Raw genomic sequence first — 358,128 nt, forward strand, 5'->3', positions numbered from 1 at the left:
CGCGCGTGACATGGATTGCGGCGGTCGCCTCCGTCGCAAACCGACCGCCCGCGAGCACGGACGCATGCTCGATCGCCGACACCAGGAGCCGCTGCACCGGCGCGCCCGCAGCCCTGTGCAATCCCGGCGTCAGTGCGAGCGCATTGGCTTCGGTCCCGCCGGAGAGAAACACCACGTCCTGCGGCCGGCCGCCGACCGCCTTCGCCACAGCATTGCGGGCTTCCTCAAGCAGCCGTCGCGCCCGCCGTCCCTCGCTGTGCACCGAGGACGGGTTGCCGATCAATTCCCACGCCGCAGCCATCGCCGCCTTCGCCTCCTGGCGAAGCGGCGTGGTGGCATTCCAGTCGAGATAGACGCGATCGGCCATGAAACCATCCGCGGCAACCACCGTGGTTGCGGCCTTCACTGCGACATAACGACAGTTGACGACCGAGACCAGATCAGACGTCACCGGCACGGGAGATTTTTCACGCGCGGCAGGAGCCTCGCGCCGCTGCCAGACACGGCGTTCGCGGTCCCCCGAGCGCGATAGCATTATGACAGACTGAAACTTCAGGTAGCCTTCGAAGCAATCCGGCGTGTCGTTCCGGATCGCCGCCGCCGCGTCGGCAACGTGCGCAACGCGACGCGGATTCGCGACCGCCAAGCGGCACAATTTCCTTGATTTTTGCCCCTTGCGTCATGCTAGAAGGCCTCCAGCGTGCCGCGCGGCGGTGCCTGCGCCGATTTCATCACGAGCTGCTCTGTTCGCGAACCGTCGCTGAAGATGGCTCCAACCGGTTGATTGATCGACGTCAATCAAGGGAACGCGGCAATCAAGGGAACACAATGCCTGAAGTCATTTTCACCGGCCCTGCTGGCCGCCTCGAGGGCCGCTACCACCCGGCCAAGCAGAAGAACGCGCCGATTGCGATGATCCTGCATCCGCATCCGCAGTTCCACGGCACGATGAACCACCAGATCGTCTACCAGTGCTACTACGCGTTCGCGCATCGCGGCTTCTCGGTGCTGCGCTTCAACTTCCGTGGCGTCGGCCGCAGCCAGGGCTCGTTCGATCACGGCACCGGCGAATTGTCCGACGCCGCGAGCGCGCTCGACTGGGCGCAGGCGATCAATCCGGAGGCGCGCGCCTGCTGGGTTGCGGGCTTCTCGTTCGGCGCATGGATCGGCATGCAGCTTCTGATGCGCCGGCCGGAGGTCGAGGGATTCATCTCGATCGCGCCGCCCGCCAATCTCTACGACTTCTCGTTCCTCGCGCCCTGCCCGTCGTCGGGCCTGATCGTGCACGGCGACAAGGATGCCGTGGTGCCGCCCAAGGACGTCAACACGCTCGTCGAGAAGCTGAAGACGCAGAAGGGCATCGTGATCGACCAGCAGGTCATCCCCGGCGCCAACCACTTCTTCGACGGCAAGCTCGAGCCGCTGATGGAGACGGTGACCGGCTATCTCGACATGCGTCTCGCCAACGTGCGCTGACGTTGCGCTCCTGTAGCCCGGATGAAGCGCAGCGAAATCCGGGACCACTCTCACCGCGGATAAGAGCCCCGGATTGCGCGGAGCCTGTCATCGGGCGCGCGTTCGCGCGACCCGTTGACTCCATCCGGGCCACGGATTCCAGGTAGCCCGCATGAGCGAAGCGACATGCGGGCGCGGCCGACAAGAACCCGGATATCGCTGCGCTCATCCGGGCTACAGATTCATTCCGGCGCCAGCTTCAGCGCGGCAATCCCGATCAGCACCAGCGCAATCCCCGCGACCTTCATCGGGTTGAGCGCCTCGTTGAACAGCAGCACGCCCATGGCCAGCGTGCCGGCCGCGCCGATGCCGGTCCACACCGTGTAGGCGACGCCGACGCCGAGCACCTGCAGCGCGCGTCCGAGCAGGAACACGAACGCGGCGAGCAGCAGCAGCGAGACCAGCGTCCAGCCGAGCCGCGTATAGCCTTCGGCATATTTCATCGAAATCGCCCAGCCGACGTCCAGCAGGCCGGCGACGATGAGCGCGATCCAGGCAACCGAGTGCGACATGGCTTACGCGGCAAGCTTCAGCATATGCGCGCGGTGGCCGACCAGGAACGCGTGCAACAGCGCCGGATAGTCCGGCGACACCGCACTGCGCACGCTCGGCCGCTGTGCCAGCGCGCTGCGCCAGGCGCGAAGTTTTGGCGTGTGCGTGAAAACAGCGAGATCGGTCAGCTGGTCGAACAAATCGAAATAGCGGAAGATCGGCGCGAACACCGCATCCACCAGACTGAAATTCTGGCCGGCGAAGAACGGGCCGGCACCGAGCGCCGCCTCGACGCGCGCGAATTTCGCCGCGACCGCCTGCCGCTTGCTCTCGAAGGCCGCGGCATCTGTCGCAGTCTCGAGCCCCCAGAGATCGCCGAGAATGGCCGAGCCGAACTCCATCCAGGCGCGATGTTCGGCGCGGACAAGAGGATCCTGTGGGTGCAGCTTCGCCCCCGCTTGCGTCTCCTCGATGTACTCGCAGATCACATTGCTCTCGAACAGCGCGACCTCCTTGCCGTCGTCGCGCGTCACCACCAGCACCGGCACCTTGCCGAGCGGCGAAATCTTCAGGAACCAGTCCGGCTTGTTGGCGAGATCGATGTCGATCCGCTCGAACGGCACGCCCTTCTCACGCAGCGCGATCACCGCGCGTTGCACATAGGGGCAGAGCTTGTGGCTGATCAGTTTCAGGGCGGCCATGACGAACCTCGCGTTCAATGCAACTGCATCGAATTAAATGCAACGGCATGGAACTGTCAAGGTAGATGCATTTGCATCTAAATCACGGTCGCGCGATGATACCCCCGGTCATCGGGATCGGCACCCCCGTGGTGGCGGGGTAGCTCAGCGGCAGGCCCTTCATGCCGCGCGCGGCAAGGAAGCCGAACGCCTGCGCCTCGATCGCATCCGCCGCCCAGCCGAGCGCCTCGGCCGGCTCGACGGTCGCCGGCGCCAGCCGCTCGCGCAGCATCCGCATCATCGTGAGGTTGGAGGCGCCACCGCCGCAGATGATCCAGCTCTTCGGCCGTTTCGGCAGCAGCGGCACGACGCGAGCGATTGCCGCGGCAGTGAAGGCGGTCAGCGTCGCGGCGCCATCGGCCGGCGCCACGGCGCCGAGCTTGAGGCTCGCGAAGTCGTTGCGGTCGAGCGATTTCGGCGGCGGCAGCGCAAAGAACGGCAGCTTCAACGCCTGTGCGATCCAGGCCTCGTCCGGTTTGCCCAGCGCGGCGAACTTGCCGGCGGTGTCGAACGGCTGATGCATCTGACGGAACATGAAGTCGTCGAGCAGCGCATTGCCCGGCCCGGTGTCGCAGGCGATCAGCGTGTCCGTGCCGTCGATATAGGTGATGTTGGAGACGCCGCCGATATTGACCACGACGATCGGCCCCTCGCGGTTCAGCGATTGCGCCAGCGCGCGGTGGTAGACCGGCACGAACGGCGCGCCCTGCCCGCCGGCCTCGACGTCGGCGGCGCGGAAATCGTGCATCACCGGAATGTGGATCACCTTGGCGAGCGCCAGGGCATCGCCGATCTGCACGGTCAGCCTCCGCTCGGGGCGGTGCAGCACGGTCTGACCATGGAACCCGACGATGTCGATGTCCTGGGCCGAGATCCGGTGCTGGGCCGTGAAGCTGGCGACCGCCTCGGCATGGGCCGTGGTGACGGCCTGCTCGGCCTGCCGCAAAATCCCCGGCCGGGCGTCGCGCCGCGACAGATGGACCGCCTCCGTCAGCGCCTGGCGCAGCAGGCTGCGCTCGCCTTCGGTATAAGGCCGATAGCCCGTGGGCCCGAAGGCCTTGATCTGGCGGCCGTCGGTCTCGATCAATGCCACGTCGACCCCGTCGAGCGAGGTACCGCTCATCAGACCGAGTGCCGTTAACATCATGTTGGAAGCGCCCCAGCCGGGAACCCCCGGCTTGTCTCAAACAAGTACATCCTATAATGCCACTGCGCGTTCGCCTGCGGCAGCCTCAGCGCCAAGGTTCCGCAAATTGATGCAAAAACCGTAAAAACAGAACGAGCTGGCTGGCCGACAAATGACTGCATTTAAATCGGATTTCCTGAACACTTTACAGGAACGCGGCTTCGTCCACCAGTGCTCCGATTTCGAGGGCCTCGACGCGCTTGCCGCGAAGGGCGAGGCGACAGCCTATGTCGGCTATGACTGCACCGCACCGTCGCTGCACATCGGCAACTTCCTCACCATGATGATGCTGTACTGGCTGCAGCAGAGCGGCAACAAGCCGATCACGCTGATGGGCGGCGGCACCACGATGGTCGGCGACCCCTCCGGCAAGGACGAGACGCGCGCGATGCGCACGGTTGCGGAGATCGAAGCCAACAAGGCCTCGATCCGCGGCGTGTTCGCCAAGGTGCTGCGCTACGGCAACGGGCCTTCCGACGCCATCATGCTCGACAATGCCGAGTGGCTGACCAAATTGAACTGGATCGAGATGCTGCGCGACATCGGCCGGCACTTCTCGGTCAACCGCATGCTGACCATGGACTCGGTGCGGCTCCGGCTCGAACGCGAGCAGGAGATGAGCTTCATCGAGTTCAACTACATGGTCTGCCAGGCCTACGACTTCGTCGAGCTGTCGCGCCGCGCCGGCTGCCGGCTGCAGATGGGCGGCTCAGACCAGTGGGGCAATATCGTCAACGGCGTCGATCTCGGCCGCCGCATGGGCACGCCGCAACTGTTTGCGCTGACCACGCCGCTGCTCACCACCGCCTCCGGCGACAAGATGGGCAAGACCGCCAAGGGCGCGGTGTGGCTCAACGCCGACCAGTTCTCGCCCTACGATTTCTGGCAGTACTGGCGCAATGTCGAGGACGCCGACGTCGTCAAGTTCCTCAAGCTGTTCACCATCCTGCCGATGAGCGAGATCAGCAAGCTTGCGGCGCTGGCCGGCGGCGAGATTAACGAGGCCAAGAAGGTGCTGGCGACGGAAGCGACCGCCCTGCTCCATGGCCGCGATGCAGCGAACGAAGCCGCCGAGACCGCGCGCCGCACCTTCGAGGAAGGTGCGCTGGCCGAAACCTTGCCGACGGTGGAAATTCCGCGCGGCGAATTTGAAGCCGGCGTCGGCGTGCTCGTCGCCTTCGTTAAGGCCGAGCTCGTCGCTTCCAACGGCGAAGCGCGCCGGCAGATCAAGGGCGGCGGCCTGCGCGTCAACGATGCTGCCGTGACCGACGAGAAGATGTTGCTGACTTCGGCCAATCTCACGCCGGAAGGCGTGGTGAAACTGTCGCTCGGCAAGAAGCGCCACGTCCTGCTGAAGCCTGCATAGGCGCATTCGCATTTGTCGGTTGCAGGGAGTGCGGAAAGCGCGCTCCCTGCCTGAGCGCGATCAGCAAAAGCGGACTTCCGGTTTTACGTCCGATCGCGCTCGAAAAGAATGCGATGGACCAGCAGACCACGCCTCCGAACGACACGCTTGCAACGCCGGCGAAGCAGTCCCGCGTCGCGCTGAACGTGCTCGCGCTCTGCTTCGTGCTGTCGGTGCTTGGGCGCGGCCTTAGCGACAGCTTCACCGTTTTCCTGAAACCGATCTCGGAAAATTTCGGCTGGGACCGCGCCTCTGTAGTGTCGGTCTACTCGCTGACCTGGCTCGCCAGCGGCCTGACCGCGCCGCTGGTCGGACGCCTGTTTGACCGCTCGGGTCCGCGCGTGGTCTATGCGCTGGGCCTGTCGCTGCTCGGTTGCGCATTCCTCGTTGCTTCACGCGCGCAAGAGCTCTGGCAATTCCAGCTCAGCGTCGGACTCTGCGTCGGTTTCGGCACCGCGCTGATCGGCAATGTGTCGAATTCGATCCTGCTCGGCCGCTGGTTCGGACCACGCCTGCCGACCGCGATGGCCGTGATGTATTCGGCGACCGGCGCCGGCCTCTTGCTGCTGTTGCCGCTGTCGCAGGTCTTGATCGACCGGATCGGCTGGCGCGAGGCCTATCAGGTGTTCGGCATCGGCGCGCTCTGCCTGCTTGTTCCGCTGGTCTTTCTGCCGTGGCGGCTGCTCGCCGGCGGATCGCCGCATATCGTCAGGAAGGCGGAAAGCAGCTTGGCCGACGAAGGCTGGACGCTGCTCAGCGCGATGCGCCACCACGCCTTCTGGGCGCTGTTCTCCACCTTCTTCTTCACCGCGATCGCGATGTACGCGCTGACCGCCCAGATCGTCGCCTATTTGATCGATGTCGGCTTCCCGCCGCTACAGGCAGCAACCGCCTGGGGCTTCTCCGGCGTCGCGCTGTTCGTCGGCATGCTCGGCGTGTCCACCCTCGACGGCATCATCGGCCGCCGGCCCTCGGTATTGTTCAGCTACGGCGTCTCGATCCTCGGCATCATTCTGCTCTGGCTGCTGCAGTGGTATCCGAACTACTGGCTGCTGACCGGCTTCATCATCTGCTTCGGCAGCATGATCGGCTCGCGCGGCCCGCTGATCACCGCGACCGCGCTGAAGATCTTCCGTGGCGAGCGCGTCGGCACGATCTACGGCACGATCATGATCGGCAGCGGCCTCGGCTCCGGCCTTGGCTCATGGGGCGGCGGCCTGATCCACGACTGGACCCACAGCTACAATCCGCTGATCGTCTTCGCGCTGGTCAATGTGGTGCTCGGCCTGATCCCGTTCCTGGTGGTGCCGGCGCTGCGGCGGTGAGTTCGTGACCTGCACGTCCGCTTACCCCGCGAAGGCGACGTGGAATCCAACATGAACGCCTGCCGGCCTTGGGCCAGCGCCTTGGGCCAACAGGCGACATTCGCGAAATGAAACAGGCCGCCAACTGCAGCGGCCCAAGTCGATGACTCCAATTCCTTGATTGCGAGGACCGGCTCGAGCGGCCTTGGAAGCCCCGGAAGTCGTCCTCTAGTCCGGTACTGCTAGTCGCAGCGACGGACCCTCCGGACCGATCCGTCGTCACGCTCGATCGTGACGGTGCGGCATCCGCGATATCCGCGATCATATCCGTAGGCGCGATAAGCGGGTCGATCGTAATCTCGGTAGTAACGGGGCTCCGGGCCCACTCTTACGCCGCCGAGCGGAGTATCAACGGCAACCTGAGCCGACGCGGGTGCAATGGAGATCGGCGTGGCCATAGCGAAACCGGCGACCGCCAGTGCACCAGCCAGTAACAGCGTTCTCATGAGAGTTCCTCCTGAGTCATTGAATTGCTCTCCAACATCCCAGATAGGCCAAGGTTCCTGCGCGAACTTCATCCGGACAGCGGGCCGCTCAGACTTGGTGGCAGCCTCAGATGAATACGGACAGAAACCCGCCACCGCGCGCATTCCTGAACCAGGCAAATGCAACCGAGAAGTCTGTCGGGGGTCGAGAGCGGACTCGGCGCGGAGCAAATAACCCCGAGGGGCCGGCAAGACAGACATTGTCGCATGTATCGGCTCGATCTAGGCTTCCGCCGCCGAGGGGCCTCCATGGATATCAAGCGGGCATTACCCCACCCCCAACTTCGCGACGTCTTACGCGCGTTCGAGGAGAGGCGCGTGGAGCTGGGTAGCGCGGTCCTGGCCTGGCCCGTCGCCGCACGGCCGCATCAAATCCTGATTGTCCACCTGGCTGATCCATATCGTGTCCGCATCGACGGTGGCCAGGCGAACGCTACGCCCGATACGAGCATTGTCGGTCCGCAAACCTATCGCAGAGCCCACGTTTGTCTATCGGGTTCGATCCACGTTTTCAGCATACTGTTTCAACCGGCCGGCCTGAACCGATTGGCTGGAATCGACATGGCGTCGTTGGTCAACCAGGACCCGGCAGCCTCCGATGTCCTCGGCCAATCCGCCACGGCCGTTGGCGACGCGGTGCGCCTTGCGCCGGACTTCAATCTGCGCGTCGCCGCCGTCGAACGCTGGGTTGAGACAATGCTTGAGAAGCGCGGCCCCGACTGCGCGATTGGCGTCGCGTCACGCCGGATGATCGCCGTACGGGACCGTTCGCGGATCGGGGACCTCGTTGCAAATTCCGGCCTCAGCCCCAGTCAGTTCCAGCGCCGGTTTGCGACGCAGGTTGGAATGACGCCCAAACTGTTTGCCCGAACAATCCGGTTCGACCGGGCGTTGATCGCCCGCCGCGATGCCCCGCACCGGACCTGGACCGACATTGCTCACGAACTCGGCTACTTCGATCAGGCCCATTTCATCCGCGAATGCCGCGTTTTCGCCGGCCTGCCGCCTACCGGCCTCGTCGGCGACTGGGACAACATCTTTTTCCCCGGCGGATGACCGAAATTTACAAGCGTTCACGCGGGCTCCACGGCAACGTCTGCCCTCACCGAAGACCAGGATGACGGCGAGCATGACGCGACGCAAATTCGTGTCGTTGCTGCCAGCATCGCGGTCGGCGGTCCGAGAGAACCGGAGCGATGGGCATGTCGACAAACCTGGAGCACTTCAAGGCCATCATCGAACGTGGCTTTTCTCAGGGCGATCTGACGGTCGCAGACGAAGTTTGCGCCGAGAAGCTGATCGAACATGAGTATCTATCGAAAACCGACCTTCCCGGCCCGCAAATCCTGAAGGCGCAGATCGAAGATGCGAGAGGCAGCATCAAGAACCTGCGGCTCGCGATAGAGGCGATCGTGGAAGCTGGCGATACGGTATGGGCGCGCAGCAAGGCAACAGGCGTCGATCCGCGATCAGGAAAACCAGTCACCATCGACGTTATCGACATCTGTCGATTTGCCGACGGCAAACTGATCGAACACTGGGGCGTGCCCGACCGCTTTGCGCTTCTTCACCAGATTGGAGCGCTGCCACCTCCGCCCAAATTAACCTAGCGCTGGCGCGGGGCTGTGAACCACTGCGGCAACATTATCCCGGCACATGACTGGAGCGACGGACAGCATGGTATCACCGCGAATACTCGGCCCACATGATGGTCATCTCGCCGTTCTCGGCGGCACGAGCGCCAGGTTCATGGTCGAAGGGGACGACGCCGGCAGGTGCTTTGCGCTCGTCGAGCATCCAATGCAGCCGCACGCTTTGGCAGCCCCCATGCACCGGCATCATCGCGAGGACGAGTACAGTTTCGTCCTCGAAGGCAGGATCGGGGCGCTGCTCGGCGAGTCCGTCGTGATCGGCAATCCGGGAGACCTGATCTTCAAGCCGCGCGAGCAGTGGCACACATTTTGGAACGCCGGGGACACGCCGGCCCGCGTACTGGAAATCATATCGCCCGCCGGATTTGAGGCCTATTTCCGTGAGCTCGGAGCGGAGTTGATCAATGGTCCGCCTGATCCGCAGCGCCTGGCGGCGCTCTGCGCGCGCTATGCGCTCGACATGGACATGAGCAGCGTGCCCGGACTGATCCAGCGCTTCGGGGTTCGCTTTCCGGGAGCGCCATCGGCGGCGCCGCGCTGATTTTGCATTGACGCGCTAGTTGTTCGTCGTCGGCAGATCGTTCGGGCCGTACTGCTTGAACTCGAAGATCTTGCGCGTCAGCCCGGGGGCCAGCGCGGAGATCGGATTGACGCGCAATACCGGCGCGCTCGGCGTTCCCACCACTTCATAGGTCACGCCGATCAGGCCTTCATTGCTGCCGGCGCCGAGGAAAATCCCGAAGAACGGGATCTGGCCGAACATGTTGTTCAACCCGTACATCGGAATGAAGGTGCCGTTCATCCGCACCTGGTTGCCGATATAGTCGATGCTGCCTTCGATGGTCGCGCCGATGGTCGGTCCCTTGACCACACCATTGCGGATCGAAAGCTGGCCGCTCTGGCGGGTGAATTCGGCGCGCAGCGCGTCGAACCCGATGCCGTTCTGGGTGCTGACCGGCCCGCCGGCAACGGCGCGATCGAGCTGGGTTTCGCCCTTCACCGAGAAGCCGGTGATATTGATGAGCCCTTCCCTCGGGCTCGGCTCGGGGATCGGCGGCTCCATCGCCAGCGTGAGCTGGCCGCCGACCACCTTCGAATAGGTGTCGATGAAGCGCAGGAACGCGCCGGCGTCGGCGGTCTGCAGATAGATCACCTCGCGGCCCTGCTGGCGTCCGCGCATATCGACCGTGACGGGGGTGTCGCGGCCGACCTTGCCGCTCAGCGTGAACGCCTTGAAGAACCCATTGCGGCGCGAGACCTTGGCGTCGACGCTGCGCAGCGCTTCGCCGTTGAATCCTGCGACCGCGCCGAGTTTCAGATCGACATCGAAATCGGTGGTCCTGGTCTTGCTCTTGGGATCGCTGTCGCGGCCGGAGATCACCGACTTCAGGAAGCCGCGGCCGTCGAACACGTCGCCGCGCATCGTCACCTTGATCACGCCGTCGGGACCGCGATCGGCGCGCAGCGATGTCTTGTCACCTTCCGACGGCGCGTAGGTCGGGAAGTACGCATTCATGAGGTCGCCGTTCTGGTCGACCTCGAGCGCTCCCTTGATCGACACGCCGGCGCCGTCGATCGAGATGTCCTCGAACCTGGTCGATTGCCCCTTCGGCACCACGTTGAAGGTCGCCTTGCCGGCCCTGCCCTGCGCCTTGACCCAGCCCGGAAGAATGTTGTCGAGCTTGAGCTGGGTCAGGTCGGCTTCGACGCCCATCTTGGTGGTGGGGTTGTCGCCGCTGCCGATCTTGCCGCTCAGCTTGATCGGGATCGCGCCCGAGACCGCGGGACCGAGATCGAGCCCGAGGCGCGCGCGGCTCGCATCGTCCAGCGTCGCCTGCAGCTTGACGTCGGCATCGCCCTCAGCCGGCTTGCGGTAGTCGAGCGAGGCCGCCTGCCCGTTGATCTTGACGTCGCCCTTGACCTGGAAGCCGGCATTGCTGGCGATCACCTTCAGCGTGTTGGCTTCGAGCTTCTGGTTCATCACCAGCTTGTCGACGGCAACGCCGGAGATGTCGGCGGTGACCGAGTAGAGCGTATCGGCCTTGGTCAGCTCGCCCTTCACGGGCATGCCGAGATTGATCGTCGCGGTGACGTTGCCCTTGCTGGCGTTGGGATCGATCGGCGGACCGGAGAGATCGCTGAGCCGGTCGGACGCGAGGATTTCGGCGGCGGCCGGCACCGGACAGTCGACCCGGAACTTGACCTTCGACGGCGACGGCTTCGGCGCCATGTCCGGCACCTCGAAGGTGAAGTCCGACAGCGTGATCTTGCGGCCCGCCGGCGTGTCGGCAATGCCCTGGTTGATGGTCACGGTCGCGGTGCGGCCGGTCACCCGGGCCTTCAGATCCGCGTCGTGCACCGCGGGCATCTGATCCACCGGACGCACCGTGACACCCGAGGCGACAATGTTGACCGAGAGGCCGTCATCCGGGATCGGCGGTCCCTTGCGCGACAGGTTGTGCACCGGCGAATTGACGCCGACATCGATACGCTGGAGCGTGCCGCGGTCGATCCGCTCGAGCACCCATTCGCGCACCTCGGGCACGATGATGATCGGCCATATCCGTTTCAGGGCCGAGGCCGACATCGGCGTGCCGGCGAATCCGAGTTGCAGCCGCGGCTCGCCGGAATAGTCGATGCTGCCGGTTCCGGCGACGCCGATCTCGCCATTGGAGATGTCGGCCTGGGTCAGCAGCACGCGCTTCTTGTCGGTGTCGAACCGGAAGCCGATGTTGATGCGATTGAAGATCAACGGCGCTTCGTTTTTGTCGGCGCCGGCCAGCACGATGGTGCCGCCCGACAGGCCGGCCTGCCAGTCGGTGACGTTGTCGTTCGGCGGCTCGAGATGGCCGAGCAGCGTGATGCGGTTGGCGCCCGAGATGATCTTGATCGGCGCCAGCAGCACGCGCCGCCCCGAATCCCATTCCACGCTCATCTCGGCCGAATCGATCGGCATCGGGTAGTCGGGCGTGTCGGTGTCGATGATGTTGCCGGCGCCGACATTGATCTTGCCGCGGAAGTAGGTCGGCAAGCCGTCGCGGCCGAGCTCGCCCTTCATCTCGCCCGACAGCGGCAGGTCGGCGGTGTAGGTCAGATCCTTGGTTCGGAGCGCGAGCAGGATGTTCCTGGTGGAAACCTTGTCGGCCTTGATGTCGACCGAGCGCACGCCGTTCTGCTGCGGTCCGACCAGCACGCGCACCGACCAGGGTTTTGCGCCCTCCTCGCCGAAGCTAAGCGCAACGCCGCCGCCGCTCGGGCGCCGCAGGCTGAGGCTGATGTTCTCAAAGCTCCATTTGTTGCCGCGCTGCTGATCGTCGACGACGAGATTGCCGTTCTTCAGGCCGATCTCGTTGAGGTTCTGCCCGTCGAGGCCGGTCATGCTGAGGCTGTCGAGCCAGTCGAGACCGGCGAGCAGCCCGCTCTGGGCCGAATCGGGTGGCGCCGAGGGCTCGGCGGCAACCGGCGGCGAGGCAACCGGCGGCGGCGGTGCTGCGGGTGTCGGCCGCGGGAATGTCGGCGGCATCCCCGCCTCCCGCTTGGAGGCAACGCCGGTGGCCAGCGGCTTTGCGGTGTCGCCGGCGGACACCGTGACATTGCCGTCGGGCGTGATGCGCACCGACAGTTCCGCATCGACCAGATTGAGGCTCTCCGCCCGCAACTGACCCATCAGGAGCGCGGTTCCCGACAGGCGCACTTCGGCCTTGGGCGCGCTCGCAACCACCGCATGGTCGCGGTCGCGGACGATGATGTCGCGGATGCGCACCGCGATCCTGACGCGGCCAGCGCGCTCGATCTGCGTTCCACCGACCTCGACCGTGTTGCCGTGGCCGATATTCTCCTCGATCGCCGCGGCAAGCCACGGCGTCGCCATGTCGAGATTGATCGGGCCGGCGCCGAGCCGCCACCACAGCGCGCCGAAGCAGGTCGCGAACATCGCGACCAGCACCACGAGGACCAGTCCGATGCGACGGATCCAGCGCCCGCCGTGCAGCCAGCGCTGCATGCCGGAGCAGAAATCAGTGAAGCGATGCAGGTTGGTGTTGGAACGCGCCAGCAATTGCCGCGCACGGTTGCCCGCCGCCTCATCCTGCTCGTCCCACGCAGCGTCGTCTTCCCATTGCGAGAAGTCAGCCCCGGCGCGCGGATTTGGACCCTGCGGCGACGTGTTCCTTGCCATTGCCTCTCGGTGCTGACGGCGAAGCTGATCGCCGCCATCGGGGCGCCCGTCGATGCGTATCGAGCGCTCCTGTGCCGGCATCGCCGCCTATCCTCGCCTAATCATGTTACTCGCCGATGGCCCCCAGAACGGACCAAACCAACCAATCAAAAGCCAATTCAGCAAGCGGACGGGTCACGCGTCGAATTCCTTGTCACCATACTCCGTGGCCATCAAACTTGCCCAGCGGCCGGAGCGAATCCGGCCGCCGCCAATAAGACCCGCAATACCCCAATGGTTGAGCTTCGGAAAGCGACGAAAGGAAGGCGTATGTCCAAGAAAACGCGCAAGAAATCCTCCAACACAACCGGAAAGCGGGTCGCAACAAAGGTTGCGCGCGCCGCAAGCGCAAGCACTGGGAAGTCCGCGACGAAAACCCGCACAGCGGTTGCGAAGAAGGCGGCGGCCAAGAAAACAACTAAGAAAACAACTAAGAAAACGACCAAGGCAACGAAAGCAAAGACCGCAGCGGGTGTTCGAAGCAAAGCCTCGCACAAGGCGGCATCGAAACCGTTAAAGCGAGAGCCGGCCGCGACAGTGACCAACTCGTCCGTCGTCACACTTGCCGAGGGCGCCACGGCGCCTGGCTTCAACCTGCCGCGCGACGGCGGGGGCAGCGTTTCGCTGAAGGATTTTGCCGGCAGGAAGCTGGTGCTGTTTTTCTACCCCCGCGCCGATACCCCCGGCTGCACCAGGGAGGCGATCGATTTCACCCGGCTCAAAAGCGAGTTCGCAGCCAGCGGGACCGAAGTGGTCGGCATTTCCGCCGACACGGTTAAGGCGCAGGAGTCATTTCGAAACAAACACCAGCTGTCGGTGCCGCTGGTCTCCGATCCGGCCCACCAGATGCTGGAAGCGTACGGCGCCTGGGGCGAAAAATCCATGTATGGCAGGACCTTCATGGGAATTATTCGCACCACGGTTCTGGTCGATTCCAGTGGAAAAGTCGCCCGCGTCTGGCGTCATGTGAAGGTCGACGGCCACGCCGAAGCGGTACTGGAGGCTGCCCGAGCGCTCTGACGGGACGAGTTCCGTTTCCTGAAAATTAACCATGACGGGCTCAAATCGGCCCCGCAAATTAGCCGTACGGAGCTTGGTCCGACCGGCCGCGGGAGTACCGATGTCGAGCCGGTCCGGTCACCACCAGGAACATCACAAACACCATCATCCGCAGGACCATGGCCGGACGCCGGCGCGCCGTCCGGCAGCCCATCACACCGCACCCGCAGCGGTGGCGACCTCCAGCGAGGGCTATACCCTGGTCCATGCCGGCAAGCAGGTCCGGTTCGGGCCGGTGGTGTTCTGGATCATCGTCGGCACCGTGGTGCTGCTCGGCATGTGGTCGGCGGCGACCGCGACCTATTTCGCCTTCCGCGACGACGTGCTGACCCGGCTGATCGCGCGCCAGGCCGAGATGCAATACGCCTATGAGGACCGCATCTCGGAGCTTCGCGCCAAGGTCGACCGCACCACCAGCCGCCAGCTGCTCGACCAGGAGCAGTTCGACCAGAAGCTCGACCAGATCATGAAGCGGCAGTCGACGCTGGAATCGCGCGCGACTGCGCTCGGCGCGATGCCCGACGTCACCAGCACCGGATCGATCAAGCCGCAGGGCCGCGCCGAGGCGGCGCCGTCCTCCGGCACGTTAAAACCCTCGCCGATCAGCGACACCGTGATCTTCGTGGCGCCGCCGGATCGCGAGGCGCGGCTGGAATCGCGCGCGCCGCTGATCGCCAAGACGCAGCCGAACCAGTTCGCCAAAGCTCAGGGCGTCGACAACGTGCTGGTCCGCCTGCAGACCTCGCTTGACCAGGTCGAGCGGCGCCAGGTTGCCGCGCTCGCCTCGGTCGAGGACAGCATCGATTCCAAGGTGCGCCGGATGCGCGGCGTGATCTCCGATCTCGGCCTCAACATGGCACAGCTCGAAGCGGCGACGCCGCGCTCCGGCATGGGCGGGCCCTTTGTCCCTGTGAAACTCTCTGCCGACGCCGGCGCGTTCGAACGCCAGCTCTATCGCATCAACATCAACCGCGCACAGATGCAGCGGCTCAACCAGACGCTGGCGCTGGTGCCTTACCGCAAGCCTGTGGTCGGTGAAGTCGAATTCACCAGCGGCTTCGGCGTGCGTACCGATCCCTTCCTCGGCCGGCCGGCGATGCACACCGGCCTCGACTTCCGGGCCGCGCAAGGCGATCCGGTGCGTGTCACGGCCAACGGCAAGGTGGTGTCGGCGGGCTGGGCCGGCGGCTATGGCCGCATGGTCGAGGTCGATCACGGCAACGGCCTGTCGACCCGTTATGGCCATCTCTCCGAGATCGGCGTCAAGGTCGGCGAATACGTCAAGATCGGCCAGGTGATCGGCGCCGTCGGCTCGACCGGCCGCTCCACCGGTCCGCATCTGCATTACGAGACCCGCATCGACGGCGAAGCGGTCGATCCGCAGAAATTCCTCCGCGCCGGCGTCCGGCTCAGCGCGGGCTAGTTCAATCGCACAACGATCGATCTGAACATCGGCGCAAGCGGTCTCACTCGCGCCGATCGCGTTTGTGGCTTCAGCGGCGTCCGCCGCCGCCCATGCCGCTAGGCGGCCCGCCGCCACCGAATCCACCGCCGGGACCGAGCGGCCCGCCGGGCGGGCCGAAGCCACCGGGACCGGGGCCGGTCGGTCCACCACTCAGCGGATCAGGCGCAGTCCCGCCGCCTGGCGGGCTGCTGCCCGGCATGCCGGACGGCGCCCCACCGGGGCCGCCACCCGGACCGCCGCCACCAGGCGCGCCGCGGCCGCCCGGTCCGCCAAGTCCCGATCCAGATCCCGATCCATGACCCGGCCCGGATCCGCCGCCGGGGCCACGGCCCGGCGTACCCGGGCTCTTCACCGACGAGCCCGGGAACTTGCCGACCGATTGCACCGATTCGACGCGCAGCTCGCGCGGGCCCGACAGCCGCGCGTTGACGACGACGCGCGTGTCGGCCGCCGGCGAGAACCGCGAATGGTCGCGCGCGACAAAGCCGGACCCGAGCTGCAGATCATTGCCGACCCGCCGCACATAGGCCTCGATCAACAGCCGGTTCGCGCCGGCGAGATCGGAGAAATCGTCGGCGCGGCTGCGCGACACCTGCATCACGCCCTGCGCGACGTGTCCTTCGGCTAGCACGCGCTGACCGACCAGCGCCGCATCGACGCCGGCGAGCTTGAGCTCGCCGATCCGCAAGACGCCGGCACGGTCGCGCTCGAGCGGCCCTGCGACGCGCGCGGCAGCGTCATGGCGCTCCTGCACCAGACTTGCGACGACGACGCCGTCGGTGCGGCGCAGCCCGAACACGGCGACATGCGCGCCCACCTTCAGCCAGCTCTCGCGTCCGGTCCAGGCGACCGTCTGGCCGAGCACCGTCAGCCCGCCCGGCCTCACCTGCTCGACCGGCCCGGTCACCTCGCTGGTCACATCGATGCGTTTGGTCGACAGCGTGCCACCGGCGTCGCGCTGCGCCACCACGCGCGCGAGCTGTCCGATCCGCAGCGCCTTGGCGCTCGCCGCTTCGCCGTCGATTCTGACCGGCACGTCGGGTGCATAGGCGACGCGCTCGCCATTGACATAGATCGAGCCGAACCGCTGGATCACGCCGACGATGCCGGTGCCACCGATGCCCTGATCGGAACCGGTGATGCCGGTGCCGCCGATGCCCTGATCGTTGCCGCGCTTCTTGACCTGCGCGCCCGCGAGCGACGTTCCGGCAAGCCAGAAGCCGACAAGCAGCGCGCGGCGCGAGATAACGGGCGGACCGTTCACGACGCACCGCCTTCGTCGGCATCGTCATCGACCGGGCCGTCCGGACCCTCGCGATAGATGTAGATGCCGAAATTCCAGCGATAGTCGCCGCCCTTGTCTTTTGCCAGCGCGCGATTGGCCTCGCGGTTGGCGACCTTGAGCGCCTCCATCGCCAGCTCGCGCGAGCGGCCCTCGAGCCGTTTTGCAAGCTTCGCCGACAGGCCGTCGTAATGCACCGCGCGCTCGAGGAAGCGCGGCGCGGCCGAGGATACGTTGAGCTCGGCGGCCGCGACATGGTCGTGCAGGTTGCGGCCGAGATAGTGCCATTTGCGGTCGTCGTCGCCATGCGGCACGAAGGCCTCCTCGACCAGCATGATCTCGTCGTCGTCGTTGATGGTGACGAGCTTGCGGTCGAGCCATTCGTCCAGCACCGCGCGTGGCCGCACATCCTTGGTGATCGATTCGACCAGCGTCTCGAACGACGGCGCGCCGCCTTCGGCGGTGCGCGGCAGCGGCAGCGGATCGCCCTTGGCATCGGTGAACTCGGGCGCGGCCAGCCAGCGCGCGATGATCGCGCTGGTGCGCGACAGCGTCGCCGGCACCGCATTGACCGGCGCGCCGGCGCCGCGCAGCCGCGCCACCTCCTTGCGGTGAATGCCGGTCAGCAGGCTAACGCGGCTGTCGGTCTGCTCCTTGCCCTCGAGCGCGAAGTCGTGCTCGGCGACGTTGACATAGAGCTCGCGCAGCAGCTGGGTCAGCGCCGGAAACGTCATGCCGCCGCTGATGCAGAGCCGCACCAGCGGGCGCAGCATCCGCGCCAGCGGCGCATGCAACTTCGCTGCGGCGATCGGCGCGGACGATCCCACCTTCGACTTCGGGGCCTTGGCATTCATGCCTAACTTTTAGCCGCCCGCGCCGTGGGACACAATCCCACCTCACTTGACGTGTGATATTTTCCCACTTATGGGAAACAAAATCACCTCCGGACACAGTCCGCGCGCTCGCTAGCGGGTGTCACGGCGCCCGGCACTGCCGCCATCGCCACGGACCGCTCCATGACGTCTGCCCGATTCGACCTTGCGATCGCGGAAGCCTGCCGGATCGCCCAGGTTCCCTTTGAGGAGTTCGTGTCGACGGTGATGGCGGGCGGCTATCCCTGCCTGCCGGGCGTTGCGCCCGGATCGCCGCGCCGCTTCGACGAAACCGACCTGCTCGCGCTCTACATCTACGGCCGCCTGCTCGCCTTCGGTTTCGGCGGTCTGCGCGCCGGCGAATATGCCTGCCGCGCGCATGCCGGCCTCCGCGCCGAGCCTCGCGCGCAATCGATCTCGATTGCGCTGACGTCCGACGGCGGCAAGCGCGTCGTGACCGAGCAGGATCTGCAGCGCCCGGCAGCGGCAATGTTGCCCGAGCGGATTCATTTCGACATCGCCGCGATCAGGCGCCAGCTCCGGCAACCGGCCGACCGCAGCGCCGCCGAGCCGGTCTGACGCTCCGCTAGCAACTCGCGCATTTGCTCGCCCGCCCCGCGCCATCGCGGCGCGATCGCACCGTCATGCGTTCCGATCCTTCCTCCCAGAAAAGTTGTCCACCGCCATATGTGGGACATAATCCCACATTTTAGTCCGACGCCATTGACGTGTGAAATTTTCCCACGTATCCAGAATCCGTTCAGCAGGGAATCCGACGCAATGTCTCTTCGTTCGGCCCGCGAATCCGGTTCGTTTCACGAATCCGATTCGTTTCACGAATCCGGTCGGTTCGCCGCCACCACATTCCGCTTCACGCCGCGGGTCCCCTGCGGCCCGATCGAGCCGGTGTTTCCGGCGCTGCTGCGCTCGCTGGTGTTCGCCGCCGCGCTGGCGCTGCCGTTCATCGTCGCCCTGTTCGTCGCATGATCCGGATCGAGCCGCCCATGATCGTCGTCAACGAGCCGGCCCGGCGTCCGTCGGTGCTCCACATCTTCAAGGTCTACTATCCCGACCTGTTCGGCGGCACGCTGACGGTGATCCGCGATATCTGCGCCGGACTGAAGGACACCTTCAACGCCGCCGTGCTGGTCTGCTCGCGCTCCGGCGGCGAGCGGCAGATCGTGGTCAACGACGTTGCGGTCGAGCGCGTGCACTCGTTCGGCGACGTGCTGTCGCTGCCGGCGGCGCCGACCTATCCGTGGCGGCTGTCGCGCCGCATCGCCGAGCACGATCTGCTGGCGCTGCACGCCCCCTTCCCGCTCGCCGACCTCGTCTTCGCCTTCGGGCTCGGCCGCACGCGCCCGCTGGTCGTGCACTGGCACGCCGACATCGTCTCGCACGCGGCCTTGCGGTTCCTGGTCGAGCCGATGATGCGGCGAACGCTGCGCCGGGCCGCCGCGATCATCGTCTCCGATCCGGTGCTGATCGAAACCACGCCGCTGCTGCAGGAATTTTCCGACAAGTGCCACGCCGTTCCGTTCGGCGTCGATGTCGCCAAATATGACCGGCCGGCCGCACAGGCCGACGACGTCAACGCGCGCGGCCGTCTCGTGCTCGCCTGCGGACGGCTGGTGCCCTACAAGGGTTTTGACGTGCTGGTGCGCGCCGCGCATGCCCGCAATTTCGAGGTCTGGATCGTCGGCGAGGGCCGCGAGCGCGACAACCTCGAGCAGCTGATCCGCGACTATGGCTTGCAGGACCGTGTCCGCCTGCTCGGCTCGGTGTCCGAGAGCGAACGCGTCAAGCTGATGCGCATCGCCGACGTCTTCGTGATGCCGTCGGTGACCAATGCAGAGACCTTCGGGCTGGCGCAGCTCGAGGCGATGGCCGCAAGCCGGCCCGTCGTCAACACCGCGCTCGACACCGGCGTTCCGCATGTCGCCCGCGACGGCCTCGAGGCCATCACGGTGCCGCCCGGCGATCCCACCGCGCTTGCCGACGCCATCGAGACGCTGATCAACGATCCCGAGCGGCGCCGCCGCATGGGGCAGGCCGCGCGCCATCGCGCGATGACGAAATACTCAACCGCAGCCTTCAAGGAGGGAGTCGAGACGGTGTATCGCAAGGTCGTTACCGAGGAGGCCGCCGCAAGGGACGCGGGGTCGTCAGCCCCAGCCCCGCATCCCCGAACGGCAGGGCTCGTCGGCGCGATCCAGATCGCGGCAACACTGGCCTGGTCCGACGTGCGTCATCGCTACGTCCGCTCCCTCCTTGGACCCTTCTGGATGTCGATCCAGATGGCAATCATGGTGGCCGTGCTCGGCTCGGTCATCGGCCATCTCTCCAACGCCAGCGCGGTGGCGCGGCTGCCGATGCTGGCGGCAAGCCTCACCGCCTGGACCTTCCTCAACAGCGTGGTGCTCGACGCCACCACTGCGCTGCAAGGCTCGGCCAGCCTGATCAAGGATCGCGCGCTGCGGCCGGTGATCTTCCTGCTGCAATGTACCTTCCGGCAGGCGCTGTTCGCGGCCCATAACGCGGTCGTGCCGCTGCTTCTGTGGCTCGTGCTGACGCCGCGCGATGTCGGCGGCGCCATCGCCGCCCTTCCCGGCCTCGCTCTGTTCGTGGTCTGCACGCTGGGTCTGAGCCTCGTGCTCGGCGCGCTGGCGACGCGTTACCGCGACATCAAGCCGATCATCGAGTCCTCGCTGACGCTGGCCTTCCTGGCCTCGCCGATCATCTGGACATCCGAAATGATCGATCGCGGCTCGACCGTGATGCGGCTCAATCCGCTGACGCATCTGTTCGCGATCTGGCGCGACCCGCTGGCGACCGGTCATGTCGCAACGGCAAGCGTGATCTACGTGCTGGCCTGCCTCGCCGCGCTCGCGGTCGCCGCGATCGTCACCATCACCCACCTGCGCAAAGCAGCATTCTGGATCTAGGGCATGGCAAGCATCCACCTCCGCGACGTCTGCCTCGATTATCCACTGTACGGCGCCTACGACTTCTCGCTGAAGCGCCGCCTGCTCGGCCGCCTGTTCCGCCAGGCCAGCGAGATGCGCACCATCCGCGCGGTCGACGGCATTTCGATCGAGGCGAAGGCCGGCGCGCGCATCGGCCTCGCCGGTCCGAACGGCTCCGGCAAGTCTACTCTGCTGCGGCTCATTGCCGGCGTATTCCCGGCGAGCAGCGGCCGCGTCGAGATTTCCGGCAACATCGTGCCGCTGCTCGGCCTCGGTGCCGGCGTCAATCTCGATTTCGTCGCCGCCGACAATATCAGCCTGCTGCTGCGGATCTCGGGACGCAAGCCGACGCCGGCGGTCCTGGACGAGATCTGGGCGTTCACGGAACTGGAGGAGCGCATGCGGCGGCTGCCGCTGCGCATGTTCTCGTCGGGCATGCTGATGCGCGTGCTGTTCGCGACCGCGACCGCGTTTCCCGCCGACATCCTGCTGCTCGACGAATGGCTCAGCGTGGTCGACGAGAATTTCTCGGCCAAGGCCGAGCAGCGGCTGCGCAAGATGGTCGATACCGCGGCGATCGTGATCATCGCCTCGCACGACCATGCCCTGCTGCGCCGGACCTGCAACAGCATCATCGATCTCGATCACGGCCGCATCGCCAGCACCGCCCCGCTGGATGCGCCCGTCCCGCATCACCTCGAGCTCAGAGAAATCAGCGCATGACAAAGATCCTGGTCGTCAGCGAGGCGCTTGGCGAGCCCAACCACAAGCGCGGCATCTTCCATTTCACCCGTGAATTGATCCGCTCGCTGGCCGGCGACGGACATGCCCTGACCCTCGTCGTGGAGACCACGCGCCGGTACCGGAAGCTGCGCCGCAGGCAGCAGCGGACGCGCCTGCTGCCCGAGGACTCACGGCTGATCGAGCTGCTCGCGCTCTATCGTTACCTCGATGAAACCGACATGAACTCGCCGATCATGCGCGGCGGCCTGCGCCGCACCGTCGACTGGTTCAAGCACAAGCTCAACGCGGCGACCTCGCTCGAATTCATCATCGCCTTCCTGCGCTCGATTCATCTGCTGCCGACCAGCGTGAAGCTGATCGAGAACCGGACCGAGGGCCTCGAATACATTCCGACCGATTTGCGCCATCTCGAATTGTTCGGCGATTTCCGGCTCGAGCCCGGCTTCTACAGCTATCAGGACACGTCGGCGCTGACCCGGTTGCCGCCGCCGCGGGTCGATGCGCGCGACTACGACGTCATTCTCGTCGACACCCCGACCCGGGTTGCGATCCAGCGCCGCCCGGGCGCAAAGGTGATTTGCGTCGTGCATGACCTATTGCCGATCACCGATCTCAAGCTGGATGACATTGCAACCCGCCTGTTCCTGTCGCGCCTTTTCACCAGCGTGAACCAGGCTGACGAGCTCGCCTTCGTCTCGAACTACAGCATGAACCGCTTCCGCGCCCTGCTCCCGCAATATGCGCACATTCCGGCGCGAGTGGTCTATCCGCGGACCCGTTTCGACGTCGCGGAAGCGCCGCTTGCGCCGGTGCCAACCGCGGTCCCGGCACGGCCGGACTTCGTCGTCATCGTCTCGAACGAGCCCCGCAAGAACCTCGCGGCCGTCATCCGCGCCTTCCGCAAGCTGCCGGAGGCCGATCTCGTCGTGATCGGCTATGCCGGCGGCGCCAACCAGGCGCGCAATTTGCCGAAAAACGTCCGCTTCTCCGGCTATGTCGACGAGCACGAGAAGGCGGCACTGATCGCGGGCGCGCACGGCCTGATCATGCCGAGCCTCGCCGAAGGCTTTGGCGTCCCGATCATCGAGGCATTCGCGGCCAATACTCCCGTGCTGTGCTCCGATATTGCCGTGTTCCGCGAGGTCGCCGGCAAGCTTGCCGACTATTTCGATCCGTTCTCGACCGACTCGATCTGCGCCTCGGTGCGGCGCGTGCTGGCGCAGCAGGAGCAATGGCGCGACCGGATCCGCGAGCGGCGGGCCGAGCTCGCCGAGCGCTTCGGCCACCACACCCAGGCGCGCGACCTGCTGTCGCATCGAGCCGCCCCGGACGTCGCGGCCGCCGCCGCGGCGCTCAGCGCCGCGATGGCGACCTTCAACGGTGCAACCGCGCACGGCGTGTGACCGGTCATGAGCACCGATTTCGACGCCATTGGTCTCGCAACCGAACCGCCAGCACGATGGCGCGATCGCGTCCGCGCCTGGTCCGGCTCGGTCGCCTATCTCCGCGCCACCGATACCCTGATCGCCCTGGCCGCGGCGTCGCTACCCTGGTCGACCACGGCACTCGCCGTCTTCATGCTGCTGTGGCTTGTCGCCGTGATCCCGACCATCGACGGGGAGCAGTTCATGCTCGACCTCGCGCAGCCGGCCTTTGCATTGCCGATCGCGCTGGTCGCACTTGCCGTGATCGGCATGGCATGGTCGGAGACGAGCTGGGCCGAGCGGCTGCAGGGCATCAAGCCGCTCAGCAAGCTGCTGCTGCTGCCGTTCCTGCTCGGCTACTTCCAGCGTTCACAGCGCGGGCTCTGGGTGTTCGCCTCCTTCCTGCTGTCGTGCACGCTGCTGATGATCCTGTCCTGGATCGTGCTGGCGCTGCCGCAGCTCAAGCTTGCGCACACCGCCTCCGGCGGCGTGCCGGTCAAGAACTACCTCGACCAGAGCCAGGAGTTCGCGCTCTGCGCGTTCGCGCTGGCGCTGCCGGCATTGACGGCGCTGCGGGCCCGGCAATGGCGCATCGCAGCCGGCGCCATCGCGCTGATGCTGCTGTTCGTCGCCAACATGCTCTATGTCGTCTCGGCGCGGACCGCGCTGGTCTACATGCCGGTGCTGCTGATCCTGTTCGCCTCGCTGCATCTGTCGCGGCGCGCCACGCGGCTGCTGTTCGCCGGCGTCGCTGTCACCAGCCTCGTGGTCTGGACCACGTCCCCCTACCTTCGCCAACGCATCGCCGACGTCGGCATCGAGTATCGCGCCCACGACACCTCGAGCATCGCCTCGACCGCGCAGCGCCTGACCTATTGGCGGAAGTCGGTGAAGTTCATCGCCGGCGCACCGTGGCTCGGCCACGGCACCGGCGCGATCAGGCACATGTTCACGCAGGATGCCGTCGGGCAAACCGGCCTTGAGGCCGAGGTGATCAACAACCCGCACAACCAGACCCTCAATGTCGGGGTCCAGTGGGGGCTGATCGGCATCCTGCTGCTCTACGCGATGTGGACCAGCCACGTCAGGCTGTTCGCCGGCCGCGATCTCGCGACCTGGATCGGGCTCGCCGTGGTCGTGCAGAACATCACGAGCTCGCTGCTCAATTCGCATCTCGCCGATTTTCACGAAGGCTGGATGTACGTGATCGGCGTCGGCGTCGCCGGCGGAATGGCGCTCCGCGCCCGCCGGCCGGAGAGGATTTTGGCGTAGATTTGTGACTCACGCCGCGCCGCACATTCGGTGTCGTCCCGGGCAAGCGAAGCGCGACCCGGGACCCATAACCACAAATGCCCATTGGCTTGCAAAGCTGGAGCCGCAGCTCATTCAAGCAACAGGCGCCTGTGGTTATGGGTCCCTGCTTTCGCAGGGACGACGGTGGTGTCGCGGCGCGAGCAGCGCCTCCCCGCCTACCGCGACGCCTCGTGCCCGACCTCGCCAGTGATGACGTCGCCGAACAGCTCCCACGCCTCGCCGTTGAAGCGCATCAGCTGCATCTGCTCGATCGGGAAGTAGTCGTCGGGGGAGGTGTTGACCATGACGCCCGGCAGCATCAGGTCGGAGTGGAAGTTCTTCAGGTTGGCGGCCTGCTTCATCACGTTCTCGCGCGTGAGATTGTCGCCGCACTGCCTCAAAACCTGCATCATCGCCTCGGCCTGGACATAGCCATAGAGGTTGTTGGCGTTGGCCTTGTCGCCGTCGGGATAATACTTGTCCATGAAGGCGCGCCAGCTTTGCACCGCCGGATCCTTGTCCCAGGTCGGATCGGTCGGATCCTTCAGATAGGCGGTCGAGATGATGCCCTTGGAGAACTCGAGGCCGGCCGGCTTCAGCACCGAGGCGACCGAGGTCGCGGTGTTGGCGAGGAAGAATTTCGGCTTCCAGCCGAGCTCGCCCACTTTCCGGATCGCCTGCGCCGAGCCCTTCGGCGCCGCCCAGGAGAAGAAGATGTCGGCGCCGGAATCGTGCAGCGCGACGATCTGCGAATCGATCGAGGGATCGGAGACCTCGTACGACTTGTCGGCGATGATCATGCCGACCTTGTCGCCGAGCCCGTCCTTCAGGCCCTTGAACTGATCCTTGCCGGCATCGTCATTCTGCCAGAACACCGCGATCTTGCTATCAGGGAATTTGTCGCGAATGTATTTGGCGTAGATGCGTCCCTCGCTCTGGTAGTTGGGCTGAAAGCCCATCGTCCAGGGGAAGCTCTTGGGGTCGCCGAATTTGGTGCCGCCGGAGGCAACGAACAATTGCGGCACCTTCTTGGCATTCATGTATTTCATGATTGCCGAATTGGACGGCGTGCCGAGCGGCTGGAAGATCAACAGCACCTCGTCGCTCTCGACCAGCTTGCGCGCCTGCTCGATCGCCTTCGGCGGCGAATAGGCGTCGTCGTAGCTGATGAAGTTGATCTTGCGGCCGTTGATGCCGCCCTGCTCGTTGATCATCTTGAAGAATGCGGCCTCGGTCTTGCCGATCACCCCATAGGACGACGCCGGGCCGCTGTATGGCATGATGTTGCCGATCTTGACTTCGCCATCACTCGCGCCGGGATCGTATTTCCTCTGCGCGGTGGCCGAGGTCGCGATCAGCGCGGCACTTGCGAACGCCGCGATTGCGCCAATATATCCGAAACGAGCCGGCATCGTTTTCTCCCGATTTTTGTCGTTGGTTTTGGCGGCAAGTCTCGCAAGAGACGCATGTGCTGGCAAGCGCTGGGTTTTTCCGTTGGGCGAAACGGCATTGTTGCCTGGCGCTATTTATGATTGAAGGTCGATCTGGGGATCACGAGTCGAGGCGTTCTGATTGCGTAAACCGGACATCCGTACCGGTCCGCGGCATCCGCATCTTGCGGCCGCGGGCTATGAGATCACGCGCCGCCTCAGCGAGTCTGCGTTGGCGAAGCGTGGCCTGCACAAGGCCAATGGCGAGTTCGCGCAGCGCACGATCGCGTCGATCCGCGAAAAGCTGCAACGCGGCGAGACCGTCTACATCGCCGGCCTCGCCTGCCCCGGCACGCACAATACCGGCGTCGCGCTGGTCGAGATCACCCAGAAGGACGGACCGCGCCTGATCGTCAACAACGAGGAAGAGCGCTTCTCCGGCAACAAGCACACCAACGAGTTCCCGCAATACGCGCTCGACGACATGCGCAAGGTGTTGCAGCGGATGGGCCGCGACATCGGCGATATCGCCGCCTTCGTCACGACGTGGGACTATCCGGCGCTGCTGGCGATGCTGATCCGCACCTCGCTCGAGGAAGCGCCGGCCAGCCTCAAATTGCTGCGCGCCCCGATCGCACCGGCAATCAATCTGCGCCAGCTGGATCAGGTGCGGCGGCTGTCGCGCCGGCTCGGCAGGATGTACGGGCTCGACAAGCAATTGCCGCTGATCTGCATGCCGCATCACGACAATCACGCCTGGTACTCGTTCACCGCCTCGCCGTTCGCCGATACGCGCGAGCGCGTTGCGATCGCGGTGCTCGACGGCACCGGCGACGTCGGCTCGATCTCGCTCTATGTCGCCGAGAACGGCGAGATGAAGCAGCTCTATTGCAATGAGAGCCTGTTCGACTCGCTCGGTGCCTTCTACACGGTGATCTCATCCAGCCAGGGCGGCTGGACCTGGCTCTCCAGCGAGGGCCGCTACATGGGCGCCGCCGCCTGGGGCGACATGAACCGCGCCACCAATCCGTATTATCAGCGCCTGAAGGCGGTGCTGCAGCTCGGGCCCAATGGCAGCGTGCAGCTCAATCGCGCGATGGCCAATTGGTACGCCGATCCCGCCGACAATCCCTATCATCAGCCGCTGATCGATATTCTCGGCCCGCCGCTGCGGCCGGACCAGCTCTGGAATCCCGACGCCGTGCTGCGCGTCGAGGACATCAATCACCGCCCCGACACCAAGGACCGCGTTGACAAGGCGGCCGCGACGCAACTGGTGTTCGAGGATGCGATGATCCATGTCATCGACCATCTCTTGCGCACCACCGGCACCGACCGCCTGGTGCTGACCGGGGGCGTCGCGCTGAACGCGCTCGGCAACATGCGGCTGCTCGAGCATTTCGACGAGGCGTGGTTTGAGCGGGCGCAGCAGCGCAAGACGCGGCTGCATATGTGGGTGCCGCCGGTGCCCGGCGATCCCGGCGTGCCGATCGGCGCGGCCTGGCTGTTCGCGCATATGGCGGGCGCGCCGCGCGGCGCACCGCTGTCGCACGCATTCTATTGCGGCCTGCCGCCCTCGAACGCCGACATCACGACGGCGCTGCGAGCCGACGACGTTGCCTCGACAGAGATCGGCAATGTGGCGACGTCAGAGGGTCGCGACGCGGTTGCCGACCTGATGGCGTCCATGGTCGCGCAAGGCGGTGTGATCGCGATCTATCAGGGCGCCGCCGAAACCGGCCCGCGCGCGCTCGGCCACCGCTCGATCCTCGCCAATCCCTGCGATCCCGAGGTGCGCGAGCGGCTCAACGAGCGCGTCAAGTATCGCGAGGCGATCCGGCCGCTGGCGCCGATGGCGACGCTAGAGGCCGCGCGCGCCTATTTCGAGCTCGAAGACGGCGCGTCCGACGCCGACTACAACGCCTACAACTACATGGTCCTCACGGCGCATTCGAAGCCGGAGGCGCGGGCGAAGATTCCGGCGGTGGTGCATGCCGACGGCACCGGCCGCATCCAGATCGTGCGCGAGGCCGACGATCCCCTCACCCATGCCTATCTGAAGGCGCTCGGCCGTCATATCGGCGTCGAGATGTCGGTCAACACCTCGTTCAACGTCGCAGGTCCGATCGCGCAGACGCCGGCGCAGGCGATGGACACGCTGCGCCGCTCCAAGGGACTCGATGCCGTGGTGCTGGTGGCCGACGACGGCACCGCCTATGCCGCCTGGCACGGCGGCGAGCGCGACAGCGGACGCTTCAGCGGATGGTATGCGGCGTGGAAGCAGGCGCGCGGCTGAACCAGGCCAGCACGCGGCCGTCGATCAGCAGCAGCGCGCTCGCGATCACCAGCGCGCCGATCACCTCGCGCAGCGCGATCGGCTCGCCGAGCACGAGATATCCGAGCAGCATCGCGGTGACCGGAATCAGCAGCGTCACCAGCATCACATTGGTCGCGCCGGAACGCCGCAGGATCTGAAAGAACACGATATAGGCCAGCGCCGTCGACAACGCCGCGAGCCCGAGCACGGCGAGCCATGTCGTTGCTTGGGGCATCGGCAGCAGCCACGGCCGATCGACGACGGCGGCGATCGGCGCCATCGGCACCGCCGAGGCGATCATCTGGAACGTCGCCGTCCCCAGCGGCGGCACCCGCTGCGGCAGCCGCCGCCCGACCAGCGCCGCGATGCCGTAGCTGAAGGCGCCGGCGAGGCACAGCAGGATGCCGATGCCTTGCCGGCTCTCGAAGCCGAGCGCATCGCCGTGCAGGATCGCAACCCCGATCAGCCCGGCCAGGACGCCCGCCACGCGGCGCGCCTGCAGCCGCTCCTCGCCGGCCGCCGCCATCACGACCACCGCGAACAGCGGCGTCGTCGCGTTGAGGATCGAGGCCAGCCCGCTCGGAATATAGGTCTGCCCGAACACGATCAGCGCGAACGGCAGCACATTGTTGAACAGCCCCATCGCAACGAACGGCGCCCAGCCGGACAGGCCGCGCGGGAATTCGATTCTGGCGGCCCGCAGCAGCGGCAGCAGGATGATCGTGCCGAGCACGACGCGCAGCAGCACCAGGGTCAGCGGCGGCAGTTCGCGCAAGATCACGCCGTTGAAGAAGAACGAGCCGCCCCACAGCACCGACAGCAGGACGAGCAGCCCCCAGTCGCGACGATCGATGCGGTTGTCGGCGGAAGGCATGTCGGGCGCTCACCTGCGGTCGGACAGGTGACTAGCGCAGGCTTGTGAATATTCCCACCCGATTTCCGTGAATGGCGGCCCCGCCTATTTCGGCCGCGACACGATCTCGATCATCTGGCCCTCATCGGCGTCGGGCGCATGGGCCTTCGCCTTGTCATAGGCGGCGAGCGCGGCGCGGCTGACGGGCACACCGGGCAGCAGGGTCTCGGCGAGCCGCACGGCGTAGTCGGCATCCTTGTGGCGCAGCGTCGCGGTGAACGATGCGCCGGAGAAGTTGCGGTCGATCATCCGCTTGCTGTGGCGGATCACCTGCGGGCTTGCCACCGCGCCGGTCGCCAGCGCCTCGGCCACCAATTGCATGTCGAGGCCCGCCTGCTCGGCGATCGCCACGCCCTCGGCGAGGCTTGCGATCTGCACCGCGCCGATCAGGTTGTTGATCAGCTTGAACACGGTGCCGGTGCCGACCGGGCCGAAGTGCCGGATCGTGCTGCCGATCGGCGCGAGATACGGTTGCGCGCGTTCGAGATCGGCCGGATCAGCGCCCACCAGCAGCGTCAGCTTGCCGGCGGCCGCCGCCTCCGGCAGGCCGGTGACCGGACAATCGATGTAGATCAAGCTGCGGCTGTTGAGCTCGCGCGCCATCTCGAGCGTGTGCTGGTACGAGACCGTGGAGCATTCGATCGCGAGCGTACCGGCCTTCATGTTGGCGGCAGCGCCGTCCTTGGTCAGCCAGACCGCGCGTGAGGCCTCGTCGTCGGCGACCATGGTCACGACAGCATCGGCGTCGATCGCGGCATCCTCCGGCGAGGTCGCCCACAGCGCGCCGCGGGCGATCAGGTCCGCGGCCTTGGCCTTGCTGCGGTTCCACACCGCGACCGTGAAGCCGGCATCGAGGTAACGGCCGGCCATGCCGTGGCCCATGCGTCCCAATCCGATGAAAGCAACGCGCGGCATGGGCTAAACCACATCCTCGACGGCGCCGGGCCCGGTGCCGAAGGCACGCTGCGCCAAGGTCGCCGCCATGAATTCATCGAGGTCGCCATCGAGCACCCCCGACGTGTCGGAGGTCTGCACACCGGTGCGCAGGTCCTTCACCATCTGATAGGGCTGCAACACGTAGGAGCGGATCTGGTGACCCCAGCCGATATCGGTCTTGGCGGCCTGATCGGCGGCGGCCTGCTCCTCGCGCTTCTTCAGCTCGATCTCGTAGAGCCGCGCGCGCAGCATGTCCCAGGCCTGCGCCCGGTTCTTGTGCTGGGAGCGGCCGGCCTGGCAGACCACCGCGATGCCGGTCGGGATGTGCGTCAGGCGCACTGCCGACTCGGTCTTGTTGACGTGCTGACCGCCGGCGCCGCCCGATCGCATGGTGTCGGTGCGGACATCGGACTCCTTGATCTCGATCTTGATAGAGTCGTCGATCACGGGGAAGATCTGCACCGACGAGAACGAGGTGTGCCGCCGCGCGTTGGAATCGAACGGCGAGATGCGCACCAGGCGATGCACGCCGGCCTCGGTCTTCAACCAGCCATAGGCATTGTGGCCACTGATCTGGATGGTGGCGGACTTGATGCCGGCCTCTTCGCCCTGGGACTCTTCGAGGAACTCGATCTTGAAGCCGTGCTTCTCCGCCCAGCGCGTGTACATGCGCAGCAGCATCTGCGCCCAGTCCTGGCTCTCGGTGCCGCCGGCGCCGGCATGGACTTCGAGATAGGAATCGAACTTGTCGGCCTCGCCCGACAGCAGCGCCTCCAGCTCGCGCCGGGCGACCTCCTTCTTGAGGTCCTTGAGCGCCTTCTCGGCCTCAGTGACCACGCCCTCATCGTTCTCGGCCTCGCCGAGCTCGATCATGCCGATATTGTCCTCGAGCTCGCGCTCCACCTTGCCGATGCCCGAGAGCGCGTCCTCCAATGAGGTACGCTCCTGCATCAGCCGCTGGGCCTTCTGGGGATCGTTCCAGAGATTGGAGTCTTCTGCGAGCTTGTTCAGCTCGGCGAGGCGTGCCGTCGATTGTTCGACGTCAAAGATGCCTCCTCAGCAGCCCGACTGACTGCTTGATCTCTTCAACAAGGCGTTCGATTTCCGCGCGCATGGTCTTTCAGGTGTTGGCTAAAAAGGTTCCGGGGGATGTAGCGACCGGCGCGGCAAAGCGCAATCGGCTTGGCCGCACTATCCCGGCGATTTGGCCGGATCGGCCGCTAGTAAAGCCCCCCGGTTCCCGGACGCATGAAGAAGCCGCCATCCGGCTGGGCCCCATTCTGCGACGGCTGCGGGCCGGGCGCCGGGCCGCGCCCATCGGCATCGGCGACGCCGATGACCGAATAGTTCTCCGGCGGCGCGGTGCCCGGCTTGAAGGCTTCGAGGATGGTGTTGCCGCCGTCACCGGGACCGGCGCGCATGCCGGTCTTGGCGTCGACGCGGATCAGCTTGATGCCGGCCGGAACCTTGAACGGCGTCGGCGGCTTGTCGGCGAGCGCAAGCTTGAGGAAGTCGCGGGCGATCGGCGCTGCGACGTGGCCGCCGGTGGCGGCGCGGCCGAGATTGCGCGGCTTGTCGTAGCCCATGTAGACGCCGACTGCGAGATCGGGCGAGAAGCCGACGAACCAGACGTCCTTCTCGTCGTTGGTGGTGCCGGTCTTGCCGGCGATCGGCTTGCCGACTTCCTTCACGACGGTCGCGGTGCCGCGCTGGACCACGCCTTCCATCATCTCGGTGATCTGGTAGGCGGTCATCGGATCGAGCACCTGCTCGCGGCGGTCGACGAGCTGCGGCTCCGGCTGGCTCTTCCAGCCCCCGGGCGCGTCGCAGCCGCGGCATTCGCGGGTGTCGTGCTTGAAGATGGTGTGGCCGTAGCGATCCTGGATGCGATCGATCAGCGTCGGCTTCACCCGGCGGCCGCCATTGGCGAACATCGAATAGGCCGTGACCATGCGCATCACGGTCGTTTCGCCGGCACCGAGCGCATACGACAGATAGTTCGGCAATTCGTCATAGACGCCGAAGCGCTTGGCGTATTCGCCGACCAACGGCATGCCGATATCCTGCGCGAGCCGCACCGTCACGGTGTTGAGCGAGCGCTGCAGCGCGTTGCGCAGCGTGGTCGGGCCGTAATATTTGCCGGTCGAATAGTTCTCCGGACGCCACACGCCGGCGCCCTGCCCCTGATCGATCTCGATCGGCGCGTCGATCACGGTGGTCGACGGCGTATAGCCGTTGTCCAGCGCCGACGAGTACACGATCGGCTTGAACGACGAGCCGGGCTGCCGGTAGGCCTGCGTCGCGCGGTTGAACTGGCTCTGGTCGAACGAGAAGCCGCCGACCATCGCGAGCACGCGGCCGGTCCATGGATCCATCGCCACCATGGCCCCGGACACTTCAGGCAATTGCCGCAGGCGATACTGGCCCTCGACCGCGTTGCCTTCCTTGGTCACCAGCGGGTCAGCGTAGATCACGTCACCCGGCTGCAGCACCTGCGAAACCGCGCTCGGCGCCTTGCCCTTGGTCTTGGCCCAGCGCACGCCGTCCATCGTGATGATGCCGGTCTGCCGTTCCTTGCTGACCGCGCCGCCGAGTTCGCGGCCCGGCTGGAAGCCGATCCGCGCCGACTGATCGCTGGTCTCGAGCACGACGGCCATCCGCCACGGCGAGATGTCGGACAGCGATTTCACGTCGGCAAGCTTGACGCCCCAATCACCGGAAATGTCGAGCTTGTGCAGCGCCCCGCGCCAACCCTGCGCCTCGTCGTAATTGACGAGACCCGCGACCATGGTCTTGCGCGCCATCACCTGGATCTTGGGATCGAGCGTGGTGCGAACCGACAGGCCGCCCTCGTAGAGCTTCTTTTCGCCGTAGCGCTCGAAGATGTCGCGGCGGACTTCCTCGGCGAAATATTCGCCGGCGAAGATGTGCGCGCCATTCGAGCGGCTGGTGACGTTGAGCGGGTCCTTGCGCGCCTTGTCGGCGTCGGCCTGCTTGATCCAGCCGTTCTCCAGCAGACGATCGATCACGTAGTTGCGGCGCTCGATCGCGCGGTCGCGGTTGCGCACCGGATGCAGCGCCGCCGGCGCCTTCGGCAGCGCGGCGAGATAGGACGCTTCCGCGATCGTCAGCTCGTTGACCGACTTGTCGAAATAGACCAGCGACGCCGCCGCGATGCCGTAGGCACCGAGGCCGAGATAGATCTCGTTCAGATAGAGCTCGAGGATGCGGTCCTTGGAATAGGCGCGCTCGATGCGCATCGCCAGCAACGCTTCCTTGATCTTGCGGCTGAACGAAACCTCGTTGGTGAGCAGGAAGTTTTTCGCGACCTGCTGGGTGATGGTCGAGGCACCCTGCGGGCGGCGGTTCGAGCCGTAGTTCTGCGCATAAAGGATCGCAGCGCGCGCCATGCCCTGATAGTCGATGCCGCCGTGCTCGTAGAAGTTCTTGTCTTCGGCGGCGAGGAAGGCGTTGATCACGAGCTTCGGCACCGCCTGGATCGGCAGATAGAGCCGGCGCTCCTTGGAGTATTCGCCAAGCAGCGCGCCGTCGGCGGCATGCACGCGGGTCATCACCGGGGGCTCATAGTCCTGCAGCTGCGAGTAGTCGGGCAGATCCTTGGAGAAATGCCAGATGGCGCCAGCGACGGCGGCGACACCGACCAGGAACACGACGGTTCCGGCGGCGAACAAGAAACCCATAAACCGCACGAGCAGGCGCATTATCGACGTTCCGTTCCTACCCTCCGGCGCTCAGTCGTCAGAAGCGCCTGTCCAAAAGTGCGAAAGCCTCACACAACGAAGCTTTGGCCCAGCGAGCCACCTTGCGCACGCGAATATACAAGAGCCGCCGGACAATATGGTCGATTCTGCGGACCTGCGGTCCATTGTCTATACCGTCGCCGCTGTGGCCAAACTAGGGCTTCGGCGCAACGGCCCCGGCTTTTCAGCGGGCCGATTTCACTTTGCCGACCCGGCAGTTGCCAGCCGTTTGGCGAAGAACGTGTCGATCGCCTGGACCATCGAGCCGACCGCCTTGTTCCGCCAGCTTTCCGAGACCAGGTGCTCGAGGTCCCCCTTGTTGGAGACGTAGCCGATCTCGACCAGCACGGACGGCACGTCGGGCGCCTTCAGCACCCGGAAGCCGGCCGATTTGAGTGGATGCTTGTGCATCCGCACGGTGGTCTTCATCTCGTCCATCAGAAGACGGGCGAAGCGATTGGAGAATGTCTTGGTTTCACGCTGCGCGAGGTCGATCAGGATGTCGGCGACCTCGGTCGGCTCGTCGGTCAGGTTCACGCCGGCGATGGCGTCGGCCTTGTTTTCCGCCTCCGCCAGCCGTTCGGCCTCGGCGTCGGAGGCCTTGTCCGACACCGTGTAGATCGTGGCGCCCTGGGCATCGCCCTCGCGACGCGGCAGGGCGTCGGCGTGGATCGAGACGAACAGCGCCGCGGACTGGGAGCGCGCGATCTTCACCCGGTCGTTGAGCGCAATGAAGGTGTCGTCGGACCTCGTCATGACCACCCGATACTTGCCCGACTTCTCGATCCGGTCGCGCAGGGCAAGGCCAAAGCCCAGCACCAGGTTCTTCTCGGTCTGGTCGCCGGATTGCGTGCCGTTGTCGATGCCGCCGTGACCGGGATCGATCACGATCAGCGGGCGCGCGTCGGTGACCGCGACCGGCGGCAGCGCCGCCGAGGTGACGGCCGGAATGGTCGCCGTGGTGGATTCGGAAATCGCCGGTTTCGATTCGGGCCGGCTCACGGGCGCCAGTGACTGCACGAAGCTGGTGCGGTCGACCTCCTCGAAATCCAGCACCAGCCGGGGCGGCTGGCCGTTGGCGGCGTCGAGCACGTAGGAATTGGCGATCTTCACCGGTCCGGTCAGGTCGAACACGATCCGCGAGCCGCCGGGCATCACGAGACCATAGCGGAACGCCTTCACCAGGCCCCGCCCCGCCGAGCCGGTGCCGGCCGCGAGTTGGAAATCGACCTGCGGGATATCGACCACGACGCGGTAAGGGTCGGCCAGCGGGAAGGCGCGAAATTCGATCTTGCGGTCGAGATCGAGGATGAATCGGGTCTGCTTGGCGTCGCCGGCGAGCCTGGCGCCGGATGCGACCGGGAAATTCGGGGCGCTCGCGGCCGGTGTCGGCGGGCCGTTCTGCGGTCCCTCGGCGGCGCTCGGGGCGCCGGCAATGGCAAACACCGATGTTGCGGCGCACAATAGCCCGCATCCCAGAAAAACAAGGTGTTTTGCGCGGTTCGCCACCCGATTCGTAGCCTCCCAGCTGCTTCTTACCGCATTAGAACCACACGGTTAATCGCCCCCTAATGACGCGCCAGCGAAAAGAACCGAGTGTTGCGGCGGCGTGACGCTTCCCTTGCACGCGGCTGTCAATCCACGTATGTACGGGGTGCTGACGGCTAGTACTCCCGGTTGTGTCGCGTTCAGCCTCCCGGTGCAGCGGTGGAACCTTCCCGATCGAAGATCCCGCCGTGTTTTTCCGGTCCCTCCCCAGCCAGCGCCGCGCGCGGCTGACACGGAGTGGCGGATTCAAGCCCGAGCGGCGTCCGGTCCCAGGCACACTCCCTCGCCAGAGGGACGGTTTGAGACATGGCATAACCGATTATCCGGTCCCTTGGGGCCTCGATATGCGATGGCCGGCGGGCGCTTCGGCGCCAGGCGGGGCTTTCAGCAAAAGATACGGCGGTAATTTTCGCCGCCAACATGTTTAGACGGGCCGACGCTTAATGCGCCAGACTGTATTGCCGACCAGGATCCCCCGAATGATCGCGCTGACGCGAGGTGAAAACTTCGCCCGTCGCATCATCCCGGTGAGTTCCCGTCCGGCGCTGCGCCGCGAGATGCGTTTCGGCCTTCCCCTCACCCCCGAATCAGGTGGACCGTCGCGTCACCGGGCGGCGCAGTTTGCGCGCGCCATGATCCGCGCCCGCCGCCGTCAAGAGCTCCAAAATGCCCAACAAGATGTTGATCGATGCCACCCACCCGGAAGAGACCCGGGTCGTTGTGGTCCGTGGCAATCGCGTCGAAGAGTTTGATTTCGAGACCGCCCAGCGCAAACAGCTGCGCGGCAACATTTATCTCGCCAAGGTTACGCGCGTAGAGCCGTCGCTGCAGGCCGCCTTCATCGAGTATGGCGGCAACCGGCACGGCTTCCTGGCCTTCAGCGAAATCCATCCCGACTATTACCAGATCCCGGTCGCCGACCGTCAGGCGCTGATCGAAGCCGACGAGCGCGCCCATCGCGAGGCCGAGGAAGAGCACGAGAACCGCGGCCATCGCCGCCGGTCGCGCCATCGCAATGCCCGTCGCCGCGGCCATGGCGAGCGCGTCCAGAGCGAGGTGATCGAGGGTGCGAACGACACGCAGGCGTTGCCCACCATCGAGGCTCACGAACATCCCGTCGATGCCGAGCATCATGAACATGACGCCGGGCACCACGATCACGGCGTGATCGCCCACGAAGGCCATGAGCATGAGGCGCATGATCATGCGCATCACGAGGACCATGAGCATCACCATGATCATGGCCAGGATGATCATGACCACGACGATCATGGTCACGACGACCACCACGATCATGCGCATGATCACGACCACGCTCCCGAAGTGAGCGAGGCGGCGGCTGCCGACGCCCCGTCCGACCCCGTCGTTGCGGTCGTCGAAGCCTCCGCCGCGTCGGCCGCGCCCGAGACCGTCGAGACGGTCGAGGTCAATCATGAGCCCGAGCGGGTCCATGAGGAGCAGATCGAGGAAAACGCCGCGCATGCCGACGACGCGCCGCATGTGGCTTCCGACGAGGTTCACGCCGCCGCCGATGAGCACGCGGTCGCCGAATACGGCGCGCTCGCCGAGGTGGTCGCGCCCGAGACCGGGCCTGGCGACGAGGCCGGCGAAGATGACGAAGAGGATGACGGCGAGGAAGGCGAGGAAGAGGACGTCGTCGAATCGGTCGGCGGCGACGACGTGCTCGAGGAGGTTCCGGAGCGCCCGTTCCGTCCGCGCCGCCAGTACAAGATCCAGGAAGTGATCAAGCGCCGGCAGGTGATGCTGGTGCAGGTCGTCAAGGAAGAGCGCGGCAACAAGGGCGCCGCGCTGACCACCTATCTGTCGCTCGCCGGCCGCTACGCCGTGCTGATGCCCAACACCGCGCGCGGCGGCGGCATCAGCCGCAAGATCACCTCCGCCCAGGATCGTTCGCGGCTCAAGGAAGTGGTGCAGGATCTCGACGTGCCCGAGGGCATGGGGATCATCCTGCGCACCGCCGGCGCCTCCCGCAGCAAGCCGGAAATCAAGCGCGACTTCGAATATCTGATCCGGATGTGGGAAACGGTGCGCGACCTGACGCTGAAGTCGCAGGCGCCGACGCTGGTCTACGAGGAAGGCTCACTGATCAAGCGCTCGCTGCGCGACCTCTACAACAAGGAGATCGACGAGATCCAGGTGGCGGGCGAAGCCGGCTACCGTGAAGCGCGCGACTTCATGAAGATGCTGATGCCGGCCAATGTGCGCGCGGTGAAGCAGTATCGCGACGGCCAGCCGCTGTTCTCGCGCATGGGCGTCGAAAGCCAGCTCGACGCGATGTTCTCGCCGACCGTGCAGCTGCGCTCCGGCGGCTACATCGTGATCAACCAGACCGAGGCGCTGGTCTCGATCGACGTCAACTCCGGCCGCGCCACGCGCGAGCACCATATCGAGGACACCGCGCTCAAGACCAATCTGGAAGCGGCGGAAGAAGTCGCGCGCCAATTGCGCCTGCGTGACCTCGCCGGCCTGATCGTCATCGACTTCATCGACATGGACGAGAAGCGCAACAACCGCGCGGTCGAGCGCAAGCTGTCCGACTGCCTGCGCCAGGACCGTGCGCGGATCCAGGTCGGCCGCATCTCGCATTTCGGCCTCTTGGAAATGTCGCGCCAGCGCATCCGCGCCAGCGTGCTCGAAAGCTCGACGGAGCCCTGCCCGCAATGCGGCGGAAGCGGTCACGTCCGCTCGGTCTCGTCGGTGGCGCTGCAGCTCTTGCGCGGCATCGAGGAAATCCTGATGAAGGGCGCGACCCACAATCTGGTGGTCCGCACCCGTACCGACGTCGCGCTCTACGTGCTCAACCACAAGCGCGGCCATCTGCGCGATCTCGAAGACTCCTTCCGGGTTTCGCTGTCGATCGTCGCGGACGCCACAGTGCACGGCCAGCAGTCCTACATCATCGACCGCGGCGAGCAGGTGCATACGCTCGAAGCCGCCAAGGCGCTGCTCGCTGCGCAGGCTGCCGCTGCGCCGGCCCAGGCCGAAGAGGCCGATGACGAGGAAGAACTGTTCGAATACGAAGCCGAGATCGAGACCGATGAGACCGAGGGCCTCGCCGACGAGCGGGCGGCCGGTGATGAATCAGGCTCCGCCGAGGGCGAAGGCGACGGTCAGCGCCGCAAGCGGCGCCGCCGGCGTCGCGGCCGCGGCGGCAGCGAGGCGCGTGAAGGCGCCCAGCAGCCGCGCGAGGACGGCGATCTCATGCATGTCCTGCCCGAAGGCACCGAGGCGGTTGCCGCCGCCGATGCCGAAGGCGATGAGGACGAAGGCGACGAGCAGCAGGGCGCAGCGCGCGACGACCAGGCCGGCAATGGCGATCGCCGTCCGCGGCGCCGCGGACGTCGCGGCGGCCGCCGCCGGCGCGGCAGCGGCGGACCGGACGACGGTCTCGCTGGATCGATCTCCGATGAGTTGAGCCCGGCGGCGACGTCGGAGGCCTCCGACGCAGTCGCCGATTTCGATAGCCATGATGCGGAGTCGGCTCCCGCGCTGGCGCAGCCCGAGCTGGTCGCCGAGCCGTCGGAGTGGCGGCCGACCGAGGCCGCGCCTGTTGAGCCTGTCGAGCCGGTCGCGGCACCCGAGCCCGAAACTGCCGCGGCGACTGCCGGCGAGGACACGGCGGCCGAAGGCGACCGTGCGCAGCGCCGCCGCTCGACGGTGCGCGAAAAGGTCAACTTCGCGTCGAGCCCACTGCCCGAGGCATCAGCGGCGTTGGTTCAGAGCCCGGCGGAGGAAGCTGCCCCTGAGCCGGCCGCGGCTGCTCCAGAGCCAGCACCGGCCGGTGCGGCCGAGGCTCCGGCCCGCAAGGGCTGGTGGTCACGCCGCTTCGGCGGCGGCAACTAGCACCACCTGTAAGTCAAAACGCCCGGTTCACGCCGGGCGTTTTTATTGAACAGGCAATCCGTTCGTCAGACGCCGGCGTAACGGAGCCTGACGGAGACGGATCCCAATGCAAAGCGCGATCGTTCTTGGCGGCGGCATGGTGGGCGTCAGCACGGCGCTGCATCTGCAGCGTCGCGGCTGGTCGGTGACGCTCGTCGACCGCAAGGAACCCGGCCGGGAGACCAGCTACGGCAATGCCGGCATCATTCAGAGCGAGGCGGTGCGGCCCTACCCGATGCCGCGCGATCCCGCCACGCTCGCCAGGATCGCGATGGGGCGCACCAACGACGTGCGCTATCGCCTGGCGTCGCTGCCGCAGCACGCCGGTCCGCTGCTGCGCTACTGGTGGAACTCGACGCCCGAGCGGCACCGCGAAGCCACCCTCGCCTGGGCGCGCCTGATCGCCTACGCCACCGCCGAGCACGACACGCTGATCCGCGACGCCCATGCCGACAATCTGATCCGCCGCGCCGGCTATCGCCTGCTGCATCGCGACCCGGCCGCTCTCGAACAGGCGATCGCCGTCGCCGAAGAGAACCAGCGCGACTTCGGCGTGACGTTTCGCGTGCTCGATGGCCGCGAACTCGCCAAGGCGGAGCCGCTGCTGCGCGACGACCTGCCCGGCGCCATCCACTGGCTTGGGCCCTGGACCGTGTCGGATCCCGGCGGGCTTGTTTCCGCCTATGCCGGATTGTTCGAGCGTCTCGGCGGCACGCTGCTGCGCGGCGATGCGCAGACGCTGACGGAGACGACGTCCGGCTGGTCGGTCGACACCAGTGGCGGCCGGATCGATGCCGCCCACGTCGTGGTCACGCTCGGGCCGTGGTCACCGCAATTGCTGCGCAAGTTCGGCTACCGGATCCCGCTGGTGCGCAAGCGCGGCTACCACATGCACTACCAGGGCGGCCGCTCGCTCGACCTGCCGCTGGTCGACACCGCAAATGGCTATGCGATGGCGCCGATGGCCAAGGGCATCCGCATCACCACCGGCGCGGAGCTGACCAGTCCCGACGCACCGGCGACGCCGATCCAGCTCGGCTACGCCGAAGCGGCCGCACGCGAGCTGATCGAGATCGGCAGCCGCGTCGAGCCCGAGCCGTGGTTCGGCACCCGCCCCTGCACGACCGACATGCTGCCGGTGCTCGGGCCGGTGCCGCGCCATCGCGGACTGTGGGTCAATTTCGGTCACGGCCATCAGGGCTTCACGCTCGGCCCCGCGACCGCGCGGGTGCTGGCCGAAACGATGAACGGCGAGGCATCCGCGGTGGACACCTCCCCGTATCGGCTGGACCGGTTCTGAGACGTCGAAGCAGACTTAGTCCGTCGTCAACGCGGTCTCCATGTCGGTCGGGTCGACCTGTTTGGCGAGATTGGCGTTGAGCTTGTCGCGGTCGAGCTCGCCCTCCCACCAGGCGACGATCACGCAGGCGACGCCGTTGCCGCACAGATTGGTCAGCGCGCGGCACTCGCTCATGAACTTGTCGATGCCGAGCACGATCGCCATGCCCGGCACCAGCCGCGGATCGACCACCGCAAGCGTCGCCGCCAAGGTGATGAAGCCGGCACCGGTAATGCCGGAGGCGCCCTTCGAGGTCAGCATCGCCACGATCAGGATCGTGATCTGCTGGCTGAAGGTGAGATCGAAGCCCAGCGCCTGCGCGATGAACAGGGTCGCCAGCGTCATGTAGATATTGGTGCCGTCGAGGTTGAACGAATAGCCCGTGGGCACCACGAGGCCGACCACGGATTTCGAGCAGCCGAGCCGTTCGAGCTTCTCCATCAATGACGGCAGCGCGCTCTCGGAGGACGAGGTGCCGAGCACGATCAGGAGCTCGTCCTTGATGTAGGCCAGGAACTTGAAGATCGAGAATCCCGCGATCCGCGCGATGATGCCGAGCACCACGAACACGAACAGCGCGGCGGTCAGATAGAACGTCGCGATCAGCCCCATCAGGTTGAGGATCGCGCCGGTGCCGAACTTGCCGATGGTGAAGGCCATCGCGCCGAACGCGCCGATCGGCGCCGCCCGCATCACGATCGAGATGACGCCGAACACCGCATGCGCGGCGTCGTCGATGAACGAGCGGATGGTGTGGCCGCGCTCGCCGAGGCCCATGATCGCGAAGCCGAACAGCACCGAGAACAGCAGCACCTGCAGGATCTCGCCCTGCGCGAATGCGCCGACCACGGTGTCGGGAATGATGTGCAGCACGAAGTCGACGCTCTTCTGCGCCTCCGCCTGCTTGGCGTAGCCCGCGACCGCCTGCGCATTCGCCGCCGCGTTGCCGAAGCCGGCGCCGGGCCTGACCAGATTGCCGACGAGCAATCCGATCACCAGCGCGAAGGTCGAGACGACCTCGAAATACACCAGCGCCTTGACGCCGATGCGGCCGACCTTCTTGGCATCTTGAATATGGGCGATGCCCGACACCACGGTGCAGAAGATGATCGGCGCGATCACCATCTTGATCAGCTTGATGAAGCCGTCGCCGAGCGCCTTGATCCACTCGTTGGTGGCAAGGCTGGGCCACAACCAGCCGACCAATGCGCCGAGCACGATCGCGATCAGGACCTGGACATAGAGAACTTTGTACCACGGCTTGCTGCCGGCGCTCGCCGGTGCAGTCGTGGCAACGGTTGTCGTCGCCATGTGTCACTCCCCCTCAGAAATGGCGGAAATAGCCAAGATCAACTTGGCCGTTCAAGTCAAATGGAACTGTGTGGGCCCTGCCGCTTATCCGCGATGATCCGCCCGCCACAGCGCCGGTGAAACCACGACGCTGCGCTGCGAAACCGATCCGAAAGGCAAAGCGAACTCCGGACGGCTCTTGAAGGCTCTTAAAGCGCTTGGAGTTCGCGGGCTATTTAAGCCAATGCGCGATCCGTGCAACTGCTTCCTGCATCTCCGCGGCCGAGCGTGCATAGGAAAAACGGATGAAGGCGCGGCCGTGGATCGGATCGAAATCGACGCCGGGGGTCGCCGCGACATGCGCCTTCTCGAGCATCTCGCTGGCGAAGGCGAAGCTGTCGGAGGTGAAGTCGGAGACGTCGGCATAGAGGTAGAACGCGCCGTCAGCGGGGAGGAATTTGGTCAGGCCGGCCTTCGGCAGCCCTTCGATCAGGATGCGGCGGTTCTCCTGATAGCCGCGCTTGATCGCCTCCATCTCCTCACGGCCTTCGAACGCCGCTTCGGCCGCGATCTGCGACAGGGTCGGCACCGAGATCGACAGGTTCTGCTGCAGCCGCTCGATCGGCCGCACCAGCACGTCGGGCACCACCATCCAGCCGACACGCCAGCCGGTCATGCAGAAGTACTTCGAGAACGAGTTGATCACGAGCGCGTTCGGCGACAGCTCGGCGGCCGTCACCGCAGGGAACGCGTAGTCGAGGCCATGATAGATCTCGTCGGAGATGAAGCGGATGCCCGCACTGTCGGCGGCCGCCATCAGGGTCGACAGCGCCTCGCGCGACATCATGGTGCCGGTCGGGTTGGCGGGGCTGCCGACCAGCACGCCCTTCAGCGGCGCCTTGCGATGGGCGGCGAGCAGCGCCTCGCCGGTCAGGGCATGGCGGGTGTCACCGGAGGTCTCGATCAGCACCGGCTCGCAGCCCAGCGCGGTCAGGATATGCCGGTACGGCGGATAGCCCGGCACGGTGACGGCGACCCGGTCGCCCGGCTCGAACATCGCAAGAAACGCCAGGATGAACCCACCCGACGAGCCGGTGGTGACGATGATGCGCTCCGCGTCGACCGCGCAACCATACGTGTCGCGATAGTGCCGGGCGATGCGCGCGCGCAGCGAGGGAATGCCGAGCGCCGAGGTGTAGTCGATCCGCCCCTCCGCAAGCGCGGCCTGCGCGGCCGCGATCGCCGGCTTCGGCGCGCCTGCGGCAGGCTGTCCCACCTCCATATGGATGACATGGCCGCCGGCGGCTTCGATTCGCGCCGCGGCCGCCATCACGTCCATCACCATGAACGGCGGAACATCGCTCCGTCCGGACGCTGTCAACAGGCTGCTTACACGGTCTCTCGGTGTCGCTTCACGCATGGATTTCTGCTATTGCACGGCCGCTGCCGAATTCGGGTTCCCGTTACCGGCTGCCGCCCCAGACTGGCCGCATTCGGTGGCTCCTTATAACGCTTTCAGGCCAAGTGAATACCCGGTTCGCGTGAAGAAGAACTGCAAAAACAACAGACTGCGCCACGCGCCAAATCCGGTCGGGCCCGGACCACGGACGTGTGCCGGCGCGGCCAGTCATCGCCGATAGATCGCCCATGCTGTTCCGCCTCGCGCGTCGCACCAGGACCTTCAAGCTGACCGCGTTCATGACTGCGGTTGCGCTCGCGGTCGGGCCCCTCGTCCCTGCGCGAGCCCAGCAAAAAGGCCCGCCGGTGCTGCGCGACACCGAGTCCGAGCAGCTGCTGCGCGAATACACAAGGCCGATCCTGCGCGCCGCCGGTCTGGAGAAGCAGAACATCCAGATCGTGATCATCAACGACGGCTCGTTCAACGCCTTCGTCGCCGACGGCCGGCGCATCTTCGTCAATTACGGCGCGCTGCTGCAATCGGAGACGCCGAACCAGATCATCGGCGTGCTGGCGCACGAGACCGGCCACCTCGCCGGCGGCCATCTCGCCAAGATGCGCGAGCAGCTCGCGCAGGCCCAGACCCAGATGATCATCGCGATGCTGCTCGGCGTCGGCGCGCTTGCCGCGGGTGCGGGCGGCCGCGGTGGCGGAAACGGTCTCTCCAGCGCCGGCGCCGCGGCGATCTCGGCGCCGCAAGCGGTCATTCAGCGCACGCTGTTGTCCTATCAGCGCCAGCAGGAAGAGAACGCCGACCGCGCCGGCGTCAAGTTCCTGAACGCGACCGGACAGTCGGCCCGCGGCATGTACGAGACGTTCAAGCGCTTCACCGACGAGAGCCTGTTTGCCTCGCGCGGGGCCGACCCCTATTTGCAGTCGCACCCGATGCCGGTCGATCGCGTCTCCGCGCTGCAGGAACTGGCGCGCTCCAGCCCCTATTGGGACAAGAAGGACGATCCGGCGCTGCAGCTGCGCCACGACATGATGCGCGCCAAGATCTCGGGCTTCATGGAGCGGCAGGACACCGTCTACCGCCGCTATCCGCTGTCCAACACCAGCCTGCCGGCGCGCTATGCACGCGCGATCACGACCTATCTGCACGGCGATCTGCGCTCGGCGATCGCGCAGATCGACGGCTTGATCCAGGTGCAGCCCAACAATCCCTATTTCTATGAATTGCGCGGCCAGGCGCTGCTCGAAGGCGGCCGGCCCGCCGAAGCCATCGCGCCGCTGCGCCGCGCGGTGCAGCTCTCCAGCAATTCGCCCTTGATCGAGATGCTGCTCGGCCAAGCGCTGGTCGCCTCCGACAACAAGGCCTACACCGACGAGGCGATCAACATGCTGCGCGCCGCGGTGGCGCGCGAGCCGGAGGCACCGCTCGGCTATACCCAGCTCGCGATGGCCTATGGCCGCAAGGGCGACTATGCCCAGGCCGACCTCGCCTCCGCGCAGGCCGCCTATCTCCGCGGCGACACCAAGACCGCCCGCGACCTTGCGTCACGCGCCAAGACGCGGTTCGCGATCGGCACGCCCGGCTGGGTCAAAGCTGACGACATTGTGAGCGCCAAGCCCATGCCGGGTCAGAAAAACAACTAGAAATAAACCGTAGTTCCATACAACGATCACCGAAACCGGCTCACGGCCACGCCGCTTTTTTGAGCCACCGCGAACAAGGATTTTGTCATGCCAGCGCTTCGTTTTCTTGCCCCCGCCCTGCTCGCGCTCGGCGTTTGCGCCGCGCCGCTTTCGGCGTCCGCGCAGAGCTTCACCGACACCCAGCGCGGCGACATCGAAACCATCGTGCGCAACTATCTGATCGCGCATCCGGAGGTGCTCGAGGAGGCGATGAACGAGCTGAGCAAGCGGCAGGCCGCTGCCGAAGCCGAGAAGCACGAGCAGAGCGTCGCCAAGAACGCCGACACCATCTTCAATTCGCCGCGCGGCGTCATGCTCGGCAACAAGGACGGCGACGTCACCTTCGTCGAGTTCTTCGATTACAATTGCGGCTACTGCAAGCGCGCGATGTCCGACATGCTCGACCTGATGAAGGCGGATCCGAAGCTCAAGGTCGTGCTGAAGGAATTCCCGGTGCTGAGCCAGGGCTCGGTCGAGGCCGCCCAGGTCGCGGTCGCCGTGCGCATGCAGGATCCGACCGGCAAGAAGTATCTCGATTTCCACCAGAAGCTGCTCGGCGGCCGCGGCGCCGCCGACAAGGCACGCGCGCTGGCGGTCGCCAAGGAAGTTGGTCTCGACATGGCGAAACTCGAGAAGGATATGGCGAGCCCCGAAGTGAAGGCGACCATCGAGGAGAACTTCCGCCTCGCCGAATCCATGGGCATGAACGGCACACCGAGCTACGTGATCGGCAAGCAGGTTGTGATCGGCGCCGTCGGCGTCGACAATCTCAAGGAAAAGATCGGCATTGCCCGCTGCGGCAAGGCGACCTGCTGATCGCCGCTCCGACAGCTCATCGCGTACAAAATCCGGCTGCCATGCAGCCGGATTTTTTATTGCCGTCGCCGAACCGATTCCGCGCGGGTCGCAACCGGGGGCCGTCGCCAACAACGGAAGTCGCGGGACGCCGAAATACAGCGCGGCCTAATCTCGAGATCGAAGTGCATTTCGGCGGCTTCAATTTCGGCGGCGGCAACGGCCAGCTCGATCTTGCGAGCATGGGGTTCGACTGGGCCTGCGCGGCTGAAGCAGCCGCGCATTCATCTCGCGCGTTCATCGCGCATTCACCTAAAGAACAAACCGCAAGGAACCGCAAATCAACAGGAACATCGCACATGCTCTCCCGTTGTCGGCGCGGGCAATGCTGAAAAACGAGGAGGAATTACGATGTCTAACCGCTTTCTGATTTCGGTCGCCGCAGCCGCTTTGATCGCCGGCACCGGTTTCGCGAACGCACAGGGCGCCGGCGGCGCCAACAGGGAAACCGGGGCTGGTGGTGGTGCGACCACGCAGCAGTCTGCACCGTCCGGTGGCGCGTCATCGGGCACCATGCAGCATGACAAGAGCGGCATGAAGGGTTCCGAGCATTCGACGACGGGTGAGTCAAGCACCAAGGGGGCTGAGTCCGAGAAGTCCGGCACGGCCACCAAGGGTGCGCAGGACAGTACCCAAAAGTCGAAGGGCATGAGCTCGGAGAACGATGCGGCCAAGGGCTCCAAGGAGGGCTCGAAGGACATGAAGGCCGAGGGTCGCGACAAGAGCGGCAACATGAAAGCCGAGGAGCGTGACAAGAGTGGCAAGATGAACGCCGAGAGCCGCGACAAGAGCGGTAGCGGTGCCACGACCAACCAGAACGCTCAGACCAAGAGCCCGTCCGACACCAACCGCGCGCAGACCAACGACACGAGCCGCACGCAGACGACGACCGGTAACGCGGCAACGTCGGCGACCGCGGCTCCGCCGGCCGAGAAGCGCACCCAGATCACGACCGCGATCAAGTCGGAGCACGTCACCGAAGCCACCAACGTGAACTTCAACGTGGCGGTCGGCACCCGCGTTCCGGCTGACATTCACTTCTACCCGGTGCCGGAGCGCGTCGTGACGATCTACCCGCAGTGGCGCGGCTATCAGTTCATCCTGGTCAAGGGCCGCTACGTGATCGTGCAGCCTGAGACCCATGAGATCGTCTACATCATCGAGGGCTAAACCGGCCTCGGTGCGAGGGCGCCAAGACGGACCCTCGAAAGACGGGCCCTCGCCTTCATCTCGACCCCGCCCCCTTTCGGGGCGGGGTCTTGCTTTCGGCCGCAACCCGCATCACGCCAGTGGATGGCGGGCCGGAGCGCCCGCCGAAGGCAGCTTCCGCAAGATTTGGTTAATCAGCATTTTCCGTAGGTTAGGGCAGCCATCTAACAGGGCGGAGGAAGTTGTTGAAGACGTTCCGATTTCACCTAAAGACTTCCCCTTCGGCCGGTTGTTACCTATAACCCGGCCCACTCCACCCCTTGTCGGACCCCCCGTCGGAACCTTTGGCCGGAACCCTTGGCAGGAAACTCTGGAATGGCTGCTGCCGGAACGATCTATGTGCTGAACGGCCCGAACCTCAATCTGCTGGGGACGCGCGAGCCGGAGACCTACGGCCATGCCACCCTCGCCGATGTCGAGAAGCTGTGTGCGGACACCGCGCGCCAGTTCGGGTTGACCGCCGACTGCCGGCAGTCCAACCGCGAGGGTGAGTTGATCGACTTCATCCATGAGGCCCACGCCAAGAAGGCGGCCGGCATCATCATCAACGCCGGTGGCTACTCTCATACCTCGATCGCGCTGCATGACGCACTGGTTGCGGTCAAGATTCCCGCGGTCGAAGTTCATGTCAGCAACATCCACGCCCGCGAAAGCTTCCGGCACCACTCGTTCACTGCTAAAGCCGCCTTCGCTTCACTTTGCGGCTTCGGCATCGACGGCTACCGGCTTGCCATCATCGGCCTCGCCACCAGGATCGGCGTCAAGATCGACGCCAAGCCAAAGACTTAATCGTCAATCCTGACGTTCCCCGTCACCAGACAGAGATTTTGGATCACAGAGCATGGCGCGCCAGCCAGACGACAAATCAGCCGCAAAAAAGAACGACTCCAAGAGCGACGACAGCGTCCTCATTCGCGAGCTCGCGCTGTTGCTCGCGGAAACCAATCTGACCGAGATCGAGATCGAGCGCGCCGGCCTGCGTGTCCGTGTCGCGCGCAACATCAGCATCGCGGCGTCGGTGCCCACCGTGGCAAGTGTTGCCGCACCGTCCGCAATGGCTGTCCCGGTAGCTACGGCTGCGACCGATCTCGCCAAGCACCCGGGCGCCGTGCCCTCGCCGATGGTCGGCACCGCCTATTGGGCGCCCGAGCCGGGCGCCAAGCCGTTCATTGAAATCGGCACCAAGGTCTCCGCCGGCCAGACGCTTCTGATCATCGAGGCGATGAAGACGATGAACCAGATCCCGTCGCCGCGCGCGGGCACCGTGACGCAGATTCTCGTCGAGGACGGCCAGCCGGTCGAATTCGGCGAGCCGCTCGTCATCATTGAATAGCTTCCGTCAACACCAGGCGCTGCGATGTTCGACAAGATCCTCATAGCCAATCGCGGCGAGATCGCGCTTCGCGTGCTGCGCGCCTGCAAGGAGCTCGGCATCTCGACCGTCGCCGTGCATTCCACCGCCGACGCCGACGCCATGCATGTGCGGCTCGCCGACGAGAGCGTGTGCATCGGCCCGCCGCCGTCGAAGGATTCCTATCTCAACGTGCCGGCGCTGCTCGCGGCCTGCGAGATCACCGGCGCCGACGCGGTGCATCCCGGCTACGGCTTCCTGTCCGAGAACGCGCGCTTCGCCGAGATCCTCGCCGACCACAATCTGGGCTTCATCGGACCGAAGGCCGAGCACATCCGCCTGATGGGCGACAAGATCGAAGCCAAGAAGACCGCAAAGCGCCTCGGCATTCCCGTGGTGCCCGGCTCGGACGGCGCGGTGACCTCGGAGGCCGACGCGCTCGCGATCGGCAGGGACATCGGATTCCCGGTGCTGGTGAAGGCGGCGGCCGGCGGCGGTGGCCGCGGCATGAAGGTCGCCCATACCGAGGCTGACCTCGCGCTCGCGCTCTCGACCGCGGCCAACGAGGCCAAATCGGCATTCGGCGACGCCTCGGTCTACCTGGAAAAATACCTGCAGAAGCCGCGCCACATCGAGATCCAGATTCTCGGCGACGGCCGCGGCGGCGCCATCCATCTCGGTGAGCGCGACTGCTCGCTGCAGCGCCGTCACCAGAAGGTCTGGGAGGAAGGCCCCTCGCCCGTGCTCGCGGCGGCGGCGCGCGCCAGGATCGGCGAGACCTGCGCCAAGGCGATGCGGGACATGAAATATCTCGGCGTTGGCACCATCGAATTCCTCTACGAGGACGGCGAGTTCTATTTCATCGAAATGAACACGCGCATCCAGGTCGAGCATCCCGTCACCGAAAGCATCACCGATATCGATCTCGTGCTGGAGCAGATCCGGATCGCCGCCGGCGGCGACCTTCCGGCCAAGCAGGACGACATCGCGATCATCGGCCACGCCATCGAGTGCCGCATCAATGCGGAGAACCCGCAGACCTTCCGTCCCTCGCCCGGACGGATCACGCAATTCCATCCGCCTGGCGGCCTCGGCGTGCGGATCGATTCCGCCGTCTATCAGGGCTATGTGATCCCGCCCTATTACGACTCGCTGGTCGGCAAGCTGATCGTGCACGGCAAGACCCGCGGCGAATGCCTGATGCGGCTGCGCCGGGCGCTGGACGAGATGGTGGTCGACGGGATCGAGACGACGCTGCCGCTGTTCCGCGCGCTGGTGCGCGAGCCCGACATCATCGAGGGCGACTACCACATTCACTGGCTGGAGCAGTACCTCGCCGGTCAGCCGTCCGACGCCGCAAAATAGTTCGGAACTCCGTGGAACCCGGCCCTTCCTCAAACGTACTATAGGGTTATTGGCTTTCCACGGGGACGCGTTGAATCCCACTCCCACAGCGAGATCGTCGTGACGCTCGTTTCACGACGCCGGTCGACGCTACAGATCCTGCTGCTGTCGGCGGGATTTTTCGTGCTGGTCGCGGTCAGTGTGGCGTCGGTCGTGCTGGTCAACAAGGCGCGCGAAGACAACGCCTGGGTGATCCACACCGTCGAGACCGAGAGCCAGGTTGCCAACCTGCTGCTCGACATCAGGCGCGCCGAAAGCGCGACCAGGGCGTATCTGCTGACATCAGCACCACAATACCTGTCCGAGTACCAGGCCGCTGCAGCGGGACTCCCGGCCGCGCTCGGTCATCTCCAGATGATGACCGTCGATAATCCGGCGCAGGTCGCCAATGCCGCGAAGCTCAAGGCCGCGGTCGAGCAGCGCCTCGCCGAGTTCGCCCTCAGCATCGAGCGCGTCAAGAACAACGACGCGGCGACCAGCATCGACATCTTGCGCAAGGGCACGTCGACCGATGCGTTGGAGGCGATCGCCCGGATCGGCCGCGACATGCGCGCCGAGGAAGATCGGCTGCTGGCGGTACGCAGCGCGACTGCGGACAGGACCCAGGTGCTGGCCTCCTCCGTCACCATCGCCGGCTCCTGCATGGTGCTGGCGCTCGCCGCTCTCTCGGTGGTGCTGCTGCGGCGATCGTCGCGGGCGCGCGACGACGCCGAGGCGAGGCTGCGCGACAGCAACCTCAATCTCGAGACCATCGTCGACGAACGCACCTCCGACCTGCGCGAGGCCAACGAGGAAATCCAGCGCTTCGCCTATATCGTCAGCCACGATCTGCGCTCGCCGCTGGTGAACATCATGGGCTTCACCAGCGAGCTCGAGGAACTGCGCGGCGACATCTTCAAGCGGATCGCCACGCTCAATCGCGCCGCGTCGCTGGCGCCTGCGATGCCGGAAGACGCGACCGATGTGGCCGAGCCCGAGCTCGAAGGCTCCGACAAGCAGCTATCCGACGATTTCAACGAATCGCTCGGTTTCATCAAATCGTCGATCGCCAAGATGGACCGCCTGATCAGCGCGATCCTCAATCTGACCCGCGAGGGCCGCCGCGAGTTCAAGCCCGAACGCGTCGATCTGCGCGAGCTGATCGACGGCATCGTCAAGACGGTGGCTCACCAGGCCGTCGAGGCCAATGCGACCGTCGAGGTTGGCGCGTTGCCCAATATCGTCAGCGACCGCCTCGCGCTGGAGCAGATCTTCTCCAATCTGATCGACAACGCACTCAAGTACCTCAGGAACGGCGTTCCCGGCGAGATTTCGATCGAAGGCCGCACCAAGCTCGGCTTCGCGATCTTCGAGATCACCGACAACGGCCGCGGCATCGATCCGAAGGACCATCAGCGCATCTTCGATTTGTTCCGTCGCGCCGGAACCCAGGACAAACCCGGTCAGGGCATCGGGCTTGCCCATGTCCGCGCACTTGTGCGCAGACTGGGCGGCACCATGTCGGTAGCATCGGAACTTCACAACGGCAGCACCTTCACGATCACGCTGCCTATCAATTGGTCAGGCAAGAATCGGGACAAAGTGACATGAGTGATCCAGTCACCATCATCATGATCGAGGACGACGAGGGCCATGCCCGCCTGATTGAGCGGAATATCCGGCGCTCAGGTGTCAACAATGAGATCATCCCGTTCACCAACGGTACAGAGGCCGTCAACTACCTGTTCGGCAAGGATGGCAGCGCCGTCGAGCGCAAGGGCCAGGCCCTGCTGATCCTGCTCGATCTCAATCTGCCCGACATGACCGGCATCGATATTCTGAAGCGGGTCAAGGAGAACAAGTATCTCAAGTCGACGCCGGTGGTCGTGCTGACCACGACCGACGACTCCCAGGAGATCAAGCGTTGCTACGAGCTCGGTTGCAACGTCTACATCACCAAGCCGGTGAACTACGAAAGCTTTGCCAACGCCATTCGCCAGCTTGGCCTGTTCTTTTCCGTGATTCAGGTGCCGCCGGCTGCCTTATGACCAACGCAACGCCGACACTGCTCTATATCGACGACGACGCGGCGTTGGCGCGCCTGGTCGAACGCGGGCTGACGCGCGCGGGCTACAAGGTCGTGCACGCCGCAAGCGGCCAGGAAGGCCTCGACCGGCTCGCCCAGGGCGGCATCGACGTCGTCGCGCTCGATCAGTACATGCCCGGCCTCGACGGGCTGGAGACGCTGGAGCAGATCCTCAAGATACCGGACGCTCCGCCGGTGGTGTTCGTCACGGCGTCGCAGGATTCGGCGATCGCCGTCACCGCGCTGAAGGCCGGCGCGGCGGACTATCTGGTCAAGGACGTCAGGGGCGAGTTCATCCCTCTGCTCCAGGTCGCGGTGAACGGCGCGATCCGGCAGGCCGCGCTCCAGAAGGCGCGCGACGAAGCCGAGGCCGAGGTGCACGCCTCGCGCGACCGCTATGCCGCGCTCGCCGCGGAGCGTGAGGTTCTGCTCCGCGAGGTCAATCATCGCGTCGGCAATTCGCTGCAGATCATCGCCTCACTGCTGCATCTGCAGGCCAACTCCGCGGCCCAGCAGGATGTGAAGGCAGCGCTGACCAACGCGATGGGGCGCGTCGCGGCCGTCGCGCAGGTGCACCGCCGCCTCTACACCTCGCACGACTTCAAGACGGTGATGCTCAACCAGTATCTCGAGGCGCTGCTCGAGGATCTCCGGCGATCGGCCGAAGGCAACAAGATGTCGCGGCTGACCTTGAAGGCCGACCCGATCGAGATCGATCCCGACCGCGCGGTCGCGATCGGCATCATCGTGAACGAGCTGGTGATGAACGCCGTGAAGTACGCCTATCCCGACGGCGCCGGCCCGATCCATGTCGAGCTGAAGCCGCAGGGCGACGATCTGCAGCTCGCGATCGGCGACGACGGGGTCGGCTTTTCCGACAAGGCCGATCCGCGTGGCACCGGCATGGGCCAGCGCATCGTCAGCGCGATGGCCGCCAAGCTCGATGCCAGCGTCGAGCGCGACCCCGGCCACAAGGGCACCCGCTTCGTGGTGCGGTTCGCCCGCGTCAGCCCCCCGCTCGACAAATCGGCAAGCGCCGCCGCCAGCTAATGCCGCAAATTTCGGCAAATTCGATTGATTTGTCTGGTTCGCTTTAACGGCTACGTCATGCTGTTATTGGATCGCGGCCGGCCACGCCTGACCGGTTAAGAAAGTTCTGGGCGTCCTTTGCGATGCTTGTGCCGACTGCTTGGCAGGAGCGGCACGCGATGTTCGGGCGCAGGCCAGTTTTTGGAAAGAAGCAAGAGACGACCTTGGGCGAGCTCAAGGAGACCGTGCGTCCGGCGCCGGGCGCCGACGCCGCGACGCCCGCTTTTCACAAGCAGCAGTGGGATCACCCACTGATCGGGTCGATGCTGCGCGATGCGGGCTTCGCGCCTGATGACGAAGCCGGCATCGTGCCGACGGCCGACAATCGCCTCGCCGTGTTCGCTGCGGCCAGCAAGCGATTGCAGGATCGTACCGAGACCTTCAACCGCGACATGACTGCGCGCCACGGCCACTGCCACGCGGTGCCGTTCCTGGTCATCGACCAGAAGATCTGGGATGGACCGCATGGCGCGTTTCTCTACGCGCAGATGGGGCTGATCGGCTACGACGAGTGGAACGTGATCATGCTGGCGGGAGACCCGCAGACCACCGTGTCATGCGGCCTGGAAAGCCATCCCGGCTTCCTTCCATCCGTGACGCAAGTCATGACCGAGCATGTGATCGCGTGGAAGGCGCGGCACAACGCGCTGCTCGAGACGTACGGGATCACCGCGACCGGTGGCCGGGAAATCTCGCATGAACAATACGAGATGGAAAAGGACACCCTGCGCAACGAAATCATCGACAAGGCCGGCTGGATGAAGCCGCGCATCATCGACGAGCTCTTGCGCAAGGCCTAGAGGCATCAAGCCTCTCCGAAGCGCCTCACTCGTGCCTGCCGCGGTGGCGGCGTGCGCGCTGCGGACGGCAATCCTGACACGGTGCGCCAAACACAACCTGCGACGGATAGGGCCGCGCGGAATGCCACGGCGTCGAGCCGAACAGGCCGGCCGCACCGAAACCTGCGCTGAAGGGATCGGCGGCGAAATTGCCGGGGAAATAGCCGTTGCTTCGAAAATCGCGATCGTCGTCCCTGCCGTCGAAATACGCGCCGCCGGTGCTGCCGTAGCGCAACGGCCGCTGCTGGGCCGACGCCGCGGCTACGCTCAGCGCGATGGCAGCGCACGCGATCAGTCCTCTCATGGCGATCATGGCCGAAACCCTCATTGCGGAATGGTGCCCCAATCGCCCTTCCAGGCGATCAGGCGTCCCTTGCCGAATTGCAGATAGAGCCCGTCGCTGCGCCTCGACAGCACGCTGCCCCTGACATTGGGCAGCGCGACGAACAATTCATTGCCCGGCCTGCCGCGCACATAATTGAGGGGAACGCCGAGCGACTGGCTGGCCTGGTTGGCGCTCATGCCGAAGGCGAGCGGAACGCTGTTGGGCGGCCGCTGCTGCGCGCGGGACGCGCCGGTCAATGCGCCAAGCCCGATGACGAGGGCAACGAGGAGTGTCGCGAAACGCTGCATGGCTGACCTCATGGCACCGCCGCCGCCAGCGTACCGGCGGGCGTCCAGCCGCCGCCGAGCGCCTGGAACAGGCTGCTCGCCGCCAGCAGCTTGTTGAGCCGCACCGTAACCAGATTGTTTTCAGCGGTGAACAGCGTCTGCTGGGCCTGCAGCACCGTGATCAGGTTGACCGTCCCGCCGCGCAACTGCGTCTCGGCGACCTCGAACGCCTTGCGCGAGGCGGCGACGACGTCGGACTGCAGGCGCTCCTGCAATGTGTACTTCTGCAACGCGATCAGCGCCTTCTCGACATCGGCGAAGGCCGACAGCACCGCCTTGCGATAGGCCTGCAGGTTTTGCAGTTGCTGGCCCTTGGCGAGCTTGAGCTGGCTCTCCAGCAGGAAGCCGTCGAACAGCGGCTGGGTCAGCCCAGCGGCGAGCGTGTAGTACCAGGCGCCGGGCGCAAACAGCGAGGCGAGCGCCGCGCTCTGGAAGCCGGTGGTGCCGGTCAGCTGGATCTGCGGAAAGAATGCCGCGCGCGCCGCGTCGACGCTGAAATTGGACGACGCCAGTTGCGCCTCGGCCTCGCGGACGTCAGGCCGCTGGTAGAGCAGTTCCGACGGCAGTCCCGGCGTGACGCGCGGCACCGCGATCTGCGTGGTGGACCCGCCGCGCACCTTGAAATCGGCCGGCGCGCGCGCCACCAGCACGGCGAGCGCCGCGGTGTTCTGCCCGACCGTCACCTCGAGCGGCGGGATCGCCGCGCGCTGCGTGGCGACCAGCGCCTCCTGCTGCGACAAATCGAGCTGCGAGGCGGTGCCGCCGGCGAATTGCGACTTGATCAGCGCAAGGATGCGCTCGGCCGCCGCGAGGTTGCGGCGGGTGACCTTGATCTGGTCCTGCGCCGCCAGCAGCTGGAAATAGGTGTTGGCGACCGTCGCCATCGTGGTCAGCGCCACCACCTCGCGATTGTAGCGCGCGACGGTCGCGCTCTCCTCCGAAGCCGACAGCGTCGCGCGGTTCTTGCCCCAGAAATCGACGATGTAGCTCGCGCTCAGCCCGAGGCTGTATTGCGAGAAGGTGCCGCTGGCGCCGAGCGACGAACTGGACCCCGTTGCCACACGCTGACGCTCGGCATTCGCCGATCCGGAGATGGACGGCAGCAGCGCAGCGCCGGACACGCCGACCTGGGCGTCGGCCTGCACGATCTGGGCGATCGCCACCGCGATGTCGAGATTGTAGAGCTGCGCCGATTCCATCAGCCCGGTCAGCTCAGGTGAGCGGAAGCCGCGCCACCAGGCGAGCGCCGGAACGGCCGCGTCGGCATCGCCCTTGGCCGCAGTCTTGTAGCTCGCCGGCACTTCGAGGCTGAGCTCGGGCTTCTCCGCCCCGGGAATACAGCCGGACAGACCGAGGCTGAGGCCGCCAAACGCCGCCACGCGCAGAAACCGGATCGGCTTGCGCATCAACTGAAGATTTCGCAACGCTGCACCTGTCGGCATTTACTCGCCCGGTTGAAGTGAGGAGCCCGGCATCCGCGTCGCGCCGTCGCGGCGGAGGCGCCGGGCCCACAGGCGGAACCGGTCGAGATAGAGGTAGATGACCGGCGTCGTGTAGAGCGTGAGGACCTGGCTCAGGATCAGGCCCCCGACGATGGCGATGCCGAGCGGCTGCCGCAGCTCGCCGCCATCGCCCATGCCGATCGCCAGCGGCACCGCCCCGAGCAGCGCGGCCATCGTCGTCATCATGATGGGGCGGAAGCGCAGCAGGCAGGCCTCCCGGATCGCCTCGAGCGGCTCCAGCCCGCGCCTGCGTTCCGCCTCCAGCGCAAAGTCGATCATCATGATGGCGTTCTTCTTCACAATGCCGATCAGCAGGATGACGCCGATCAGTGCCATGATACTGAACTCGGTCTTGAATGCCATCAGCGCCAGCAAGGCGCCCACACCCGCCGAGGGCAATGTGGACAAGATGGTCAGCGGATGGATGTAGCTTTCGTAGAGCACGCCCAGCACGATGTAGATCGCAACCAGCGCGGCCAGGATCAGGAACGGCTGGTTGCTCAGCGAGTCCTGGAACGCCTTGGCGGTGCCCTGGAAGGTGCCGCGGATCGTGGCCGGGACCCCGATCCGGTTCATGGTCGCCTCGATGCTGCCGACCGCCGTGCTCAGCGACACGTTCGGCGGCAGGTTGAACGAGATGGTGTTGGCGACCAACAGGCCCTGGTGATTGACCGCAAGCGGCGTCGCGCCCTGCTTGAACGCTGCAACTTCCGACAGCGGGATCATGGTCTCGCTGCTGGTGGAGACGGCCGAGCCGGTCGAGGCCACGCCCTTCCCGGTCGAACCGATCGAATTGGTGGCCTGGTTGCGCGCGGCCTGGGCGTTGGCCGCACTGGCCGCGCTGGAGTTGCCCGGGGCGACGACCGTGCCCGCCACCGCGTTGGTCGATTGCGAGCCGCCGACCGATCCGCCGGACGTGCTGATATAGACGTCCTTCAGCGTCTCAGGATTCTGCCAGTAGCGCGGCGCGACCTCCATGATGACGTGATACTGGTTGCGCGCGACATAGATTGTCGACACCTGCCGCTGGCCGAAGGCGTCGTAGAGCGTGTTGTCGATCTGGCTCACCGTGATGCCGAGCCGGGCCGCGGCGTTGCGGTCGATCACGAGATCGGATTCCAGGCCCTTGTTCTGCTGGTCGCTGTTGACGTCGGCGAGATCAGGATCGCGCTGCAGGGCCGCCGCGATCTTCGGCGTCCATTCATTGAGCTCCTCCAGCGTCGATCCCTGCAGCGTGTACTGATACTGTGCGTTCGAGGCCCTGCCCCCGACCCGGATGTCCTGCACCGCCTGCAGGAACAGGCTCGCGCCCGGCACCACCGACATCTCGCGGCGCAACCGCGCGATCACGCCGTCGGCGCCGATCTTGCGCTCATCGAGCGGACGCAGCGAGACGAACACGAAGCCGGAATTGGTCTGCCCGCCGCCGGTGAAGCCGACCGCCGTCTCGACCGCCGGATCGCGCTTGATGATGCCGACATACTGCGCGAGCTTCTGCTGCATCAGCTGGAACGACACGCTCTGGTCGGCCTGGATCGAGCCGACCAGCCGGCCGGTGTCCTGCTGCGGGAAGAAGCCCTTCGGGATCACGTCGTAGAGATAGAAATTGAGACCGAATACCGCCGCCAGGATCAGCATCACCGACAGCGGATGCGCCAGCGCCGCGGTCAGCGTCCTGCGGTAGAAATTCAGCATCGCCTCGAAGAAGCGCTCGCTCGCCCAATAAAGCCGGCCGTGGCCGCCAGCGTCCGGCTTCAGCAGCACGGCACACATCATCGGCGTGGTCGCCAGCGAGACTGCGAGCGAGATCAGGATCGAGATCGAGATCACCATCGCGAACTCGCGGAACAGCCGCCCGACGATGCCTGCCATCAGCAGGATCGGGATGAACACCGCGATCAGCGAGATGCTCATCGACAGCACGGTGAAGCCGACCTCGTTGGCGCCCTTCAGCGCCGCCTCGAGCGGGCTCAGGCCGTCCTCGATGTAGCGGGTGACGTTCTCCAGCACCACGATGGCGTCGTCGACCACGAAGCCGGTCGCGACCGTCAGCGCCATCAGGGAGAGATTGTCGAGGCTGTAGCCGAACAGGTACATCGCCCCGAAGGTTGCGACCAGCGACACCGAGACCGCCACCACCGGAATGAAGGTGGCGCGCGCATTGCGCAGGAACGCGAACACCACGATGATGACCAGCAGCACCGCCAGAACGAGGGTTCGTTCGACGTCCCGGAGCGAGGTGCGGATGGTCGTCGAACGGTCGACCGCAACGCCGATGTCGATCGCCGGCGAGACCGATGCCTGCAATTGCGGCATCAGCCCCTTCACGAGGTCGACGGTACTGATGATATTGGCGTTCGGCTGCCGGTAGAGGATGATCAACACCGCCGGCTTGCCGTTGGCGAGCCCGGCATTGCGGAGGTTCTCGACGCCGTCCGCCACCTCGCCGACGTCGGAGAGATGAACCGGCGCGCCATTGCGGTAGGCCACGATCAGCGATTTGTAGTCGTCGGCCTTGTTGGCCTGGTCGTTGGCGTAGACCTGGTAGCGCTGGTCGCCGACGTCGATGCCGCCCTTGGGGCTGTGGGCGTTGGCGCTTGACAGCGCCGCGCGGACGTCTTCCAGGCCGATGCCGTATTTGTAGAGCGCCTGCGGGATCAGATCGACGCGCACGGCCGGCAGCGAGCTGCCGCCGACCACGACCTCGCCGATGCCCTCGACCTGCGACAGCTTCTGCGCCAGCACCGTGGAGGCGGCGTCGTAGAGATCGCCGCGCGTCAGCGTATCCGACGTCAGCGTCAGGATCAGGATCGGCGCGTCGGCCGGATTGACCTTGCGGTAGGTCGGATTGGCGCGCAGGCTGGTCGGCAGGTCGGCCCGCGCCGCATTGATCGCGGCCTGCACGTCGCGCGCCGCGCCGTTAATGTCGCGATTCAGCCCGAACTGCAGCGTGATGCGGGTCGAGCCCACCGAGCTCGACGACGTCATCTCGGTGACATCGGCGATCTGGCCGAGATGGCGCTCGAGGGGACTGGCGACCGTGGTCGCGACATCCTGCGGGCTGGCGCCGGGCAGCGTCGCCTGCACCGAGATGGTCGGGAAATCCACCTGCGGCAGCGGCGACACCGGCAGCTTGAAGAACGCGACGATGCCGGCCGCCGCGAGCCCGAACGTCAACAGCGTCGTTGCGACCGGCCTACGGATGAAGGGCGTTGACGGATCCATGGCTCAACGCGACCCGCTCGCCTCGCCGATCTCGTCCGCCCGCCCGGCAAACCGCAGCGCGAGGCGATCGAACCAGAGGTAGATCACCGGGGTCGTGAACAGGGTCAGCAGCTGGCTCACCAGCAGGCCGCCGACGATCGAAATGCCGAGCGGATTCCGCAGCTCGGACCCCGCGCCGCTGCCGAGCATCAGTGGCAGCGCGCCGAGCACCGCAGCCATCGTCGTCATGATGATCGGCCGGAACCGCAGCAGGCAGGCCTGGTAGATCGCCTCCCGCGGCGGCTTGCCCTCGTTGCGTTCGGCATCGAGCGCGAAGTCGATCATCATGATCGCATTCTTCTTCACGATGCCGATCAGGAGGATGATGCCGATGATCGCGATGATGGTGAGATCCTGGCCTCCCATCATCAGCGCCAGCAGCGCGCCGATGCCCGCGGAAGGCAGCGTCGAGAGGATCGTCAGGGGATGGATGAAGCTCTCATAGAGCACGCCGAGCACGATATAGACCGTGATGATCGCGGCCAGGATCAGGAACAGCTGGTTGGACAGCGAGGACTGGAACGCCAGCGCTGCACCCTGGAAGCTCGTGATCATGCCGAGCGGCTGGTTGATGTCGGCCTGGGCCTGCTTGATCGCCGTCACCGCCCCTCCAAGGGAAGCGCCGGGCGCCAGGTTGAACGAGACCGTCGCCGACGGGAACTGGCCGAGATGCGAGATCTGCAGCGGCGCGGTCTCCACCCGCATCTTGGCCATCACCGACAGCGGCACCGGCGTCGAGCCCACCGATGACGGCAGATAGATCGACGACAGCGAATCCAGCGAAGTCTGCAGCGACGGATCGGCTTCCAGGATCACGCGGTACTGGTTCGAATTGGTGAAGACGGTCGAGACGATGCGCTGGCCGTAGGAATCGTACAGCGCGTTGTCGATCGTTGCCGGCGTGATGCCGAACCGCGCCGCCTGGTCGCGGTCGATGTCGACGAACACCGAAAGCCCCTGCGCCGAGATATCGCTGGTGACGTCGCTGAGCTCGGGCAATTCCCGGAGCTTGTCGACCAGCTTCGGCGTCCATTCCGCGAGCTCGTTCGGATCGGCATCCTGCAGGATGAACTGGTACTGCGTCCGGCTCACCGTGCCTTCGATGGTGAGGTCCTGCACCGGCTGCATGTAGAGCGTGATCCCGGTCAGCGCCGCCGTGCTCGCCTTGATCCGGTCCATGATCGTCGAGACATTGGCCTTGCGCCGCTCATGCGGCTTCAGATTGATCAGGATGCGGCCGCTGTTCAGCGTGGTGTTGGTGCCGTCGACGCCGATGAACGACGACAGGCTCTGCACGTCCGGATCCTTCAGGATCGCGCTCGCGAGCCGCTGCTGCCGCTCGGCCATCGCCGCATAGGACACCGATTGCGGCGCCTCCGAGATCGCCTGGATCACGCCGGTGTCCTGCACCGGAAAGAAGCCCTTGGGGATGACGACATAGAGCAGCGCCGTCAGGCCAAAGGTGGCGAGCGCGATCAGCAGCACGAAGGTCTGGCGATCCAGCACCCAATTGAGCATCCGGGCGTAGATCGCGATCACGGCATCGAAGCCTTCGCGGCTGAGCCGCTGGAAGGTGTTTTCCCGCGCCATCGCCTCCGGCTTCAGCAGCTTTGCGCAGGCCATCGGCACCAGGGTCAGCGACACCACGGCCGAGATCAGGATCGTGACCGACAGCGTGATGGCGAATTCGCGGAACAGGCGGCCGACGACGTCGCCCATGAACAGCAGCGGGATCAGCACCGCGATCAGCGACACCGTCAACGAGATGATGGTGAAGCCGATCTGCTCGGACCCGCGCAGCGCCGCCTCGAGCGGCGACTCGCCCTCCTCGATGTAGCGCGAGATGTTCTCGATCACGACGATGGCGTCGTCGACCACGAAGCCGGTCGCGATCGTCAGCGCCATCAGCGACAGATTGTTCAGGCTGAAGCCGAACAGATACATCGCGCCCAGTGTGCCGACCAGCGAGAGCGGCACCGACAGGCTCGGGATCAGCGTGGCACGGGTCGAGCGCAGGAACACGAAGATCACAAGCACGACCAGGATCACGGCGAGCGACAGCTCATATTCGACGTCGCGGACCGAGGCCCGGATCGTCACGGTGCGGTCGGTCAGGATATTGAGGTCGATCGCGGCCGGCAGGGTCGCCTGCAGCTGCGGCAGCAGGTCCTTGATGCCCTGCACCACCGAGATCACGTTGGCGCCGGGCTGGCGCTGGATGTTGAGGATGATCGCCGGCGTCTCGTTCATCCAGGCGCCGAGCTTGTCGTTCTGCGCGCCGTCGACGACGTTGCCGACGTCGCTGAGGCGGACCGGCGAGCCGTTCTTGTAGGCGATGATCAGCGAGCGGTAGTCGCTGGCATTGCGGATCTGGTCGTTGGCATTGATGGTGTAGGCGCGCATCGCGCCGTCGAAATTGCCCTTCGGCGTGTTGACGTTGGCGTTGCCGAGCGTGGTGCGGAGATCGTCGATGTTGAGGCCGTAGGCCGCGAGCTTGCGGATGTCGGCCTGGATGCGCACCGCGGGCCGCTGGCCGCCGCTGATGCTGACGAGGCCGACGCCGGGCAGCTGCGAGATCTTCTGCGCCAGCCGCGTGTCGACGAAATCCTGCACCTGCGTCAGCGGCATGGTCTTCGAAGTCAGGCCGAGGGTCAGGATCGGCGCATCGGCCGGATTGACCTTGGCGTAGATCGGCGGCGCCGGCAGGTCCGACGGCAACAGATTGCCCGCGGCATTGATCGCGGCCTGCACCTCCTGCTCGGCGACGTCGAGCGAGATCGACAGGCCGAACTGCAGCGTGATCACGGACGAGCCCGCCGAGCTCACCGAGCTCATCTGGGTCAGATTCGGCATCTGGCCGAACTGCACCTCGAGCGGCGCCGTCACCGACGAGGTCATCACGTCGGGGCTCGCGCCGGGATAGAAGGTCTGCACCTGGATGGTCGGATAGTCGACCTCCGGCAGCGCCGCGACCGGGAGAAATCTGAACGCCAGCATGCCCGACAGCATGATGGCGATCATCATCAGGGTCGTCGCCACCGGCCGCAGGATGAATGGCCGCGACGGGTTCATTTCTTCTGCCCGTCCTCGGACCGCTTGTGGTGGCCACCTCCGGGATCGGCGCCGTCCTTACTATCTCCCTTGCCGTCTCCCTTCGCCGCGCCACTCGCCGTCCCCTTGGCCGCAGCCCCCGGGTTCGCGGTGTCGGCGGCGGAGCGCACGACCACCTTCGCACCCTCGCGCAGCTTGTCGGCGCCGTCGATCACGATGCGATCGCCGGGTACAAGCCCGGACAGCACCTCGACCCGGTCCCCATCGGTGACGCCGAGCTTGACCGGCCGCACCGAGACCGTGCTGTCGGCGTTGACGAGATAGACGAAGGTGCCGGGTACACCGCGCTGGATGCCGGCGGTCGACATCGTCGTCGCATCCTTGTGGGTATCGAGCAACAGGCGGACGTTGACGAACTGGTTCGGAAACAGTGTGCGCTTGTCGTTCTCGAACTGCGCGCGCAGCTTGATGGTGCCGGTGGTCGCATCGATCTGGCTGTCGAAGGTCTGCAACGATCCCTCGGCGAGCTTGTTGGCACCGCTGCGGTCATAGGCCGCCGCCGGCAGCACCGCGCCCTCCTTCAACCGCTTCGCGACCGCCTGCAGATTGTCCTCCGGCAGCGTGAACAGCACGCTGATCGGCTCGAGCTGGGTGATCACGACGAGGCCGTTGGTATCGCCGGGCGTCACATAGTTGCCGAGATCGACCTGGCGCAGTCCGACGCGCCCGTTGATCGGCGATACGATGTGACAATATTGCAAATTCACCTCGGCCGACTTCACCGAGGCGCGATCGGCTTCCACCGTGCCCTGATACTGCGCGACCAGCGCGACCTGGGTATCCAGCGTCTGATGCGGCACCGCGTTCTGCGCGGCGAGGTTCTGGTAGCGGGTGAGATCGACCTGGGCGCCCTTCAGCTGCGCCTCGTCGCGGGCGAGCTGTCCCTTGGCCTGCGCCAGCGTCGCCTCATAGGGGCGCGAATCGATCTCGGCGATCAGGTCGCCCTTCTTGACCTCATCGCCCTCCTTGAAATCGATCTTCATCAGATAGCCGCTGATCTGGCTCCTGATGGTGACGGTCGCGAGCGACGTCACGGTGCCGAGCGCATTCAGGCTGACGCCGATATCGCCCTTGCCGATCGTCTCCGGCACGATCGACATCGGCCCGGCGTTGCGCCCGCCACCGGCCTGCGGCGGCGCGGCCTGCTGCCGCGTCCACCAGACGATGCCTGCAAGCACCGCCAACACGAGACATCCGGTCAGAAACCCTCGCCAACGCGACCCTCGCCTGGTTCGCTCGGGCGCCACAATCGACGGGTCTTTTATCTGCTGGTCCATAACCTGCCCACGAAGAAACACGAATGAGCTCGCGCGGCTCTATGTGTCCCCTGAACTCCGCGCGCGCCACATCCGACGAAGCATTTTGAAGGCTTCTTCCGGACAAAGCGCGTTAAGAATCGGAAAGGAAAGTGCTCCTTCCCGGTCGGCGGCTGTTTCTCGCTGGATTGTGGCTATTTTACCCGATCATTTGTAACCAGGGCAACACGATCAGCAACAATCCGGCAAAGTAGATCAAGCCGAAGATCAGCCCGAATTTCCAGAAGTCGCCTTTGCCGATATAGCCGCTGCCGTAATACATCGGCGCCGGTCCCGTGGCATAGGGCGAGATCACCCCCATCAGCCCCAGCGAATAGACGCAGAGCAGCATCAGGGTCTGCACCGACAGGCCAGGAATGCTGGAGCCGACGGCGAGCACCACCGGCAGCACGGCGGCGGTATGCGAGGTGATGCTCGAGAAGAAATAGTGGATCCAGAAGAAGAAGGTGACGAGCAGGATCATCCCGACCAGCGGCGACGTGCCGGAAAGCGGCTTGGCATAGCCCTCGGCGACCCATTTGATGAAGCCGATCTCATTGAGGCCCGACGACAGCGTGAGCAGCGAGGTGAAATAGAAAAACACCTCCCACGCGCTCTTCTCCGCGACGATGTCCTCGAACGCGATCACGCCGGTCAGCAGCATCAAGGAGATCACGACGAACACGACCGTGGTCGCGTTGATGAAGTTCGAGCCGAGCAGCGGCACGCTGATATTGGGATTGGAGCCGCAGATCCACAGGAACATCGCGAGCACCACCAGCACCGCCATGATCCATTCGTGCCGCGACGGCGGCCCCATCTTGGCGAGCTCGCCCTCGCTCCAGGTCACGATCTCCGGGCTCTCCTTGATCTCCGGCCGGCAGACCAGATAGCTGAGCAGCGGCACCAGCAGCAGCAAGAGGATGCCGAGCGGCGCGAAGCCGATGAACCATTGCGACCAGCCGACCTCGATGTTGACGAGCTTCTTGGCGATCGAGAGCGCGGCGGCGTTCGGCGCCAGCGCGGTCAGGAACAGCGAGCTGGTGACGGCCGTGGTCGCGAACGCGGTCCACATCACGAAGGTGCCGATCTTGCCGGCGGTCGGGCCGGGCTCGGAGCCGTAGATGCGCGGGATGTTGCTGACGATCGGATAGATGGTGCCGCCCGAGCGCGCGGTGTTGGACGGCGTCGCCGGTGCCAGCACGAGATCGGAGAACGCCACCGCGTAGCCGAGCCCGATGGTGCGGCGGCCGAGGCCGCGCACCAAGAGCAGCGCCAGCCGGCGGCCGAGCCCGCTCTTGCGATAGCCGATCGAGAACACGAAGGCGCCGACGATCAGCCACACCGTGCTCTCGGAAAAGCCGCCGAGCATCCAGCGCAGCGATTTGTTCGGGTCGTGCTCGACATAGCCGCCGATGCCGGCGACCGTCAGGCCGATCAGACCGACCGCGCCGACCGGCATCGATTCAAGGATCAGCCCGGTGATCACGGCGGCGAACACCGCGAAATAGTGCCACTGATTGGCGTTCAGCCCCGAAGGCACCGGAACCAGATAGATCACCAGCCAGACCAGCAACGGCGCAAACGTTCGCCATGACCATTTCATGCAGCGTCCCCCTCACCTGTGTCGATTGTCGGGCGCAAGCCACCGTGTCCCGGCAGCGCCGCCATCTTTTTGTTGCAATCTAGCACGACCGCGCAGTCCGTCTCGGGAAACTGCGGCGGAACGGCGCGGCTTGTGGAGGAACCGGCGCGTTTCGTCAACACGTAGCGTCCCGGTGGCAGCCCCCATCGCAAGACCGCCCGCGCTTTGCTATCCTTGGCGCTATGACGTCACGCGACTCCGCCTCCTCCGAGATCACGCCCGAGGTGCTGCTGCGCGCCTATGCCTGCGGCATCTTCCCGATGGCGGAGAGCGCCGACGATCCGACCCTGTTCTGGGTCGAGCCGGAATTGCGCGGCGTGATTCCGTTCGACGGCTTCCGTGTCGCCTCCCGCCTGGCGCGCACCGTGCGCACGGATGCCTTCACCGTCACCGTCGATACCGCGTTCAAGGCCGTGATCGCCGGCTGCGCGGCGCCGCAGCCCGGCCGCGACGACACCTGGATCAACAGGCGCATCCGCGATCTCTATGTCGGGCTATACGCGTCGGGCCATTGCCACAGCGTCGAGGTCTGGCAGGACGACAATCTGGTCGGCGGGCTCTACGGCGTCAGCCTCGGCCGCGCCTTCTTCGGCGAAAGCATGTTTCACACCACGCGCGATGCATCGAAGGTCGCGCTGGTGCATCTGGTGGCGCGGCTGATCGCGGGCGGGTTCGAGCTGCTCGACACGCAATATGTGACGGAGCACCTGAGGACGTTCGGCGCGATCGAGATCTCGCGGCGCCGCTATCGCACGCTGCTCGACAAGGCGATCACGGGCGCGCCGGCGGATTTCCGCAAGCTCGACGCCACCCAGCCGGTCAAAGGTGCTGACGCGCTGGCGATCATCGCCGAGCGCAATTGAATTAAGCCTATGCCGTAGCCCGGATGCAGCGAAGCGCAATCCGGGACAAGTCTCTCCGCGGAGAGAAACCCGGATTTCGCTGCGCTTCATCCGGGCTACGAAGTGCCGATCAGTTTCCGAACAATCCGCCGAACAACCCGCCCGGCCGCTGCTGTTGCTGGGGCGGCGGAGGTGGCGGCTGCTGCTGATATTGCGGCAGCGGCTGCGGCGGCGGACGCGGCGCGGCCTGCTTCTGCGGCGCGCGCTTCTGGGCCGGCGGCGGCGGTGGCGTCGGCGCCTTCGGCGGATCGGGCGCGGCGGTCACGATGGTCTGGTCCGGTCCTTTGCAGTCGGTCAGCCAGATGTCGTAGATCGGATGCTCGACGCCGTGCAGGCCGGGGCTCGCCGCGAACATCCAGCCCGAGAAGATCCGCTTCACCTCGCCCTGCAGCGTGATCTCGTCGACCTCGACAAAGGCATCGGTGTTGGCGGCTTCCGTCGACGGCCTCGTGTAACAGGCATCGGTCTTCACCCGCAGCGCGCCGAACTGCACGGTCTCGCCGATATCCTCGTCGAAATTGATGATGCGTCCGGTGATCTTGTCGAGACCGGAGAAGCTCGCCTTCTTGTTGGTGATCTTGGCCGACGGCGGCTCCTGCACGACCTCGTCGCCCGGCTGCAACGCGGCAGGCGTCTGCGGCGCGGTGCCTTGCGGCGCGCCTTGGGGCGTCCCCTTGGGACGCTGCCCCGGCGGCAGCGGATTGGTACCGGGCGGTGTATTGGCAACAGCCGGACCGCCGGGTTGCGGCGGCTGCACGGCGACCCCGGGCTGGGTGCCCTGCGGAGCCACCGTCGAGCCGGGCGGCGGCGCCAGCGGCTGCGACTGCACGCTGCCGGGCGGCGGCACCGCCTGGCCTGGCGGCAGAGCGCGCGGCTGTGTCGGCAGCAGGCGGCCGCGCGGCAATTCCGGCACTTCCTCGTCGTCGTCGCTGGGAGGAGCCGCCTGACCACGCGGGATCGAGCCGGGCGGACGCGGCGCGGGATCGGAGAAAATCGTTCCGATCTGCGCGCGCGCGGGCGGCGCAAGCGAGATGGTTGAGGCGGCAACCAGGGCCGCAAAGCCAGTCAGGGCAACGGTTCGAAGCATCTCGCGCGGCTTTAAAGGGCGAATCGGGCTCGCGACAGTGTACCTTGATATCGGCCGCTCGCAGGCCACCGGTTAACACGCCGAATACGGCGGGGAAAGGGCACCCGGCCACCTCTCCCCGGCCCACTGCGCAGCCTCCGGTCACCTCTGGTCACTCCTGGGAACACGTGTGATAGTCCTGACGCTGAAGGCACGCGGCCACGCGTGAAAACCAGGAAAATCCGGATCGAACCGGACCAGCCAGAGGAAACCCACCATGCCAGATCGCATCAGGCTCGACGGCAGGGTCGCCGTCGTCACCGGGGCTGCCGGCGTCATCGGAACCGCCACGCTCCAACTGCTCGCCGAACGGGGGGCGCGGATTGTCGCAGTCGACCGCAAGGGGGCCGACCTCAAGGCCGCCACCAAGGACCTGCCGGCCTCAGCCGAGGCCTTCGCGATCGAAGCCGACGTCACCGACGAGGACGAGGTCAAGGACTATGTCCGCGCCACCGTCGACCGTTTCGGCACCATCGACGCCTTCTACAACAACGCCGGCGTCGAGGGCGACATCAGGCCGATCCCTGAATATTCGCTGGAGAGCTTCCGCCGGGTGCTCGACGTCAATGTGGTCGGCGTCTTCCTGGGAATGAAGCATGTGCTGCCCGTCATGCTGAAGCAGAACAAGGGCAGCATCATCAACACCGCCTCGATCGCGGGCCTGATGGGATCGCCGATGATCGCGGTCTACAGCGCGAGCAAGCACGCGGTGATCGGGCTGACCAAGAGCGCGGCCTGGGAATGCACCGGCACCGGCGTGCGGGTCAATTGCGTCTGCCCCGGCATGATCGAGAGCCGGATGCTGAGCACGATCCTGCAGGGCCGCTCCGGCGGCAACGCGCCGCCGATCGAGAAGATCGTCGACCGCATCCCGGCGCGCCGGCTTGGCCTCGCAAGCGAGGTCGCCTCCATCGTCGCTTTTCTTGCCTCCGACGAGGCGAGCTACGTCTCCGGCTCCGCCTACACCGTCGACGGCGGCCGTACCGCCGCCTGACACGACCGTCATTCCGGGGCGATGCGGAGCATCGAACCCTCAGGTGCGCAATTGCGCACCGAGAATCTCGAGATTCCGGGTTCGGTCCTGCGGACCGCCCCGGAATGACATCAATGAAAACCGAACATCATAGGTCACAAACAATATGCCCGTCGTTCTCGATCCCGATGCCGCTGCCGTCTACAAGGCGTTCCAGGAGGCCGGCCGTCCCGCCTATGAGACGCTGACCGCGCCGGAAGCACGCGACTATTATCGGGCCGCCCGCGTCGTCTCCAATCCCGAGCCGCCCGCGCTGGAATCGAGCAAGCCGCTCGCGATCCCGGCGCCGCACGGCGCCATCCCTGCCCGCATCTACACGCCGAACACGCTGCGCAAGAAAGACGGGCTCGCGCCATGCCTGGTGTTCTTCCATGGCGGCGGCTGGGTGATCGGCGATCTCGATACCCATGAGGTGGTTTGCCAGAAGCTGGCCCATGAGGGCGAGCTGATCGTGATCTCGATCGATTATCGCCTCGCGCCCGAGCATCGTTTTCCTGCCGCGGTCGACGACGCCGTCACCGCGACCCGATGGGTCGCCGCCAATGCCAGGGATCTCGGCATCGACGCCTCGCGCCTGATCGTCGGCGGCGACAGCGCCGGCGGCAACCTCGCAGCCGTGGTGGCCCTCACCGCCCGCGACGGCGGACCGAAGCTCGCCGCCCAGTTGCTGATCTATCCCGCGACCGATTTCTCGCGGAAGCATCCCTCGCATAGTGAGCCCGAGACCAGCATCCTCTTGACGCATTCGGTGATCGGCTGGTTCGCCAACCATTATCTTGGTGACGCCGACAACAACGACTGGCGCGCCTCGCCGGCGCGCGCAAAGGACTTTGCCGGATTGCCGCCGGCCTATGTGCTGACCGCCGGCGCCGATCCGCTGCGCGACGAAGGCGACGAGTATGCGAAATTCCTCAAGGGCGCCGGCGTGCCGGTGACCTATCGGCATTTCCCCGGCCAGTTCCACGGCTTCTTCACCATGGGCAAGCTGCTCAATCAGGCCAATATCGCGGTGACCGAGATCAGCGCCTGGCTGAAGACGCTGGGCTGAGCAATCAGATCAGCGGCGACGTGCCTGGGGTCGTCTCCGATCGAGGCTCGCGAGCGCATCGCGAGCCTGTTGCGGCGTTAGCGCGCCTTGAAGTTCCCGACGCCGCGCGATAGTGCCGCCGTCAGCGCCTCACGCCGCCGGGCACTCCAGCCATCGAGATCGTCTTGCTCACGCCACTCCTCGTCTACGGTATCCCGCTCGATTTCATCCTGTTCGCGCTGACGCTGCTCGGAAGTCGGATCGTAGCCATGTCGTTCTGTGAGCCAAGGAGTTGCCAGACATATTTGTCTTCCTAAGACCGCTTGGCCTCCGACTTCGAAATTCGGCGCGGGCCTGCCCGGTCTCGCGCATCACATGGAGCATGAGTGGGTCACGCTCGCCAACCTGTTCCTGCTTCTGATGGGCTTTGCGCTGCTGTCGCGCCACTTCGAAGAGAGCCGCATTCCCGACGAGATGCCGGCGCTGCTGCCCGATGACTGGAAGGGCGGACTGATCCTGCTGGTCATCGTGTTCGTGCTGTCGGCCTTCCTCGACAATATCGCGGCCGCGCTGATCGGCGGCACCGTGGCCCGCCACGTGTTCCGAGGCCGCGTCCATATCGGCTATCTCGCGGCCATCGTCGCCGCATCGAATGCCGGCGGCGCCGGCAGCGTCGTCGGCGACACCACGACGACGATGATGTGGATCGACGGCATCAGCCCGCTCACGGTCGTGGAGGCCTATGTCGCAGCGATCGTTGCGATGCTGGTGTTTGCGGTGCCGGCCTCGCTGCAACAGCACCGCTTTTCCCCGATCGTGAAGGATGCACCGTCCGGCCTCAGAATCGACTGGGCGCGGGTTGCGATCGTGGCCGTGATCCTGCTGGCCGCGCTGACGGCCAATGTGACGGCCAATCTGAAGTTCCCCGCGCTGCTCGATGCGCTGCCCGTGCTCGGGCTCGCGGTCTGGGCCGCGATCCTGGTCACCTCAGCGCTGCGGCGGCCGGACTGGTCGGTGATGCCCGAGACGCTGAAGGGCACCGTGTTCCTGCTCGCGCTAGTGACGGCGGCCTCGATGATGCCGGTGGAGAAATTGCCCGCCGCGTCGTGGCAGACCGCGCTCGGGCTCGGCTTCGTCTCGGCGGTGTTCGACAACATTCCCCTGACCGCGCTGGCGCTGAAGCAAGGCGGCTATGACTGGGGCTTTCTCGCCTACGCGGTCGGATTTGGCGGATCGATGGTCTGGTTCGGCTCTTCCGCGGGCGTTGCGGTGTCCAACATGTATCCGGAAGCCAAATCGGTGGTCCGCTGGATCACCCAGGGCTGGCCGATCATGGCGGCCTATGTCGTCGGCTTCTTCGTGATGCTCGCCCTGCTTGGCTGGCACCCCGACGCGCCACATTGACGCAACGCAATGCTGCAGCGCACAATTGCGCTTAGCTCAAAACTGTGGAAAATCGAGACAAATCCGTTGACATTGCTAAACTCCATTCGCCGTAACAAGTTATGGAGAGTCCGCATGAGTGTTAGTGCAGAAGTCCTCGCCCGCGCTCCGTCGGAGCAGATGGAGGACGAAATCAATACGGTGACTTCGCATCGACCACGCAGCAACATCCGGCCCCTCTCGCCGATGCCGGACTATGTCGAGCATCGCAACGGCGTCAACGAGGTGGGCAAGCTGTCGGCCGAGGCGGTCGTGCGCGAATATGAAGCGGCGGTGAAGGAAATCGAGGCCCTTGGATCGGAACTGCAACTGGCCGCCAAGAACTGCGAGGTCATGGTCGCAGGCGTCCACGACATGATCGCGGAGATCAAGGAGTTCGCTGCCGGTTACCGCGATCAGGGCAAGCGCTTCTTCCTGCAGATCGAAGCCGTCTCGTTGATGACCGCGGAGGTCAGGGATACCTGCGAAGCACTCAAGAAGAAGATCGCGACCGATACATTGGGCCAGTGATTTTTCGGTTGAAGCACGTTTCGTGATCAGCGCATCCGTGGATCTCTGCGATCGTGGGCTGATCCTGTATTGGTGAATGACTGCGCTATTCCGGCGCGGCAGAACCGTTAGTTCTATTCAAGACCAAATCGCTCAAGACTAAGTCGCTCAAGACTAAGTCGTTCAACATCTTGCCCCGCTTCGGCGGGGCTTTTTGTTGCGAGACGAGTGATCTCTGCGCGGGTCGCGCCCTCGAACGGGCCGGACCTCGGTCCATGACCTTAACGCGCGTCAGCTGCACGCCCGGCCGCGTCCGTTGCCGGAGGCAAATCGGATATCGCGGACCAGCGGTCGCTGAAATCCTTGGCCGGGAGCGCGTCCGTGCCGGCGACGGCAATACCGTCGGTCCGGGGTGCGTGCGACTTGATGGTCGCGGCGGTTGCGGTGACAGCCAGCAGGGCGACAGCCACGAACCCGGTAATCGTTCGATGCTTTGTCATTAGAACCTCCTCGGGTCCCCAATGCCCACTTAACGTGGGTCACGGGAACCCTCGCCAGGTTCATCACTGCAAAGAAGGCATCGATCGCGTGAAATCGGACAACGAGCTTGTCCCAAACGCGCCTACCCCGCCCGCGCCGCACGCCGCAGCGATTGCGGCGGCTGGCCGAAGGCGCGGATGAAGGCGCGGCGCATCCGCTCAGGATCGCGGAAGCCGGTGATCTCGGCGACGCGCTCGATCGCTTCGCCCGACGACTGCACGCGCTGCCGCGCGACTTCGATCCTCAGCCGCTCGACCGCTTTCGACGGCGTGGTGCCGGTCTCCGCGATGAAGGCGCGGGTGAAATGCCGCGAACTCATCCCGGCCTTGTCGGCGAGGTCCTCGACCGTCAGCGGCGCATCGAGATGCTCGCGCGCCCAGGCGAGCAGCGGCCCGAACCGGCCGTTCGGCGTCTTCAACTCCAGCAGCGAGGAAAACTGCGACTGCCCGCCGCTGCGCCGATGGTACAGCACGAGTTGCCGCGCGGTGCTCTGCGCGATCTCGTCGCCATAGTCCTCGGTGATCATCGCGAGCGCCAGGTCGATGCCGGCGGTGATGCCGGCCGAACTCCAGATATTGCCGTCGCGGACGAAGATCTGGTCCGGCTCGAGCTTGATCTTCGGATAGCTCTTCACGAAATGCGGCGTGCGTTGCCAATGCGTGGTGGCGCGGCGGCCGTCGAGCAGGCCCGCCTCGGCCAGCACATAGGCGCCCGAGCAGACGCTGGCGACGCGAATGCCGCGGCCCGCCATCCGCCGCACGAATGACAATGTGGCTGGACAGCTCGCCGGTGTGCGCACGCCGTTGCCGCCCGCAATGATCAGCGTCGTGATCGCCGCCGACGGCTTGAGGCCGCGCGCAAGCATCTCGACACCGGACGAAGAGCGCACCGGTCCCGCCTTCGCCGCAATCGTCCTGATCGCCGGCGCGTTGTTGGCGAAGCGCGCGGCGATCTCGAAGGCCGCGATCGGGCCGGCCGCGTCGAGCAGCTGGAAGTCGGGAAAGATCAGGATGCCGATCATCGCCAAATCCTCGCGGGTGACGCTGCTTTCCTGGCGGCCCTCTCTCAGGAGACTTGCTTCTCTTAAGGAGACTTGCGTCCGAAAATGAGGGAAATACGCCATTTTGGACGAGAGGCCATCATGCCATCGTGGTTCCGTCAAGCGCTATTTGGAGGCCCCGATGACTGAACCCCTGCAGATTGGATTGCTCGTCTTCCCGAAGGTGACCCAGCTCGACCTGACCGGTCCGCTGCAGGTGTTCTCCTCGGTCCCCGGCGCCAAGGTGCATCTGATCTGGAAACGCATCGAACCCGTTCCGACTGATTCCGTCATGGTCCTGACGCCGACCACGACCTTTGCCGATTGCCCGCAGCTCGACGTGATCTGCGTGCCCGGCGGCTTCGGCACCGACGACATGGTCGGTGACCAGGACATGCTGGCCTTCCTGCGCAAGCAGGCCGAGGGAGCGAAATACGTCACGTCGGTCTGCACGGGATCGCTGGTGCTCGGCGCGGCCGGCCTGCTCAAGGGCTATCGCGCCACCACGCATTGGAGCGCGATTGATTTCCTTTCGAGCTTCGGGGCCATTCCGACCAGGACGCGCGTCTGCGTCGACCGCAACCGCTTCACCGGCGGCGGCGTCACCGCGGGCATCGACTTCGCGCTGACGCTGGTGTCGGAGCTCGTCGACCGCAAGACCGCGGAAGCGATTCAGCTCAGACTCGAATACAACCCGGCCCCGCCGTTCAACGCGGGCTCGCCGGATACCGCACCGGCCGAGATCCTCGCTTTCATGAAGGAGCGGATCGCGCCGTCGCAGGCGCGCCGTGCCGACTTGATGGGCCGTGCCGCGGCACGGCTGCCCTGACCTGATCGCAGCAAAGAAAAAGGCCGCCCGGTTTCCCGAGCGGCCCTTCCTGTCTCACGGCAGCCTCACATTTGCGGGCGATTTCAGGACGTCTGTACCGGGGGCCTATCTCCCGGCCGCATCCAACTCGGAGGCCGCTGCACATCGGGACAGTCGCGATCTGGAGCCCGATCCGACGCGATGGTTTCCCATCTCCGTAAGATGACCCTATTGAGCCGCGAACCCACGCTCGGCGCAAGCGGGCAGCATCGGCTGCGGCCCATCTGTCCCCGCTGTTACCGTTGTTCACAGGCGCGCACTTGCGCTGCCGGGCGCGTGCGATGCACGCGCGGCGTTGCGCACGTGCAGGTCAGAACAACAATGCGTGAAAGTCAGCTTCCCGGCGTCCAGGCGTGATAGTCGCCGGTCGCCTTGGGGCGGCGGCCGCTCGCCAGCGTCGAGCCGGACGGACGGTAGGCCTGCGCGGTGCCGGTCAGGTTCGGCAGATGCGGCTTTTCCCATTCCCGCGCCTGGTAGTTCTGCTCGGTCGGGGGCACATCGACCGTGTGATGCAGCCAGCCGTGCCAGCCGGCCGGAATGCGCGAAGCTTCGGCGTAGCCGTTGTAGACCACCCAGCGGCGCTCGAAATGCAGCGTCGGATCGATCTCACCGCCCTTGGTGCGGTAATAGCGGTTGCCCTGTTCGTCCTCGCCGACCAGTTCGCCGAATCGCGAGGTCCACAATTGCGTGCCAAAGGTCTGGCCATTCCACCAGGTGAAGAATTTCAGCAGGAATTGTTTCATGCGTGGCCGGTCGTCGGTTCGAGGCTATGCGGCTCTGATGCCACCTCATTCCCCAAATGTCCAGCCGCCGCCAAGGTAGCCCCGCACCCCTCGAACAGCCCCCGGTTTATGCGCCCGTTTGGCGACCAAATGACGCGCTCACGAGGAGTTTTGTTCAGCTGCCATACATGAGCCGCCGGCTACGCGAAGATGACCCACAATCAATGTGGAGCACGGGAACGTCCGACCGCAGAGATGGTTAGACATTCACCGTTTTGATGGAGTCCAAAATGATCAATATGAAGGTTCTGAGCACCGCTGCGGCTCTGGCGCTTGCGCTGCCGTTGGCCGTGGCGCCGACCGTTTCGTTCGCCCAGTCTGCCGCACAGATGGGCGCGATGGGCGGCGGCGGCGGCCACGTTGGCGGTGGTGGTGGCTTTGGCGGCGGCGGCCGCGGAGGTGGCATGGGCGGCGGCGGTGGTGGCGGCTGGCACGGCGGCGGTGGCGGCGGTCACTGGGCTGGTGGTGGCGGCGGCGGTTGGCGCGGCGGTGGCGGCTGGCACGGCGGTTACCATCGTGGCGGCGGGTTCTGGCCCGGCGCGGTGGCCGGTGCGGTCGTCGGCGGCGCCCTCGCCTCGGGCGCGTATTACGGCTCCGGCTATGGCTACGGCCCCGGCTATTATGACGACAGCTACGGCTATTACGATGAACCGTCTGTTGCCGTGGAGGTGCCGAGTGGCGGCGGCGCCAGCTACTGCGCGCAGCGCTACAGGTCCTACGATCCTGCCTCGGGCACCTATCTCGGCTATGACGGCCGGCGGCATCCCTGCCCGTAATGAAGGCCTGAATTCCTAGTTGCAAAGGGCGGCGCCAGCGCCGCCCTTTTTCATGTCCGCAAGTCGTCTCATGTACGCAAGGCGACCGCGACGGCCGCGAAGGTCACCAGCAGCGCTGCGATGTCGCTCGTGCTGAGCGGCTCGCGCAGCATCGCCGCTGCCGCAAGCACGCCGACGACGGGGACCAGCAGCGTCCCGATCGACGCGGTCGCCGCCGGCAACCGCTCGAGCGCCGCAAACCAGCAGACATAGCAAAGGCAGAACTGGATCAGCGTCATGTAGATCATCGACGCCCAGCCGAACTGCGACAGCGCGGCGAGCTGCGGCTGCTCGATCAAGACGCCGATGATCGCGATCGGCACGCAGCCGATCGCAAGCTGCCAGGCCGCGAGCGACAGCGGCGGCATCGCGAGCTTGAAGGATTTGGTCAGCACCGTGCCGAGCCCGACGCAGATCGCGCCGGCGAGCGCGAACAGAATCCCCGGCAGCTTGCCGAGGCTCGCGTCGACACCGCCGCCGCCAATCAGCGCCGCGATCCCGGCGAGCGCGACCGCAAGCGCAAGCGCACGCGGCAGCGACACGCGCTCGCCGAGCACCGGCCAGGCCACCAGCGCGACCCACACCGGAATCGTTATCCCGAGCACGGCCGCCTCGCTGGCCCGCAGCCAGATCAGCGCGAGGCCCATGGACGCGACCCAGCCGCCGATCGACAGCGTCGACACCAAAGCAAGCCGCAACCACATGCCGTCGGGCACGCGCAGCGTCTGTCTCCGCACCAGCGCGACCAGGCCGAGCGCAACCGCGCCGACCACGCCACACAGCCCGCGCGACGACAGCGGCGGCCACTCCGTGAGCAGGAACTTCATGATGGGAAAGTTGAGTCCCCAGCCGGTCGAGGCGACCACCAGGAATGCGAGGCCGAGCGGTGACAGCGGGGCGCGGCCGGCGATGGGAACTGCGGTCATGGACCTGTCGTAAAGGGGATGGACAAATACAGGTGATGTGTCACGGCTAGCTGGAAATCCGCTTGTCAGCAAACAGCATATGCATTCTATGATACAGACTTTCCGTCTAGGTTCCGCCTTAATCGACGAACAGGCCAAGCGAGTCGCCGGCACGCGAGGCCGTTAGAAAAAGAGGATGCATCGTGCCGAGCGTTCTCGTGGTTGATGACGACCCGATGGTGTGCGTTGCCATCGAGGTGTGCTTGCAACGCCAGGGCTTCGAGGTCACCGTCGCCGATGGCGGTGAAGCCGGCATGCGCGCGCTGGAGCAGGCCACCTTCGACGTCATGCTGGTCGACGTCTTCATGCCGCATATGCGCGGGTTCGAGGCGATCCGCGTCTTCCACGAGCGTGCGCCCGATATTCCCGTGATCGCGATGTCCGGCTATGCCTTCGCCAACGCCGACCGCGCGCCGGACTTCCTGCGGATGACGATCGAGCTCGGCGCCTCCGCCTGCCTGCGCAAGCCGTTCACCCCGCAGGCGCTGATTGCCGCCATTAACAAATGTCTTGCGAAGTATGCACCTTCCGCTCGTCTTTCGAAATAATTGCTCGTACTAATCGTCGATGGCTTCCCAGCGTCTCATTCTCGGCAGCGGCCTTGCGATCCTCCTCGTCATCAGCGCGGCGTCGATCGGGTTGGACGTTAAGTCGCGCAACGAGATTGATTCGGCGGATCGCACGCTCGGGATCCTCAAGCGGATTTCCGACACCCGGCCGTTGCCGCGGGGTGTCGAAAGCGCGGCGCGCGCATTCGCGCTGACAGGCGACGCCTCCTTCGCCGACGAATTCCGTGAGCAGAGCGCCGCCCTCACCTCGGCTTTCGACAGCCTGATGGCGGCGGTGAAGACGGCGCCCGAGGAGGCGCAGCTGCTCGCGGGCGCCAAGACTCAGGTCGACCGTGGCATTGCGCTCGGCGCCGAGCTGATCAGATTGCGCAGCGCAGGCGACACCGCCGGCGCCGCGGCGCTGATGTCCGCGGGCGAGAGCCGCGCGTTGATGGACAAGGTCGGCGCGGCGCTCGAGCGGCTCGTCACCGAAGAGCGCCGCGTGCTCGGGCTTCGCACCGGACAGTCGAAGACCTACGGACGCCTGCTGCTGGCGATCGACCTCGCCGGCGTGGCGATGATCCTGCTGCTCGCGATCGCGCTGACGCTGGCGGCGCGGCGCGCCAGCCGCGAACTGCAGGGCGCGCTCAGCGCGACCAAGGCGACCAATTTGTCGCTCGAGGGCAAGGTCGCCGAACGCACCAAGGATCTCGGCGCCGCCCTCGAGGAGCTCCGCCGTTCCACCTCGGTGATGGAAACCACCTTCCGCACCATGGCGGAGGCGGTGCTGGTGATCGACGGCGCCGGCACCGTGCTGCTGTCGAACCCGGCCGCCGAGAAGATGCTGCGCTACAAGCCGGGCATGACGGTCCGGCAGCTGCGCGCCATGAGCAACGTGTTCCAGTCCGACGGCGTCACGCCGATGCAGGCCGACGACATGCCGTCGGCCAAGGCGCTGCGCGGCGAGGAATTCGACGGGCTGGAATTCGTCGCCAAGCCGGTGCGCGGCGCGCCGGAGATTCACCTCGTGGTGTCGGGCCGGCCGCTGCGCGACGGCGACGACGCCATCACCGGCGCGGCGCTGATCTATCACGACATCACCGCCTCGCGCGAAACCGAGCACAAGCTGCAGCAGGCGCAGAAGCTCGACGCCATCGGGAAGCTGACCGGCGGCGTCGCGCACGACTTCAACAACATGCTGACGGTCATCACCGGCACCACCGAGACGCTGGTCGACAGCCTGCGCACCCAGCCGCAGCTCGCGAAAACCGCCGAGCTGATCGACCGCGCCGCCGAGCGCTGCCGCGAGCTGATCCAGCATCTGCTCGCCTTCGCGCGCCGCCAGCCGCTGGAGCCGCGCACCGTCGACATCAACGGCACCGTGGTCGACATCGCCAAGCTGCTGCGGCCGACGCTCGGCGAGCAGATCGAGATCAATTCGGTGCTGGCGTCCGATGTCGCCAGCGTCCATATCGATCCGTCGCAGCTCGCCAACTCGCTGCTCAACATGGCGATCAACGCCCGCGACGCGATGCCGAACGGCGGCAAGCTGCTGTTCGAGACCAGCAACATCGTGCTCGACGACGCCTACGCCGCGATCAATCCCGACATCACGCCGGGCCGCTACGTGCTGCTCGCGGTCAGCGACACCGGCACCGGCATGTCGCATGCGGTGCAGGACAAGGTGTTCGAGCCGTTCTTCACCACCAAGGACGTCGGCAAGGGCTCCGGCCTCGGCATGAGCATGGTCTACGGCTTCGTCAAGCAGTCCGGCGGCCACATCAAGATCTACAGCGAGGAAGGCCACGGCACCACGATCAAGCTCTATCTGCCGCCCGCCCGCGGCCAGGTCGAGGTGGAGGCGCCTCCGCCGGAGCCGGTGCGGCGCGGCAGCGAAATCATCCTGGTGGTGGAAGACGACCAGCTGGTGCGCAACTACGTCGTCACGCAGCTGACGAACCTCGGCTACAAGACCATCGCCGTGCCCGACGCCCGCGCGGCGCTGGCGCTGGTCGACAAGGGCGAGAAGTTCGACCTTTTGTTCACCGACGTGATCATGCCCGGCGGCATGAACGGCCGCCAGCTCGCCGACGAGGTGCAAAAACGCCGCCCCGGCATCAAGGTGCTCTACACCTCGGGCTACACCGAGAACGCGATCGTGCATCACGGCCGCCTCGACGAAGGCGTGCTGCTGCTGGCCAAGCCCTACCGCAAGGCGCAGCTCGCCGGCATGCTGCAGCAGGCGCTCGGCGAGTGATGCGACGCATGCCTGGATGATCCATCAGCGCCGTCATCCTGAGGCGCTCGCGTAGCGAGCCTCGAAGGATCGACGGCCACCGGCCGGGCCGTGCATCCTTCGAGGCTCGCTCCGCTCGCACCTCAGGATGACGGGGCTAGACGCATTCTAGCTAGCGCTGCAGACCGCATAACGCGGAGCGGGATACGCGCTACCGCGTCGCCAGCCCGACGCCGGCGAGCGTGAACAGCAGCGCGACGATCTGGCTCGGCCCCAGCGGCTCGTGCAGCGCGATTGCGGAGGCCACCACGCCGATCACAGGCACCGCCATGGTGCCGATCGCCGCCACAGAGGCCGGCAGGCGCGCGAGCGCGGCGAACCACGCGACATAGGCGACGCAGAACTGGATCAGCGTCGAATAGACCAGCAGCCACCAGCCGACGGTCGTGATGCGGTCGACATGCGTGGTCTCGATCAGCATGCCGACGATCGCGATCGGCACGCAGCCGAGGCCGATCTGCCAGGCCGCGGCCGGGATCGGCGGCATCACCAGCGGATATTTCTTCGCCAGCACGGTGCCGAGCGCAAAGCCGAAGGCGCCGCCGAGCGCCATGATGATGCCCGGCAGCTTCTCTTTGCTTGCGGTGATGCCGCTGCCGCCCATGATCGCGGCGAGGCCTGCAAAGGCCATCACCAGCGCGATGGTCCGCAGCAGCGTCGGCCGCTCGCCGAGCACCGGCCAGGCCAGCAGCGAAGCCCATACCGGCATGGTGTAGGCAATCAGCGCGGCCTCGCTCGCCGGCAGCCAGAGCAGCGCCAGCCCCATCAGCACCATCCAGCCGGTGACGTTGAGCGCCGCATACAGCACGAGCCGCGGCCACAGCCGTTTCTCGACATGCAGGCTCTGGGCGCGGATCAGCGCCAGCACCGCCAGCAGCGCGGCGCCGATCACCCCGGTGGTGCCGCGCAAGGTCAGCGGCGGGAGCTCGCTGAGCAGGAACTTGGTGGACGGCCAGTTGAACCCCCAGCCCACTGAGGTGATGGCGAGGAACATCAGGCCGGCGGGCGCAAGGCGCGGCCGCGCGGAAGGCTTCTGGACTGTCATGGAACCCGGCGGGGATGTGAGTCGGCCTCACCTTGCCCGCGATTTTGTCGCCCGACCATCACGGCTCTGACATGCCTGATCCGTACTTTGCCCGTAGGCCTACGTGAGTCCCCAAAATTCAATCCGGGACCGCGAATAAAAACTTCGCCTGTGAACAGCGGGGCGAAGCTCCGATCCACAGGCGATAGGAATATTTTTGGCTTGGGAATCCCTGAGGACTCACCGATAGTTGGCTCGATCACAGGCGCGGCACCGACCCCTGTTATCCCCCTCTTTCCACCATATTTAGTGTTTGATTCAGAAACTCGTACTAGTCCTTGACGGGCGTGACGGACATGGCCTAGCTTTCAACCTGTTCGGCGCGAGTGTGTTTGGGTCCCCGCCGGTCGCTCCCACAAGGGTTCCAAAATGACCACTCCGCCAGGCCTCCGGGCCGCGGGTGAAGGGCTTCTCTGCCCTGATTTTGGGTCACCGTCGGGACGACAAACGGGCCGCGAAGGACCCGGAAACAGAGGCCGTAACCGGCCCGCGAAGAAGCGTACGCGTGACGTGTCGCGTGAAGCGTTTTGGGGCGTTGAATGCATGACCCGGAGCACCCGACCAATCGGGCGCCGCGCCGGGACGATGCCGCCGCAGGGCCGGTCATACCGGCGCCCAGCGGATGAGAGAAAACAGGCCGGATCCACCGGCTGAGCTGCGGATGACGAGAGGCGTGCTGACGCGTGTTCCCTTAAGTCCGCGAACAGACAACATTCCGGCACCTGCGGGGAAACGTGGGGCCGGGCAAAAGAAGAGACGGGGCTCGACCATGCGAATCGAACGACGCAACACCACCAGCGGACAATCTCCCTATGCCGGGATCAATTTCCGCCTGACCACATCAGAGATCCGCAATCCGGACGGCTCGGTCGTGTTCCGCGCCGAGAACGTCGAGGTTCCGGAGTTCTGGTCGCAGGTCGCCTCCGACGTGCTGGCGCAGAAGTATTTCCGTAAAGCGGGCGTTGCCGCGCGCCTGAAGAAGGTCGAGGAAGAGACCGTGCCGTCGTGGCTGTGGCGTTCGGTGCCCGACACCGAGGCGCTTAGCCTCCTGCCGGAGAACGAGCGCATCGTCGGCGAAACCTCGGCCAAGCAGGTGTTCGATCGCCTCGCCGGCTGCTGGACCTATTGGGGCTGGAAGGGCGGCTACTTCTCCACGGAAGAAGACGCCCTCGCCTTCTTCGACGAACTCCGCTTCCAACTTGCAAAACAGATGGTCGCGCCGAACTCGCCGCAGTGGTTCAACACCGGGCTTCATTGGGCCTATGGCGTCGATGGTCCCGGCCAGGGCCACTATTACGTCGACTGGAAGACCGGCAAGCTGACCAAGTCGAAGTCGGCCTATGAGCATCCGCAGCCGCATGCCTGCTTCATCCAGGGCGTCGGCGACGACCTCGTCAACGAGGGCGGCATCATGGACCTCTGGGTGCGCGAGGCGCGCCTGTTCAAATACGGCTCCGGCACCGGCTCCAACTTCTCGAGCCTGCGCGGCGAAGGCGAAAAGCTCTCCGGCGGCGGCCGCTCAAGCGGCCTGATGAGCTTCCTCAAGATCGGCGACCGCGCCGCGGGCGCGATCAAGTCGGGCGGCACCACGCGCCGCGCCGCCAAGATGGTCGTGGTCGATGCCGATCACCCCGACATCGAGACCTATATCGACTGGAAGGTGAAGGAGGAGCAGAAGGTCGCCGCCCTCGTCACCGGCTCCAAGATCAACCAGAAGCACCTCAAGGCCGTGATGAAGGCCTGCGTCAACTGCGAAGGCAGCGGCGACGACTGCTTCGATCCCGAGAAGAACCCGGCGCTGCGCCGCGAGATCAAGCTCGCGCGCCGCAACCTCGTGCCCGACAACTACATCAAGCGCGTCATCCAGTTCGCCAGGCAGGGCTACAAGGACATCTCGTTCGACACCTACGACACCGACTGGGATTCCGAGGCGTATCTCACCGTGTCCGGCCAGAACTCCAACAACTCGGTGTCGCTGAAGGATGATTTTCTGCGCGCGGTCGAAACCGACGGCGACTGGAATCTCGTCGGCCGCACCACCAGGAAAGTCACAAAAACGCTGAAGGCCCGCGACCTCTGGGAGAAGATCGGTTACGCCGCCTGGGCGAGCGCCGATCCCGGCCTGCACTTCAACACCACGATGAACGACTGGCACACCTGCAAGGCGTCCGGCGACATCCGCGCGTCCAATCCGTGCTCGGAATACATGTTCCTGGACGACACGGCGTGCAACCTCGCCTCGGCCAACCTGCTGACGTTCTACAGCACGACCACCAAGCGGTTCGACATCGAGTCCTACGAGCACCTGTGCCGGCTCTGGACCATCGTGCTCGAAATCTCCGTCATGATGGCCCAGTTCCCGTCGAAGGCGATCGCCGAACTGTCCTACGAATTCCGCACGCTCGGCCTCGGCTTCGCAAACATCGGCGGCCTCTTGATGACCATGGGGCTGCCCTATGACTCGAAGGAAGGCCGTTCGCTCTGCGGCGCGCTGACCGCTGTGATGACCGGCATCTCCTACAAGACCTCGGCCGAGATGGCGGCCGAGCTCGGCACCTTCCCGGGCTACAAGAAGAACGCCGCGCACATGCTGCGCGTGATCCGCAACCACCGCCGCGCCGCCCACGGCAACGCGACCGGCTACGAGGCGCTCTCGGTCAACCCGGTGCCGCTCGATCACGCCTCCTGCCCGCAGCAAGACATCGTCACCCATGCCAGGCTGGCCTGGGACGACGCGCTGGCGCTCGGCGAGGTCAACGGCTATCGCAACGCCCAGACCACGGTGGTGGCGCCGACCGGCACCATCGGCCTCGTCATGGATTGCGACACCACCGGCATCGAGCCCGACTTCGCGCTGGTGAAATTCAAGAAGCTCGCCGGCGGCGGCTACTTCAAGATCATCAACCAGGCGGTGCCGTCAGCGCTGCGCGCGCTCGGCTATCGCGAGAGCGAGATCGCGGAGATCGAGGCCTACGCCGTCGGCCACGGCTCGCTATCGAATGCGCCCGGGATCAACGCCTCCACCCTCAAGGCCAAGGGCTTCACCGATGAAGCCATCGCCAAGGTGGAGAAGGCGCTGCCGACCGCGTTCGACATCAAGTTCGCCTTCAACAAGTGGACCTTTGGCGAAGACTTCATCCGCGACCAGCTCGGCATCGGCGCCGAGGCGATCGCAGCCCCCGGCTTCGACCTGCTCTCGGCGGTCGGCTTCACCAAGCGCGAGATCGAGGCCGCCAACGTGCACATCTGCGGCGCGATGACGGTCGAAGGCGCCCCGCATCTGAAGGCCGAGCACTACCCGGTGTTCGACTGCGCCAATCCCTGCGGCAAGATCGGCAAGCGCTACCTGTCGGTCGAGAGCCACATAAGGATGATGGCGGCCTCGCAGCCGTTCATCTCGGGCGCGATCTCCAAGACCATCAACATGCCGAACGACGCCACGGTGGAGGACTGCAAGTCCGCCTACCTGTTGTCGTGGAAGCTGGCGCTGAAGGCCAACGCGCTGTACCGCGACGGCTCGAAGCTGTCGCAGCCGCTGAACTCGCAGCTCATCTCCGACGATGAGGACGAGGACGATGCGGTGGAAGCGCTCTACGAGAAGCCGATGGCGGCGCGTGCCGCCCAGGTCTCGGAGAAGATCGTCGAGAAGCTGGTCGAGCGCATCGTCGTGATGCGCGAGCGCGAGAAGATGCCTGACCGACGCAAGGGCTACACCCAGAAGGCGGTGGTCGGCGGCCACAAGGTGTACTTGCGCACCGGCGAATATGACGACGGACGGCTCGGCGAGATCTTCATCGACATGCACAAGGAAGGCGCGGCGCTGCGCTCCTTCATCAACAATTTTGCGATCGCAGTGTCCCTGGGTCTGCAATACGGCGTGCCGCTGGAAGAGTATGTCGACGCCTTCACCTTCACCCGCTTCGAGCCCGCGGGTCCGGTGCAGGGCAACGACTCGATCAAGTACGCGACCTCGATCCTCGACTATGTCTTCCGCGAGCTCGCGGTGAGCTACATGGCGCGCTTCGACCTCGCCCATGTCGATCCGAACGAGAGTGGCTTCGACGCGCTCGGCAAGGGCGTCGAGGAAGGCAAGGAGCCGGATGAGGCTCCCGCCCAGCATCAGGCCACCAAGTACCTGTCGAAGGGCCTGACCCGGTCGCGCACCGACAACCTCGTCGTCATGCGCGGCGGCTCCGCCGCGGTGAGCCAGGGCGCCGACAACGCGCCCGCCGGCAACCGCGTCACCGCGCTCGCCTCCCACGGCGCAACCGCCCGCGGCGCCTCCGACACCGTCGAAGGCGCGGTCGCCCTCAAGCAGGAAGTCAGCCACGACCTCTCCCCGACCGAGAAGCTCGAGGCCCTGAACTGGAGCAAGCCCGGCACCGCCGCAGCCGCCGCCCCGTCGAAAGCGGAGCGCCGCGCCGAAGCAAAGGCCAAGGGCTACGAAGGCGAGATGTGCTCGGAGTGCGGCAACTTCACGCTGGTGCGGAATGGGACCTGCATGAAGTGCGATACGTGCGGGTCCACGACGGGGTGTTCGTAAGGAGCTCCCTCCTCCGCCGCACATGTGCGATTAGCGTTACGAAAGGGCTGCTCTTATGGGGCAGCCCTTCGATATAGTGTGAGGCCCGCCCGAACGAACAGTAGAACTGTCACTATGAAGCGAGCAGCGTTCTTCATAACCTATCCGCTCATCTTGGCGGCCTATAAGTGGCGTTCGTACAAGGCGCGGCGAGGTATCGTTCCCCGCAGATGGCTATCGCCGTCAGAAGTCATCTCAGAAGATCTCAACCAATTCGAGCCTCGCGATCGCATCGACTTCAAGCTAATTGAAGACTTTGCGAAGGCCCGAGACGACATCCTCGGACTTGCAAAAAAACAAATCATCTTCTCTGGCGTGGCCTTCGCTTTCCTTCTTTCAAACTATCTAGGCATTGGACTTGATATTAGCGTGGCAGGGTTTTCTCTACGTCAAACCCGTGGCGTTCCAGAGGGCTTGCTGCTGGTCAGCAATATGCTGAGTTGCTACACCCTCATCCTCCAATCCAATGCTGCTGTTTTGGACGCGACAATAAGGTCAGCGGTAGCGATCGCAATACCGGTAGAGCTAAGAAATCTATACTTAATACGCTACTTTCCGCACGAGCAATTCGGACGTTATCAGCCCTTTAACATGCCTTACTTGATACCTAGTAGACTTCATCGGGCAATCGGCAAAACCTCAGCAGTTTTATTCCTGATACTTCTCATCTTTACTGGCGTTGCCTTCGCGGCTTGCAATCTTTTCCTCTCACTTCACTATCTTTGGCTCCACCCGTCTTTCGGGATATGGAGCAACGTCATGCTCCTTTACATCCTGACCTTGGGGTTGGGCGCGCTATTCTATGTAGTTCTGACGAGATTCAAGCTGCCATACTTAGACTACACAGTGAACGACGAGCTTGAACTACTGAAACAAATTGACCCCGCGAGATACAGCGCCCGATTACAGGAAATTTACGGCCCCTTGAACGCAGATCGAAAACATCTAGAGCAACGGGGCTATCTCAAGCCTACGAGCAACTAGTCGGGATCAATCTGCGTTCACTGGCTTCATCTACTGGACAGCGATGATCACTATCCCTCATCGCGGAGGACAACGCGGCCCGATGAAACCCGATGAAAGAAGTAGGTATAGGCCAAATGCGCGCTGCAACAACCGAACTTCTCAACAGGCGGCTGATTACCCGAAGCAAAAACCCGCTGTGCTCGATTAACGACCACGCAGGCTGATGCGATCCTAAGAGACCTTGCGAAATTCCACCCTCCCTGCGCCCTAACGTCGCCAGGCTGGCTATACTTTTTGCGGCTTGCGATTATCGAAGTCGCGACACATAGCTAACGACGATACGGGGGTGACATTGAAGGCGCAGATACAGACCATCCATAACGAGCGGCTCCAGAGGTACGCGGCACATATTTACGGGAATGAACCGCCGGGTTTGGTCCCGAAGCTGGCGACCTATTCATCCCTATTAGAGCAGCATAGGCAGCATGGCGACAGACTCTGGAAGATCGAGCCACTGCTCTACCCGCTTATTCGCGCGGTCGAAGTCGATCTCCATCTCGCGACCGCGAAACTACTCGAGAAGCCGCAGCGGAGCGAACGGAGCCTATTCTCGTTTCTCGAGTTTTGCCTGAAAAATCAGACGAACATCTCCTGGAAGTCCGGCTCGCCCTCGCCAGACGTATTCCGGAGGCATCTCGATGAGCTCGAAGCACATCGTTCCACGGTCACTGCAATCATGGGCAGACGAGACAAGTTCTTCGCTCACCTCGACAAACGATACTTCGCTGATCCACATTCGATCTATTCGGATTTCCCCTTGAGTGAGACAGCAGTAATAGCTCTCGTAAACTGCGTTATAAGAATAATTTCAGAACATGAGGCGGGACTGAACGACGGACGCAGTTTCCATGTCCGCGAGTTCTACCAGATTTCAGTCGACAATATGGTGCGCAATCTGGAGGCCGGACGTAAGGCGAATTTTCCGGGCCAGCTCGACTGATCAGCAAGCAAGCGTATGACGGATTAGCCGAATGCGTAATCCGCCATTTTCGCTCGCAACATTCTCAGCGGGTTACGCTTCGCTAGCCCACCCTACTCGCTATTGTGCCCGCTCGTTGATGATGGGCGTCGCCGTCCGTTGAACCCGCTCGTAGCGACTTATTTGATCTTGCGAGATTTTCTTCATGGCAAGCAATTCATCCGAGGTCTTGGTCCTGAGCTGAGCGAAGATCGCCGACTGTGGCACCTGCTCGTCCATCGGCGATGGGTTCGATCGAAGCGCGATCATCCGGTCAATGCGCTGCAACATCGAACGATGGCGCTCCACGATCTTGCGCGCGAGCTCGACATAGTGCAGCAATCGATCGGTCGGCAAGGCGCGCGCGCCCTCCTCGTTTCCTGCAATCAGCTGGTTTAGGTTCTCGTCGACGATATCGGTACAGAGGTCGATGCATTCGTCGCAAATGAAGACGGCAGGACCCGCCACCAATTTGCTCACGTCATGCTGGTTCTTGCCGCAGAATGAACAGTACAGCAGACCGCTCTGGACGGCCTGCTTCTGGGCGCCGGCGGCATCGATCCTGGCGGACAGGATATTCCAGGTCTCGCAGCCGAACGCCTTCGCGATCAGCTCCAGAGATTCGCTGTGAGTGGTTTGTATCGCCCTGGCATTCAAGGCATTGCGCAGAGACCGCGCCATGGCCTTCGCATCGCGAAAATCGCGCATGGGTGCACCCCTATCGGCGAACGGAGGAGATCGGTGCTTGCCTTGCCGACCCGCTCGCCAATAGCGAGGGTGTGGCGGATTTTGATACGTTCACTATCCACAAGGGGCGCAAGCAGCGGGTGTATCAACCCGGCACTATCATTGGGCTCGATCGACATGTTGTCAATCCCGACAAGCACGCCGCTCCCCCCGACGTGATAAGGCAGATATGGAGATGAACTTGCAGCCTTCAGTGATTTATCACATCTGTCCGTCTGCCGCGTGGGCAGCAGCGAGCAACGGCGAATACCGCTCTGCTTCGTTCGACAGCGAGGGGTTCATTCATTGCTCGACGCCCGAGCAACTCGCTGAAGTCGCGAATTATCTCTTCCGGGGTCAACGAGGCCTGATCTTGCTCGCCATCGATCCGGCTCGCGTGATCCCGCCCATTCGGTACGAAGACGCGGGCAACGGCAAATTGTACCCGCATATTTATGGTCCTCTCAACGCAAGTGCCGTTGTAGCCGTCCAACCGTTCGAACCAGGCACCGACGGCACATTCGATCTGCAAAGTTAGGCTCGCGGCTCCAGTTGCTCGCCATTGAAAATATGGAGCATCCCCGCAAATCCGGGATGATCGGCCTCCACGACGTAACGCACTGCACCGGCGCGCGTCGTGAAAACTGAAACGATAATGCCGGGATACTCATAACCGGCACGCTTCCTGACAAGATCGCCGACCTTGAAAGACTGGGACATCATTCCTCGTAAAGTTGCGAGCGACCATTGCTGAATCACTGAGGTGAGCTGCCATGATAGCAGGTCACAACGGCATGTCGCTGAGCATCAAAGGTCAGCGGAGGGTCTTTTCGACGGGTTCAGCGGGGATGACAAACCTCCGCAAGCGTAGCCCGGATGAGCCAACGGGTCGCGCGAACGCGCGCCCGATGACAGGCTTCGCGACATCCGGGACGCAAGATCAGTCCCGCATGTCGCTTCGCTCATGCGGGCTACCGGCTGGCACGCTTTTCAAGAAGCAGCGTGCGGTCGGCGATGTCATTCAATTCGAACGCCTGGGAGTCGAGAAACGCGACGGACCCGTTGTCGGGGTCCGCGGCGAGGCGATGGGTTTCGCCCAGATGATGCTTCAGCCAGGCCCGCTGCTCGGTCTGCAATTGCGCGTGCGCCTCGCCCCTCGACCTTGCGAGAAGCGCTTGATAGGCGGTGTTGAGCCTGATGTCCCACTTCTCGATTGCGGCCTTGCCGCACGCGAGCATCTTCGTTGACGTCCCTTCGGCCTTGTCCATGCACGCATCATACTCGGTGCCTTGCTGCGCGCGCACCGACAAAGTTCCGAGCACGAGCGTAGCTGCAACAAATGCAAGCGTTCGCGAAAGCATGACCACGTCCAAATCACCCTACCCGGATCTCCGGACAACCATCGTCGCACAGGAGTGCCCGAAACGAAAGCCAGCAAGCGTAGCGAGGTATTGGTGTGAAGCTCGCGTAGGATGGGTAGAGCCAACGGGTCCGCGCAACGCGCGGCCCGATGATAAACTCCGCGAAACCCATCGATTTTTTACCCGCGGCGCCAATGATGGGTTTCGCTTCGCTCTACCCATCCTACGAAGCGGTGAAGGAAAGCTCGATCGGATTAGCAAGCGTAGCCCGGATGAGCGAAGCGATATCCGGGACCAACGTCACCAGACGCACGACCGGCCCCGCATATCGCTTCGCTCATGCGGGCTACTACTGTGATTGTCTGCCGCTTCGCCGGAGTGCCTCACGGGCCCGCCTGGTAATGCTCGCGCCATGTCTGAAAAACCCCACAACTGCGAGCATTATGACGACGCTTGCAATCAGCCACCGCCCAGCCAGGAATAGCGCGATGGAAAACACCCAGACTATGAAGAACAGAACCGTCCAAAGGAGACTGTACCCTATAAGGGTCATCGCGGTTGGGGCGCCTTTGCTCATGTTGGACCTCCAAGGGAAGATCGCTTCATGACAGTATATTTTGTTCCCTCTGGGGGCGTCGTTCGCGCTGTCAAGCAAGCGTAGCGAGGTATTGGTGTGAAGCTCGCGTAGGATGGGTAGAGCCAACGGGTCCGCGCAACGCGCGGCCCGATGATAAACTCCGCGAAACCCATCGATTTTTTACCTGCGGCGCCAATGATGGGTTTCGCTTCGCTCTACCCATCCTACGAATCTGTGAAGGAAAGCTTGATCGGATTAGCCGAAGGCGTATTCCGCCATTTCGCTCGCAACAACATCCCTCACGCGTCACCCACTGTCCGCAACGTGATCCGCGTCAATTCCGACGGGCGGCCGAGCCGCAAGGCAAAGCCCGGCCATAGCGCGGTGCCGTTGTTGACGTAGAGCGTCATCCCGTCGACGTCGTAGCGGCCCGAGACGAAGCCGGCATTGGCGCGCGCGGCGAGGCGGTCGATCCCCAGGATCAATCCGCCATGGGTGTGTCCGGAGAGCTGCAGGGCGACGCCGAGCCGGGCTGCCTTTCGTGCGTCGCTCGGCTGGTGATCGAGCAGGATGACGGGCGCGCCCTTGGGGGCGCCGTCGAGAACCGCGGCAAGGTCGCGGATGGAATGCCCCCGGTGGCGCGAGGCGCGGTCGGTAATCCCCGCGATCACCAGGCGGCCGCCGCCGCGTTCGAGCACGATGTGCCGGTTCTCGAGCGAGCGCAGGCCGAGCGCTTCGTAGTGCGCCATCCAGCCGTCATAGCCGAAGATATATTCGTGATTGCCCGAGATCACGTAGACGCCATCGGCGGCCATCAGGTCGCGCAACGGCGCGATGTCGCCCCGCCGCGCATCAATGGTGCCGTCGATCAGGTCGCCGGTGATCGCGATCAGGTCGGCGCCGAGCTTGTTCGATCGCTCGACCACGGCGCGCGCCCATGGCGCCGGAAACAGCCGGCTGATGTGAAGATCGGTCAGTTGCAGGATGGTGTAGCCGTCGAACTGAAGCGGAAGTCCGCGGATGGTGACCTCGACATCCCTGAGCGGCGGAATGCGCATCGCCTGATGGACGCCGATCGCGGCGGCTGCGGCCGCGAGCGCTGCAAGTGCGTAGCGGACGCCGTCAGGCGCGCCGACGAAGCCGCCGTGGATCAGTGCGGCAACGAGCAGCCCGGCATCGAGCGTCAGTTGCAGCAGCGCCAGCAGCATGATCGCGCCGAACGCCCAGTTGAACAGGACGACCACCGGACGCGGAAACTCCGGCGAGAATTCCGATCCCGACGACAGCCTGTTCCAGCGATGAAACTGCAAGGCGACCAGCACGAGCAACGCGGCGACGATCTTTGCCGGCAGCGGCCAGTCGAGCGGCCAGATGAAGCGGGCCAGGATCAGCAGGCTGGTCAGGCCGAATATGAGCTGGGGAATTGGTCTCGCTCCGGATCGGATCGGTGGGACTGTGCGGGTCGGCGCCCAGCGAAGGTAGGGTGGATCGTCCGCGGGCGTAAGCGGCCATCGTCAGCACATTTTCGGCAAGTTGCGCGCCGCCGAAACGCGCTGCTCGCCACCCAACCGACCCCGCTACCGGCCGACCGCCCCCGGTCTTATAGCGCAAACGCCAGAAGCGCCCGATTAGTCTTCGATATCGGCAATTCGCCGGAGAACGATCACGATGGCGAGGACCAAGCCAAGTACGCCGCCAGCGACTCCGGCCAGACCAGAAGCAAAGGCGCCACTCGCATCCCGGTCGGATAGGGCGAACGCGGCCATTTCAGCCGCAAAGCCCATCCCCAGTGTCAGAGCAATGATGATTGCGACGGATTTGAAAAATTCGACCGCAAATCGAACTGCCATATCTTCCAAAGCGTCGAGCGCGCGGGTCATACGACTATCTCGACGAGGGGCGGCCGGGCGAAGCGCGTACGAATGCCTTCTGATTGAGGCGCTAGAGGAGGTATCGCCGATCAATCGGCTCGCACGGGGATTGTCGCTGGGATCATCGAGGGCTCTGATGTCCAGTTTAAGTTCTCGCCGCATAATCAGCGTAAGAAGCAGCGCACAACATAAAAGTACGGCCAAGCCAGCGTAGATGCTGAAGCTACCTGCCAACAAGACCAGAAAAGTGCCGCCCCACCCAAACCCCTCGCAACAACAGTAGGCCACCGCCAATCTGGCGGCATCGGCCCACGCCTGTCTTCGTTTGGGGACGCAATCCGCCGGCGTCATCGGTTGGCCCTTCGAGATTCCGATACCTGCACGATCAGCCACGCAATCCACCCAAGATGTGGAGCGCCGGTCGTCGGGTGCAATCCTTCTGCACCCAGCGCCGACGGGAATCGCAAAAGCCGCGCAACGAGCGCCTTTGCCTGCGGTTTAGATGAGCCCACCTCATCCATCTAAGGCCAAAGCCGACACGAAATAGGACTTGAACGTCGCTCATTTTCTTGATCTATTATTGAACAATGTTCATTTTGAGAGAGCCGGCGATGCAGACCACCTCCTGGACCGACGGATCGATCGGGCCCGACCGGTCGGTGAAATCGTGGATCAAGCACACCCCAACGATCATCACGATCTGCGTCATCGCGATATTCGCTGTGCACGGACGCATCGCGCAGCCGGCTGGCTACAACGATTTCGCCGACCACTCGGCCGTCGTCGGCATCCCCCACGCAGCCGATGTCCTGTCGAACGCAGGCTTCGCGCTGGTCGCGATCTGGGGCTGGCTGGCGCTGCGCGCTCACCGCAACAGCGATCAGCTGCGCGCCGGGTGGCCGGGTTATCGCCTGTTCCTGATCGGACTGTTGCTGACCGCCTTCGGCTCCGCGTTCTATCACCTTGCTCCCGACAATGGCCGCCTGATCTGGGACCGGCTGCCGATCGCGCTTGCCGGCGCCGGCCTGCTGGTCGGCGTCCGCGGCGACACAAGGCCCGGATTGAGGACCGAACTCGAAGCGATCGTTCTCGGGCTTTACGCCGCCGCCAGCGTCGCATGGTGGGTCATCACCGACAGACACGGCGCGGGCGACCTGCGGCCGTATCTGCTGCTGCAGGTGCTCCCGCTCATCCTGATCCCGCTGTGGCAATCGATCTATCGCGCGCCGCGCGCCGACCGCATCGCGTTCGCCGCCGCGATGGCGCTGTACGTGCTGGCCAAGATCGCCGAGGTGCTCGACCACGAGATCGCAGACACGCTCGGGTTCGTCAGCGGACACACCTTGAAGCATCTGCTCGCGACGGCCGCCACGGCCGCCATCGTCTGGGGGCTGACGCGACGATTCTCCGATGGCGGTGGTCGAGCGTGCGAATGAGGACTGTAGGATGGGTAGAACGAAGCGAAACCCATCAGGCTGCAGCCGAGTGGCGAGATGATGGGTTTCGCTGCGCTCTACCCATCCTACGCTGCTGACCGCCGAAGCCATTGTGCAGCAATCGGCTGCCCGCACAATTTCGGAATAATGGAAAAATACCACCGATTTGCCCGACGCGTCAAGTCGTACTTCCGAGTGCCGGCGGCAACCTGCACCTTTGCATGGGGTTGTTTTCGATATTTTGGATGGGCAGCCCTGCTTCGTCGCTCGCATCAGGCGGATTGACCGGCATGGCGACCGCATCCATATGCATCTGCATGAACCGGCTGCTCCCCGCCGCTTCGCATCCACCTGGACACAGCCAAATACCATCGGCTCCCGTCCCTAACGTTCCGGAGTCGCCGTGGCCGCCCTCTCCATTCTCGATCTCGTCCGCGTCACCGAGGAAACCGACGCGCGCGGCGCGCTCTATAACGCGCGCGATGTCGCCGTGCATGCGGAGGCTCTCGGCTATCGCCGCATCTGGGTGGCGGAGCATCACAACATGGCGGGCATCGCCAGCGCCGCGACGTCGGTCGTGATCGGGCACATCGCGGCGGGAACCAAGACCATCCGCGTCGGCGCCGGCGGCATCATGCTGCCGAACCATGCGCCCTATGTCATTGCCGAGCAGTTCGGCACGCTGGCGCGGCTGTTTCCGGACCGTATCGACCTCGGTCTCGGCCGCGCGCCGGGCACCGACCAGCTCACGCTGCGCGCGCTGCGCCGCACGCCTGAATCCGCCGAGAACTTTCCGCAGGACGTGCTCGAGGTGCAGGCTTTCCTCGCCGCCGCCGGTCCCAACCAGCGCATCCAGGCGGTGCCGGCCGCCGGCACCGACGTGCCGCTGTGGATTCTCGGCTCGAGCAATTTTGGCGCGATGCTGGCCGGCGAGCTCGGCCTGCCCTACGCCTTCGCCTCGCACTTTGCCCCCGAGCTGCTGATCCAGGCGCTGCAGATCTACCGCGCCCGCTTCAAGCCGTCGGAGCAGCTCGACCGCCCCTACACCATGGTCGGCGTCAACATCATCGCCGCCGACACCGACGAGGAGGCACGGCGGTTGGCGACCACGCAGCAGATGTCGTTCACCAACATCTTCCGCGGCGCGCGCGGCCTCAGCCAGCCGCCGATCGACGACATCGAGAGCTACTGGTCGCCGTCGGAGAAAGTGCAGGCGATGCGGATGCTCGCGCGCTCCATCATCGGCTCGCCCGCGACGGTGCGCGCCGGCATCGACGCGCTGGTCGCGGAGACCGGCGCCGACGAGCTGATGATCGTGTCCGACGTCTATGATCACCAGAAGCGGCTGCGATCGTTCGAGCTGATCGCCGAGGCCGGCGGGATCACGCCGCAAACATAGCCTGCAGGATGGGTGGGATCACTTCGGCGCGCCGGCGGGCGCCTGCGACTGCGCGAGCTGGCCGAGCGTCACGCTCAGCGAATTCGGCGCATTGTCCCGCAGCATCGAAAGCTTGACCGAACTGCCCGGCGCTCCCGCATAGACCTTCTTGGTCAGCTCGTTGGCGCTCTTGATCGGCTCGTCATTGACCGAGGTGATCACGTCACCCCGCCTCAATCCGGCCTTCGCTGCCGGGCCGCCGGTCTGCACGCCGACCACGACCGCGCCGTGCAGATTGTCCGCACCTAAGCTTTCGGCAATGCCGGGGGTGATCGATTGAATCTGCGCGCCCATCCAGCCGCGCGTGACCGTGCCCTTGTCCTTCAGCTGCGGGATCACCGTCTTCACGGTATCCGCGGGTATCGCAAACGCGACACCGACCGAGCCGCCGGAGGGCGAGAAGATCAGACTGTTCACGCCGATCACATCGCCATGCGTGTTGAAGCTCGGCCCGCCGGAATCGCCGCGGTTGATCCGCGCATCGATCTGGACGAAATCCTCCGAAGACCCCGTCTCCAGATCGCGCGCACGCGCCGAGACGATCCCCGCAGTGACGGTGTTTCCGAGGCCGAATGAATTGCCGGCCGCGAGCACCCAATCGCCGGTGCGCGGCGGTTGATCCGCGAGCTTGACATAGCTGAAGTCGGTCCGCCCATCGACCTTGAGCAGGGCCAGGTCGCTGACCGGATCCTTGCCCAGGACCTTCGCCTTGTAGACCTTGTTGTCGCTGGTGCGGACATCGGCGCGGTCGCTGCCTCCGAGGACGTGATTGTTGGTCACCGCATAGCCGTCCGCCGAGATGAAGAAGCCCGAACCGATCGAGGTCATCTCACCCGACTTCGGCAGATTGCCCGGTCCACGCCTGCCGGGATTCGGAACAGCCCTCCCCGGCGCATCCTGATCGGGCAGGCCGTCCGGCCCGGAAGAGTCGCCTGGAGACTGGCCGGGAGAAGAATCGTCGTCATCCGCCGCAGCCACCTTGGCGTTGACGCCAATCACGGCCGGCCCGACCTTCTCCGCGAGATCGGCGAACTCGCCGGGACCACCATTGCCATGATCCGCGCGCGAATTCACCGGCTCTGCGTGGGCAAGACTTACGCTTACAAGGCTTGCGCTTACAAGGCTTGCGCTCGCCAGCGACGCCGACGTGAAGGCGGCGGTGACGAGCGACGTGCGAAGGCTGACGAAAGCCGGGTTTCTGTGATTCATCTTCCGCGTCCATGTTTGGGATCAGCCGATTGCTTCTGGATGAGTTGCCGGCCCGGACGCGACGATCAGTGAACCGTTCCCCGCAAGCACAGGGCCGCAATGCCGAGCGACGAACGGCAACGGATAGAGCGACAGACCGTTCCATCGGCATCCGCGGGTGGACGGGCGGCTCGCCACCTTTGCGCCCTTTTGCGCATCAAATCGCCGGGTTTTCGCTTGCTTTGGCCGCCTGTGCCCCTACGGTGCGCCCGCAACGACGGAGACGATCTCGACCATGGACGCCGCAATGAACTGCCCGAAATGCAATTCCGAGCATGCCTATCAGGACGGCGCTCTCTGGGTCTGCCCGGAATGTGCCCATGAGTGGAGCAGCGATGCGGCCGCGGCCGCCGAGACCGCGCAGCAAGCGGGCGTGCGTGATGCGCACGGCAACCCGCTGACGGACGGCGACAGCGTCATCGTGATCAAGGACCTCAAGGTCAAGGGCTCGTCGTCGGTCGTCAAGGGCGGCACCAAGGTCAGGAACATCCGCCTCACCGAGGGCAGCGACGGACACAACATCGCCTGCAAGATCGACGGCATCGGCGCGATGAATCTGAAATCGGAGTTCGTCAAGAAGGCCTAGCGCAGCCCGGCTTACGCGTCCGCCAGGGCTTTCGCCGGCGAGGCGGCAGCCTTCGCGATGTGCCGGTTCTCGTCGTCGACCAGCACGACCCGCGGATGAAACTTGCGCGCCTCGTCGGCGTCGAAGCTGGCATAGGCGACGATGATGACCTTGTCGCCGGCCATGGCGAGCCGTGCGGCCGCGCCGTTGAGGCCGATGGTGCCCGATCCCGCCGGCGCCTCGATCACATAGGTCGAGAAGCGCGCGCCGGTGTCGATGTTATAGATGTCGACGCGTTCATTGATGAGGAAACCGGCGGCCTCGATCAAATTGCGGTCGATCGAAATCGACCCCTCGTAATGCAAGTCCGCTTCGGTGACGTGCGCGCGATGAATCTTGCCCTTCATCAAAGTCACTTGCATGGAGACCATCCCGTATCGTTGCGTCGGAATTTTCCGCGCCGCCAATAACGGCGCGCCGCTTCCGCGTCAACGTTGTCCGGGTGTACGCTCGCTTCAAGCGCAGTTCCGCCGCGATGGGTTTGTCCTGAAACCGCCGACCGCGCCGGTCTGCAATGCTCCATGCCGCCCAAATCGGAGAATGAATGCGCTGCGGCGAAGCCTTTCCGGAGCAGGCTATTATTTATGACCCAGCGACCAGCGCCCTACTCCCGCTTGCTCGCAATCTCGTTCGCCAAGACCACGATCACCTCGCCGTCGAGGATCGGCTTTGCGACCTCAAAGAACCGCGCCACGGCCGGCGAATTGTTGTGCCGGTCCATGGCCGCCTGATCCAGGTATCGCTCATACGTCGAAAATATCCGGGGACTGTCGACATCCTGCGAGACGTAGTAGCCGACGGTGGACGGCTCGTTGGCGCGGACATGCTCGACGACGTCGAGCAACGCCCGACGCATCGCCGCCTCGTGGCCCTTCTTCGCGCGGATGATCGCCGTAATCGCTAGCATGCACTCTCTCCGGAATTGGTAGCCCGTTCGCTCGACCCATCCTACACGGTTTTGACTCGCTCACACCCTGCTCAATGCCTGTGCGATGTCGGCCACCAGGTCGGACGGATGCTCGATCCCGATCGAGAGCCGGATCGTCGAATCCAGCACGCCGATCCGCTTGCGGATATCGGCCGGCACGCCGGAATGCGTCATGGTGGCCGGCAGGCTCGCGAGCGACTCGGTGCCGCCGAGACTGACCGCGAGCTTGAAGATCTGCAGCGCGTTGAGGAATTTCTCCGCCGCTTGCTGCCCGCCGACGATGTCGAACGAGAAGGTCGAACCGGCGCCGCTGCTTTGGCTCGCGAACACGCGCCCCGCGGGGGACGCCGGATCGTGATGGCCGAGATAATGCACCTGCGCCACCTTGGGGTGATCGCGCAGATAGTCGGCGACGATCCGCGCGTTGCGGTCGGCCTTTTCCATGCGCAGGCTGAGTGTTTCCAGCGAACGGCTGATCATCCAGCAGGAATGCGGATCGAGCTGGGTTCCGATCGCGCCGCGCAGCGCCTTGATGTCCTTCATCAGCTTCTTCGAGCCGAGCGCCGCGCCCGCGATCAGGTCGGAATGGCCGCCGACATATTTCGTCAGCGAGTACAGCGAGAGATCGGCGCCGTGCTCGATCGGCCGCTGAAACACCGGCCCGAGCAGCGTGTTGTCGCAGGCGATGATCGGCGTATGGCCCTGTGCCTTGCCGATCGCGTCGGCGATGCGCCGCGTCAGCGCGATATCGACCAGGCCATTGGTCGGATTGGCCGGCGTCTCGATGAAGATCATCGCGACACGGCCCTTCTTCATCGCCTCGTCGGCAGCGGCGCGGATGACACTCTCGTCGAGGCCGTCGGCAAAGCCCACGGCGTGAATCGAGAAGCCCGCCAGCGTCCTGGTGAACAGCGTCTCGGTGCCGCCATAGAGCGGCTGCGAATGCAGGATCACGTCGCCGGGCCGCGCGAAGGCCAGCACCGTGGTCGAGATCGCCGACATGCCTGAGGAGAACAGCGCGCAGCTCTCGGTGCGCTCATAGATCGCAAGCCGGTCCTCGACGATCTCGCTGTTTGGATGATTGAAGCGCGAATAGACCAGCCCCGCCCCCATGCCTTCCGGAGGCTCGCGCCGGCCTGCGACAAAGTCGAAAAAGTCCTTGCCGTCCTCGGCGGTGCGGAACACGAAGGTCGAGGTCAGGAACACGGGCGGCTTGACGGCGCCCTCCGACAGCTGCGGATCGTAGCCGTAGTTCAGCATCTGGGTTTCCGGATGCAGCAGGTGATTGCCGATATGGGTTTTGGACGGAAACGGTTTTGTCATGGCCGGTCTCCTGTTCACGGGCCGCCGCGCTGGCGGCGATTCCCGGAATGATGGGACCAGCATACCCCAGCTTTATGCCATTCAGCCAAAGCACGGCATCAGACAGTTCTGGATAACGAACGGCCGGCGTGCGCCCTGCTCCGCCGGCCGTTCCGAATGTCACGCAGTGGTGAAGACGCCGGCTACCAGCCGCGATCCACGTTGCGCACCTCGCCGGTCCGCGCATCGACATCGACCTGCATCCAGCGGCCGAGGCGGTCACGCCCCTCGATCTCCCACTCGTCGCCGAGGAACTGGGTGTTCGACACCGTCACGATGCCGAGATTGGTCGCGACGTCGAGCGCGGCCTCCATCGAGATCTGGCTGCCGGAATCGTAGGCCATCGCCGGCGTCGCCGCGCCGATCGCCAGGGCCGCGATCGCGGGAATAATGAAACTTCGCATGGCTCACTCCTCATGGAACGGGATGTTATGCCGCATAAAACGAGCGGCGCACCCGAACAGTTCCGACAACAGGGGTGACGAAGCAGCGCGAAACTTCGGCAGTTGCGGCAATTTGGTGGCGGTTCCGGTTTCATCGACGCGCGCTGCTCGCCTTGCGCGCTCTCTTCTTCCACATTCGAAATCCGCCCTCGAACGCGTTGGCGTTGTCGCCGAACCTCACCTTGGGCGGCGGGTTGTCGACCTTGTCGGCATTGCCGCCGCCGAGCACGATGTACTCGGGCTCCAGCGCGGCGGACAGCCGCGCGATGACGTCGTCGACGCTCTTGCGCCATTTCTTCCGGCCGCGGCGCTCGAGACCCGCGGCGCCGACATAATCCTCGAACGTCGCGCCCTTGCGGTACGGCAAATGACCAAGCTCCATCGGCTCGTAAACGCCGTCCACGATCATCGCGGAGCCGAGGCCGGTGCCGAGGCCGAGAAACAGCATCCGGCCGCCCTGATAGCTGCCGATCGCCTGCATCAGCGCATCATTGACGACCCTGGTCGGGCGGCCGAACGCGTGGTGAAAATCGAAGCCGGCCCAGCCGCGGCCGAGATTGTGCGGCTCGGTCAGCGGACGATTGTGAACGACGGGTCCGGGATAGCCGACCGAGATCACGTCATAGGACCAGTCCTTGGTCAGCAACTTGACCTGCCGCACCATCTCGGTCGCGGACAGCGTTGGACCCGACTCGAATTCGCGCTTGACGCGCTCCTTGTCGGTCATGACCTTCACATGCGTACCGCCGACGTCGATCGCCAGCACGGTGCGGTGCGACGCGGGCCTTTTCATTTTCTTGCTGGTCTTCTTGCCTGCCTTGTTGGCCATCGATCCGCTCTCTGGTGCGCAGCGAGTGGAGCAGAGAAACGCATCGCGCGCCACAGCGACGTTCTGCATCTGACTCCAATTTGTTCGCGAGGAACGAATCGGAATCGAGAAAATCGGCGCGATCCAGACGTTAACAACGCATATACATCGACCGCATCCAAACAATCGATGTTGTATCATGATGGGATTATTGCTCTCGGCGCGGAACATCGCGGCGCATTTCAAGCGCACTGCGTTCTCCTGCATCACTGGTCGAGCGATGAGTCGCACCACGGCCACGTTCCCGATCCGACTCCAGTTTGTTCGCGAGGAACGAATCGGAATCGAAAAATCGGCGCGAAGCGATTCTTAACAAGACGTTCGCGTGACTTCGATGCCGCGGCACTTTGTACGGCGGATGAGCGCAAGCGTAATCGGCATCCATCGACGACATCACTGCGGCGGATTACGCCGCACCAATTATCGGCCGCGCCTTGCGCGGACCGGCTGGCCACCCCGCCCTGCACGCTGAGTGAGCCGCCAGCTTTTGAGGTGAAACCAGAGCGCTTCGGCGACCGGTCCATGAGAATGTTGACGATGGCGGATGGCCGCCAAATTTTCCTCGCGGCCCGGAAAATTCGGTCCGGCGATGCTGATCAGCCTGCCGTCCCGCAGCTCGTCCTCGATCAGCCATGCCGGCAGATGGCCCCAGGCGAGACGATGCAGGATCAGCTCCTTCTTCATCATCTGGTCCGGCACGCTGCACTGATGCGCACCATCGATCAGGAAGAAGTTTTCCGACGACGGTCGCAGCGCCGTGTCGCGGATCACGCACTGCGTGAAGGGGCGCATTTGCTCCGGCGTGACCTTCTTCGTCCACGCAAATGGCAGAAAGCCGGGAGCGACAACCGGCACCATGGCCGCGGTCGAGAGCTTGATCTGTTCGAAGCGCGGATCGGACGGGTCCGCGCGATGAAACACCAGATCGGCGTTATCATCGATCAGGCGCTCGAGCGGTCCGCCGACCGCCTCATATTCCAGGTGCAGGCGCGTGTTGGGATAGCGGGCAAAGAACCCGGAGAGCATCTGCAGGACCGGCGGCCGCGGGCACAGATCGCCGATGACGATGCGCAGGACGACCTCTTCTCCGCCGGCAAGCTGCTCCGCATAGCCCTGCAGCAGCTCGAGCTCGCGCAGCGTCACCTGCGCGCGTGCGTGAAACGTCCGGCCGGCATCCGTCAGCCCGATGCGGTATCCGCTGCGATCGAACAGCGTGAGGCCGAGCTGCTGCTCGAGCCGGGCGACCGCCGCAAACACCGAGGGGTGCGACCGGTTCAGCGCTGTGCCGGCGGCCTGAAAGCTTCCCTTGGTCGCGACGGCGTCGAAGCAGCGCAAATCGTGGAGCTTGATCCGATCCATTGTTCATAAAACCTACAAAGATTGATCAATCTTAGTAATTTTTCTTCGAAGGCGCGAGTCCTAGCCTGACTCGACGCGAAGCCTGCCGGCTTCCACCAGCACGAGGGACTGACGGGATGAGCGCCAATCGACACTTCACCACGGCGGATGGCTGCCGGATTGCGTACCGTATCGACGGTCCCGACGATCGGCCGATGCTCGCGCTGTCGAACTCGATCGCCACCAACCTGCACATGTGGGATCGTTCGATGCCGGCCCTCAGCCGGTCGTTTCGGGTGCTCCGCTACGACACCCGCGGTCACGGCGGGTCGGACGCGCCGGTGGGCGCCTACTCGATGGACCGGCTCGGCTGCGACGTGGTCGAGCTGCTCAACCACCTCGCGATCGATCGCGCGCATTTCCTCGGTCTGTCGCTCGGCGGCTTTGTCGGGCAATGGCTCGGCATCTTCGCGCCTGACCGCATCGATCGCCTGATCCTCTCGAACACCTCGTCCTATCTGGCGTCGGAGCTACCGTTCGACGAACAGATCCGCGCGGTGCTCGCGGCCACGGACATGAATGGAATCGCAGACGGCTTCATGCGCAACTGGTTTCCGGCGGCGATGCTGGCTGCACCGAACGACATTGTCGACGAGTTCCGCAACATGGTGCTGACCACGCCGCCGCGCGGTCTCGCCGGATGTTACGCGGCACTGCGCGACGTCGATCTCCGCCGCGTCATCCCGCTGATTGCGGCTCCGACCCTGGTGATCGGCGGCGAGAGCGACACCGTCACGCGGGCCAGCCACAGCGCTGATATCGCCGCGACAATCACCGATGCCAAGCTCGTTCTGCTGCCCGGCGTTCACATCCTCAATATCGAGCAGCCGGATCGATTCAACAGCGAGGTCGTGAGCTTCCTTGCGCTCTCCGCCAGATGACTGCGTAGCCCGGATGAGCGAAGCGACATCCGGGACCGCTCCAAGAGTACGCGATCGAGCCCCGCATATCGCTTCACTCATGCGGGCTACAGGGATCATGCACCACACGTTCCCCATCCGACTCCATTTTGTTCGCAAAGAACGAATCGGAATCGAACAAATCGGCGCGAATCGAATCTTAACAACACGTTGCAGATTTGATTCCGATCGGCTCTGTAGGCGGATTAGCGCAAGCATAATCCGCCCTCTGCCGCGTTCAGACAACGCCGGGTTACGCGGAGCTAACCCGCCCTCGCGATTCCCTCATATTCAAGCTCCGGCCGCAGCGCGCGCATCTTCTCCGCAAGCCTGTGGCTTGACGTCTCCTCCGCATGCGCCAGCCGGTTGACCAGCGCGACATAGTCCGCATCGCTCTTGTGCTGGTTCAGCTTTGACTGGCCCTCGATCTCGTCGACGACGATGTCGATCACCCTGATCCCCGCCAGCATCGCTTCGCGCTTGCCGGGCTCCATCTGCGTCAGGCCCCAAGGCTGCTTCGGCAGCCGCGCCTCGGACGCCGCGAGCAGCGCGTCGCCGTGGCCGCGGTTCACGTCGTGCTGGCGCAGATGCGCGACGCCGGACAAATGCACCGCCTCGTAGAGCCAGGTCGAGACATTGTCGGGTGAGACATACCAGTCGTTCGAGATGTAGGCGTCGTCGCCGGAAACGATCAGGAGGAAGCGCCTGACACCGTCGGCGAGCTCGACCAGCGGATTCTTTGCGGTGAGATGGATCTGCACGATCACGCGCTCGTCGCGGCGCTCGATCACGAACGGCACATGGGAAGCGTGCGGGCCGCGCGCATCGGCGGCGACGATCGCGCCGAAGCCGCGCGCCGCCGCAAAGGCGAGCGCGCGGTCTTGCTCGATGCGGAACTGGGGACGGAGGATGTGCATGGCGGCGGCGCTCGCGAGCTGGAGGGAGACGACCCAGCAAGGCTAGCGCAACTTTCGCCGGAGATCACCGCCATGCACGATCCGGCTCAGCAGATCATGGCATTGTCGCCGTGATCGCAGACGCCGCCGGGCTGGTCCCGCGGCAGCGCCTCGGACTCGCCGAAACGCGGGACCGCCATGCGCGGCGGACCACCGCTCCAGCGGCCGGCGGCGGCATGGCTCTTCACGAGCGCGGATGGGCCCGCCGCCGGCACTTCGTGTGCCATAGCCGACGCCGTCAGCATGGCGAGCGCGGTCAGCGCGGCCGCAACCTGTTTGATCCTGGACATCAGTTGCTCCTGTTGGATTCGGCACGCCGGCGCATTGTTCGCCGCCCGCCGATCGGTTCGCGCTCACATCATGATCGATCGCTCTGCCGTCTTATTCCGACGCCATGAGGCAAGCGTTTGGATGCAGGACAGTCCACCCGAGCATCTTCTTCCACGTCGATCCGACACGATCGGTTGATCGCGGCGTGACAGACGAGGTCCCGACGCAAACCCGCAAATCAAACCCGGACGGCTGCCTGCGACAAAACAGCCCGACGGGCAACTCAGCAAAACCTCTCAATCTCAAAATAAGAAAATATTCCGCTTGCTGACCCATGGGTGCGATCGGCACCCGGCTTTCCCTGCGCCCTCTGTTCGAAAGGGGGCGGAACGAAGAGCAAAGCTCGGGCAAAACATGTCGCGAGAATGCGGATGTAGGACTCGCAGCGAACCACACATTCGATGTCGTCCCGGCGAAGGCCGGGACCCATAACCACCGAAGGCGATTGTTGCGCGAGGCTGCGGCCACAGCTTTCCTCACCAACCCAATCCCGGGGTTATGGGTCCCGGCTTTCGCAGGGACGACGATGTGGAAAAACGCGGGCTCGGACTATCACCGTCGTGCTGAGGAAGCCGCGCAGCAGCCGTGTCCGCCGTTGAACTGACGGCAACTAGCAGGTTACGCTGCCTCCGACCTCACGCCCTCCCGCTGGAAGGATCCCCATGAACGGCAATCGATATTATGGCGTCCGCGTCGAGGGCGCGAAATACGGCGTGGGGTTCGGCTCGGCGCTGGCGATCGCGATCTCCTACACCAAGAACCATTCGATCCTGTGGGCGATCATTCACGGTATCCTGGGCTGGCTCTACGTGATCTACGCCGCGCTGTTCGGGTGAAGCGGAACCCATGACCGTCATCTCGATTCAGTCACAGGTCGCCTGGGGCCATGTCGGCAACAGCGCCGCCACCTTTCCGATCCAGTTGCACGGTATCGACGTCGTCGCCGTGCCGACCACGCTGCTCAGCAACCGGCCGGGCTATCCGACGATCCGCGGCCGGGTACTCGACGTGCAATTGGTCGCCGACCTGCTGCGCGGCATCGAGGAGCGCGGCGCGGTCGAGGCCGCGCGGCTGATCCTGTCGGGCTATCTCGGCTCGGCCGACATCGCGATGGATGTCGCCGACTTCGTCGCCCGCGCCAAAGCGGAAAACCCGGCCCTGCTCTATTGCTGCGATCCCGTGCTCGGCGACCGCGACCGCGGCATGTTCGTGCGATCGGACATTCCGCCGCTGGTGCGCGACGAGCTCTGCCCGCTCGCCGACATCATCACGCCCAATCATTTCGAGTTCGAATTCCTCTGCGGCGCACGCGTGACGACGATCGATGACGTCATCGCGCAGGCGAGCACGCTGATGGCGCGGGGACCTGCGACCGTCGTCATCACCAGCGCCGAGCTGGCCGGCACCCCGCGGAGCGAGATCGAGACGCTGGCGATCGAGCGCACGCAATCCGACAAGACCTATGCCTGGCGCGTGCGCACGCCGCGGGTTCCGATCAACCCGTCCGGTACCGGCGACCTGTTCGCCGCGCTGTTCGTCGCCGCCCGCGCGCGCGGCCTGGCGACGCCGGATGCGCTCAGCCACGCCGCGTCAGGCATCCACGGCGTGCTGGAGCGCACGGCGCAGAGAGGAACCGAGGAAATGCGCATTGTCGAAAGCGCCGGCGTGATGCTTGATCCGAAGCCGCGCTTCGCGGCAGTCGCCGTCGCCGCATCCTGACATCCGGGACAGGTCTTCATGATCGACATCACCACCCTCCTCACCTACGCCGCCGTCGTGCTCGGCCTGTTCCTGATCCCCGGGCCGGCGGTGCTGCTGGTGCTCGCGCGTTCGGTCACCGGCGGAGCGCGCGTCGGCGTCGCGACCGGGTTCGGGATCGCGCTCGGCGATCTCGTCCACACCGCGATGGCGACGTTCGGCCTGTCGGCCGTGCTGATGACTTCGGCGCTGGCGTTCTCGGTCGTGAAATATGCCGGCGTGATCTACCTGATCGTGCTCGGCGTCCGCGCCCTGTTCGAGAAGAACGACGAGCTGGATTTGCCGGCGGCGCAGCCGGTCGACCCGCGCCGCGCGTTCCGGCAGGCGATCTGGGCGGAAATGCTCAATCCGAAGACCGCGCTGTTCTTCCTCGCCTTCCTGCCGCAGTTCGTCCACCCCGGCCACGGCTCGGCGGTTGCGCAGTTCGCGACCCTCGGCCTGATCTTCGTCGTGATGAGCGCGGTCTACACCTCGCTGCTCGCGCTCGCCGCCGGCCAGATCAGCCCGTGGATCCGGCGCCATCGCCGCATCGGGCAGTGGCAGGGCCGCGTGGTCGGCACGATCTATATCGCGCTCGGCGTCCGCCTCGCCTTCCAGGAGCGCTGATGCCCCCGCTCAAGCCGCAAGCCACGTATGACGACTTCGCCCGCCTCGATATCCGGATCGGCAAGGTCGTCGAGGTGCAGCCGTTTCCGCGCGCCCGCAATCCGTCCTACAAGGTCGGCGTCGATGTCGGCGCCGAGCGGATCATGTGGTCGAGCGCACAGATCACGAATTACGAGCCGGCGGTGTTGGTCGGCTCGCTGGTCGTGTGCATCTGCAATCTCGGGCCGAAGAACATCGCGGGTTTCACCTCGGAACTCCTGATCCTGGGCGCCAAGGACGCCGACGGCCAGGTGATCGTCCTCGGTCCGCGCAGCGAGGTTGCGCTCGGCGAGCCGATCTTCTGAGGCCGCCCCGATCACGGCCGCGTGATTCAAATCGTCTGGATTCCCCGTAGTTTACCGATGGGGGATCACCCGGATTCTCAGTGCCCTCGCGCGCTGCTATTTCAGCGCACGAGAATCGCTTCGGCATGGGAATCGGAAGATGTCTGCAGTTTTCTTTCACTGCTCCGACGACAAGCACGTCATCCTGGATCGCACCGGCGCCGCGATGGATCTGGCGGAGGCGCGCTTGTATGCGGAGCAGCTGGCGCGCAGCTACGTGATGACACCGAGCGTGGAAGACTGGCGCAACTGGGCGGTCCACGTCACCGACGACATCGGAACCGAGATCTTCGAGCTGCCATTCACCGCCATCCTCGGCGAGCTGCACTGAGGGCATGCCATGAATGCGATGGAACTTGCCCTGCGGCCGCTGCGGCGCCACCTCGCCTACCTCATCGCGCGCTGCGTCGCGCTGTTCGATGGCGTCATCAATCCCTATCGCCCCGAACTGTACTACATGCGCGGACCAGGCCCGAAATGCCGCGCCCGGCGGCAAGCTGCACTGCGCGACTAGAGCATTTTCGGTTCTGATTGAATCAGAACCGAAGCTCTAGCTTGTTGTTTGGACGCGTTTTCTTCACGCGAACCGGCGTCCACTTCGCTCGAAAACGCCATAGCTCCGCGGCATCAACAACGAGAAAAGGCCGGCGGGCGTTACGCCACCGGCCTTCTCCTGCAGCTGCCGGTTCCCGGAGTCCGGTTCCGCTGCGATTCCACTTGGTCTTGAGCTTGCGACGACTGTTTTAATCAAATCTTAACGGCATGGCGGTGAGCTAGATCCTAGGATTCCTTCGTCGTGCGGCGTGGCTTGTTCGTTCATCGTGCTTGATGCGCTGCACATCGTTTTTGCGCCGATCGCACGCCGATTGTGCGCCACGCATCTTAGGGAATGCTCGACTCAGTGTTACCCTGTGATGCAAACCGAAACGGAGACTTCGGAATGCCGTACTACACCTTCGATCTCGTGGTGGGGGACGAGTTCCGTAATCAAGGAACCATCATCCTCGAAGACATCAGCCTCGCCTCCGACCGCGCCGACCAGCTCGCCAACGAGCTGTCGCAGGTCAAGCCGGAGCTGAAGGCGCGCGGCTGCGCGGTGCGCGTCACCGACATCGACCGGCGTGAGCTCTACCGCACGCCGCTCGATCCCGTGCCGCGGTGGCGCACGGCGGGCTAGGGTCCGTCGGTTAGATCTGCGGCGATCGCGCTCGCGCGATCCCAGTGTCCTGTTGCGCGGCGGCGGCGACGTCTGCTCTGCCCGCCGTCAGCTTTGATGCGGTCCGCGCATCATCTTCAGCGCGTCCTCGATATGGCGCCAGTCGCGCGCGTCGTCGGTCTCGCCCTTGCTCTCGCAGGCCACGGCGTTCTGCGCGGCCTGGGCGATCGCCTCGGGGCCGTGCTTCAACAGCATCTGCCGCGCGATGGTGTGGATTTGCATCTCGCCTAACATGGCGCTCTCCTCGGCTGTCGACTGCTGACATCAGAAACCACTGAGCGCCGCGTCTGGTTCCAGCAGCGCGCCGGGCGCGCCACAATCAGCGGTTCCCACGCGGCGCGGCGGCGGTTACAGAGAGACGGATTCCGTTGCTACCAGGGTTGCCGCAGCCATGGCGCAGAACATCTACGAAGATCCCGGCTTCTTCGCCGGCTACAGCCAGTTGCCGCGGCAGGTCCGAGGACTGCTCGGCGCGCCCGAATGGCCGGCGATCCGCGCCATGCTGCCCGATGTCGCGGGCAAGCGCGTGGTCGATCTCGGCTGCGGCTTCGGCTGGGTGTCCCGCTGGATGCGCGAGCAAGGCGCATCCGACGTGCTCGGCATCGACCTCTCGCAAAACATGATCGCCCGCGCCGCGGCCATGACGCAGGATGCGGCGATCACCTACGAGATCGCCGACCTCGAGACGCTGGAGCTGCCGAAATCGACCTTCGATCTCGCCTACTCCGCCCTCACCTTCCATTACATCAGGGACTTCGACCGCCTGGCGCGGATGCTGTATCGCGCGTTGGTCCCGGAGGGGCATCTGGTCTTCACCATCGAGCACCCGGTCTACATGGCGGCCGCTCATCCGGACTGGGGGCAGGACGAAGACGGCCGCAAGACCTGGCCGGTCAACCGCTACTTCATCGAGGGCGAACGCCGGACGGACTGGTATGTGAAGGGCGTGCTGAAATATCACCGCACCATCGGCACCACGCTCAACGCGTTGATCGGCGCCGGCTTCACGCTGCGCCATGTCGAGGAATTCTCCCCGACACGTGAGCAGGTCAAGGCGATGCCCGAACTGGCCGACGAGCTCGAACGCCCGATGATGCTGCTGGTGTCAGCGCAGCGCTAGGCCGCGAGCAGCTTGTCGAACTCCTCGGGCGGGTATGATTTCCCGTCCTTGTCGGTGATCACCACCTGCCATCCCTCGCTCGCCCAGACCTTGGCCTTGGCGATGATGATGAAGGTGCTCTCGCGCTCGATCCTGACCGTTTCGTTCTCGCGTTCTGCGATCATCTTGTAGGTCAACGCTTGTCCCCTCGCCGACTTGGTCGATCCGGCGATTTGTTGGCAGCGGCTTTGGGCCGGATTTCGCTGTGACTGTGACAATTTGATGGAAGCGCCGGCGCAAGATGCGGCAGCGCGCAATTTGCGGTCGCGCCTAGGCGAGCTTTCCCATCAAGGTCGGCATATCCAGCGCCAATGAGTTGACGTTGACGCTGCGCGCGAACCGCATCTGTGGTCCCTCGAAGGTGCAGGTCACGGTGTCGCGAAACGCCGATTCCACGAAGGTCCAGGTCATCACGAAGGTGCGGAGGTCGCGCCAGGTGCCGCTCGCGACCACGCGCATCACGTCCGGCTGGTACTCGTGATGCAGCTTGTTGCCGGTCATCGTCGTGGTGCCTTCGCGCGGCGCATCGAGACCGACCTCGATCCGGTGCGTGCCTCTGCCGTCCTCGAGCGTGAAGGTGCAGGTCTTGTCGGCGAAGCCGAGATTGACCGATTTGATCGCGTCGGCATTGTCAGGCATGTGCCAGGTCTTGCCGGAAATCTGCGCTGCGACCGGCGACGAGCCCGGCACCAGCACCGGCAGCAATTGCAGGGCCGCCGTCCGCGCCTTCAGCTTGTCGGCGTCGGCATCGTTGTTCGCCGCGGCACCGGCGAACATCGCCGGGAAATGACGGAATACCAGCTTGTTGAAACCGCTGCGTTGCGGAATGCCGGCGGTGATCGCGAGCACCGCATTGTGCCTGGGAAACACGAAGCTGAGCTGGTCGAACAGGCCGTCGGCATAGAACGTCTCCGGGCCAATCCACCATTGATAGCCGTAGGTGTCCTTGACGTGGGGCTGCTGCACCGCCGCCACCCAGTCGGCGGGCAGCACCTGCTTGCCGTCCCATAGGCCGTTCTGCGCATGCAGGATGCCGAGCTTGAGGCAATCGACCGTCTTCCAGCTGAGGCCATTGGCACCCGGCGAGATGCCCTCCGGCCCGACCGGCCATTCATAGCCTGAAATTCCAAGCGGATCGAAAAGCCGCGGCTTCAGATAGTCGGCCACGGCCTCCCCGGTCGTCTTCGTGACGATCGCGGACAGCAGATACGTCGCGGCCGAGGTGTACACCCATTTGGTGCCGGGCTGGTAGACGACCGGGATCTTGAAGAACTCCGCGACCCAGCTGGTCTTGATCGGCCGCCACGCCGAGCCCGAGGTCATCGACGCGTGGCCGGTGCGCATGGTCAGGAGATCTTCGACCGTCATCGCCGCGAGCTTGTCGTCGACGACAGGCGGCAGCTTGTCCTTGAAGAACGAGACCGCCTTGTCCTGAAGGCCGAAGCGCTTGTCGGCGATCGCAAGCCCGACGGCGCAGGCGGTGACGCTCTTGGTCAGCGAATGCATCATGTGGTTGCGATCGGCGCGGTACGGCGACCACCAGCCCTCCGCGACCACCTTGCCGTTGCGCCAGAGCATGAAGCTGTGCAGCTCGTAGCCCTGGCGGTCGACCTCGTCGAGGAAATCCAGGATCGCCGGTGGCGCGATGCCCTGCTCGTCCGGCCGGCCGCGCGACAGTCCGTCGGCAAACGCGGCCGCTGCCTGCGCCTTCGTCATGCCGAGCCGCCCGTCAGGCGCCAGCATGACGGCGGCGCCGCCCAGGAACAGCTGCAATGCCCCACGCCGTGACGGCCGACCCAATGCGAAGCCGTCAGTTTCTTGATTGTTGCTTGGCATGGCCGCCCTCCAAAAGCAGAACGGAGGTTATGGCGACGGCTCGCCCTGTCAACGCATGCGGCGCGCATGGCGGCCACAAGAAAAACCCCGCCCTGGAGGGACACCAAGGCGGGGAAGGTTCATTGGGTAGAAATCCACGCGCCTGGAAATGGAGAGCGCGGGGAAGTAGCGGCAACAATTCTATTTGCCGCCGTCGTTCGGACAACAGGATTAAAGCGCGCGCAACGCCGGGACTTTTTCCCGATCGAACCGGCAAAAATCCCGAACCTGGCTTGCGCCACGCTGTTCACTGCACCACGTCGAGCCTGACATTCGTGATGCCCTTGCCGATCATGCCGAGCGATTGCGCCGCAGAATGCGAGACGTCGACGATGCGCCCGGGGACATAGGGTCCGCGGTCATTGACGCGCACCGTGACCGAACGGCCGCTCTTGACGTCGGTGACGCGCAGCCTGGTGCCGAACGGCAATGTCGGATGCGCGGCGGTCAGTTCGCGCCCGTCGAACTTCTCGCCGCTCGCGGTCGGCTGCTCCTCGCTGTAGAAGCTCGCGACACCATGCGAGGCGATCTTGCTGTCGCCGGTCCTGCGCGAGGCATAAGGCGTATGCTTGCGCGCCGTGGCGATGCGCGTGCGCGTGGCAGATGACGCGGCCCGTGCCGGCTCGATCGATACGGGCCGGCTCGCGAGCGCCTGCGAGCGCTGGCTGACAACGGAGGATTGCGCACACGCCGCGAGCGACGCCGCGCCGATCATCACGGCAAGCAGCCGGAGCGGCTTTCGGGCATGCGCAAACGGGATCGGGGCCGCAGCACCATGCGCGCTGCATCTGACGCCGACGTACGAGATGACTGCATCGTCGCGTGACATTGTTGCACCCCCAACTTGCGCCCCAGCCCAAGCCGAAAATCCAACGGCCTATCAGCCGAATCCAATCGGGGCGGAACGGTGGCGGGGCGCGGTCAGACGTGTCGCGCGCGACACGATTTCCCCTCGGCTGTGGTGGATGCGCCACACAACCCAGGGAGCTTTCATCCGGAATGCAATTCGGGGGCGCTGCGCGAGAGGATGTGGACGTTCGTGCCCTTCGTCCCCGGCTTGGGTTCCCGAAACTCCCCAACCTCTCCACCCTCTCGCCTTGCTTTGGTCAAACCGGACTGGAGTCGTGGGGATCGGGTCAGGGGTCAATACAGAGCGTAAATTTGCCGGCCGCCCAGTTGCGGTTGACCTTGGAATGAAACGGGGACCGCCATGCAATCGACACTGAAAGACGCAGATCCGCACGATATTTTCGCGATCGAACCCAGCTTCGCTCCGGTACGTCCGGACAACGCCGTCGCGCCTGCCGGAAGGGCAGCGCCGGGGCAGCGCGAGCCCTATTTCGGCCCGAGCCTCGCGCCTACGTCCGCGGCCGCGGCCGTCGCCTCGGTGCCGCCGGTCACGCCCATGTCAGTGGCGCCGGAGCCGCCGGCCGAGCCGGCCTATAGCGCGCCAAGCCATAACGGCCGAATGGACGACATCAGATTGGACCGCGCACCGCGCCCCACCAGCAAATGGGCGATCCGCGCCTTCTGGTTCTGCTTCGCGATTGCCGGCGCCATGGGTACCGCGGCGTGGCAGCACTACGGCGATCGCGCCAAGCAGATCGCCGCCGAGTGGGCACCCCAGATCGCTCAACTGACCTCGCTGATCCCGGGCAAGTCCGTGTCCGCGTCCGACCAGGCGAGCGCGCCGGCCGTGCAAGCGGCGACCACCGATCAGCCGGCAGCTGAAGCCGCCCCCGCCACTCCGCCACAGGACGTCGCCACGGCCGCACCCGCCGCAACTGCGTCCGCCCCCGCCGCAGCACCGGCTGCCGCGGCCGCTCCGGTCGCAGCGGCTGCGCCGGTCGCACCTAGTGTCCCGGCGGCGCCTGCAGGGGCACCCGACCAGACGCAGTTGCTGCAATCGATGGCCCGCGATCTCACGTCGATGGGACAGCAGATCGAGCAGCTGAAGACCAGCATCGATCAGCTCAAGGCCAGCCAGGATCAGTTGGCACAGCGCGTCGCGAAGACGACCGAGACCAGGGCCGTCGAGCCGCGGCCGGTCGCTCCGCCGCGCCCGCGCGCCGCGGTCACGCCACAGGCGGCGCCGCATGCCGCAGTTGCACCGCCGCCGGTGCGCCGGCCGGCGCAGGCCTATATCCCGCCGCCTCCGCCGCCTGCATCAGCAGCACCGCTGCCGGCGCCCGCCGCCGCCCCGCAGGCGGTTGCGGCACCGCGGCCGGTGCAGCAGCAGTCCTCGGTTGTTGACGCGGACGATGGCGGCCCGGTGGTTCGGCCACCGATGCCGCTGCGCTGAAGCCTGCTGACCGGTACAAAAGCGTGCGGCCGATCGCGATGACGCGATCGGCCGCAATACGTTCGTATTCGAATTACGCGCTCTGTCCCGGCGGCAGCACCACCACGGTCGCGCCCGGCTTGACCCGCTGATAGAGGTCGATCACGTCGCCATTGGTCATACGAATGCAGCCCGACGAGATCGCCTGCCCGATATATTCGGGCTGGTTGGTGCCATGGATGCGATACAGCGTGTCCTTGTTGCCTTGGTAGAGGTAGATGCCCCGGGCGCCGAGCGGATTGGCCGGTCCACCGGCGACACGCTTCGGATACGGCCCGAGCCGCTCCTGGATATCCTGGGTCGGAACCCAATCCGGCCATTCGGCCAGGCGGCCGACGGTGGCGACACCGGAGAAGGCCATCGCCTCCTCGCCGACGGCGACGCCGTACCGGATCGCCTTGCCGCCGGGCAGCACGTAATAGAGGTAGCGCGCGTCGGTATCGACCAGGATCGAACCCGGCTGCTCCCGACGGGTGTACTCGACAATGTGCCGCTGGAACTGCTGCGGGATCTTGGCATCCGCATAGGGCGGATGCGCCAGCAATTGCCGATCGCGCGACGTCATCGCGACATCCGTCGCCGGCGATAGCGTCGCCTGCATGCAGCCGCCAAGTGCAAGCGATCCCAACAGCACCGCAGCAAGCCCCAACTTTGACACGATCATTCTCCCCTGCGTGAACTTGTGCCACATGCTGCCGAAATCGTGCTTAAATCGTGGCAGCGCAGGTTGGAACACGTCTGTTTGATCGGTTCTTTCCGTGAGTGTGTCCTACCGGTTGCACTCGGTTCCCTTGGACGCTAGCCTCACAAAAAACGTGCAAAACCTCCGGAGGAAATTCATGCGTTACGCTCTGCTGATCGGCGGCCTGATTGTCGCAGCAACCCCTGCCCATGCCGATCCGCGCGCGGCCTATGTCACGATGGTGCTGCAGGCCTTTGCCGCCAAGGTCGAGTGCCCCGGCACCGATCTGGTCTATCAGGACCTCGTGCAGCGGGCGCAGGACATGCATCTGCCCGACGGCACCACCGAGAAGGTGCGCAAGGCGATCGCCTTCATGCATACCGGCGGCAAGATGGGCGAGAAGCAGGCCGACGACCTGATGACGGAAGTCGCGATCGCGACCCAGACCACCGACCTCGATCAGCGCCGCGCCGGCAGCATGACGACCTGGTGCCAGGACCAGAAGACGCGGCTTGCGGGTTACATCAGGACGAAGGAATAGAAAGCGTTTTCGAGCGAAGCCTGTCCCGCACTTGATGCGGGATGGGCACCGGTTCGCGTGAAGAGAACGCGTCAGACGAAAATCCTCAATCGAGCTCCGGCGGCGCGAACCAGTTGGTCAGCGACAGGCCGCCGTCGACCACGATCGACGCCCCGGTGACGTAACCGGAGAGCTTGTGCGAGAGCACCGCAAGCGCCATCGGCGCGAGATCGTCCGCTTGGCCAAGCCGTCCGAGCGGAATGTGCTTTGCCAGCGCGGGATCGGCGACAAAGCCGCCGGCCGCGATCGCGCCGGGCACCAGCGCATTGACGCGGATGCCATAGCGGCCCCAGCTCTTGGCAAGCTCCTTCACCAGCATCGCCATGCCGGCCTTCGCGGTCGAGTAGTGCGGCAGGTTGCGCGGCGTGCCGGCATGCAGCGAGGTGAGCAGAAGGAACGAGCCCGGCGTCTTCGATGCGATCAGCCTGCGCGCCAGTTCGCGCGACAAATGAAAGCCGGCATCGAGATTGACCGCATGCATCTGCCGCCAGATCTCGTCATCGACGGCCATCGCATGATCGGCTTCGCGGCGCGGCGGCGAAGCGCTGTGAACGAAATGGGTCACCTGCCCGACTGTGGCTTGCGCATGCGCCAGCAGGGCGTCGCACGCCGCGCGCTGCGCGAGATCGCCGGCCCACGCGACCGCGAGTTCGGGATGCGGCGCGGCCTTGATCGCCGCCAGAACCTTGTCCTCATGCAGATCGGCAAACACCGTCCGCACACCCTCGCCGACCAGGGCCTGCGCAATGGCGCGGCCGATGCCGTTGCCCGCGCCGGTCACCAGGGCTGTCTCGCGCGCGGGATCGAACGGCGATGTGAAGAGGCTCATGATCGCGAAACTCCCGGGATTGGCAGACCTGCCCTCAGTATGGCGGCGCCTTGCGCGCCCGCTGTGCCTTGGCGGCTTCGATCCACCAGGAAAAATCGTCGGCAAAGCGCGGAAAGGCGCGTTCGAGCGCCTTGCCGGCCTCGCCGATCGGCTTGCCCTCGGCCGACAGCGTCTGCGCAATCGGTCCAGCACCGATCGTGCTCGATATCACCACCATGCCCATCTCGGACAGCGTGCCGTGCCAGGCGGTCGCGGCGCGGACGCCGGCGAACCGCCCCGCCGAATAGCTTGCGATCGCCGCGGGACGCCAGAACCATTCCTCGAGGAAATGGTCGGTCAGGTTCTTCAGCCCGGGCTGGATGCCCCAATTGTATTCGCCGGTGACGAACAGGAAGCCGTCGGCGTCGCGGATTTTTCCGGCGAGTGTTTCGAGCACGGCCGGTGCCTGCCCCTTGGGATGTTCCTTGTACATCCGGTCGAGCATCGGCAAGCCGACTTCCTTGGCATCGATCAACTCGACCTCGTTGCCGCGCGCACGAAGGCCGTCGACGACGAAATGTGCAAGCCGGATGCCCATGCGATCCGAGCGATAGGAGCCGTAGAACACGAGAATGCGGTGGGTCATGACAAGCCGATCCTAGCACGGTGCGGCAACAGCGTCCTGCGGTGCGGCGCGCGACGCGCCGCCGCGCACAAGTGTTAACCGGCCTTCCGGCCCGTTTCGCCGGCATTAAGCAATTCGTCGCAGGCCCTTCGCTGTGGCCAAAAATCGCCAGATTTCTTTTCTGGATATGTTTTCGCTTCGAGAAGGAGGAACCGACATGCGGATCGCAAAGCTGGTTTTCGCAGGCTCGCTCGCAGCCATCGCTGCCGTTGCCGCGCCTGCGCTGGGCAAGAGCACCGAGCGGCAGAAGGCCGACGAAAAATCCACCACCACCACGTCGTCCGGCTGCCAAGCCTACCAGCAGGCCGCCGACGGCACCTGGAACCAGCTCCCCTGCGGCGAAGCGGGCTCGAACGGCGCCACCCAACATCGCCCCGCGGCCAAGGGCGCTGACGACGACGAGCACTGACGTGTCACGCCCTGCCGCCACGCGCGGCCGGGCGACGTGGCACCTTCGACTTTCGGACCAAACGGCCGGGACCGTTGCGGCGGCTCCCGCATCATAAACCCAAGCTTAATGCACGCCCGCTACGGTTGAGGCCTCCCCTCTCTCGTCAAGAATGGCGCGCATCCCATGAAAATCGGTACTCTCCTGACGGCCGCGATCGCCTCATTGTCCGCGGTCGGCGGCGGACTGGCGGCCTATGTCGCGGTGACCAAGTACCAGACCATGGACAAAGTCTCGACCGCGCAGAGCCGGCTCGAAATCGTCCGCGCCGTCGGCGACATCCCGCGCTACATGAACTCCGAGCGCGGCATGTCCACCAACCTCTTGTTCAGCACCGGCGCGATCGACCAGAAGCAGGTCGCCGATCTCGACAAGCTGCGCAAGCTGACCGACGGCGCGCTCGCCAAGGTCAATCAGGTCCGCACCATGCTGCCCGGCTCGCTCGACGACGGCGAAGCGGTTGCGAGCGCGATCGATGCGCTGAAGGCCAAGTTCGCCGCGCTCCGCGACGCCATCGAGAAGGCGATCGCAGGTCCGGTCGACGCCCGCCGCCCGGCGGCAACCAAGATCGTCGCCGACAATTCCGTCTTCAACGCCGGCGTCACCGTGCTGCTCGACGAGCAGGTGCGCCGCCTCGCCGGCCTTGACGGCAACGCCTACCGCCAGGCCAGCTACGCCAATGTGGCCTGGACGCTGCGCGACACCGGCGGCCTCAATGCCAGCCTGCACAAGGCGCTGGTCGGCGCCAAGCGCGTCGCGACCGAACAGGAAAAGCTGGAGCTGTTCCGCAGCACCGGCCGCACCGAGCAGATCCTCTCGACGCTGCAGGAGTTGCGCAACAATCCGGCGACATCGGCCAATGTCCTGACGGCGCTGGGCAAGATGCAGGCCGACTATGTCGAGCGTTTCGGCAAGGCCCTGAAGCTCGCCAAGGAAGGCGCGATCTCCGGCAAGTATGAGCAGGACGTCGAGACCTACTATGCCGAATCTCAGATCGGCCTCGCCTCCATCATCACCGTGCGCGACGCGTTCTACGAGAATGCCGAGCAAGGCCTTGCGAGCGCCTATTCGTCGGCGCGCTTCAGCTTCGTGGTGGCGCTGATCGGGCTGCTCGCGGTCGTTGCCGTCAGCGCCGGCCTGATCGTCATGGTCCGCCGCCGCATCCTCAACCCGATCGCCGCCCTCACCGGCCGGATGTCGCGCCTTGCCGCGGGTGAAGTCGCCGAGACGATCCCGGGCGCCGCGCGCAAGGACGAAATCGGCGCGATGGCCGCCGCCGTGCAGGTGTTCAAGGACAACAAGATCGAAGCCGATCGCCTCGCTGCCGAGAAGGAAGCCGAGAACGACGTCAAGATGCGCCGCGCCCGCGTGCTCGACGACCTGACCCGCACCTTCGAAGCCAAGGTCACCGAACTGGTCGGCGGATTGTCCGCGGCATCCTCGGTGATGGAGGAGACGGCGCAATCGATGTCGGACACCGCCGCCGCCACCAACCGCCAGGCCGCCGTCGTGGCCGCGGCATCCGATCAGACCTCGACCAACGTGCAGACGGTGGCGAGCGCGACCGAGGAGCTGACCTCCTCGATCTCGGAGATCGCCCGTCAGGTCGCGACCTCGACCGAGATCGCCGCGCGGGCGGTCGACCATGCCCGGCGCACCGGCGACACCGCGCGCTCGCTGGCCGAGGGCGCGCAGAAGATCGGCGACGTCGTGACGCTGATCCAGAGCATCGCGGCACAGACCAATCTGCTCGCGCTCAACGCCACCATCGAGGCGGCCCGCGCCGGCGAGGCCGGCCGCGGCTTCGCCGTGGTCGCGTCCGAGGTGAAGTCGCTGGCCGGCCAGACCGCGAAGGCGACCACGGAGATCTCCGAGCAAATCACCGCGATCCAGACCGCGAGCGACGAGACCGTGACGGCGATCCGCAGCGTCATCGACGTCATCACCGAGATCGACCAGATCGGCACCGCGATCGCCGCCGCGATCGAGGAACAGGGCTCGGCGACCAAGGAGATCTCGCGCAGCGTTCAGGAAGCCGCGCGCGGCACACAGGAGGTCAATTCCAACATCTCCGGCGTGCAGCGCGCCGCCGATGACACCGGCGGCGCCGCGAACCAGGTGCTGGGCGCGGCCGAACAGCTCTCGACGCAGTCCAAGGACCTCGCCGGCCAGGTCAACCGCTTCCTGTCCGACGTGCGGGCTGCGTAGCCGAGGGCACGCCGCGATCGCGGGACGGCCACGGTACTGTCTACGTCATTGCGAGCGAAGCGAAGCAATCCATCATGCCGCATGTGGAGGCATGGATTGCTTCGTCGCTGTCGCTCCTCGCAATGACGGTGTTGGTTTGAGACCTGACGAACCGTCTAGCCGCCGCGCAACCCGAGCACGCGGCGGGCAATCGCCTGGCGATGGACCTCGCTCGGCCCTTCGTACACCCGCATCAGGCGCGCCTTCTGCCACAGCGCGTTGAGCGGCAATTCCAGCGTCACGCCGAGCGCGCCGAGCGTCTGCATGGCGTGGTCGCAGGCGTCATAAGCCATCTCGGTCGCGAACACCTTGATCATCGAGGCCTCGTGGCGGATGTCCTCGCCGCGGTCGGTCTTGTCGGCGGCCTCGCGCACCATCAGCCGGCACGCATGCATGCGCGTGGAGATATCGGCGATCCACCACTGGATCGCCTGGCGCTCGGCAAGCTTGACGCCGAACGTCTCGCGCTGTTTGGCGTGCTCGCACATCATGTCGAGCGCACGCTTGGTGATGCCGACGCAGGTCGACCCCATCTCGAGCCGCCGCGTGCGCAGCCGCAGCTGCATCGGCGCGTAGCCCTTGCCGACTTCACCCAGCACGGAATCCTTCGGGATGCGGCAGTCCTCGAACACGATCTCGTAGGTCGAGCCGCCGCCGACCATCGGGATCTCGCGCTCGATGATGAAGCCCGCCGTGCCCTTCTCGACGATGAAGGAGGTGATGCCGCCCTGACGCTGATCGTTGCCGACCCGCGCCATCACGATGATGAAGTCGGCGGCGCGCGCATTGCTGATCCAGATCTTGCGGCCGTTGAGCACCCACTGTTCGCCTTCGAGCACCGCGCGCGTCTTCATGCCCGCGGGATCGCCGCCGGCGCCAGGCTCGGAGATCGCAATCGCCGATGCCATCCGGCCCTCGATATAGGGCTGCAGATATTTCTTCTTCTGCGCATCGGTACCGACCGCCTGCAGCATGCGCAGGTTTGGCGAGTCCGGCGGCAGCACGAACGGCACGCAACTGCGGCCGAGTTCTTCGTGCACCGCAGCCATCGCGCGCGTCGGCAGATCGTGGCCACCGAGATCCTCGGGCGCATCGAGGCCCCAGAGGCCGAGCTCCTTCGAGACGTCGCGCAGCCGCTTGCGCTGTTCCGACGTGAGCTCGGGGTGATCGCTGCCGGGCAGCTTCGATTTCAGATAGTGCGGCTCGAGCGGGATCAGTTCGCGATCGACGAATCTCGCGACGGTCTCGCGGATCATGGCTGTCTGTTCATCATCGCTCATCTGAGATTCCTCGCCTGCGCTGTTGTGCTTCAAAAAACCAGTAGCGCATTTTTTATCGGCGGGAATAGCGGAAACGCGCAGCCGCGCTCACGCTCGCGCGATGGTTTCACGGCGCGGAATTCAATATCCCGCGACGTGGTCGGCGCGTACGCAAATGCGCCGGACACGCCCATGCATCGAGCAGCCGATCGCGCCTCACGAGGTTGTTGCCCCTGAACAAGCGATCGACGCGGCGCTAATCGGCAAAGCCGACGTAGCGGACAAAATCGTTGTTGGCCTCGCGGTCGGAGCGCACTGCGTTGGCGGCAAAGCCGTCGTCGGGATAGCCCATCGCGACGCAGGTCATGATCACCTCGTCTTCCGGGATGTCGGCGACCTCGCGCACGATGTCGGAGCGCATGATGCCCTGGCCGTTGATCACGCTGCCGAGGCCGCGATCCCAGGCCGCCAGCACGATGCCGTAGCAGAGCGCGCCGAGATCGAAATGGCAGACCGCGCCGGGATCGAGGATCCGGTCGTAGGTCAGGACCAGCGACACCGGAGCGTCGAACTGACGGAAGCCGCGCAGCACCCAATCCTGCCGCATCGGCTTGTCGTCGCGGGCGATCCCCATCGCGCCGAACAGCTTCTTGGCGATGTCGACCTGGCGGCCGCGGTGCACGCCCTGGTACTCGCCATGGCTGACGATGTCGCGCTTCACCTTGGCGCCGGCGACCATCTCGTCCATGTTGCGGCGGCGCACTTCCTCCAGCGGCGCCCCGGTCAGGACGTGGACATGCCAGGGCTGGGTGTTCATCGAGGACGGCGCGCGCTTGGCCACCTCGATGATCTCCTCGACAGTCGCCCGCGACACCGGCTGCTTCTTGAACCCGCGCACGCTTTTGCGTGACTGTACCAGCGTCTCGAATTCCATTCCGCGCTTCCCCGATTTTGTTCCGCGCTGCACGCGGAATTTCCTTGATCTGATCGGGGTATTTTATCGACAAAATCGACCATGGGAACTTGATCGGGCCAAGAATCCCGTATCCAATCCGACCACTGGTTTGGTTTAGGGAGAACCCAGATGAAGCGGATTTTCTTGGCGGCCGTGATCGCGACCTTTGCCGCCGGTTCGGCATTTGCACAGGACGCCTCCTGCGAGACGAAGGCGGTCGGCAAGGACGGCAAGCCGCTGGCCGGCGCGGCCAAGACCTCGTTCATGAAGAAGTGCACGACGGATGCCTGCGCGAGCAAGGCGGTCGGCTCCGACGGCAAGAAGCTCGCCGGCGCGGCCAAAACCTCGTTCATGAAGAAGTGCCAGAGCGGCGCCTGAGCCCCTCGCCGACGCCTTTTCACCCCTCATCGGGAACAGACTTCAATCGGGACAGACCATCGGGTCGCGCAGGGCGCGGCCCGAACGGCTATTGGCCGGTGGATCGCCCCTGACGGCGGGCGCCCTCAGAACGAAACGCCGACCCGCACGCCCCTGCGCCAGACCCGCCGGCAACGCTTCCTGGTGTTGCCGTGAAACATTTCGAAACGTTCGGGCAGATCGACCGGCTTCGAGAATTCCAGGCAGGCCCCGCCGGCGGAATAGTCCACCAGCCGGCATTCGATCAGTGGCGCCTTCGGTTCAAGCTGGAGCTTGACCACACTGGACACGCATCCGCTCGGACGAACACGCGCAAATCTCCGGGGATGCATCAGGCCGCCTCTGGTGAAATCGTACCCACAGGCTCGTCGGCGGTCGTTAAGATTCCGTTCAGATCGATGGTTACGAACCGTGTCTGCGGGACGGATCGGCGTCGGTGACGCCCGGACGGCGCGAGGCGGCCAGCGTCTCCGACGGCGCTTCCCCGAACTGCGACCGATAGCTGCGCGAAAAATCGCTCAGGTGCCAAAATCCGTAGGCCAGCGCGCATGTCTTGACGCTCGGCGCACCGGCAAGCAGTTGTTGGCGCACCAGCCAGAGCCGGCGCAACCGCAAATAGCGATGCAGGCTGATGCCCCGGTAGCGCTGGATGGCATCATGCAGCGTGCGCACCGACACGCCGATCTGCCTGGCGAGTTCGCCGCTGTAGATCGGGTGCGCCACGTCGCCTGCCAGAATTGCGCGCGCGTCGTTGAAGACCTTGAACTGGCGCGTCGTGTTGGCCCGCGTCGTCCACTTGGCCGGCACGATCTCGGCGAAGGCGTTGTCGATCGCCGCAAGCAGCGTCTCCTTGATCGACTCGCCGCTGGCGAACGGGGCATCATCGGTCGGCTGCGAGGTCACGAGCAGGATGTGCCTTACCACTTCACGCAGCCGATCCTGCGCGCGTTGAGAAATTTCGTGAATGCTGAAATGAAGACCCGCCTGCGGCCAGCCGCGGTCGACAATCTCCGGCGTAAACATCACCGAAGCATATTGCCGGGGCGTCTCCTCCACCGACGAGTAGAACGCGCCGCCGCCACCGAGCACAATGACCGCGCGATCGCGCTCGACGCCGTTGAAGCGGATCGGGACCCCGTCATCCATCGTGAAGCCGACCGCGGTGGTCTGCGGCGCAAGCTGCGCGTCGACAATCCGCGGAAAGGACTGCGTGTAGTTGAGCTCGCATCCCGGCAAACTCAGGATGACCTGCTCGGCCGAAATCTTCCGTGCAAGTGGCGTGAACTCAACATCCAGATTTCGGATCGAACTCCGGAATGCATCAACATCGTCAAAACGAAAGACTCTCGGCACCGGCAACGGCGCCGTCAAATGACCGCTCCTGTGAAATGCTCTTGAAAAATTGCGCGCGACGCGGCGCCTTGCGCGCCGGCCTCATCAATAACTTCCATGCACAAATTGCGAATCGTCCAATAGGTTCAATCAGGAAAAATGCGGTCCGTTCGTCGAACCGGACAATCCGGCAATGTAACGCGGCTGCCGAATTTCGATAGTCTTTAGCGGGATATCCACCGCCGAGATCGATCCTCCCCATCAATTTCTATACCCCTATTAAAGATTCGGGGAGCAGATTGGCTTTGGGAACGATGATGTTCCTCGTCGCGGACCATTTTAGAGACCGCAATGACAGTCATTGCCTCGCCCGATCTTATTGCCAAGCTCGACCATGTCTTGAGAGCCGGTTCCCCAGACCTCCGCACGCGCATGCTGCAGGAGGTGGCCGGGATGTTTCTCGACGACGCTCACCGTCTCAGCGCGCACCACGTCGAGATGTTCGACGGCATCCTGGTCCGACTGACCGAGAGCGTCGAACTGCGGACCCTGACCACGCTCAGCCGCTCGCTTGCCGATTTGCGCCTGGTGCCGCTGGAACTCGCGCGCCGTCTGGCCAACCATGACGACGCTGATGTCGCCGCTCCGATCCTGCGCAAATGCGAATGCCTCCCCGATGCCGACCTGATCGACATCGCCTGGATGCGGGCCGAGGGACATCTCTGCGCGATCGCAGGACGCAAGGCCGTCAATGCGGAGCTCACGGACATTCTCTTGATGCGGGGCGACAGCAGCGTACTTCGAGTCCTCGCGCGCAATCCCGGCGCCGATCTGACCAGCGCGGGCCTCGCCATGATGGTCGATGCCGCCGAGCGCGACGACGACATCGCCGACGCGCTGATATCGCGCAGCGACCTGCCCCACCGCGTTCTTGTCGACCTCGTGATGCGATCGACGCCGCGCCAACAGGCCCGGCTGCTCAAACGCGCACGCCCCGACATTCAGGACGCGATCCGCGCTGCGATCGACGCAAGCGCAGCCCGCGCCTCCGCAACCCCACCAGCCACAATCGACTATGCGGAGGCGCGGGCCACCGTGCTGGCCTTAAACAGAACCGGGCAGTTGAACGATTCCAGCGTCAACCGTTTCGCGATCAGGCGAGAGGTCCGCAACGTCGTTGCGGCGCTGGCGCAGCTTGCAACCGTTCCGATCGAGACGATCACACCGCTGATAGAAGCCGCCGACATCAGCGGACTCGTGATCGCCTGCCGCGCATCGCGACTGAACTGGAACACGACGGCTGCCATCGTCAGCTACCGGAAGGCCGGGCTGACGGTTGCACCGGATGAGCTGCAGCGCGCACGGGACATGTTTGAAGGACTGGCGCTATCCAATGCGCAGCGCACGATCCGGTTTGGTTCGCTTAGCGAGCTGACCGCGAAGCGCTCCCAGGCGGTGTGAGTGATGCAATGGCATATGGTGACCGCAGGGCGGAACGCGTCAGGCTCGAGACGCGCTATCCCGTCAATCTCATGGGTGTCGACGGCACGTGGCGGCGGAGTTGCATCCTGCTCGACGTCTCGCAGAGCGGGGCCCGGCTCGAGGTCGACGGAACGCTCGATGTGCTGAAGGCCCAGGAGTTCTTCCTGGTGCTGTCCTCGCGCGGACTGGCCTTCCGCCGCTGCGAGCTGGTTCGCGTCGACGGCGCCGAGATCGGCGTGAGATTCATCGAAGAGCGAAGGCGAAAGGGACGTCCCGTGATTCCGAAATGAAGATTCGCGGCGTCAGGCCTGAAGGAAAGTTGACGACATGAGCGTGCAGAGAGCGACCAACATCGCGGTATCGACCGCCTCCGCCGTACCATTGCGCGGGACCATCGAGATCGACTGCGCCGGCACCGTCGCGACGTTTGCGATCGACGAGGAAATGGCGCATCGCCTGTGCGCCGATCTGGAACGGTTCCTGACCCAGGCTCGGCACAAGACCCGCGCAGCACGCTGACCTTGACCTGCTGACGACCGCGCCGCGCCTACTCCCGCTTGAAGCGATAGTCGAAGCGATCGCCGTCCGCCTTGATCAGGCCGACCGTCGGGGTCGGAAAATGGATCGGCAGGATCAGCGTGTCGGTCTCGGCAACCGAGGCAAAGAACTTCCGCCGCGATAGTGCCGACTGCTTCGGGTCCCAATCGGGCTTGGCCGACCATTCCGGCTCGCGGCACTGGATCGCATGGTGCATCAGGTCGCCCGCAACCACCGCGCGCTGCCCCTTCGAGAAGATATTGACGCAGCAATGGCAAGGCGAATGGCCCGGGGTCGGCGTCAGCGTCACGGTGTCGTCGAGCGCATAATCGTCGTCGACCAGCAGCGCCTGCCCGGCCTCGACGATCGGCAGGCAATTGTCGCGGAACACCGTGCCGGGCGGATTGGCTCCCTTGGCGTTCTCGGCCTCCCAGGCCGCATACTCGCCCTTGTGGAAGACGTATTTCGCGTTCGGGAAGGTCGGCACCCAGCGCCCGTCGCGCAGCGTCGTGTTCCAGCCGGTGTGGTCGATATGCAGATGGGTGCAGAACACATAATCGATCTGCTCATAGGAGATGCCGAGCGCAAACAGCTCGTTGCGCCAGCGTTCCTTGCCCGGGAAGTCGAACGGTGGCGGGTGTCCCTTGTCCTCGCCGGTGCAGGTATCGACCAGGATGGTGTAGCGCGGAGTCCGCACCACGAAGGTCTGATAGGTGATCACCATCATGCCGCGCGCGGCGTCGAAGACCTCCGGCTCCATCGTCTTCAGGTGATGTTTGAACACATCGTCGTTGTAGGTCGGGAAGAAATCCTGCGGCCGCCGCCATGGTCCTTCGCGCTCGATCACCGCGTCGATCGTGATGTCGCCGATCCTGATCTGCTTCATGGCTGTTTCGCTCCCGGTTTTTTGCGAAGCGTAGCGGGCGGCACCTCGCCTCACAAGCCGAGCGCCGTGCAGCACGCCATGCGGCTTTGCATTGCTGGCGGGACACAGCCATGCCGCAATTCATCCGAAATCCTGCTCATGCTGCGGGAATGACCCATCGCGCGATTCCGATCGTCCTCCTGATGCTCACGACATTGCCGACAGCGGCGGCGGCCGCGCCCGACACCGTTTTCCTTCGGAGCGCCGACGGCAAGACCGAGATCGTCGGCTACCTGTTCAGGCCGCAAACGCCGGGCCCGCACCCCGCCATCGTGCTGCTGCACGGCCGCGGCGGGCCCTATTCGATCAACGTCAACAGGGACTGCACGCTGGTGTCGCGGACCAATCCGTCGGCGGCCTGCAATGCCGGCAGCCTGTCCAAGCGCCACGCGATGTGGGGACAGTATTGGGCCGACCACGGCTATGTCGCGCTGCTGCCGGACAGTTTTGGCCCGCGTGGCAAGGCGCACGGCTTCGGGCGCTTCACGCATGACGATCCTGATCGCACCGACGTCAATGAAAAGACCGTGCGGCCGCTCGACGCCGAGGGCGCGCTGAGCTGGCTGCGCAGCCAGAAGGAGATCAACGGCGACCGCATCTTCCTGCAGGGATGGTCGAACGGCGGCAGCACCGCGCTGAACGTGATGCAGCGGCAGGGCGCGGCAACGTCGGGCTATCGCGCCGCGCTCGTGTTCTATCCGGGCTGCGGGCCGGCGGCCCTGCTGGCGCAGACAATCAAGTCCGGCGCACCGATCACGATGCTGCTCGGGTCGGACGATGAGGAAGTATCGCCCGACCGCTGCCGGGACGTCGCCAGCCGCTCCGTTGCGGCCGGCAGCAAGATCGACGTCGTGGTTTATCCGGGTGCCACCCACGATTTCGACGATCCCGGCCGCGGCCGTCAGTCGAATCCCGCCAACAGCGCAGCACTCCAGGACGCGATGGTGCGGGCGATTGCCGCAATCGACGGCTTGAAGGATTAGGCCGCCGCAAATCGACCCCAAACGCCCCCTAGGCGGAGCGACGATCCAGCAAGGAACCGAGTCGCTTGGGCAGGAAACTGAAATACGCGGCAGCGGCGATCGTTGCCGTCGCCGCCGGAATCTACCTCAACAACACCACCCTTCTCGCAACGCATGCCGCCGGCAAGCCGGTGCTGCTCGCCCATCGCGGCATGGCGCAGCGTTTCGACGAGCGCGATCTCAGGAACGACACCTGCACCGCGGCGCGCATGCTGCCGCCGACCCATGACTATCTCGAGAACACGATCCGCTCGATGCGGGCGAGCTTCGAGCGCGGCGCCGATATCGTCGAGCTCGACGTCCATCCGACGACCGACGGCGAGTTCGCCGTGTTTCACGACTGGACCGTCGATTGCCGCACCGACGGCCAGGGCGTTACCCGCGAACAGCCGATGGCGCGGCTGAAGATGCTCGATATCGGCTATGGCTACACCGCCGACGGCGGCAAGACCTTCCCGTTCCGCGGCAAGGGCATCGGCCTGATGCCGTCGCTGGACGAGGTGCTCAAGACCTTTCCGGATCGCCGGCTCCTGATCAACGTCAAGAGCCGCGATCCCGCCGAGGGCGAGAAGCTCGCAACGGTCTTGAACCGGCTCCCCGCCGAACGGCGCAAGCTGATCATGGTCTATGGCGGCGACGAGCCGATCGAGACGATCCGGCGGCTTTCGCCGGAGACCCGGACCATTTCGCGCGCGGCGCTCAAGAGCTGCCTCGTCCGCTATATCGGCTATGGCTGGACCGGCATGGTGCCTGATGCCTGCCGCAACGCCATCGTGCTGGTGCCGATCAACTACGCGCCCTGGCTCTGGGGATGGCCGGACCGCCTCCTCAACCGCATGGCCACGGCCAACAGCGCGGTCTTCGTGCTCGGGCCTTATCAGGGCGGCGAATTCTCGACCGGGGTCGACGATGCCGATCTGTTCCGGCGCCTGCCCGAAAGCTATTCCGGTGGCATCTGGACCAACGAGATCGAGACCATCGCCCGCCTCACCGGGCGCTAGCTGCGGCCTCCTCCTGTCATCTCTCCGTCATAGAAATTGTGCGACTGAAGCGGCTCGTCGCATCGAGGACAACGCTATGAACGCACCGAGCCTGACCCGCCCCAAGATTGCCGAAACCGTCATCGAGCCGACGGTCAAGCTGCGGGAGGTCAAGATCGGCCGTTGCTGCGAAGTGCTCGGCGACACCGCGATCGAATACACCGAGCTTGGCGACTACTCCTATCTCGGCAGCGGCTGCATGGTCGCCGACGCCGTGATCGGCCGGTTCTGCGCGATCGCGGCTCAGGTCCGGATCGGCGCGCCCAATCATCCGCTCGAGCGCCCCTCCCAGCATCGCTTCACCTACTGCCCGGAATACTACACGGCCTCCGCCCAGCGCGATCATGGCTTCTTCAGGAACCGACGTGCGGATCGCGTCGTGATCGGAAACGACGTCTGGATCGGCCACGGCGTGATCGTGCTGCCCGGCGTCACCGTCGGAGACGGCGCGGTGCTGGCGGCCGGCGCGGTGGTCTCGCGCGATGTCGCGCCCTACACCATCGTCGGCGGCGTGCCGGCCCGTCCGATCAAGGAGCGGTTCAACCGCAAGATCGCCGCCGAGCTGTCGCAGATCGCCTGGTGGAACTGGCCGGCTGAGACCATCTGGGAGCGCCTGCCGGAATTCCAGTCAGGCGATGTCGAGGCGTTTTGCGCGCGGTGGAGAGCTTGAGCTAGCTCCGCAGTCCCGGCGCTTCCTGGCCGGTACGCGCGACATACTCAGTGTAGCCGCCGCCATATTGGTGGATGCCGTCAGGCGTCAACTCGAGCACGCGGTTGGAGAGCGCCGCGAGGAAATGCCGGTCGTGCGAGACGAACAGCATCGTGCCCTCGAACTCGGAGAGCGCTGATATCAGCATTTCCTTGGTGGCAAGATCGAGATGGTTGGTCGGCTCGTCCAGCACCAGGAAGTTCGGCGGATCGAACAGCATCTTGGCCATCACCAGCCGCGCCTTCTCGCCACCCGACAGCACCCGGCACTTCTTCTCGACGTCGTCACCGGAGAAGCCGAAGCAGCCGGCGAGCGCGCGAAGACTGCCCTGGCCGGCCTGCGGAAACGCGTCCTCCAGCGACTGAAACACGGTGCGCTCGCCGTCGAGCAGGTCCATCGCATGCTGGGCGAAATAGCCCATCTTGACGCTGCCGCCGACCGCGACCGCGCCATCGTCGGGCTCGGTTGAACCGGCGACCAGCTTCAGCAGCGTCGACTTGCCGGCACCGTTGATGCCCATCACGCACCAGCGCTCCTTGCGACGGATCATGAAGTCGAGGCCGTCATAGATGCGCTTGCTGCCATAGGCCTTGTGGACGTTCTTCAGGCTGACGACATCCTCGCCGGAGCGCGGCGCCGGCTGGAATTCGAACGCCACCGTCTGCCGCCGCCGCGGCGGCTCGACCCGCTCGATCTTGTCGAGCTTCTTGACCCGGCTCTGCACTTGGGCGGCGTGCGAGGCGCGCGCCTTGAAGCGCTCGATGAACTTGATCTCCTTGGCGAGCATCGCCTGCTGCCGCTCGAACTGCGCCTGCTGCTGCTTGTCGGAGAGCGCGCGCTGCTGTTCGTAGAACTCGTAATTGCCGGAATAGGTGGTGAGCTGGCCGGCGTCGATCTCGACCACCTTGTTGATGATCCGGTTGATGAACTCGCGGTCATGCGAGGTCATCAGCAGCGCGCCCTCATAACCCTTCAGGAACTGCTCGAGCCAGATCAGGCTTTCGAGATCGAGGTGGTTGCTCGGCTCGTCGAGCAGCATGACGTCCGGACGCATCAAGAGGATGCGCGCCAGTGCTACCCGCATCTTCCAGCCGCCGGAGAGTTTGCCGACGTCGCCGTCCATCATCTCCTGGCTGAAGCCGAGACCTGCCAGCGCTTCACGCGCGCGGCCGTCGAGCGCGTAGCCGTCGAGTTCCTCGAATTGATGCTGCACCTCGCCATAGCGTGCGATGATGTCGTCCATCTCGTCGGCCTTGTCGGGGTCGGCCATCGCGGCCTCGAGTTCCCTGAGCTCGGCCGCGACCACGCTGACGGGCCCTGCCCCATCCATTACCTCGGCGACCGCGCTGCGGCCGGACATCTCGCCGACATCCTGGCTGAAATAGCCGATCGAGATGCCGCGATCGAGCGAGACCTGACCCTCGTCCGGGATTTCCCGGCCCGAAATCATCCGGAACAGCGTGGTCTTGCCGGCGCCGTTCGGCCCGACGAGGCCGATCTTCTCGCCCTTCTGGAGCGCCGCGGAGGCTTCGATGAAGAGGATCTGGTGGCCGACTTGCTTGGAGACGTTATCGAGGCGGATCATGCTCTAATACTGGGAACTGAGGGTTTGCGGCCTCTTATTCGATCTGGGACACGGGTGGAAGCCCATTCCGCAGGTTCGTGCCGCGTTTCGTGCATGCCACGATCGTTGCCAATCGAATATGACATGAAGCGGTTCGATGATCGGTTTTGGGGCATCTTATGCAAGTCTGGTTTCTCTATCTCCTCGCGCTTGGCGCCGGCATCTGCGTCGCCGTTCAGCAGGTCCTGAACGGCAATCTCAGGTCCGCGCTCAACTCGCCGGCCTGGGCCGGGCTCGTCAGCTATCTCGGCGGGCTCGTGACGATGGCGGTCGTGCTGGTCGCGACGCGCGAGCCGGTGCCGTCCTGGAAGCTGATGACGGCTGTGCCGTGGTGGGCCTGGAGTGGCGGCGTCCTCGGCGGCATCTTCATCCTGTTGATGATCCTGCTGCTGCCGCCACTCGGCGCCGCGACCCTGCTGGCACTGGTGGTTGCGGGTCAAATGCTCGCGGGCATCGCGATGGACCATTTTGGCCTGTTCGGGTTGGCGCAGCACCCTGTGTCGGTGTCACGGCTGGCCGGCATCGCGCTGATCATCGGCGGCGTGCTTTTGATCAAGGATTGACGGGCTCTAGTCAGGCGCGGCGCATCAGCCGCAATTCGGCGGACAGGCGAAGGCTGCGCTTGCCGGCCAGCGCGATGCCTTCGAGCTCGGCACCGTCCGTACGGCACGAACCGGCAAAGCCGATGCCGACTTCATAACCGCCGAACAGCGGGTACTCGCCCTTCGCCGGCGTATGCTCCTGGTTGACGATCTCGCCTCGCCAGCGGCCATCCGCGGACGAATACGAACCGAGATAATAGAAGAACGCATCGCCGCCGAGGATGCGGCCGTCCATCAGCAAGATGACCCCGGTGAGCCCGGCGTCGACACCGTCGAGCGCGCGGAGATGGATGGAGTACAGTCCGTTGACGATGCCGCCGGGACCGACTGCCCCGCGCGGCGGCAAGGCTTCGTCGTCGAGCGGCGCCAAATTCGCCCAGAACACGCCGTCCGGCATCGCGTCGGCCTTGCCCTCGAGCAGGATGGTGGAACCCTCGCTCCTGCCGCGCACCTTGATGACGGTGACGTCGGCGCCCATCAGCGGCTTGAAGTTCGAATCGTCATTGTGGCGCTCGGTGATCACCTCGGCGGCGATCTCGCCTTCCGTCACCTGGTAAGTACCGAGATGCGCAAAGGCCGAATTGCCGCCCAGCATCTTGCCGTCATGCATGCACATGATGCTGCGGCCGAATGCGCCGTTGATGCCGTACTCGACCTTGTAAAGTCCGTTGAGCACGCAAAAATCCAAAACAAGTCGGATCGTAGCCATGTCGTTCTGTGAGCCAAGGAGTTGCCAGACATATTTGTCTTCCTAAGACCGCTTGGCCTCCGACTTGCAATGTCCGGGTGTGGACAGCAGCCGATTCGTCGCTTAGCTGTAGGCACCGTCCGCGTCGTGTTGCGTCACACGGGATCTGATCTGCCGATCCTCTACTCTCCCAGTTCATTGTGTCCAAGCATTTGCGCATTCCGCCAATGGTCGCGCGGCCGCACCCGGCCTCGACACAGGCGAGGCTTCGAGGAGCATCACATGATCAATCGCTTTGGCCTGGCCGCCGCGCTGGCGCTGCTGCTCGGCAGCGGCGGCACAGCCTCGGCGCAGTCGCTGCCCGACTATATGGGGCCGATCTCCGGTAAGACCTCGTCAACGCCGGCCGACGTCGCGACCAAGGACGTGCTCGCGCTCAACACCGGCATGTTCGAGCTCTATGGCGATGCGGCGCGGATCTTCCAGAAGAACATCCTCGACAAACACCCCGTGATCCTCGGCCTGTTCTCCGGCGCCGACGGCCGTCTGATCCTGTACCGGCCGGGCAAACCGCCGACCGAAGCACCGCAGGTGCCGATCGTCTATCAGCTGCTCAAATCGGTCGGCCACAGCACGATGGCGCTGGCCGAGGTGGTCGGTCCCTATGTCAACAATCCCGACGACAAGGCATGGCGCGGGTCGATGCAGGCCTATCGCAGCCGGATGCAGTCGGCGCTCGACGGGCTCGATGCCACGCCGATGCAGGCGGACTGGCGCGACAACAACCGCGCCATCCTCAAGAACAACATCGCCTTCATGGATGAATGCCTCGCCGCCGGCGCGATCCCCTTCGCGACGCTCGAGGCGTTCGGCAAGAAGCAGGCGCCGCTGCTCGCCAAGAACGTCGCCTGGGCCGCGCAGACCCAGGTCGCGCACTGGATGACGGTCATGGCCGACTGGAAGTCGCAACTCGGCGCCGACTGGGACAAGACCTACGGCGCGAGCAACACGATCTATGTGGCGCGGCAGAACAACGTGATCTTCAGCGTGCTGGCGCAGTTCTTCGGGCCTGACGCCATCAACAGCCGCCTGATGCTGATCGAGACGATCTCCTTCACCACGACACCGTCGGACATGCTGGAGTCGCTGACCCGGATCATCGCGGACCGCTCGGTCGGCGCGCTGTTCTTCGGCAGCTATCACCTGATGGACTATGAGCTGATGGGGGGCGATGCGCGCGAGGCGATCATCGCCGAGACCAAGAAGCGCGGCATGACGGCCTTCCTGCCGCCGCTGGTGCCGTTCGGTTCCAAGCAGTGGCCGACGCTGATCACGCCAGGTCCTGGACCGGCCACCATCGCCGACCTCAAGTGAGGCCAAAGCTACAGTGAGGCGGCTACGACCTATTGCGGCGTTGCGGTTGCGCTCGCTTTGCCGCAATACTTTCGCGTGTATTGCACAAATTGTTAAACCCCGGCGCGATATGCCGTCGTCGAGGTGTCGATGAAAGATCAGACCATGCGGCCTTCGCGACGCGAATTCGTGAAGTGGTTGTCGACAGGCGGCATCTCGGTCAGCCTGTCGCATCTGGCGCTGGCGAAGGAACCGGCTTTCGCTAGCCGCGAGACGCTGCCCGGGCGCGGCCATTTCAACCCGGCGGAAAAGGGCGTCGGCCGTGTCGACGGCGTGGCCAAGGTCACCGGCGCAAAGCTCTACGCCTCCGACTTTCGCGCCGCCGACATGCCGGGCTGGCCCGCGACCACCGCGCACGCCATCCTGGTCCGCGCCGATGACGCAACGCATGTCTATGCCGGCATGGACCTCTCCCGCCTCGATGGTCCGGCAAAGCCGTCGGTTATCGTGACCGCTGCCGATCTCGACCGGATCGGCACGCGGGTCCCGGAATTCTACACCGGCGACCTGTTCTGCCCGGTCGGCAAGACGCCGCTCTATCTCGGACAGCCGGTCGCGCTGTTGATCTTCGAGCAGTTCGACGCCTTCGACCGCGCGCGCCTCGCGCTGCGCGACGGCGGCTTCGTCAAATTCGGCGACGAGACCGGACCGGTCATCCTGCCGAACTACGGCGCGTATCGCTTCACGCGCGTGGCGGGCGCCACGCCTGACGCGCCCGACGTCTATTCGCCGATCCTGGCCGGCTGGGTTTCGCCGAGCCGCATCCAGAACGCGGCGTTGCCGGTCTGGCTGCCGCTCGCCAAGGAGACCAAAGCCGACTACGCCAAGGCCGCGACCCATGGCGAAGCGATCCGCGCCCAGCTCGCCAAGGACGATCCGACGCAGCTCGTGCTCGACCGCGAGTTCGAGACCCAGTCGGTCGATCCGATGTTCCTCGAGCCGGAGAGCGGTCTCGCCTGGTACAGCGACAACAGCGGCAATCTCGAACTGGTGCTCGGCGTGCAGTCGCCCTATGAGGCGACCGAGTCGATCGCCTTCATGCTCGGCAAGGCCCGCCCGCCGTTCCGGCCCTCGCACATCAACGCGCAGTTCGCCCATGTCGGCGGCGGCTTCGGCGGCCGCGACCATACCCCGTTCGTGCTTTACGTGGCGCTGGCGGCGATGTTCTTCCCGGGCCGGCCAGTGCGGCTGGCGCAGGACCGCTACCAGCAATTCCAGGGCGGCATCAAACGCCACCCGATCAAGATGCGCTCGCGGATCGGCATCGATCGCGCGAGCGGCAAGATCACCGCGTTCGCCGCCGACCACGTGCTCGACGGCGGCGGGCTTGCCAACTTCTCGGCCAATGTCGCGGTCGTCGCCGCGACCGCCGCGATCGGCATCTACGACATCCCCAAGGTCGACGTCACCACCGTGGCGCTGCATTCGCGCGGCGTCACCGCAGGCTCGATGCGCGGCTACGGCACGCTGCAGACCATGACCGCGCTCGAAGTCCTGATCGACGAGGCGGCGAGCGAGCTCAAGGTCGATCCGATCGCGTTCCGGCGCAACAACGCGCTGAAGCAGAACGGCCGGACCATGACCGGCAATCCCTATATCGTGTCGGTGCGCACGCCTGACATCCTCGACAAGCTCGAGACGCATCCGATCTGGCGGCAGCGCGCCGACTTCAAGCAGAAGGCGCCGGAGGGACGGCTGGTCGGCACCGGCGTCGCCTGCGTCACCAAGGATTACGGCTCGGGCGCGGATTGCTCGCTCGGCCGGGTCGAGATCGATCCCGAGGGACGGATCGCGATCCATTGCGACCACGTCGAGATGGGCAATGGCATCGGCACCGCGCTCGCCAACCGGGTCGCTAGCCATCTCGGCGCCGTCGCCGACGAGGTCGCCGTCTCCCGGGTCGACAGCTATGACGCGCTTGGCCTTGTCACCTCGGGCGATCCCTACACGATGGATCAGAAGACCCAGGATCTCGCCGAGAAGAACTCGCGCTGGGTACCCGCGATCAGCTCGGCGACCAGCGCCTCGATCGGCGCCCATGTCGGCACCCACTCGTCGGCCGAGGCGGCCCGCGTCATCTTCCGCTTCGGCCTGTGGCCGGCGGCGCTCGAGCTCTGGCACATCGGCAAGGCCGATCCCCGCGCCCGGCAATGGGACAGAGCGCGCTGGCAGGACGGGCAGCTCGTGCTCGATGATCTCGCACCGCTGCCGTTGGCAAAGCTTGCCGCGACCGCGCATACGCGCGGCTTCGTCACCGGCGCGATCGCGCACAGCTTCTCGCGCTGGGCCTGGTCGCGCGCCCGCTTCCCGCTGTTCGGCGAACAGTACCGCGCCGAGATCGACGCGCTCGCTGTTCGTCGCGGCCGGAGCCGGTTCGAGCGGATTGACCGAACAAGCGTGAAATTCCCGCCGACCGACAACAACCGGATCGGCACCGCCTACACCTCGATGTGCGGCACGCTGGTCCGCGTCGAGATCGAGCGCGCGACCGGCAGTTTGCGCATCGCCAAGGCCTACAGCGTGTTCGAATGCGGCCAGGCGCTGGTGCCTGAAGTGGTGCTCGGCCAGTCGCATGGCGGGTTTGCGATGGGCGTCGGCTACGCGCTGCTGGAAACCCTGCCGCCGTTCGAAGGCGGGCCCGGCAACGGGCAGTGGAATCTCGGCCAGTACCTGATCGCGCGCGGCTCCGATCTGCCGTTGCACGATCTCGAGATCGAGATGCTGCCGCCGCTGACGCCGGACGAGCCGCCGAAGGGCATGGCCGAGGTGGTGATGATCCCGATCGTGCCGGCGCTGCTCAACGCCATCAACGATGCGACCGGCCACCGCTTCCGCTCACTGCCGGTGACAACGAGCCTGCTCAAGGGAGCGCTGGCGTGACGACGCTCAACCTCACCATCAACGGCCAGAAGCACGGCCCGATCGAGGTCCGCGACGACCTCTCGATGAACGATTTCCTTCGGGAAATGCTCGGGATGACCGGCACCAAGTTCGGCTGCGGCGCCGCGCAATGCCTGAGCTGTGCCGTCATCATCGATAATCCCGACGGCACGAGCTACACCACCCCGACCTGCATGGTGCCGGCCGCGAATTTCGACGGCAAGGCGATCCGCACCGTCGAGGGCCACGCCAGGGACGGCGAGCTGTCGGCGTTGCAGCGCGCCTTCATCGATCACTTCGCGTTCCAGTGCGGCTATTGCACGGCCGGCTTCCTCAACGAGGGCCAGGTGCTGCTCGAACGGCTGGCGAAGACGCCGGTGGCGCGGGACCAGCTCGAGAGCGTCATTGCGGATGCGCTCGACGGCCATCTGTGCCGCTGCACCGGCTACATCAAGTATCACCAGGCGGTGCGCGACGTGATCCTCGCCGATTCCAAACGCTATCTGACCGCCAACAAGTGAGCGCGCGAGCAATGCCATCGGAAACGCGGTTTCGGATCGTTGCAGTGCTGACGGCGCTCGCGACCAGCCTGTGCGCAGGCTACGCGGCGTCGGAGAGCGCGAGCCATGCCCTCGCCCCGCCGGACAGCTTTGCCGGCATCGAGAATGTCGAGCAGCGCTCGGCGGCGATCTTCACCGAGCTCGGCAAGGTTCTGACGCATCCGCGCTGCACCAATTGCCATCCCGCCGACGACAGCCCGCGGCAGGGCGATATCAGCCGCATGCATCAGCCGCCGGTGACGCGCGGTGCGGACGGCCACGGCAAGGACGCCATGCGCTGCTCGATCTGTCACCAGCACGCCAATTTCGATCCCGGTCGGGTGCCGGGCCACCCGGAATGGCACCTTGCGCCGCGCGAGATGGCATGGGCCGGCAAGACCGTCGGCGAGATTTGCGCGCAGATCCGCGACCCCGCACGCAATGGCGGCCGCAAGGTCGAGGAGCTGATCGAGCATATCGGCAAGGACACGCTGGTGGGCTGGGCCTGGCATCCCGGCTTCGGCCGCGCACCGGCACCGGGCACGCAGGCGCAGGCCGGCGCACTGGTCGAGGCCTGGGTGAAAACCGGCGCCGCCTGCCCGCCTCCGTAACGACGCAGCGTCCGAACTAAAGCATGATCCGGAAAAGTGCGAAGCGGCTTTCCGAAAGATCATGCTCAAACAAAGAGCTAAAGCGCGACGACGATTTACCCAAATCTCATCGCGCTTAGTGGCGCTTGAAATACTGCACGTCGCGCTCGTGCTTCTCCGCCGCCGCGCGCGACTTGAAGGTGCCGAGATTGCGGCGCTTGCCGGTCTTCGGATTGACCTTGCGGGAATAGAGCCGGTACTCGCCAGAACTTAGTTTGCGGATCATCGCAGCGCCTCGCCAATGCCATTCGCATGTCAACGACATGCCGCGGCGAGCGTTCCAGTTTGATTAGAAGCAGAGATTGGTCACGGCATTGCCGCGCTTGTCCTTGATGACATAGGGACAGCGGGCCCGCTCCAGCGCCTTCTTGGCATCCTCGTCGCCGAGCGCCGCCGCCCGCTCGTAATAGGCCTTTGCGGCATCGCTATCCTTCGGGCCGCCGCGGCCGGCCTGCGCGAAGGCGCCCATCCGCTCCAGCGCGCCGGGATGGTTCTGCGCGGCGGCCTTCTCGAACAGCGCCCGCGCGCCGGCATCGTCCTGCGCGCCGCCCTTGCCTTCGGCCAGCATCATGCCGAGCTGGTACTGCGCTTCGGCATTGGTCTCGGCGGATTTGGCGAGCAATTCGCGCGCGCGTGCCGGATCCGCCGCCGCACCGCCGCCGAGCGCGGCGAGATTGCTGACGCCGCGCACGTTGCCGGCCTGCGCCGCGCGCTCGAACAATCTGCGCGCCTGCGCCTCGTCCCTGGCGACGTCGGTGCCGTTGCCGTAGAGCACGCCGAGCTCGACCATCGCCGATGTCGAGCCCTTGTCGGCCGCCTTGCGCCACGCGCTTGCCGCTTCCGCCGTCTGCCGGTTGGCGGCATAGGCCCGGCCGAGCTCGTACATCGCGCGGCGCGACGATCGTGCGGCCACCGCGCAGTACTTGATCGCGGTCGCGATGTCGGCCGACGCGATGTCGGGCACGCCCTTTACGTCGGCCGGCTTGTCGGGATCGGTGGGATCGGCGGCAAGCCGGTCGCACAGCACGAGGTCGGCCGATTGCGCATGGGCAAGCACGGGCGCGGCCAGCGCCACAGCGAAGACAATCGCGTGAAGTGGTTTGAACATGACCAGCAGGTTGCGTCGCGGTGCGGGCGAATTCAAGGCTCGAGCCCGGTCTCGCGCAGCACCGGCGCGACGTCAGCCGACGACAGATAGCGCAGCAGATGATCGGCGGCCGCTGCGCGCTGCGACACTGCCATGCGGCCGGCGGAGAACACCGCCGGGGTCTGCAGATCCAGCGGAATCGGCCCGACGACCTCGATGCCCTCGATCTGCTTCAACTCGCTGATCTGCTGGATTGCGAGATCGGCGTCGCCGCTGACGAGCTTCTCGGCGGTGAAGCCGCTCGGAATGATCACCGCCCGCGCGTTGATCGCCTCCACGATGCCGAGACGCTCGATCAGTTGCGCGAACAGGATGCCGCTGGCACCGAGCCGCGAATAGGCCACCGCCCGCGCACCAAGCAGCGCCGCACGCAGCGCGGCTTCAGTCGCGATGTGGGGATGCGCGGCCCCCGCCTTCACTGCGACGCCGACATAGGAGCGTGCGAGATCGACAGCACTTTCCCGCGCAACGCGGCCCTCGCCGATCATCTCGTCGAGGCCCTCGCGGGTCAGGATCACGAGGTCGGCGCCCTCACCGCCGCGCAGGCGTTCGAGCAGCGCCAGCGTCGGGGCGAAATCTGCGTCGATCACAACGCCGCTCGCCGCCTGATAGGCGGCGGCAAGCCGGGCGACGGCGCCCTTCAGCGCCAGCGTCGAAAGAACGCGAACCGAATTGCCCATCTCGCTCACGCCCGGCGCATCAGCTTGAGCGCGGCCGTGAGGCGCAGGCTGCGCTTGCCGGCAAGCGCGGTCGCCTCCAGCACGGCGCCCTCGGCGTCGCAGGTGCCGGCAAAGCCGATCCCTACCTCGTGGCCGCCAAAGATCGGATTCTCGCCCATCGCCGAAGTGTGCTCCTGATTGAGGATCTGGCCCTTCCAGCGGCCTTTCTCGGAGGTGTAGGTGCCGAGATAGTAGAAGAAGGCGTCGCCGCCGAGGATGCGGCCGTTGTTCAGCAGCATCACGCCGGTGAGGCCGCCGTCGACCCCGTCGAGCACGCGGATGTGGATTGAATAGAGCCCGTTGATAACACCGCCCTCGCCGACCCCGCCGGCGATCGGGATGTCCTCCCCGGTGATCGGCGTCATCACCGACTGGAACGGCACGCCGGGCAACTCCTTCAGCTCGCCCTTGAAGCGATAGAGCTCGCCGTCCGGCCGGCCTCTGGCAATCAGCGTGGCGTCATCGGTACCGGCCATCGCGCGGTAGTTCGGATCGGGGTTGTGGCGGACGGTCTGGATCTCGACTGCGACCTCGTCGCCGGCTTTCTGGTAGGTGCCGATATGGGCGAACGCCGAATTGCCGCCAAGCATCTTGCCGTCGCCGACATACATCACGCTGCGGCCGACGGCGCCGCCGAGTTCGAACCGGACCTTGTAAAACCCCTCAAACAAGCGCCGCGTCCCCGGCAGCCAAGATGCACCCGTTATCTAGCGCGGTTCATAACGCAGCGAAACCGGTTTCGGCGGAACGCCGCCTGCAAAGGGTATCGCTAAATAGCAAAGGTCCGCCAAGGCTGTCGCCTTGGCGGACCCGATTTGCGGTACCGGATGGCTCCATCCGGGTCCGATAGCAGCTTAGGCCGCAGCCATTTAAGCCGCAGCCTTGGCGCCGGTCGGAACCTCGGAGATCGTCTTCAGGATCTGCGAAGCGATCTGGTAGGGGTCGCCCTGGGAGTTCGGGCGGCGGTCTTCCAGATAGCCCTTGTAGCCGTTGTTGACGAACGAGTGCGGCACGCGGATCGAGGCACCACGGTCAGCCACGCCGTAGCTGAACTTGTTCCAGGGCGCGGTCTCGTGCTTGCCGGTCAGGCGCTTGTCGTTGTCCGGGCCGTAGACGGCGATGTGATCCATCAGATTCTTGTCGAAGGCCTTCATCAGGCTCTCGAAGTACTCCTTGCCGCCGACTTCGCGCATGTACTTGGTCGAGAAGTTGGCGTGCATGCCCGAGCCGTTCCAGTCGGTATCGCCGAGCGGCTTGCAATGGAATTCGATATCGATGCCGTAGCTCTCGGTGAGGCGCAGCATCAGGTAGCGGGCCATCCACATCTGGTCAGCGGCGGTCTTGGAACCCTTGCCGAAGATCTGGAATTCCCACTGGCCCTTCGCCACTTCGGCGTTGATGCCTTCGTGGTTGATGCCGGCGGCGAGGCAGAGATTGAGATGCTCTTCGACGATCTTGCGGGCGACGCTGCCGACGTTCTTGTAGCCGACGCCGGTGTAGTACGGGCCCTGCGGCGCCGGATAACCCTCTTCCGGAAAGCCGAGCGGACGGCCGTCCTTGTAGAAGAAGTATTCCTGCTCGAAGCCGAACCAGGCGCCTTCGTCATCCAGAACGGTGGCGCGCTTGTTCGAGACATGCGGCGTCTTGCCGTCGGGCATCATGACTTCGCACATCACCAGCACGCCGTTCTCGCGCGCGGCGTCGGGATAGCAGGCGACCGGCTTCAGCACGCAGTCAGAGCTGTGGCCTTCAGCCTGCTGGGTGGATGAACCGTCAAAGCCCCACAGCGGAAGCTGTTCGAGGGTCGGGAACGACGCGAATTCCTTGATCTGCGTCTTACCGCGCAGGCTCGGCGTCGGCGTATATCCGTCGAGCCAGATATACTCGAGCTTGTACTTGGTCATTGAACCTCTCTGTTGATGATGCAAAACCGTGAGGAACCGAAAGCCAGTCGGCCGCCGCACGCGTACCCGGCCACCATCGGCCGGCTCTTACTAAGCAATTAAAATGCCAGTCGCTGCACTGCGGCGCCCGCCCGGTCGCGGATGTCCACAGCGGACATCGCATTTTTTTCTGCGACATAGCAGCGCGGCTGGCATGCGCCGCGGTCAGTCAAAATCTTCTCTCAGCGCCCTCCGCCGCCCGTTTCTGCAGCAAATTCGGCTACGGCATCGCCTGCCGCTTAATGCGGCGGCAGCGCGATGTGACAGTTCGTGTCCAACGGTCGGGCGCCCTGCAACCACCGTCACGGCTCAAGCGTTGGTCAGCTGCATCCTGCCTCACAGGAAGCAAACCCGAATCTGCCTACGAATTAGCCAAACAATGACTATTTCTTGGTCACTTGCACCCCGCCCAGCCCGGGCCGATATCGAAACTACGGTAACCACACGCGAATGAGTCGGGCGCACCATGGAGGCTCGCTCCGGCCAAAGGAGACTTTGACATGATCACCACGGGCCAAAGCCAAGGACCGATCCAGGGATCGGCAACGATCTATCAATTCCCGGCAGGGGGCCGCGCGGCTCTTGGCGGACGCCGCTACGGCGAGGCGCGGACCGCGCTCGAACTCGCCGCTGAAGTCGAGACCTCGGCCTGCAGCGAGAGCTGGTACCATCAGGCGGCCATCGACGACGCCAAGCCGGGCCGCGATCACTGATGCCGACGCGACAGAGAGGCGTGACGCAAAAACGTCAGACAGCAGCAGAGCAATAACAAGGGTCGGAACGCGAGCGTTTCGGCCCTTTTTTCATGCCAGCTCGCAGGTCGTCGCCGGCCGCCTCGCATGCCGGAGCCTGGCAAGCCCAGCCCGGTTGATCTCGAGCGTGACCCCGCCACCCCTGTAGCGTGTGCCCGTCAGCGACAGGCGCTTCTTCAGCGTCACCGCCTTGCCGTCGAGCTGTAGATGCGCGCGCGTATCCCCGTTGAAGAACCCGGCAATGAACTGCGTGCCGTCGGCACAGCGATAATTCCGGAAGGCGGACTGCGCCGACACGTTCGCGGAACCGAAGAGCTCGAAAAGAATTGCGCCGATGACAATGGCGCCCCCGCGATAAGTCATATTCTCCCCCTGACGGGCCGGTTATAGACCTGTCTGCGCCGCTATTCCTGCGCCAAGACCTCATCAGCTGCAACAGGCCCGCCCGATGTCCGAAGCCCCTGCCCGTCATCTCAATCTCGCCGGCGCCAGCAATTTTCGCGACCTCGGCGGCTACCAGACGCGCGACGGGCGGACGGTGCGCTGGCGCCAGATCTTCCGCTCCAACCATCTTGCGCATCTCACCGAGCACGACGTCGCCGTGGTGCGCTCGCTCGGGGTCAGAAGCGCGTTCGATTTTCGCGGCGTCGCCGAGCGCGCCGAGGCGCTGTGCGGCATGAGCGACGTCACCGTGCATTCGCTCCCTGTCGAGCCGACCGTGGTGGCTTCGCTGCGCGAGATCGCCAGCAACCGTCAGCTCTCCGAAGCCGATGCGATCGACGTGATGCGTGATTCTTACCGGGGCTATGTGCAGGACAACACCGCGCGCTACCGCACGCTGTTCGCCCATCTATTGGAAGACCGGGCGCCGCTCGTGATCCACTGCACCGCCGGCAAGGACCGCACCGGCTTTGCCTGCGCGCTGATCCTGCATGCGCTCGGCGTGTCCGATCAGGTGATCGCGGACGACTATCTCCTGACCAACCAGTTCTACAAACGCGACCCGGCCCACAGCACCGAGCTGCCCGATGATGTCAAGCAGGTGCTCGGCACGGTGCGCGCGGCGTTTCTGGAGGCTGCATTCGAGGCGATCGATGCCGATTACGGCAGCCTCGACGGTTATTTCCGCGACGGCCTCGGGCTCGGCGAGGCCGAGCGCAAGGCGCTTGAAGGCCGCTATCTGCAGGCCTGATCCGTCCGCGCGACAGCGTTTTCGAGCGGAGTGGACACCGGTTCGCGTGAAGAAAACGCGGCCAAACCGAAAAGCTCAGGCCGCTGCGGCCTCGAGCTCGAGCTCCGCATCGAGGTCGGCAATCACATCCTCGAACGCCGAGATCGCCTGCTGGATCGCCGCGATCTGCATCAATTCCCAGCTGCCCACTGGTCCCTTGCGGTTTTGCAGCGCCACCACGAGATCGCGCCGCTGCTCCTTAAGCTGAACGAGCGGTAAACCGTGGTCCGGAAGATTTCCCATTCGCATAACCCCTACCTTGGCTGGAGTTCCGCTTCTAAGGAAAGGGTTCTGCAAACGACTTACGGAACTGCTGCAAATTTTATCCATCCGGCCCTACCCCGTAGTCTTACGTAGTCGGCGTCACGTGATCGCCTCCGGCTTCAATGCGTCGTCGATCGCGCCGAACAGCGACTGGGTCACGCAATTGGTCGCCCACTCGCTGGTGTGAAGCTGTCCGCCATCGTCGAGCTCGCCAAGCGGAATCCCGTCATCGGTCCAGCGCTTCATCAGCGCGAAGCGGCTGAACAGATTCACCTTCCTGCTTGCGGCCACTTCGGCGATCATCGGCATGATCACGTTGGCGAGATTGAGCGCAGCTTCCGTGCCGACGATCGCCTGCGTGTACTGGGAATCCATCACGACCACGTCAAGCGGAAGCGCTGTGAGCACGTCGAGCCCCGCCTCCAGCGTGGCGCGCACTTCGGCGGGATTGTAGCTCTTGTAGACGGCGTTGGTGCCGACCTGCCAGATCACCAGCACCGGCGCCTCAACGGTCACGTCGGACTCGATGCGCGAATACTCCTCCGGCGCCTCCTGGCCGCCGATCCCCCGGTTGATCACGTCGATCATCCGGCCGAAGAAGCGTTGCCGCAGCAGCATCTCGAGCCGCGGCGGGAACGGCAGGATGTTGTCGGCGCCCGCGGTCGACGACGATCCGAGCGCCACCAGCTTGATCTTGCGCTGATGCCGGAGCGCATCCGCGAAGTGCGGCAGCTTATGTCCGAATTTGACGAGATCGAGATGGGTTTCGCACGGTCTGGGCGTCGGCATCGCAAACATCCTTGAGGCGAATGAATTGATGAATGCGCGCAGTAGGAGGCGAAATTGGCGGCATTGCAAATGAATTCCGCCTGATCATAGTGGGCATTCGTTTGCTCGCGAATGCGGAGACCGCCATGCACGGAAAAGCCATCGTCATCACGGGCGCGCTCGGCGCGCTTGGCAAAGTGGTCGCCACAGAGGCGCTGGCGCGCGGCGCGCGCGTCGCCGGCATCGATCATGCCGCGTCAACGCTTGCGGCGACGGCCGACCATATCGAGCTGGGCGGTGTCGACCTCACCGACACCGCGCAGGCGACCGCGGCGATCGACAAGGCGGCCGCGCATTTCGGCCGGCTCGACGGGCTGATCAACATCGCCGGCGGCTTTACCTTCGAGGCGGTCAGCGACGGCGACCCGGCGACCTGGCAGCGCATGTATGCGATGAACGTGATGACGGCGCTCAACACCTCGCGCGCCGCCATCCCGCATCTCACCAAGTCGGGCGCCGGGCGGATCATCAATATCGGCGCACTCGGCGCCTTGCAGGCCGCCTCCGGCATGGGTCCCTACGCCGCCTCGAAGGCCGGCGTGCACCGCCTCACCGAGTCGCTCGCCGCGGAACTCAAGGGCAAGGTCACGGTCAACGCGGTGCTGCCCTCGATCATCGACACTGCAGCCAATCGCGCCGCGATGCCGAAGGCCGACATCTCCAAATGGGTGACGCCGAAGGAGCTTGCCGAGGTGATCCTGTTCCTCGCCAGCGATGCCGCGAGCGCCGTCACCGGCGCGCTGCTGCCGGTCAACGGGCGGGTTTAGACCCGCCCCTCTCCTGGACGCCTTTCGGGTCGATCCGGCCAATGCTATATGTTCGTGATGACTACTGCAGAAGACATCGAAAAGGCCGTCGAACGGCTGCCTCCTCGTGAGCTGGCCCGCTTTCGCGCCTGGTTTGAAACGTTCGATGCCGAACGTTTCGATGCAGCGATCGAACGCGACGCAAAGGCCGGGAAACTCGACGCCTTGGCGGACGGGGCCTTGGCAGTTCATCGCGCCGGACAGTCGCGCGACTTGTGAAGCACTCGGCCTCCCCCAAATTTTGGACTGCCTACGAACAACTACCCGTTCCAATCCGCGAGCTTGCCGACGCGAACTTTGCGCTGTTGAAGCGCGATCCACGTCATCCATCCCTACAATTCAAGAAGATCGGGCGATTTTGGTCCGTTCGGGTTGGCTAGCGTTATCGCGCGCTCGCTGTCGAAACAAACGAGGGATATCTCTGGTTCTGGATCGGCTCTCACGCAGAATATGACCGCCTGATCAGCTGACGCCGCGGGCGCGGCCAGCATCGGCAGTTCAATCCGCTACCAGCAGCCGCAGTTTCGACCTGAAGCGGATGCTCTGCTTGCCGGCGAGCGCCATGCCGTCGCCTTCGGCGGTCTGATCGGTATAGGTGCCGGTAAATCCGATCGTAACCACCTTGCGTTCCCACACCGGGCGCTCGCCATAGGTCGGCGAATGCTCCTCGTTGGTGACCTCGCCCTTCCACTTGCCGTCGGCTGCGGTGTAGCTGCCATAGGCAAAGAAAAACGAGTCGCCGCCGCGCATCTGTCCGTCGCGCAGCACCATGACGCCCTGGTTGCCGCCAGAGACGCCGTCGAGAAATTCGACGGTGATGTGATAGAGCCCGTTCCGGATCATGAGCTGCGCCTGGTCCCGGTTCCGACAATAGCCGCTCGGCCGTGCCTTGAGCAAATTCCATCCGCCTCGGCGGGCGCAATTCCGCGCTATGCTGATGCACCGAGTCGCGGCCGGATGCCGCAGGAGCCTGCCTGTTGGAAACCGCGCTTTATCTGCCCGTCAAACGCTTCCTGGAAAAGCTCGGCTTCACGGTGAAGGGCGAGATCGGTGGCTGCGACCTCGTGGCGCTGAGCGGCGATGATCCACCGGTCGTCGTGATCGGCGAGCTCAAGCTCGCCTTCAATCTCGAACTGATCCTGCAGGCGGTCGATCGCGCCGGCGCCGCCGACGAGGTGTGGATCGCAGCCAAGGTGTCGGCCCGAGGCAAGGGCCGCGAGAGCGACGCGCGCTATCGCAATCTGTGCCGGCGGCTCGGCTTCGGCATGCTCGGCGTCACCGATCGCGGCGACGTCGAGGTGCTGGTGCCGCCGCCGACCGCGGCGCCCCGCCGCAATCCGAAGAAACGCTCACGGCTGATCACCGAGCACCGGAAGCGCAAGGGCGATCCCGCGATGGGCGGATCGACGCGGGCGCCGATCATGACCGCCTACCGGCAGCAGGCGCTGGCCTGCGCCTCGGCGCTTTCGGATGGGCCGCGGCGGGTGCGCGACCTACGGGCCGACATTCCCGACGCCGGCAAGATCCTGCTGCATAATGTCTATGGCTGGTTCGATCGCGCCGAGCGCGGCATCTATGTGCTGACCGATGCCGGCCGCGCCGCGCTGAAGCGCTGGCCGCAGCAACAGATGAGTGCATCCGGGGCAGAAGCCACCCCGTAGAGCATGATCCGGAAAAGTGCGAAGCGATTTTCCGAAAAGATCATGCTCAAACAAGAACCTAAAGCGCGATGATGACCTGGCTTCATCGCGCATTGGAGCGGGATATCATGATCGTCGTCACCGGCAGCGTCACCGCCCGCCCCGACTCGTTCGACGAGGCGCGGCGGCTGAGCCTCGAGCATGTGCATCGTTCACGCACCGAGCCCGGTTGCATCTCCCACGCCGTCTATGTCGACTGCGAGAATCCGCTCAGGCTGGTGTTCTTCGAGCAATGGGCCGACCGCGCCGCGCTGGCGGCGCATTTCGCGGTCCCGGCGTCACGCGATTTCGTCCGCTCGCTGCAATCTCTCGCGGCCGCGGCGGCCACCATCGAACTTTATGACGCTCACAAGATTGAGAGACTCTAGCTGCATGGCTGGATTGCCATCTCACATTCATATTGCAATGCAACATTGGGGACCTTACGTATCTCCCGCGATTCAAAGATGAGGCGGCGATGAGCGGAGACTGGAATACCAAGTATGGCACCCGGCGCGTGCGGCATGATCCCCCGACGCTGGAGGAAGCAATCTTCGCTGCCATCGGCATCACCGATGACGTGGAGGCCCAGGCCGAGATCGCGTCGGCCCTGATGGGGCTGCCCTATGACGATGTGCTCGCCGAGGTGAAGAAGACCGCGCGCGTCAGTGCCCGCACCGGCACGGCAACCCGCGTCATCGCCGGCGAACAGGGCGCGCAGCGCTCCGTCGTGGTCGAGCGCCGCGTGGTCCGCCGCTTTGCGACCGACAAGCGCACCGGCACCTGAGAAGCACTATCCAATTGCTGAAAGAAAAAGGGCAATCTATTGAATGGATTGCCCTTTTTCGTTTGACTTAAGATCGCGGCTCAGGCCGCCCGGCCCCAGCCGGAGATCTGCATCACCATGCGCCAATAGGCGCGGTTCATGTCGACGATCGCGCGCGCGGCCTCGACCGGCGTCACCGCGGCGACAGCCGGCGCCGCTTCGGGCTGCTGCTCGTTCAGGTCGATGCTGCCGGTCGACTCCCCATGACGGAAGGTCAGCTGGGCACCGAACTTGGTGGCCAGCGCCCGCATCGCATCGTTCTGGGCGCCGGTGGTGATGCGCAGGCTGCCGTAGCCCTTGGCATGCGCCTCGGCGATCAGCTTGCGGAACAGGGTGCTGCCGACGCCCTTCCGACGCGCCGACCGCTCGACGCTGAAGGCGATCTCGGGCTGCGCATCCGGTGACTGCTCCGGGGGATGCAATTCGGCCGCGCCGCGGACCACGCCATCCTCGAAATAGGCGATGATGACGGTGCCGTCATTGGCGCAGCGCTCGGCGTAGCGGCGGATGAAGCTGTCGTCGATGAAGCCATGAAAACGATCATGACGGCTGGTGCGATCCAGCCGCAGCAAGTGATCGCGCAGCAGCGGAAGCTCTTCCTGCTGGCTCAACGTCCGCACGGTGCCCTTGGCGGGCGTCGAACGAATGGAATCATAGTTCATTTCATAACTCCTCTTGGTAGCCCTCGAGGAGGCGTCGAGTCCCTAGCGACTCCTATATTGTGCGACGCACCATAAAATTCAAGTACCCAGATTCATTCAATTAAGGCATGTTGTGATTAGAAAATCACATTATCGCCCCATCATAGTACCAGCTGTGTCTGGGTCACCACTGCGACCAGCTTGCCGTCTTCGGTCTCCAGCCTGGTCTGCCACACCTGGGTCCGCCGCCCCCGGTGAACCGGTGTTGCGGTCGCAATTACGGTCATCCCCTCCTTGGCGCCGCCGATGAAGTTGGTCTTGCTCTCCAGCGTCGTGGTGCCCTTGGCGTCCTCCGGCAGGTTGATCACGGTCGCGGCGGCGCCGACCGAATCCGCAAAGGCCATCACCGCGCCGCCATGGATCGTGTTGCGGAGGGTGCAGAGGTCCGGCCGCACCACCATTTTCGCGACCACCCGGTCCTGGTCGGCCTCGGTGAAGGTGACGCCCTTCAGCTCCGCAAACGGCATCTTCATCGATTGGATCTTTTCGAGCGGCGTCATGGGCACTCCTGCTTCGTGGCCTTCTTCGAGGTTGATATCGGCATGATGGATTGCCTGAGCGGGCCCGGCAATGACGTCTGAGGTAATGGCGCGAATGACGTCATGACATCCGTGACAACGTGTCGCCGAGTCTGCATATCGTCATCGATGCGCGACTTCCCTCCCCGCCGGATCGTCTGCCTGACCGAAGAGACGGTCGAGACGCTCTATCTGCTTGGCGAGCAGGACCGCATCGTGGGCGTCTCCGGCTACGCGGTGCGGCCACCGCAGGTCCGCCGCGAGAAGCCGCGCGTTTCGGCGTTCATCTCCGCCGACATGCCAAAGATCCTCGCGCTCGATCCTGATCTGGTGCTCGCCTTCTCCGATCTGCAGGCCGATATCGTCGCCGATCTCGTGCGCGCCGGCGTCGCCGTCCACGTCTTCAACCAGCGCGACGTCGCCGGCATCCTCGCGATGATCCGCAGCCTCGGCGCGATGGTCGGTGCCGCCGACCGCGCCGACCGGCTCGCGCAGAACCTCGAACAACGGCTGGCCACGATCGCGGCAACGCCGCGTCCGGCACCGCGGCCAAGGGTCTATTTCGAGGAATGGGACGATCCGCTGATCAGCGGGATCGGCTGGGTGTCTGAACTGATCGAGATCGCCGGCGGCACCGATGCGCTGCCGCATCTGCGCGCGCACCAGGCGGCTAAGGATCGCATCGTCACGCCTGACGCCGTGCGTGCGGCGATGCCCGACGTGATCCTGGCGTCCTGGTGCGGCAAGAAGGTCGTGCCCGACCGCATCCGCAAGCGTGAGGGCTGGAGCGACATCCCGGCGGTACGCAACGACCGCATCGTCGAGATCAAGTCGCCGATCATCCTGCAGCCCGGCCCCGCCGCGCTGACCGACGGGCTCGATGCAATCGTGAAGGCGTTGTGGGGGAAGCACGCATAAGCTTTCGCCGTCGTCCCGGCCGAGTGCGCGATTGCGCACGGAGCCGGGACCCATAACCACAGATCTTGCTTGTGTGCGGCTCTGCAAGGACGAGTCCCGATCACAACATCCGCCGCGGAGTATGGGTCCCGGCTTTCGCCGGGACGACAGCGAATTTGTTGCGCTATCGCGCGCAAGACTGTCATTGCAATGACGTGAGCGAGAGGCTGCCTACGCCTTCTCCACGCCGCACCACTCCGCGATGAACAGTGCCATCGCCTTGGTCGCTTTTCGCAGCGACTCCAGCTCGACATACTCGTTGAAGCCGTGCATCGCCGCGCCGGTGGCGCCGAAGCAGAGGCTCGGGATGTTGTGGTTCAAGCCGTAGAAGCGCGTGTCGGTCAACGCGGTGAAGGCGCGGTCTTCCACCGCGCCGCCATAGATGACCTGGTGCGCCTTGGCGAAGGCAGCTTCCGGTGCCTCGGAGTTGACCAGCTCGTAGCCTTCCGACAGGAAGCCCGACCACTCGACCTGCGGCGGATTGTTGGAGAGGAAGCGATGATCGCGCGCCGCCGCCGACACGCACGCCAGGATCTCCTTCTGGCACTCGGCGATCGACCAGCCCGGCAAGACCGCGATGCGGCAGTCGACGTCGCACCAGGCCGGCACGCTGGAGGCCCAGTCGCCGCCCTTGATGATGCCCGGATTGAAATTGATCGGGTGATTGACGTCCTTGAAATGGCGGTCGGCTTTGGCGCGCTCGTTCCAGGCGATCTCGAGCTTCTCCAGCGCATGCACCAGATGATACGCCGCCATGATCGCGTTCGAGCCCGCGCCGGCCTCGAACACATGCACCGGGAAACCGCGCACCTTCAGGCGGAACCAGATCACGCCGACCTGCGAGCGGATCATCGTGCCGTTGGTCGGCTCCGGGATGAAGCATGCATCGGCGCGATAGCCGCGCTGCAAGGTCGAGAGCGCGCCGACGCCGGTGCTCTCCTCCTCGATCACGGACTGGAAGTGAATCCGCGCCGTCGGCTTCAACCCGGCCTTCCTGATCGCGTCGAGAGCATAGAGCGCGGCGATGGTGCCGGACTTCATGTCGCAGGCGCCGCGGCCATACATCCGGCCGTCCTTGATGACGGGCGAGAACGGCGGCGTTTCCCACATCTCGAGCGGACCGGTCGGCACCACGTCGCAGTGGCCCTGCAGGATCAGCGATTTGCCGGCATTGGTGGCCGGGCGGTAGGTGCCGACCACCGTGCGCGCCTTCGAGAAATCATGCTCGATCGGGCCGAAGCCGCGCAAATCCTTGAGCTCGTCGGGATTGATGTGCCAGTCGTCGACCTCGTAGCCGCGCTCGCGCAGGAGATCGCCGATCATGTCCTGGCACGGCCCCTCGGCGCCGCGGGTCGAGGGAATCGCGACAAAGGCCTGCGTCGTCACAAGCTGCGCATCGAATCCCTCGTCAACGGCGCTAAGGATTCGTTGTTGCGTCTCGGCAGTCATGCTTTGGCTCCATCGGGAAAACAGATCAGGCGGGAGCCGCAACGTAGCCCGATTTCACTCCGCCTTGTATTGCGCAAAATAGGCATCCCGCAATGCATCTTCGAGCAGCCGGCCCTCCGAATAGCCATCGAGCGTCTTCGGCCGCGTCACGCCGTCGAGCAGCCGCGGACACGGCTCGGGCGCACCGAGCACGGTGCGCACCGGAATACGCTCGGCATAGATCGGCAACTCGTAATCCTCGTCATCATCGGCGACGCCCTTGGTGCGAATTTTTGCCGAAGCCTCCTCGATCTCCATCGCGATGAACGAGGTCGCCTTGATCTCCTGCTTGTTGCTGGCACGCAGGCTCGCGGTGCGCTCGGGAAAGAAGCGGTCGACCATCGCGACGATCGCGCGTTCCTTCTCTGCCGGGTCGGTGACGAGATAGGCTGACCCGAACGCCATCACCGCGCGATAGTCGGCCGAGTGGTTGAAGCCGCAGCGCGCCAGCACCAGGCTGTCGAGATGGGCGACCGTCAGGCACACGCGTTGCCCTTCGGACTGGTTCTCCAGCATGCGGCTCGCGCTCGAGCCGTGCCAGTAGAGCCTGGTGCCCTCGCGCCAGAAGAAGGTCGGCGTGCAATAGGGCTGGCCGTCGATCACGTAGGAGACGTGGCACAGCATCGAGGCGTCGAGGATCCTGTGCACGGTGGCGTGGTCGTAGAAGCCGCGGTCGTGGCGGCGCTTCACCCGGTTGCGGGAGGACATAGGGTAGGACGGAGCGGATGCGCCTTCGGTCACGGTGGTGCCTTTCGAAATCTGGAATCTGTCCAGAGTTGTAGCGGCCCATTTGGTCTGCGATAGTGCCAATTCCATGCGAAAAATTCCGACCAATTCCCGGGAGCCCGCGGCGCGCAAGGCCGAGCTGCCGCTCGACCTCGGCGGCCCGCATGTGACGCCCGGCGCCGCCTCGCAGCAGCGGCTCTATCAGGCGCTGTGCCACGCGATCGTCGGCGGCCTCGTCAAGCCGGGCGAGCCGCTGCCCCCGTCGCGTGCGCTCGCCAGGCAGACCGGCTTCCGCCGCAACGCCGTCACCACGGCCTATGAGCGGCTGATCGCCGACGGCTTTGCGGTGGCAACCACGGGCTCCGGAACCTTCGTCGCGGCGCGCATTCCGGCGCAGGCCGCCGCGCCGCGCCGCGCAAGGATCGCGATCGAGCCGCCGCAGCACAATGCGCTGTCGCTCGGCTGCACCCATATCGACGAGCGCGCGCTGCAGCGCTTCCGCGCCTTTGCCGGCCGCAGGCTGCGCGCGTTCGGGTCCGAGCACCTGCATTACGGCGATCCCCGCGGCAGCAGCGAGCTGCGCGCGGCGATATCGGACCATCTGCTGTCGGCGCGCGGGCTGCGCTGCGACCCCGACCAGATCATGCTGGCCTCGGGCACGCTGCATGCCCTGCGCATCGTGCTCGGGGCGATCCTCAGGCCCGGCGACCAGGTGTGGTGCGAAGACCCCGGCTATCCGGCGGCGCGGCGTGCGATCGAGCATTGCGGCTATCGTCCGGTGTCGGTGCCGGTCGACATGTCGGGCATGCGCATCGACAAGGGGCGCGCGTCCGCGCCGCAAGCGCGCGCCGCCTATGTCACGCCCTCGCACCAGTTTCCGCTCGGTGTGCAGATGTCGATGCCGCGCCGGCTCGAGCTGCTCGACTGGGCCAGGGATGCCGGCGCCTTCGTGTTCGAGGACGATTACGACAGCGAGTTCCGCTATGACGGCGCGCCGCTGCTGTCGCTCGCCGGCATCGATCATCTGCGCCGCGTGATCTACATGGGCACGTTTGCGAAGACGCTGTTTCCGGGCTTGCGGATCGGCTATTGCGCCCTGCCCGAAGCCTTGATCGGCCCGGTGACGGCGGCGCGCGCCGCGCTCGACCGCTTTCCCGCCACGTTGATGGAAGGCGCGGTCGCCGACATGCTGAACTCCGGCGCCTTCGCGGCGAACTTGCGCAAATCGCGCAAACTCTATCGTGAGGCGCGCGACATCCTGGCGTCGACGCTCGCTAATGCCTCCGAGGGCGAGCTCACGGTTCCCGTGCCCTCGCAGGGCTTGCACCTCGTGGCGCGGCTCGATCCCGCAACCGATCCGCTGATTGCCGCGCAGGCAAAGGCTAGTGCCGGCGTCGGCGGCTGGCTGCTCGCCGAGACCTATCATCGCGCGCCGCCACTGCCCGGCTTCGTGCTCGGATTTTCCGGTCATCCGGTTCCGCAACTCGTCGCATCGGCGGAACGACTGGCGAAGACAACGCTGACTGCATTGCGTGGGACGCGCAAGGTATCCGTCCAGCCGCGGCGCTCTAGGAGAATCGCAGTCACCTGACTAAGGTCGCACGCGTTGAGTCAGGGCCTTCCGTTTCGATGGAATCGGAACGGGGCTCTTGATCCTTGTTTCGAAGCGTTTTCTTCACGCGAACCGGTATCCACTTCGCTTGAAAACGCTCCAGTGCGAGCTTGCGGAGATACCGGATGCCAAATCGCAACGTCCTGTATCTCGTGATCGCCGCGCTGGTCGTGATCGCAGGCATGCTCGGCTACAATCTTTATCAGGCGAAGAAGCAGCCCGAAGGCCTTCAGATCAATGTCGGCCCCGACGGACTCAAGATCCAGAACAAGTGAAGGAGGCTGCGATGCCGCGTTTGGGATTCGTCGCGCTGGTCAGCGTCGCAGCTCTCGGCGCGATGGCTCAATCCGCCGCAGCAGAGCAGTCCTACATGCGTGAGGGCGACATCGTCGATCTCAGGGTCGGCCAGCGCGTCCTTGTCGATGACGGCTCGTGCCCGGCCGGGCAGATCAAGCAGGTCGTCGGCTCCAGGCTGAGCCAGAACGGCGTGGTGCGGACCAGCAGCTGCGTGCCGCGCCTCGCCAAAAAGTAAAACGCCCCGCTGTCGCGAGGCGCTGCGGTCCTCATTGCTTTGATGTGCGGCTCAGTTCGAGACCGGCTCGAACATGCATTGCAGGGTCGGCTTGGCGATCTTGGTGAAGGTCGGGCCGATCTCGCCCTGCTTGGACGGCGGCACCCAATCGGTCTCGATGGTCGGCACGCCGGTCTCGCTGATGCCGCGCAGCAGCGCCTGGCGCAGGTCGGGATCGTCCACGGTCGCAGCGGCGTGGTCGTGCAGGCAGCCGCACACGGCCTCGGGATGCGCCCAGCGGCCGAGCATATGCGGCGCGCATTGCCGCACGAACTCGTCGCGCGGTTCGGGCACGCGGTACAGCGAGCGGATCTGCATCGATTCGAGGGGGAGCTGGGATTGGGCCTGCGCGGCGCCCGCCAAGGGCCCCATCAGGACAAGCGATGCCAACATCGCGGCGGAGCAGATACGGAGCACCATGGGGGAGCCTTTACCGGCAGTTCTATTTTTTGCGTCGCAATCAGTTAGCCTGCGCCATAACCATCGGGGCCGGGGTGACCACCGGCGAGCCGTTATAGGAGAAGGTGCCGATTCCGGGCAAACCGCTGTCCGGGGAGCCTGCCATCGACGAACCGGCCATCACAAAGGCGAAGGCGAGGATCAGGCTCATGGTCCGCATCTGACAGTCTCCGTTATTCCGCTCGGCATTCAGCGCCGTTGTGTGACGGTCTGATAACGATCTGCCGTTTCCGGAGTTCTGCGGAACAAGCCGAAAATGGTTTCGTCGGACCTGGAATTGTTTCGTCGACCAGCGGTCCACGAAACATTCGCCGGAAAATACCAATGATTTCAGCGGCAGGAGCGTGCCGGGAAAGGCTGTTGAAAACTTCACGCGACAATGCCCGTCCCCGGCCACTGCCAGAGCGACGACCAATTATGCGTGCAAACTGAACGAGCTAGCGCGCTTTGTTAACTTTCCTCTGCTGAGAGAGGAAGCAGCACAGCAAGTACGGCGGTGAACCGGGCGGCGGTTTGGCCGACTCATATCTGGGCGCCGTGCAACCATCTTCGCGGTGGCACGTTGTCGTAATCCCTCCCGATCCAACGAAGGATGTCAGTCGTGGGCAATGGCAACATCGGTGTTGGCAATGAATCCGCGGCAAGCAAATCCGGCCAGCAGCAGATGACGGCCGCGATGCCGCAGCAAGGCGCCTACGTCATGGGCGACAATGAGTGCGCGCCGCAGAAGCTGGTCCGCCTCGTCGGCTGCCGCGACTCGAAGGTCAAGCCGGGCCTTCGCATCAGCGCGAAGCAGTTCGGGCAAACCGAGCGCTAGCTCGCCCACCGCCTCAGCCGCCTGGGCCAAGCCCCTGCTCCAGCTATTGAATGAACTCGCCGCACTTCTGCACGGCGGCATCGGCCGCGCCCCACGGCATGATCGGCACCGACGACGTCGAGTTCTTTGGTGAGCCCTCGATCAGGCGGTCTGAATAGACCATGTACACCAGCACATTGCGCTTGGCGTCGCAGCCGCGCACGATCTGCATCTTCTTGAAGAACAGCGACCGGCGCTTGCTGAACATGTCGTCGCCCTGCCCGAGCTTGGTCTTGAAGCGGATCGGCCCGATCTGCCGGCACGCCAGCGAGATATCGGAGACTTCCTCGGCAAGGCCAAGCCAGCCCTTGAAGCCGCCCTTCTCCGGTACCGTGAAGTGACAGGCGACGCCCTCGACCTCGGGATCGTCGACGCCATAGGTCGCGAGCTTGTCGTTGGGGCTCACCCATTTGAACACGGTGGAGCGGCGGAAGATCAGGTCCGGCTCGTCGGCCGCGGCCGCAGGATCGGCCTGCCCCACGGCCAGCAACATCAGCAGCACCGCGCATCCCCAGCGAGACAACCGTCGCAGGTCACACAAGCTCACATATCTCGATGTCATTGAGGTCTCCGCGGGGTGGGTCCCGCCTATGTAGTGCGCAAACGCCGCACAGGAAGGCGCTGACAGTTCGGTGATCGGACCGCGCGCTTTAACCTCTTGTGAGGCTTTTTTGCTACTCTTTCGTCGAAAATTCGCCCCTCACGGAAGGGTTAGAACGCTTGCGCTGGTGAACGCGTTGTGCGTCTGCGACAACCAACAGGTAGTTTGGACTGGGATTCGGAATATGCGCGCAGGTGGACGGCGGATTTCGATTTTTGATCTTGCGAATGAGCGGTTCTGGCAGCTTGCAATTCTGACGACCGCCGGCACCGTCGTCGCCTCCACACGGGCCGATGCAGCGCTCTATTACTGGAATCGCGACTCCGCCTTCTACGGCGACTACGAGCCGATGCCACAGCCGCACCGGCAGAAGCCGAAGCGCAACACGGCCAAGAAGAATCCGGCGCTCGAGAAGGAGGCCGGCAGCAAGCCGCAAGGTCCCCTGATCATCTCGGTCTCGATCGACCAGCAGCGGGTCAGCCTCTACGACGCCAACGGCCTCTATGCCGAGAGCCCGGTGTCAACGGGCATGAAGGGGCACTCGACCCCGATGGGTGTCTTCAGCGTCATTCAGAAGCAGAAGTATCACCAGTCCAACATCTACAGCGGCGCGCCGATGCCGTATATGCAGCGCATCACCTGGTCGGGCATCGCCATGCACGCCGGGGTGCTGCCCGGCTATCCGGCGTCCCATGGCTGCATCCGCATGCCGATGTCGTTCGCGGTCAAGATGTACAACTGGACGCGAATGGGCGCCCGCGTGTTCGTCACGCCCAGCACGATTTCTCCGGAGAGTTTCTCGCATCCGCTGCTGGTCACGCAGAAGGTGGCCCCGCAGCAGCCGGTCGCCGACGACATCCTGAAGATGGATGCGCCGCTCGGCGTGAAGAGCGACAAGGGCGCCGACAAGCAGTCCAGTCTCGACTTGCGCAGCAGCGTCGGCCATGCCGCAGCGTCGCTGCGCGACAACACCCACACCGCCGACGCCAGCAGCGCGATGCCGGCAGCGAGTGCGTCGGTGACGATGTCCGATGCGTCCTCTGCCACAGCGCGCGACACCATCGCGGAGAAGATCGTCGCGGACAAGTCCGAGACAGTGAAGCCCGAGACGGCCGCCGCCGGCAAGCCGGCCGAGACCAATTCCGCCGTCCGCGACAGCAATACGACCACAGATGACAACACGGTCGGCGAAACCACCGCCAGCACCGACACGCCAAAGAGCGAGGTCTCCGCAAGCGATCCGGTGAAGGCGGAGGCCAAAGCCGACGAGCCCAAAGCGGACGCCGCCAAGCCCGGCGTTGCCGAGGCGCCCAAGACCGACGCATCGAAGACCGACGCATCGAAGGCCGATGACAAGCCCGCCGAGGCAGCCGCCGATACGCCCGACGCCAAGAAGGATCCGGCGCGGCTGCCGGGCGTCGCGAGGATCGACTTATCGAAGCGCGCCGGCCAGATCGCGGTGTTCATCAGCCGCAAGGATTCCAAGCTCTATGTGCGGCAGAATTTCGCACCGCTGTTCGAGGTGCCGGTGACGATTGCGGCGAGCGACCGGCCGCTCGGCACGCATGTGTTCACCGCACAAGCCGACAAGACCGATACGAACCTGCTGCGCTGGTCGGTGGTGACGCTGCCGACCCGTAACGCTGGCCGCATCGACGTCGAGGAACGTGCCTCGCATCGCCGCAAGGTCGCGGCCGCAGCGGTGGCCGAGGCCAAGCCGCAGCCGGTGACCAACACTCCGGCCGAGGCGCTCGACCGCATCTCGATTCCGGCCGACGTGATGGCGCGGATCAGCGAAGCGCTCGGCACCGGCGGATCGATCATCGTCTCCGACCTCGGCGTGAACCAGGGCGAGACCGGCGAAGGCACCGACTTCATCCTGCCGCTGCGCTGAGGTCTCCATTCGGGCGACCCACTGGGACCGCCCATAACGCCTTCTTGAAAGCCTGAGCCTGCCCGCTGGATTATGATGTCAACGACATCTGTTCCGGGGACGAGACCATGATGGACCGCAGGACACTGATCGTGGCCGCGATAGCCGCAGCCGCAACATCCCGCCCGCTGCATGCCGAGCAGCCCGCGATGAGCCGGATCACCGCCTACGCCTTCTCATTTCCGGCACTCGGCGGCGGCGATATCAGACTTGCCGACTATGCCGGCCGTCCCCTGATGATCGTGAACACGGCCTCGCTTTGTGGCTTCACGCCGCAATATGCCGGCCTGCAGCAACTCTGGACCGAATTCCGTGATCGCGGCTTCGTCATCATCGGCGTCCCCTCCAATGATTTCGGCGGCCAGGAGCCGGGCGGCCCGACCGAGATCGCCGAGACTGCGCAGCATCAATATGGCGTCACCTTCCCGATCGCGGCGAAGGCAATCGTCCGCGGCACGAGCGCGCATCCGTTCTACCGCTGGGCGGCGGAGGCCCGGCCCAAGGACGTGCCGCGCTGGAATTTTCACAAATACCTGATCGGCCGCGACGGCTACATCGCCGACGTTTTCGCTGAGTCGGTTGCGCCCGACGACACGCGCATCAAGACCGGGATCGCACGGGCACTGGCGGCCGCCTGAGATATCGCGATAATCCCCGGAATTAACTGATCCGATGAGGATTTTGGACACGCGCTCGCCACGTTCATTGCCTTGGCGTCGCCACTGCGACTAGGGTACGATCGGTTGGGGGCGAAGCGACCCGGTCGCGGCATTGCCGGCGCCGGGAGCGCGATCAGCAGGGAACACGCCATGCGCATTGCGACAGGTCTGATTTTCGCAGGGACCGTATCGTTGCTCGCGTCGAGCGCAGCTTGGTCGCAGACGCCGCCCGCCAAGGGCGCCACCGCGGCACCAGCGGCCGCGGCTCCCGCGCCCGCCGCCGCAGCCCCGCCACCGGCAACCGCAACGGCAGCCCCGGTTCCGCCGAAGCAACCGCCGCAGCCGGCGCGCGCCGCCTGCAACAATCCGAACGCGCTCGGCGTCGGCCGCACGGTCGAGATCGACACCACCGGCGGTCCCGGCTTCGGCTTCGAGCATTTCAAGCAGCTCGACTTCCTGCGCGACCATGAGGTGGTGCTGACCTTCGACGACGGCCCCTGGCCGGGCAACACGCCGGCAGTGCTGAAGGCGCTCGCGGACGAATGCACCACGGGCATCTTCTTCCCGATCGGCAAGCATGCGACCTATCACCCCGAAATCCTGCGGCAGGTCTATGCCGCCGGCCACACGGTCGGCGCCCACACCTGGTCGCACGCCAATCTGAACAACAAGAAGCTGACCGAGGATCAGAAGAAGGACGAGATCGAGCGCGGCTACGCCGCGGTCAAGTGGGCGCTCGAGACCTCACCCTCGCCGTTCTTCCGCTTCCCGGCGCTGCAGCATCCGCCGGAGATGGTGACCTATCTCGGCAACCGCAACATCGCGATCTTCTCCTGCGACCTCGACTCCTTCGACTTCAAGGCGAGCAAGCCGCAGCAGGTGATCGACACCGTGATGAAGAAGCTGAACAAGCTCGGCAAGGGCATCATCCTGATGCACGACTTCCAGAAGCACACCGCGGAAGCCCTGCCCACGCTGCTGACGCAGCTCAAGGCCGGCGGCTACAAGGTGGTCGCGATGCGCGCCAAGTTCCCGGTGACGGTGCTGCCGCAATACGAGCAGGAGCTCGCCAAGGACGTCAAGCTGCCGACCGTAAGCTCGCGCCCGGTGAACAGCGTCGTCACGACCGTCGATCAGCAATAGCGCCGGCGACAATCCTGGTGCCGGCGTTGCGTATCGAAGGCTTCGTCATCGTCTCCGCCGATGGCCGGCTGGCGAATGCGCGGAACGTGATGCCCGACGATCTCAAGATCGAGGGCGACAAGCGGTTCTTCACGGCGGCCCTCGACCGCGCCGACCTCGTCGTGCATGGCCGCCACTCCCAGGAAGAGCAGCCGAACGCGCCAAGGCGGCGGCGCCTGATCCTGACCAGCAAGGTCGCGGTCACCGCGCCCGACCCCGATAATCCGAAAGCGCTGCTGTGGAACCCCGCCGGCTGCCCGTTCGAGACCGCGAGCCGCGAGGCCGGCGTGACCTCGGGCATGGTCGCGATCATCGGCGGCCCCGGCGTGTTCGGCATGTTCATGGACCGCTACGACACGTTCTGGCTCTCGGTCGCGCCGAACGTGCGCATCCCCGACGGCGAGCCGTGCTTTCCCGGCGTCCCTGCCCGCACCCCGCAGCAGGTGCTCTCAGCGCACGGCCTACACGCCGGCGCGCCGGAACTGATCGACGCCGCGCATGATGTCAGCGTGACGCCGTGGCGGCGCGTGGGTTGAAAGCGGCTCTACCCCCATCCAACGCCGTATTGTCCTACACGTCGCCATAGGCCGGGTCGTCGCGGCGCGGGCCGCGGCCGTAGCCGGCGATGATGAACAGCGCGCCGATCAGCGACAGGTTCTTCAGCGCATCGATCAGCGTCCTGAGGTTGTCGGGCGCCGGCTGATTCCAGAAATCAAGTCGGATCGTAGCCATGTCGTTCTGTGAGCCAAGGAGTTGCCAGACATATTTGTCTTCCTAAGACCGCTTGGCCTCCGACTTATCATCAGCCCCGCGACGATCTCGAAACCGCCGATCGTGATCGCCAGCAGCTGCATGAACGGCATGCCGACGGCGGCTTCGATCTGCTGCGTATAGGGCGCGACCACGGCCGGGATCGTCACCTTGGCCGCGAGCAGATCCGCCGTCGCCTGGATGCCGAACAGCTTGCTCGCTCCCGAATACAGGAACAGCACGGCGAACAGGATCCGCCCGAAGGTGATGAACGCTGGCATGGGTCGGCCTCACTGGATGGCGGAAATCGGACGAAGCAGGCGAAGCGATTATGGTCGCTCCGCCTGCCTCGATCAAATCGAATCCATCCCGGTTCAAACACGATGCGGAAAACCGCGCTGCGGTTTTCCGAACATAACGTGCTCAAACAACGGCCGTCAGCCGAACAGCGTCGGCTGCGCGCGGCCGGCGCGCTCCTGGGCTTCGACGGCGGCAACCGCCGTCATGTTGAGGATGCCGCGCGCCGTCACGCCGGGGGTGAGGATGTGCGCCGGGCGCGCCGGACCGATCAGGATCGGCCCCACCGGCAACGCGTTGGCGAGCGATTTGATCATCTGGTAGGCGATGTTGGCGGCATCGAGGTTCGGCATGATCAGGATGTTGGCCTCGCCTTCCAGCCGCGACTGCGGCAGCACCAGGCGCCGTGCCGCGGCCGACAGCGCGGTGTCGCCCTGCATCTCGCCGTCGGCCTCGATCTCTGGATGCTTGTCCTTCAGGAGCTGGGTGGCCCGCCGCATCTTGCGCGAGGAATCCGTGTCATAGCTGCCGAAGTCGGAATGTGACACGAAGGCGACCCTCGGCTTGAAGGCGAAGCGCTGGACGTGGATCGCCGCGAGCGACGCCACTTCAGCGAGTTCCTCCGCGCTCGGGTTCGGCCGCACCTGGGTATCGGCGAGGAAATGCGCGCCGGTGGAGGTGATCATCAGCGCCAGCGCCGCATAGTCGCTGACACCCGGCAGGAAGCCGATGATCTCGCGGACATGGCGCAGATGGCTCATGTAGCGGCCCTCGACGCCGCACAGCATGGCATCGGCCTCGCCGCGCGAGACCGCAAGCGCCGCGATCACCGTATTGTTGGTGCGGACCACGGTCCGCGCGGCCTCCGGCGTCACGCCGCGCCGGCCGGCGACGTCGATATAGGACTGCACATAGGAACGGTAGCGCGGATCGTCCTCGGGATTGATCAGGTCGAAATCGCGGCCGGCCTTGATCGACAGGCCGAAGCGCTTGATCCTGGTCTCGACCACCGATGGACGGCCGACCAGGATCGGCCGCGCCAGCTTTTCCTCGAGCACCACCTGCGTCGCGCGCAGCACGCGCTCGTCCTCGCCTTCGGCGTAGATCACGCGCACCGGCTGGGTCTTCGCCTTGGCGAACACCGGCTTCATGGTGAGGCCGGAGCGGAAGGCGAAGCGTTCGAGATTGGCTGCGTATTCGTCGAAATTGGCGATCGGCCGGGTCGCGACGCCGGACTCGATCGCGGCCTTGGCCACCGCCGGCGCGATGCGCAGGATCAGGCGCGGATCGAACGGGCTCGGGATCAGCGAGCCCGGGCCGAACCCCTGGGTCTCGCCGCTCTCGAAACCATGGGCCACCGCATCCGACGGCGGATCGCGCGCGAGCTGCGCGATAGCATCCACCGCGGCGTGCTTCATCGCCTCGTTGATCGCGGTGGCGCCGACATCGAGCGCGCCGCGGAAGATGAAGGGGAAGCAGAGCACGTTGTTGACCTGGTTCGGGAAGTCCGACCGTCCGGTGCAGATCATCGCGTCGGGACGCGCCAGACGCGCCTCATCCGGCATGATCTCCGGCACCGGATTGGCAAGCGCCATCACCAGCGGCTTGTCGCCCATCTGCTTGACCATTTCAGGCTTCAGCACGCCCGGCGCCGACAGGCCGATGAAAATGTCCGCGCCCGGAATGACGTCGGCGAGCACGCGTGCGTCGGTCTTCTGGGTATAGACCGCCTTCCAGCGATCCATCGTCGTGTTGCGGCCGTCATAGACCACACCGTCGATGTCGCAGACCCAGATGTTCTTGCGCTGCGCCCCCATCGAGACCAGCAGATTGAGGGTTGCGATCGCAGCCGCGCCCGCGCCCGAACAGACGATCTTCACATCGGACAGTTGCTTGCCGTTCAACAACAGCCCGTTGACGATCGCGGCGGCGACGATGATGGCGGTGCCGTGCTGGTCGTCATGGAAGACCGGAATCTTCATGCGCTCCTTGAGCTGCGCCTCGATCTCGAAGCACTCAGGTCCGCGGATGTCCTCGAGGTTGATGCCGCCGAAGGTCGGCTCCAGCGCGGCGACGGTCTCGACCACGCGCTCGATCGTGTCGGCCTTGATCTCGATGTCGAACACGTCGATGCCGGCGAATTTCTTGAACAGCACCGCCTTGCCTTCCATGACGGGCTTGGAGGCCAGCGGACCGATATTGCCGAGACCGAGCACCGCGGTGCCGTTCGAGACCACGGCGACCAGATTGGCCCGGGCGGTCAGCGTCGCCGCCTCGGCCGGGTTCTTGGCGATCTCGGTGCAGGCGGCGGCCACGCCCGGCGAATAGGCCAGCGCCAGGTCACGCTGGTTGGCAAGCGGCTTGATCGCCTGGATCTCGAGCTTGCCCGGCCGCGGCAGCCGATGGTAGGCGAGCGCCGCGTTGTGGAGTTCTTCAGACGATGACGACATGCGTGCTCCCCGCGTTTCCGGCCCAAATTTCTTGTTTCTGTGCTAATCCAGGCGAAAGTCATTTGTCCGGCAAATCGAGCCGGATGTGAAGCATGTCCAGCCGCTTGGATGCAACATCCGATAATGTCCCCGTCAACAGGCCCGGGCCGGCCGTTCATCGACGCCTGCCCCTCCCCGAGCCATTCCGCCGGGGATTGGCAATTTTTTTCCCTTGATGATCCGGAGTTGACCGAATGAAGAAAATTCTGCTCGGCCTGATCGCCGTCGCAGTCCTCGCGGCCGGCGGCTACTTCGGCTTCGACTTCTATGCCCAGCGCCGGGTCACCCGCGACGTCGAGGCCGCGTTCGAGCAGGTCCGCGCCACCGGCGCCAAGGCGAGCCACGGCAAGATCGCCTTCGACGTCAAGAGCCGCACCCTGACGATCGCGGACGTCACGACCGAGTCGGGGACGCAATCCCCGGTCAGCGTCAAGATTGCCAGTCTCACGATGACCGGCCTCGGTCAAACCGACACGGCACGGGTCTCCGCCGGCAATGTCGAGTTGAGCGATATCGAGATCGGCGTGGCGGGACCGACCCCGACGATCACCTCACTGACCTACAAGGCGCCGCGGATCACGGTGAAGGATTATTCCGGCCCCGCCAGCCTGCCCCAGCTTCCGGCCTCGTCGTCGATCTTCGAACTGTACCGGTCCGCGTTCGGACTGCTCGCGAGCATCAACGCGTCATCGGTCACTGCGCCCAGCTTGACCGGAACGATGACCTTCAGCGCCGCCGCAAAAGCCGGCGACGGCGCCAGCGGCGAATTCGCCTATTCGGGCATCGCCATCGAAAACATGAAGGACGGAAAGATCGCGTCCAGCAAGACCGGCAAGGTTGTGTTCACGATCAACCAGCAGGCAGCAGGCAAGCCGATCAAGCTGACTGGCGAACTCGCCAATATCGCCGCGGCCGACATCGACGTCGGCGCGATGGCGGCGATATTCGATCCAGGCAAGGCAAACGATGACAGGGAGTACCGGGTTCAGGGGCACGTTTCGGCCGGTCCTAATGTCATCACCGCTGCGCCGGGTGTGAACATGCGGATCGAGGGCGTGACCGTCGACGACACCAGGATCAATCCGTCACGGATGCAACTGCCGGCGCTGCTGGCAATGATCCCGCCGCAAGGGAGTCCGCCGCCGTCTGCCGCCCAGGCACGCGAACTGCTGGACAAGATCGCCGGCCTCTATTCGGGCATCGGAATTGCAAATGCCGAGATGCATGGGCTCTCGGTCGAGACGCCGCAGGGCCCGCTCAAACTTTCCTCGATGCGGTTCAACTTCGAACACGGCAAGATCGGCGAGCTTGCGGTCGAGGGACTCGATACCCGTGCGCCGAACGGTCCCATCAAGATCGGACGCTTCGCGCTGAAGTCGCTCGACGTCGCCAGCTTCATGCGACTGTCGGCACAATTCGCCGCGCAGAAGCCGTCCGCTGAACAGGCGCTGGCGCTGTTCCCGCTGATCGAAGGCGTCGAGGTCAAGGGAGTTGCGTCGCCCTACAAGGCCACCGGCAAGCCGATCAACATCGATGTCTTTAGCCTCGACTGGGGTCAGTTCGTCGGATCGATCCCGAGCAAGCTGCGGCTGGTCGCGAAGCTCGCGGCACCGCTGGACGCAGCGGATCCGCGGCAGCAGCCGCTCGTCGCCGCCGGGATCGACCGGATGGCGATCGACGCCGATCTCGGCGCCGTTTGGACCGAGACCTCACGCGCGTTCGCGCTGGAGCCGGTCAAGCTCGACATGGCGGGCCTGCTCAATGCGTCGGCCAGGGTCGCGCTCGGCAACGTCCCGCGCGAGGCATTCTCGACCAGCGCCGCGGAAGCAATGGGCGCGGCCGCGCAGATCGAAGCCGGCACGATCGAGCTCACGGTCCATGACCTCGGCGTCATCGATCTCGCGATCGCTCAATTTGCGCGCACCCGGAACATCAGCCGCGACGAGGCGCGCAAGGTCATCCTCGACGCCATCAAGGCGCAGGGCGGCGAGATCGGCGGGGGTAATCCCGACGCCACCGGCCTCCTTACCGCGATCAGCCAGTTCATCGAGACGCCGGGACAGACGCTGGTCATCAAGCTGACCCCGCGCGCGAAAGCGCCGGCGCTTCAATTGATGCAGTTGCTCAAGACCGATCCGCAATCGGCGCTGGCGCAATTCCGGATCGAGGCCTCGACGGGGTTATGATTCTCCCACCCGTAGCCCGGATGGAGCGAAGCGCAATCCGGGAACAGCGTCGCCGCAGGAGGGACCGCCCCCGGATTTCGCTTTCGCTCCATCCGGGCTACGCACCTCTCCTGCCCGCCTAACCCTTCGCCGGCAGGTTGGTGCGGATGTGCAGCTCCTTGAGCTGCTTCGGGGTTGCTTCCGACGGCGCGCCCATCAGCAAGTCCATGGCCTGCTGGTTCATCGGGAACAGCGAGACCTCGCGCAGATTGTTGGTGCCGCAGAGCAGCATCACGATGCGGTCGAGGCCTGCCGCCATGCCGCCGTGTGGCGGCGCGCCGTACTGGAACGCACGGTACATGCCGCCGAAGCGGTCGATGACCTCCTGCTCGCCATAGCCCGCGATCTCGAAAGCCTTCACCATCGCTTCCGGCTTGTGGTTGCGGATGCCGCCGGAGGCGATCTCGTAGCCGTTACAGGCGATGTCGTACTGGAACGCCTTGATCGTCAGCGGGTCCTGCGACGTCAGCGCGTCGAGGCCGCCCTGCGGCATCGAGAACGGGTTGTGCGAGAAGTCGACCTTCTTGTTCTCCTCGTCATACTCGTACATCGGGAAGTCGACGATCCAGGCGAGCTCGAACCGGTCCTTGTCGATCAGGTTCAATTCCTCGCCGAGCTTGGTGCGCGCGAGGCCTGCGAACTTCCAGAACTTCTCGGGATCGCCGGCGACGAAGAACGCCGCATCGCCTTCCTTGAGGCCGAGCTGGTCGCGGATCGCAGCCGTCCGCTCGGGGCCGATGTTGTTCGCCAGGGGACCCGCGCCCTCGCCGCCCTCGCGCCACATGATGTAGCCGAGGCCGGGCTGGCCTTCGCCCTGCGCCCACGAGTTCATGCGGTCGCAGAACGCACGGCTGCCGCCGCCGGTGCCGGGGATCGCCCAGACCTGGTTCTTCGGGTCTTCCAGCATCCGCGCGAACACCTTGAAGCCGGAGCCGCGGAAGTGCTCGGAGACTTCCTGCATCACGATCTTGTTGCGCAGATCGGGCTTGTCGGAGCCGTATTTGCGCACGGCTTCCGCAAACGGAATCCGCGGCCAGTTCTTGGTGACCGACTTGCCCTTGGCAAAGTCCTCGAACACGCCGGTGATGACAGGCTCCATCGCCGCGAACACGTCGTCCTGGGTCACAAAACTCATCTCGACGTCGAGCTGATAGAACTCGCCCGGCAGGCGGTCGGCGCGCGGGTCCTCGTCGCGGAAGCACGGCGCGATCTGGAAGTAGCGGTCGAAGCCCGACATCATCAGCAGTTGCTTGTACTGCTGCGGCGCCTGCGGCAGCGCGTAGAACTTGCCGGGATGAATGCGCGACGGCACCAGGAAGTCGCGCGCGCCTTCCGGCGAGGACGCCGTCAGGATCGGGGTCTGAAATTCGAAGAAGCCCTGCTCCTTCATCCGCTTGCGCATGGAATCGACCACCGCGCCGCGGGTCATGATGTTCTGGTGCAGCTTCTCGCGACGCAGGTCCAGGAAGCGATATTTCAACCTGATGTCTTCAGGATATTCCTGCTCGCCGAACACCGGCAGCGGCAGCTCGGCCGCCGGCCCGAGCACCTCGATCTCCTTGATGTAGATCTCGACCATGCCGGTCGGCAGCTCCGGATTGTCGGTGCCGGCGGGACGGCGGCGCACCTTGCCGTCGATCCGCACCACCCATTCGGAGCGGAACTTCTCGACCTCGGCGAACGCCGGCGAGTCCGGATCGGCCACGCATTGGGTGATGCCGTAATGGTCGCGCAAATCGACGAACAGCACGCCGCCATGGTCGCGGACCCGGTGAACCCAACCCGAAAGCCGGACCGTCTGGTCGATATCGCCCTCTCGGAGCGCGCCGCATGTGTGTGACCGGTAGCGATGCATAGTCGTTCCAAAAACTGATGTCGGAGGAGAATCGCGATAGGAAACTTCCTATCCGAAGGCGCTGGGTTTACCCGAGCCCGCTCGGGGCGGCAACCAAGGGAACGCCCGCTTTTGGCCCGAAACTGCAGATTTTGCCGCGATCCGGCGCCAGGGGCCGCCAACCGTTTGCCTATTCGGCCGGCAGGCCTATCTTCGGGATATGACCATTCATTTCCCGTTCCAGAACACCTATTCGGCGCTGCCGGCGAACTTTTTCGCCCGCGTCGCGCCGACCCCGGTCGCAGCCCCCCGGCTGATCAAGCTAAACCGGGCGCTCGCGGTCCAGCTCGGGCTGGACCCGGACCTGCTCTCGACGCCGGAGGGCGCCGAAATCCTTGCCGGGAAGCGGCTGCCTGACGGCGCCGATCCGATCGCCATGGCCTATGCCGGCCACCAGTTCGGGCACTTTGTTCCGCAGCTCGGCGACGGCCGCGCCATCCTGCTCGGCGAGGTCATCGACAAAAACGGCGTCCGCCGCGACATCCAGCTCAAGGGATCGGGCCCGACCCCGTTCTCCCGCCGCGGCGACGGCCGCGCCGCGCTCGGTCCGGTGCTGCGCGAATACATCGTCAGCGAGGCGATGTTCGCTTTGGGCATCCCGACCACCCGCTCGCTCGCCGCCGTCGTCACCGGTGAGCCCGTGATGCGCGAGACCGCGCTGCCCGGCGCGGTGCTGACCCGCGTCGCCGCGAGCCACATCCGCGTCGGCACCTTCCAGTTCTTCGCCGCCCGCGGCGACACCGACGGCGTGCGCGCGCTCGCCGACCATGTCATCGCCAGGCACTATCCCGAGCTGAAGGACGCCGCCCAGCCGTATCACGCCCTGCTCGCCGGCGTCGTGGCGCGGCAGGCCGCGTTGGTCGCGCGCTGGCTCCTGGTCGGCTTCATCCACGGCGTGATGAACACCGACAACACCTCGATCTCGGGCGAGACCATCGATTACGGCCCCTGCGCCTTCCTTGATGCCTACAACCCGGCGCAGGTGTTCTCCTCGATCGACGAGATGGGCCGCTACGCCTATGCCAACCAGCCGCGCATCGCGTTGTGGAATCTGACCCGGCTCGCCGAATGCCTGCTGCCGCTGTTCGCGGACGAGCAGGAGAAGGCGATCGAACAGGCGCAAGTGATCCTCGGCGAATTCCCCGAAAGGTTCACCGCGGCCTATAATGCCGGGCTGCGCGCCAAGGTCGGCCTGTTCACCACACGCGACGGTGACGAGGCGCTGATCCAGGATCTGCTGGACGCGATGGCCAAGAACGCGGCCGACTTCACGCTGACCTTCCGCCATCTCGGCGAGGCCGCGACCGATGATGCCGCCGACGTCCGCGCGCAGTTCACCGATCCCGCGGCGTTCGACGAATGGGCCGCGCGCTGGCGCGCCCGCCTCGCGCTGGAACAGCAGACGCCGGCCGAGCGCAAGGCCGCGATGGGTGCCGTCAATCCGGCCTTCATCCCGCGCAACCACCGCATCGAGGCGGTGATTGCGGCTGCGGTGAACTCGGATGACTACACGCCGTTCGAGGAATTGCTGACGGTGCTGGCAAAACCCTACGAGGACCAGCCGCACTACGCGGCCTATGCCGATCCGCCGCTCCCCGAGCAGCGCGTGACGCAGACGTTCTGCGGGACGTGAGGCCACTCACGCACGAGAAAGCACCAGCAAATGCCGGGGCCCGCCGAATTATCCGGCCCCCATCTCCGATTTTAACGGGACCGGACGATGAGCCAGGGTCTCGGTCATCACCTCGCCGCCAGCTTCGAGCAGCGCTTTCGATAGCTCCTCTGCAACTTTTGCAGCGCCATCGCTATCGATGATGGCACGCACGGCGCCGCCCGCAGCCAGCCCACCGACGCCCCCGACGATCTTCCCAACCATGGAGAACACCTGCTTGCGTCGCGCGGTTTGCTTGATCGCCTGGGTCAGTTCAATCGGAAATTCAACTCTCGTGAGAGACGCGAAGATCCGCCTATTCGGCATCGCTGCAAACCAGACAATCGATGCGATCAGGCAGATGAGACCACAAAACGCAAGGATCGTGATCCATATTCCGCGTTCGAAGACAAGGAACATCGCAGCATAGAATGCGGCGATCCAGGCAACCACAAGGCAGATGGCGATGCGTCGATCGCGCGCGCGCAATGCGCTCATCGTGTGCCAATCGATGATATGACCGTGCGAGGGATCCGCCACGGTAATCACCCAAAGACGATCGTTGGTATCATCTGCCCGATTTGGCTTCAGTTCGTCCGGACAGGACAGGACAGGACAGGAATTTCCTTCTTGGTCACGGCGCGAAAATAGGCGTCATACGAACTCTTGATCCACTGAGCCGTTCTCGGCGTGGCCACAATGCGAACCGTCGGGGAATTCATCTGCCATCCCAAAATAGACTTGCGTTTCAATCGGCATCGACGCTCCAACAATGGACGTCGACCCGTATCGCTCAACTATGATGCCAGACTACAACCAAACGGCGAGCAAGAGAAGGCCAGGTCCACGCCCAAGTAGACGCCCAGGTCCACGCCCGAGCAATCGATCGCCGCTCGCGCAGCTCCCGTTGGCCCTCCCCATCCTGGGCATCCCGGCTGGTGGCGTGGCGCCGCGCCCCTGATTTGTTTGCAACGATTTCGCGCGCGCATCGTTGGCCGGGCAGCGCGGAACGTGCGGCCTCGTCCGATCCAGGTTCCGTGCCGCCGAGATGATGGAGCGCCAGCATGAACCAGCGCGATGACGACCTGAAAACCGCGATCGAGCGCAGCAACCCGAACGGCGTCGAGCCGCCCTTCTCCGAGGACGATCTGCAGCGCCAGCAACTTGGGCCGCGCGGCGTGCCCGGGCAACCGGATCCGGCGAAGATGACGCCACAACGTGCCAAGAAAACGCCGATCGATTCCGGTTCCGGCGGCCACACCGCCTGAGCACCGAAACAAGAAGGGTTTCACGATGAGGATCACCAGCTTCAAGGACATGTATGTCGCCGAGCTTCAGGAACTCGCAAGCGTCGAGGAGCAACTCGCCGTGGCGCTGGCGCGGATGGCGGAGATCGCTTCGCATCCGTCGCTCAAGGATGCGTTCAGCCGCCATCACCGCGAGACCATCGTGCAGGGCGAGCGGTTGAAATCGCTGCTGCGCATGCATGGCGCCGATCCGCTGGAGCATACCGACCAGGCCATGCAGGCGCTGATCCACGAGACCGCCAAGATGGTCTCGCTGCTGCCCGACGACAATCTGCGCGATGCCGGCCTCGTCGCGTCGGCGCAGAAGCTCGCGCATTACGAGATCGCCGCCTATGGCAGCGCGGCCGCCCTCGCCGGCCAGCTCAATCTGCGCGACGACCAGCGGCTGCTGCACGACAGTCTCGACGAAGAGCGGCACGTCGACACGCTGCTGACGGCGCTCGCCAAGGGCGAGATCAACCAGGACGCCCTCGCCGCGTAACGCCGGATGTGTAGAGCCGTTGGCTCTACTCATCCTACGCATCTACGCATTCGGGAAAAATGCTGCTGAAAATTTCGCGCTTCGCGGAGGTGCTGTCGTTTTTATCCCGCGACTATTGCCCTGCGTGAGTCGTTCGATCAGCCTCGCATCATCGATGCCATGGGGAAGACGAACGATGAGCTTCAGGTTCAAGCAGGTTTTCGCAGACACCCAGCAGGCGCTTGGCGCCGATCCGGCGCAGGCGCAGGCCGTGTTCCAGGCGACTTCGCAACTCGGCGACGGCGTCAATAGCCGCGTTGCCGTGCGGCAATTCAACGTCAGCGTCGACGAGCCGCCGGCGCTGGGCGGCCAGGACACCGCACCGAACCCGGTCGAGTACATCCTCGCCGCGCTCGGCTCATGCCAGGAGATCACCTATCGGCTCTATGCCGACGCGCTCGGCATTCCCCTCAACGGTGTATCCGTCAAGCTGTCGGGCGCCATCGATCTGCGCGGCTTCTTCAGCGTCGATCCAGACGTGCGAGCTGGTTTCCAGCAGATCGAGGCCGAGGTCGCCATCGACAGTCCGGCCTCCGCGGCCGACATCGCCCGGCTGAAGGAAACCGTCGACCGTCATTGCCCCGTGCTGGACATCCTGCGGAACCCGACGCCGGTGGATCTGAAGCTGCGCACCGGGCCCTTGAGCGTGGCCGCCTAAAACATGATCCGGAAAAGTGCAAAGCGGCTTTCCGGCGCGACAAGCGCGGAACGCGTTTGCGCGGAGATCATGCGCAAACAGAGAGCTCAAGCGCGGTGACCACCGCGCTTGAGTTCCCCCATGTGAGCGTTAACTCACTCTCCACCATGCGCCGAGGCCGGCAGCGGTAACCATAAGGCTTAACAGCGCGTCAACGCTCCCCCAACAAGTCTAACTGTTTCTGATGGGGGAGAATGGCCCGTGGACGCATTTGCATTCGAATTTATGGGATTGGCGATGATCGCGCTCTGTCTCGTCGTGCTGGCGATGCCCGCCGCGCGCCGGCCGTCGAAGAACATCCGCTACGAGTGAGCCGCGCGAAATAGCGCGCTCAAACGTCATCGAATGGCGATATGCTCGCGCTGACGAGTCCTGACCTGGGACGCAAATTGCGGGAATTGACGACGCTTGAACGAAACCGACGTCCCGCAGCCCGGCACACCGCCCGCCACCGCGAGCTCGACGCACTCGCCGCTGGAGGTGCTGCTCATCTTCTTCAAGCTCGGCGTAAGCTGCTTCGGCGGCCCGATCGCCCATATCGGCTATTTCCGCGACGAGTTCGTCACCCGCAGGCGCTGGCTTGACGAACAGGCCTATGCGGATCTGGTCGCGCTCTGCCAATTCCTGCCGGGCCCTGCGAGCAGCCAGGTCGGCTTTTCGCTCGGCCTGATGCGCGCCGGGTACCTGGGGGCGCTGGCGGCCTGGACCGGATTCACGCTGCCCTCGGCGATCGCGCTGGTGCTGTTTGCCTTCGGCGCCAGCGGATTGAGCGGCCCTGCGGGTACCGGCCTGGTGCACGGCCTCAAGCTGGTTGCGGTAGCGATCGTCGCCCAGGCCGTCTGGGGCATGGCGCGCTCGCTCTGCCCCGACCGCGAACGCGCCTCGATCGCGACGGTCGCAGCACTCGTCATCCTCGCCAGTTCGTCGTCGATCGCGCAGATCGGCGCCATCGTTCTCGGCGCCATCGCCGGGCTTTGGCTCTGCCGGGCGCAACCGGCCAACGGGGTCACCCATATCGCGATGCCGGTATCGCGCCGCGTTGGCCTCGCAGCGCTGATCCTGTTCGTCGCGCTGTTGGTCGGACTGCCGCTGCTGTCGCGGACATGGCCCGGCCTCGGCCTGTTCGAAGCGTTCTGCCGCTCGGGCGCGCTGGTGTTCGGCGGCGGCCACGTCGTGTTGCCGCTGCTGCGCGAAGCCGTGGTGACGCCAGGCTGGATCGGCGACGATGCGTTCCTGACCGGCTATGGCGCCGCGCAGGCCGTGCCGGGCCCGCTATTCACCTTTGCCGCCTATCTCGGCGCCGTGATCGGCGGCATGCCGGGCGCGATCGTCGGCCTCGTCGGCATCTTCCTGCCGGGAATTCTCGTCCTGCTCGGAGCGCTGCCGTTCTGGGATGGCTTTCGCAAACGGCCGGCGGCGCAGGCGATGATGCGCGGCGTCAACGCCGCCGTCGTCGGCATTCTGGGGGCCGCGCTGTACAATCCGGTATGGACCAGCAGCGTGCACCGTCCGCTCGATTTCGGCATCGCGCTGGCCGGCTTCGTCCTGCTCACGGCGTGGCGCGCACCGCCGCTCGTGGTGGTGGTGCTCAGCGCGGCCGCCGGCATCGCCACGGGGCTCCTGCAATCGTGAACGATCGCGCGGTCGTTTCGCCGCGCGGATTAAGAAGGCTTTCATGCCTCGCCGCCACGATAGCGGATATATGCCGAGCGCTTCTAAACAACCGACCCGGGTTCCCGTGCTTGACCTGCTGCGGCTTGCTGCGGTCGGGGCCGTGATCCTGTATCACTACGGCTTCTGGGGCGTGGCATCGAACGGCGTGCAAAAGGTGGCGATGCCGTACCTCGCCCCGATCGCGCAATACGGCTTCCTCGGCGTCCCCGTGTTCTTCGCGATCTCTGGCTTCGTCATTGCCTATTCCGCCGAAGGCCGCACGCCGATAGGCTTTGCGATCGCCCGCTTCAGCCGCATCTATCCAACCTTCGTCATCTGCATGACGCTGACCTTCCTCGCAACGCTGCTGCTGGGCCACGCGTACTTCCACGTGACGTGGGGGCAATGGCTGGCAAACCTGTTCATCGCGGCCCCGATGCTCGGTCAGCCCTACATGGACGACGCCTATTGGTCGCTGGTGATCGAGGTCGTGTTCTACGCCTGGATCGCGCTGTTCCTGGCCTGGGGCATCTTCCCGCGGCGGATCGACACGATCATCGTGGCGTGGATCGCGATCACCTTTGCCAACGAACTCACCATCGACGTTCCCCTGTTCGAGAAACTGTTCATGGCCGACGACAGCGGCTTCTTCGCCGTCGGACTGCTGATCTATGAGCATTACCGCGGACGGCGCGACACCAGGCTGTACAGCCTGCTGTCGCTCGCGATGGGCACGGCGACATTCCAGGCCGTGCACAAGCTGGAGCGGCTCGGCGTCCACACCCATGGCAGCTTCGATCCACGCGTCGTCACGGTGATCTGCATCGTCTCGCTCGGCATCGTGTTCGCGGCCACCCGCATCAAGTCTGTAGCCTTGCCGGAAGGCTTCGTCAGGGCCGTGGGAGGCATCACCTACCCGCTCTATCTGCTGCATCTGCAGCTCGGCTACGTCATCCTGCTCCTGATCACACCAACGCCGGACGCGCTGTCGACCATGCTGGTCGTGACGGGCATGGTGCTGCTGGCCTGGTTCGTCTGGCGCTTCCTCGAAGGCCCCGCGCATTATCTCGTCAGGGACAAGCTAACGACGCTGGCCTCGCGGCACGGGTGGCCGTCACGCATTCGTGCGGGCGAAGCGCGGATCGATCGGGACGACGTTGCCCCGCCAATCGAGGCCAGCAGCATCGCCAACCGCTGATCCGTCCGGCGCACATCGCCGGAGCAGCATCCGACGTTGCCGCCGTCGCGAACCTTGGGCCGAAACGAACACCGTCATTCATCTGCGATGCGTGGTGACGACGGTCAGGCGCAAGCGGGCGGATGGCGCCCGGGGGGCGACTCGATATCCTCAGACCCGCCCGCTCCATTCATGATCTCCGGGCATTTCCATTGCCAGTTCATTCGCCAGCTCGAGCGCTTCCTTGACGTCAGGCGTAGACAGACCTTCCGTGAACGTTCGGACGACGGGTAGCAGCAACTCGGCCGCTCGCTCATGTTTGCCGGAATGTCGCCAAAGGCGCGCCAGGCTGACAGCTGACCGCAATTCAAAGGACCGCGCGCTTTGCCCGCGCGCCAGCTCGATCGAGGCGAGGAACATTCGCTCGGCGGATTCGACGGACGATGATTTCGCGTAATTGAGCGTCATCTCACCTTGCAGACGATAGATCTCGGCTTCGTAAAAATGCTCTCCCGTTCTTCTCCCGATCGCCGATGCGCTGTCGAGTTCGCGCAAGGCAGCATCCGGCAAGCCGGCACTTGCATAGGCCTTCGCGAGCAAACTCCTGAACCAGCAACTGGCGAGCCGGGCGCTCATGCCCTCGTAGCCGTCGATAGCCATTCGCATCTGGTTCAATCCCTCGTCGACATTCCCGAGCTCGGTCATCGCCCATCCTCGCAGGATGGTCGTCTGATGCTTCCAATGCAGGAAGCCGTGTTCCGATGAGAGGGCCAGTGCCCTGTTGGTGTAATCGTGGGTCCCTTCGACATCGCGGAGATGCTGACAAACGTAGGCGCCGAATGTCAGCGCAAACGACAGCGTGAAGGGGTGGCGAAGGTCTTCCGCTTCCGAAATAGCCTGCTGGCTGTATCGGCGCGCTGCGTCAGGACGGCCCAGAAACCACGACACGTACCCGAGATACGAGAGCGAGACGATGCCAGGATGGATGCCATGCGTTGCCGTCAAGGCGCCGTGTAGGTCAGGACTGTACAGATTCCTGAAGCGATGAAGGTGATGTTCGGCGGCGACAAACCGCCCGCGGTACAGCATGGTCATCGCAATCGCCCGGTGCGCCTCGATCAGATATCCCGTCTGTTGCGTCGCGGACGAACTTTGGTTCGGGGCCTCGCGCCTTGCGAACTGCAGGAGCTCCGCGCTCAGCTCATGCGCCCGTGCGAGATCGCCGCGGATAAAGTGGCACACCCAAAGTCCGCGCGTCGCCGCAAAGACCTTCGCCGTGTTGTCGAGATGCCGGCCGAGTTCGAGCGCGCGAACATAATTCTCCTCGACTTCCTGGACGGCGTATCCCTTTGCCGCGATCAGGGCGGTGCCCAGGGCGATGCGAAGCTCAAGCTCGGACTCGTTTCGGCCCTGCATGCCGGGTGAGGCTTGCAGAACCCCTAGCCCACGACGCAGATGACCGATCGCCTCCAGAGTCGCACCCTTCATTGCGGCCTGCTTTCCGGCCTTGAGCCAGACACCCGCAGCCGGCTCGCTTTGGCCGGACTCGGTCAGGTGGTAGGCGAGAAGCTCCGGTTCGCGCTCGATCTTTTCAGGATATTTTTCGGCCAGCACGCGTGCGATCTTGGCGTGCAGCGTCCTTCTTTCCCTGTGCAGCAAGCTTTCATGCGCCGCATTCTGGATCATCACGTGCTTGAACGAGTACAGCGCCTCCGGCAGAAAGCCGAAGCGGACGATCAATCCGGCGGCCTCCAGATGGTTCAGGGCGGCTTCGATCTGGTCCGCCGGCGCCTCGGCAACCTCGCGAAGGATCTCATAAGAGAACTCGCGGCCGACGGTGGCGCCGATCTGCGCGATTTTCTTGAACGATCCCATCCGGTCGAGGCGGGCCATCAGGGAATCGTTCAATGTCGCGGGAATAGCGAGCTGATGCCACGGACCGGACAAGACGAAACGCCCATGTTGCTCAGTCAAGACGTCGGACTCGAGAACGGCCTTGGTCAGCTCTTCAAGGAAGAGCGGCACGCCATCGGTCTTGACAATGATGTCCTCAATCACCTCTCTGGGAAGCTCCTTTTCTCCAGCCACACGTTCTACCAATATCGTGCGGACCTGTCGGCCGAGACGCTTGAGGTTCGCACTGATGGTGTGCGCGTGATCCTTCCAGCCCGGCTGAAACTCCGGACGACAGGTGATCACGACAAGGATCGACGCGTTGCGAACGTTCTCCACCAGCAGATCGAGCACGGCCCGCGAGGTGGGATCGATCCAATGTGCGTCCTCAAAATCGATCAGGAGCGTCTGCCCGCGCGCTTGCGCGAGCAGATGGTTGACGAGCGTGGCGATCGTCGCATCCTTCAGCTGTTGCGGCGAGAGATCCAGGGCCGCGTAACGGTCTCCGGTGGGAATTGAAAGCAACGCCGCAAGAATCGGCACCATTGTGTCCGCCTCGCCGTTCGAGGCGGCGACACCGGCTTCAAGCTTCGTCAGCCAAAGCGCAGACGCGTTCTCGCCGTCAAGGCCGAGCGCGAATTTGAGATGCTCGATGAAGGGATGAAAAGCGGTGCTGCTGTAATAGGGAGAGCACTGGAACGAAACTTGACCGTGCTGATCACCTGCGATCCGCTCCCGCAATTCCTGAACGATCCTGGACTTTCCGATTCCCGGCTCGCCCGTCAGCAGCACGACCTGCCCCTCACGGGCTTTCGCTTGCTGCCAACGCGTGAGCAGCAGCGCCACCTCTTCGGTGCGGTTGACCAGCGGCGTCAATCTGGAGCCCATGGCTGCCGCAAATCGCGTCTCGGCGCGGCAGGGCCGAACCACGAGCCAGGCCTGGGCCTTCGCGGATATCCCCTTCAGCGCGTGAAATCCTAAGTCCTGGTAGTCGAACTTTCCTCTCAGCAGGGATTGCGTCGAAGACGCAATGACGACGCCGTCTGGAGGCGCCAAGGCCTGCAGACGGGCAGCCAGATTTGGCGTCTCGCCGACTGCGGAATCGTGCTCCTCGGTGTCCTGTCCAACCAGGTCTCCGACGACAACAAGGCCGGTAGCAATCCCGATGCGCACACTGGGCCCATGACTTGCAACGTCGCGGGCGTCAGTCGCTCTCGCCGACGACAGGGTCCGTACAATTTCGAGCGCCGCACGCACCGACCGCTCGGCGTCATCCTCATGCGCATTCGGATAGCCGAAATAGACCAGAATGCCGTCCCCGAGGTAGCGGGCCGCGAAGCCTTCGTACCGCTTGACCACGCTGACGCACTTTTCCCTGAAGCTCGCGATGATGTCGCGGACGTCTTCGGGATCGAACTGTTCGGACAGCGAGGTCGACCCGACCATGTCGCAGAACATCACGGTCAGCTGGCGCCGCTCGGCGCTCACCGCTGCGCCTTCTGCGACGCTCCTGCCGCCGGCGCGACCTTTCGCCGAACCGGTCAGGGAAGCAACCGCGCGCTGCAAGCGCTTGCGATCTCCCAGCGGAAGTCCAAGTTCGACCAGATCCTGCTCGGTCAGATCGGGCAGGATGTCCATACCGATGCGATGCAGGACAAAGAGGTCGCCGTACTGGCCGAGATCAACGGTTTCGAGCCAGTGCTTGAGAGCAGCCTCCATATCGGCGCCTGGCTGTTTCTCCGGCATTGTGATCCGTCCGACTGCGGGCCATTGGCGACAATGGGCCTCGTTCGACGATGCCAAGGGGCTTGTTTACCCCAGACTGAACGCGTTCACAAAGTGCGAAACGCGCGGCGCCATCCGATTTCGCGCGCGATGACTCGGACGCGTCAGCGCCGCGAGGATGTGGCTGCGTGACTCACAGACCGCGCCACACACTCAATGTCGTCCTGGCGAAAGCCAGGACCCATTACCCCAAATGAGAGTTGTTGCGCGACGCTGGGGCCACGATCCCGTTCATGATCAAATGCGATGGTTCTGGGTCCTGGCTTTCGCCAGGACGACGATCGTGTGTGGCATCCGCGCTGTCATCGGCCGGCTCGCCGCCTCCGTTGAAGCTTCGGCGCGCCAAGGATGCATAGCGTCATCGAAGCCTTGGCGAAGACGGGACCGGGCGATGACACCGACATGAAGTACGCAATGACGATGCGCCGTATCGCGCGAGAACCACCCTCATCGTCGTCCTGGCGAAAGCCAGGACCCATTATCCCAAGTGCCTATTGCCGCGCGAGGCCGGGGCCGCGATCCCCCGGCCAGCAAATTTCGAAGATTATGGGTCCCGCCTTTCGCCCGCACGACCGCCGAATTCCCGGCACGACCGGGCCGAAAACCCCCTCGAATCACGCCCAATCAATTCAAAAATGGCCCGTCCCTCACCCCGCGCAGGGCCAAAATCCCTGCAAGACCCTTGACATAGCTGCCCTTTCGGCAGAACGCGTGTGGTTAAGCCGTTATGGACACTTCATGGATTTGATTAGCACGACCTCCGACCTCGCCGCCGCCTGCGACCGGCTCGCCAAACACAAGGTCATCACTGTCGACACCGAGTTCCTGCGGGAGACGACCTACTATCCGCTGCTCTGCGTCGTGCAGATGGCGAGCGCGGAAGAAGCCGTCGTGGTCGACGCGCTGGCACCCGGCATCGACCTCAAGCCGTTCTTCGACCTGATGTCGAACGAGGCCGTGCTCAAGGTATTCCACGCCGCGCGGCAGGACATCGAAATCGTCTGGCACCTCTCCGGTACGATCCCGCATCCGATCTTCGACACCCAGGTCGCCGCCATGGTGCTCGGCTATGGCGACAGCATCGCCTATGACCAGCTCGTCGACCGCGTCACCGGCCACCGCCCCGACAAGACCCATCGCTTCACCGACTGGTCGCGCCGGCCGCTGAGCGACGAGCAGCTGCATTACGCCGTCTCCGACGTCACCCATCTGCGCGAGGTGTTCGCGGCGCTCGACGCCGATCTGAAGAAGCGCGACCGCAGCGACTGGGTCAGCGAGGAGATGGAGGTTCTGACCTCGCCGAAGACCTACGACTTCCATCCCGAGCGTGCCTGGGAGCGGCTCAAGACCCGCGTGCGCAAGCCGCGCGAGCTCGCGGTGCTGATCGAGGTCGCCGCCTGGCGCGAGCAGGAGGCGCAGAGCCGCGACGTGCCGCGCTCGCGCGTGCTCAAGGACGATGCGGTCGGCGATATCGCCACCCACGCGCCGACCTCGCTGGAGAAGCTCGGCAATCTGCGCTCGCTGCCGAAGGGCTTCGAGCGCTCGAAATGGGGCGCCGACATCATTGCTGCCGTGCAGCGCGGGCTCGCCCGCGACCAGGCGACGCTGCCCAAGCTGGAAAAGCCGAGAAACAATTCCAACGGCGCGGCGACCGTCGAGCTGTTGAAGGTGCTGCTGCGCATGACCTCGGAGCGGCACGGCGTCGCCAGCAAGGTGATCGCCACCGTCGACGATCTCGAGCAGATCGCGGCCAGCGATCAGGCCGAGGTCGGCGCCCTGCACGGCTGGCGCCGCGAACTGTTCGGCGAGGCCGCGCTCAAGCTCAAGCACGGCCAGCTCGCGCTCGCGATCGACAAGGGCCGCGTGGTGCGGGTGGACCGGGGCTAGCGCGCGCCGCCTGCCCGGTGCGCGGCAGGTTCCACCGGCAGTCGGCCAGTGGCCGAACGCGTTGCGCCGGAGTTCGACCGGCACAGGCTGAGGTTGCGTCACGCAAAACCACCGCGCTTGCTAAGGCGCAATTTTCGTGTTGCAATCGCTTCACAATCGGATTGCGGCCGTTCGACTGTGCGTTTCGCGACGTTGACATCCAAGGCTTCGATCGAGAGGCGAAACTTCGGACTTGAAGACTTTGGATCTGACGACCCGGGAAGTGAACAGACAGCGCAAAGTCCGCTTGCGGCGTGGCACGTGGAAAACGTGGCCGCGTCTTTTTTATGTCTAAACTGGGAGAGAGACGATGCCGAAGGGTACCGTCAAATGGTTCAACCCGACCAAAGGTTACGGGTTCATCAAGCCAGCCGTCGGCGACAAGGATGTGTTCGTCCACATCTCCGCGGTCGAGCGCGCGGGCCTCAGCACATTGAACGAGAACCAGTCCGTCGAGTACGAGCTGGTGGAGAACCGCGGCAAGGCGTCGGCCGAGAACCTCAAGGTTCACTGAACGCCGCTGCCAGCGGAATTCATCGGGATGCCTCCCCCGGCAGCATCACCCCGGGGGACCTCTCGTGCTACCGCGCGCTAAGGCGCGGGCGCGATAAGCGTGCTGTCCGTCGGCGCGCTCCCAAGCGTCTTGCAGAGGTCGCCTTCGAGCTTGAGCCGGCCGCTTGCCAGAAGCCGCAGCGCCTCCGGATAGATGCGATGCTCGATGGTGATCACGCGCGCGGCGAGCGTCTCGGCCGTGTCGTCGTCAGCGACCGTGACCGCGCCCTGCATCACGATCGGTCCGGCGTCGGTCTCCGGGATCACGAAATGCACCGTCGCTCCGGACAGCTTGACCCCTGCGCGCAACGCCTGGCCGTGCGGATCGAGGCCGGGAAAGCAGGGCAACAGCGAGGGATGGATGTTGAGCATTCGCCCGTACCAATGCCGTACGAACTCGGCGGTGAACAGCCGCATGAAGCCACCGAGGCAGATCAGCTCGACCTGCCTGTCGTCGAGCGCCCGCTGCAGCATGGCCTCGAAGCCGGCGCGGTCCTTGCCGAACGGCTTGCTCTCGATGACGATGGTCGCAATGCCGCTTGCGGCGGCCTTTTCGAGCCCGGCAGCATCGGCGCGATTCGAGATCACAGCAACGATCTCGGCCGGGAAATCCTGAGCCTTCGCAGCCTCGATCAGCGCGGCCATGTTGGAGCCGCGGCCGGAGATCAGGATGGCGACGCGGCGCTTCATCGCGAGAGATCGAGATGACCGTTATAGACCACGCGATGCTCGCCTTTGGCCTCGATCACCTCGCCGAGCAGCGTCGCGGTCTCGCCGCCGGCGGTGAACGCCTCGGTCACGGCGTCGACCGCATCAGCCTTGACGATCGCGATCATGCCGATGCCGCAGTTGAAGGTGCGCAGCAGCTCGAGCTCGGCGATGCCGCCCTGCTCGGCCAGCCATTTGAACACCGGCAGCACCGGCAGCCGCGCCAGATCAATGCCGACGCCGAGATGCTTCGGCAGCACGCGCGGAATGTTGTCGGTGAACCCGCCGCCGGTGATGTGGGCGAGGCCTTTCACGGCGCCGGTGTCGCGGATCGCGCGCAGGCAGGATTTCACATAGAGCCTGGTCGGCGTCAGCAGCGCCGCGCCGAGCGTCATGACCGGCGCGAACGGCGCCGGCGCGTCATAGGCAACGCCGGACTGCTCGACGATCTTGCGCACCAGCGAATAGCCGTTGGAGTGCACGCCGGAGGAGGCCAGCCCGATCACGGCATCGCCCGCCGCGATATCCGCGGTCGGCAGCAAGGTGCCGCGCTCGGCCGCGCCGACCGCAAAGCCGCCGAGGTCGTAATCGCCATCCTTGTAGAGGCCGGGCATCTCCGCGGTTTCGCCGCCGATCAGCGCACAGCCGGATTCCCGGCAGCCTTCGGCGATGCCGGCGACGATCTGCGCGGTGGCCTCCGGATGCAGCTTGCCGCAGGCGAAATAGTCGAGGAAGAACAGCGGTTCCGCGCCCTGCACGACGAGGTCGTTGACCGACATCGCGACCAGATCGATGCCGATGCCGCCATGAATGCCGGTCTCGATCGCGATCTTCAGCTTGGTGCCGACGCCATCGGTCGCGGCCACCAGGACCGGATCCTTGAAGCCGGCGGCCTTGAGGTCGAACAGCCCGCCGAAACCGCCGATCTCGGCGTCCGCGCCAGGCCGCGCGGTGGCCCGCACCATCGGCTTGATCAGATCGACCAGTCGATTGCCGGCGTCGATATCGACACCCGAATCCGCGTAAGTGAGCCCGTTTTTGCGCTCGGTCATGCCCAATTCCAGATGATCAGGGGCTGGTTACGAGGAATTCCGCCCCCGCGCAATGGCTCGCGGCGCTGCCGCCGCGATACTATGTAGATAACACAAGGCGGCTGCGCAAAAGAGCCGGATATCGAGTAAAATCAGGCTTCTAGCCGGGAAGCGATCCAAGTTGAGCATTCCGAACATCATCACCCTCGGCCGCATCATCCTGGTGCCGGTGATCGTCTGGGCCATCGTGTCCAGCCAGATGGAGATTGCGTTCGCGATCTTCGTGATCGCCGGCGTCTCGGACGCGGTCGACGGTTTCCTCGCCAAGCGCTTCAACATGACGAGCGAGCTCGGCGCCCTGCTCGATCCGCTCGCCGACAAGGCGCTCCTGGTGTCGATCTATGTCGCGCTCGGAATCTGGGGCGCGGTGCCGCGCTGGATCGTGATTCTCGTGGTGTCGCGCGACATCATGATTGTCTCGGCCGTGATTGTGTCATGGTTGTTCGACAAGCCGGTCGAGATGAAGCCGCTGATGGTGTCGAAGCTGAACACGGTGGCGCAGGTCGCATTCGCGGCGCTGGTGCTGGCCTCGCTCGGCTTCGGCTTCGAGCCGCATCCTTACGACTGGATCCTGATGGGCCTGGTCACGATCTTTACTTTGGGTTCGGTGTCCCTCTATCTCGTGGAGTGGGTGCGGCACATGAGCACGATCGAAGCTCGGTAGGCGGGATCCGGAAAAAGTCGAAGCCGGTTTTCCCGCGACAAACGCGACGCGTTTGCGCATAGCTAAAATAAGGTGGTTTGGAGACTTGTGTGGCCAGTAGCGTTGTACCTCGTCAATTGGCCTTGGCCCTGCCGCACGAGGAGAAGCTGACCCGCGACGATTTCCTCGAGGGCCCTGCCAATGAGGCTGCGCTGGCGCTGATCGACGGTTGGCCGGACTGGCCGAACCGAATCATGCTGCTGGTCGGGCCTGACGGCGCCGGCAAAAGCCACCTCGCCGCGATCTGGGCCGAGAGCGCCGGCGCGCGCTCGACCGCGGCGCATGCGCTGACCGCCGACACGGTGCCGACCGCGCTTGCGACCGGTGCGCTCGTCGTCGAGGACCTGAGGCCGGCGGATTTCGACGAGCGCGCGATGTTTCATCTGATGAATCTGGCGCGCCAGGACGATGCCTACGTGCTGATCACGGCGCGCGTTCCGCCCTCGGCGTTCGAGATCGAATTGCGCGACCTGCGGTCGCGGCTCCGCGCGGTGCCGACCGTGACGCTGCTGCCGCCGGACGACCAGCTGTTCCGCGGCCTGATCGTCAAGTTCTGCGCCGACCGCCAGATGAGCGTGGACGAACCGCTCGTCAGCTATCTGAGCAACCGGATCGAGCGTTCCTACGTTGCCGTCCGGCAGGCGGTCGAGCTGCTCGATACCGAGGCGCTCCGGCTCGGCCGTCCCGTCACACGGGCGCTGGCGGCGGAGCTGTTGCGCGATGCCTGATCCATCCCCGCGGCTTGACGGCGCAGGCGAGCGGAACATCAATGTCATCGAAACGTCATCGCAATATCACATGGTTTCTGCGGCTCTCGGCTAGACCGCCCCGGCCCCTGCCCTGAATTGGATCAGCACTTGATGGACTCGGCACAAGCTACTGAAATCAAAGAAAAAGAGACGGAACTTCCCGCCATTCCCGCAATCGCGACCAGCCCCGAGCGCTTCATCAACCGGGAGCTCTCTTGGCTGCACTTCAACCGGCGGGTGCTCGAGGAATCGGTCAATCTCGGCCATCCCGTGCTGGAGCGGGTCCGCTTCCTGTCGATTTCGGCGAATAACCTCGACGAGTTCTTCATGGTCCGTGTCGCCGGCATCAAGGCGCAGGTCCGCGAGGGCATTACCGAGCGCAGCCCGGACGGCCTGCTGCCGGCCGAGCAGCTCGTGATGATCAACAAGACCGTCTCGCAGCTCGCCTCCGACCAGCAGGCGATCTGGAGCGATCTGCGGGACATCCTGGCCGAGGTCGGCATCCAGCTGGTCGACGGCCGCGACGTCACCAAGTCCGAGCGCAGCTGGATCGAGGATCACTTCCTCCACAACATCTTCCCGCTGCTGACGCCGCTGGCGATCGATCCGGCGCATCCCTTTCCGTTCATCCCGAATCTCGGCTTCACGGTGGCGCTGCAATTGTCGCGGATCGCCGACGGCAAGGCGATGAACGCGCTGATCCGCATGCCCGGCAAGATCGACCGCTTCATCCGCATCCCCTCCACCAAGGAAGGCGCGCCGGCGCGGCTGATTACGCTCGAGCAGGCTACCGGACTGTTCATCGGCCGCCTGTTCCCCGGCTACACCGTCAAGGGCCAGGGCGCATTCCGCATCATCAGGGACTCCGAACTCGAGATCGAGGAAGAGGCCGAAGACCTCGTTCGCCTGTTCGAGACCGCGCTCAAGCGCCGCCGCCGCGGGTCGGTGATCCGGCTCGAGATCGAGGCCACGATGCCCGAGGAGCTGCGCATCTTCGTGCAGCACGCCTTGTCGGCCGCCGACGACGAAGTGATCCTCGTCGACGGCGTGCTGGCGATGAACGAGCTGTCGCAGCTCACCCGCCTCAATCGCCCCGACCTCGAATTCCCGCCCTATGTGCCGCGCCATCCGGAGCGGGTGCGCGATCATGGCGGCGATATCTTCGCCGCCATCCGCCAGAAGGACCTCGTGGTCCATCACCCCTACGAATCCTTCGACGTCGTGGTGCAGTTCCTGCAGCAGGCGGCACGCGATCCCGACGTGGTCGCGATCAAGCAGACGCTCTATCGCACCTCGAACAATTCGCCGATCGTGCGCGCGCTGGCGGAAGCCGCCGAAGCCGGCAAGTCGGTGACCGCGCTGATCGAGCTCAAGGCGCGCTTCGACGAGGAAGCCAACATCCGCTGGGCCCGCGACCTCGAACGCGCCGGCGTGCAGGTGGTCTACGGCTTCATCGAATTGAAGACGCATGCCAAGCTGTCGATGGTGGTGCGCCGCGAGGGCGGCAATCTCACGACCTATGTGCACACCGGCACCGGCAACTATCACCCGGTCACCGCGCGCATCTACACCGACCTCTCCTACTTCACCTCGGATCCGATCATCGGCCGCGACGTCGCGCGGGTCTTCAACTACATCACCGGCTATGCCGAGCCGAGCGACATCGAGAAGATGGCGGTGTCTCCGCTGACGCTGCGCAAGCGGATCATCGAGCACATCCACGGCGAGATCGCCCACGTCAAGCACGGCCGGCACGGCGCGGTCTGGATGAAGATGAACGCGCTGGTCGACCCTGATATCATCGACGCGCTGTACGAGGCCTCGCAGGCCGGCGTCTCGGTGGAGCTCGTGGTGCGCGGCATCTGCTGCCTGCGGCCGGGGCTGCCGGGATTATCCGAGAACATCCGCGTCAAATCGGTGATCGGCCGGTTCCTGGAACACGGCCGAATCTATTGCTTCGGCATGGGCCAAGGCCTGCCGAGCACAAAAGCTGCTGTGTATATCTCGTCCGCTGACATGATGCCGCGGAACCTCGACCGCCGCGTCGAGGTTCTCTGTCCGCTGCAAAATCCCACGGTGCATCAGCAGGTTCTCGAACAGATCATGGTCGCGAATCTGAAGGACACCGAGCAAAGCTGGCAATTGTTGCCGGATGGGTCGTCAACGCGTATGAAGGCCGCGAAAGGCGAAGAGCCCTTCAATCTGCATGACTACTTCATGACAAATCCGAGTCTGTCCGGCCGTGGTAAGTCTCTCAAGGAATCTTCACCGCGCCGTCTCACGCGTCGCAACGAGCGACAGCAGCCATCGTCTTAAGGGGGCCTTACGGTGAAGCGACCGCGGAAGCGCGCTTCCAGCGTCGCTGTCATCGATATCGGCTCGAACTCGGTTCGTCTCGTGGTTTACGAGGCGATGGCGCGCAGCCTCATCACCATCTTCAACGAGAAGGCGCTCTGCGGGCTCGGGCGCGAGGTGCAGAGCACCGGCCTGCTCGCAACCGATGCCGTCAACAAGGCGCTCACCGCGCTGCGCCGTTTTCGCGCGCTGTGCAGGATCCAGCAGGTCGGCCGCGTCTACGCGATCGCGACCGCGGCCTGCCGCGACGCCAAGAACGGTCCGGACTTCATCGCCAAGGCCGAGCGCATCTGCGGCGCCAAGATCGAGATTCTCACCGGGCCGCGTGAAGCAAAGCTGTCCGCACTCGGTGTCGTCTCGGGCGTGCACAACCCCAACGGCATCGTCGGCGATCTCGGCGGCGGCTCGCTCGAACTGATCGACGTCAAGGGCAGCCGCGTGCGCAGCGGCGTGACGCTGCCGCTCGGCAGCCTCGCGCTGCAGGACCTCTCCAACAAATCGCTCAAGCGCGCCGAACGCATCGTCAAGAACGAGCTGCTGGGCGTTGCCCAGCTCAAGACCGGCCGCGGCCGCACCTTCTATGCGGTCGGTGGCACCTGGCGTGCGCTGGCGCGCATACACATCATCCAGAGCGGCTATCCGCTCAAGGTGATGCACGGCTATTCGATCCCGGCGGCGGACGCGCTCGATTTCGCGCAGCGGCTGCGGCGGCTGGCGGCCACCAACTTGCTGGCCAATATCGAGTCGGTCGCCGATGCCCGGCGGCCGCTATTGGCCTACGCCGCGCTCGTGCTCGAATACATCATCCGCGTGGCCCAGCCGAAGACCATCGTGTTCTCGACCTTCGGCGTGCGCGAGGGCTTGCTCTACGAGATGCTGCCGCCGGCCGAACGCGCCAAGGACGGGCTGCTCTGCGCCGCGCAGAACCTCAACGAATTGCTGTCGCGCTCGGCCCGCCACGCCCAGGAGCTGACGGCGTGGACCGACCGGCTGGTGCGCGTCGTCAGGCTGCGCGAGACCGAGGAAGACCGCAGGCTGCGGCACGTCGCCTGCCTGCTCTCGGACATCGGCTGGCGGGTGCATCCCGATCATCGCGGCGAGGAAACCCTCAGCCTGATCATGAACGGCAATTTCGGCTCGATCACGCATCAGGGCCGCGCCTTCGTCGCGCTGTCGGTGTTCTATCGCTACGCCGGGCTCAGCGAGGAGAACGAGCCGCCGCCGCAGATCCGCGCTCTGGTGACGCCGGCGATGGACGAGCGCGCCCGCGTGCTCGGCGCCGCGTTCCGCGTGGCGCATCTGATCACGGCGGCGCGCACCGGCGTGCTGCCGGCAACCCATTTCCGCACCCAGGGCCGCAAGCTGATGCTGGTGTTCGAGCACCGGATGGTGGATCTGGTCGCCGACCGCGTCGGCAGCCGCTTCAAGCAATTGGCGCGGCTGGTCGGGCGCGTCGGCTCGATCGTGCGGCGCTAGGGCTCACGCCGCCTTGGTCAGGGCTCACGCCGCCTTGGCGGCGTGCTTTGCCTTGCGGAGTGCGTGGCGGCGCCAGATCGACCCCGCGACCAGCACCACGATGATGCCGAGCACCGCGAGCGCGATCTCGCCGCCATTGCCGCCATGGGCGAATTGCGGCGACATCCCGACCGACGTCAGCCAGGAATCGAGCTTGGCACCGAGCGGTCCGGCAAACAGCGCGTCGAGCTTCGGATGCACGGCCGGATCGGTCGCGATGACATCGCCCGCGATCCAGCCGAGCAGCGCGGCACCGGCCCAGACCAGGACCGGCAGCTTGGTGAGCAGCGCCATGATCAGCGCCGCGCCGGCAACGATCAGGGGAACGCTGATCGCAAGGCCGAGCACCAGCAGCGGCACGCTGCCATTGGCGGCGGCGGCCACCGCGATCACATTGTCGAGGCTCATCACGATGTCTGCGACCACGACGATCTGAACCGCGGCCCACAGATGCGAGGCCGCGTGCACGCTGTCCTCGTCTTCCTGCTCCGGCACCAGCAGCTTGGCGGCGATCACGATCAGCGCCAGCCCGCCGACAAGCTTCAAATAGGGAAGCTCCATCAGGCTGGCGACGATGCCGGTGAAGATGACGCGCAGCAGCACCGCCGCGGCGGCGCCGAGAATCATGCCCCACAGGCGCTGGCGCGGCGCGAGCCCGCGGCAGGCGAGCGCGATCACGAGCGCGTTGTCGCCCGACAACAGGACGTTGATCCAGATGATCTTGCCGACGGCGACCCAGAAGGTCGGCGTCGCCATCTCGTTCTTGAATTCGGTGAAGAACGCGCCGATGTACGCCGGATCAAAGATCTGCCACAGCCAGTCCACAGCGAGTCCTATTCGGCCTTGCGGCCGCCCCTGACGGCGATCGTCCGCCGCTCCCCGGTTTGTTTCGACGCGGTCCCCTCGGGAGACCGCGCCACTTCAGCAATACGGCGTTAGCCGACGATCTCGTTGCCTGCGAAGAACTGCGCGATCTCGATCACGGCGGTCTCCGGCGCATCCGAACCGTGCACCGAATTCTCGCCGATCGACTTCGCATAGAGCTTGCGGATGGTGCCTTCGGCGGCCTTCGACGGATCGGTCGCGCCCATCACGTCGCGATATTTCAGTATGGCGCCCTCGCCTTCCAGCACCTGGACCACGACCGGGCCCGAGGTCATGAAATCGACCAGCTCGCCGAAGAACGGACGCGCCTTGTGGACGGCGTAGAAGGTCTCGGCCTGGCCGCGGGTCATGCGGATGCGCTTCTGCGCCACGACCCGCAGGCCCGCCTTCTCGATCACCGCATTGACCGCGCCGGTCAGGTTGCGCTCGGTGGCGTCGGGCTTGATGATCGAAAAGGTGCGTTCAATCGCCATGATTTCGTCCTTGTAAACGTGGCTGGGAGTTGCCGGGGCTTATATCGGCGCGATGGGGTAACGGCAAGCGACCCTGTGACGCGTTAGCCTTTAGTTTTGACGGATTTTCACGACGAAAACCGTCGTTTGGGTGCCCTCCGGACCAGCGGCCGGCTCGGCCAACTTACCGCGATTTCACCTAGGTGAACCCATTCTGTCAGCGCCGTGCCGCTGCCGTTCAGCTCCACCCACATAGGCTCTGCAGTGATCGGACGCCTTGCTGGCCCCCCATCCGCAAGCCTCACAGGACGTCTCGGGAAATGTCACCGCGGGCGCGTCGCGCGCGCCCATAGCTCGAGGAGACGATCATGTTACGCAAACTCTCGCTTGCCGCCATCGCCGCGGTTTCGCTCGGTGCCGCCGCGCTCCCCCCGACCTCCGCCTCCGCCTGGGGTGGCGGGCATGGCGGCTGGCACGGTGGATGGCACCACGGCTGGTGGGGCGGCCCGCGCGTCATCGTCGGCGGCCCGGCCTATTACGGCGGTTATGGCTATGGCGGCGGCTGCTACGTGCGCCGCGTCGTGCCGACCCCGTGGGGCCCCCGCTGGCGCCTGGTCAACCGCTGCTACTGATCCATCGAATCTGTCGACTGCTCCCCTGACTTGCTTCTCGCCCCGGCCCTCGCGCCGGGGCTTTTTTTCAGGTCCGCCGGGGAACCCGGGCATATGACGGGGCCCACTACCTCAAGGCGAGAGCAAGGCGCGGAAACCAAATCAGGGGTCGCGACTTGTCATGGCGAGGAGCTACTCGAACACGCGAGGTGGAACTCGCCAAGAGATGTGCCATGACGATGACAATGAGCAAGATCGACAAGGACGCCGATCAGATTGATCACAAGACCTGCCGTTACATCTGCGATGCCGTAGGTGAACGGCTTCAGCAAAGCCTGCGGCCAGAGCCCGCGCTTTCGTCCCGCCTGCAGCAGCTCCTCGACGAGATGCAACGACGGGAAGGCGATCACCATTAGATGTTGAGGGTTGACCAGCAGCCCAATTGCGTTTTTGCAACAGCGTCCGGGAGAGATTTTACAAACAGACGGGTTGCGTTTGGCGGCGGGTCCGGTGACAACGCTGCATGCTCTCCATTACTGACATCTCGGTCCGGATCGCCGGACGGCTGTTGATCGATCACAGTTCGGTACAAATTGTGCCCGGAGCCCGCGTCGGATTTGTCGGCCGCAACGGCGTCGGCAAATCGACGCTGTTTCACGCCATCCGGGGCGACATCCCGACCGAGAGCGGCAGCATCGCGCTTCCGCCGCGCTGGCGTATCGGCAGCCTCGCGCAGGAAGCTCCCGACGGGCCCGAAAGCCTGATCAACGTCGTGCTGAAGGCCGATCTCGAGCGCGACGCGCTGCAGCGCGAGGCCGAGACGGCGCACGATCCGCACCGGATTGCCGAAATCCAGACCCGGCTGGTCGACATCGACGCCCATTCCGCGCCCGCCCGTGCCGCGGCGATCCTCTCCGGCCTGGGCTTCTCGACATCAGACCAGGCGCGGCCGTGCGCGGAATTTTCCGGCGGCTGGCGCATGCGCGTCGCGCTGGCGGCGACGCTCTTCTCCGCGCCCGACCTTCTGCTGCTGGACGAGCCGACCAACTATCTCGATCTCGAAGGCACGTTGTGGCTCGAGAACCATCTCGCCAACTATCCGCGCACGGTAATCGTGATCAGCCACGACCGCGATCTCCTGGACACCTCGGTCGATCAGATCCTGCACCTCGATCGCGGCAAGCTGACGCTCTACAAGGGCACCTATTCCTCGTTCGAGGAACAGCGCGCCGCGCGCGAACTGCTCGACGCCAAGCACGCCAAGCGGCAGGCCGATGAGCGCAAGCGCCTGCAGGATTTCGTCGACCGCTTCAAGGCCAAGGCATCGAAGGCACGGCAGGCGCAGTCGCGCGTGAAGATGCTGGAGCGGATGAAGCCGATCACCGCGCTGGTGACCCAGGATGTTCACGAGATCTCGTTCCCGGCACCGGAGAAGCTGCTGTCGCCGCCGATCATCGCGGTCGATGACGTCTCGGTCGGCTACGAGCCCGGCAAGCCCGTGCTCAATCGCGTGACGCTGCGCGTCGATACCGACGACCGCATCGCGCTGCTCGGGGCCAACGGCAACGGCAAGTCGACGCTGGTCAAGCTGCTGGCGGGCAAGCTCGCGCCGTTTGCCGGCAGGATCACGAGGGCCGACAAGCTGTCGGTCGGCTATTTCGCCCAGCACCAGGTCGACGAGCTCAATCTCGACGGCTCGCCCTATGATCACATCCGCAAGCTGATGCCGGAGGCGCCGGAGAGCAAGGTGCGCGGCCGCGTCGGCGCGATCGGTTTCTCCGGCAAGGCCGGCGACACGCTGGTGAGGAGCCTGTCGGGCGGCGAGAAGGCGCGGCTGCTGCTGGGGCTTGCCACGTTCTACGGCCCGAACATGATCATCCTGGACGAGCCGACCAACCATCTCGATATCGACAGCCGTGCGGCGCTGGCGGAGGCGATCAACGAATTCCCCGGCGCGGTCATGATGGTCTCGCACGATCGTTATCTGATCGAGGCCTGCGCCGACCGCCTGTGGGTCGTGGCAAACCAGACCGTGACGGCCTATGACGGCGATCTCGACGAGTATCGCCGCATGATCCTGTCGGCCAATGACGGCCGGCCGGCCTTGCGCGAGCGCGTCAAGGAGCCCGCCAAGCTGGAGCGCGCCCGCAATGAGAAGCGTGCTTCACCCAGGCAGCGGGTCGCGCAAGCCGAGGCCGAGATCGAGCGCATCAACGGCATCATCGCCAAGATCGATACCGCGCTCGCATTGCCCGATATTTTTACGCGCGACCCCAAGCAGGCCGCGCAACTGACCAAGGCGCGCGCCGGCGCCGAGAGCGCGCTACAGCGCGCCGAGGAAGACTGGCTGGAAGCCAGCGCCGAACTCGACGAAGCCGCGAATTAGATTTGACCCACCGGGGCGGTGCCGCATATTCGGTGTCGTCCCTGCGACAGCAGGGACCCATAACCACAGATGGTCATTGTTGCCCGATCGTCGAACGACGAGTCCCCTTAGCCACATCCGCCGCGGAGTATGGGTCCCTGCTCCCGTGCGCAATTGCGCATAGGCAGGAACGACGTGTGGAGGGAGCCAGGGCTCTCATTTCTTCCGGTATCATGCCCGCGCATGCAGGCATCGACCTGCCGCCGGCGAAAATGCTCTAGCCGTGCGAGGTCTTTTTCTTCTTCGGCTTGGCCTGCTTCGGCTCCGGCACAGGGTCCGCACCGCGCTCGACGGACGACAGGCGCCCTGAGGAGAAGGTGTAGATGCCGGCGCGCGCGCCACGCGACCAGGTCACGACCGCAACACGCTCGCCGCCCGGCCCATTGGACAGGTTCACACTGTCGGGAGCACCGATGCCGCGCACGACGTCGCATTCAGTGTGGCCGAGTGCAACGCTGCCGCCCGTTGGCTGCGGCGGCGGTGCACCGCCGGCCTGTGCGTTGGCATCGGCGGCGCCCGGCGGCGGTGCCATGCCTGGACAGCTGCCGTCGGCACTGACGAGATCGTCGTTCGTCACCGGCTTGTCCGGCGTCAGCGGCGGCGATTCGATCGAGATGTTGCGGATGAACACCCGCCCGGGACGCGAGAACCATTCCGCATCGCGCGAAAACAAGTCGGATCCGGCGCCCGAACAGCCGGCAAGTCCCGGTGCAAGCACCAGCAAGGCCAACAGAAACTTCCGACTGAATGTTCCGTCCTGCACGATCGACAAAGCTCCTACCCCTTCACCTAAGGGCTTGTCCGAACATCACTTTGCGGCATGACCGTGGCCCGCCCCAAGAAACGTCGAATTATCATTAATTAGTAGCTATCGCTATTGGCGCCGCTGCCAGCGTCCCCGCTCATCGGTCTGCCAATAGGTGACCTCGAAGCCGCGGGCCTTGCAAGCAGTCCAGCTTTCCCTGGCCGAGGCCACCGCGTCGGGATCGTCGCCATTGAACACGAGGACCACCCGCTCGTAGCTGTCGCAGTCGGCCGGCAGCGCCGCATTGTCGACCAGGAAGCGGACATTGGCCCGATTCGGGTTGCCCTCCTCGATCGACAGGATGATCGGCTGGTCCTGCGCGTCGGCAACGCGCGAGGTCGCGTGCGGCAGGAATGAATCGTCGCTGTAGGTCCACAGATGCGCGTCGAGCGTCTCGGTGCGCTCCTGCGACGTCGATTGCACGACCACGCGCCAACCGCGCTCGAGCGACTTCTCGAGCAGCGGCGGCAGCACGCTCTCCAGCGTCATGTTCTGCAGATGGTAGAACAGAACCTCGGTCATGCGCCGGCCGACACTCTATTTCCTGGCTTCATAATAGTCGGAGACCAGCCGCTCGAGCAGCCGGACGCCATAACCCGAACCCCAGCTCTGATTGATCTCGGTCTTCGGCGCGCCCATCGCGGTGCCGGCGATGTCGAGATGCGCCCACGGCGTGCCGTCGACGAAACGCTGCAGGAATTGCGCTGCCGTGATCGAGCCGCCGTTGCGCCCGCCGGTGTTCTTCATGTCGGCGAATTGCGAATCGATCTGCTTGTCGTATTCGGGACCGAGCGGCATGCGCCACACCTTCTCACCGGTCTCGAGGCCGACCTTGGCCAGGCGCTCGGCGAGTTCGTCATTGTTGGAGAACATGCCGGCGTGATCGGTGCCGAGCGCGACCATGATCGCGCCGGTCAGCGTGGCCAGATCGACCATGAATTTCGGCTTGAACTTCTTGGCAACGTACCAGAGCACGTCGGCGAGCACGAGGCGTCCCTCGGCGTCGGTGTTGATGATTTCGATGGTCTGGCCGGACATCGAGGTGACGATGTCGCCCGGACGCTGCGCATTGCCGTCGGGCATGTTCTCGACCAGGCCGATGGCGCCGACCACATTGACGCGGGCCTTGCGCGCCGCGAGCGCGTGCATCAGCCCGACCACGCAGGCCGCACCGCCCATGTCACCCTTCATATCCTCCATGCCGCCGGCCGACTTGATGGAGATGCCGCCGGTGTCGAAGCAGACGCCCTTGCCGACGAACGCGACCGGCGCCTCGCTCTTCTTGCCGCCGTTCCAGCGCATGATCACGGTGCGGCCGGGCCGCGCCGATCCCTGCGCGACGCCGAGCAGCGCGCCCATGCCGAGCTTGGTCATCGCCTTGACGTCGAGCACCTCGACGCTGACGCCGAGCTTGCGAAGCTGGCTGGCGCGGCGTGCGAATTCCTCGGGATACAGCACGTTCGGCGGCTCGTTGACGAGCTCACGCGCCAAATTCACACCATCGACGACGGAGGCTTCGGGCGCATACGCCTTCCTGGCGGCGGCAACATCGTCGACGGCGATCGAGACGTCGGCCCGCAGGGCGGCGTCCTCGCCGTCCTTCTTCTTGGTCTTGTAGCGGTCGAACTTGTAGGCGCGCAGACGGATGCCGGTGGCGATCGCGGCGGCCTGGCCGGCGGCCATCGCGGCATCGGGCAGTTCCGCGATCACGGTCATCGAACCGCTGCCGGCATTGAGCTTGCCGGCCACCGCGCCGCCAAACTTGAGGAAATCCTTCGCCTTGAGGTCGGCTGCCTTGCCGGTGCCGATCACGATCAGCCGCTCGACCTTGATTCCCTCCGGCGCCAGGATGTCGAGGATCGCCCCGCTCTTGCCCTTGAACTGGTTGGCGGCCGCAGCCCGCTTGACCGTCTCGGCGGCGGCTCCCAGCGCCTTCCGGGTGGCGGCTCCCAGCTTCAATTGCTCGTCGCAAAAGGCGACCAGAATACCGCGAGCGGACGCGGAGAATGGGACAAAGCCGACCTTGACGGCGTCGGACATAGGAAAATCCTCCAGAACTCAGGGTGTTGCTCGGACCTGAGGCGGTCCTTCCGGCACGCGGGGTGAGCATTGCGATGGCGGTCCGGAACCAGCCCGGACCGGGCTTGTCACGCACTATGACCCGTCGGCTGCGTCGCTGCCAAGCGCCGGAGTGGCCGGAAGGCCACAAAAGCGATTAATTAACCATAAATTAAGCGTGCCTTGGCCCGGCCATTTTGTTGACGGATCAAAGGGATGGTAGTGAGAGAGTGACTAGAGAGTGAGCCGGACGGGTCCGCGGCTCGACCATAGGGGAACCCAAGTCGGATCGTAGCCATGTCGTTCTGTGAGCCAAGGAGTTGCCAGACATATTTGTCTTCCTAAGACCGCTTGGCCTCCGACTTCATCTTTAAAACGACGCTGGCGTCGTTTGCGCTTGTCCTGGTCAGCCTCACCGGCGTGATCTGGATTACGCAGGCGCTGCGCGGCATCGACCTGATGACCAGCCAGGGTCAGACCATCCTCACCTTCCTTGGCATCACCGGTCTCGTGATTCCCGCCCTGGTGCTGATCATCGCCCCGATCGCGCTGATGATTGCGATCTCCCATACGCTGAACAAGCTCGCGACCGATTCCGAAATCATCGTCATGAACGCGGCGGGCTTCTCGCCGATCCGGCTGTTCCGGCCGTTCTTCCTTGCCACCTGCGTGGTAGCCGCTCTGGTCGCCTTCATCGGCGCCTATCTCGCCCCCGACGGCATGCGCCGAATCAAGCAGTGGGACGCCGAGATCACCGCCGACGTGCTGACCAACATCCTGCAGCCCGGCCGCTTCGCCCAGCTCGACCAGAACCTGACGATTCGTATCCGCGAGCGCCTGCCCGGCGGCGTGCTCGGCGGCGTCTTCGTCGACGATCGCCGCGATCCGCAGGAGCGCGTCACCATCATCGCCGACCACGGCACCGTGCAGAAGACCGATCGAGGTTCGTACCTCGTGCTCTATGACGGCAATCTGCAACGGTTCGAGGTTGGCAAGCGCGATCCGGCGCTGGTCGCATTCGCCCGTTACGCCTTCGACATGTCGAAATTCTCGCAGGGCCGCGACGTCACCCTCGGGATTCGCGAGCGCTATCTCTGGGAGCTGATGTGGCCGGACGAGGAAGACAAGACCTATCAGCAGCTGTCGGGCCAGTTCTTCGCGGAGCTGCATGATCGCTTCATGGCGCCGATCTATCCATTTGCGTTCGCTGCCCTCACCTTCGCCTTCCTCGGCGCGCCGCGCACCACGCGCCAAAGCCGCAATTTCTCGATCGGCGGCTCGGTATTCGCGGTGTTCGGCCTGCGCATGGTCGGGTTCGCCTGCTCCGTCATGGCGGTGAAGACGCCGCTCGCGGCGCTGGTGCAGTATCTGATGCTGTTCGGCGGCATCGGCATCGGCATCTGGATGATCGTCGGCGGCGTGGTCGTCGAACCGCCGCCGCGGCTGATGGAAGCGATCAACAGGAACAACGAGCGCATTGCGCGCCTCTTCCGGAGGCCGGCAACCGCATGAGCATGGTCACAAACACGCTCGGGCGTTATTTCGCCGGCCGCTTCGTGGTCGCGGCGGTGGGCGTGTTCGCGGGCATCTTCGTGCTGCTCGTGCTGGTCGACTACATCGAGATGGTGCGCAAGACGTCGGGCCTCGTCTCGGCCTCCGCGATCACGGTGGCGGAGACTTCGCTATTCAGGGTGCCGCAGCTGCTCGAGAAGCTGATGCCATTCTGCGTGCTGATCGGCGCGATGACCTGCTACCTCGCTTTGTCGCGGCGGCTGGAGCTCGTCGTGGCCCGCGCCGCCGGCGTCTCGGCCTGGCAATTCATCTCGCCGGCGTTGGCCAGTGCGATCATGCTCGGCATCTTCGCGACCACCGCCTACAATCCGGTATCGGCCAATCTGCGCGAGCTGTCCAAACGGATGGAAGCCGAGCTGTTCGGCTCGGCGCCCGGCGGCGGCATTCAGGACGCGTCCGGCTTCTGGCTGAACCAGATCAACGACGAGGGTCAGGCGATCATCAATGCGGCCCGCAGCGAGCAGCAGGGCGTCCGGCTGACCGGCCTCACCGTGTTCCGATTCGACACGGCGCTCCAGTTCAAGGAGCGAATCGAAGCGCGCGAAGCGGCGCTCGAAGACGGCCGTTGGGTGTTCAAGGGAGTACGCCGATTCACCCTCGATAAGCCTCCGGTGGATCAGGACACCTTCTACCTGACCACCACCCTTACCCCGGCACAGGTGCGCAACAGTTTCTCCACCCCGGAAACTGTGTCCTTTTGGCAACTGCCGAACTACATCCGTTCGTCGGAGAGCTCAGGGTTCGCGACGGCTGGCTATCGCTTGCAGTATCACAAGCTCATCGCACAGCCGTTTTTGCTGGCTGCGATGGTGATGTTGGCGGCTTCTGTGAGCCTCCGCTTCTTTCGGATGGGCGGCGTGCAGAAGATGGTTTTGAGTGGCGTGGGCGCAGGCTTTCTGCTCTACGTGCTGTCGAAAGTAACTGAAGATTTGAGCAAGGCTGAGTTGATGCATCCCATCGCTGCGGCGTGGTTGCCCGTCGTTGTGGGCAGCCTCACCGGTTTCTTAGCCTTGCTGTACCAGGAGGACGGGTAGTGGCTATCGTCGCCGCCCGCCAGTTGAGGTCGCCTGCTCTCGGGCGGCGCAGTGTCCTGCGCCGTCAACGGAGCCGCATGGCCGCGTTTGGCGTTTCGATCTCAGCTCTCCTCGCCGCGTTCGTCGTGGTCAGCGCGCTCGATGTTGTCGCGTCGACGCCGGCTGCCGCTCAGGCGTTCACCTACAATCCGCGTCCGCCGAAGCCGCCCCGCCCGCCGGCCAAGAATGACGGGCAGATGCTCGTTCAAGCGACCGAGGTCGATTACGACTACAACAACCAGCGCATCTCGGCCGTCGGCAACGTCCAGATGTTCTACAACGGCACCAGCGTCGAGGCCGACAAGGTCATCTACGACCAGAAGACCAAGCGTCTTCATGCCGAAGGCAACATCCGCATGACCGATGCGGAAGGCAAGATCACCTACGCCAACATCATGGATCTCAGCGACGACTACCGCGACGGTTTCGTCGATTCGCTGCGCGTCGACACTGAAGACCAGACCCGCATGGCGGCGACCCGCGCCGATCGGTCCAGCGGCAATTACACGGTGTTCGACAACGGCGTTTATACCGCCTGCGCTCCCTGTAAGGATGATCCGAAGAAGCCGCCGCTCTGGCAGGTCAAGGGCGCGCGCATCATCCATAACCAGACCGAGAAGATGCTCTATTTCGAGAACGCCCAGCTCGAATTCTTCGGCGTTCCGATGGCCTATCTGCCCTACTTCTCGACGCCCGATCCGACCGTGAAGCGCAAGAGCGGCTTCCTGATGCCGGGCTTCACCACGTATTCGGCGTTCGGCGTCGGCGTCGAAATCCCCTATTACTTCGCGCTCGCGCCGGACTTCGACGCAACCTTCAATCCGCGCATCACGTCGAAGCAGGGCGTGCTCTTCCAGGGCGAATTCCGTCAGCGTCTGTCGAACGGCGCCTATCAGATCCGGCTCTACGGCATCGACCAGCTCGATCAGGACGCCTTCAAGGGCCAGCCCGGTGACCGCCAGTTCCGCGGCGGTATCGAGACCAAGGGTCAGTTCGCGCTGAACGACAAATGGACCTGGGGCTGGGACGGCGTGTTGCTGTCCGACTACTACTTCATGTCCGATTACCGGTTGGCCCAGTACAAGGACCCGTTCGGATCGTTCCTGTCGCTGCCAACCGAGGCGATCTCGCAACTCTATCTGACCGGCGTCGGCAACCGCAGCTTCTTCGACGCACGCGCGATCTATTATCTCAGCTACTCGGGCAACCAGAACCAGGTTCCGGTGGTCGCGCCTGTCATCGACTACAACAACGTGATCAACAGCCCGATCTTCGGTGGCGAGTTCAGCTACAAGGTGAACTTCACCAACCTGACCCGCGAAACCGCGGTGTTCGACCCGATCACGGCACAGGCCGCCAACCCCCTTAACCCGTTGTGCACGACCACGTCCGCTGATCCGATGGCGCGGACGCCGTCGCAGTGCCTGCTGCGCGGCATGCCGGGCACCTACACAAGGCTGACCGCCGAGGCGCAGTGGCGCAAATCCTATACCGACCCGCTCGGCCAGATCTGGACGCCGTTCGTCGGCGTCCGCGCCGATGCCATCAACGCCGACATCTCGAACCAGCCGGGCGTTTCCAACTTCCTGCCGGTCGGCGACACCCAGACGGTCCGCCTGATGCCGACCGTCGGCTTCGAATACCGCTACCCCTTCATCAACGTGCAGCCGTGGGGCACGACGACCATCGAGCCGATTGCGCAGGTCATCATCCGGCCAAACGAGCCCGACGCCGGCAAGCTTCCGAACGAGGACGCGCAGAGCCTGGTGTTCGATACCTCGAACCTGTTCGCGGTCGACAAGTTCTCCGGCTACGACCGCGTCGAGGGCGGCAGTCGCGCCAATGTCGGCGTGCAGGCCACCACGCAGTTCGATCGCGGCGGCAGCGTCAAGGCGATGTTCGGACAGTCCTACCAGATGTTCGGATTGAACTCGTTCGCGGTCGCGGACGTCACCAACACCGGCGTCGACTCCGGCCTGCAGAATCCGCGCTCGGACTATGTCGCCAGCCTCGCCTACTCGCCCAACCGCACCTACACGTTCAGCGTCCGCTCGCGGATGGACGAGGCGACCTGGAACATCAACCGGTTCGAGGCCCAGGCCAGCGCGAACTTCGACCGCTGGTCGGTCAGCCTGATGTACGGCGACTATGCCGCGCAGCCGGAACTTGGCTATTTGACGCGCCGCGAAGGCATCCTCGCCAGCGGATCGATCAAGGTGGCGGCGAACTGGGTGGTTCAGGGCGCGGCGCGCTGGGACCTTGAAGCGAACAAAATCAACCAGTACGCGTTCGGCGCGGGCTATGTGGACGACTGCTTCGTGCTGGCCGCCAACTATGTCACGTCCTATACCTATCAGGCGGGCTCGACGCCGCCCGTCCTCAGTCACGCGTTCATGTTCCAGATCGGGCTGCGGACGATCGCCCAAACCTCCACGACCAGCAGTTCGGCTGGCATGCAGTAGCGAGCGAGCGGTCTGGCGGGGGGGCGTGGATTGCCTGCAGGCCTGTGGCTCCGGCTTGAATTGGTTTAAACGGCTGACATGACGATAATGACGACCGCTAGCCTGCCAACGCGCCGCTATCAGCTAGTGTTGAGTTTCCTGCTGGCTCTTTTCCTCCTGCTTGGAGGCGGTGCGCGACTGCATGCCCAGACCATCGCCGTGATGGTCAATGGCGAGCCCATCACCAATTACGACATCGAGCAGCGCGCCAAGCTGAACGCGCTGACCGGCGGCAAGACCCCCGATCGGAAGACCGTCCTCGACGAACTGATCGACGAGAAGCTGAAGATCAAGGAAGCCAAGAAATTCGGCGTCGATCCCTCCGCCGGCGATATCGACCAGTCCTTCGGCGGCATGGCGCAGCGGATGCGGCTTTCCGGCGACCAGCTCACCAAGGTGCTCGAGGGCAAGGGCATCCGCCCGGACACGCTGAAGCAGCGCATCAGGGCCGACATGGTCTGGACCAGCCTGGTCCGCGGCCGCTTCAAGGAAAGCCTGCAGGTTGGCGAAAAGGACGTCGCCAACGCGGTCAAGGAGACCGGAGGGACGGCTGAGGCCGAGGCATTCGAATACAGGATGCAGCCGGTCGTTCTGATCGTGCCCCGCGGCGCGCCGCAGTCGGAGTTCGAGGGGCGCCGCAAGGAAGCGGACAGCCTGCGCGAGCGCGTCACCAGCTGCGAGGAAGCCAACACCTCCTTCAAGTCGATGCGCAACGCCGCGATCCGCGAGATCGTCGTGAAGACCTCGGCCGACCTGCCGCAGTCGCTGCGCGACATCCTGGACAAGACCCCGGTCGGCCACCTCACCCCTCCAGAGGTCACCAAGCAGGGCATCGAAATGGTCGCCCTCTGCGGCCGGAAGGCAACCACCGTCGACACGCCGAAGAAGCGTGAGATGCGCGACAAGATGTACGTGCAGAAGTACGAGGCGAAGTCGAAGGCCTATCTGCAGGAAGTCCGGAAAGCCGCGATGATCGAATATCCAGGCGGGCGATGATCGACTATCGTTGACGCATGGCTCAACCTCTCGCACTGACATCCGGCGAGCCCGCAGGCATCGGCCCCGATATCACGCTCGCCGCATGGCTGCGACGCCGCGAACTCCATCTCCCGCCGTTCTATCTGCTCGGCGACCGTGCCGCGCTTGCCGAACGCGCCAAGACGCTCGGGCTTGCCGTCGAATTGGCCGAGGTCAGCGCCGAGGAGGCATCCGCGACGTTCGCACGCGCCCTCCCCGTCGTTGCGACCGGCAAGGCGGCGAAGGCGCTACCGGGCCAGCCCGACGGCACGAGTGCGGATGCGGCGCTGGCGTCGATCCGGCAGGCCGTCGCCGATGTCGCCGCTGGCAAGGCCAGCGCCGTCGTCACCAATCCGATCGCCAAGAACGTGCTGTACCGCGCCGGCTTCCGGCATCCCGGCCACACAGAGTTCTTGGCCGAGCTCGCCGCAAGCGGCGGGCGCGCGCCGCAGCCGGTGATGATGCTGTGGTCGCCGGCGCTCGCCGTCGTCCCGGTGACGATCCATGTGTCGGTCCGCGAGGCGCTGGCGCAATTGACGACCGACTTGATCGTGTCAACCGCTCGGATCGTGGTCGCGGACATGAAGGCGCGGTTCGGCCTCGCGGCGCCGCGGCTCGCCATTGCCGGCCTCAATCCGCATGCCGGTGAAGACGGCACGCTCGGCATGGAAGACGTCGAGATCGTCGCGCCCGCGGTCGAGATCCTGCGCCGCGATGGCATTGCCGTCCGAGGCCCGCTGCCGGCCGACACCATGTTCCACGCAGCCGTGCGCAAGACCTATGACTGCGCGATCTGCATGTATCACGACCAGGCGCTGATCCCGATCAAGACCGTCGCGTTCGAGGACGCCGTCAACGTCACGCTGGGACTGCCGTTCATCCGGACGTCGCCCGATCACGGCACCGCATTCGATATCGCCGGCACCGGCAAGGCCAATCCGTCGAGCCTGATCGCCGCCCTCCGGCTCGCCGCGCGCATGGCCGCGGCATCAAGCTAAGTGAGCACGATCGACGATCTGCCGCCGCTGCGCGACATCATTCGCGAGCATTCGCTGTCGGCGCGCAAATCGCTGGGCCAGAATTTTCTGCTCGATCTCAACCTGACGGCGCGCATTGCCCGCGCCGCGGGCCCGCTGGAAGACTCCACCGTGATCGAGGTCGGGCCCGGTCCCGGCGGCTTGACGCGCGCGCTGCTCGCGCTGGGCGCCAGACGCGTGATCGCCATCGAGCGCGACGAGCGGGCGCTGGCCGCGCTCGACTACATCGCCAAGCGCTATCCCGGCCGCATCGAGATTGTGCATGGCGACGCGCAGCACTTTGACCCGCGTCCCTTGCTCGATGGGGCCAAGGCCAAGATCATCGCCAACCTGCCCTACAACATCGCGACCCAGCTCTTGGTCGACTGGCTGTCGATCGAGCCGTGGCCGCCCTGGTACGATATGATGGTCCTGATGTTCCAGCGCGAGGTCGCCGAGCGCATCGTCGCCCATGAGGACGAGGAGGCGTATGGCCGGCTCGCGGTGCTCGCCAACTGGCGCGCCGAGACCAAGATCTTGTTCGACATCTCGCCCGCGGCCTTCGTGCCGCAACCGAAGGTCACGTCCTCGGTGGTACGACTGATACCGCGCGCCGCGCCCGAGCCGTGCGACCGCCGCATGCTCGAGCAGGTCGCGGCCGCCGCCTTCGGCCAGCGCCGCAAGATGCTGCGCCAGAGCCTGAAATCGCTGTCGGTCGATCCGGCGCAGCTTGCTGCCGCAGCCGGTATCGACGCGACACGGCGCGCCGAAACCATTCCGGTCGCGGGCTTTGTTGCCATGGCCCGGGAATTGGCCGATATACGGGCCACAAAATAGAACAACAGGAGAAAACGTAATGGCGCGTATGGTTCGCCAATCCCTCGTCAAATTCGATGCACCGCTGTGCGAAACCATCGTCGATACGCCGAAGCCCCAGGGACGCGAAGTGCTGGTGCGCATCGAGCGCTGCGGCCTGTGCCATTCCGATCTCCACATCCAGGACGGCTACGCCGATCTCGGCGGCGGCAAGAAGCTCGACACCACCCGCGGCATGACCCTGCCCTTCACGCTCGGCCATGAGATCGCGGGCGTGGTCGACGAGGTCGGCCCCGATGCGCCGAAGGATCTGATCGGGACGAAGAAGGCCGTCTTCCCGTGGATCGGCTGCGGCCAGTGCCGCGACTGCCTCGCCGGCGACGAGAATCTCTGCGTCAAGCAGCGCTTCCTCGGCGTCTCGATCGACGGCGGCTTCGCCACCCACGTGCTGGTGCCCGACGCAAAATACCTGCTCGATTACGATCCGCTGCCGGTCAACCAGGCCGCCACCCTGATGTGCTCCGGCGTCACCGCCTACGGCGCGCTGAAGCGCCTGGTCGATCGTCCGCGCCAGCGCAATTTGCTGCTGATCGGCCTCGGCGGCGTCGGCATGATGGGCCTGTCATTCGCGCAGGCGATGTTCAAGCAGCCGATCACGGTTGCCGATCTCAGCCCCGCGGCGCGCGAGACCGCGCTGAAGAATGGCGCGGCGGCCGCCTATGACCCGGCAGAGCCCGATGTCGTCAAGCGCATGCTGAAGGAGAGCGACGGTGGCTTCGACGGCGTCGTCGACTTTGCCGGCAACGAGAAGTCGATGGCGTTTGCGGTGTCGACGGTCGCGCGCGGCGGCAAGATCGTGGTGTCCGGCCTGATGGGCGGCCAGTTCACGCTGCCGATGGTGCAGTGGGTGTACAAGCGCATGACCATCGAAGGCTTCATGGTGGGCACGCTGGCCGAAGGTCAGGAATTGATGGCGCTCGCCCGCGCCGGCAAGATCAAGCCGACGCCGATGAAGGAAGAGCCGATGGCCGACGTCCAGAAATGGATCGACGAGTTGCGCGCCGGCAAGGTCGTGGGACGCATCGTCCTGAAAAACTAGAGCATGATCCGGAAAAGTGTGACGCGGTTTTCCGAAAGATCATGCTGAGACATGACGTCCCGCCGGTGCTGCTACCGCCGGCGGGACGCGGCCGCTCCGATGGAACCTGACAGTCGTGTTCCACGGCCACCGGCCCGCCGCAATTGCGGCACCCCGCGAGCCCCAATTAAGCCCTACCCGTTCCGGATTTGCGGCGCATTGCGACCCAACTCTTTGCCGAGATTGGGATCTCCAGCGTTTGCGTAAAAAAAGAGATACCGGGGACGCGTATGTCAAATCGTTCAGCGAAATTCGCTGCGGCGCTTGCCGCCAGCATGCTGGCCGGCGCCAGTTTCGGCGCCATGGCCCAGACCGCCGCCAATACGGCCAATAGCACCAACACGGCGGACACCTGTCTGTCCGCGCCCAAGGGAACCGCGCCTGCGGGAAGCCACTGGTTCTACCATCTCGATCGCAGCAAGAAGAAGTGCTGGTATCTCGGCGAGGCCAAGAACAAGGCGGCCAAGACGGCGACCGCGACCGCACAACAGCCGCCAACGGCAGCCGCGCCCGATACCGCAACGGCCGACGCGACGCCGCCACAGAGCCAGCCGGCGCCACAGAGCCAGCCCGCGCCGCAGCAGCCGGCGATGCGCAAATCCGTCGCCGATGCCCATGCCGAATGGCCCTCACCGCAGGTCGCGGCCGTGCCTGCGCCAAGCGCCGACGCCACCCAGGCCGGTGGAACGGCAGCCGCGACCGATCCGGCAGCACCGGGTGCCAACGCCCAGCCGTCCGACGTGAACGCCAGGTGGCTGGATGCCTCGAGCATGGCCGGAACCAACGGAACCCGGCGCGCCGCGGACCCGCCGACCGTGGTCGCGCAGGCTGACGCGACACCGCAACAGGCGGCCGCGCCGGCGCCTGCCGCCACAGCCGAGGCGTCGGTGGAGAAATCATCGTCGACGCAGATGTTGCTGATCGTGATGGTTGGAGCGCTGGCGCTGGCCGGCATGGTCAGCGCGCTGGTGTTCGGGCTGACCCGCAGGCGCTCGGCGCCCTACCAGACCGAGGACGAGTGGCACGCGCCGTGGGATTCGCTGCACACCGAGCCGGCGCCCCCGATGGCAGTTGTCAGCCGGGACCGTCCGCTGCGTCTGTCCGAGGCTGCGCCGCGCCGCGCCGAGACACCCGTGCCGCGCCATGCCGAGACGCCTCCCGCTCCACGCCGCGCCGAGACGTCGGCTGCTCGCCGGGAGACTGCGCGCGATCGGGATCAAAGAGAGCAGGACAACAAGCAGATCGCCGCAATGCTGCAGCGGCTTGCGCGCAGCGCTGCGAACTAGAGTGCGCTGAAGGAAATGACCGTGATGCGATCCCCCGCGATCGCGTCACGGCTTCAACCTGCTACTTCTCGAGCTGACGCTGCAGGCCGCGCACGAATTCGGTGAGGCCGGTGCGGCGCTCGCGCTTGAGGCGCTCGGCCTTCAGGATCGACTGCACCTCGGCAAAGGCGTCGTCGACATTGTGGTTGACGACGATGTAGTCGTATTCCGCCCAATGGCTCAGTTCATGACTGGCGCGGCTCATCCGTCCGCGGATGACCTCTTCCGAATCCTGCGCCCGGGTATGCAGCCGTTTCTCGAGATCGGCGGCCGACGGCGGCAGGATGAACACCCGCACCACATCGGCGCTGGCTTTCTGGTGGAGCTGTTGGGTGCCCTGCCAGTCGATATCGAACAGAACATCCTGCCCCACCGATAGGGCGGCCTCGACCGGCGCACGCGGCGTGCCATAGCGGTTGTCGAATACGGTGGCCCATTCGAGCAGTTCACCCTGCTCGACCATCGTCTCGAACTTCTTCTTGTCGACGAAGAAATAGTCGCGGCCCTCGACCTCGCCCGGCCGCATCGGCCGCGTCGTCGCCGACACCGACATCTTCAGGCCCGGCTCGCGCTCCAGCAGCATGCGCGACAGCGTGGTCTTGCCGGCGCCCGAGGGCGACGACAGGACGAACATCAGTCCGCGCCGCTCAACGCCGTCAAAACCCTGCGCCGTCATCATTCACTCCAGATTCTGGACCTGTTCGCGGAACTGCTCGACCACGTTCTTCATTTCAAGCCCGGTGTTGGTCAGCTCGACGTCATTCGACTTCGAGCAGCAGGTGTTCACCTCGCGATTGAATTCCTGGGCGAGGAAGTCGAGCCGGCGTCCGACCGGACCGCCCTTACCGATCATCTCGCGTGCCTGGGCGATGTGCGAGGCGATGCGGTCGAGCTCCTCGCGGATGTCGGCCTTGGTGGCGATCAGGATCGCCTCCTGGTTCAGGCGGTCGGCATCGAAGCGGTCGGAGGTCTCGAGCAGGGCCGCGATCTGCTCGGCAAGCCGCGCCTTGATCGCCTCGGGCTTGCGGCCGGGAGCGGTCTCGGCGCGCCTGGCGAGCCGCTCGATCTCGTCCATCCGCTGCATCAGGATCTGCCCCAGCGCATCGCCCTCGCGGCGGCGCATCTCGACAAGGCTGCCGAGCGCCTGCTCGAAGGCCATCGCCGCCGCCTCGCGCGCGGCCTTGTCCTCGTCCTCGTTGCTCTCGGGCTCGACCACCTCGATGACGCCCTTGATGCCGAGCAGTCCGTCGATGCTCGGTGCCACCGCGTCGATCCGCTGCGCGAGCGTGCCTGCGACCTTCACCACGGCGGCGAGCACGTCCTCATTGATCCGGATCGTCTGCGCCGCGTCGGTGCGCTTGACGCTGAGATTGGCGTAGACCGTGCCGCGCGACAGCAGCTCACCGGCCCGTTTCTTGGCAAGCGCTTCCAGTTCGTCCCAGCCCGGCGGAAGCCGCAACCGCAGGTCAAAGCCCTTGGCATTGACCGACTTCAGCTCCCACTCGAACGTGTAGGGACCGCTTGCGCCATGGCTTCGGGCAAAGCCAGTCATGCTCGACAGCGCCATCGCGTGAACTCTCCAACAGAAGGATATGGGACTCACCCGGAGCCTGCGAGACTCGTGGGGAGCCGGTGCGACCTTAAAACGGATTCCGTGAAAGTGGAATTACGTTCCACCTCCGGAAACGCAGAGCTACAGCATGATCCGGAAAAGTGTGAAGCGGTTTTCCGAAAGATCGTGCTCAAACAAGAAGCTAAAGCGCGACGATCGCATCGCGCTTTAGCGCTGCACCACCGGCGGCGAATTGGTCTGCTGGGCTGCGCCCTGCCGACCGCGCGGCGGCTTCTTTTGATTGGTGGGCTTCGGCGTCGTCGCCGTGGGATTGGTGTCGGCGCCGGGCGCCGCGGCGGCAGGCGCCGGATCATCCGCGGGCTCGACCGTGTCGTTCTGGATCTGCTTCTCCGACGCGCGCAGCTTGGCGACGTTCTTCGCGTGCTGGTCGTAGGTTTCGGTGAAGGCGTGGCCGCCGGTTCCATCGGCGACGAAGAACAGGTCGCGGGTGCGCGCCGGGTTCGCGGTCGCCTCCAGCGAGGCGCGGCCGGGATTGGCGATCGGTCCGGGCGGCAGGCCGTCGATCACATAGGTGTTGTAGGGCGACGGCTGCGTGATCTCGCTACGCTTGATCGGACGGCCCAGCGTTCCCTTGCCGCCCACCAGTCCGTAGATGATGGTCGGATCGGACTGCAGCTTCATCCGCTGGCGCAGGCGGTTGACGAACACGGCGGCCACGCGACTGCGCTCGTCGGCGCGGCCGGTTTCCTTCTCGACGATCGAGGCCAGCGTCACCAGCTGGTCCGGCGATTTCAGCGGCGTGTCGGTGTTGCGGCGTTCCCAGATTTCGGCGAGCACGCGCTTCTGCGCCTGCTGCAAGCGCTGGATCACCTGGTCGCGCGTGGTGCCGCGCGGGAATTTGTAGGTTTCCGGCAGCAGCGTGCCCTCGCGCGGGATCTCGCGCACCGAGCCGGTGAAGATGTCGTTGTCGGACAGCCGCGTCACGATCTGCTCGGAAGTCAGGCCTTCCGGTATCGTGATGGCGTGCTGCACCACCTTGCCGTCGACGATGGTGGCGATGACGTCGCGCAGGCTGGCATTCTTCTGGAACGAATATTCGCCGGGCTTGAGATCGGAGCTTGCCTTCAGCGCGAACACGCCGCCGATGAAGACCCACGGATTGACGTTGATGATGCCCTCACGCGAGAGCACGTCGGCGATGTCACGCTTGCCGGCGCGCGCCGGGATGTTGACGATCTTGTCTTCCTGCAGCGGTCCCGGCGATTCCAGCGCCTGCTTGCCGTAGTAATACGTCGCTCCGGCGCCGATCATCAGGATGATCAGGATGGTGAAGATGGCATTGCCGACGATCACGAAGGGATTGCGGGCGCGATCCGAGCGCTTGGGCGGCGGCGGAAGCTGTTCGGGCTCCAGCGCGGCGCGTGGACTCCTCGGTGAAATGGGCGGCCTCTCACTCATCGATGCAAACCAATATCCTGCCGGTTGAATCGTGGCCGGACAAACCCCTGCCCTGCCAATAGCATACGCCCGCTATTAGGAGTCACCGCGGAATACGGCAAAACGGTGGACTAGTTCTAAAGACCTACTAATTGGTCACGCGCTGCACGATCACGGAGGCGTTTGTGCCGCCGAAACCGAAGGAATTGGACAGCGCCACATTGACGTCACGCTTGCGCGACGTATGCGGCACAAGATCGATCGCCGTTTGCACCGACGGATTGTCGAGATTGATGGTCGGCGGCACCACGTTATCGCGAATCGCCAGGATCGCGAAGATCGCCTCGATCGCGCCGGCCGCACCGAGCAGATGTCCGGTGGCGGACTTGGTCGACGACATCGAAACCTTCGAGGCCGCATTGCCGAGCAGACGCTCGACCGCGCCGAGCTCGATCTCGTCGCCGACCTGCGTCGAGGTGCCGTGTGCATTGATGTAGTCGAGGTCGGATGCCGCGAGGCCGGCGCGCTTCAGCGCCATGCTCATGCTGCGGAAGCCGCCGTTGCCGTCGGGCGGCGGCGAGGTGATATGGAAGGCATCGCCCGACAGGCCATAGCCGGTGACCTCGGCATAGATCTTCGCGCCGCGGCGCTTCGCGTGCTCGTATTCCTCGAGCACGAGGACGCCGGCGCCCTCGCCCATCACGAAGCCGTCGCGATCCTTGTCGTACGGCCGCGATGCCTTTTGCGGGGTGTCGTTGAAGCCGGTGGACAGCGCACGCGCCGCGCAGAAGCCGGCGATGCCGATGCGCGAGATCGGCGATTCGGCGCCGCCGGCGACCATCACCTCGGCATCGCCGAGCGCGATCAGCCGCGCTGCGTCGCCGACCGCATGCGCGCCGGTCGAGCACGCCGTGACCACCGCATGATTGGGCCCCTTCAGGCCGTGCTCGATCGAGACGTAACCAGAGGCCAGATTGATCAGGCGGCCCGGAATGAAGAAGGGAGAGACCCTGCGCGGTCCGCGCTCCTTCAGCAGCACCGCCGTCTCGGCAATGCCGGTGAGGCCGCCGATGCCGGAGCCGATCATCGTGCCGGTGGCGAACTGGTCCTCATCCGACTTCGGATGCCAGTTGGCATCGTCCAGCGCCTGCTTGGCCGCGCACATCGCATAGAGGATGAAGTCGTCGACCTTTCGCTGGTCCTTCGGCTCCATCCACTGATCGGGATTGAAGGTGCCGTTGGAGCCGTCGCCGCGCGGAATGTAGCAGGCGACCTGGCTCGGCAGGTCGGACACGTCGAACGTGTCGATCGTCTTGCCGCCGCTGTCTCCGGCGAGGATGCGCGCCCAAGTTGCGTCAACGCCGCAGCCGAGCGGTGTAAGCATGCCCAGCCCCGTGACGACAACTCGTCTCATTTCCACGTCTCCGGCCAGCAATGCGCGGCTGATAATAAGAAGCCGGGGGACCGCTCGATCGCAGTCCGTCCGGCCCCGTCAAATTCGCGATCGGCGTCAGCTCTTCGCGTTCTTCTCAAGAAACTTGGTCGCGTCGCCGACGGTCAGAATCGTCTCCGCCGCGTCGTCGGGAATCTCGCAACCGAATTCTTCTTCGAATGCCATCACGAGCTCGACCGTGTCGAGGCTGTCGGCGCCGAGGTCATCGATGAAGCTCGCGCTATCGACCACCTTCTCGGGTTCGACACCAAGGTGCTCGACCACAATCTTCTTAACCCGCTCGCCAATCTCACTCATCGTTCAACCTCGTTGTTCCATTGGACCCGACCCCAAGACGATACGAGCCATCGTGGTCGTCTCGATTACTCAGTCGCGCATAGTCTTGATTCGGCCCGGTCGTAGCCGACTAAAGCCCCGGCGAACGGCAGGCGTCGCCACGCCAATATACAGGGTTTCAAAATCCTGCAATGGCGTTCTTTGCCCATCCATGGGGGGTTCAGCTACCATACTTCCAAAGCCTTGACTACACGCCTGAACCGGCTCTCGAAAACGGCTTTTCGCCGCATTGCGAGAGCCAGCAAGCAGCTCAAATCATAGCCATCCCGCCGTTGACGTGAATCGTCTGTCCGGTGACGTAGGCGGCCTCGTTCGAGGCCAGATAGACCGCCGCAGCGGCGATGTCCTCAGGCGTTCCGAGGCGCGCCGCAGGAACCTTCGCCAGGATGGTTTCGCGCTGCTTGTCGTTGAGCGCATCCGTCATCGGCGTCTTGATGAAACCCGGCGCGATGCAATTGGCGGTCACGCCGCGCTTGGCGTATTCGGCGCCCAGCGTCTTGATCAGGCCGATGATGCCGGCCTTCGACGCGGTGTAGTTGCCCTGCCCCGGATTGCCGGTGACGCCGACGATCGAGGTGATCGCGATGATGCGGCCGAAGCGCTTGCGCATCATCAGTTTGGTCGCGGCGCGCGCCAGGCGGAACGTCGCGGTCAGGTTGACCGCGATCACGTCGTCCCAGTCCTCGTCGCGCAGCTGCACGAACAGGTTGTCGCGGGTGATGCCGGCGTTGGCGATCAGGATGTCGACCTGTCCCATCGCAGCTTCCGCTGCCGGCACCAGCGCCTCGACATCATCCTTGCTGGAGAGATTGCAGGGCAGCACGTGCACGCGCTCGCCGAGCTTGGCCGCAAAGCCATCCAGCACCTCACGCCGCGTTCCCGAGATCGCCACCGTCGCGCCCTGCGCATGCAGCGCCTGCGCGATCGCACCGCCGATGCCGCCGGTTGCGCCCGTGACGAGCGCCGTCTTGCCAGTCAGATCAAACATCGAATTCTCCTTCCGGCTGCTTCAAGCCGAAGCTGTGAGCGCGTCCTTGGCCGCAGCAATATCGTTCGGACCGCCGACTGACACGCCGACCGCGCCGTCGGCAATGCGCTTGACGAGGCCGCTCAGCACCTTGCCGGCGCCGATCTCGAAGAACCGCGTCACGCCGTGCCCTGCCATATAGGCGACCGACTCGCGCCAGCGAACCGTCCCGGTAACCTGTTCGATCAGGCGGCGGCGGATCTCGTCGGGATCGGTGATGGCGGAGGCCAGCACGTTGCAGACGAGCGGCGCCGCAGGCGCCTTGATGGTCACGCCGGACAACGCCTCTGCCATCGCATCGGCCGCCGGCTGCATCAGGTTGCAATGGAACGGCGCCGACACCGGCAGCAGCATGGCGCGCTTGGCGCCCTTGGTCTTGGCGATTTCGACCGCGCGATCGACCGCGGCCTTGTCGCCGGAGACCACCACCTGGCCGCCGCCATTGTCGTTGGCGGCCTGGCAGACTTGTCCCTGCGCCGCCTCGTTGGCGACCGCCACGGCGGTTTCGTAGTCGAGACCGAGCAGCGCGGCCATCGCACCGACGCCGACCGGCACCGCCTTCTGCATCGCGAGTCCGCGGGTGCGGAGCAGCCGCGCGGTGTCGCTGACGGAGAGGCTCCCGGCGGCAGCCAGCGCCGAATACTCGCCGAGCGAGTGCCCGGCAACAAAGGCCGCGTTGCGGCCGACCGAGAAGCCGGCCTCGCTCTCGAGCACGCGCAAAGTGGCGATCGACACCGCCATCAGCGCCGGCTGGGCATTTTCGGTGAGCTGCAATGTCTCGCCGGGACCGTCCCAGATGATCGCGGTCAGCTTCTCGCCCAGCGCGGAATCGACCTCGTCGAACACCGCCTTGGCCGCCGGAAAGGCGTCGGCCAGGGCCTTGCCCATGCCAACCGCCTGCGAGCCCTGCCCGGGAAACGTAAATGCTGCCGTCATCGGCGATCCCTACCTTGTTGAGCGTGATCTCCGCGCAGGCGCTTTAGGCCTGGCAGGGGAAAACGGTATCCGCGTCGCGCAAAACGCGCCACGGCGGGTCCGGGCCAATCCTTGCAAACCAAGCCTTAACAACCAGCCTTGGCAATCAGGCCTTGGCAACCAAGCCATGGCAGCCCAGCCTTGCAACCGGCCTCGGACCGGGCCGTAAGACACTGACGGAGGCGGTGCTGTCAAGCCGCGACGGAGGAACCCTGGGGATGCCGGTCCGGCTCCGGGCTAGAACCCGCCGGCATTCTGGTCGGCGTTAACCTTGGCGCCGGCCCTCGCCCGGCGTGCACTGTTGACCAGCTGGCCCGGACGATCCTCGTTGGCGGGCCTGGCGGTCGCAAGCCGCAGCACGGCGGCGTAGCCCGGCTGCACTTCCATCCGGCCAGCATAGCGGCTTTCGCTCAGGATGCGGTGGACGCGCGGCAGGTTGTAGCAGGGCACGTAGAACAGCAAATGATGCTCGAGGTGATAGTTCACGAAGTACGGCGCGATGAACAGACGCTCGAGGACGTTGGCCCGCGTGGTGCGGGTGTTGCGCAGGGGATCGGAGCTGTCAGGCACGACGGCGTGTTCGGCGATGTTGCGGATGCGCGTGATCACCATCATCCAGGTCAGCAGCGGCACCAGCCACAACAGCGGATAGGCCCACCACACGCCCGCGGCGGCGAGCCCCGCGAACAGCAGCGCGTTGGTGACGCATTGCGGCCCGAGCTTCTGCCAGAAGTTGGCGGCGCGCCGCGACAGCGGCCACTCCTTCGGCCCGATCGCATTGAGCAATTGCGCCTTGCGCTGCTGGTAGCCGGTCTGCCCGGTGATATCGCGGAAGAACTTTCGGCGGTAGCTCATCTTCGTGATCGGAAACGGCGCCGACAGCACGAGATCTGGATCATCCTCCTGCTGCGTCCGCGCATGATGCTGCAGATGATAGCGGCGATAGCCGCGGGTCTCCGCGAAGATCGGATAGGCGCAGAACCACTGGCTCAGCGTCAGATTGGTCCTCTCGTCCGCCGACAGACAGCCGTGCGCCCCGTCATGCATCAGGATCGCGAGCCCGAGCTGGCGCGAGCCGATGATCGCAACCGCGAGCAGATAGGTCAGCGGATTGGGCCACCACGCGACCAGCGCGATCGCGCCCAGGATCAGCGCCCAGGCGTGCACGATCAGGGCTGCGCCTTTCCACGTCGTGCGCTCGCGCACCGCGACCAGTTCGTCCTCGGTCAGGAAATCGCGAGCTCGCATGCGAAGCGCGGTCATGTGCTTGTCTCCCCGTCCGTTGAGGATGAAGTGTTGGGATCGCCGACCAGGCGCAGACGCGTCGCATCATTGGCCGACGTCGAAGTTGATGTCGCCTGCTCGCCGAGCGCGCGCAGCAATTCGCGGCACATTTCCTCGGAGCCACGGCCCATGGCGAAACCTTCGACGATCACGCCGATCGCAATCGCCCAGAACCGCCGCGAGCTCTCCTCGGGCGCGCGCAGCGAGCGCCAGCCATGGCGCTCGACCTGGCCCGCATAGGCGCGCGCGCCTTCGCTGTGCAGGCGTTCGATGGTGCGCTCGACGAGGGGCGCGAGGTCCTGCCGGCGCCGCGTAAGGGTCAAGGCCTCCGCGAAAAAGGCGACCGTGTCGGTCGCGGTCACGGTCTCGGCCAGGGCGCGGGTGTAGTCCCGCGGGGTGTGGGCATTCAGGGCGGCCTGTTCGGTCGCCCGCGCGAGATAAAGCATGTCGCGGCTAGCGGCTTCGACGAACAGCGCTTCCTTGGTGCGGAAGTAATAGGTGATCTGGCTCGGAAAGGCGTCGGCGGCCGCGGCGATATCGGAGATCGAGGTGCCCGAGAGCCCGCGCTCCTTGAACAGGCGGCTGGCGGCATCGAGCAGCAGCGAGCGCATCTTGCGCCCTGCCGACCGCGTCGCGCGGGCCGCGTGCTTCGGATCGGGCGCAGACATGCCGCTGGCGGTCTCCGAACCCATAATCTCGTCCTCCCGGAGATATTTGTATGACATACAAACAAAGAAATCAACGGGAAAACGCCTGAGGTTGCGTCAAACTGCCTGGAGGGCTACGACGCCTCGCGCATCCGGAGGCCGAGAACCCTTGCTTTCGCGGCCGAAATCCGTATAAGCGCGCCATTCGTGGGCTCCGGCCGGGAGCTGAACGGACGGTCTCAGCAAACTCACCCGTTGATTTTGATGTGGCAGGGCCAGTCGGCCCGTCGTCCCGTGCTCCCGCCTTCTGAGCAGCTCGAGTCCTTTCCGAAGGTCTCGAAGGGCTTGTCGCCGGAAACCGCGCCAACACAGGAAAGGACAACCATGCCTCTTTATGAGCATGTTTTTCTCGCGCGTCAGGATGCGAGCACCCAGCAGGTGGATGAACTGACGGCCCAGATGACGGGGATCGTCGAACAGGGCGGCGGCAAGGTCACCAAGACCGAGAGCTGGGGCGTGCGCTCCCTCACCTACCGCATGAACAAGAACCGCAAGGCGCATTTCGTGCTGATGAACATCGACGCACCGTCGGCTGTCGTCACCGAGATCGAGCGTCAGGAGCGGATCAACGAAGACGTCATCCGCTATCTCACCGTGCGCGTCGAAGAGCACGAGGAAGGCCCGTCCGCGATGATGCGCAAGGCCGACCGTGACCGCGAGCGCGATGACCGTGGTGGCGGCTTCCGTGGCGACCGCGAAGGCGGCTTCCGTGGTGACCGCGATGGTGGTGGTTTCCGTGGCGACCGTGGCCCGCGCCGTCCGCGCGAAGAAGAAGCTGCGACCGAGGAGTAATGAATCATGGCTGATGCTGGTGCCCGCCGTCCGTTTTTCCGTCGTCGCAAGTCCTGCCCGTTCACGGGCGCGAATGCGCCGAAGATCGACTACAAGGATTCCAAGCTGCTGATGCGTTACGTCTCCGAGCGCGGCAAGATCGTGCCGAGCCGCATCACGGCCGTGTCCGCCAAGAAGCAGCGTGAACTCGCCCGCGCCATCAAGCGCGCGCGCTTCCTCGGCCTGCTGCCTTACGTCATTCGCTAATTGACGACGGCCGGCGGCACGCGCCGCCGGCCGCTCATTCTCATAAGGCTTCCGGGTCGTCCGGTCGCCGATGGTTGGGGTTCTCGATGCAGGACCCCTAACCGCTCGAAGGGGGCGGGACAGCTGATGATCGGAATATTCACCGTTGCACTCGCAGCCGGCGCCGCGTCGGCGCTGATGTTCGCCTCGATCAGTTCGGGCGCGCTCATCTCGATATTGCTGTTCTATCTCGCATCGCTGCCGATCATGGTGGCGGCACTCGGCTGGGGTCCCCTCACCGCCGCTATTGGTGGAGTGGGTGCGGCATCCGTGCTCGGCACGATCTTCGGCCTTCCCTACAGCATCGCGTTTGCCATGATGGTCGCCGTGCCCGGCTGGTGGCTCGGCCACCTCGCCCTGCTCGGACGGCCGATCGCGGGCGCAGCCGGCGACAGCGCCGAGCAGCAGCCGCCTGCGCTTGAATGGTACCCCGTCGGCCGCATCCTGCTCTGGATTGCAGCCTTCGCCATCATTACCACGACCGCCGCGCTGCTCACGCTCGGCACCGATACCGACACGATCACCGGCACGCTGCGGCGCGGCCTGCTCAAGATGCTCAGCGCCGGCGAAGCGCAGCCCAGCGGTGACATCGAACGGCTGGTCGACGCGTTGGTGATCTTCGCGCCGCTCGCGGCGACGGTCATTTCCATGGTGACGCTGACGCTGAACCTTTGGCTCGCCGGCAAGATCACGCAAACCTCCGGGCGACTGAACCGACCGTGGCCGGAGTTCCGTCGCACCGCGCTCCCCGCCGTGACGCTGGTCGCGCTGATCGTGGCGGTAGGCGCCAGCTTTGTCGGCGGCATGCTTGCGCTGCTGGCGCAGATCGTCGCGACGGCGCTCGTGATCGCCTATGCGCTGGTCGGCTTCGCGGTGCTGCACACCTTGACGCTGTCGCTCGCCAATCGCGGCTTCTGGCTCGGCGGCGTCTACGCCGTCGTCGCCATGTTCGGCTGGCCAATCGTGGCGATGTTCGCGCTCGGCATCGCCGACGCCGTGTTCGGGCTGCGCCGGCGCTATCTGCAAACAAGACCGCCGCCATTGCCCGCAGCTTGAGATTCGATCCAACCACTTAGACCCGTACTTAGCATCTAAAGGAGAACGAAAATGGAAGTCATTCTGCTCGAACGCGTTGCCAAGCTTGGCCAGATGGGCGAAGTCGTGCGCGTCAAGGACGGGTTCGCCCGCAACTTCTTGCTGAAGCGCGGCAAGGCGCTGCGCGCCACCGAGGCGAACCGCGCCAAGTATGACGGCATGAAGGCCGAGCTCGAGGCCAACAGCATCAAGGCCAAGGGCGAAGCGTCCGTGGTCGCCGAGAAGATCGACGGCCGCGACATCATCATCATTCGCCAGGCTTCCGAGTCCGGCCAGCTGTTCGGCTCGGTCACGGTGCGCGACATCGTCACCGCGCTGGCCGCCGACGGCGTGACGGTCTCCCGCCCGCAGGTCTGGCTCGACTCGCCGATCAAGGTGATCGGCGCGCAGAAGGTGACGATCGCGGTTCACCCCGAGGTCGAGACCAGCGTCACCGTGACGGTCGCCCGCTCCGCCGAAGAGGCCGAGCGGATCAAGCGCGGCGAAGACATCTCGACCCGCCAGGAAGACCAGGACGCTGCCGCCGAGGCGCTCGCCGCCGCCGGCGAATTCTTCGATCCGGAGGCCCAGCACGACGAGGAAGCTGCGCCGGCTCCGGCCGCCGAAGAGAAGTAAGCTTCTCTGCATCGCTCAACCGACGAGAGCATCGGTTCTGAACCGATGCTCTCGATTCTGGTTTTGACGCGTGTTCTTCACGCGAACCGGTATCCACTTGAAGCCCGGCCTCGATCAGGCCGGGCTTTGGATTCGTGCCGCCGCCTTGTCGTCGAGCATGGCGATCGACGCCAACGCGGTCGCGGTGTGCTTCTCCTTGCCGTCGATGACGCAGAACACGTCGGCCGCAACGACGGCGACCTGACGTCCCGGCTTGATCACGCGCGCCCGGCAGATCAGGCGATCGCCCGACGCCGGCGACAGCAGGTTCAGCTTGTACTCCGCCGTCAGCGCCGGCTGGCCGCGCGACGTCGCCGCTGCGATCGTGGTGGCGTTGTCGACCAGAAACGCCGTCACCCCGCCGTGAAACAGCCCGTGCTGCTGCAAGAGCTCCGGACGGCGGTCGACCGCGAGCGTGCACGTGCCGCGCGACAGCTCGGCCACCTCGGCACCGACAAGACCCATGAAGCCCTGCCGGCCGACATTGTCGCGAATTCGTGTCGCGATCGGCGCAAAGTCCGGATCGGTCTCGCTCATGACGTTCCTCCTGCTCGTTCCGGCGCACCCGGCGCCACCACCGCGCGGATCGCGCAGGCGATCAGCGTCTCGACCTGTTCGCGCGGATCGCCGGTATGGCGGCCCGACAGCCAGGCGCGGCAGAAGATCTGCGCCGGCCCGATGATCTGGCTGAAGAACAGCACGGCGCTCATCGGCAACAATTCGCCACGCGCGAGCAGCGGCGCGCGCCAGCGCTCGATGCCATCGGCGAGCCGCGAATTCTCCGTGCGCTGCGCGCCGCGCACCTCCTCGCCCCACTCGCTGCGCGAAATCTCGAACAGGAAGCGCGCCTCGCGCCTGAAGGTCACGACCCAATCGAGATGGGCGTGGATCAGCCGCGCGACGCCCTCGCCGGCGCCGCAGCTGTCGTCGACCGAGGTGATGATCGCGGCGTGATAGGCCTGCAGGATCTCCAGGAACAGGGTCCCGGCGAGCTCCTTCTTCGAGGCGAAGAAATGGAAGAAGCTGCCGTTGGACGCGCGGGCGCGGGAGCGGATCTCGGCCACCGTCGCGCCCTCAAATCCGTCGCGGTCGAACACCGCCAGTCCCGCTGCCAGCAGATCTTCGCGCGCCGTGCTCAAGTCGTTCTCTCCTGACTAGATCTCTACTCTAGAGCATGGCTCTAATGATGGTCAAACGAATACGCCGGACCTTGCGGCCCGGCGTTGGCGATTATTTCGAGGTCGGGGCTTCCGGTGGGCCGGAGCCTGGCGTCGTGGGCGGCGGTGGCGGCGGCGCGGTCGCAGTCACCGGCGGCGCGGCTGGCGCCGGAGCGGGCGTTGCGGCTGCGGCCGGCTCGGACGCGGCAGGCGCAGCCGCCGCAGGCGCCGGTGTGACCTGCGGAACCGGATCGGATCGCACGGCAGCCGGTTCGCCGCCGCCATTGCTCTTCGGCGCGTCGACCTTTGCCGCGTCGGGCTCAGTGGCGGGCTTCGCCGGCTTCTCGGCTTCACCCTTGTCGTCATGCCTGGTGGACGTCTTGGGTTCGGTCTTGGGATCTGTCTTGGACTCGTCGCCGGTCGCCGCGCCCTTGGGCGTCTCCTCGGACTTCGGCTCCTCGGCGGGCTTGCCGCGACGGCCGTGCTTCTGACGCGACGGCTTGCCCTCGCCCACGGCCTGCGGCGTCTGGCCGTCATCCAGCTTCGCGCCTTCCGGCGTCTCGCTCGGGCGCGCCATCCGCTTGCCGTGGCGGCCCGGACGCCCTTCGGGATTCAAGCCGTCGGCGTCGGGTTTGGCACCTTCCTGCGGCGCGGCATCCTGATGCCGTCGGCGGGCCGGGCGCTCGGACGGCTGCTCCGGCGACTGGTTGGCTTCCTGCCGGCCGTCCCGGCCCTTGGCGCCCTCCTTGGCCCCCTTGGGCTGATCCTTGGCCTGATAGCGCGGGTCGTTGGCGCCGTTCGAAATCAGATAGGACGCAAGCACGCCGGCCATGTCGCTGGACGTCGTGTAGTGCTGGCGCAGGAAGCCCGGCAGCGAACCGGCCGGCACCGACTTCAGCAGGCCGCGCGGGCTCTTGTGGCAAGCAGCGCAGGTGCTTGCGAAGATCTGGGAGGGGCTCTTGCCGGCCTCGAGGTTTTGCGCTTGCGCCGAAACGGCCGACAGGCAGCCAACCAGAAGCGCCACCGTCGCCAGACTGAGGGCTCGGCTCAACATTCCTTAAGTCTCCAGATTCCGGAAAAATCGCCGCCGGCGCCTGATGGATCGGCCGCGGCGGTCACCTTTTAGCCGATTATCGCGCGAATGGAAGCGCGCCCATGACGCATCCACGCAATTGTCACATTTTGGAATATCGGCTTTGACCACAACGCTATAGCGCGATCTAATTCCCTGCCTATCTTGAGGTTGGGGACACATTGGGGTGATCAGCTCCGGTGGTGTCGGTGTGCAGCTTGCCGTTCCGTTGGTGTTTCGATGGACCGATTGTTGCGATACTTCTTGGGGCGCTTCATCCGCCGCGGTTCGATCACGTTCACGACCGCGAGCGGCGCTCAATTCACCTGCGGTGACGGCACGGGCGTACCGGTCGCCGTGCGCTTCATGACGCGGGCGGCCGAACTCCGCATCCTGGTCGATCCCGAACTGTATCTCGGCGAAGCCTTCATGGACGGCACGTTCGTGGTGGAGCAAGGCACTATCGCCGACGTGCTGGCGGTCCTGATGGGTCAGGCAGCCATGCTGCCGAACTTTGCCAGGCTGCAGGCTTGGGTACGCTTCCTCGGACGCCGCGCCCAGCAGATCAATGTGCGCGGCCGATCCAGGAGCAATGTCGCCCGTCATTACGATCTCGACGGCCGCCTCTATTCCCTCTTCCTCGACGCGGACAAGCAATACAGCTGCGCCTATTTCGAGGCACCGGACGCGACGCTGGACGATGCCCAGCTCGCCAAGAAGCGGCACCTCGCCGCAAAACTCCTGATCAAGCCCGGCCACCGCATCCTCGACATCGGTTCCGGCTGGGGCGGCCTTGGGCTCTATCTTGCCGAGATGAGCGGCGCCGACGTCACCGGCGTCACGCTGTCGACCGAGCAGCTGCAGATTTCCAGCGCGCGGGCGACGGAGCGGAACCTGGCGCACTCCGCGCGTTTCCTGATGCAGGACTACCGCGACATCCCCGGACCGTTCGACCGCATCGTTTCGGTCGGCATGTTCGAGCATGTCGGGGTCGCCTTCTATGAAACCTTCTTTGCGCGCTGCGCCGAACTTTTGAGCGACGACGGTGTCATGGTGCTGCATTCGATCGGGCGCTCGACCGGCCCCGATGTCACCAGCCCCTGGATCCGGAAATACATCTTCCCCGGCGGCTACATTCCGGCGCTCTCCGAGGTCATGCCGGCGATCGAGAAGGCCGGATTGCTGATCTGCGACATGGAGATCCTGCGCCTGCACTATGCCGAGACGCTGAAGGCGTGGCGCGAGCGCTTCATGGCGCGGCGCGAGGAGGCCGTGCGGCTCTACGACGAGACGTTTGCCCGGATGTGGGAATTCTATCTGGCAGCCTCGGAGATGTCGTTCCGCGTGCAGAACATGATGAACTTCCAGCTGCAGCTCACCAAGCGCCAGGGCATCGTCCCGATCACCCGCGACTATATCGGTGGCGAAGAAGCCCGTCTGCGGCTGAAGGAGGCCGGCGCGGCCAAGCCCCGGCTGCAACTCGCCGGCGAATAGGCCTGACGGAACGGGTGCTGCTAGTTGCGCAGGCTGTAGACCGACCTGCAATGGACGAAGGTCGGTGCGGGACGGGCCAGATGGGCCGCGGCGGCGGAAATCAACCGGGCATCGCAGGGAACATCGCGGACCTCCGGACGCGCCGCCTGCTCCATGGCATCGACAAGCGCCGCCAGCCAGCGGCGGTCCATGCCACCTACCCGGCCGAGCCCTAATCGCGCTGTCTGAAACTCTCGAGCCATCGCCGCCGTATCTTCCCTGAGCGGAGACAACCCGGAATCCGCCGGGTCGTTCCCGCGAACCTGCCGCAAAAAAAGTGCGGCGCATGTGATCTGCTTCACAGAGGTCTGTCCCGGGCTGTCGTAGTGGTCCGGAATGACCCGAGAAACACACCAGACGATGTTGGACCCGCAGCGCGATATCGCGACCGACTACGCCCTGATCGCCACTGGCGTGGTGGCCGCCTTGATCGCGCTGGCCTTCCTCATTTTGGTCTGAGGAATCGACGCCAACAGCCGCCTCGCCTCTCCATGGGTCCGCTCGCCTGGCAAAAGGTTCAGGCGGCGTCCGATTTTTGCCAACGACAGTGCTGATCGGCCGGGTCCCGCCCGGTTTCGGACAAAACCGCCGTCAAGCGGAATGCATCCGGCTGTTTCGGATTCACACCTCGCGTTGTGTGAATCGTGCATAAGAAACATCCGTCCTTTCGCTTCGTGCCGGGCTGGCGCTTCATCGCGGCCCCACATCCGAAAATCTCAGTAACGACGAAATCAGAAGAATAAGCTCGTCCATGGCCTTGATTGATTCGAACGTCCACAAGCTCGCGCCCGACGCCGCATCCCCGGCCTACCGGAGTGCGCCGCACAACATCGAAGCGGAACAGGGCCTGCTGGGCGCGATCCTGGTCAACAACGACGCCTTCTACCGGGTCTCCGATTTCCTGGAGCCGAAGCACTTCTTCGAAACCATCCATCAGCAAATCTATGAAACCGCCGGAAGCCTGATCCGGATGGGCAAGGTCGCGAACCCCGTGACCTTGAAGACGTTCCTGCCGGCCGAGCTCGACATCGGCGGCATGACGGTCGGCCAATACCTCGCCCGGCTTGCCGCCGAAGCGACCACCATCATCAACGCCCAGGACTACGGACGCACCGTTTACGATCTCAGCCTGCGCCGCAACCTGATCCAGATCGGCGAGGACATCGTCAACGTCGCCTACGACGCGCCGGTCGACTTCGCGCCGCGCGCCCAGATCGAGGATGCCGAGCGGCAGCTCTACGGCCTTGCGGAAACCGGCCGCTATGACGGCGGCTTCCAGCGCTTCGCACAGGCACTGACGATCGCGGTCGACATGGCGGCGAAGGCGTTCCAGCGCGACGGCAAGCTGTCGGGCATTTCGACCGGTCTGCGCGACCTCGACGCCAAGATGGGCGGCCTGCAGCCGTCCGACCTCATCATCCTCGCCGGCCGTCCCGGCATGGGCAAGACATCGCTCGCCACCAACATCGCCTACAACATCGCCAAAGCCTATGTGCCCGAAGTCCAAGCGGACGGCACCACCAAAGCAGTCAATGGCGGCTGTGTCGGCTTCTTCTCCTGCGAAATGAGCGGCGAACAGCTCGCCACCCGTATTCTCGCCGAGCGCACCGGCATCCCCTCGAGCCACATCCGCCGCGGCGGCATCAGCGAACTGGATTTCGAGAAGATCCGCGACTGTTCGATCGAGCTGCAATCGCTGCCCTTCTACGTCGACGAAACCGGCGGTCTCTCGATCTCGCAGCTCACCGCGCGGGCGCGACGGCTCAAGCGCCAGAAGGGCCTCGACCTGATCGTGATCGACTACATCCAGCTGCTGCAGGGCTCGGGTAAACGCGGCAACGACAACCGCGTGCAGGAAATCACCGAGATCACCACCAACCTGAAGGCGCTGGCCAAGGAACTGAACGTTCCGATCATCGCGCTGTCGCAGCTGTCGCGTCAGGTCGAAAATCGCGACGACAAGCGACCGCAGCTGTCCGACCTGCGTGAATCCGGCTCGATCGAGCAGGACGCCGACGTCGTGATCTTCGTCTATCGCGAGGAATACTACCTCGCCAACAAGGAGCCGCGCGCGGGCACGCCAGAATATGAGAAGTGGCAGATGGACATGGACCTTGCCCACGGCAAGGCCGAAGTCATCATCGGCAAGCAGCGCCACGGCCCGACCGGCACGGTCGATCTGCACTTCGAGGCCAGCGTCACGCGCTTCGGCGACCTCGCACCCGACGGTCAGGTTCCGGATCACGGCCACTGAGATCCGGACTCGGTTGAACGACGCAAGGCAGCCGCGTACAACTGAGCCATGAACATCGTGACTGACGCGAAATCGCAGCTGACGCCCGAGGCCAGTTTGCTGGCGGCCCACCCGACCGCCGGCGGTATCCTCACCATCGACCTCGACGCCATCATCGCCAACTGGCGCAAGCTCGAGAAGACCGCGGTGCCGGCCGAATGCGCCGCCGTGGTCAAGGCCAACGCCTATGGCTGCGGCGCCGAGCAGGTTTCGCGGGCGCTGGCCAAGGCCGGCTGCAAGACCTTCTTCGTCGCCAGCGTCGAGGAGGCCGCCGCGGTGCGCGCGGCCGCTCCCGAGGCGACCGTGTATTCGCTCGGCGGCTTCTTCCAGAACAGCGGCGACGCCTACGCCAGGATCGACTGCAAGCCGGTGATTGGCGATCTCAACGAGCTCGCCGAATGGGACGTGTTCTGCCGCCGCTCCGGCTGGTCCGGCGGCGCCGCCATCCATATCGACACCGGCATGAACCGGCTGGGGCTCACGGTCAGCGAGGCGCAGGGCATCATCCCGCGGATCAATGCCGGCGACCACGGCATCACGCTGGTGATGAGCCACCTCGCCTCCGCCGAATTGCTCAACAATCCCGCCAACGCCAAGCAGCTTGCGAGCTTCCGCGAGATCGCGAGCCTGTTCACCGGCGTGCCGGCCTCGCTGGCGAATTCTTCCGGCGTGTTTCTCGGCGCGCAATTCCAGTTCGAGATGGTGCGGCCGGGCTGTGCGCTCTACGGCGTCAATCCGACGCCGGAGGCCGACAACCCGATGCAGCAGGTGGTCGACCTCAAGGCGCGCATCGTGCAGATCCGCAACATCGACCGCGGCGAGACCGTCGGCTATGGCGGCACCTGGACCGCGCGCCGGCCGACCCGGCTTGCGATCGTCGCCGCCGGCTATGCCGACGGCTATTTCCGCGCCGCCAGCGCCAATGACGGCACCCGCGGCGCCGAGGTCGTGGTCGCCGGCAAGCGCTGCCCGATCGCCGGCCGCGTTTCGATGGACCTGATCGCGGTCGATGTCACCGACCTCGACAAGAATGCCGTGCGGCGCGGCCACATGGTGACGCTGATCGGCGAAGGCATCACGGTCGACGAGGTCGCGCATCATTTCGGCACCATCGGCTATGAGGTGCTGACCAGCCTCGGCCGCCGCTTCGTGCGCATCTACAAGGGCGGCGATGCCGTCGCCGCGAGAAGCGACGCGATCGCCGAGACGAGCGAGCCGGCTGCCGCGCCCGCAGCGCCGCCAGCCTTGCCAACAGCAGCACCCGCTGCGCCGCCGCCATTGCCGGCCGCCGAGCCAACGGCGACGTCCACCTGACATGATCAAGGTTCGCGATTGCCGGTGCGCATGAAGATCGCGACCTTCAACATCAACAACGTCAACCGCCGCCTGCCCAACCTGTTGCGCTGGCTCAAGACCGCCAAGCCCGACATCGTCAGCCTGCAGGAGCTGAAGGCCAGCGACGCCGAGTTTCCCGCGGCCGCGATCGAGCAGGCCGGCTACGGCGCGGTGTGGCAGGGACAGAAGACCTGGAACGGCGTCGCCATCCTCGCGCGCAAGGCCGAGCCGGTGCTGATCCGCACCGCCCTGCCCGGCGATGCCGGCGATCACGAAGCGCGCTACATCGAGGCCGCGGTGCGCGGCATCGTCGTCACCAGCCTCTATCTGCCGAACGGCAATCCGCAGCCCGGGCCGAAATTCGATTACAAGCTCGCCTGGTTCAAGCGGCTGCGCGCCCACGCCGCCAAGCTGCTCAAAGAGGACGTCCCGGTGGTGCTCGCCGGCGATTACAATGTCGCGCCGACGCCCCTCGACATCTACCCGACGCGCTCCTGGGACAAGGATGCGCTGATCCAGCCGAAGAGTCGCGCCGCCTTCAAGGCGCTGGTCGATCAGGGCTGGTGCGATGCGATCCGCACCCTGCATCCGGACGCACCGATGTTCACCTTCTGGGACTACAAGCGCCAGCGCTGGCCACGGGATGCAGGCCTCCGGCTCGATCATCTCCTGCTCAGCCCCGCAGTGGCGCCGCGGCTTGTGAAAGCCGGCGTCGACCGCACCATCCGCGGCGAGGACGGCGCCAGCGATCATGCACCGGCGTGGGTGGTGCTGAGGTGACGTGCCGGCATCACGCCTCGTGGATGGTGGACGCGACGCGGATCGGATGATGCCGCACACACCGCCGTCGTCCCGGCGCAAGCCGGGAACCATAACCACAGGATTGGCTTGGTAAGTAAAGCTGTGGCCCCAGCGTTGTGCAACAATCACCTTCGGTGGCTATGGGTCCCGGCCTGCGCCGGGACGACATCGAGTTTGTTGCGCGAGCTGCGGGGGCTTGCGCGGTCAGGCAACTCAGAGGTATGGGGCGATCACACCTCACCGGAGCGCGCAGGTGGGCTTCCTCTTCGTCCTCATCGTCGGCCTGGTTGCCGGCACCATTTCCGGCATCGTCGGCACCGGCTCGTCGATCATGCTGATGCCGGTGCTGGTCTATCAGTACGGACCGAAGCAGGCGGTGCCGATCATGGCCGTCGCCGCCGTGATGGCCAATCTGTCGCGCATCCTCGCCTGGTGGCGCGAGGTCGACTGGCGTGCCTGCATCGCCTATTCGATCACGGGCATTCCGGCCGCCGCGCTCGGCGCGCGCACCCTGCTCGCCCTGCCCTCGCATGCGGTCGATATCGCGATCGGCGTATTCCTGATCGCGATGGTGCCGGTGCGGCACTGGCTGGCGCGGCACAGGCTGAAGGCCAATCTCTGGCATCTCGCAATCGGCGGCGCGCTCATCGGCTATCTCACCGGCATCGTGGCCTCGACCGGTCCGCTCAGCGTGCCGCTGTTCCTGTTCTACGGTCTCAGCAAGGGCGCGTTCCTCGCCACCGAAGCCGCAAGCTCGCTCGGGCTCTATGTCAGCAAGTCGGTGACGTTCGAGCGCTTCGGCGCACTGACACCGGACATCGCGCTGAAGGGCCTGATCGCCGGCGCCTCGCTGATGGCCGGCGCCTTCATCGCCAAGCGCTTCGTGCTGCAGCTGAAGCCGGAGTCATTCCGCTTGATCATGGACGGCATCATGCTGGCGGCGGGCACGGCGTTGCTGTGGTCTGCAATGACGCAGTAAAATTCCGACAGCGACTGCGTGAGACCAGGCCTTAAGCAGGCCGATTTCACCGTGACGAACACCAACATCCTCCCGATGATGTCGTAATTCTACGGGGCTTTGCGCATCGGGTGACGTGTACCCCGAAAGAGTTTTGTTGAGCGCTCACCTTCCGTTGTTATCCGGATTGCCACCATCCGGCCTCTGCGTTTATGACAATCTCATTACTTGCACTTGATCGTTTGCGGAAAAGAACTTTGCTCCAGCAGGCATCACAGGGTTGATCGACGACCCGGATGCGAGTCCCGAGAGTTCAGGCGACACGAGTTCAGCGACACATGGCGTGCAAATCGGGCGCAGAGCCCGGCGCCTGATGTCGCCGATGTCGGCCTGACGGAGTCGGGATCGCAAGTCGAAGCATTGGGAGTCGCGGGTTGTCAAAGCCCACGACAGGCGGAAAGGCAGGCGCGCGATGCGCAAGATGATGATCACGACTGCTGCGATTGTGACGTTCACTGTTGCCGGCTCGGCGTTCTGGCCGACGGCAAAGCCCGATGTCGCGCAGTTCGGCGACAGCGTTTACGAGACGATCTGGGTCTGGCGCATTCCGGCCTACGCCAACAATCCGTCCTGGCGGGTTCGCTGGAGCTGGAGCGATCCGTTGCGCGCGCAGGCGCGATGCTGCCGGGCTCTGCCGACGAGTTTGACGCCGCGCGAGAATCCGCCGCTGCTGCTGTCGAGGCGGGACCTCCGCGTTTGACCGCGCGTACAAACGAGAGCAGTTCCCTTGCGCGAAGCGCATTTGATTCAAATTCGCGCTGTAGTTGAACTTACTTTTTATCCTTAACCAGAAACCTGATCTTTGATTTACATCTGCAAGATGCGGTTTACCCTGTCTCCGCAAGCACAGCGGATTCAGGGACAACAACAAGATGCGCCAGCCAAGCCTCACCCTGTGGTTGACCGTGTTTCTGGCGGCACAAGGTTTGAGCGTCGCGGCAGACGATACAAGACCGGGACAACCGGGTGCCGTTGCCGCCGCTGACCGCGTCGCATGTTCCCTGCAGCCGAAAAGCGAGGAACCGTCCGATCCGTCGTCGACCTCGGCAATTCCCCACGCCGAAAAATTCGTCGCGCGGGAACATTTCAAGGAGGACATCGCCTCGAGCGCGCCGGTCAGGATTTCCTGGTTGGGCGCGACCTTCGCGCAGCGCTTCACGAACAAGGTCGAGGACGATAGCGCCGGCGCATCGTTGCAGACCTTCATCCTCAGCGCAGCCTCGAGCGACAAGGAGATCCTCGCCAAACTGGGTCAGAGCCACGAGAGCAGGCTGGCCGACGTCTGGTGCGCGTTGAGGCGACAGCCCAGCGGCAGCACCGGCCCGCTGGAAGTCAGCGCCAAGCCGAACGTGTTTTACGTCCGCGACAGCGCCGGAGAGCTTGGTGCCGTCGACGTGCTGTGGGGCGGCGTCGGCTGGGAAATCGGCGCAAGCCCGATCGGAGACAAGCCGCGCTGGCCGGGCGGAACGCGGGTGTTCTCGCGCTGAGCCGGCCCCGCCATCGGGCGCTCCGTCTTCGATGGATCGTGCGCGGCGGCCGAACCGTGTTATGCATCGTGCTCGATAGCGCGACTCACCTGCTCCATGGCCAAATCCACCCTCTCCTTCGTCTGCCAGAACTGCGGCGCGGCGTATAATCGCTGGCAGGGCAAGTGCGACTCCTGCGGCGAGTGGAACACGCTGGCCGAGGAAGACACCACAGGCTCGGTGCCGGTTTCGATCCGCAGCAAGCGCAAGGGGCGGACGTTTGCGCTGGAATCGCTGTCCGGCAAGACCCAGGACGCGCCGCGGCTGTCCTCCGGGATGGCCGAGCTCGACCGCGTCACCGGCGGCGGCTTCGTCCGCGGCTCGGTGCTGCTGGTCGGCGGCGATCCCGGCATCGGAAAATCGACGCTGCTGACCCAGGCGACCAGCATGATGGCGCGTGCCGGCCACCGCGCGGTCTATATCTCCGGCGAAGAGGCGGTCGCCCAGGTGCGGCTGCGCGCCGAACGGCTCGGGCTCGCGGACGCGTCGGTGCAGCTGGCTTCGGAAACCTCGGTCGAGGACATCGTCGCGACGCTGTCGGAAGGCGCGGTGCCGCGCCTGATCGTGATCGATTCGATCCAGACCATGTGGACCGACACGGTGGAATCCGCGCCCGGCACGGTGACCCAGGTCCGCGCCTCCGCGCAGGCCCTCATTCGCTTTGCCAAGAAGACCGGTGCCGCGATCATCCTGGTCGGCCATGTGACGAAGGACGGCCAGATCGCCGGCCCCCGCGTGGTCGAGCACATGGTCGATGCGGTGCTGTCGTTCGAGGGCGAAGGCTCGCAGCAGTTCCGCATCCTGCGCTCGGTGAAGAACCGTTTTGGCGCAACCGACGAGATCGGCGTGTTCGAGATGACCGGTCTCGGCCTGCGCGAGGTCACCAACCCCTCGGAATTGTTCCTCTCCGAGCGCGAGCTCGGCAGCCCCGGCACGGCGGTGTTCGCCGGCATCGAGGGCACCCGTCCGGTGCTGGTCGAATTGCAGGCGCTGGTGGCGCCGACTTCGCTCGGTACGCCGCGTCGCGCCGTGGTCGGCTGGGATCCGAGCCGGCTGTCGATGGTGCTCGCGGTGCTGGAAGCGCATTGCGGCGTCAAATTGTCCGGACATGACGTCTATCTCAATGTCGCCGGCGGCCTGCGCATCCAGGAGCCGGCGGCGGACCTTGCCGCGGCTGCCGCGCTGGTCTCCTCGCTGGTGAATGCGCCGCTGCCGACGGATGCGGTCTATTTCGGCGAGATTTCGCTATCGGGCGCGATCCGCCCGGTGGCGCAGACCCCGGCCCGGCTCAAGGAGGCCCTCAAGCTCGGCTTCGCTCGCGCCATCCTGCCCGAATCGGCCCGCGGCGAGAGCGGCGGCGATTCAGGGCTCACCCTCAACAGCGTCGGCAATCTCACCACGCTGGTCGCCGAAATTGCGGCACGCGGTACGCCAAGAGGCGACCGGGGAACGCCAAGAGGCGACCGGGGAACACCGCGAGGCGACCGGCGCGACCCGGGCGGGTCCGGAGGCCCTGATGCGGCTGAGAAAAATGCCACACCAGCCCGATTCCGTCACGAGACCAGCTAAAGCGGGCGTGACGTATCAGCCCCTCGCCGCTATACATCCGCCGCGCGGGACAGGTGGCGCTCTGGCCTTGCCGGATGCCCCCAATGCGCCTCAGTTAGGACGGCACCGACTTTGCCGATTCGCGAGAGCCCTTAGCAGCGTAAGCCCTTAACAACGTAAAACAACGTAAGCCCTTAACAGCGTACCGAAACGTACCCAGCGGACCTGACAAGCCGATGCCCATAACGATACTTGATCTCGTCCTGCTCGGCGTGATGCTGATTTCGGGCCTGCTCGCGATGGTGCGCGGCTTCATGCGCGAGATCCTGTCGATCGCGGCCTGGGGCGCCGCCGCGCTGGTCACGCTGTATGCGTTCTCGAAGCTTCTGCCGACTGCCAAGACCTATTTCAACAACGACACGGTCGCGGCCGTGGTCGTGGTGGCCGGCGTCTTCATCGGCACGCTGATCGTGGTCTCGATCGTCACGGTGCGGATCTCGGACATGATCCTGGATTCCCGGATCGGCGCGCTCGACCGCACCCTCGGCTTCCTGTTCGGGCTCGCTCGCGGCCTTTTGATCGTGGTCGTGGCGTTCATGTTCTTCACCTGGCTGGTTCCGGACAAGCAGCGGCCCGATTGGGTGACCGGGGCGAAGTCCCGGGTGGTGCTGCAGGGAACCGGGGATTGGCTGATGTCGCTCTTGCCTGACGACCCCGAGAACACCATCTTAAAGAAGTTCAAGAAGAATAAGCCAGACGACGATTCTGCGGCCGATACCAATGATCAGGCGACGCCGGCGTCGGGTGATGGCTATAGCAAACCTGCGCGTGACAGCTTGAAGAAGCTGATCGAGAAACCCGCGGGCCGATAAACTATTTGGGCCCTTACGAGAGGCGATGAACGAGATGCAGACCCCTTCGGATCATACCGACCAAATGGATCTCGACCTCGGCCCGATCGAACTGCAAGACCCTCTCAGATATCACCCGGATCTCGATGGCGACACGCTCCGCGAGGAATGCGGCGTGTTCGGCATCTTCGGCCATCCCGAGGCCGCCGCGATCACCGCACTCGGCCTGCACGCCCTGCAACACCGCGGCCAGGAAGCCGCCGGCATCGTCTCGTTCGACGGCAGCCGCTTCCACAGTGAACGCCGCCTCGGCCTGGTCGGCGACGCCTTCTCCCGCCGCGAGGTGATCGAGCGCCTGCCCGGCAACGCCGCGGTCGGCCATGTCCGCTACTCCACCACCGGCGGCACCATCCTGCGCAACGTGCAGCCGCTGTTCGCCGAGCTCAGCGCCGGCGGGTTTGCGGTCGGCCACAACGGCAACCTCACCAATGGCCTGACCCTGCGCCGCGAGCTGGTCAAGGGCGGCGCCATGATGCAGTCGACCACCGACACCGAGGTGATCCTGCATCTCGTGGCGCAGTCCAAGCGCACCCGCTTCATCGACCGCTTCATCGAGGCGCTGCGCACCATCGAGGGCGCCTATGCGCTGGTCGCGCTGACCAACAAGAAACTGGTCGGCGCGCGCGACCCGCTCGGCATCCGCCCGCTGGTGCTCGGCGATCTCGACGGCCGTCCGATCCTGACCTCGGAGACCTGTGCGCTTGACATGATCGGCGCGAAATACGTCCGCGACATCGAGCCCGGCGAGATCATCGTGTTCGACGAGACCGGCGCGCACAGCCACAAGCCGTTCCCGCCGAAGCCGGCCCGGCCCTGCATCTTCGAATACATCTATTTCGCGCGGCCGGACTCGATCGTCGGCGGCCGCTCGGTCTACGACGTGCGCAAGGCATTCGGCGCCCAGCTCGCGCGCGAGAGCCATCCCGAGGTCGACGTCGTGGTGCCGGTGCCGGATTCCGGCGTGCCCGCCGCGGTCGGCTACAGCCAGTATTCCGGCGTGCCGTTCGAGCTCGGCATCATCCGCAACCACTATGTCGGCCGCACCTTCATCCAGCCGACCCAGAGCGTGCGCGAGCTCGGCGTGCGCATGAAGCATTCGGCCAACCGCGCCGCGATCGAGGGCAAGCGCATCATCCTGATCGACGACAGCCTCGTGCGCGGCACCACCTCGAAGAAGATCGTGCGCATGATGCGCGACGCCGGCGCCCGCGAGGTGCATTTCCGCCTCGCCTCGCCGCCGATCCTCTATCCCGACTATTACGGCATCGACCTGCCGGACCGCGGCGGCCTGCTCGCCGCCACCCATTCGCTCGAGGAGATGCGCGACATCATCGGCGCCGACTCGCTCGCCTTCCTGTCGATCGACGGCATGTACCGCGCGATGGGCCATGAGGGGCGCGACCCGGCAAATCCGAGATTCGCCGACCATTGCTTCACCGGCGCCTATCCGACCCACCTGACCGACCAGAGCGAAACCGAGGCGCCGCCGCGCCAGCTCTCGCTGCTGGCCGAGGCGAGCTGAGGCCCATCCACGGTGTCGTCCCTGCCTAGGGCGCGATTGCGCTCCGGAGCAGGGACCCATAACCACCGACCTACCTGGCTGGGCAGCGTTAGACACAAGCACTGTCTTCCATTATCGCCGTCACGGCGTATAGGTCCCTGCTTTCGCAGGGACGACGATTTGTTAGAGTCCCTTCCATGACAAAACCCCTCGCCTCCCGGATTGCCCTCGTGACGGGCGCCTCGCGCGGCATTGGCTATGCGACATCCCTCGCACTCGCCAAAGCCGGCGCGCATGTCGTGGCGGTGGCGCGCACGCAAGGCGGGCTGGAAGAGCTCGACGACGAGATCCGCAAGGCCGGCGGCAGCGCCACCCTGGTGCCGCTCTCGCTCACCGACTACGAGGGCATCGCGCGGCTCGGGCTCGCCCTGCATGAGCGCCACGGCAAGCTCGACATCCTGGTCGGCAATGCCGGCACCGCAGGTCCCTCCTCGCCGCTCGGCCATATCGAGCTGAAGCCGTGGAACGACGTGTTCGCGATCAACGTCAACGCCAATTTCCAGCTGATCCGCTGCATGGACCCGCTGCTGCGCCAGTCCGACGCCGGCCGCGCCGTGTTCGTGACGTCCGGCGTTGCCCACAAGGCCAACGCCTATCTCGGCCCCTATGCCGCCTCGAAGGCCGCGCTGGAGGCACTGGTGCGCTCCTGGGCCAACGAGACCGCCAACACGGCGCTGCGCGTCAACCTGTTCAGCCCCGGCCCGATCCGCACCCGGATGCGCGCGCAGGTGTTTCCCGGCGAAGAACCGATGACGCTGGATACGCCCGACATGGCCGCCGAATTCATCGTGCCGATGTGTTCGCCCGCGTGGACCGAGACCGGCAAGCTCTACGACTACAAGGCGCGCACGCTGCGGACCTTCCAGCCGCCGGTTTAATGGAAATCCCCTCCGTCATTGCGAGGAGCGATAGCGACGAAGCAATCCATGCGCCCACATTCGCGGAAGAATGGATTGCTTCGCTTCGCTCGCAATGACGGTGGTACCCGTTGACTCCACTCCCGCCCCAAGATTGACTGCGCATCCCAGCGGAACCACCGCCAAGAAAAATCTCGGGAGGCAACATGACGCCGACGTTCAATCGCGCGCGCTCCATTCTGTCCGGATTGTTTCTCTCCGCCTGTATCGCATCATCGGCCCTTCTCGCTCTGCACGCGCCCGCCAGGGCCGGCGATGTCCCGACCTTTGCGGTCGATGCGTCCTGGCCAAAGCCGCTGCCGAACAACTGGATCCTCGGCCAGGTCGGCGGCATCACGGTGGATTGGCAAGGCCATATCTGGATGATCCACCGGCCGCGCTCGCTGACCGACGACGAGAAGGGCGCGAGCCTCAATCCGCCGCGCTCGAAATGCTGCATCTCGGCGCCGCCGGTGCTCGAATTCGACGCTGACGGCAATCTGCTGCGGTCCTGGGGCGGTCCGGGTGACGGCTATGAGTGGGTTGGCCGCGAGCACGGCATCGAGGTCGACGAGCGCGGCTTCGTCTGGATCGGCGGCAACGCCGACAATGACAATGCGATCCTCAAGTTCACCCTCGACGGCAAATTCGTCGCGCAGATCGGCTCGATCGCACCGAGCAAGGGCAGTAACGACACCACCCAGCTCGGCAAGCCCGCAGAGACCGCGATCGACAAGGAGGCCAACGAGATCTACGTCGCCGACGGTTACGGCAATCGGCGCGTCATCGTGTTCGATGCCACCACCGGCGCCTACAAGCGGCACTGGGGCGCCTATGGCAACAAGCCCGATGACGCCAAGCAGCCGCCCTACGATCCGAAGGCGCAGGTCGCGCAACAGTTCGGCAATCCCGTGCACTGCGTGAAGATCGCCAATGACGGACTGGTCTATGTCTGCGACCGCATCAACAACCGCATCCAGGTGTTCAGGAAGGACGGCAGCTTCGTGAAGGAGTTCTTCTTCGAGAGGAGCACGCTCGGCAACGGCGCGGTGTGGGACATCGCGCTGTGGCCCGATCCCAAGCAGACCTACCTGCTCTCCGCCGACGGCGAGAACAACGAGATCCGCATCATCAGGCGTGACGACGGCGCGGTGGTCGGCAGCTTCGGCCGCAACGGCCGCAACGCCGGGCAATTCCACTGGGTGCACGCGCTCGCGGTCGACGCCAAGGGCAACGTCTATACCGCCGAGGTCGACACCGGAAAGCGGATCCAGAAATTCAAGCTGACCTCCGACGCGCTCAAGTAGGGATTTCACCGGATGACGCTTCGACGCAGGCCCACCCGGCTTTAGGCGGATTGCCGCCTCCCCCGGGAAAGGGTAAGCGGGAACTTGTGCGACCGGCAAAAAGGCTCCGCAAGAGGGCTGCCCGGACTTTAGACAGTGGAGGGAATTTCATGACAACGACGTTTGCGCGGCGCTGCGCCGCGCTTCTTGCTTGCGCTGCACTCGGCTTCTCAACCTCTGCGTTCGCGCAGGACAAGACCGTCAAGATCGGCGTGCTGAACGATATGTCGAGCCTCTATGCCGACATCGGCGGCCCGAACTCGGTGGTCGCGATCAAGATGGCCGTCGAGGATTCCGGCCTGCTCAAGAAGGGCTGGAAGATCGACGTCCTGAGCGGCGACCACCAGAACAAGCCCGACGTCGGCGTCAACCTCGCCCGGCAATGGGTCGACAACGAGAAGGTCGACGCGATCGCCGACACGCCGAACTCCGGCGTGGCGCTTGCGGTCAACAATCTCGTCAAGGAGAAGAACATCGTCCTGCTGAATTCGGGCGCGGCGACCGCCGACCTCACCGGCAAGGCCTGCACGCCGAACACGATTTCATATACCTACGACACCTACATGCTGGCCAACGGCACCGGCAAGGCACTGACGAAGGCCGGCGGCGACACCTGGTTCTTCCTGACGGCCGACTATGCATTCGGCCACGCGCTTGAGCGCGACACCACCGCGGTGGTCAACGGCAATGGCGGCAAGGTGCTCGGAAGCGTCAAGCATCCGATCAACACCGCCGATTTCTCGTCGTTCCTGCTGCAGGCACAATCGTCCAAGGCCAAGGTGGTCGGCCTCGCCAATGCCGGCGGCGACACCACCAACGCGATCAAGCAGGCGGCCGAATTCGGCATCGTTTCCGGCGGCCAAAAACTTGCGGCGCTGCTGCTGTTCATCAACGACGTGCATTCGCTCGGGTTGAAGACCGCGCAAGGCCTGACGTTCACGGAATCCTTCTACTGGGACATGAACGACCAGACCCGCGCCTGGTCGAAGCGGTTCTCCGCCCTCGCCAACAAGAACGCAATGCCGTCGATGACCCAGGCCGGCAACTACGCGATGGTGCTACACTATCTCAAGGCGATGGAAGCGCTCGGCGGCAATCCGCATGACGGCGCCAAGGTCGTCGCCAAGATGAAGGAATTGCCGACCGACGATCCGCTGTTCGGCAAGGGCCCGCTGCGCGCCGACGGCCGGCGCCTGATTCCGGCCTATCTGTTCGAGGTGAAGAAGCCCGAAGAGTCCAAATACCCCTGGGACTATTACAAGCTGATCGCCACGATCGCGCCGGAAGACGCCGCGAAGCCGCTTGAGGCCAGCGACTGTCCGCTGGTGAAGAAGTGACCGCGTAGCGGTCATTCCGGGGCGCGCAACGCGCGAACCTCAGATGCGCAATTGCGCATCGGGGAATCTCGAGATTCCGGGTTCAATGCTGCGCATCGCCCCGGAATGACTTTTTGCACCTTCTTACTTCGCCGCCGACTTCGCCTTAACGGGCGCTGGCAACGATACCCATTCCCTGTCGGCGCGCGGGCCGCCGACATCGCCGGTCAGGCCGACGAGCTGGCCCGGCTGCACGTCCAGCGTCTGCGTCCAGGCCTGGGTCTGGCACAGCAGCTTGAGCAGACATCCCTTGAGCTTCAGCCGGTCGGACCTGTCGCGCCACAGCGAGACCGCGTAGGACTTGCCGTCCTCGGCGTTGTAGATGTCGCCGTCGAACTTGCCCTCCGGCGTCAGCTTCAATCCGAGGATCAGCTGATGGCCCAGCAGCGCACGCGTCCGCTTGTCGGGGTCGGGATTGAAGCTGTCGCGGAACGGCTGGCCGTGTGAATCAAGCGGATCCTTCATCCACACGATGAAGCCGCAGATGCGGTCACGCGCAGGGCCGCAGCGCTCGAGGCGGATGCGTGCGCGGCCGTCTTCGGTCAGCCAGGTGCCGCTGGGATCGGCCGGAGCGATCGTCTCGGCGCGGCCGGTCGAGCTCATCAGCAAGGCAGCGACGAGGCTGCGCAGAAACATGCGAACCAGAAAGTTCATGGTAAAGGACCTTTCAGTGTCGGGATGGTTTGCGGACGCGCGAGGCGCGCCTCACTTCAATTGCGCCATGAACGCATCGGCGCCCTTCTCGATGCCGGCGGTGGCCGCGGCGAGATCGCCGACGCTCGCCTTGATGTCGTAGGCGTTGGGATATTGCTTGCTGACATAGGCGCCGAGCAGGCGCGAGGTCGAGCTGTCGAACATCTCGACGGCATAGATGACGGAGCCCGTCATCGTGCCCTCGCCGTCGCGCGCGGCCTGCACGCCGTTGTAGACTGCGCCTGCCAGATCGAAACGCGACAGCGTGCCGAGCACCGGCGTGTTGGCGACCGCGCCGGTCAGCGTCAGCCGCAGGCGGAACGTGTTCGGCCCGCGCGTGTTCACCAGCGTGAAGCGGCCGCGCAGCTTGTCGGCGAAGCGGGTCTGCATGTAGGCGGCGAGCGTCTGCTTGTCCTTCTCGGACATGTCGCCGAACTGATGATCCGCGCCGCGATAGATCACGACCGGATCGATCATCACCTTGTTGTAGCTCCGCCAGTCGACCGGCGGCGCATAGCGATACGGCACACGCCCCGAAGAATCGGACGTGTCCGGCGTCATGTAGGCCGACGATGCCACATCCGAATAGGCCACCGGCGTGACGGCGGCACATCCTCCGGCGAGGACGCAAAGCGCCATCGCTCCCAGACCGCGCGCGGCGATCGAGCTCTCCATTCCAATCTCCTCATCCGACCCTAAAGCGGAAGAGCAGCTCGGCCGCAGCCGCGTCCGGGGCTGAAAGTACGGCTGCGGCCGTCACTGCCGACCTGGCTCGCCGTCGCGGCGCCGCCAGATCTTGCCTCAGTGCGGCGAACTATAAAACCGACCAGTTGGTTTGTAAAGTTGCAATTGCAGGAACCGCGTCAGAAAAATGCGGCGGTCGAAATGTCGTGCTGGCTGGCGAGGCCGCTTCGCGAATAGCGGTCGCGCGTTGTCACAAACCCGAGATATCTCGTGTGGTACCGCAGAAATCGCCGGGGGATTTCAGGGGCCCGGTGCCGATCCAACGCCGCCAAGCGATCCATATTCCGCTTGGGCGGCGTTGCGCTTTCGAAAGCGCCGGAAATTCAGCCGCGCTTGCGCGCCGATGCCGGTTTTGGGGCCGGTGCGCCGGCAGGCCGCGGCGATGCCGCGTGTGCCGCCGTCGCCCTGGACGGCTTTGTTGCCTCGGTCGCCCCCTGCTCCATCGCGGTCCACTTGCTGTTGTCGAGCAATCGTTCAAACAGGCGATCGCGCTCGGCCTCGGTCAGCGACAACATGCCGAACAACGAGCTCAGCAGCAGCCCCCGCGCCGCCGCCCAGCGCAGCAGCGCGAGATCGGGATCCCTCGCCTCGGCCTTCATCAGCGCGACCTTCTTGATGTCGGCATCGCGCGGCATCGCCATCAATTCGGGATTCTCGTTCATCGCCGCCAGCAGTGCGAACGCCCCTGCCCGCGGCGTTGAGATCGCCTCCCGCAGCGTCGCGATCTGCGCCGACAGTTCGGGCTGGTCCGTGGTCCCGCGTACCTTTTCGATGTAGCGGTTCGAGAATTCCTCGAAATGCGCCATCTGCTGCTCGAGCAAGGCGCGCAGCACCGCTTCCTTGGTGCGGAACTGATGCATCACGCCGCCCTTGCTGAGACCGCTCTCGCGCGCAATGGCGTCCAGCGTCAGGCGCCCAGGACCATCGCGCGTCACGATGGTGATCGCGGCGTCAAGTGCGGCGTTGCGGGAGCGTTCCGAGCGGGAAGGATTATCCATGGTGTACTCAGGAAGGAGTCGCTTGAGATCACAGTATCTCAGCGGCTTCGGTCAATCTCAAGCGCCGCATCTGATCTGCGAGGCAGCGCGAACGGCGTCCGCGAAATGGCGGTGCCGGCCTCGAAAGACGCATCAATTTCAGGAATCGGTCATCGAGCTATCCGATCGCTCACGCGCACAAGCGAACCTTCTGCAGCAGGCCATGAAGGAAACCGTGGGCCATTCGGCCGACGACCCTTTCCCCACGACCGCGCGCGCGGGCCACGGACTGCGCGTCGGCATAACTCGCCGCGACGATCGTCCCGTGCCTGCCGCCATCGAGTTTCAGGTCGGTCAGGTAGACAAGGCCGCGCGACGTCAACAGCGCCGCCTGCGCGTCGCTGAAGCGGGTCAATTCATCGCAGATATCAACGGCCTCGTCGGTCACCATGCTGCTCCTGGCAGAGCGCCCCGGAGCGAGGCGCGCGTCTTCAACCGGTATCAGTTCTTATACAAACCAACCAGATGGTTTGTAAACAGGCAAAATGACGCGACCCGGCAGGTGCGGCCGGACGCAACAGCGTGTCGGATCGGCGCCCCCGCATTCGTCCTCGAAGCATCAGCCAGCACTCGGAGCACGCGAGCGATGACACAGCAGAAACAGACGGCGGAAACCGAAATCAGGGCGCTCATCGACGCCTGGACGGACGCCGTCCGCCGACGCGACTATCAAGGCATCTTCGCCCATCACGATCAGGACATCGTGATGTTCGACGTTCCGCCGCCGTTACAGTCACGCGGATTGGACGCGTACGGCAAGACGTGGGACTTGTTCTTCAGGTATCACCGCCCCTCCTACGCCTTCGATATCGAGGAGATCGCGATCACGGCCGGCGACGATGTGGCCTTCGCGTTCGCGGTGATGCGGTGCGGCCCACCTGATGCCACGTTCCAGTTCAGGCTGACGATCGGCTTGCGCAAGATCGACGACGAGTGGCGCGTCATCCACGAACACCATTCGGTGCCGGCGACGGAATAGAACGTCTCGCGGTGGATCCGTCGGCGCCTTTGCCCGCCCTAGGCTTTCTTCGCCGCCGTCGCGCGCCAGGCGATGGCGAGTGCGAGCAGCAGCAGCGCGCCGGCCAGATAGAACGGCGCGCCGGGCATTTTCAGCGGCACATTGTCGCCGATGAAATACGCAAACGTCAGCGTGAACAGGAAGGGGCCGATTAGTTCCGACATGCTCTGCACGCTTGATGTCGCGCCCTGCAACTGGCCTTGCTGGTCGGCGGCGACGAGTTGCGTCGTCAGCGCCTGCGTCGCAGCGCCCGAGAGGCCCCACAGCGCCATCACGGGAATGCCGATCCAGAACAGCTGGCCGGTCGGCGCGGCGCCGAAGATCACGAAGCCCAGGGCGCCGCAGACGAGGCCGAGGAACAGCGCGTTGCGCTCGCCGAGGCGCTGCACGATCGGGCCGATCGCCGCGCCCTGCACGATCATGCCGCAGAGGCCGACCAGCGCCAGCGTCGCACCGACGGTGCCGGTGTCCCAGCCATAGCGATAGGTGGCGTAGAGCACGAACACCGAGGGCAGCACGACATGCGCGAGCTGGCCGAAGAACGTCGCCAGCGACAGGCCGGCGAGCGTCCGGTTCGAGCGCAGGAAATGCAGCGCGCCGATCGGATTGGCGCTCTTCCATTTGAACGGCGCGCGCCGCTCCACGGGCAGCGATTCCGGCAGGATGAACAGGCCATAGAGCCCGTTGACGAAGCTCAAACCCGCCGCCGCCCAGAACGGCAGCCGCGGATCGATCTCGCCGAGCAGGCCGCCCAGCGCCGGTCCGAGGATGAAGCCCGCGCCGAAGGCAACGCCGATCTTGCCGAACATAGCGGCGCGCTGCTCCGGCGCGGTGACGTCGGCGATATAGGCGAACACGGTCGAGATGCTCGACGAGGTGATGCCCGAGATCGCCCGCCCGATGAACAGCCAGATCAGGTTCGGCGCCAGCGCCATCAGCACATAGTCGGCGGCGAGACCGAAATTCGACAGCAGCACCACCGGCCGGCGGCCGAAGCGATCGGACAGCGCGCCGAGGATCGGCGAGCAGACGAACTGCATCAAGGCCCAGATCGAGCCGAACACGCCGAAGATGCGCGCCGCGTTTGCGGTGTCGTTGTCGACGAAGCCCTCGATCAGCTTCGGCAGGATCGGGATGATGATCCCGAGCGCGAGCATGTCGAGCAGCAGGGTGATGAAGATGAAGATCACCGCGCCGCTGCGCGGTTGCGGAACGGCCGCAGGCTTGGGATTCTCATTTTGACGCGTTTTCTTCACGCGAACCGGTACCCCACTTCGCTCGAAAACGCTATGCTCGGCCTCGCCGCTCACGACGGCCGTTTGCGCTTGTGGGCGAACGGATTGGCCTTCTCGCGCAGCGTGATCCGGATCGGCGTGCCCGGCAGATCGAAGGTCTCGCGCAGCGAGTTGATGAGGTAACGCAGATAGGATCGCGGGATCGCGTCGGCGCGCGAGCAGAACAGCACGAAGCTCGGCGGGCGCGCCTTCACTTGCGTGATGTAGTTCAGCTTCAGCCTGCGGCCCGAGACCGCCGGCGGCGGGTTGGCCTGGATCGCCTGCTCGAACCAGCGATTGAGCGCCGAGGTCGGCAAGCGTCGGTTCCAGACCGCATAGGCCTCCTGGATCGCCGTCATCAGGCGGTCGATGCCTTCGCCCATCAGGCCGGAGACGGCGACGATCGGCGCGCCCTTGACCTGCGGCAGCCAGTGGTCGGCATCGGTGCGCAGTTGCGAGATCTGGTTGGGCTTGCGCTCGACGAGGTCCCATTTGTTGACCGCGAGCACGATGGCGCGGCCTTCGCGCTCGATCAGGTCGGCGATGCGCAGGTCCTGCTCCTCGAACTTGTTCTGCGCGTCCATCATCATCACGACGACTTCGGCAAAGCGCACCGCGCGCAACGCGTCGGCGACCGAGAGCTTCTCCAGTTTCTCCTCGATCCGCGAGCGGCGGCGCAGGCCGGCGGTGTCGAACACCCGGAACTGGCGGCCCTGCCAGGTGATCTCGACCGCGATGGAATCGCGCGTGGTGCCGGCCTCGGGGCTGGTCAGCAGCCGCTCCTCGCCGAGCAGATGGTTGATCAGCGTCGACTTGCCGGCATTGGGCCGGCCGACAATGGCGACGCGGATCGGACGCTGCGCGGCCTCCTCCTCCGAGATGTCCTCGTCATCCTCAAGCTCGTCGTCTTCCTCCGGTGTCTCCGGCACCAGCGCGCTCAGCGCCTCGTGGAGGTCGCCCATGCCCTCGCCATGCTCGGCCGAGATCTGGACGGGATCGCCGAGCCCGAGCGCGTAGGATTCCATCGCGCCGATCTCGCCATGCTTGCCCTCGGCCTTGTTGGCGACCAGCACCACCGGCTTGTTGGCCTTTCGCGCGAAGTCGGCGAAGGCACGGTCGGTCGGCGTCAGGCCGACGCGGGCGTCGATCACGAACATCAGGGCGTCGGCGAGCTCGATCGCGGTTTCGGTCTGCTCCTGCATCCGCGCCGTCAGCGAACCCTTGGCGCCTTCGTCCAGACCTGCGGTGTCGATGATGGTGAAGTCGAGATCGTAGAGCCTGGCCTGGCCCTCGCGGCGATCACGCGTCACGCCGGGCTCGTCGTCGACCAGCGCAAGCTTCTGGCCGACCAGCCGGTTGAACAGCGTCGACTTTCCGACATTGGGCCGGCCGATAATGGCGATGGTAAAAGACATGGATTATCCCGGCGCGGTCTGTAGTCCGCGGGTCAAGGTGCTGGAAAGAACTACAGCAGGAATAAGGAGCGGTCGAAGCAAATGATGGAGCATCTTCTCCCTCTCCCGTTCTTACGCGGTCGAGACGAGCGGAGCTCGCTCTTAGAGGGTTGGGGTGAGGGGCCCTCTCCGCGAACACTGCCTGTTGTGAGTTCGTGGAGACTCCCCCTCACCCGGAATTCAAGGTGTGCTTGAATTCCGACCTCTCCCCGCAGGCGGGGCGAGGTGGAATCCCGCTCGCAATTAGCGTGAAAATCCGCCGCTCGGTAGCGGTGCGGGGAAGGCGCCGCCGGATTGTTGCGTGGTCTGGGTCTGCTGGGCCGGGGCCGCAGGCTGCGCCTGCTGGTCGTCGGCGGGTGGCGCGGTGGTGCGGCGGCGGACGATCTTCTTCGGCTTCGGCTCCGGCGGCAGCGCGGCGGGCGCGCCCTCCTCGGCTGCGGCATCGGGAGCAGCCGCCTGATCCGCGGCCGGCGCTGCCCTGCCCTTGGCGTGCTTCTTGGCGCCCTTCGGCGGCTCCGGCGGCGGGGCCGGCTGGGCGGCGGCTGCCGCGGCGTTCTGCTGATCGAGCTGCTCCTGCTGCGAGCCCTTGTACAATTCCTTCGGCACGCCCTGATCGAGGCCGGGCACGCCTTCGGGGAATACCGGCTTGCGGTCGCCCTGCAGCTTCTTCTTGGTGTCGAGGAAGTCGAGCAGATCGCTCGGGTCGAAATTGGACATGCCGCCACCGCCGCAACCCGCCAGCACGCTGCAAAGCGCTGTCAGAACTGCGGCTGCGATCAGGCGTTGCGAGCGGCGCATGGTCGATCTCTCACTCAAACTCGGGTTTTGTCTGGGCATGATCTCCGCGCAAACGCTTCGCGTTTGTCGCGAGGGAAAACCGGTTCCCACTTTTGCAGATCATGCCTCCTCAGCTCTTGGCGACCGGCGGCAACAGTGCCTGCAGCGCCTCGGCGCGCGAGCGCATGCTCGGCGGCGTCTCGCCGTCATTGGCAATCTGGTCGAGCCACTGCCGCGCAGCGGTGGCATCGTTGGCGCGCCAGGCCGACAGCGCCAGCAGCTCGCGCGCGGAATGGCGGAACGTCGAGTCCTTCGCCGTTGCCGTCGCCTCGAGCCGTTGCAGCATGTTCGGATAGGTGGTGGTCTCCATCAGGATCTGCGCGGCGCGGATCCGCGCCAGGTCCTGCTCGGGACCGCCGACGCTGCGGTCGGCTGCGATCTCGTCATAGAGCTTCGCGGCAGCCGGCTGATCGCGGGTCGCGACCTCGGCGGCCATGCGCAGCCGCGCCAGATTGCGGTAACCCGACGGCGCCTTGGTGATGAGGGCGGCAAAGGCGGCCTCCGCCTCGGCATGCTTGTTCTGATCGGACAGCTCGACGGCGCGGTCGAACGCCGCGCCGGCCTCGGCGGCCTTCCTGGCCTCGAGATACTGGTAGCCGCGCCAGCCACCGACGCCCGCAACGATCAGGATCGCCAGGGCGATGATAAAGAGCGAGTACTTGTCCCACAGCTTCTTGAGCTGATCGCGCCGGACTTCCTCGTCGACTTCGTTAAATAATTCAGACACTTAAGGCTATCCCATCCCCTCGGGACCGCTGCCATCGGTGGGGCCCAGCCCCTACCCGATCCCCACATCGCGGCGGCGTTACCCTAATGGTGTGGCGGAGGCAAGGCAAAGCGAGGCGGATCAAAGCGTTAACGGGGGACGTTTGCGGCGGGCTGTAATCTACGTGGGCTCCCTTTCCGGCCTGCGGATGCAGAACACTAAGCGCCGCTTGCCGACAAGCTCTCCCTGATCTGGCGCTTGATCACCTTGCCATTGGCGTTGCGCGGCAGCGGCTCTGATGTCAGCGCCATGGTCTCCGGCACCTTGTAGTCCGACAGCCGCTCGGCGCACCAGGCGCGCAGGCTCTCCGCATTCACGTCCGTGCGGGTCACGATCACGGCGTGCACGCGCTCGCCGAGCACCGGGCACGGTTTGGCGATGATCGCGCTCTCGACCACGGCGGGATGGCCGGCCAGGACGGACTCGACCTCGGCGGAATAGATCTTCAGGCCGCCGCGGTTGATCATGTCCTTCTGGCGATCGAACACGCGGACGAAGTTCGCGACATCGATCGAACCGAGATCGCCGGAGTGCCAGAAGCCGGCCGTGAAACTCTCCGCGGTTGCCTTCGGATTGTTCCAGTAGCCCTTGATGACCGAGGCGCTGCGGATCCAGAGCTCGCCGATCTCGCCGCGCGGCAGTTCGCGGCCGTCGGCGCCCATCACGATGATCTCGGCGCCGGGGCACGGCAGGCCGACGCTGTCGATATGGGCGGCGGTCAGTTCGCCCGGCATCAGCGTCGAGGGCGACGTGGTCTCGGTCGCGCCGTAGCAATTCGCAAGCTTCAGCCCGGGAATCTTGGCGTCGAGTTTTTCGATGGTTGCGACCGGCATCGGCGCGCCGCCGAAGCCGCCGATCCGCCAGCTCGACAGGTCGTAGCTGTCGAAATCCGGCTGCATCAGGCAGAGATTGTACATCGCCGGCACCATCACCGTGTAGGTGACGCGCTCGCGCGCCGCGACCTTCAGATATTCCGAGGCCTTGAACTCCGGCATAACGATCAGCGCGCCGGCGCAGCGTGCCATCGTGGTGATGTTGGCGACCGCGCCGGTGACATGCGCGAGCGGGACCGCCGCGATCGAGCGATCAGCCCTGGTCAGCTTGAGGCACGAGGCGAACACCATCGAGGAGTGGATGATGTTGCAATGAGCGAGCATGGCGCCCTTCGGCCGGCCGGTGGTGCCCGAGGTGTAGAGGATCATCGCGGTGTCCTCTTCCCGCACCTGTGCCGGCGCCTGGGCCTGCGCGTTGTCGGCGAGGCCAGCGAATTGCGATGCGCCGTCGTCGCTGACGGAGATGCGATGCTTGAGGCCGGGAATGTCGGCCGCATCGGGGACGCGGTCGGCAAGCCTGGCCTCATGGACCAGAAGAGTGGCGCCGCAATCGTTCAGCACATAGGCGATCTCGGGCTTCTGCTGGCGCGTCGAGAGCAGCACCGTGACCAGCCCGGCATGCGCCGCGGCGAACATCGTCAGCACGAATTCGATGCGGTTGCCGAGCAGGATCGCGACGCGGTCGCCGGGCGCAAGGCCGAGTTTGGCAAAGCCCGCCGCGACCTTGGCCGATTTCTCCGCGACCTCGCGCCAGCTCAGGCGCGTCGCGCCGCAGACCAGCGCCTCGCCGTCGCCGTTCTGCGCAACGGCGTCCGCGATCATCGCCCACAGGCTGCCGGGCCGCTCCGGGAAAGCCGGCACGACGCGATCACCGAAGCGCGGCTCGAGCCGCATCGGCGGAATTGCGTGCTGCGACCAGTCCATGTCTGCCCCGTCAGCTCTTCTTCATGCCGTAGACGTGCTCCGGCCCAGGGAATGCGCGGCTCTTCACGTCGCGCGCATAGCCCGCGATCGCCTCCTCGATCATCGGACCGAGATTGCCGTAGCGGCGCACGAATTTCGGCGCCCGCGGCGACAGGCCGAGCATGTCCTCCAGCACCAGCACCTGGCCGTCGCAGGCCGCGCTGGCACCGATGCCGATGGTGGGCACGGCGATCGACTGCGTGATCTTGCGCGCCAGCGGTTCGGCGACCGCCTCGACGACGATCGAGAACGCGCCCGCCTCCGCGATCGCCCTGGCGTCGTTCTCGATCGGCGCCCAGTTCTCCTCCTCGCGGCCCTGCGCGCGGAACGAGCCGAGCGTGTTGATCGACTGCGGCGTCAGACCGATATGCCCCATCACCGGAATGCCGCGGTCGGACAGGAACGCCACCGTCTCCGCCATCCGCGCGCCGCCCTCGAGCTTGACCGCGCCGCATAGCGTCTCCTTCATGATCCGCACCGCGGATTGAAACGCCTGCTCCTTGGAGCCCTCATAGGAGCCGAATGGCATGTCGACGACAACGAGCGCGGCTTGCGAGCCGCGCATCACCGCGCGGCCCTGCAGGATCATCATGTCGAGGGTCACCGGCACCGTCGTCTCGAAGCCGTGCATGACGTTGCCGAGGGAATCGCCGACCAGGATGGCGTCGCAATGACGGTCGACCAGCGCCGCGGTGTGCGCATGATAGGACGTCAGCATCACGATCGGCTCGCCGTTCTTGCGGGCGCGCAGATCGGGCGCGGTCTTGCGCTTGATGGCGGATTGAACAGACATAGTCAGGCTCCCATGACAGGCACGCCGATCACGACCGGGTGGAACGCAAACGCCAGCGCCAGATAGACGATGACACCGACCGCGATCGCGATCAGGTCGTTGGTTGGGCCGCCCACCGGAATCGGCGGCGCGCCGGCATCCGCACGGCGCTTCAGCGAGATGCGGTCATAGACCGCCCAGCCGAGAAACGAGCCGAACAGGATGATCGAGCCGAGGTCGCCATTGGCGAGCAGATGCGCGAACGCCCACAGCTTCACGCCGGCGAGCATCGGATGCTTCAGCGTCGTGTAGATGCGGCCGCGGACATAGGAGGCGACGACGAGGATGACGGCGGGCAGCATCAGCGCCACGGCGATGTGCTTGAACGCGGTCGGCGGCGTCCAGACGTCGATCCATCCGGTCGCGCGATAATGCGCAAAGCCCCAGATGATCAGCACGAGCCCGGCCGCGGAGGCGAGCGAATAGGCGATCTTGTAGACGCCCTCGCCCATCGCCTTGATCAGGCCGGCACGCATCTCGCGCAGGCTCGTCAGCACATGGACGCCGAGGAACAGCACGAGACCCAGGATCATGACGAGCAGTCCCACGATGTTCCTCCCCTGATCGATCAATGCCTTCGCGTATCACCTTCGGGCCGCGAAAAGCAATGCGCTGCACTCTACACCGTCATTCCGGGGCGCGCTGAAAGCGCGAACCCGGAATCTCGAGGTAATCGGGCGCGCAAGCCAACCTCCAGATTCCGGGTTCGATGCTTCGCATCGCCCCGGAATGACGGTGCCATCAAGGCTTGTCGGCCGATTTGGCCAGCTCGCGGTTGTCGACATAGCGGATCATGATCGGACGGCCGGCCAGCGCCCCGCCCAATCCGCCGGTGAATTTCAGCGGCAGGCAGGCATCCAGCGAGGCATTGATCGCGTTGAGGTAGGTGGTGCGGGTGTCGGCCGGGATGCCCCGCGTCGAAAATGTCAGGCGCGGCGTGCCGATCATCTCGCCGGTTCGCTTGAAGCTGAAGCGCACCGACATCTGCATGCCCTCGCGCGCATCGTCCGGCGGTGGCGGCGCCCAACAGGCGCGCAGCGCGGCGAAGAGATCGCCGATGGTATCGAGATCATGATCCGGCTTGCGGTACTTCTCGGCCTGATCCTGCGGCGGCACCGTGAGGATCGTAAGCTGGAGATTTTCGCCGTACGGATAATCGATCTCGGGCAGGCACGGCCCGTGGTTGAACACGCTGCAATAGGATGGGATGCAGGGTCCGCTGTCGAGCACGCTGCAGGGTGTGTGCGCAAACGGCACCGGGTTGATCTGATGCCGCTGCCGCGCAGAGGCCGAGCCCGCGAGGGCAAAGGCCAGCACGGCAAAAGCGAGGCAGATGGCGACGCGTCGGAGCATGCAAGCGGACCAGGATTGCGCTTCCGGGGAAAATGGTGCCGCAGCCGGAGCGCATCAAGCGGGGGCCGGTTCACGTCCTCGCGCTTTTCGCGCCACAACCTCGCTGTCATCGCCCGGCTCGACCGGGCGATCCAGTATTCCAGAGGCGGCAGCGGGTAACGGACAGGCCGCGGCGTACTGGGTCCCCCGGTCGAGCCGGGGGACGACACTGAGAATGTGGCGCTCCGCAGATGCGGCGTTACGCTGTCTTCGTCACGTCCTCGCGCTCGAACCCCTAGGTCCGGCCGGTCCGTGCCCCCTTGATGCCGGCGAGGATGAGATCGATGCCCGCGAGATAGTCGACACGGTCGTCGTGGTCCCGCATCGCGCTGGCCACGCTGCGTGCAAACGGGTAGTCGCTTGCGTCGAGCGCGGACCAGTCGGTCGCCACCGCATCCAGGAAGCTCGATCGGTCCAGGCCATGCGTCCGCGCGAACTGCGCGTTGGCTGCGTTCTGGCCGCCGACGCCAAGGATGTAGTTCAGCAGGACCGAGACGATCGTCCACTGCGTGTCGGCAGCTACGCCAAGCGCGCGAACCTGCTGGCCGATGCACTCCAGAACGCGCACGGTCGGCAACTGCCCGGCAGCACGGATCAGCGCTGTCCCGACCCATGCATGCGCCTCCATCGCGTCGAACATGCCGAGCGCAAGGGCGCGAATGGTGGCCTTCGGCGATCCGCTGACCGCGTGCGCATCCACCACGCGCGAGACAATGGCGTCGCAGGCGGCGACCAGCAGATCACTCTTGTTGGCGATATGCCAGTAGATCGCGCCGGGACCGGTCGCGAGCCGTTCGGATAGGGCGCGGAACGTCAGACCCTCCTCGCCGCTCTCGTCCAGGAGCTCGATCGAAGCCTCGATGATGCGATCCCGCGAGAGCGAGTCCTCGCGTCGCTGGCCGCTGCGCGCCTTCTTGACCATGCCGCACCTTGACATATCTGGAACGGCATTCCAAGTTTATGGAACGTCGTTCCATAACTCCCAGCCGCCGTGCCGGAAGGACTCCGCATGAAATCTCCCGTTACGATCGTCGGTGCCGGCCTTGGCGGATTGACGCTTGCCCGCGTCCTCCGCGTCCACGGGATCGCAGCAATCGTCTACGAAGCGGAAGCCTCCGCAGAAGCACGAACGCAGGGCGGCATGCTCGATATCCATGAGCACAACGGCCAACGCGCGCTCAAGGCCGCACGCCTCTTTGAGGAGTTCCGCGATCTGATCCACCCCGGCGGCCAGGAAACCCGCGCGCTCGATACCCAAGGCAGCCTGCTGTTTCATCATCCAGATGACGGCACGGGCGGGCGCCCCGAGGTACCCCGAGGCGAGCTACGTCGGATCCTGCTCAACTCGCTGCCCGAGGGCACGGTGCATTGGGGATCTAAGGTCACCGCGGCCACTCCGCTCGCCGGTGGAAGGCACGCATTGACCTTTGCCGACGGCACAACGGTGACGACTGAGCTTCTGGTCGGCGCCGACGGTGCCTGGTCGCGCGTGCGATCGCTTCTCTCCGCAGACAAGCCGACCTATGTCGGCACTTCGTTCATCGAGACATATCTGTTCGACGCCGATGTCCGTCACCGAGCGAGCGCGGAAGCGGTTGGCGGCGGCGCGATGTTCGCGCTGGCGCCGGGAAAGGGCATCGCCGCGCATCGTGAGCCGAACGGCGTGCTGCACACCTATGTGGCGCTGACCAAGCGTGAGGAATGGTTTGCCAACCTCGACTTCACCAACCCTGCGAGCGCCCTCGCCCGCGTCGCCGAGGAATTCGATGGCTGGGCCCGGGCGCTGACCGCGCTGATCACCGATGGCGAGACGGCGCCGGTGCTGCGCCTCATCCATGCGCTTCCGGTCGCGCATCAATGGGACCGCGTGCCCGGCGTCACGCTGCTCGGCGATGCAGCGCATCTGATGGTTCCATCGGGCGAAGGCGCCAATCTCGCAATGCACGATGGCGCCGAACTAGCAGCGGCGATCGTCGCCAACCCCGGCAATGTCGAAGCCGCGCTCGCTGCTTATGAAAGGGACCTGTTTCCTCGTAGCGCGTCCGAAGCCGCTGCTGCGGAGGAGGTCCTCGAGCTCTGCTACGGCAACAACGCGCCACAGAGCCTGATCGACTTCTTCGGCGATCATCTGCCGATCGACACAGCGCGGTGACTGCGGAAGGGCCGCAGCGTAATGGGTCCCCGGGTTCGAGCCCAGGGCTATCGCATATGGAAAGAAATCTGTCGGGCAGCGTCCTCGCGGCCATCCTTCGAGACGCCCGCCTTCGGCGGGCTCCTCAGGATGAGGATCTTGTTTTGCGGCACAATAGTAGACCCTCATGGTGAGGAGCGCCGCTTGCGGCGCGTCTCGAACCACGAGGCCGAGTTACCTCCGCAGCCGCCGAAGGGTCATATGCGATAGCCCTGGGGTCGAGCCGGAGAACGACACCGAGTATGCGGAGGCTACGCCTTCTTCTTCACGTCCTTGACGTTGGAGAAGGTGATGCCCTCGGCGCGCTCGCGGGTGTAGCCGAGATAGAACTCGTTCTTGGCCATGAACACGGGATCACCGTCGACGTCGTCGGCGATGCCGGAATTGTTGGCGGCGATGAACGCGTCGAGCTGCTTGCGGTCGTCGGACGAGATCCAGCGCGCCAGCGAGAATTCAGAGATCTCGAACTCGACCGGCAGCGAATATTCCGCATCGAGCCGCGCCTTCAGCACGTCGAGCTGCAGCGGGCCGACCACGCCGACCAGCGCCGGCGCGCCGTCGCGCGGGCGGAACACCTGCACGACGCCCTCCTCCGACATCTGCTGCAAGGCTTCCTTCAGCTTCTTCGCCTTCATCGCATCGGTCAGCCGGACGCGGCGGACGATTTCCGGCGCGAAGCTCGGCACGCCGACGAAGGTCAGATCCTCGCCCTCGGTGAGGGTGTCGCCGATCCGCAGCGTGCCGTGGTTGGGAATGCCGACGACGTCGCCGGCAAAGGCCTCGTCGGCGACCGAGCGGTCCTGCGCGAAGAAGAACTGCGGGCTCGACAGGCTCATGTTCTTGCCGGTGCGCACCAGCTTGGCCTTCATGCCGCGGCTGAGCTTGCCCGAGCACAGCCGGGCGAAGGCGATGCGGTCGCGGTGGTTCGGATCCATGTTGGCCTGGATCTTGAACACGAAGGCGCTCATGCGCGGCTCGGCGGCCTCGACCTTGCGCAAATCCGAGTCCTGCGCGCGCGGCGCCGGCGCGAACTTGCCGAGGCCTTCCAGCAAATCGCCGACGCCGAAATTGCGCAGCGCGCTGCCGAAATAGACCGGCGTCAGATGGCCTTCGCGGAACGCCGCGAGCTCGAACGGCTTGCAGGCCTCCGACGCCAGCGCGAGCTCGTCCTTGACCTCGGCGACGTCGAGATTGGGGTTGCGCTTGCCGAGATCGGCGATGTCGATCTGCTCGGTGGCGCCGGTCTTGGCGCCGCCGCCCTCGAGCAGCCTCACGCCGCCATTGACGACGTCATAGGTGCCGAGGAAGTCGCGGCCGCGGCCGACCGGCCAGGTCATCGGCGTGGTGTCGAGCGCCAGCGTCTTCTCGATCTCGTCCAGAAGCTCGAACGTGTCGCGGCTCTCGCGGTCCATCTTGTTGATAAAGGTGATGATCGGGATATCGCGCAGCCGGCACACCTCGAACAGTTTTCGGGTGCGCGCCTCGATGCCTTTCGCCGCGTCGATCACCATGACCGCGGAATCGACCGCGGTCAGCGTGCGATAGGTATCTTCCGAAAAGTCCTCATGGCCCGGCGTGTCCAGCAGGTTGAACACGAGATCGTTGAACTCGAAGGTCATCACCGAGGTGACGACCGAGATGCCGCGCTCGCGCTCGATCTTCATCCAGTCCGAGCGCGTGTTGCGCCGCTCGCCCTTGGCCTTGACCTGGCCCGCGAGATTGATGGCGCCGCCGAACAGCAGCAGCTTTTCCGTCAGCGTGGTCTTGCCGGCGTCCGGGTGCGAGATGATCGCAAAGGTGCGCCGTCGCGCCACTTCCTCTGAAAGCGGCGAGCGGGACGGCGATTCGGCTGAAACTGAAATGTCGGACATGGCGGGGCATTTGGCAGGGAAAACGGGCGCAATCAAGGGCGTTTTGTCGCAATGCGGAACGGCCGCACCATCCCCATATGGGCAGCGGAAGGACGACCTTCTCCTCACCATACCATTCGCGGGGACGACCCTGCCTTATCCGGAGGGTTCGCGATGGCTTGGACCATTCTGTTCACCGCTGGCCTGCTCGAGATCGGTTGGGCGATCGGGCTGAAATATACCGAAGGTTTCTCGCGGCTGGTACCGTCGGTGCTGACGCTGGCGGCGATGGCCGGCAGCGTGATCCTGCTCGGCCTCGCGCTCAAGACGCTGCCGATTGGAACCGCCTATGCGGTCTGGACCGGGATCGGCGCGGTCGGCACCGCGGCGCTCGGCATCATCCTGCTCGGTGAACCCGCGACCGCGATGCGGCTGGCCAGCATCGGACTGATCGTTGCCGGCATCGTCGGACTGAAGCTGGTCGGCTGATGACTACCTTTGGACGCGTTTTCCTAACGCGAGCCGGCTTCCACCTCGCTCGAAAGCGCTACTTCAGAATCTGCACCGCCCAATAGCTCGCGGCTGCGACCGCGGCCGACGCCGGGATCGTGATCACCCAGGCGTAGACGATCGAGCTTGCCACATTCCAGCGCACGGCGGAGAGCCGCCGTGCCGCGCCGACGCCGACGATGGCGCCGGTGATGGTGTGCGTGGTCGATACGGGAACCCCGAGATAGGTCGCCACGAACAGCGTCGCGGCGCCGCCGGTTTCGGCGCAAAAACCCTGCATCGGCGTCAGCTTGGTGATCCGCAGCCCCATGGTGCGGACGATCCGCCAGCCGCCCATCAGCGTGCCCAGCGCCATCGCGCTCTGGCAGGCCAGCACCACCCAGAACGGAATCTCGAAGGTGTCGCCGAGATGGCCCTGCGAATAGAGCAGCACGGCGATGATGCCCATGGTCTTCTGCGCGTCGTTGCCACCATGGCCGAGCGAATAGAGCGACGCCGAGGCGAATTGCAGGATGCGGAAGGCGCGATCGACCGCGAACGGCGTCGAGCGCACCGAGAGCCAGGACACGACCGCGACCAGCACCAGCGCCAGCAGGAAGCCGACCAGCGGCGACAGCACGATCGCGAGCAAGGTCTTGGAGAGCCCGCTCCACACCGCCGCCGAAACCCCCGCCTTCGCCATGCCGGCGCCGACCAGGCCGCCGATCAGCGCGTGCGAGCTCGACGACGGAATCCCCAGCGCCCAGGTAATCACGTTCCAGACGATCGCGCCGACCAATGCTGCGAAGATCACGGTCGCATCCACCACCGACGGCTCGATGATCCCGGTGCCGATGGTATTGGCAACGTGCAGGCCGAACACCAGGAACGCGACGAAGTTGAAGAACGCCGCCCAGAACACCGCGTATTGCGGCCGCAGCACGCGGGTCGAGACGATGGTCGCGATCGAGTTCGCGGCATCGTGCAGGCCGTTCAGGAAGTCGAACAGCAGCGCGACCGCGATCAGGATGGTCAGAATTGGAAGACCCAGCGTGGCGTCCACGTGATGCCCCGCTCTACACTTGCTCGATCACGATCGAGTTGATCTCGTTGGCGACGTCGTCGAAACGGTCAGCCACCTTCTCGAGATGGTCGTAGATCTCCGCGCCGACGATGAAGTCCATCGTGTTGGCGTTGCGGTGCTTCAGGAACAATTCCTTGAGCCCGATATCATGGAGATCGTCGACCCGGCCCTCGAGCTTGGTCAGCTCCTCGGTGATCTGGGTCAGCATCGAGACGTTCTGGCCGATGCCCTGCAGCAAGGGTAGCGCGCGGACCACCAGATTGGCGCATTCCACGATAAGCGTGCCGATCTCGCGCATCGGCGGCTCGAACTCGCGCACCTCGAACAGCATGACCGCCTTTGCGGTCGCCTGCATCTGGTCGACCGCATCGTCCATCGAGGTGATCAGGTTCTTGATATCGCCGCGATCGAACGGGGTGATGAAGGTGCGGCGAACCGCGGTCAGGACCTCGCGGGTGACGCTATCGGCGTCGTTCTCGAACTGATTGACGCGCTGGCAAAAGACGGGTGTCTCCTCCCCGCCCTTCAGCATGTCCTGCAACGCCAATGCGCACTGCACCGAGGTCTGGGCGTGGCGGGCGAACAGGTCGAAAAAGCGCTCTTCCTTGGGCAGGAAAGCGCGAAACCACCGCAGCATGTCTCAGTTCCATCGTTCCGGGACAGCCCTTTTAGCGACTGTCACAGAACTGTCATAGAGCATCTGGCGGGGAAAGCACCGGGATCGACCGCCCAAACGGGCGGTCGTCCACCGCTATGTCGGCCGAAAATCGCCGAGACCTGCCCTACAGCGACCGCCGCAACAAATGGGCCAGCTCACCGACCAGGCCGCGCCGGAACAGCAGCACGCAGGCCACGAAGATCACGCCCTGGATCACCGTCACCCACTGGCCGAAACCGGCGAGATATTGCTGCATGGCGATGATCACGAAGGCGCCGACCACCGGGCCGAAGATGGTGCCGAGACCGCCGACCAGCGTCATCAGCACGATTTCACCGGACATCGACCAGTGCACGTCGGTGAGCGAGGCATTCTGCGCCACGAACACCTTCAGCGAGCCGGCAAAGCCCGCCAGCGTGCCCGACAGGATGTAGGCCAGCATCTTGTACTGGTCGGTCTTGTAGCCGAGCGAGATCGCGCGCGGCTCGTTCTCGCGGATCGACTTCAGCACCTCGCCGAACGGCGAGTTGATGGTGCGGTAGATCAGCAGGAAGCCGGCGAGGAAGCCGACCAGCACGACGTAATAGAGCACCATCGGCTTCGACAGGTCGACGATCCCGAGCAGGTGGCCCTGCGGGATGCCCTGGATGCCGTCTTCACCATGGGTGAACGGCGCCTGCAGGTAGATGAAGTAGAGCAGCTGCGACAGCGCCAGCGTGATCATCGAGAAATAGATGCCCTGGCGGCGGATCGAGATGAAGCCGGTGACGAGGCCGAGCAAGGCCGCGGCCGCGGTGCCGACCAGGATGCCGAGCTCCGGCGACAGCCCCCACACCTTCAGCGCGTGCGCCGAGACGTAGCCGGCGGTGCCGAGGAACATCGCGTGGCCGAACGACAGCAGGCCGCCATAGCCGATCAGGAGGTTGAAGGCGCAGGCGAGCAGCGCGAAGCACAGCGCCTGCATGACGAAGAACGGATAGATCCCCGTCCACGGCACGATCGCCAGCAGCAGCGCCATCGCGGCGAATACGATCATCTCGTCGCGCATCGCGCGCGGCGTGATCGGAAGTGTATCGTCGGTCAATGCTGACATATCAAGCCGCCCGTCCCGTCAGTCCCGTTGGCTTCACCAGCAACACCACCACCATCAGGACAAACACCACGGTGTTGGAGGCCTCGGGATAAAAATACTTGGTCAGTCCCTCGATCACGCCGAGCGCGAAGCCGGTGATGATCGAGCCCATGATCGAGCCCATGCCGCCGATCACGACCACCGCGAACACCACGATGATGAGATCGGCGCCCATCAGCGGGCGGACCTGGTTGATCGGCGCCGACAGCACGCCGGCGAGCGCGGCAAGACCGACGCCGAGCCCGTAGGTCAGCGTGATCATGCGCGGCACGTTGATGCCGAACGCGCGCACCAGCGTCGGGTTCTCGGTGGCGGCGCGCAGGTAGGCGCCGAGCTGCGTCTTCTCGATCAGGAACCAGGTCGCAAGGCACACCACGAGCGAGAAGATGACGACCCAGCCGCGATAGATCGGCAGGAACATGAAGCCGAGATTGACGCCGCCCTTGAGCTGATCCGGGATCGAGTAAGGCAGGCCCGAGGAGCCGAAATAGTTCTGGAACACGCCCTGCACGATCAGCGCGATGCCGAAGGTCAGCAGCAGTCCGTAGAGATGATCGAGGCCGGTCAGCCATTGCAGCATGGTCCGCTCGAGGATCATGCCGAAGATGCCGACCACGACGGGTGCGATGATCAGCGCCCACCAGTAATTGATGCCGCCCAGGTTGAGCAGGAAATACGCCACGAAGGCGCCCATCATGTAGAGCGCGCCATGCGCGAAATTGATGATGTTGAGCATGCCGAAGATGACGGCGAGCCCCAGACTGAGCAGCGCGTAGAACGAGCCGTTGATCAGTCCCACCAGAAGCTGTGCGTAGAGAGCCTGCATCGAATGAGCTTTCGCTAGATAGATGAAGCCCGCCGGCCACGCGCATGGCCGGCGGGCATGATCGTCACTTCTTCAGAAGCGGGCAGGTGCTCTTGTCGAGCGGCGTGAAGGCCTGGTTGCCCGGCACGGTGCCGACCAGCTTGTAGAAGTCCCACGGTCCCTTGGACTCCGAGGGCTTCTTCACCTCGAACAGATAGGCGTCGTGGGTGACGCGGCCGTTCGCCTCGACCTCGCCCTTGCCGAACAGCGGATCGTCGGTCGGGATCGTCTTCATCTTCGCGATCACCTTGGCGCCGTCATGCGGATTGCCGCCGAGCGCTTCCAGCGCCTTGAAGTAATGGATGAGGCCCGCATAGACGCCGGCCTGCACCATGGTCGGGGGCGCGCTGTTCTTCATCCGCTCCGAGAAGCGCTTGGAGAAGGCGCGGGTCTTGTCGTTGAGGTCCCAGTAGAACGTCTCGGTGAAGTTGAGGCCCTGCGCGGTCTCGAGCCCGATCGCCTTGACGTCGGTGAGGAACAGCAGCAGCGCCGCGAGCTTCTGGCCGCCCTTGACGATGCCGAACTCGGCCGCCTGCTTGATTGAGTTGGTGGTGTCGCCGCCGGCATTGGCGAGGCCGATGATCTTGGCCTTGGAGGCCTGCGCCTGCAGCAGGAAGGAGGAGAAGTCAGCGGTGTTGAGCGGATGCTTGACGCCGCCGACCACCTTGCCGCCATTGGCGGTGACGACGGCCGTGGTGTCGCGCTCGAGCGCCGCGCCGAACGCGTAATCCGCGGTGAGGAAGAACCAGGTGTCCCCGCCCGCCTTCACCAGCGCCTGGCCGGTAGCGTGGGCGAGCATGTAGGTGTCGTAGGTCCAGTGCACCGTATTCGGCGAGCACTGCGCGTTGGTGAGATCCGAAGTGGCGGCGCCCGAATTGATGTAGACGCCGTTCTTTTCCTTCACGACGTTGTTGACCGCGAGCGCGACGCCGGAATTCGGCACGTCGACGATGGTGTCGACCTTGTCGACGTCGAACCACTGGCGCGCGATGGTGGTGCCGATATCCGGCTTGTTCTGGTGATCGCCGGAGATCAGGTCGATGGTCCAGCCCTTGGCCTTGAGGCCCGAGTCCTCGATCGCCATCTGCGCCGCCAGCGTCGAGCCGGGGCCGGCGAGATCGGCGTAGAGGCCGGACTGATCCGACAGCGCGCCGATCTTGACCGTCTTGTCGAGCTTTTCCTGGGCGGAGGTGACGCTTGCAGCCGAGAGCACCATCGCGGTGCCGAGCAGGAGCGCCGAAATCTTGTTCTTCATGTCGTATTCCCTCGTCTTAAATTTTCTGGTTCTGGCGATATCAGACGCCGAGATAGGTATGGAGCTTGTCCATGTTGGCCGACAGCTCGGAATTGGCGAAGCCGTCGATCACCTTGCCGTGCTCGACAATGTAGTAGCGGTCCGCAACGGTCGAGGCGAAACGGAAATTCTGTTCGACCAACAGGATGGTGAATCCCTGCGACTTCAGGCGCGCAATGGTGTGCCCGATCTGCTGGATGATGACCGGCGCCAACCCTTCGGTCGGCTCGTCCAGCATCAGGAAGCGCGCGCCGGTCCGCAGGATGCGCGCAATCGCCAGCATCTGCTGCTCGCCGCCCGAGAGCTTGGTGCCCTGGCTGGTGAGGCGCTCCTTCAGGTTGGGAAACAGCGTGAAGATCTGGTCGAGCGGCAGGCCGCCCGGGCGCACCACCGGCGGCAGCAGCAGGTTCTCGCGCACGTCGAGGCTGGCGAAAATGCCGCGCTCTTCGGGACAGAATGCGATGCCGAGCCGCGCAATCCGGTCCGAGGTGGCGCGGATGATTTCCTGATTGTCGAAGCGGATCGAGCCGGAGCGTTTACCGATGACGCCCATCACCGACTTCAACGTGGTGGTCTTGCCGGCGCCATTGCGGCCGAGCAGCGTCACCACCTCGCCGGCCTTCACGTTGAAATTGATGCCGTGAAGGATGTGGGATTCGCCGTACCAGGCCTGCAGATCCTTGACCGTCAGCACGTCGGCGCCGGCCGCAGCCACGGGCTTCTCCGCCAGTTTTGCCTCAGCCATGACCCGCTCCCAGATAGGCTTCCTTCACGCGCTCGTCCTTGGAGAGGTCGGCGTAGTTGCCCTCCGCCAGCACCTGCCCGCGCGTCAGCACGGTGATGATGTCGGAGAGGTTGGCCACCACCGAGAGGTTATGTTCGACCATCAGGATGGTGTATTTCGCGGATATCCGCTTGATCAGCGCCGCGATCTTGTCGATGTCCTCGTGGCCCATTCCGGCCATCGGCTCGTCGAGCAGCATCATCTCGGGGTCGAGCGCGAGCGTCGTTGCAATTTCAAGTGCGCGCTTGCGGCCGTACGGCATCTCGACCGCCGGCGTGTTGGCGAATTCGCTCAAGCCGACGTCGTTCAGGAGTTCGTGGGCGCGCGGATTGAAGCGGTCGAGCACGCTTTTCGAACGCCAGAAATCGAACGACGAACCGTGTTGCCGCTGCAGCGCCACGCGAACGTTCTCGAGCGCGGTCAGATGCGGAAATACCGCCGAAATCTGAAACGAACGGACCAGCCCGAGGCGCGCAACGTCGGCCGGCGGCATCGCGGTGATGTCGTGGCCCTTGTAGCGAATCTGGCCTGCCGACGGCTTCAGGAATTTGGTCAGCAGATTGAAACAGGTCGTCTTGCCGGCGCCGTTCGGCCCGATCAACGCATGGATACTGCCCCGACGCACTTTCAACGCGACGTCGCGAACGGCGAAGAAACCCGCGAATTCCTTGGTCAATCCGCTGGTTTCGAGGATGAACTCATCGGCCAAATAGATTCCCCCATACGCCATCGCTGCGAAGCCCCTCGCCCGCGTGGCCAGCTTTTTTCGTGTCCGACAGGCGTCCGATCCGTCTTGGAAACCGTCCGGGGCCTGTCGCCTCCGGGCCGGAATATGCCGTCATCTGCAGCGGTTACGCAAGGTGGAAAGCTGTGCAGTGCGGCATCCGCGTGACCGGTTCCGGTTGATCCTTAGTCGAATGGCATTTCGGCGCGCTTTGCGCCTCGGGAAAGCGGTCGTTAACGGTGTTTTGCTCCGGACTCCCACTTTCATAGAATATTTCCGCGCCTCGACGAAGCTCCGGCCATTGCATTATGAATGGCTAGAGCCTTGCATTTCGAGCGCGCCAGTTCTTCGGTCGTCAAATCGATCCCGCAACGTGATTTCGGCACGTGGCTGCGACTTTATGCCCGCAGCCAAACCATCCCGCACATCGATGAACTTGTCCCTGGCCGCATCCCGTTCGGGGATGTGCTTGAATTCGGCTAGCCGATGCAATTCAGAAGTGCCGATCCATCGGTGGTCAAGTCGATCACGCAGCGTGTGCTGCTGAACGCCTGGCTGCGCGCGCTGCGCCTGCCGGACGCGCTTCCTTTGCTGTGCGACTTCCATACCGAGGGCAGCGCCGACGAGCGGGCCGACATGATGGGCTTTGACGTCGAGGGCAGCGGCGAGGCCGCGCGTTTCCTGATCACGCAGCAAGGCGCGAGGCTGGCGACGGCCTATGGCAACGAGCACGTCGAGCCGCCGCTGCGCACCAACCGCTATCTCGATGATGCGATCGGACCCGAGCGCTACGCGGGGGTCATCCTGTCATATCGTGCCTGCCTGGCGCGCAAGCGTCCGACCTATACGGTTGCGGCGGTCACCGACGCCGACGGCAAGGAGGTTTCCTATGAACGGTTGCTCTTGCCGTTCGGACGCGGCGATGCCGTCGAGCACATCGTCGGCTCCTACAAGGCGATCAGCATCGAGGGACGCTTTCGGCTGCACGATCTGATGGGCGTGAAAGCGAAGGCCGTCCCGATCGTCACCGTGCGCGCGGTGATCGACCGCAGGTTCGTGCCCGCAGATCGTCCGACGAGCCAGGATTCGGTCGAGTTGATCTAGACGCGTCGCTTCACGCGAAGCGCTAACCTCATCGCTGGAAGCGCCTCAACCCTTCTTGCGTGCCTTCGCCGGCACTTCCTTGGCATAAATGTCCGGCTTGAAGCCGACGACGCGCTTACCCCCGAGATCGAGCACCGGACGCTTGATCATCGAGGGCTGCTCGGCCATCAGCGCCAGCGCCTTGCGCTCGTTCAATTCTTCCTTGTCGGCTTCGGGCAGCTTCTTGAAGGTCGTGCCGGCGCGGTTGAGCAGCATTTCCCAGCCGACCTCGTCGCTCCATTGCTTGAGTTTGTCCTTGGCGATCCCGGCGGTCTTGTAGTCATGGAAGTCATAGGCGACGCCGTGATCGTCGAGCCAGCTGCGCGCCTTCTTCATGGTGTCGCAGTTCTTGATGCCGTAGATGGTGATGGTCAAAGCCGTTCCCCGCATGCGATTGCTGCGGGGAAACTAGCCCCACTGCAACGGCAACGCCAGATCGGACCGCGCCGCGAGGACGTGAAGAAGGCGTAGTGCCATACTCGGCGTCGTCCCCCGGCTCGACCGGGGGACCCAGTACGCCGCGGCATCTCCGTGATCGGTGCATGGCGCTCGCCAGAAACACCGCCGTCGTCCTGGCGAAAGCCAGGACCCATAACCACCGCAGTTGATTGTGAATGGGATCGCGGCCCCAGCGTCGCGCAATGACTGAGATTTGGGGTAATGGGTCCTGGCTTTCGCCAGGACGACGATGAGGGCGGTTGATCGCACTCAGTGGGCGTAGCGCGTGAAGACGAAATCGTGATCGCTGGCGTGCGCCTCGTGGCAGGCGAAACAGGTCTCGTGCTGGGCGGCATCGACCGGCTTGCCGTCGATGAAGCGGCCAAAACCCCAGCCTCCGGTCGAGGCATATTTGGCGGCGTCCTTGACCATGACCTGCACGGTGGTCGCGGGCCCCGTGATGAAGGCGCCGTCGAGGCCTGCAACCGGCTTGCGCTTCCAGGCCAGCTTGACCAGCACGGTGCCGTCGGGGAAACGCGCGGCGCCGTCCTGATAGGCCTTCACGGCGGTCGCGTTGCCGAGCACGCTGCGAAGCTCATTCAGCCCGGTCTCCTCGCCGACCGCGATCAGCTTCCAGTTGCGGTAGCCGTCGGGAATCTTCACGCCGAAGATCGGCGACGCCAGTGCCGCATCATCGGCATGCCCGACGGCAAACGGCAATGACGCGCTGATGCAGGCTGCCGCGATCGCGGCAGCTGCCCATTTCAAAACCTGTCTCATGATCGTCGATCCGCTCCGTCTCAGACCTTGCTGACGTCGATGACGGCCTGGACGAAGGCCTGCGGCGCTTCCTGCGGCAGATTGTGACCGATGCCGCCGGTCAGGGTCCGATGCTCGTAATGCCCCGAAAACTTCTTGGCATAGGCCGCGGGCTCCGGATGCGGCGCACCGTTGGCATCGCCCTCCATCGTAATGGTCGGGATCGCGATGACAGGGGCCTGTGCGAGCGTCTTCTCGAACGCGTCGTACTTCGCCTCGCCCTCGGCGAGACCAAGCCGCCAGCGGTAATTGTGGATCACGATATCGACGTGATCGGGGTTCTCGAAGGCCGCCGCGCTGCGGTCGTAGGTGGCGTCGTCGAACTTCCACTGCGGCGACGCCAGCTGCCAGATCAGCTTGTTGAAATCGTGCCGGTTCTTGGCATAGCCCTCGCGGCCGCGCTCGGTCGCGAAATAGAACTGGTACCACCATTGCAGCTCGGCCTTCGGCGGCAGCGGCATCTTGCCGGCCGCCTGGCTGCCGATCAGATAGCCGCTCACCGACACCATGGCCTTGCAGCGCTCGGGCCAGAGCACCGCCATGATGTTGGCGGTGCGCGCGCCCCAATCATAGCCGCCGAGCACGGCCTTCTCGATCTTCAACGCGTCCATCAGCGCGATGATGTCGGCTGAGACCGCGACCGGCTGGCCGCTGCGCATCGTGTCGCTGGAGAGGAAGCGCGTCGTGCCATAGCCGCGCAGATGCGGCACGATCACGCGGTAGCCGGCCTCGGCCAGCGCCGGCGCGACGTCGGCATAGCTGTGGATGTCGTAGGGCCAGCCGTGCAGCAGGATCACTGCGGGACCGGACGCAGGACCCATCTCGACATAACCGGTATCGAGCACGCCGGCATTGATCTGCTTGACGGGACCGATCGAGTTGTGGGCGCCGGCCTTGATCGCAGGTACCGCCGGCTTGGACTGCGCGCTGGCCGATCCGATGAAGCCGAGCCTGGAGGCGGCAAGGATCCCGCCGGCGATGCCAAGGAAGCGGCGGCGTTGCTGATTGATGGACTGCGACATGGCGATCTCCTGCATCTGGTGTCGGGATGAAATATTGCAGAGACCGCCCCCGTCCGCTTTCAGAGGACGTGGATTTGTCCTTCAGACCGTCGTGATTTTGGCTCCGGGCGGCCTGTGCTAGGTTCCGCCACCGATTCAGCCGCCGGCCGCCGGACTATCGAATTTGACTTACTATTTCAACGACTTGACCCTCGATTCCGAGCGCCGTGAGCTGCGCCGTGGCGATGCTCTGGTGGCCGTCGAGCCGCAGGTCTTCGACCTCATCGAGTTCCTGATCCGCGCCCGCGATCGGGTGGTCAGCCGCGACGAGGTGCTGGCCGCGGTCTGGCACGGCCGGATCGTCTCGGAAGCGACGCTGAGCAGCCGGATCAACGCCGCGCGGACGGCGATCGGCGACAATGGCGAGGAGCAGCGGCTGATCCGCACCCTGCCCCGCAAAGGCCTGCGCTTTGTCGGCGATGTCAGGGAGGAAAGCGCGCATGATCATCCGATCGCGGCCAATGCGAGCCCGCCGCGGCCGAGCGAGGGTCCGTCGATCGCAGTGCTGCCCTTCACCAACATGAGCGGCGACCCCGAGCAGGATTATTTCGCCGACGGGATTGCCGAGGACATCACCACCGCGCTCGCGCGTTGCAGCCGCCTCACCGTGATCGCGCGCAACTCCGCCTTCACCTACAAGGGCAAGGCGGTCGACATCCGCCAGGTCGGACGCGATCTCGGCGTCGGCTATGTGCTCGAAGGCAGCGTCCGCCGCGGCGGCGATCGGCTGCGGATCACCGGGCAGCTGATCGACGCCGTCTCCGGCGCGCATCTGTGGGCCGGCCGGTTCGATGGCGCGGCCACTGACGTGTTCGACCTGCAGGACCGCATCACCGAGAACGTCGTCGGCGCGATCGAGCCGACCCTGCTCGTCGCGGAAGCCGAGCGGGTACGCGCCGCGCCGCCCGACAGGCTCGACGCCTACGATCTGCTGCTGCGCGCCTATAGCCTGCGTTACGAGTTCACGCCCGAGAGCATGGAAGCGGCGCTCGATTGCCTCGACCAGGCGCTGGCGCTCGACCCCGCCTACGCGCCGGCGCTGGCGGCCTCCGCCTATTGTCATGCGATGCGCCATGTCCAGGGCTGGCTGAAGCCGAACGATGCCTACCGCGAACGCGCGGTCGCGCAAGCCTGGCGCGCGGTCGAGCTCGCGCCCGGTGACCCGCAGGTGTTGTGGATGGCGGCGTTCGCGATCTGGAACATGGCCGACGAGATCGAGCCCGCGCGCGACCTGTTCGAGCGTTCGCTTGCGATCAATCCGAACTCGGCGATGGCGCTCGTGCTCGGCGGCTGGATCGAGGCGATGCGCGGCAATCAGAAAGCCGGCCGCGCCATGATCGAGCGCGCGCAACGGCTGAACCCGCGCGACCCGCGCGGCTGGTTCGCCGCCGCGGCGCTGGCGATCTGCGCGGTGCTCGACCAGAATTTTGCCGAGGCGGTGATGTGGGCCGACAAGGCGCTGGCGCAGAACCGCCGCTTCGCGGTGGCGCTGCGCGTCCTGATCGTGGCGCTGGTCAAGACCGGCGACAACGCGCGTGCGACCCAGATCGCGCGCGAGCTGCTCAAGATCGACCCGGAGTTCACGATCTCCGGCTTCCTGTCACGGATCCCGTTTCCGGTGGAATCGATGTCCGCGACCTATCGCGAGACGCTGAAGGCGGCCGGCGTCCCGGACTGACTGAGGCTCAATGAGCCCGTGCCGACGGGAGCGGTCGCGATGTGCCCGAAAGTGGACGCATTATGCCCACCTTTAGTTTTGGCGAGTTTGACCCAGAGCGGTTGTCGAGAAATGCGGCTCAAGCATTCGCAATTGAAGGACAGCATATTTCCAACCTTATCGATTTCTATAGCTGCTGAAGAACTCCATCAACGCCTGCTGTCGAGTCAACCAAGCTTCGTCTATCGAAAAGCCAAGAAATGCGATGAGTTCTTGTACATTCTGAATTTTGCTGCCCCCTTCCTTCAAACAGAAGAAGAGGATCTGGCTGACAAGCGTGTTCAACTGCACCAGAATCGCATCTTGCTCCCTCGATCCTGGGGTTATCGCTTGATGAACATTGCTGTTCCTTCTTATCCGGATGTGCTCCGCGACCATCGCTGCCTCAAGGTCGTCTTTGAACAGTTTTCTGATGCGGTCGACGACCACTAATCCGTTTTCCGAGCCCGTCAGTTCCTCGAGAACGCTCCACAGTCGGATCAGCGAGGTTTCGAATTCATGACTGTCCAAAGCCCTGCAGTAACGGGTGAAGCAGTCAGACAGCAGCGCCCTCAACGGATTGAGTTGATATCGCTCCCAAAACTTTTGAAGCGCGTCGCGGTAGTTGCTTGGATCAGAAAACGTGACGCCTTCAGCGTCATGATACCAACCCGGCTCGTACCAGAACATTTCTGCGGCAAGAGAACCGTCCGGGTTGTGGACAGTCTGATACTGGCCCCTTCGAAACTTATTCATTGCATGGGGCGCCATCAAATCGTGAAAGGCGTGTAGGCCCCGACTAGAGTTGATCAAAAGATTGAGCATGCCCCGTAAGCGGTCAACCGAATCGATCGCGCGCTCGAAGGCTTCCCGAGCATCGCGGGCTGGGACGTAAGCCAACAAGGTCGACAGACTGGACACGTCGCGCACCACCTTTCGGCCACTCATAATGTGCGACAACTCCTTTCGCGCATCATTCGCTTTGTGCAAGAAGTTGTTATCGGCCTTGGCAGGTAGCCATTCTATTTTTACATCGCCGTCCTCAATCGCATCGAATAACGGGGGACCGTCGTATGTTAGGCTCGAATAGACGATGAACTCGGTGTTTGGTCGTTGCTGCAATCGATTGAAGGCCGCGTTGCAGGCCTCTAAAAATTTGGATGGATCATCCTCTAATGAAACCGATGGATCGCTGATGGCCGCTTCAACGCAGCGAGGCTTTAGTGCGCCGACCCTATCGTGGGCGACTACAGCCGTGTTCAACACCGGTAGCCAATACTGGTAATTCGAACCGCTGAACGAGACTTTCCCGTCGCTGACGTGTCTTTTTTCTGCAATTAGCTTGAGTAACAGCTTCACGTTCTGGAAGCCGCTGTTCCTCCACTCAAAGTTCGTTTGGTCCCTAGGTTTCAAATTCGGCCCTCCGAGAACAGAATTAAGAGCGCTCTATCGCAGCCTCGAGCGCGAAAGCCACGCGAATCGATCGATGCGGTCGGGATCATCTCTCAATGTTCTGCCAGCTAGGGCGCGCAGGTCAACGAGCATTGGCGAAGGGTAGCGTCCACGTGAATGTCGGGTTCTGGCCCCTCGGCGATTTCGGGAGATGTCCGCTTCTCCGCCGCTGTAGCGGTCAAGCGGACATCGGCGCCGGGCGCTCAATGAGTACACGGCCTACGCAGTACCATTCCAGGCGCTTGGCCGCTCCGATGACGCGCGCACTACAATCCCGGTGACCTCGCCGCCCAAGCCTTGGTGGCCTTGCAGCCTTCCATCGCTCGGACATAGGCAGGGCGTGCCGTCGTGCGGGCGAGATAGTCCCGCTCGGCAGGACCGGGGACGTAGTTGCCGGTTCGCATGCCGAGCAGGAGGGCGTAGCTCACCGAGATATCGGCAGCCGTGAATCGGTCGCCGGCGAGATAGGGGCAATCCGCGAGGCGGCGGATAACCAACCCCAGCCGGCTCTCGAAGGTCTCGAGAGCCCAGCAGGTAACCCGGACATCTCGCTCGGCTGCGGGCGCCAGTTGGCGACCGACAATGACGGCGTTCATCGGCCCGGCGAGCCCGGCCTCGCCCAAGTGGAGAAATTGCAGATAGGAAGCGAAGGCGGGATCATCCGGGGCGACGGCAAGCGAACCTGAGCCGTGGCGGGCGAGCAGATACTCAAGAATCGCGATCGATTCGACCATGATCGTCTCGCCGTCCTGCAATGCGGGAATGAAGCCGGCGGGGTTGATCGCGAGGAAATCGCGATCAACCCCGCCGGCTGCGAGCAGATCGACCGGGCGCAGCCGATAAGCCAATCCCAATTCCTCGAGCAGCCAGACAACACGGAAGCCACGACCTTCGCCATAGACGGTGAGCATAGTTGAGCGTTCCTGGATTGGGCTGGATGTACGAACTCGCAGAGGCAAGCCAGCGGCGCAACGGACGATCGATGACGCATCATGCACTCAAGGCTTGGCGCATAGTCGTCATCCTACCGTGCGCACGCTTCCGACTTATGGGTTCACGACCCAGGCTGCGGCCGCGAACAAGACGCGTTCCCTCTCCCGCCCGCGACGTGGAAGCGTCAGTTGCAGAAGCCCGCAAATGCCATATGCGACAGCCTTGGGACGAAGCGACACTTGCGCAATTTCGGAATATTAGAAGAATACCCCTGAGTTGCCCGACGTGTCAAGTTGCCTGATCGAACGCCGGCCGCCGCCGGCTACTTTGCATGGGGTTGTTTTCGATATTTTGGCAGCGCCCCCTGCGACGGCCCCATCACTTCATATTGCTCTAGCCGGAGCCGCCCGGCTCCAGCGCCTCGCCGAGCTCGAGCGGATGCGCCATCGTCTCGTGCAGCGCCTGCTTGTCGAGCTCGCCTTCCGACAGGCTGATCACGACGCAGGCGACGCCGTTGCCGATCAGGTTGGTGAGCGCGCGGCACTCGCTCATGAACTTGTCGATGCCGACCAGGATCGCGATCGACTGGATCGGAATGTCGGGCACGATCGACAGCGTCGCGGCGAGCGTGATGAAGCCCGCGCCGGTGACGCCGGAAGCACCCTTCGAGGTGATCATGGCGATGCCTAGAATGCCGAGCTCCTGCCAGATCGTCAGATGCGTGTTGGTGGCCTGCGCCAGGAACAGCGTCGCCAGCGTCATGTAGATGTTGGTGCCGTCGAGATTGAAGCTGTAGCCGGTCGGCACCACGAGGCCGACCACCGAGCGCGAGGCGCCGAGATGCTCCATCTTCTGGATCATCTGCGGCAGCACCGTCTCCGACGACGACGTGCCGAGCACGATCAGGAGCTCGTCCTTGATATAGGCGATGAAGCGGATGATCGAGAAGCCGGCGAGCCGTGCGATGGCGCCCAGCACGATCAGCACGAACAGGATGCTGGTGAGATAGAAGGTCGCGATCAGCGCCGCCAGATTCAACAGCGAGCCCAGGCCGTAGGCGCCGACCGTGAAGGCCATCGCGCCGAATGCGCCGAGCGGCGCGACGCGGACGATGATCCGGATGATGCCGAAGAACATCTTCGCGGCCGTGTCGATCGCGGACGCAATCGGCTCGCCGACCTTGCCCATGAGAGCGATGGCGAAGCCCGAGAGGATCGAGATCAGCAGCACCTGCAACAGGTCGCCGCGCGCGACCGCACCGAGATAGCTGTCCGGAATGATCGCCATCAGATGGGCGACGATGCCCTGCTCTTTGGCCTGCGTGACGTAGTTGGAGACCGATTTCGGATCAATCGTGGAAGGATCGATGTTGAAGCCGTGGCCGGGCTGCAGCAGCTCGCCGACCAGAAGACCGACCGCAAGCGCCACCGTCGACACCGCCTCGAAATAGATCAGCGTCTTCAACCCGACCCGGCCGACGCGCTTGAGATCTCCCATCGAGGAGATGCCGTGCACCACGGTGCAGAAGATGACCGGCGCGATCATCATCTTGATCAGTGCGATGAAGCCGTCGCCCAGCGGCTTCAGCTCCTTGCCGAGATTCGGATAGAAATATCCGATCAGGACACCTGCCACGATCGCGATCAGCACCTGGACGTAGAGGATCTTGTACCAGGGCTGATGATGGGGACGGGCAACGGGCTTGATCGCGGCTGTGGTCATGAGATGCCCCGGCTAGGATGAACTCAACTGGTGATGCCATCTTGGCGGAGCCGCGCGCAAGCGACAATGCCCATTCGCGCCGTCGCGAGCGCACACGAATCTGTCATAGACTGCGTCCGGCTCGCATCGGGAGGCTGGGAATGGAATTCACTGCATTGTTTCTCGCCATCACCATCGCCATGCTGGTGGCCTGGCGTGGCCCACGCCCCGTCGCGATCGGCCTGTTCGCGGTGATCCTGATCGCCTGCGCCGCGACCTTGCTGCACCACGCCACCGACCGTCTCACCTTGTCGTTCTGAGGCCAGCCATGAACGACACGCAAGCCGTCACCCTCAATGCCGTCGCGCTCTATGGGCTGGCGCTGGTGCTGGCCGCCGCCTTTGCCGCGCAGCTGTTGCTCCACGAGCTGCCCTGCCCGCTCTGTCTGTTGCAGCGCATCCTGTTCGCCCTGCTGGCGATCGGGCCGATCCTCAATATCCGCTTCGGGCCACGGCCAAGTCATTATGCGTTGTCGCTGCTGACGGCCGTTCTCGGCGCCACGGTCTCGACCCGGCAGGTGCTGCTGCACATCCTCCCCGGCGATGCCGGTTACGGCTCGGCGCTGCTCGGCTATCACTATTATACGTGGGCGCTGATCGGCTTCATCGCCGCGATCGTGCTGCTCGCGGCGATGCTGCTGTTCGACCGCCAGTTCGAGCACCGCGCGGCGCCGGACAGCTCGCCCGGCAGGTTCGCGCAAGGTGCGGTGTGGCTGGTGATCGGGCTGACGGCACTGAATGTGCTCTCTACCCTGCTCGAGTGTGGCTTTGCCGCCTGTGCCGACAATCCCGTCGTCTATGAGCTGCTGACGTCGGCGCGTTAGGGACGCTTCGGAATATTCAACCCGCGCTCCACCGCCGGCCGCTTGAGACCGCGCTCCAGCCAAGCCGCGACCTGCGTGAACTGGTCGAATTCGACGAGCTCGCGCGCGCCGTAGAAGCCGATCAGGTTGCGCACCCAGCCGAGCATCGAGATGTCGGCGATGCTGTATTCATCGTCCATGAACCACTGCCGTCCGGCGAGATGCGTCTCCATTACGCCGAGCAGGCGCCTGGACTCGGCGACGTAGCGCTGCAGCGGCCGCTTGTCCTCGTAATCCTTGCCGGCGAATTTGTGGAAGAACCCGACCTGGCCGAACATCGGTCCGATGCCGCCCATCTGGAAATGCACCCACTGGATGGCCTGATAGCGGCGCGCGACGACCACCGGCAGCAGCTTGCCGGTCTTGTCGGCGAGATATTGCAGGATGGCGCCGGATTCGAACAACGGCACCGGCTTGCCGCCCGGACCGTTGGGATCGAGGATCGCCGGGATCTTGCCGTTCGGGTTGAGCGACAGGAACTCCGGCGTCTTCTGGTCATCCCTGTTGAAGTCGACGAGATGGACCTCGTAGGGAAGCCCAATCTCCTCGAGCATGATCGAGACTTTCACGCCGTTCGGCGTCGGCAGCGAATAGAGCTGCAGGCGGTCCGGATGCTGGGCAGGCCAGCGTTTTGTGATGGGAAAGGCAGACAAGTCGGTCATGTCGACATTCTTTGCATGGTTGTTGTTGGACGGCTAATGTACGGAGCTCAGTGAACGCCGCAAGGTCTGCAACCGGCCATGAACGATCAACAGACAGGCGCAACAACAGGCGCAACGCTCGGCCTCTCCGACGACGAACTCGCAACGCACCCGACCGTGTTCGCGGCCGATGCGTTCGCCGGTCAGGTGGTTGTCGTGTCCGGCGGCGCCGGCGGCATCGGCCGCGCCATCGCATGGCTGTTCGCCCGGCTCGGCGCGAATGTCGTGGTCGCCGGCCGCAATGCCGACAGGCTCGACGCACTGGTCGATCGTCTCGGCCATCGCGGGCTCAAGGCGTCCGCGCATGTCGCCGACATCAAGGATCCCGACGCGGTCAATGCGATGTTCGAGGCGCTGTGGACCGAGCACGGCCGTGTCGATCATCTCGTCAACAGCGCCGGCGGCCAGTTCCCGCAACCCGCGATCGATGTCTCGATCAAGGGCTGGAATGCGGTCATCAACACCAACCTCAACGGCACCTGGTACATGATGCAAGCCGCGGCGCAGCGTTGGCGCGACCGCAAGCATCCCGGCAGCATCGTCAACATCGTCGTGGTCACGACGCACGGCCTCTACGGCATTGCGCACTCGATCGCGGCACGCTCCGGTGTGATCGGCCTGTCGCACGCGCTCGCGGTCGAATGGGCGCCGCTGAACATCCGCATCAACTGCATCGCGCCCGGCGCGATCGAGACCGAGGGCTGGAATGTCTACAGCGAGGCGGCGCGCGCCGCCTATCCACGCTCCAATCCGATGATGCGCCCGGGCACGCCCTGGGACATTGCGGAGGCCGCCGTCTACCTCGCCGCGCCCTCCGGCAAGTTTATCACCGGCGAGACGCTGACCGTCGACGGCGGCGGCCAGCATTGGGGCGAGACGTGGACGACCGGCAAGCCCGACTATTTCAGAGGCAGCGAATAGCGCACGCATGCCGGTCGCCCGACGCGCTTCCGTCACTTGCCGTCGTCGAAGCTGACAATGACGGCGGCGTTCGCGATCAGGATCGGGTCGTTGCCGAGATCGGACGCAATCTCGAGCCCGCCCGCGATCGCCTTCACGGTCTTGCTGCCATAGGGCAATTCCTTCGCGACCGCTGCGGTATCGACATCTTCGGGATTCGGCACGGCGATCGTGACGTCGACGAACATGTCGTTGGCGGTCTTGCCGAGCATGCGGAAGAAGCCGAGGCTGGAATGGCGGATGGCATCCGAGACGGCCCGCTTGGCGGCCTTGGTGGCGTCGCGGCCGTGAACGTCGACGCCCATGCCCATTTCGGTGATACAGCGCACGCGTGTCATGAAGGTTCCTGTTGTCGTTGGCGTGAGAGACCTTCACTCCTTCGGCTCCTGCGCGCGCGGCGTCAAGCCGGGTCCGTCGCCTCGCTTACGCGCTTGTGATCGCCGCGCGCCAGCATCCACGCCGCGAGACCGGCAAGGATCGCCGCGGCCACCACCATGACGCAAGCCGCGCCCCAGCCCCATGCCGAGACCACAGCGCCGACCGCGATCGGACCGGTGACCTGGCCGAAATTGCTGCCCGTCATCAACAGGCCCATCATCACCGGCACCATCGCCGCCGATCGCGCCGCGGCGGGTGCGGTTGCAAGCAACGTCGCCGGGATCAGGCCGCCGATCGCGGAGAACAGCAGGCACAGCCAGAATGCCCCCCACCCGCCGAGCACCGGCAGGAAGATTCCGAGCGCGGACGCGCCCATCACGAATGCCGCCACGGCAATCAGCAGGTTGCGGCTGACGCCCCGCGCCAGCAGATGGCCGGCGGCGAGATTGCCGACGACGTTGCCCGCCGCGGCCAACGCACCGAGCGCGCCGGCGCCTTGGCTGGACACGCCGAGCCGCTCGGACAACAGGATCGGCAGGAAGCTGAACAACGCAAAGAACATCAGGCTGTAGAGCGCAAACAGCACCATCAGAAGCGCCGGGGTGCGGCGCCGCGCCAGCGCGGCGGCTTCCTGCATTGGCCCGCTCCGTGCCGCGCCGGTCCGCGATGCCACTTCAGGCGCGATGAGGCTCGCAAGGATGAACAGCACGGCAACAAAGCCAGCACTGGCCCACCAGATCGTGCGCCAGCTATCGAAGATCGGGCCGGCGACCAGCGCCAGCGCGATCCCGAACGGCATCACGCAGCTCCACACCGCCATGGTGACGTCGCGTGCGCTGACATCGACGACACGATCGAGCAATGCAGGAGCCGCGACCATCACCAGCAGGAAGCCGAGCCCCTCCAGCAGGCGCGATGCCAACAGCACCGCGAGCTGTGGCGCGAGTGCGCCCGAGGCCGCCCCCAGCGTGATGGCCGCAAGGCCGCACAGCAGCACCCTGCGCGCGCCAACCGCGGCAATCACCACGCCCGCCGGGACGCTGCCGACAAGCCCGAGGACCGCAAAGATGCCGGCGATCGTTCCGACCGCGGCAAGGTCGATGCCGAGGCTCTGTTGCAGCATCGAGGCGGCAATCGGAACCTTGCCGACCTGCAGCGCCGCGCCGATACCGCAACCGATCACGACCGCGACCGTGGCCCATCGCTTCGCCTCGCTCGGCTGCATCACGGCCGTCTCAATCGTCATGTGCGTCCACTCCACCCCTGGCTCGGAACACAGAGATAGCGTTTCCCGATCATCGACAGGAGTGATATGTTTTGCATCCGATTGATCGATTTCATAGATCATGCTCGATAACCTCACGCTCGATCAGATCCGCACCTTTGTCGCCATCGCCGAGAGCGGCAGCTTTCGCGCCGCCGCGGCCAAGCTGGCGCGGGTGCAATCCGCGGTCAGCCATGCCATCGCCAACCTCGAGGCCGAGCTCGGCCTCACGCTGTTCGACCGCTCCAGCCATCGCCCGGCGCTGACGGCCGAGGGCACGGCACTGCTGGGCAACGCGCGCGATCTGCTGCTCCGTGTCGACGCGATGCGGGCCCGGGCGCGCGGCCTGGGCGACGGGGTGGAATCGGAACTCTCGCTCGTCGTCGACACGCTGTTTCCGATCGCCGCGGTCGGCGCGGCGCTGACGGAAATGCGGGCGGCCTATCCGTCCGTCAGCGTGCGGCTCGCGGTCGAACCGATGGGCGGTCCGATCACCGGCTTGACCGAACGGCGCAGCGCGCTCGCGGTCACGGTCGGTGAGGATTTTCGCGATCCCCGCCTCGCGCTCGATGCGATCTGCGCGGTGCAGATCGTCGCCGTCGCCTCCGCAAGCCATCCGCTCGCGCGCCGCGGCCGCAAGAGCGTGGCGGATCTCGCCGATCATCTGCAGATCGTGCTGTCGGATCCAACCCCGCTGTCGGAAGGCCGCAGCTTCGGCGTGCTCTCGCCGCAGATTTGCAGAGTGAGCAATCAGGACACCAAGCACGCCATGATCCTGGCCGGGCTCGGCTGGGGCCGGCTGCCGCTCTGGCAGGTGGCGCGCGACCTGAAGGAGCGCCGCCTTGTGCGGGTCGAAACCGGCGCGCTCGGCCGCAACGCCGCGCTTGCAATGGAGGCCTATCTCGCCCACCGGCTCGATGAACCGCTCGGTCCCGCCGCACGCGCGTTCGCGGACGCGTTGACGCGGATCGCTGCGGGAACGCATACGCCGAAGGTCAGGGCGAAGACGGCGAAGAGACATTGAGCCGCAGCGATCGCTCGCCGGGCTCTGTGGCGGCCGACCGCAAGCGTCTCAGTCCTCGATCTCGCCGCTGCGGATCGCGAGCCGGATGGCTTGCGCGGTCGTGGCGACACCGAGCCGAAGCCGCGCGCGCCGCAAATGGTTCTCGACCGTGCGTTCCGACAGGCCGAGCGATGCCGCGATGTCGGCCTGGCGCCGTCCGGCGGAGATCCAGCGCAGCACCTCGCGCTCGCGCGGCGACAGGCTCGACGCACCGTTCGGCTCGTGCGCTTCCATCAGCCCGCGGGCGGCGCGGAAGGCCGCTGCGCCGACCATCGTCAGCGCCGCACGCGTCCGCGGTGACGCATCGATCCGCGTCCCGGCGAAGCTCATCGCGCCTTCAAGGCCGGTGCGCCCGAACACCGGAACCTGCAGTCCGTGGAAACCGGGCCCGCGCGGCGTGCGCACCACACGGTACTTCTCTCCGCGCGCCGACATCACCTTGGTCCAGAAAAACGCCTCGTCCACATTGAGAAAATTGCGCGTCACCGGGCAATGCCGGACATAGGTTTCGGCATCGACCGTCACGCCCTTTCCGAACCAGTCGCCTTCGACCCAGTAGATCCGGTCAACCAGGTCATCACGTGCCGGCGACGCCGAGAACATCACGAACCGGTCGTAGCCGAGCGGAACGCTCGCAGACCGCACCGCCGCCTGGATCGCGGGCAAACTTCCGCTACCCTCGATCGCAACCACGGCTTCGATGTAGCGGTCCATGCGGTGCCATCGTGTCTTGCGGAAGGCCGGTCGAGTGCGGCCCAGCGCGTTGAGGATTTTCCCTCAAGCGAGGTCGGCCTGCAAGGCGCGTGACATTGGCCCGCGACCGGCGGCGGGGCGAGGTTCGCCCCGCCGCCGGTTGAGCCGTCGCCCGCTCAGCGCCCGCCGAGCGTATCGAGCAGCGCCTTTGCGGCCGCCTTGCCGACATTGTTGGCGGCGAAGGGGCTGTCACCGGTGATCAGCTTGCGATCCTGATGGGTCTTGCCGGTGATGTCCTTGTTCAGGATCTCGACGCCGAGCGCCTGCAACTGTTCGCCGAACGCCCAGGTCAGCGCGCCCGGCATGTAGCCGATATCGGGCGTCGTCCGATCGATGGCGTCGGGAAATGCACAGATCTTGTAGCCCTTGAAGGGATAGTCGCCCTTGGCCTCGCCGACCGCAGACGCCAGCAGCGCCGCCGGGCCATGGCAAAGCGAGATGATGTGCTTGTCGTTGTCGAGCGCCCATTTCAGAGCGGTCTTCACGTCGGTGCTTTCGGGCAAGCCGATCAGCGCACCATGGCCGCCCGGGATGAACACCGCGATATAGTCGGAATCCTTGCCGAGCTTGTTTTCGATCACGTCGGAGAGCTTCAGCGGCTGCTTCAGCCTGCCGAGATATTTCTGGTAGATGCTCTTGACCGCGTCGTCCTCCCCAGGAAACGCCCAGAGCTCGAATTTGACCGGATTGCCCGACACGGTCGCGATGTCGAATTCGAAGCCCGCCTTGTCGAGGTGATACATCGGCAACAAGGTCTCGACGGGATGGTTGCCGGTCGAGAACATCGTGCCGTTCTGCAACAGCAGATAGCGCTCGTCCGCGGCGATCATCAGAATTTTCCAGCGGCCACCCCTGTAGGCGTTGGGATAGTCCGCGCCGGAGAGATCCGACCTGGCCGAGGTGAATTGCCCAAGCGAGTAAGGCGACGGAAAGAAAGCGTTGTTCTCCGCCGGATCGGCTACGGGACGCTTGTCCTGGGATTGCTCGGACATCGAGATATCCTCTCTCATCGTGTTGCGATCCGGCAAAGGTAAGCACGAGATCCGCGATGAGGAATGAGGGATTTCCCTCAACCCACTTTGCCGAGCATCCCTACGCCTGTTTCTGCAACACCGTGATGTGCAGGCGGCGGCGGATCTCCATGCCCTGGCGGCGATAAAGCGCGATCGCCGAGACGTTGCTGGTGAAGACGTGCAGGAATGGAATTTCGCCGCGCGCCACGATCTGGCGGGCGACCGCCGACAGCAGCGCCTGCGCGTAGCCGCGGCCGCGATGCTCCGGATGCACGCAGACGGCGGTCATCTCGGTGTAGTTCCCCGGCTTCATCCGTTCGCCGGTCATCGCGACCAGTTCGCCATTGATGCGGATGCCGAAAAAGCTGCCGAGCTCATGCGTTCGCGCACTGAACGGTCCGGGCTTTGTCAGCTCGGTCAACGTTATCATCGCAGGAACGTCGGCAGCGCCGAGCGTGACGATCTCGACGCCGGGCACAGAATGGTCAGCTGGCGTGCCGATCATCTGCTCGCCGGTCTCGGCCAGCAGCACCTTGAACTCCGGCGGCACCGGGACAGGATCGGGCGTGAACAGCACCGCGATGTCAGGTCCCGACAGCAGCGCACCCAGCGCGGCAAAGCTCTTTGGCGACATGTCGACCATGTCGGCGAATGGTGCGATCGCGAGAGGAAAGCGGCGCGCGTCAGCGCCGCCTTCCGCCAGCTCGCGTTGTCTCGTGGTCAGGGCGCTCCAGATTGGGCGATCGAGCGGATGAATCGGCGGGGCTTCGGACATGCGGCGCTTCGCTCCTGATTTTTTTGGAGCAGAGCAAGAAGCGCCGGCAAAATCCAGCATGGCGTGTTGTGGTTGCGGCTCACAATCACGCCAGCAGGCGAACCCCCGCTACGCCACCTTCAGGCAGAGCTCGGTGCCACCCTTGAGCGGCAGCGTGATCGACACGAAGCCATTGTTGGGATCGCGCACGAACTCCAAGAAATCCGCCTCGGCATTGTCGTTCATGACGTAGCCGCCGACGCGAAGCTGCGGCGCGACGATCTCGATCACCTGGCGCGCCAGCGTCGGCCCCTTGTCGCCCGGCCAGCCGTCGATCAGGATGAAGTCGACGGGACCGCCGAGATCGCGCAGCGTCTTGCGCGCATCGCCCTCGCGGATGTCGGCGTAATCGGCAAGGCCGGCGTCTGCGAGATTGCGCTTCGCCGCTGCGACCTTGGCCGGCACGATCTCCGACCCGATCACGGTGCCGCCGCCATTGTCGCGCATCGCCGCGGCGAAATAGAGCGTCGACATTCCGACCGAGGTCGCGAACTCGGCGACGCGCCGGGCGCGCAGGCCGCGGCACAACAGATAGATCAGCTCGCCCTGCTCCGAGTGGATCGAGAATCCCTGCTCGGCATAGTCGTGCGGATCGCGGCTGCCGCTCTGCATCGGGTTGCCGCGCACCGGCGCCCGGCGGGCGGCCTGCAGGCGCTCGATAACGGCCGTGACGCGCGCATCACGGATCGCGCTGTGCGGTTCGGCGTTGTACATGAAGGGTCTCCTTTGCGACTGCGTCATTGCTGCAGGATCTCAGCGGCCGCGCGGTCGAGGATCTTTGCGATCCGCCGCGCCTCGGCGGCATCGCAGCCGCGCTTCTGGCGCAGCGCGCTCTTCAGCGCGTGACGGGCGCGGTGCACCTCGTCGGACGCTTCGCCATCGAGATCGCTCACGCCGGCGAAGGCTTCGCGCACCTCCTCCATGCGGCGGCCGATCCGCGACAGCGCCTCGAGGATGGTATCCGCGGTCGTACGGTTCTCGCGGAGATATGCCCTGCCCTGCTCGGTGATGCTGTAGAGCTTGCGCGCCGCGTCCCGGGTGACGCTGGCATGGCCGATCTCCTCTAGGAATGTCAGCGCCGGATAGATCACGCCAGGGCTCGGGCTGTAGAAGCCGTCCGACCGCTCCTCGATCCTCTTGATCAGCTCGTAGCCGTGTGCCGGCTGCTCGCCGAGCAGCGCGAGGATGACCAGTTGCAGATCCTGCGACGAAAGCCGCCGCGATCCCGGAAAATCGCCACCGCCACCCCGCCCGAAGAAGCCATGGCCGCCGCGGCCAAAGCGGTGGCCGCCTCGGCCGTGCCGGCTCATGGCGAAGAACCCAAACCGGAAGCCGTCATCGTCCCGGTCATGAAACATCGGTTTTCTCATCGTTCATTCCTTACTGAAAACATATCTTACGATATATCTACAGATAAAGCGGCGGCAACCCACGTTTTCGTGAGACGTCGGGGGTGAAACGGCGGCTGGTTTGGCCACCAAGGGCTTGCCGGCTCAGTCCGGGGCTTGTCGACCTTCATGCGGCTGGCCTATGGCTTTGAAGCCCTCCAGCCCTCCGACTCATGCGCCCCAAGACCTTCGAAGCCCATTGCCTGCGCCTACCCGCCGCCACCAAGGTGGTGCAATGGGAAGGCACGTCGGTGTTCAAGGTCGGCGGCAAGATGTTCGCGCTGGCCGGCGGCTACATCGAAAGCACCGGCGGCTTCATGTTCAAGACCTCGAACATGGCCTACCAGATCCTGATCGAGCAGGGCCTGGCGCGGCCCGCGCCATATCTGGCGCGCGCCACATGGGTGCAACTGGTGAGGAACGACGCCCTGCCCGACGCCGAACTCCAGGCCTATCTTGACCAGGCGCATGCGCTGATCGCCGGAAAGCTAACGCGGAAGTCGCGCAAGGCGCTCGGGCTCGACTGATCGGCCAAGCTGCGACGCTATTCAGCCGTCCAGCGGCTTGTCGGAATCGCCCGACAGCAATTTCGGAAACAGCTCCTTGAAGGTGAACTTGTCTTCGCCCTTGGCGCGATGGAAGCGCAGCACGACGTCGAACCGGCTGGCGTCCCATTTGGTGGGCGGCTTGCCCCTGCTGACTGGTATCAACGGAAGGACGTCGGCGATGATAGCCTTGTGCTCCCAGCACAGCAGCACGACGCCATTGAGTGCCAGCAGCGCCTTGATCAGCGCCGGTTCATGACCTTTGCCGAAATCTACGTTGGACGTCGCGCCAAGACGCGCCGCCAGCGCCGAGATCGTCTCGGCGGGACGGCTGCTCGGGCCCCGGTTGGGCGTGGTGCCAGGCGTCGCGGCATAGATCGCGTCAGGCTTGGCGTAGTCGCCCTTGGCGAGGTCGGTGCCAAACAATGCAGCCCAAGCGCCGGCGCGCTGCCAGCCGCGGAGGACAAGCGACTCGGTATCGGACACACCGTCCGCGGTGAAGCCGGGCCCCGGCCAGCCATCATCAGGCTTCTCGGCATGACGGATGATGAAGAGCGTGAGCGCGTCCATGGCGGCCTCGCGGGAGAACATGTGCGGCGGGAAACGGCGGCGCCGTCGATCCTATCCCTAATGAAGCGCCGGCGTCATGAACGGCGTCACAATTTGCGAAAACTCGCGCGGTACTGCGCGGGGGACACGCCGAGCCGCTCGGTGAACACGATCCGCATCCGGTCGGCCGAGCCGAAGCCGCAGTCGAAAGCAACCGCCTTCAGCGGCCGGTCTGAGCCCTCGAGCAGCCGTCGCGCGGCGTCGACCCGCGCCCGCTCGACGAATTCGTGCGGCGTGATGCCGGTCTCCTGCGCAAAGGCGCGGCCGAAATTCCGCACGCTCATGCCGACGGCCTCCGCCAGCGACAGCAGCGTGTGACGCTCGCCGACATGCTGCATGACATGCGCCTGCGCGCGCGCAATCGGCGAATCCTCATCGACCGGCGCGGTGAGATAGGGACTGAATTGCGACTGCCCGCCCTGGCGCTGCGCCACCACGACCAGCCGCTTGGCCACCGCGACCGCAACCTGCGGCCCGTGCTGCTCGGCGACCAGCGCGAGCCCGAGATCGATCCCCGCGGTCACGCCGGCCGAGGTCATCAGATGTCCGTCGCGAATGTAGATGCGGTCGAAGATCACCTCGGCCGCTGGAAAGCGCGCCGCCAGCCGCTGCGCATTCTGCCAATGCGTCGTCACCTTGTGGCCGTCGAGCAGCCCGGCATGGCCGAGCGCGAAGGCGCCGGTGCAGATCGAACCGTAGAGTTCGGCGCGCCCGGGCGCCCCGCGCAGCCACCGTGTCAGTTCGGGATCCGGCGCGGCGTCGGGCAATGCCGGCCCGCCCGCAACGAGCAGGATATCGAACTTCTCCTGTGCCTCGGCGAAGCTGAGGTCGGCCGATATCTTCATGCCGTTCGACGCGCGCAGCGGTTCGCAGCCGGCGCCGACCAGCACGGTCTCATAGCCATCGCCCGCCGGCACAAAGCCGTTCGTCTCCGCGAACACGTCGACGGGACCCGCGACATCGAGCGCCTGAACCCCTTCGTGAATCGCGATCGCGACCCTCTGAACCGCCATGCCTTCTCCCTGCCCGCTGGCGCGAAACGACGTCTGGTTGGCCCGATCCGGCGGCGCGCGATCGTTGCGGGATCCGGCCAAAACGGGCGACAAGCACCCACGGATCGCGCCACGCGGCGACCCGCACACACCGCAGAGACAAGCGCCGGGCTCGCGTGTTCGCACGCCACGGCATCGTCTTGCCACATCGAGGAGCGTCTTGAAATGACCGAGATCATTGCCGGCATCCGCGTACCCGACAGCGCGATGGCCCGCGCCGCCACCCAGCTGGTGCGCGATACCGAGGACGACCTGCTCTACAATCACAGCCGCCGCGTGTTCTTCTGGGGCGCGCTGACCGGCAACCGCCGCAAGCTGAAATTCGATCCCGAGCTGCTGTATATCGGCGCCATGTTTCACGACATGGGCCTCACCGCCGCTCATGCGAGCCCCGATCTGCGCTTCGAGGTCGACGGCGCCAACGCCGCGCGCGACTTCCTCAAGGGCTACGGCGTTCCGGAGCGCGACATCGAGGACGTCTGGACCTCAATCGCCCTGCACACCACGCCCGGTATCCCCGAGCATATGCGTCCGACCATTGCGCTGGTCACCGCCGGCGTCGAGATGGACGTGCTCGGCATCGCCTATGACGATTTCTCGCACGAGCACCGCGACCATGTCTGCGCGCACCATCCGCGCGAGGCGAACTTCAAGGAGAACATCATCGATCATTTCGCCGCCGGCACCATCAGGAAGCCGCTGACGACCTTTGGCAACGTCAAGGCCGACGTGCTGGCGCTGAAGGACATGAACTACACCAGGATGAACTTCTGCTCGATCATCCTCGGCTCGAAATGGCCGACATGACGCGACGTCAATGGCGATTGGCGGGACCGTGGTCGGGGCCGGGATCCCGACCGGCGGCCGCGTGCGAGAGCCGGCTCATATAGTGCGCCCAACCCTTGTCGTGGCTCTCGCACTGCGCGGCGTTCGGCAGGCCGCTATGGGTCATGCGGAGCAGCGTGCCGTTGTCCTGCTCCATCAGGTCGATCTCGATCAGGCTCGATCCCGGCGGCACTTCCTCGCTGCCCTCCCAGCCGAAGCTGTAGGCGAGACGATGCACCGGCACGACCTCGCGGAACGCACCGCGCGCGGCGCGGCTGCGATCGCTGCCGAGCCCCTTGAGGAAATAGAGGCCTCCGGGATGCGTCTCGGTCGCGGCTTCGAGCCCCATCCAGCTCACGATCTTCTGCGGATCGGTCAGGAAGGCGAACACGGTTGCAGCCGGGGCTGCGATCTGGATCTCGCGTTGAACGATGAAGGCTTCAGTCATCGATCCATGCTCCATTGACGGTCGGTGCTCAGGGATAATTCGTGACAAGAGTGGTGCGTCAACCCCATGATGGTATGATGCAATTGTCCTCGACGTTGAGCTGGCTGGTCGACGCCGCCGCCGAGACCGCGGGCGCCAACCGGTTGCTGGCGGACCTCGGTAGCCACCTTATCACGGATGGCCTGCCGCTTGCCGGCGGCGCTCTGACGCTCGAGGTTCCGCACCCCCTGATTGCAAGACGAACCTGGCTGTGGCGTGCCGACAATGGCGAGGTCATCGAAGCGCTCGGATTCGCGCCGGAACAACCCTTTGCGATGCCCAACATGGTGGGATCCGGCGACGCCGGCCGGCGCTGGCTCGGAACTCTCGCGCCCGGCCCGATCCACGAGGGCACGATTGGAACGCGGCCGGATGGCCCGACCCTCGGCTGGATCGGGACACGCGCCTTCACACCTGCCGAGGCGGACCAATTACGCGAGGCGGCGCGGTTCATGGCCGCGCCGCTCGCCGCGCTCGCGGCGCGCGCGACACTGACGGCGGCGCTGGAGGCGTATCTCGGCCGGCGCAGCGCGGCGCGCGTGCTGGCATCGCCATTGCGGCGCAACACCGGCGAAACTATCCGGGCAGCACTGCTGTTCGCCGACCTCCGCGGCTTCACCGCCCTGTCGGAAAGCCATCCGCCTGCCGAGGTGATCGCGGCGCTCGATGCCTGGTTCGACCGCATCGCCGGCGCCATCCACGCCTTCGGCGGCGAGGTGCTGAAATTCATCGGCGACGGCCTGCTTGCGATCTTTCCGGTCACGACCAGCGCGCGCAGCGCATCCGAGGCGGCATTGCGCGCGGTGTCGGCGGCGCGCGTCGGCATGGCCCATCTCGATGCAGAGCGACGCAAGCAGGGCTTGCCGCCGTTGCCATTCGGCGCGGCGCTGCATCTCGGCGAGGTGCACTGGGGCAATATCGGCGCCGCCGACCGCCTCGACTTCACCGCGATCGGTGCCGCGGTCAATCTGGTGAGCCGGCTCGAAGGGCTGTGCAAGCCGCTGGAGCAGCCCGTGCTGGTTTCGGGCGCCCTCGCCGCCGAGACCGAGACGCCACTGGTCGCGCTCGGCAGTCATGAATTGCGCGGCATCGCGCGGCCATGCGCGGTCTTCACTTTGCCGGAAGGGTGAGGCGGTCATCTGAACAGGCGCAGCCATGGCGCCAGATGAAATGCGCTCATCAGCGCGTACATCGGGACCATGCCCTGCAATGACAGCGGCCTCTGCATCGCGCTGCAGATCATGTCGGCCGGCGCCATCGCGGCAATCAGCGCCATCACGGCGAAGGTCGGCGCCGCCGCCAGCGACAGAAGGCGCGCCACGATGGGCCCGCGTCCGCTGAGCCGCCTCCTCACCCAATCTTCGCGTGTTTCAATACCGGTCATCGTTCGATCTCTCTGGAGATGATCCATGTCGTCATGTGCTAGGTTAGGACCGGGCCTCGGAGGGTGAGAGTGACAAGTGTGTCGGGATTCGAATGGACTCGCTGATAACGGCTGCGGCGCGCGCGCTCGCGGCGGGTGATCCCCTCGGCGCACTGAAACGGGTGGCCCTGCGCGACGATGCGCCGGCGCTGGCGCTGCGCGGCATCGCGATGGCCCGGCTCGGCGATTTCGCCCGCGCCAAGGAGCTGCTGCGGCGCGCAGGCCGCGCCTTCGGCCCGCGCGAAGCCGTCGCGCGGGCGCGCTGCGTGGTGGCGGAGGCCGAGATCGCGCTGGTGTCGCGCGACCTTTCCTTTCCCGGCAAGAGCCTCGCCGCGGCGCGCGCAACGCTCGCGGCACGAGGCGATGCACTCAACGCCGCCCACGCCGGCTATCTCGAAATCCGCCGCCTGCTGCTGATCGGGAGCCTTGATGCGGCCGAGCGCATGCTTGACGGCCTCGACCCGGCGCCGTTCCCGCCGGCGCTGCGGGTCGGCCATGAACTGGTCGTCGCCGGAATCGCGATGCGGCGGCTGCGGACCAAGCCGGCGCGCGAAGCGCTGGCCCGCGCGAGGGACGCCGCGCGCCACGCCGGCATCGCCGAGCTCGCGGCCGAGGTTGAGAGCACCGCGCGCCTGCTCGCCACGCCCGCGGCGCGTCTGATCGCGCGCGGCAGCGAGCGGCCGCTGCTGCTCGAGGAGGTCGAGGCCCTGATGGCGTCGAAGGCCCTCGTCGTCGATGCCTGCCGCTACGTCGTGCGCGATGTCGGCACGACGGTCTCGCTGACGCGACGGCCGGTGCTGTTCGCGCTCGCCCGCGCGCTGGGCGAAGCGTGGCCGCAGGACGTGTCGCGCGGCACGCTGATCGCGCGGGCGTTTCGCGGCAAGCACGCCGATGAATCACACCGTGCGCGGCTACGCGTCGAGATCGGACGGCTGCGCCGGGCGCTGCGGCCGCTCGCCGATCTCAGCGCCACGCCTGACGGTTTTGTGCTGGAGCCACATGGCCGGCGCGAGGTGAGCGTTTTGGCGCTGCCGGTCGAGGAGGAGCATGCGGCGGTGCTGGCCTTTCTCGCCGACGGCGAGGCCTGGTCGAGCTCGGCGCTGTCGGTCGCGCTGGGGGCGAGCCAGCGCACCGTGCAGCGTGCGCTTGATGCATTGGCCGCCACCGGCAAGGTGCAGTCGGTCGGCCGGGCCCGCGCCCGGCGCTGGATGACGCCGCCGGTACCGGGATTCACGACGACCTTGTTACTCCCTGCCCCGCTGCCGAACGGCTAGCATCAGGGCGACATCAGAGCGTTTTCGAGCGAAGCGGAATCGCTTCGTGTGAAGAAAACGCGTCAGGAAATCTGGAGATTCGATTCTGATTCAGTCAGAACCGAAGCTCAAGGCGACAGGAGCGCAGCATGAAAAAGGCCACGGCCGAGATCATCCGGGAATACGGCCCCTTCGACGGCGTCGAGAACGTCGGCGGCGTCAGCTTCGACGGTGAGCAGGTCTGGTTCGCGGCCGGCGACCGCCTGGTGGCCTTCGATCCCGACAGCGGCAATACCACGCGCACCCTCGATATCGCGGCCCATGCCGGCACCGCCTTCGACGGCAAGCACCTCTATCAGATCGCCGAGGACCGCATTCTGAAGATCGAGCCGAACAGCGGGCGCGTGGTGTCCACCATCCCCTCGCCCGGCGGCGGCCGCGACTCGGGCCTCGCCTGGGCCGAGGGCTCCCTGTGGGTCGGCCAGTATCGCGATCGCACCATCGTTCAGATCGATCCGGAAACCGGCAAGGTTCTGCGCACCATCGAAAGCAACCGGTTCGTCACCGGCGTCTCCTGGGTCGATGGCGAACTCTGGCACGGCACTTGGGAAGGCGATGAAAGCGACGTGCGGCGCATTGACCCGCAGACCGGTGAAGTCATGGAAAAGCTGGAGATGCCGCAGGGCGTATTCGTCTCCGGATTGGAGTCCGACGGCGGCGACCGCTTCTTCTGCGGAAGCGGCTCCGCCAACAACAAGGTGCGTGCCATCCGGCGACCGAAGCGCAGCCGCGCGTGAAGCGATTTGCGATCACCTTCCGACCAGAGAAAGAATAGAGCGGATCACCTGGCGCTTCTCGTCCGACAAACCCGCGAGCAGCGCCTCGTCGAGATGCTGTTCTCGGATGAGCCGCGCGAAGACAAGCGGGAGTTGCGAGTATCGATAGTCGAACATCTCATCGAGCTCCCCCCTTTGCTGGTGCAGATAGGCGCCAACTTCCCACATCTCCGACGGCGTCGCTGCCGCAACGGCCCTGCTCTTGAATTCGACCATCACCTTGGCGAGTGCGCACTCCACCGCGGAATCATAGGCCTTGCGCGCAATCTTCTTTTCGGCCGGGGACCATTGGAGATCACGGTACATAGTGGGCTCTCATGCGCCTGGCGTCGTGCCAACAATCATGGCATTCAGCCGTGGACGCCCGACCGATGCAATGACGCCATAACGTTGCCCCTTTGCCTGCCGCTCGGCAAGACCAATGCGTCTGTCCGAGCGGCGCGCTGCATGACGGAGTTCAAACCTCACGCCGGCGCAGGCACCGCCACGGGCCGCGCCGCCGGGATCGGGCGGAAGGTCATCATGATCAGGAACGCGCCGATGCCGACGGCCCAGGAGCCGACATAGAGCCACGTGTAGCTCGCAAAGGTGTCGTAGATCAGGCCGCCGGCCAAAGGCCCGGTCGCCATGCCGAGGCTGCCGGCCATCGCGGTGCCGCCGATCACCGTGCCCATCATCCGCAGCGGGAAGTTCTCGCGGATCAGCACGGAATACAGCGGCATGGTGCCGGCATAGATGAAGCCGAAGATCGCGGCCACCGCGTAGAATGCAGCAAGCTCGCGCACGAAGACGTAGCCGAGCGCGCCGAACGCCTGCGCCAGCAATCCGAGCACCAGCACGCGCTTGGCGCCAAAACGGTCGCCGAGCAGACCGAACGCGATGCGGCCGCCCATCCCGGCGAGCCCTTCGACGCTGTAGATCGTCACCGCGGCAACCATCGGAATGCCGCAGGTGACCGCGTAACTCACGGTATGGATGATCGGGCCCGAATGGGTGGCGCAGCAGAAGAAATTGGTCGCGATCAGGATGATGAATTGCGGCGATCGCAGCGCCTGCGCCAGCGACATCGGCGGTTCGCCGTTCTCGGAGACCGCTTCAGCGTGGTCGCCCTGCAGCGCCGGCGGGCGGCGCACCAGGAACGAGACTGGGATCATGATCGCGCCGACCACGCCCGAGACGATTAGCATCGCGGTGCGCCAGTCGTGGTGGGAGATCAGCCAGGCCGCAAGCGGCGACATCGTCATCGGCGCCATGCCCATGCCGGCCGACACCAGCGAGACGGCGAGGCTGCGATGGGTGTCGAACCAGCCGGTGACGCAGGCCATCATCGGGGCGAAGATCGCCGCCGTGGCCGCGCCGACCAGCGCGCCGAACACGAACTGAAAGGCCAGCAGCGATGTCGCCTGGCTGGCCAGCGCGAGGCTTGCCGCCAGCACGACCGATCCGGTCAGCACCACCGGCAGCGGCCCGAACCGGTCGGACAGCGTGCCCCAGATCATGCTGGTGAAGGCCATCGCGAGGAACCCGATCGTCATCGCGCTGGAAATCCCGGTCACCGACCAGCCGGTCTCGCGCGCCATGGGCTGGAGGAACACCGGCAGCGAAAACATGCCGCCGATCGCGACGCAGCCAAGCAGGCCGCCGGCCGCGACGATCACCCAGCGATAGGTCGAATTGCTCATTCCGGAACTCCCATGCAGCTCGTTCTGGCTGGAAGACGAACGGACCGGACTGGAACCGACAGCTGACGAGCGCGCCAGCTCACTTTTTTGCGAGCGTGGCGTTTTTGCGAGCATCGCGGCCTCGAGCGCCGCTACCGAAATATTCCTCCTGGTCAGCGGCCGGCTGGACTGCACCCCGGCTCCGGCGCGATCTTGCCGAGTGGTCGCACCTGCACGAGTTCCGAACCCTGTGTCCTGGCAATGAACATGCTCATCGCCGCGTGATGATGCTGGCCGAGCGTGACAGGGCCGGTCGGCGACGGAACGGCGAGGCCCGCCATCGCGTCGATGATCGCCTCCTTGTCGAGCTTGCCGGCCTTCTCGGCCGCCGCCTTGAGCGCGATCAGCGTGTTGTAATGCGTCATCACATAGTTCGACACCGCGACACCCGGCTCCGCGACGGCGCGGGCCTTCGCGACGAACGCCTTGACGGCAGGATCCTCGCTCGCCGCGACCGCCGGCACCACGGTCACCATGTTCTGCCCCTTGCCGCGGAAGATGCCGAGATCGACCTCGGATAGTCCGAGGAAAGCGACGGTGATTTCCTTTAGCAATCCGGCCTCGTCGGCCTGCCGGATGAAATCCATCCCGTCGCCCTTCAGCGCGAACAGCAGCACCTTGGCCTTGCTCGCCGCGATCTCCCCGATCAGCGGCGAGAAGTCGTGCTCGGTCCCCAGCGTGTATTTCGTCGCGACCACCTTGCCGCCGAGCTTCTCGATCAGAGGCTGCGCGATGCCGAACATCTGGTGTGGCCAGACCCGGTCGGCGCCGAGCAGGAAGTAGGTGTTGCCGAACGTCCGGCTCATGTAGGGCAGCAGCTGGCCGAGCTCCTGGTTCGGCACCGCACCGAACGAAAACAGATAGCGGCTGCATTTGCCGCCCTCGTAATTGGTGGCGTAGAGCAGCGGCGTCTTCGAGCTCTCGGCAATCGGCACCAGCGCATTCAGGTTTTGCGACGTGATCGGACCGACCGTCGCCAGCACGTTCTGCTTTTCGACCAGCGAGCGCATCGCCTCAGCGGCCGAACCTGGCCGTGTCTTGTCGTCGACATAGATAACCTCGACCGGCCGGCCAAGAATGCCGCCCGCCGCGTTGATGTCCCTGGCGGCGAGATCGAGCCCAAGTTTCGCCTGCTGGCCATAAAGCTCGACCCCGCCGGAAAAAGGCAGCACCGCGCCGACCCGGATCGCTTCGCCGGGTTCAGCGGCGCGCGCCGACTGAAGCGCCGCACCGCAGAGCAGCAGCGCGAGCGTCATGCAGGTGATCGAGCGTGATGCCATGTGCGTCTTTCCTTCAGACAGGAAGCATCCAGTTTGATCGATCTTATCGGCGTGGCACTGAAGAATTCGTCAAGCGCGCCCCCATTTGCGTCACATTCGAGGCTATGCTCACTCCGCGCGTCGAGATATTTCCGCGCGCCTTCTTCCCCAGGATTTCTGACCTATCTGGCAACCCGCGTTCGCGGCGTGCTCGTTCATGCGGTGTGACGATCGATGAAAGGACATCCTTTGCAAAACCGCTTCGTCCTGATCTCCGGCTGCTCCGGCGGCGGAAAATCGACCTTGCTCACCGAACTGCGCGCCCGCGGCTATCCGGTCGTCGAGGAGCCCGGCCGCCGCATCATCGCCGATGAGCTTGCGTCCGGCGGCAAGGCCCTGCCGTGGGTCGATGCAACGGCCTTCCTGCGTCGCGCCGTTGACGTCGCACTAAAAGATGTCGAGATGGCCAAGGCCCATTCCGGATGGGTGTTCTTCGATCGCGGCGTCGTCGACGCGGCGTCGGCGCTGGAGGCATTGACGGGCGAGCCGGTGCTGCACCCGATCTGCGCCGCACATCGCTACCACCGGCGCGTGTTCATGACGCCGCCGTGGCCCGAGATCTACGTCACCGATTCCGAGCGTCGGCACGGCTTCGAGATGGCGGTGGCGGAGTATCAGCGTCTGATGGAGGCGCTGCCGACGCTCGGCTACGACGTCATCGGCCTGCCGAAGACATCGCCCGCAGAGCGGGCCGATTTCGTGCTGGCTACGCTCGGCGGCGGCGCCGCATCGGTGGCCTGATCAAACCGTCACTCCGCGGCCTCGCGATGCGGAACGCCCTGCTCGACGTCGAGCTGCAAGATGTCGTTGAAGCGGTTGAAGGCGCCGCACAGCGCGATCCGCCAGGTCAACTCGACGATCTGCGCTTCCGAGAAATGTTCGCGCAGGCGTGCGAAGATCTCGTCGCGGGTCTTGTTCCAGTTGTTGGTGACGGCGATCGCATATTCGACCACGAGCTTGTCGAGCACATCGAGCTCGGGATGATCCTGATAGTCGAGCAGCCGTTCGGCACCCGCCTCCGACACCCCCTGGATCGCGAGCTTTGGCGCATGGTGCGACACGCAATAGTCGCACTTGTTGAGCAGCGAGACCGTCACCAGCGCGAGCTCGAGATGCCGCTTCGAGACCACCGCCTCGTCGGCGAGATCCACCAGCAGCGACCACATGTGCTTGAAGATTGGCGGGCGCTGCGCCATGACGCCGGCCTGGTTCTCGAACGCGCCATAGGTGGTCATCTTGTCCCACAGCGGCTTGAGCTCGCCCGGCAGGTCGTCCTTGGTCTTGATTGACACGCGTGACATGGATTGCCTCGGATCGAAATTGAACCAATGCAGCCTGCCCCGCTTCGCCTGATACCGCAAGCGGCAGGACGGCATGGCAAATATCGCGCCAGGTCGGCGCCGGCGAGGACGCGCGCCGCAGGCACGACGATTGTCACCTCAGAATGACGTCCCGCCTCCGAACCGGAACTCCTGCACGATATCGTATTTGCCCTTCGTGATCGGCACGGCGTAATCGAAGCGCAGCGGGCCGAACGGCGAGGCCCAGATCAGGCCGACACCGACCGAGGTTCGCACCACGTTCCCATCGTCGTATTGGAGGCCGCATTTGCAAGCAGCCGTATTCACCTCGCCGGTTGCGGCCCACGACGTCGGGCCTTCATAACCCCAGAGCGAGCCGGCGTCCGCATAGACAGCCCCCTTCAGCCCAACCTCGGAGGGCAGGAACCAGAACGGCATCTGCAGCTCCATCGACGCGCCCCAATATTTGGTGCCGCCGAGCGCATCCCCGACCGCACCTAAGCTCGCATAGGTGATGTCGCGCGGGCCGATGCCGTTGGTGGCAAAGCCGCGCACGAGATTCGGCCCCATCTGGAAATGGTCCAGCATGCGCAGATCGTTGTCGCCGACCTTGGTGAGCAGGCCGCCCTGCAGGTGGATCAGCCCGATCAGGTCGGACACCAGCGGCGTATAGTATTTCGCGTCGACTGCGCTCTTCAAATATGTCACGTCGCCGCCGACGCCGGCAAAATCCTGCTTGAAGTCGATCAGCAGGCCGTCGGTCGGGTTCTTGTTGTTGTCGAGGGTGTTGTAGGTCAGCGTGTAGCCGATCTGCGAGGTCCAGGTCGCCCCGGCGGCCAGCTCCTTGCGCACCGGCAAGGTGGATTCTCCGTCGCCGTAGCAGCCATATCCATAAAGCCCTGACGAGACCGAGTTCGTGGGATCGACGCCGCCGAGCACACTCTGGATGTAGGCGGGTGTCGGATTGAACGCGAGCGATGGGTTGGACGGATTGTTGTTGCAGTTCGCGTAGGCGCTATCGAGCGAGATTTCCTGCTGATAGAGCGAATAGCGCAGCTGGAGGGTCAGGTCTTCGCGCAAGGCCAGGCCGAGCCGCGGCGAGAACCCGATCGTCTTCACGCCATAGGTCGTATAGTCCGTCGGCAGCTGCTCCTTGTAATACGCATCGAGCCCGAGCGCGACGCGATAGTCGAGCAAATACGGCTCGACAAAGGACAGCGACAGGCCGCGCGAGTACTGGCCGTAGCTGACCGTTGCCTTGGCGAACAGGCCACGGCCGAGCAGATTTCGCTCAGAGATACTCACTTCGGCAAGCGCGCCGTCCGTCGTGGAATAACCGCCCGACACGGAGAAGTCGCCGGTCGACTTTTCCTCCAAATCGACGACCAACACAACGCGATCGCTCGTCGAGCCGGGCTCGGTGGTGATCTTGACGGTCTTGAAGTAGTCGAGATTCTTCAGCCGCCGCTCGGCGCGATCGACCAGCGCGCGGTTGTACGCATCGCCCTCGGAGAGATCGAACTCGCGCCGGATCACGTAGTCTCGGGTGCGGCCGTTGCCGCGAATGTCGATCCGCTCGATATAGGTGCGCGGCCCCTCCTCCACGCGAAACACGATGCCCACCGTGTGGGCCTCGAAATTCCGGGTGCCGTCCGGACGGACCACCGCGAAGGCGTAGCCGCGGCGCGACGCTTCGATCTGCATGTCCTCGACCGACTTCTCGACCGCCTCGACATTGTAGAGCGAGCCTTCACCGACGCGCGACAATGAACGCAGTGTCGTCGGATCGAAGCCCGCAATGTTCGAGCGGAAACTGACCGTCGCAACGCGGTACTGCTGCCCCTCATCGAGCTTGAACGTCACCTGAAAGCCCTTGCGCTCCGGATCATACTCGGCGAGTGCAGCCACGACCTGGACGTCCGCGTAGCCGTGCTTCAGGTAGAAGCGGCGGATCAGGTCACGATCGGCCTCGACCCGATCCGGGTCGTAGATGTCGGCATTGCCGAGGAAGCTCAGGAAGTTCGTCTCATGGGTCTTGATCACGTCCTTCAGGCGCGCCGCCGAGAAACTGTTGTTGCCCATGAACTCGATGGTCTTGATGCCGGTCTTCGCTCCCTCGTTGACGGTGAAGACGAGATCGACGCGGTTGTTCGAGCGTTCGATGATTTCCGGCGTGACATGCACGTCGTAGCGGCCTGACCGCCGATAAATCTCGGCAATAGTGCATCCGACTGCACCATCGGCCGCGACAGGGTGCCCCGCGGCTTGGACTGCATTTCGGCCGAGAGCTGCTCGTCCTTGATCTTCTTGTTGCCCTCGAACGCGACGCGGTCGATCACCGGATTCTCGATCACGGAAACGACGATCCGGCCGCCAGCGTGATTGATCTTGACGTCCTGGAACAACCCGGTCCCGACCAGCTCCTTGAGGCCGTCGTCGACGGCAGCCTGATCGAGACGGCCACCGGGCGCGGGCCTGAAATAGGAGCGGATGGTCTCCGCCTCTACCCTCCGGTTGCCTTCGACCGTGATCGCATCAACCGATTGGGCCGCCACCGGAGCCACCAATGGCCATATCACCGGCGTCCCCGGGATCGAAAACCCCGACAGCACGATCGCCGCGACAAAGCCCCGCCACGTCTTCATTCCACACCTCGCGAACAAGAAGCCCGTTGTGACGGGATGGTGATGGCTGCGGTGTGGCTGCAGGATTGCGGGATTATTTCCAGTGGTTTGGGACTGTTAGCGCGACGCGACGCGGTCGGCGTCGCGGATTGTCTCGGGCTGCGCGCGACGCTTACAGTTCAGAAACACTATGCTTACGAAAAGGCGCAATGCCGCCCACAAGCGACGCGTATGCTGGTCAATTGGTGGCTAAGCGCGCTGGAACGCGCGCCAATGACGTCATGATGAGGACCAGTCGCGGATCATGCTTGCAAACACTCCGAAGATCCTGATCGTCGAAGACGATCTGCAGACCAGAGACTTGATTGCCCGCTACCTGCGCGACCAATCCTACTTGGTGGCCACCGCCTCGAACGGCAGGGAAATGGATCGTTACCTTGCCGGGCATTCGCTCGATCTCGTCGTCCTCGATCTGATGCTGCCCGGAGAGGATGGACTAACCTTGTGTCGCCGCCTGCGCGGCGATTCGACGATCCCGATCATCATGCTCACGGCAAAGGGCGAGGACCTCGACCGGATCCTCGGGCTCGAGATGGGCGCGGATGATTATCTCGCCAAGCCGTTCAATCCGCGCGAGCTGCTGGCGCGGATCAACGCCGTGCTGCGCCGCCAGGCCCAGGCCGGCCTTGCCGGGCGCTCGGGCCAGAGCGCCGCCCGCCTGCGCTTCCAGGACTGGACCATCGATCTTCGCCTGCGCGAACTGCGCGATCCCGACGGCGCCCAGGTCCCGTTGACGAGCGCGGAGTTCGACCTGCTGCAGGTATTCTGCGAGCGGCCCGGCCGGATCCTGACGCGGGACGGCCTCTTGACCATGACGCGCAGCCGGCCGGCCAGTCCGTTCGGGCGCAGCATCGACGTCTTGGTCAGCCGGCTTCGCCGCAAGCTCGATACGAGCGAAGGATCGTCGGTGATCCGGACGGTTCGCACCGGCGGCTACATCTTCACGCCGCATGTGGAGGACGCATGAGCTGGACCCGCAGGATTGCCGCGCTTTTCAGCTTCCACCGGATCAGTGGTCAGATCGCCGCGCTGATCCTGCTTTCGCTGGTGCTCATCCATGCGCTGATCGGGCTCTATTTCGTCAGCCAGAAGCCGAGATCGTTTGCGGACAGGCCGGTCCATCAGTTCCAGCTGGTTGCCAGGCTTCTGGCCGAGGCCCCTGCGGCCGATCGCGCTACGTTGTTGCGCGCTGCCGATCGCGCCTTTCCCCGCCTGCATCTCACATTGCGCGACGCAGGTCCGGGCTTGGCCGATGAGGCTTCGTCCGAGGCACCTGGCGTCGACGATGTCGATGAGTTTTCCTCGAAGACCGCGCCGGCGGCGATTCGGTTGCCGGACGGAGCCCTGTTCGAAGCGACGATCGGCCCGACGAAAATGCCGCCCTTCTTCGGCGGGTTCTGGGTCAGCACGTTCCTGTTCCTGTTCGTCAGCGTCACGCTGCTCGGCGTGTGGGCCGGCCGCGCGCTCAGCGCGCCGCTCTCCGCGTTCGCCCGCGCCGCCGAGAATTTCAGCATCAGCCAGGCCGCCGCGCCGCTTCCGGAGACCGGCCCGGAGGAAATCCGCGCCGCAGCGGTTGCGCTCAATCGCATGCGCGAACGCATCACCACGCTGATGAATGACCGCACGCGCATGCTCGCCGCAATCAGTCACGACCTGCGCACGCCGATCACCCGGCTAAGGCTCAGGTCCGAATACATCGAGAACGACGCCCAGCGCGCGGAGACCCTGCACGACCTCGACCAGATGCAGGCCATGCTGGAGTCCGTGCTGTCATTCCTGAGCGGCGGCAGCGCGGCGAAGCCGACGCTCGTGAACGTCGCTGCCCTGCTGCAGACGATCTGCGAGCAATTCTCCGATTGCGGTCACGTCGTGCGCTACCAGGGCCCGACCAGGGCTTCGCTCCTGATCCGCCCGAGCGAGATCAGCCGCACCGTGACCAATTTGGTGGAGAACGCCCTGCGCTTCGGTAGCGAAGTCGAGATCAAGCTGACCGCGTCAGCCGATCAGGCCATCATCGACGTCTCGGACGACGGTCCGGGGATTCCGGAGCATCGCCGGGCCGAAATGCTGAAGCCGTTCGTCCGCGGCGACGAAGCCCGCACCATGGACGAGACAAGCGGCTTCGGGCTTGGCCTTTCGATCGCGCAGGCCATGGTGTGCGGACATGGCGGCGAGCTGTCGCTGCACGACAACACGCCGCACGGCCTTCTTGTCCGCATTAAATTGCCGGGGCCCGTGCACCTTGGATCGGATCGAAGCGGGGCGAGCGCGTCTCGCCCCCCAGTTCCAGAGCTCGTTGGCTAGAGGAGCTTCAGGATCGGGCTTGGCCCGCAGGATCAGCCCTTCTTCGGATCGGCGCGCGTGTTGCGCAGCAGATTGTCGCGCAGCCTCGCAACGGTCTTCTGTACGACGGGAAATTCGTCGCCGAGCCCGGTGGCTTCGACCAGGGACACATTGATGTCCTTGTCGAGCAGGCGTCGGCCGGCCGGCGTCAGGCTCACGCGAACCTGCCGCTCGTCGGCGGGATCGCGGGCGCGGCTGATATAGCCGCTCTGCTCCAGCTTCTTGAGGATCGGCGTCAGCGTGTTGGATTCCAGAAACAGCTTCTCGCCGAGCGCGCTCACGGTCTGCTCGTCCGCCTCCGACAGCGCCACCATGGCGATGTACTGGGTGTAGGTCAGGCCGACCGCGTCCAGGATCGGCTTGTAGGCGCGGCCGAAGGCCAGATTGGCCGAATAGACCGCAAAGCACAGAAAATTCGAGAGTTTTCGGCCCTTGGTCTCGGCCTTGGAGGAGCGGGTCACGGACGTCTCCGGAGTTTGTGATGTCGCGGTCCATATAAATCGCATCCGATTAAATCGGAAGTGCTTGACACGATCAAGCCCGAGGCCTATTTCAACGCGCACACGATTAGATCGGATACGATCTATATTCATCCCAAAGGAGCTCGCTATGACCGCCAATGCAAAGGTTCTCGTCACCGGAAAGACCCACGTCACCGCCGGCCCGAACGGCGCCGCCCGCTCGCGCGACGGCTTCCTCGACGTCAAGCTGCCCCAGCCGCACCCCGCCGCGGAAAACCTGTTCGCGGCCGCCTGGTCGGCCTGCTACATCGGCGCGATCCAGCTCGCCGCCGGTCAGCGCAAGGTCAAGCTCGTGAGCGAGCCCGAGGTCGACGCCGAGATCGATCTGAACCAGGCCGGCAGCGCCTTCTTCCTGAGCGCACGCCTCAACGTCCACGTCCCCGGCGTCGAGCGCGAGGTTGCGCAGGAGCTGATCGAAGCCGCGCACGGCATCTGCCCCTACTCCAAGGCGGTTCACGGCAACATCGCCGTCACGACCACCCTGGTCTGAGACCAGCACATGACGATCTCTGATGCGGGCCGGCCGCTTGCCGGCTCGCGATCGGACAGGGACGCAAGCCAATCCTGGAGTTCAAGGTGACCAGCAAGCTGATGAAGGCAACGCGCCTCCTCGCAAGGACGGCCTTGTTTACCGCTAGCCTCCTGACCATCCCGAGCGCACAGGCGCTGCAACCAGCCGGCTTCACGCGAACCGACCTGCAGCGCCACGACCTCAGCGCCGGCGGGCGTGAAGCCGTGCAGGTGCGTGTCGACATCGCGCCGGGCAAGGCATTCGGCCGCCATACATATCCGGGCGAAGAAATCATCTATGTGCTCGCCGGCACGCTCGAATACGACGTCGACGGCAGGCCACCGGCGAGGCTGAAGGCCGGCGACGTGCTGTTCATTCCCGCCGGCACGGTCCATGCCGCCAGGAATGTCGGCGACGTCACCGCCAGCGAGCTTGCGACCTACATCGTCGAGAAGGACAAGCCGCTGCTGACCCTCGTGAAGTGATCGATACCGCCTGCCCGCCCCGTCCCTGGGCAGGCACGGCGACATCATGTTCACTTCGTGCCGTGAGCCTCGGCCTGCCGCACCGGCCGCGCGTTGAAGATCAGGAAGCTGAGCGCGGCCATGATCCACACCCCGATGCCACCATAGAGCATCACCCAGCCGAAGCCGCTCGCGAGCGCCTGATGCACGACCGGGCCGGTCAGCTCCGGCGCGGATGCGATGTCGCCGGCCGCGATCCGCTCGGCGATTGCCCGAAGTTGCGCGCCGTCCAGCGCCGGCAGCACCGCCTTCAGATGCGCCAGCACGCCGCTCGCCAGGATAAAGCCCATCAGCGCGATGTTGACTGAAAGCGAAACCATTCGCGCGCTCATGTCGATGCCCGAGGCCATGCCGGCGCGGTCGCTCGAGACCGAGCCGGTCGTCGTGTTGGTGACCGGGGTGTTGGTGATGCCGAGACCAATTCCGGCGAGCAGGCAGCCCGGCAGCATCGTCAACCAGTCCGGCTGCGCGGCGGCGCTGCCGAACTTCATCAGCATGAATCCGGCGCCGATGGTGAACAGCCCCACCGGAATGATCAGTCCCGGCTGATAGCGCAGCGACAGTCGCTCGGCGAACGGCGGCATCACCAGCGTCGGCAGCGTATAGGCAAGCAAAGCAAGTCCCGCGGACACGCTGTCATAGCCGAGGCCGGCATGAAACCAGATCGGCAGGTAGATCATGAACGGCCAGTAGCTGAGGTTCATCGCCGCCGAGCCGACGATCGAGCCGGAGAAAGCCGGGATCCGAAACACTGAAAAGTCGAACATCGGCCGCCGGCTGATCTTCTCGGCAACCAGGAACGCGATGAAGCTCACGGCGGAGACGCCGAGGATCGCAAGCCCCTTCGAGCTGGCAAAGCCGAGATCCGGCCCCTGCGTGATATAGAAGGCGAGGCAGAACACGGCGAGTGACATCGTCACGATACCGGCGACGTCGAGGCTGCTCGCCTTCGGATCCTTCGATTCATGCACGCCGCCGATCGTGAGCACGAACGCAACGGCTGCGAACAGCACGTGGACGAGGAACACCCACTCCCAGCTCAGCACCGCGACGACCGCGCCGCCGATGATCGGGCCGAAGCCGAGGCCGATGCCGAAGATGACGCCCCACCAGCCCCAGGCAACGGCGCGCAGCCGACCGCCCTGGAATTCGTGCGAGAGCACGGCGATCTGGCAGATCAAGAGCGCGCCGCCGCTCAGGCCTTGCAGGAACCGGGCGACGATCAGCATTTCGACGCTCGAGGCGACGCCGCAGATCAGCGAGGTGATGCCGAACGCTGCGATCGCGACCAGGAAGATGCGCTTGCGTCCGTAGCGGTCGGCCACCGTCCCGATCGCCATCAGCACCGTGGTGACCGCGATGGTGTAGGCGTTCATGATCCATTGCAGCGCCTTGAAGTCGGCATGCAGCACCCGCTCCAGCGTCGGCAGGATCGCGGGGATGCTGGAAATCTCCAATCCAAACATCAGGCAGGCTAGGCATACGGCTGATAGAACGACAGCGCCGCGGCGGCTCAGTTCAGTAGACATGATCAGGCCTTTTGTTGTGGCAAGCCAACGGCATACCGCACGCTGTTGCCAGGGTGCTGGCAGCAGCGTCGGTCGATCGACTCACGATGTATTGAGGCAGCAGCGGCAGGAATCGGGTGGCCACGGCGCTTCACAACGCAAAGCTAGTCATGGCTTGAGCATTGGTGAATTGGATGACTAGATATTTCAGAGACAACAAATCCGGATGACTGACATGACCACGCTCGACCTCGACGCCGTGAAGACATTCGTGACCATCGCCGATCTCAAGAGCTTTACGCGCGCCGCTGAAACGCTCGGCACCACGCAGGGCGCGATCAGCGTCAAGTTGAAGCGGCTGGAAAGCCAGCTCGGCCACAGGCTGATCGAACGGACACCGCGCCTGGTGCGCCTGTCGGCACAGGGTGCGGCTTTCCTCGCCCCCGCGCAGGAATTGCTCGCCGCGCATGATCGCGCCGTCGCGGCGTTGTCGCTCGCGCGCCCGCGTCGCTTCTCGCTCGGCATCGCCACCCATGTCGGAGGCGCGGAGGTTCCGACCTTGCTGGCGCGGCTGCACGCGCACGACCCGGCGCTCACCATCGAAGTCCGGCTCGAGGACTCCCGCGACCTGCTGAGCGCCCTCGATCGCGGCGAGATCGACGCCGCCATCATCCGCCGCGAGGACGACCGCCGCGACGGCGAGATGCTGGCGACGGATCACTATGGCTGGTTCGCCACGCCGGACTTCGTCCATCGCGCGGGCGAGCCGCTGCGGCTCGCCGCCTCCTCGCCGTCCTGCGGCGTGCTCAACATCGCGACGCGCGCGCTGGCGGCGGCGGGCATCCCGTGGACGGAAACTTTCCTCGGCTGCGGATCCTTTGCCGTCGCCGACGCGGTCGCCGCAGGCCTCGCTACTTCGGTGTTCTCATGCCGGCTCGCTCCGGCCGGGACGATCGAGGTCAGCCGGCGGCTCGGCCTGCCTGCCCTTCCGCCGTCCGAGATCATGCTGCTGTCGGCGCTGTCAGATGCAAAATCACGCGCGGTCCTGAAGACGATTGTTGGTGCCTTTCGCGAGCACCATCGGATACCCGCGAACCGCGCGGCAGAGGACATCCATACCGTCACGGAAGTTGTCGGGTCCTGAACGATCTGCGCGCCGGCCGACTAACGGCGCACGCCTCCGGCGCGCTTTCCCTCGAACAGCGCACGCTCCGAGGTGAGCGCCCTGGCGAGAAAATCGAGCGTCGCGCGGATGCGCGCGGTGCGCTTGAGATCGTCATGGGTCAATAGCCACAGCGCCGAGCGCGGCTCCGCGAGTGCTTTCGGCGTCAGGCGGCGCAGCGTGGGCGCGAGATCGCCGACATAGCAGGGCAGCAGGGCAAGCCCCAGCCCCGCTGCCGCGGCATCGCGCAGCGCCGGAAGCGCGTCGACCCGGCATGTGGTCCGCGCCGAACGCACGTTCTCGCGCATCCAGCCGGCGATGACGGTCCCCGCCAGCGCATCGTCGAGCCCGATCCAGTCATGCAGCGACAGATCCCTGTCACCGCGACGGGCGAGATAGGCGCGCGATCCGTAGACCGCATGGGCAATATCGGCAACGCGTCGCCCGACCAGCAGTTCGGATGGCGCCGGTGTCGGGCGGATCGCGATCTCCGCCTCGCGGCGCGTCAGGTTCGCCATCGCATTCGAGATGATGATTTCCGGCTGGATCTCCGGATGCGCGGCGCGCATCGCCGGCAGATGCCGCATCAGCACCGCGCCGAGCGTGTCCGTCGTCGTGATCCGCACCGGCCCCGACGGCCTGAGGTCCCGTCCCGCCAGCTTGCGCTCGAGCGCAAGCACCTCGTCCTCGAGCCGGGCTGCCGACGCCGCCGCGATCTCGCCGGCCGGTGTCGGCGCGTAGCCGTCGCGGAAGCGCTCGAACAGGCGCGTTCCGATCGCATCCTCGATCGTGCCGAGGCGGCGAAACACGGTGGAATGCGTGACGCCGAGCCGGCGCGCCGCGCCAGAGAGGCTGCCCTCCCGCGCGACCGCGAGGACAAGGCGAAGGTCATTCCAGTCAAGCGGGCTGTTCATTTTTGCAAACTAAATTAGCAGAGCTGACGAATACCTTATCACGGACAAACAGGCCATCTTCCCGAAAAGTTCAGCCGACGGACACCCCTCGTGAGGGCGCCGGCGATTGCCGAGAGGAGCTGGCAGGTGACAAGCGAGACCACCGAGACGTTGCAATTGCACGCCGCGCGGCCGGCGACCGTCGACCCGCGGCGATGGCTGGCGCTGCCGGTGCTGCTCACCGGCGCCTTCCTGCCGATCCTCGATTTCAATGTCGTCAACCTCGCGCTGCCGGCCATTCGCGACAATCTCGGCGCCAGCCCGAGCGAGGTGCAGTTCGTGATCTCGGCCTATGCCGCGACCTACGCCGTCTTCCTGATCACCGGTGGCCGGCTCGGTGACCTGCTCGGACGACGGCGCATGTTCCTGACCGGCGTCGCCGGCTTCACGATCGCATCCGTGCTCTGCGGCATCGCGTGGTCGCCGGCCATGCTGGTCGCCGGACGGATCCTGCAGGGCCTCACTGCCACCGTGATGGCCCCGCAGGTGCTCGCCTCGATCCGCGTGCTGTTTCCGGCGGCCGAACAGGGCCGCGCGCTCGGCTTCTATGGCGCGACCTTCGGACTTGCCAATATCTGCGGCCAGTTGCTGGGCGGCGTGCTCGTGTCGGCGCATCCGTTCGGACTGGCCTGGCAGGCGATCTTCCTGATCAACGTGCCGATCGGCCTTGCCGCCTTCGTCGGCGGCCTGCTGTACCTCGCCGACTCGCGCGCCGCGCACGCGCAGCGGCTCGACGTCGGCGGCGTCATCCTGCTGTCGCTCACGCTCGGCCTTCTGGTCTATCCGCTGATCGAGGGCCGGGAATCCGGCTGGCCTGTCTGGATCGTCGCGATGCTGCTGGCCTCTCCGCTGATGCTCGCCGGCTTCGTCCGCTTCGAGGCGCGGCTCGAAGCCCGTGGCGGCGACCCGCTGGTCGCGCTGCATCTGCTGCGCAACAGCGATTTCGTGATCGGGCTGCTGATGGCGCTCGCCTTCTACATGCTGTCGTCGTTCTATTTGACCTTCGCGGTCTACCTGCAAAGTGGCCTGCACCGATCTCCGCTGGAAGCCGGCCTCGCCACCCTGCCCTTTGCCGCCGGCTTCTTCGTCAGCTCGCTGGTGTCGTCGCTGGTGATGCAATGGCTCGGCCCGCGCACGCTGACGCTGGGCTTTGCGCTCCAGGTCGTCGGCTTCGGCGTCGTGATGTTGTCGGTCGGCGGCGCGCTGCCGCAAAACCTAGAATTCGGCCTGATCTGCGGCGGGCTCGGCTTCGGCACCGTGATGCCGTCGGTGATCAAGGCCGTGATCGGCAGCATCGATCCGCGCCATGCCGGGTTGGCATCGGGCATGATGATCTCGACCTTCCAGATCGGCGCCGCACTCGGCGTCGCCGTGATCGGCGGCGTCTTCTACAGCCTGCTCGGGCCGCATCCACAGGCCGATGACTACGCGCACGCCTTCACGATCGCGCTCGGCTGCAATGTCGCGCTGCTGGCGCTCGGCGGCTGGCTGTCGCTGTGGCTGCCGCGCGAGCCGGCGGCGGGTTGAGATCGACACCGCCGACACGGCTATTGCTTCGCGGCCGCGAGCGGCGGCGGAAAGAGCAGCCTGAGCAGGATGGCGGCAAGCAGCGTCACCAGGGCGAGACCGGTGGAGAGATAGAGCGCGCTCGCATCGCCGAACCGGTCGATCACGATTGCATAGATCGGCGGCGCCGCCGCCGGCAGGATGAAGCTCGGGACAATGAGCCGGCCGACCAGCGTGCCATAGCTGCGATGATCGAACAGGATGAGCGGCAGCGTTCCCCTGGTGATGGTCAGAATGCCGTTGCAGGCGCCGTAGAGCAGCGCGAACGCGATCCCCATCTCCCGCGCTGATCCGCTGAACAGGCCGGCGATGAAGGAGAGCGGCATGATCAGGCAGGCCATCAGGTTGAGCCCGAGTGGATCGATCCGTCCGCCGAACAGGACTTCGCAGAGACGCGCGGCGGATTGCCCGATCCCCCGCAGCGTAGCGATCCACACCGCAACGGTGACGGTGAGTCCGAGGCCGGTGAGCACCGCGATCATGTGTGCGGACATGCCGGCGTTCAGGAAGTTCGCGCCGGTCATGATCAGGGCATAGAGTCCGTTCGCCGCTGCAAGCTGCCGCCGCCCCACCGCGCGCGGTTGCCTCGATGCCACCGCAGAGCCCGGCACGCCGGCAAATCGCTGGTTCGGAATCAGCAGATGCAGCGGGATCGTCAATAGCGCGATGCCGGCATAGGCCAGCACCGCGATGCGCCAGCCGAAATGGTCCGAGAGCATATGGCCGAGCGGCCAGAACACGGTGGCGGCCAAGCCACCAAGCAAGGTGATCCCGGACATCGCGCGGCGCGCCTCTGGTCCGCCGATCCGGGCCAGCGCCGCGAAGGCGGCATCGTATAGCGTCAGCCGCATGCCGAGGCCAAGAACGATCCAGGATGCGAAATAGCTGCCGATCTGATGCGAGACCGCGAGACCGGCGCAGCCGACCGCATTGATCACGGCGCCCGCGACCATGACCTGCCGGCCACCGCTTCTGTCCACCCACCTGCCGGCAAGGGGCGACGTCACCCCCATCACCAACAGCGCCGCGGCAAATCCGCCGTAGACGATGTCGCGGCTCCAGCCCAGATCCGCGGCGATCTGCTCGCCGAAGCCGCCGATCAGATAGTAGGTCGCGCCCCACGAGATCAGTTGAGCCAGCCCGAGGGCAATCACGACCCGGCGTGCGATCACCGGGCCGTTTCCTTGTCTGACGGCAGCGTGGCAGCGCCCGGCCCCAGCGGCCGCTGCATCAGCACGGTGTCGACCCACTGCCCGAGCTTGAAGCCCACCGACCTCAGCGTCCCGACCATCTCGAAGCCCATGCGTCGGTGCAGCGCGATCGATCCGGCGTTGCCGCTGTTGCCGATCACGGCGATCATTTGCCGCCAGGGTCCCGCCTCCGACCGTTCGATCAGCGCCCGCAGCAGCGCCGCGCCGACGCGGCGGCCACGCAGGGCTTCCGACACGTAGACCGAGTCTTCAATGGTGTTGCGATAGGCCGGCCGTGGCCGGTACGTCGTCGCGTAGGAATAGCCGGCCACCCGTCCGTCGATATCGGCCACGAGATACGGCAGCCCCGCGGCCAGCACGGCGGCACGGCGCCCGAGCATCTCGTCGAGTGTCGGCGGCACTTCCTCGAAGGTCGCCAGCCCGTTGAGCACGTGGTGCGCGTAGATGCGCTGCACCTCCGCCATGTCGACCTCTGTGGCGTCGCGGATCACGGTGTCTTCGTTGTCTCTCATCCTTGCCTCGTCTTGCGGCATCATCCCTGTGCTTCGACGGCGCGTCGGCGCATGCTGCACGCACCACGGGCTCATCTCGACATCGCTGCGCGACAGTCCGACATCCGCCAGCAGGCGATCGTCGAGCTCACGCAGCGCCTGCCGGCGGCGGATGCGCGAATGCGAAGAGACCGCAAGATAGCGCCCCAGCTCGACGATGACACCGCCAATGGACTTGAGGCCGGACAATGCCTGCTCCCGGTCTGCCGAAGCCGTCGCTTGCCGGACTATGCGCCGCGGCGTTATATAAGTGAAGCTTTGACAGCTTATGCGCGGCATAAGAGATACTTTGATGAAGAACCTCAACCTCGATTATCTCGAAAGCTTCGCTGTCGTGATCGACTGCGGCAGCTTCTCGGCGGCGGCCGAGCGGCTGCAACTCACGCAGCCCGCGGTGAGCCTGCAGGTGCGCCAGCTCGAGCGCAGCCTCAATGCGACCTTGATCGAGCGGGTCGGACGACGGGCGAGACCGACGGCCGCTGGCGTCGCGCTGCTCTCGCACGCACAGCAGATCAATGCGGCGGTGGCATCGGCGGTCGACGCCGTTGTACAGCAGACGACCGGAACGGCAGGCCGCGTGCGGCTCGGCACCGGCGCGACCGCCTGCATCTTCCTGCTGCCCCCGATCCTGAAGGAGCTGCGCGCCGCGCTGCCCTCGCTGGAGATCACGGTCACGACCGGCAACACCGCGGAGATCGCCCGGGCGGTCGAGGACAACACCATCGATATCGCGCTTGTCACGCTGCCGGTGTCGGGGCGCAGCTTCGAGATCACGCCGGTCGTGCACGACGAGTTCGTGCTGATCGCGCCCCGCGACATGCAACTGCCGGCGCGGATCACGCCGGAGGTGCTGGCGACCAGGCCGGTGCTGCTGTTCGAGCCGGGCGGCAACACCCGACGCACCGCCGACGAGTGGCTGGCCCGCGGCGGCGTTTCGCTGAAGCCGCTGATGTCGCTCGGCAGCGTCGAGGCGATCAAGGAGATGGTGCGCGCCGGGCTAGGTTGCGCGGTGCTGCCCGGCATGGCCGTTCCCGCCAGCACCAAGCAGCGCGACCTGATCGTCCGGTCGCTGTCACCTAAGCTCTACCGCCGGCTCGCGGTGGTGATCCGCCGCGACAAGCGCCTCGATCGCGGGCTGCGGCGGACCTTGTCGGCGCTGAAGGCACTCTCGGCCGCAAAGAACGAGGGCCGCTAGGGAGGACGCCACGCGCCCTCCCTGCTCTACCCCTTACGTCGCCTTGCGCTCCTGCTCCGCGATCTTGCGGAACGCGGCTTCGCCGGCATCGGTCACCGCCGCCCATTTTGCGTTCGGCGCGGCCTCGGCGTCGTAATTGTCGTGCCAATTCCACCATTTGTAGGTCGGGCCCTGCGGATAACCCTTCGGCGAGTCCTCCCAGAGTTCCTGGCGGCCGAGCGGCGTGATGTCGAGATAGCTCCACACCGTACCCATCGCTTCGTCGCCGCGGCTGTTGACGAGATAGGTGCGGAAGATCCGCTCACCGTCGCGGATGAACACGTTGTGGCCGTGCCACTCGGCGACGCCGAAGTCGGCGTCAAAACTGTCGGTGATCGTGTACCACGGCATGTCCCACTCCATCCGCGCCTTCAGCCGCGCGATGTCGGCCTGCGGCGCGCGCGAGGCGTAGGCGAGCGTGGTGTCGCGCTGGTTCAGGTGGGCGAGATGACTGACCTGATCGGCGCCGAGCGAACAGCCGCGGCAGCCGTGGTCCGGCCAGCCGAACACGCCGGGCTCGAAGAAGGCGCGGTAGATGATCAGCTGCCGGCGGCCCTCGAACAGGTCGAGCAGGCTCGCCTTGCCGTTCGGTCCTTCGAAGACATACGGCTTCTCGACCGCCATCCAGGGCATTCGCCGCCGCTCCGCCGCAAGCGCGTCGCGTGCCCGCACCTGGGCCTTTTCCTTCACCAGCATCTCCAGGCGCGCCGCCTCCCACGCCTCCCGCGACACCACCGGCGGTGTCTGCATCGCCGTCAGTCCGCCGCGATCGTTTTCAGCTGATTTATTCATGATGGTCTCTCCATCTCCGATTTGGACGAACTCCGGGACCTCAGCGCGGTTCCATCGCCGCCCGCCGTTCGCCGTGGGTCATGCCCCAATCTGGCGCCGCGGCAGCAGTGAGTGGGAGTGACAAGTGTGTCGGGATTTTCACGCATGCGATCCGGGTCGCAACCTGTCTTTGCGATATGCTTGCACTTTGCAATTATGTGTGCGAGCCTCTCGCCCCATGAAACAGACTGCGCCTGCGTCCGACGATGGGCTGAAGCTCAGTGCCTGGCTGCCCTACCGCCTGTTCCTGGTCGCGGCGCAGGTCGCCCGACCGCTCGAGCGCTTCTACGGCGAGACGTTCGGATTGAGCCAGGCCGGCTGGCGTATCCTCGCAGTCATCGCCGAGCGCGACGCAGCCAACGCCTCCGAGATCGGCCGCGCCTGCGCCCTCGACCCGTTTGCGGTCAGTCGCGGCATCGGCCAACTCGTCGAGCTCGGCTTCGCGGTGCGGCGGCCCGGCAAGTCCGACCGGCGCTTCGCCGCCGTCAGCATCACCCGCAGCGGCCGGGCAGCGTTCAACCGGATCGCCGCACTCGGCAGCGCGATCGAGACGCGGCTGCTGGCGCGGCTCTCGGAGAGCGAGCGAACAATGCTGGATTCCGCCCTCACCCGGCTTGAGGGAGAAAGCGCGCGGATCGATGCCGAGGGCTGGCGCACACTGCGCGATGACGCCGGCGCGCCATGACAGCCCTGCTGTTCGCGCTGACCGCACTGCTCTGGGGCGGCGGCGCGCTGGCAACGGCGATGCAGGCCGGCGTGACGCCCGCGCCGTGGTCGGTCGCGCTGCGCATGATGCTCGCGGGCGTCATCCTGCTCGGCTACGGCCGGCTGCGCGGCGTGCCGCTCGCGATCCCGCGAAAGGATCGACCGGCGGTCGCATTGCAGGGCCTGCTGTTCTTCGCCATTGCCTTCATCGCCTTCTATGAGGCGACCGCCCGAATGCCGAGCGGGCTTGCGGCACTCGTCCTGTCGACATCGTCGCTGTTCGCGGCCGTGATCGCGCGCGCCGTACTCGGCGTGCCGATCTCCTCCGGCTTCGTATCGGGCGCGCTGTGCGGCATTCTTGGCCTCGCGATCATCTTCCTGCCCGGCGCGGCCGCGCACAGAGCCACGCCGCTTGCGGGTTTCGCCTGGGCGCTCACCGCGGCGATCGCAACCGGCGCCGGGACAACGGTCGGTGCGCGCAACCAGCGCGCCGGACTGCCCGTCGTCTCCGTGCTCGGCTGGGGCGCGTTCGTCGGAGCCGCAGCAAGCGCGCTGTGGGCCGTCGCGACCGGCACGCCGTTTGCCGCCGACATCTCGCTCTCCTACGTGGCGAGCTTCCTCTATCTTGGGATTGCCGCCTCCTGCATCACCTTCATGCTCTATTTCGAGCTGGTGCGCCGGCTCGGTCCCGGGCGCGCGGCCTATACGCTCGCGCTGGTGCCGCTCGTCGCGCTCGTGCTGTCGGCGCTGTTCGAGCACCTTGCGCTCGGCTGGCCGGTGCTCGCCGGCGCCGCCGCGATCCTTGCCGGCAACGTGCTGGTGCTGGCGCGGGCCTAGAATATTCCGCGGTCGGCGCGCAGCTTGCGGGTTCAAACGGCTGGCCGACGGCGCCATGCCGCAGCCGCCGGGATCATCGCGAGCAGGCTGATGCCCGCGAGGACGAGAAAGATCGCGGCGTAGCCGACGGTCGCAGCGATCAAGCCTGCCAGCGGCGGCGTGATCAGCGTCGCAACATCGTAGGCGGCATCGAACAGCCCGATGCCGGACGCAATCTGCGTTGCGGGAACGGCGCGCACCACCGGAAGCGCCAGCAGCGGATACGTCATCGACATGCCGCAGCCCGCGACGATCGCACCCGCAATGGCGGTCTGCTCGTCGGGCGCAAGCCCCAGGATCAGCATGCCGCCGGCCAGCGCCGCGAGCGCAAACAGGACCGGACGCGGACCCGTGGCGCGATCGCACACGCCGCTGAACACGGGCCGGGCCAGCGCAAACGCCGCCAGGAAAACGAACAGCGCGGTCGAGCCTCCGTGCCAGCCGCGATGCAGGAACGCGAGTACGACAAAGCTGGTCGTGCCGATGTAGCTCATCACGGCGAGGCCGAAGCCCAGCGTCGGCCGCCAGATCGCCCTGAGGATTGCCGTCAGCGGCACGGCCACCGCACCATGCGGCGATGGCGCACTCCGTTGCGCGATCAGCACGAGCGGAAGACCGCCGAGCGGCACGAGCATCGTGATGGCGGCCGCGACCAGGAAGCTGTCCGGAGCAAGCTGCGGCGGCAACAGCGCGGTGAGGAGATGCGCGATGTCTCCCGCAAGCCCTCCTAGCAGCGCACCGGCCGAAATGCCGGCGAAGAACAACAGCCCGACCCATGACATCGCCCTGCCCTGATGCGCCGGTCCAGCAAGGATCACCGCCCAGGCGGTGCCGCCCGAAAACAAGAAGCCCTGGCCGATGCCCATCGCGACGCGGCCTGTCACCATCAGCCCAAGCGCCGCGAACGCCGACACTGGCAGCAGCCCTGCGAGCAGGTAGAACGCACCCGAGGCAACCGCGCCGAAAAGCCCGAGCATCGTCGCGTCGCGTGCGCCCCGGCGGTCGGCAAAGCGGCCGACCAGCGGGCGCGTCAACAAGGTCGCGAGACCCTCGGCAGCCAGCACGGCGCCGGCAACGAGCGGACCGAAGCCGAGATCGGCATCGACGCGCACCGGCAGCACCGCGAGCGGCGCACCGAGACTGGCCAAGCCGAACATCGCAACCAGTCCCGGCAGGAGCACGGCGCGCCTGAGGCTGGTCGGTGGAGTGCGGTCGACGGATGGATGATGGAGGTATTGCTGCATGGCTCGGCTCGAAGTGAACAAGGAGCCGCGGAATAGACATTGACGCTTCCAGCATTAGAATGCGCCGCCATGGCACTTCAGAACGGACAAAATTTCCGCAATTACGAGACCCTGGCCGGCGTCGCGGCGTTCGTTCACGCCGCCGAGCAAGGCGGATTTGCCGCCGCGGGCCGGATTCTCGGCCTCTCCGGCTCCGCCGTCGGCAAGGCCGTCGGCCGTCTCGAAGCGCGGCTTGGCGTGCGCCTGCTCAACCGCACCACGCGCAAGGTGACGCTGACCGGCCCCGGCGCCGAATTCTTCCGGCGCGCCCGCAACATCCTGGCCGAGCTCGACGAGGCCGAACAGGTGCTCGCAGAGCAAGGGGGCGCGCCGCGCGGACGGCTCAAGGTCTCGTTGCCGCACAACATCGGCCAGTTGCTGGTCCCGCGGCTCGCCGAATTCGCGCGGCGCTTTCCCGACGTCGCGCTCGATGTCCAACTCGAGGACCGCCTCGTCGACATGGTCGGTGAAGCCATCGATGTCGCCCTACGAACCGGCGAGCTTACCGATTCGTCGCTGATCGCGAGCCGGATCGGACCGCAGCATTTCGTGATCTGCGGCACGCCGGATTATTTCCGGCGGATGCCGCAGCCCGAGACGCCGAACGATCTGGCGGTCCATCGCGGTGTCAGCTTCCGCGTACCGACGACGGGCCAGATCTACCCGTGGAGCTTCTGCGGCGAGTTCGCCGGCGCAATGGCGACGGACTCCGTGACCTTCAACAACTCCGATGGCGTGCTCGCAGCGATCCGCTCAGGCATCGGGATCGGACAACTGCCGGTGATCCTTGCGCGTTCCTGTATCGCGCGCGGCGATCTGGTTGCCGTGCTGACCGACTACATGGTGTCGCGCGGCAGCGTGTGGATCGCCTGGCCGAGCAACCGGTACCGGTCGCTGGCGCAGCGCGCCTTCGTCGACTTCATCAGGCAGCAATTGCCCGATACGGTGTTCGAGCCGATCGGCAAGCCATGACCGCGATCGCGCCGGCCAATTGACGCCGCGACGATATCTGAGTGCTGGTGCTGGCGCGCGCCTGACCGGCTCGTCAGCGTACAGCAAGAGGCATGCGGCAAGTTGTCCGCGCCGGCGGTCGCCGGCCGGTCAACCTCATGTTTCCCGATCGCATTAATCGGATGTTGTCCGGCTCGCGCATAATGAAGCACCTCGGGACACGGGGCGGCTTCGCAGGGTTACCCGATCGTGAATTCGATCCGCAAAATCGGCAACACCGAGTACTTCGCAATCCAGGCCGCCGGTCAGGATGACTGGATCATGCGTCCTGCCCTCGGCAAGCGACCCGCGCGGAATGCCGGGCTGCTGCCGGACGGCATCGCCTGGTTCTTCAACACCGACGCGGGATTCGTCTTCTATGATCTCGCGCGTCGCCAGTTCGTCGATCGGCTGCAAACGCCATGGGCACGCGGACACGACGGAAAGGACGCGCGCGACGACTATCTGAGCTACGGATTTCTCCAGAGCAAGGATGGCCGGCTCGTCTATCTCCTGCTTTATCACGCCGCGCGCGCGACTGACCTGCATGTCATCGACCTCGAGCGCAGGGCGATCGTCCGCTCGGTTCAGGGCATGCCGAGCGGCAACTCGCTGTGCCCGCCGGTTCTGGACCAGGATGGCCGAATCCTGGTTTCGGCGTTCCGGCACGACAACGGAATCGTTGCACTGCTGCTGCGCATCGATCCGCAGACGGGCCATCACGAGGTGTCGAACTGCGAGGGATCGCGGGCGAGGTCGTTTCTGATCCGCTCGAGCCCGTGCGGGCGCTATTGGCTGCGCGGCGACAATTCCCGGCTTCCCATGATCACCGAGGAGAGCTCGCTCGTCTCCCGGTTGCTGGGCAGAGACACCACGGCGCAGCGGGAGTATTTCAGCTTTGCCGTCGAGATCTGGCAGGCCTTTCCGCTGCGGCGGCTGCACTCCGTCGCGCCGATGTGGATGCAGGCCGAAGGGTTGCCCGACACGACCCAGTTCGACCTCGACAGGCGGAAGCAGGGATTGCCGCCACGACGCGGCGAGATCTACCGCAAAGTGTCGCAGTTGCTCGATCGCGAGGCCACGCTGACGACCAACGAGATCAACGCGAAGTCGCATCCCGATCTGTGGCCGGATCCGAACGGCCACTACGCCAATGTCAGCAGCAATCTCCGCGACTTCGAACTCTCCGAGCGCGACGTGATCGGCTGGCAAGGCGATAGCCAGGCTTTCTGGTTGAAGCGGCATGAGTTCGTCGCCTGCGTCGGTGTGGACGGGACGGTTTCGCCCAAGATCATGCTGGAGCGGTTCGGGATGGACGACCGTCCTTGGCTGGCGCGCGCCCGCGCCTGGTCGAAGGCGACGCCCCTGCCCGACCGGCGTCTCGATATGCGGTTCGCGGAGGGGATGGTGACGGTCTCCGGCGCGCCGGGCGATCCCGTACACCGCGTCCGGGTCGTGCCCGTAACGGAGGATCATTTCAGGCCCGCTCCACCCGAGTCGCAAGAAGAGGACAAGGATGCCGCGCTGGCCAAGAAGGCCGAGACGCTCGCCAAGCGGTTCAGCACCTACACCGTCGATCTCGCCTCGATGAGCGAGCCCGACTGTATCGCGGCCATCGATGCGCTGACGGCGCAGATCGGTCCCGATATCAACGAGCGGCCGCACGACAACCACCTGCAGGCGGTGTTCCGTTGCGACGGCAAGCGGCTCAACGAGAAGAAGTTCTTCACCCATGTCGCCAGGCATTGCCCCGGCGCCGCGCCTGCGATCCGAAGGCTGATCGATACGGTGTGCGCACACATCGGACCGCACACCAACGCCTGGTACGACCCTTACGGAGACGAGATTCCGACCGTACTGTTCGGCTACGCCGCGTGGTGTCTCGCGCGTCTCGACAAGTCGAGCAACGAGGTTCTGCTGCGCTACTACGGGCTGGTCGATACCGATCACGAGAACTTCTTCTTCGAGAAGATCGTTCCGTTGATGCTGGAGAACGCTGGCAGCGCGAGCGCTCGCCTGGAGCTCGCGGAAGGGTTCTATTTCGGCGATCTCGGCAATGCCATCGACCACTCGGTGCTTTGGCGCATGGCGAAGATGGCCGAGCACGCGGCGAGCCTGATGACGGCGCAGCAGTATGCCGCGCGATTGCTGGCGCGTGCAGCCGCGACGTCCGCCGCCCGATCAAAGTCGGAGTTCGGATATTATTGTTTCGACAATCTCGCGCGGTTCCTGACGGATCCTTCGCAATGGGAAACAGAGCTGCTGCAAGAACTCCGGCAAGCGGCGAGCGATCTCGCGCCCCAGTAGCGCCGCTGATGATCGCGATCATCGCGTCATTCCAATCGCAACAGTGCGCAGGATGACCGCGCGTGCCCGCCGGCCTTCCGGCCAAGGCGGTCAAAACGCTGGCCGACGAGACCATCCGCCCGATCGCCGGCTTCCTGTAAGAGCCGCCGCTGCCGCGGTAGATAAAAATATCGCGCCGGCATGTCACATTCGCCGTTCCTCGTTCGTCATGATGTCGTCAACCAAACCAGGGAAACCGACCCATGACTGTCAGACTTGATCCGCTCGCCGCCGCCCCCAAGATCATGAAGATCTGGTTCGACGCGTCGGTCGCGATCACCTCCACCCTCGAGCCGAAGCTCGCCGAGCTCGTGAAGATCCGCGCCTCGGAGATCAACGGCTGCGCCAATTGCATCAATTTGCACACGACGTTCGCCCGCGATGAGGGTGAGACCGAGCAGCGCATCTACCTGCTGTCGGCCTGGCGCGAAGCGCCCTGCTACACCGACCGCGAGCGCGCAGCGCTCGGCTGGACCGAAGCCCTGACGCGGATCTGCGAGCAGCACACCCATGTCGCGGCCTACGAGACGCTGAAGACGCATTTCACGCCGGAGGAGCAGGTCAAGGTGACCTTGCTGATCAACATCATCAACGGCTGGAACCGGATCGCGGTCGGCTTTGGCGGCTTCGTCGATCCGCAAGTGATCAAGGCCAAAATGGCCGCGGCGTGACCGCAGAAACGACACGAGACGACGCAGCGGCGACTTCGTTCCGCTGCGTCCCAGGCTAATGCGCGTCGCCCATCGCAGCACTTAGGCGCTAAGGCTTCATCCGGTCCGGATCGTCGGCCAATTGACGTGGCGACGATATCTGACTAAAGTCAGATATATGCTCGACCCCGTTTCCCGCGTCCGCCGCTTCAACCGTGCCGTGACCTCCGCGGTCGGCGCGCTCGACACCTCGTTCCTCGGGCGCGGCCGGCCGCTCGGCGCGGCGCGCGTGCTGAACGCGATCGGGCATGGCCGCGCCGATGTCGGCGAGATCAGGGACTATCTCGGCCTCGATTCCGGCCTGATGAGCCGCCTGCTGCGCAGCCTCGAGGACGAGGAACTGATCGAGACCACGGCGCATGGCGACGATGCGCGCCGCCGCATCGCACGGCTGACGGCGGCGGGTAAGCGCGAGTTCAGCGCCTATGAGGCGATCTCCAACCGGCAGGCCAAGGACTTTCTCGCCCACCACAGCCAACGCGAGGCGCTGCTGGCGGCGATGGACCTGATCGCCTCGGCGCTCGGCCGCGACGGCACCGCCCTCGATGAGATGGATCCGCGCAGCGACGAGGCGCGCTACTGCCTCGGCGAATATTACGCCGAGCTCGCGCGGCGCTTCGAGACGGGCTTTGACGTCAGGCTGTCGCGCGACCCCGAGGCCAAGGACATGGTGCGCCCGCGCGGCAGCTTCATCGTGGCGATGTCGGACGGGCTGCCGATCGGCTGCGTCGGGCTGAAGGGCAGCAGCGGCGAGTTCGCGGAGATCAAGCGGCTCTGGGTCGCACCTGGCGCGCGCGGCCTCGGCCTTGGCCGCCGCCTGATGGATGCAGCCGAGCAGGCCGCACGCGAGCTCGGCATCGCGGTGTTGCGGCTCGACACCAACAGCGCGCTGCCGGAAGCCGGCCAGCTCTATCGCAGGACGGGCTGGACCGAGATCCCGCGCTTCAATGACGACCCCTACCCCGATCTGTTCTTCGAAAAGCATCTCTGAACGGCGCGCCGCACGCGGTGCCCGGCATCAGCATGTTGTCCGGCGCGATGCGCTGGCCTAAGACACGGGCATGACCATTCGCCCCATCGTGCGCTATCCCGATCCGCGCCTTGCGCTGCCGGCCGAGCCGGTGACCATGTTCGACGAGGCGCTGCGCGAACTGGCGCAGGATCTGCTCGAGACCATGCATGCGGCGCCGGGCATCGGCATCACCGCGCCGCATATCGGCGTGTCCCTGCGCGTCGTGGTGCTCGAGCTCGATACCCGCGAGGGGCCGCGGACCTATGTCAATCCGGAGATCATCCGGACCTCGCCCGAGATGATCCAGCACAAGGAGGGCAGCGTCTCGATGCCCGGGGTCAATGACGAGGTCGAGCGCCACGCCCGCGTCCGCATCCGCTATCAGGATCTCGACGGCAACATGCAGACCGAAGAGTCCGACGGCCTGCGCGCGGTGTGCCATCAGCACGAGATCGATCAACTCGACGGCGTGTTCTGGATCAGGCGGTTGTCCCGCATCAAGCGGGAACGGCTGATCAAGCGATACGACAAAATCTCGCGGACGTGATCGTAGCCCGCATGAGCAAAGCGACATGCGGGACAAACCGCGATCAGCAGACGGAAAAGCCCCGGATATCGCTGCGCTCATCCGGGCTACGCGTCTTGCGCGAACGAACCAACCTGCCTTCGTCCTACCCTCCCGCCATCAGATCCTTGGCCAGCGCCATGTAGGCCGGCAGCGTCACGGGATCGTTCGCGGCATTCCCGGCGGCCGGGTGCGAGGCGTAGCGCGCGATCACCATCTCGGCCTTCGGATCGATATAGAGGCCCTGGCCATAAACGCCGCGCGCCATGAAGGCGCCATGCGCATTGTGCGTCACCCACCATTGATTGCGGTAGGACGCCCCTGGCAGCGTGGTGTAGCCGGCAGGCTTGAATTTCTCAGGATCGCCGCCGCGCGCGATATCCTCGACCACTTGAGACGGTACGATCTGGCGGCCGTTGAAGCGGCCGTGGTTGCGGATCGTCTCGCCGAACCGGGCGAGATCGCGCAGCGTCGTCGACAATCCGCCGCCGCCGCTTTCGGTACCGATGCGGTCGACATGATAATGCGCATCCTCCTCGGCGCCCATCGGGGCCCAGATCCGCTCGGAGAGCAGGTCCGACAGCGTCATGCCGCTGGCACGGCGGCAGATCCAGGCCAGCACGTCGGTGTTGACGGTCTTGTAGGCGAATGCCTTACCGTGCTCGCCCTGCTTCTGCTGCGCGCAGAGGAAATCGAAGATATTGGTCGCGCCCTCATAGCCCGGCTCGATCGGCGCCATGCCGTTGGCGCGTCGCAGCCCCCACACGTCGGAATTCTTGTCGGTATAGACCTCGGTGTATTTGAGGCCGGTGGTCATATCCATCGCCTCGTGCACGCGGGCATCGCCGAACGCGCTTGCCTTCAGCTCCGGCACGTAGTCGGTGATCGGCGCCTGCGGATCGATCTTGCCCTCGGCGATCAGGATGCCGGCGAGCGTGCCGGTGAACGATTTGGTCACCGACATCGCGATGTGCGGCTTGTGCGGCTTCAACGCGCCGAAATAGCGCTCGTAGATCAGCTTGCCCCGGTGCAGCACGGCGATGCCGTCGGCATAGGTCTCCTCGAGCATGCGCGCGAAGGTCATCGGGCGGCCGTCCATCGTCACCGATGCCGACGCGCCGATATCATGGTCTTCGCGCGGCAGCACCGACGCCGGTCCCGCCCCACGCCAGACATTCACGGTCGGCACCAGCTGGCGGATGTTGCTCCAGGCCCAGCGCAATTCGGGGAAGCTGCGGAACGAGCCGTTCTGGAAGGTGATGGTCCTGTCCTGCGGCGGCGGAAAGCCCTGCATCCAGCCAAGCGTTTGCGGATCGGATTCGGCGGCGGTGAGATTTTGCTGTTGATTGGCGGCGGCGGCTGCGACGGACATCAGGGCTGGCTCCAGAGCTGCGAATGCGAATTTCGTATCACGCGACAGCACCAGGCACATCCCGCGTTTGCGCCGGGGTGACCGTCGCGGCGAGCGCACGCCGCAACGCGAATGGCCGCGCGCCGCAGATACCAGCTCGATCGGACACCTGACTATCGAGCCCGGGCCAGATCATTCCGGCACGCGGATTACCCCGCCGCCGCGCGCTCGATCGCGGCGATGTCGATGTTCTTCATCGTCATCATCGCCTCCATCGCGCGCTTGCCGGCGGCGCGGTCGGCGCTGTTGACGAGCTCGAGCAGCCGCCGCGGCGTGATCTGCCAGGCAAAACCCCAGCGATCCCGGCACCAGCCGCACGGCAATTCCTTGCCGCCGTTGGAAGTGATCGCATTCCAGTAGCGGTCGGTCTCCTCCTGGCTGTCGGTGAGCACCATGAAACTGACCGCCTCGTTCGGCGTGTAGTTGGAGCCTCCGTTCAGCCCCACGAAGCGCCGGCCGAGCACGGTGAACTCGACCGTCAGCTCCTCGCCCTGCCCGATGCCCGGTATCGGCGATGGATGGCCCGCGCCGACATGGCTGTCGGGAAACGTCGCGGCATAAAACTCCGCCGCTTCGCGCGCCCGGCCCTGATCGAACCAGAGGCATGTGACGAGATCGGTCATGGCAGTCTCCTTGCAGGGATGATCGAGCGGGATGGAGCGGTCATAATGCGTGATTATGGTCCTGGTTCGACGCGGCGCAGGTTATCGTTCCACAACGTGTTTCGCCATCGCGGATCATGTTTCGCCACTTCGGCCCACGCGCATGATCAGGAGCGGCACGATGACGATCACTCCCGCCATCAGCATCACTCCGGATAGATCCGAGAGATTCAGCATCCGGGCACCAAGAATGGCTCCGACGCCGATCGCCGAATTGATGACGGCCGAGTGGATCGCGGCCGCGGACATTGCCATGGAACCGGCCGCACGCAAGATCCAGGTCTGAAGGCCCGCGAACAGCGCCGCGACGGCGGCGCCCCAGACGACGAGCAAGGTAACGGCCGTGCCGGTCCCCAGTTGCGGGCCAAACCATCCAAGCCCGACGAGCGCGCCCGCGAGGGCAAGCAGTCCCCACGTGATGACGGATGTCATGAAGCGATCGATCAGAACACCGGTCAGGATGTTGCCGACAAATCCTGCTCCGCCAAAACCGAACAGCATCACGCCGATCATGAAGGACGGCACATCCGCGATCTCGCCGAGGAAAGGTTCGATGAAGGTGTAGGCTGCGAAATTCGCCGCCGCCATGAACGCCGTTACGGCATAGATTCTGCGCAGGTCCTGTCGGCGAACCACCGCTGCCAGCGCTTGCCATCCTGCCGGCGATCCGGCCCGGAGCCGCGGAAGAACCCCGACCATCAGGACGGACGTGCACAATCCGACGCCGCCGATCACGCCGAATGCCGCGCGCCATCCGCTGTTCTGTCCGATGAGGTTGACCAGCGGCACGCCGATGACGGTTGCCATCGAGATTCCGCCGAACACGATCGCTGTCGCAACACCCATGCGATGAGACGGCGCAATCTGCGTTGCGATCGCGGCCGCCATCGCCCAGAAGAAGCCGTGAACGACGGCACCGACCGCCCGCGCCAGCAACAACCCCGCGAAACTGTCGGAAAGCATCGCCGCAAGATTGCTCGCGGACAGCACCAGCATCAGAGCAACGAGCAGCGGCTTGCGGGGAAAACGTTGCAGCAGAACCGCGGACAACAGGCCACTGGCAGCGCCGATCCAGGCATAGAGCGTGACCGTGAGCCCGACGGCGGCCTGGTCTCGACCAAGATCGAGGGCGATCTGGGACAACAGCCCGACCGGCGCGAACTCGGTCGTGACCATCGTGAACGAAGCAACGCCGAGCACGATGATGGCGAGCCAGACGCGGAGCCCGGGACAGGAACCGTCAGTCGTCATGCGGGTGACCGGTGTGCACGGGCCGCCTGATCTCCCTGATGACGCGCCGATAGTCCTGACGGCGCGTTTCATCCATGAACGCAGCCTTGAGGCTGTTGTCGGCCAGGCTCAATTGTTCCTCGGCAGTCAGGCCCAACGCCGCTGCCGCGCGGACGAAGTTCTCGTTGACGTGACCTCCGAAATACGCCGGGTCGTCGGAGTTGACCGTGACGCAGAGGCCGGCGTGGAGCAGCCGGCGCAGATTGTGACGTTGGAGATCGGGGAAGATCCGCAGCGCCACATTCGACAGCGGGCATACCGTGAGCGGCGTCCCCTCGTCGGCAAGGCGCCGCATCAGTGCCGGATCGGCCTCGCATTGAACGCCGTGATCGATGCGGTCGACGCCCAGCCTGTCGATCGCTTCGGTCACATAATCCGGCGGCCCTTCCTCACCGGCATGCGCGGTCGTCTTCCAGCCGAGCGCGCGGGCGCGGGCGAAGACCTCGTCGAAGGGCCCGGGCGGGTAGCCTTTTTCCGGTCCACCGAGTCCGAGGGCCAGCACGCCGTCGCGCCAGCGGCGCGCCGCCTCGATCGCGGCGAAAGCCTCTTCAACAGGCTTATGCCGGCGAACGCACAGGATCATGCCTCCGGTGATATCGCGTCGCGCGTCTGCATAAGCGGCGCTGATGCCGTCCATGACAGCATCGAACGGCACGCCGCGCTCGGTATGGTCGGCCGGGGTGACGTAGATTTCCGCATGAACGACATTGTCTTCCCGCGCGCGGGTCAGGTACGCGCGCGTCAGCTCATAGAAGTCGCGCTCCGTCCGAAGCACGGTCAGGCCGGCCCAGTAGATTTCCAGAAATGACTGGAGATCGGAGAAGCGATACGCAGAGAGGACGTCGGTCATCGAGCGGTACGGAATCGCCACATCGTTCCGGCGGGCAAAATCGAGCAGCATGCCCGGCTCCAGCGTTCCCTCGACATGCACGTGAAGCTCGGCCTTCGGAACGGCCTTGATGTCAAACAACGGAACGGAATTCATTGAACGCGATCTCTGGCCTCGGGCGTGTTCCGCTTCAGAGCTTTTTCCCGCGCATCCAAACGCATGCGCGTGCCAAAGCTCATCTGCCGTACGAGCCCGACCTAGCAGCCTTTGTCGAAAGGTCGCCACGCATAAAATATGCGAGTGTTATCCGGCTGAGGCAGCCTCCCCGTGCATCAGGCAATGGTGGTGACCAGCCGTGCGGGGGCACCGTCGGCGAGCATGAGGCGCTCCCACAGCATGCGCCCCGGAAGGATCACGAGGTCCGCATCAGAGTTCGGACCCGTATTGACCTCGAGCGAGCTGAGCTGCCTGTCATACCAGCCGAGATCATTGAGCGCGGTGTCAGCCGCGAGGATTTCCGGAGAGGCATAGACACGTAGCGATTTGCCCAGGAATTCGGACAAGCCGGTTCGCCATTCGGCCTGCCTGGGCGCCGATGCGGCAAGCAGCCGATGCGTCAGGTCGCAAACCAGATGGACCTTGCGCGTCGAGGATTCGACGAGACGCTTCAGGGCGGCATCCTGGGCCGGCTCGAACGGACCCATGAGCAATCGGCGCGCCGAGATCCACTGGCTTTCGGACAGATCGAGAATGCCGCGCTCCCAGCGCGACACGGTCGCCTGATCCACACCCATCAATTCAGCGAGGTGGCTTTGCTTCATCTGACGAAGCAATCGCATTCTTCGCAACCCGCGGCCTTGATCACCCATCATTCACCCGACTTTGTTCTGCAACTCTTGGCGCGGGTCAGCGAGGACATGCTCCGCGGACACCGCTACCAGGAACGGCTGCGGCGTACACTCCGCAGCCGCTCGCCTGGCGCTGGTCGAACCACAGGCATGTCACGGCCCCGGTCACGGCAGTCTTTCTTTTTTTGCATAGGGTGGTTGGCGAAACCGCACACCGCCATCACGATGAAGATTCCTGTCCGGTCCGGCCGCGCAATGCGGTGGCCGCAACCATTCCGCAAGCACGCCGTCGTCCCTGCGAAAGCAGGGACCCATACGCCGCGGCCGGGGTTGGGAACAGGACTCGTCGTTCTGGCATCGCTCAACAATGACCATCGGTGGTTATGGGTCCCTGCTTTCGCAGGGACGACACTGAGTGCGTTACGCGAGTCGCTGATTTGCCCGTCGCAGGCAGCGCGAGAGGAATTGAATTGCGTCGGGGAAACTCGACTGCGTGACACGCATGCGCGAGCCTGTAGCCCGGATGGAGCGCAGCGAAATCCGGGGTTCTCGCCTTTGGCAGGACCGGTCCCGGATTTCGCTGCGCTCCATCCGGGCTACGCTTGGCCAAAAGATTCCGGAATCGGCTGTCGGGGCGCGCGCCGTCCGCTCGTCCTCGGGACGCAAGGACATGGAGAGAGAAACGATGACGCCCATCATTACCGCCTTCGAACGGTCGCCCGATGGCGGCAAGGGACTGGCGCGCGATACCCGCGTTCGCTGGGCGCTCGAGGAAGTCGGCCAGCCCTACGAGGTTCGCCTGGTTTCGTTCCAGGCGATGAAGGAGCCCGCGCATCTGGCGCTGCATCCCTTCGGCCAGATTCCGACCTATGAGGAAGGTGATCTCGCGCTGTTCGAGACAGGCTCGATCGTGCTGCGTATCGCCGAACGTCATGCCGGCCTGCTGCCGGGCGATGCCAATGCCCGCGCCCGCGCAATCACCTGGATGTTTGCCGCGGTCAACACGGTGGAACCGCCGATCCTCGAACTCATGACCGCCAGGATTCTGGAGAGCGACAAGCCCTGGACCAAAGAGCGCCTGCCTCTGGTCATGGATCGCATCCGCGAGCGGCTGAAACAACTCTCCCCCCGCCTCGGCGACGCCGACTGGCTCGACGGCGCATTCAGTGCGGGCGACCTGATGATGGTGTCGGTGCTGCTCAGGCTGAGAGCATCGGGCATTCTCGACGAATATCCGAGTCTGTCCGCCTATGTCGCCCGCGGCGAAGCCCGGCCGGCTTACCGCCGGGCTTTCGAGGCTCAGCTGGCGGTCAACACGAGTAAACCACCGACCGGCTGACGTTGGCGACATCAGGGACAGGCCCTCGCGCAGATCGCAAAGCCGCCGGACATCGCTGCGCCTGTTCGGGCCAGGTTTGCTAGTCGAACGGATCGTGTTCTGGCAGCGGTTCGGTCAGCTCGAATCCTGGATGAAGCTGCGAAATAATCTCCAGTGCGGTGCGGCCGGGTCCGATCCCCGCAGGGTGCACGCCCGACGCATCGAAATACTGGTTGCTCAGCACCGCGACACCGCATTGCAATTCCGGCACGACGATCACGATCGCTTCGAATCCGCCCCTGCTCGTCGCGCCGTTCTTTGTGAAAACGGTATGGCCCTGGGTGTCCGTGGTGATCTGCCAGGCGAGGCCCATGGTGACGCTGGTCTTCTCCCCGCAAACGGGGAATGTCCCCTGGTTCTGCTGCGTGAGCGCGATTTGCGACCCGAGCGGCCCGTTCGGGGCCGCGATCTGCGCCGCGAGAAACCTGATCATATCGTCGCCGGTGGTTTTCAGATCAAAGGCTGTGCCGCCGGTCGGCGTGTTGCGGTCGAAAACGATCTGGTATGGCGGCTCAGAACTCTTGCTCCAATGCCCGATACATCCCTGCGCGATCTTCCATGACGAATTGACGACGGCTCCCGTTTGCTTCATGCCGAGCGGACCGGTGACGTATTCGGCCAGGATCTCGTTGTAGTTATGGCCCTTGTCTTTCGCAAACATCTGCGTGACCGCAAAGCCCAGGGTCACGAAGCCGATGTTGGAATACTGCCAGCAGCCCTGCGGCGGCGTATCATATTGATTCCACCAGTTGATGAGTTCACTGGAGGGCGGCTCGTCCGCAAACAGCTGCTCGCTGTAGCCGGTCAAGCCGTCCCCCGGCTGCTCCGGCATGCCGGAGGTATGGGTGGCGAATTGCACGAGCTGGATGGCGTCCAACACCGGCGTTCCCACCGCGTTCGCGCTGAAGAGGTTCAGATAAGGGCCGATGGTGTCGTCAAGAGAAGGCCCACCCGCCTTGACCGCCACCGCCAGCAATGTGCTGGTGAACACCTTGGTCACCGATCCGATCTCGAACACCGTGTCGGTCGTGACACTGAATGGCGCGGGCGAAGAGCCGGCCACGCCTGACAGTCCCTTGGGATAGACGTAGCCCTTGGTGCCGAACGACTTTTCGTCATAGACCGCGATGCAGCAGCCAGGGGCATTGCTGATGCCCAGATATTTTTTGGCCGCCTGCTGAATGATCTGTGCCGGACTTGTCGTCGCGTCGATCATCTGGTCGCTCATTTCGCCCTCCTGCCGATGAAGATGCACGATGTTCACCTTTGGTTGCATCATCTCATACAACTCCGTTCAGCGCGAGTGAAATCGCCGTGACTGTTTGTTTCAAGTTGGGGCGGTGGAACGTTCGTGCGGAAAGCAGCGTCATCAGGCACGGGCTTGCGCCGGCGTCACGGCAGTCGCGAAAAGTCTGGCTGAAATCGCAGGGCGGGTTAGCGACACGCAACCCGCCACCTCGCGCGTGGCTTCAAGATGTGATGGATCACGCTTCGCCAGTCCAGCTGCGCGCTCGGGTGGATTATGCTTGCTGCCAGAGCATCGGAAATGACATGGTCGATTTCACACCGCTGATGCAGGCGGAGCGCAGGACTTATTCGTGAGCACCAATCAGGCGATCAAACTTGCGGTGATCGGACGCGGCCTGATCGGGTCGGCGGCTGCGCGGCATCTGAGCAAGATGGGCCACGATGTTGCGCTGATCGGGCCCGATGAGCCGGCGGATTTTTCGCGCCATGGCGGCGTGTTCGGCAGCCACTATGACGAGGGCCGCATCACGCGGAGTTACGATCCGGGGCCGTTCTGGCGGCAAGCGAACCGCGCTGCGATTTCGCGCTACGGCGAGATTTCAGCGGAGAGCGGCGTGGAGTTCTATAGGGAAGCCGGTGCGCTTCACATTGGCCACAGCGAAACCACCGATGTTGCTTCGATCGGCAGGATCTGTGCCGAAGACGGGATCCGGTGTGAAGCCTATCATGATGCGGAGCTCGCGGAACGCTTTCCGTTTCTGAAATCGACAGCGGGAATGCAGGGTTACTTCGAGCCGCGCAACGCCGGATACATCAGCCCGCGTCGCCTGGTCCGCGCGCAGACGATCGCGGCGGAGCGCGCCGGCGCCCGGATCATCGACGAACCCGCGCTGGGGATTTCGGAAAGCGGCTCCGGCGTCACGATCCGGACGCGATCGGGCAGCGTCGAGGCCGAGCGCGTTCTGGTTGCGGCGGGCGGGCACACCCAATCGCTGCTCGGCCGCTCGCTGGGCTTCACGGTCTATGGGCGGACCGCGGCGCTGTTCCGACTTGGTGCGGCGGAGGTTCAACGCCTGGCCGGAATGCCGTCGATGCGTTGTCTCGGGCCCAAGGGCGACAATCCCTACATCCTGCCGCCGATCCCCTATCCGGACGGCCAGACCTGGCTGAAGCTCGGCGGCGATCCGGTCGATCTTCCGCTCGACAGCGAGGCCGATATCAAGGACTGGTTCCGCTCGGGCGGATCGATTGAAGTCGCCGATCGGCTTCAAGGACAGATCCTTGACCGCATTCGCGACCTCGCTTTCGAGGAACGTCGCGTCATGCCGTGCATGACCACCTTCGGCGACAGCGGACTGCCCTGCATCGGACCGCTTTCGGAGCGCGTCACGGTCGCCTTCTGCTGCTACGGCAAGAGCGCAAAATGTTCGGACGAACTCGGCCGGCTCGGCGGCATGGCGCTGCTCGGCGAGGTCCGAGCAGAGCTCGCGCCATGACGGAGTTTTGTGCGGCGTTTGCGTCCGAAAGTTCCTAGGCACGCAGGACGGGTTCGCCGGCGGGTAGCCCGCATGAGCGCAGCGATATGCGGGACGCCACGACACGCCCGGATATCGCTTCGCTCATCCGGGCTACGCTTGCTGAACCCGTCGGAGTGCCAACGCGGACGTAACGCCCCCTCACGATCATCACGCGAAGACGTGATGGATTACGCTTTGTTCATCCGGCCTGTCGGTGATGGCCCGCATCGCGCGACACAACGGCGAGGATCGCATTGCTCACGCAGCGTTGAGCCGGCGTGAGTGATGATTGCATTTAAGTCCGCCGTTGCTGCGCACAAATATCTGACGAGGCCAGACTCCTTGGCCCCATAAACAAAACGGAGAAACTCCATGACGAACGTCAAACTCCTGTCGGCTTCCTTGATCGCGGTTGCCATGATCGCGTCGCCGGCAATGGCGCGTGAGACCCACGCCGTGTCCCGCCACGCCGCGGAGGCGAGCGCCGCCGCGCCCACCGAGCCCGTCTATGTCGACGGTCGCGCCTGCATTCCGGCGCCGCGCGTCGGCTCATTCGCCACTGCGCCCTGGACCGGCAACAACGTCCCCTGCGAGCCCGGTCCATATTGATCGCTCCGCGCGCATCGATCGGTCGGGCTGCCCCCTCGCCGCTTGACCGGCGCGATGCGCCATCGCGACATCCAGCGAAACAGGGAGTAGCCCGCATGAGCGCAGCGATATGCGGGATACCGCGCGACTAGCGGATAGCAATGCCCCGGATATCGCTTCGCTCATCCGGGCTACGCTTGCTCGATCGTTCTCATTGCGCCCAATGAGTTGATTTGTCGCTGCAGAACGTTTCTTCGTCTTGACTCCCGCCGCGCGTCAGTCGCGCGATGCGGACAGTCCGGCGAGAAGCGGCGCGTACGCGGCGAGCCTGCGGGATACGAACTCGGTGAAGAGCCGCACGCGCTTCGTCTTGCGTGTCTCCCCCTGTGTGAGAAGCCAGAGCGTCCCGTACATGTGCAGGTCGGTGCCCGGCACCCTCATCAGCAGGGGGTCGGCATCTCCGACGAAGCACGGCAGCGTCGTCATCCCGAGCCCCTGCCGCACCGCGACGATCTGCGCCTCGGCATCTGTGGCCCTGAACGGAAACTCGGCGGCGCGAACCTCGCCCTCGTGGGCCCAGTCCGGGATTCCGTGAATGCTGATGACGATCCACCTGACGGGATCAGGCGCGCCCGCACGCCACGCGGCCAGTCGATCGCGGGATATGTAGATGCCTCCGAACAGCTCCGGTCCCTTCAGGCCGTGAAGATTGAGCGGCAGGGTTTTGCGGTCGTAGACGACACGGATCGCGACGTCGGCCTCCCGGTTGGTGAGATTTGCCAGCTCGCCGGACGACAAGATTTCCATCTCGATGTCCGGATGCAGACGCGCGAAATCGGCGAAGTCCGGCATGAGCAGGTGTGTCGCGAGGGGCGGTGCCAGGGTCACCCGCAGACGCCCGCGCACGCCCTGGTCGCGGCCGAAAACGCGCGTCTCCAGCTGGTGCGACGACGCTTCCATCTGTTCCGCGAGCTCGAGGACCTCCTCCCCCGCAGCCGTCAGGCGGTAGCCCGAAGGCGGCTTCTCGAACATCTGCGCTCCGAGCCGTTCCTCCAGCTGGGCGACGCGTCGCAGCACGGTCGAGTGGTTCACCCCGAGGCGCTCGGCGGCAGCCCGCACCGAGCCTCCGCGCGCGACGGCAAGAAAGTAGCGAACGTCATCCCAGTCGATCATGGTGCAATCCGGCACCGCTGGGGTGCGCCTTCCAAAGCCCGTGTCCAATACGTCGGACAGCATCTCGTGTGTGGGTAGCACGGGCGATCATCATAGCCCAAGCCGAATAGCCATGCGGACAAGCGCAGCCCAATTCCGAACGGCGGACACTGATCGTCGCGGCTGACGTCAGTCGTCCAGCCGGATCGATTTCGCACCACCGATGTGCACGCTTCCGCACTCAACGCCTGACGCCGGCGGAGCTACGTCGAGGTTCTCGGGGGCCATCTCGCAAATGGGACCAGAGACGCTGTCCGACACGACGAAAGGAGAAGTCATGGGAAAGCTTGAGGGTAAGGTTGCAGTCGTCACGGGTGGATCGAGCGGCATGGCGCTGGCGAGCGCCCGGCGGTTCGTTGAAGAAGGCGCCTATGTTTTCATCACCGGCCGAAGGCAGGAGGTGCTCGACGAGGCCGTCAAGCTGATCGGCCGGAACGTAACCGGCGTGCGCGGCGACGCGGCCAATCTCGACGACCTCGACCGCCTGTTCGATACGGTCAAGCGGGAAAAGGGCAAGATCGATGTCCTGTACGCAAGCGCCGGTATCGGCGAAGCCATCCCGCTCGGCGAGATTACCGAGCGGCATTTCGATGCGACCTTCGGCCTGAATACGCGCGGCACGCTGTTTACGGTTCAGAAGGCGTTGCCGCTGTTCAGCGATGGCGGCTCGATCTTCATGACCGGGTCGGTTGCGTCGGTGAAAGGCTTTCCCGGTTACGGCGTATATGCGGCGAGCAAGGCGGCGTTGCGCTCATTCGCACGCACGTGGCTCAACGAACTGAAGGGCAGGAATATCCGGGTCAACGTGCTGAGCCCGGGGCCGATCGCCACTCCGATGCAGGACCAGGTTCTCACCGAGGAGGCGAAGCGGATGTTCGAATCCCTGATCCCGCGCGGAAAGATGGGTCGTCCCGAGGAAATTGCGGCGGCCGCGCTGTTTCTTGCTTCCGACGATTCGAGCTTCGTGAACGGGGTGGAGTTGTCTGTCGACGGCGGCTTCTCGGCGATCTGAGAAGGCCGGGGAATAATATCAACACGGATCGGAGAAGTATCATGAGCTATGCGATTGTAGGATTCGGTAAGGTGGGCCAGGCCCTCGCCCACGCCTTCGCCCGTAAAAACATCGAGGTGACCGTCGCGAGCCGCCGGCCGCCCGAGGCGTTGACGCCGCAGGCTCGGGCGATTGGACCCGCGGTCGTCGCCAAGTCGCTGCGGGAAGCACTCGAGGCCGACACAATCATCCTGGCGGTCCCGTTCGGGGAGCATCGCGAGGTTGCGAAGGCCCTGCCGAGCTGGAAAGGCAAGACGGTGATCGACGCGATGAACGCGTTTCCAGTCCCTGAAGAGCTGGACGGCCTCCCGTCCTCCGCCTTCGTCGCGAAGGCGTTCACCGGCGCCAAGCTCGTCAAAGGGTTCAATCACCTGGTTGCGGCCAAGCTGGCTGCCGATCCGATCGTCGAGGGCGGCCACCGGGTGGTCTTTCTGTCTGGTGACGACGAGGACGCGACCGCCCCCGTGGCAGCCCTGGCGAAGCAACTCGGGTTCGCACCCGTCAAGCTGGGAAAGCTCAACGAGGGTGGCGCGCTGGTGCACGCACGCGGCCGCACTTGGGGCCCGCTCATCTTCCAGGATTTGTTCAAGAAGGAACCGTAACGGATTTGCGACCCGTAGCCCGCATGAGCGGAGCGACATGCGGGACAAGATGCGGAGCGCCGATCGGAAAACCCCGGATGTCGCTGCGCTCATCCGGGCTACGCTTGCTATCTTGCCGATCCGCCCTCGCGTAAGTCTCGCGAGAGCGGTGTTCGCAAACGACGATCTCGATCAAGATGCCTCGATCGGCTCGGACATGGCTATCCGGTTCTTCACGCTGGGACGCTCCTGCATCCGTGCATACCATGCCAAAAGAGCCTCGCACTCCACCGGCACCGGCACCTTCACCAGCCCCGCGAAGATCAAGCCGCCTATGAGGGTGATATCGGCCATCGTGAATGCGTCGCCAGCAACGAACGGCTGTCCTTTCAGAATGCCGTCAAAGTAGTGCATCCCCCTGAGGGCCTTGTCGCGCTGGCGGAATCCCCATTCGGGGTTCTGATAGATCTCGACATGAGGCCCAAGACCCGGCGTGGCGTGGTGGAAATAGACGCTGATGGCATCGAGCAGTTCCAGTTCGGCGCGCTTGCTCATCATGTGGATCACGCCCTTTTCGCGCGGCGTCCTGCCGGTCAGCGTCGGCGCGCCATCGAGCGCGTCAAGGTACTCGGTGATGGCCGTGCACTCACCAATGAAGGTCCCGTCGTCGAGTTCGAGCACCGGCAGGGTGCCGGAGTAGTTCTTGGCGATGAATTCGGGCTTCTTGTGCTCGCCCTTGTAGAGATCGACCAATACGAACTCCACTTGCGACCGCAGGTTCTTCTCGGCCAGGGCGATGCGAACGCGGGCCGGATATGGGCCAGTCGGCCAATCGTAAATCTTCATCATGACTCCTGTCTACCTGTCACTTGGTAGGCTCAAGCTAGCCTTCAAATCCGGCTGGTCAACGCCTATCTGTCACTTGGTAGATAACGAAGCAGTGAGGCGACGAAGTGAGTTCAAGCTCTCGGGAGGCCATCCTGGCGGCAGCAAAGCGGACCGCGCAGGCGCGCGGCTATGGCGGCTTGAATTTCCGCGATCTCGCGGACGAAGTCGGGATCAAGGCCGCCAGCATCTATCACCATTTCCCGAGCAAGGCCGATCTCGGCGTCGCCGTCGCGCGGCGCTACTGGGAGGACACCGCCGTCCAACTCGAGTCGATGCTGGCAGAAACGGCCGATCCTGTCCGCTGCCTGCGTCGATATCCCGACGTGTTTCGCAAAGCGCTCGAGAGCAACAATCGCATGTGCCTCTGCAGCTTCATGTCCGCGGAAGTCGACCACCTGCCGGACGCAGTGAAGAAGGAGGTCCAGACCTTTGCCGACGTCAACGTGGCATGGCTGAGCAAGCTGTTGGTGGCTGCGGGCCTGGTCAGTTCGAGAAAGAGTGAACAGCGGGCCCGCGCCATCTTCGCCGCCGTCGCCGGCGCGCAGCTCGTCGCCAGAAGCCGCTTCGATATTTCGCTCTACGACTCGATGATCGACAGCTATCGCGCCGCGGGTCTTCTGCCGGCATAGATGGCCCGAATGTCAGATCGAGATGAGGCGGCGACGCCCTGCTCCCACTCGATCGTTCCAAGCCATGGCAGCGAGTAGCCCGCATGAGCGAAGCGATATGCGGGACACCACGCGACACGCTGACAGGAAGTGCCCCGGATATCGCGGAGCCCGTCATCGGGCGCGCGTTCGCGCGACCCGTTGGCTCATCCGGGCTACGCTCACTGGTGCACGCACGCGGCCGCGTTTGGGGCCGGCTCATCTTCCAGGATTTGTTAAAGAAGGAGCGTGATCGGCGCACGGGCGCCGTTCGAACAGCGGGGAGACACCCTGGCCGCGCCGGATGAACAGCGCGCAGTTCGGTTCAACGGTTTCAAACAGCGTCAGATATGACACCACGTTCTCGCGACGACAATCGTCCGAGCTTTACTGTTGGTTTCACCCTCTTCGATCAGAGGGCGCAGGGAAGACCGGGTGCCGATCGCACCCATGGGCCCCGAGCAATGGGTAGAGAGCTCGGGGGTAGGACCACAGGTGTAACCGGAAACATCCGGCCTTCCCTGCGCGATGGTTGTGCGGCTTACTTCGTGCTCTCCCCGGCGAGACTTGGCTTTGTTGTCACCGCCCTCGCACGCGCATCGCGCAAGCGAGAAGACACCTACCACTAGGGCGTCAGGACCACACGACTTCACCGTCCGCCTCATGCGCACTCGTCAGTCGCGCACTCAGCGTCCACCGCATCCCACACCACGTTCGTGACGACCGCGATCCGCCCCTCATGTCGGGTGGGATGCGCATATTGAACATCCGAGTTGGGTCAAACGCCAAGCGGAATATTTTCTTATCGCGGGATTGACAGGTTTTGCTGAGTTGCCCGTCGGGGTGATTTGTCGCAGGCGGTGGAGCGGGATTTGATTGCGTTCGAGGCAATCAATCGTGTCGCGCGCACGAGCGACTTGCCCACCACGCGAAACCAGCAGACAGGCCAGTGGTGACGGAGTCTGACCGCACGGCGCATGATCTCCTAGCGTTGCGGGCAGAGCGAGGTGCAGACTGAGTATTCCCCGTCAGCCCCTTCTTAGAGCTAGACCCTACCAGACACGTCGATGACGATAACCGCCAGACGCTGGCGCATATCTGGCGGCATGAGACGGATTAGCATTTGCTCCATCTCAGCAGGAGATTGCGGACAGTTCATGCTGTTCGGAGGCAAAGGTATCGTATGAGGCTTTCTCGTGTCGCCAAACCAGAACACACAATAAACGCCGAAACCCTTGGCTTCAGGATCATGCGCGTAGAATCGCTCAAGCTGTCCCTGAAGGCCGGTCCACACCCCGGCATGATAGTCGCGCTTCAGCTCGCAAAGCACCTTACGCGATGGCATTGCCACCGAAATGTCCGCCCGTTTGTCGGCCACCATATGGCCCTCCGGCTCAACCGCAATACCCAGCGGAGTCAAGGATGGCCGCAGGAGTGTCACAACATCGTCGCGACAGGCCTCCTCCGGGCGTGGCTCGGTCGGGCGAGCATAGGCGTCAAGATTCCAGAACTGCTTGAAGATATCTGTGTTCGTATGCGCAATGCGATGCTTCAGGTCGACGAGATGGGCGACCAGTAATACATGAAGGTCGGCCACCGTCGCTGGAGGGCCATTGTCCAAAGCCGCAATGGTTTGAGACCAATCAGGACGGTCATATTCCGCGTCTCTGCGCCGTTGCTGCTGGTTCGCAAGAGCGTGAAGGATATACGGCTGGTACGACATGAGCAGGCTGTCGCCCTTCAACCGTCCGAGCGCCTCGGTCGCAGCTTGGCTTGGCGATGCAGAAATCGTGTTGATAAGCGTACGGATCCAATCGGCAGCGTCCCAGGCATTCGTGTCGCTACTCCAACCACTGGGCGGATGCGACGTATCGGGGAACAGGCTTCCGGCCAACCGGATCATGAATTCCATCATCGGCACTGGCAAGGGTTGCGCAGGCTGCGCCCGACGCGCGAAGCCAGCTTTGTCACGAAGGTCGAACACGAAAGCGTTGCGAACCGCGGACCGCCGCCGAACATCGTCTTCAAACGCCGCCGGCGAGAGCATGTAAGCGGTAGCCAGCCAGATATCGCGCTGCCGTTCCTCAACAACACTATCCATCAGCAAAGTGCGCGCCAGTGCCAGCAGGCTATGATGCATCGCCGGCAGCTTCACGGCTGCGCCCAGCATCTCGTCGAGGCGAAATAGCGATGCGTTTGGATAGTCCCGAAGTAAACCTAGCACGATATCGGCCCGGTAGGATTCAAAGGCCGGATCGGTCAGAAGTTCGGTGAGCCCGTCTACGAATTGATCATTTTTTGACAGCCGAAGCCGGGTGATCGCCAGATACGCGTCGCGCACTAATTCGGGGCGACGCTCTATCAACTCCTTGCGCCATGGGTGAACCACCGAACGCTCGTTTCCGTCCTGCGGCGCGTAGACCCGATTGACAATATCAAAGACCAGCATGCCCTTGAGAAAATCATCGGATAGACCGGAAAGCCCTTTCCCGGCCGCCATGCGCTCGTTCAAACCCGCCGCAAGTGCGTACCACCAGTCATAATGCTGGCGCTCGGCCGCCAAAGTCATCACATCTGCGAAAGTCGGCACATCATCGCGCGATAGCGATGCAGCGAGCCCTTCGAGTGCGGCATCGGTTCGCCCTTCACTGATCCATGCCGCCACGCGTGCGCGAGGCGACGCCGCCCGGTCCGCGTCGTCGTAGAAGGCGAAATAAAGCCGCGTGAGATGGAGCAGCCATCCAATGTGGAGGCCACTCCGAATTTGCTCGATGTCGCGGTCGAAATCCTGCCGCTGCTTCTCCCGGGTCTCTACGACATCGTCGTCTTCTCGGCCCCCACGCCCCTCGAAATACCTGTCCGGGAGGTTAGAGACCGTTGCCCGAGCGCTGACGGCCGCCAGAGTCGCATCGGTTTCGGGCAAGGCGAAAAGCCGGTCAAACACCCGGCTCGCCTGCGGCTCTGCGGCCTGATAACAGAGGCTGAATGCGATCTCACAGAGAAACACGCGTCGGTCGCTTCCCGGCGCTGCAGCAAGCAACTCCACCAACGCGATGTCGAGCAATCCGTCGGCGTTCAGTTCGAACAACAACGCCTCACGAAAGCGATGCCAGGCAAGCCACTGGTTCGCATCCAGCGGCACGGTCCGAAAGAAATACTGCGTCAGCTCAGTGAGCCGTTCAGGTGTATCGCGCATCGCCGCGCGCATATCCCGCCCGCGGCTTTCATAGTTTCCACCTTTGAAAGCAGCGCGCTTACGAAGCCAGCTGATGGCGCGCGCAGGATCAATTGGCCCCGGTGCGTGCCAAGCGCGGACAAGTATCCGCGCGTAGAACGACCTAGCTTCCCAGTTCCGTTGGTCGAAACCCCCGGCGTTCTCGTCCGGGACAGCTATTCCATCAAGCACTGCTGGGAGATCGGCGAGCGGGATATCGTCGGCAAGGCTCCAGAACATGCCTGTGCTGGCGGTTTCTTCACCCGCCTGGGCGTCGTTGAGAAGCGCGACGACCTCTGCCGCCCCGAAGGGACGGCCATAGAGGGCGCTAATGATCTCCGCTCGTAGGCGTACGTCATTGCAGGTCTTGCCAAGCTGGCCATTAAAGACCTGCTTGATGGCCGCTTCGCCGTCCGCGCCGTAGCGCAGCAGCGCAACAAGCGCCTGCAGGCGCTCCGCGAAGGAGGAGGCCTGCCGCGCGAGCACCGCCGCAAGGTCCGGAAGCATTGCCGGGATCGGTGGACCAAGGGCCAGTGCGTCGGCAACCACAGAACGAACGCCGAAGCCCGATTCCGGATTGTTCAGAATGGCGCGGAACTCCGCAACCATATCTGCACGAGCTAAACCACCGATGGTTTTTGACTCCCAGTTGCCCGATCGGAACCACGGATTTTCTCTGGAAAGCTGATCCAGCGCCCGTATGAGACAAGAGCAGGATGACGGCGTCAGCGAAGCCGCATCGCCATAGGTCAAGACACCATAGGGATCCGCCTCGATGAGTTCGTCCGCCCGCTCTGGCAGGTGAATGGCAAGCCAGGCATGAAGGCCGCGCAATTCAGGCGCCGGGTGCCCGTCGACACCAATTAACGCGACGACGCGGCCAAACGGCAAACCCGCGCGGACCCGCGCCGCCAGAAATTCAGCCGCAAGATACTCCGCCGTGGTGCGATGCGAATAATCGACTGTCTCAGACTCCTGTCCCGCATCGAAAACCCGGCGCCCCAGCGTAGCCTGCACCTTCTCCGGCGAAAAGAAGGTGACAGAACGATACCCAGGGATGTCCTCGGTACCCTCCTGATCTGTGAGGCTGATGGCATCAATATCGCTGATGAGTCGAGCGGCACATACCGCCCCCGCGATGGGCCGCAACTCAGCGGCAGAATAGGAGCCGCTGCCCGATCGCGCGCGCTCTTGGTCGAACTCCTGTAGCCAGAGTTTGGTCGAAATTTCAAAGAGTTCTTTGCGCGTCGCCGGCCAGTCGCCAGCCTGCACGGCGCGCCACAGCATGATGAGGTTCTGCGGGTTCTCGAGGAAATCACTCAGGCCGTGATCAATTGCTTCGGTGAGGAACGCATCCGCGACCGTTTGCCCCGCGCCCTGTACAGCGAGAACCGCCAACTGCTCCGCGCGCGAGAGGCTCTGAAGCAGAAGAACGGGCGTCTCGCCGTGCTGCTCAAAATAGGGTTGCAGCGCTGCGAGGTCGCTTTCTCCGAGCCAGTCGGCCACTCGGCAGGAAATTCGCACCTTCGCGGGATTGACCTCGAAGAGTTTAGTCACGAGAGCGTCGACAGTGTCCCGATCGCCGCGGCCGGCTCTCTTTTCGTCTAGGCCGTCAATAAACAACACCTGCCCGACCAGCAAAGACGCCGGCGTTGTAAGAAAAGCCCTGGCCTTTATGAATCGACCGCCCTCGGCCGCTGCGGCCTCCTTGAAGACATGCGTCTTGCCCGCACCCGGATCGCCCAGCAGAACGAGGTTGCGCGCCGTCCCGAAATTATGGAATGGGCGTGGAGCTCCGTCTTGAGGCCGGTCCGGTCCAACGTTGGTCTGGCAAACGGTGCGGGTCATTTACCTCGATTCGGCTAACGGACTGACAGCTACCTCTCGAAGGCTGAAAGTCCTCACGTAATATGCAAGGGCGATGGTGCGCCCCCTCACTCCCACTCGATTGTTTAATTCCATCATAAGCTACTGAAAAACATACGAGAATCCTCCCGGGCGGCGATCAAAAGCCGACGCACGGGCCGTCAAAAACTTACGCTTTTGATTTCAAAGGAAAAATCGCCGAAAAAATATTTTCCCGACTTCGCCAGCTATCGACGTCAATCGCTCGATTCCGACATCCGTGGCGTTCGTCAGTATCCCCAACTCGCCACAAAAAGTACCGTCGCGGAGCATATCATGCATCGTGGGTCGATGCCATTGCGGGTCGCCATGCGTGCTCGACTCATGGTGGCCGCGATCACCTCCTCCGCGCTTTCAGTATGTGCAATTCGGCGCTGAGATGCGAACCCAGGCGCGATACGCAAGCTCGGAGATGACGTCTATTCTCCGAGGACTTGTATCATCGTTCTCGCTACAGGGATGGCTCAAGAAGCCGCTCAAGGCGATCCCCGCCCTTCCGGATTTGCCCGTTTACAGCTTTGCGGGGACGGAAGTCGTCGAGATCGGTATCGATGCCGCGAGGCTCTATGCCTGATCCATCAAGCGGCCGGTCTCTACACGACTCTGCAATATTACGATAAGACCGGCCATGACCAAGAGCATGGCATGGCTGCAGGCGAACGCGCCCGGATTCAATCATCTCGCCAAAGACGAGCAGGCCGCGATTACTGACTTCGCGCTACTCTGGAGCCTCTTCGAGTCCCGCATCCTCAACACCCAGGGCAACGTCAAGGCGATCTGCGACGCGGTCGAGGCTTGGCAGAACGCGGGGATGCTCGACACTGACGCCTTCGATGTCGAGCTCGCCTATTTCCGGCAACGCTATTACGCCGATGGCGCCTTCACCTATCACTTCGACCATCTGCATTTCAGGAATCCCGATCGCGAGGCCCTGGTGCGAGCCGTGATCGACGGCAGCGACAACGACGCGTGCCGCCGCGTAGCGGCCGTCCTCATCATCGTCTTCCGCTACCGCAATAACCTCTTCCACGGGGTGAAGTGGCAGTACAAGCTGCAAGGCCAGCTCGACAATTTCAACACCGCGAACGATGTGCTCATGAAGGTGCTGGCACGGCACGGCGCACTCGCCGACGGATAAGAGCGCCGACGCACGCTCACGACGCCGGAGCTTTCCATATCCATCCCGCGTGAGGTAAACGATGCAAAAGATCGAAGAATTTGTCGATGAACGGCAGATGACGTGGTGCATCCACTGCACGCGGCCACTCGCGGGCCTCGAAACGAACGAGGATCATGTTCCGTCCAAGAGCCTTCTGGCAAAGCCACGTCCACATCACCTGCCGATCGTGACGATTTGCAGAGAGTGCAACACCGGCTTCTCGTTGGACGAACAGTACGCGGTAACATTCCTGAGCTGCGTCCTCGCCGGCTCCACGGACCCGGAGAAACAGCCGAACGCGAGCGCCGCACGTGCTCTCGCCGACAGCGCCGCGCTGCGCGCGCGGATCGAGTCTTCACGGACCGAGTATGCGACGCAAGGCGGGGACACGCGCATCGTCTGGAAACCGGATATGGACCGCATGGAGCGGGTGGTTCTGAAGAACGCGCGGGGGCACGCATATTTCGAGTATGGCGAGCCGATGCTCGAAGCCCCCACCCATGTGCGGCTCCTTCCGCTGGAAGGCATGACCGCGACCGAGCGTGACAACTTCGAGGGGCTGGGCCAGGTAGAAAGCCTCGCCCCGTGGCCCGAGGTTGGCAGCCGCATGATGACGCGCCTCGCCACGGGCGAGGATATGGCAGGCCAGTGGGTCGTCGTTCAGGAAGGTATCTACCGCTATTCGGTACAGCAGGCTGGCGGTCTGCGAGTGCGGTCAGTCCTCTCCGAATATCTAGCCACCGAAGTTCAATGGGAGCGCTAGCCTGATGACCCCGGCAGCCGACGTCCCGGATATCAACGCGATTGAGGCCAAGCTGGTAAAGCTTCAGGCCGCCTTATCCGGGGACTTGCCTCGCGAGCGCCGCCTGCGCCGATGGAGCGAGTTCATCCGCGAACGTGACGGGCACAGATGCGTGGACTGCCACTCGCGCCGACGCTTGTCCGCGCACCACATCTGCCGCAAGTCGTTTCTCGCCGAGCCGCAGTTCGAAACCGGCAACGGCATAACACTTTGCAGCGCTTGTCATCGAGAGGTGCATCGCGGCTTCAACGCCCGCCCGGACCTTTCATTGCCGGTAGACGCACAGGGAGGCGAGAAATTGGCCGCGATGGAGCGGCTCTACAGCATCCTCACGGATGACGCCGTCGAGCGAGGTCTCATGCGAGACGATTTCTATTTCCTCAGCGATGAGCTGCTTACGTCCTTCAAACGGATGCAGGGATACGATCCTGCGACCTACTTTCCCGGCTCACGTATCGAGCAGGCCTATCTGATGTTGGCTGAGGGCGAGCTCGGCATGCGTCGCGCCATGGCGGCGGCCAACGGCGTGCCGATGGCCAACCAGCCACTTCTTCCAGGTGGCCTGTATCTCGTTCGGCCGGAGAGCGCGGGGCAGCCGCGTGAGAGCATCATTGTTCAGACCTACGTGCCGCGTTCCAAGCCGTCGATCAAATAATTCAGCAGTTCTCGCTCGGAAGCGACAACCCGCCAAGGAATGCAGCTAGGACCTCGCGAAGCTTGGCGTCGTCGCGTGTTTCGCACTCCCAGACAACCAGCACCTGGTAGCCAAGGTCGCGCAGGGCTTGCTCGTGAATCGCGTCCCGCTCTTGGTTTCGCGCCAGCTTGTCAGACCAGTAGCCGGTGTTCGACCGCGGCTTCGACGCCAGTCGGCACTTCACGTGCGAGTGCCAGAAGCAACCGTGAACGAAGATCGCCCAGCGCCGCGCCTTGTTGGCGAGATCGGGCTTGCCTGGCAGGTCCGCAACATGGATGCGGAAGCGATGCCCGAGCGCGTGTACCGCGGACCTGGTTCTTACCTCCGGCTTCGTATCCTTCGACCGGACACGCCCCATCATCTCCGACCGCGTGAGCGGCGCCCGCAAGCGTCGCGGGGCAATCCTTCCGAGCTTTTTTCCAGGTCCAATCGACACTACCCGCTCCCGCATCGGAGCTCCGGGATTTCCGCTTCGCCGAAGACGCATGTCGAGACATCCGCTCGCAGCCGCCCGTCGGGCCGGAGGTTCGCATACACGATCCTGAGCGCGCTCCCACTGGGGAGGCCCGTAAGGTCGCCCTGCACCGACTTCCTCAATGCTAGCGACTGGTCGCCACCTGCGCCGTAGCGGCCTGTCAGGCGCACGTTCACTGCGTACAGATCGCCGTCCATCCCGGGATCAACCGATAGAAGCGTACCGCGCGCTGCTGGCTCGAGAAGCTCCGGCCATGGGTTCGCTTCGCACCATGACCAGAAGGTCGGGCAGATCGCCAGATAGGGGCACTGCCCGCACGCCACTCGTCCAGGACTTGCCAGAGTCGCGCTGTCGCGGCCCGTCGAGAGCGCCTGGTTCATCGCATCTAGCCCGGCAATAGCCGCGTCGGCCTCAGCCTCGCATGCCAGCCTGTCAACGCGTTGCTCTAGCACCTGGCCCGATGCCGCCACGATCCGCGCGGTAGCGGGCCAGCTGCCCATCTCGCTGATCAGAACGGAATAGAGCCGAAGCTGCCGCCAGTATCCATCGACAATGCTGGCGGCGTCCGCCCGAACCGGGTCCGGCAGCGACGACTTGTATTCGGTGACGGCGGTGCTGTCGAACTGATCCGGCCGGCCGGCAAGCCGTCCCGAACGGGCCGTGAGCAGGCGTTCGCTTCCGCCAGCGGGCGGCGAATCGCCCGGTGAAGCACGCCGCCGCACACCCGAACTGCGGCTGCCCTTCCCGACCGCCGAGGCAATCGCACGCTGGCGGACAAGATAGTAGCCTGGCCACCGCTCGGGATTGGCGAAGCGCGCATCCAAACGGTGACGCGATGCTTCAGCAAGGATCTCCGCGATGGCGCTATCCCAAAGACTCGCCGCTTCGCTGGAATCTGCGGGCGCCTCTGCCATGAGCCGGTGAAAGGCTGTGCCCAGCCATGCGCGCGGACTGTGAAGAACCCAGTTGTCCGCCTCACGGTTTGTGCTAAGTGCCGCCCGGAGAGAACAGAGGCGCATGTGCGACCAGAGCGTCGGGGTGGTCCGCGCAGCCGACGTCAGCACAATGGGACGCCCCGCGTCCATCTACGCGGGCCGTCGCAAAGCTTCGAAGACCGAGATGAAGCTCCATGCGGGATCGACCCGCAGGCCGCGGGCGCGTTCGGCATCATCCCAGGCCGCCGCAATCTCGGGGCCGGCCCCGGCACGATCCGTCAGCCAGAGCGGATGGGTCACGATGATCGCTTCCCGTCCGTTCGTCAGCCCGGGAAGGCCGCCGAAGGTCGTGCGGGTAAAACCCGGCCGGGCGGCCTCGAGCGTTGCCGCCGCGAGATCGGCAACCCGCGCCCACAAGGGCGATGCGAGCGATATCGCGCTGTTTCCGTCGAGCGCGAGATTGGCCATGTCCATCGCAAGCCGCCAGTCGAGAAGGTTGTGATAGGCGAGATTGCTGTAGCTTCGCAGACAGTCCGGACAGGACGTGTCGCAGGCGCCCGCATGCGCCTGGTCGACAAGCCGGTCGTGGAACTGCCAGTGCGAGTTCTGGACGATCATCTGAAGGAGCTGCTCGCTAATCGCCGGCTCGCCCAGGTGGGTCGCATAGCCGGCGCCGTTCTCGAGCGTGTCGCACAGGAATATCTGGCCGACGACCGATCCCAACGCGGGATCTTCCTGGCTCCTGATGCCCGCCTTCAGTTCATAGTCCTGAATGTCAAGGTAGACCGCGGCGGCGCGCCTCATCATGAAGGCCAGCGAATACAGCGCCGACCGTCCTGCCGGGGCGCGAGGATCCGCGGCCCGTCCGGGCCCGTAGTCGCGCACGCCGAGGAGCATCATGTCTGTCTCGCTGATCGCCGCGAGCGCGCACGTCACCACGGGACTCGCCGCGACCATGGGTGTACCGGGCCGCCGGCCGACCGATGCCGCATGCTTTTCTTCCGCTGCGTTGGCTGCGCCTACGTCGACCATGGCCCCGCGGGCCCACGATTCCTGCGACAGGTGGAAGAGACGGCCGGCATTGTCATTGATGACGTGAAGCCGGCCCTGGCCGGCGCCGATGTCGAAGTTGCGATGAACCCCGATGCCAAAGGGCGGGCGGCCGACCTTTGGCCGCGCGGCGCGCGGCACGAAGTCGAAAACGCCGTCATAGTCCCTGGCCTTGGTGTAATAGCTCACGAAGCCCTTCGGCTGCCGAAGGTCGATAACCTGATAGTCCCGATCGCCAGTCCCTGCCGGCACTCCACAGACCGGACAAGCAGGGCTGTTCGGATTTGCAGTCTCGACGTGCTGACAGTTGCCGCAGAGCCCAACGACGACCGGCGGACCCAAGGGATTCGGGTCTTGGACAGCAAGCGGGCCCTGTCGAATATAGTGGCCGACGCCGATCGCCGTGTGGATCGTCCGCTCCTTCACAGTCTCCGCACCGGGCGCAAACATGCTCACCGCCAGCTCGAGATCCCGGTCCACGGTTTGGCGGGGCGGCCAGTTCTGCGGCTGCTTGTGATAAAGCAGCCGCGCGCGCGTCGGGAAGCCGAACATCGGCAGAATGCCCTTATTGGCGAGCCGCTCGCTCAAGCCGTCCTGCACCAGGGCCTGATCGCGCGCGGCGCCAGTGACTTCTCCGACGAGGCTGTTCGTAATCCAGGCGACAGCATCTGTCCGGCTGGTCGCCGTGGCAGCCAGGCGCGTCTGCACGAGCAGCGCATCGCAGATGTCTTCGACGAGAGGCTGATTGCGGCCAATCCACTGCGAAACCACGCTCGCGACATCACCGGCCGCATAGCCCGCCGGCAGATTGTCCGGCGGCAGATTCCAGGCGGTGGCCGTTCCGAATTCGCCATGCACGCTGTCACCGGCGGTACCAGAAAATAAACCGAGCTCGGAAAACGCCCGGCGGAGCACCTCCTTGGCAAGGACGCGGCGGAGAATTTGCAGCCGGTTGGTGTCGACATATGGCGGTGGCGGCGGATCGGCAGTGATGCGCTCGGGCCGCTGGAAATAATAGTCGTCGTGGCTGCGGCCGCGGCAGAGCGTGAGCGCGAGAGACAGCGCCGCGCCGCGGCGGCCCGCGCGGCCGACCCGCTGCTGATAGTTGAAGCGCATCGGCGGCATGTTGGCCATCATCACAGCCAGCAAGGACCCGATGTCGACGCCCGCTTCCATCGTGGTGGTGACGCTCAGCAGATCGATGTTGTCGGTGAGAGCGACCTCGTCGCCGACAGGAATGTTCTGGAACAGGCGCTGGCGGTTGCGCGCGAGCACCTTGTCCGTCTGACCCGTCATCTCGGCGCAGTTGAGGCGGAAGATCGGGCCGGCATCGACCGCGAGCCAGCGGTAGTAATCGATCTCCTGCCCCGCATCGTCGATCCCGGCGACGCGCGATGGACCGAGCGGCGTGAGGCAGCCACTGCAGATGCCGCCACTGCGGTGGAGATGAACTCGCGAGCACCGGGTGCACTGAAAATACGTTGCCGTGGGGTCGGCGACAAACAGCCCGCCGAACAGAAGAATGCCCAAGTTGAACACGCCGGCGCGCGTCAGAAGCGCGGTGACATCCTGTACGAAGTCGGCCGGTGTGATCCCGTTGGCGTTCGCCACCGCTTCAAGATAGTCCCGAGCGTACTTTGGGAGCTGATTGTCGTCCCCCGTCGCACGGTGGGTATCGATCCGTCGCCGCTTGCCAAGCATCCTGATGCAGCTATCGGCAGCCTCCTGATACACGGGGGCCGCCGCCGCATAGCTCAGGCGGTCGGTGGTGACGCAACCTAGCTTCAGTGATTCAAGATCGCGCCGTCCGCCGGAGAAAAGGGACTCCGCAACCGCCTCGCGCGCGGCAGTCTGAATGCGCGTGCGATGGTCGTTCTCCTCGCCGCTCAGGCCCGCACGGTAAACCGGCGGCACTACGGCCCAGTCAAAGAGCCGCTGCCACTCACCGCGCTGATCGTCCAGGTTCGTCCACATCACGCTGCGGTCGACGCCGCCCGGATTCATGCCGGTCATTAGCAGGCGCCGGGCCGCATCCTCCTCGAGATCAGTGGCCTTCGAGAGCCCGGCCCGCGCATGCGCAAGAGTCCGGTCAGCGAGCTGCTGCATCGTCAGCCCGCCTATCGCCGACGGCATCGCGGCCATGGCGGGAATGCGCGAGGCGAGGATGGCGTTTGCCTCCCGCTGCCGGCCGATTGCAAACACGCTGGCAAGCGCGGCATCGTCCGGACTCAAGATGCCTCCCTGCACCTGGAGCTCGAACGCGATCGCCGCCCTGGTGCTGTCCTCCATGCCGCCGACGAGCGCCTGGCGAATGGCATCGAGCCAATGCGACTTCGCAACGCCGACCGCGAGTTTCGCCGCGTCCTGCCGGCTGTCAGAAAAGAGAACCAGCTTGCGACGCGGGTCCTCGACCGGACGTCCCGCCTGCACCTCCGGAGGCGCAATCTCCCGCAGGAGAGAATCCGAAAGCACCTGCGCGACCTTTTGAAAGCCTGTGCGCTGGGTGCGGATCGGCGCGGAGCTGGTCATTCGGCTCCAGTCGGCCTCGCAATGCGGACAAACCGACGGCCGTTCGTTGCGCGCGCTCGGAACAAGCGCGCGAGGAGGCACCGGGTTCTGGTGCAAGGCGGCGACGTGATAGATCCATCCCGTGGCATCGGCGCTGCGGCGCGCGATCTCGAGTTCGCCTGTGCGATGGTCGTACCGCGCCATTCTCCATTTTCGCTGGACCCCTTCCTGAGTCCATGTGTCCCGCTGCGGCTGGCGAAGCGTGCCGTCGGCGAGCTGCGCGGGCCAGTAGACAGCGTAGTTGTCGTAGGTCCTGTCGTTCGCTGAGTGGTCAGGCGCCTTTTCGATATTCGGATCGTCGGGCACCAGGGACCAGCTGTTCTGCCCGAGAGAGCGCCGGTAGCCGCCAAGGAATATGTCGCCGCACGGCTCGCAATAGAGCATTTCCAGCACGCGCGAACCGCATCCGCACGTCGTCGTCGGACGGTCGAACAAGCGGCCCACCGGTATGTTCGCCTCATTCCAATGCGCGCCGCTGCACGCAGGGTTGGTGCAGGCCCACACGCCCTGAACATTCCGGAAGAACAGATGGACACGCGTCGGCAGAAGGGGCGTGCCTGCAGCCGACTCGGCCGCAGACAGCGACATGATGAGGGCGGCTGCGGCGTTCGCAGCGCGGTCCCCCGGCTCACCGGGAAACAGCGATCCGGCCAGGGCCTCGATCGTTTGCGGAACGACCGTCGGGCTCGCATCGGTCCCGTCATTGCAGGCCGCCCGAATAGCCTCCGGAGCGCCCGCCTCGATCAGCGCCGCGCCGAGCTGCTGGCCCGCGGAAAGAGCCACATCTGGCGGGCTCAGCGATGCGGTGGCCGCAAAGGCCGCAACCGCATTCGCCACGTCAGCGTCGGACGCCGATACGATGCTGCTCCCAAGCTGTTCGATGGGCCCAGCTAGCGCCGAGAGGCGGTGCGCGGACCCTGGAGCAAGGGCTTCAGCGCCGCCGCGAATGAGCGTGAAGGGCCGCGCGCGCCCGAAGAACTGGCGCAGATAGTCCTGGGCGCGTGCGTCGTCATCGCCGAGCGAGGCGCTCGACGCGAGGATCCGGAGCTGCGGATGGTCGGGGTTCAGCCCGAGCCGCTCGTACAGAACCCGGAGGATGTATCCCACCTCGGTTCCGGGTGTTCCGCGATACGTATGAAGCTCGTCAACGACGAGGTGAAACACGTTGGCGGGATCTTCAAGCCAGCGCCGCGTCGCGGCGAATATCTGATCCTCGATATCGCGCATCAGCATGATGTTCAGCATGCTGTAGTTGGTGATCAGGATGTCGGGCGGAGCATCCTGCATGTCCCACCGGCTCCACATCTCACCGCCGTCAAAGCGGGGAAAGAAGCGCTGTGCGTCGGTGCCGGCAACCCGCTGGGCGAGCGAACTCTGCCGGCGCAGCTCCGTTCTCAGTTCTGCTTCTGCGTTGTCCCGCTGCGGACTTCCAGAGATTGGCGTCCAGCCCGTATAGCGTCCAAACCAGAACCGGTGCCCCGGGCGGTTGGCGCCGAGCCACGTGCGCACCCGGTCGCTATCAAGCGCCTGGCGAAGCCGTGACATCTGATCTTCGGCCAGCGCGTTCAGCGGATAGAGAACAAGCGCGCGGATCGCCGGCGGCCGGCTCCCCATCTCGTGCGCCCGCTGCGAGATTCGCGGGTGATAAACACGATTTGCGGGAGAGCCGGCCGGCGGCGGCATCGACCACCAGTCATTGCGCGGAGCGGGCGCAATGGCAGGCCAGCCTGCAGACTCGCGGACAATGGCGGCGAGGACAGGAAGGTAGATCGACTCCGTCTTGCCCGAGCCCGTGCCGGTCAGGATCACGGTGTCCGACTGATTGGCGACGCTCGAGCGGAGCATCGCCTCCTGATGCAGGTAAAGCTCGATCGGCGCGCTGCCCCGCGGAAGAAAGAGCCCCTCCTCGGCAACGCCCGCGAGATCGTCGATATGCTGCTGGGACCAGCCCGCGCTTCCTCCAAGGACGCTGGCGGTCGCGGTGCGAACATCATGTCCGCTCAGCACGTAGCCGGGCTGAGGTTCGATCAGCGGTTCGCGATACAGGACGCCGTCGCGGTCGAGAAGACGGCGGCGCGCCTGAACCAGGTCCTCGAAGCGGAGATCGAACGGGCTGTCGAAATACCTGAGATAGGCGCTCTTTAGGCTGTCGAATGTATGGATCGGATCGGTCATATCAGTCTCAGCCCCGTGAGCGCGAGAAACAGCCTTAGGTGTTCTGGCCGGACGCCAGCAAATTCAATCTGCCTAGTTTCGCGGTCGAAGCGCGGAAGTCCGCCGCTACACAGGGCCATGCCGCGGGCCATGATCCCCGGCGGATAGAGCTGCGCCGGGAGCGACAGCGTCCCGCTATCGGGGGCCCATCGCACCACCTTGCACTTTGCCGCAGCGGCCATGCGTCCGGCACGGTCGTCGATCAGAGCGGCATCCTGCGGGCTGCTCTTGATCAGGCTTACCCAGTCCCAGTCGCGCTGGATGCGGAAGAAGCCCGCGCTTGCGGCAGCTGCTTCCGCCAACGTGGACGACACCCAATGCATCTTGGACCTGGAGAAGCGGCGGACGGTTTCGACACGCCCCTGCACCATGGGGCACGGCGTGCGCGGCCACAGGCGGACTGACGGTGTGCAAGCCAGAATCCGGATGGCGGCTTCGGTTTGGAGCGGGATGCCCGCCCGGGCGGCGGTGTCTGCTAGTAGCTCCTGAGACGAGGCCACCACCATCACCGTTGCGGGCCGGTCGCCGTTGCGTTCTGCGCTAAGGTGCGTTCCGGCAGCGCTGCAGGCGGCCGTGAGGGCGTCGAGAAGTTTCGGCGTCCGCGCGCCGCAAAGGGCCGCTGCAATCCTGCCATTCCTCGGCAGGCCGGCAAGCACCGGCGGCGCGATCTGCCAGGCATTGGGCGCGGTCCACTCGGCATGACCAAGCGTCACCGCGTCGTCGACGAAACGGCGCTCGTTCGCCGTGCCGATCAGTTGGCCAGGCAGATCGCCGATTTTTCCCGACCGGCGGTACGACATCCATTCTAAGGCCCTGTCGGTCATGAGCGCGGCCTCTTGTGGCGGCGCGCCCGCTCTCGCGCCTTTCGCCATGCGTCCTCAGCTGGCGCACCGCCGCCATCGAGCGGAAGCCTCCTGGCGGAGGCGCTTCGCACCTCGGCGACCCATAGCGGATCGATCGTGCGCGTGCCTGAAGCAGTTGGTAATGGACTGAGCCATGCAATCCGGCCCTGCCTCCGCCGCTGTCCCGATGCGGAGATGAGGAATGCTGGAGGTTCTCCGAGCAGACCCACCGCGACTGGCGCATCTGGCCGTCCCCGGAGCGCGACGGCGCCGCGCCGAAGCCCAAGGCAAACAACGGACGGCATCGCATCGGCTGCCACGACATATTCTCCGCCAGGGCCCGACACCGCCGCGCCACAGACCTGGGCGACGGCCCATGGCGCATGCGCCGAAGCGCCGAAGCGTTGCGGATGCGCGTCCCAGGCCTCCCAGCCGTCCCTAATCCAAGGGTCTTCGATGATCCGGTAGGCCGCCGAGGGTCCGGGCACGACATCGACGAGATGATCGCCCGGCCTCTCCCATCCATCGGCGGTCCAGGCGCCATCCTCGCCCAGCTCGGCCGGACGTCCATCGATCGTAACGGTCGCGCCCGCTGGGAACGGCGCGATTTCGATCCTCGGCGGACCGCCCTCCGCAAACGATGCCGCGCGGATGCGCAGGCCTTCCGAAAACCGTATCTCCGATCCGACACCAGGATCCAGGACCGTCAGACCTGCCGCGAGTCCGGATGCCGCTGCTCGGGCCGGTCGGTAGCCCGAGAGCACCGTCCAGCCATCCGGAATCCCACTCCAGTGATCGTGCGACACCAGCGCCGGCGACCCGCAAGACGCCGCCGCTGCGTGGACCGCGGCAGCGTTTTCTGACCGGCAGACGATCGTGCTTGGCGAAAGCAGACCCGCAGATCCAACCGAGATAATCCCCGGTTCGTCGGCCACCTCGCCGAAGATATGAATCCGCCGGCCGCTGCGAAGCCATTGATAGCCCTCTTCGCAATCGAGCCGGACCTCTCCTGAGAGCAGGTCCGCCGTCCACTCGATGTCGACGTCGTCGTACCGATCCTCGCTGTAGGCGCCCACCTCTGCGCCTTCGCCGAGCAGAAGCGTAATGCGGTCAGGATAGCCGGCAGGACGGGCGAGAACCGCGGAAATCGTCGCCGTGCGGCGTATCGGATGAAGCATCAGCCGCAGCTTCGCTTCCGCTGGGGCGCGAAGGGCGGCGTCAGCCGCCGCTGCCCGCTCCGAGCCCGGCGCCGCTTGCGGCGCAACCGCTCTTCGCTGTCCGCGGCGATCCCGATGCTGAGCAGGGTTCGAACGGCGCTTCCGCGTCCGGACGGGCGCGTCCGCGCTCGCGGCCTCGCCATTTGCCTCTTCGGAAATCGAATCCGAGAGAGGATCGGCGGCCGTCGGCTCCGGTTCCGGCTCCTGCTCCGCCTGCAGCCCCAGTCCCAGATCGTCGTCCGGCGGATCAGCCTGAACCGCGGACGCGTCAGCATTCAGTTCGCTTCCCGCGGAGGCGCACCCCACGGCCTCGATGCTTTCATCCTCTTCGATCGTGTCGCAGCCTTCGCGCGCGAACCCGCTGCACGCCTCCGTCTCCGGAGGTTCATCTTCAGGAGCGGGTTCCTGCGGCCGGGCTTCCTCGGACGAGCACGCAGCCAGAGCCTCATGCTCCGCTTCACCCAGCGCACCGTCCTGCGGGCCGGCCACCGGCGGCGCGGGAATGTCTGCCAAGTCGGGGCCGGAATCGGTGGACAGCTCCATGGCCGTCACGTCCGCCGGCGTGACCGCGAGCGCCGCCGCGCGCGACCCGGCGTCACCTCTCTCGTCCCGAACGAATGTGAGCTCCGGGGTCACCGCCGCCGCCGGAATCTCCGGATCGTGTTCACCGCCGGATTCCCTATCCCTCTCCACGACGATATCGGCGAGCGCAGCGGGCACGATTGCTTCCAGCGCGGGGATTGCGCTGGGAGCCGACCTCGGGACATCCGAATTCCCATCGGGGATAGATTTTTCGTCCTGTTCCGCCGACGGGCCGTCCAGAGGCAGATTCGCACCTGTCTGGGCGAGTGCAGCAGCTGGGCCAGGACTCTCAACCGGCGCATCGAAGGGCACGTCTGCTGATTCGCCCGACTCATGAAGATCTCGCACCGGCGCCGCCGGGAGGCCGCGCCGCACCCACAGCCAGATCGCGAGTGCCGGACCGCCCACAGCCGCCGCCCCAACGATCAGAAGAATGAGCCCCTCCGCCATCGGCTGATGGTTACCCGCTTGCGAGTGCGCGGCTCGTCGCCAGAAGGCCTTCCGCTACTCTCGCGACAGCCAGGCCCAGCAGCGGAGGGACAGCGTTCCCCACCTGCTTCAGCTGCTGCCACTCGCTTCCATGAAATATGAAGCCGTCATGAAAAGACTGGAGACGGGCGGCTTCGCGGACCGTGATCCAGCGGTCGTAGCTCGGGTGAATCCATTCGGACAAGTCGCGGTGCATTTGCGCGAGGATGGTGTAGGACGGCTTGTCAGGATCGAGCCGGCGCCATTTATGGCCTCGCGTGCCGTTCCAGAGTTCCTTGGGCAGGGAATCTCCTCTCGCGCCGGGCTTGAGCGCGGCAAGAATGGCCTTGCGGCGCTCCTGGATTCCCTTCGTATGATGGTTGAACAGCTCGTCCGTCTCCAGCCGGCGCCGCTTCTGCTGCGCGGAGAGGAGCGGCTGGTCGCAATCCAGCCGCATCAGCTTTTGATAGTCGGAATAGCCGTTCCGCGGCTTGCGCGGATAAGGGAGCGGGCCGTCATCTGCGGAGACTTTTTGCGGGAGGTCCGATAGCGCCTCGCGCACCGTTACAATGGCACTCGCCTTCTGGCCGTTCAGCAGCGCCGCCGCCGCTTCGGCGATGTTCCCCTCGAATTCCTGGTCATCTCTCAGTCCGAAGATGAAGACGCGGCGTCGGTCCTGCGGCACGCCGAAGTCGGACGCGAGCACGGGAACAACTGCCGTCCGGCGATAGCCTGCGGCAGCAAACGCCGACAGAATCTTAGATTTGAAATGGCCGTTCTTCATCGCGACCATGTTCGGCACGTTCTCCATCACGAACGCACGGGCCTTTACCGTCCGGCATATGCGGACAAATTCCTTATAGAGAGCATTGCGCGGGTCCGAGAGGTCGCGCGGGCCGATCTGGCTGAAGCCCTGGCAGGGCGGGCCGCCATACACAATGTCGATCGGCTGGTCCGGAAGCGCGCGGCCTCGCCCCTTCAGGAAGCCCCCAATATCCCCCTCGTGCAATTGGACTTCCGGGAAGTTTGCCGCATGTGTCCTGCAGGCCTGCGGATCGGACTCGACCGCCGACACCACCTGCCAGCCGGCCAGCCGCGCGCCCTCGCAAAATCCGCCGGCGCCGCAGAAGAGCGAAATCGCCCTTATTGTCACGAGACGACTTCCCCGGCCTTGCACCCAGGCTGTTGCGCCGCCACGTTAGCCCAAGCGCTCATAACAACTCTTCCCCCCGATTCGCGTCTTAATTGCACTCTAGCGGCAGCGCCGCCGGGAGGCTTGTAAAGGTTCGCCTGCGCTCACAGGAGACCAGAGAAGCCGCCGCAAGGTCGGGAACGGAGAGCTTCGGCGCACTCTTGTCAGGATCTATCGGCAAATTACCTCCCGCCGCGGCCTCGAAGCTATGAGCAGCCCTTTGGCAACCACCGCAGCACATGATACATTTCCTCGGATGAAAGCTCAAGCGACCCGAGGAACTGTATCGGCCGAGCCCTGCACCCAGCGCGAACGGCTCGCCATGCTTCTGCGCGAGCGGGGCATCGCCCGCCTGGCCGAAATCCGCCGGGCTGGCATCACTGCGGCCACCGTCTCCCGGCTGGAACGGGAGGGCTTCGTCACCAGGCTCGGGCGTGGACTCTATCAGCTTGCGGACGCCGCCCCTGAAGGAAATCATAGCCTTGCCGAGGCCGCCAAGCGTGTGCCCAAGGGCGTTATCTGCCTCGTCTCGGCCCTCGCCTTCCACGGCATCACCGATCAAATGCCGCGTCGGGTGTGGATCGCCATCGGTCCCAAGGACTGGAAGCCCCAGATCGACTACCCACCGCTGCGCATTGTCCGATTTGCCGACAAGTTTCTTCGCGACGGCGTCGAGACGCACGACATTGAGGGAGTCTCGGTCCCGATCTTCGGCGTGGCAAAGACCATCGCCGATATCTTTCGCCACCGCCGCTCCGTTGGGACCGACATCGCCGTCCCCGCGCTGAAAGAGGCGCTGCGCCAGCGTAAAGCCACCCCATCCGAAATCTCGGCTTGCGCCATGGGAAGCGGCGTCTGGAACGCGCTTCGCCCCTACCTCGAAGCGTTCACAGCCGATGGCTAAACCGCCGGCAAACATCGCCGCATCCGTTCGGGCGCGCCTGCTCAATCTCGCGCGGCGGACCAACCAGCCGTTCGACGTCCTTCTGACGCGCTTCGTTCATGAGCGCCTGCTCTACCGGCTTAGTCTCTCCCCCCACGCAGACCGCTTTGTCCTGAAGGGCGCCATGCTGCTCACCACTTGGCTGCCGGACACAGCCCGGGGCACGCGCGATCTCGATCTGTTGGGATTTGGCGATGCCAGTGAACAGCGCATCCTCGGCATTTTTCGCGAAGTGCTGGCGATCGCCGGCGACGATGGCGTCGCCTTCGATCTCGATGCGCTGCAGGTCGGACTGATCCGGGAGGAGCTGGAGTATGGCGGCGTCCGTCTGCGGGGTGCAGCCTCGCTCTCCGGCGCGCGCATCGCCGTCGTTGTCGATATCGGCTTCGGGGATTCCGTGGAGCCGGGCCTTGAGACGATCGACTATCCCGCGCTGCTCGACCTTCCGGCGCCGAGGCTGCGTGCTTACGCGCCCGAGACGGTCATCGCAGAAAAATTCCAGGCCATGGTTGCGCTCGGCCGCGCCAACAGCCGGATGAAGGACTTCTACGACATCTGGATCCTGACTAAGATATTTGATTTCGTGCCGGATAGACTGGCGCGGGCTATCGCAGCAACATTTGCGCGCCGGCAAACCACGGTTCCCACGGCTCGGCCAGACGCGCTCACGCCGGCTTTTGCTGAAGATCCTTTGAAGCAGCGGCAATGGGCGGCCTTCGCTTCCGATATCGACAATGCTCCCAGGCAGCTCGCATTGGTCGTGGACGATCTTGCGCCTTTTCTCATGGAGGCCGCAGCGATGGTAGACCGTCAGCCTCCGGCATAACTGCATCCGGACCCACGCTTGTCAGCTCGCCTGGGCTGACTTCGACAAAGCGGGCAGCCTCCCGGTCGCGAAAAATGCGCCGTATGGGCTATACACGACCCTTTCCAACGCATTTTGCGAAACCACCCCCACTACCCCTTCTTCGATCACGGCAATCTACGAGCGCGGCGCCAAGTCGATGGCCCATCATGTGCGCTCTTATCTCCATGCCGCCTTTAACTGGGGCATGAAGTCCGAAAACGACTAGCGGCAGCAGTCCGCTCGTCGGTTCCGGCCGAGCGTGGCGCCGCCAACTACATCGACAACCTCGTCAGTCAACAGAACGGTCGCTTCCTCGCTCCGTGGGAGGGTGACATGCTGAAAGCCTACTTCGCCCACGTGCGGAGTCCACATGGCCATGGCGCGGGGAGCCTGCCGGCGCCTACGCTTACGTCCCATCAAACAGATTGGGCCATCGAAACGGCGATGGCATGGATCAACAACCTCGCCCGCCGCTCATGATCAAATCTGCGCGGTCGCGACATAGGTGCGATTGGCGATGACGAACTCATGCAATTGCGTTGGCGGCATCGCGTTCCAGCGATGACCGAGCGCAACGGCGAATGCCGCCGGCCCCGCAAAATAAAACTGAATCCCCTGAGGTCGTAGGCGCGCGACCGCGGCGTCTGCCGACCGCTTGATCGTCGAGACACCGGCCTGCGCGGCCTTGGCCGATGAGACGGGTTCATCGAGAAAAAGCCTCAGCACCGCCTCGCTGGGGACTCCCATCGCTTGACCAAGATTCGCCGCGGGATCGCGTAGAATGCCGACCGAAATGACGAGTTGATCACCATGCAAGGCCATCGGCTGAGCGATCTGCCAAGTTGGCACCGTATCGCTCGTTGAAGGCCGATCATCGGTCGCCCACGCGCCCTCGCGCGTCGGGATCTCAAGCTCGAACCCTATCGCTGCACGCAGCGACCAGCCGATGACGATCGCAGTTGTCAAACGATAGGATCCACTGAGCGCGATCCGCGGCTCGGCATGGCGACGAAGCCAACGCGCCGTGCGATCCAGAGGCGCAACGAGATCAGCCGCCCATTGCGCGGCAGGTGGAAACTTTCCTTCCCGGCCAGAAAGCCCACTGGCATCAATTTCCAGGCTACGCTCGTTTGCCTCGTTTCGATCCGATCGAACGTGCAGCGGGAAGCTTTGCGGGAGCGGGAGCCGTCTGCCCAAACCCTCTTCGATCGTCTGGAGCAAGACCGCTCGCCCGAGTGGCAAGCCGATCGATCGCCGCGCCAGTCCGCTCAGCGCTTCGAACACCTCGGCGACCCTCTTCTGCGGCGCGTCGAGCGAAGGATAAGTCCGGTCCAGCTCAACTCCAAAAGTCGCCAGTGCAGCATCGCGATCCGGCAGATTGCGCTCGCTGACCTCGACCGACTCGGCGATGAACGCCCCTAACGAAGCGCCATAGGTCTCAACGAGCCGCCTTCGCAGTTCAGCGTCGCTTGCCGCCATCATGTCGGCGAACGGCGCGTAGAACGGACGCGCCTTGCGGACCCGGCTTGGATCCCGTGCGAGCCAGGCGATGGTGGGTGGCAGTCGCGGCGTTACCAACGTGTGAACACGCGCCGCGTGCGGGAAGGCGGTTTCAAATTGCGAGAACGTCTCAAGGACCTCGCGCACATCTGCTGGCGCCAACGAACCGGCTTTCGCCTGGAAGCGCTCGAGCAACCGCTCTCTTGGCGCATGGGGGGCAAAGAACCGGGCTTCCAAGTCCTCCAGGCCTTCAAAAATGATCTGCTCGCAGGCGGGGTTCGCCAGCCAGGCCGGTAGTCGCGCAAGGCCATCCCAAAGCTGATAATCGAACCCATCCTGGGCAATGACGCCCCCCATCCCGCGCGCGTCGGTCAGCGCCGGTGCATTCTCATTGCTGCTCAAGTTCAATCTCCAGGGAAACCGTGCGCTCGCCTCCTTGCGGATCAAACACCCACGCACCAGCCGTCAGCGTTTCCGTATCGAGCCGTACGATCATTAAAACGGCAAAAGTGCCGACAAACTGCGAGTCCCGAACAAGGTCCCGCATTGTCGCGACATCCGTACCACTTGGCTGCACAGCAAAGCTCGGATGACTGTGCCATTCGCCGATATAATTGTACCTCGTATATCGATGCTCTGTTCGATCGAAAAACCGAACTGCATCTCTTGCAGCCTGCAGCAAGTCGACAATAAAACGGGCGATCGTGCCAGGCCGAGACTGCACAGTCAGCTCCGTCACACGAAAGTCCGACGGTGCGAGCTGTTCGCCGAACAATTGACCGCCGATTTCCCTGACGCCCGCGCGCTTAAGAGCCGCGACAAGCGTTCCGGTCTGATCAGCCGGGAGCGCTATCTTCACCAAGCCACTCCCTGAACAGTTTCAGCGCGAACGACCGAGCCTCCGGATCGTCAGCGGCCGGGATGCGCTCCCCGCGCTCGCCCACATTGAGGCGGATTGTGTGGCCATGCCCGTCGAACAACCAAGCCGCTCGGTATCCCAGCAGCAGCCAAGCTGAATCGAGCGACGGCGGATTGCCGTCGAGTGTGTCGAGGATCACGCGCGCCGCGTGGCCGGCAGTCATCGTGACGGCGGCGTCATCGGCGGCCACGGGTGTCCCATCCTCCGCAAGCATCTCGTAGCGCCGCGGACCCGCCTCTGGCGGTTTGACGCCCTGAACATCGCACCAGGACAAAAACGTCGCCCGACCCTCGACGAATGGCGGATCACGGCTCGGCACACAGGTTGCAATCAGGGCACCGAGACCGCCTTCGAAAACCTCGACCGACACAAACACCCGGTCATTCGCCTCCGCTATAGCCGCCAGAAACAGTGCGGTCGCTGGATCGCCTGTCGCATCGACTATGACGTCCCCCTCTGCGACCGCCTCGACCTGCCATGCATGAGTCTTTGCCGACCGCTGCCAATTCAAATTGACGTCGATCGTCCTAACGTCTGCGCCTGGCGCGATCCCGAGAAGCCGCCGTTTCAGCCCGTGGACCTTGCGGAAGCCGATATCATGCCAATCAAGCGCATGACGCTCCAGATTCCCAGGCAACAGGACGTCGCCGTCCACTAAGGTCAGGCGATAGACACCGGAGCGCAATATTGCCTCGGCGATCTTGGATCCAGCCGAACCGGCACCAACAATCGTAACACGCTTGGCCGCGGCCTCCGCTGGCCGCGCCGACCGCGTACCGTCTTCGTCAGGCAGAACGAAGACCCGGCGACGATGGGTGCCCCCGGCGGCGATGAGATGAACTACTTCAAGCTCCGCTCCCTTGAAGATGACGACGCCAGCGGTCGACTCCGCGACCACCGCCGCCGTCTCCGGATCGAAGCCGGCGGCTTGAACCAACTCTGCTCGGTCGAGCACCCCCGCCAACGGGGCTGGCGCATCGGACACGTAGACCGGCACCTCGAAACGCCAACTGTTGAGGTCAGGCCCCGGCGGCCGTCGGGGCAACCGTCGGTCGTCATCGTCGTGAATCATGATAGGCCACACATCATCGTTAGCCATCCACCGCAGCGCGCTAAGGACATTCGCGACGCCCGCCCGGATCCTTGCGGCACAGCCCGAGCCGATCAGAACGGGATTGGCACCCCAATCGTAGGCCTGCAATTCGCCGACGTCGTGCGCCGACGGCGCCCGCTGCTCACCCTCTCCAAGAGGGTTCTCGAGTATGAGAAGGTTGTGCGCGCTGCGGAGAACATCGACGCCAGTCGCACCCGGCGTCCAGTTGTCGGGCCGCAGTTCCAGGCAGAGTGTCCCCTTGCCGTACTGATGAGTTGTCCAGCGAATCTCGCCTTGCGGTTCCACCCAAGCCGGAACCTCCGGATATTGATCCGGATAGGCCAGACGGACCGGATAGCGGTGCCCGTGCGCTACCAGAATGCCTTCCGCGCTCAGTCTGCCTTCGTGGAATCGCCAGCGCACGAGCTCATACCAGGTCTCGTCACGCGCAAGCGCCTCGATTGCGGCTTTCTCGGCTGCCAGCCTCGGTGAGTCAGTCAGCCACCAGAACTTCAAGCGAAGCCACGCGGCTTGTTGGCAGGCGCTGCCATCGCACTGGGGAATGAGTAGCCAGCCGCCACAGGTGGTGCTGCGGCGAAGCCACCGTAAGATGCCGCCTTCGCCACGTTCGCGGTCGCCTTAAATCGATCGCCGAAGACGCGCCTCCATTGGCGCGTCGCTTCCTCCATGTCATCTGCGTCCTGCGCCCGACGCGCAATGTCGGCGTAGACACGGACCTTCTCAATGAAATCCTTCCACTGAGGGACTGTCACCTTGCCGAGAATGTCATTCGACTGATCCGCAGGATCCGCGATGAAAGGTTTCTGGTCCATCGAGGCGAGAAATCCGTACGCATCATGGATATTCTTGAGAAGCTGTGCGAACGCCTCGCCATAATGCGTTTCTGCACCCGGCGCGTGGACCGAAGCGAGCACTTCGAGCACAAAGCCTTTCGGACGCCGGCCACTGGGGTTCACACGGCGCCACCACTTCAACAGCTTCACAAGCGGCTTGAAGCGGCCGTCGAACCTCTCGTTCTGTTTCGCACTCCACGAGGTATGAACTGGTGGGTTGGTGAACTTCCAGGTGCCGTTGTCGCGGTCCGGAATCATGTATCCGTTCCACGTCTGCACGACCGGAACGATATCCATATCCGCCTGCCAGGTCTCGACCCGCACGGAGCGCTTATTGATCCGCTCCACGGGGTAGCCATCGTCACCATCTTCCAGCGCGCGGCAGACCTCCTTCAGCACGTCATCGGGATGGTCGCTGGTCTCGAAATTCGTGACGATGATGATGTCGACGTCCGGCCGCTCCTCCCCGTCAGTCGATGTCCGCGGTCGGATTGACGTGCTCCGCGCGTAACTACCCGACAGGAAGCTCGAGACGTACCTGTCCTTGAACTTTTCTTGCTTTCGAAGGTGATCCCGAATTCCAGTGTGACCGCCGGATGCCTGGGACTTCGTGGTTGGGCTTGGCTCGATGTCTGCGAGCAGTTCAGTAAAGCGCGCCTGCGGAACTGGCATTTGCCCCCCAAATGGGGCACTGCCCCCGTATGTTCGCCGTTCGTTCAAATCTTGGGGATGTTCAAGCTGGCGTGCAAGTATCGTGCTCCACCACCAGAGCCAAAATGCACTGTTTTTCGCATAATTCCCAGGCCACGACGACCGAGGAGCCGCCGTCAGAGCGATATGGCATCAGCAGCTTGGTCCAATCCCGTTGTCCGTCTCCCGAATCTCCTTGACTCTAGGTCTCGAAGTTAGAACAAATAGAGAACATGACCGTTATCGTGCCTCAGGAGGTGAATTACGAGCGTGCGGCCCGAGCCCGCCATAGAATCGTTGCGCGCTCAGATCGAGAAGATCGAAGGCAGAAGCCGGCGCGTGAAATCGGTGCTCCCGTTCGGGATCATCGACATCGACTCGCGCCTTCCAGGCGGTGGGCTGACGCTCGGCGCGCTCCACGAGATTGCCGGCGGCGGTAACGGCGCGGTCGATGGCGCGGCAGCAGCGCTCTTTGCCGCCGGGATCGCGGCTCGAACCAAGGGCAAAGTTCTCTGGGTCATCACGCGGCCCGATCTCTTCGCGCCGGCGCTGGCCCAGGCAGGTCTCGCACCTGACCGCGTAATCTACGTTGAAGCCGGCAACGACAAGACCGTGCTCGCCTGCATCGAGGAAGGTCTGCGCCACGGCGGGCTCGGTGCTGTCGTCGGCGAAGTGGCACGGCTCGACATGACCGCATCACGGCGGCTCCAGCTCTGTGCGGAGGGAAGCGGGACGATAGGCATCGCATTGCGCCGGTGGCGTCGCCAGACCGATGCTGCCGATTTTGGCCAGCCCACGGCCGCAGCAACCAGATGGCGCGTCGCCGTCATGCCCTCGGCAGCCCTGCCGGTCCCCGGCGTCGGCCGCCATCGCTGGCTCCTGGAGCTGATCCGCGCCCGTGCGGGCGAAAGCGCAGATTTTGAAGTGGAGGCGTGTGATGACTCGGGTCGTCTCGCTCTTCCTGCCGAGTTGGTCCACCGACCGGCTTCGGCGGAAGGCTGGCGACGCAGCGCCTCCGGCTGAGGCGCCGCTCGCCCTGACAGGCCGTGACGGGAGAAAGCAGGTGGTGCTGGCGGTGGACGCTGCGGCACAAGCCGCCGGGGTGCGCGTCGGAATGCCGGCGACGAAGGCGCGGGTCCTCGTCCAGGGCCTCATCGTTCAAAATCACGACGCGGTCGGAGACGTCCGGGCGCTCGACCGCCTCGCGCTGTGGATGCTGCAACGCTACGCGCCGATCGTCGCCGCCGATCCTCCGGACGGGCTCGTGATCGATTCCACCGGCGCCGATCACCTCCATGGTGGCGAAGACGCCATGCTCGCCGGCCTGATCGACCGGCTTGCCGCATCCGGCGTGCAGGCGCGCGCCGCGATTGCCGATACCTGGGGCGCGGCGCACGCCTTGGCTCGCTACGCCGCCCGGCCTGCGCTGGTCGCACCGACAGGTCACGGAAGCGCGGTCCTGGCGGGCCTGCCGCTCGCGGCCCTTCGTTTGCCAGCCGACATGATCGCGGCGCTCCATGTCCTCGGCTTCGAGCGCATTGGCGATCTGCTCGCGCAGCCGCGCGCGCCGCTTACCTTGCGCTTCGGGCCGCAGCTCGGCCGCCGCATCGACCAAGCCCTTGGGGCGCTCCGCGAGCCGATCGACCCGATCCGGCCCGACGAGCTGATCCAGGTAAAGCGCAATTTCGCCGAACCTATCGGCGCGGCCGAGACTATCGCCCGCTACATCGGCAAGCTGGTCGTGCAACTCTGCGCCGAGTTAGAGGCGAAGGGACTCGGAGCCAAGCGCCTCGATCTGATCTGTTACCGCGTCGACGATCGGCTGCAAGCCGTCCGCGTCGGCACCGCCATGCCGGTGCGCGAGGCAAAGCGTCTCACGCGGCTCCTGACCGACAAGATCGAGACGATCGAGCCCGGTTTCGGCATTGATATCCTCAGCCTGACGGCGACGCTGGCCGAGCCGCTTTCTGAAAAGCAGACGCTGACGTCGATGGTCGACGACGGCGTGCCGGACGTATCCGATCTGGTCGACACGCTGATCAACCGGGTTGGCGAGCGCAGCCTCTACCGGGCCGCGCCAGTCGCGACCGAGGTGCCGGAGCGCTCGGTGTGTCGCATCGCGCCGATGGCGCCGGACACGGGCGCGACCTGGCCTGGCCATTGGCCGCGGCCGTCGCGGCTGCTCGCATCGCCCGAGCCCATCGAGACGATGGCGTTGTTGCCAGATCATCCGCCGGTCGCTTTCACCTGGCGGGGCATCCGACGACGCGTCCGTCACGCTGACGGGCCCGAGCGCATCCGGGGTGAATGGTGGCGGCGCGATGCCGAACTGACCGCCGTGCGCGACTATTTCCGCGTCGAGGACGATGCTGGCGAGCGCTACTGGATTTTCCGCTCCGGCGATGGCGAGGACCCCAATAGCGGCTCGCAGCGCTGGTTCTTGCACGGGGTGTTCGGATGACCGGCCCATCCCGCTATGCCGAGCTTCAGGTCACCTCGCATTTCTCATTTCTGCGCGGCGCCTCGTCCTGCGAGGAGCTGTTCGCCCAGGCCGCCATCCAGGGCATCGAGGCGGTCGCCGTGGTCGATCGCAACTCACTCGCCGGCATCGTGCGCGCGTTCGAAGCTGCCAAGACGACCGGCGTGCGTCTTATCGTCGGCTGCCGCCTGGATCTTGCCGACGGCGCCTCCATCCTGGTCTATCCGACCGATCGCGCCTCCTACGGCCGACTTTGCCGGCTGCTCTCGCTGGGCAAGAAGCGCGGCGGCAAGGCGAAGTGCATCCTCGAATGGCCCGATCTCGTCGCCTACAGCGACGGTCTGCTCGGCATTCTCGTTCCCGATGAAGCCGATGAAAACTGTGGCTTGCGGCTTCGCCGGCTGCGCGACGCGTTCCGCGACCGGGCCTACCTCGCACTGACGCTGCGCCGCCGGCCGAACGACCAGCTCCGCATCCACGAGCTGTCGAACATGGCCGCGCAGATGCGCGTGCCGACCGTCGCCACCAACGACGTGCTCTACCACGCGCCTGACCGGCGAATCCTACAGGACGTGGTGACCTGCATCCGGCACGGCATCACGATCGACGAGCTGGGCGACCGGCGCGAGTACGGCGACCGCTACCTGAAGCCGCCGGAGGAGATGTATCGGCTGTTTCCCCGCAATTCCGAGGCGGTGGCTCGCACGATCGAGATCGCCGCGCGCTGCCGCTTCGACCTCACGGAACTAGCCTATCAATATCCGGAGGAGCGCGACGACCCGACGCTCACCCCGCAAGAGACGCTGGAAAAACTCACGTGGGAAGGCGCTGAAGCGCGCTATCCCGAAGGCGTCCCGGATAGCGTCCGGGCGTCGCTGCAGCACGAGCTCCGCCTGATCGAGAAGCTGCGATATGCGCCATACTTCCTGACGGTGAACAGCATCGTCCGCTTCGCCCGCTCGAAGGACATTCTCTGCCAGGGGCGCGGCTCGGCCGCCAATTCCGCCGTCTGCTACGTGCTCGGCATCACCTCGATCGATCCCGGCCGCAACGACCTTCTGTTCGAGAGGTTCGTAAGCGAGGAACGGCGCGAGCCGCCCGACATCGACGTCGATTTCGAACACGAGCGGCGTGAGATCGTCATGCAGTGGGTGTTCGACACCTACGGCCGCGACCGCGCCGCGCTGTGTTCGACGGTCATCCGCTATCGCACCAAGGGCGCGATGCGCGATGTCGGCAAGGCGCTTGGCCTGACCGAGGATCTCATCAAGACGCTCTCTGGCCAGATCTGGAGTTGGTCGGAAGGCGTCGAGGACAAACACGTCGAGGCGCTCAACCTCAATCTCGGCGATCGGCGCCTGCGCCTGGCGCTCGACCTCGCGCGTCAGCTCATGGGCGCGCCGCGCCATCTGTCGCAACATCCCGGTGGATTTGTTCTCACGCACGACCGGCTCGACGAGCTGGTGCCGATCGAGCCCGCCGCGATGGTGGATCGCCAAGTGATCGAATGGGACAAGGACGACATCGACGCCTTGCGCTTCATGAAGGTCGACGTTTTGGCCTTGGGGATGTTGAGCTGCATGAAGCGCGGCCTCGACATGCTCGCCGACCACAAGGGCATCAATCTTGACCTCGCCACGATCCCGGCCGAGGACCCGCGCACCTACGCGATGATCAGGCGGGCCGACACGCTTGGCACATTCCAGATCGAATCCCGCGCGCAGATGTCGATGTTGCCAAGGCTGAAACCGCGGACCTTCTACGACCTCGTGGTGCAGGTGGCGATCGTCAGGCCCGGGCCGATCCAGGGCGACATGGTGCATCCCTATCTGCGTCGCCGCGAAGGCTTGGAGCCCGTCGTCTTCCCGAAGCCCGAGTTGGAGAAGGTGCTGGGAAAGACCTTGGGCGTGCCGCTCTTTCAGGAGCAAGCCATGCGCGTCGCCATTGAGTGCGCGGGCTTCACGCCCGGCGAAGCCGACATGCTGCGCAAGTCGATGGCCACCTTCAAGTTCACCGGAGGCGTCTCCAGCTTCAAGGAGAAGCTGATCAAGGGAATGGTCGAGAACGGCTATGAGCGGGATTTTGCGGAGGCCACGTTCAAGCAGCTCGAAGGTTTCGGCTCCTACGGATTTCCGGAGTCGCACGCAGCCTCTTTTGCGCTGATCGCGTATGCCAGCGCCTGGCTGAAATGCTGGCATCCGGACGTCTTTTGCGCAGCGCTGCTCAACGCCCAGCCCATGGGGTTCTATGCGCCGGCGCAGATCGTCCGCGACGCGTTGGAGCACGGCGTGGAGATCCGGCCCGTCTGCGCCAATGCCTCACGGTGGGACTGTACGCTGGAGCCGACGGACGACGACGGCCGATTTGCCGTGCGCCTAGGGCTGCGCATGGTCAAAGGTCTAGCCAACGCGCACGGAGCCACGATTATCGGCGCGCGGGCCGACAAGCCCTTCGCCTCGATCGATGCTCTCTGGCGTCGCGCAGGCGTGCCATCAGCCGCTCTGGTCCAGCTCGCCGAGGCTGACGCCTTCCGTCCCGCGCTGGGGCTCGCCCGTCGCGAGGCGCTGTGGGCCATCAAGGCCTTGCGGGATGAACCGCTGCCGCTCTTCGCCGCCGCATCGGCGCGCGAGGCCGAGATCGTGCCGGAGCTCAAGGAACCGGCCGTCGTGCTGCGCCCCATGACGGCGGGCAGCGAAGTCGTCGAGGATTATGGACACGTCGGGCTGACACTCCGAGCGCACCCCCTCAGCTTCCTGCGGGAGGATCTTCGCCGGCGGCGCATCGTCACCTGCGCCGAGGCTATGGCGACGCGCGACGGTCGCTGGCTCGAGGCGGCTGGCATCGTCCTCGTCCGCCAGCGCCCGGGCAGCGCCAAGGGCGTGATGTTCATCACGATCGAGGACGAAACCGGCATCGCCAACCTCGTGGTCTGGGCCAAGGTGTTCGAGGCGAACCGGCGTGCCGTTATGTCAGCCAGCATGATGGCGGTCCGAGGCCGCATTCAACGCGAGGGCGACGTTGTCCATCTGGTCGCCCAGCGGATCACAGATTTATCGGCCGACCTCGCCAGCGTCGGCAGCCGCGAAGCGGCGTTTCCGCTGCCCCACGGCCGCGGTGACCAAATCCGCAACGGCGGCTCCGGTCCCGATCCGCGCGAGCTGCCGCCCAAGGGGCTGCGCACCCGCGACATCTATGTCCCCGACCTGCACATCGACACGATAAAAGTGCGCAGCCGCGATTTCCACTAATCGAAATTTTGCCAAGCCTCGGATAAGCTTGGCATCAGCGTGCAGGCGGAGGGAATCCGGAATCGGGCAGCGTGAAACGCTTCCGACGGCAAGGATTAATCCAATGAAGAAGTAACCGAAAACATCTCGGGGCGTAGAGGGGGTCTCAATTGCTCGAACGTATCCAACTGCTTCGCAATATCGGGCAATTCGACTCGGTAAATGCCGGCGCTCAACTCCCGCTCGCCAAGCTCACATTGATCTATGCCGAAAATGGTCGAGGCAAGACCACGCTCGCGTCGATACTGCGATCGCTCGGGACGGGCGTCGCCGATCTTGTATTGGAGCGCCAAAGGCTCGGAGCCGCGAATCCGCCGCATGTCGTGCTCGGCATCGCAGGGACAACCGTACAGTTTCATAACGGGGCATGGCCGGCGCCAATGCCCGAGATCGCGATATTCGACGACGCTTTCGTCGCGGCCAATGTCTGCTCGGGCGTCGAGATCGGAGCCGGCCACCGTCAGAACCTGCATGAGCTGATTCTCGGCGCCCAGGGTGTCGCCCTCAACGCCGCCCTCCAGGGCCACGTCGCTCGCATCGAGGAGCATAACCGAGCTCTCACCCAAAGGAGCAATGCCATCCCCGCTGCCGCCCGTGGCGACATGGAGGCCGACGATTTCTGCGCGCTGCCGGCGAACCCCGATATCGACGCGGCGATCGCCGCCGCCGAACGGAATCTGGCGGCGGGCCGCTCAGCGGAGGCCATCAGACAACGGCCGGAATTCCAACCGCTTTCGCTTCCCAGCTTCGACCTCGCCGCGATAAACGCATTCCTGGCGCGCACGCTTCCGGACCTTGAAGCCGAGGCTGCAGCGCGTGTCAGGGATCATCTACGCAGCCTTGGACGCGGTGGAGAGGCGTGGGTCGGCGACGGCATGACGCGCATCCGGCCAGCATCCGTAGGCCAGGACCACGAAGTCTGCCCGTTCTGCGCCCAGGATTTGGGCGGCTCTCCAGTTATCCAGCACTATCAAGCCTATTTTAGCGAGGCGTATCGAAATCTCAGGACGGCGATCAACGATGCCGGACAGGGCATCAACACGATACATGCCGGCGACGTGCCTGCGGCCTTCGAAAGAGCCGTGCGGGTCGCCGTGGAAAATCGCACCTTCTGGAACGCCTTCACCGATGTTCCGGAAGTGAATATCGATACCGCCGCAATCCTCCGCGCCTGGACCTCCGCCCGACTCGTCGTGTAGCCATCTCGTTCTGTGCGCCAAGGAGTTGCCAGACATATTTGTCTTCCTAAGACCGCTT

342 protein-coding genes and 3 pseudogenes (1 of these 345 only partly in view) are annotated in these 358,128 nt (G+C 65.0%); 176 read left to right on the forward strand and 169 right to left on the reverse strand.

Annotated features, from left to right (window positions below):
* Nucleotides 1-367, reverse strand: the start of a protein-coding gene (locus QJT82_RS03290; RefSeq protein ID WP_028344969.1) for a cysteine desulfurase family protein. The gene continues 791 nt to the left of window position 1, outside the view; only the first 367 of its 1,158 coding nucleotides appear in the window; the start codon lies at nt 365-367; its stop codon lies beyond the left edge, outside the window.
* A 461-nt stretch (nt 368-828) separates the two neighbouring features.
* On the opposite strand from QJT82_RS03290, the gene QJT82_RS03295 reads away from it, so the two are divergent.
* Nucleotides 829-1,476 carry an alpha/beta hydrolase gene (locus QJT82_RS03295; RefSeq protein ID WP_016843213.1) on the forward strand — a complete coding sequence of 216 codons (648 nt, stop codon included), beginning with the start codon at nt 829-831 and terminating at the stop codon, nt 1,474-1,476.
* A 221-nt stretch (nt 1,477-1,697) separates the two neighbouring features.
* Here QJT82_RS03295 and QJT82_RS03300 read toward each other — a convergent pair whose 3' ends face one another.
* The 3 genes from QJT82_RS03300 to QJT82_RS03310 form a co-directional block, all read right to left on the reverse strand.
* Nucleotides 1,698-2,027 carry a multidrug efflux SMR transporter gene (locus QJT82_RS03300; protein ID WP_028344968.1) on the reverse strand — a complete coding sequence of 110 codons (330 nt, stop codon included), beginning with the start codon at nt 2,025-2,027 and terminating at the stop codon, nt 1,698-1,700.
* A 3-nt stretch (nt 2,028-2,030) separates the two neighbouring features.
* Nucleotides 2,031-2,708, reverse strand: a complete 678-nt coding sequence (locus QJT82_RS03305) for a glutathione S-transferase family protein (RefSeq protein ID WP_028344967.1) — start codon at nt 2,706-2,708, stop codon at nt 2,031-2,033.
* A gap of 82 nt (nt 2,709-2,790) precedes the next feature.
* The gene (locus QJT82_RS03310; RefSeq protein ID WP_028344966.1) at nt 2,791-3,894 is read right to left on the reverse strand and encodes an anhydro-N-acetylmuramic acid kinase; all 1,104 of its coding nucleotides are present in this window, start codon (nt 3,892-3,894) and stop codon (nt 2,791-2,793) included.
* Nucleotides 3,895-4,045: 151 nt separating this feature from the next.
* On the opposite strand from QJT82_RS03310, the gene tyrS reads away from it, so the two are divergent.
* From tyrS to QJT82_RS03335, 5 genes are all read left to right on the forward strand, one after another.
* Nucleotides 4,046-5,299 (forward strand): tyrosine--tRNA ligase, encoded by a 1,254-nt coding sequence (gene tyrS / locus QJT82_RS03315; RefSeq protein ID WP_028344965.1) that lies wholly within the window; start codon nt 4,046-4,048, stop codon nt 5,297-5,299.
* 113 nt (nt 5,300-5,412) lie between these two features.
* Entirely contained in the window at nt 5,413-6,663 is a 1,251-nt protein-coding gene (locus tag QJT82_RS03320) for an MFS transporter (RefSeq protein ID WP_028344964.1), read from the forward strand.
* 773 nt (nt 6,664-7,436) lie between these two features.
* The gene (locus QJT82_RS03325; protein ID WP_196238260.1) at nt 7,437-8,243 is read left to right on the forward strand and encodes a helix-turn-helix domain-containing protein; all 807 of its coding nucleotides are present in this window, start codon (nt 7,437-7,439) and stop codon (nt 8,241-8,243) included.
* Nucleotides 8,244-8,389: 146 nt separating this feature from the next.
* Nucleotides 8,390-8,797: an ester cyclase gene (locus tag QJT82_RS03330; RefSeq protein ID WP_196238259.1), complete on the forward strand. Its 408-nt coding sequence runs from the start codon at nt 8,390-8,392 to the stop codon at nt 8,795-8,797.
* 190 nt (nt 8,798-8,987) lie between these two features.
* Nucleotides 8,988-9,380, forward strand: a complete 393-nt coding sequence (locus tag QJT82_RS03335; RefSeq protein WP_080687039.1) for a cupin domain-containing protein — start codon at nt 8,988-8,990, stop codon at nt 9,378-9,380.
* 15 nt (nt 9,381-9,395) lie between these two features.
* Here QJT82_RS03335 and QJT82_RS03340 read toward each other — a convergent pair whose 3' ends face one another.
* Nucleotides 9,396-13,097 (reverse strand): DUF3971 domain-containing protein, encoded by a 3,702-nt coding sequence (locus tag QJT82_RS03340; protein WP_035634065.1) that lies wholly within the window; start codon nt 13,095-13,097, stop codon nt 9,396-9,398.
* A gap of 228 nt (nt 13,098-13,325) precedes the next feature.
* On the opposite strand from QJT82_RS03340, the gene QJT82_RS03345 reads away from it, so the two are divergent.
* Both QJT82_RS03345 and QJT82_RS03350 read left to right on the forward strand, forming a co-directional pair.
* Complete coding sequence (locus QJT82_RS03345) at nt 13,326-14,075, forward strand: peroxiredoxin (protein WP_196238258.1); 750 nt, start codon at nt 13,326-13,328, stop codon at nt 14,073-14,075.
* Nucleotides 14,076-14,175: 100 nt separating this feature from the next.
* Complete coding sequence (locus tag QJT82_RS03350; RefSeq protein WP_028344958.1) at nt 14,176-15,537, forward strand: M23 family metallopeptidase; 1,362 nt, start codon at nt 14,176-14,178, stop codon at nt 15,535-15,537.
* A gap of 70 nt (nt 15,538-15,607) precedes the next feature.
* Here the strand turns inward: QJT82_RS03350 and QJT82_RS03355 are convergent, their stop codons facing one another.
* The gene (locus QJT82_RS03355) at nt 15,608-16,843 is read right to left on the reverse strand and encodes a DUF5666 domain-containing protein (RefSeq protein ID WP_028344957.1); all 1,236 of its coding nucleotides are present in this window, start codon (nt 16,841-16,843) and stop codon (nt 15,608-15,610) included.
* Nucleotides 16,840-17,715, reverse strand: a complete 876-nt coding sequence (locus QJT82_RS03360) for a DUF6502 family protein (protein ID WP_028344956.1) — start codon at nt 17,713-17,715, stop codon at nt 16,840-16,842. Before QJT82_RS03360 ends, QJT82_RS03355 begins: the two co-directional genes overlap by 4 nt.
* Before the next feature lie 162 nt (nt 17,716-17,877).
* On the opposite strand from QJT82_RS03360, the gene QJT82_RS03365 reads away from it, so the two are divergent.
* The 6 genes from QJT82_RS03365 (at nt 17,878) to QJT82_RS03390 (ending at nt 24,139) form a co-directional block, all read left to right on the forward strand.
* The gene (locus tag QJT82_RS03365) at nt 17,878-18,312 is read left to right on the forward strand and encodes a hypothetical protein (RefSeq protein ID WP_028344955.1); all 435 of its coding nucleotides are present in this window, start codon (nt 17,878-17,880) and stop codon (nt 18,310-18,312) included.
* 201 nt (nt 18,313-18,513) lie between these two features.
* A complete protein-coding gene (locus tag QJT82_RS03370) occupies nt 18,514-18,720 on the forward strand; it encodes a hypothetical protein (RefSeq protein WP_028344954.1) in 207 nt (68 codons plus the stop codon).
* Nucleotides 18,721-18,737: 17 nt separating this feature from the next.
* The gene (locus QJT82_RS03375) at nt 18,738-20,678 is read left to right on the forward strand and encodes a glycosyltransferase (RefSeq protein ID WP_028344953.1); all 1,941 of its coding nucleotides are present in this window, start codon (nt 18,738-18,740) and stop codon (nt 20,676-20,678) included.
* Nucleotides 20,679-20,681: 3 nt separating this feature from the next.
* Nucleotides 20,682-21,422: an ABC transporter ATP-binding protein gene (locus QJT82_RS03380; RefSeq protein ID WP_028344952.1), complete on the forward strand. Its 741-nt coding sequence runs from the start codon at nt 20,682-20,684 to the stop codon at nt 21,420-21,422.
* Entirely contained in the window at nt 21,419-22,846 is a 1,428-nt protein-coding gene (locus tag QJT82_RS03385; RefSeq protein WP_028344951.1) for a glycosyltransferase family 1 protein, read from the forward strand. The genes QJT82_RS03380 and QJT82_RS03385 overlap by 4 nt, the downstream gene beginning before the upstream one ends.
* A 6-nt stretch (nt 22,847-22,852) precedes the next feature.
* Nucleotides 22,853-24,139, forward strand: a complete 1,287-nt coding sequence (locus QJT82_RS03390; RefSeq protein ID WP_028344950.1) for an O-antigen ligase family protein — start codon at nt 22,853-22,855, stop codon at nt 24,137-24,139.
* 197 nt (nt 24,140-24,336) lie between these two features.
* Here the strand turns inward: QJT82_RS03390 and QJT82_RS03395 are convergent, their stop codons facing one another.
* Entirely contained in the window at nt 24,337-25,572 is a 1,236-nt protein-coding gene (locus QJT82_RS03395; RefSeq protein WP_028344949.1) for an ABC transporter substrate-binding protein, read from the reverse strand.
* A gap of 160 nt (nt 25,573-25,732) precedes the next feature.
* Between QJT82_RS03395 and QJT82_RS03400 the strand changes: the two genes are divergently transcribed.
* The gene (locus tag QJT82_RS03400; RefSeq protein ID WP_028344948.1) at nt 25,733-27,886 is read left to right on the forward strand and encodes a carbamoyltransferase C-terminal domain-containing protein; all 2,154 of its coding nucleotides are present in this window, start codon (nt 25,733-25,735) and stop codon (nt 27,884-27,886) included.
* Here QJT82_RS03400 and QJT82_RS03405 read toward each other — a convergent pair.
* From QJT82_RS03405 to QJT82_RS03430, 6 genes are all read right to left on the reverse strand, one after another.
* Nucleotides 27,846-28,781, reverse strand: coding sequence for a DMT family transporter (locus QJT82_RS03405; RefSeq protein ID WP_028344947.1), 936 nt, complete (start codon nt 28,779-28,781; stop codon nt 27,846-27,848). The genes QJT82_RS03400 and QJT82_RS03405 overlap by 41 nt on opposite strands.
* Before the next feature lie 84 nt (nt 28,782-28,865).
* Nucleotides 28,866-29,735 carry an NAD(P)-dependent oxidoreductase gene (locus QJT82_RS03410; protein WP_028344946.1) on the reverse strand — a complete coding sequence of 290 codons (870 nt, stop codon included), beginning with the start codon at nt 29,733-29,735 and terminating at the stop codon, nt 28,866-28,868.
* Between the two features lie 3 nt (nt 29,736-29,738).
* Nucleotides 29,739-30,870 (reverse strand): peptide chain release factor 2 gene (gene prfB, locus QJT82_RS03415; RefSeq protein ID WP_155258853.1). Its coding sequence is split into 2 segments (ribosomal slippage): nt 29,739-30,800 and nt 30,802-30,870, totalling 1,131 coding nucleotides; the frame shifts between segments, so codons are not numbered across the junction.
* A gap of 106 nt (nt 30,871-30,976) precedes the next feature.
* The gene (locus QJT82_RS03420) at nt 30,977-33,478 is read right to left on the reverse strand and encodes a penicillin-binding protein 1A (protein ID WP_028344944.1); all 2,502 of its coding nucleotides are present in this window, start codon (nt 33,476-33,478) and stop codon (nt 30,977-30,979) included.
* A gap of 237 nt (nt 33,479-33,715) precedes the next feature.
* Nucleotides 33,716-35,026, reverse strand: a complete 1,311-nt coding sequence (locus QJT82_RS03425; protein WP_028344943.1) for an N-acetylmuramoyl-L-alanine amidase — start codon at nt 35,024-35,026, stop codon at nt 33,716-33,718.
* A 615-nt stretch (nt 35,027-35,641) separates the two neighbouring features.
* Nucleotides 35,642-36,373, reverse strand: coding sequence for a hypothetical protein (locus QJT82_RS03430; RefSeq protein ID WP_276325472.1), 732 nt, complete (start codon nt 36,371-36,373; stop codon nt 35,642-35,644).
* A 15-nt stretch (nt 36,374-36,388) separates the two neighbouring features.
* On the opposite strand from QJT82_RS03430, the gene QJT82_RS03435 reads away from it, so the two are divergent.
* Nucleotides 36,389-38,929, forward strand: a complete 2,541-nt coding sequence (locus QJT82_RS03435) for a ribonuclease E/G (protein WP_276325471.1) — start codon at nt 36,389-36,391, stop codon at nt 38,927-38,929.
* Between the two features lie 106 nt (nt 38,930-39,035).
* Nucleotides 39,036-40,268 carry an FAD-binding oxidoreductase gene (locus QJT82_RS03440; protein ID WP_028344941.1) on the forward strand — a complete coding sequence of 411 codons (1,233 nt, stop codon included), beginning with the start codon at nt 39,036-39,038 and terminating at the stop codon, nt 40,266-40,268.
* Nucleotides 40,269-40,283: 15 nt separating this feature from the next.
* Here QJT82_RS03440 and QJT82_RS03445 read toward each other — a convergent pair whose 3' ends face one another.
* On the reverse strand, nt 40,284-41,618 hold the full coding sequence (locus tag QJT82_RS03445) for a dicarboxylate/amino acid:cation symporter (RefSeq protein ID WP_028344940.1): 1,335 nt from the start codon (nt 41,616-41,618) through the stop codon (nt 40,284-40,286).
* A gap of 211 nt (nt 41,619-41,829) precedes the next feature.
* On the reverse strand, nt 41,830-43,017 hold the full coding sequence (locus QJT82_RS03450; protein ID WP_028344939.1) for an aminotransferase class I/II-fold pyridoxal phosphate-dependent enzyme: 1,188 nt from the start codon (nt 43,015-43,017) through the stop codon (nt 41,830-41,832).
* Nucleotides 43,018-43,244: 227 nt separating this feature from the next.
* Between QJT82_RS03450 and QJT82_RS03455 the strand changes: the two genes are divergently transcribed.
* From QJT82_RS03455 to QJT82_RS03505, 11 genes are all read left to right on the forward strand, one after another.
* Complete coding sequence (locus tag QJT82_RS03455) at nt 43,245-44,651, forward strand: M48 family metalloprotease (RefSeq protein ID WP_028344938.1); 1,407 nt, start codon at nt 43,245-43,247, stop codon at nt 44,649-44,651.
* A gap of 87 nt (nt 44,652-44,738) precedes the next feature.
* Complete coding sequence (locus tag QJT82_RS03460; RefSeq protein WP_028344937.1) at nt 44,739-45,506, forward strand: DsbA family protein; 768 nt, start codon at nt 44,739-44,741, stop codon at nt 45,504-45,506.
* A gap of 41 nt (nt 45,507-45,547) precedes the next feature.
* Complete coding sequence (locus QJT82_RS03465) at nt 45,548-45,877, forward strand: hypothetical protein (protein WP_080687033.1); 330 nt, start codon at nt 45,548-45,550, stop codon at nt 45,875-45,877.
* A gap of 19 nt (nt 45,878-45,896) precedes the next feature.
* A complete protein-coding gene (locus tag QJT82_RS03470; protein WP_028344936.1) occupies nt 45,897-46,715 on the forward strand; it encodes a DUF1236 domain-containing protein in 819 nt (272 codons plus the stop codon).
* A 354-nt stretch (nt 46,716-47,069) separates the two neighbouring features.
* Nucleotides 47,070-47,543, forward strand: a complete 474-nt coding sequence (aroQ, locus tag QJT82_RS03475) for a type II 3-dehydroquinate dehydratase (protein WP_028344935.1) — start codon at nt 47,070-47,072, stop codon at nt 47,541-47,543.
* Between the two features lie 52 nt (nt 47,544-47,595).
* Nucleotides 47,596-48,087: an acetyl-CoA carboxylase biotin carboxyl carrier protein gene (gene accB / locus QJT82_RS03480; protein ID WP_028344934.1), complete on the forward strand. Its 492-nt coding sequence runs from the start codon at nt 47,596-47,598 to the stop codon at nt 48,085-48,087.
* A 24-nt stretch (nt 48,088-48,111) separates the two neighbouring features.
* On the forward strand, nt 48,112-49,470 hold the full coding sequence (gene accC / locus QJT82_RS03485) for an acetyl-CoA carboxylase biotin carboxylase subunit (protein WP_028344933.1): 1,359 nt from the start codon (nt 48,112-48,114) through the stop codon (nt 49,468-49,470).
* 99 nt (nt 49,471-49,569) lie between these two features.
* Nucleotides 49,570-51,099 carry a CHASE3 domain-containing protein gene (locus tag QJT82_RS03490; protein ID WP_028344932.1) on the forward strand — a complete coding sequence of 510 codons (1,530 nt, stop codon included), beginning with the start codon at nt 49,570-49,572 and terminating at the stop codon, nt 51,097-51,099.
* Nucleotides 51,096-51,536 carry a response regulator gene (locus QJT82_RS03495; RefSeq protein ID WP_016840088.1) on the forward strand — a complete coding sequence of 147 codons (441 nt, stop codon included), beginning with the start codon at nt 51,096-51,098 and terminating at the stop codon, nt 51,534-51,536. Before QJT82_RS03490 ends, QJT82_RS03495 begins: the two co-directional genes overlap by 4 nt.
* Nucleotides 51,533-52,624: a response regulator gene (locus QJT82_RS03500; protein ID WP_028344931.1), complete on the forward strand. Its 1,092-nt coding sequence runs from the start codon at nt 51,533-51,535 to the stop codon at nt 52,622-52,624. The genes QJT82_RS03495 and QJT82_RS03500 overlap by 4 nt, the downstream gene beginning before the upstream one ends.
* A gap of 203 nt (nt 52,625-52,827) precedes the next feature.
* The gene (locus tag QJT82_RS03505; RefSeq protein ID WP_259243730.1) at nt 52,828-53,463 is read left to right on the forward strand and encodes a hypothetical protein; all 636 of its coding nucleotides are present in this window, start codon (nt 52,828-52,830) and stop codon (nt 53,461-53,463) included.
* A gap of 25 nt (nt 53,464-53,488) precedes the next feature.
* On the opposite strand, the gene QJT82_RS03510 is transcribed toward QJT82_RS03505, so the two are convergent.
* The 7 genes from QJT82_RS03510 to QJT82_RS03540 all read right to left on the reverse strand — a co-directional run bounded on the left by QJT82_RS03510 (nt 53,489) and on the right by QJT82_RS03540 (nt 64,952).
* Nucleotides 53,489-53,815, reverse strand: coding sequence for a BA14K family protein (locus QJT82_RS03510; protein ID WP_244436036.1), 327 nt, complete (start codon nt 53,813-53,815; stop codon nt 53,489-53,491).
* A gap of 11 nt (nt 53,816-53,826) precedes the next feature.
* Nucleotides 53,827-54,135: a hypothetical protein gene (locus QJT82_RS03515; protein WP_028344928.1), complete on the reverse strand. Its 309-nt coding sequence runs from the start codon at nt 54,133-54,135 to the stop codon at nt 53,827-53,829.
* An 8-nt stretch (nt 54,136-54,143) separates the two neighbouring features.
* Entirely contained in the window at nt 54,144-55,616 is a 1,473-nt protein-coding gene (locus QJT82_RS03520; RefSeq protein WP_035634060.1) for an efflux transporter outer membrane subunit, read from the reverse strand.
* Complete coding sequence (locus tag QJT82_RS03525) at nt 55,617-58,901, reverse strand: efflux RND transporter permease subunit (protein WP_028344926.1); 3,285 nt, start codon at nt 58,899-58,901, stop codon at nt 55,617-55,619. It lies immediately after the preceding gene.
* 3 nt (nt 58,902-58,904) lie between these two features.
* Nucleotides 58,905-62,012: an MdtB/MuxB family multidrug efflux RND transporter permease subunit gene (locus tag QJT82_RS03530; protein WP_028344925.1), complete on the reverse strand. Its 3,108-nt coding sequence runs from the start codon at nt 62,010-62,012 to the stop codon at nt 58,905-58,907.
* Nucleotides 62,009-63,238, reverse strand: coding sequence for an MdtA/MuxA family multidrug efflux RND transporter periplasmic adaptor subunit (locus QJT82_RS03535; protein WP_245288948.1), 1,230 nt, complete (start codon nt 63,236-63,238; stop codon nt 62,009-62,011). The genes QJT82_RS03530 and QJT82_RS03535 overlap by 4 nt, the downstream gene beginning before the upstream one ends.
* Before the next feature lie 268 nt (nt 63,239-63,506).
* Nucleotides 63,507-64,952: a DASS family sodium-coupled anion symporter gene (locus QJT82_RS03540; protein WP_018271403.1), complete on the reverse strand. Its 1,446-nt coding sequence runs from the start codon at nt 64,950-64,952 to the stop codon at nt 63,507-63,509.
* 221 nt (nt 64,953-65,173) lie between these two features.
* Here QJT82_RS03540 and aat point away from each other — a divergent pair, with 221 nt between their 5' ends.
* A complete protein-coding gene (gene aat, locus QJT82_RS03545) occupies nt 65,174-65,854 on the forward strand; it encodes a leucyl/phenylalanyl-tRNA--protein transferase (RefSeq protein WP_028344924.1) in 681 nt (226 codons plus the stop codon).
* A gap of 109 nt (nt 65,855-65,963) precedes the next feature.
* Here the strand turns inward: aat and QJT82_RS03550 are convergent, their stop codons facing one another.
* Nucleotides 65,964-66,980, reverse strand: a complete 1,017-nt coding sequence (locus tag QJT82_RS03550; protein ID WP_035634053.1) for a DUF2155 domain-containing protein — start codon at nt 66,978-66,980, stop codon at nt 65,964-65,966.
* A gap of 256 nt (nt 66,981-67,236) precedes the next feature.
* Here QJT82_RS03550 and QJT82_RS03555 point away from each other — a divergent pair, with 256 nt between their 5' ends.
* From QJT82_RS03555 to QJT82_RS03575, 5 genes and pseudogenes are all read left to right on the forward strand, one after another.
* Nucleotides 67,237-68,013, forward strand: coding sequence for an SDR family oxidoreductase (locus QJT82_RS03555; protein WP_028344922.1), 777 nt, complete (start codon nt 67,237-67,239; stop codon nt 68,011-68,013).
* A 145-nt stretch (nt 68,014-68,158) separates the two neighbouring features.
* Entirely contained in the window at nt 68,159-69,100 is a 942-nt protein-coding gene (locus QJT82_RS03560) for an alpha/beta hydrolase (RefSeq protein WP_028344921.1), read from the forward strand.
* Nucleotides 69,101-69,264: 164 nt separating this feature from the next.
* Entirely contained in the window at nt 69,265-69,396 is a 132-nt protein-coding gene (locus QJT82_RS03565; protein WP_281446624.1) for a hypothetical protein, read from the forward strand.
* Between the two features lie 28 nt (nt 69,397-69,424).
* Nucleotides 69,425-70,483, forward strand: a pseudogene (locus tag QJT82_RS03570) (SLC13 family permease); the annotation flags it as partial.
* Between the two features lie 114 nt (nt 70,484-70,597).
* Nucleotides 70,598-71,032, forward strand: coding sequence for a hypothetical protein (locus tag QJT82_RS03575; protein WP_229193149.1), 435 nt, complete (start codon nt 70,598-70,600; stop codon nt 71,030-71,032).
* Nucleotides 71,033-71,292: 260 nt separating this feature from the next.
* Here the strand turns inward: QJT82_RS03575 and QJT82_RS03580 are convergent, their stop codons facing one another.
* Both QJT82_RS03580 and QJT82_RS03585 read right to left on the reverse strand, forming a co-directional pair.
* The gene (locus tag QJT82_RS03580; protein ID WP_028344919.1) at nt 71,293-71,511 is read right to left on the reverse strand and encodes a hypothetical protein; all 219 of its coding nucleotides are present in this window, start codon (nt 71,509-71,511) and stop codon (nt 71,293-71,295) included.
* Nucleotides 71,512-71,633: 122 nt separating this feature from the next.
* The gene (locus QJT82_RS03585) at nt 71,634-72,572 is read right to left on the reverse strand and encodes a GlxA family transcriptional regulator (protein WP_028344918.1); all 939 of its coding nucleotides are present in this window, start codon (nt 72,570-72,572) and stop codon (nt 71,634-71,636) included.
* Between the two features lie 160 nt (nt 72,573-72,732).
* Here QJT82_RS03585 and QJT82_RS03590 point away from each other — a divergent pair, with 160 nt between their 5' ends.
* The gene (locus QJT82_RS03590) at nt 72,733-73,419 is read left to right on the forward strand and encodes a DJ-1/PfpI family protein (RefSeq protein WP_028344917.1); all 687 of its coding nucleotides are present in this window, start codon (nt 72,733-72,735) and stop codon (nt 73,417-73,419) included.
* A gap of 371 nt (nt 73,420-73,790) precedes the next feature.
* On the opposite strand, the gene QJT82_RS03595 is transcribed toward QJT82_RS03590, so the two are convergent.
* On the reverse strand, nt 73,791-74,201 hold the full coding sequence (locus QJT82_RS03595; RefSeq protein ID WP_028344916.1) for an NADH:ubiquinone oxidoreductase subunit NDUFA12: 411 nt from the start codon (nt 74,199-74,201) through the stop codon (nt 73,791-73,793).
* Nucleotides 74,202-74,470: 269 nt separating this feature from the next.
* Here QJT82_RS03595 and QJT82_RS03600 point away from each other — a divergent pair, with 269 nt between their 5' ends.
* Nucleotides 74,471-75,016, forward strand: a complete 546-nt coding sequence (locus QJT82_RS03600) for a BA14K family protein (protein WP_028344915.1) — start codon at nt 74,471-74,473, stop codon at nt 75,014-75,016.
* Between the two features lie 68 nt (nt 75,017-75,084).
* Here the strand turns inward: QJT82_RS03600 and QJT82_RS03605 are convergent, their stop codons facing one another.
* Nucleotides 75,085-75,981 (reverse strand): DMT family transporter, encoded by an 897-nt coding sequence (locus tag QJT82_RS03605; RefSeq protein WP_028344914.1) that lies wholly within the window; start codon nt 75,979-75,981, stop codon nt 75,085-75,087.
* 182 nt (nt 75,982-76,163) lie between these two features.
* Here QJT82_RS03605 and QJT82_RS03610 point away from each other — a divergent pair, with 182 nt between their 5' ends.
* Nucleotides 76,164-76,568: a response regulator gene (locus tag QJT82_RS03610; RefSeq protein WP_028344913.1), complete on the forward strand. Its 405-nt coding sequence runs from the start codon at nt 76,164-76,166 to the stop codon at nt 76,566-76,568.
* A 19-nt stretch (nt 76,569-76,587) separates the two neighbouring features.
* Nucleotides 76,588-78,825: a CHASE3 domain-containing protein gene (locus QJT82_RS03615; RefSeq protein ID WP_259243749.1), complete on the forward strand. Its 2,238-nt coding sequence runs from the start codon at nt 76,588-76,590 to the stop codon at nt 78,823-78,825.
* 190 nt (nt 78,826-79,015) lie between these two features.
* Here the strand turns inward: QJT82_RS03615 and QJT82_RS03620 are convergent, their stop codons facing one another.
* Nucleotides 79,016-79,909, reverse strand: coding sequence for a DMT family transporter (locus QJT82_RS03620; protein WP_028344904.1), 894 nt, complete (start codon nt 79,907-79,909; stop codon nt 79,016-79,018).
* An 808-nt stretch (nt 79,910-80,717) separates the two neighbouring features.
* Between QJT82_RS03620 and QJT82_RS03625 the strand changes: the two genes are divergently transcribed.
* The 3 genes from QJT82_RS03625 to QJT82_RS03635 all read left to right on the forward strand — a co-directional run bounded on the left by QJT82_RS03625 (nt 80,718) and on the right by QJT82_RS03635 (nt 86,496).
* Entirely contained in the window at nt 80,718-84,491 is a 3,774-nt protein-coding gene (locus tag QJT82_RS03625; RefSeq protein WP_028344903.1) for a vitamin B12-dependent ribonucleotide reductase, read from the forward strand.
* A gap of 114 nt (nt 84,492-84,605) precedes the next feature.
* Nucleotides 84,606-85,514, forward strand: coding sequence for a hypothetical protein (locus QJT82_RS03630; protein ID WP_028344902.1), 909 nt, complete (start codon nt 84,606-84,608; stop codon nt 85,512-85,514).
* A gap of 328 nt (nt 85,515-85,842) precedes the next feature.
* Nucleotides 85,843-86,496, forward strand: coding sequence for a hypothetical protein (locus tag QJT82_RS03635; protein WP_210199804.1), 654 nt, complete (start codon nt 85,843-85,845; stop codon nt 86,494-86,496).
* 99 nt (nt 86,497-86,595) lie between these two features.
* Here the strand turns inward: QJT82_RS03635 and QJT82_RS03640 are convergent, their stop codons facing one another.
* Entirely contained in the window at nt 86,596-87,222 is a 627-nt protein-coding gene (locus QJT82_RS03640) for a ClpX C4-type zinc finger protein (protein ID WP_028344900.1), read from the reverse strand.
* Between the two features lie 220 nt (nt 87,223-87,442).
* Here QJT82_RS03640 and QJT82_RS03645 point away from each other — a divergent pair, with 220 nt between their 5' ends.
* On the forward strand, nt 87,443-87,778 hold the full coding sequence (locus tag QJT82_RS03645) for a DUF952 domain-containing protein (RefSeq protein ID WP_281446618.1): 336 nt from the start codon (nt 87,443-87,445) through the stop codon (nt 87,776-87,778).
* On the opposite strand, the gene QJT82_RS03650 is transcribed toward QJT82_RS03645, so the two are convergent.
* From QJT82_RS03650 to QJT82_RS03665, 4 genes are all read right to left on the reverse strand, one after another.
* Nucleotides 87,775-87,960 (reverse strand): hypothetical protein, encoded by a 186-nt coding sequence (locus QJT82_RS03650; RefSeq protein WP_162136641.1) that lies wholly within the window; start codon nt 87,958-87,960, stop codon nt 87,775-87,777. The two genes, QJT82_RS03645 and QJT82_RS03650, sit on opposite strands and share 4 nt — an antisense overlap.
* 251 nt (nt 87,961-88,211) lie before the next feature.
* Entirely contained in the window at nt 88,212-88,508 is a 297-nt protein-coding gene (locus tag QJT82_RS03655; protein WP_245288947.1) for a lysozyme inhibitor LprI family protein, read from the reverse strand.
* A 969-nt stretch (nt 88,509-89,477) separates the two neighbouring features.
* Complete coding sequence (locus QJT82_RS03660; protein ID WP_028344895.1) at nt 89,478-90,602, reverse strand: metallophosphoesterase; 1,125 nt, start codon at nt 90,600-90,602, stop codon at nt 89,478-89,480.
* Between the two features lie 204 nt (nt 90,603-90,806).
* Nucleotides 90,807-91,058, reverse strand: coding sequence for a hypothetical protein (locus QJT82_RS03665; protein ID WP_028344894.1), 252 nt, complete (start codon nt 91,056-91,058; stop codon nt 90,807-90,809).
* Nucleotides 91,059-91,660: 602 nt separating this feature from the next.
* Between QJT82_RS03665 and QJT82_RS03670 the strand changes: the two genes are divergently transcribed.
* A complete protein-coding gene (locus tag QJT82_RS03670) occupies nt 91,661-92,485 on the forward strand; it encodes a hypothetical protein (protein ID WP_051448192.1) in 825 nt (274 codons plus the stop codon).
* A 403-nt stretch (nt 92,486-92,888) separates the two neighbouring features.
* Nucleotides 92,889-93,884: an LLM class flavin-dependent oxidoreductase gene (locus QJT82_RS03675; RefSeq protein ID WP_028344892.1), complete on the forward strand. Its 996-nt coding sequence runs from the start codon at nt 92,889-92,891 to the stop codon at nt 93,882-93,884.
* 18 nt (nt 93,885-93,902) lie between these two features.
* On the opposite strand, the gene QJT82_RS03680 is transcribed toward QJT82_RS03675, so the two are convergent.
* Entirely contained in the window at nt 93,903-95,132 is a 1,230-nt protein-coding gene (locus QJT82_RS03680) for a trypsin-like peptidase domain-containing protein (RefSeq protein WP_080687031.1), read from the reverse strand.
* A gap of 274 nt (nt 95,133-95,406) precedes the next feature.
* On the opposite strand from QJT82_RS03680, the gene QJT82_RS03685 reads away from it, so the two are divergent.
* Nucleotides 95,407-95,757 carry a zinc ribbon domain-containing protein YjdM gene (locus QJT82_RS03685; RefSeq protein WP_028344891.1) on the forward strand — a complete coding sequence of 117 codons (351 nt, stop codon included), beginning with the start codon at nt 95,407-95,409 and terminating at the stop codon, nt 95,755-95,757.
* Between the two features lie 11 nt (nt 95,758-95,768).
* On the opposite strand, the gene panD is transcribed toward QJT82_RS03685, so the two are convergent.
* From panD to QJT82_RS03715, 6 genes are all read right to left on the reverse strand, one after another.
* The gene (panD, locus tag QJT82_RS03690) at nt 95,769-96,158 is read right to left on the reverse strand and encodes an aspartate 1-decarboxylase (protein ID WP_051448199.1); all 390 of its coding nucleotides are present in this window, start codon (nt 96,156-96,158) and stop codon (nt 95,769-95,771) included.
* Nucleotides 96,159-96,400: 242 nt separating this feature from the next.
* Nucleotides 96,401-96,703 carry a putative quinol monooxygenase gene (locus tag QJT82_RS03695; RefSeq protein ID WP_028344890.1) on the reverse strand — a complete coding sequence of 101 codons (303 nt, stop codon included), beginning with the start codon at nt 96,701-96,703 and terminating at the stop codon, nt 96,401-96,403.
* Between the two features lie 60 nt (nt 96,704-96,763).
* A complete protein-coding gene (locus tag QJT82_RS03700; RefSeq protein WP_028344889.1) occupies nt 96,764-98,047 on the reverse strand; it encodes a cystathionine gamma-synthase family protein in 1,284 nt (427 codons plus the stop codon).
* Between the two features lie 182 nt (nt 98,048-98,229).
* Nucleotides 98,230-98,490: a PepSY domain-containing protein gene (locus QJT82_RS03705; protein WP_028344888.1), complete on the reverse strand. Its 261-nt coding sequence runs from the start codon at nt 98,488-98,490 to the stop codon at nt 98,230-98,232.
* A gap of 130 nt (nt 98,491-98,620) precedes the next feature.
* A complete protein-coding gene (locus QJT82_RS03710) occupies nt 98,621-99,322 on the reverse strand; it encodes an ROK family protein (protein ID WP_028344887.1) in 702 nt (233 codons plus the stop codon).
* A 495-nt stretch (nt 99,323-99,817) separates the two neighbouring features.
* Nucleotides 99,818-100,756 carry a LysR family transcriptional regulator gene (locus QJT82_RS03715; protein WP_051448190.1) on the reverse strand — a complete coding sequence of 313 codons (939 nt, stop codon included), beginning with the start codon at nt 100,754-100,756 and terminating at the stop codon, nt 99,818-99,820.
* A 116-nt stretch (nt 100,757-100,872) separates the two neighbouring features.
* On the opposite strand from QJT82_RS03715, the gene QJT82_RS03720 reads away from it, so the two are divergent.
* Nucleotides 100,873-101,676, forward strand: coding sequence for an alpha/beta fold hydrolase (locus tag QJT82_RS03720; RefSeq protein WP_028344886.1), 804 nt, complete (start codon nt 100,873-100,875; stop codon nt 101,674-101,676).
* Between the two features lie 281 nt (nt 101,677-101,957).
* On the opposite strand, the gene QJT82_RS03725 is transcribed toward QJT82_RS03720, so the two are convergent.
* Complete coding sequence (locus QJT82_RS03725) at nt 101,958-102,611, reverse strand: FMN-binding negative transcriptional regulator (RefSeq protein WP_028344885.1); 654 nt, start codon at nt 102,609-102,611, stop codon at nt 101,958-101,960.
* Between the two features lie 86 nt (nt 102,612-102,697).
* On the reverse strand, nt 102,698-102,940 hold the full coding sequence (locus QJT82_RS03730; protein WP_028344884.1) for a hypothetical protein: 243 nt from the start codon (nt 102,938-102,940) through the stop codon (nt 102,698-102,700).
* Between the two features lie 702 nt (nt 102,941-103,642).
* Here QJT82_RS03730 and QJT82_RS03735 point away from each other — a divergent pair.
* From QJT82_RS03735 to QJT82_RS03765, 7 genes are all read left to right on the forward strand, one after another.
* On the forward strand, nt 103,643-103,816 hold the full coding sequence (locus QJT82_RS03735; protein WP_016840760.1) for a hypothetical protein: 174 nt from the start codon (nt 103,643-103,645) through the stop codon (nt 103,814-103,816).
* Nucleotides 103,817-103,826: 10 nt separating this feature from the next.
* Nucleotides 103,827-104,699 (forward strand): pyridoxal kinase PdxY, encoded by an 873-nt coding sequence (gene pdxY, locus QJT82_RS03740; RefSeq protein ID WP_063607143.1) that lies wholly within the window; start codon nt 103,827-103,829, stop codon nt 104,697-104,699.
* An 18-nt stretch (nt 104,700-104,717) separates the two neighbouring features.
* A complete protein-coding gene (locus QJT82_RS03745; protein WP_028344883.1) occupies nt 104,718-105,344 on the forward strand; it encodes a LysE family translocator in 627 nt (208 codons plus the stop codon).
* A complete protein-coding gene (locus QJT82_RS03750; RefSeq protein ID WP_035634038.1) occupies nt 105,344-105,688 on the forward strand; it encodes a tRNA-binding protein in 345 nt (114 codons plus the stop codon). Before QJT82_RS03745 ends, QJT82_RS03750 begins: the two co-directional genes overlap by 1 nt.
* 139 nt (nt 105,689-105,827) lie before the next feature.
* Nucleotides 105,828-106,058, forward strand: a complete 231-nt coding sequence (locus tag QJT82_RS03755) for a hypothetical protein (protein ID WP_016840757.1) — start codon at nt 105,828-105,830, stop codon at nt 106,056-106,058.
* 9 nt (nt 106,059-106,067) lie between these two features.
* Entirely contained in the window at nt 106,068-106,241 is a 174-nt protein-coding gene (locus tag QJT82_RS03760; protein ID WP_196238257.1) for a hypothetical protein, read from the forward strand.
* A 426-nt stretch (nt 106,242-106,667) separates the two neighbouring features.
* Nucleotides 106,668-106,904 carry a hypothetical protein gene (locus QJT82_RS03765; RefSeq protein ID WP_028344881.1) on the forward strand — a complete coding sequence of 79 codons (237 nt, stop codon included), beginning with the start codon at nt 106,668-106,670 and terminating at the stop codon, nt 106,902-106,904.
* A gap of 87 nt (nt 106,905-106,991) precedes the next feature.
* Here the strand turns inward: QJT82_RS03765 and QJT82_RS03770 are convergent, their stop codons facing one another.
* The gene (locus QJT82_RS03770; RefSeq protein ID WP_028344880.1) at nt 106,992-107,177 is read right to left on the reverse strand and encodes a hypothetical protein; all 186 of its coding nucleotides are present in this window, start codon (nt 107,175-107,177) and stop codon (nt 106,992-106,994) included.
* A 157-nt stretch (nt 107,178-107,334) separates the two neighbouring features.
* On the opposite strand from QJT82_RS03770, the gene QJT82_RS03775 reads away from it, so the two are divergent.
* On the forward strand, nt 107,335-108,063 hold the full coding sequence (locus QJT82_RS03775; RefSeq protein WP_028344879.1) for a class I SAM-dependent methyltransferase: 729 nt from the start codon (nt 107,335-107,337) through the stop codon (nt 108,061-108,063).
* Here QJT82_RS03775 and QJT82_RS03780 read toward each other — a convergent pair.
* From QJT82_RS03780 to QJT82_RS03790, 3 genes are all read right to left on the reverse strand, one after another.
* Nucleotides 108,060-108,239, reverse strand: coding sequence for a hypothetical protein (locus QJT82_RS03780; RefSeq protein WP_016840752.1), 180 nt, complete (start codon nt 108,237-108,239; stop codon nt 108,060-108,062). The genes QJT82_RS03775 and QJT82_RS03780 overlap by 4 nt on opposite strands.
* A gap of 133 nt (nt 108,240-108,372) precedes the next feature.
* Nucleotides 108,373-109,938 carry a serine hydrolase domain-containing protein gene (locus QJT82_RS03785; RefSeq protein WP_080687030.1) on the reverse strand — a complete coding sequence of 522 codons (1,566 nt, stop codon included), beginning with the start codon at nt 109,936-109,938 and terminating at the stop codon, nt 108,373-108,375.
* Between the two features lie 286 nt (nt 109,939-110,224).
* The gene (locus tag QJT82_RS03790) at nt 110,225-110,806 is read right to left on the reverse strand and encodes a septal ring lytic transglycosylase RlpA family protein (RefSeq protein WP_155258849.1); all 582 of its coding nucleotides are present in this window, start codon (nt 110,804-110,806) and stop codon (nt 110,225-110,227) included.
* Between the two features lie 381 nt (nt 110,807-111,187).
* On the opposite strand from QJT82_RS03790, the gene QJT82_RS03795 reads away from it, so the two are divergent.
* Nucleotides 111,188-112,279, forward strand: coding sequence for a hypothetical protein (locus tag QJT82_RS03795; protein WP_051448188.1), 1,092 nt, complete (start codon nt 111,188-111,190; stop codon nt 112,277-112,279).
* A 73-nt stretch (nt 112,280-112,352) separates the two neighbouring features.
* Here QJT82_RS03795 and QJT82_RS03800 read toward each other — a convergent pair whose 3' ends face one another.
* Nucleotides 112,353-112,982, reverse strand: a complete 630-nt coding sequence (locus tag QJT82_RS03800) for a L,D-transpeptidase (RefSeq protein WP_196238256.1) — start codon at nt 112,980-112,982, stop codon at nt 112,353-112,355.
* A 175-nt stretch (nt 112,983-113,157) separates the two neighbouring features.
* On the opposite strand from QJT82_RS03800, the gene QJT82_RS03805 reads away from it, so the two are divergent.
* Nucleotides 113,158-113,541 (forward strand): hypothetical protein, encoded by a 384-nt coding sequence (locus QJT82_RS03805; RefSeq protein ID WP_016843931.1) that lies wholly within the window; start codon nt 113,158-113,160, stop codon nt 113,539-113,541.
* Between the two features lie 85 nt (nt 113,542-113,626).
* Here the strand turns inward: QJT82_RS03805 and QJT82_RS03810 are convergent, their stop codons facing one another.
* Entirely contained in the window at nt 113,627-114,409 is a 783-nt protein-coding gene (locus QJT82_RS03810; RefSeq protein ID WP_028344875.1) for an SDR family oxidoreductase, read from the reverse strand.
* Between the two features lie 34 nt (nt 114,410-114,443).
* Entirely contained in the window at nt 114,444-115,034 is a 591-nt protein-coding gene (locus tag QJT82_RS03815) for an NAD(P)H-dependent oxidoreductase (protein WP_028344874.1), read from the reverse strand.
* A gap of 196 nt (nt 115,035-115,230) precedes the next feature.
* On the opposite strand from QJT82_RS03815, the gene QJT82_RS03820 reads away from it, so the two are divergent.
* Together QJT82_RS03820 and QJT82_RS03825 are read left to right on the forward strand one after the other, a co-directional pair.
* On the forward strand, nt 115,231-115,482 hold the full coding sequence (locus QJT82_RS03820) for a hypothetical protein (RefSeq protein WP_028344873.1): 252 nt from the start codon (nt 115,231-115,233) through the stop codon (nt 115,480-115,482).
* Between the two features lie 165 nt (nt 115,483-115,647).
* Nucleotides 115,648-117,729, forward strand: coding sequence for a HAMP domain-containing methyl-accepting chemotaxis protein (locus QJT82_RS03825; protein WP_028344872.1), 2,082 nt, complete (start codon nt 115,648-115,650; stop codon nt 117,727-117,729).
* 155 nt (nt 117,730-117,884) lie between these two features.
* Here the strand turns inward: QJT82_RS03825 and QJT82_RS03830 are convergent, their stop codons facing one another.
* The gene (locus QJT82_RS03830) at nt 117,885-119,048 is read right to left on the reverse strand and encodes an acyl-CoA dehydrogenase family protein (protein WP_028344871.1); all 1,164 of its coding nucleotides are present in this window, start codon (nt 119,046-119,048) and stop codon (nt 117,885-117,887) included.
* A gap of 235 nt (nt 119,049-119,283) precedes the next feature.
* On the reverse strand, nt 119,284-119,961 hold the full coding sequence (locus QJT82_RS03835; protein ID WP_028344870.1) for a nitroreductase: 678 nt from the start codon (nt 119,959-119,961) through the stop codon (nt 119,284-119,286).
* A gap of 150 nt (nt 119,962-120,111) precedes the next feature.
* Between QJT82_RS03835 and QJT82_RS03840 the strand changes: the two genes are divergently transcribed.
* Nucleotides 120,112-120,360, forward strand: coding sequence for a hypothetical protein (locus tag QJT82_RS03840; protein WP_028344869.1), 249 nt, complete (start codon nt 120,112-120,114; stop codon nt 120,358-120,360).
* A 125-nt stretch (nt 120,361-120,485) separates the two neighbouring features.
* Here QJT82_RS03840 and QJT82_RS03845 read toward each other — a convergent pair whose 3' ends face one another.
* Together QJT82_RS03845 and QJT82_RS03850 are read right to left on the reverse strand one after the other, a co-directional pair.
* Nucleotides 120,486-120,731: a PilZ domain-containing protein gene (locus QJT82_RS03845; protein ID WP_028344868.1), complete on the reverse strand. Its 246-nt coding sequence runs from the start codon at nt 120,729-120,731 to the stop codon at nt 120,486-120,488.
* Between the two features lie 70 nt (nt 120,732-120,801).
* On the reverse strand, nt 120,802-121,770 hold the full coding sequence (locus QJT82_RS03850; protein WP_245288946.1) for an AraC family transcriptional regulator: 969 nt from the start codon (nt 121,768-121,770) through the stop codon (nt 120,802-120,804).
* 312 nt (nt 121,771-122,082) lie between these two features.
* Between QJT82_RS03850 and QJT82_RS03855 the strand changes: the two genes are divergently transcribed.
* The 3 genes from QJT82_RS03855 to QJT82_RS03865 are packed head-to-tail and all read left to right on the forward strand — an operon-like array spanning nt 122,083 to nt 123,732.
* Nucleotides 122,083-123,192: a DUF2336 domain-containing protein gene (locus tag QJT82_RS03855; RefSeq protein ID WP_028344867.1), complete on the forward strand. Its 1,110-nt coding sequence runs from the start codon at nt 122,083-122,085 to the stop codon at nt 123,190-123,192.
* Between the two features lie 8 nt (nt 123,193-123,200).
* Nucleotides 123,201-123,503, forward strand: a complete 303-nt coding sequence (locus tag QJT82_RS03860) for a PilZ domain-containing protein (protein ID WP_028344866.1) — start codon at nt 123,201-123,203, stop codon at nt 123,501-123,503.
* Between the two features lie 37 nt (nt 123,504-123,540).
* Nucleotides 123,541-123,732 (forward strand): hypothetical protein, encoded by a 192-nt coding sequence (locus QJT82_RS03865; protein WP_028344865.1) that lies wholly within the window; start codon nt 123,541-123,543, stop codon nt 123,730-123,732.
* A 28-nt stretch (nt 123,733-123,760) separates the two neighbouring features.
* Here the strand turns inward: QJT82_RS03865 and QJT82_RS03870 are convergent, their stop codons facing one another.
* The gene (locus QJT82_RS03870; protein ID WP_028344864.1) at nt 123,761-124,636 is read right to left on the reverse strand and encodes an MBL fold metallo-hydrolase; all 876 of its coding nucleotides are present in this window, start codon (nt 124,634-124,636) and stop codon (nt 123,761-123,763) included.
* 110 nt (nt 124,637-124,746) lie between these two features.
* On the opposite strand from QJT82_RS03870, the gene QJT82_RS03875 reads away from it, so the two are divergent.
* The 3 genes from QJT82_RS03875 (at nt 124,747) to QJT82_RS03885 (ending at nt 127,407) form a co-directional block, all read left to right on the forward strand.
* Entirely contained in the window at nt 124,747-125,658 is a 912-nt protein-coding gene (locus QJT82_RS03875) for a dienelactone hydrolase family protein (RefSeq protein ID WP_028344863.1), read from the forward strand.
* 65 nt (nt 125,659-125,723) lie between these two features.
* On the forward strand, nt 125,724-126,698 hold the full coding sequence (locus QJT82_RS03880; protein WP_028344862.1) for a glycerophosphodiester phosphodiesterase family protein: 975 nt from the start codon (nt 125,724-125,726) through the stop codon (nt 126,696-126,698).
* Between the two features lie 76 nt (nt 126,699-126,774).
* Nucleotides 126,775-127,407 carry a DapH/DapD/GlmU-related protein gene (locus QJT82_RS03885; RefSeq protein WP_028344861.1) on the forward strand — a complete coding sequence of 211 codons (633 nt, stop codon included), beginning with the start codon at nt 126,775-126,777 and terminating at the stop codon, nt 127,405-127,407.
* A gap of 1 nt (nt 127,408) precedes the next feature.
* Here the strand turns inward: QJT82_RS03885 and QJT82_RS03890 are convergent, their stop codons facing one another.
* Nucleotides 127,409-129,031, reverse strand: coding sequence for an ABC-F family ATP-binding cassette domain-containing protein (locus QJT82_RS03890; protein WP_028344860.1), 1,623 nt, complete (start codon nt 129,029-129,031; stop codon nt 127,409-127,411).
* 158 nt (nt 129,032-129,189) lie between these two features.
* Here QJT82_RS03890 and QJT82_RS03895 point away from each other — a divergent pair, with 158 nt between their 5' ends.
* Nucleotides 129,190-129,633, forward strand: a complete 444-nt coding sequence (locus tag QJT82_RS03895) for a DMT family transporter (protein ID WP_028344859.1) — start codon at nt 129,190-129,192, stop codon at nt 129,631-129,633.
* Nucleotides 129,634-129,643: 10 nt separating this feature from the next.
* On the opposite strand, the gene QJT82_RS03900 is transcribed toward QJT82_RS03895, so the two are convergent.
* A complete protein-coding gene (locus QJT82_RS03900; protein WP_028344858.1) occupies nt 129,644-130,348 on the reverse strand; it encodes a GrlR family regulatory protein in 705 nt (234 codons plus the stop codon).
* Nucleotides 130,349-130,642: 294 nt separating this feature from the next.
* Between QJT82_RS03900 and QJT82_RS03905 the strand changes: the two genes are divergently transcribed.
* The 4 genes from QJT82_RS03905 (at nt 130,643) to QJT82_RS03920 (ending at nt 135,803) form a co-directional block, all read left to right on the forward strand.
* Nucleotides 130,643-131,734 carry a hypothetical protein gene (locus QJT82_RS03905; RefSeq protein ID WP_264641820.1) on the forward strand — a complete coding sequence of 364 codons (1,092 nt, stop codon included), beginning with the start codon at nt 130,643-130,645 and terminating at the stop codon, nt 131,732-131,734.
* Nucleotides 131,735-131,878: 144 nt separating this feature from the next.
* Nucleotides 131,879-134,653, forward strand: a complete 2,775-nt coding sequence (locus tag QJT82_RS03910) for a molybdopterin cofactor-binding domain-containing protein (protein WP_028344856.1) — start codon at nt 131,879-131,881, stop codon at nt 134,651-134,653.
* Nucleotides 134,650-135,174, forward strand: coding sequence for a (2Fe-2S)-binding protein (locus QJT82_RS03915; RefSeq protein WP_028344855.1), 525 nt, complete (start codon nt 134,650-134,652; stop codon nt 135,172-135,174). Before QJT82_RS03910 ends, QJT82_RS03915 begins: the two co-directional genes overlap by 4 nt.
* A gap of 11 nt (nt 135,175-135,185) precedes the next feature.
* Nucleotides 135,186-135,803, forward strand: coding sequence for a hypothetical protein (locus QJT82_RS03920; protein WP_028344854.1), 618 nt, complete (start codon nt 135,186-135,188; stop codon nt 135,801-135,803).
* 115 nt (nt 135,804-135,918) lie between these two features.
* Here the strand turns inward: QJT82_RS03920 and QJT82_RS03925 are convergent, their stop codons facing one another.
* From QJT82_RS03925 to QJT82_RS03945, 5 genes are all read right to left on the reverse strand, one after another.
* Complete coding sequence (locus tag QJT82_RS03925; RefSeq protein WP_092086355.1) at nt 135,919-136,068, reverse strand: hypothetical protein; 150 nt, start codon at nt 136,066-136,068, stop codon at nt 135,919-135,921.
* Between the two features lie 63 nt (nt 136,069-136,131).
* Complete coding sequence (locus QJT82_RS03930; protein ID WP_028344853.1) at nt 136,132-136,950, reverse strand: tetratricopeptide repeat protein; 819 nt, start codon at nt 136,948-136,950, stop codon at nt 136,132-136,134.
* A 32-nt stretch (nt 136,951-136,982) separates the two neighbouring features.
* Nucleotides 136,983-137,669, reverse strand: coding sequence for a substrate-binding domain-containing protein (locus tag QJT82_RS03935; protein WP_028344852.1), 687 nt, complete (start codon nt 137,667-137,669; stop codon nt 136,983-136,985).
* A 5-nt stretch (nt 137,670-137,674) separates the two neighbouring features.
* Nucleotides 137,675-138,379, reverse strand: a complete 705-nt coding sequence (locus QJT82_RS03940; RefSeq protein WP_028344851.1) for a hypothetical protein — start codon at nt 138,377-138,379, stop codon at nt 137,675-137,677.
* Between the two features lie 198 nt (nt 138,380-138,577).
* Nucleotides 138,578-139,612: a glutamine synthetase beta-grasp domain-containing protein gene (locus QJT82_RS03945; protein WP_024581543.1), complete on the reverse strand. Its 1,035-nt coding sequence runs from the start codon at nt 139,610-139,612 to the stop codon at nt 138,578-138,580.
* A gap of 539 nt (nt 139,613-140,151) precedes the next feature.
* On the opposite strand from QJT82_RS03945, the gene QJT82_RS03950 reads away from it, so the two are divergent.
* Complete coding sequence (locus QJT82_RS03950) at nt 140,152-140,364, forward strand: DUF2735 domain-containing protein (protein WP_028344850.1); 213 nt, start codon at nt 140,152-140,154, stop codon at nt 140,362-140,364.
* A gap of 90 nt (nt 140,365-140,454) precedes the next feature.
* Here the strand turns inward: QJT82_RS03950 and QJT82_RS03955 are convergent, their stop codons facing one another.
* A complete protein-coding gene (locus QJT82_RS03955; protein WP_028344849.1) occupies nt 140,455-140,766 on the reverse strand; it encodes an MliC family protein in 312 nt (103 codons plus the stop codon).
* 85 nt (nt 140,767-140,851) lie between these two features.
* On the opposite strand from QJT82_RS03955, the gene QJT82_RS03960 reads away from it, so the two are divergent.
* A complete protein-coding gene (locus QJT82_RS03960; protein WP_028344848.1) occupies nt 140,852-141,595 on the forward strand; it encodes a tyrosine-protein phosphatase in 744 nt (247 codons plus the stop codon).
* A 75-nt stretch (nt 141,596-141,670) separates the two neighbouring features.
* Here QJT82_RS03960 and QJT82_RS03965 read toward each other — a convergent pair whose 3' ends face one another.
* Nucleotides 141,671-141,877 carry a hypothetical protein gene (locus tag QJT82_RS03965; protein ID WP_035634033.1) on the reverse strand — a complete coding sequence of 69 codons (207 nt, stop codon included), beginning with the start codon at nt 141,875-141,877 and terminating at the stop codon, nt 141,671-141,673.
* 120 nt (nt 141,878-141,997) lie between these two features.
* Nucleotides 141,998-142,687 (reverse strand): SGNH/GDSL hydrolase family protein, encoded by a 690-nt coding sequence (locus QJT82_RS03970; protein ID WP_051448198.1) that lies wholly within the window; start codon nt 142,685-142,687, stop codon nt 141,998-142,000.
* Nucleotides 142,688-142,812: 125 nt separating this feature from the next.
* Between QJT82_RS03970 and fabG (QJT82_RS03975) the strand changes: the two genes are divergently transcribed.
* From fabG (QJT82_RS03975) to QJT82_RS03985, 3 genes and pseudogenes are all read left to right on the forward strand, one after another.
* Nucleotides 142,813-143,493 (forward strand): 3-oxoacyl-ACP reductase FabG, encoded by a 681-nt coding sequence (gene fabG / locus QJT82_RS03975; protein ID WP_028344847.1) that lies wholly within the window; start codon nt 142,813-142,815, stop codon nt 143,491-143,493.
* 57 nt (nt 143,494-143,550) lie between these two features.
* A complete protein-coding gene (locus QJT82_RS03980; RefSeq protein ID WP_028344846.1) occupies nt 143,551-143,751 on the forward strand; it encodes a hypothetical protein in 201 nt (66 codons plus the stop codon).
* Nucleotides 143,748-144,002, forward strand: a pseudogene (locus QJT82_RS03985) (hypothetical protein). Before QJT82_RS03980 ends, QJT82_RS03985 begins: the two are co-directional and overlap by 4 nt.
* A gap of 28 nt (nt 144,003-144,030) precedes the next feature.
* Here the strand turns inward: QJT82_RS03985 and QJT82_RS03990 are convergent.
* The gene (locus QJT82_RS03990) at nt 144,031-144,375 is read right to left on the reverse strand and encodes a GrlR family regulatory protein (protein ID WP_035634127.1); all 345 of its coding nucleotides are present in this window, start codon (nt 144,373-144,375) and stop codon (nt 144,031-144,033) included.
* 134 nt (nt 144,376-144,509) lie between these two features.
* On the opposite strand from QJT82_RS03990, the gene QJT82_RS03995 reads away from it, so the two are divergent.
* The 3 genes from QJT82_RS03995 to QJT82_RS04005 all read left to right on the forward strand — a co-directional run bounded on the left by QJT82_RS03995 (nt 144,510) and on the right by QJT82_RS04005 (nt 145,998).
* A complete protein-coding gene (locus QJT82_RS03995) occupies nt 144,510-145,193 on the forward strand; it encodes a DUF2161 family putative PD-(D/E)XK-type phosphodiesterase (RefSeq protein WP_028344845.1) in 684 nt (227 codons plus the stop codon).
* A 107-nt stretch (nt 145,194-145,300) separates the two neighbouring features.
* Nucleotides 145,301-145,600 carry a putative quinol monooxygenase gene (locus QJT82_RS04000; protein WP_028344844.1) on the forward strand — a complete coding sequence of 100 codons (300 nt, stop codon included), beginning with the start codon at nt 145,301-145,303 and terminating at the stop codon, nt 145,598-145,600.
* 89 nt (nt 145,601-145,689) lie between these two features.
* Entirely contained in the window at nt 145,690-145,998 is a 309-nt protein-coding gene (locus QJT82_RS04005; RefSeq protein WP_016843036.1) for a hypothetical protein, read from the forward strand.
* An 80-nt stretch (nt 145,999-146,078) separates the two neighbouring features.
* Here QJT82_RS04005 and QJT82_RS04010 read toward each other — a convergent pair whose 3' ends face one another.
* Nucleotides 146,079-146,699, reverse strand: a complete 621-nt coding sequence (locus tag QJT82_RS04010; protein ID WP_028344843.1) for a GNAT family N-acetyltransferase — start codon at nt 146,697-146,699, stop codon at nt 146,079-146,081.
* 140 nt (nt 146,700-146,839) lie between these two features.
* Nucleotides 146,840-147,238 carry a PaaI family thioesterase gene (locus QJT82_RS04015; RefSeq protein WP_028344842.1) on the reverse strand — a complete coding sequence of 133 codons (399 nt, stop codon included), beginning with the start codon at nt 147,236-147,238 and terminating at the stop codon, nt 146,840-146,842.
* Nucleotides 147,239-147,385: 147 nt separating this feature from the next.
* Here QJT82_RS04015 and QJT82_RS04020 point away from each other — a divergent pair, with 147 nt between their 5' ends.
* Nucleotides 147,386-148,174, forward strand: a complete 789-nt coding sequence (locus tag QJT82_RS04020) for a cobalamin-binding protein (RefSeq protein ID WP_028344841.1) — start codon at nt 147,386-147,388, stop codon at nt 148,172-148,174.
* A 210-nt stretch (nt 148,175-148,384) separates the two neighbouring features.
* Here QJT82_RS04020 and QJT82_RS04025 read toward each other — a convergent pair whose 3' ends face one another.
* Together QJT82_RS04025 and QJT82_RS04030 are read right to left on the reverse strand one after the other, a co-directional pair.
* Complete coding sequence (locus QJT82_RS04025) at nt 148,385-149,662, reverse strand: ArgE/DapE family deacylase (RefSeq protein WP_028344840.1); 1,278 nt, start codon at nt 149,660-149,662, stop codon at nt 148,385-148,387.
* A 54-nt stretch (nt 149,663-149,716) separates the two neighbouring features.
* On the reverse strand, nt 149,717-150,442 hold the full coding sequence (locus QJT82_RS04030) for a pyridoxamine 5'-phosphate oxidase family protein (RefSeq protein WP_028344839.1): 726 nt from the start codon (nt 150,440-150,442) through the stop codon (nt 149,717-149,719).
* A gap of 73 nt (nt 150,443-150,515) precedes the next feature.
* Here QJT82_RS04030 and QJT82_RS04035 point away from each other — a divergent pair, with 73 nt between their 5' ends.
* The 3 genes from QJT82_RS04035 (at nt 150,516) to QJT82_RS04045 (ending at nt 152,571) form a co-directional block, all read left to right on the forward strand.
* Complete coding sequence (locus tag QJT82_RS04035; protein ID WP_028344838.1) at nt 150,516-152,018, forward strand: PLP-dependent aminotransferase family protein; 1,503 nt, start codon at nt 150,516-150,518, stop codon at nt 152,016-152,018.
* Nucleotides 152,019-152,164: 146 nt separating this feature from the next.
* Nucleotides 152,165-152,314, forward strand: coding sequence for a hypothetical protein (locus QJT82_RS04040; RefSeq protein WP_016843044.1), 150 nt, complete (start codon nt 152,165-152,167; stop codon nt 152,312-152,314).
* An 11-nt stretch (nt 152,315-152,325) separates the two neighbouring features.
* Entirely contained in the window at nt 152,326-152,571 is a 246-nt protein-coding gene (locus tag QJT82_RS04045; RefSeq protein WP_035634123.1) for a DUF6719 family protein, read from the forward strand.
* A gap of 51 nt (nt 152,572-152,622) precedes the next feature.
* Here the strand turns inward: QJT82_RS04045 and QJT82_RS04050 are convergent, their stop codons facing one another.
* Nucleotides 152,623-152,982: a hypothetical protein gene (locus QJT82_RS04050; protein ID WP_050386618.1), complete on the reverse strand. Its 360-nt coding sequence runs from the start codon at nt 152,980-152,982 to the stop codon at nt 152,623-152,625.
* An 88-nt stretch (nt 152,983-153,070) separates the two neighbouring features.
* The gene (locus tag QJT82_RS04055; protein ID WP_155258848.1) at nt 153,071-153,442 is read right to left on the reverse strand and encodes a hypothetical protein; all 372 of its coding nucleotides are present in this window, start codon (nt 153,440-153,442) and stop codon (nt 153,071-153,073) included.
* Nucleotides 153,443-153,661: 219 nt separating this feature from the next.
* Here QJT82_RS04055 and QJT82_RS04060 point away from each other — a divergent pair, with 219 nt between their 5' ends.
* Nucleotides 153,662-153,886: a hypothetical protein gene (locus QJT82_RS04060; RefSeq protein ID WP_028344836.1), complete on the forward strand. Its 225-nt coding sequence runs from the start codon at nt 153,662-153,664 to the stop codon at nt 153,884-153,886.
* A 43-nt stretch (nt 153,887-153,929) separates the two neighbouring features.
* Here the strand turns inward: QJT82_RS04060 and QJT82_RS04065 are convergent, their stop codons facing one another.
* Nucleotides 153,930-154,487 carry a CreA family protein gene (locus QJT82_RS04065; protein WP_028344835.1) on the reverse strand — a complete coding sequence of 186 codons (558 nt, stop codon included), beginning with the start codon at nt 154,485-154,487 and terminating at the stop codon, nt 153,930-153,932.
* Nucleotides 154,488-154,710: 223 nt separating this feature from the next.
* Between QJT82_RS04065 and QJT82_RS04070 the strand changes: the two genes are divergently transcribed.
* The 4 genes from QJT82_RS04070 (at nt 154,711) to QJT82_RS04085 (ending at nt 158,836) form a co-directional block, all read left to right on the forward strand.
* Nucleotides 154,711-156,420 carry a L,D-transpeptidase gene (locus QJT82_RS04070; protein WP_051448185.1) on the forward strand — a complete coding sequence of 570 codons (1,710 nt, stop codon included), beginning with the start codon at nt 154,711-154,713 and terminating at the stop codon, nt 156,418-156,420.
* A gap of 107 nt (nt 156,421-156,527) precedes the next feature.
* On the forward strand, nt 156,528-157,097 hold the full coding sequence (locus tag QJT82_RS04075; RefSeq protein ID WP_028344833.1) for a glutathione peroxidase: 570 nt from the start codon (nt 156,528-156,530) through the stop codon (nt 157,095-157,097).
* A gap of 171 nt (nt 157,098-157,268) precedes the next feature.
* Entirely contained in the window at nt 157,269-158,261 is a 993-nt protein-coding gene (locus QJT82_RS04080; protein WP_028344832.1) for a polysaccharide deacetylase family protein, read from the forward strand.
* A 17-nt stretch (nt 158,262-158,278) separates the two neighbouring features.
* Nucleotides 158,279-158,836: a hypothetical protein gene (locus tag QJT82_RS04085; protein ID WP_028344831.1), complete on the forward strand. Its 558-nt coding sequence runs from the start codon at nt 158,279-158,281 to the stop codon at nt 158,834-158,836.
* 34 nt (nt 158,837-158,870) lie between these two features.
* On the opposite strand, the gene QJT82_RS04090 is transcribed toward QJT82_RS04085, so the two are convergent.
* The 3 genes from QJT82_RS04090 to QJT82_RS04100 form a co-directional block, all read right to left on the reverse strand.
* Nucleotides 158,871-159,032 carry a hypothetical protein gene (locus QJT82_RS04090; RefSeq protein WP_281446619.1) on the reverse strand — a complete coding sequence of 54 codons (162 nt, stop codon included), beginning with the start codon at nt 159,030-159,032 and terminating at the stop codon, nt 158,871-158,873.
* The gene (locus tag QJT82_RS04095) at nt 158,972-159,331 is read right to left on the reverse strand and encodes a DoxX family protein (protein ID WP_281446620.1); all 360 of its coding nucleotides are present in this window, start codon (nt 159,329-159,331) and stop codon (nt 158,972-158,974) included. The genes QJT82_RS04090 and QJT82_RS04095 overlap by 61 nt, the downstream gene beginning before the upstream one ends.
* Nucleotides 159,332-159,487: 156 nt before the next feature.
* Entirely contained in the window at nt 159,488-161,797 is a 2,310-nt protein-coding gene (locus QJT82_RS04100) for an NADP-dependent malic enzyme (protein ID WP_028344829.1), read from the reverse strand.
* Between the two features lie 233 nt (nt 161,798-162,030).
* On the opposite strand from QJT82_RS04100, the gene QJT82_RS04105 reads away from it, so the two are divergent.
* The gene (locus QJT82_RS04105) at nt 162,031-164,022 is read left to right on the forward strand and encodes a hypothetical protein (protein ID WP_264641821.1); all 1,992 of its coding nucleotides are present in this window, start codon (nt 162,031-162,033) and stop codon (nt 164,020-164,022) included.
* A 118-nt stretch (nt 164,023-164,140) separates the two neighbouring features.
* Here the strand turns inward: QJT82_RS04105 and aspS are convergent, their stop codons facing one another.
* Complete coding sequence (gene aspS, locus QJT82_RS04110) at nt 164,141-165,916, reverse strand: aspartate--tRNA ligase (RefSeq protein ID WP_028344827.1); 1,776 nt, start codon at nt 165,914-165,916, stop codon at nt 164,141-164,143.
* 199 nt (nt 165,917-166,115) lie between these two features.
* Here aspS and QJT82_RS04115 point away from each other — a divergent pair, with 199 nt between their 5' ends.
* Complete coding sequence (locus tag QJT82_RS04115; protein WP_028344826.1) at nt 166,116-167,588, forward strand: protein adenylyltransferase SelO; 1,473 nt, start codon at nt 166,116-166,118, stop codon at nt 167,586-167,588.
* Between the two features lie 48 nt (nt 167,589-167,636).
* Here the strand turns inward: QJT82_RS04115 and QJT82_RS04120 are convergent, their stop codons facing one another.
* Complete coding sequence (locus QJT82_RS04120) at nt 167,637-168,155, reverse strand: hypothetical protein (RefSeq protein ID WP_155258847.1); 519 nt, start codon at nt 168,153-168,155, stop codon at nt 167,637-167,639.
* A 515-nt stretch (nt 168,156-168,670) separates the two neighbouring features.
* Between QJT82_RS04120 and QJT82_RS04125 the strand changes: the two genes are divergently transcribed.
* The 5 genes from QJT82_RS04125 (at nt 168,671) to QJT82_RS04145 (ending at nt 172,981) form a co-directional block, all read left to right on the forward strand.
* Complete coding sequence (locus QJT82_RS04125) at nt 168,671-168,874, forward strand: hypothetical protein (RefSeq protein ID WP_035634028.1); 204 nt, start codon at nt 168,671-168,673, stop codon at nt 168,872-168,874.
* A 25-nt stretch (nt 168,875-168,899) separates the two neighbouring features.
* The gene (locus tag QJT82_RS04130; protein WP_028344824.1) at nt 168,900-169,394 is read left to right on the forward strand and encodes a DUF892 family protein; all 495 of its coding nucleotides are present in this window, start codon (nt 168,900-168,902) and stop codon (nt 169,392-169,394) included.
* Between the two features lie 175 nt (nt 169,395-169,569).
* Nucleotides 169,570-170,091 carry an OsmC family protein gene (locus tag QJT82_RS04135; RefSeq protein WP_028344823.1) on the forward strand — a complete coding sequence of 174 codons (522 nt, stop codon included), beginning with the start codon at nt 169,570-169,572 and terminating at the stop codon, nt 170,089-170,091.
* A gap of 447 nt (nt 170,092-170,538) precedes the next feature.
* Nucleotides 170,539-171,762, forward strand: coding sequence for a chromate efflux transporter (gene chrA / locus QJT82_RS04140; RefSeq protein ID WP_264641822.1), 1,224 nt, complete (start codon nt 170,539-170,541; stop codon nt 171,760-171,762).
* 70 nt (nt 171,763-171,832) lie between these two features.
* On the forward strand, nt 171,833-172,981 hold the full coding sequence (locus QJT82_RS04145) for an acyltransferase (protein ID WP_051448184.1): 1,149 nt from the start codon (nt 171,833-171,835) through the stop codon (nt 172,979-172,981).
* Nucleotides 172,982-173,131: 150 nt separating this feature from the next.
* Here the strand turns inward: QJT82_RS04145 and QJT82_RS04150 are convergent, their stop codons facing one another.
* On the reverse strand, nt 173,132-176,599 hold the full coding sequence (locus tag QJT82_RS04150; protein WP_028344820.1) for an adenylate/guanylate cyclase domain-containing protein: 3,468 nt from the start codon (nt 176,597-176,599) through the stop codon (nt 173,132-173,134).
* 777 nt (nt 176,600-177,376) lie between these two features.
* On the opposite strand from QJT82_RS04150, the gene rnd reads away from it, so the two are divergent.
* Both rnd and QJT82_RS04160 read left to right on the forward strand, forming a co-directional pair.
* A complete protein-coding gene (gene rnd / locus QJT82_RS04155; RefSeq protein ID WP_018271312.1) occupies nt 177,377-178,525 on the forward strand; it encodes a ribonuclease D in 1,149 nt (382 codons plus the stop codon).
* 349 nt (nt 178,526-178,874) lie between these two features.
* Nucleotides 178,875-179,078: a cold-shock protein gene (locus QJT82_RS04160; RefSeq protein ID WP_016847412.1), complete on the forward strand. Its 204-nt coding sequence runs from the start codon at nt 178,875-178,877 to the stop codon at nt 179,076-179,078.
* A 77-nt stretch (nt 179,079-179,155) separates the two neighbouring features.
* Here QJT82_RS04160 and purN read toward each other — a convergent pair whose 3' ends face one another.
* Both purN and purM read right to left on the reverse strand, forming a co-directional pair.
* A complete protein-coding gene (gene purN / locus QJT82_RS04165) occupies nt 179,156-179,806 on the reverse strand; it encodes a phosphoribosylglycinamide formyltransferase (RefSeq protein ID WP_028344819.1) in 651 nt (216 codons plus the stop codon).
* Entirely contained in the window at nt 179,803-180,876 is a 1,074-nt protein-coding gene (gene purM, locus QJT82_RS04170; protein ID WP_028344818.1) for a phosphoribosylformylglycinamidine cyclo-ligase, read from the reverse strand. Before purM ends, purN begins: the two co-directional genes overlap by 4 nt.
* Nucleotides 180,877-181,036: 160 nt before the next feature.
* Here purM and QJT82_RS04175 point away from each other — a divergent pair, with 160 nt between their 5' ends.
* From QJT82_RS04175 to ppx, 4 genes are all read left to right on the forward strand, one after another.
* A complete protein-coding gene (locus tag QJT82_RS04175; RefSeq protein ID WP_016847415.1) occupies nt 181,037-181,579 on the forward strand; it encodes a CDP-alcohol phosphatidyltransferase family protein in 543 nt (180 codons plus the stop codon).
* An 89-nt stretch (nt 181,580-181,668) separates the two neighbouring features.
* Complete coding sequence (locus tag QJT82_RS04180; protein WP_028344817.1) at nt 181,669-182,346, forward strand: DnaA/Hda family protein; 678 nt, start codon at nt 181,669-181,671, stop codon at nt 182,344-182,346.
* A 132-nt stretch (nt 182,347-182,478) separates the two neighbouring features.
* A complete protein-coding gene (locus tag QJT82_RS04185; protein WP_264641823.1) occupies nt 182,479-184,683 on the forward strand; it encodes an RNA degradosome polyphosphate kinase in 2,205 nt (734 codons plus the stop codon).
* A gap of 12 nt (nt 184,684-184,695) precedes the next feature.
* Nucleotides 184,696-186,198, forward strand: a complete 1,503-nt coding sequence (gene ppx, locus QJT82_RS04190) for an exopolyphosphatase (RefSeq protein WP_028344815.1) — start codon at nt 184,696-184,698, stop codon at nt 186,196-186,198.
* Between the two features lie 24 nt (nt 186,199-186,222).
* On the opposite strand, the gene QJT82_RS04195 is transcribed toward ppx, so the two are convergent.
* The gene (locus QJT82_RS04195; RefSeq protein WP_028344814.1) at nt 186,223-187,062 is read right to left on the reverse strand and encodes a TerC family protein; all 840 of its coding nucleotides are present in this window, start codon (nt 187,060-187,062) and stop codon (nt 186,223-186,225) included.
* A 110-nt stretch (nt 187,063-187,172) separates the two neighbouring features.
* Nucleotides 187,173-187,595 carry a nucleoside-diphosphate kinase gene (gene ndk / locus QJT82_RS04200; RefSeq protein WP_016847423.1) on the reverse strand — a complete coding sequence of 141 codons (423 nt, stop codon included), beginning with the start codon at nt 187,593-187,595 and terminating at the stop codon, nt 187,173-187,175.
* A gap of 347 nt (nt 187,596-187,942) precedes the next feature.
* Between ndk and QJT82_RS04205 the strand changes: the two genes are divergently transcribed.
* The 3 genes from QJT82_RS04205 (at nt 187,943) to QJT82_RS04215 (ending at nt 190,571) form a co-directional block, all read left to right on the forward strand.
* A complete protein-coding gene (locus QJT82_RS04205; protein WP_264641824.1) occupies nt 187,943-188,206 on the forward strand; it encodes a sulfur globule protein precursor in 264 nt (87 codons plus the stop codon).
* 224 nt (nt 188,207-188,430) lie between these two features.
* Nucleotides 188,431-188,601 (forward strand): hypothetical protein, encoded by a 171-nt coding sequence (locus QJT82_RS04210; protein ID WP_259243911.1) that lies wholly within the window; start codon nt 188,431-188,433, stop codon nt 188,599-188,601.
* A gap of 107 nt (nt 188,602-188,708) precedes the next feature.
* Nucleotides 188,709-190,571, forward strand: coding sequence for an ABC-F family ATP-binding cassette domain-containing protein (locus QJT82_RS04215; protein WP_028344812.1), 1,863 nt, complete (start codon nt 188,709-188,711; stop codon nt 190,569-190,571).
* 256 nt (nt 190,572-190,827) lie between these two features.
* Here QJT82_RS04215 and QJT82_RS04220 read toward each other — a convergent pair whose 3' ends face one another.
* From QJT82_RS04220 to QJT82_RS04230, 3 genes are all read right to left on the reverse strand, one after another.
* On the reverse strand, nt 190,828-191,382 hold the full coding sequence (locus tag QJT82_RS04220; RefSeq protein ID WP_080687028.1) for a hypothetical protein: 555 nt from the start codon (nt 191,380-191,382) through the stop codon (nt 190,828-190,830).
* Between the two features lie 102 nt (nt 191,383-191,484).
* Nucleotides 191,485-191,937 carry a DNA polymerase III subunit chi gene (locus QJT82_RS04225; protein WP_028344810.1) on the reverse strand — a complete coding sequence of 151 codons (453 nt, stop codon included), beginning with the start codon at nt 191,935-191,937 and terminating at the stop codon, nt 191,485-191,487.
* A 15-nt stretch (nt 191,938-191,952) separates the two neighbouring features.
* Nucleotides 191,953-193,455 (reverse strand): leucyl aminopeptidase, encoded by a 1,503-nt coding sequence (locus QJT82_RS04230; protein ID WP_028344809.1) that lies wholly within the window; start codon nt 193,453-193,455, stop codon nt 191,953-191,955.
* 369 nt (nt 193,456-193,824) lie between these two features.
* Here QJT82_RS04230 and lptF point away from each other — a divergent pair, with 369 nt between their 5' ends.
* The 8 genes from lptF to QJT82_RS04270 all read left to right on the forward strand — a co-directional run bounded on the left by lptF (nt 193,825) and on the right by QJT82_RS04270 (nt 203,892).
* Nucleotides 193,825-194,985, forward strand: coding sequence for an LPS export ABC transporter permease LptF (gene lptF, locus QJT82_RS04235; RefSeq protein ID WP_281446621.1), 1,161 nt, complete (start codon nt 193,825-193,827; stop codon nt 194,983-194,985).
* The gene (gene lptG, locus QJT82_RS04240) at nt 194,982-196,079 is read left to right on the forward strand and encodes an LPS export ABC transporter permease LptG (protein ID WP_028335173.1); all 1,098 of its coding nucleotides are present in this window, start codon (nt 194,982-194,984) and stop codon (nt 196,077-196,079) included. The genes lptF and lptG overlap by 4 nt, the downstream gene beginning before the upstream one ends.
* 77 nt (nt 196,080-196,156) lie before the next feature.
* Entirely contained in the window at nt 196,157-198,580 is a 2,424-nt protein-coding gene (locus tag QJT82_RS04245; protein ID WP_245288944.1) for an LPS-assembly protein LptD, read from the forward strand.
* Between the two features lie 87 nt (nt 198,581-198,667).
* The gene (locus tag QJT82_RS04250; RefSeq protein ID WP_028344807.1) at nt 198,668-199,615 is read left to right on the forward strand and encodes a SurA N-terminal domain-containing protein; all 948 of its coding nucleotides are present in this window, start codon (nt 198,668-198,670) and stop codon (nt 199,613-199,615) included.
* A gap of 17 nt (nt 199,616-199,632) precedes the next feature.
* A complete protein-coding gene (gene pdxA / locus QJT82_RS04255) occupies nt 199,633-200,634 on the forward strand; it encodes a 4-hydroxythreonine-4-phosphate dehydrogenase PdxA (protein ID WP_028344806.1) in 1,002 nt (333 codons plus the stop codon).
* The gene (gene rsmA, locus QJT82_RS04260) at nt 200,635-201,489 is read left to right on the forward strand and encodes a 16S rRNA (adenine(1518)-N(6)/adenine(1519)-N(6))-dimethyltransferase RsmA (protein WP_028344805.1); all 855 of its coding nucleotides are present in this window, start codon (nt 200,635-200,637) and stop codon (nt 201,487-201,489) included.
* A 19-nt stretch (nt 201,490-201,508) separates the two neighbouring features.
* Entirely contained in the window at nt 201,509-202,567 is a 1,059-nt protein-coding gene (locus QJT82_RS04265) for an alcohol dehydrogenase (protein WP_028344804.1), read from the forward strand.
* Between the two features lie 269 nt (nt 202,568-202,836).
* Nucleotides 202,837-203,892, forward strand: a complete 1,056-nt coding sequence (locus tag QJT82_RS04270) for a hypothetical protein (protein ID WP_028344803.1) — start codon at nt 202,837-202,839, stop codon at nt 203,890-203,892.
* Between the two features lie 61 nt (nt 203,893-203,953).
* On the opposite strand, the gene gmk is transcribed toward QJT82_RS04270, so the two are convergent.
* From gmk to QJT82_RS04315, 9 genes are all read right to left on the reverse strand, one after another.
* A complete protein-coding gene (gene gmk, locus QJT82_RS04275; protein WP_259245200.1) occupies nt 203,954-204,607 on the reverse strand; it encodes a guanylate kinase in 654 nt (217 codons plus the stop codon).
* Nucleotides 204,608-204,610: 3 nt separating this feature from the next.
* Nucleotides 204,611-205,498 carry a YicC/YloC family endoribonuclease gene (locus tag QJT82_RS04280; RefSeq protein ID WP_028344801.1) on the reverse strand — a complete coding sequence of 296 codons (888 nt, stop codon included), beginning with the start codon at nt 205,496-205,498 and terminating at the stop codon, nt 204,611-204,613.
* Nucleotides 205,499-205,711: 213 nt separating this feature from the next.
* Complete coding sequence (gene mltG / locus QJT82_RS04285) at nt 205,712-206,962, reverse strand: endolytic transglycosylase MltG (protein WP_028344800.1); 1,251 nt, start codon at nt 206,960-206,962, stop codon at nt 205,712-205,714.
* A 127-nt stretch (nt 206,963-207,089) separates the two neighbouring features.
* Nucleotides 207,090-208,355: a beta-ketoacyl-ACP synthase II gene (gene fabF, locus QJT82_RS04290; protein ID WP_028344799.1), complete on the reverse strand. Its 1,266-nt coding sequence runs from the start codon at nt 208,353-208,355 to the stop codon at nt 207,090-207,092.
* Nucleotides 208,356-208,451: 96 nt separating this feature from the next.
* Complete coding sequence (locus tag QJT82_RS04295) at nt 208,452-208,691, reverse strand: acyl carrier protein (protein WP_002716125.1); 240 nt, start codon at nt 208,689-208,691, stop codon at nt 208,452-208,454.
* Between the two features lie 289 nt (nt 208,692-208,980).
* Nucleotides 208,981-209,718 (reverse strand): 3-oxoacyl-[acyl-carrier-protein] reductase, encoded by a 738-nt coding sequence (gene fabG, locus QJT82_RS04300; protein ID WP_024581467.1) that lies wholly within the window; start codon nt 209,716-209,718, stop codon nt 208,981-208,983.
* Nucleotides 209,719-209,739: 21 nt separating this feature from the next.
* Complete coding sequence (gene fabD, locus QJT82_RS04305; protein WP_028344798.1) at nt 209,740-210,693, reverse strand: ACP S-malonyltransferase; 954 nt, start codon at nt 210,691-210,693, stop codon at nt 209,740-209,742.
* 276 nt (nt 210,694-210,969) lie between these two features.
* On the reverse strand, nt 210,970-211,995 hold the full coding sequence (locus QJT82_RS04310) for a fatty acid desaturase family protein (protein ID WP_028344797.1): 1,026 nt from the start codon (nt 211,993-211,995) through the stop codon (nt 210,970-210,972).
* Nucleotides 211,992-212,708 (reverse strand): TetR/AcrR family transcriptional regulator C-terminal domain-containing protein, encoded by a 717-nt coding sequence (locus QJT82_RS04315; protein WP_028344796.1) that lies wholly within the window; start codon nt 212,706-212,708, stop codon nt 211,992-211,994. The genes QJT82_RS04310 and QJT82_RS04315 overlap by 4 nt, the downstream gene beginning before the upstream one ends.
* Before the next feature lie 339 nt (nt 212,709-213,047).
* On the opposite strand from QJT82_RS04315, the gene rpsF reads away from it, so the two are divergent.
* The 4 genes from rpsF to rplI all read left to right on the forward strand — a co-directional run bounded on the left by rpsF (nt 213,048) and on the right by rplI (nt 215,510).
* Nucleotides 213,048-213,515, forward strand: coding sequence for a 30S ribosomal protein S6 (gene rpsF / locus QJT82_RS04320; RefSeq protein ID WP_026192679.1), 468 nt, complete (start codon nt 213,048-213,050; stop codon nt 213,513-213,515).
* Nucleotides 213,516-213,521: 6 nt separating this feature from the next.
* The gene (rpsR, locus tag QJT82_RS04325; protein ID WP_016844287.1) at nt 213,522-213,761 is read left to right on the forward strand and encodes a 30S ribosomal protein S18; all 240 of its coding nucleotides are present in this window, start codon (nt 213,522-213,524) and stop codon (nt 213,759-213,761) included.
* Between the two features lie 126 nt (nt 213,762-213,887).
* Entirely contained in the window at nt 213,888-214,856 is a 969-nt protein-coding gene (locus tag QJT82_RS04330; protein ID WP_028344795.1) for a DUF2232 domain-containing protein, read from the forward strand.
* A gap of 51 nt (nt 214,857-214,907) precedes the next feature.
* Entirely contained in the window at nt 214,908-215,510 is a 603-nt protein-coding gene (gene rplI / locus QJT82_RS04335; RefSeq protein ID WP_028344794.1) for a 50S ribosomal protein L9, read from the forward strand.
* Nucleotides 215,511-215,624: 114 nt separating this feature from the next.
* Here the strand turns inward: rplI and QJT82_RS04340 are convergent, their stop codons facing one another.
* The 3 genes from QJT82_RS04340 to QJT82_RS04350 form a co-directional block, all read right to left on the reverse strand.
* Nucleotides 215,625-216,086 carry a PaaI family thioesterase gene (locus QJT82_RS04340; RefSeq protein WP_028344793.1) on the reverse strand — a complete coding sequence of 154 codons (462 nt, stop codon included), beginning with the start codon at nt 216,084-216,086 and terminating at the stop codon, nt 215,625-215,627.
* The gene (locus QJT82_RS04345) at nt 216,083-216,688 is read right to left on the reverse strand and encodes a TetR/AcrR family transcriptional regulator (RefSeq protein WP_028344792.1); all 606 of its coding nucleotides are present in this window, start codon (nt 216,686-216,688) and stop codon (nt 216,083-216,085) included. Before QJT82_RS04345 ends, QJT82_RS04340 begins: the two co-directional genes overlap by 4 nt.
* A gap of 91 nt (nt 216,689-216,779) precedes the next feature.
* A complete protein-coding gene (locus QJT82_RS04350) occupies nt 216,780-217,760 on the reverse strand; it encodes a hypothetical protein (RefSeq protein WP_028344791.1) in 981 nt (326 codons plus the stop codon).
* A gap of 258 nt (nt 217,761-218,018) precedes the next feature.
* Here QJT82_RS04350 and QJT82_RS04355 point away from each other — a divergent pair, with 258 nt between their 5' ends.
* The gene (locus QJT82_RS04355) at nt 218,019-219,272 is read left to right on the forward strand and encodes a cyclopropane-fatty-acyl-phospholipid synthase family protein (protein WP_028344790.1); all 1,254 of its coding nucleotides are present in this window, start codon (nt 218,019-218,021) and stop codon (nt 219,270-219,272) included.
* 20 nt (nt 219,273-219,292) lie between these two features.
* Here QJT82_RS04355 and QJT82_RS04360 read toward each other — a convergent pair whose 3' ends face one another.
* On the reverse strand, nt 219,293-219,613 hold the full coding sequence (locus QJT82_RS04360) for a hypothetical protein (RefSeq protein WP_155258845.1): 321 nt from the start codon (nt 219,611-219,613) through the stop codon (nt 219,293-219,295).
* A 34-nt stretch (nt 219,614-219,647) separates the two neighbouring features.
* On the opposite strand from QJT82_RS04360, the gene QJT82_RS04365 reads away from it, so the two are divergent.
* From QJT82_RS04365 to QJT82_RS04425, 13 genes are all read left to right on the forward strand, one after another.
* Nucleotides 219,648-219,770 (forward strand): hypothetical protein, encoded by a 123-nt coding sequence (locus tag QJT82_RS04365; RefSeq protein ID WP_256520498.1) that lies wholly within the window; start codon nt 219,648-219,650, stop codon nt 219,768-219,770.
* A gap of 292 nt (nt 219,771-220,062) precedes the next feature.
* The gene (locus QJT82_RS04370; RefSeq protein WP_028344789.1) at nt 220,063-221,565 is read left to right on the forward strand and encodes a replicative DNA helicase; all 1,503 of its coding nucleotides are present in this window, start codon (nt 220,063-220,065) and stop codon (nt 221,563-221,565) included.
* Between the two features lie 48 nt (nt 221,566-221,613).
* Nucleotides 221,614-222,918 (forward strand): alanine racemase, encoded by a 1,305-nt coding sequence (gene alr / locus QJT82_RS04375; protein ID WP_028344788.1) that lies wholly within the window; start codon nt 221,614-221,616, stop codon nt 222,916-222,918.
* A 30-nt stretch (nt 222,919-222,948) separates the two neighbouring features.
* Complete coding sequence (locus tag QJT82_RS04380) at nt 222,949-223,719, forward strand: exodeoxyribonuclease III (RefSeq protein ID WP_028344787.1); 771 nt, start codon at nt 222,949-222,951, stop codon at nt 223,717-223,719.
* Nucleotides 223,720-223,993: 274 nt separating this feature from the next.
* Nucleotides 223,994-224,719 carry a sulfite exporter TauE/SafE family protein gene (locus tag QJT82_RS04385; protein WP_028335150.1) on the forward strand — a complete coding sequence of 242 codons (726 nt, stop codon included), beginning with the start codon at nt 223,994-223,996 and terminating at the stop codon, nt 224,717-224,719.
* A gap of 451 nt (nt 224,720-225,170) precedes the next feature.
* The gene (locus QJT82_RS04390; protein WP_028344786.1) at nt 225,171-225,458 is read left to right on the forward strand and encodes a hypothetical protein; all 288 of its coding nucleotides are present in this window, start codon (nt 225,171-225,173) and stop codon (nt 225,456-225,458) included.
* A gap of 172 nt (nt 225,459-225,630) precedes the next feature.
* On the forward strand, nt 225,631-226,245 hold the full coding sequence (locus tag QJT82_RS04395; protein ID WP_028344785.1) for a hypothetical protein: 615 nt from the start codon (nt 225,631-225,633) through the stop codon (nt 226,243-226,245).
* 96 nt (nt 226,246-226,341) lie between these two features.
* The gene (radA, locus tag QJT82_RS04400) at nt 226,342-227,853 is read left to right on the forward strand and encodes a DNA repair protein RadA (RefSeq protein WP_028344784.1); all 1,512 of its coding nucleotides are present in this window, start codon (nt 226,342-226,344) and stop codon (nt 227,851-227,853) included.
* A 215-nt stretch (nt 227,854-228,068) separates the two neighbouring features.
* Complete coding sequence (locus tag QJT82_RS04405; RefSeq protein ID WP_026192677.1) at nt 228,069-228,704, forward strand: CvpA family protein; 636 nt, start codon at nt 228,069-228,071, stop codon at nt 228,702-228,704.
* Between the two features lie 34 nt (nt 228,705-228,738).
* Nucleotides 228,739-230,265, forward strand: coding sequence for an amidophosphoribosyltransferase (gene purF, locus QJT82_RS04410; protein ID WP_028344783.1), 1,527 nt, complete (start codon nt 228,739-228,741; stop codon nt 230,263-230,265).
* A 176-nt stretch (nt 230,266-230,441) separates the two neighbouring features.
* Nucleotides 230,442-231,182: an SDR family NAD(P)-dependent oxidoreductase gene (locus tag QJT82_RS04415; protein ID WP_028344782.1), complete on the forward strand. Its 741-nt coding sequence runs from the start codon at nt 230,442-230,444 to the stop codon at nt 231,180-231,182.
* 185 nt (nt 231,183-231,367) lie between these two features.
* Nucleotides 231,368-232,507 (forward strand): hypothetical protein, encoded by a 1,140-nt coding sequence (locus QJT82_RS04420; RefSeq protein WP_028344781.1) that lies wholly within the window; start codon nt 231,368-231,370, stop codon nt 232,505-232,507.
* A 149-nt stretch (nt 232,508-232,656) separates the two neighbouring features.
* The gene (locus QJT82_RS04425; RefSeq protein ID WP_028344780.1) at nt 232,657-233,883 is read left to right on the forward strand and encodes an ABC transporter substrate-binding protein; all 1,227 of its coding nucleotides are present in this window, start codon (nt 232,657-232,659) and stop codon (nt 233,881-233,883) included.
* Nucleotides 233,884-234,006: 123 nt separating this feature from the next.
* Here the strand turns inward: QJT82_RS04425 and QJT82_RS04430 are convergent, their stop codons facing one another.
* The 4 genes from QJT82_RS04430 to QJT82_RS04445 all read right to left on the reverse strand — a co-directional run bounded on the left by QJT82_RS04430 (nt 234,007) and on the right by QJT82_RS04445 (nt 236,787).
* Nucleotides 234,007-234,576 carry a DUF2147 domain-containing protein gene (locus QJT82_RS04430; protein WP_028344779.1) on the reverse strand — a complete coding sequence of 190 codons (570 nt, stop codon included), beginning with the start codon at nt 234,574-234,576 and terminating at the stop codon, nt 234,007-234,009.
* Nucleotides 234,577-234,627: 51 nt separating this feature from the next.
* Nucleotides 234,628-235,290, reverse strand: a complete 663-nt coding sequence (locus QJT82_RS04435) for a DUF3313 domain-containing protein (RefSeq protein WP_028344778.1) — start codon at nt 235,288-235,290, stop codon at nt 234,628-234,630.
* A 392-nt stretch (nt 235,291-235,682) separates the two neighbouring features.
* The gene (locus QJT82_RS04440) at nt 235,683-236,357 is read right to left on the reverse strand and encodes a TetR/AcrR family transcriptional regulator (protein WP_028344777.1); all 675 of its coding nucleotides are present in this window, start codon (nt 236,355-236,357) and stop codon (nt 235,683-235,685) included.
* A 169-nt stretch (nt 236,358-236,526) separates the two neighbouring features.
* Complete coding sequence (locus tag QJT82_RS04445; RefSeq protein ID WP_028344776.1) at nt 236,527-236,787, reverse strand: hypothetical protein; 261 nt, start codon at nt 236,785-236,787, stop codon at nt 236,527-236,529.
* Nucleotides 236,788-236,982: 195 nt separating this feature from the next.
* Between QJT82_RS04445 and QJT82_RS04450 the strand changes: the two genes are divergently transcribed.
* Nucleotides 236,983-237,375: a nuclear transport factor 2 family protein gene (locus QJT82_RS04450; RefSeq protein WP_028344775.1), complete on the forward strand. Its 393-nt coding sequence runs from the start codon at nt 236,983-236,985 to the stop codon at nt 237,373-237,375.
* 38 nt (nt 237,376-237,413) lie between these two features.
* Here the strand turns inward: QJT82_RS04450 and QJT82_RS04455 are convergent, their stop codons facing one another.
* The 9 genes from QJT82_RS04455 to QJT82_RS04495 all read right to left on the reverse strand — a co-directional run bounded on the left by QJT82_RS04455 (nt 237,414) and on the right by QJT82_RS04495 (nt 246,687).
* A complete protein-coding gene (locus QJT82_RS04455; protein WP_028344774.1) occupies nt 237,414-238,670 on the reverse strand; it encodes a tetracycline resistance MFS efflux pump in 1,257 nt (418 codons plus the stop codon).
* 50 nt (nt 238,671-238,720) lie between these two features.
* Nucleotides 238,721-240,103: a ribosome biogenesis GTPase Der gene (gene der, locus QJT82_RS04460; protein ID WP_018271263.1), complete on the reverse strand. Its 1,383-nt coding sequence runs from the start codon at nt 240,101-240,103 to the stop codon at nt 238,721-238,723.
* Nucleotides 240,104-240,385: 282 nt separating this feature from the next.
* Nucleotides 240,386-240,940, reverse strand: coding sequence for a hypothetical protein (locus QJT82_RS04465; protein ID WP_028344773.1), 555 nt, complete (start codon nt 240,938-240,940; stop codon nt 240,386-240,388).
* 109 nt (nt 240,941-241,049) lie between these two features.
* The gene (locus tag QJT82_RS04470) at nt 241,050-241,706 is read right to left on the reverse strand and encodes a tetratricopeptide repeat protein (protein ID WP_028344772.1); all 657 of its coding nucleotides are present in this window, start codon (nt 241,704-241,706) and stop codon (nt 241,050-241,052) included.
* Between the two features lie 197 nt (nt 241,707-241,903).
* Nucleotides 241,904-243,502 (reverse strand): class I adenylate-forming enzyme family protein, encoded by a 1,599-nt coding sequence (locus QJT82_RS04475; protein ID WP_028344771.1) that lies wholly within the window; start codon nt 243,500-243,502, stop codon nt 241,904-241,906.
* A gap of 10 nt (nt 243,503-243,512) precedes the next feature.
* Nucleotides 243,513-244,334 (reverse strand): 3-methyl-2-oxobutanoate hydroxymethyltransferase, encoded by an 822-nt coding sequence (gene panB / locus QJT82_RS04480; protein ID WP_028344770.1) that lies wholly within the window; start codon nt 244,332-244,334, stop codon nt 243,513-243,515.
* Nucleotides 244,335-244,336: 2 nt separating this feature from the next.
* Nucleotides 244,337-244,921 (reverse strand): NnrU family protein, encoded by a 585-nt coding sequence (locus QJT82_RS04485; protein WP_028344769.1) that lies wholly within the window; start codon nt 244,919-244,921, stop codon nt 244,337-244,339.
* Nucleotides 244,922-245,114: 193 nt separating this feature from the next.
* Entirely contained in the window at nt 245,115-245,726 is a 612-nt protein-coding gene (locus tag QJT82_RS04490; protein ID WP_028344768.1) for a hypothetical protein, read from the reverse strand.
* 274 nt (nt 245,727-246,000) lie between these two features.
* Complete coding sequence (locus QJT82_RS04495; protein ID WP_035634007.1) at nt 246,001-246,687, reverse strand: TetR/AcrR family transcriptional regulator; 687 nt, start codon at nt 246,685-246,687, stop codon at nt 246,001-246,003.
* A gap of 87 nt (nt 246,688-246,774) precedes the next feature.
* Here QJT82_RS04495 and QJT82_RS04500 point away from each other — a divergent pair, with 87 nt between their 5' ends.
* The gene (locus QJT82_RS04500) at nt 246,775-247,917 is read left to right on the forward strand and encodes an NAD(P)/FAD-dependent oxidoreductase (RefSeq protein ID WP_028344766.1); all 1,143 of its coding nucleotides are present in this window, start codon (nt 246,775-246,777) and stop codon (nt 247,915-247,917) included.
* Nucleotides 247,918-248,207: 290 nt separating this feature from the next.
* Here QJT82_RS04500 and QJT82_RS04505 read toward each other — a convergent pair whose 3' ends face one another.
* Nucleotides 248,208-249,827 carry a peptide chain release factor 3 gene (locus tag QJT82_RS04505; protein WP_028344765.1) on the reverse strand — a complete coding sequence of 540 codons (1,620 nt, stop codon included), beginning with the start codon at nt 249,825-249,827 and terminating at the stop codon, nt 248,208-248,210.
* A 153-nt stretch (nt 249,828-249,980) separates the two neighbouring features.
* Here QJT82_RS04505 and sugE point away from each other — a divergent pair, with 153 nt between their 5' ends.
* Entirely contained in the window at nt 249,981-250,295 is a 315-nt protein-coding gene (sugE, locus tag QJT82_RS04510; protein ID WP_016839884.1) for a quaternary ammonium compound efflux SMR transporter SugE, read from the forward strand.
* Between the two features lie 58 nt (nt 250,296-250,353).
* Here sugE and QJT82_RS04515 read toward each other — a convergent pair whose 3' ends face one another.
* The 7 genes from QJT82_RS04515 to QJT82_RS04545 form a co-directional block, all read right to left on the reverse strand.
* On the reverse strand, nt 250,354-251,358 hold the full coding sequence (locus tag QJT82_RS04515) for an inorganic phosphate transporter (RefSeq protein WP_028344764.1): 1,005 nt from the start codon (nt 251,356-251,358) through the stop codon (nt 250,354-250,356).
* 13 nt (nt 251,359-251,371) lie between these two features.
* Nucleotides 251,372-252,016, reverse strand: coding sequence for a DUF47 domain-containing protein (locus QJT82_RS04520; RefSeq protein WP_028344763.1), 645 nt, complete (start codon nt 252,014-252,016; stop codon nt 251,372-251,374).
* A 145-nt stretch (nt 252,017-252,161) separates the two neighbouring features.
* Entirely contained in the window at nt 252,162-253,130 is a 969-nt protein-coding gene (locus QJT82_RS04525; RefSeq protein ID WP_028344762.1) for a branched-chain amino acid ABC transporter permease, read from the reverse strand.
* Nucleotide 253,131: 1 nt separating this feature from the next.
* Nucleotides 253,132-253,995 carry a branched-chain amino acid ABC transporter permease gene (locus QJT82_RS04530; protein ID WP_016839880.1) on the reverse strand — a complete coding sequence of 288 codons (864 nt, stop codon included), beginning with the start codon at nt 253,993-253,995 and terminating at the stop codon, nt 253,132-253,134.
* Between the two features lie 64 nt (nt 253,996-254,059).
* Nucleotides 254,060-255,289 (reverse strand): ABC transporter substrate-binding protein, encoded by a 1,230-nt coding sequence (locus QJT82_RS04535; RefSeq protein WP_028344761.1) that lies wholly within the window; start codon nt 255,287-255,289, stop codon nt 254,060-254,062.
* A gap of 40 nt (nt 255,290-255,329) precedes the next feature.
* Entirely contained in the window at nt 255,330-256,073 is a 744-nt protein-coding gene (locus QJT82_RS04540) for an ABC transporter ATP-binding protein (RefSeq protein WP_018271255.1), read from the reverse strand.
* Nucleotides 256,066-256,821 carry an ABC transporter ATP-binding protein gene (locus tag QJT82_RS04545; RefSeq protein WP_016839877.1) on the reverse strand — a complete coding sequence of 252 codons (756 nt, stop codon included), beginning with the start codon at nt 256,819-256,821 and terminating at the stop codon, nt 256,066-256,068. The genes QJT82_RS04540 and QJT82_RS04545 overlap by 8 nt, the downstream gene beginning before the upstream one ends.
* 339 nt (nt 256,822-257,160) lie before the next feature.
* Between QJT82_RS04545 and QJT82_RS04550 the strand changes: the two genes are divergently transcribed.
* Both QJT82_RS04550 and QJT82_RS04555 read left to right on the forward strand, forming a co-directional pair.
* Nucleotides 257,161-257,319: a hypothetical protein gene (locus QJT82_RS04550; RefSeq protein WP_155258844.1), complete on the forward strand. Its 159-nt coding sequence runs from the start codon at nt 257,161-257,163 to the stop codon at nt 257,317-257,319.
* Between the two features lie 3 nt (nt 257,320-257,322).
* Nucleotides 257,323-257,940, forward strand: coding sequence for a hypothetical protein (locus QJT82_RS04555; RefSeq protein ID WP_028344760.1), 618 nt, complete (start codon nt 257,323-257,325; stop codon nt 257,938-257,940).
* A gap of 45 nt (nt 257,941-257,985) precedes the next feature.
* Here the strand turns inward: QJT82_RS04555 and QJT82_RS04560 are convergent, their stop codons facing one another.
* From QJT82_RS04560 to QJT82_RS04570, 3 genes are all read right to left on the reverse strand, one after another.
* Entirely contained in the window at nt 257,986-258,354 is a 369-nt protein-coding gene (locus QJT82_RS04560) for an ArsC family reductase (protein WP_028344759.1), read from the reverse strand.
* 333 nt (nt 258,355-258,687) lie between these two features.
* Nucleotides 258,688-259,197, reverse strand: coding sequence for a cytochrome P460 family protein (locus tag QJT82_RS04565; RefSeq protein ID WP_028344758.1), 510 nt, complete (start codon nt 259,195-259,197; stop codon nt 258,688-258,690).
* Between the two features lie 20 nt (nt 259,198-259,217).
* Complete coding sequence (locus QJT82_RS04570; protein WP_028344757.1) at nt 259,218-260,258, reverse strand: alpha/beta hydrolase; 1,041 nt, start codon at nt 260,256-260,258, stop codon at nt 259,218-259,220.
* A gap of 163 nt (nt 260,259-260,421) precedes the next feature.
* On the opposite strand from QJT82_RS04570, the gene QJT82_RS04575 reads away from it, so the two are divergent.
* Entirely contained in the window at nt 260,422-261,975 is a 1,554-nt protein-coding gene (locus QJT82_RS04575) for a winged helix-turn-helix domain-containing protein (protein ID WP_028344756.1), read from the forward strand.
* A 156-nt stretch (nt 261,976-262,131) separates the two neighbouring features.
* Here QJT82_RS04575 and QJT82_RS04580 read toward each other — a convergent pair whose 3' ends face one another.
* From QJT82_RS04580 to QJT82_RS04590, 3 genes are all read right to left on the reverse strand, one after another.
* Nucleotides 262,132-263,352, reverse strand: coding sequence for a hypothetical protein (locus tag QJT82_RS04580; protein WP_155258843.1), 1,221 nt, complete (start codon nt 263,350-263,352; stop codon nt 262,132-262,134).
* Between the two features lie 359 nt (nt 263,353-263,711).
* Complete coding sequence (locus QJT82_RS04585) at nt 263,712-264,356, reverse strand: glutathione S-transferase family protein (protein ID WP_028344754.1); 645 nt, start codon at nt 264,354-264,356, stop codon at nt 263,712-263,714.
* Nucleotides 264,357-264,771: 415 nt separating this feature from the next.
* Entirely contained in the window at nt 264,772-266,100 is a 1,329-nt protein-coding gene (locus tag QJT82_RS04590) for a dicarboxylate/amino acid:cation symporter (protein WP_028344753.1), read from the reverse strand.
* 140 nt (nt 266,101-266,240) lie between these two features.
* On the opposite strand from QJT82_RS04590, the gene QJT82_RS04595 reads away from it, so the two are divergent.
* Both QJT82_RS04595 and QJT82_RS04600 read left to right on the forward strand, forming a co-directional pair.
* Nucleotides 266,241-266,399 carry a DUF5993 family protein gene (locus tag QJT82_RS04595; protein ID WP_196238255.1) on the forward strand — a complete coding sequence of 53 codons (159 nt, stop codon included), beginning with the start codon at nt 266,241-266,243 and terminating at the stop codon, nt 266,397-266,399.
* 8 nt (nt 266,400-266,407) lie between these two features.
* Nucleotides 266,408-266,962, forward strand: a complete 555-nt coding sequence (locus QJT82_RS04600) for a disulfide bond formation protein B (RefSeq protein ID WP_028344752.1) — start codon at nt 266,408-266,410, stop codon at nt 266,960-266,962.
* On the opposite strand, the gene QJT82_RS04605 is transcribed toward QJT82_RS04600, so the two are convergent.
* Nucleotides 266,959-267,663: a glutathione S-transferase N-terminal domain-containing protein gene (locus QJT82_RS04605; RefSeq protein WP_028344751.1), complete on the reverse strand. Its 705-nt coding sequence runs from the start codon at nt 267,661-267,663 to the stop codon at nt 266,959-266,961. The genes QJT82_RS04600 and QJT82_RS04605 overlap by 4 nt on opposite strands.
* A 78-nt stretch (nt 267,664-267,741) precedes the next feature.
* Here QJT82_RS04605 and QJT82_RS04610 point away from each other — a divergent pair, with 78 nt between their 5' ends.
* Entirely contained in the window at nt 267,742-268,623 is an 882-nt protein-coding gene (locus tag QJT82_RS04610) for an SDR family oxidoreductase (RefSeq protein ID WP_028344750.1), read from the forward strand.
* A gap of 32 nt (nt 268,624-268,655) precedes the next feature.
* Here the strand turns inward: QJT82_RS04610 and QJT82_RS04615 are convergent, their stop codons facing one another.
* Together QJT82_RS04615 and QJT82_RS04620 are read right to left on the reverse strand one after the other, a co-directional pair.
* On the reverse strand, nt 268,656-269,000 hold the full coding sequence (locus tag QJT82_RS04615; RefSeq protein ID WP_028344749.1) for a Lin0512 family protein: 345 nt from the start codon (nt 268,998-269,000) through the stop codon (nt 268,656-268,658).
* Between the two features lie 62 nt (nt 269,001-269,062).
* On the reverse strand, nt 269,063-270,286 hold the full coding sequence (locus tag QJT82_RS04620; RefSeq protein WP_028344748.1) for an MFS transporter: 1,224 nt from the start codon (nt 270,284-270,286) through the stop codon (nt 269,063-269,065).
* Between the two features lie 100 nt (nt 270,287-270,386).
* Here QJT82_RS04620 and QJT82_RS04625 point away from each other — a divergent pair, with 100 nt between their 5' ends.
* Nucleotides 270,387-271,328: a LysR family transcriptional regulator gene (locus QJT82_RS04625; RefSeq protein ID WP_259243987.1), complete on the forward strand. Its 942-nt coding sequence runs from the start codon at nt 270,387-270,389 to the stop codon at nt 271,326-271,328.
* Between the two features lie 48 nt (nt 271,329-271,376).
* On the opposite strand, the gene QJT82_RS04630 is transcribed toward QJT82_RS04625, so the two are convergent.
* The 5 genes from QJT82_RS04630 to QJT82_RS04650 form a co-directional block, all read right to left on the reverse strand.
* Nucleotides 271,377-272,081, reverse strand: coding sequence for a PA1136 family autoinducer-binding transcriptional regulator (locus QJT82_RS04630; protein WP_028344746.1), 705 nt, complete (start codon nt 272,079-272,081; stop codon nt 271,377-271,379).
* A gap of 155 nt (nt 272,082-272,236) precedes the next feature.
* Nucleotides 272,237-273,112 (reverse strand): glyoxalase III HchA, encoded by an 876-nt coding sequence (hchA, locus tag QJT82_RS04635; RefSeq protein WP_028344745.1) that lies wholly within the window; start codon nt 273,110-273,112, stop codon nt 272,237-272,239.
* 100 nt (nt 273,113-273,212) lie between these two features.
* Entirely contained in the window at nt 273,213-273,908 is a 696-nt protein-coding gene (locus QJT82_RS04640) for a GNAT family N-acetyltransferase (RefSeq protein WP_028344744.1), read from the reverse strand.
* 108 nt (nt 273,909-274,016) lie between these two features.
* Nucleotides 274,017-274,661: a class I SAM-dependent methyltransferase gene (locus QJT82_RS04645; RefSeq protein ID WP_028344743.1), complete on the reverse strand. Its 645-nt coding sequence runs from the start codon at nt 274,659-274,661 to the stop codon at nt 274,017-274,019.
* A 23-nt stretch (nt 274,662-274,684) separates the two neighbouring features.
* A complete protein-coding gene (locus tag QJT82_RS04650) occupies nt 274,685-275,305 on the reverse strand; it encodes a PadR family transcriptional regulator (RefSeq protein ID WP_028344742.1) in 621 nt (206 codons plus the stop codon).
* Between the two features lie 203 nt (nt 275,306-275,508).
* Here QJT82_RS04650 and QJT82_RS04655 point away from each other — a divergent pair, with 203 nt between their 5' ends.
* The gene (locus QJT82_RS04655; RefSeq protein ID WP_028344741.1) at nt 275,509-275,862 is read left to right on the forward strand and encodes an MmcQ/YjbR family DNA-binding protein; all 354 of its coding nucleotides are present in this window, start codon (nt 275,509-275,511) and stop codon (nt 275,860-275,862) included.
* Between the two features lie 21 nt (nt 275,863-275,883).
* Here QJT82_RS04655 and QJT82_RS04660 read toward each other — a convergent pair whose 3' ends face one another.
* Both QJT82_RS04660 and QJT82_RS04665 read right to left on the reverse strand, forming a co-directional pair.
* Nucleotides 275,884-276,450, reverse strand: coding sequence for a histidine phosphatase family protein (locus QJT82_RS04660; protein WP_259243993.1), 567 nt, complete (start codon nt 276,448-276,450; stop codon nt 275,884-275,886).
* Nucleotides 276,451-276,536: 86 nt separating this feature from the next.
* Entirely contained in the window at nt 276,537-277,502 is a 966-nt protein-coding gene (locus QJT82_RS04665) for a GlxA family transcriptional regulator (RefSeq protein ID WP_028344739.1), read from the reverse strand.
* Between the two features lie 204 nt (nt 277,503-277,706).
* On the opposite strand from QJT82_RS04665, the gene QJT82_RS04670 reads away from it, so the two are divergent.
* The gene (locus QJT82_RS04670; protein WP_028344738.1) at nt 277,707-278,348 is read left to right on the forward strand and encodes an HD domain-containing protein; all 642 of its coding nucleotides are present in this window, start codon (nt 277,707-277,709) and stop codon (nt 278,346-278,348) included.
* A 7-nt stretch (nt 278,349-278,355) separates the two neighbouring features.
* Here the strand turns inward: QJT82_RS04670 and QJT82_RS04675 are convergent, their stop codons facing one another.
* On the reverse strand, nt 278,356-278,814 hold the full coding sequence (locus QJT82_RS04675) for an SRPBCC domain-containing protein (protein WP_028344737.1): 459 nt from the start codon (nt 278,812-278,814) through the stop codon (nt 278,356-278,358).
* 77 nt (nt 278,815-278,891) lie between these two features.
* Here QJT82_RS04675 and QJT82_RS04680 point away from each other — a divergent pair, with 77 nt between their 5' ends.
* Nucleotides 278,892-279,983, forward strand: coding sequence for an adenylate/guanylate cyclase domain-containing protein (locus tag QJT82_RS04680; RefSeq protein WP_028344736.1), 1,092 nt, complete (start codon nt 278,892-278,894; stop codon nt 279,981-279,983).
* Between the two features lie 5 nt (nt 279,984-279,988).
* On the opposite strand, the gene QJT82_RS04685 is transcribed toward QJT82_RS04680, so the two are convergent.
* Entirely contained in the window at nt 279,989-280,237 is a 249-nt protein-coding gene (locus tag QJT82_RS04685) for a hypothetical protein (protein WP_245288943.1), read from the reverse strand.
* A gap of 92 nt (nt 280,238-280,329) precedes the next feature.
* On the opposite strand from QJT82_RS04685, the gene QJT82_RS04690 reads away from it, so the two are divergent.
* Both QJT82_RS04690 and QJT82_RS04695 read left to right on the forward strand, forming a co-directional pair.
* Nucleotides 280,330-281,550: a hypothetical protein gene (locus tag QJT82_RS04690; RefSeq protein ID WP_028344735.1), complete on the forward strand. Its 1,221-nt coding sequence runs from the start codon at nt 280,330-280,332 to the stop codon at nt 281,548-281,550.
* 128 nt (nt 281,551-281,678) lie between these two features.
* Complete coding sequence (locus QJT82_RS04695; protein ID WP_028344734.1) at nt 281,679-282,326, forward strand: glutaminyl-peptide cyclotransferase; 648 nt, start codon at nt 281,679-281,681, stop codon at nt 282,324-282,326.
* 12 nt (nt 282,327-282,338) lie between these two features.
* Here QJT82_RS04695 and QJT82_RS04700 read toward each other — a convergent pair whose 3' ends face one another.
* From QJT82_RS04700 to QJT82_RS04710, 3 genes are all read right to left on the reverse strand, one after another.
* On the reverse strand, nt 282,339-282,671 hold the full coding sequence (locus QJT82_RS04700) for a hypothetical protein (RefSeq protein ID WP_028344733.1): 333 nt from the start codon (nt 282,669-282,671) through the stop codon (nt 282,339-282,341).
* A gap of 158 nt (nt 282,672-282,829) precedes the next feature.
* Nucleotides 282,830-284,047 (reverse strand): MFS transporter, encoded by a 1,218-nt coding sequence (locus QJT82_RS04705; RefSeq protein WP_028344732.1) that lies wholly within the window; start codon nt 284,045-284,047, stop codon nt 282,830-282,832.
* 152 nt (nt 284,048-284,199) lie between these two features.
* On the reverse strand, nt 284,200-285,366 hold the full coding sequence (locus QJT82_RS04710) for a substrate-binding protein (protein WP_028344731.1): 1,167 nt from the start codon (nt 285,364-285,366) through the stop codon (nt 284,200-284,202).
* A gap of 213 nt (nt 285,367-285,579) precedes the next feature.
* Between QJT82_RS04710 and QJT82_RS04715 the strand changes: the two genes are divergently transcribed.
* A complete protein-coding gene (locus QJT82_RS04715) occupies nt 285,580-286,146 on the forward strand; it encodes an AAA family ATPase (RefSeq protein ID WP_028344730.1) in 567 nt (188 codons plus the stop codon).
* 8 nt (nt 286,147-286,154) lie between these two features.
* Here QJT82_RS04715 and QJT82_RS04720 read toward each other — a convergent pair whose 3' ends face one another.
* Complete coding sequence (locus QJT82_RS04720; RefSeq protein WP_028344729.1) at nt 286,155-286,706, reverse strand: carboxymuconolactone decarboxylase family protein; 552 nt, start codon at nt 286,704-286,706, stop codon at nt 286,155-286,157.
* Between the two features lie 138 nt (nt 286,707-286,844).
* Nucleotides 286,845-289,351 (reverse strand): annotated as a pseudogene (bamA, locus tag QJT82_RS04725) (outer membrane protein assembly factor BamA).
* Between the two features lie 42 nt (nt 289,352-289,393).
* On the opposite strand from bamA, the gene QJT82_RS04730 reads away from it, so the two are divergent.
* From QJT82_RS04730 to QJT82_RS04740, 3 genes are read left to right on the forward strand one after another with little or no spacing between them, the layout of a single operon-like run.
* Complete coding sequence (locus QJT82_RS04730; protein ID WP_155258842.1) at nt 289,394-289,615, forward strand: hypothetical protein; 222 nt, start codon at nt 289,394-289,396, stop codon at nt 289,613-289,615.
* Nucleotides 289,616-289,634: 19 nt separating this feature from the next.
* Nucleotides 289,635-290,357, forward strand: a complete 723-nt coding sequence (locus tag QJT82_RS04735) for a response regulator (protein ID WP_028344728.1) — start codon at nt 289,635-289,637, stop codon at nt 290,355-290,357.
* Nucleotides 290,354-291,694, forward strand: coding sequence for an ATP-binding protein (locus tag QJT82_RS04740; protein WP_028344727.1), 1,341 nt, complete (start codon nt 290,354-290,356; stop codon nt 291,692-291,694). Before QJT82_RS04735 ends, QJT82_RS04740 begins: the two co-directional genes overlap by 4 nt.
* Nucleotides 291,695-291,726: 32 nt before the next feature.
* On the opposite strand, the gene QJT82_RS04745 is transcribed toward QJT82_RS04740, so the two are convergent.
* Nucleotides 291,727-292,194: a MarR family transcriptional regulator gene (locus QJT82_RS04745; RefSeq protein WP_028344726.1), complete on the reverse strand. Its 468-nt coding sequence runs from the start codon at nt 292,192-292,194 to the stop codon at nt 291,727-291,729.
* 148 nt (nt 292,195-292,342) lie between these two features.
* Between QJT82_RS04745 and QJT82_RS04750 the strand changes: the two genes are divergently transcribed.
* On the forward strand, nt 292,343-292,744 hold the full coding sequence (locus tag QJT82_RS04750) for an Ohr family peroxiredoxin (RefSeq protein ID WP_028344725.1): 402 nt from the start codon (nt 292,343-292,345) through the stop codon (nt 292,742-292,744).
* A gap of 101 nt (nt 292,745-292,845) precedes the next feature.
* Entirely contained in the window at nt 292,846-293,250 is a 405-nt protein-coding gene (locus QJT82_RS04755; RefSeq protein ID WP_035634109.1) for a cupin domain-containing protein, read from the forward strand.
* A 50-nt stretch (nt 293,251-293,300) separates the two neighbouring features.
* Here the strand turns inward: QJT82_RS04755 and QJT82_RS04760 are convergent, their stop codons facing one another.
* Entirely contained in the window at nt 293,301-294,818 is a 1,518-nt protein-coding gene (locus QJT82_RS04760) for an MFS transporter (protein WP_028344723.1), read from the reverse strand.
* 205 nt (nt 294,819-295,023) lie between these two features.
* On the opposite strand from QJT82_RS04760, the gene QJT82_RS04765 reads away from it, so the two are divergent.
* Nucleotides 295,024-295,941 carry a LysR family transcriptional regulator gene (locus QJT82_RS04765; protein WP_028344722.1) on the forward strand — a complete coding sequence of 306 codons (918 nt, stop codon included), beginning with the start codon at nt 295,024-295,026 and terminating at the stop codon, nt 295,939-295,941.
* Nucleotides 295,942-295,961: 20 nt separating this feature from the next.
* Here QJT82_RS04765 and QJT82_RS04770 read toward each other — a convergent pair whose 3' ends face one another.
* On the reverse strand, nt 295,962-296,873 hold the full coding sequence (locus tag QJT82_RS04770; RefSeq protein WP_028344721.1) for a LysR family transcriptional regulator: 912 nt from the start codon (nt 296,871-296,873) through the stop codon (nt 295,962-295,964).
* A gap of 126 nt (nt 296,874-296,999) precedes the next feature.
* Here QJT82_RS04770 and QJT82_RS04775 point away from each other — a divergent pair, with 126 nt between their 5' ends.
* A complete protein-coding gene (locus tag QJT82_RS04775) occupies nt 297,000-298,439 on the forward strand; it encodes an MFS transporter (protein ID WP_063607142.1) in 1,440 nt (479 codons plus the stop codon).
* A gap of 20 nt (nt 298,440-298,459) precedes the next feature.
* Here the strand turns inward: QJT82_RS04775 and QJT82_RS04780 are convergent, their stop codons facing one another.
* Together QJT82_RS04780 and QJT82_RS04785 are read right to left on the reverse strand one after the other, a co-directional pair.
* Nucleotides 298,460-299,650, reverse strand: coding sequence for an MFS transporter (locus QJT82_RS04780; RefSeq protein ID WP_028344719.1), 1,191 nt, complete (start codon nt 299,648-299,650; stop codon nt 298,460-298,462).
* The gene (locus tag QJT82_RS04785) at nt 299,647-300,429 is read right to left on the reverse strand and encodes a GNAT family N-acetyltransferase (RefSeq protein ID WP_035633996.1); all 783 of its coding nucleotides are present in this window, start codon (nt 300,427-300,429) and stop codon (nt 299,647-299,649) included. Before QJT82_RS04785 ends, QJT82_RS04780 begins: the two co-directional genes overlap by 4 nt.
* Before the next feature lie 103 nt (nt 300,430-300,532).
* Between QJT82_RS04785 and QJT82_RS04795 the strand changes: the two genes are divergently transcribed.
* Nucleotides 300,533-301,435, forward strand: a complete 903-nt coding sequence (locus QJT82_RS04795; protein ID WP_028344717.1) for a LysR family transcriptional regulator — start codon at nt 300,533-300,535, stop codon at nt 301,433-301,435.
* Between the two features lie 33 nt (nt 301,436-301,468).
* On the opposite strand, the gene QJT82_RS04800 is transcribed toward QJT82_RS04795, so the two are convergent.
* A complete protein-coding gene (locus QJT82_RS04800; RefSeq protein ID WP_051448182.1) occupies nt 301,469-302,266 on the reverse strand; it encodes a DUF899 domain-containing protein in 798 nt (265 codons plus the stop codon).
* A 217-nt stretch (nt 302,267-302,483) separates the two neighbouring features.
* Between QJT82_RS04800 and QJT82_RS04805 the strand changes: the two genes are divergently transcribed.
* Both QJT82_RS04805 and QJT82_RS04810 read left to right on the forward strand, forming a co-directional pair.
* Nucleotides 302,484-302,990 (forward strand): MarR family transcriptional regulator, encoded by a 507-nt coding sequence (locus tag QJT82_RS04805; RefSeq protein ID WP_051448181.1) that lies wholly within the window; start codon nt 302,484-302,486, stop codon nt 302,988-302,990.
* The gene (locus QJT82_RS04810) at nt 302,987-303,847 is read left to right on the forward strand and encodes a DMT family transporter (RefSeq protein WP_028344714.1); all 861 of its coding nucleotides are present in this window, start codon (nt 302,987-302,989) and stop codon (nt 303,845-303,847) included. The genes QJT82_RS04805 and QJT82_RS04810 overlap by 4 nt, the downstream gene beginning before the upstream one ends.
* 32 nt (nt 303,848-303,879) lie before the next feature.
* Here the strand turns inward: QJT82_RS04810 and QJT82_RS04815 are convergent, their stop codons facing one another.
* Complete coding sequence (locus QJT82_RS04815) at nt 303,880-305,130, reverse strand: MFS transporter (RefSeq protein ID WP_028344713.1); 1,251 nt, start codon at nt 305,128-305,130, stop codon at nt 303,880-303,882.
* 69 nt (nt 305,131-305,199) lie between these two features.
* Between QJT82_RS04815 and QJT82_RS04820 the strand changes: the two genes are divergently transcribed.
* The 5 genes from QJT82_RS04820 to QJT82_RS04840 all read left to right on the forward strand — a co-directional run bounded on the left by QJT82_RS04820 (nt 305,200) and on the right by QJT82_RS04840 (nt 310,774).
* Nucleotides 305,200-306,141 (forward strand): LysR family transcriptional regulator, encoded by a 942-nt coding sequence (locus tag QJT82_RS04820; RefSeq protein ID WP_051448180.1) that lies wholly within the window; start codon nt 305,200-305,202, stop codon nt 306,139-306,141.
* A gap of 228 nt (nt 306,142-306,369) precedes the next feature.
* On the forward strand, nt 306,370-308,466 hold the full coding sequence (locus QJT82_RS04825) for a hypothetical protein (RefSeq protein ID WP_028344712.1): 2,097 nt from the start codon (nt 306,370-306,372) through the stop codon (nt 308,464-308,466).
* Nucleotides 308,467-308,708: 242 nt separating this feature from the next.
* Nucleotides 308,709-309,176 carry a carboxymuconolactone decarboxylase family protein gene (locus QJT82_RS04830; RefSeq protein ID WP_028344711.1) on the forward strand — a complete coding sequence of 156 codons (468 nt, stop codon included), beginning with the start codon at nt 308,709-308,711 and terminating at the stop codon, nt 309,174-309,176.
* Between the two features lie 157 nt (nt 309,177-309,333).
* Entirely contained in the window at nt 309,334-310,206 is an 873-nt protein-coding gene (locus QJT82_RS04835) for a helix-turn-helix domain-containing GNAT family N-acetyltransferase (protein ID WP_028344710.1), read from the forward strand.
* Between the two features lie 70 nt (nt 310,207-310,276).
* Nucleotides 310,277-310,774 carry a peptide deformylase gene (locus QJT82_RS04840; protein ID WP_028344709.1) on the forward strand — a complete coding sequence of 166 codons (498 nt, stop codon included), beginning with the start codon at nt 310,277-310,279 and terminating at the stop codon, nt 310,772-310,774.
* A gap of 124 nt (nt 310,775-310,898) precedes the next feature.
* On the opposite strand, the gene QJT82_RS04845 is transcribed toward QJT82_RS04840, so the two are convergent.
* The 5 genes from QJT82_RS04845 to QJT82_RS04865 all read right to left on the reverse strand — a co-directional run bounded on the left by QJT82_RS04845 (nt 310,899) and on the right by QJT82_RS04865 (nt 315,853).
* The gene (locus QJT82_RS04845) at nt 310,899-312,164 is read right to left on the reverse strand and encodes a serine hydrolase (protein WP_028344708.1); all 1,266 of its coding nucleotides are present in this window, start codon (nt 312,162-312,164) and stop codon (nt 310,899-310,901) included.
* A 188-nt stretch (nt 312,165-312,352) separates the two neighbouring features.
* The gene (locus QJT82_RS04850; protein WP_028344707.1) at nt 312,353-312,826 is read right to left on the reverse strand and encodes a VOC family protein; all 474 of its coding nucleotides are present in this window, start codon (nt 312,824-312,826) and stop codon (nt 312,353-312,355) included.
* A 114-nt stretch (nt 312,827-312,940) separates the two neighbouring features.
* A complete protein-coding gene (locus QJT82_RS04855; protein ID WP_028344706.1) occupies nt 312,941-314,116 on the reverse strand; it encodes an MFS transporter in 1,176 nt (391 codons plus the stop codon).
* Nucleotides 314,106-315,125 carry an adenosine deaminase gene (locus tag QJT82_RS04860; protein ID WP_264641825.1) on the reverse strand — a complete coding sequence of 340 codons (1,020 nt, stop codon included), beginning with the start codon at nt 315,123-315,125 and terminating at the stop codon, nt 314,106-314,108. The genes QJT82_RS04855 and QJT82_RS04860 overlap by 11 nt, the downstream gene beginning before the upstream one ends.
* 191 nt (nt 315,126-315,316) lie before the next feature.
* A complete protein-coding gene (locus QJT82_RS04865; RefSeq protein ID WP_028344704.1) occupies nt 315,317-315,853 on the reverse strand; it encodes a helix-turn-helix transcriptional regulator in 537 nt (178 codons plus the stop codon).
* 664 nt (nt 315,854-316,517) lie between these two features.
* Here QJT82_RS04865 and QJT82_RS04870 point away from each other — a divergent pair.
* Nucleotides 316,518-317,171, forward strand: coding sequence for a glutathione S-transferase family protein (locus tag QJT82_RS04870; protein ID WP_028344703.1), 654 nt, complete (start codon nt 316,518-316,520; stop codon nt 317,169-317,171).
* A 79-nt stretch (nt 317,172-317,250) separates the two neighbouring features.
* Here QJT82_RS04870 and QJT82_RS04875 read toward each other — a convergent pair whose 3' ends face one another.
* Nucleotides 317,251-318,438, reverse strand: coding sequence for a serine hydrolase domain-containing protein (locus QJT82_RS04875; RefSeq protein WP_196238254.1), 1,188 nt, complete (start codon nt 318,436-318,438; stop codon nt 317,251-317,253).
* A 370-nt stretch (nt 318,439-318,808) separates the two neighbouring features.
* Between QJT82_RS04875 and QJT82_RS04880 the strand changes: the two genes are divergently transcribed.
* Nucleotides 318,809-319,954: an FAD-dependent oxidoreductase gene (locus QJT82_RS04880; RefSeq protein WP_035633991.1), complete on the forward strand. Its 1,146-nt coding sequence runs from the start codon at nt 318,809-318,811 to the stop codon at nt 319,952-319,954.
* A gap of 393 nt (nt 319,955-320,347) precedes the next feature.
* On the forward strand, nt 320,348-320,584 hold the full coding sequence (locus tag QJT82_RS04885) for a hypothetical protein (protein WP_028344700.1): 237 nt from the start codon (nt 320,348-320,350) through the stop codon (nt 320,582-320,584).
* A gap of 255 nt (nt 320,585-320,839) precedes the next feature.
* On the opposite strand, the gene QJT82_RS04890 is transcribed toward QJT82_RS04885, so the two are convergent.
* Nucleotides 320,840-321,736 carry a LysR family transcriptional regulator gene (locus tag QJT82_RS04890; protein ID WP_028344699.1) on the reverse strand — a complete coding sequence of 299 codons (897 nt, stop codon included), beginning with the start codon at nt 321,734-321,736 and terminating at the stop codon, nt 320,840-320,842.
* Nucleotides 321,737-322,052: 316 nt separating this feature from the next.
* Between QJT82_RS04890 and QJT82_RS04895 the strand changes: the two genes are divergently transcribed.
* Both QJT82_RS04895 and QJT82_RS04900 read left to right on the forward strand, forming a co-directional pair.
* A complete protein-coding gene (locus tag QJT82_RS04895; protein WP_028344698.1) occupies nt 322,053-322,787 on the forward strand; it encodes an SDR family oxidoreductase in 735 nt (244 codons plus the stop codon).
* A gap of 41 nt (nt 322,788-322,828) precedes the next feature.
* Nucleotides 322,829-323,428: an NADPH-dependent F420 reductase gene (locus tag QJT82_RS04900; RefSeq protein ID WP_028344697.1), complete on the forward strand. Its 600-nt coding sequence runs from the start codon at nt 322,829-322,831 to the stop codon at nt 323,426-323,428.
* A 171-nt stretch (nt 323,429-323,599) separates the two neighbouring features.
* On the opposite strand, the gene QJT82_RS04905 is transcribed toward QJT82_RS04900, so the two are convergent.
* On the reverse strand, nt 323,600-324,253 hold the full coding sequence (locus QJT82_RS04905) for a glutathione S-transferase (RefSeq protein WP_028344696.1): 654 nt from the start codon (nt 324,251-324,253) through the stop codon (nt 323,600-323,602).
* Between the two features lie 107 nt (nt 324,254-324,360).
* Here QJT82_RS04905 and QJT82_RS04910 point away from each other — a divergent pair, with 107 nt between their 5' ends.
* Nucleotides 324,361-324,924, forward strand: a complete 564-nt coding sequence (locus QJT82_RS04910; RefSeq protein ID WP_028344695.1) for a TetR/AcrR family transcriptional regulator — start codon at nt 324,361-324,363, stop codon at nt 324,922-324,924.
* A gap of 1,063 nt (nt 324,925-325,987) precedes the next feature.
* On the opposite strand, the gene QJT82_RS04915 is transcribed toward QJT82_RS04910, so the two are convergent.
* Nucleotides 325,988-330,004, reverse strand: coding sequence for a hypothetical protein (locus tag QJT82_RS04915; protein ID WP_028344694.1), 4,017 nt, complete (start codon nt 330,002-330,004; stop codon nt 325,988-325,990).
* A 469-nt stretch (nt 330,005-330,473) separates the two neighbouring features.
* Between QJT82_RS04915 and QJT82_RS04920 the strand changes: the two genes are divergently transcribed.
* The 4 genes from QJT82_RS04920 (at nt 330,474) to QJT82_RS04935 (ending at nt 332,677) form a co-directional block, all read left to right on the forward strand.
* On the forward strand, nt 330,474-330,635 hold the full coding sequence (locus QJT82_RS04920) for a hypothetical protein (protein ID WP_264641826.1): 162 nt from the start codon (nt 330,474-330,476) through the stop codon (nt 330,633-330,635).
* Between the two features lie 54 nt (nt 330,636-330,689).
* Complete coding sequence (locus QJT82_RS04925; RefSeq protein ID WP_264641827.1) at nt 330,690-331,199, forward strand: hypothetical protein; 510 nt, start codon at nt 330,690-330,692, stop codon at nt 331,197-331,199.
* Nucleotides 331,200-331,260: 61 nt separating this feature from the next.
* Nucleotides 331,261-331,983 carry an HNH endonuclease gene (locus QJT82_RS04930; protein ID WP_264641828.1) on the forward strand — a complete coding sequence of 241 codons (723 nt, stop codon included), beginning with the start codon at nt 331,261-331,263 and terminating at the stop codon, nt 331,981-331,983.
* Nucleotides 331,984-331,987: 4 nt separating this feature from the next.
* Nucleotides 331,988-332,677, forward strand: a complete 690-nt coding sequence (locus QJT82_RS04935; protein WP_264641829.1) for an HNH endonuclease — start codon at nt 331,988-331,990, stop codon at nt 332,675-332,677.
* 1 nt (nt 332,678) lies between these two features.
* Here QJT82_RS04935 and vsr read toward each other — a convergent pair whose 3' ends face one another.
* The 6 genes from vsr to QJT82_RS04965 are packed head-to-tail and all read right to left on the reverse strand — an operon-like array spanning nt 332,679 to nt 344,244.
* Entirely contained in the window at nt 332,679-333,104 is a 426-nt protein-coding gene (vsr, locus tag QJT82_RS04940; protein ID WP_264641830.1) for a DNA mismatch endonuclease Vsr, read from the reverse strand.
* A gap of 47 nt (nt 333,105-333,151) precedes the next feature.
* Nucleotides 333,152-334,276 carry a PD-(D/E)XK nuclease family protein gene (locus tag QJT82_RS04945; protein ID WP_338150851.1) on the reverse strand — a complete coding sequence of 375 codons (1,125 nt, stop codon included), beginning with the start codon at nt 334,274-334,276 and terminating at the stop codon, nt 333,152-333,154.
* Nucleotides 334,277-339,919 carry a DEAD/DEAH box helicase gene (locus QJT82_RS04950; protein ID WP_264641831.1) on the reverse strand — a complete coding sequence of 1,881 codons (5,643 nt, stop codon included), beginning with the start codon at nt 339,917-339,919 and terminating at the stop codon, nt 334,277-334,279.
* Nucleotides 339,916-340,782, reverse strand: a complete 867-nt coding sequence (locus QJT82_RS04955; RefSeq protein WP_264641832.1) for a hypothetical protein — start codon at nt 340,780-340,782, stop codon at nt 339,916-339,918. The genes QJT82_RS04950 and QJT82_RS04955 overlap by 4 nt, the downstream gene beginning before the upstream one ends.
* A complete protein-coding gene (locus QJT82_RS04960; RefSeq protein WP_264641833.1) occupies nt 340,779-343,049 on the reverse strand; it encodes a hypothetical protein in 2,271 nt (756 codons plus the stop codon). The genes QJT82_RS04955 and QJT82_RS04960 overlap by 4 nt, the downstream gene beginning before the upstream one ends.
* A 10-nt stretch (nt 343,050-343,059) precedes the next feature.
* Entirely contained in the window at nt 343,060-344,244 is a 1,185-nt protein-coding gene (locus QJT82_RS04965) for a DNA cytosine methyltransferase (RefSeq protein ID WP_281446622.1), read from the reverse strand.
* A gap of 337 nt (nt 344,245-344,581) precedes the next feature.
* Between QJT82_RS04965 and QJT82_RS04970 the strand changes: the two genes are divergently transcribed.
* Nucleotides 344,582-345,163 (forward strand): type IV toxin-antitoxin system AbiEi family antitoxin domain-containing protein, encoded by a 582-nt coding sequence (locus tag QJT82_RS04970; protein ID WP_264641835.1) that lies wholly within the window; start codon nt 344,582-344,584, stop codon nt 345,161-345,163.
* On the forward strand, nt 345,156-346,028 hold the full coding sequence (locus QJT82_RS04975; protein WP_264641836.1) for a nucleotidyl transferase AbiEii/AbiGii toxin family protein: 873 nt from the start codon (nt 345,156-345,158) through the stop codon (nt 346,026-346,028). Before QJT82_RS04970 ends, QJT82_RS04975 begins: the two co-directional genes overlap by 8 nt.
* A gap of 501 nt (nt 346,029-346,529) precedes the next feature.
* On the opposite strand, the gene QJT82_RS04980 is transcribed toward QJT82_RS04975, so the two are convergent.
* From QJT82_RS04980 to QJT82_RS04995, 4 genes are read right to left on the reverse strand one after another with little or no spacing between them, the layout of a single operon-like run.
* Nucleotides 346,530-347,951: an SAVED domain-containing protein gene (locus tag QJT82_RS04980; protein ID WP_264641837.1), complete on the reverse strand. Its 1,422-nt coding sequence runs from the start codon at nt 347,949-347,951 to the stop codon at nt 346,530-346,532.
* Nucleotides 347,938-348,408, reverse strand: a complete 471-nt coding sequence (locus tag QJT82_RS04985) for a Mov34/MPN/PAD-1 family protein (RefSeq protein ID WP_264641838.1) — start codon at nt 348,406-348,408, stop codon at nt 347,938-347,940. The genes QJT82_RS04980 and QJT82_RS04985 overlap by 14 nt, the downstream gene beginning before the upstream one ends.
* On the reverse strand, nt 348,386-350,077 hold the full coding sequence (locus QJT82_RS04990; RefSeq protein WP_264641839.1) for a ThiF family adenylyltransferase: 1,692 nt from the start codon (nt 350,075-350,077) through the stop codon (nt 348,386-348,388). Before QJT82_RS04990 ends, QJT82_RS04985 begins: the two co-directional genes overlap by 23 nt.
* Nucleotides 350,074-351,087 (reverse strand): nucleotidyltransferase, encoded by a 1,014-nt coding sequence (locus tag QJT82_RS04995; protein ID WP_264641840.1) that lies wholly within the window; start codon nt 351,085-351,087, stop codon nt 350,074-350,076. Before QJT82_RS04995 ends, QJT82_RS04990 begins: the two co-directional genes overlap by 4 nt.
* A 288-nt stretch (nt 351,088-351,375) precedes the next feature.
* On the opposite strand from QJT82_RS04995, the gene QJT82_RS05000 reads away from it, so the two are divergent.
* The 4 genes from QJT82_RS05000 to QJT82_RS05015 all read left to right on the forward strand — a co-directional run bounded on the left by QJT82_RS05000 (nt 351,376) and on the right by QJT82_RS05015 (nt 358,070).
* Nucleotides 351,376-352,128, forward strand: coding sequence for an ImuA family protein (locus QJT82_RS05000; protein ID WP_264641841.1), 753 nt, complete (start codon nt 351,376-351,378; stop codon nt 352,126-352,128).
* The gene (locus QJT82_RS05005) at nt 352,043-353,566 is read left to right on the forward strand and encodes a DNA polymerase Y family protein (RefSeq protein WP_264641842.1); all 1,524 of its coding nucleotides are present in this window, start codon (nt 352,043-352,045) and stop codon (nt 353,564-353,566) included. Before QJT82_RS05000 ends, QJT82_RS05005 begins: the two co-directional genes overlap by 86 nt.
* Entirely contained in the window at nt 353,563-356,832 is a 3,270-nt protein-coding gene (locus QJT82_RS05010) for an error-prone DNA polymerase (RefSeq protein ID WP_264641843.1), read from the forward strand. The genes QJT82_RS05005 and QJT82_RS05010 overlap by 4 nt, the downstream gene beginning before the upstream one ends.
* Nucleotides 356,833-356,981: 149 nt before the next feature.
* Nucleotides 356,982-358,070, forward strand: coding sequence for a hypothetical protein (locus tag QJT82_RS05015; RefSeq protein ID WP_281446623.1), 1,089 nt, complete (start codon nt 356,982-356,984; stop codon nt 358,068-358,070).
* Nucleotides 358,071-358,128 lie beyond the last annotated feature (58 nt).

Source organism: Bradyrhizobium sp. Mp19 (assembly GCF_029952935.1).
GTDB classification, from domain to species: domain Bacteria; phylum Pseudomonadota; class Alphaproteobacteria; order Rhizobiales; family Xanthobacteraceae; genus Bradyrhizobium; species Bradyrhizobium elkanii.

Bases quoted from the DNA above. Each gene is read 5' to 3' on its own strand.
- QJT82_RS04115 (WP_028344826.1), top strand. From the start codon at position 166,116: ATGACCATTCATTTCCCGTTCCAGAACACCTATTCGGCGCTGCCGGCG.
- QJT82_RS03440 (WP_028344941.1), top strand. From the start codon at position 39,036: ATGCAAAGCGCGATCGTTCTTGGCGGCGGCATGGTGGGCGTCAGCACG.
- QJT82_RS03650 (WP_162136641.1), bottom strand. From the start codon at position 87,960: ATGTCCCAGTCTTTCAAGGTCGGCGATCTTGTCAGGAAGCGTGCCGGT.
- QJT82_RS03770 (WP_028344880.1), bottom strand. From the start codon at position 107,177: ATGTTAGGCGAGATGCAAATCCACACCATCGCGCGGCAGATGCTGTTG.
- QJT82_RS03875 (WP_028344863.1), top strand. From the start codon at position 124,747: ATGCCGCAATTCATCCGAAATCCTGCTCATGCTGCGGGAATGACCCAT.
- QJT82_RS04945 (WP_338150851.1), bottom strand. From the start codon at position 334,276: ATGGACGCGGGGCGTCCCATTGTGCTGACGTCGGCTGCGCGGACCACC.
- QJT82_RS04390 (WP_028344786.1), top strand. From the start codon at position 225,171: ATGCGCAAGATGATGATCACGACTGCTGCGATTGTGACGTTCACTGTT.
- QJT82_RS04805 (WP_051448181.1), top strand. From the start codon at position 302,484: ATGAAACAGACTGCGCCTGCGTCCGACGATGGGCTGAAGCTCAGTGCC.
- QJT82_RS04095 (WP_281446620.1), bottom strand. From the start codon at position 159,331: ATGCCAGCGTTCATCACCTTCGGGCGGATCCTGTTCGCCGTGCTGTTC.
- lptG (WP_028335173.1), top strand. From the start codon at position 194,982: ATGAGCATGGTCACAAACACGCTCGGGCGTTATTTCGCCGGCCGCTTC.
- QJT82_RS04900 (WP_028344697.1), top strand. From the start codon at position 322,829: ATGAGCTATGCGATTGTAGGATTCGGTAAGGTGGGCCAGGCCCTCGCC.
- QJT82_RS03335 (WP_080687039.1), top strand. From the start codon at position 8,988: ATGCAGCCGCACGCTTTGGCAGCCCCCATGCACCGGCATCATCGCGAG.
- QJT82_RS04670 (WP_028344738.1), top strand. From the start codon at position 277,707: ATGACCGAGATCATTGCCGGCATCCGCGTACCCGACAGCGCGATGGCC.
- QJT82_RS03520 (WP_035634060.1), bottom strand. From the start codon at position 55,616: ATGCCGACAGGTGCAGCGTTGCGAAATCTTCAGTTGATGCGCAAGCCG.
- purM (WP_028344818.1), bottom strand. From the start codon at position 180,876: ATGACCGAGCGCAAAAACGGGCTCACTTACGCGGATTCGGGTGTCGAT.
- QJT82_RS04730 (WP_155258842.1), top strand. From the start codon at position 289,394: ATGGCTGCGGTGTGGCTGCAGGATTGCGGGATTATTTCCAGTGGTTTG.
- QJT82_RS04970 (WP_264641835.1), top strand. From the start codon at position 344,582: ATGCTTCTGCGCGAGCGGGGCATCGCCCGCCTGGCCGAAATCCGCCGG.
- QJT82_RS03665 (WP_028344894.1), bottom strand. From the start codon at position 91,058: ATGACCCGCGCGCTCGACGCTTTGGAAGATATGGCAGTTCGATTTGCG.
- mltG (WP_028344800.1), bottom strand. From the start codon at position 206,962: ATGAGTGAGAGGCCGCCCATTTCACCGAGGAGTCCACGCGCCGCGCTG.
- ndk (WP_016847423.1), bottom strand. From the start codon at position 187,595: ATGGCGATTGAACGCACCTTTTCGATCATCAAGCCCGACGCCACCGAG.
- QJT82_RS04570 (WP_028344757.1), bottom strand. From the start codon at position 260,258: ATGTCGCAGTCCATCAATCAGCAACGCCGCCGCTTCCTTGGCATCGCC.
- QJT82_RS03640 (WP_028344900.1), bottom strand. From the start codon at position 87,222: ATGCGCGATTTTCGCGATGCGAAGGCCATGGCGCGGTCTCTGCGCAAT.
- QJT82_RS04280 (WP_028344801.1), bottom strand. From the start codon at position 205,498: ATGGCGCTGTCGAGCATGACTGGCTTTGCCCGAAGCCATGGCGCAAGC.
- QJT82_RS03330 (WP_196238259.1), top strand. From the start codon at position 8,390: ATGTCGACAAACCTGGAGCACTTCAAGGCCATCATCGAACGTGGCTTT.
- QJT82_RS03605 (WP_028344914.1), bottom strand. From the start codon at position 75,981: ATGACCGCAGTTCCCATCGCCGGCCGCGCCCCGCTGTCACCGCTCGGC.
- QJT82_RS04365 (WP_256520498.1), top strand. From the start codon at position 219,648: ATGACCCGAGAAACACACCAGACGATGTTGGACCCGCAGCGCGATATC.
- sugE (WP_016839884.1), top strand. From the start codon at position 249,981: ATGGCTTGGACCATTCTGTTCACCGCTGGCCTGCTCGAGATCGGTTGG.
- panD (WP_051448199.1), bottom strand. From the start codon at position 96,158: ATGCAAGTGACTTTGATGAAGGGCAAGATTCATCGCGCGCACGTCACC.
- QJT82_RS03815 (WP_028344874.1), bottom strand. From the start codon at position 115,034: ATGACCCACCGCATTCTCGTGTTCTACGGCTCCTATCGCTCGGATCGC.
- QJT82_RS03790 (WP_155258849.1), bottom strand. From the start codon at position 110,806: ATGTCACGCGACGATGCAGTCATCTCGTACGTCGGCGTCAGATGCAGC.
- QJT82_RS03735 (WP_016840760.1), top strand. From the start codon at position 103,643: ATGAACGGCAATCGATATTATGGCGTCCGCGTCGAGGGCGCGAAATAC.
- QJT82_RS03345 (WP_196238258.1), top strand. From the start codon at position 13,326: ATGTCCAAGAAAACGCGCAAGAAATCCTCCAACACAACCGGAAAGCGG.
- QJT82_RS04865 (WP_028344704.1), bottom strand. From the start codon at position 315,853: ATGGGTGATCAAGGCCGCGGGTTGCGAAGAATGCGATTGCTTCGTCAG.
- QJT82_RS03350 (WP_028344958.1), top strand. From the start codon at position 14,176: ATGTCGAGCCGGTCCGGTCACCACCAGGAACATCACAAACACCATCAT.
- QJT82_RS03550 (WP_035634053.1), bottom strand. From the start codon at position 66,980: ATGCTTCGAACCGTTGCCCTGACTGGCTTTGCGGCCCTGGTTGCCGCC.
- QJT82_RS04185 (WP_264641823.1), top strand. From the start codon at position 182,479: ATGGACTCGGCACAAGCTACTGAAATCAAAGAAAAAGAGACGGAACTT.
- QJT82_RS03360 (WP_028344956.1), bottom strand. From the start codon at position 17,715: ATGAATGCCAAGGCCCCGAAGTCGAAGGTGGGATCGTCCGCGCCGATC.
- QJT82_RS03800 (WP_196238256.1), bottom strand. From the start codon at position 112,982: ATGATCGTGTCAAAGTTGGGGCTTGCTGCGGTGCTGTTGGGATCGCTT.
- der (WP_018271263.1), bottom strand. From the start codon at position 240,103: ATGTCTTTTACCATCGCCATTATCGGCCGGCCCAATGTCGGAAAGTCG.
- QJT82_RS04850 (WP_028344707.1), bottom strand. From the start codon at position 312,826: ATGACCGATCTCGTCACATGCCTCTGGTTCGATCAGGGCCGGGCGCGC.
- QJT82_RS04915 (WP_028344694.1), bottom strand. From the start codon at position 330,004: ATGACCCGCACCGTTTGCCAGACCAACGTTGGACCGGACCGGCCTCAA.
- QJT82_RS03410 (WP_028344946.1), bottom strand. From the start codon at position 29,735: ATGCCGCGCGTTGCTTTCATCGGATTGGGACGCATGGGCCACGGCATG.
- QJT82_RS04080 (WP_028344832.1), top strand. From the start codon at position 157,269: ATGCGCATTGCGACAGGTCTGATTTTCGCAGGGACCGTATCGTTGCTC.
- QJT82_RS03910 (WP_028344856.1), top strand. From the start codon at position 131,879: ATGCGGCCTTCGCGACGCGAATTCGTGAAGTGGTTGTCGACAGGCGGC.
- QJT82_RS03515 (WP_028344928.1), bottom strand. From the start codon at position 54,135: ATGCAGCGTTTCGCGACACTCCTCGTTGCCCTCGTCATCGGGCTTGGC.
- QJT82_RS03760 (WP_196238257.1), top strand. From the start codon at position 106,068: ATGAATGCGATGGAACTTGCCCTGCGGCCGCTGCGGCGCCACCTCGCC.
- QJT82_RS04800 (WP_051448182.1), bottom strand. From the start codon at position 302,266: ATGAATAAATCAGCTGAAAACGATCGCGGCGGACTGACGGCGATGCAG.
- QJT82_RS04210 (WP_259243911.1), top strand. From the start codon at position 188,431: ATGAGCAAGATCGACAAGGACGCCGATCAGATTGATCACAAGACCTGC.
- QJT82_RS04845 (WP_028344708.1), bottom strand. From the start codon at position 312,164: ATGTCCGTCGCAGCCGCCGCCGCCAATCAACAGCAAAATCTCACCGCC.
- QJT82_RS04590 (WP_028344753.1), bottom strand. From the start codon at position 266,100: ATGACCACAGCCGCGATCAAGCCCGTTGCCCGTCCCCATCATCAGCCC.
- QJT82_RS03905 (WP_264641820.1), top strand. From the start codon at position 130,643: ATGATCAATCGCTTTGGCCTGGCCGCCGCGCTGGCGCTGCTGCTCGGC.
- QJT82_RS04035 (WP_028344838.1), top strand. From the start codon at position 150,516: ATGCGAAAAATTCCGACCAATTCCCGGGAGCCCGCGGCGCGCAAGGCC.
- QJT82_RS04010 (WP_028344843.1), bottom strand. From the start codon at position 146,699: ATGAACTATGATTCCATTCGTTCGACGCCCGCCAAGGGCACCGTGCGG.
- QJT82_RS03540 (WP_018271403.1), bottom strand. From the start codon at position 64,952: ATGAAATGGTCATGGCGAACGTTTGCGCCGTTGCTGGTCTGGCTGGTG.
- QJT82_RS04935 (WP_264641829.1), top strand. From the start codon at position 331,988: ATGACCCCGGCAGCCGACGTCCCGGATATCAACGCGATTGAGGCCAAG.
- QJT82_RS04600 (WP_028344752.1), top strand. From the start codon at position 266,408: ATGAACGACACGCAAGCCGTCACCCTCAATGCCGTCGCGCTCTATGGG.
- QJT82_RS04795 (WP_028344717.1), top strand. From the start codon at position 300,533: ATGAAGAACCTCAACCTCGATTATCTCGAAAGCTTCGCTGTCGTGATC.
- QJT82_RS03785 (WP_080687030.1), bottom strand. From the start codon at position 109,938: ATGCCAAGCAACAATCAAGAAACTGACGGCTTCGCATTGGGTCGGCCG.
- QJT82_RS03630 (WP_028344902.1), top strand. From the start codon at position 84,606: ATGAAGCGAGCAGCGTTCTTCATAACCTATCCGCTCATCTTGGCGGCC.
- QJT82_RS03500 (WP_028344931.1), top strand. From the start codon at position 51,533: ATGACCAACGCAACGCCGACACTGCTCTATATCGACGACGACGCGGCG.
- QJT82_RS04625 (WP_259243987.1), top strand. From the start codon at position 270,387: ATGCTCGATAACCTCACGCTCGATCAGATCCGCACCTTTGTCGCCATC.
- QJT82_RS04420 (WP_028344781.1), top strand. From the start codon at position 231,368: ATGACGCCGACGTTCAATCGCGCGCGCTCCATTCTGTCCGGATTGTTT.
- QJT82_RS04295 (WP_002716125.1), bottom strand. From the start codon at position 208,691: ATGAGTGAGATTGGCGAGCGGGTTAAGAAGATTGTGGTCGAGCACCTT.
- QJT82_RS04610 (WP_028344750.1), top strand. From the start codon at position 267,742: ATGAACGATCAACAGACAGGCGCAACAACAGGCGCAACGCTCGGCCTC.
- QJT82_RS04505 (WP_028344765.1), bottom strand. From the start codon at position 249,827: ATGTCCGACATTTCAGTTTCAGCCGAATCGCCGTCCCGCTCGCCGCTT.
- QJT82_RS04215 (WP_028344812.1), top strand. From the start codon at position 188,709: ATGCTCTCCATTACTGACATCTCGGTCCGGATCGCCGGACGGCTGTTG.
- QJT82_RS04875 (WP_196238254.1), bottom strand. From the start codon at position 318,438: ATGAGCGACCAGATGATCGACGCGACGACAAGTCCGGCACAGATCATT.
- QJT82_RS03970 (WP_051448198.1), bottom strand. From the start codon at position 142,687: ATGCCGACGCCCAGACCGTGCGAAACCCATCTCGATCTCGTCAAATTC.
- QJT82_RS04820 (WP_051448180.1), top strand. From the start codon at position 305,200: ATGGCACTTCAGAACGGACAAAATTTCCGCAATTACGAGACCCTGGCC.
- QJT82_RS03380 (WP_028344952.1), top strand. From the start codon at position 20,682: ATGGCAAGCATCCACCTCCGCGACGTCTGCCTCGATTATCCACTGTAC.
- QJT82_RS03465 (WP_080687033.1), top strand. From the start codon at position 45,548: ATGCAGCCGGATTTTTTATTGCCGTCGCCGAACCGATTCCGCGCGGGT.
- QJT82_RS03455 (WP_028344938.1), top strand. From the start codon at position 43,245: ATGCTGTTCCGCCTCGCGCGTCGCACCAGGACCTTCAAGCTGACCGCG.
- QJT82_RS03670 (WP_051448192.1), top strand. From the start codon at position 91,661: ATGCAGACCACCTCCTGGACCGACGGATCGATCGGGCCCGACCGGTCG.
- QJT82_RS03325 (WP_196238260.1), top strand. From the start codon at position 7,437: ATGGATATCAAGCGGGCATTACCCCACCCCCAACTTCGCGACGTCTTA.
- QJT82_RS04525 (WP_028344762.1), bottom strand. From the start codon at position 253,130: ATGTCAGCATTGACCGACGATACACTTCCGATCACGCCGCGCGCGATG.
- QJT82_RS04430 (WP_028344779.1), bottom strand. From the start codon at position 234,576: ATGAACTTTCTGGTTCGCATGTTTCTGCGCAGCCTCGTCGCTGCCTTG.
- QJT82_RS04890 (WP_028344699.1), bottom strand. From the start codon at position 321,736: ATGATCGACTGGGATGACGTTCGCTACTTTCTTGCCGTCGCGCGCGGA.
- QJT82_RS03595 (WP_028344916.1), bottom strand. From the start codon at position 74,201: ATGAAACAATTCCTGCTGAAATTCTTCACCTGGTGGAATGGCCAGACC.
- QJT82_RS03925 (WP_092086355.1), bottom strand. From the start codon at position 136,068: ATGATCCGCAAACTAAGTTCTGGCGAGTACCGGCTCTATTCCCGCAAG.
- QJT82_RS04495 (WP_035634007.1), bottom strand. From the start codon at position 246,687: ATGGTCAAGAAGGCGCGCAGCGGCCAGCGACGCGAGGACTCGCTCTCG.
- QJT82_RS04020 (WP_028344841.1), top strand. From the start codon at position 147,386: ATGCGCGACTTCCCTCCCCGCCGGATCGTCTGCCTGACCGAAGAGACG.
- QJT82_RS03890 (WP_028344860.1), bottom strand. From the start codon at position 129,031: ATGATCCGCCTCGATAACGTCTCCAAGCAAGTCGGCCACCAGATCCTC.
- QJT82_RS03885 (WP_028344861.1), top strand. From the start codon at position 126,775: ATGAACGCACCGAGCCTGACCCGCCCCAAGATTGCCGAAACCGTCATC.
- QJT82_RS03385 (WP_028344951.1), top strand. From the start codon at position 21,419: ATGACAAAGATCCTGGTCGTCAGCGAGGCGCTTGGCGAGCCCAACCAC.
- QJT82_RS04905 (WP_028344696.1), bottom strand. From the start codon at position 324,253: ATGAAGATTTACGATTGGCCGACTGGCCCATATCCGGCCCGCGTTCGC.
- QJT82_RS04450 (WP_028344775.1), top strand. From the start codon at position 236,983: ATGACACAGCAGAAACAGACGGCGGAAACCGAAATCAGGGCGCTCATC.
- QJT82_RS04920 (WP_264641826.1), top strand. From the start codon at position 330,474: ATGACGTCTATTCTCCGAGGACTTGTATCATCGTTCTCGCTACAGGGA.
- QJT82_RS04750 (WP_028344725.1), top strand. From the start codon at position 292,343: ATGACCGCCAATGCAAAGGTTCTCGTCACCGGAAAGACCCACGTCACC.
- QJT82_RS04830 (WP_028344711.1), top strand. From the start codon at position 308,709: ATGACTGTCAGACTTGATCCGCTCGCCGCCGCCCCCAAGATCATGAAG.
- radA (WP_028344784.1), top strand. From the start codon at position 226,342: ATGGCCAAATCCACCCTCTCCTTCGTCTGCCAGAACTGCGGCGCGGCG.
- QJT82_RS03765 (WP_028344881.1), top strand. From the start codon at position 106,668: ATGCCGTACTACACCTTCGATCTCGTGGTGGGGGACGAGTTCCGTAAT.
- QJT82_RS04695 (WP_028344734.1), top strand. From the start codon at position 281,679: ATGAAAAAGGCCACGGCCGAGATCATCCGGGAATACGGCCCCTTCGAC.
- QJT82_RS03920 (WP_028344854.1), top strand. From the start codon at position 135,186: ATGCCATCGGAAACGCGGTTTCGGATCGTTGCAGTGCTGACGGCGCTC.
- QJT82_RS04025 (WP_028344840.1), bottom strand. From the start codon at position 149,662: ATGACTGCCGAGACGCAACAACGAATCCTTAGCGCCGTTGACGAGGGA.
- QJT82_RS03615 (WP_259243749.1), top strand. From the start codon at position 76,588: ATGGCTTCCCAGCGTCTCATTCTCGGCAGCGGCCTTGCGATCCTCCTC.
- QJT82_RS04895 (WP_028344698.1), top strand. From the start codon at position 322,053: ATGGGAAAGCTTGAGGGTAAGGTTGCAGTCGTCACGGGTGGATCGAGC.
- QJT82_RS04205 (WP_264641824.1), top strand. From the start codon at position 187,943: ATGTTACGCAAACTCTCGCTTGCCGCCATCGCCGCGGTTTCGCTCGGT.
- QJT82_RS03525 (WP_028344926.1), bottom strand. From the start codon at position 58,901: ATGGATCCGTCAACGCCCTTCATCCGTAGGCCGGTCGCAACGACGCTG.
- gmk (WP_259245200.1), bottom strand. From the start codon at position 204,607: ATGACGGCGCAGGGTTTTGACGGCGTTGAGCGGCGCGGACTGATGTTC.
- QJT82_RS03300 (WP_028344968.1), bottom strand. From the start codon at position 2,027: ATGTCGCACTCGGTTGCCTGGATCGCGCTCATCGTCGCCGGCCTGCTG.
- QJT82_RS03745 (WP_028344883.1), top strand. From the start codon at position 104,718: ATGATCGACATCACCACCCTCCTCACCTACGCCGCCGTCGTGCTCGGC.
- QJT82_RS04015 (WP_028344842.1), bottom strand. From the start codon at position 147,238: ATGACGCCGCTCGAAAAGATCCAATCGATGAAGATGCCGTTTGCGGAG.
- pdxA (WP_028344806.1), top strand. From the start codon at position 199,633: ATGGCTCAACCTCTCGCACTGACATCCGGCGAGCCCGCAGGCATCGGC.
- QJT82_RS03830 (WP_028344871.1), bottom strand. From the start codon at position 119,048: ATGAGCGATGATGAACAGACAGCCATGATCCGCGAGACCGTCGCGAGA.
- QJT82_RS03305 (WP_028344967.1), bottom strand. From the start codon at position 2,708: ATGGCCGCCCTGAAACTGATCAGCCACAAGCTCTGCCCCTATGTGCAA.
- QJT82_RS04105 (WP_264641821.1), top strand. From the start codon at position 162,031: ATGAAGAAAATTCTGCTCGGCCTGATCGCCGTCGCAGTCCTCGCGGCC.
- QJT82_RS04685 (WP_245288943.1), bottom strand. From the start codon at position 280,237: ATGACCGGTATTGAAACACGCGAAGATTGGGTGAGGAGGCGGCTCAGC.
- QJT82_RS03530 (WP_028344925.1), bottom strand. From the start codon at position 62,012: ATGAACCCGTCGCGGCCATTCATCCTGCGGCCGGTGGCGACGACCCTG.
- QJT82_RS03310 (WP_028344966.1), bottom strand. From the start codon at position 3,894: ATGATGTTAACGGCACTCGGTCTGATGAGCGGTACCTCGCTCGACGGG.
- QJT82_RS03600 (WP_028344915.1), top strand. From the start codon at position 74,471: ATGATCAATATGAAGGTTCTGAGCACCGCTGCGGCTCTGGCGCTTGCG.
- QJT82_RS04060 (WP_028344836.1), top strand. From the start codon at position 153,662: ATGTCAGTCGTGGGCAATGGCAACATCGGTGTTGGCAATGAATCCGCG.
- QJT82_RS04340 (WP_028344793.1), bottom strand. From the start codon at position 216,086: ATGAGCGAGACCGATCCGGACTTTGCGCCGATCGCGACACGAATTCGC.
- QJT82_RS04405 (WP_026192677.1), top strand. From the start codon at position 228,069: ATGCCCATAACGATACTTGATCTCGTCCTGCTCGGCGTGATGCTGATT.
- QJT82_RS03980 (WP_028344846.1), top strand. From the start codon at position 143,551: ATGACTACTGCAGAAGACATCGAAAAGGCCGTCGAACGGCTGCCTCCT.
- rpsF (WP_026192679.1), top strand. From the start codon at position 213,048: ATGCCTCTTTATGAGCATGTTTTTCTCGCGCGTCAGGATGCGAGCACC.
- QJT82_RS03720 (WP_028344886.1), top strand. From the start codon at position 100,873: ATGAGCGCCAATCGACACTTCACCACGGCGGATGGCTGCCGGATTGCG.
- QJT82_RS03710 (WP_028344887.1), bottom strand. From the start codon at position 99,322: ATGAAAAGGCCCGCGTCGCACCGCACCGTGCTGGCGATCGACGTCGGC.
- QJT82_RS04595 (WP_196238255.1), top strand. From the start codon at position 266,241: ATGGAATTCACTGCATTGTTTCTCGCCATCACCATCGCCATGCTGGTG.
- QJT82_RS03930 (WP_028344853.1), bottom strand. From the start codon at position 136,950: ATGTTCAAACCACTTCACGCGATTGTCTTCGCTGTGGCGCTGGCCGCG.
- QJT82_RS04950 (WP_264641831.1), bottom strand. From the start codon at position 339,919: ATGACCGATCCGATCCATACATTCGACAGCCTAAAGAGCGCCTATCTC.
- QJT82_RS04090 (WP_281446619.1), bottom strand. From the start codon at position 159,032: ATGGCTACGATCCGACTTGATTTCTGGAATCAGCCGGCGCCCGACAAC.
- QJT82_RS03715 (WP_051448190.1), bottom strand. From the start codon at position 100,756: ATGGATCGGATCAAGCTCCACGATTTGCGCTGCTTCGACGCCGTCGCG.
- QJT82_RS04150 (WP_028344820.1), bottom strand. From the start codon at position 176,599: ATGCCGGAGAAACAGCCAGGCGCCGATATGGAGGCTGCTCTCAAGCAC.
- aspS (WP_028344827.1), bottom strand. From the start codon at position 165,916: ATGCATCGCTACCGGTCACACACATGCGGCGCGCTCCGAGAGGGCGAT.
- purN (WP_028344819.1), bottom strand. From the start codon at position 179,806: ATGAAGCGCCGCGTCGCCATCCTGATCTCCGGCCGCGGCTCCAACATG.
- tyrS (WP_028344965.1), top strand. From the start codon at position 4,046: ATGACTGCATTTAAATCGGATTTCCTGAACACTTTACAGGAACGCGGC.
- QJT82_RS04640 (WP_028344744.1), bottom strand. From the start codon at position 273,908: ATGTCCGAAGCCCCGCCGATTCATCCGCTCGATCGCCCAATCTGGAGC.
- QJT82_RS03470 (WP_028344936.1), top strand. From the start codon at position 45,897: ATGTCTAACCGCTTTCTGATTTCGGTCGCCGCAGCCGCTTTGATCGCC.
- QJT82_RS04130 (WP_028344824.1), top strand. From the start codon at position 168,900: ATGAGGATCACCAGCTTCAAGGACATGTATGTCGCCGAGCTTCAGGAA.
- QJT82_RS03420 (WP_028344944.1), bottom strand. From the start codon at position 33,478: ATGCGCCTGCTCGTGCGGTTTATGGGTTTCTTGTTCGCCGCCGGAACC.
- fabG (WP_028344847.1), top strand. From the start codon at position 142,813: ATGCACGGAAAAGCCATCGTCATCACGGGCGCGCTCGGCGCGCTTGGC.
- QJT82_RS04380 (WP_028344787.1), top strand. From the start codon at position 222,949: ATGAAGATCGCGACCTTCAACATCAACAACGTCAACCGCCGCCTGCCC.
- QJT82_RS03585 (WP_028344918.1), bottom strand. From the start codon at position 72,572: ATGATCGGCATCCTGATCTTTCCCGACTTCCAGCTGCTCGACGCGGCC.
- QJT82_RS03870 (WP_028344864.1), bottom strand. From the start codon at position 124,636: ATGAAGCAGATCAGGATCGGCGACATCACGATCGACGCGGTGATCGAG.
- QJT82_RS04720 (WP_028344729.1), bottom strand. From the start codon at position 286,706: ATGTCACGCGTGTCAATCAAGACCAAGGACGACCTGCCGGGCGAGCTC.
- QJT82_RS03795 (WP_051448188.1), top strand. From the start codon at position 111,188: ATGCAATCGACACTGAAAGACGCAGATCCGCACGATATTTTCGCGATC.
- QJT82_RS03620 (WP_028344904.1), bottom strand. From the start codon at position 79,909: ATGACAGTCCAGAAGCCTTCCGCGCGGCCGCGCCTTGCGCCCGCCGGC.
- QJT82_RS03320 (WP_028344964.1), top strand. From the start codon at position 5,413: ATGGACCAGCAGACCACGCCTCCGAACGACACGCTTGCAACGCCGGCG.
- QJT82_RS04050 (WP_050386618.1), bottom strand. From the start codon at position 152,982: ATGGGGCCCTTGGCGGGCGCCGCGCAGGCCCAATCCCAGCTCCCCCTC.
- QJT82_RS04815 (WP_028344713.1), bottom strand. From the start codon at position 305,130: ATGCAGCAATACCTCCATCATCCATCCGTCGACCGCACTCCACCGACC.
- QJT82_RS04835 (WP_028344710.1), top strand. From the start codon at position 309,334: ATGCTCGACCCCGTTTCCCGCGTCCGCCGCTTCAACCGTGCCGTGACC.
- QJT82_RS03955 (WP_028344849.1), bottom strand. From the start codon at position 140,766: ATGACTTATCGCGGGGGCGCCATTGTCATCGGCGCAATTCTTTTCGAG.
- QJT82_RS03555 (WP_028344922.1), top strand. From the start codon at position 67,237: ATGCCAGATCGCATCAGGCTCGACGGCAGGGTCGCCGTCGTCACCGGG.
- rplI (WP_028344794.1), top strand. From the start codon at position 214,908: ATGGAAGTCATTCTGCTCGAACGCGTTGCCAAGCTTGGCCAGATGGGC.
- QJT82_RS03895 (WP_028344859.1), top strand. From the start codon at position 129,190: ATGCAAGTCTGGTTTCTCTATCTCCTCGCGCTTGGCGCCGGCATCTGC.
- QJT82_RS03685 (WP_028344891.1), top strand. From the start codon at position 95,407: ATGGACGCCGCAATGAACTGCCCGAAATGCAATTCCGAGCATGCCTAT.
- purF (WP_028344783.1), top strand. From the start codon at position 228,739: ATGCAGACCCCTTCGGATCATACCGACCAAATGGATCTCGACCTCGGC.
- QJT82_RS04315 (WP_028344796.1), bottom strand. From the start codon at position 212,708: ATGGGTTCGGAGACCGCCAGCGGCATGTCTGCGCCCGATCCGAAGCAC.
- QJT82_RS03860 (WP_028344866.1), top strand. From the start codon at position 123,201: ATGGCATATGGTGACCGCAGGGCGGAACGCGTCAGGCTCGAGACGCGC.
- QJT82_RS03390 (WP_028344950.1), top strand. From the start codon at position 22,853: ATGAGCACCGATTTCGACGCCATTGGTCTCGCAACCGAACCGCCAGCA.
- QJT82_RS03845 (WP_028344868.1), bottom strand. From the start codon at position 120,731: ATGCATCCCCGGAGATTTGCGCGTGTTCGTCCGAGCGGATGCGTGTCC.
- QJT82_RS04660 (WP_259243993.1), bottom strand. From the start codon at position 276,450: ATGGACGCGCTCACGCTCTTCATCATCCGTCATGCCGAGAAGCCTGAT.
- QJT82_RS04705 (WP_028344732.1), bottom strand. From the start codon at position 284,047: ATGAGCAATTCGACCTATCGCTGGGTGATCGTCGCGGCCGGCGGCCTG.
- QJT82_RS04435 (WP_028344778.1), bottom strand. From the start codon at position 235,290: ATGGAGAGCTCGATCGCCGCGCGCGGTCTGGGAGCGATGGCGCTTTGC.
- QJT82_RS04885 (WP_028344700.1), top strand. From the start codon at position 320,348: ATGACGAACGTCAAACTCCTGTCGGCTTCCTTGATCGCGGTTGCCATG.
- panB (WP_028344770.1), bottom strand. From the start codon at position 244,334: ATGTCTGTTCAATCCGCCATCAAGCGCAAGACCGCGCCCGATCTGCGC.
- QJT82_RS03340 (WP_035634065.1), bottom strand. From the start codon at position 13,097: ATGCCGGCACAGGAGCGCTCGATACGCATCGACGGGCGCCCCGATGGC.
- accB (WP_028344934.1), top strand. From the start codon at position 47,596: ATGGCGCGCCAGCCAGACGACAAATCAGCCGCAAAAAAGAACGACTCC.
- QJT82_RS04995 (WP_264641840.1), bottom strand. From the start codon at position 351,087: ATGCCAGTTCCGCAGGCGCGCTTTACTGAACTGCTCGCAGACATCGAG.
- QJT82_RS04065 (WP_028344835.1), bottom strand. From the start codon at position 154,487: ATGACATCGAGATATGTGAGCTTGTGTGACCTGCGACGGTTGTCTCGC.
- QJT82_RS04620 (WP_028344748.1), bottom strand. From the start codon at position 270,286: ATGACGATTGAGACGGCCGTGATGCAGCCGAGCGAGGCGAAGCGATGG.
- aroQ (WP_028344935.1), top strand. From the start codon at position 47,070: ATGGCTGCTGCCGGAACGATCTATGTGCTGAACGGCCCGAACCTCAAT.
- fabG (WP_024581467.1), bottom strand. From the start codon at position 209,718: ATGTTTGATCTGACTGGCAAGACGGCGCTCGTCACGGGCGCAACCGGC.
- fabD (WP_028344798.1), bottom strand. From the start codon at position 210,693: ATGACGGCAGCATTTACGTTTCCCGGGCAGGGCTCGCAGGCGGTTGGC.
- QJT82_RS04715 (WP_028344730.1), top strand. From the start codon at position 285,580: ATGAAAGGACATCCTTTGCAAAACCGCTTCGTCCTGATCTCCGGCTGC.
- QJT82_RS04925 (WP_264641827.1), top strand. From the start codon at position 330,690: ATGACCAAGAGCATGGCATGGCTGCAGGCGAACGCGCCCGGATTCAAT.
- QJT82_RS03495 (WP_016840088.1), top strand. From the start codon at position 51,096: ATGAGTGATCCAGTCACCATCATCATGATCGAGGACGACGAGGGCCAT.
- QJT82_RS04000 (WP_028344844.1), top strand. From the start codon at position 145,301: ATGATCGTCGTCACCGGCAGCGTCACCGCCCGCCCCGACTCGTTCGAC.
- QJT82_RS04960 (WP_264641833.1), bottom strand. From the start codon at position 343,049: ATGGCGGAGGGGCTCATTCTTCTGATCGTTGGGGCGGCGGCTGTGGGC.
- QJT82_RS03445 (WP_028344940.1), bottom strand. From the start codon at position 41,618: ATGGCGACGACAACCGTTGCCACGACTGCACCGGCGAGCGCCGGCAGC.
- QJT82_RS03855 (WP_028344867.1), top strand. From the start codon at position 122,083: ATGACAGTCATTGCCTCGCCCGATCTTATTGCCAAGCTCGACCATGTC.
- QJT82_RS04755 (WP_035634109.1), top strand. From the start codon at position 292,846: ATGAAGGCAACGCGCCTCCTCGCAAGGACGGCCTTGTTTACCGCTAGC.
- QJT82_RS04245 (WP_245288944.1), top strand. From the start codon at position 196,157: ATGGCCGCGTTTGGCGTTTCGATCTCAGCTCTCCTCGCCGCGTTCGTC.
- QJT82_RS03835 (WP_028344870.1), bottom strand. From the start codon at position 119,961: ATGGAATTCGAGACGCTGGTACAGTCACGCAAAAGCGTGCGCGGGTTC.
- QJT82_RS04760 (WP_028344723.1), bottom strand. From the start codon at position 294,818: ATGTCTACTGAACTGAGCCGCCGCGGCGCTGTCGTTCTATCAGCCGTA.
- QJT82_RS04145 (WP_051448184.1), top strand. From the start codon at position 171,833: ATGCCGAGCGCTTCTAAACAACCGACCCGGGTTCCCGTGCTTGACCTG.
- QJT82_RS03625 (WP_028344903.1), top strand. From the start codon at position 80,718: ATGCGAATCGAACGACGCAACACCACCAGCGGACAATCTCCCTATGCC.
- QJT82_RS04500 (WP_028344766.1), top strand. From the start codon at position 246,775: ATGAAATCTCCCGTTACGATCGTCGGTGCCGGCCTTGGCGGATTGACG.
- QJT82_RS04225 (WP_028344810.1), bottom strand. From the start codon at position 191,937: ATGACCGAGGTTCTGTTCTACCATCTGCAGAACATGACGCTGGAGAGC.
- QJT82_RS03840 (WP_028344869.1), top strand. From the start codon at position 120,112: ATGAAGCGGATTTTCTTGGCGGCCGTGATCGCGACCTTTGCCGCCGGT.
- QJT82_RS03580 (WP_028344919.1), bottom strand. From the start codon at position 71,511: ATGACAAAGCATCGAACGATTACCGGGTTCGTGGCTGTCGCCCTGCTG.
- QJT82_RS04350 (WP_028344791.1), bottom strand. From the start codon at position 217,760: ATGTTGAGCCGAGCCCTCAGTCTGGCGACGGTGGCGCTTCTGGTTGGC.
- QJT82_RS04370 (WP_028344789.1), top strand. From the start codon at position 220,063: ATGGCCTTGATTGATTCGAACGTCCACAAGCTCGCGCCCGACGCCGCA.
- fabF (WP_028344799.1), bottom strand. From the start codon at position 208,355: ATGAGACGAGTTGTCGTCACGGGGCTGGGCATGCTTACACCGCTCGGC.
- QJT82_RS03375 (WP_028344953.1), top strand. From the start codon at position 18,738: ATGATCGTCGTCAACGAGCCGGCCCGGCGTCCGTCGGTGCTCCACATC.
- QJT82_RS03365 (WP_028344955.1), top strand. From the start codon at position 17,878: ATGACGTCTGCCCGATTCGACCTTGCGATCGCGGAAGCCTGCCGGATC.
- QJT82_RS04740 (WP_028344727.1), top strand. From the start codon at position 290,354: ATGAGCTGGACCCGCAGGATTGCCGCGCTTTTCAGCTTCCACCGGATC.
- QJT82_RS03370 (WP_028344954.1), top strand. From the start codon at position 18,514: ATGTCTCTTCGTTCGGCCCGCGAATCCGGTTCGTTTCACGAATCCGAT.
- QJT82_RS03750 (WP_035634038.1), top strand. From the start codon at position 105,344: ATGCCCCCGCTCAAGCCGCAAGCCACGTATGACGACTTCGCCCGCCTC.
- QJT82_RS04045 (WP_035634123.1), top strand. From the start codon at position 152,326: ATGCCGCGTTTGGGATTCGTCGCGCTGGTCAGCGTCGCAGCTCTCGGC.
- QJT82_RS03395 (WP_028344949.1), bottom strand. From the start codon at position 25,572: ATGCCGGCTCGTTTCGGATATATTGGCGCAATCGCGGCGTTCGCAAGT.
- alr (WP_028344788.1), top strand. From the start codon at position 221,614: ATGAACATCGTGACTGACGCGAAATCGCAGCTGACGCCCGAGGCCAGT.
- QJT82_RS03575 (WP_229193149.1), top strand. From the start codon at position 70,598: ATGAGTGTTAGTGCAGAAGTCCTCGCCCGCGCTCCGTCGGAGCAGATG.
- QJT82_RS04135 (WP_028344823.1), top strand. From the start codon at position 169,570: ATGAGCTTCAGGTTCAAGCAGGTTTTCGCAGACACCCAGCAGGCGCTT.
- QJT82_RS03805 (WP_016843931.1), top strand. From the start codon at position 113,158: ATGCGTTACGCTCTGCTGATCGGCGGCCTGATTGTCGCAGCAACCCCT.
- QJT82_RS03655 (WP_245288947.1), bottom strand. From the start codon at position 88,508: ATGGACAAGGCCGAAGGGACGTCAACGAAGATGCTCGCGTGCGGCAAG.
- QJT82_RS04125 (WP_035634028.1), top strand. From the start codon at position 168,671: ATGAACCAGCGCGATGACGACCTGAAAACCGCGATCGAGCGCAGCAAC.
- QJT82_RS04415 (WP_028344782.1), top strand. From the start codon at position 230,442: ATGACAAAACCCCTCGCCTCCCGGATTGCCCTCGTGACGGGCGCCTCG.
- QJT82_RS03695 (WP_028344890.1), bottom strand. From the start codon at position 96,703: ATGCTAGCGATTACGGCGATCATCCGCGCGAAGAAGGGCCACGAGGCG.
- QJT82_RS03560 (WP_028344921.1), top strand. From the start codon at position 68,159: ATGCCCGTCGTTCTCGATCCCGATGCCGCTGCCGTCTACAAGGCGTTC.
- QJT82_RS04425 (WP_028344780.1), top strand. From the start codon at position 232,657: ATGACAACGACGTTTGCGCGGCGCTGCGCCGCGCTTCTTGCTTGCGCT.
- QJT82_RS04770 (WP_028344721.1), bottom strand. From the start codon at position 296,873: ATGAACAGCCCGCTTGACTGGAATGACCTTCGCCTTGTCCTCGCGGTC.
- QJT82_RS04855 (WP_028344706.1), bottom strand. From the start codon at position 314,116: ATGACGACTGACGGTTCCTGTCCCGGGCTCCGCGTCTGGCTCGCCATC.
- QJT82_RS04615 (WP_028344749.1), bottom strand. From the start codon at position 269,000: ATGACACGCGTGCGCTGTATCACCGAAATGGGCATGGGCGTCGACGTT.
- QJT82_RS04565 (WP_028344758.1), bottom strand. From the start codon at position 259,197: ATGAGACAGGTTTTGAAATGGGCAGCTGCCGCGATCGCGGCAGCCTGC.
- QJT82_RS04040 (WP_016843044.1), top strand. From the start codon at position 152,165: ATGCCAAATCGCAACGTCCTGTATCTCGTGATCGCCGCGCTGGTCGTG.
- QJT82_RS04530 (WP_016839880.1), bottom strand. From the start codon at position 253,995: ATGCAGGCTCTCTACGCACAGCTTCTGGTGGGACTGATCAACGGCTCG.
- QJT82_RS04100 (WP_028344829.1), bottom strand. From the start codon at position 161,797: ATGTCGTCATCGTCTGAAGAACTCCACAACGCGGCGCTCGCCTACCAT.
- QJT82_RS04265 (WP_028344804.1), top strand. From the start codon at position 201,509: ATGGCGCGTATGGTTCGCCAATCCCTCGTCAAATTCGATGCACCGCTG.
- QJT82_RS04475 (WP_028344771.1), bottom strand. From the start codon at position 243,502: ATGGACTGGTCGCAGCACGCAATTCCGCCGATGCGGCTCGAGCCGCGC.
- QJT82_RS04605 (WP_028344751.1), bottom strand. From the start codon at position 267,663: ATGACCGACTTGTCTGCCTTTCCCATCACAAAACGCTGGCCTGCCCAG.
- QJT82_RS04955 (WP_264641832.1), bottom strand. From the start codon at position 340,782: ATGACCGACAGGGCCTTAGAATGGATGTCGTACCGCCGGTCGGGAAAA.
- QJT82_RS04270 (WP_028344803.1), top strand. From the start codon at position 202,837: ATGTCAAATCGTTCAGCGAAATTCGCTGCGGCGCTTGCCGCCAGCATG.
- QJT82_RS03960 (WP_028344848.1), top strand. From the start codon at position 140,852: ATGTCCGAAGCCCCTGCCCGTCATCTCAATCTCGCCGGCGCCAGCAAT.
- QJT82_RS04975 (WP_264641836.1), top strand. From the start codon at position 345,156: ATGGCTAAACCGCCGGCAAACATCGCCGCATCCGTTCGGGCGCGCCTG.
- QJT82_RS04440 (WP_028344777.1), bottom strand. From the start codon at position 236,357: ATGGATAATCCTTCCCGCTCGGAACGCTCCCGCAACGCCGCACTTGAC.
- QJT82_RS03680 (WP_080687031.1), bottom strand. From the start codon at position 95,132: ATGAATCACAGAAACCCGGCTTTCGTCAGCCTTCGCACGTCGCTCGTC.
- QJT82_RS04710 (WP_028344731.1), bottom strand. From the start codon at position 285,366: ATGGCATCACGCTCGATCACCTGCATGACGCTCGCGCTGCTGCTCTGC.
- QJT82_RS03945 (WP_024581543.1), bottom strand. From the start codon at position 139,612: ATGACCAAGTACAAGCTCGAGTATATCTGGCTCGACGGATATACGCCG.
- QJT82_RS04535 (WP_028344761.1), bottom strand. From the start codon at position 255,289: ATGAAGAACAAGATTTCGGCGCTCCTGCTCGGCACCGCGATGGTGCTC.
- pdxY (WP_063607143.1), top strand. From the start codon at position 103,827: ATGACCGTCATCTCGATTCAGTCACAGGTCGCCTGGGGCCATGTCGGC.
- aat (WP_028344924.1), top strand. From the start codon at position 65,174: ATGACGTCACGCGACTCCGCCTCCTCCGAGATCACGCCCGAGGTGCTG.
- QJT82_RS04070 (WP_051448185.1), top strand. From the start codon at position 154,711: ATGCGCGCAGGTGGACGGCGGATTTCGATTTTTGATCTTGCGAATGAG.
- QJT82_RS04930 (WP_264641828.1), top strand. From the start codon at position 331,261: ATGCAAAAGATCGAAGAATTTGTCGATGAACGGCAGATGACGTGGTGC.
- QJT82_RS04555 (WP_028344760.1), top strand. From the start codon at position 257,323: ATGCAATTCAGAAGTGCCGATCCATCGGTGGTCAAGTCGATCACGCAG.
- hchA (WP_028344745.1), bottom strand. From the start codon at position 273,112: ATGTCCGAGCAATCCCAGGACAAGCGTCCCGTAGCCGATCCGGCGGAG.
- QJT82_RS04445 (WP_028344776.1), bottom strand. From the start codon at position 236,787: ATGGTGACCGACGAGGCCGTTGATATCTGCGATGAATTGACCCGCTTC.
- QJT82_RS03820 (WP_028344873.1), top strand. From the start codon at position 115,231: ATGCGGATCGCAAAGCTGGTTTTCGCAGGCTCGCTCGCAGCCATCGCT.
- QJT82_RS04700 (WP_028344733.1), bottom strand. From the start codon at position 282,671: ATGTACCGTGATCTCCAATGGTCCCCGGCCGAAAAGAAGATTGCGCGC.
- QJT82_RS04840 (WP_028344709.1), top strand. From the start codon at position 310,277: ATGACCATTCGCCCCATCGTGCGCTATCCCGATCCGCGCCTTGCGCTG.
- QJT82_RS04665 (WP_028344739.1), bottom strand. From the start codon at position 277,502: ATGGCGGTTCAGAGGGTCGCGATCGCGATTCACGAAGGGGTTCAGGCG.
- accC (WP_028344933.1), top strand. From the start codon at position 48,112: ATGTTCGACAAGATCCTCATAGCCAATCGCGGCGAGATCGCGCTTCGC.
- QJT82_RS04690 (WP_028344735.1), top strand. From the start codon at position 280,330: ATGGACTCGCTGATAACGGCTGCGGCGCGCGCGCTCGCGGCGGGTGAT.
- QJT82_RS03950 (WP_028344850.1), top strand. From the start codon at position 140,152: ATGATCACCACGGGCCAAAGCCAAGGACCGATCCAGGGATCGGCAACG.
- QJT82_RS04585 (WP_028344754.1), bottom strand. From the start codon at position 264,356: ATGCTCACCGTCTATGGCGAAGGTCGTGGCTTCCGTGTTGTCTGGCTG.
- QJT82_RS04810 (WP_028344714.1), top strand. From the start codon at position 302,987: ATGACAGCCCTGCTGTTCGCGCTGACCGCACTGCTCTGGGGCGGCGGC.
- QJT82_RS03730 (WP_028344884.1), bottom strand. From the start codon at position 102,940: ATGTCCAGGATCAAACAGGTTGCGGCCGCGCTGACCGCGCTCGCCATG.
- QJT82_RS03935 (WP_028344852.1), bottom strand. From the start codon at position 137,669: ATGGGCAATTCGGTTCGCGTTCTTTCGACGCTGGCGCTGAAGGGCGCC.
- QJT82_RS04645 (WP_028344743.1), bottom strand. From the start codon at position 274,661: ATGTACAACGCCGAACCGCACAGCGCGATCCGTGATGCGCGCGTCACG.
- QJT82_RS04395 (WP_028344785.1), top strand. From the start codon at position 225,631: ATGCGCCAGCCAAGCCTCACCCTGTGGTTGACCGTGTTTCTGGCGGCA.
- QJT82_RS04160 (WP_016847412.1), top strand. From the start codon at position 178,875: ATGCCGAAGGGTACCGTCAAATGGTTCAACCCGACCAAAGGTTACGGG.
- QJT82_RS03405 (WP_028344947.1), bottom strand. From the start codon at position 28,781: ATGCCTTCCGCCGACAACCGCATCGATCGTCGCGACTGGGGGCTGCTC.
- rpsR (WP_016844287.1), top strand. From the start codon at position 213,522: ATGGCTGATGCTGGTGCCCGCCGTCCGTTTTTCCGTCGTCGCAAGTCC.
- QJT82_RS03590 (WP_028344917.1), top strand. From the start codon at position 72,733: ATGACTGAACCCCTGCAGATTGGATTGCTCGTCTTCCCGAAGGTGACC.
- QJT82_RS03725 (WP_028344885.1), bottom strand. From the start codon at position 102,611: ATGCACATCCTCCGTCCCCAGTTCCGCATCGAGCAAGACCGCGCGCTC.
- QJT82_RS04630 (WP_028344746.1), bottom strand. From the start codon at position 272,081: ATGGACCGCTACATCGAAGCCGTGGTTGCGATCGAGGGTAGCGGAAGT.
- QJT82_RS03810 (WP_028344875.1), bottom strand. From the start codon at position 114,409: ATGAGCCTCTTCACATCGCCGTTCGATCCCGCGCGCGAGACAGCCCTG.
- QJT82_RS04675 (WP_028344737.1), bottom strand. From the start codon at position 278,814: ATGACTGAAGCCTTCATCGTTCAACGCGAGATCCAGATCGCAGCCCCG.
- rnd (WP_018271312.1), top strand. From the start codon at position 177,377: ATGGATTTGATTAGCACGACCTCCGACCTCGCCGCCGCCTGCGACCGG.
- QJT82_RS03705 (WP_028344888.1), bottom strand. From the start codon at position 98,490: ATGCGAAGTTTCATTATTCCCGCGATCGCGGCCCTGGCGATCGGCGCG.
- QJT82_RS04230 (WP_028344809.1), bottom strand. From the start codon at position 193,455: ATGTCCGACGCCGTCAAGGTCGGCTTTGTCCCATTCTCCGCGTCCGCT.
- QJT82_RS04465 (WP_028344773.1), bottom strand. From the start codon at position 240,940: ATGCGCCGCTCGCAACGCCTGATCGCAGCCGCAGTTCTGACAGCGCTT.
- QJT82_RS04520 (WP_028344763.1), bottom strand. From the start codon at position 252,016: ATGCTGCGGTGGTTTCGCGCTTTCCTGCCCAAGGAAGAGCGCTTTTTC.
- QJT82_RS03700 (WP_028344889.1), bottom strand. From the start codon at position 98,047: ATGACAAAACCGTTTCCGTCCAAAACCCATATCGGCAATCACCTGCTG.
- QJT82_RS04655 (WP_028344741.1), top strand. From the start codon at position 275,509: ATGCGCCCCAAGACCTTCGAAGCCCATTGCCTGCGCCTACCCGCCGCC.
- QJT82_RS03865 (WP_028344865.1), top strand. From the start codon at position 123,541: ATGAGCGTGCAGAGAGCGACCAACATCGCGGTATCGACCGCCTCCGCC.
- QJT82_RS04765 (WP_028344722.1), top strand. From the start codon at position 295,024: ATGACTGACATGACCACGCTCGACCTCGACGCCGTGAAGACATTCGTG.
- QJT82_RS03450 (WP_028344939.1), bottom strand. From the start codon at position 43,017: ATGCGTGAAGCGACACCGAGAGACCGTGTAAGCAGCCTGTTGACAGCG.
- QJT82_RS04735 (WP_028344728.1), top strand. From the start codon at position 289,635: ATGCTTGCAAACACTCCGAAGATCCTGATCGTCGAAGACGATCTGCAG.
- QJT82_RS04680 (WP_028344736.1), top strand. From the start codon at position 278,892: ATGCAATTGTCCTCGACGTTGAGCTGGCTGGTCGACGCCGCCGCCGAG.
- QJT82_RS04075 (WP_028344833.1), top strand. From the start codon at position 156,528: ATGATGGACCGCAGGACACTGATCGTGGCCGCGATAGCCGCAGCCGCA.
- QJT82_RS04650 (WP_028344742.1), bottom strand. From the start codon at position 275,305: ATGTTTCATGACCGGGACGATGACGGCTTCCGGTTTGGGTTCTTCGCC.
- QJT82_RS04540 (WP_018271255.1), bottom strand. From the start codon at position 256,073: ATGGCTGAGGCAAAACTGGCGGAGAAGCCCGTGGCTGCGGCCGGCGCC.
- QJT82_RS03510 (WP_244436036.1), bottom strand. From the start codon at position 53,815: ATGATCGCCATGAGAGGACTGATCGCGTGCGCTGCCATCGCGCTGAGC.
- QJT82_RS03775 (WP_028344879.1), top strand. From the start codon at position 107,335: ATGGCGCAGAACATCTACGAAGATCCCGGCTTCTTCGCCGGCTACAGC.
- QJT82_RS05005 (WP_264641842.1), top strand. From the start codon at position 352,043: ATGACTCGGGTCGTCTCGCTCTTCCTGCCGAGTTGGTCCACCGACCGG.
- QJT82_RS03295 (WP_016843213.1), top strand. From the start codon at position 829: ATGCCTGAAGTCATTTTCACCGGCCCTGCTGGCCGCCTCGAGGGCCGC.
- QJT82_RS03755 (WP_016840757.1), top strand. From the start codon at position 105,828: ATGTCTGCAGTTTTCTTTCACTGCTCCGACGACAAGCACGTCATCCTG.
- QJT82_RS04870 (WP_028344703.1), top strand. From the start codon at position 316,518: ATGACGCCCATCATTACCGCCTTCGAACGGTCGCCCGATGGCGGCAAG.
- QJT82_RS04330 (WP_028344795.1), top strand. From the start codon at position 213,888: ATGATCGGAATATTCACCGTTGCACTCGCAGCCGGCGCCGCGTCGGCG.
- QJT82_RS05010 (WP_264641843.1), top strand. From the start codon at position 353,563: ATGACCGGCCCATCCCGCTATGCCGAGCTTCAGGTCACCTCGCATTTC.
- QJT82_RS03965 (WP_035634033.1), bottom strand. From the start codon at position 141,877: ATGGGAAATCTTCCGGACCACGGTTTACCGCTCGTTCAGCTTAAGGAG.
- QJT82_RS03460 (WP_028344937.1), top strand. From the start codon at position 44,739: ATGCCAGCGCTTCGTTTTCTTGCCCCCGCCCTGCTCGCGCTCGGCGTT.
- QJT82_RS03990 (WP_035634127.1), bottom strand. From the start codon at position 144,375: ATGATCCGGAACGGGCTCTATCACATCACCGTCGAATTTCTCGACGGC.
- QJT82_RS03825 (WP_028344872.1), top strand. From the start codon at position 115,648: ATGAAAATCGGTACTCTCCTGACGGCCGCGATCGCCTCATTGTCCGCG.
- QJT82_RS04250 (WP_028344807.1), top strand. From the start codon at position 198,668: ATGACGACCGCTAGCCTGCCAACGCGCCGCTATCAGCTAGTGTTGAGT.
- QJT82_RS04310 (WP_028344797.1), bottom strand. From the start codon at position 211,995: ATGACCGCGCTTCGCATGCGAGCTCGCGATTTCCTGACCGAGGACGAA.
- QJT82_RS04355 (WP_028344790.1), top strand. From the start codon at position 218,019: ATGGACCGATTGTTGCGATACTTCTTGGGGCGCTTCATCCGCCGCGGT.
- QJT82_RS04490 (WP_028344768.1), bottom strand. From the start codon at position 245,726: ATGCTCCGACGCGTCGCCATCTGCCTCGCTTTTGCCGTGCTGGCCTTT.
- QJT82_RS04005 (WP_016843036.1), top strand. From the start codon at position 145,690: ATGAGCGGAGACTGGAATACCAAGTATGGCACCCGGCGCGTGCGGCAT.